Source organism: Variovorax sp. 160MFSha2.1 (genome assembly GCF_048305075.1).
GTDB lineage: Bacteria > Pseudomonadota > Gammaproteobacteria > Burkholderiales > Burkholderiaceae_C > Variovorax > Variovorax guangxiensis.
Window position 1 is genome coordinate 1826969 of the sequence record NZ_CP157624.1, and the last position, 454638, is coordinate 2281606.

At 68.1% G+C, this 454638-nt stretch carries 415 protein-coding genes, 4 tRNA genes, 1 other RNA gene and 1 pseudogene (2 of these 421 only partly in view); 224 read left to right on the forward strand and 197 right to left on the reverse strand.

Annotated elements, in window-relative coordinates:
• The 3 genes in view from ABL838_RS07955 to ABL838_RS07965 are tightly spaced (at most 2 nt apart) and all read right to left on the reverse strand, a layout consistent with a single transcriptional unit that may run on beyond the window.
• Positions 1 to 973, reverse strand: partial view of an MFS transporter gene (locus ABL838_RS07955; RefSeq protein ID WP_126022929.1) — the 5' portion only. It extends 179 nt beyond the left edge of the window; the window shows 973 of its 1152 coding nt (coding positions 1-973); the start codon lies at positions 971 to 973; the stop codon falls past the left edge of the window.
• 2 nt (positions 974 to 975) lie between these two features.
• Positions 976 to 1749: an SAM-dependent methyltransferase gene (locus ABL838_RS07960; protein WP_418119511.1), complete on the reverse strand. Its 774-nt coding sequence runs from the start codon at positions 1747 to 1749 to the stop codon at positions 976 to 978.
• Positions 1746 to 2327 (reverse strand): Maf family protein, encoded by a 582-nt coding sequence (locus ABL838_RS07965; protein ID WP_184635498.1) that lies wholly within the window; start codon positions 2325 to 2327, stop codon positions 1746 to 1748. Before ABL838_RS07965 ends, ABL838_RS07960 begins: the two co-directional genes overlap by 4 nt.
• Before the next feature lie 82 nt (positions 2328 to 2409).
• On the opposite strand from ABL838_RS07965, the gene ABL838_RS07970 reads away from it, so the two are divergent.
• The 25 genes from ABL838_RS07970 to ABL838_RS08090 all read left to right on the forward strand — a co-directional run bounded on the left by ABL838_RS07970 (position 2410) and on the right by ABL838_RS08090 (position 25131).
• The gene (locus ABL838_RS07970; protein ID WP_418124987.1) at positions 2410 to 2967 is read left to right on the forward strand and encodes a YceD family protein; all 558 of its coding nucleotides are present in this window, start codon (positions 2410 to 2412) and stop codon (positions 2965 to 2967) included.
• A 173-nt stretch (positions 2968 to 3140) separates the two neighbouring features.
• Positions 3141 to 3323, forward strand: a complete 183-nt coding sequence (rpmF, locus tag ABL838_RS07975; protein WP_007830466.1) for a 50S ribosomal protein L32 — start codon at positions 3141 to 3143, stop codon at positions 3321 to 3323.
• A 61-nt stretch (positions 3324 to 3384) separates the two neighbouring features.
• Positions 3385 to 4482, forward strand: a complete 1098-nt coding sequence (plsX, locus tag ABL838_RS07980) for a phosphate acyltransferase PlsX (protein ID WP_418124988.1) — start codon at positions 3385 to 3387, stop codon at positions 4480 to 4482.
• Positions 4482 to 5459 carry a beta-ketoacyl-ACP synthase III gene (locus ABL838_RS07985; RefSeq protein ID WP_126022640.1) on the forward strand — a complete coding sequence of 326 codons (978 nt, stop codon included), beginning with the start codon at positions 4482 to 4484 and terminating at the stop codon, positions 5457 to 5459. The genes plsX and ABL838_RS07985 overlap by 1 nt, the downstream gene beginning before the upstream one ends.
• A gap of 59 nt (positions 5460 to 5518) precedes the next feature.
• Positions 5519 to 6472, forward strand: a complete 954-nt coding sequence (fabD, locus tag ABL838_RS07990) for an ACP S-malonyltransferase (RefSeq protein WP_418124989.1) — start codon at positions 5519 to 5521, stop codon at positions 6470 to 6472.
• A gap of 27 nt (positions 6473 to 6499) precedes the next feature.
• Positions 6500 to 7243 (forward strand): 3-oxoacyl-ACP reductase FabG, encoded by a 744-nt coding sequence (gene fabG / locus ABL838_RS07995; protein ID WP_126022642.1) that lies wholly within the window; start codon positions 6500 to 6502, stop codon positions 7241 to 7243.
• Between the two features lie 99 nt (positions 7244 to 7342).
• A complete protein-coding gene (gene acpP, locus ABL838_RS08000; protein ID WP_007830471.1) occupies positions 7343 to 7582 on the forward strand; it encodes an acyl carrier protein in 240 nt (79 codons plus the stop codon).
• Between the two features lie 102 nt (positions 7583 to 7684).
• Positions 7685 to 8929: a beta-ketoacyl-ACP synthase II gene (gene fabF, locus ABL838_RS08005; RefSeq protein ID WP_019654120.1), complete on the forward strand. Its 1245-nt coding sequence runs from the start codon at positions 7685 to 7687 to the stop codon at positions 8927 to 8929.
• A gap of 13 nt (positions 8930 to 8942) precedes the next feature.
• A complete protein-coding gene (locus ABL838_RS08010) occupies positions 8943 to 9425 on the forward strand; it encodes a hypothetical protein (protein WP_418124990.1) in 483 nt (160 codons plus the stop codon).
• Between the two features lie 10 nt (positions 9426 to 9435).
• Positions 9436 to 10107 carry an RNA polymerase sigma factor RpoE gene (gene rpoE, locus ABL838_RS08015; protein WP_126022645.1) on the forward strand — a complete coding sequence of 224 codons (672 nt, stop codon included), beginning with the start codon at positions 9436 to 9438 and terminating at the stop codon, positions 10105 to 10107.
• A gap of 16 nt (positions 10108 to 10123) precedes the next feature.
• The gene (locus tag ABL838_RS08020) at positions 10124 to 10801 is read left to right on the forward strand and encodes a sigma-E factor negative regulatory protein (RefSeq protein ID WP_418124991.1); all 678 of its coding nucleotides are present in this window, start codon (positions 10124 to 10126) and stop codon (positions 10799 to 10801) included.
• Between the two features lie 31 nt (positions 10802 to 10832).
• The gene (locus ABL838_RS08025; RefSeq protein ID WP_418124992.1) at positions 10833 to 11912 is read left to right on the forward strand and encodes a MucB/RseB C-terminal domain-containing protein; all 1080 of its coding nucleotides are present in this window, start codon (positions 10833 to 10835) and stop codon (positions 11910 to 11912) included.
• Between the two features lie 93 nt (positions 11913 to 12005).
• Entirely contained in the window at positions 12006 to 13487 is a 1482-nt protein-coding gene (locus tag ABL838_RS08030) for a DegQ family serine endoprotease (protein WP_126022648.1), read from the forward strand.
• 521 nt (positions 13488 to 14008) lie between these two features.
• A complete protein-coding gene (lepA, locus tag ABL838_RS08035) occupies positions 14009 to 15820 on the forward strand; it encodes a translation elongation factor 4 (protein ID WP_126022649.1) in 1812 nt (603 codons plus the stop codon).
• Positions 15821 to 15827: 7 nt separating this feature from the next.
• On the forward strand, positions 15828 to 16793 hold the full coding sequence (gene lepB / locus ABL838_RS08040) for a signal peptidase I (protein WP_418119515.1): 966 nt from the start codon (positions 15828 to 15830) through the stop codon (positions 16791 to 16793).
• A gap of 41 nt (positions 16794 to 16834) precedes the next feature.
• Positions 16835 to 17203, forward strand: a complete 369-nt coding sequence (locus tag ABL838_RS08045) for a DUF4845 domain-containing protein (RefSeq protein ID WP_126022651.1) — start codon at positions 16835 to 16837, stop codon at positions 17201 to 17203.
• Positions 17204 to 17220: 17 nt separating this feature from the next.
• Positions 17221 to 17907 carry a ribonuclease III gene (gene rnc / locus ABL838_RS08050; RefSeq protein ID WP_126022652.1) on the forward strand — a complete coding sequence of 229 codons (687 nt, stop codon included), beginning with the start codon at positions 17221 to 17223 and terminating at the stop codon, positions 17905 to 17907.
• Between the two features lie 8 nt (positions 17908 to 17915).
• A complete protein-coding gene (gene era / locus ABL838_RS08055) occupies positions 17916 to 18899 on the forward strand; it encodes a GTPase Era (RefSeq protein ID WP_126022653.1) in 984 nt (327 codons plus the stop codon).
• Positions 18900 to 19032: 133 nt separating this feature from the next.
• Positions 19033 to 19803, forward strand: coding sequence for a DNA repair protein RecO (gene recO / locus ABL838_RS08060; protein WP_418124993.1), 771 nt, complete (start codon positions 19033 to 19035; stop codon positions 19801 to 19803).
• Entirely contained in the window at positions 19800 to 20597 is a 798-nt protein-coding gene (locus ABL838_RS08065) for a pyridoxine 5'-phosphate synthase (RefSeq protein ID WP_418124994.1), read from the forward strand. The genes recO and ABL838_RS08065 overlap by 4 nt, the downstream gene beginning before the upstream one ends.
• 13 nt (positions 20598 to 20610) lie before the next feature.
• Complete coding sequence (gene acpS, locus ABL838_RS08070) at positions 20611 to 21003, forward strand: holo-ACP synthase (protein WP_369659255.1); 393 nt, start codon at positions 20611 to 20613, stop codon at positions 21001 to 21003.
• A gap of 2 nt (positions 21004 to 21005) precedes the next feature.
• On the forward strand, positions 21006 to 22088 hold the full coding sequence (gene nagZ, locus ABL838_RS08075; protein WP_418124995.1) for a beta-N-acetylhexosaminidase: 1083 nt from the start codon (positions 21006 to 21008) through the stop codon (positions 22086 to 22088).
• Between the two features lie 28 nt (positions 22089 to 22116).
• Positions 22117 to 23469 carry a galactosyl transferase GMA12/MNN10 family protein gene (locus ABL838_RS08080; RefSeq protein WP_369659253.1) on the forward strand — a complete coding sequence of 451 codons (1353 nt, stop codon included), beginning with the start codon at positions 22117 to 22119 and terminating at the stop codon, positions 23467 to 23469.
• Positions 23470 to 23614: 145 nt separating this feature from the next.
• Positions 23615 to 24289, forward strand: a complete 675-nt coding sequence (locus ABL838_RS08085; protein WP_418124996.1) for a class I SAM-dependent methyltransferase — start codon at positions 23615 to 23617, stop codon at positions 24287 to 24289.
• A gap of 17 nt (positions 24290 to 24306) precedes the next feature.
• Positions 24307 to 25131 (forward strand): galactosyltransferase-related protein, encoded by an 825-nt coding sequence (locus tag ABL838_RS08090; protein ID WP_369659251.1) that lies wholly within the window; start codon positions 24307 to 24309, stop codon positions 25129 to 25131.
• Positions 25132 to 25276: 145 nt separating this feature from the next.
• On the opposite strand, the gene ABL838_RS08095 is transcribed toward ABL838_RS08090, so the two are convergent.
• The 4 genes from ABL838_RS08095 to ABL838_RS08110 all read right to left on the reverse strand — a co-directional run bounded on the left by ABL838_RS08095 (position 25277) and on the right by ABL838_RS08110 (position 29417).
• Positions 25277 to 25786 carry a M48 family metallopeptidase gene (locus ABL838_RS08095; RefSeq protein WP_418124997.1) on the reverse strand — a complete coding sequence of 170 codons (510 nt, stop codon included), beginning with the start codon at positions 25784 to 25786 and terminating at the stop codon, positions 25277 to 25279.
• A 13-nt stretch (positions 25787 to 25799) separates the two neighbouring features.
• On the reverse strand, positions 25800 to 27071 hold the full coding sequence (locus tag ABL838_RS08100; RefSeq protein WP_418124998.1) for an Hsp70 family protein: 1272 nt from the start codon (positions 27069 to 27071) through the stop codon (positions 25800 to 25802).
• Between the two features lie 2 nt (positions 27072 to 27073).
• Complete coding sequence (gene lysS, locus ABL838_RS08105; RefSeq protein ID WP_418124999.1) at positions 27074 to 28648, reverse strand: lysine--tRNA ligase; 1575 nt, start codon at positions 28646 to 28648, stop codon at positions 27074 to 27076.
• 124 nt (positions 28649 to 28772) lie between these two features.
• A complete protein-coding gene (locus tag ABL838_RS08110) occupies positions 28773 to 29417 on the reverse strand; it encodes an LON peptidase substrate-binding domain-containing protein (RefSeq protein ID WP_369659247.1) in 645 nt (214 codons plus the stop codon).
• A gap of 49 nt (positions 29418 to 29466) precedes the next feature.
• On the opposite strand from ABL838_RS08110, the gene ABL838_RS08115 reads away from it, so the two are divergent.
• Positions 29467 to 30027, forward strand: a complete 561-nt coding sequence (locus ABL838_RS08115) for a YggT family protein (RefSeq protein ID WP_126022930.1) — start codon at positions 29467 to 29469, stop codon at positions 30025 to 30027.
• 75 nt (positions 30028 to 30102) lie between these two features.
• Here the strand turns inward: ABL838_RS08115 and accD are convergent, their stop codons facing one another.
• The 11 genes from accD to ABL838_RS08170 all read right to left on the reverse strand — a co-directional run bounded on the left by accD (position 30103) and on the right by ABL838_RS08170 (position 43236).
• The gene (gene accD / locus ABL838_RS08120) at positions 30103 to 30975 is read right to left on the reverse strand and encodes an acetyl-CoA carboxylase, carboxyltransferase subunit beta (protein WP_418125000.1); all 873 of its coding nucleotides are present in this window, start codon (positions 30973 to 30975) and stop codon (positions 30103 to 30105) included.
• Between the two features lie 24 nt (positions 30976 to 30999).
• Positions 31000 to 31845, reverse strand: a complete 846-nt coding sequence (trpA, locus tag ABL838_RS08125; protein ID WP_126022665.1) for a tryptophan synthase subunit alpha — start codon at positions 31843 to 31845, stop codon at positions 31000 to 31002.
• Positions 31845 to 33131: a tryptophan synthase subunit beta gene (gene trpB, locus ABL838_RS08130; RefSeq protein WP_418125001.1), complete on the reverse strand. Its 1287-nt coding sequence runs from the start codon at positions 33129 to 33131 to the stop codon at positions 31845 to 31847. The genes trpA and trpB overlap by 1 nt, the downstream gene beginning before the upstream one ends.
• A 48-nt stretch (positions 33132 to 33179) precedes the next feature.
• A complete protein-coding gene (locus tag ABL838_RS08135; protein ID WP_418125002.1) occupies positions 33180 to 33881 on the reverse strand; it encodes a phosphoribosylanthranilate isomerase in 702 nt (233 codons plus the stop codon).
• Positions 33878 to 34690, reverse strand: coding sequence for a tRNA pseudouridine(38-40) synthase TruA (truA, locus tag ABL838_RS08140; protein ID WP_184635533.1), 813 nt, complete (start codon positions 34688 to 34690; stop codon positions 33878 to 33880). Before truA ends, ABL838_RS08135 begins: the two co-directional genes overlap by 4 nt.
• Positions 34691 to 34730: 40 nt before the next feature.
• Positions 34731 to 37589: a FimV/HubP family polar landmark protein gene (locus ABL838_RS08145; RefSeq protein ID WP_418125003.1), complete on the reverse strand. Its 2859-nt coding sequence runs from the start codon at positions 37587 to 37589 to the stop codon at positions 34731 to 34733.
• A gap of 167 nt (positions 37590 to 37756) precedes the next feature.
• Complete coding sequence (asd, locus tag ABL838_RS08150; protein WP_184635537.1) at positions 37757 to 38899, reverse strand: aspartate-semialdehyde dehydrogenase; 1143 nt, start codon at positions 38897 to 38899, stop codon at positions 37757 to 37759.
• 89 nt (positions 38900 to 38988) lie between these two features.
• On the reverse strand, positions 38989 to 40077 hold the full coding sequence (gene leuB, locus ABL838_RS08155) for a 3-isopropylmalate dehydrogenase (protein ID WP_418125004.1): 1089 nt from the start codon (positions 40075 to 40077) through the stop codon (positions 38989 to 38991).
• Between the two features lie 52 nt (positions 40078 to 40129).
• Positions 40130 to 40786, reverse strand: coding sequence for a 3-isopropylmalate dehydratase small subunit (gene leuD, locus ABL838_RS08160; RefSeq protein ID WP_184635540.1), 657 nt, complete (start codon positions 40784 to 40786; stop codon positions 40130 to 40132).
• 32 nt (positions 40787 to 40818) lie between these two features.
• The gene (gene leuC / locus ABL838_RS08165) at positions 40819 to 42240 is read right to left on the reverse strand and encodes a 3-isopropylmalate dehydratase large subunit (protein WP_369659241.1); all 1422 of its coding nucleotides are present in this window, start codon (positions 42238 to 42240) and stop codon (positions 40819 to 40821) included.
• Positions 42241 to 42291: 51 nt separating this feature from the next.
• Positions 42292 to 43236, reverse strand: a complete 945-nt coding sequence (locus ABL838_RS08170; RefSeq protein WP_418125006.1) for a LysR substrate-binding domain-containing protein — start codon at positions 43234 to 43236, stop codon at positions 42292 to 42294.
• A gap of 273 nt (positions 43237 to 43509) precedes the next feature.
• Between ABL838_RS08170 and ABL838_RS08175 the strand changes: the two genes are divergently transcribed.
• Entirely contained in the window at positions 43510 to 47499 is a 3990-nt protein-coding gene (locus ABL838_RS08175) for an autotransporter outer membrane beta-barrel domain-containing protein (protein WP_418125007.1), read from the forward strand.
• Between the two features lie 10 nt (positions 47500 to 47509).
• Here the strand turns inward: ABL838_RS08175 and ABL838_RS08180 are convergent, their stop codons facing one another.
• The 8 genes from ABL838_RS08180 to ABL838_RS08215 form a co-directional block, all read right to left on the reverse strand.
• On the reverse strand, positions 47510 to 48589 hold the full coding sequence (locus tag ABL838_RS08180) for a purine-nucleoside phosphorylase (protein ID WP_418125008.1): 1080 nt from the start codon (positions 48587 to 48589) through the stop codon (positions 47510 to 47512).
• 110 nt (positions 48590 to 48699) lie between these two features.
• Positions 48700 to 50010: a citrate synthase gene (locus ABL838_RS08185; RefSeq protein WP_126022676.1), complete on the reverse strand. Its 1311-nt coding sequence runs from the start codon at positions 50008 to 50010 to the stop codon at positions 48700 to 48702.
• Positions 50011 to 50034: 24 nt separating this feature from the next.
• Complete coding sequence (locus ABL838_RS08190) at positions 50035 to 50349, reverse strand: succinate dehydrogenase assembly factor 2 (protein ID WP_184635550.1); 315 nt, start codon at positions 50347 to 50349, stop codon at positions 50035 to 50037.
• Between the two features lie 34 nt (positions 50350 to 50383).
• Positions 50384 to 51085 carry a succinate dehydrogenase iron-sulfur subunit gene (locus ABL838_RS08195; protein WP_081270662.1) on the reverse strand — a complete coding sequence of 234 codons (702 nt, stop codon included), beginning with the start codon at positions 51083 to 51085 and terminating at the stop codon, positions 50384 to 50386.
• Between the two features lie 49 nt (positions 51086 to 51134).
• Positions 51135 to 52943 carry a succinate dehydrogenase flavoprotein subunit gene (gene sdhA / locus ABL838_RS08200; protein ID WP_126022678.1) on the reverse strand — a complete coding sequence of 603 codons (1809 nt, stop codon included), beginning with the start codon at positions 52941 to 52943 and terminating at the stop codon, positions 51135 to 51137.
• A gap of 6 nt (positions 52944 to 52949) precedes the next feature.
• On the reverse strand, positions 52950 to 53315 hold the full coding sequence (sdhD, locus tag ABL838_RS08205; RefSeq protein WP_125947845.1) for a succinate dehydrogenase, hydrophobic membrane anchor protein: 366 nt from the start codon (positions 53313 to 53315) through the stop codon (positions 52950 to 52952).
• Between the two features lie 13 nt (positions 53316 to 53328).
• The gene (gene sdhC, locus ABL838_RS08210; protein ID WP_126022679.1) at positions 53329 to 53775 is read right to left on the reverse strand and encodes a succinate dehydrogenase, cytochrome b556 subunit; all 447 of its coding nucleotides are present in this window, start codon (positions 53773 to 53775) and stop codon (positions 53329 to 53331) included.
• Positions 53776 to 54015: 240 nt separating this feature from the next.
• Positions 54016 to 54774 carry a GntR family transcriptional regulator gene (locus ABL838_RS08215; RefSeq protein WP_019654078.1) on the reverse strand — a complete coding sequence of 253 codons (759 nt, stop codon included), beginning with the start codon at positions 54772 to 54774 and terminating at the stop codon, positions 54016 to 54018.
• Positions 54775 to 54958: 184 nt separating this feature from the next.
• Here ABL838_RS08215 and ABL838_RS08220 point away from each other — a divergent pair, with 184 nt between their 5' ends.
• The 5 genes from ABL838_RS08220 (at position 54959) to ABL838_RS08240 (ending at position 61037) form a co-directional block, all read left to right on the forward strand.
• Positions 54959 to 55945, forward strand: coding sequence for a malate dehydrogenase (locus tag ABL838_RS08220; RefSeq protein ID WP_418125009.1), 987 nt, complete (start codon positions 54959 to 54961; stop codon positions 55943 to 55945).
• 16 nt (positions 55946 to 55961) lie between these two features.
• Positions 55962 to 56762, forward strand: coding sequence for a trans-aconitate 2-methyltransferase (gene tam, locus ABL838_RS08225; RefSeq protein WP_418125010.1), 801 nt, complete (start codon positions 55962 to 55964; stop codon positions 56760 to 56762).
• Entirely contained in the window at positions 56759 to 57757 is a 999-nt protein-coding gene (locus ABL838_RS08230; RefSeq protein WP_184635557.1) for an HpcH/HpaI aldolase/citrate lyase family protein, read from the forward strand. Before tam ends, ABL838_RS08230 begins: the two co-directional genes overlap by 4 nt.
• 38 nt (positions 57758 to 57795) lie before the next feature.
• Positions 57796 to 58353, forward strand: a complete 558-nt coding sequence (locus ABL838_RS08235) for a hypothetical protein (RefSeq protein WP_184635559.1) — start codon at positions 57796 to 57798, stop codon at positions 58351 to 58353.
• A gap of 92 nt (positions 58354 to 58445) precedes the next feature.
• On the forward strand, positions 58446 to 61037 hold the full coding sequence (locus ABL838_RS08240) for a bifunctional aconitate hydratase 2/2-methylisocitrate dehydratase (protein WP_126022685.1): 2592 nt from the start codon (positions 58446 to 58448) through the stop codon (positions 61035 to 61037).
• Positions 61038 to 61117: 80 nt separating this feature from the next.
• On the opposite strand, the gene ABL838_RS08245 is transcribed toward ABL838_RS08240, so the two are convergent.
• Both ABL838_RS08245 and ABL838_RS08250 read right to left on the reverse strand, forming a co-directional pair.
• Positions 61118 to 61978, reverse strand: coding sequence for a hypothetical protein (locus tag ABL838_RS08245; RefSeq protein WP_184635563.1), 861 nt, complete (start codon positions 61976 to 61978; stop codon positions 61118 to 61120).
• A gap of 42 nt (positions 61979 to 62020) precedes the next feature.
• On the reverse strand, positions 62021 to 63157 hold the full coding sequence (locus ABL838_RS08250) for a DUF2827 domain-containing protein (RefSeq protein ID WP_418125011.1): 1137 nt from the start codon (positions 63155 to 63157) through the stop codon (positions 62021 to 62023).
• A 490-nt stretch (positions 63158 to 63647) separates the two neighbouring features.
• Between ABL838_RS08250 and ABL838_RS08255 the strand changes: the two are divergent.
• From ABL838_RS08255 to ABL838_RS08280, 6 genes and pseudogenes are all read left to right on the forward strand, one after another.
• Positions 63648 to 68126, forward strand: a pseudogene (locus ABL838_RS08255) (beta strand repeat-containing protein); the annotation flags it as partial.
• A gap of 2811 nt (positions 68127 to 70937) precedes the next feature.
• Positions 70938 to 71930 carry a YadA-like family protein gene (locus ABL838_RS08260; RefSeq protein ID WP_418125847.1) on the forward strand — a complete coding sequence of 331 codons (993 nt, stop codon included), beginning with the start codon at positions 70938 to 70940 and terminating at the stop codon, positions 71928 to 71930.
• 99 nt (positions 71931 to 72029) lie between these two features.
• Positions 72030 to 73181: a DUF2827 domain-containing protein gene (locus ABL838_RS08265; RefSeq protein ID WP_418125012.1), complete on the forward strand. Its 1152-nt coding sequence runs from the start codon at positions 72030 to 72032 to the stop codon at positions 73179 to 73181.
• Positions 73178 to 74302, forward strand: coding sequence for a DUF2827 domain-containing protein (locus ABL838_RS08270; RefSeq protein ID WP_418125013.1), 1125 nt, complete (start codon positions 73178 to 73180; stop codon positions 74300 to 74302). Before ABL838_RS08265 ends, ABL838_RS08270 begins: the two co-directional genes overlap by 4 nt.
• Positions 74303 to 74310: 8 nt before the next feature.
• The gene (locus ABL838_RS08275) at positions 74311 to 74919 is read left to right on the forward strand and encodes a hypothetical protein (RefSeq protein ID WP_418125014.1); all 609 of its coding nucleotides are present in this window, start codon (positions 74311 to 74313) and stop codon (positions 74917 to 74919) included.
• A gap of 121 nt (positions 74920 to 75040) precedes the next feature.
• Positions 75041 to 77308: an acyl-CoA dehydrogenase gene (locus ABL838_RS08280; RefSeq protein ID WP_418125015.1), complete on the forward strand. Its 2268-nt coding sequence runs from the start codon at positions 75041 to 75043 to the stop codon at positions 77306 to 77308.
• Here ABL838_RS08280 and ABL838_RS08285 read toward each other — a convergent pair.
• On the reverse strand, positions 77205 to 78059 hold the full coding sequence (locus tag ABL838_RS08285; protein ID WP_418125016.1) for a helix-turn-helix domain-containing protein: 855 nt from the start codon (positions 78057 to 78059) through the stop codon (positions 77205 to 77207). The two genes, ABL838_RS08280 and ABL838_RS08285, sit on opposite strands and share 104 nt — an antisense overlap.
• Before the next feature lie 143 nt (positions 78060 to 78202).
• Here ABL838_RS08285 and ABL838_RS08290 point away from each other — a divergent pair, with 143 nt between their 5' ends.
• The 11 genes from ABL838_RS08290 to ABL838_RS08340 all read left to right on the forward strand — a co-directional run bounded on the left by ABL838_RS08290 (position 78203) and on the right by ABL838_RS08340 (position 90547).
• On the forward strand, positions 78203 to 78616 hold the full coding sequence (locus ABL838_RS08290) for a hypothetical protein (RefSeq protein ID WP_418125848.1): 414 nt from the start codon (positions 78203 to 78205) through the stop codon (positions 78614 to 78616).
• Positions 78617 to 78809: 193 nt separating this feature from the next.
• Positions 78810 to 81677 carry an aconitate hydratase gene (locus ABL838_RS08295; protein WP_418125017.1) on the forward strand — a complete coding sequence of 956 codons (2868 nt, stop codon included), beginning with the start codon at positions 78810 to 78812 and terminating at the stop codon, positions 81675 to 81677.
• A 57-nt stretch (positions 81678 to 81734) separates the two neighbouring features.
• A complete protein-coding gene (locus ABL838_RS08300; protein ID WP_184635582.1) occupies positions 81735 to 82196 on the forward strand; it encodes a metallophosphoesterase family protein in 462 nt (153 codons plus the stop codon).
• A gap of 208 nt (positions 82197 to 82404) precedes the next feature.
• On the forward strand, positions 82405 to 83241 hold the full coding sequence (gene efeU / locus ABL838_RS08305; protein WP_418125018.1) for an iron uptake transporter permease EfeU: 837 nt from the start codon (positions 82405 to 82407) through the stop codon (positions 83239 to 83241).
• Between the two features lie 8 nt (positions 83242 to 83249).
• Positions 83250 to 84443, forward strand: coding sequence for an iron uptake system protein EfeO (gene efeO, locus ABL838_RS08310; RefSeq protein WP_418125019.1), 1194 nt, complete (start codon positions 83250 to 83252; stop codon positions 84441 to 84443).
• 16 nt (positions 84444 to 84459) lie between these two features.
• Positions 84460 to 85737, forward strand: a complete 1278-nt coding sequence (gene efeB / locus ABL838_RS08315) for an iron uptake transporter deferrochelatase/peroxidase subunit (protein WP_418125020.1) — start codon at positions 84460 to 84462, stop codon at positions 85735 to 85737.
• 57 nt (positions 85738 to 85794) lie between these two features.
• A complete protein-coding gene (efeO, locus tag ABL838_RS08320) occupies positions 85795 to 86631 on the forward strand; it encodes an iron uptake system protein EfeO (RefSeq protein ID WP_418125021.1) in 837 nt (278 codons plus the stop codon).
• A 210-nt stretch (positions 86632 to 86841) separates the two neighbouring features.
• On the forward strand, positions 86842 to 87144 hold the full coding sequence (locus tag ABL838_RS08325) for a FeoA family protein (protein ID WP_126022700.1): 303 nt from the start codon (positions 86842 to 86844) through the stop codon (positions 87142 to 87144).
• Entirely contained in the window at positions 87137 to 89032 is a 1896-nt protein-coding gene (feoB, locus tag ABL838_RS08330; RefSeq protein ID WP_418125022.1) for a ferrous iron transporter B, read from the forward strand. Before ABL838_RS08325 ends, feoB begins: the two co-directional genes overlap by 8 nt.
• 34 nt (positions 89033 to 89066) lie before the next feature.
• The gene (locus ABL838_RS08335; RefSeq protein ID WP_418125023.1) at positions 89067 to 89357 is read left to right on the forward strand and encodes a DUF6587 family protein; all 291 of its coding nucleotides are present in this window, start codon (positions 89067 to 89069) and stop codon (positions 89355 to 89357) included.
• Positions 89358 to 89362: 5 nt separating this feature from the next.
• Positions 89363 to 90547: an FAD-dependent monooxygenase gene (locus ABL838_RS08340; protein ID WP_418125024.1), complete on the forward strand. Its 1185-nt coding sequence runs from the start codon at positions 89363 to 89365 to the stop codon at positions 90545 to 90547.
• A 25-nt stretch (positions 90548 to 90572) separates the two neighbouring features.
• Here ABL838_RS08340 and ABL838_RS08345 read toward each other — a convergent pair whose 3' ends face one another.
• The 9 genes from ABL838_RS08345 to ABL838_RS08385 form a co-directional block, all read right to left on the reverse strand.
• Complete coding sequence (locus ABL838_RS08345) at positions 90573 to 91823, reverse strand: SMI1/KNR4 family protein (protein WP_418125025.1); 1251 nt, start codon at positions 91821 to 91823, stop codon at positions 90573 to 90575.
• 128 nt (positions 91824 to 91951) lie between these two features.
• A complete protein-coding gene (gene kynA / locus ABL838_RS08350; protein WP_418125026.1) occupies positions 91952 to 92803 on the reverse strand; it encodes a tryptophan 2,3-dioxygenase in 852 nt (283 codons plus the stop codon).
• Between the two features lie 19 nt (positions 92804 to 92822).
• On the reverse strand, positions 92823 to 93308 hold the full coding sequence (locus ABL838_RS08355) for a hypothetical protein (protein ID WP_418125027.1): 486 nt from the start codon (positions 93306 to 93308) through the stop codon (positions 92823 to 92825).
• Between the two features lie 13 nt (positions 93309 to 93321).
• Positions 93322 to 94599: a kynureninase gene (kynU, locus tag ABL838_RS08360; RefSeq protein ID WP_418125028.1), complete on the reverse strand. Its 1278-nt coding sequence runs from the start codon at positions 94597 to 94599 to the stop codon at positions 93322 to 93324.
• Between the two features lie 10 nt (positions 94600 to 94609).
• The gene (gene kynB / locus ABL838_RS08365) at positions 94610 to 95263 is read right to left on the reverse strand and encodes an arylformamidase (RefSeq protein ID WP_418125029.1); all 654 of its coding nucleotides are present in this window, start codon (positions 95261 to 95263) and stop codon (positions 94610 to 94612) included.
• 82 nt (positions 95264 to 95345) lie between these two features.
• The gene (locus ABL838_RS08370) at positions 95346 to 95660 is read right to left on the reverse strand and encodes a YkgJ family cysteine cluster protein (protein WP_418125030.1); all 315 of its coding nucleotides are present in this window, start codon (positions 95658 to 95660) and stop codon (positions 95346 to 95348) included.
• Positions 95657 to 96211 (reverse strand): hypothetical protein, encoded by a 555-nt coding sequence (locus ABL838_RS08375; RefSeq protein WP_295984552.1) that lies wholly within the window; start codon positions 96209 to 96211, stop codon positions 95657 to 95659. The genes ABL838_RS08370 and ABL838_RS08375 overlap by 4 nt, the downstream gene beginning before the upstream one ends.
• A gap of 39 nt (positions 96212 to 96250) precedes the next feature.
• Complete coding sequence (gene argF, locus ABL838_RS08380) at positions 96251 to 97213, reverse strand: ornithine carbamoyltransferase (protein ID WP_126022716.1); 963 nt, start codon at positions 97211 to 97213, stop codon at positions 96251 to 96253.
• Positions 97210 to 98418, reverse strand: a complete 1209-nt coding sequence (locus ABL838_RS08385; protein ID WP_418125031.1) for an aspartate aminotransferase family protein — start codon at positions 98416 to 98418, stop codon at positions 97210 to 97212. Before ABL838_RS08385 ends, argF begins: the two co-directional genes overlap by 4 nt.
• A 161-nt stretch (positions 98419 to 98579) precedes the next feature.
• Between ABL838_RS08385 and ABL838_RS08390 the strand changes: the two genes are divergently transcribed.
• Complete coding sequence (locus tag ABL838_RS08390; protein ID WP_093124243.1) at positions 98580 to 98909, forward strand: DUF3579 domain-containing protein; 330 nt, start codon at positions 98580 to 98582, stop codon at positions 98907 to 98909.
• Positions 98910 to 99065: 156 nt separating this feature from the next.
• Here ABL838_RS08390 and rpsT read toward each other — a convergent pair whose 3' ends face one another.
• Positions 99066 to 99380 carry a 30S ribosomal protein S20 gene (gene rpsT, locus ABL838_RS08395; RefSeq protein WP_019654625.1) on the reverse strand — a complete coding sequence of 105 codons (315 nt, stop codon included), beginning with the start codon at positions 99378 to 99380 and terminating at the stop codon, positions 99066 to 99068.
• Positions 99381 to 99498: 118 nt separating this feature from the next.
• On the opposite strand from rpsT, the gene murJ reads away from it, so the two are divergent.
• From murJ to ABL838_RS08430, 7 genes are all read left to right on the forward strand, one after another.
• On the forward strand, positions 99499 to 101052 hold the full coding sequence (gene murJ / locus ABL838_RS08400) for a murein biosynthesis integral membrane protein MurJ (protein WP_418125032.1): 1554 nt from the start codon (positions 99499 to 99501) through the stop codon (positions 101050 to 101052).
• A 158-nt stretch (positions 101053 to 101210) separates the two neighbouring features.
• Positions 101211 to 102062: a SirB1 family protein gene (locus ABL838_RS08405; RefSeq protein ID WP_418125033.1), complete on the forward strand. Its 852-nt coding sequence runs from the start codon at positions 101211 to 101213 to the stop codon at positions 102060 to 102062.
• A gap of 4 nt (positions 102063 to 102066) precedes the next feature.
• On the forward strand, positions 102067 to 102495 hold the full coding sequence (locus tag ABL838_RS08410; RefSeq protein WP_418125034.1) for a bleomycin resistance protein: 429 nt from the start codon (positions 102067 to 102069) through the stop codon (positions 102493 to 102495).
• A 137-nt stretch (positions 102496 to 102632) separates the two neighbouring features.
• On the forward strand, positions 102633 to 103064 hold the full coding sequence (locus tag ABL838_RS08415) for a YciI family protein (protein WP_418125035.1): 432 nt from the start codon (positions 102633 to 102635) through the stop codon (positions 103062 to 103064).
• 43 nt (positions 103065 to 103107) lie between these two features.
• Entirely contained in the window at positions 103108 to 103533 is a 426-nt protein-coding gene (locus ABL838_RS08420) for a YciI family protein (RefSeq protein ID WP_418125036.1), read from the forward strand.
• The gene (locus ABL838_RS08425) at positions 103530 to 104843 is read left to right on the forward strand and encodes an RNA polymerase sigma factor (RefSeq protein WP_418125037.1); all 1314 of its coding nucleotides are present in this window, start codon (positions 103530 to 103532) and stop codon (positions 104841 to 104843) included. Before ABL838_RS08420 ends, ABL838_RS08425 begins: the two co-directional genes overlap by 4 nt.
• Positions 104844 to 104903: 60 nt before the next feature.
• Positions 104904 to 106511 (forward strand): M14 family zinc carboxypeptidase, encoded by a 1608-nt coding sequence (locus ABL838_RS08430; protein WP_418125038.1) that lies wholly within the window; start codon positions 104904 to 104906, stop codon positions 106509 to 106511.
• Positions 106512 to 106517: 6 nt separating this feature from the next.
• Here the strand turns inward: ABL838_RS08430 and ABL838_RS08435 are convergent, their stop codons facing one another.
• The 5 genes from ABL838_RS08435 to purM form a co-directional block, all read right to left on the reverse strand.
• A complete protein-coding gene (locus ABL838_RS08435; protein WP_126022724.1) occupies positions 106518 to 107522 on the reverse strand; it encodes a GlxA family transcriptional regulator in 1005 nt (334 codons plus the stop codon).
• Positions 107483 to 108127 carry a DJ-1/PfpI family protein gene (locus ABL838_RS08440; protein WP_418125039.1) on the reverse strand — a complete coding sequence of 215 codons (645 nt, stop codon included), beginning with the start codon at positions 108125 to 108127 and terminating at the stop codon, positions 107483 to 107485. The genes ABL838_RS08435 and ABL838_RS08440 overlap by 40 nt, the downstream gene beginning before the upstream one ends.
• Positions 108124 to 108684, reverse strand: coding sequence for a cysteine hydrolase family protein (locus ABL838_RS08445; RefSeq protein WP_184635622.1), 561 nt, complete (start codon positions 108682 to 108684; stop codon positions 108124 to 108126). The genes ABL838_RS08440 and ABL838_RS08445 overlap by 4 nt, the downstream gene beginning before the upstream one ends.
• A gap of 124 nt (positions 108685 to 108808) precedes the next feature.
• The gene (locus ABL838_RS08450) at positions 108809 to 109900 is read right to left on the reverse strand and encodes an AI-2E family transporter (RefSeq protein ID WP_126022727.1); all 1092 of its coding nucleotides are present in this window, start codon (positions 109898 to 109900) and stop codon (positions 108809 to 108811) included.
• A 54-nt stretch (positions 109901 to 109954) separates the two neighbouring features.
• Positions 109955 to 110995 (reverse strand): phosphoribosylformylglycinamidine cyclo-ligase, encoded by a 1041-nt coding sequence (gene purM / locus ABL838_RS08455; RefSeq protein ID WP_184635624.1) that lies wholly within the window; start codon positions 110993 to 110995, stop codon positions 109955 to 109957.
• 138 nt (positions 110996 to 111133) lie between these two features.
• On the opposite strand from purM, the gene hda reads away from it, so the two are divergent.
• The 5 genes from hda (at position 111134) to ABL838_RS08480 (ending at position 115893) form a co-directional block, all read left to right on the forward strand.
• On the forward strand, positions 111134 to 111820 hold the full coding sequence (gene hda, locus ABL838_RS08460; protein ID WP_301506698.1) for a DnaA regulatory inactivator Hda: 687 nt from the start codon (positions 111134 to 111136) through the stop codon (positions 111818 to 111820).
• 27 nt (positions 111821 to 111847) lie between these two features.
• Entirely contained in the window at positions 111848 to 113479 is a 1632-nt protein-coding gene (gene pcnB, locus ABL838_RS08465; RefSeq protein ID WP_418125040.1) for a polynucleotide adenylyltransferase PcnB, read from the forward strand.
• 158 nt (positions 113480 to 113637) lie between these two features.
• Positions 113638 to 114096 (forward strand): 2-amino-4-hydroxy-6-hydroxymethyldihydropteridine diphosphokinase, encoded by a 459-nt coding sequence (gene folK / locus ABL838_RS08470; protein WP_126022933.1) that lies wholly within the window; start codon positions 113638 to 113640, stop codon positions 114094 to 114096.
• Positions 114097 to 114223: 127 nt separating this feature from the next.
• Positions 114224 to 114868, forward strand: a complete 645-nt coding sequence (locus ABL838_RS08475; RefSeq protein ID WP_126022731.1) for a DUF47 domain-containing protein — start codon at positions 114224 to 114226, stop codon at positions 114866 to 114868.
• Positions 114869 to 114882: 14 nt separating this feature from the next.
• Positions 114883 to 115893 (forward strand): inorganic phosphate transporter, encoded by a 1011-nt coding sequence (locus ABL838_RS08480; RefSeq protein ID WP_126022732.1) that lies wholly within the window; start codon positions 114883 to 114885, stop codon positions 115891 to 115893.
• 6 nt (positions 115894 to 115899) lie between these two features.
• Here ABL838_RS08480 and ABL838_RS08485 read toward each other — a convergent pair whose 3' ends face one another.
• Both ABL838_RS08485 and ABL838_RS08490 read right to left on the reverse strand, forming a co-directional pair.
• Complete coding sequence (locus tag ABL838_RS08485) at positions 115900 to 116346, reverse strand: TM2 domain-containing protein (RefSeq protein ID WP_184635628.1); 447 nt, start codon at positions 116344 to 116346, stop codon at positions 115900 to 115902.
• Entirely contained in the window at positions 116343 to 116867 is a 525-nt protein-coding gene (locus ABL838_RS08490) for a GNAT family N-acetyltransferase (RefSeq protein ID WP_126022735.1), read from the reverse strand. Before ABL838_RS08490 ends, ABL838_RS08485 begins: the two co-directional genes overlap by 4 nt.
• A 178-nt stretch (positions 116868 to 117045) precedes the next feature.
• Between ABL838_RS08490 and rpsP the strand changes: the two genes are divergently transcribed.
• The 8 genes from rpsP (at position 117046) to ABL838_RS08530 (ending at position 123219) form a co-directional block, all read left to right on the forward strand.
• Positions 117046 to 117309 carry a 30S ribosomal protein S16 gene (gene rpsP / locus ABL838_RS08495; RefSeq protein WP_028259818.1) on the forward strand — a complete coding sequence of 88 codons (264 nt, stop codon included), beginning with the start codon at positions 117046 to 117048 and terminating at the stop codon, positions 117307 to 117309.
• Between the two features lie 15 nt (positions 117310 to 117324).
• Positions 117325 to 117879, forward strand: coding sequence for a ribosome maturation factor RimM (gene rimM / locus ABL838_RS08500; protein ID WP_418125041.1), 555 nt, complete (start codon positions 117325 to 117327; stop codon positions 117877 to 117879).
• A gap of 17 nt (positions 117880 to 117896) precedes the next feature.
• Positions 117897 to 118643 (forward strand): tRNA (guanosine(37)-N1)-methyltransferase TrmD, encoded by a 747-nt coding sequence (trmD, locus tag ABL838_RS08505; protein ID WP_184635634.1) that lies wholly within the window; start codon positions 117897 to 117899, stop codon positions 118641 to 118643.
• 99 nt (positions 118644 to 118742) lie between these two features.
• Positions 118743 to 119123 carry a 50S ribosomal protein L19 gene (gene rplS, locus ABL838_RS08510; RefSeq protein ID WP_026346370.1) on the forward strand — a complete coding sequence of 127 codons (381 nt, stop codon included), beginning with the start codon at positions 118743 to 118745 and terminating at the stop codon, positions 119121 to 119123.
• Positions 119124 to 119263: 140 nt separating this feature from the next.
• Positions 119264 to 120007: a CoA pyrophosphatase gene (locus ABL838_RS08515; protein ID WP_418125042.1), complete on the forward strand. Its 744-nt coding sequence runs from the start codon at positions 119264 to 119266 to the stop codon at positions 120005 to 120007.
• A 52-nt stretch (positions 120008 to 120059) separates the two neighbouring features.
• On the forward strand, positions 120060 to 121061 hold the full coding sequence (locus ABL838_RS08520) for a CobD/CbiB family protein (protein WP_418125043.1): 1002 nt from the start codon (positions 120060 to 120062) through the stop codon (positions 121059 to 121061).
• Positions 121062 to 121075: 14 nt separating this feature from the next.
• Positions 121076 to 122179 carry a histidinol-phosphate transaminase gene (gene hisC, locus ABL838_RS08525; protein ID WP_418125044.1) on the forward strand — a complete coding sequence of 368 codons (1104 nt, stop codon included), beginning with the start codon at positions 121076 to 121078 and terminating at the stop codon, positions 122177 to 122179.
• Complete coding sequence (locus ABL838_RS08530) at positions 122176 to 123219, forward strand: hypothetical protein (RefSeq protein ID WP_260319194.1); 1044 nt, start codon at positions 122176 to 122178, stop codon at positions 123217 to 123219. The genes hisC and ABL838_RS08530 overlap by 4 nt, the downstream gene beginning before the upstream one ends.
• A gap of 18 nt (positions 123220 to 123237) precedes the next feature.
• Here ABL838_RS08530 and rsgA read toward each other — a convergent pair whose 3' ends face one another.
• Genes rsgA through ABL838_RS08545 form a run of 3 tightly spaced genes read right to left on the reverse strand, consistent with a single transcriptional unit; the run spans position 123238 to position 125850 of the window.
• Positions 123238 to 124188, reverse strand: a complete 951-nt coding sequence (gene rsgA, locus ABL838_RS08535; protein ID WP_126022744.1) for a ribosome small subunit-dependent GTPase A — start codon at positions 124186 to 124188, stop codon at positions 123238 to 123240.
• Between the two features lie 12 nt (positions 124189 to 124200).
• Positions 124201 to 124554, reverse strand: coding sequence for a 4a-hydroxytetrahydrobiopterin dehydratase (locus ABL838_RS08540; protein ID WP_418125045.1), 354 nt, complete (start codon positions 124552 to 124554; stop codon positions 124201 to 124203).
• Positions 124555 to 124587: 33 nt separating this feature from the next.
• Complete coding sequence (locus ABL838_RS08545) at positions 124588 to 125850, reverse strand: M48 family metallopeptidase (protein ID WP_126022746.1); 1263 nt, start codon at positions 125848 to 125850, stop codon at positions 124588 to 124590.
• 59 nt (positions 125851 to 125909) lie between these two features.
• Between ABL838_RS08545 and orn the strand changes: the two genes are divergently transcribed.
• Positions 125910 to 126506, forward strand: a complete 597-nt coding sequence (orn, locus tag ABL838_RS08550) for an oligoribonuclease (RefSeq protein ID WP_369659200.1) — start codon at positions 125910 to 125912, stop codon at positions 126504 to 126506.
• A 255-nt stretch (positions 126507 to 126761) separates the two neighbouring features.
• Positions 126762 to 128615, forward strand: a complete 1854-nt coding sequence (locus tag ABL838_RS08555) for a DEAD/DEAH box helicase (RefSeq protein ID WP_418125046.1) — start codon at positions 126762 to 126764, stop codon at positions 128613 to 128615.
• A 182-nt stretch (positions 128616 to 128797) separates the two neighbouring features.
• On the opposite strand, the gene ABL838_RS08560 is transcribed toward ABL838_RS08555, so the two are convergent.
• Entirely contained in the window at positions 128798 to 129205 is a 408-nt protein-coding gene (locus ABL838_RS08560) for a YybH family protein (protein WP_418125047.1), read from the reverse strand.
• Positions 129206 to 129276: 71 nt separating this feature from the next.
• Here ABL838_RS08560 and ABL838_RS08565 point away from each other — a divergent pair, with 71 nt between their 5' ends.
• The 5 genes from ABL838_RS08565 (at position 129277) to ABL838_RS08585 (ending at position 133643) form a co-directional block, all read left to right on the forward strand.
• A complete protein-coding gene (locus ABL838_RS08565) occupies positions 129277 to 129639 on the forward strand; it encodes a winged helix-turn-helix transcriptional regulator (protein ID WP_184635643.1) in 363 nt (120 codons plus the stop codon).
• A gap of 255 nt (positions 129640 to 129894) precedes the next feature.
• Complete coding sequence (locus ABL838_RS08570) at positions 129895 to 130968, forward strand: NAD/NADP-dependent octopine/nopaline dehydrogenase family protein (RefSeq protein ID WP_126022752.1); 1074 nt, start codon at positions 129895 to 129897, stop codon at positions 130966 to 130968.
• Positions 130958 to 131965 carry a 3-hydroxybutyryl-CoA dehydrogenase gene (locus ABL838_RS08575; RefSeq protein ID WP_418125048.1) on the forward strand — a complete coding sequence of 336 codons (1008 nt, stop codon included), beginning with the start codon at positions 130958 to 130960 and terminating at the stop codon, positions 131963 to 131965. Before ABL838_RS08570 ends, ABL838_RS08575 begins: the two co-directional genes overlap by 11 nt.
• Positions 131962 to 132762, forward strand: coding sequence for an alpha/beta fold hydrolase (locus ABL838_RS08580; RefSeq protein WP_418125049.1), 801 nt, complete (start codon positions 131962 to 131964; stop codon positions 132760 to 132762). Before ABL838_RS08575 ends, ABL838_RS08580 begins: the two co-directional genes overlap by 4 nt.
• Positions 132763 to 132767: 5 nt before the next feature.
• Positions 132768 to 133643, forward strand: coding sequence for a quinone oxidoreductase family protein (locus tag ABL838_RS08585; RefSeq protein ID WP_418125849.1), 876 nt, complete (start codon positions 132768 to 132770; stop codon positions 133641 to 133643).
• An 18-nt stretch (positions 133644 to 133661) separates the two neighbouring features.
• Here ABL838_RS08585 and ABL838_RS08590 read toward each other — a convergent pair whose 3' ends face one another.
• On the reverse strand, positions 133662 to 134138 hold the full coding sequence (locus ABL838_RS08590) for a MarR family winged helix-turn-helix transcriptional regulator (protein WP_126022757.1): 477 nt from the start codon (positions 134136 to 134138) through the stop codon (positions 133662 to 133664).
• A gap of 144 nt (positions 134139 to 134282) precedes the next feature.
• Here ABL838_RS08590 and ABL838_RS08595 point away from each other — a divergent pair, with 144 nt between their 5' ends.
• From ABL838_RS08595 to ABL838_RS08705, 23 genes are all read left to right on the forward strand, one after another.
• On the forward strand, positions 134283 to 136454 hold the full coding sequence (locus tag ABL838_RS08595) for a thiamine pyrophosphate-dependent enzyme (protein ID WP_418125050.1): 2172 nt from the start codon (positions 134283 to 134285) through the stop codon (positions 136452 to 136454).
• Positions 136455 to 136458: 4 nt separating this feature from the next.
• Positions 136459 to 137967 carry an indolepyruvate oxidoreductase subunit beta family protein gene (locus tag ABL838_RS08600; protein WP_418125051.1) on the forward strand — a complete coding sequence of 503 codons (1509 nt, stop codon included), beginning with the start codon at positions 136459 to 136461 and terminating at the stop codon, positions 137965 to 137967.
• 15 nt (positions 137968 to 137982) lie between these two features.
• Complete coding sequence (locus ABL838_RS08605) at positions 137983 to 138975, forward strand: PDR/VanB family oxidoreductase (RefSeq protein ID WP_418125052.1); 993 nt, start codon at positions 137983 to 137985, stop codon at positions 138973 to 138975.
• A 20-nt stretch (positions 138976 to 138995) separates the two neighbouring features.
• Positions 138996 to 140309 (forward strand): aromatic ring-hydroxylating dioxygenase subunit alpha, encoded by a 1314-nt coding sequence (locus ABL838_RS08610; RefSeq protein ID WP_418125053.1) that lies wholly within the window; start codon positions 138996 to 138998, stop codon positions 140307 to 140309.
• Positions 140309 to 140803, forward strand: a complete 495-nt coding sequence (locus tag ABL838_RS08615) for an aromatic-ring-hydroxylating dioxygenase subunit beta (RefSeq protein ID WP_418125054.1) — start codon at positions 140309 to 140311, stop codon at positions 140801 to 140803. Before ABL838_RS08610 ends, ABL838_RS08615 begins: the two co-directional genes overlap by 1 nt.
• Before the next feature lie 14 nt (positions 140804 to 140817).
• A complete protein-coding gene (locus ABL838_RS08620) occupies positions 140818 to 142443 on the forward strand; it encodes an AMP-binding protein (protein WP_418125055.1) in 1626 nt (541 codons plus the stop codon).
• Positions 142440 to 143612: a thiolase family protein gene (locus ABL838_RS08625; protein WP_418125056.1), complete on the forward strand. Its 1173-nt coding sequence runs from the start codon at positions 142440 to 142442 to the stop codon at positions 143610 to 143612. The genes ABL838_RS08620 and ABL838_RS08625 overlap by 4 nt, the downstream gene beginning before the upstream one ends.
• Positions 143609 to 144862 (forward strand): SDR family NAD(P)-dependent oxidoreductase, encoded by a 1254-nt coding sequence (locus ABL838_RS08630; protein ID WP_126022766.1) that lies wholly within the window; start codon positions 143609 to 143611, stop codon positions 144860 to 144862. The genes ABL838_RS08625 and ABL838_RS08630 overlap by 4 nt, the downstream gene beginning before the upstream one ends.
• Positions 144863 to 144878: 16 nt before the next feature.
• Positions 144879 to 145691, forward strand: coding sequence for a cyclase family protein (locus tag ABL838_RS08635; protein WP_126022767.1), 813 nt, complete (start codon positions 144879 to 144881; stop codon positions 145689 to 145691).
• A complete protein-coding gene (locus ABL838_RS08640; RefSeq protein ID WP_418125057.1) occupies positions 145688 to 146422 on the forward strand; it encodes an SDR family NAD(P)-dependent oxidoreductase in 735 nt (244 codons plus the stop codon). Before ABL838_RS08635 ends, ABL838_RS08640 begins: the two co-directional genes overlap by 4 nt.
• A gap of 58 nt (positions 146423 to 146480) precedes the next feature.
• Positions 146481 to 147647 carry an ABC transporter substrate-binding protein gene (locus tag ABL838_RS08645; protein WP_126022769.1) on the forward strand — a complete coding sequence of 389 codons (1167 nt, stop codon included), beginning with the start codon at positions 146481 to 146483 and terminating at the stop codon, positions 147645 to 147647.
• A gap of 22 nt (positions 147648 to 147669) precedes the next feature.
• Entirely contained in the window at positions 147670 to 148812 is a 1143-nt protein-coding gene (locus tag ABL838_RS08650; protein ID WP_418125058.1) for an ABC transporter substrate-binding protein, read from the forward strand.
• 28 nt (positions 148813 to 148840) lie between these two features.
• Positions 148841 to 150166, forward strand: coding sequence for an aromatic ring-hydroxylating dioxygenase subunit alpha (locus ABL838_RS08655; protein ID WP_418125059.1), 1326 nt, complete (start codon positions 148841 to 148843; stop codon positions 150164 to 150166).
• Complete coding sequence (locus ABL838_RS08660; RefSeq protein WP_418125060.1) at positions 150163 to 150627, forward strand: aromatic-ring-hydroxylating dioxygenase subunit beta; 465 nt, start codon at positions 150163 to 150165, stop codon at positions 150625 to 150627. Before ABL838_RS08655 ends, ABL838_RS08660 begins: the two co-directional genes overlap by 4 nt.
• Positions 150628 to 150679: 52 nt before the next feature.
• A complete protein-coding gene (locus ABL838_RS08665; RefSeq protein ID WP_418125061.1) occupies positions 150680 to 151843 on the forward strand; it encodes an ABC transporter substrate-binding protein in 1164 nt (387 codons plus the stop codon).
• 34 nt (positions 151844 to 151877) lie between these two features.
• A complete protein-coding gene (locus tag ABL838_RS08670; protein ID WP_369659183.1) occupies positions 151878 to 152933 on the forward strand; it encodes a branched-chain amino acid ABC transporter permease in 1056 nt (351 codons plus the stop codon).
• Positions 152930 to 154717 (forward strand): ABC transporter permease subunit, encoded by a 1788-nt coding sequence (locus ABL838_RS08675; RefSeq protein ID WP_418125062.1) that lies wholly within the window; start codon positions 152930 to 152932, stop codon positions 154715 to 154717. The genes ABL838_RS08670 and ABL838_RS08675 overlap by 4 nt, the downstream gene beginning before the upstream one ends.
• Before the next feature lie 82 nt (positions 154718 to 154799).
• Positions 154800 to 155531 (forward strand): ABC transporter ATP-binding protein, encoded by a 732-nt coding sequence (locus ABL838_RS08680; RefSeq protein WP_126022780.1) that lies wholly within the window; start codon positions 154800 to 154802, stop codon positions 155529 to 155531.
• A complete protein-coding gene (locus ABL838_RS08685; RefSeq protein WP_418125063.1) occupies positions 155521 to 157110 on the forward strand; it encodes an ATP-dependent acyl-CoA ligase in 1590 nt (529 codons plus the stop codon). The genes ABL838_RS08680 and ABL838_RS08685 overlap by 11 nt, the downstream gene beginning before the upstream one ends.
• A 5-nt stretch (positions 157111 to 157115) precedes the next feature.
• Positions 157116 to 157868, forward strand: a complete 753-nt coding sequence (locus ABL838_RS08690) for an SDR family NAD(P)-dependent oxidoreductase (protein WP_418125064.1) — start codon at positions 157116 to 157118, stop codon at positions 157866 to 157868.
• Between the two features lie 52 nt (positions 157869 to 157920).
• A complete protein-coding gene (locus tag ABL838_RS08695; RefSeq protein ID WP_369659179.1) occupies positions 157921 to 158697 on the forward strand; it encodes an SDR family NAD(P)-dependent oxidoreductase in 777 nt (258 codons plus the stop codon).
• The gene (locus tag ABL838_RS08700) at positions 158694 to 159224 is read left to right on the forward strand and encodes a MarR family winged helix-turn-helix transcriptional regulator (RefSeq protein WP_126022784.1); all 531 of its coding nucleotides are present in this window, start codon (positions 158694 to 158696) and stop codon (positions 159222 to 159224) included. Before ABL838_RS08695 ends, ABL838_RS08700 begins: the two co-directional genes overlap by 4 nt.
• 2 nt (positions 159225 to 159226) lie before the next feature.
• The gene (locus tag ABL838_RS08705; protein ID WP_418125065.1) at positions 159227 to 159661 is read left to right on the forward strand and encodes an acyl-CoA thioesterase; all 435 of its coding nucleotides are present in this window, start codon (positions 159227 to 159229) and stop codon (positions 159659 to 159661) included.
• A gap of 7 nt (positions 159662 to 159668) precedes the next feature.
• Here the strand turns inward: ABL838_RS08705 and ABL838_RS08710 are convergent, their stop codons facing one another.
• Entirely contained in the window at positions 159669 to 160061 is a 393-nt protein-coding gene (locus tag ABL838_RS08710; protein ID WP_418125066.1) for a hypothetical protein, read from the reverse strand.
• 154 nt (positions 160062 to 160215) lie between these two features.
• Between ABL838_RS08710 and ABL838_RS08715 the strand changes: the two genes are divergently transcribed.
• The 5 genes from ABL838_RS08715 to ABL838_RS08735 all read left to right on the forward strand — a co-directional run bounded on the left by ABL838_RS08715 (position 160216) and on the right by ABL838_RS08735 (position 161837).
• Positions 160216 to 160419 carry a hypothetical protein gene (locus ABL838_RS08715; protein ID WP_418125067.1) on the forward strand — a complete coding sequence of 68 codons (204 nt, stop codon included), beginning with the start codon at positions 160216 to 160218 and terminating at the stop codon, positions 160417 to 160419.
• Positions 160420 to 160795: 376 nt separating this feature from the next.
• A tRNA-Arg gene (locus ABL838_RS08720) sits at positions 160796 to 160872 on the forward strand.
• A gap of 38 nt (positions 160873 to 160910) precedes the next feature.
• Complete coding sequence (locus ABL838_RS08725) at positions 160911 to 161111, forward strand: short-chain dehydrogenase (protein ID WP_184635696.1); 201 nt, start codon at positions 160911 to 160913, stop codon at positions 161109 to 161111.
• Between the two features lie 31 nt (positions 161112 to 161142).
• Positions 161143 to 161216: transfer RNA gene (locus tag ABL838_RS08730), tRNA-His, on the forward strand.
• A 57-nt stretch (positions 161217 to 161273) separates the two neighbouring features.
• Positions 161274 to 161837: an HNH endonuclease gene (locus tag ABL838_RS08735; RefSeq protein WP_418125068.1), complete on the forward strand. Its 564-nt coding sequence runs from the start codon at positions 161274 to 161276 to the stop codon at positions 161835 to 161837.
• Positions 161838 to 161934: 97 nt separating this feature from the next.
• Here the strand turns inward: ABL838_RS08735 and ABL838_RS08740 are convergent, their stop codons facing one another.
• The gene (locus ABL838_RS08740) at positions 161935 to 162111 is read right to left on the reverse strand and encodes a hypothetical protein (RefSeq protein WP_165909637.1); all 177 of its coding nucleotides are present in this window, start codon (positions 162109 to 162111) and stop codon (positions 161935 to 161937) included.
• Between the two features lie 261 nt (positions 162112 to 162372).
• Between ABL838_RS08740 and ABL838_RS08745 the strand changes: the two genes are divergently transcribed.
• Positions 162373 to 162810, forward strand: a complete 438-nt coding sequence (locus ABL838_RS08745; protein ID WP_418125069.1) for a hypothetical protein — start codon at positions 162373 to 162375, stop codon at positions 162808 to 162810.
• Positions 162811 to 162907: 97 nt separating this feature from the next.
• Here the strand turns inward: ABL838_RS08745 and ABL838_RS08750 are convergent.
• A tRNA-Lys gene (locus ABL838_RS08750) sits at positions 162908 to 162983 on the reverse strand.
• A gap of 140 nt (positions 162984 to 163123) precedes the next feature.
• Between ABL838_RS08750 and ABL838_RS08755 the strand changes: the two genes are divergently transcribed.
• The gene (locus ABL838_RS08755) at positions 163124 to 163831 is read left to right on the forward strand and encodes an SDR family NAD(P)-dependent oxidoreductase (RefSeq protein WP_126022834.1); all 708 of its coding nucleotides are present in this window, start codon (positions 163124 to 163126) and stop codon (positions 163829 to 163831) included.
• Between the two features lie 49 nt (positions 163832 to 163880).
• Here the strand turns inward: ABL838_RS08755 and ABL838_RS08760 are convergent.
• Positions 163881 to 163956 (reverse strand) — tRNA-Ala (locus ABL838_RS08760).
• A 90-nt stretch (positions 163957 to 164046) separates the two neighbouring features.
• On the opposite strand from ABL838_RS08760, the gene ABL838_RS08765 reads away from it, so the two are divergent.
• On the forward strand, positions 164047 to 164913 hold the full coding sequence (locus tag ABL838_RS08765; RefSeq protein WP_418125070.1) for an alpha/beta hydrolase: 867 nt from the start codon (positions 164047 to 164049) through the stop codon (positions 164911 to 164913).
• A 16-nt stretch (positions 164914 to 164929) separates the two neighbouring features.
• On the opposite strand, the gene ABL838_RS08770 is transcribed toward ABL838_RS08765, so the two are convergent.
• Positions 164930 to 165907, reverse strand: coding sequence for a GMP reductase (locus tag ABL838_RS08770; protein ID WP_184635701.1), 978 nt, complete (start codon positions 165905 to 165907; stop codon positions 164930 to 164932).
• Positions 165908 to 166113: 206 nt separating this feature from the next.
• Between ABL838_RS08770 and ABL838_RS08775 the strand changes: the two genes are divergently transcribed.
• Positions 166114 to 168534 (forward strand): UvrD-helicase domain-containing protein, encoded by a 2421-nt coding sequence (locus tag ABL838_RS08775; protein WP_369659085.1) that lies wholly within the window; start codon positions 166114 to 166116, stop codon positions 168532 to 168534.
• Positions 168535 to 168576: 42 nt separating this feature from the next.
• Here the strand turns inward: ABL838_RS08775 and ABL838_RS08780 are convergent, their stop codons facing one another.
• The 3 genes from ABL838_RS08780 to ABL838_RS08790 form a co-directional block, all read right to left on the reverse strand.
• Positions 168577 to 169416, reverse strand: a complete 840-nt coding sequence (locus ABL838_RS08780) for a BPSS1780 family membrane protein (protein ID WP_126022838.1) — start codon at positions 169414 to 169416, stop codon at positions 168577 to 168579.
• A 9-nt stretch (positions 169417 to 169425) separates the two neighbouring features.
• Positions 169426 to 170496: a homoserine kinase gene (locus ABL838_RS08785; protein WP_369659084.1), complete on the reverse strand. Its 1071-nt coding sequence runs from the start codon at positions 170494 to 170496 to the stop codon at positions 169426 to 169428.
• Between the two features lie 62 nt (positions 170497 to 170558).
• Positions 170559 to 170930: a hypothetical protein gene (locus ABL838_RS08790; RefSeq protein ID WP_126022840.1), complete on the reverse strand. Its 372-nt coding sequence runs from the start codon at positions 170928 to 170930 to the stop codon at positions 170559 to 170561.
• 97 nt (positions 170931 to 171027) lie between these two features.
• Between ABL838_RS08790 and polA the strand changes: the two genes are divergently transcribed.
• From polA to ABL838_RS08805, 3 genes are all read left to right on the forward strand, one after another.
• Positions 171028 to 173847, forward strand: coding sequence for a DNA polymerase I (gene polA / locus ABL838_RS08795; protein WP_418125071.1), 2820 nt, complete (start codon positions 171028 to 171030; stop codon positions 173845 to 173847).
• A gap of 82 nt (positions 173848 to 173929) precedes the next feature.
• Positions 173930 to 175207, forward strand: a complete 1278-nt coding sequence (locus ABL838_RS08800) for a M20/M25/M40 family metallo-hydrolase (RefSeq protein ID WP_418125072.1) — start codon at positions 173930 to 173932, stop codon at positions 175205 to 175207.
• A 127-nt stretch (positions 175208 to 175334) separates the two neighbouring features.
• A complete protein-coding gene (locus ABL838_RS08805; protein ID WP_126022843.1) occupies positions 175335 to 176237 on the forward strand; it encodes a LysR family transcriptional regulator in 903 nt (300 codons plus the stop codon).
• A 3-nt stretch (positions 176238 to 176240) separates the two neighbouring features.
• On the opposite strand, the gene ABL838_RS08810 is transcribed toward ABL838_RS08805, so the two are convergent.
• The gene (locus ABL838_RS08810; RefSeq protein WP_418125073.1) at positions 176241 to 177452 is read right to left on the reverse strand and encodes a D-amino acid dehydrogenase; all 1212 of its coding nucleotides are present in this window, start codon (positions 177450 to 177452) and stop codon (positions 176241 to 176243) included.
• A gap of 212 nt (positions 177453 to 177664) precedes the next feature.
• On the opposite strand from ABL838_RS08810, the gene ABL838_RS08815 reads away from it, so the two are divergent.
• The 5 genes from ABL838_RS08815 to ABL838_RS08835 all read left to right on the forward strand — a co-directional run bounded on the left by ABL838_RS08815 (position 177665) and on the right by ABL838_RS08835 (position 181671).
• A complete protein-coding gene (locus tag ABL838_RS08815) occupies positions 177665 to 178555 on the forward strand; it encodes a transporter substrate-binding domain-containing protein (RefSeq protein WP_418125074.1) in 891 nt (296 codons plus the stop codon).
• 65 nt (positions 178556 to 178620) lie between these two features.
• Positions 178621 to 179334, forward strand: a complete 714-nt coding sequence (locus ABL838_RS08820) for an aspartate/glutamate racemase family protein (protein ID WP_418125850.1) — start codon at positions 178621 to 178623, stop codon at positions 179332 to 179334.
• Positions 179335 to 179436: 102 nt separating this feature from the next.
• Positions 179437 to 180333, forward strand: a complete 897-nt coding sequence (locus ABL838_RS08825) for a dienelactone hydrolase family protein (protein ID WP_418125075.1) — start codon at positions 179437 to 179439, stop codon at positions 180331 to 180333.
• A gap of 117 nt (positions 180334 to 180450) precedes the next feature.
• Entirely contained in the window at positions 180451 to 181350 is a 900-nt protein-coding gene (locus ABL838_RS08830) for a ZIP family metal transporter (protein WP_126022847.1), read from the forward strand.
• A gap of 117 nt (positions 181351 to 181467) precedes the next feature.
• A complete protein-coding gene (locus tag ABL838_RS08835; protein WP_126022848.1) occupies positions 181468 to 181671 on the forward strand; it encodes a hypothetical protein in 204 nt (67 codons plus the stop codon).
• A 6-nt stretch (positions 181672 to 181677) separates the two neighbouring features.
• Here ABL838_RS08835 and ABL838_RS08840 read toward each other — a convergent pair whose 3' ends face one another.
• Genes ABL838_RS08840 through ABL838_RS08875 form a run of 8 tightly spaced genes read right to left on the reverse strand, consistent with a single transcriptional unit; the run spans position 181678 to position 191381 of the window.
• Positions 181678 to 183138: an N-acyl-D-amino-acid deacylase family protein gene (locus tag ABL838_RS08840; RefSeq protein ID WP_418125076.1), complete on the reverse strand. Its 1461-nt coding sequence runs from the start codon at positions 183136 to 183138 to the stop codon at positions 181678 to 181680.
• A gap of 16 nt (positions 183139 to 183154) precedes the next feature.
• The gene (locus ABL838_RS08845; RefSeq protein WP_184635720.1) at positions 183155 to 184147 is read right to left on the reverse strand and encodes an ABC transporter ATP-binding protein; all 993 of its coding nucleotides are present in this window, start codon (positions 184145 to 184147) and stop codon (positions 183155 to 183157) included.
• On the reverse strand, positions 184144 to 185175 hold the full coding sequence (locus ABL838_RS08850) for an ABC transporter ATP-binding protein (RefSeq protein WP_418125077.1): 1032 nt from the start codon (positions 185173 to 185175) through the stop codon (positions 184144 to 184146). Before ABL838_RS08850 ends, ABL838_RS08845 begins: the two co-directional genes overlap by 4 nt.
• Positions 185176 to 185188: 13 nt before the next feature.
• The gene (locus ABL838_RS08855) at positions 185189 to 186100 is read right to left on the reverse strand and encodes an ABC transporter permease (RefSeq protein WP_418120452.1); all 912 of its coding nucleotides are present in this window, start codon (positions 186098 to 186100) and stop codon (positions 185189 to 185191) included.
• Positions 186101 to 186125: 25 nt separating this feature from the next.
• Positions 186126 to 187061 carry an ABC transporter permease gene (locus tag ABL838_RS08860; RefSeq protein ID WP_007831166.1) on the reverse strand — a complete coding sequence of 312 codons (936 nt, stop codon included), beginning with the start codon at positions 187059 to 187061 and terminating at the stop codon, positions 186126 to 186128.
• A gap of 19 nt (positions 187062 to 187080) precedes the next feature.
• Positions 187081 to 188673, reverse strand: a complete 1593-nt coding sequence (locus tag ABL838_RS08865) for an ABC transporter substrate-binding protein (protein WP_418125078.1) — start codon at positions 188671 to 188673, stop codon at positions 187081 to 187083.
• Positions 188674 to 188722: 49 nt separating this feature from the next.
• Entirely contained in the window at positions 188723 to 190174 is a 1452-nt protein-coding gene (locus tag ABL838_RS08870) for a M81 family metallopeptidase (protein WP_418125079.1), read from the reverse strand.
• Positions 190175 to 190223: 49 nt separating this feature from the next.
• A complete protein-coding gene (locus tag ABL838_RS08875; protein WP_418125080.1) occupies positions 190224 to 191381 on the reverse strand; it encodes an NAD(P)/FAD-dependent oxidoreductase in 1158 nt (385 codons plus the stop codon).
• Between the two features lie 202 nt (positions 191382 to 191583).
• On the opposite strand from ABL838_RS08875, the gene ABL838_RS08880 reads away from it, so the two are divergent.
• Both ABL838_RS08880 and ABL838_RS08885 read left to right on the forward strand, forming a co-directional pair.
• On the forward strand, positions 191584 to 192360 hold the full coding sequence (locus ABL838_RS08880; RefSeq protein WP_369659072.1) for a helix-turn-helix domain-containing protein: 777 nt from the start codon (positions 191584 to 191586) through the stop codon (positions 192358 to 192360).
• Between the two features lie 86 nt (positions 192361 to 192446).
• A complete protein-coding gene (locus tag ABL838_RS08885) occupies positions 192447 to 193712 on the forward strand; it encodes a glutamate carboxypeptidase (protein WP_184635730.1) in 1266 nt (421 codons plus the stop codon).
• Positions 193713 to 193763: 51 nt separating this feature from the next.
• Here the strand turns inward: ABL838_RS08885 and ABL838_RS08890 are convergent, their stop codons facing one another.
• The 8 genes from ABL838_RS08890 to ABL838_RS08925 all read right to left on the reverse strand — a co-directional run bounded on the left by ABL838_RS08890 (position 193764) and on the right by ABL838_RS08925 (position 202313).
• On the reverse strand, positions 193764 to 195734 hold the full coding sequence (locus ABL838_RS08890) for a DUF3300 domain-containing protein (RefSeq protein ID WP_418125081.1): 1971 nt from the start codon (positions 195732 to 195734) through the stop codon (positions 193764 to 193766).
• A 192-nt stretch (positions 195735 to 195926) separates the two neighbouring features.
• Positions 195927 to 196565: a DUF3299 domain-containing protein gene (locus ABL838_RS08895; protein ID WP_418125082.1), complete on the reverse strand. Its 639-nt coding sequence runs from the start codon at positions 196563 to 196565 to the stop codon at positions 195927 to 195929.
• Between the two features lie 3 nt (positions 196566 to 196568).
• Positions 196569 to 197831 (reverse strand): ABC transporter permease, encoded by a 1263-nt coding sequence (locus ABL838_RS08900; RefSeq protein ID WP_126022861.1) that lies wholly within the window; start codon positions 197829 to 197831, stop codon positions 196569 to 196571.
• The gene (locus ABL838_RS08905; protein ID WP_418125083.1) at positions 197828 to 198577 is read right to left on the reverse strand and encodes an ABC transporter ATP-binding protein; all 750 of its coding nucleotides are present in this window, start codon (positions 198575 to 198577) and stop codon (positions 197828 to 197830) included. The genes ABL838_RS08900 and ABL838_RS08905 overlap by 4 nt, the downstream gene beginning before the upstream one ends.
• Before the next feature lie 4 nt (positions 198578 to 198581).
• On the reverse strand, positions 198582 to 199160 hold the full coding sequence (locus ABL838_RS08910) for a DUF2796 domain-containing protein (protein WP_126022863.1): 579 nt from the start codon (positions 199158 to 199160) through the stop codon (positions 198582 to 198584).
• A complete protein-coding gene (locus tag ABL838_RS08915; protein WP_418125084.1) occupies positions 199157 to 200065 on the reverse strand; it encodes a sulfurtransferase in 909 nt (302 codons plus the stop codon). The genes ABL838_RS08910 and ABL838_RS08915 overlap by 4 nt, the downstream gene beginning before the upstream one ends.
• 43 nt (positions 200066 to 200108) lie before the next feature.
• On the reverse strand, positions 200109 to 201026 hold the full coding sequence (locus ABL838_RS08920) for a DMT family transporter (RefSeq protein WP_418125851.1): 918 nt from the start codon (positions 201024 to 201026) through the stop codon (positions 200109 to 200111).
• A gap of 147 nt (positions 201027 to 201173) precedes the next feature.
• The gene (locus ABL838_RS08925) at positions 201174 to 202313 is read right to left on the reverse strand and encodes an aromatic ring-hydroxylating oxygenase subunit alpha (protein ID WP_184635741.1); all 1140 of its coding nucleotides are present in this window, start codon (positions 202311 to 202313) and stop codon (positions 201174 to 201176) included.
• Positions 202314 to 202577: 264 nt separating this feature from the next.
• Between ABL838_RS08925 and xseB the strand changes: the two genes are divergently transcribed.
• The 5 genes from xseB to ABL838_RS08950 all read left to right on the forward strand — a co-directional run bounded on the left by xseB (position 202578) and on the right by ABL838_RS08950 (position 207288).
• Positions 202578 to 202844, forward strand: coding sequence for an exodeoxyribonuclease VII small subunit (xseB, locus tag ABL838_RS08930; RefSeq protein ID WP_130425965.1), 267 nt, complete (start codon positions 202578 to 202580; stop codon positions 202842 to 202844).
• On the forward strand, positions 202841 to 203761 hold the full coding sequence (locus ABL838_RS08935; RefSeq protein ID WP_369659063.1) for a polyprenyl synthetase family protein: 921 nt from the start codon (positions 202841 to 202843) through the stop codon (positions 203759 to 203761). The genes xseB and ABL838_RS08935 overlap by 4 nt, the downstream gene beginning before the upstream one ends.
• Positions 203762 to 203783: 22 nt before the next feature.
• The gene (gene dxs, locus ABL838_RS08940; RefSeq protein ID WP_418125085.1) at positions 203784 to 205655 is read left to right on the forward strand and encodes a 1-deoxy-D-xylulose-5-phosphate synthase; all 1872 of its coding nucleotides are present in this window, start codon (positions 203784 to 203786) and stop codon (positions 205653 to 205655) included.
• A 113-nt stretch (positions 205656 to 205768) separates the two neighbouring features.
• On the forward strand, positions 205769 to 206848 hold the full coding sequence (locus ABL838_RS08945) for a TRAP transporter substrate-binding protein (protein WP_418125086.1): 1080 nt from the start codon (positions 205769 to 205771) through the stop codon (positions 206846 to 206848).
• 95 nt (positions 206849 to 206943) lie between these two features.
• Positions 206944 to 207288 (forward strand): hypothetical protein, encoded by a 345-nt coding sequence (locus ABL838_RS08950; RefSeq protein ID WP_418125087.1) that lies wholly within the window; start codon positions 206944 to 206946, stop codon positions 207286 to 207288.
• A 6-nt stretch (positions 207289 to 207294) separates the two neighbouring features.
• On the opposite strand, the gene ABL838_RS08955 is transcribed toward ABL838_RS08950, so the two are convergent.
• The 3 genes from ABL838_RS08955 to ABL838_RS08965 form a co-directional block, all read right to left on the reverse strand.
• Entirely contained in the window at positions 207295 to 207816 is a 522-nt protein-coding gene (locus ABL838_RS08955) for a hypothetical protein (protein WP_418125088.1), read from the reverse strand.
• Positions 207813 to 209363 (reverse strand): TRAP transporter large permease, encoded by a 1551-nt coding sequence (locus tag ABL838_RS08960; protein ID WP_184635750.1) that lies wholly within the window; start codon positions 209361 to 209363, stop codon positions 207813 to 207815. Before ABL838_RS08960 ends, ABL838_RS08955 begins: the two co-directional genes overlap by 4 nt.
• A 61-nt stretch (positions 209364 to 209424) precedes the next feature.
• Entirely contained in the window at positions 209425 to 209964 is a 540-nt protein-coding gene (locus tag ABL838_RS08965) for a TRAP transporter small permease subunit (RefSeq protein WP_176664638.1), read from the reverse strand.
• Between the two features lie 175 nt (positions 209965 to 210139).
• On the opposite strand from ABL838_RS08965, the gene ABL838_RS08970 reads away from it, so the two are divergent.
• A complete protein-coding gene (locus ABL838_RS08970; protein ID WP_418125089.1) occupies positions 210140 to 211441 on the forward strand; it encodes an SUMF1/EgtB/PvdO family nonheme iron enzyme in 1302 nt (433 codons plus the stop codon).
• 16 nt (positions 211442 to 211457) lie between these two features.
• Here ABL838_RS08970 and ABL838_RS08975 read toward each other — a convergent pair whose 3' ends face one another.
• Together ABL838_RS08975 and ABL838_RS08980 are read right to left on the reverse strand one after the other, a co-directional pair.
• Positions 211458 to 212900: an MFS transporter gene (locus ABL838_RS08975; RefSeq protein WP_418125090.1), complete on the reverse strand. Its 1443-nt coding sequence runs from the start codon at positions 212898 to 212900 to the stop codon at positions 211458 to 211460.
• Positions 212901 to 212996: 96 nt separating this feature from the next.
• Entirely contained in the window at positions 212997 to 214355 is a 1359-nt protein-coding gene (locus ABL838_RS08980) for an aspartate aminotransferase family protein (protein ID WP_369659058.1), read from the reverse strand.
• A 106-nt stretch (positions 214356 to 214461) separates the two neighbouring features.
• Here ABL838_RS08980 and ABL838_RS08985 point away from each other — a divergent pair, with 106 nt between their 5' ends.
• Positions 214462 to 215421: a LysR family transcriptional regulator gene (locus ABL838_RS08985; RefSeq protein WP_418125091.1), complete on the forward strand. Its 960-nt coding sequence runs from the start codon at positions 214462 to 214464 to the stop codon at positions 215419 to 215421.
• A gap of 9 nt (positions 215422 to 215430) precedes the next feature.
• Here ABL838_RS08985 and ABL838_RS08990 read toward each other — a convergent pair whose 3' ends face one another.
• Positions 215431 to 216195: a FadR/GntR family transcriptional regulator gene (locus ABL838_RS08990; protein WP_418125092.1), complete on the reverse strand. Its 765-nt coding sequence runs from the start codon at positions 216193 to 216195 to the stop codon at positions 215431 to 215433.
• 220 nt (positions 216196 to 216415) lie between these two features.
• Here ABL838_RS08990 and ABL838_RS08995 point away from each other — a divergent pair, with 220 nt between their 5' ends.
• The 8 genes from ABL838_RS08995 (at position 216416) to ABL838_RS09030 (ending at position 224221) form a co-directional block, all read left to right on the forward strand.
• Positions 216416 to 217621 carry an ABC transporter substrate-binding protein gene (locus ABL838_RS08995; protein WP_418125093.1) on the forward strand — a complete coding sequence of 402 codons (1206 nt, stop codon included), beginning with the start codon at positions 216416 to 216418 and terminating at the stop codon, positions 217619 to 217621.
• A 27-nt stretch (positions 217622 to 217648) separates the two neighbouring features.
• On the forward strand, positions 217649 to 218509 hold the full coding sequence (locus tag ABL838_RS09000; RefSeq protein ID WP_369659057.1) for a branched-chain amino acid ABC transporter permease: 861 nt from the start codon (positions 217649 to 217651) through the stop codon (positions 218507 to 218509).
• A gap of 11 nt (positions 218510 to 218520) precedes the next feature.
• Entirely contained in the window at positions 218521 to 219480 is a 960-nt protein-coding gene (locus ABL838_RS09005; protein WP_418125094.1) for a branched-chain amino acid ABC transporter permease, read from the forward strand.
• Entirely contained in the window at positions 219477 to 220244 is a 768-nt protein-coding gene (locus tag ABL838_RS09010; protein ID WP_418125095.1) for an ABC transporter ATP-binding protein, read from the forward strand. The genes ABL838_RS09005 and ABL838_RS09010 overlap by 4 nt, the downstream gene beginning before the upstream one ends.
• Positions 220241 to 220945, forward strand: a complete 705-nt coding sequence (locus tag ABL838_RS09015) for an ABC transporter ATP-binding protein (protein ID WP_126022892.1) — start codon at positions 220241 to 220243, stop codon at positions 220943 to 220945. The genes ABL838_RS09010 and ABL838_RS09015 overlap by 4 nt, the downstream gene beginning before the upstream one ends.
• A 31-nt stretch (positions 220946 to 220976) precedes the next feature.
• Positions 220977 to 222233, forward strand: coding sequence for a Zn-dependent hydrolase (locus tag ABL838_RS09020; RefSeq protein ID WP_369659054.1), 1257 nt, complete (start codon positions 220977 to 220979; stop codon positions 222231 to 222233).
• On the forward strand, positions 222230 to 223702 hold the full coding sequence (locus ABL838_RS09025) for a M81 family metallopeptidase (protein WP_418125096.1): 1473 nt from the start codon (positions 222230 to 222232) through the stop codon (positions 223700 to 223702). Before ABL838_RS09020 ends, ABL838_RS09025 begins: the two co-directional genes overlap by 4 nt.
• A 141-nt stretch (positions 223703 to 223843) precedes the next feature.
• Positions 223844 to 224221, forward strand: a complete 378-nt coding sequence (locus tag ABL838_RS09030) for a nuclear transport factor 2 family protein (protein WP_418125097.1) — start codon at positions 223844 to 223846, stop codon at positions 224219 to 224221.
• Between the two features lie 27 nt (positions 224222 to 224248).
• On the opposite strand, the gene ABL838_RS09035 is transcribed toward ABL838_RS09030, so the two are convergent.
• Positions 224249 to 225397, reverse strand: coding sequence for a helix-turn-helix domain-containing protein (locus ABL838_RS09035; protein ID WP_126022896.1), 1149 nt, complete (start codon positions 225395 to 225397; stop codon positions 224249 to 224251).
• A 178-nt stretch (positions 225398 to 225575) separates the two neighbouring features.
• Here ABL838_RS09035 and ABL838_RS09040 point away from each other — a divergent pair, with 178 nt between their 5' ends.
• The 7 genes from ABL838_RS09040 (at position 225576) to ABL838_RS09070 (ending at position 233321) form a co-directional block, all read left to right on the forward strand.
• Positions 225576 to 226073: a (2Fe-2S)-binding protein gene (locus tag ABL838_RS09040; protein WP_126022897.1), complete on the forward strand. Its 498-nt coding sequence runs from the start codon at positions 225576 to 225578 to the stop codon at positions 226071 to 226073.
• A 10-nt stretch (positions 226074 to 226083) separates the two neighbouring features.
• Complete coding sequence (locus ABL838_RS09045) at positions 226084 to 228471, forward strand: xanthine dehydrogenase family protein molybdopterin-binding subunit (protein WP_369659052.1); 2388 nt, start codon at positions 226084 to 226086, stop codon at positions 228469 to 228471.
• Between the two features lie 30 nt (positions 228472 to 228501).
• The gene (locus tag ABL838_RS09050) at positions 228502 to 229293 is read left to right on the forward strand and encodes an FAD binding domain-containing protein (RefSeq protein WP_369659051.1); all 792 of its coding nucleotides are present in this window, start codon (positions 228502 to 228504) and stop codon (positions 229291 to 229293) included.
• A gap of 170 nt (positions 229294 to 229463) precedes the next feature.
• Positions 229464 to 230354, forward strand: coding sequence for an AAA family ATPase (locus ABL838_RS09055; RefSeq protein ID WP_126022900.1), 891 nt, complete (start codon positions 229464 to 229466; stop codon positions 230352 to 230354).
• Positions 230355 to 230361: 7 nt separating this feature from the next.
• On the forward strand, positions 230362 to 231582 hold the full coding sequence (locus ABL838_RS09060) for a vWA domain-containing protein (protein ID WP_418125098.1): 1221 nt from the start codon (positions 230362 to 230364) through the stop codon (positions 231580 to 231582).
• 33 nt (positions 231583 to 231615) lie between these two features.
• Positions 231616 to 232281: a CoxG family protein gene (locus ABL838_RS09065; protein WP_369659049.1), complete on the forward strand. Its 666-nt coding sequence runs from the start codon at positions 231616 to 231618 to the stop codon at positions 232279 to 232281.
• A gap of 17 nt (positions 232282 to 232298) precedes the next feature.
• Positions 232299 to 233321 carry an XdhC family protein gene (locus tag ABL838_RS09070; protein ID WP_126022903.1) on the forward strand — a complete coding sequence of 341 codons (1023 nt, stop codon included), beginning with the start codon at positions 232299 to 232301 and terminating at the stop codon, positions 233319 to 233321.
• A 22-nt stretch (positions 233322 to 233343) separates the two neighbouring features.
• On the opposite strand, the gene mnhG is transcribed toward ABL838_RS09070, so the two are convergent.
• From mnhG to gyrA, 21 genes are all read right to left on the reverse strand, one after another.
• Positions 233344 to 233727 carry a monovalent cation/H(+) antiporter subunit G gene (gene mnhG, locus ABL838_RS09075; protein WP_418125099.1) on the reverse strand — a complete coding sequence of 128 codons (384 nt, stop codon included), beginning with the start codon at positions 233725 to 233727 and terminating at the stop codon, positions 233344 to 233346.
• A complete protein-coding gene (locus tag ABL838_RS09080; RefSeq protein ID WP_019654754.1) occupies positions 233724 to 234002 on the reverse strand; it encodes a K+/H+ antiporter subunit F in 279 nt (92 codons plus the stop codon). Before ABL838_RS09080 ends, mnhG begins: the two co-directional genes overlap by 4 nt.
• Positions 233999 to 234490, reverse strand: coding sequence for a Na+/H+ antiporter subunit E (locus ABL838_RS09085; protein WP_184635779.1), 492 nt, complete (start codon positions 234488 to 234490; stop codon positions 233999 to 234001). Before ABL838_RS09085 ends, ABL838_RS09080 begins: the two co-directional genes overlap by 4 nt.
• Positions 234487 to 236172, reverse strand: a complete 1686-nt coding sequence (locus ABL838_RS09090; RefSeq protein ID WP_418125852.1) for a monovalent cation/H+ antiporter subunit D — start codon at positions 236170 to 236172, stop codon at positions 234487 to 234489. Before ABL838_RS09090 ends, ABL838_RS09085 begins: the two co-directional genes overlap by 4 nt.
• 41 nt (positions 236173 to 236213) lie before the next feature.
• The gene (locus ABL838_RS09095; protein ID WP_019654757.1) at positions 236214 to 236564 is read right to left on the reverse strand and encodes a Na+/H+ antiporter subunit C; all 351 of its coding nucleotides are present in this window, start codon (positions 236562 to 236564) and stop codon (positions 236214 to 236216) included.
• On the reverse strand, positions 236564 to 239509 hold the full coding sequence (locus ABL838_RS09100) for a monovalent cation/H+ antiporter subunit A (RefSeq protein WP_418125100.1): 2946 nt from the start codon (positions 239507 to 239509) through the stop codon (positions 236564 to 236566). The genes ABL838_RS09095 and ABL838_RS09100 overlap by 1 nt, the downstream gene beginning before the upstream one ends.
• Positions 239510 to 239597: 88 nt before the next feature.
• Positions 239598 to 239975 (reverse strand): fluoride efflux transporter CrcB, encoded by a 378-nt coding sequence (gene crcB / locus ABL838_RS09105; protein WP_418125101.1) that lies wholly within the window; start codon positions 239973 to 239975, stop codon positions 239598 to 239600.
• Between the two features lie 40 nt (positions 239976 to 240015).
• Positions 240016 to 241329: a TRAP transporter large permease gene (locus ABL838_RS09110; protein ID WP_418125102.1), complete on the reverse strand. Its 1314-nt coding sequence runs from the start codon at positions 241327 to 241329 to the stop codon at positions 240016 to 240018.
• A 25-nt stretch (positions 241330 to 241354) separates the two neighbouring features.
• The gene (locus ABL838_RS09115) at positions 241355 to 241888 is read right to left on the reverse strand and encodes a TRAP transporter small permease (RefSeq protein WP_418125103.1); all 534 of its coding nucleotides are present in this window, start codon (positions 241886 to 241888) and stop codon (positions 241355 to 241357) included.
• Between the two features lie 3 nt (positions 241889 to 241891).
• A complete protein-coding gene (locus ABL838_RS09120; protein WP_184635791.1) occupies positions 241892 to 242860 on the reverse strand; it encodes a TRAP transporter substrate-binding protein in 969 nt (322 codons plus the stop codon).
• Positions 242861 to 243014: 154 nt separating this feature from the next.
• Positions 243015 to 243338 (reverse strand): ComEA family DNA-binding protein, encoded by a 324-nt coding sequence (locus ABL838_RS09125; protein WP_126022912.1) that lies wholly within the window; start codon positions 243336 to 243338, stop codon positions 243015 to 243017.
• Positions 243339 to 243475: 137 nt separating this feature from the next.
• A complete protein-coding gene (lapB, locus tag ABL838_RS09130; RefSeq protein ID WP_126022913.1) occupies positions 243476 to 244645 on the reverse strand; it encodes a lipopolysaccharide assembly protein LapB in 1170 nt (389 codons plus the stop codon).
• Positions 244635 to 244988 (reverse strand): LapA family protein, encoded by a 354-nt coding sequence (locus ABL838_RS09135; protein ID WP_126022914.1) that lies wholly within the window; start codon positions 244986 to 244988, stop codon positions 244635 to 244637. Before ABL838_RS09135 ends, lapB begins: the two co-directional genes overlap by 11 nt.
• A 57-nt stretch (positions 244989 to 245045) precedes the next feature.
• A complete protein-coding gene (locus ABL838_RS09140) occupies positions 245046 to 245372 on the reverse strand; it encodes an integration host factor subunit beta (RefSeq protein WP_126022915.1) in 327 nt (108 codons plus the stop codon).
• Between the two features lie 78 nt (positions 245373 to 245450).
• Positions 245451 to 247139, reverse strand: a complete 1689-nt coding sequence (gene rpsA, locus ABL838_RS09145) for a 30S ribosomal protein S1 (RefSeq protein WP_019654767.1) — start codon at positions 247137 to 247139, stop codon at positions 245451 to 245453.
• Between the two features lie 229 nt (positions 247140 to 247368).
• Entirely contained in the window at positions 247369 to 249381 is a 2013-nt protein-coding gene (locus ABL838_RS09150; RefSeq protein WP_418125104.1) for a bifunctional 3-phosphoshikimate 1-carboxyvinyltransferase/cytidylate kinase, read from the reverse strand.
• Position 249382: 1 nt separating this feature from the next.
• Positions 249383 to 250273: a prephenate dehydrogenase gene (locus ABL838_RS09155; protein ID WP_126022917.1), complete on the reverse strand. Its 891-nt coding sequence runs from the start codon at positions 250271 to 250273 to the stop codon at positions 249383 to 249385.
• A gap of 26 nt (positions 250274 to 250299) precedes the next feature.
• Positions 250300 to 251424 carry a prephenate dehydratase gene (pheA, locus tag ABL838_RS09160; RefSeq protein ID WP_126022918.1) on the reverse strand — a complete coding sequence of 375 codons (1125 nt, stop codon included), beginning with the start codon at positions 251422 to 251424 and terminating at the stop codon, positions 250300 to 250302.
• 24 nt (positions 251425 to 251448) lie between these two features.
• Positions 251449 to 252516 carry a 3-phosphoserine/phosphohydroxythreonine transaminase gene (gene serC / locus ABL838_RS09165; protein ID WP_418125853.1) on the reverse strand — a complete coding sequence of 356 codons (1068 nt, stop codon included), beginning with the start codon at positions 252514 to 252516 and terminating at the stop codon, positions 251449 to 251451.
• Positions 252517 to 252586: 70 nt separating this feature from the next.
• Positions 252587 to 253168 carry a DUF2059 domain-containing protein gene (locus ABL838_RS09170; protein WP_126022920.1) on the reverse strand — a complete coding sequence of 194 codons (582 nt, stop codon included), beginning with the start codon at positions 253166 to 253168 and terminating at the stop codon, positions 252587 to 252589.
• Positions 253165 to 255810, reverse strand: a complete 2646-nt coding sequence (gene gyrA, locus ABL838_RS09175; protein WP_184635797.1) for a DNA gyrase subunit A — start codon at positions 255808 to 255810, stop codon at positions 253165 to 253167. The genes ABL838_RS09170 and gyrA overlap by 4 nt, the downstream gene beginning before the upstream one ends.
• Before the next feature lie 224 nt (positions 255811 to 256034).
• On the opposite strand from gyrA, the gene ompA reads away from it, so the two are divergent.
• From ompA to ssrA, 4 genes are all read left to right on the forward strand, one after another.
• A complete protein-coding gene (gene ompA, locus ABL838_RS09180; RefSeq protein ID WP_126022922.1) occupies positions 256035 to 256685 on the forward strand; it encodes an outer membrane protein OmpA in 651 nt (216 codons plus the stop codon).
• Between the two features lie 128 nt (positions 256686 to 256813).
• Positions 256814 to 257533 carry a bifunctional 2-polyprenyl-6-hydroxyphenol methylase/3-demethylubiquinol 3-O-methyltransferase UbiG gene (gene ubiG / locus ABL838_RS09185; RefSeq protein WP_418125105.1) on the forward strand — a complete coding sequence of 240 codons (720 nt, stop codon included), beginning with the start codon at positions 256814 to 256816 and terminating at the stop codon, positions 257531 to 257533.
• Positions 257530 to 258198: an HAD family hydrolase gene (locus tag ABL838_RS09190; protein ID WP_184635799.1), complete on the forward strand. Its 669-nt coding sequence runs from the start codon at positions 257530 to 257532 to the stop codon at positions 258196 to 258198. Before ubiG ends, ABL838_RS09190 begins: the two co-directional genes overlap by 4 nt.
• A gap of 14 nt (positions 258199 to 258212) precedes the next feature.
• Positions 258213 to 258597: a transfer-messenger RNA gene (ssrA, locus tag ABL838_RS09195) on the forward strand.
• A 207-nt stretch (positions 258598 to 258804) separates the two neighbouring features.
• Here the strand turns inward: ssrA and ABL838_RS09200 are convergent.
• The gene (locus ABL838_RS09200; RefSeq protein WP_418125106.1) at positions 258805 to 259605 is read right to left on the reverse strand and encodes an IclR family transcriptional regulator; all 801 of its coding nucleotides are present in this window, start codon (positions 259603 to 259605) and stop codon (positions 258805 to 258807) included.
• Positions 259606 to 259799: 194 nt separating this feature from the next.
• Between ABL838_RS09200 and ABL838_RS09205 the strand changes: the two genes are divergently transcribed.
• The 6 genes from ABL838_RS09205 to ABL838_RS09230 all read left to right on the forward strand — a co-directional run bounded on the left by ABL838_RS09205 (position 259800) and on the right by ABL838_RS09230 (position 267266).
• Entirely contained in the window at positions 259800 to 260759 is a 960-nt protein-coding gene (locus ABL838_RS09205) for a tripartite tricarboxylate transporter substrate binding protein (protein WP_126024641.1), read from the forward strand.
• A 35-nt stretch (positions 260760 to 260794) separates the two neighbouring features.
• Positions 260795 to 261586 carry an enoyl-CoA hydratase/isomerase family protein gene (locus ABL838_RS09210; RefSeq protein ID WP_418125107.1) on the forward strand — a complete coding sequence of 264 codons (792 nt, stop codon included), beginning with the start codon at positions 260795 to 260797 and terminating at the stop codon, positions 261584 to 261586.
• A gap of 4 nt (positions 261587 to 261590) precedes the next feature.
• Positions 261591 to 263699, forward strand: a complete 2109-nt coding sequence (locus tag ABL838_RS09215) for an acetate--CoA ligase family protein (RefSeq protein ID WP_418125108.1) — start codon at positions 261591 to 261593, stop codon at positions 263697 to 263699.
• Between the two features lie 64 nt (positions 263700 to 263763).
• The gene (locus ABL838_RS09220; RefSeq protein ID WP_418125109.1) at positions 263764 to 265101 is read left to right on the forward strand and encodes an MmgE/PrpD family protein; all 1338 of its coding nucleotides are present in this window, start codon (positions 263764 to 263766) and stop codon (positions 265099 to 265101) included.
• 244 nt (positions 265102 to 265345) lie between these two features.
• Positions 265346 to 266215, forward strand: coding sequence for an alpha/beta fold hydrolase (locus ABL838_RS09225; RefSeq protein ID WP_369659036.1), 870 nt, complete (start codon positions 265346 to 265348; stop codon positions 266213 to 266215).
• Positions 266216 to 266282: 67 nt separating this feature from the next.
• On the forward strand, positions 266283 to 267266 hold the full coding sequence (locus tag ABL838_RS09230) for a Bug family tripartite tricarboxylate transporter substrate binding protein (protein ID WP_418125110.1): 984 nt from the start codon (positions 266283 to 266285) through the stop codon (positions 267264 to 267266).
• A 3-nt stretch (positions 267267 to 267269) separates the two neighbouring features.
• Here ABL838_RS09230 and ABL838_RS09235 read toward each other — a convergent pair whose 3' ends face one another.
• A complete protein-coding gene (locus ABL838_RS09235) occupies positions 267270 to 268190 on the reverse strand; it encodes a LysR substrate-binding domain-containing protein (protein WP_126024497.1) in 921 nt (306 codons plus the stop codon).
• A 102-nt stretch (positions 268191 to 268292) separates the two neighbouring features.
• Between ABL838_RS09235 and ABL838_RS09240 the strand changes: the two genes are divergently transcribed.
• The 5 genes from ABL838_RS09240 to ABL838_RS09260 all read left to right on the forward strand — a co-directional run bounded on the left by ABL838_RS09240 (position 268293) and on the right by ABL838_RS09260 (position 272198).
• Entirely contained in the window at positions 268293 to 269090 is a 798-nt protein-coding gene (locus ABL838_RS09240) for an SDR family NAD(P)-dependent oxidoreductase (RefSeq protein ID WP_369659033.1), read from the forward strand.
• 31 nt (positions 269091 to 269121) lie between these two features.
• Positions 269122 to 270084 carry a Bug family tripartite tricarboxylate transporter substrate binding protein gene (locus ABL838_RS09245; protein ID WP_418125111.1) on the forward strand — a complete coding sequence of 321 codons (963 nt, stop codon included), beginning with the start codon at positions 269122 to 269124 and terminating at the stop codon, positions 270082 to 270084.
• Entirely contained in the window at positions 270084 to 270623 is a 540-nt protein-coding gene (locus ABL838_RS09250; RefSeq protein WP_418125112.1) for a carboxymuconolactone decarboxylase family protein, read from the forward strand. The genes ABL838_RS09245 and ABL838_RS09250 overlap by 1 nt, the downstream gene beginning before the upstream one ends.
• 8 nt (positions 270624 to 270631) lie before the next feature.
• Positions 270632 to 271531: an amidohydrolase family protein gene (locus tag ABL838_RS09255; RefSeq protein WP_418125113.1), complete on the forward strand. Its 900-nt coding sequence runs from the start codon at positions 270632 to 270634 to the stop codon at positions 271529 to 271531.
• Between the two features lie 136 nt (positions 271532 to 271667).
• Positions 271668 to 272198, forward strand: a complete 531-nt coding sequence (locus tag ABL838_RS09260) for a hypothetical protein (RefSeq protein WP_418125114.1) — start codon at positions 271668 to 271670, stop codon at positions 272196 to 272198.
• Positions 272199 to 272346: 148 nt separating this feature from the next.
• Here the strand turns inward: ABL838_RS09260 and ABL838_RS09265 are convergent, their stop codons facing one another.
• The 7 genes from ABL838_RS09265 to ABL838_RS09295 all read right to left on the reverse strand — a co-directional run bounded on the left by ABL838_RS09265 (position 272347) and on the right by ABL838_RS09295 (position 278005).
• The gene (locus ABL838_RS09265) at positions 272347 to 273138 is read right to left on the reverse strand and encodes an SDR family NAD(P)-dependent oxidoreductase (protein ID WP_418125115.1); all 792 of its coding nucleotides are present in this window, start codon (positions 273136 to 273138) and stop codon (positions 272347 to 272349) included.
• On the reverse strand, positions 273135 to 273644 hold the full coding sequence (locus tag ABL838_RS09270; RefSeq protein WP_184635827.1) for a nuclear transport factor 2 family protein: 510 nt from the start codon (positions 273642 to 273644) through the stop codon (positions 273135 to 273137). Before ABL838_RS09270 ends, ABL838_RS09265 begins: the two co-directional genes overlap by 4 nt.
• Positions 273645 to 273716: 72 nt before the next feature.
• A complete protein-coding gene (locus ABL838_RS09275; RefSeq protein WP_418125116.1) occupies positions 273717 to 274574 on the reverse strand; it encodes an SDR family NAD(P)-dependent oxidoreductase in 858 nt (285 codons plus the stop codon).
• Positions 274571 to 275545 carry a Bug family tripartite tricarboxylate transporter substrate binding protein gene (locus tag ABL838_RS09280; protein WP_418125117.1) on the reverse strand — a complete coding sequence of 325 codons (975 nt, stop codon included), beginning with the start codon at positions 275543 to 275545 and terminating at the stop codon, positions 274571 to 274573. The genes ABL838_RS09275 and ABL838_RS09280 overlap by 4 nt, the downstream gene beginning before the upstream one ends.
• A 14-nt stretch (positions 275546 to 275559) precedes the next feature.
• Positions 275560 to 276132, reverse strand: a complete 573-nt coding sequence (locus ABL838_RS09285; protein ID WP_418125118.1) for a carboxymuconolactone decarboxylase family protein — start codon at positions 276130 to 276132, stop codon at positions 275560 to 275562.
• An 8-nt stretch (positions 276133 to 276140) separates the two neighbouring features.
• Complete coding sequence (locus tag ABL838_RS09290) at positions 276141 to 277133, reverse strand: Bug family tripartite tricarboxylate transporter substrate binding protein (RefSeq protein ID WP_184635835.1); 993 nt, start codon at positions 277131 to 277133, stop codon at positions 276141 to 276143.
• A gap of 8 nt (positions 277134 to 277141) precedes the next feature.
• On the reverse strand, positions 277142 to 278005 hold the full coding sequence (locus ABL838_RS09295; RefSeq protein ID WP_418125119.1) for an SDR family NAD(P)-dependent oxidoreductase: 864 nt from the start codon (positions 278003 to 278005) through the stop codon (positions 277142 to 277144).
• Between the two features lie 145 nt (positions 278006 to 278150).
• Between ABL838_RS09295 and ABL838_RS09300 the strand changes: the two genes are divergently transcribed.
• The gene (locus tag ABL838_RS09300) at positions 278151 to 279173 is read left to right on the forward strand and encodes a substrate-binding domain-containing protein (RefSeq protein WP_418125120.1); all 1023 of its coding nucleotides are present in this window, start codon (positions 278151 to 278153) and stop codon (positions 279171 to 279173) included.
• Here the strand turns inward: ABL838_RS09300 and ABL838_RS09305 are convergent.
• The 6 genes from ABL838_RS09305 to ABL838_RS09330 all read right to left on the reverse strand — a co-directional run bounded on the left by ABL838_RS09305 (position 279128) and on the right by ABL838_RS09330 (position 286383).
• Positions 279128 to 280093 (reverse strand): NAD(P)H-dependent flavin oxidoreductase, encoded by a 966-nt coding sequence (locus ABL838_RS09305; RefSeq protein ID WP_418125121.1) that lies wholly within the window; start codon positions 280091 to 280093, stop codon positions 279128 to 279130. The genes ABL838_RS09300 and ABL838_RS09305 overlap by 46 nt on opposite strands.
• On the reverse strand, positions 280090 to 281094 hold the full coding sequence (locus ABL838_RS09310) for an NAD(P)H-dependent flavin oxidoreductase (RefSeq protein ID WP_418125122.1): 1005 nt from the start codon (positions 281092 to 281094) through the stop codon (positions 280090 to 280092). The genes ABL838_RS09305 and ABL838_RS09310 overlap by 4 nt, the downstream gene beginning before the upstream one ends.
• On the reverse strand, positions 281091 to 282197 hold the full coding sequence (locus ABL838_RS09315) for a CaiB/BaiF CoA transferase family protein (protein WP_418125123.1): 1107 nt from the start codon (positions 282195 to 282197) through the stop codon (positions 281091 to 281093). Before ABL838_RS09315 ends, ABL838_RS09310 begins: the two co-directional genes overlap by 4 nt.
• Positions 282194 to 284317 (reverse strand): acetate--CoA ligase family protein, encoded by a 2124-nt coding sequence (locus ABL838_RS09320; protein WP_418125124.1) that lies wholly within the window; start codon positions 284315 to 284317, stop codon positions 282194 to 282196. Before ABL838_RS09320 ends, ABL838_RS09315 begins: the two co-directional genes overlap by 4 nt.
• Before the next feature lie 21 nt (positions 284318 to 284338).
• A complete protein-coding gene (locus ABL838_RS09325) occupies positions 284339 to 285457 on the reverse strand; it encodes an acyl-CoA dehydrogenase family protein (protein WP_126024642.1) in 1119 nt (372 codons plus the stop codon).
• Between the two features lie 65 nt (positions 285458 to 285522).
• Positions 285523 to 286383: an IclR family transcriptional regulator gene (locus tag ABL838_RS09330; protein WP_126024515.1), complete on the reverse strand. Its 861-nt coding sequence runs from the start codon at positions 286381 to 286383 to the stop codon at positions 285523 to 285525.
• A gap of 191 nt (positions 286384 to 286574) precedes the next feature.
• On the opposite strand from ABL838_RS09330, the gene ABL838_RS09335 reads away from it, so the two are divergent.
• From ABL838_RS09335 to ABL838_RS09355, 5 genes are read left to right on the forward strand one after another with little or no spacing between them, the layout of a single operon-like run.
• On the forward strand, positions 286575 to 287561 hold the full coding sequence (locus ABL838_RS09335) for a Bug family tripartite tricarboxylate transporter substrate binding protein (RefSeq protein ID WP_184635847.1): 987 nt from the start codon (positions 286575 to 286577) through the stop codon (positions 287559 to 287561).
• A gap of 60 nt (positions 287562 to 287621) precedes the next feature.
• Positions 287622 to 288050: a Zn-ribbon domain-containing OB-fold protein gene (locus ABL838_RS09340; RefSeq protein ID WP_418125125.1), complete on the forward strand. Its 429-nt coding sequence runs from the start codon at positions 287622 to 287624 to the stop codon at positions 288048 to 288050.
• Positions 288047 to 289201 (forward strand): thiolase family protein, encoded by a 1155-nt coding sequence (locus ABL838_RS09345; RefSeq protein ID WP_418125126.1) that lies wholly within the window; start codon positions 288047 to 288049, stop codon positions 289199 to 289201. The genes ABL838_RS09340 and ABL838_RS09345 overlap by 4 nt, the downstream gene beginning before the upstream one ends.
• 26 nt (positions 289202 to 289227) lie before the next feature.
• Positions 289228 to 290049: an enoyl-CoA hydratase/isomerase family protein gene (locus tag ABL838_RS09350; protein ID WP_418125127.1), complete on the forward strand. Its 822-nt coding sequence runs from the start codon at positions 289228 to 289230 to the stop codon at positions 290047 to 290049.
• A gap of 57 nt (positions 290050 to 290106) precedes the next feature.
• Positions 290107 to 290922 (forward strand): SDR family NAD(P)-dependent oxidoreductase, encoded by an 816-nt coding sequence (locus ABL838_RS09355; protein WP_418125128.1) that lies wholly within the window; start codon positions 290107 to 290109, stop codon positions 290920 to 290922.
• Positions 290923 to 290961: 39 nt separating this feature from the next.
• Here the strand turns inward: ABL838_RS09355 and ABL838_RS09360 are convergent, their stop codons facing one another.
• From ABL838_RS09360 to ABL838_RS09370, 3 genes are all read right to left on the reverse strand, one after another.
• A complete protein-coding gene (locus ABL838_RS09360) occupies positions 290962 to 292218 on the reverse strand; it encodes a serine hydrolase domain-containing protein (protein ID WP_418125129.1) in 1257 nt (418 codons plus the stop codon).
• Positions 292219 to 292328: 110 nt separating this feature from the next.
• Entirely contained in the window at positions 292329 to 293372 is a 1044-nt protein-coding gene (locus ABL838_RS09365; RefSeq protein ID WP_418125130.1) for a helix-turn-helix transcriptional regulator, read from the reverse strand.
• A 102-nt stretch (positions 293373 to 293474) separates the two neighbouring features.
• Positions 293475 to 293996 (reverse strand): hypothetical protein, encoded by a 522-nt coding sequence (locus ABL838_RS09370; protein WP_418125131.1) that lies wholly within the window; start codon positions 293994 to 293996, stop codon positions 293475 to 293477.
• Positions 293997 to 294288: 292 nt separating this feature from the next.
• Here ABL838_RS09370 and ABL838_RS09375 point away from each other — a divergent pair, with 292 nt between their 5' ends.
• A complete protein-coding gene (locus ABL838_RS09375) occupies positions 294289 to 296682 on the forward strand; it encodes a DNA polymerase II (protein ID WP_418125132.1) in 2394 nt (797 codons plus the stop codon).
• 91 nt (positions 296683 to 296773) lie between these two features.
• Here ABL838_RS09375 and ABL838_RS09380 read toward each other — a convergent pair whose 3' ends face one another.
• The 3 genes from ABL838_RS09380 to ABL838_RS09390 form a co-directional block, all read right to left on the reverse strand.
• Positions 296774 to 297025, reverse strand: a complete 252-nt coding sequence (locus tag ABL838_RS09380; protein WP_126024524.1) for a hypothetical protein — start codon at positions 297023 to 297025, stop codon at positions 296774 to 296776.
• A gap of 39 nt (positions 297026 to 297064) precedes the next feature.
• Positions 297065 to 297199 (reverse strand): hypothetical protein, encoded by a 135-nt coding sequence (locus ABL838_RS09385; protein WP_256228313.1) that lies wholly within the window; start codon positions 297197 to 297199, stop codon positions 297065 to 297067.
• Positions 297200 to 297280: 81 nt separating this feature from the next.
• Positions 297281 to 297556 (reverse strand): hypothetical protein, encoded by a 276-nt coding sequence (locus tag ABL838_RS09390; RefSeq protein ID WP_126024525.1) that lies wholly within the window; start codon positions 297554 to 297556, stop codon positions 297281 to 297283.
• A 375-nt stretch (positions 297557 to 297931) separates the two neighbouring features.
• Here ABL838_RS09390 and ABL838_RS09395 point away from each other — a divergent pair, with 375 nt between their 5' ends.
• The 12 genes from ABL838_RS09395 (at position 297932) to ntrC (ending at position 311704) form a co-directional block, all read left to right on the forward strand.
• Positions 297932 to 299527: a methyltransferase regulatory domain-containing protein gene (locus tag ABL838_RS09395; protein ID WP_369659009.1), complete on the forward strand. Its 1596-nt coding sequence runs from the start codon at positions 297932 to 297934 to the stop codon at positions 299525 to 299527.
• A 62-nt stretch (positions 299528 to 299589) separates the two neighbouring features.
• Positions 299590 to 301326, forward strand: a complete 1737-nt coding sequence (gene ggt, locus ABL838_RS09400; protein WP_418125133.1) for a gamma-glutamyltransferase — start codon at positions 299590 to 299592, stop codon at positions 301324 to 301326.
• Between the two features lie 60 nt (positions 301327 to 301386).
• Positions 301387 to 302136 carry a pseudouridine synthase gene (locus ABL838_RS09405; RefSeq protein WP_418125134.1) on the forward strand — a complete coding sequence of 250 codons (750 nt, stop codon included), beginning with the start codon at positions 301387 to 301389 and terminating at the stop codon, positions 302134 to 302136.
• A 112-nt stretch (positions 302137 to 302248) separates the two neighbouring features.
• On the forward strand, positions 302249 to 303253 hold the full coding sequence (locus ABL838_RS09410) for a YncE family protein (RefSeq protein ID WP_418125135.1): 1005 nt from the start codon (positions 302249 to 302251) through the stop codon (positions 303251 to 303253).
• A complete protein-coding gene (locus ABL838_RS09415; protein ID WP_418125136.1) occupies positions 303237 to 304058 on the forward strand; it encodes a polysaccharide deacetylase family protein in 822 nt (273 codons plus the stop codon). Before ABL838_RS09410 ends, ABL838_RS09415 begins: the two co-directional genes overlap by 17 nt.
• Before the next feature lie 27 nt (positions 304059 to 304085).
• A complete protein-coding gene (locus ABL838_RS09420; protein ID WP_184635868.1) occupies positions 304086 to 305060 on the forward strand; it encodes a sterol desaturase family protein in 975 nt (324 codons plus the stop codon).
• Between the two features lie 50 nt (positions 305061 to 305110).
• A complete protein-coding gene (locus ABL838_RS09425) occupies positions 305111 to 305998 on the forward strand; it encodes an EI24 domain-containing protein (RefSeq protein ID WP_126024532.1) in 888 nt (295 codons plus the stop codon).
• The gene (locus ABL838_RS09430; protein ID WP_418125137.1) at positions 305995 to 306795 is read left to right on the forward strand and encodes a competence/damage-inducible protein A; all 801 of its coding nucleotides are present in this window, start codon (positions 305995 to 305997) and stop codon (positions 306793 to 306795) included. Before ABL838_RS09425 ends, ABL838_RS09430 begins: the two co-directional genes overlap by 4 nt.
• A gap of 146 nt (positions 306796 to 306941) precedes the next feature.
• Entirely contained in the window at positions 306942 to 308357 is a 1416-nt protein-coding gene (gene glnA, locus ABL838_RS09435) for a type I glutamate--ammonia ligase (RefSeq protein WP_126024534.1), read from the forward strand.
• A gap of 164 nt (positions 308358 to 308521) precedes the next feature.
• The gene (locus tag ABL838_RS09440; RefSeq protein ID WP_184635873.1) at positions 308522 to 309037 is read left to right on the forward strand and encodes a hypothetical protein; all 516 of its coding nucleotides are present in this window, start codon (positions 308522 to 308524) and stop codon (positions 309035 to 309037) included.
• 6 nt (positions 309038 to 309043) lie between these two features.
• Positions 309044 to 310123, forward strand: a complete 1080-nt coding sequence (gene glnL, locus ABL838_RS09445; protein ID WP_126024536.1) for a nitrogen regulation protein NR(II) — start codon at positions 309044 to 309046, stop codon at positions 310121 to 310123.
• Between the two features lie 27 nt (positions 310124 to 310150).
• Positions 310151 to 311704: a nitrogen regulation protein NR(I) gene (ntrC, locus tag ABL838_RS09450; RefSeq protein ID WP_418125138.1), complete on the forward strand. Its 1554-nt coding sequence runs from the start codon at positions 310151 to 310153 to the stop codon at positions 311702 to 311704.
• Between the two features lie 45 nt (positions 311705 to 311749).
• Here the strand turns inward: ntrC and ABL838_RS09455 are convergent, their stop codons facing one another.
• The gene (locus ABL838_RS09455) at positions 311750 to 312265 is read right to left on the reverse strand and encodes a hypothetical protein (protein WP_184635877.1); all 516 of its coding nucleotides are present in this window, start codon (positions 312263 to 312265) and stop codon (positions 311750 to 311752) included.
• Positions 312266 to 312268: 3 nt separating this feature from the next.
• Positions 312269 to 313054 carry an exodeoxyribonuclease III gene (xth, locus tag ABL838_RS09460; RefSeq protein ID WP_418125139.1) on the reverse strand — a complete coding sequence of 262 codons (786 nt, stop codon included), beginning with the start codon at positions 313052 to 313054 and terminating at the stop codon, positions 312269 to 312271.
• Between the two features lie 308 nt (positions 313055 to 313362).
• On the opposite strand from xth, the gene ABL838_RS09465 reads away from it, so the two are divergent.
• Positions 313363 to 314445 (forward strand): hypothetical protein, encoded by a 1083-nt coding sequence (locus ABL838_RS09465; RefSeq protein ID WP_184635880.1) that lies wholly within the window; start codon positions 313363 to 313365, stop codon positions 314443 to 314445.
• A gap of 267 nt (positions 314446 to 314712) precedes the next feature.
• Positions 314713 to 315810 carry an ABC transporter substrate-binding protein gene (locus ABL838_RS09470; protein WP_418125140.1) on the forward strand — a complete coding sequence of 366 codons (1098 nt, stop codon included), beginning with the start codon at positions 314713 to 314715 and terminating at the stop codon, positions 315808 to 315810.
• 9 nt (positions 315811 to 315819) lie between these two features.
• Here the strand turns inward: ABL838_RS09470 and ABL838_RS09475 are convergent, their stop codons facing one another.
• The gene (locus tag ABL838_RS09475) at positions 315820 to 316713 is read right to left on the reverse strand and encodes a LysR family transcriptional regulator (RefSeq protein WP_418125141.1); all 894 of its coding nucleotides are present in this window, start codon (positions 316711 to 316713) and stop codon (positions 315820 to 315822) included.
• A 92-nt stretch (positions 316714 to 316805) separates the two neighbouring features.
• Here ABL838_RS09475 and ABL838_RS09480 point away from each other — a divergent pair, with 92 nt between their 5' ends.
• Both ABL838_RS09480 and ABL838_RS09485 read left to right on the forward strand, forming a co-directional pair.
• Positions 316806 to 317594, forward strand: coding sequence for a class II aldolase/adducin family protein (locus ABL838_RS09480; RefSeq protein WP_126024542.1), 789 nt, complete (start codon positions 316806 to 316808; stop codon positions 317592 to 317594).
• A 27-nt stretch (positions 317595 to 317621) separates the two neighbouring features.
• Positions 317622 to 318599: a Bug family tripartite tricarboxylate transporter substrate binding protein gene (locus ABL838_RS09485; RefSeq protein ID WP_418125142.1), complete on the forward strand. Its 978-nt coding sequence runs from the start codon at positions 317622 to 317624 to the stop codon at positions 318597 to 318599.
• Positions 318600 to 318704: 105 nt separating this feature from the next.
• On the opposite strand, the gene ABL838_RS09490 is transcribed toward ABL838_RS09485, so the two are convergent.
• The 7 genes from ABL838_RS09490 to ABL838_RS09520 all read right to left on the reverse strand — a co-directional run bounded on the left by ABL838_RS09490 (position 318705) and on the right by ABL838_RS09520 (position 324865).
• On the reverse strand, positions 318705 to 319763 hold the full coding sequence (locus ABL838_RS09490; protein WP_418125143.1) for an MBL fold metallo-hydrolase: 1059 nt from the start codon (positions 319761 to 319763) through the stop codon (positions 318705 to 318707).
• A 175-nt stretch (positions 319764 to 319938) separates the two neighbouring features.
• Positions 319939 to 320931: a zinc-binding dehydrogenase gene (locus tag ABL838_RS09495; RefSeq protein WP_418125144.1), complete on the reverse strand. Its 993-nt coding sequence runs from the start codon at positions 320929 to 320931 to the stop codon at positions 319939 to 319941.
• A 41-nt stretch (positions 320932 to 320972) separates the two neighbouring features.
• Complete coding sequence (locus ABL838_RS09500; RefSeq protein ID WP_418125145.1) at positions 320973 to 321551, reverse strand: amino acid synthesis family protein; 579 nt, start codon at positions 321549 to 321551, stop codon at positions 320973 to 320975.
• 7 nt (positions 321552 to 321558) lie between these two features.
• Positions 321559 to 322527: a Bug family tripartite tricarboxylate transporter substrate binding protein gene (locus ABL838_RS09505; protein ID WP_418119681.1), complete on the reverse strand. Its 969-nt coding sequence runs from the start codon at positions 322525 to 322527 to the stop codon at positions 321559 to 321561.
• Between the two features lie 149 nt (positions 322528 to 322676).
• On the reverse strand, positions 322677 to 323540 hold the full coding sequence (locus ABL838_RS09510; protein ID WP_418125146.1) for a fumarylacetoacetate hydrolase family protein: 864 nt from the start codon (positions 323538 to 323540) through the stop codon (positions 322677 to 322679).
• Between the two features lie 53 nt (positions 323541 to 323593).
• Positions 323594 to 324145, reverse strand: coding sequence for a VOC family protein (locus tag ABL838_RS09515; RefSeq protein ID WP_126024564.1), 552 nt, complete (start codon positions 324143 to 324145; stop codon positions 323594 to 323596).
• Positions 324146 to 324202: 57 nt separating this feature from the next.
• Positions 324203 to 324865, reverse strand: a complete 663-nt coding sequence (locus ABL838_RS09520; RefSeq protein WP_418125147.1) for a GntR family transcriptional regulator — start codon at positions 324863 to 324865, stop codon at positions 324203 to 324205.
• Positions 324866 to 325044: 179 nt separating this feature from the next.
• Between ABL838_RS09520 and ABL838_RS09525 the strand changes: the two genes are divergently transcribed.
• Entirely contained in the window at positions 325045 to 325554 is a 510-nt protein-coding gene (locus tag ABL838_RS09525; RefSeq protein WP_418125148.1) for an NADPH-dependent FMN reductase, read from the forward strand.
• 56 nt (positions 325555 to 325610) lie between these two features.
• The gene (locus ABL838_RS09530) at positions 325611 to 327257 is read left to right on the forward strand and encodes a phospholipase D family protein (protein ID WP_418125149.1); all 1647 of its coding nucleotides are present in this window, start codon (positions 325611 to 325613) and stop codon (positions 327255 to 327257) included.
• On the opposite strand, the gene ABL838_RS09535 is transcribed toward ABL838_RS09530, so the two are convergent.
• From ABL838_RS09535 to ABL838_RS09545, 3 genes are all read right to left on the reverse strand, one after another.
• The gene (locus tag ABL838_RS09535; RefSeq protein WP_418125150.1) at positions 327254 to 327673 is read right to left on the reverse strand and encodes a low affinity iron permease family protein; all 420 of its coding nucleotides are present in this window, start codon (positions 327671 to 327673) and stop codon (positions 327254 to 327256) included. The two genes, ABL838_RS09530 and ABL838_RS09535, sit on opposite strands and share 4 nt — an antisense overlap.
• A 147-nt stretch (positions 327674 to 327820) precedes the next feature.
• The gene (locus ABL838_RS09540) at positions 327821 to 328432 is read right to left on the reverse strand and encodes a hemerythrin domain-containing protein (RefSeq protein WP_418125151.1); all 612 of its coding nucleotides are present in this window, start codon (positions 328430 to 328432) and stop codon (positions 327821 to 327823) included.
• An 86-nt stretch (positions 328433 to 328518) separates the two neighbouring features.
• The gene (locus tag ABL838_RS09545; RefSeq protein ID WP_184635907.1) at positions 328519 to 329010 is read right to left on the reverse strand and encodes a hemerythrin domain-containing protein; all 492 of its coding nucleotides are present in this window, start codon (positions 329008 to 329010) and stop codon (positions 328519 to 328521) included.
• A gap of 317 nt (positions 329011 to 329327) precedes the next feature.
• Here ABL838_RS09545 and ABL838_RS09550 point away from each other — a divergent pair, with 317 nt between their 5' ends.
• The 4 genes from ABL838_RS09550 (at position 329328) to ABL838_RS09565 (ending at position 331287) form a co-directional block, all read left to right on the forward strand.
• Positions 329328 to 329663 (forward strand): hypothetical protein, encoded by a 336-nt coding sequence (locus ABL838_RS09550; RefSeq protein WP_126024569.1) that lies wholly within the window; start codon positions 329328 to 329330, stop codon positions 329661 to 329663.
• 53 nt (positions 329664 to 329716) lie between these two features.
• Positions 329717 to 330154, forward strand: a complete 438-nt coding sequence (locus tag ABL838_RS09555; RefSeq protein ID WP_126024570.1) for an Hsp20/alpha crystallin family protein — start codon at positions 329717 to 329719, stop codon at positions 330152 to 330154.
• A gap of 19 nt (positions 330155 to 330173) precedes the next feature.
• Complete coding sequence (locus tag ABL838_RS09560; protein WP_418125152.1) at positions 330174 to 330584, forward strand: Hsp20/alpha crystallin family protein; 411 nt, start codon at positions 330174 to 330176, stop codon at positions 330582 to 330584.
• A 214-nt stretch (positions 330585 to 330798) separates the two neighbouring features.
• Positions 330799 to 331287, forward strand: a complete 489-nt coding sequence (locus ABL838_RS09565) for a ferritin-like domain-containing protein (RefSeq protein ID WP_418125153.1) — start codon at positions 330799 to 330801, stop codon at positions 331285 to 331287.
• Between the two features lie 5 nt (positions 331288 to 331292).
• On the opposite strand, the gene ABL838_RS09570 is transcribed toward ABL838_RS09565, so the two are convergent.
• The gene (locus ABL838_RS09570; RefSeq protein WP_418125154.1) at positions 331293 to 332291 is read right to left on the reverse strand and encodes a DUF1264 domain-containing protein; all 999 of its coding nucleotides are present in this window, start codon (positions 332289 to 332291) and stop codon (positions 331293 to 331295) included.
• A 20-nt stretch (positions 332292 to 332311) separates the two neighbouring features.
• Positions 332312 to 332587 carry a DUF2934 domain-containing protein gene (locus ABL838_RS09575; RefSeq protein ID WP_418125155.1) on the reverse strand — a complete coding sequence of 92 codons (276 nt, stop codon included), beginning with the start codon at positions 332585 to 332587 and terminating at the stop codon, positions 332312 to 332314.
• Between the two features lie 238 nt (positions 332588 to 332825).
• Between ABL838_RS09575 and ABL838_RS09580 the strand changes: the two genes are divergently transcribed.
• Entirely contained in the window at positions 332826 to 333356 is a 531-nt protein-coding gene (locus ABL838_RS09580; protein ID WP_369658935.1) for a DUF4142 domain-containing protein, read from the forward strand.
• Positions 333357 to 333422: 66 nt separating this feature from the next.
• On the opposite strand, the gene ABL838_RS09585 is transcribed toward ABL838_RS09580, so the two are convergent.
• The 4 genes from ABL838_RS09585 to ABL838_RS09600 all read right to left on the reverse strand — a co-directional run bounded on the left by ABL838_RS09585 (position 333423) and on the right by ABL838_RS09600 (position 336966).
• Positions 333423 to 335228: a thiamine pyrophosphate-requiring protein gene (locus tag ABL838_RS09585; RefSeq protein ID WP_418125156.1), complete on the reverse strand. Its 1806-nt coding sequence runs from the start codon at positions 335226 to 335228 to the stop codon at positions 333423 to 333425.
• Between the two features lie 13 nt (positions 335229 to 335241).
• Complete coding sequence (locus ABL838_RS09590; protein WP_418125157.1) at positions 335242 to 336006, reverse strand: SDR family NAD(P)-dependent oxidoreductase; 765 nt, start codon at positions 336004 to 336006, stop codon at positions 335242 to 335244.
• Positions 336007 to 336191: 185 nt separating this feature from the next.
• Positions 336192 to 336590, reverse strand: a complete 399-nt coding sequence (locus ABL838_RS09595; protein ID WP_418125158.1) for a VOC family protein — start codon at positions 336588 to 336590, stop codon at positions 336192 to 336194.
• A gap of 37 nt (positions 336591 to 336627) precedes the next feature.
• Positions 336628 to 336966, reverse strand: coding sequence for a PRC-barrel domain-containing protein (locus tag ABL838_RS09600; protein WP_184635918.1), 339 nt, complete (start codon positions 336964 to 336966; stop codon positions 336628 to 336630).
• A gap of 283 nt (positions 336967 to 337249) precedes the next feature.
• On the opposite strand from ABL838_RS09600, the gene ABL838_RS09605 reads away from it, so the two are divergent.
• From ABL838_RS09605 to ABL838_RS09620, 4 genes are read left to right on the forward strand one after another with little or no spacing between them, the layout of a single operon-like run.
• Entirely contained in the window at positions 337250 to 338263 is a 1014-nt protein-coding gene (locus tag ABL838_RS09605; protein ID WP_418125159.1) for an acyl-CoA dehydrogenase, read from the forward strand.
• Complete coding sequence (locus ABL838_RS09610) at positions 338251 to 339009, forward strand: PIG-L deacetylase family protein (RefSeq protein WP_418125160.1); 759 nt, start codon at positions 338251 to 338253, stop codon at positions 339007 to 339009. The genes ABL838_RS09605 and ABL838_RS09610 overlap by 13 nt, the downstream gene beginning before the upstream one ends.
• Positions 339006 to 339611: a class I SAM-dependent DNA methyltransferase gene (locus tag ABL838_RS09615; RefSeq protein WP_418125161.1), complete on the forward strand. Its 606-nt coding sequence runs from the start codon at positions 339006 to 339008 to the stop codon at positions 339609 to 339611. The genes ABL838_RS09610 and ABL838_RS09615 overlap by 4 nt, the downstream gene beginning before the upstream one ends.
• Positions 339608 to 340342, forward strand: a complete 735-nt coding sequence (locus ABL838_RS09620) for a glycosyltransferase (protein WP_418125162.1) — start codon at positions 339608 to 339610, stop codon at positions 340340 to 340342. Before ABL838_RS09615 ends, ABL838_RS09620 begins: the two co-directional genes overlap by 4 nt.
• A 38-nt stretch (positions 340343 to 340380) precedes the next feature.
• Here the strand turns inward: ABL838_RS09620 and ABL838_RS09625 are convergent, their stop codons facing one another.
• From ABL838_RS09625 to ABL838_RS09665, 9 genes are all read right to left on the reverse strand, one after another.
• The gene (locus tag ABL838_RS09625) at positions 340381 to 342330 is read right to left on the reverse strand and encodes a PAS domain S-box protein (protein WP_418125163.1); all 1950 of its coding nucleotides are present in this window, start codon (positions 342328 to 342330) and stop codon (positions 340381 to 340383) included.
• A 214-nt stretch (positions 342331 to 342544) separates the two neighbouring features.
• Positions 342545 to 343627, reverse strand: coding sequence for an ACR3 family arsenite efflux transporter (gene arsB, locus ABL838_RS09630; RefSeq protein WP_418125164.1), 1083 nt, complete (start codon positions 343625 to 343627; stop codon positions 342545 to 342547).
• A 6-nt stretch (positions 343628 to 343633) separates the two neighbouring features.
• Positions 343634 to 344143, reverse strand: a complete 510-nt coding sequence (locus ABL838_RS09635; RefSeq protein WP_126024582.1) for an arsenate reductase ArsC — start codon at positions 344141 to 344143, stop codon at positions 343634 to 343636.
• Between the two features lie 23 nt (positions 344144 to 344166).
• Positions 344167 to 344601, reverse strand: a complete 435-nt coding sequence (locus ABL838_RS09640; protein WP_126024583.1) for an ArsI/CadI family heavy metal resistance metalloenzyme — start codon at positions 344599 to 344601, stop codon at positions 344167 to 344169.
• On the reverse strand, positions 344598 to 344939 hold the full coding sequence (locus tag ABL838_RS09645; protein ID WP_418125165.1) for an ArsR/SmtB family transcription factor: 342 nt from the start codon (positions 344937 to 344939) through the stop codon (positions 344598 to 344600). The genes ABL838_RS09640 and ABL838_RS09645 overlap by 4 nt, the downstream gene beginning before the upstream one ends.
• Before the next feature lie 68 nt (positions 344940 to 345007).
• Positions 345008 to 345256, reverse strand: coding sequence for a hypothetical protein (locus ABL838_RS09650; protein ID WP_184635936.1), 249 nt, complete (start codon positions 345254 to 345256; stop codon positions 345008 to 345010).
• A 1-nt stretch (position 345257) separates the two neighbouring features.
• Positions 345258 to 345560, reverse strand: coding sequence for a hypothetical protein (locus ABL838_RS09655; protein ID WP_126024586.1), 303 nt, complete (start codon positions 345558 to 345560; stop codon positions 345258 to 345260).
• Positions 345561 to 345571: 11 nt separating this feature from the next.
• A complete protein-coding gene (locus tag ABL838_RS09660; RefSeq protein WP_418125166.1) occupies positions 345572 to 349429 on the reverse strand; it encodes an OmpA family protein in 3858 nt (1285 codons plus the stop codon).
• Positions 349426 to 357441 carry an SdrD B-like domain-containing protein gene (locus ABL838_RS09665; RefSeq protein WP_418125167.1) on the reverse strand — a complete coding sequence of 2672 codons (8016 nt, stop codon included), beginning with the start codon at positions 357439 to 357441 and terminating at the stop codon, positions 349426 to 349428. Before ABL838_RS09665 ends, ABL838_RS09660 begins: the two co-directional genes overlap by 4 nt.
• A 281-nt stretch (positions 357442 to 357722) precedes the next feature.
• Between ABL838_RS09665 and ABL838_RS09670 the strand changes: the two genes are divergently transcribed.
• Together ABL838_RS09670 and ABL838_RS09675 are read left to right on the forward strand one after the other, a co-directional pair.
• Positions 357723 to 358568: a helix-turn-helix domain-containing protein gene (locus ABL838_RS09670; RefSeq protein WP_418125168.1), complete on the forward strand. Its 846-nt coding sequence runs from the start codon at positions 357723 to 357725 to the stop codon at positions 358566 to 358568.
• Positions 358569 to 358682: 114 nt separating this feature from the next.
• Positions 358683 to 360923: an ATP-binding protein gene (locus tag ABL838_RS09675; protein ID WP_418125169.1), complete on the forward strand. Its 2241-nt coding sequence runs from the start codon at positions 358683 to 358685 to the stop codon at positions 360921 to 360923.
• A 24-nt stretch (positions 360924 to 360947) separates the two neighbouring features.
• On the opposite strand, the gene ABL838_RS09680 is transcribed toward ABL838_RS09675, so the two are convergent.
• Positions 360948 to 361169 (reverse strand): hypothetical protein, encoded by a 222-nt coding sequence (locus tag ABL838_RS09680; protein WP_369658917.1) that lies wholly within the window; start codon positions 361167 to 361169, stop codon positions 360948 to 360950.
• Between the two features lie 222 nt (positions 361170 to 361391).
• Here ABL838_RS09680 and ABL838_RS09685 point away from each other — a divergent pair, with 222 nt between their 5' ends.
• From ABL838_RS09685 to ABL838_RS09700, 4 genes are read left to right on the forward strand one after another with little or no spacing between them, the layout of a single operon-like run.
• Positions 361392 to 363215, forward strand: a complete 1824-nt coding sequence (locus ABL838_RS09685) for an FAD-dependent oxidoreductase (protein ID WP_418125170.1) — start codon at positions 361392 to 361394, stop codon at positions 363213 to 363215.
• Positions 363212 to 365062, forward strand: coding sequence for a 2-oxoacid:acceptor oxidoreductase subunit alpha (locus ABL838_RS09690; RefSeq protein WP_418125171.1), 1851 nt, complete (start codon positions 363212 to 363214; stop codon positions 365060 to 365062). Before ABL838_RS09685 ends, ABL838_RS09690 begins: the two co-directional genes overlap by 4 nt.
• On the forward strand, positions 365059 to 366114 hold the full coding sequence (locus tag ABL838_RS09695; RefSeq protein WP_126024593.1) for a 2-oxoacid:ferredoxin oxidoreductase subunit beta: 1056 nt from the start codon (positions 365059 to 365061) through the stop codon (positions 366112 to 366114). The genes ABL838_RS09690 and ABL838_RS09695 overlap by 4 nt, the downstream gene beginning before the upstream one ends.
• A 48-nt stretch (positions 366115 to 366162) precedes the next feature.
• Positions 366163 to 366600 carry a CBS domain-containing protein gene (locus tag ABL838_RS09700; RefSeq protein ID WP_184635955.1) on the forward strand — a complete coding sequence of 146 codons (438 nt, stop codon included), beginning with the start codon at positions 366163 to 366165 and terminating at the stop codon, positions 366598 to 366600.
• A gap of 18 nt (positions 366601 to 366618) precedes the next feature.
• Here the strand turns inward: ABL838_RS09700 and ABL838_RS09705 are convergent, their stop codons facing one another.
• On the reverse strand, positions 366619 to 367308 hold the full coding sequence (locus ABL838_RS09705) for a GntR family transcriptional regulator (RefSeq protein WP_126024595.1): 690 nt from the start codon (positions 367306 to 367308) through the stop codon (positions 366619 to 366621).
• 114 nt (positions 367309 to 367422) lie between these two features.
• Between ABL838_RS09705 and araD the strand changes: the two genes are divergently transcribed.
• Genes araD through ABL838_RS09725 form a run of 4 tightly spaced genes read left to right on the forward strand, consistent with a single transcriptional unit; the run spans position 367423 to position 372071 of the window.
• Entirely contained in the window at positions 367423 to 369153 is a 1731-nt protein-coding gene (araD, locus tag ABL838_RS09710; protein ID WP_418125172.1) for an L-arabinonate dehydratase, read from the forward strand.
• A gap of 43 nt (positions 369154 to 369196) precedes the next feature.
• Entirely contained in the window at positions 369197 to 369907 is a 711-nt protein-coding gene (locus tag ABL838_RS09715) for a ribonuclease activity regulator RraA (RefSeq protein ID WP_126024597.1), read from the forward strand.
• Positions 369908 to 369943: 36 nt separating this feature from the next.
• Complete coding sequence (locus tag ABL838_RS09720) at positions 369944 to 370924, forward strand: Bug family tripartite tricarboxylate transporter substrate binding protein (protein ID WP_418125173.1); 981 nt, start codon at positions 369944 to 369946, stop codon at positions 370922 to 370924.
• 40 nt (positions 370925 to 370964) lie between these two features.
• On the forward strand, positions 370965 to 372071 hold the full coding sequence (locus tag ABL838_RS09725; protein ID WP_418125174.1) for an SMP-30/gluconolactonase/LRE family protein: 1107 nt from the start codon (positions 370965 to 370967) through the stop codon (positions 372069 to 372071).
• Between the two features lie 50 nt (positions 372072 to 372121).
• Here ABL838_RS09725 and ABL838_RS09730 read toward each other — a convergent pair whose 3' ends face one another.
• The 25 genes from ABL838_RS09730 to ABL838_RS09850 form a co-directional block, all read right to left on the reverse strand.
• Positions 372122 to 372991 carry a hypothetical protein gene (locus ABL838_RS09730; RefSeq protein WP_126024600.1) on the reverse strand — a complete coding sequence of 290 codons (870 nt, stop codon included), beginning with the start codon at positions 372989 to 372991 and terminating at the stop codon, positions 372122 to 372124.
• A 133-nt stretch (positions 372992 to 373124) separates the two neighbouring features.
• Complete coding sequence (gene tssA / locus ABL838_RS09735) at positions 373125 to 374351, reverse strand: type VI secretion system protein TssA (protein ID WP_418125175.1); 1227 nt, start codon at positions 374349 to 374351, stop codon at positions 373125 to 373127.
• Positions 374351 to 378415, reverse strand: a complete 4065-nt coding sequence (locus ABL838_RS09740; RefSeq protein WP_418125176.1) for a type VI secretion system protein — start codon at positions 378413 to 378415, stop codon at positions 374351 to 374353. Before ABL838_RS09740 ends, tssA begins: the two co-directional genes overlap by 1 nt.
• A 40-nt stretch (positions 378416 to 378455) precedes the next feature.
• Complete coding sequence (locus ABL838_RS09745) at positions 378456 to 379217, reverse strand: DotU family type IV/VI secretion system protein (RefSeq protein WP_418125177.1); 762 nt, start codon at positions 379215 to 379217, stop codon at positions 378456 to 378458.
• Positions 379218 to 379224: 7 nt separating this feature from the next.
• Positions 379225 to 380565, reverse strand: a complete 1341-nt coding sequence (gene tssK, locus ABL838_RS09750) for a type VI secretion system baseplate subunit TssK (protein ID WP_418125178.1) — start codon at positions 380563 to 380565, stop codon at positions 379225 to 379227.
• Positions 380566 to 380624: 59 nt separating this feature from the next.
• Complete coding sequence (locus tag ABL838_RS09755) at positions 380625 to 381101, reverse strand: hypothetical protein (RefSeq protein WP_418125179.1); 477 nt, start codon at positions 381099 to 381101, stop codon at positions 380625 to 380627.
• The gene (locus ABL838_RS09760) at positions 381098 to 382564 is read right to left on the reverse strand and encodes a dicarboxylate/amino acid:cation symporter (protein WP_418125180.1); all 1467 of its coding nucleotides are present in this window, start codon (positions 382562 to 382564) and stop codon (positions 381098 to 381100) included. The genes ABL838_RS09755 and ABL838_RS09760 overlap by 4 nt, the downstream gene beginning before the upstream one ends.
• Positions 382552 to 383286: an aspartate/glutamate racemase family protein gene (locus ABL838_RS09765; protein ID WP_184635974.1), complete on the reverse strand. Its 735-nt coding sequence runs from the start codon at positions 383284 to 383286 to the stop codon at positions 382552 to 382554. The genes ABL838_RS09760 and ABL838_RS09765 overlap by 13 nt, the downstream gene beginning before the upstream one ends.
• A 13-nt stretch (positions 383287 to 383299) precedes the next feature.
• On the reverse strand, positions 383300 to 384574 hold the full coding sequence (locus ABL838_RS09770; RefSeq protein ID WP_126024608.1) for a dicarboxylate/amino acid:cation symporter: 1275 nt from the start codon (positions 384572 to 384574) through the stop codon (positions 383300 to 383302).
• Between the two features lie 24 nt (positions 384575 to 384598).
• Positions 384599 to 385639, reverse strand: a complete 1041-nt coding sequence (locus ABL838_RS09775) for an ABC transporter substrate-binding protein (RefSeq protein WP_418125181.1) — start codon at positions 385637 to 385639, stop codon at positions 384599 to 384601.
• 17 nt (positions 385640 to 385656) lie between these two features.
• The gene (locus tag ABL838_RS09780; RefSeq protein ID WP_418125182.1) at positions 385657 to 385848 is read right to left on the reverse strand and encodes a hypothetical protein; all 192 of its coding nucleotides are present in this window, start codon (positions 385846 to 385848) and stop codon (positions 385657 to 385659) included.
• 72 nt (positions 385849 to 385920) lie between these two features.
• Entirely contained in the window at positions 385921 to 386310 is a 390-nt protein-coding gene (locus ABL838_RS09785) for a DUF4280 domain-containing protein (protein ID WP_418125183.1), read from the reverse strand.
• Between the two features lie 3 nt (positions 386311 to 386313).
• Positions 386314 to 387042 carry a toxin-antitoxin system YwqK family antitoxin gene (locus tag ABL838_RS09790; RefSeq protein ID WP_418125184.1) on the reverse strand — a complete coding sequence of 243 codons (729 nt, stop codon included), beginning with the start codon at positions 387040 to 387042 and terminating at the stop codon, positions 386314 to 386316.
• 8 nt (positions 387043 to 387050) lie between these two features.
• Positions 387051 to 388997 (reverse strand): type VI secretion system Vgr family protein, encoded by a 1947-nt coding sequence (locus ABL838_RS09795; RefSeq protein ID WP_418125185.1) that lies wholly within the window; start codon positions 388995 to 388997, stop codon positions 387051 to 387053.
• Between the two features lie 22 nt (positions 388998 to 389019).
• Complete coding sequence (gene tssH, locus ABL838_RS09800) at positions 389020 to 391758, reverse strand: type VI secretion system ATPase TssH (protein ID WP_418125186.1); 2739 nt, start codon at positions 391756 to 391758, stop codon at positions 389020 to 389022.
• Between the two features lie 13 nt (positions 391759 to 391771).
• Positions 391772 to 392812, reverse strand: coding sequence for a type VI secretion system baseplate subunit TssG (tssG, locus tag ABL838_RS09805; RefSeq protein ID WP_418125187.1), 1041 nt, complete (start codon positions 392810 to 392812; stop codon positions 391772 to 391774).
• The gene (gene tssF / locus ABL838_RS09810) at positions 392776 to 394569 is read right to left on the reverse strand and encodes a type VI secretion system baseplate subunit TssF (RefSeq protein ID WP_418125854.1); all 1794 of its coding nucleotides are present in this window, start codon (positions 394567 to 394569) and stop codon (positions 392776 to 392778) included. Before tssF ends, tssG begins: the two co-directional genes overlap by 37 nt.
• Positions 394570 to 394579: 10 nt before the next feature.
• Positions 394580 to 395041 carry a type VI secretion system baseplate subunit TssE gene (gene tssE / locus ABL838_RS09815; protein ID WP_418125188.1) on the reverse strand — a complete coding sequence of 154 codons (462 nt, stop codon included), beginning with the start codon at positions 395039 to 395041 and terminating at the stop codon, positions 394580 to 394582.
• A 32-nt stretch (positions 395042 to 395073) separates the two neighbouring features.
• Positions 395074 to 395556 carry an Hcp family type VI secretion system effector gene (locus ABL838_RS09820; protein WP_126024616.1) on the reverse strand — a complete coding sequence of 161 codons (483 nt, stop codon included), beginning with the start codon at positions 395554 to 395556 and terminating at the stop codon, positions 395074 to 395076.
• Between the two features lie 59 nt (positions 395557 to 395615).
• On the reverse strand, positions 395616 to 397118 hold the full coding sequence (gene tssC / locus ABL838_RS09825) for a type VI secretion system contractile sheath large subunit (protein WP_126024617.1): 1503 nt from the start codon (positions 397116 to 397118) through the stop codon (positions 395616 to 395618).
• 61 nt (positions 397119 to 397179) lie between these two features.
• The gene (tssB, locus tag ABL838_RS09830; RefSeq protein ID WP_369658897.1) at positions 397180 to 397761 is read right to left on the reverse strand and encodes a type VI secretion system contractile sheath small subunit; all 582 of its coding nucleotides are present in this window, start codon (positions 397759 to 397761) and stop codon (positions 397180 to 397182) included.
• A gap of 460 nt (positions 397762 to 398221) precedes the next feature.
• On the reverse strand, positions 398222 to 398461 hold the full coding sequence (locus ABL838_RS09835; protein WP_126024619.1) for a hypothetical protein: 240 nt from the start codon (positions 398459 to 398461) through the stop codon (positions 398222 to 398224).
• 194 nt (positions 398462 to 398655) lie between these two features.
• Positions 398656 to 399798, reverse strand: a complete 1143-nt coding sequence (locus ABL838_RS09840) for a phosphatidate phosphatase App1 family protein (RefSeq protein WP_418125189.1) — start codon at positions 399796 to 399798, stop codon at positions 398656 to 398658.
• 10 nt (positions 399799 to 399808) lie between these two features.
• Positions 399809 to 400333 carry a dihydrofolate reductase gene (locus ABL838_RS09845; RefSeq protein ID WP_126024621.1) on the reverse strand — a complete coding sequence of 175 codons (525 nt, stop codon included), beginning with the start codon at positions 400331 to 400333 and terminating at the stop codon, positions 399809 to 399811.
• Positions 400330 to 401172 (reverse strand): thymidylate synthase, encoded by an 843-nt coding sequence (locus ABL838_RS09850; protein WP_126024622.1) that lies wholly within the window; start codon positions 401170 to 401172, stop codon positions 400330 to 400332. The genes ABL838_RS09845 and ABL838_RS09850 overlap by 4 nt, the downstream gene beginning before the upstream one ends.
• Before the next feature lie 70 nt (positions 401173 to 401242).
• On the opposite strand from ABL838_RS09850, the gene nthA reads away from it, so the two are divergent.
• The 4 genes from nthA (at position 401243) to ABL838_RS09870 (ending at position 404341) form a co-directional block, all read left to right on the forward strand.
• Positions 401243 to 401920: a nitrile hydratase subunit alpha gene (gene nthA, locus ABL838_RS09855; RefSeq protein WP_418125190.1), complete on the forward strand. Its 678-nt coding sequence runs from the start codon at positions 401243 to 401245 to the stop codon at positions 401918 to 401920.
• Positions 401917 to 402582, forward strand: coding sequence for a nitrile hydratase subunit beta (nthB, locus tag ABL838_RS09860; RefSeq protein WP_418125191.1), 666 nt, complete (start codon positions 401917 to 401919; stop codon positions 402580 to 402582). The genes nthA and nthB overlap by 4 nt, the downstream gene beginning before the upstream one ends.
• Positions 402579 to 402947 carry a nitrile hydratase accessory protein gene (locus ABL838_RS09865; protein WP_369658891.1) on the forward strand — a complete coding sequence of 123 codons (369 nt, stop codon included), beginning with the start codon at positions 402579 to 402581 and terminating at the stop codon, positions 402945 to 402947. Before nthB ends, ABL838_RS09865 begins: the two co-directional genes overlap by 4 nt.
• A 170-nt stretch (positions 402948 to 403117) precedes the next feature.
• Complete coding sequence (locus tag ABL838_RS09870) at positions 403118 to 404341, forward strand: glutamate carboxypeptidase (protein WP_221297455.1); 1224 nt, start codon at positions 403118 to 403120, stop codon at positions 404339 to 404341.
• A 32-nt stretch (positions 404342 to 404373) separates the two neighbouring features.
• On the opposite strand, the gene ABL838_RS09875 is transcribed toward ABL838_RS09870, so the two are convergent.
• A complete protein-coding gene (locus ABL838_RS09875; protein ID WP_418125192.1) occupies positions 404374 to 405078 on the reverse strand; it encodes a glutathione S-transferase N-terminal domain-containing protein in 705 nt (234 codons plus the stop codon).
• A gap of 108 nt (positions 405079 to 405186) precedes the next feature.
• Complete coding sequence (locus tag ABL838_RS09880; protein ID WP_418125193.1) at positions 405187 to 406026, reverse strand: phosphate/phosphite/phosphonate ABC transporter substrate-binding protein; 840 nt, start codon at positions 406024 to 406026, stop codon at positions 405187 to 405189.
• 345 nt (positions 406027 to 406371) lie between these two features.
• Here ABL838_RS09880 and ABL838_RS09885 point away from each other — a divergent pair, with 345 nt between their 5' ends.
• Positions 406372 to 406557, forward strand: coding sequence for a hypothetical protein (locus tag ABL838_RS09885; protein WP_126024628.1), 186 nt, complete (start codon positions 406372 to 406374; stop codon positions 406555 to 406557).
• Positions 406558 to 406590: 33 nt separating this feature from the next.
• Here ABL838_RS09885 and ABL838_RS09890 read toward each other — a convergent pair whose 3' ends face one another.
• Complete coding sequence (locus ABL838_RS09890; protein WP_418125194.1) at positions 406591 to 409608, reverse strand: PAS domain-containing protein; 3018 nt, start codon at positions 409606 to 409608, stop codon at positions 406591 to 406593.
• Between the two features lie 245 nt (positions 409609 to 409853).
• On the opposite strand from ABL838_RS09890, the gene ABL838_RS09895 reads away from it, so the two are divergent.
• Positions 409854 to 411344 carry an FAD-dependent monooxygenase gene (locus ABL838_RS09895; RefSeq protein ID WP_126024630.1) on the forward strand — a complete coding sequence of 497 codons (1491 nt, stop codon included), beginning with the start codon at positions 409854 to 409856 and terminating at the stop codon, positions 411342 to 411344.
• A 15-nt stretch (positions 411345 to 411359) separates the two neighbouring features.
• On the opposite strand, the gene ABL838_RS09900 is transcribed toward ABL838_RS09895, so the two are convergent.
• Entirely contained in the window at positions 411360 to 412709 is a 1350-nt protein-coding gene (locus tag ABL838_RS09900) for a M20 metallopeptidase family protein (RefSeq protein ID WP_418125195.1), read from the reverse strand.
• A gap of 154 nt (positions 412710 to 412863) precedes the next feature.
• On the opposite strand from ABL838_RS09900, the gene ABL838_RS09905 reads away from it, so the two are divergent.
• On the forward strand, positions 412864 to 413796 hold the full coding sequence (locus tag ABL838_RS09905; RefSeq protein ID WP_418125196.1) for a LysR family transcriptional regulator: 933 nt from the start codon (positions 412864 to 412866) through the stop codon (positions 413794 to 413796).
• A gap of 108 nt (positions 413797 to 413904) precedes the next feature.
• On the opposite strand, the gene ABL838_RS09910 is transcribed toward ABL838_RS09905, so the two are convergent.
• A complete protein-coding gene (locus tag ABL838_RS09910) occupies positions 413905 to 414063 on the reverse strand; it encodes a hypothetical protein (protein WP_418125197.1) in 159 nt (52 codons plus the stop codon).
• A gap of 305 nt (positions 414064 to 414368) precedes the next feature.
• On the opposite strand from ABL838_RS09910, the gene ABL838_RS09915 reads away from it, so the two are divergent.
• Positions 414369 to 415160 carry a transporter substrate-binding domain-containing protein gene (locus tag ABL838_RS09915; protein WP_126024634.1) on the forward strand — a complete coding sequence of 264 codons (792 nt, stop codon included), beginning with the start codon at positions 414369 to 414371 and terminating at the stop codon, positions 415158 to 415160.
• A gap of 31 nt (positions 415161 to 415191) precedes the next feature.
• On the opposite strand, the gene ABL838_RS09920 is transcribed toward ABL838_RS09915, so the two are convergent.
• Complete coding sequence (locus tag ABL838_RS09920) at positions 415192 to 416004, reverse strand: alpha/beta fold hydrolase (RefSeq protein ID WP_369658882.1); 813 nt, start codon at positions 416002 to 416004, stop codon at positions 415192 to 415194.
• Positions 416005 to 416376: 372 nt separating this feature from the next.
• On the opposite strand from ABL838_RS09920, the gene ABL838_RS09925 reads away from it, so the two are divergent.
• From ABL838_RS09925 to ABL838_RS09940, 4 genes are all read left to right on the forward strand, one after another.
• Positions 416377 to 421560: a trifunctional serine/threonine-protein kinase/ATP-binding protein/sensor histidine kinase gene (locus ABL838_RS09925; RefSeq protein ID WP_418125198.1), complete on the forward strand. Its 5184-nt coding sequence runs from the start codon at positions 416377 to 416379 to the stop codon at positions 421558 to 421560.
• Positions 421561 to 421601: 41 nt separating this feature from the next.
• Entirely contained in the window at positions 421602 to 422249 is a 648-nt protein-coding gene (locus tag ABL838_RS09930) for a response regulator transcription factor (RefSeq protein ID WP_418125199.1), read from the forward strand.
• Positions 422250 to 422374: 125 nt separating this feature from the next.
• Complete coding sequence (locus tag ABL838_RS09935; protein ID WP_418125200.1) at positions 422375 to 422764, forward strand: response regulator transcription factor; 390 nt, start codon at positions 422375 to 422377, stop codon at positions 422762 to 422764.
• A 158-nt stretch (positions 422765 to 422922) separates the two neighbouring features.
• Positions 422923 to 423993: an ATP-binding protein gene (locus ABL838_RS09940; RefSeq protein WP_418125201.1), complete on the forward strand. Its 1071-nt coding sequence runs from the start codon at positions 422923 to 422925 to the stop codon at positions 423991 to 423993.
• Positions 423994 to 424023: 30 nt separating this feature from the next.
• Here ABL838_RS09940 and ABL838_RS09945 read toward each other — a convergent pair whose 3' ends face one another.
• A complete protein-coding gene (locus ABL838_RS09945) occupies positions 424024 to 425316 on the reverse strand; it encodes an epoxide hydrolase family protein (protein WP_418125202.1) in 1293 nt (430 codons plus the stop codon).
• A gap of 265 nt (positions 425317 to 425581) precedes the next feature.
• Between ABL838_RS09945 and ABL838_RS09950 the strand changes: the two genes are divergently transcribed.
• Positions 425582 to 428443, forward strand: a complete 2862-nt coding sequence (locus tag ABL838_RS09950) for an ATP-binding protein (protein WP_418125203.1) — start codon at positions 425582 to 425584, stop codon at positions 428441 to 428443.
• Between the two features lie 128 nt (positions 428444 to 428571).
• Here the strand turns inward: ABL838_RS09950 and ABL838_RS09955 are convergent, their stop codons facing one another.
• The 3 genes from ABL838_RS09955 to ABL838_RS09965 form a co-directional block, all read right to left on the reverse strand.
• Positions 428572 to 428955 carry a helicase SNF2 gene (locus ABL838_RS09955; protein WP_369658876.1) on the reverse strand — a complete coding sequence of 128 codons (384 nt, stop codon included), beginning with the start codon at positions 428953 to 428955 and terminating at the stop codon, positions 428572 to 428574.
• Positions 428956 to 429151: 196 nt separating this feature from the next.
• Positions 429152 to 429751: a cytochrome P460 family protein gene (locus ABL838_RS09960; RefSeq protein ID WP_418125204.1), complete on the reverse strand. Its 600-nt coding sequence runs from the start codon at positions 429749 to 429751 to the stop codon at positions 429152 to 429154.
• Positions 429752 to 430016: 265 nt separating this feature from the next.
• Positions 430017 to 432161, reverse strand: coding sequence for a glycoside hydrolase family 3 N-terminal domain-containing protein (locus ABL838_RS09965; RefSeq protein WP_418125205.1), 2145 nt, complete (start codon positions 432159 to 432161; stop codon positions 430017 to 430019).
• Between the two features lie 135 nt (positions 432162 to 432296).
• Here ABL838_RS09965 and ABL838_RS09970 point away from each other — a divergent pair, with 135 nt between their 5' ends.
• From ABL838_RS09970 to ABL838_RS09985, 4 genes are read left to right on the forward strand one after another with little or no spacing between them, the layout of a single operon-like run.
• Positions 432297 to 433592, forward strand: coding sequence for a glucoamylase family protein (locus tag ABL838_RS09970; protein WP_418125206.1), 1296 nt, complete (start codon positions 432297 to 432299; stop codon positions 433590 to 433592).
• Positions 433589 to 434977: a glycoside hydrolase family 15 protein gene (locus ABL838_RS09975; RefSeq protein ID WP_418125207.1), complete on the forward strand. Its 1389-nt coding sequence runs from the start codon at positions 433589 to 433591 to the stop codon at positions 434975 to 434977. Before ABL838_RS09970 ends, ABL838_RS09975 begins: the two co-directional genes overlap by 4 nt.
• Before the next feature lie 2 nt (positions 434978 to 434979).
• A complete protein-coding gene (locus tag ABL838_RS09980; RefSeq protein WP_418125208.1) occupies positions 434980 to 436743 on the forward strand; it encodes an ABC transporter ATP-binding protein/permease in 1764 nt (587 codons plus the stop codon).
• The gene (locus ABL838_RS09985) at positions 436740 to 439040 is read left to right on the forward strand and encodes a CocE/NonD family hydrolase (RefSeq protein WP_418125209.1); all 2301 of its coding nucleotides are present in this window, start codon (positions 436740 to 436742) and stop codon (positions 439038 to 439040) included. The genes ABL838_RS09980 and ABL838_RS09985 overlap by 4 nt, the downstream gene beginning before the upstream one ends.
• Positions 439041 to 439044: 4 nt before the next feature.
• Here the strand turns inward: ABL838_RS09985 and ABL838_RS09990 are convergent, their stop codons facing one another.
• On the reverse strand, positions 439045 to 440664 hold the full coding sequence (locus ABL838_RS09990; protein ID WP_418125210.1) for an alpha-amylase family glycosyl hydrolase: 1620 nt from the start codon (positions 440662 to 440664) through the stop codon (positions 439045 to 439047).
• 433 nt (positions 440665 to 441097) lie between these two features.
• Between ABL838_RS09990 and ABL838_RS09995 the strand changes: the two genes are divergently transcribed.
• The 3 genes from ABL838_RS09995 (at position 441098) to ABL838_RS10005 (ending at position 444909) form a co-directional block, all read left to right on the forward strand.
• A complete protein-coding gene (locus ABL838_RS09995; protein ID WP_418125211.1) occupies positions 441098 to 442414 on the forward strand; it encodes an MFS transporter in 1317 nt (438 codons plus the stop codon).
• Between the two features lie 24 nt (positions 442415 to 442438).
• Positions 442439 to 443866 carry an FAD-binding oxidoreductase gene (locus ABL838_RS10000; RefSeq protein ID WP_418125212.1) on the forward strand — a complete coding sequence of 476 codons (1428 nt, stop codon included), beginning with the start codon at positions 442439 to 442441 and terminating at the stop codon, positions 443864 to 443866.
• Between the two features lie 68 nt (positions 443867 to 443934).
• Positions 443935 to 444909 (forward strand): LysR substrate-binding domain-containing protein, encoded by a 975-nt coding sequence (locus ABL838_RS10005; protein ID WP_418125213.1) that lies wholly within the window; start codon positions 443935 to 443937, stop codon positions 444907 to 444909.
• Positions 444910 to 444924: 15 nt separating this feature from the next.
• Here the strand turns inward: ABL838_RS10005 and ABL838_RS10010 are convergent, their stop codons facing one another.
• On the reverse strand, positions 444925 to 445563 hold the full coding sequence (locus tag ABL838_RS10010) for a TetR/AcrR family transcriptional regulator (RefSeq protein WP_311736988.1): 639 nt from the start codon (positions 445561 to 445563) through the stop codon (positions 444925 to 444927).
• A gap of 240 nt (positions 445564 to 445803) precedes the next feature.
• Here ABL838_RS10010 and ABL838_RS10015 point away from each other — a divergent pair, with 240 nt between their 5' ends.
• From ABL838_RS10015 to ABL838_RS10025, 3 genes are read left to right on the forward strand one after another with little or no spacing between them, the layout of a single operon-like run.
• On the forward strand, positions 445804 to 446607 hold the full coding sequence (locus ABL838_RS10015) for an SDR family NAD(P)-dependent oxidoreductase (RefSeq protein WP_184636055.1): 804 nt from the start codon (positions 445804 to 445806) through the stop codon (positions 446605 to 446607).
• Positions 446608 to 446642: 35 nt separating this feature from the next.
• On the forward strand, positions 446643 to 447779 hold the full coding sequence (locus ABL838_RS10020) for a DUF5938 domain-containing protein (RefSeq protein WP_126024078.1): 1137 nt from the start codon (positions 446643 to 446645) through the stop codon (positions 447777 to 447779).
• Positions 447780 to 447784: 5 nt separating this feature from the next.
• Positions 447785 to 449338: an acyl-CoA synthetase gene (locus ABL838_RS10025; protein WP_418125214.1), complete on the forward strand. Its 1554-nt coding sequence runs from the start codon at positions 447785 to 447787 to the stop codon at positions 449336 to 449338.
• Here the strand turns inward: ABL838_RS10025 and ABL838_RS10030 are convergent.
• Both ABL838_RS10030 and ABL838_RS10035 read right to left on the reverse strand, forming a co-directional pair.
• Positions 449320 to 450933, reverse strand: a complete 1614-nt coding sequence (locus ABL838_RS10030; protein WP_184636061.1) for a class I adenylate-forming enzyme family protein — start codon at positions 450931 to 450933, stop codon at positions 449320 to 449322. The genes ABL838_RS10025 and ABL838_RS10030 overlap by 19 nt on opposite strands.
• A 114-nt stretch (positions 450934 to 451047) precedes the next feature.
• Positions 451048 to 451812, reverse strand: a complete 765-nt coding sequence (locus tag ABL838_RS10035) for a hypothetical protein (protein WP_260319235.1) — start codon at positions 451810 to 451812, stop codon at positions 451048 to 451050.
• A 326-nt stretch (positions 451813 to 452138) separates the two neighbouring features.
• Between ABL838_RS10035 and ABL838_RS10040 the strand changes: the two genes are divergently transcribed.
• Entirely contained in the window at positions 452139 to 452810 is a 672-nt protein-coding gene (locus ABL838_RS10040; RefSeq protein ID WP_369658862.1) for a DUF1345 domain-containing protein, read from the forward strand.
• 18 nt (positions 452811 to 452828) lie between these two features.
• Here the strand turns inward: ABL838_RS10040 and ABL838_RS10045 are convergent, their stop codons facing one another.
• The 3 genes in view from ABL838_RS10045 to ABL838_RS10055 are tightly spaced (at most 49 nt apart) and all read right to left on the reverse strand, a layout consistent with a single transcriptional unit that may run on beyond the window.
• Positions 452829 to 453779, reverse strand: coding sequence for a DMT family transporter (locus ABL838_RS10045; protein WP_184636065.1), 951 nt, complete (start codon positions 453777 to 453779; stop codon positions 452829 to 452831).
• 49 nt (positions 453780 to 453828) lie between these two features.
• On the reverse strand, positions 453829 to 454326 hold the full coding sequence (locus ABL838_RS10050) for a methylated-DNA--[protein]-cysteine S-methyltransferase (RefSeq protein WP_126024083.1): 498 nt from the start codon (positions 454324 to 454326) through the stop codon (positions 453829 to 453831).
• Between the two features lie 6 nt (positions 454327 to 454332).
• Positions 454333 to 454638 carry the end of a DNA-3-methyladenine glycosylase 2 family protein gene (locus ABL838_RS10055; protein ID WP_418125215.1) on the reverse strand. It continues 1296 nt past the right edge of the window, so only the last 306 of its 1602 coding nucleotides appear in the window; the start codon falls outside the window, past its right edge; its stop codon occupies positions 454333 to 454335.

Consider the following 454638-nt stretch of genomic DNA (forward strand, 5'->3'; position numbering starts at 1 on the left):
GCTCGATGCCGGGCACCTTCGCGGAGGCCGAGAACAGGATCGGCACCACGTTCGCGAAACCTACCCCCACGCCGGCGAAGCCGACCAGTGCCAGCCAGGGCAGATCGGTGATGAGCACCAGCGTCATTGATGCCGCCGCCAGCAGGCCGCTGCCGAGCAGCAGCGCAGCCGGCGAGAAGCGCGCGCGCAGGGCGTCGCCGCCGAAGCGCGCAGCCGCCATCGCCGCCGAGAAGCTCGCGTAGGCCAGCGCGGCCTGCTGTTGCGGGCTGCCGATTTCCTGCTGCATGTAAAGCACGCTCCAGTCGTAGATCGCGCCCTCGGCGATCAGGCCCAGCGCGGCGAGCACGCCCAGCACGGCGAGCGTGCCGCGAGGCAGCAGGAAGCCGTGGTCGACTTCGGTCGCACCGCTGGTGGCGGGTCGGGGCAGCATGCGTGTGGAGGCCAGCGCGACGAGCACCGTCATGCCGGCTGCAACCACCAGCAGGTGCGCCTGCGCGCCGAGCCCGGCCGCCAGCGCGGCGCTGCCGCTCGCGGCACCGGCCATGCCGCCGAGGCTGAACATGCCGTGCATGCCGCTCATCAGCGGCGTGCCGCCATGCAGCTCGAGCTGGGCGGCCTCCGTGTTGATCGACACGTCGAACACGCTCGTCACGAGGCCGAAGGCTGCCAGCAGCACCAGCAGCGCCGCGTAGCCCGGCATGGCGATCAGGCCTGCCAGCAGCAGCGCGTAGACGACGCCGCAGATGCCGGCCATGCGCCGCGGGCCGTTGCGGCCGATCCAGCGGCCCGCGCTGGTCAGTCCGAACATGGCTCCGGCGCCGGCCGCGAGCATGGCCAGGCCGAGCTGGGCCTCGTCGATGCCGTAGTGCGCCTTGACCGTGGGCACGTGCACGCCCCAGGTCGCGAAGATGAAGCCGGCTGCGAAGAACTGCGCGCGCGAAGCCCAGCGCGTGGCTGCGGTAATGGCCACCATCATCAGCGGCCGATCGCGAACACGGCGGGCAGGCGTTCGTCAGTGGTGGGCTGGGGCTTCGCCGCGCGCCAGGACTTGACCGTCTCGCTGCGCACGTGGGCGTTGGCGAGCGTCAGGCCGCGTGCCACGGCGAGGCGGGTGTTGTGCTGCAGCGTCTGCGTCAGCGCCTGCAGCAGTGCGGCGTTGCGATAGGGCGTCTCGATGAAGAGCTGCGTCTGCCCCGACTTGAGCGCCAGCGCCTCGAGCTCGCGGATGCGGGCCTGGCGCTCGCCGGCGTCCTGCGGCAGGTAGCCGACGAAGGCGAAGTTCTGGCCGTTGAGCCCGCTCGCGGCCAACGCAAGCAACAGGGAGACTGGGCCGGTCAGCGGCACCACGGCGAGGCCGAGGTCGTGCGCGGCGCGCGCCACCGACGAGCCCGGATCCGCCACCGCCGGCATGCCGGCTTCGCTCAGCAGGCCGACATCGTGGCCTTCGAGCGCGGCGGCGAGCAGGGGGCGGGCGTCGAACTGGCCCGCGTGATCACCTTTCTTGTGCACTTCGCGCGGCAGTTCCTGGATGTTCTGCGCCTGCAGGGGCGCGGCGAGCGGCGCGACGGCGTCGATGCGCTTCAGGTAGGCGCGCGCGGACTTCGCGTTCTCGCAGATCCAGTGCGTGATGCCGGCGGCCGTCTGCAAGGTGCCCAAGGGCAGGGCATCCTGCAACGGGGCTTGAGCCTCGCAGCCGAAATCGAGCGGCGCGGGGACGAGATAGAGCTTGCCTTTTTCCTTCTGCGTCATAGGAGGTCGACCCCCGCGGCGCGCAGCATCTGGCAGGTTCTTATCAGTGGCAGGCCGACCAGCGCGGTCGGGTCGTCGCTGTCGATGGAGTTCAGCAGCGCGATGCCCAGGCCCTCGCTTTTGGCGCTGCCGGCGCAGTCGTAGGGCTGTTCGGCCTGCAGGTAGTGCTCGATGGCGGCGTCGCTGAGGTCGCGGAACACCACGCGCACGGGGGCGATGTCGCGCTGGACGAAGCCCGTGGCCTTGCAGACGACGGCCACGGCGGTCTGGAAGATCAGCGTCTGGCCGCGCATGCGGCGCAGCTGGGCGGTGGCCCTGGCGTGGTCGCCGGGCTTGCCCAGCGCTTCGCCGGCGAGATCGGCCACCTGGTCCGAGCCGATGACCACGGCTTCGGGGAAGCGGGCGGCCACGGCATTGGCCTTTTCGAGTGCGAGGCGGACGGCGAGGTCGTGCGGCGTTTCGCCGGGCAAGGGTGTTTCGTCCACTTCCGGCGAGTGCACGTCGAAGGGCAGGCGCAGGCGGGTGAGCAATTCGCGGCGATAGCGCGAGGTGGAAGCGAGGATCACTGTGCGTTGCATGCCGACGATTGTGCGTGAGCCGCCTAAAACCCTCAGGCATGTCCCATGCCGGCCGGATGGCTGGCGCGCTAGACTGGCGTGGATGAAGAGAGAATTCGCCCCCGAACGGCTCAATGTGCCCGGTTTCGCCGCCGCTGGCGCCACGATGGAAGCCGCAGATCCGGTTCCGAAATACGCACGCCTGGTCGCCGAACTGGCTGCTCCCGCTCCCGATGCGGTGGTGAACTGGACGGCCCACGGCGAAGAACGCCCCGGCGCGGATGGCAAGCCCGTGCCCTGGCTCCATCTGGAGGCCGAGGCCGTCGTGCCGCTGGTTTGCCAGCGCTGCCTGTCGCCGGTAGGTACGTCGCTTACCGTGGACCGCTGGTTCCGCTTCGTCGCCAACGAGGAGGTCGCCGAGGCGGAAGACGAGGAATCCGAGGAAGATTTGCTCGTCGTGAGCCGGGATTTCGACCTCCATACCCTCATCGAAGACGAGCTTCTGATGGAAATCCCCGTCATGCCGGCCCATGAGGTCTGTCCCACGCCGGTGCGGCTTTCGTCCAGCGACGAGGACTTCAAGGCCGCCGAAGAGGCCAAGCCGAACCCCTTTGCCGTGCTCGGTGCGTTGCGTTCGCGCAAGCCGGAAGAGGGAAAGTAGCCCTTTGCCTCAGGCTGGGCTATAATCATGGGCTTCGCGCGCGCCGCCGTGAGCAGCGATACACGAAACGACGACAGGGGCATTCCATACATGCCTCCGGGTTTTGCGGGTTTCGTTTATTGCCACCGCTTGAGCCCGCATCCAATCACCAACCTAACAGTCCAGGAGCCATCATGGCCGTCCAGCAAAACAAGAAGTCGCCTTCCAAGCGCGGCATGCACCGTTCCCACAATGCACTGGTCGTGCCCGGCATCGCCGTGGAGCCGACCACCGGCGAAACCCACCTGCGCCACCACATCAGCCCGAACGGTTTCTACCGTGGCCGCCAGGTTCTCAAGAACAAGTCCGAAGCCTGATCTCGCATCCCAAGGCCAAGGCCCGAAGCTACTTTTGCCGTAGCGTCGGGCCTTTGTTTTGATGGCTACGCCTTCTTTTCCCGAAAACACCGCTGCGCCTTCCGCAATCACGCTCGCCGTGGATTGCATGGGAGGTGATCATGGGCCGCGCGTCACGCTCGCGGCCTGCCGCGCGTTCCTCGAGCGGCACGGCGATGCCTCGTTGCTGCTCGTCGGCGCGCCAGCCGCGCTGGCCGGGTTTGCTGACCATCCGCGTGCCCGTATCGTCGCCGCGAGCGAAGTCGTGGGCATGGACGATCCAATCGAAATCGCCCTGCGCAAGAAGAAGGATTCTTCGATGCGCGTCGCGATCCAGCAGGTCAAGGACGGCGCCGCCCAGGCGGCCGTTTCCGCCGGCAATACCGGCGCCCTCATGGCGATCGCGCGCTACCTGCTCAAGACGCTGGAAGGCATCGATCGCCCGGCCATCGCGCCGCAGCTCCCCAATGCCAAAGGCGGAGCAACGACGGTGCTCGACCTCGGCGCCAACGTCGATTGCGATGCCGAAGACCTGCTTCAGTTTGCCGTGCTCGGCTCGGCCTTGGTCTCGGCGCTGACCGGCAACGAGGCGCCTTCGGTCGGCCTGCTCAATATTGGCGAGGAAGCCATCAAGGGCAGTGAAACGATCAAGAAGGCAAGCCAACTGCTGCGTACGGCCGCCAATTCCAAGGATCTGAACTTTTACGGCAACGTGGAAGGCAACGATATCTTCAAGGGCACGACCGACATTGTCGTCTGTGACGGTTTTGTCGGAAATGTGGCGCTCAAGGCCAGCGAAGGCGTCGCGTCGATGATCGGCGAGTTCATCCGGGTCGAATTCTCGCGAAGCCTTTTCACCAAAATTGCGGCAATTGTTGCTTATCCGGTCCTAAAAGCGTTTAAAAGTCGCTTGGATCATCGTCGCTACAACGGTGCCGCCTTGTTGGGCCTGCGCGGACTGGTTTTCAAGAGCCATGGCTCGGCTGACGAGGTGGCTTTCGGTCATGCGCTGGATCGCGCTTATGATGCCGCTCGCAACAACCTGCTCGATCGCGTGCGGGCCCGCATCGCCCACGCCGCGCCTTTGCTCGCGCGGCAGGAACCGGCGGCGCCGGTCGACGCGACAGCCCTTCACGTTTGATGACTCCTTATTCACGCATTACCGGCACCGGCAGCTACCTGCCTCCACGCCGCGTGACCAATGACGATCTCGCCAAGGATCTGGCTACGCGAGGCATCGAGACCTCCGACCAGTGGATCGTCGAGCGCACCGGTATTCACGCCCGGCATTTCGCCGCGCCGGATGTCACCAGCAGCGACCTCGGTCTCCAGGCGGCCCGGCACGCGCTGGAGGCGGCCGGCCGCAAGGCCAGCGACGTCGACCTGATCATCGTTGCGACTTCCACGCCGGACATGGTGTTCCCGTCGTCGGCAGCCATCCTCCAGAACAAGCTCGGCATTGCCGGCTGCCCGGCGTTCGACGTGCAGGCGGTCTGCAGCGGTTTCGTCTACGCGCTCACCGTCGCCGACGCGATGATCCGCACCGGCACCGCGCGCTGTGCGCTGGTGGTGGGCGCCGAAGTGTTCTCCCGCATCCTCGACTTCAACGACCGCACCACCTGCGTACTGTTCGGCGACGGCGCGGGCGCGGTGGTGCTCGAGGCCAGCGAGGAGCCCGGCATCCTGGCAAGCGACCTGCACGCCGACGGCAAGCACGTCGGCATTCTTTGCGTGCCGGGCCACGTTTCGGGCGGCAACGTGCTGGGCACGCCGCTGCTGCACATGGACGGCCAGGCCGTCTTCAAGCTCGCGGTCCGCGTGCTCGAAGAGGCGGCGCGTGCCACGCTGGCAAAGGCCGGCAAGGTAGACACCGACATCGACTGGCTCATCCCGCACCAGGCCAACATCCGCATCATGGAGGGCACCGCGAAGAAGCTGAGGCTTCCGCGCGAGAAGCTGATCGTCACGGTCAACGAGCACGGCAACACCTCCGCCGCCTCGATTCCGCTGGCGCTCGACGAGGCGGTGCGCTCGGGCAAGGTGAAGAAAGGCGAAACGCTCATGCTCGAGGGCGTGGGGGGCGGCTTCACCTGGGGCGCGGTGCTGTTGAATCTGTAGTTAGCTAGTGCGTTGCGGTGCCCCGGAAGGGGCCGGCAATGCGAGACGACGCGTAAACAATGAAATCCTTTGCATTTGTCTTTCCGGGGCAGGGCTCGCAGGCTGTCGGCATGCTCGACGCCTGGGGCGACCATCCGGCCGTGGCCGAAACGCTGCGTGAGGCGTCCGAGGCGCTCGGCGAAGATGTCGGCGCCCTGATCAAGAACGGCCCGAAGGAAGAGCTGGCGCTCACCACGAACACCCAGCCCGTGATGCTGGTGGCTGGTGTGGCCGCATGGCGCGCATGGCTGGCCGAAGGTGGCGCGAAGCCTTCCGTCGTGGCGGGGCATTCGCTCGGCGAGTATTCGGCGCTGGTTGCTTCGGGCGTGCTGACGCTGGCGCAGGCCGCGCCGCTGGTGCGCTTCCGTGCGCAGGCGATGCAGCAGGCCGTGCCTGTGGGCGTCGGCGCGATGGCTGCCGTGCTTGGCATGGAGTCGGCCAAGGTGGTGGCAGGGTGTGCGGAAGCCACGGCCAGCTTCGGCGCCGGCAGCGCGGAAGTCGTTGAAGCGGTGAACTTCAACGACCCGGTGCAGACGGTGATCGCCGGCAGCAAAGCTGCGGTGGACAAAGCCTGCGAGCTGCTGAAGGCAAACGGCGCCAAGCGCGCGCTGCTGCTGCCGGTTTCGGCGCCTTTCCATTCGAGCCTGATGAAGCCCGCGGCGGAAGCGCTGCGCGAGAAGCTGGCTTCGGTCACGCTGGCTGCGCCGCAGATCCCGGTGCTGAATAACATCGACGTCGCCGTCGAAACCGACGCCGACCGCATCCGCGACGCCCTGGTGCGCCAGGCCGCTGGCCCGGTGCGTTGGGTCGAGAGCGTGCAGGCCTTGAAACTGCGCGGTGTAGCCGCCATCATCGAGTGCGGTCCCGGCAAGGTGCTGGCCGGCATGGTGAAGCGTATCGCCCCCGATCTGGAAGCCGCGTCGGTGTACGACCCGGCAACGCTCGCGGACACCCGACAATCGCTCGCCGGCTGACGGCGCCAAGGCCCCCATACTTTTCTTATGAGCATTCCCAAATTCGAAGGGCAGGTTGCCCTGGTCACCGGCGCGACGCGCGGCATCGGCGCGGCGATCGCGCTGGAGCTGGCCCAGCGCGGCCTCAAGGTCGTGGGCACCGGCACCACCGATGACGGCGCGGCCAAGATCACCGCGGCGCTGAGCGCGTACGACGGCCGCGGCCGCGCGTTGAACGTCAATGACGGCGCCGCCGTCGAAGCCCTGATCGACGAGATCGTGCAGGCATACGGCGCCATCCACGTGTTGGTGAACAACGCCGGCATCACGCGCGACACGCTCGCCATGCGCATGAAGGACAGCGACTGGGATGCGGTGCTCGACACCAATCTCAAGGCGGTCTTCTCGCTCTCGCGTGCGGTGATCCGTCCGATGATGAAGCAGCGCTACGGCCGCATCATCAGCATCACCAGCGTGGTGGGCGCTTCCGGCAATGCCGGCCAGGCCAACTACGCGGCCGCCAAGGCGGGCGTGGCGGGCATGACCCGTGCGCTGGCCCGCGAACTGGGCAGCCGGAACATCACCGTCAACTGCGTCGCCCCCGGTTTCATCGAGACCGACATGACGGCCAGCCTTCCCGAAGCCCAGCAACAGGCGCTGCTCCAGCAGATCCCGCTGGGCCACCTGGGCAAGCCGGCTGACATCGCGCACGCGGTGGCGTACCTCGCATCGCCCCAGGCGTCCTACGTCACGGGGCAGGAGCTGCACGTCAACGGCGGCATGCACATGTAGCCGCAAGGCGCAAGTTTTCTCCGTCCCGGGGGCACGGCAAATGCCACAATGCGCCCGGCTAAAATCCACCGATTACCTACAACCCTCAGAGGGAACCAAATGAGCGATATCGAAGCACGTGTCAAGAAAATCATCGCCGAGCAACTCGGCGTGGAAGAGTCCCAGGTGACGAACGAAAAGGCTTTCGTGGCTGACCTCGGCGCCGACTCTCTCGACACGGTCGAACTCGTGATGGCACTCGAAGACGAATTCGGCATCGAAATTCCCGACGAAGACGCCGAGAAGATCACCACGGTGCAAAACGCCGTCGACTACGCCACCAAGAATCAAAAGGCCTGATCGGCCAGCTGACAACAACATTGCAACTGCGGCCGGCGGCTTTTTCTTGAACCGCACGCGCCGGCAGGCAACTGTTCAGCGCTTTCAGAAAGGTTTGCCGGCATGACCAAACGCCGCGTCGTCGTTACCGGACTCGGTTGCATCGCTCCTGTCGGAAACACTGTTGCCGAATCCTGGGCCAACCTGTTGGCCGGGAAGTCGGGCATTGCGAACATCACCGCGTTCGATGCAAGCGCCTTCGCCTGCAAGTTCGCAGGTGAGGTCAAGGGTTTCGACATCACCCAATACATCTCGGAGAAGGAAGCGCGTCACATGGACCGCTTCATTCATCTGGGGCTCGCCGCCGCCATCCAGGCGGTGCAGGACAGCGGACTGCCAACCGGCGAAGCGCTCTCCTATGAGCAGGCCGTGCGCATCGGCTGCAACATCGGCTCGGGCATCGGCGGCCTGCCGATGATCGAGGAAACGCACGGCGAACTGATGAACCGCGGCCCGCGCCGGGTGTCGCCGTTCTTCGTGCCGGCTTCGATCATCAACATGATCTCGGGCCACGTCTCGATCAAGTACGGCTTCAAGGGCCCGAACATCGCGGTCGTGACCGCCTGCACCACCGGCCTGCATGCCATCGGCACCTCGGCTCGCATGATCGAGTACGGCGATGCCGACGTCATGATCGCCGGCGGCGCGGAATCGACGATCTCCCCGCTCGGCATCGGCGGCTTCACCGCGCCTCGCGCGCTGAGCACCCGCAACGACGATCCGGCCACGGCCTCGCGCCCGTGGGACAAGGACCGCGACGGCTTCGTGCTGGGCGAGGGCGCCGGCGTGCTGGTGCTCGAAGAATACGAACACGCCAAGGCGCGCGGCGCCAAGATCTACGCCGAGGTCGCGGGCTTCGGCCTGACGGGCGACGCGTATCACATGACCGCGCCCGACGTCGACGGCCCCCGCCGCTCGATGGCCATGGCGCTGTCGAACGCGGGAGTCAACGCCGACCAGGTGCAATACCTGAACGCGCACGGCACTTCCACGCAGATCGGCGACGTCAACGAGACCAATGCGGTCAAGCTGGCTTTCGGCGACCACGCGAAGAAGCTGGTCGTCAATTCGACCAAGTCCATGACCGGCCACCTGCTGGGCGGCGCGGGCGGCATCGAGTCGGTGTTCACCGTGATGGCGCTGCACGAGCAGAAGAGCCCTCCGACCATCAACATCTTCAACCAGGATCCGGAGTGCGATCTCGACTACTGCGCCAACGAGGCGCGCGATCTGAAGATCGATGTCGCGGTCAAGAACAACTTCGGCTTCGGCGGCACCAACGGCACGCTGGTGTTCAAGCGCGCTTGAGCGTCGCTCTGTCATGCACAGCGCGCCGTCGGTGACCTATCCGGTGGGGCGCTCGCGTGGCGCAACCCGGATTCTTGTCGTTCTCTGGGCGCTGGGGGCTCTTTGCGCAGGTGCGTCCTGCTATCTCTTCGATAGCGTCGGATGGCGTCATCTCCTGCTGGTTCTCAGTGTCGTGTTCGCGGGCGTTGCCGCGGGTTTCGGCCTGCGGCAAGAAGGCGCGGGCGTCCTGCATTTCGACGGCCTTTACTGGTCGCTGACAGGCAATCAGGTCTCCCGTGGCGTGCACGCCGCGCGTGCCTCCGTGGCGCTCGACTTCCAGTCGCTGATGCTGCTGCGCCTGAGCGAACCGGGCCGCGCCCGGCGCTGGATCTGGATCGAGCAGCGGGCCATGCCCGAGCGCTGGCGCGATCTGCGCCGCGCGGTATATTCGCGCCCCCCGGCCGCCACGCCCGCGGCCGACCCCTGGCGCGCGACAGCTCCGGCCGACGCGCCCTGAACCTTCTTCGATGACCACCTCCCCGCCCGTGCCGCCGGACTCCGGCCTGAACGACGCGCCCGCTGCGGCGGCGCGTCCGGGCGAGGTCGATTTCCAGCTGGTCCAGCGCACCGTCGCAGGCGACCAGAAGGCCTTCGAGCTGCTGGTCATCAAGTACCAGCGCCGCATCGAGCGCCTGATCGGGCGGATGGTGCGCGATGTCGACCTGATCGAGGACATCGCGCAGGAAACCTTCATTCGCGCCTACCGCGCCCTGCACCAGTTCCGCGGCGAGGCGCAGTTCTATACCTGGCTCTACCGGATCGCCGTCAACACCGCCAAGAAGGCACTGGTGGACATGAAGCGCGATCCCACCGTCTCCGAGGCGGCTCTGAGGCCTTCTTCCGAGGATGAGGATGAAACTTACCGTCCCGGAAACGAACCAACCAGCGACGAAACCCCCGAATCGGTCATGGCGGCGAACGAAATCGCCGGCGCCGTCGAGGCAGCCATGGAAGCGCTCCCTGCCGAACTTCGGCAGGCGGTCACGCTGCGCGAGATCGAGGGCATGAGTTACGAAGAGATTGCCGAGGTCATGGATTGCCCTATCGGCACGGTGCGTTCGCGGATTTTCCGGGCGCGCGAGGCCATTTCGGCCAGGGTCAAGCCGTTGCTGGACAACCAGTCCGGCAAGCGTTGGTAGTAAGCAGGTGAATGAAATGAATCAGACGATGACGGTTCGGGAACAGGTGTCCGCACTTGCGGATGGTCATTTGCAGGGCGAGGCGTTCGCTCAGGCTATCGAGGCGATCGGCGCCGAAGGCGAGTCGCGCGCGACATGGCAGGCCTACCACGTGGTGGGCGACGTGCTGCGCTCGGGTTCGCATTCGCCGTGCAGCGATACCTCGGCCTTCCTGGCGCGCTTCCAGCAGCGGCTGGCGGCAGAGCCGGTGATGATGGCCCCGGTGGCGGAGCCCGTCGCCGTGGCCATGCCGGTCCAGCGCAGGGCGGAAGCGGCCAACGAGCCGGTGTTCCGCTGGAAGCTGGTGGCCGGCGCCGCATCGCTGATGGCCGTTGCCGCCATCAGCTGGACCCTGGTCGGCAACGGCTCGGCCGTGCCGCAGCAAGGCGGTGCTCAACTGGCTTCGGTGCAGCAGCAACAGCAGCCGGCACCGGCCGTGAACTCGGTGCTTGCCGCGGCCGCGGTCAACGGCCCCCAGGCCGTCGGCAACACGCTGACCCCGACCCGCGTGATCGTGGGCAACGGCAATCCGCAGGTCATGCTGCGCGACCCGCGCCTGGATCAACTCCTCGAAGCGCACCAGCAGGCCGGCGGCGCTTCGCAAATGCCCTCCGGCTTCCTGCGCAACGCCACTTTCGAGGGCCCGACGCGCTGATGAGCGCGAGCAGCACCCGTAGCCGCCCGTAATGACCGTTCCGATGCCGTTCTCCGCACGCGCCTTCGTGCTTGTGTTTGCTGCCTTCTGCCTCGCGCAGGCTGCCACCGCGCAGACCCGCTCGGGCACCGCGAATGCGAAGAGTGCGGCAACCGCGCAGACGGACGAGCCGCCCGCGATGAGCGTCACGGAGTGGCTGCAGCGCATGCACACCGGCGCCCGCCAGCGCAACTACGTGGGCACCTTCGTGGTGTCGGCGCCGGGCGGCGACCTTTCGAGCGCGCGCATCTGGCATGTGCGCGACGGTGAACACCAGATCGAGCGCATCGAAGCCCTGACGGGGCCGCCGCGCTCCACCTTCCGGCGCAATCGCAACGTCATGACCTTCCTGCCGGAGGCGAAGGTGGTGAAGGTCGAGAAGCGCGAGAACCTCGATCTCTTCCCGAATCTGCCGGACAAGCCCGATTCCTCGATCGGCGATTTCTACGACGTGCGTGCGATCGGCAAGGACCGCGTCGCCGGCTTCGATGCCGACGTGGTGCAGCTGGTGCCGCATGACGGATTGCGCTTCGGCTATCGCATCTGGAGCGAGCGCCGCTCGGGCCTCGTGGTGAAACTGCAGACCGTCGACAGCGACTCCCGCGTGGTGGAGCAGTCGGCTTTTTCCGAACTGCAGCTCGATGCGCCGGTGAAGGCGCAGGCGCTCGCGCAGATGATGTCCAACACCGCGGGATACCGGGTCGAGAAGCTCGAACTCGAACGCAGCAACGCGCAGGATGAAGGCTGGACCCTGCGTGCGCCCGTGGCCGGATTCAAGCCCCGAAGCTTCTTCCGTCGTCCCACGACGGGTGACGACGGCGGCAAGGCAAAGCAGCAGGATGCCGCCACCGTCCAGTGGACCTTCTCCGACGGCCTGGCCTCGGTATCTCTCTTCATCGAACGCTACGACCCCGCGCGCTCGCCCCGCGACGGCGTGCTGACCATCGGCGCGACCAACGCGATCCGCCGCCGCTTGCCCGAGCCGGCCAGCGACTGGTGGCTGACCGCGGTCGGCGAAGTGCCCCAGCAGACGCTCAACGCATTCGCACAAAGCCTCGCGCGCACGCGCTGACGGGCCCGAGAAGCGCCAATTGCGCTGAACCAAGCCCGCGCAGCAGACTCATAGACCTGTTTTTCGCCGCTCTGTTCTTTTGAAAGAAAGCCGATGATCTTCAAAGTCGAGGGACACAAGTTTCGTTCCGGCCTGCTGGCATGCGCACTCGCATTGACCGCCAGCGCCACATTCCTTCCCGTCGAGCCTGTTCACGCGCAGACGCGCACGCTGCCCGACTTCACCGATCTGGTCGATCAGGTCGGCCCCTCCGTCGTCAACATCCGTACCGTCGAGAAGGTGGCGCAGCGCGGCGGCAACGGCGAGATGGACGAGGAAATGCAGGAGTTCTTCCGCCGCTTCTTCGGCCAGCCGCTGCCGGGCCAGCCGCGACAGGGGCCGCGCCAGAACCGTCCGCAGCAGCCGCAGGAAGAAGAGCGTCCGCGTGGTGTGGGCTCCGGCTTCATCCTCACGCCCGACGGCTACGTGATGACCAATGCGCACGTGGTCGAAGACGCCTCCGAGGTGTTGGTCACGTTGCCCGACAAGCGCGAGTTCAAGGCCAAGATCGTCGGCGCCGACAAGCGCACCGACGTCGCCGTCGTGAAGATCGAGGCGACCGGCCTGCCGGCGGTGAAGGTCGGCGACATCTCCAGGCTGCGCGTGGGCGAGTGGGTGATGGCCATCGGCTCGCCCTTCGGCCTCGAGAACACCGTCACCGCCGGCATCGTGAGCGCCAAGCAGCGCGACACCGGCGAATACCTGCCGTTCATCCAGACCGACGTGGCCATCAACCCGGGCAATTCGGGTGGTCCGCTCATCAACATGCGCGGCGAGGTGGTCGGCATCAACAGCCAGATCTACTCGCGCTCGGGCGGCTTCATGGGCATCTCGTTCTCGATTCCGATCGACGAGGCGATCCGCGTGAGCGACCAGCTGCGCACGTCGGGCCGCGTTTCGCGTGGCCGCATCGGCGTGCAGATCGACCAGGTCACGAAGGACGTGGCCGAGGCCATCGGCCTGGGCAAGCCGCAGGGCGCGCTGGTGCGCGGCGTCGAGGCGGGCTCGCCGGGCGAGAAGGCCGGCGTGGAGCCGGGCGACGTGATCACCAAGTTCGACGGCAAGGCCATCGAGAAGCCGAGCGACCTGCCGCGCCTGGTGGGCAACACCAAGCCGGGCACGAAGAGCACGCTCACCGTGTTCCGGCGCGGCGCCTCGCGCGACCTCAGCGTGACCATCGCCGAGATCGAGCCCGACAAGCCGAGCAAGCGTGCGAGCGATCGCGACGAGCCGGCGCAGAAGCCGCCGGCATCCGCCGCCGCCAAGTCGCTGGGCCTGGCCGTGAGCGACCTCACCGATGCGCAGAAGAAGGAGCTGAAGGTGAAGGGCGGCGTGAAGGTCGATGCAGCCAGCGACGCCGCGGCCCGTGCGGGCCTGCGCGAGGGCGACATCATCATGGCTGTCGGCAATGTCGATGTATCGAACGCGCGGGAGTTCGAATCGGCCGTTGCCAAGTCCGACAAGAGCAAGCCGCTCAGCGTGCTCTTCCGCCGCGGCGACTGGGCGCAGTACGCGCTGATCCGGCAGACACGCTGACCGGCTCTGGCGTCAAGTGGCCCCACCCGGTAGTCGGGTTTGGGGCCGTTTTTTTGAGGTGTTTACGACGTTCCGGCGCCGGCCTCCAAAAAAATCCGGCGGACTGAAAACGCTGATTTTGGTTTGCGCCCACTAACTTTCAAAAGGGCTAAGGACGGTTTTCGGTAGAATAAGGCACTCTCGGCGGCTGGTCGGCGCATAAGGAATGCCCCGACCTTCACCATGCGAGATGCCAGATGGCAGTCCACCGGTGCTCCACAGATCGCCCACAAGTTGTTCAGTAACTGCTCCACCGATCCTGTGGATAACCTGTTTGTATCTTTGATGTTGTGGACCTGCAACGACCCTTTTGGACCCCGTTCCCGGATGTACGCGCTTCCCTTTTTGCCTACAATGAAGCTCCAACTACTGCAGTTGCCATTGCTTGTTGGTTCAGGGCGCGTCTCCAGAAGACGCGCCCTTTTTTCTTGCCTGTAGCACTCTGCGTACGAGCCAATTCAAGTACTTAAGCGTTCCCGTTGATGAATCACATCAGAAATTTTTCGATCATTGCGCACATCGACCATGGCAAGTCGACGCTCGCAGACCGTTTGATCCAACGTTGCGGCGGCCTCGCGGAGCGCGAGATGGAAGCGCAGGTCCTCGACTCGATGGACATCGAAAAAGAGCGTGGGATAACCATCAAGGCGCAGACGGCTGCGCTGCAGTACAAGGCGCTCGACGGCAAGGTCTACAACCTCAATCTGATCGACACGCCGGGCCACGTCGACTTCTCGTATGAAGTGAGCCGCTCGCTGTCCGCATGCGAAGGTGCGCTGCTCGTCGTCGATGCATCGCAGGGCGTCGAAGCGCAGACGGTGGCCAACTGCTACACCGCGCTCGACCTCGGCGTCGAGGTGGTGCCGGTGCTCAACAAGATGGACCTGCCGCAGGCCGACCCCGACACGGCGAAGGCCGAGATCGAGGACGTGATCGGCATCGACGCGAGCGATGCGATCCCATGCTCGGCGAAGACCGGCATGGGCATCGACGAGATCCTCGAGGCGATCGTCGCGAAGGTGCCGGCGCCGCGCGGCAATCCCGAGGGCGCGCTGCGCGCGATGATCATCGACAGCTGGTTCGACGCCTACGTCGGCGTGGTCATGCTGGTGCGCGTGGTCGACGGCCGCCTCGCCAAGGGCGACCGCATCAAGATGATGGCGACCGGCGCGAGCTACAACGCCGACAACCTCGGCGTGTTCACGCCCGCCAACCAGCCGCGCGAAGCGCTCGAGGCAGGCGAGGTGGGCTACATCATCGCCGGCATCAAGGAGTTGCAGGCGGCCAAGGTGGGCGACACCGTCACGCTGATCAAAGGGGGCACTGGCGGCGCGGCCTTCACCGCCACCGAGCCGCTGCCGGGCTTCAAGGAAATCCAGCCGCAGGTCTTCGCCGGGCTCTACCCGACCGAGGCCAGCGAGTACGACTCGCTGCGCGACGCGCTCGAGAAGCTCAAGCTGAACGACGCCTCGCTGCACTACGAGCCCGAGGTCAGCCAGGCGCTGGGCTTCGGCTTCCGCTGCGGCTTCCTCGGCCTGCTGCACATGGAGATCGTGCAGGAGCGCCTGGAGCGCGAGTTCGACCAGGACCTGATCACGACCGCGCCGAGCGTGGTCTACCAGGTGCTCAAGAACGACGGCGAGGTCATCATGGTCGAGAACCCGTCCAAGATGCCCGACATCGGCCGCATGGCCGAAATCCGCGAGCCGATCGTCACGGTTCATCTCTACATGCCTCAGGACTACGTCGGCCCGGTGATGACGCTGGCCAACCAGAAGCGCGGCGTGCAGATCAACATGGCCTACCACGGCCGCCAGGTCATGCTGACCTACGAGATGCCGCTCGGCGAGATCGTGCTCGACTTTTTCGACAAGCTGAAATCGGTGAGCCGCGGCTACGCCTCGATGGACTATGAGTTCAAGGAGTACCGCGCCTCCGACGTGGTGAAGGTCGACATCCTGCTCAACGGCGACAAGGTAGACGCGCTGTCGATCATCGTGCACCGCAGCCAGTCGCAGTTCCGCGGCCGGGCGGTGGTCTCGAAGATGCGCGAGATCATCTCGCGCCAGATGTACGACGTCGCGATCCAGGCGGCCATCGGGGCCAACATCATTGCGCGTGAGACAATCAAGGCCCTTCGCAAGAACGTTCTGGCGAAGTGCTACGGCGGCGACATCACCCGCAAGAAGAAGCTGCTCGAGAAGCAGAAGGCGGGCAAGAAAAGAATGAAGCAGATCGGCTCCGTCGAGGTCCCGCAAGAGGCCTTCCTCGCCATCCTGCAAGTCGAAGACTGATCGAAAAATGGCATTCATCACCTCCCTGGTCCTCGCGGCCTTCGCCGCCTACGTCGGCGCCTGGTACTTCAACATGATCGAAGGCAACTTCGCCTTGCTGCTGTTCCTGGCGACGGTGGTCACCGGCCTCTACTGGCTGGCCGAGCGCTTCTACTTCCTGCCGCGGCGCGAGCAGGCCGCCGCGAAGCTCGAAGCCTCGCTGGCCGAGCGCAACGCGCGCCTGGCGGGGCAGGGCATCAACCAGGTCGACACGGTCGACGCCAAGGCGAGCGAGCGGCTGCTGATGCAGCCCTGGTGGCTCGACTGGACCGCCGGCCTGTTCCCGGTGATCCTGGTGGTGTTCCTGCTGCGCTCGTTCCTCTACGAGCCCTTCAAGATCCCGTCGGGCTCGATGATGCCCACGCTGCTGACCGGCGACCTGATCCTGGTCAACAAGTTCACCTACGGCCTGCGCCTGCCGGTCATCAACACCAAGATCACCGAAGGCACGCCGCTGGCGCGCGGCGACGTGGTGGTGTTCCGCTACCCGCCCAAGCCGAGCATGGACTACATCAAGCGCGTGGTCGGCATTCCGGGCGACGAGGTCGCCTACCTGAACAAGAAGCTCACGATCAACGGCCAGCCGGTCTCCAAGGTGGCTGCCGCCGACTACCTCGACGGCGAATCGATGCGCCTGCTCAAGCAGTTCGACGAGAACCTGGGCGGCAAACAGCACAAGATCCTCAACGACGATGCCTCGCCGGCATTCGTGCCCGGCGCCAGCGACTTCCCGTTCCGCGAAAACTGCCGCTACTCGGTCGAAGGCGTTGTCTGCAAGGTGCCGCCTGGCAACTATTTCATGATGGGCGACAACCGCGATAATTCGGCCGACTCGCGTTTCTGGGGATTCGTGCCGGACAAGAACATCGTGGGCAGGGCCTTCTTCGTCTGGATGAATTTCGGCGACCTGGGACGCATCGGTCCGTTTCAATAAACAAGCGTTCATCGCAAGCACAGTTCGAGGGGTATGAGGGCATGAGAGCACATCGGTCCGTTCGCAGCAGCGCTGCGCAGCAACGTGGCATTTCGTTCATCGGCTTGGTGTTCGTCGCGGCCGTGCTCGGGTGCCTGGGCGTGGTCATCGCACAGGTCATTCCGACGCTGATCGAATGGCAGGCCATCGACAAGGCCGCAAACAAGGCCAAGGAGGGCACCACGGTGCCCGAGGTGCGCGCCATCTTCGATCGCGCCCAGGCCATCGACGACTTCAAGTCGGTCAGCGGCAAGGACCTCGAAATCAAGAAGGTCGGCGACAAGGTGGTGGTTTCGTACTCGTACGAGCGCGAGATCCCGCTCTTCGGCCCGGCCTACCTCACGCTCAAGTACAAGGGCGAAACCCGCTGAACACGGCACCCAAAAAGGTGGACGGCAGCCTGGCCGCGTTGCAGGCGCGCCTGCAGCACACCTTCTCCGATCCGCGGCTGCTGCAGCTCGCGCTCACGCACCGCAGCTTCTCGGCCGACCACAACGAGCGCCTCGAATTCCTCGGCGACTCGGTGCTGAACCTGGCGGTCTCGCACCTGCTCTACCAGCGCCTGTCGGCGCTGCCCGAGGGCGACCTTTCGCGCGTGCGGGCCAACCTTGTCAAACAGGACACCCTGCATCGCCTGGCCGTAGGTCTGGCACTGTCACCGCTGCTGCGGCTTGGCGAAGGCGAAGCGCGCTCGGGCGGGCCGAACCGGCCATCGATCCTGGCCGATGCGCTGGAAGCACTGATCGGTGCCGTTTATCTCGATGCGGGCTTCGCCGCCGCCCAGGCGCTGGTGCACCGGCTCTATGAGTCGGTCGAGATCAACCCGCGCATGGAAGCCGCGGCCAAGGACCCGAAGACCGAATTGCAGGAATGGCTGCAGGGTCACAAAATGAAGCTGCCGGTGTACCGCGTGGCCGCCACACTGGGCGCGGCGCACAAGCAGACTTTCGATGTCGAGTGCGAGGTGCCCGAGCTGGGCTTTCGCGAACGCGGCATCGGCGGCTCGCGCCGCGCCGGCGAGCAGGCTGCCGCGGCGGCCATGTTGATCCGGCTCAAGGCACGCGGCGGCGCGTGAAATCCAGAATGAACGATGCTATCAATCCCGTAGCGGAACCCGAAGATGCCGAAGGCGGCGAGGGGGCCGCTGGTTCCCAAGGCCACCAGGGCCCCCAGCACTGCGGCCTCATCGCCATCGTCGGCAAGCCCAACGTGGGCAAGTCGACGCTGCTCAACGCCCTGGTCGGCCAGAAGATCAGCATCACCTCGCGCAAGGCGCAGACCACGCGCCACCGCATCACCGGCATGCGCACGCTGGGCGCCACGCAGTTCGTGTTCGTCGACACGCCGGGCTTCCAGACCCTGCACGCCAACGCGCTGAACAAGTCGCTCAACAAGACCGTGCAGGGCGCGGTCGGCGACGTGGACCTGATCCTGTTCGTGGTCGAGGCCGGCAGTTTCACCCAGGCCGACGAGCGCGTGCTCAAGCTGCTCGGCAAGGGTATTCCGACGGTACTGCTGGCCAACAAGCTGGACAACGTGCACCGCCGCGGCGACATCGCGCCCTGGCTGAAGAGCATGCAGGAGAAGCACGAGTTCGCCGAATACGTGCCGATGTCGGCCAAGAACCCGAAGGACGTCGAGCGCCTGTTCGGCATCTGCGAGAAATACCTGCCCGAGCAGCCCTGGTTCTACGACGAGGACGAGCTGACCGACCGCAGCGAGAAGTTCCTCGCCGGCGAGCTGGTGCGCGAGAAGCTGTTCCGCCTGACCGGCGACGAACTGCCCTACACCTCCACCGTCGTCATCGACAAGTTCGACGAGGAGCCGCCCCAGAAGAAGGGCCAGAAGCGCCTGCTGCGCATCGCCGCCACCATCGTGGTCGAGCGCGACGGCCACAAGGCCATGGTGATCGGAGACAAGGGCGAGCGCATCAAGCGCATTGGCATGGAAACCCGCGTCGAGCTCGAGAAGCTGGCCGATGCCAAGGTGTTCCTCGAGCTGTGGGTGAAGGTGCGCTCCGGCTGGGCCGACGACGAAGCGCGCGTGCGTTCCTTCGGCTACGAATAAACAGGCAAACCCCCAGGCTTGCTCGCTTCGCGTAGCCGCCAACCCCCTTGCAGGGGGCAACGCCAGCGGCCCGGCAAAGCCGGTTCCGCGACGTTTGCCGGCCTGAAGCCTCGATGCTCGACTGCTCACTGACATGGCCACCCACCGCGTTTCGCACGAGCCGGCTTACGTCCTCCATCGCTACGACTGGAGCGAGTCGAGCCTGATCCTCGAAGTCTTCACCCGGCACCACGGGCGCATCGCGCTCGTGGCCAAGGGGGCGAAGCGGCCCAGTTCCAACTTCCGCCCGGTGCTGCTGCCGCTGCAGCCGCTGCAGCTCAACTACGGCGGCGACGCCGAAATCCGCACGCTCAAGGGCGCCGAATGGATGGGCGGCCACGTGATGCCGACCGGCGAGGCGCTGCTGTCGGGCTACTACGTCAACGAGCTGCTGCTGCGCCTGCTGGCGCGCGACGACGCCCACGAGGCGCTGTTCGATGCCTACGCCGGCGTCGTGCAGGTGCTGGCGAGCGAGCACGGCGGTGCGCAGGCAGCGGCCCAGGCGGCCGCGCTGCGCGCCTTCGAGCTGCTGCTGCTGCGCGAAGTCGGCCTGCTGCCGTCGCTCGACGTCCAGACCCTGACGCTGGAGCCGCTCGCCGGCGGGCTGCGCTACAGCCTCGTGCCCGAGGCCGGCCTGCGCGAGGTCGGCGACGACGAGGCCGCGCTGACCGGCGCCGACTGGCAGGCGCTGCAGGCCGTGCTGGACGACCGCGCGCCATTTACCGCTACCTTGCGTGAAATTGCCACCATGAACGCCGGCAGCAACAGTGCCCTGCGAAACCAGCTGCGCGCCTTGCTCAACTACCATTGCGGCGTGTCCACGCTGCGAACGCGGCAAATGATGAGAGACCTGCAAGCACTATGAGCACTCCGGGCCAAGCCGGCGCCAGCGCCGCCACCTCGCTGTCCGTCAACCTCAACAAGGTCGCGCTGGTGCGCAACACGCGCCACCTCGGCATTCCGAGCGTGGTGAAGGCCGCCCAGGCCTGCCTGGCCGCCGGTGCCCACGGCATCACGGTGCATCCGCGGCCGGACGCACGCCACATCCGCGCGCACGACGTGAGCGATCTTTCCGCGCTGCTCGCCAAGGACTGGCCGGGCATCGAATTCAACATCGAGGGCAACCCCTTCCAGAACCTGATGGACTTCGTGCGCGCGCTCAAGCCGCACCAGGCCACCTTCGTGCCCGACAGCGAGACCCAGTCGACCAGCGACCACGGCTGGACCTTCCCCGACGACGCCGAGCGCCTGCGCCCGCTGATCGCCGAAGCCAAGGCGCTGGGCGTGCGCGTCAGCCTGTTCATGGACCCGATTCCCGAGATGATGGCCGCCGTCAAGGCCGTGGGCGCTGACCGGGTCGAGCTCTACACCGAAGGCTACGCCGCCTCCCGCGGCACCCCGAACGAGCAGACCGTGCTCGCGCGCTATGCCGAAACGGCGCGCGCGGCCATAGCGGCAGGCCTAGGCGTCAACGCCGGGCACGACCTGAGTCGCGACAACCTCACGGCCTTCCTGCGCGCCGTGCCGGGCGTGCAGGAGGTTTCCATCGGTCATGCCTTCGTCGCCGACGCGCTCGAGCTCGGCTACACGGCCGCCACGCGCGACTACCTGCGTTGCATCCGTGAGGCGAGCCAGCAGCAACAGCAGCAACAACAATGAGCGCCGTCGCCGCATGATCTACGGCATTGGCACCGACATCTGCGACCTGCGTCGCATCGCCGCGACCTTCGAGCGCCAGGGCGAACGCTTTGCCCGCAAGGTGCTGAGCGATGCCGAGTTCAAGGTCTGGCAGGCCCGCAGCGCGCGTTGGCCGAAGCGCGGCCTGAGCTACCTCGCTACCCGTTTTTCCGCCAAGGAGGCCTTCAGCAAGGCGATCGGGCTGGGCATGCGCATGCCCATGAGCTGGCGCCTGTGCGAGATCGCCAACCTGCGCAGCGGCAAGCCGGTCATCGTGCTGCACGGCGCCCTGAAGGAGTGGTTCGAGGAACAGGGCCTCACGGCCCACGTGACCGTGACCGACGAAACCGAATACGCCGCGAGCTTCGTGGTGGTGGAGAAGATATAGATATGACCGCCGGGCTTGCAGAAGACCGCCCCCATGCGCCGCTGATCATCGACGTTGCCGGCACGGCGCTGACAGACGCCGACCGCCGTCGCCTCGCCGACCCGCTCGTCGGCGGCGTGATCCACTTTGCCCGCAACTGGCAGGACCGCGCGCAGATGACCGCGCTCAATGCCGAGATCAAGTCGATCCGGCCCGACCTGCTGATCTGCGTCGATCACGAGGGCGGCCGCGTGCAGCGCTTCCGCACCGACGGCTTCACCCACCTGCCGACGATGCGCGCGCTCGGCGAACTCTGGATGCGCGACGCCATGCGCGCCACCCAGGCCGCCACGGCCGTCGGGCAGGTGCTGGCCGGCGAGCTGCGTGCCTGCGGCGTCGACTTCAGCTTCGCACCGGTGCTCGACCTGGACTACGGCGGCAGCAGCGTCATCGGCACCCGCAGCTTCCACCGCGACCCGCGCGTGGTCGCGCTGCTGGCCAAGAGCGTGATGCACGGCATGCTGCAGATGGGCATGCGCAACTGCGGCAAGCACTTTCCGGGACACGGTTTCGTGCACGCCGACTCGCACGTCGAGATCCCGGTGGACAAGCGCAGTCTCAAGGCCATCCTGGCCGACGACGCGAAGCCATACGACTGGCTGTCGGGCTCGCTCGCGGCCGTGATGCCGGCGCATGTGATCTATCCGAAGGTCGACAAGCGGCCGGCGGGTTTCTCCTCGAAATGGCTGGGCGAGGTCCTGCGCCGGCGCTTCGGCTTCGACGGGGCGGTGTTCAGCGACGACCTTAGCATGGAGGCCGGGCGCTACATCGACGGGCAGCTGCTCAGTTTTACCGACGCGGCGCTGGCGGCGCTGGAAGCCGGCTGCGACATGGCGCTGCTGTGCAACCAGAGCATCGGTGACGGTGCACCGCTCGACGGCTTCCTGGCGGGCTTCGCGGCCGCCGCGCGCGCGGGCCGGTGGCGGCCGGGCGCGGACAGCGAGGCGCGCCGCCTGGCGCTGCTGCCTCAGGGCGCGGCGCCCGGCTGGGAGGCGCTCATCGGCTCGCGCGCCTACCGCGACGCGAGGCGTCTGGCGGACATCTGACGACCGCCCAGCCGACCCGGAGCTTGCGATGCCCTTGTGCCTCAGCCTCTTCCACCGCATGGACGAGGCGGTGCTGCGCAACCACGCGCATTACTGCCGCCTGTTCGGCTACCCCCACCAGTGGGCCAGCAGCGAGCGGCTGATGCACTCGGCGCTGCGTGCCGGCGCCAAGTACAGCACGATCCTGCGCCACCTGCGTCCGCTGGCCGAGGGCGACTGGCTGCTCTTCCTCGACGGCGATTCGGTGGTCTTCCACCCGGTGGCCATCGATGTCCTGATGCAGGGGCGCGACCTGCTGGTGGTTGAAGGGCCTCGGCCCGAAAGCCAGCCCGGCCCGGCCATGACGAACATGATGGTGGTGCGCAACACGCAGGCCAACCGCGCGCTGCTGCACCAGCTGATCGTGGACGCGGGCCACGTGGTCGCGCTGGAGTCCGACTGGCTCGACGAGGCCGCGCGGCTGCGCCCGGCGGGCCTGCTGCTCGAGTGCAACGCGGTGCTGGCCGACGTCTACGTCAACGTGTCTTGGCGCATCGCCCAGTGGCACGAGGCGCGGGTCTTCGTGGTCAACCTGGCCTCGCCGCCGGTGCCGCTGCCGGGCGGCGGTTGGCGCGACGAGATCCTGCACGACACGAACCTGCAGGCCCTGCTGGCGCGAGAGGTCAACGCGGCCTTGATGGACGGCCGGCCGGTGCTGCAGCCGCCGCGCTACCCGGCGCTCGGCAACGAGCCGCTGAGCAGCTTCAACCCCGGCGCGCGCATCGCGTTCCTCACGCTCTACACCCACCATGTCGAGACCTATGCGAGGGTGTCCGAGCACAACGTGCGCCGCTACTGCCAGCGGCATGGCTACGCGTACCACGTCTACCGCGAGATCCCCGGGGGCATCGGGCCGGGCATCAACGGCTCCTGGGTCCGCAGCTGGCTGCTGCAGCAGCACCTCGCGGACCACGACTGGGTGATCTGGATCGATGCCGACATCCTTTTTTGCAACCAGCAGCGCCCGATCGAGCCCCTGCTGGCGGGCCGCGACCTGCTGCTGGCGAAGGACGTGGGCGCCTGGCTGTTCAATTCCGGCGTGATGGGCTTTCGCAATACCCCGCGCAACCTCGAACTGCTGGCGCGCATCTGGGCGCGCATCGGCGAGGTGGCCGACAAGTCGGGCGTCTACAGCAGCATGGGCGACCAGTACTACACCAACGAGGTGCTCAAGCAGGAAGGCCGGCTGGACGAAGACAGCGTGCTCGACAACCTGAGCATCAATACGCCGCCACTGCTGGCCGGCGAAGACACGCTGCTCGTGCACTTCGTGAGCCTCGTCGAGCCCTACAGGTCGGTGTACATGGCGGCGATGGATGCCGCGTCGCAGCAGATCCGGTAGGGAGCGGGCAGGGCGGGCGGATGCCCTTTCCCATGCAATCACCGGGCGCAAATGCGCACAAGCTGGCAAACACGGCCGCCGGGCGGCCCGGGGGCTCCTGTAAAGTCAAAAGTCCTGAATCAAGCGGTCCCGGGGGAGAGTTTTCATGGCGCACATCGGCGAATCCTGGCTGACTTTCGACAGCCTGACGCAACACGTGATCAAGGCGATCGGTCCCAGGCGCATCCTGGACATCGGCGCCGGGGGCGGCAAGTACGGCGCCCTGCTCAGGGACATCGTGCCCGAGTGCGAGCTGACCGCCCTGGAGTGCGACGAAATGGCGTTTCCCCGGCTGCGCGAGGTCGGCTACCACCAGATCCTGCCGATCACGGCCGACAAGCTCTACGAGCGCAGCGGCGAACTCTACGACGTGGTGATCCTGGGCGACGTCATCGAGCACATGCTCCATTCGCAGGGCCGCGACCTGCTCGAGTTCCTCAACTATCGGTCGCGCTATCTCATCATTTCCACGCCGGAATGCATGCCGATGAGCCGCCCTATCTTCTTCGAGGGCCACAACTCGCTGTGGCGCCCCGACTCGTTCGGCTGGCACGACTACTGGGCCCACCAGCAGTGCGGCGTGATGCACTTCTATCTGCTGCGGGGGCACGACAACTGGGCCGGGCCCGGGCTGGCCGAGGTGGTCGACGCGGTCAACGGCGCGGGGCTCTTCAACGAGCATTCCAGCGGCAGGAAGGAGCCCGTCAACCTGGCGATCCGCGATACCCGCTACAAGGAGACGTCCGACGGGCACAATTTCGTGCTGTACCGCCCCCTCTGATGGATGGAAGCTGCCCCATGGCCGAAGCCGGAACCGACGAAAAAACCTCCCTGCGCGACGTGGACATCATCGTCTCGTACAGGGAGGCGACCGAGGAGCGGCGCGAGAACCTCTATGCCGTACTGGCGCACCTGGGGCGAACCTACACCGACTACCGCCTGTGGCTGATGGAGGCGGCGCCGGCGCCGCGCTTCGACTGGCAGCGCCTGGGCGATCCCAGGATCCGGCATGTCTTCATCCATCACGAGGGGCCCTTTCCGAAGTCGATGCTCTACAACACGGGCGTGCGGCTGGCGCGCAGCCCCGTGATCTGCTTCCACGACGCTGACTCCATCGCCCAGCCCTGGACCCTGCGCGGCTGCATCGACGTCCTGCTCGACCGCGACACCAGCGACGTGCTGTGCCCCTACTGGAACGTGGTCAACGTGACGGGCGAACTCAAGCGCGAGTTCCTGGAGCGGCCCGACTACGCCCGCTTCGCGTCAATCGACGTGGAGAACCTGCCCCCCGACGCCGGCATCCTGTATGCGAATGCCAACGGCGGCATCGTGCTGTTCAAGCGCAGCGAATACATCCGCGTCGGCGGGTACAACGCACGGCTCGAAGGCTGGGGCGGCGAGGACGACGAGCTGCTGCGCCGGGCGGGCCGGCTGGGCGTGCGCTGGCACTCCATGCACGTGCCGCTCTTCCATCTGCACCACGACTCGGGTTCGCGCAATGCGCTGATCGAGGGCCTGGACGGCACGGAAAACCTGCGCGCCTCGCATGCCATCGAGAGCATGTCGCAGGAGGAGGTCGAGGCGCTGGCGCGCGAGCTGTCGTCCTTCTTCGCTTCCGACTGATCTGCCGTTCGCTGGTTGGTTCTTTCGCTCGTGCGTCAGACGCCTGCTCCAGCTGCCTGCATCCGGACACACCACGCCGGGAAATCTGCGAGCGCCGGGCCCGCGACCGGGAAGGGCGTTTCAGCGGTCCGGGCCGGCTGCGACCTCAGCTCTTGCCGAAGAGCTGTTGCCCGCCCAGGTCCAGGTGCGTCAGGTACAGCCGCAGGTCGAACTCGAGCTGCCCGTAGTCCGGCTCCATGTGCGTGCACAGCGCATAGAACGCCTTGTCGTGGTCGCGCTCCTTCATGTGCGCGAGTTCATGCACCACGATCATCCGCAGCCACGCCAGCGGCACTTCCTTGAACAGGCTCGCGACCCGGATTTCCCGCTTGGCCTTGAGCTTGCCGCCTTGCACGCGCGACACGGTGGTGTGGGTGCCCAGCGCGTTGCGGATCACGTGCAGCTTGTTGTCGAACATCACCTTCGACAGCGGCTCGGCCTTGCGCATGAATTCGCCCTTGAGTTCGCTCACGTAGCTGTAGAGCGCCCGGTCGGTCTGGATGTCGTGCACGCCGTCCGGGTAGCGCTGGCCGAGGAGGGCGCCGAGCCTGTCTTCGGCGATGAGCTGGCGGACCTGCTCCAGCAAGGGTGCCGGGTAGCCCGCCAGGTATTTCATGGAATGACCGAGCTCAGGCCCGGCGCTGCGTGCTGGTCGCGCAGGCCAGCCCGGTGGCGACGCCGCCGAAGAGGTCGCCCTCGACCAGGTTCACGCCCGCGAAGCTCCTGCGCAGGGCGTGCTGGAACGGGCGCAGCGCGGAAGAGCCGCCGGTGAGGTAGATCGCGTCGAGGTCGTTGCTGCGCAGGCCCGCGAGCTTGACGCAGGCGTGGGCGCAGGCGACCACGCTTTCCAGCGGCGCGGCCAGCTGCTGGCCCATGTCGTCCGGAGTCAGTGATGCCGCCAGTCCGCGTTCGGCGCTGCCGAGGTCGATGGCGGTCGGGGCATCGCTCAGCGAGACCTCGATCTTGGCTGCTTCCACCGCGCTCGCGATGCGGTGGCCGTGCCGCTCCTCGAGCACGGTCATCAGCCGGTCGTGCAGGCGCGTGTCGCTGTAGCTGGTGCGCAGGTCCTTCGCCTGCCGCAGCGCCTTGGCGGCGTAGAGCCAGTTGATCAGGTGCCAGGACGACAGCTCGAAGAACACCTTGCTCGGCACTTCGCGCCCCTGCGGGCCGTGATGGCGGAAGCCGAACTGCGGCATCACCTGTTCGAGGTTCAGCCGCTGGTCGAAGTCGGTGCCGCCGATGTGCACGCCGCTGGTGGCCAGCACGTCGTCGCCGCGGTCCTCGCGCGCGGCGCGCTCGGGGCCGACGCGTACGACGGTGAAGTCGGAGGTGCCACCGCCGATGTCGACGATGAGCACGATCGACTCCCTGGCGACGCGCTGTTCGTAGTCGAAGGCGGCCGCGATGGGTTCGAGCTGGAACGAGATCTCGCGAAAGCCTGCGGCGCGCGCCGCGAGGCGCAGGCTTTCTTCCGCACGCTCGTCGCGCTTGGGGTCATCGTCCACGAAATGCACCGGGCGCCCGATCACCACGCGCCCCGGCATCTGGCCGAGCTCGCGGCCGGCGCGCACGGCCAGTTCGCGCAGGAAGCGCGCGATGATGTCCTCGAAGCTCACGAGGCCGTCGTAGATGGCCGTCTTCTCCTGCATCAGCGCGCTGCCGAGCAGGCTCTTGAGCGATCGCATCAGCCGGCCCTCGGTGCCCGAGAGGTATTGGCCGATGGCGTCGCGGCCGAAGTGCGTCGTGCGGTCTTCGGCGTTGAAGAAGATCGCGGTGGGAAGGGTGGTGGCCGAGCCCTCGATGGGCAGAAGGCGGACTTCTCCGCCTACCCGGCAAGCGACAGCGGAATTGGAGGTGCCGAAGTCGATGCCGATCGTCGGCAACGACGACGGTGCCTTCACGATCAGGATTCCCTGCGCAGCGCCGGGAACAGGATCACGTCGCGGATGCTCGGCGAATCGGTCAGCAGCATCATCAGCCGGTCGATGCCGATGCCGCAGCCGCCGGTGGGCGGCATGCCGTACTCGAGGGCGCGCACGAAGTCGTGGTCGTAGTACATGGCTTCGTCGTCGCCGCTGTCCTTGGCGGCCACCTGCGCGTTGAAGCGCGCGGCCTGGTCCTCGGCATCGTTCAGTTCGCTGAAGCCGTTGCCGAACTCGCGGCCGGTGATGTAGAGCTCGAAGCGCTCCGTGACCTCGGGGCGCTCGTCGTTGGCGCGCGCCAGCGGCGAGATCTCGGTCGGGTGCTCCATGATGAAGGTCGGCTGCCAGAGCTTCTCTTCCACGGTTTCCTCGAAGAACAGCACCTGCAGGCTGGCGAGGCTGCGCTGCGAGAGCTTGTCCTTCTCCTCGTTCATGCCGAGCTTGCGCAGCGCGGCGATGAGCCAGGCGCTGTCGTCGACGCCCTGCGCCACGCCTTCGGCCTCGGTGTACTTGAGGATCGCCTCGCGGATCGTCAGGCGCTGGAAGGGCTGCGTCAGGTCGACCGGCTTGCCCTGGTAGGTGAGCTGCTGCGTGCCCACGGCCTTGTCGGCGATGGTGCGGATCAGCGTCTCGGTGAAGTCCATCAGGTCGCGGTAGTTCCAGTAGGCCGCGTAGAACTCCATCATCGTGAACTCGGGGTTGTGCCGCACCGAGATGCCCTCGTTGCGGTAGCTCCGGTTGATCTCGAAGACGCGCTCGAAGCCGCCGACGATCAGGCGCTTGAGGTAGAGTTCGGGCGCGATGCGCAGGAACATCTCCTGGTCGAGCGCGTTGTGGTGCGTCTTGAAGGGCTTGGCGTTGGCGCCGCCCGGAATCGGGTGGAGCATGGGCGTCTCGACCTCGAGGAAGTCGTTGGACACCATGAACTCGCGCAGCGCGCTCACCGCCTTGCTGCGCGCGGTGAAGCGCTTGCGGGCGGATTCGTCGGTGATCAGGTCGACGTAGCGCTGGCGGTACTTCTGCTCCTGGTCGGCCATGCCATAGAAGTCGCCCGGTAGCGGACGCAGGCTCTTGGTCAGCAGGCGCAGCTTCGTGACCTTGATCGACAGTTCGCCCGTCTTGGTCTTCATCAGCGTGCCTTCGGCTCCGAGGATGTCGCCCAGGTCCCACCGCTTGAATTCGGCGTACGCCTCCTCACCGACGGCATCGCGCGTGACGTAGAGCTGAATACGGCTGGTGGTGTCTTGCAAGGTCGCGAAGCTGGCCTTGCCCATCACGCGCTTGAGCATCATGCGGCCTGCAACGCTCACGGCGACAGCCTGTGCTTCGAGCGCCTCGGGCTCGATGGCGCCATGAGCCTCGATCAACGCCGCGGCGCGGTGTGCCGGCTTGAAGTCATTGGGGAATGCGACGCCCTTGCCCTCGGTCTGTGCTGTGCGCAGCAGTTTGAGCTTTTCGCGGCGTTCTGCGATGAGCTTGTTGTCGTCGACGGCTGGTGCAGCCGTTGCCGCTTCCGTCGCGGGCGTGGGGGTGTTGGGGGTCAGGTGATCGGACATGGGAGGCGGATGGCGCGCAACCGGGAGCGTGCGCGGGCCCGGCATTTTAGCCGATCGGGTTTGAATAAAACCGGCCCGGAGCGCCCGTCGATCCTGCGCTATGTGCTATGAAAAATGGAGCGACCTATTCAGTGATGCCGGTGCGTGCGAGCAGATCGCTGACCAGCTCCAGCCGCATCAGCGGGCTGTCGAGCTCCATCAGCCTCTGGCGCAGCTCCAGCTGCATCGGCACCAGTTCGCACCATCGGTTGGCCACCCAGCCGCAATCGTCGAAGCGATAGGGTTCGGCAATCGGCAGCCGCACCGCCCCGCCTTGGGCGCGCTTGCGCTCCTCGAGGGTGCCGACAAGGCGCTGCAGCGCGGTGGACGTGTGCCGCAGGTCGTCGGGAATCTCGAGCGCGACGTCGTCGTTCACCGCCTCGACCTCGGCGACCCAGAGGCCGTGCTTCTGCAGTTCGTTGCTGCGGACCCTGAAGCGCTGCGTGCCCACGCACTCGATCTGCAGCAGGCCGCTTTGAGGAGACTCGAACTCGCGGATCATGGCCAGCGTGCCGATGGCGCAGAAGCTCTCGGCATCGGCGCCGGCCTTGCGCACCTCGCTGCCGCTGGTGAGGCTCACCACGCCGAAGGGCGCGTCGGCCTTGCGGCACTTGCCGATCATGTCGAGGTAGCGCACCTCGAAGATGCGCAGTGGAAGAAGACCGCCGGGAAAGAGCACCGTACCGAGCGGAAACAATGGCAGTGAATGCAAAAGGGGTTGTGTCGTCATCGAAGAGCCTTGCGTGGCTATCATCGCATTCCCCTCACGGCCGCGCCTCATGCTCTACCAGATTCCCTCGTTCCTTCTCGACGTGATCGTCGGTTTGCTCGGCGGCGCCTGCCTGCTGCGCCTGTACATGCAGTACCACCGCGTGCCCTTCGGCAACCCGCTTGGGCGCTTCGTGTTCGCCATCACCGACTGGATCGTGCTGCCGCTGCGGCGCATCGTGCCTTCCGTGAAGCGCTGGGACCTGGCCAGCCTGATCGCGGCCTGGTTGCTGGTGATGCTGAAGTTCCTGCTGCTGTGGCTGCTGGTGGGCAACCTGGGGCGCATCGCGACCCTGCCGCTGGTGTCGCTGGTGGGGCTGATGCAGCTGGCCGTCTCGGGCCTGACGGCACTGCTGGTGGTCTACGCGGTGCTGTCGTGGATTCCGAATGCGTCGCCGATGCTGCTCGACCTGATCTCCCGCCTGGCCGAGCCGCTGGTGCGGCCGTTCCGCCGCTTCATTCCGTTGATCGGCGGGGTCGACCTGTCGCCGCTGGCTGCCATCGTCGTGCTGCAGGTGATCGCGATCGTGCTGGGCAACCTGCTGGTGTTTGCTTACCAGCTGACCTTCTGAACGCCTGAATTCCGAAGCAAAAGGGCCCGGATGCATCGGCATCCGGGCCCTTTTGTTATTGCGTCAGCGTTTCGCTCAGCTCACCGCATCGGCCGGCTGGCGCAGCAGCATCGCCAGCGTGTTGGCGATGGTCTTGCGCAGTTCGCGACGGTCGCTGATGAAGTCGATCGCGCCCTTGGTCTGCAGGAACTCGGCGCGCTGGAAGCCTTCGGGCAGCGTCACGCGCACGGTCGATTCGATCACGCGCGGGCCGGCGAAGCCGATCAGCGCCTTCGGCTCGGCGATCACCACGTCGCCCACGAAGGCGAAGCCGGCCGACACGCCACCCATGGTCGGGTCGGTCAGAACGCTGATGTAGGGCAGGCCCTTCTTCGCCAGGCGCGTGAGCGCGGCGTTGGTCTTGGCCATCTGCATCAGCGAGAGCAGGCCTTCCTGCATGCGCGCGCCGCCGGTGGCGGTGAAGCAGATGAAGGGCACCTTCTGCTCGATGGCGGTTTCGACGCCGCGCACGAAGCGCTCGCCGACCACGCTGCCCATGGAGCCGCCCATGAACTCGAATTCGAAGCAGGCCACGACCACGCTGATGCTGTGCACCGAGCCGCCCATGACGACCAGCGCGTCGGTCTCGCCGGTGTTCTCCAGGGCTTCCTTCAGGCGCTCGGGGTACTTGCGGCTGTCCTTGAACTTCAGCGCGTCGACCGGCAGCACTTCCTGGCCGACTTCGTAGCGGCCTTCGGCATCGAGGAACGCGTCGAGCCGCGCGCGGGCGCTGATGCGGTGGTGATGGCTGCAGCTCGGGCAGACGTTCTGGTTGTGCTCGAGGTCGGTCTTGTACAGGACGGTCTCGCAGGCGGGGCACTTGATCCACAGGCCCTCGGGCACCTGGCGGCGCTCGGACGGGTCGGTTTGGGCGATCTTGGCGGGTAGCAGTTTTTCAAGCCAGCTCATGGGGGCTCCTTGTGTTGGCGGTGATTATCGACCAGCCGCGTTCTTGGCCGTCGCGGCGGGCAGCGCGTCGAGCGCCTCGCGGATGCCCGCGAGGAATTCGCGCACCGCCGGCACGACCTTGTCGCGGGGCTGGTCCTCGATGAGTTGGATGATCTTCGTGCCGATCACGACCGCGTCGGCGGCCGAGCCGATGGCCTGCGCCGTGGCGGCGTCGCGGATGCCGAAGCCCACGCCCACCGGGATGCTCACGTGCTCGCGGATGCGAGGGATCATCCGGCCGACGGCCTCGGTGTCGAGGTGGCCGGCGCCGGTCACGCCCTTGAGCGACACGTAGTAGACGTAGCCGCTCGCGATGCGCGCGACCTGGGCCATGCGCTCGTCGGTGCTGGTGGGGGCCAGCAGGAAGATCAGGTCGATGCCGGCGGACTTCAGCTCGGCGGCGAAGGCCTCGCATTCCTCGGGCGGGTAGTCAACCACCAGCAGGCCATCGACCCCCGCGGCGGCCGCGTCGCGGATGAAGGCCTTCTTGCCGTGCACCAGGTCGTAGCGCTCGACCGGGTTGGCATAGCCCATCAGCACCACGGGCGTGGTCGTGTCGGTCTTGCGGAAGGCCGCGACGATGGCGAGCACCTGCTTCATGCCCACGCCCAGCGCCAGCGCGGCCTCGCCGGCCTTCTGGATCACGGGGCCGTCGGCCATCGGGTCGGAAAATGGCACGCCCAGCTCGATCACGTCGGCGCCGGCCTCGACCATGCCGTGCATCAACTCCGGCGTGATGTCGGCGAAGGGGAAGCCCGCGGTCACATACGGAATGAGGGCGCGGCGGCCGTCTTTCTTCAGGGCCTCGAAGGTGGCTGCAATGCGGCTCATCACTTGCCTCCCTTCACGCTCAGGCCGCGCATCGAGGGGCGGTCGTAGAAATCGACGCCCGACAGGTCGGCGACGGTGCCGATGTCCTTGTCGCCGCGGCCCGAGAGGTTCACCAAAATCGACTGGTCGGGGCGCATGGTCTTGGCGAGCTTCAGCGCGTGGGCCACGGCGTGGCTGGATTCGAGCGCGGGGATGATGCCCTCCGTGCGGCACAGGTAGTGGAAGGCGTCCAGCGCCTCGGTGTCGGTGACGCCCACATACTCGGCGCGGCCGATGTCGGCCAGGTACGCATGCTCGGGGCCCACGCCGGGGTAGTCGAGGCCCGCGCTGATGCTGTGGGTCTCGGTGATCTGGCCGTCCTCGTTCTGCAGCAGGTAGGTGCGGTTGCCGTGCAGCACGCCGGGACTGCCGCGCAGGATGGAGGCCGAGTGCTTGCCGCTGTCGAGCCCTTCGCCCGCAGCCTCCACGCCGATCAGGCGCGTGCCGGTGAACGGGATGTAGGGGTGGAAGATGCCCATGGCGTTGCTGCCGCCGCCCACGCAGGCGATCACCACGTCGGGCTGCTTGCCCTCCGCTTCGCCGGTGATGCCGTCGGCCGCGAGCATGGCCGGCATCTGCTCGATGCACTCGGTGCCGATCACGCTCTGGAAGTCGCGCACCATGGTCGGGTAGGGGTGCGGGCCGGCGACGGTGCCGATGATGTAGAAGGTGTTCTCCACGTTCGTGACCCAGTCGCGCATCGCCTCGTTGAGCGCGTCCTTCAGCGTCTTGCTGCCGGATTCGACGGGCACCACGGTGGCGCCGAGCAGGTTCATGCGGTAGACGTTGGGGCTCTGGCGCTTCACGTCCTGGCTGCCCATGTAGACCACGCACTCGAGGCCGTAGCGCGCGCAGATGGTGGCGGTGGCCACGCCGTGCTGGCCGGCGCCGGTCTCGGCGATGACGCGGGGCTTGCCCATGCGGCGCGCGAGCATCGCCTGGCCGATCACGTTGTTGATCTTGTGGGCGCCGGTGTGGTTCAGGTCTTCGCGCTTCAGGTAGATCTGCGCGCCGCCCATTTCGCGGCTGGTGCGCGCCGCGTGGTAGATGGGCGAGGGACGGCCGACGAAGTGCTTGAGTTCGTAGTGGAATTCCGCGAGGAAGGCCGGATCGTTCTTGAACTTCGCGTACGCGTCGCGCAGTTCGTTGATCGCGTGGGTGAGCGTTTCGCTCGCGAAGGTGCCGCCGTAGTTGCCGAAGTGGCCGGTGGCATCGGGTTGCTGGTAGTCCTGGAATTGGCTTTGCATGGTTCTCGATCGGTGGGCCGCAGCCCGACGAACGATCGGCTGCGGCGGCTAACTGGAGAAGGACACGTCTGCAGCCCTGACTGCTGCGACGAACTGCCGGATCTTTCCGGCGTCCTTGAGGCCCTTGTTCCCGGGACCGTCGATTTCGACGCCCGAGCTCACATCAACGGACAGCGTCTTGCAGCGCGTCCGCAGGATGCGAATGCCATCGCCCACGTTTGCAGGTGTGAGCCCACCACTCAAGACGAGGTGAGCGTCGACGGCGGGTGGAAGAAGTGACCAATCGAATGCCTTGCCGCCACCGCCATAACCTTCGACATGCGCGTCGAGCAGGATGGCCTGGGCGTGGGAGTAATCGGACGCGTATTTTACGAGGTCGAAGCCGGCCCCGGCATCCCCCAGCGGAATCCGGGCGGCGCGCATGTAGCGGAAGCGCCCGCCGCCGGCGGCTTCCTCGCATTGCTGCGGCGTCTCTTCACCGTGGAATTGCGCGATCGAGCCCTTTACCTGGGCGAGTGATGCTATGACTTTGGGAGCATCCTCGTTCACGAACAGAAGCACGGGCGTGATGAACGGCGGCAGGCGCGAGGCCAGTTCGGCTGCACGCTCGGCGGTCACGGCACGGGGGCTCTTCGGATACAGCACGAAGCCGATGGCATCGGATCCGGCTTCGATTGCCGCGTCGACGTCGGCTTCGCGGGTCAGGCCGCAGATCTTGATGCGGGTTCGGGACAGGGCAGGCGCGCTCATGGCGGGCCATCATACGGAGCGCGGCCGGCCTGCAGCGTGGCTTCGTCCGGCAGACCCCACTTGGCGTCGTACAACGGGCCCATGAAATACAGGCCGTCGGCCGAGAAGGTGGGCGCCGCCGCATCCCGGCTGCGCGCCGCGAGCACCTGTGAGATCCACTCGGGCCGCTCGTCGCCGCGGCCGACGCGCAGGAGGCTGCCCATCAGGTTGCGGATCATGTGGTGCAGGAATGCATCGGCCTCGAACTCGAAGTGCCAGCGGCAGCGTTCTCCATTGCCGATGCGCGTGATCTCGATGCGCCGCAAGTCCTTGACCGGCGAGCGTGCCTGGCAGGCGGAGGCGCGGAACGAACTGAAGTCGTGCTGGCCGACCAGCAGGGCCGCAGCCGCACGCATCGCGTCGCCATCGAGCGGATGCATCGACCAGCCGACACGGCCTGAATCGAGGCTGGGCCGCACCGGCGATTGGGAGAGCACGTAGACGTAGCGGCGCGCCAGGGCGCTGGCGCGGCAGTGGAATTCGTCCGGCACGGGGTGCGCCCACTGCACCGCGATGTCGTCAGGCAGGAAGCGGTTGGTACCCCGCATCCAGGAGAAGGGTTCGCGCCTGGCGGTGGTGTCGAAGTGCACCACCTGCATCAGCGCGTGGACGCCCGCGTCGGTGCGTCCGGCGCACAGCGTCCTGATGGGCTGCGCGGTGAACTTCGTGAGGGCCGCCTCGAGCTTGTCCTGCACCGTGCGGCCCGAGGGCTGGCTCTGCCAGCCGTCGTACGCTTGGCCGTTGTACCGGATGCCGAGCGCCAGCCTCACGAATTCAGGGGACCGAGGAAGAGCGGGCGGCGAGGCCCGATCAGCGCAGTTCCGCGAGCAGTTGACGGGCTTGCGACTTGAGGTCGCCGGCGCTTTCGGCTTCGACTTCCTCGACCAGCGAACGGGCGCCTTCGACGTCGCCGATGGCTTGCAGCTCACGGGCCAGCGACAGCTTGACCGCGTGCGGGCTGTCGTCGCCGTCGTCGTTGTGCGCGGCGGCGGCAGGAGCCGACGCGGGCTTGGCGGCCTCGGCCGGGCGCGATGCCGGCAGGCCGGCCAGCGCGCTCATGTCGAACTCGATGAAGCCCGAGTCGGCCGGCAGCGCATTGCGCAGCATCGCGGGACGGGTGTTGTCGGCGTCGCTCAGGCTCAGCGAACCGGGCAGCGTGTCGGCCGACAGTGCGCCGGGGGCGGTGTCGAAGTCGTTCTCGAGGTCGACCGGCGTCGTCGGGGCATGGCCGTTCGACAGCGGCGGCGCTGGGCGAGCCGTCGTCGGAGCGGGGGCGTAGGCCGACTTCGGCAGGCTGGCGCCGACCGGTGCGTGCTGCTGGGCAGCCGGTGCCGGAGCGGGTGCCGGCGGGGTGGTCAGGTCGAGGTCGAAGTCCAGCGGAGCGACCGAGGGCACGAAGGCGGGCGGTGCCACGGCCACCGGCGGCGAAACCACTGGAGCGGGCGCTGCCGGCTTGGCAGCTGCGAAGGCGGCCGTTTCGGCGGCGCTGGCGCCACCGCTACGCGGGGAGCCCGATTCGTACAGCGGGTTGCCCGGATCGAGGTCCTTGCCCATGTCGACCACGCGAGTCCAGTCGGAGCCCTGGCCGTTCGTCAGCTTGTGGACTTCGGTGGCGAGGCTCTCGTAGGCACGCACATCGCGGCGCTTGGCGTGGATTTCGAGCAGCTTCAGGTGGATGGCGGTGCGGTCCGGGTTCAGGCGCAGCGCCTCGCGCAGGATTTCCTCGGCCTGCAGGTCGCGGCCGTAGGCCAGGTACACGTCGGCTTCGGCGACCGGGTCGACATCGCCCGCATCGAGCTGGCTCGGCGAGTACGACAGCGACGAGACGGTGGAATCGCCGCGGTGCTTGGTGTCCACCGATTCGCCACCGCTGGCGCCGAAGAACGAGTCCTTCGGAATGCGGCTCTCGAGGAACACGCTTTCGCTCATTTCCTCGCGGCGGCGGCCCAGCACGCGATACAGCAGGAAGCCGATCAGCAGCGCGATCAGCGCGGCGCCCGCCAGCATCAGCGGGTTGTCCATCAGCTCTTCGAGGAAGGTGGGCTCCGGCGGCGGGGGCGGCGGAGCCGGCTTCTTCACAGCGGGCTTCGGTGCGGCGGCCACCGCGGCGCTTGCGGCTGCTGCAGCAGGGGTGGCGGTGGCATCGGCTGCCACCGACGGCGTGGCGGCCGGAGCTGCTTCAGCCGGAGCGGCAACCGGAGCAGCAGGCGCTGCGGCCTGTGCCGTGGCTTCGGGCGTAGGTGCGGGGCTCGGAGCTGCCGCCGCTGCCGGGGCGGCGGCGGGCGCCGCAGCGGGTGCCGGCGCGGGAGGTGCGACCGGAGCTGCGGCGGCCGCAGCAGGTGCGGGGCTGGCGACCGGGGGCGCGACCGTGGCGCTGGTATTGGGGGCCGGAACCGGAATGCCAGGCGTCGCCGGTGCCGGTGCGGCAGCGGCCGGCGCGGCGGCGGACGACCCCGTGCCGGTGCCCGTCGCTGCCTTGAGCTTGTTCAGCTCGTTGATGTTCTTCGACAGTTCCGCGACGCGGTTGCTGCTGTCCTGTGCCTGGCGGTTCTGCGCGACCTTCTCGTCGGCGGCGCGGCTGGCAGCGTTGCCTTGCGAGATCGTGAGCTTGTCGGGCGAGCTGGCCGCCGCGTTGCGGTCTTCGACGTTCGCCTGAACCTTGCCCGCTGCCTTGCGGCTCGCGGCGGCCACGTTCGTGGTCGGTGCGTTGTCGGCCAGACGCTGACGGTAGGCGCCGAAGTCGCGGCTTTGTGCCGTGACCGTGCGGCGGGCCTCGGCCGGCGGCACGGCGGACGCCTCGGCGGCGCTCGGCAGGTCCAGCACGGCGCCTGCGCGCATGCGGTTGACGTTGCCACCGACGAAGGCGTCGGGGTTGGCCATCAGCAGCGCAACGAGCATCTGGTCGAGCGAGACGTCCGCGGGCTTGTAGGTGGCGGCGATCTTGCCGGCAGTGTCGCCGCGCTGCACCGTGACCTGCTCGCCGCCGCCGCTACGGGCTGGTGCGGCTGCGGCCGGGGCGGGAGCTGCCGCGGCGGGTGCGGTTGCGGCAGGCGCGGGAGCGGCAGGCGCGGGAGCGGCGGACGGCGCCGTGGTCACCACGGGCGGGCGCTCGCGGCGCGCGCGCGCCGCGGGGGCTGCGCGCTCGACGGGAGTGCTGATCTGGGGAGAGATGGATGTGGCCTGCGTGCTCGCCGCAGCCTGGCGGGTGGCAGGCGGATCGAGCAGCACGGTGTAGTCGCGCACGATGCGGCCGGATGCGCCGTTGGCTTCGAGCAGCAGGTCGATGAACGGGTCGTTCAGCGGGCGGCTGCCGCTCAGGCGCACCACGTACTGGCCGCCGGCCCGGCGCTGCAGCGTCGCCTTGACGTCGCTGAGTGCCGAGTTGTACGGCACGCCGGCGTTCTTGAATGCCTCGGCTGTGGCGATGTTGATCTTCAGGCCGTCCGCCTCGTTGGCGGCGATTTCGGTGACGTCGATCTCGGCACGCAAGGGTTCGCCGAGGGCCGACTGCACCTTCAGCTGCCCCAGCGTGAAGGCGCTGGCGTCGACGCTGGCGATGCCCATGGCCACGGCTGCCGCCGCGCCAAGAATGGAAAGGCGCCAACCGTTCGACGGCAGAGGCGGGCGAACGGCCGATGGGCTGGCCGCAGGCAACAGATGTCTTGTCATGCTGATAGGGGGCGGCTCAGGCCCGGAATTTGTAAGAGGACGTTAGCATCATCACTGGGCACTGACAAGGCAATGCGCTTGTTCTACCCAGTGCGCGCATACTTACGCACACATCTTGCGTTGCTTGAAGGCAACAATTCGTGTTTCAAAAGCCTGAGCAGCCCTCATCAGGCTTCGAGCAGGATGCGCAGCATGCGGCGCAGCGGCTCCGCGGCACCCCACAGCAGCTGGTCGCCGATGGTGAAGGCGCCCACGTACTCCGGGCCCATCGCCAGCTTGCGGATGCGGCCGACCGGGATGTTCATGGTGCCCGTCACGGCCACCGGCGTCAGGTCCCTGACCGTGGCTTCGCGCGTGTTCGGCACGACCTTGGCCCACGGGTTGTCCGCGGCGATCATCGCCTCGATGTCGGCCACCGGCACGTCCTTCTTGAGCTTGAAGGTCAGGGCCTGGCTGTGGCAGCGCATGGCGCCGATGCGCACGCAGAAACCATCGACCGGCACGGCGGCGGTACCGAAGCCCGCGCCCTGGCCGAGGATCTTGTTGGTCTCGGCGCCGCCCTTCCATTCTTCCTTGGACATGCCATCGCCCAGGTCCTTGTCGATCCAGGGGATCAGCGAGCCGCCCAGCGGCGCGCCGAAGTTGGCCGTCTCGGCGGCGCTGAGGGTCTGCTGCTTGTGCAGCACCTTGCGGTCGATCTCGAGGATGGCGGACTTCGGGTCGTCCAGCAGGGCGCGCACTTCGGCGTTGAGGGTGCCGAACTGGGTCAGCAGCTCGCGCATGTGCTGCGCGCCGCCGCCCGAGGCTGCCTGATAGGTCATGCTGGTCATCCACTCGACCAGGCCGGCCTTGTAGAGGGCGCCAACGCCCATGAGCATGCAGCTCACGGTGCAGTTGCCGCCGATCCAGTTCTTGCCGCCCTTGGCGAGCGCGTTCTCGATCACCGGCAGGTTGACGGGGTCCAGCACGATGATCGCGTCGTCCTTCATGCGCAGGGTGGACGCGGCGTCGATCCAGTGGCCGTTCCAGCCGGCGGCGCGCAGCTTGGGGAACACCTCGCTGGTGTAGTCGCCGCCCTGGCAGGTGATGACGATGTCGCACTTCTTCAGTGCCTCGATGTCGTTCGCATCCTTCAGCGCGGTTTCGTTCTTGGCCATCGCCGGGGCCTTGCCGCCGGCGTTGGAGGTCGAGAAGAAGACCGGCTCGATGAGACCGAAGTCGCCTTCGGCCTGCATGCGGTCCATCAGGACCGAGCCGACCATGCCGCGCCAGCCCACGAGGCCGACCAGAGGTTGAGATGCGTTCGCCATTTCAGTTTGCCCTTATGAAAAAAAGAAAAGTTGTCTTTTTTGCGCCCGACTCGTCGAGCCGGGGAGGGGCGTGACGAAGCGGGCTGCGGTTAGCCGGTAATCGTCTTTTTGGTGATTGCTGCAACGACCGCGTCGCCCATCTCGCGGGTGCCGACGCGCTTGGTGCCTTCCGACCAGATGTCGCCCGTGCGCAGCCCGGAGGCGAGCACCTGCTTGACCGCCGACTCGATACGGTCGGCAGCTTCTGGCTGGTTGAGGGAGAAACGGAGCATCATGGCAGCGGACAGGATTGTAGCCAAAGGATTGGCAACCCCTTTGCCAGCAATGTCGGGGGCGCTGCCGTGGCTGGGCTCGTACAGGCCCTGGTTGCTCGAATTGAGCGATGCCGAGGGCAGCATGCCGATGGAGCCGGTGAGCATCGCGGCCTCGTCCGAGAGGATGTCGCCGAACATGTTGCCGGTGACCACCACGTCGAACTTCTTGGGCGCCTTCACGAGTTGCATGGCGGCGTTGTCGACCAGCATGTGGTCGAGTTCGACGTCCGGATATTCCTTCGCGATGTCGAGCATCACGTCTTTCCACAGTTGCGAGGTTTCCAGCACGTTGTTCTTGTCGACGCTGGTCACGCGCTTGCTGCGCTTGCGGGCTGCATCGAACGCTACGCGCGCGATGCGCTCGATCTCGGGGCGCGAGTAGCGCATCGTGTCGAAGGCCTCTTCGGCGCCGGGGAAGTGCCCGTCGGTCGCAACGCGGCGGCCGCGCGGCTGGCCGAAATAGATGTCGCCCGTGAGCTCGCGGATGATGAGGATGTCCAGGCCGGCGATCAGCTCGGGCTTCAGGCTCGAGGCGCCCACCAGCTCCTCGTAGCAGATGGCCGGGCGGAAGTTGGCGAACAGGCCCAGGTTCTTGCGCAGCCCCAGGATGGCCTGTTCGGGCCGCAGCGGCCGGTCGAGCTTGTCGTACTTCCAGTCGCCCACGGCGCCGAACAGCACCGCGTCGGCTTCCTTGGCGAGCTTGAGCGTCGATTCGGGCAGCGGGTGGCCGTGCGCCTCGTAGGCCGCGCCGCCGACCAGGGCCGACTCCGTCTCGAACTTCAGGTCGAGCACGTCGAGCACCTTGACGGCTTCCGCCACGATTTCGGTGCCGATGCCGTCACCCGGGAGAACTGCGATTTTCATTTTGTCTTCTGTTGAGGGAATGAATGGGAGCGCGCGAACAGGCTCGGGCGGCTCAGCTGTTGGCGAGCATCGTATGCGCAAGCCACGGCTTCTGCGCCAGGCGCTCGGCCTCGAAGGCCTTGATCTTGTCCTTGTGGCGCAGCGTGAGGCCGATGTCGTCCAGGCCGTTGAGCAGGCAGTACTTGCGGAAGGCCTGCACGTCGAACGCGAACTCCTGGCCGTCGGGCTTCACCACCACCTGGCGTTCCAGGTCGATGGTCAGCGTGTAGCCCGGGAAGGCGAAGGTCTCGTCGAACAGCTGCGCCACTTGCGCTTCCGGCAGCACGATCGGCAGCAGGCCGTTCTTGAAGCTGTTGTTGAAGAAGATGTCGGCATAGCTCGGCGCGATGATCGCGCGGAAGCCGTACTGGTCGAGCGCCCACGGCGCGTGCTCGCGCGACGAGCCGCAGCCGAAGTTCTGGCGTGCCAGCAGGATCGACGCGCCGGCGTAGCGCGGCTGGTTCAGCACGAAGTCGGGGTTCGGCTTGCGGCTGGCCGGGTCCTGGCCGGGCAGGCCCGGGTCGAGGTAGCGCCACTCGTCGAACAGGTTCACGCCGAAGCCGGTCTTCTTGATCGACTTGAGGAACTGCTTGGGGATGATCGCGTCGGTGTCGACGTTCTCGCGGTCCATCGGGGCCACGAGGCCCTTGTGCACGGTGAATTGCTTCATGGGAGTCTCTTTTCTTCCTTCTTGCAGCCCGCTCAGGCGAACGTGCGGACGTCGACGAAATGGCCGTGCACCGCGGCGGCCGCGGCCATGGCCGGGCTCACGAGGTGGGTGCGCCCGCCCGCGCCCTGGCGGCCTTCGAAGTTGCGGTTGCTGGTGGAGGCGCAGCGCTCGCCGGGCTCCAGGCGATCGGCGTTCATGGCCAGGCACATCGAGCAGCCGGGCTCGCGCCATTCGAAGCCCGCGGCCTTGAATATCTGGTCGAGCCCTTCGCGCTCGGCCTGTTCCTTCACCACGCCCGAGCCGGGCACGACCATCGCGAGCTTCACGTTCTTCGCGACCTTCTGGCCCAGCTTCTTCACCACGGCGGCGGCTTCGCGCATGTCCTCGATGCGGCTGTTGGTGCACGAGCCGATGAACACCTTGTCGATGAAGATGTCGTTCATGGCCTTGTTGGGCTCCAGGCCCATGTAGACCAGCGCGCGCTCGATGGCGCCGCGCTTGTTGGCGTCTTTCTCCTTGTCGGGATCGGGCACGCGGCCGTTGATCTCGACCACCATCTCGGGCGAGGTGCCCCAGGTCACCTGCGGCTGGATCTGCGCGGCGTCGAGCTCGACCACGGCGTCGAACTTCGCGCCCGGGTCGGACTGCAGCGTGCGCCAGTAGGTCACGGCCTGGTCCCATTCGACGCCGGTGGGCGCGAGCGGACGGCCCTTGATGTAGTTGATGGTCTTCTCGTCGACCGCCACCAGGCCGGCGCGTGCACCGGCCTCGATGGCCATGTTGCACACCGTCATGCGGCCTTCCATGCTCAGGTCGCGAATGGCCGAGCCGGCGAACTCGATGGTGTAGCCCGTGCCGCCGGCGGTGCCGATCCTGCCGATGATGGCCAGCACGATGTCCTTGGCCGTGCAGCCCAGCGGCAGCTTGCCCTCGACCTTCACGAGCATGTTCCTGGCCTTCTTGCCCAGCAGCGTCTGCGTGGCCATCACGTGCTCGACCTCGCTCGTGCCGATGCCGTGCGCCAGCGCGCCGAAGGCGCCGTGCGTGGAGGTGTGCGAGTCGCCGCACACGACGGTCATGCCCGGCAGCGTCGCGCCCGACTCGGGGCCGATCACGTGCACGATGCCCTGGCGCTTGCTCAGGAAGGGGAAGAACGCGGCGGCGCCGAACTCGGCGATGTTGTGGTCCAGGGTGGTGACCTGTTCCTTGCTGGTCGGGTCGGCAATGCCTTCGTAGCCGCGCTCCCAGCCGGTGGTGGGCGTGTTGTGGTCGGCGGTGGCCACCACCGAGCTGATGCGCCACAGCTTGCGGCCGGCCTCGCGCAGGCCTTCGAATGCCTGCGGGCTGGTCACTTCATGGACCAGGTGGCGGTCGATGTAGAGGATCGCGGTGCCGTCTTCCTCGGTGTGGACGACGTGTTCGTCCCAGATCTTGTCGTAGAGCGTGCGTGCCATGTCGGTCTCTTCTGTCTTTCGTGGGGAAATGGAATTGTCTGCCGTTGCGGCCTAGGCCGCGAGCTGTTCGCCGCCGTCCGCGGCCGCGTGCAGGTGGTTGACCAGCGAGCGCGCCGCCACGGGCAGGGTGGAGAAATCTCGTGCCACCAGCCTGATCTCGCGCGCGGCCCAGGCGTCGTTGAGCGCCACGCTCGCGAGGCCGTGGCCGATGCCGTTGCGCATGAGCTCGAAGGCGCGCTGCGGCATCACGCCGATGCCCAGGCCGTTCTCGATCATGCGGCACATGGCGTCGAGGCCTGTCACGTGGATGCGCAGCTTGATGCTGCGGCCGGCGTCCAGCGCCGCCTCGTGCATCGCGACGTAGATGGAGCTGTTGGTGTGCAGGCCGACGTGGTCGAAGTCGAGCGAGTCGACGAAGTCGATGCTGCCCCGCGACGCCAGCGCATGGGCCGTGGGCACGATCAGCGCGAGCCGGTCGTGCCGGTAGGAGAGGCTCTGCAGCTCCCCCGCGCCGCCGGCCACGTGGCACACGCCGAGGTCGGCCGCGCCTTCCTGCACCGCGCGGATCACCTCGCTGCTGAGGTGTTCCTCGAGGTCGATCTTGATGGCCTCGTGGGCGCGCGTGAACACGCCCAGGTCTTCGGGCAGGAACTGCACGATCGCCGAGATGTTGGCGTGCACCCGCACGTGGCCGCGCACGCCGTCGGCGTATTCGCTGAGCTCGCCCTGCATCTTCTCCAGGCTGTAGAGCACCGAGCGCGCGTGGTGCAGCAGGCTTTCGCCGGCGGGCGTGAGGTCGACGCCTCGCGCATGGCGGTAGAGCAGGGTGGTGCCGAGCGTGGCCTCGAGGTCAGACAGCCGCTTGCTGATGGCCGAGGCCGCGATGAATTCGCGCTCCGCCGCGCGCCCGATGCTGCCGAGTTCGCATACGGCCACGAACAGCTGCAGCGACGTGAGGTCGATGCGGCGGGCGAAGTTGCGTTCGGAGGTGCTCATGGGGCTGCGGACATCGCGTTTTGCGATGAGAGGGCTATTTTCTCCCTGTTTCCAAGTGCCAGTCATCGTGATGTGAGATGGCCTCGGTGCCGGGCGACGACGGGCAACCCGCCTGGCCGGGCATGGATGCCTCGGGGGCTCGCCGTGTCAGTAATTCGGCTATCACCTGTTCCGGTGATTTTTGCGGCCGACGAAAACGATACCCTCGCCTGCTTTGGATTGTTTGGTTACATTTCGACCTTTTTTGGTTGCAATTCATAACGGAGGAGGGGCATGAACATGATCTACCGCAGCGTATGGAACGCTGCACTGGGCACCTGGGTGGCTGTTTCGGAGGTGTCGCGCCGGCGCGGTCGGCGCGCTTCTTCGGTTACTTCAGTCGTGGGCCTGATGGCCCTGGCCAGCTTGCCGGCAGTCTCCTGGGCCCAGGCCAGCGGCGGGACTGCATACATCGCGATCGGCGGCACTGGCGGTCGCGGCGGCGCGGGCAACGGCAGCGGCGGAGTCGGCGGAAGCGTCGGCGAGTTCCCGGGCCTCGATGGAATTCCTCCGTCGGGTGGCAATGGAGGAAACGGCCGCAACGGTGCCAGCGGGCCCGGCGGAACAGGCGGCGCGGTAGGGGCAACCAGCGTGACCGGCTCGGTCACCGGGGGCTCGGGAACCAGTGGCGCTCCCGATCCGGATCCGGTCTACGGCGCGGGCGCCGGCGGTGGTGGCGGTGCCGCCGTGTACACGGCCGACACCGGCATCAACGTGGGAGGAGCCGTCATCCTGCAGGGCGGCAATGGCGGCGCCGGCGGCGTCGCGCGCCTGGCCGGCGGCGGTGGCGGTGGCGGCGCGGGCCTGCAGTCCGTGGCGGCCGGCGTCTCCCTGAACAATGCGGGCCAGACGATCGGCGGCAACGGCGGCGCAGGCGCCATCGGCCAGTGGGCCGGCGGTGGCGGCGGCGGTGGCGACGGCATCGCGGTGCAAGGCAATGGCGCGACGGTCACCAACACCGGCACGGCCATCGGCGGTAACGGCGGGATTGGCGGCGCGGCCACCATCGGCAGCATGGTGGGTGGCGGCGGCGAAGGCGGTGCCGGCCTGGCGCTGGAGTCCAGCGGCAACTCGGTGCTCAATACGGGGACACTGGCGGGAGGCGCGGGCGGCGCCGGCGGAAACAGCTTCGCCGACGGCGTCGGAGGCGCGGGCCTGCGCATCCGCGGCAATGCGAACAGCATCGTCAACACGGGGACGCTGATGGCCGGTAGGAGCGGCGACGGCACCACGCCCGGCGATGCGGTGCGGATCGCCGGCAACGACAACCAGCTCGAACTGCGCGCCGGCTCCTCGATCACCGGCCTGCTCAGGGTGACATCCGGCACCGGCAACGTGCTGAGGCTGGCAGGCGACACGACCGACGGCACCACTGCGCTCAACTCGGCCAGCTATAGCGGCTTCGCGCGCTACGAGAAGACCGGCGCCAGCACCTGGGCGCTGACCGGCATCAATACCGGCCTGACGCCATGGTTCGTGACCGGCGGGGCGCTCTCCATCGCCGACGACGGCGCGCTCGGCAACTCGAGCGGTGCGCTCACGCTCGACGGCGGCACGCTGAACGTCACCGGCGACACCACGGCCACCCGCGCCGTTTCGATCGGCGCGGGCGGCGGCACCTTCGACGTGGACCTGGTGCGCACGCTGACGCTGAATGGCGAAGTCTCCGGCGGTGGAGCGCTGCAGAAGACCGGCCGTGGCACGCTGGTGCTGGGCTCCGCCAACTCCTATACGGGCGGTACCACGGTGGCTGCCGGCAGCCTGGAGGCACTGGCGACCGGCGCGCTCGGCGCCGGGCCGGTGTCCGTGGCCGGCAACGCCTCACTGGTCTTCGGCAGCAAGGCTGATGCGGGCGGCCTGACCATCACAGCCGCCGCGCGCGGCCCCCTGCCGACGGACAACGCAGGCTTCGTGCAGTTCCGCGACAGCAGCTCCGCCGGCACCGCCCATCTCATCATGAACACGGGTGCATCGGCCGAGTTCAGGGACACCGCCTCCGCCGGCAGCGCCGTCATCGAGAACCACGGCGGGCTGACCAGAATCTGGTTCAACGCATCGGCCGGAAATGCGCGCATCACCAATTTCTCGGGCGGCCAGATCAACCTGCTGGACGACGCCAGTGCGGGCCAGGCGACCTTCGTCAACGAAAGCGGCGGCCTGATCGACATCTTCGACCGCGCTACCGCCGATCAGGCCACGGTGGTCAACAACGCCGGTGGGCGCCTGCTCATCCGCTCGCTGACCACGGCGGGAATCTCCGTCGGCTCGCTGTCCGGCGCGGGCGATGTGAACCTCGGCGCCAAGGCGCTGACCACGGGCGGGCTGAACGGCAGCACCGAAGTCTCGGGCGTGATCTCAGGCACCGGCGGCTCGCTGGTGAAGGTGGGCACGGGCACGCTCACGCTCTCGGGCGCGAACACCTACACCGGCGGCACCGCGTTGCGGCAGGGGCGCCTGAACCTCGGCAACAGCCAGGCGCTGGGCACCGGCACGCTGTCGATGGACGACGACACGACGCTGGGCTTCAGCGCCGACGGGCTGACGATCGCCAACGCGATCCAGCTCACCGGCAGCACCGATCCGGTCATCGACACCGGCGCCTTCAACGCGACCCTGAGCGGCGCGATCAGCGGCGGCGGCTTCATCACGAAGGAGGGCTCGGGCACGCTGACGCTGTCCGGCGCCAACAACTACACCGGTGCCACCAACGTCGCGCAGGGCACGCTCAAGGCGGGCGCCGCCAATACCTTCAGCGCGGCCTCCGCCCACAGCGTGGCCTCGGGCGCCACGCTGGACCTTGCGGGCTTCAGCCAGACAGTGGCCTCGCTGGCCAACAGCGGCACCGTCTCGCTCGCGGGCGCGGCCGCCGGCACCACGCTCACCGTGACGGGCGCGTACGTCGGCAACAACGGCGTGCTCAGGCTCGGCACAGTGCTCAACGGCACGGGGCCGTCCGACCGGCTGGTGCTCGACGGCGCCGCCGCCTCCGCCAGCGGCAGGACGACGTTGCAGGTCAGCAACCTCGGCGGCCTGGGCGCGCTCACCAGCGGCAACGGCATCGAGGTGGTCACCGCGAAGAACGGCGCCACCACCACGGCCCAGACCACCAAGGACGCCTTCAGCCTCGCCAGCGGCCATGTGGATGCCGGTGCCTACGAATACCGTCTCTATGCGGCTGACGCCAACGGTGCGGGCGAGAACTGGTATTTGCGTTCGAGCACCAATGTTTCTCCTGGCGTGCCGGCACCGGTCATCACCTACCGCGCCGAGGCTTCCCTCTATTCCGCGCTCCCCGGCCAACTGCGCCAGGGCAACCTCGCGATGCTGGGCGACCTGCGCAAGCGCGTGGGCGACGACGACGTCAAGGGCGGCGCGGCCACACCGGGCGCCTCGAGCCGCCGCGCCTGGGCGCGCGTGCTCTCCACCGACATCGACATCCAGCAGGGGGGCGCGGTATCGCCGTCGAGCAAGGGCCGCCTCACCGGCTTCCAGGCCGGCACCGACCTGCTGGCCACACCGAACTGGCGCGCGGGCCTCTACGTCGGCCAGCTCGACGGCGACGCCAGCGTGAGAGGCTTCGCCAGCGGCATCCAGAACCTGGGCGTGGGCCGCAACGACCTGCGCAGCCAGTACCTGGGCGTGTATGGCACCTACACCAGCGACAGCGGCTTCTACGCCGACGCGGTGGTGCAGTCGGGCCGACACCGCTACACCGTCGAGCCGCTGGCGAGTCAGGGCATGAGCGGCAAGGGCAACAGCCTGCTGGGCTCCATCGAGGTGGGTCAGTCCTTCGCACTGGGCGGCAGCGGCTGGCGCATCGAGCCGCAGCTGCAGCTGATCCACCAGCACATGGACCTGGGCAACTCCGCCATCGTCGGCGCCGTCGTCCAGCCGCAGGCCGACAGCGGCTGGATCGCGCGTGCTGGCGTGCGGGTGAAGGGCGAGATCGCCACCGGCGTCGGCACACTGCAGCCGTACGGCCGCTTCAACGTCTACCGGACGTCGAGCGGCGCGGACATCGCCCGCTTCGTGAACGGCGCGACCACCACCGACATCGCAGCCCCGACCGGCGGCACGAGCACCGAACTCGCGGGCGGCTTCACGCTGGCCCTCGGCGAGTCGACGAGCCTGTACGGCGAAATCGGCAAGCTCTGGGCGAGCGGCGGCAACGCCAGGGTGAAGAGTTCGATCAACGGCTCGGTGGGCGTGCGCGTGAAGTGGTGACCGGCTGCGTTCAGTCCGCGGGCACCCCGGCGCGCCAGGCTGTCCAGTTGCCGACGATGGCGTCGACCAGGGGACGGCCCGCGATCAGCAGGTTGGCGGTCGAGATCGGAAACCCGCCCGACTCGGCCGACAGCGAGGCATAGGCGGTCTGCCCCGGATGGGGCCGGTCGAAGTTCGACGCGGTGCGCAGCACGGCCACGCGCTTCAAGTCCAGCAGACCTGCGCCGGCGCCCCGCTTCAAGGCCTCGTAGGTGGCGTTGTCCTCCTGTTGGGTGGTGCAATACCTGCCCTGCCCGTCGGTCACGAGCGAGACCCAGCGCGTGGCCGTCTCGCCCAGGTACTTGCCATGCCAGTAGGTGTCACCGGCTGCGGTGTCGCATTGCAGGACCGATGGCCGCGCCCTGGCCGTCGGCTGCGGATACCTTGCGCGATAGGCGCGCGCCTTGTCGCTGTCGGCCAGCGGCGCGTTGGCCGACAGCTTCAGCGCCTTCCGCAGCAGTGCCTCGTCGAGGCGGAAGACCTCGGTGCGGTACTCGAACTTGGGCTTGGAGTCCGGATCCTTCGCGCCGATGCCGAAGTAGCCGGTGCGCCAGGTCGACGGCATCTCGCGCGCGTCGATCTCGTGGGCGATGCCGAAGTCGACCAGGTACCGGGCCCACGTGGCCGAGCCGATGGTCGAGACGTTCGGGTCGACGCCTGCGATGCCGGCCACGAGGAAGTAGGTCTTCGAGAGATCGAACTTGCCGCTGAACACCAGCGCCGTGATCGATGCCGCCGCATTGGTGTGCCCCATGCCGGTGGTGACCTGGCACACCGAATCGGCGTTGCAGCGCACGAGCGGATCGTCGGCGGACAGGCCCGACACCTTGATCTCCCGGTTGAGCTTCAGCGGTTCGTGCCAGACCTGCGCCTCGGGCTTGAACATGCTGATGATGAGCACCTTCACGGGTATCTGCTGTTGCCCGCCGGATGCCGCCGACGGTGCCACGGACCGGTTCGGGTCGCCCGCGCAGCCGAGGAGGGCCGCCGCGGCGAGGGCAAGGCATGCCGCCCTTGAATACAAACTTGCTACGCGCCTGGAAGCTGCCATCTGCTTTCTCCTTTTTTCGTCGAACAACAGGAAGGAGACCGCAATTTACAGGCCAAAAAAAAGCTGCCCGAAGGCAGCTTCCTTTTCATGGCCGAGCCTGGCGACGCGGATCAGCGAGCCGAGATCGGCTTCACGTCGCGCTTCGGCGAGCCTTCGAACAGCTGGCGCGGGCGGCCGATCTTGTACTCGGGGTCGCCGATCATTTCGTTCAGCTGGGCGATCCAGCCGACCGTGCGGGCCAGCGCGAAGATCGCGGTGAACAGCGGCACCGGGATGCCGATGGCGCGCTGCACGATGCCCGAGTAGAAGTCGACGTTCGGGTACAGCTTGCGCGACACGAAGTACTCGTCTTCCAGGGCGATCTTCTCGAGCTGCTTGGCCAGCGCGAACAGCGGGTCCTTTTCCAGGCCCAGCTCGGTCAGCACTTCGTTGCAGGTTTCCTGCATCAGCTTGGCGCGCGGGTCGTAGTTCTTGTACACGCGGTGGCCGAAGCCCATCAGCTTGACGTTCGAGTTCTTGTCCTTGACCTTCTTGATGAACTCGCCGATCTTCTCCACGCCACCTTCCTTCTGGATGTCGTAGAGCATGTTCAGCGCCGCTTCGTTGGCGCCGCCGTGGGCAGGGCCCCAGAGGCAGGCCACGCCGGCCGCGATGGCCGCGAAGGGGTTCGTGCCCGACGAGCCGCACAGGCGCACCGTCGAGGTCGAGGCGTTCTGCTCGTGGTCTGCGTGCAGGATGAAGATGCGGTCGAGCGCGCGCTCGAGCACCGGGTTCACCTTGTATTCCTCGCACGGCGTGGCGAACATCATGTGCAGGAAGTTGCCTGCATAGCTGAGTTCGTTCTTCGGGTACATGTACGGCTGGCCGATCGTGTACTTGTAGGCCATGGCCACGAGCGTGGGCATCTTCGCGATCAGGCGGATCGCGGCGATCTCGCGGTGCTCGGGATTGTTGATGTCCGTGCTGTCGTGATAGAAGGCCGACAGGGCGCCCACCAGACCGGTCATGATGGCCATCGGGTGCGCGTCGCGGCGGAAGCCGCGCAGGAAGAACTGCATCTGCTCGTTGACCATCGTGTGGTTGGTCACGAGCTTCGTGAAGTTGGCCTTCTTGGCTGCGTCCGGCAGTTCACCGTACAGCAGCAGGTGGCAGGTCTCGAGGAAGTCGCAGTTGGTCGCGAGCTGCTCGATGGGGTAGCCGCGGTACAGCAGCTCGCCCTTGTCGCCATCGATGTACGTGATGGCCGACTGGCAGGCGGCGGTCGACATGAAGCCCGGGTCGTACGTGAACATGCCGGTCTGTGCGTACAGCTTGCGGATATCGATCACGTCGGGGCCGACGGTGCCCTTGTAGATCGGCAGTTCGACGCTGTCGCCGCCGTTGCTGAACGACAGCGTGGCCTTGGTATCGGATGCTTTCATTTCGGTTTACTTTCAGAGGTGGATTCAGGACGAAGGAGAAATTGCAGGGCGCTGCGCGCCGTCGGTGCGCATGAGCTGCAGCAATGCGACCACCTCGGCCCCGGCCCATTCGGGCTCGGGCTCCTTTCTGCGAAGAAGGAGGTCGAGGAGGTCGTTGTCCGACAGGTCCATCAATGTCTCCATCGCTCCCGCCTGACCCACGGTCATGCGGGATTCGTGCCGCTCGAAGAAGCGGGCGATGAACAGGTCGTTCTCGAGCAGCCCGCGCCGGCAGCGCCATTTGAGCTTGCTCAGCGCGCGTTCGCTGAGCAGCTCCCGGGAGTCGGCGACGGATTGCATGGTGACTTTCTGAAGAACTGCTGGACCGCGGGGCTCAGATGGCGCGACGCACCATCAATTCCTTGATCTTGCCGATGGCCTTGGTCGGGTTCAGGCTCTTGGGGCACACGTCCACGCAGTTCATGATCGTGTGGCAGCGGAAGAGGCGGTACGGGTCTTCCAGGTTGTCCAGGCGCTCAGCGGTGGCTTCGTCGCGGCTGTCGGCGATGAAGCGGTAGGCCTGCAGCAGGCCGGCGGGGCCGACGAACTTGTCGGGGTTCCACCAGAAGCTCGGGCAGCTCGTGGAGCAGCTCGCGCAAAGGATGCACTCGTACAGGCCGTTGAGCTCTTCACGCTCCTCGGGCGACTGCAGGCGTTCCTTCTCGGGCGGCACACTGTCGTTCTGCAGGTAGGGCTTGATCGAGTTGTACTGCTTGAAGAACTGGGTCATGTCCACGATCAGGTCGCGGATGACGGGCAGGCCCGGCAGCGGCTTGAGCACCACGGTGCCCTTGAGCGTGTTCATGTTGGTCAGGCAGGCCAGACCGTTCTTGCCGTTGATGTTCATCGCATCGGAGCCGCAGACGCCTTCGCGGCACGAACGGCGGAACGACAGCGTCGGGTCTTGCGCCTTGAGCTTCATGAGTGCGTCGAGCAGCATGCGCTCGTGGCCGTCGAGTTCGATCTCGACCGTCTGCATGTAGGGCTTGGCGTCCTTGTCCGGGTCGTAGCGGTAAATCTGGAATGTGCGCTTCATCGTAGTGACCTTGTGAATGCTTTGTGTGAGCTGACTGTGAGCCGCTCGCTTAGAACGTGCGGACCTTCGGCGGAACCGAGGCCACGGTGAGCGGCTGCAGCTTGACCGGCTTGTACGAGAGGCGGTTGTCGGCGCTGTACCAGAGCGTGTGCTTCATCCAGTTGGCGTCGTCGCGGCCCAGCGGTGCGACCGGATCGTCGGCCGGGCGTTCGTAGTCTTCCACCGTGTGGGCACCGCGGCATTCCTTGCGGGCAGCAGCCGAGACCATGGTGGCCTGCGCCACTTCGATCAGGTTGTCGACTTCCAGGGCTTCGATGCGGGCGGTGTTGAACACCTTCGACTTGTCCTTCAGGCCGATGGCCTTGACGCGCTCGCGCACGGCGGCGATCTTGACCACGCCTTCGTCCATCGAGGCCTGCTTGCGGAACACGGCGGCATGCTGCTGCATGACGGCGCGGATCTCGCCGGCCACGTCCTGCGCGTACTCGCCGCCGGTGGAGGCTTCGAGGCGGTTCAGGCGCTCCAGCGTGCGGTCGGCCGCGTCGTTGGGCAGGGGCTTGTGTTCCTTGAGCTTGTCGGCGAACTCGACGATGTGGTTGCCGGCGGCACGGCCGAACACCAGCAGGTCGAGCAGCGAGTTGGTGCCCAGGCGGTTGGCGCCGTGGACGCTCACGCAGGAGCATTCGCCGACGGCGTAGAGGCCGTTCACCACGGCGCTGTTGTCCTCGCCCTTCTGCACCACGACCTGGCCGTGGATGTTGGTAGGGATGCCGCCCATCTGGTAGTGGATGGTCGGCACGACGGGAATCGGTTCCTTCGTGATGTCGACGTTGGCGAAGTTGACGCCGATCTCGTACACCGAGGGCAGGCGCTTGTGGATGGTGTCCGCGCCAAGGTGATCGAGCTTGAGCAGCACGTAGTCCTTGTTGGGACCGCAGCCGCGGCCTTCCTTGATTTCCTGGTCCATCGAGCGCGAGACGAAGTCGCGCGGCGCCAGGTCCTTCAGCGTGGGCGCATAGCGCTCCATGAAGCGTTCGCCGTTGCTGTTCAGCAGGATCGCGCCTTCGCCTCGGCAGCCTTCGGTCAGCAGCACGCCCGCGCCGGCCACGCCGGTCGGGTGGAACTGCCAGAACTCCATGTCCTGCAGCGGGATGCCCGAGCGCGCGGCCATGCCGAGGCCGTCGCCGGTGTTGATGAAGGCGTTGGTCGAAGCCTGGAAGATTCGGCCCGCGCCGCCGGTGGCCAGCAGCACGGTCTTGGCCTGCAGGATGTGCAGGTCGCCGGTTTCCATTTCGAGCGCGGTCACGCCGACCACGTCGCCTTCCTCGTCGCGGATGAGGTCGAGCGCCATCCATTCGACGAAGAACTGGGTGCGTGCCTCGACGTTCTTCTGGTAGAGCGTGTGCAGCATCGCGTGGCCGGTGCGGTCGGCCGCGGCGCAGGCGCGCTGCACGGGCTTCTCGCCGTAGTTGGCCGTGTGGCCGCCGAACGGACGCTGGTAGATGGTGCCGTCGGGGTTGCGGTCGAAGGGCATGCCGAAGTGCTCGAGCTCGTACACGACCTTCGGTGCTTCGCGGCACATGAACTCGATCGCGTCCTGGTCACCGAGCCAGTCGGAGCCCTTGATCGTGTCGTAGAAGTGGTAGTGCCAGTTGTCCTCGCTCATGTTGCCGAGCGACGCACCCACGCCGCCTTGCGCGGCGACGGTGTGCGAGCGGGTCGGGAACACCTTGGAGAGCACGGCCACGTTGAGGCCGGCACGTGCGAGTTGCAGCGAGGCGCGCATGCCGGATCCGCCGGCACCGACGATCACGACGTCGAACTTGCGCTTGGTGATTTTTTCTTTTGTGTAGGTCATGGTGGGTCAGATCTTCCAAAGCACTTGAATGGCCCAACCCGCACAACCGACAAGCCAGACGATGGTGAAAACTTGCAGCACGAGACGGATGGCGACGGGCTGGACGTAGTCCATCCACACGTCGCGCATGCCGACCCATACGTGGTAGAGCAGGGCGACGATCACGGAGAAGGTCAGGACCTTCATCCACTGCGCGGCGAAGATGCCGGCCCACAGGTCGTAGCCGATGGGGCCGCGGGTGAAGATCAGCTGCGCGAGCAGGATGATCGTGAAGAGCGCCATCAGGCAACCCGTGATGCGCTGGCTGAGCCAGTCGCGCAGACCGTAGTGGGCGCCGACGACGACGCGCTTGGAGCCGTAATTCACAGACATGGTTGGCTCCTTCTCAGTACAGGCCGAACAGCTTGGCGCCGAGCGCCAGCGTGAGAATGACGCTCGCGGCCAGCGTGAAGATGGCGGAGCTGTTGCCGAACTCCTTGTTCACCGCGGAGTGGCTCACGTCCATCCAGAGGTGGCGCAGGCCGGCGATGAAGTGGTGCAGGTAGGCCCAGATGAGCGCGAGCGCCACGAGCTTGAAGAACCACCCCGGAACGAAACCAAGGCCGCTGTTGAAGGCGGCCTTGAAGCGGGCGAACGAATAGTCGGAGGACAGCGAGGTGTCGAACATCCAGATGATGAACGGCATCAGCAGGAACATCAGCACGCCGCTGACGCGGTGCAGGATCGACACGATGCCGGCCGGCGGAAGCCGGTAGGTGGTCAGGTCGGTGAAGGCGTTGATGTTGCGGAATTCGCGACGCTTGGGCCGGGGAGGAGTTGCAAGCTCTGTCATTGGGGGATGGCTTTCGTGGCTTTTGTGACTTGTTGGCTTGTTGCTTGTTCTGAGGGCGAACGCTTTTGTTTCTTATGGGAAGTGCAAACAACGCAAAATTCTATTGCAATGCACCATCGCGCTGCGGACGCATGCGAGTCACTGCACCGTTGCAGTCGGATGCTATTGACTTCGTAGCGCAATGCTCACGTTGCATGCGCGCGCTGGCGCACCTGTGTTCGGCGTTCATCTGCATCGCGGTCAGCCCAGCTGGTTCCTGTAATGGTGCGTGTCGGTGCGATAGAGGCCGCGGCGCAGCTCCATCGGCGTGTCATGGTAGGTGTGCGCCACGCGTTCCACGCTCAGCAGGGGCATCTGCGGCGGCACGTCGAGCAGCGCGGCCTGTTCGGCATCGGGCAGCACGGCGCGGATCTTTTCTTCCGCGCGCACCATGCGAACGCCGAACTCGGTTTCGAAGAGCGCGTACATCGGGCCGGGCCATGCGCGCAGCCGCTCGGCGGTGAGTCCCTTGAAGGGCGCGCCGGGCAGCCAGAGGTCTTCGAGGATGGTGGGCACGCCGCCGTAGGCAAGTACGCGGCGTACCTGCAGCACGGCGTCGGCGGTGCGCAGGCCGAGTGCGCGCGCCACGTCGGCCGATGCGCGCAGGCGCTTGCAGTCGACAATGGTGCGAACCGCCGGGCCCTCGGTGCTCGGGTCGCCCTCGTCGGGCACGAGCTTGAGGAAGCGGTATTGCACATGCTGCTCGGCATGCGTGGCGACGAAGGTGCCCTTGCCCTGGCGGCGCACCACGAGGTTCTCGGCCGCGAGCTCGTCGATGGCCTTGCGCACCGTGCCCTGGCTCACGCGGTAGCGCACCGCCAGGTCCATCTCGCTGGGGATGGGTTCGCCCGGCTTCCACTCGCCCGCCTGCAGGCTCTGCAGGATCAGGGTCTTGATCTGCTGGTAGAGCGGACTGAAGGACGGCGTCGCGGGCTCGTCGAATGGGGTGGGCGTGTTCATGGCAGCGGTGGGGTGCGCCTTGGCGGACCCCGAGAGGATATCTTATATAAGACATAAGACGGGGCTCATCGAATCGGCTTAAAATGCTGCCGGTCTCGCGCTGCGGGAAGGTATTTCATCCCGCAGAACCCCTGGCGCCCCACGAGAGTGCCGACACCGTTTCATTACCTTCTGGAGTCTTCCCATGAGCAAAAAGCCCGTCCGCGTTGCCGTCACCGGTGCCGCCGGTCAAATCGGTTACGCCCTGCTGTTCCGTATCGCCTCCGGTGAAATGCTCGGCAAAGACCAGCCGGTCATCCTGCAACTGCTCGAGATCCCCGACGAGAAGGCCCAGAAGGCGCTCAAGGGCGTGATCATGGAGCTCGAAGACTGCGCCTTCCCGCTGCTGGCCGGCGTGATTCCCACCGGCGACCCGCTGGTGGCCTTCAAGGACGCCGACTACGCCCTGCTGGTCGGTGCCCGTCCCCGCGGCCCTGGCATGGAGCGCGCCGACCTGCTGGCTGCCAACGCCCAGATCTTCACGGCACAGGGCAAGGCGCTCGACCAGGTCGCCAGCCGCGACGTCAAGGTGCTCGTGGTCGGCAACCCCGCCAACACCAACGCCTACATCGCCATGAAGAGCGCGCCCAGCCTGCCGCGCGAGAACTTCACCGCCATGCTGCGCCTGGACCACAACCGCGCCGCCAGCCAGATCGCCGCCAAGACCGGCACCGCAGTGGGCGACATCGAGAAGCTCACCGTCTGGGGCAACCACTCGCCCACGATGTACGCCGACTACCGCTTCGCCACCGTCGGCGGCAAGGGCGTCAAGGACCTGATCAACGACCAGGTCTGGAATGCCGACACCTTCCTGCCCACGGTGGGCAAGCGCGGCGCCGCCATCATCGAGGCCCGCGGCCTGTCGTCGGCAGCATCGGCCGCCAACGCAGCCATCGACCACATGCGCGACTGGGCCCTGGGCTCGAACGGCAAGTGGGTCACCATGGGCATCCCGTCCAACGGCGAATACGGCATTCCGAAGGACGTGATCTTCGGCTTCCCGGTCACCACCGAGAACGGCAAGTACAAGATCGTCGAAGGCCTGGAAATCGACGCCTTCAGCCAGGAACGCATCAACAAGACGCTGAAGGAACTGCAGGACGAGCAGGCCGGCGTCGCCCACCTGCTGTAAGCCACCGCAGACCAGCATGCTCGACTGGAACCCCGCGCTCTACCGTCGCTACGAGGACGAGCGCACCCGTCCCGCGCAGGAACTCCTCGCGCGGGTGCCGCTGACCGAAGCGGCACGCGTGGTCGACCTCGGCTGCGGCCCGGGCAACTCCACCGAGCTGCTGGTCAACCGGTTCCCGAAGGCGCAAGTCCTCGGGACCGACAACTCCGAAGCCATGCTGGTTAGCGCGCGCGAGCGGCTGCCGCAGGCGCGCTTCGAGCTGAGCGACATCGCGACCTGGGCGCCGCGATCGAAAGAAGAAGCGCCCGACCTCATCTATGCCAACGCGTCCCTGCAATGGGTGCCCGATCACGAGAAGCTGATCCCGCGCCTGTTCGACGCGCTGGCGCCGGGTGGCGTGCTCGCCATCCAGATGCCCGACAACCGCCAGGAGCCCACGCATCGCCTGATGCGCGCGCTCGCGGCCCAGGCGCCGTGGGCCGAACCCATCGGCGACGCCGACAGGCTGCGCACGCTGCTGCTCGACCTGCGCGGCTACTACGACCTGCTGGCGCCGCTCGCGCCGCACGTCGATGTGTGGCACACCATCTACCAGCACCGCATGGCCGATGCGGCCTCCATCGTCGAATGGGTGCGCGGCACCGGCCTGAAACCCTTCGTCGACCGCCTGTCGCCCGACCTGCAGGCGAGCTATCTCGCCGAATACCAGCGGCGCGTGGACGAGGCGTACCCGGTGCGCACCGACGGCAAGCGCCTGCTGGCCTTTCCGCGCATGTTCATCGTCGCGCAGAAGAGCGGAAAGAACGACAAGGCATGACGAAGACGGCCCACCCCGCTGAAGTGCTGCTCGGCGCACAGGCCGGCGCGGTGGCGCTGCCCGTTTGCGACCACTACAGCGGCGTCGAGGCCCGCATGAAGAAGAGCCTCGCGCTCCAGGCCGAGATGGCCGAGGAGTTCGGCGCCTGCGTGTTCGACGTCACCCTCGACTGCGAAGACGGCGCTCCCGTGGGCGGCGAGGCCGATCACGCAGCGCTCGTCACCGAGCTCGCGCTGGCGGCGAAGCCCGGCATGCGCGTCGGCGTGCGCGTGCATCCGGTCGACCACCCGGCCTTCGCGGGCGACGTGGTCACCATCGCCGGCCGCGCCGGCTCGCGCCTGAGCCACCTGATGGTGCCCAAGGTCGAATCGGTGGCCGATGTGCATCAGGCTGTAGCTGCCCTCGACGCGGCGGATGCCGGCGAGCTGCCGCTGCACGTGCTGATCGAATCGCCGCTGGCGGTGCACAACGCCTTCGAGATTGCCGCGCATCCGCGCGTGCAGTCGCTGAGCTTCGGGCTCATGGATTTCGTCTCGGCGCATGCCGGCGCCATCCCGGCCGACGGCATGGGCGCGGCAGGGCAGTTCAGCCACCCGCTGGTGGTGCGCGCCAAGCTGGCCATCGCCTCGGCCGCGCACGCCTACGGCAAGGTGCCGTCGCACTGCGTGGTCACCGAGTTCAACGACGCCGGCGCCATGCGTACGGCGGCCCGCAGGGCGGCCACGGAATTCGGCTACACGCGCATGTGGAGCATCCATCCGAACCAGATCCGGCCCATCCTCGAAGCCTTCGCGCCGGACGAGTCGCAGATTCAAATTGCCACAAAAATCCTTGTAAAGGCGGCCGCCGCGGATTGGGCTCCGACACAAATTGATGGCACATTGCACGACCGCGCGAGCTACCGCCATTTCTGGCAGGTACTGACGCGTGCCCACGCAACAGGGCGCGCGTTGCCCTCCGAGGCGAAAGCCTGGTTTGCATTCGCGGCCTCCTGAAACGAAACCTTCGAACCCAGCCTCAAGGAAACCCACACATGAAGAAAATTGCCCTGATCGCCGCTGTCGCCCTGGCACTGCCGCTCGCGGCCGTGGCACAGAGCACGACGCCGGCCAAGCCCGCGGCCAAGGCCGAGACGACGAAGAAGGCGCCCCCGAAGCGCCAGGTCACCCGCAAGGCCGCCAAGGCGGTGGAAGAAGTCACGCCGATCAGCGATGACACCAACATCGTCCTCAGCGACGCCGACCTCGAAGTCGCCAAGCGCGTGTCGCTCGGCAAGGCCCAGTGCGAACTCGGCGCCGACGTGACCGTCACGGCCGACGAGAAGAAGCCCGGCTTCTTCACCGTCAGCACCAAGGGCCAGAAGTACCGCATGCACCCGGTCGAAAGCCGCACCGGCGCCATCCGCCTCGAAGACCCGCGCGCCGGCGCCATGTGGCTCCAGCTCGGCAACAAGTCGATGCTGATGAACCAGAAGGCCGGCCTGCGCATCGCCGACGAATGCCAGACCGAAGCCCAGATCGCGTTTGCCGCAGAAATGAAGAAGAACCCGCCCAAGGCCCTGTTCGACGGCGCCGACGGCGAGAAGAAGTAAGCGTCCCTACCCCGGCGGGGTGCGGCGCGGCTCTTGCTTGACCGCCGGAGCCGCCCCGCATGCCCGCCAGCCCAGTTTCCGGAGAAAAGAAGATGTTGCAAGCCTACGTTGACCATGTTGCCGAACGCGCCGCGCTCGGTATCCCGCCGCTGCCCCTGAGCGCGAAGCAGACCTCTGAAGCGATCGAGCTCCTCAAGAGCGCGAACGCGAAGGACGGCGCCTTCCTGCTGGACCTGCTCACCCACCGCGTGCCTGCCGGCGTCGACGACGCCGCCAAGGTCAAGGCGAGCTACCTCGCGGCCGTGGCCCACGGCACCGAGAAGAGCGAGTTCATTTCGCGCGCCCGCGCCACCGAACTGCTCGGCACCATGCTCGGCGGCTACAACATCAGTCCCCTGATTGACCTGCTCGACGACGCCGAAGTCGGCGCCGTGGCGGCCGAAGGCCTGAAGAAGACCCTGCTGATGTTCGACCAGTTCCACGACGTCAAGGAAAAGGCCGACAAGGGCAATGCCCACGCCAAGGGCGTGCTGCAGAGCTGGGCCGATGCCGAGTGGTTCACCAGCCGTCCCGAAGTGCCGCAGAGCTTGACCATCACGGTCTTCAAGGTTCCCGGCGAAACCAACACCGACGACCTCTCGCCCGCGCCCGACGCCACCACGCGTCCCGACATCCCGATGCACGCGCTGGCCATGCTCAAGAACAAGCGTGAAGGCACCGCGTTCCAGCCCGAGGAAGACGGCAAGCGCGGCCCGGTCAAGTTCATCGAGTCGCTCAAGGACAAGGGCCACCAGGTCGCCTACGTCGGCGACGTGGTCGGCACCGGCTCCAGCCGCAAGTCGGCCACCAACTCGGTGCTGTGGTTCACGGGCGAAGACATCCCCTTCATTCCCAACAAGCGCTTCGGCGGCGTGTGCCTGGGCACGAAGATCGCCCCGATCTTCTACAACACCATGGAAGACGCCGGCGCGCTGCCCATCGAGCTCGACGTGAGCCAGATGGACACCGGCGACGTCGTCGAGCTGCGCCCCTACGAAGGCAAGGCGCTGAAGGACGGCAAGGTCATCGCCGAATTCAAGGTCAAGAGCGACGTGCTGTTCGACGAAGTGCGCGCCGGCGGCCGCATTCCGCTGATCATCGGCCGCGGCCTGACGGCCAAGGCGCGCGAGGCCCTGGGCCTGCCCGCATCGACGCTGTTCCGCCTGCCGCAAAGCCCGGTCGACACCAAGAAGGGCTTCTCGCTGGCCCAGAAGATGGTCGGCCGCGCCTGCGGCCTGCCCGAAGGCCAGGGCGTGCGCCCCGGCACGTACTGCGAACCCAAGATGACCTCGGTCGGCTCGCAGGACACCACCGGCCCGATGACGCGCGACGAGCTGAAGGACCTGGCCTGCCTGGGCTTCTCGGCCGACCTCGTGATGCAGTCGTTCTGCCACACCGCCGCCTATCCGAAGAAGGTGGACGTGAAGATGCACCACGAGCTGCCCGACTTCATCAGCACCCGCGGCGGCGTCTCGCTGCGCCCGGGCGACGGCGTGATCCACTCGTGGCTCAACCGCCTGCTGACGCCCGACACCGTGGGCACCGGCGGCGACAGCCACACCCGCTTCCCGATCGGCATCAGCTTCCCGGCCGGCTCGGGCCTCGTGGCCTTCGCCGCCGCCACCGGCGTGATGCCGCTGGACATGCCCGAATCGGTGCTCGTGCGCTTCAAGGGCAAGATGCAGCCCGGCGTCACGCTGCGCGACCTGGTCAACGCGATTCCGCTGTACGCCATCAAGTCCGGCCTGCTGACGGTCGAGAAGAAGGGCAAGAAGAACATCTTCTCGGGCCGCATCCTCGAGATCGAGGGCCTGCCCGACCTGAAGGTGGAACAGGCCTTCGAGCTGAGCGACGCCTCGGCCGAACGCTCGGCTGCCGGCTGCACGGTGCACCTGAACAAGGAACCGATCATCGAGTACATCAACAGCAACATCACGCTGATGAAGTGGATGATCGCCGAGGGCTATGCCGACGCCCGCACGCTGCAGCGCCGCATCGCCGCGCAGGAAGCCTGGCTGAAGGACCCGCAGCTGCTCAAGGGCGACGACGACGCCGAATACGCGGCCGTCATCGAGATCGACCTGGCCGACATCCACGAGCCGATCGTGGCCTGCCCGAACGACCCCGACGACGTGAAGACGCTGTCGGACGTGGCCGGCGCCAAGATCGACGAAGTGTTCATCGGTTCGTGCATGACCAACATCGGCCACTTCCGCGCTGCGTCGAAGCTGCTGGAAGGCAAGCGCGACATCCCGGTCAAGCTGTGGATCGCGCCCCCGACCAAGATGGACGCGCAGCAGCTCACCGAGGAAGGCCACTACGGCGTGTTCGGCAATGCCGGCGCCCGCACCGAGATGCCCGGCTGCTCGCTGTGCATGGGCAACCAGGCACAGGTGCGCGAAGGCGCCACCGTGATGTCGACCAGCACCCGCAACTTCCCGAACCGCCTGGGCAAGAACACCAATGTGTACCTGGGCTCGGCGGAGCTGGCTTCCATCTGCTCGAAGCTCGGACGCATCCCGACGCGCGAGGAGTACATGGCCGACATCGGCGTGATCAACAGCAACGGCGACAAGATCTACCAGTACCTGAACTTCGACAAGATCGAGGACTACAAGGGCGTGGCGGATACGGTCGCGGCCTGATCGGGCTCTCCCGGGGTGATCTGCGGATCGCCCGATGAAACGAGCCCCGCAAGCCTCGCTTCTGCGGGGCTTTTTCTTTTTCAGGGCGAAGGCTGGTTGGGCTGCAGGTACTCCTGCCCCGTGAGCACCATCGCCGCGCCGGCCGGGCCGCCCACCGCATGGGGCAGGGCGTTCAGCAGCGAGTTCGCGAAGTCGCCGCGGTACAGCTTGGCGCCCTGGTGGGAGAGGTTGGAGTTGGCGTCGATGTAGATCGACTCGCCCAGCCCCGTCCAGAGGCGGCAGAAGCCGTAGTCCTCCGACAGGTAGCGCCGCGTCTGCGGATCGACCATGACGTCGAAGAAGCGGTAGTGCAGGCCCAGGTCGGCCTCGCCGATGCTGTCGGGCACGTAGCTGAGATCGGGGTAGCTCGCCATGAGCCGCTCGAACACCGATCGCCTGATCACCATGAAGCCGGTCGGCGCCTCGGTCATCTTCATGAAGCCGTCGGGCTGCACCTCCAGTTCGACCCGCGAGGTGGTCGCGGATGCCTGGGCGTTGACCGTGTAGCGGGTGAAGGTGGACTCGAACTGCTGCTGCGTCGTGCCAGCGGCCACGCCGCCTTCGGGCCAGTTCTCCCGCTTCAGCGGGTAGACCCCCGCCGCGACGTCGTAGCCCGACAGCAGCAGGCGGAAGGCCGCCTGCGCCGAGAAGCCGATGTCGGCGTCGACCCAGAAAAGGTGCGTCCACTGCGGATTGGCCAGGAACTGGGCCACGCAGTTGTTCCGCGCGCGCGTCACCAGGCTCTCGCCCTGGTGCGTGAACACCTGCAGCCGCATGCCGGCACGCTCGGCCTGCACGGCGAAGTTCAGCATCGAGTTGACGTAGTTCAGGAAGACCTTGCCGTCGTGGCTTGGCGTCACGATCACTGGGAAGAACTGCCGGAGTTCGGATGGATCGAGCATGTCGGTTCCGTTCGCTTGTCGTTGGCCGGGTGACTGCCGAGCTTATCGGGCCGCGCGCCGCATCAGGCCGAGCAGCAGGGTGTCGTAGACCTCCGTGGCCGCGGCGTTGTCGGGAAGGTAGCGGCCGATCAGGCTGCGCTGGCGCTCGCGGTACGCGCCAGCCTGCGCGTCGTGCGTGTCGATGGCCTCGACCACGCGGGTGCTGGCGCCGGACACGTCGTTGCCCTGGTAGTAGTAGCCCAGGTCCGCGCACAGGTGGGCGTTGTGCACCAGCGGGTAGCCCTGCCAGCAGGTCTCCAGGTAGAAGTAGTTCAGCGGGTTCTCCCACTGGTGCGAGACCACGATGTCGGTGTTCTGCGCGAGGAACACGGGCGTTTCGTGCCGGCCCAGGAAGACCGCCTTGTGCTGGCGCACCAGGTCGAGCTGGTTCATCAGCGTGATGAACTCCATGTTCTCCTTCGCCAGCCGCTCGGCGTTGGTGACCTGCAGCAGCGCGATGGCCTCGGGCCGCGCCCGGTAGGCCAGCTCGGCGATCAGCACCGGGTAGAGGCAGAACTTCACCACGTTGATGTTCGGCTCCATCACGCTCAACCGGCGCGGGCCGGCCTTCGGCTGGTAGACGCCGGCATCGGGCAGGCCGCGCGTGCGCTCGTCCAGGAACACCGGACTCCACACGAAGGGCACCGGGCGCGCATCGGCCCGGCGCAGCACCTCGAAGTACGGCTGGCTGATGTTGGCGACCTGCGGAACCATCCAGATGTCGTCGTAGCGCTGGTTGACGAACAGGTTCTGTCCCCAGAGCGGCTTGCTGAACAGCATCGCCTCCATGGCGTGCACGTACTCGAAGCCGCAGCAGTACGACACCAGCCGCGCGCCGCGCTGCTTGAGGTAGTCGGTCTGCGCCGCGTCGATCTGGCCTCCGAGCTCGATCAGCACGTCCACGCTGTCCTTGGCCGCCTCGAAGGTCACGGTGGGCCAGCGTGACTGGTCCCAGGGCAGGGCCTGGGTGATCGGGACGGCCGTGGTGTTAACGAGCACTACCGAGGCCACGGTCGGGCAGTGCTTCAGCGCCTCCGCCAGGAACACGGCGTTCTGCTTGATCCCGTTGTTCCACAGCGTTTCGGCCTCGTGATGGAGGCCGATGGTGATTCCGATGCGCAGCCTTGGGGCGAGAGACATTTGAATTGTTTCTTAAATGTTAATTGCCGGAGGTGGACTCATTTGCGTGAAAAAAGTCACGAGGCTTGCTATTGGGTCGTGATCAATTTCACGATTTTAATTTCACGGCAGACCTTTGCATTCAAAGAAATCGAAAAGCGAACCACCGTGCGGCATCACGGAGAACGCCTGGAAAAGGCCGTCAGATGGGAGGTGTTCGATGCAAATGAATGGAGTTGGAGGTCTGCATGGCTTCAATTGGAACCCTGTTTCAACGTTCGACGACCGCTTCTGGCATGCAAGGCAGGACGCTTTTTGAAATTTTTGTGAACTAAATCATCAGAGTCGATTTTGAAGAATGCTGCGGTGCATCGGAAATGTAAACAACTCCGTACATTCCACCATTCTTGTAATTGAGGTGCCGTATTGAGTGCCTCCGCGATGGAGCCTGAGGCAGGAAGCATCGCATTTCCGCTATCCGAATCCGTCCACACCGCGAGCCGAAAGTCACATGAACAAGTCTTACAGAAGCATATGGAATGAATCCCTTGGCGCCTGGGTGGCGGCATCGGAGATCACCTCGGCGCGCGGCAAGCGAAGCGGTTCCAGCGTGACCGCCACGGTCGCGGCAATCGGTCTGGCGATCGCCTCCATGGCCTTCGGCCCGCATGCGGGGGCCTCGGTGCTCGGGCCGTCGGGCACCTGCGTGACCGGCGGCGGCACCGGCCCCGATGGCACGACGGCGTACGGGGCGACCGTCGCCCCGGTCGATGGCTCGGGCGTGTGGTCGACGGTCGCCGGCTGTTCCTCGAACGGCGGCAACTTCCTGGGCGTGACGACGATCGGCTCCTTCACCACCGCCCAGGGCGCGGGCGCCACGGCCATCGGCATGGCGGCGGTGGCCAACAAGCTCGCCACCGCGCTGGGCCACCAGGCCCAGGCCACCGGCATCACGAGCCTGGCCGCCGGCTTCAATGCACGCAGCGCCGGCGACAACAGCACCGCCCTCGGTTCCGCCGCCAATGCGATCGGCACCAGCAGCGTGGCCGTGGGCAACGCTGCCAGTGCGCAGGGCGTCAACGGCATCGCCATTGGACTGAATGCCAATGCCGCCAGTGTCGGTTCCAGCAACCTGGCCATCGGCTGGGGCGCCAATGCGAGCGGCACCGCGGCCTCCCTGGGCGACTCGACCGCGATCGGCACGGGCGCCAAGGCCACGGGGCAGGATTCGACCGCCGTCGGCGGCCAGACCTCGGCCACCGCCACGAACACGCTGGCCATCGGCAACAACGGCACCAGCGCCACCGCGCAGGGCGCGACCGCGTTCGGCGTGGGCGCCAAGGCCTCCGGCCAGAACTCGCTCGCAGCCGGCAACGGGACCACGGCATCGAGCACCGGTTCCATCGCCATCGGCAGCAATGCCAGCGGCGTCGCCAATTCCGCGGCGACCGACGGCATCGCCATCGGCGGCCAGTCCAGCGTGGCGGCGGCTGCGACTTCGGGTATCGCGGTCGGCCGCGGCGCCGTGGTGAACAGCGTTTCCGGCATTGCGCAGGGCGACGGCGCCAACGTTGCCGCGAGCTCCAATGGCGGTGTCGCCATCGGCGCCAGTTCCAAGGTTTCCGGAACGAACACCGTTGCGATCGCCAGCGGTGCCAACGCCAGCGGCGCCAGCGCGACGGCCATCGGCAACAACGCCAACGCAGCTGCCGCGAGCGCGGTGGCGGTCGGCTCCGGCGCGGCAGGCCTGGGCAACAGCTCCGTCGCGGTGGGCAACACCGCCCTGGCCAGGGCCGACGGCTCCATCGCCATCGGCAAGAACGCCGCCATCGGCTCCAACACCGACGTCAACTCGGTAGCCATCGGCACCAACGCCAACAGCTGGGGCGGCAGCATCGCGCTGGGCACCGGCGCATCCGCCGACCAGTTCGGCGTCTCGGCCCAGAACGCGGGCATCGCCATCGGCGGCAACGCCGCGACGGACGACCGCTCGACCCGCAGCATCGCGATCGGCAACGGCGCATCGGTCAAGCCGCCGAACACGACCTCGGTGGTCGATGCGACGCTCGCCCTCGGCGTCAACGCACTCGGCTCAGGCTCGAACGCAGTGGCCATCGGCACGGCCACCGCAGCCAGCGGCGCGGGCTCGACCGCCATCGGCGGCAACGCCACCGGCGGCGCAGCCGCAGCGGCCGCCGACTCCATCGCCATCGGCGGCCAGTCTTCGGTCGTTTCGACCGCCACTTCGGGCATCGCCCTCGGCCGCGGCGCCGTGGTGAACGGCGCCTTCGGCATCGCTCAGGGCGATGGCGTGACCAGCGGCGCCACGGGCCAGAACGTGGCGATCGGCTCCAGCGGCACCACCGCCAACAGCGGCTCGGCCACGGGGGGCGCAGTCGCCATCGGGCGCGGCCAGAAGGCCACGGGCGACGGGGCCGTGGCCATCGGCGACCCCAACACCTCCAACGGCACCGGTGCCGTGGCGATGGGCGCAAACAACACCGCCGCAGGCGACGCCGCCGGCACGACCGCCGCGAACGGCGCGGTCGCCATCGGCAACGCCAACAACGCGATCGGCCAGGGCGCCGTCGCAATGGGCAACAACACCAACGCGATCGGCGCAGGCACGGTCGCCCTCGGCGACAGCTCGCGCGCAACGGCCCTGGGCGCCGTCGCGCTCGGCAGCAGCGCAAGCGCCGTCCAGGACTCGACGGCCATCGGCCGGAACGCCAACGCTTCCGCCGTGGCATCCGTCGCAATCGGCGTGAACGGCTTCGCGGCGCAACAGTCCGTCGCGCTCGGCAACAACACCACCGCAACCGGCCAGTCGGCGGTGGCGCTGGGCGATACGGCCAACGCATCGGCCCAGCAGGCCCTGGCGATCGGTGCCGGTGCGCTCGCGTCGAACACGCGCACGGTGGCCATCGGCACGCTGGCCAATGCGGCTGGCGCCAATGCCGTGGCCATCGGCTACAAGGCCATCGCGCAGTACGCCAACGCCGTGGCCATCGGCAACGGCAGCGTGACGGGCGCGGCCGCCCCGACCGGCGCCGCCTACATGACCGGGCAGACGGCCAACGGCGGCGAAGTCTCGTTCGGCGGCGGCACGGCCGCGACCAACCGCCGCATCACCAACCTGGCCGACGGCGCCGCGCCCACCGACGCCGTGACCGTCGCGCAGCTGAGCACCACCGCATCGAGCCTTTCCACCGGCCTGAGCACCACGAACAGCTCCGTTGCAAGCCTGTCGACCTCGACCTCCACGGGCATCGTCAGCCTCTCGACCGGCCTGAGCACGACCAACAGCACCGTCAGCAGCCTGTCGACCTCGACTTCCACGGGGCTCAGCACCGCGACCAGCCGGATCAACAGCCTGTCGACCTCCACCTCGACGGGGCTGAGCACCGCCACCAGCAGCATCGGCAGCCTGTCGACTTCGACCTCGACCGGCCTGAGCACGGCCACGAGCAGCATCGGCAGCCTGTCCACGTCGGCTTCGACCGGCATCAGCAGCCTGTCGACTTCGACGTCGACGGGCCTGAGCACCACCAACAGTTCCGTTGCGAGCCTGTCGACCTCGACCTCCACGGGTTTGAGCACCGCGACAAGCAGCATCGGCAGCCTGTCGGCCTCCACCTCGACCGGCCTGAGCACCGCCACAAGCAGTATCAACAGCCTGTCGACCGGTCTCAGCACGACCAACAGCACCGTCAGCAGCCTGTCGACCGGCCTGAGCACCTCGGCGAGCAGCATCGGCAGCCTCTCGACGGCCCTGAGCAGCACCAACAGCTCGGTTGCGAGCCTGTCGACCTCGACCTCCACGGGCCTGAGCACTGCGACAAGCAGCATCGGCAGCCTGTCCACGTCGGCTTCGACTGGCATCAGCAGCCTGTCGACTTCGACTTCGACGGGCCTGAGTACCACCAACAGCTCGGTCGCCAGCTTGTCGACCTCGACGTCGACCGGCCTGAGCACCACGAACAGCTCCATTACGAGCCTCTCGACCTCGACTTCCACCGGTCTGAGCACAGTGACGAGCAGCATCGGCAGCCTGTCCACGTCGGCTTCGACCGGCATCAGCAGCCTCTCGACCTCGACCTCGACGGGCCTGAGCACCACGAACAGCTCCGTTGCGAGCCTGTCGACCTCGGCGTCGACCGGCATCAGCAGCCTGTCGACTTCCACGTCGACTGGCCTGAGCACCACGAACAGCTCTGTTGCCAGCCTGTCCACCTCAGCGTCGACCGGAATCAGCAGCCTGTCGACCTCGACCTCCACGGGCCTGAGCACGGCGACGAGCAGCATCGGCAGCCTGTCCACATCGGCTTCGACCGGTATCAGCAGCCTGTCGACTTCGACCTCCACGGGGCTCAGCACGGCGACCAGCAGCATCAATAGCCTGTCCACGTCAGCTTCGACCGGTATCAGCAGCCTGTCGACTTCGACCTCCACGGGGCTCAGCACGGCGACGAGCAGCATCAACAGCCTGTCCACATCGGCGTCGACCGGCATCAGCAGCCTGTCGACTTCCACGTCGACTGGCCTGAGCACCACGAACAGCTCCATCGCAAGCCTGTCGACCTCGACCTCCACGGGCCTGAGCACCGCCACCAGCGGCATCGGCAGCCTGTCGACCGGCCTGAGCACGACCAACAGCAACCTGAGCACCCTGAGTTCGTCGGTCAGTTCGATCTACAACACCGGCACGAAGTACTTCCACGCCAACAGCACCGGCGCGGACAGCCAGGCCATCGGCGCGAACAGCGTGGCCATCGGCCAGAACGCCATCGCCAACGGCGACAACAGCGTGGCGCTGGGCGCGAACTCCACGGCCAGCCGCAGCGCCGCGGCGATGACGAACTACGACGCCTTCGGCCTGACCAGCAAGCAGAACGCGTCGGGCGAACTGAACGTCGGCAACCGCGTGATCACCGGCGTGGCCCCGGGCAGCGCGGACACGGATGCCGTCAACGTCTCCCAGGTGAAGACCGTCACGGCTTCGCTCTCGAGCGGCCTGAGCACGGCGACCAGCAGCATCGACAGCCTGTCGACCTCCACCTCGACCGGCCTGAGCACCACGAACAGCGCTGTTGCAAGTCTGTCGACTTCGACTTCGACTGGCCTGAGCACTGCCACCAGCAGCATCAACAGCCTGTCCACGTCGACTTCCACCGGCATCAGCAGCTTGTCGACCTCCACGTCGACCGGCCTGAGTACGGCAAACAGCCGCATCGACAGCCTGTCCACGTCCACCTCGACGGGTCTGAGCACGGCGACCAGCAGCATCAGCAGCCTGTCGACCTCCACTTCGACTGGTCTGAGCACGGCGACGAGCAGCATCAGTAGCCTGTCGACTTCCACTTCGACCGGTCTGAGCACCGCAACCAGCAGCATCAACAGCCTGTCCACGTCGACTTCGACCGGCATCAGCAGCCTGTCGACCTCCACGTCGACCGGCCTGAGCACGGCAAACAGCCGCATCGACAGCCTGTCCACCTCCACCTCGACGGGGTTGAGCACGGCCACCAGCAGCATCGGCAGCCTGTCGACTTCGACCTCCACGGGCCTGAGCACCGCGACGAGCAGCATCAGCAGCCTGTCGACCTCCACGTCGACTGGCCTGAGCACGGCCACGAGCAGCATCCGCAGTCTGTCGACCTCGACCTCGACAGGGCTGAGCACCGCCACGAGCAGCATCGACAGCCTGTCCACCTCCACGTCGACTGGCCTGAGCACGGCAACCAGCAGCATCAGCAGTCTGTCGACTTCGACCTCCACGGGCTTGAGCACGGCCACGAGCAGCATCAATAGCCTGTCGACCTCCACGTCGACGGGGTTGAGCACGGCGACGAGCAGCATCAACAGCCTGTCGACCTCCACGTCGACGGGGTTGAGCACCGCGACGAGCAGCATCAACAGCCTGTCGACTTCCACCTCGACCGGTCTGAGCACTGCAACGAGCAGCATCGACAGCCTCTCGACTTCCACGTCGACTGGCCTGAGCACCGCCACCAGCAGCATCAACAGCCTGTCGACCGGCCTGAGCACGACCAACAGCACCGTCAGCAGTCTGTCGACTTCCACGTCGACCGGTCTGAGTACGGCGACGAGCAGCATCAACAGCTTGTCGACGTCGACCTCGTCGGGTCTGAGCACCGCAACAAGCAGCATCAACAGCCTGTCGACCTCCACCTCGACCGGCCTGAGCACCGCGACCAGCAGTATCGACAGCCTCTCGACTTCGACTTCGACCGGCTTGAGCACTGCGACCAGCGGCATTAGCAGCCTGTCGACCGGCCTGAGCACGACCAACAGCACTGTCAGCAGCCTCTCGACGTCCACGTCGACGGGTCTGAGCACCGCGACGAGCAGCATCAACAGCCTGTCGACCTCGACTTCAACCGGCCTGAGCACTGCGACGAGCAGCATCGACAGTCTCTCGACTTCCACGTCGACTGGCTTGAGCACGGCGACGAGCAGCATCAGCAGCCTGTCGACCTCCACTTCGACCGGCCTGAGCACTGCCACGAGCAGCATCGACAGCCTGTCGACCTCCACGTCGACCGGCCTCAGCACCGCGACGAGCAGCATTGATAGCCTGTCCACCTCGACCTCGACGGGCTTGAGCACCGCCACGAGCGGCATCAACAGCCTGTCGACCGGCCTGAGCACGACGAACAGCACCGTCAGCAGTCTGTCGACCTCGACTTCGACGGGTCTGAGCACTGCGACGAGCAGCATCAACAGCCTGTCGACTTCGACCTCGACCGGCCTCAGCACTGCCACGAGCAGCATCGACAGCCTCTCGACTTCCACCTCGACGGGTCTGAGCACTGCCACCAGCAGCATCAACAGCCTGTCGACCTCGACTTCGACCGGCCTGAGCACTGCGACCAGCAGCATCGACAGCCTGTCCACGTCGACCTCGACGGGTCTGAGCACTGCCACCAGCAGCATCAACAGTCTGTCGACCTCGACTTCGACCGGCCTGAGCACTGCGACCAGCAGCATCGACAGCCTGTCCACCTCGACCTCGACGGGCCTGAGCACCGCGACGAGCAGCATCGACAGCCTGTCGACCTCGACTTCGACCGGCCTGAGTACTGCGACCAGCAGCATCAACAGCCTGTCCACGTCGACTTCGACTGGCCTGAGCACCGCCACCAGCAGCATCGACAGCCTGTCCACCTCGACCTCGACCGGCCTGAGCACCGCCACGAGCAGCATCAACAGCCTGTCGACCGGCCTGAGCACGACCAACAGCACGGTCAACAGCCTGTCCACGTCGACTTCGACTGGCCTGAGCACTGCGACGAGCAGCATCAGCAGCCTCTCGACTTCCACGTCGACCGGCCTGAGCACCGCCACCAGCAGCATCAACAGCCTGTCGACGGGCCTGAGCACGACCAACAGCACGGTCGACAGCCTTTCCACCAGCCTGTCCTCGGCCGGCAGCGGCCTGGCGAGCCTGTCCACGTCGACGTCGACCGGCCTGAGCACCGCGACGAGCAGCATCGACAGCCTGTCGACCTCGACCTCCACGGGCCTGAGCACCGCTACCAGCAGCATCAGCAGCCTGTCGACCTCCACGTCGAGCGGCCTGAGCACCGCCGCGAGCAGCATCAACAGCCTCTCGACCTCGACCTCGTCGGGCCTGAGCACGGCGTTCAGCGGCATCGGCAGCCTGTCGACGGGCCTGAGCACGACGAACGTCAACCTCAACAGCCTGAGCACCTCGGTCAACAACATCTACAACACCGGCACCAAGTACTTCCACGCCAACTCGACGGCGGGCGACTCGGTGGCCAGCGGGCAGGAGGCGGTGGCGATCGGCCCGCAGTCGGTGGCCAGCGGCGCCAACTCCTTCGCGGCCGGCAACGGTGCGAAGGCGACGGCCGACGGCGCGGTGGCGGTGGGCTTCGGCGCACAGGCCACGGGTGCCAACGCGATCGCCATCGGCACGGGCGCCCTGGCCACGGGCTCGCAGGCCATCGGTGCCAACGCCCGTGCGGGCGGCGGCGGCGTGGCGCTGGGCGACAACGCGGATGCGGGCGGCACGCCGCTGAGCCAGGCGCAGAACGTCTCCAAGGGCACGGCCATCGGCTTCGGCGCGATCGTCCAGCAAAGCGGCGGCGTGGCGCTGGGCTCCGGCTCGGTGGCTTCCACTGCCGCAGGCATGGCCGGCTATGTGCCGGGCGGCGCGACGGCGCAGCAGGAGGCCGCGATCAAGGCGACCACCAGCACGCAGGCAGCGGTGTCTGTGGGCGACGCGGCCAACGGCCAGTACCGCCAGATCACCGGCGTGGCGGCGGGCACGGCCGACAGCGATGCGACCAACGTGGCGCAGTTGAAGGCGGCCTCGGCGGCGTCGAAGGCCAGCAGCGTTCAGTACGCGACCAACCCCGACGGCTCGGTCAACTACAACCAGATCACGCTGGGCAACGGCCAGGCGCCGGGCGGCACGCGCATCAGCAACGTGGCGGCGGGCATCCTGCCGGGCGACGCGGTCAACGTGCAGCAGCTCAACCAGGTGCAGGGCCAGGTCGGCGACGTGGCGCGCATCGCCTACTCGGGCACGGCCATGGCGTTCGCGATGTCGGGCACCTACCTGCCGACGCTCTATCCGGGCGAGAAGACGGTGGGCGTGGGCCTGGGCAGCTACAAGGGCTACAGCGCGGTGGCGCTGACCTTCAAGGCACTGTCGGACGACGGCAAGATGTCGTGGGGCGCGGGCCTGACGACCACGGGCAAGGAGTGGGGCATCAACGCCGGCATCGGCTGGAAGTGGAAATAAGGGAATAAGCCACTGAAAGGCCGCCGAACCGGCCCTCGAACGGGCGGCTCCCTCGCTTCACGGCGTGGGAGCCGTTCTTTCTGGTACACACTCCGCCTCATGCGCATAGGTATTTCAGTCCTTACCCATGCGGGGCAGAACATCTGGGAGAACGGAATGGGGCAGAACGTCCTGTTCCTGGCCCGGCTGCTGCAACGCATCGACTTCGTCGAATCCGTGACCCTCGTCGACGCGGGCGACCAGCAGGCCATGCCGCCCCAGGTCGACATGGCCGCCATGGGCCTGGGCTTCGGCCGGGCCCGCGAACTCACCGACGCGCTGGACGTGGTCATCGAGATGGCCGGCGCGCTCGACGTGCAGTGGCTCTCATACTTCCGCGCATGCGGCGGCCGCGTGGTGTTCCATTGCGTGGGCCAGCCTTTCGCGGCGCTGGCCGAGCCCATCGTCTTCACCGACAAGGGCCACTTCAGCAAGCCCGACCGCTGCGACGAGGTGTGGCTGCTGCCCAAGGACGAAGTGTTCGCGCCCATGATGCGCACCATCCACCGCTGTCCGGTGCACGAGGTGCCTTACCTCTGGTCGCCGCAGTTCCTGGCCCAGCGCGTCGCAGAGGTCGAGGCCGCGGGCTATCCCTTCGGCTACAGGCCGCGCACCGCCGAACAGCCGGGCTTCCGCGTGGCGATCTTCGAGCCCAACATCTCGGTGGTGAAGACCTGCAGCGTGCCCATGCTCATCTGCGACGGCGCCTACCGCGCCGACCCGTCGGCCGTGACTTCGATGCAGGTGCTCAACACCCTGCACCTGAAGGACCACCCGACCATGCTGTACCTGGCGAACTCGCTGGACATCGTGCGCCAGCACAAGGCGACTTTCCACGGCCGCAACGACTTCGCGGGCTTCATGGTGCAGTTCGCCGACGCGGTGGTCTCGCACCAGTGGCAGAACGACCAGAACTACGGCTATCTCGACGCGCTCTACGGCAATTACCCGCTGGTGCACAACTCGCCCTGGCTGCGCGACGCGGGCTACTACTACCCCGACTTCGACATCGCCGCCGGCGCGGCGCAGCTGCGCGAGGCCGTGCGCTCCCACGACCTGCAGCTCGACGACTACCGCGCCCGCGCGCAGCGCGTGTTCCAGTCGGTCGACCCGCTCAGCCCCGCGAACATCGAGGGCTACGCGCAGCGCCTGCTGCACCTCGTGGGCGGCAATGCCGGCTTCCGCGCCGATGCAGGGAGGGCCGCCGCATGATGCCGGCGAAGCTCAAGGTCGGCGTCTCCATCTTCATCCGCAAGGGCGAGCAGAGCCTGTGGGAGAACGGCGTCTACCAGAACTGTTTGTTTCTCGTGATGCTGCTGCTGCGCTCGCCGCGCGTGGAAAGCGCGGTGCTGGTGGCCGGCGGCGGCGACGGCGGTCCGGCGGACGCCACCAACTTCCTCGCCGACTCGCCCGTGCCCATCATCGACATGGCCACGGCGGGGCAGCAGCTCGACGTCATGTTCGAGATGAGCGCCCAGCTCGCCGTGCCGTGGTCGGTGGCGTTCCGCGAGCGCGGCGGCAAGATCGTCTCGATGCGCGTGGGCAACGACTACGTGATCGACATCGAGCGCATGATCTTCGACAAGCCGCACGGCCTGCTGATCTCGGGCGCGCCTTACGACGAGGTCTGGACGATCCCCGAGTACGAGGTGTCGTGCAAGCCGTATTTCGAGAGCACCTTCCGCGCGCCGGTACGGCTCATGCCGCACCTGTGGAGCCCTATGGTGCTGGAGCGCGCCATGGCGCGCGCGCCGCAGGGCGCGCCCTTCGCCTACGAGCCAGGCCGCAGCCGCTGGCGCGTGGCCATCTTCGAGCCCAACATCTGCATGGTGAAGACCAGCTTCATCCCGATGCTCGGCTGCGAGGCCGCGCACCGCGCGCAGCCCAGGCTCATCGAGAAGATGTGGGTCTACAACAGCTTCCACCTGAAGGACAAGCCGCTCTTCATCGGCTTCGCGCAGAGCCTGGACATCGTGCAGCACGGCCTGGCCACCTTCGAGGGGCGCTTTCCGATGTTCCAGGTGATGCCCGGCAAGATCGACGCCGTGTTCGCGCACCACTGGGAGAACGCGCAGAACTATCTCTACTACGAGGCGCTGTACGGCGGCTATCCGCTGATCCACAACTCGCACCTCATCGGCGACTGCGGCTACCGCTATCACGGCTTCGACTGCGAGGAGGGCGGCCTCGCGCTGCGGCGCGCCTTCGCCGAACACGACGCCGACCTGCCGGCCTACCGCGAGCGCGCGCGCCGCTTCATCGCCACCCTCGACCCCGAGGGCGAGGAGAACGTGCGCATCTACACCGCCGCCATCGAAAACCTTTACGCATGAGGACCGGGATGAAGCCGACCCAACGATTCCCCTGTCTGCCGCTGGCGGCCCTTGCATGGGCCTTCGCCGGCAGCGCGCTCGCCCAGGGCGTTCTGGCGCCGCCCGCCCCGCCGCAGGACACGCTTACGCGCGCCGCGACCAGCGTGGGCGTCAAGCGCTGTCTGCCGGCGATCACGCGGCTTGCCACGCTCACCGTGCAGGGCAGCCGCAGCCATGACGTGCTGCTCGACTGGGACCGCAAGCGCCCCGACGGCGGGCCGATCTTCTCGCTGATCGGCATGGAGTTTCCGAACGCGGGCGTGGCCGCGTCGATCACCGCGATTCCCGACGACAGCGGCGCCTGCACCGTGTCGGCCGAGCGCATCTCGGTGGCGCCCTTCACCTGCGCGAGCGTCGGCCAGCAGGAACTGGCCAGCTACAAGATGACGCGGCTGCTGCCCAACTACGCGGTCTACACCGACGAGAAGGAGCCGACCTCGTCGGTCTCGCTGATCGATTCGCCGCCGGGTTGCCTGATCATCCGGCGCTACGTGGAATACGGCTGGCGCGACCCGGCGGCTGCACCGGCGGCGGCTCCCGCCGGTGCCGGCGCGACCCAGCCACCGAAGAAGCGCTAGGCGACAGGCGCCCGTCTCCGACAACCGGGGACGTCCTTGACCGGCCCCGCGAGCCGGCCGCAAGCCCGAAGAATGGTGACGATCCGCACGCGAATCCGCGGCGGCAGGAAGGAGACGCACCATGCCACTGGCTTCATTGATCGGCCGATGGGCCATGCAGCCTTTCTCGAAGGCGCTGCCGCCGCTGGGCGACACCGAGCGCGCCGCGCTGGAGGCCGGCACTGTCGGCTTCGAGGGGCGGCTCTTCGCGGGCCGGCCCGACTTCGACGCACTCGCGGCCATGGGCCCGAACCGGCTCACCGAGCGCGAGCAGGCCTTTCTCGACAACGAAGTGCGCGAACTGTGCCGCATGCTCGACGACCATGCCATCGACCAGGCGCGCGACCTGCCGGCGGAGGTGTGGCGCTACCTGCGCGAGAAGCGCTTCTTCGGAATGATCATTCCCGAGGAATTCGGCGGCCTCGGCTTCGGCCACCATGCGCACGCCACGGTGGTGGCGCGCATCGCCACCGTCAACGTGGCCACCGCCGTCACGGTGATGGTGCCCAATTCACTGGGCCCGGCCGAGCTGCTGCTGCGCTACGGCACCGACACGCAGAAGGCCCACTACCTGCCGCGCCTGGCCGACGGCCGCGAGCTGCCGTGCTTCGGGCTGACCTCGCCTTACGCGGGCTCGGATGCGGCCTCGATTCCCGATCGCGGCGTGCTGGTGGAGCGCGAGATCGGCGGGCGCATGCGGCGCGGCTTCCTGGTCGATTTCGACAAGCGCTACATCACGCTCGCACCGGTCGCCACCGTGGTCGGGCTGGCCTTCCACGCCATCGACGAGAGCAGGCCGGAAGGCGAGCGCGAGCTGGGCATCACCTGCGCGCTCATTCCCGTGCCGCAGGCCGGCATGGAGATCGGGCGTCGCCACCGGCCGATGGACAGCGCCTTCATGAACGGCCCGATCCACGGCCGCCAGGTGTTCGTGCCGATGGACTGGATCATCGGCGGCGAGCAGCAGGTCGGCCAGGGCTGGCGCATGCTGATGGAATGCCTGGCGGCGGGCCGCGCGATATCGCTGCCGGCGCTGGGCTCGGCGATGCAGCAGACCGCGCTGTACGTGGCCAACGGCTACGGCCGGATCCGCGAGCAGTTCGGCATGCCGGTGGGCAGGTTCCATGCTGTCGCGGGGCTGGTTGCGCAGATGTCGGCCGAGCTGTATGCGAGCGACGCGGCGCGCCGTTTCACGGCCGCCGCGCTCGACAGGGGCGAGCGGCCCAGCGTGGCGAGCGCCATCCTCAAGGTGCAGCTGACGGAAGCGGGCCGGCGCGCTGTGAACCATGGCATGGACATCCTCGGAGGCAAGGGCATCATCTCGGGCCCCTCCAACCTGCTGGGCGTGGCCTACCGGCAGGCGCCGATCGCGATCACGGTGGAAGGCGCCAACATCCTCACGCGCGCGCTGATCGTGTTCGGGCAGGGCGCGGTGCGGTGCCATCCGCACGTGCTCGACGAAATGGCCGCCGTGCAGGCGAAGGACGAGACCGCGCTCGGCAAGGCGCTGATGGCGCACGGCCGGCACGTGGCGGTGAACCTGTGGCGCAGCCTGTTCGGCGCGCCGGTGCTCGGCTCGCCGCCGGACGAACTGGTGCATGAAGCACGGCTCATCGCGCGCATGAGTGCCAAGTACGCGCTCACGGCCGATCTCGCGATGGGCATGCTCGGCGGCAAGCTCAAGCGCATGGAGCTGCTCTCGGCGCGCCTGGGCGACGTGCTCGCGCATCTCTATCTGGCGAGCGCCTGCGTGTGGCGCTACGGCGTCGAGCGGGCGCCGGAAATGCTGCCTTTCGCGAAGGCGGCGATCCGGCTGCAGATCGACGAGGCCGGCGGCATCCTGCGCGATCTCTACGCGAACCTTCCGGCGCCGGGGCGGCGCGTGATCGGTTCGCTGGTGCTGCGCCGCACCGCGCACCTGGCGCCGCTGCGCGACCTGCAATTGCTCGAACTGGCCGACCTGCTGCGCAAGGACCCGCGCATCGTCGGGCGGCTGGCGCCCGACCTGAGCGAGCCAGCCGCGGGCGGCCTGCTCGACCTGATGCATGCGATGGAACTGGGCGCGAAGCTTGGCGACGGCACGGCCGCGCTCAACAAGGTGCTGCGCCGCACGAACTCGCTTGAAGAGGCTGCGCGCTCGGCGCCCGACCCCGAGCTGGCGCTGGCCTACCTGAAGGCGGCCGACAAGGTCATCCAGGTCGACGACTTCGAAGGCCCGCCGCGCGATGCGCAGGGCAGGGCGGACCTCAGCCCGCCTGCTGCTGTTGCTGCGCCGCCAGTGCCGTCAGCGCAGCCGCCGTCTGCTCATCCGCAGGAAAGAACGACTCCACCGCGAGTTCCTGCAGCGTGACGTCCACCGGCGTGCCGAAGATCGTGATGGTGCTGATGAAGCTCAGCACGCCGCCGGGCATCACCACCTGGAAGGGCACGGCCACCGCCGACAGCGCGGTGTCGATGACGGGCGCGTCGTGGCTTACCGCGGGCGCCGGATAGGCTTCGAGTTCGTCGTGCAATGACTGCAGCACCGCGTCGCCCGTGGCGGCGATCTGCTGCTGCAGGCGCTCCAGCAGATGCACGCGCCACTGCGCGAGGTTGGCGATGCGCGGCGCCACGCCCTCGGGGTGCAGGCTCAGGCGCAGCACGTTGATCGGCGGCTTCAGCAACTCGGGCGAGGCGCCTTCCATCAGCAGCGGAACCAGCGCGTTGTGCGCGACCAGGTTCCAGTGACGGTCCACGGCCAGCGCCGGAAAGGGTTCGTGGCCTTTCAGCACCAGGTCGACGGCGCGGCGCGCGGCGGCCATCGCGGGGTCGTCGAGCGAGCGCTGCCTGTACATCGGCGCGAAGCCGGCGGCCACCAGCAGCGCATTGCGCTCGCGCAGCGGAACCTCGAGCCGCTCGGCCAGCCGCAGCACCATCTCGCGGCTGGGCGCGGCGCGGCCGGTTTCGACGTAGCTCAGGTGCCGGGTAGAGACCTCGGCCTCCTGCGCCAGGTCGAGCTGGCTGAGCCGGCGATGGGTGCGCCAGTGCCGCAGGTGCGCGCCGAACGGGTCGCGCGCGCCGGGCTGGCCGGCCTTGGTCGTGTGGGAGCGGGTGGTGTTCATGGACCCGCATTCTGGCGTGGCGATGGCGCGGCGCCATGACCTCCAAGGTCATCGACCCGATGCAGCGGGGCCGGAATCATCGACCCCAACGCGGCAGGACTGGCTTGCGGCGTAACCACCCAAGGAGAGATTCCATGTCCGCCATGTCCATCTTCGCATCCCCCCGCTTCCTGCCCAACGTGATGTGGGCCGACGCCGCCTCCTGCGCCGCCACCGGCGCGCTGCAGGTGGCCTTCACCGGCGCGCTCGCCGGGCTGACAGGGCTGCCGGCGCCGCTGCTCATGGGCACCGGCGTGTTCCTGCTGGCCTACGCGGCCATGGCCGCCTTCATGGCCAGCCGCAGCACGCCGCCGCGCACGCTGATCGGCCTTGTCGTCGTCGGCAATTTCGGCTGGGCCGTGGCCTGCATCTCGCTGCTGGTGAGCGGCATCTTCCCGGTCACCGCCGTGGGCGTGGCCTGGGTGCTGGCGCAGGCCGTGTGCGTGATCGTGCTGGCCGAGCTGCAGTGGACCGGGCTGCGCCGCAGCCGTGGCGGCGTGAACATGGTCATGGCCTGAAAGGCTCCGTGTTCCTTTCGAGAAACACCGAGGAACCGGCTCTGCCGGGCCTCTGGTGTTGCCCCCGGTAGGGGGTGGCGAAGCGACACGAAGTGCGCGCAGCCTGGGGGCGAGCCAAGTCCCCCGACTACAACGGTTGACATTCATCCCAGCTATCCTTGAGAGGCTTCCACGAACAAACAGGAGTCTCTCCATGGCCAAAGCCCCGGCGCATGCCTTTGCGTCCACCCTCAAGTCCTTCAAGACCCCGTCGGGCAAGTCCGGCAAATACTGGTCCCTGAAGGAGCTGGCCAAGCAATACCCGTCCGTCGACCGCCTGCCGGTCTCCATCCGCATCGTGCTCGAATCGGTGCTGCGCAACTGCGACGGGCAGAAGGTCACGGCCAAGCACGTCGAAGAGCTGGCCCACTGGGCGCCGAATGCAGAGCGCGTCGACGAGATTCCCTTCGTCGTCACCCGCGTCGTGCTGCAGGACTTCACCGGCGTGCCGCTGCTGGCCGACCTGGCCGCCATGCGCAGCGTGGCCGGCAAGCTGGGCAAGTCGCCCAAGACCATCGAGCCGCTGGTGCCCGTCGACCTGGTGGTCGACCACTCGGTGATGGTCGACCACTACGGCACGCCGAAGGCGCTCGACCTGAACATGAAGCTGGAGTTCCAGCGCAACAACGAGCGCTACCAGTTCATGAAGTGGGGCATGCAGGCCTTCGACACCTTCCGCGTGGTGCCGCCGGGCTTCGGCATCGTGCACCAGGTCAACCTCGAGTACTTCGCGCGCGGCGTCTACAAGAGCCCGAACGACAAGGAAGACAAACCAACTTACTACCCCGACTCGCTGGTCGGCACCGACAGCCACACCACGATGATCAACGGCATCGGCGTGGTCGGCTGGGGCGTGGGCGGCATCGAGGCCGAGGCGGCCATGCTTGGCCAGCCGGTCTACATGCTCACGCCCGACGTGGTGGGCTTCGAGCTCACCGGCCAGCTTCGCGAAGGCGTCACCGCGACCGACCTGGTGCTCTACGTCACCTCGATCCTGCGCGCCGAGAAGGTGGTGGGCAAGTTCGTCGAGTTCTTCGGCCCGGGCGCCGCTTCCATCGCGGTGCCCGACCGCGCGACCATCGGCAACATGGCGCCCGAGTACGGCGCGACCATGGGCTTCTTCCCGGTCGACGAGATGACGGTGGCCTACTTCGAGGGCACCGGCCGCACCAAGGAGGAGGTCGAGCGCTTCGAGGCCTACTACAAGGCGCAGGGCCTGTTCGGCATGCCCAACCCGGGCGACATCGACTACACCAAGGTCGTCAGGCTCGATCTGAGCACCGTGTCGCCCAGCCTGGCCGGCCCGAAGCGGCCGCAGGACCGCATCAACCTCGGCGATCTTTCCACCAAGTTCTCGGAGCTCTACAGCAAGCCCAACGACGCCAACGGCTTCAACCAGCCGGCCGACAAGCTCAAGCTGCGCTATCCGCTGGCCGCCGCCGGCAAGAGCGGTGACGAGGAAGCCGCCCCGCCGCCCGCGGGCGCGCCGCTGGACGTGGTCGAGATGGTGGCCAACCGCTCGACCAAGGCCGCCGCGCATGTGAGCGCCAGCGCGCCCGCCGCGCCCAAGGGCGAAGTCACCATCGGCAACGGCGACGTCCTGATCGCCGCAATCACCTCTTGCACGAACACCTCCAACCCGAGCGTGATGCTGGCCGCCGGCCTGCTCGCGAAGAAGGCGGTGGAGGCGGGCCTCTCGGTCAAGCCGCACGTGAAGACCTCGCTGGCCCCTGGCTCGCGCATCGTCACCGAATACCTGGAGAAGGCCGGCCTGCTGCCGTACCTGGAGAAGCTGGGCTTTTATCTCGCGGGCTACGGCTGCACCACCTGCATCGGCAACGCGGGCGACCTGACGCCCGAGATCAACGAAGCCATCACGAAGAACGACCTGGTCGGCGCGGCCGTGCTCTCGGGCAACCGCAACTTCGAGGCGCGCATCCATCCGAACCTGAAGGCCAACTTCCTGGCCTCGCCGCCGCTGGTGGTGGCCTTCGCCATCGCCGGCAACGTGATGACCGACCTGATGACCCAGCCCGTGGGCAAGGGCAAGGGCGGCAAGGACGTGTACCTGGGCGACATCTGGCCCACGCCGAAGGAAATCGACCAGAACCTGCGCTATGCGATGAACGCCAAGTCGTTCCGCGCGAACTACGACAAGGTCAAGACCGATCCGGGCAAGTTCTGGAGCAGCATCAAGGGCACCACCGGGCAGGTGTACGACTGGCCGGAGTCGACCTACATCGCCGAGCCGCCGTTCTTCGAGGGCTTCAAGATGGAGCCGCACGCTGCGGATGCGGGCTTCAAGGGCGCGCGGATCATGGCGCTGTTCGGCGACTCGATCACCACCGACCACATCTCGCCGGCCGGCTCCATCAAGGAAAGCTCTCCCGCGGGCATCTGGCTGAAGGCGCACGGCGTGTCCAAGGCCGACTTCAACAGCTACGGCTCGCGCCGCGGCAATCACGACGTGATGATGCGCGGCACCTTCGCCAACGTGCGCATCAAGAACCTGATGATTCCGCCGGATGCCAACGGCACGCAGGAAGAGGGCGGCGTCACGCTGTTCCAGCCGTCGGGCGAGAAGATGTTCATCTACGACGCGGCCATGAAGTACATCGCCCAGAACACGCCCACGGTGGTGTTCGGCGGCGAGGAGTACGGCACCGGCTCCTCGCGCGACTGGGCCGCCAAGGGCACGCAGTTGCTGGGCATCAAGGCCGTGGTGGCGCGCAGCTTCGAGCGCATCCACCGCGCCAACTTGGTCGGCATGGGCGTGCTGCCGCTGCAGTTCCGCGGCGCCGATTCATGGCAGACGCTGGGCCTCACCGGCAACGAGCAGATCGATGTGGTGATCGGCAGCGAGCTGAAGCCGCAGATGGACGTGAAGCTGGTGGTGCACCGCGCCGACGGCTCGCACCAGGAAGTGACGGTGCGCCTGCGCATCGACACGCCGATCGAGGTCGACTACTACAAGCACGGCGGCATCCTGCCCTTCGTGCTGCGGCAGCTGCTGGCCGCCTGAGCGGCCGCTGGGGCGGGCGCAGGCGCATCTTGCGTCCGCGCCGGCTCCTTCTTCTCCATGATTCGCATCGGCCTGATTTCCGACACCCACGGGCTGATGCGGCCCGAGGCGCTCGCCTTCCTGGAGGGCAGCGACTTCATCGTCCACGGCGGCGACATCGGCAACGCCGGCATCCTCGAAGCGCTGGCGCGCATCGCGCCGCTGACGGTCGTGCGGGGCAACAACGACCGCGAAGCCTGGGCCGATCGCATCGCCGAGACCGAACTGCTGACCTTCGGCGATGTGCGCCTCTACGCCATCCACGATCTCGCGCAGATCGACATCGACCCGCGCGCGGCGGGCGTGCGCGTGGTGGTTTCCGGCCATTCGCACAAGCCGAATGTGGAGGAGCGCGACGGCGTGCTCTACGTCAATCCTGGTAGCGCGGGGCCGAGGCGGTTCAGGCTGCCGATCTCGGCGGCCGAGCTGCGCATCGACGGCGGCGCGGTCAGCGCCCACGTCGCCGAACTGGTTTCCTGACGCTGCCGCTCCGGCGGGAGCGGGTAGGGCGAGGCGGGCAGGGCAATCATTACCATTCGGCAAGAAAAGCCCACAAATGAGAATGTTTCTTATTTGATGCGCTATGCTCGGACGCTCCTCCGTGGAGCCAGAAGCAAAGGCAGACGCAGACTCGCGCGCTCACCCATGCCGGCTCCGGAGAGCCTCAACCGCCTCCATTCCGAAGCCGATGCTCATTCCATTCCTCATCATGCTGCGCGAAGGCATCGAAGCCGCGCTGATCGTCGGCATCGTTGCCAGCTACCTCAAGCAGAGCGGACGCGGCGCGCTGATGCCCGCGGTGTGGGTCGGCGTGTTGCTGGCCGCCGCGCTCTCGCTGTTCGCGGGCGCCGGCCTGCAACTGCTGGCAGCGGAGTTCCCGCAGAAGCAGCAGGAGCTGTTCGAGGGCGTGGTCGGGCTGATCGCCGTGGTCATGCTGACCTCGATGGTGTTCTGGATGCGCAAGGCCGCGCGCTCCATCAAGGGCGAGCTGCAGGCCTCCATCGACAAGGCACTCGGCAAGGGCGCGGACGGGCAGGGCTGGGCGCTGATCGGCATGGTGTTCCTGGCCGTGGCGCGCGAGGGGCTGGAGTCGGTGTTCTTCCTGCTGGCCGTGTTCCAGCAGAGCAGCGGCTGGGAGGCGCCGGTGGGCGCGCTGGGCGGCATCGCGGTCTCGGTGGCGATCGGCTGGGGCCTGTATTCGGGCGGCGTGCGGCTCGACCTGCGCCGCTTCTTCCGCTTCACCGGCCTCTTCATTCTTCTGGTGGCCGCGGGCCTGCTGGCCGGCGTGCTGCGCAAGCTGCATGAAGGGGGCGTCTGGAACCACCTGCAGACGGTGGTGTTCGACATGAGCACCGCGCTGCCGATGGACAGCCCCATGGGCGCCGTGCTCTCGGGCCTGCTGGGCTACCAGGCCGCTCCGGTGGTGGGCGAGGTCGTCGTCTACCTGGCCTTCCTGGCCGTCTCGCTGTTCTTCTTCCTGCGCCCGGCCGCCGCGCCGGCGCCTCGCGCGGCCGTGGCTCGCTGAAACCTGCAATGTCCTCTTCTTCTTCTTCCGACAACAAGCCCTCTTCGTCCAACCTGATGCGCGTGGCGGTGGCCGCCTCGGCGCTGCTGGTGGTCGCCGGCCTCGCGGCCTTCTGGTATGCCTCGAACGAGGCGCGCAAGGCGCCTGCCAAGGCGGCCGACAACGCCGTCACCGTCACCATCCAGGGCAACGCCTGCGAGCCCAACGAGATCACCGTGCCGGCGGGGCGCACCACCTTCACCATCGTCAACAAGTCGAACCGCGCGCTCGAGTGGGAGATTCTCGACGGCGTGATGGTGGTGGAGGAGCGCGAGAACATCGCGCCGGGCTTCTCGCAGACCATGACGGTCAAGCTGCAGCCGGGCGAATTCGCCATCACCTGCGGCCTGCTGAGCAACCCGCGCGGCAAGCTGCGCGTGACGCCGTCGGCCGCATCGGACGCCGAAGCGGCCCGGCCCTCGCTGGTCAACTACGTGGGCGCGCTGGCCGAGTACCAGACCTTCCTGCGGCTCGAAGCCGGCTCGCTCGACGACGCGGTGCGCGCGTTGACCGACGCCATCAAGGCCGGCGACCTGCAGCAGGCGAGGGCGCTCTACACGCCGGCGCACCAGGCCTACAAGCGCATCGAGCCGATGGCGGAGTTGTTCGCTGACCTCGACACCCGCATCAACGCGCGCGCGGACTACTTCGAGAAGCGAGAGGCCGACCCGGGCTTCACCGGCTTCCACCGTATCGAGTACGGGCTGTACGGCCAGAACGAAACCAAGAGCCTGGCGCCCGCCGCCGACAGGCTCATCGCCGACATCGGCGTGCTCAAGGAGCGCCTGCGCGGGCTCAACGTGCCGCCCGAGCGGCTTGCGGGCTCGGCCTCGAAGCTGCTGCGCCGCGTGGCCGACAACCTGCCGACCGGCGGCGAGGACCACTACGGCCACGCCGAGGCCGCGAACCTGCAGGGCAGTTACGAGGGCACGAAGAAGATCGCCGACCTGCTGCAGCCGCTGCTCGTGAAGGCCGCGCCCGCGCTGCAGAAGAGCGTGAACGAGCGCTTCGCTGCCTTCGACGCCGCGCTGGGGTCCTACCGCGAGGGCGAGGGCTTCAAGCCCGCGCCGCTCGACGAGGCGCAGAGAAAGGCGATGGCCGAAACCGTGCGCGCGCTGGCCGAGGAGCTCGGCAAGGTGAACGCCGCGCTCGGGCTGGAATGAGTTGAGAGACAGCACCATGGACAAATTGAACGAGCCCGTTTCCCCGCACCGCCGCCGCATGCTCGGCGCGGCAGGCGCAGCCTTCGCCGGCCTCGCTGCAACTTCTACCCGTGCTGCCGCGCCCGACAACGGCGCTCAGGTCACCGACGCGCCGCAGAGCACCCACACGCAGGACCGCGTGCCCTTCCTCGGCAGGCACCAGGCCGGCATCGTGACGCCGCGCCCGACGGCCGGGATGATCGCGTCGTTCTACGTGCTGGCCGAGAACCGCGCCGACCTGGAGCGCCTGTTCCGCACGCTCACCGAGCGCATCGCCTTCCTCACGCAGGGCGGTCCGCAGACGGACCCCGACCCCAGGCTGCCGCCGGCGGGCTCGGGCATCCTCGGGCCGGTGGTTCAGCCCGATGCGCTGACCGTGACCGTGTCGGTCGGCGCGTCGCTCTTCGACGAGCGCTTCGGCCTCGCGAAGAAGAAGCCGCTGCGGCTGGCGCAGATGCAGCGCCACCCGAACGACGCGCTCGATGCCTCGCTGTGCCACGGCGACCTGTCGATCCAGTTCTGCGCCAACACGGCCGACACCAACATCCACGCGCTGCGCGACATTATCAAGAACACGCCCGACCTGCTGGTGCTGCACTGGAAGCAGGAAGGCACCGTGCCGCCGATTCCGGCCGTGCCCGGCAAGCCGGCCGAGAGCGCGCGCAACTTCCTCGGCTTCAGGGACGGCTCGGCCAACCCCGATTCGGCCGACGGCGCTCTCATGGACCGCATCGTCTGGGTGCAGCCCGGCAGCGACGAACCGGCCTGGGCCGCGGGCGGCAGCTACCAGGCGGTGCGCATCATCCGCAACTTCGTGGAGCGCTGGGACCGCACGCCGCTGCAGGAGCAGGAGGCCATCATGGGCCGCCTGAAGCCCACCGGCGCGCCGATGGACGGCGGCAAGACCGAGCACGACGTGCCCGACTACACCAAGGACCCCGAAGGCAAGGCCACGCCGATGGACGCGCACATCCGCCTGGCGAACCCGCGCACCAAGGCCACGGACAAGAACCTGATGCTGCGCCGGCCCTTCAACTACTCGAACGGCGTCACCAAGTCGGGCCAGCTCGAGATGGGGCTGCTGTTCATCTGCTACCAGGCCAACCTCGAGAACGGCTTCATCGCCGTGCAGAAGCGCCTCGACGGCGAGCCGCTCGAGGAATACATCAAGCCCATCGGCGGCGGTTTCTTCTTCACGCTGCCGGGCGTGCGGGACGAGCGCGACTGGCTGGGGCGCTCGCTGATGTCCGCCTGAAGGCCGGGCTGCCAGAGGCCCGCAAGATTTTCATCACTGCCCAGAACAAGGAGATCCATGACCGTGCAGTTCCGCCGCCACTTCCTCACCACTCTCGTCGCAGGCTTCGCCGTGCTTCATGTCGCCGGCGCGCAGGCCGCCGTGTCGCCGCTCGAACTGGTCGGCCCGATCTCCGACTACAAGATCTACGTCGCCGAGAACGTGCGCAAGCTGGCGGCGGACACGCGCGCCTTCACCGCCGCGGTGAAGGCCGGCGACGTCGAGAAGGCGAAGAAGCTCTATGCACCCACGCGCACCAGCTACGAGCGCATCGAGCCGGTGGCCGAGCTCTTCAACGATCTCGACAAGGCGATCGATTCGCGCGCCGACGACCACGAGAAGGCCGAGAAGGACCCGGACTTCGGCGGCTTCCACCGCATCGAACACGGCCTGTGGGTGCACAAGAGCACCAAGGGGCTCAACCCCGTGGCCGACAAGCTGCTGGCCGACGTGCTCGAACTGCAGAAGCGCCTGGCCGCGCTCACCTTCCCGCCCGAGAAAGTGGTGGGCGGCGCCGCCGTGCTGATGGAGGAGGTGGCGGCCACCAAGATCTCGGGGGAGGAAAACCGCTACAGCCACACCGACCTGTGGGACTTCCAGTCGAACTTCGAGGGCGCCTACAAGATCGTCGAACTGCTGCGCCCGCTGGTCGTGAAGGAGAACAAGGCCTTCTCGGACAAGGCCGAGGCCAACTTCAAGGTGGTTTTCGACACGCTGGCCAAGTACCGCACGGCCGACGGCGGCTTCGAAACCTATTCGAAGCTCAGCGAGCGCGACCGCAAGCTGCTGGCCGGGCGGGTCAACACGCTGGCCGAAGATCTCTCCAAACTGCGCGGCATGCTGGGGCTGAACTAGGCTCGCCCCCAGTCTTCGCGCACTTCGTGTCGCTTCGCCAACCCCCTTCCGGGGGCAACACCAGCGGCCCGGCAAAGCCGGTTCCGCGGTGTTTCTGGCCCTGCAGCCCGCATTTCTGAGGGGTTGGTCAGGTTTTCGCGAGTGAGAATTGCTAGCATCTGGGTTTTGCTTACAGATGCGCCCGATATTCAGGGCGCCTCCGCTCCCACCGTGCGAACCAACGATTTCGGCGCGGCGCCGACCACCGCCGTCGCCCTGCGCCTCGACCAGCTTCCCAACAACCAGTGGGCCACCGTGCTCGACGTGGCGCGCCCCGAGAGCGCCGACGACCGCGAACTCGTCCTGCGCCTGACCGAAATCGGCTTCGTGCCGGGCGAGGCGGTGCGCATCGTCGCCAGCGGCATCCCGGGACGCGAGCCGCTGGCCGTGCGCCTGGGGCACACCACCTTCGCGCTGCGCCGCCACGAGGCCGCGCTGATCCACGTCACGCCGGGAGCCGCCAACCATGGTTGAAGCCGTCATCCAGGGGCCGGGCCGCCTCGCGCCTACCGCACAGCCGGGCCGTATCGCGCTGCTGGGCAATCCCAACTGCGGCAAGACCGCGCTGTTCAACCTGCTCACCGGCAGCCGCCAGAAGGTCGCCAACTACGCGGGCGTGACCGTCGAGCGCAAGGAGGGCACGCTGCGCACGCCCTCGGGCCGCCGTGTCTTCGTGCTCGACCTGCCGGGCGCCTACAGCCTGAACGCGCTGAGCGCCGACGAAGCGGTCACCCGCGACATCGTCACCGGCCAGAGCAAGGAAGCGCTGCCCGACCTGCTGGTGTGCGTCACCGACGCCACCAACCTGCGCCTGAACCTGCGGCTGGTGCTCGAAGCCAGGCGCCTCGGCCTGCCGATGGTGGTGGCGCTCAACATGACCGACATGGCGAAGAAGCAGGGCATCGCGGTCGACACGGCCGTGCTCGCGCGCGAACTCGGCGTGCCGGTCATCGAGACCGTCGGCGTGCACACCGGCGGCGCGCAGGGCCTGCTCGAAGCCCTCGACACCCCCGTGGCCGCTGCCACGCCCCAGCCCTGGAAGGCACCGGGCCTGGACGACGTGCTGGCCACGCAGCGCGAGGTGCGCCGCATCCTCGGCCTCGCGGTGAAGGAGCCGGTCGGCAGCCTCGCCACCAGCGACCGCATCGACCGCGTGGTGCTGCACCCCGTGTGGGGCATGCTGGTGCTGGCCGTGACCATGTTCCTGATGTTCCAGGCGGTGTTCAGCTGGGCCAACGTGCCCATGGACGCCATCAAGGCCGGTACCGAAGGGCTGGGCAACCTGCTGAAGACCTACATGCCCGAGGGCATGCTGCAGAGCCTGCTGGTCGACGGCGTGATCGCGGGCGTGGGCGGCGTCATCGTCTTCCTGCCGCAGATCCTGATTCTTTTCCTCTTCATCCTCGCGCTGGAAGACTCGGGCTACCTGCCGCGCGCGGCCTTCCTGCTCGACCGCGTGATGGGCACCGTGGGGCTGTCGGGCCGCTCGTTCATTCCGCTGCTGTCGAGCTTCGCCTGCGCCATTCCGGGCGTGATGGCCACGCGCACCATCAGCAACTGGCGCGACCGCATCACGACGATCATGATCGCGCCCCTGATGACCTGCTCGGCGCGGCTGCCCGTGTATGCGCTGCTCATCGCGGCCTTCATCCCGGCGCGTACCGTGGGCGGCATCTTCAACCTGCAGGGTGTGGTGCTGTTCGCGCTGTACGTGTTCGGCATCGTCTCGGCGATGGCCGTGGCCTGGGTCATGAAGCGCTTCCGCGACAGCACGCAGCACTCGCCGCTGCTCATGGAGCTGCCGGCCTACCGCTGGCCCAACCTGCGCAACCTGGCGCTGGGCCTGTACGAGCGCGCATGGATCTTCATCCAGCGCGTGGGCACGATCATCCTGACGCTGACGATCCTGCTGTGGTTCCTCTCGACCTTCCCGTCGCCGCCCGAAGGCGCGACCGGCCCGGCCATCCAGTACAGCCTGGCCGGCATGATCGGCCGCGGCCTGGAGCACATCTTCGCGCCCATCGGTTTCAACTGGCAGATATCGATCGCGCTGGTGCCGGGCATGGCGGCGCGCGAAGTGGCCGTGGGCGCGCTGGGCACGGTGTATGCGCTCTCGGCCACGGGCGACGACGTGGCGGGCGCGCTGGAGCCGCTGATCGCCGGCAGCTGGACGCTGGCCACCGCGCTGTCGCTGCTGGTGTGGTACGTGTTCGCGCCGCAGTGCATCTCGACGCTGGCGGCCGTGAAGCGCGAGACCGGTTCGTGGAAGTACGTCTGGATCATGGCGGGCTATCTCTTCGCGCTGGCCTACATGGCCTGCTTCGTGACCTACCACGTTGCGGTGGCACTCGGGGCGGGGTAAAACCGCCTCTGACGCTGAAAGGTTTGAAGAAGAAATGGCACAGCAACTGATCGTCGGATTGATCGTCGCGGCCGCCGCGTTCTACGCGGTCTGGCGCTGGATGCCCGCAGGGTGGCGCCGTGGCGCTGCCCAGAAGCTCGCGGCCGGCACGCAGCGCGCGGGCTTGATCGACGAAGAACGCGCCAGGGAACTCGCCGCCTCGCTCGCCAAGACGTCGGGCTGCGGCTCCTGCGACACCTGCGGGAGCTGCGCTCCCAAGACCCCCCTCAAGCAACCGCAAGCCGACCAGGCCATCAGTCCCAGCCCGTCCACGCACGCCCGCTGAGACCGATGCCCGCGCACATCCTCGTCGCCGGGGGCGGCATCGGGGGGCTGGCCACTGCGCTGGCGCTCGCCCAGGGCCGGCACCGGGCCGACGTGTTCGAACAGGCTGCCGCCTTCGGCGAGATCGGTGCCGGCGTGCAGCTGGGTCCCAATGCCACACGTCGGCTCCAGAAGCTCGACCTCGGCGCCGGCCTCGCCGCCATTGCGGCGCGGCCGGAGGCGCTGGTGGTCCACAGCGCCGGAAGCGGCGCCGAACTCGCCCGCATGCCGCTGGGCGACGCCATGCAGCAGCGCTACGGCGCCCCCTACTTCTGCGTTCACCGCGCCGATCTGCACGGCCTGCTGCTCGAGGCCGTGCGCACGCGCGGCACCGGCACGCTCGTGACCGGTGCCCAGATCCGGCAGGTCGAGACCAGCGACGACCTCGTCTGCCTTTCGAGCACCGACGCGCGCGCCTGGGAGGGCGAGGCGGTGGTCGGCGCCGACGGCCTCTGGAGCATGGTGCGGCGGCAGCTCGACAGCCCCAGCGCCGCGCAGCCGCCGCGCGTCACCGGTCACACGGCCTGGCGCGCGCTGGTCGAGCAGTCGGCCTTGCCGGCTGAATTGCGGCGCGGCCGCGTCGATGTCTGGCTCGGCCCACGCCTGCATGCGGTGGCGTATCCGGTGCGCGGCGGCGAATGGCTCAATGTGGTCGTGATCGCCGAATCCGCCCCGGCCGGCGACGCGCGCGACTGGGACCAGTCCACCAGCATCACCGCGCTGAAGCAGGCCATGGGCCGCAGCTGCGCCAGCCTGCAATCCCTGCTCGATGCCATGCCCGGCTGGCGCGCATGGTCGCTGGGCGATCGCGCGCCGATGACGGGCCCTGCCGACATGGCGCACGAACGCGTCGCGCTGGTGGGCGACGCGGCGCACCCCATGGTGCCGTACCTCGCGCAGGGCGCAGGCATGGCCATCGAGGACGCGGTGGCGCTCGCCGATGCACTTGCCGATGGCGATGCGGCCGACGTGCCCGCCGCCTTCGCCCGCTACGCCCAGACGCGCTGGGCTCGCAACGCGCAGGTGCAGGCGCGCGCACGCCGCAACGGCGAGATCTTCCACGCCACCGGCCCGGTGCGGCTGGGCCGCGACATGGCGATGCGCATGCTCGGCGCGAAGCTGCTCGACCAGCCCTGGCTGTACGGCGGCTGAGCAGAGGCTGGGAGAGGAGGAACCTTCAGAGCCTGAAGGTCTGTAGATGCTCGATGCGCTCGGCCAGCCCTTCCTGTCCGAGATAGTGGCCGTACTTGCCGCCCTGCATCTTCGCGAGCGCGGTCTCCAGTTCGAGCAGCATCGCGTCGCGCTCCGCGACGAAGGCAGGCGGCACGTCGATGCCCGCCTTCGCGCAGGCATCCGCGATCAGGTGCGCGCTCGCCGGCGCACCGCAGGCCGCGCACTTGACGATGGCCGCGACGTTGGGCTCGGCGCCGTTGTCCAGCAACGCGCTTGTGAGCTCGGGCGAGATCTGCCCGTCGATGTTGCGCAGCGCATCGGCTGCCACCGGAGCACCCGCGCGCACCAGCGCCGAGGCGGCGGCGAAGGCGCCCTGGCCCACGGCGACGTCGGTGGCCAGCGCGCTGCCCTGTTGCGGCCCGTCGAAGGCCACGCCCGCCGCGGCCAGTTCGGCGACCAGCCGGGCGTCGTCCGTTCCGATCGCATGGCGCAGGGCCACGCGCGCCAGCTGCGGCTTGTGGCGCAGCGTGCCTTCGGCCAGCGGCGTGCGCCAGTCGACGACGGCGCGGCAGTAGAAGGTCACCAGCTTGTCCATCAGGTCGAAGTCCAGACCGTGCTCCTCGTGCCTGTCGTCGAGATAGGCGAGCAGCGTCTGGCCCGAGAAGTAGTCGCTGGTGGGCGCGAGCGGGTCTTCGTCCAGGCGCAGCGCCGCGAAGGCGCCGCGCAGGTCCGGTGCGATGGTGTTCACGCTGTCCTCGTGCAGCGCGTGCGTCCAGGCGGGCGGCAGGCCCTTCTTCCAGGCGACGATCTGCCCGTGCGCCGCGCCGGGCTCGACCACCGCGTAGATGCGGTCGGTGTACTCGAAGCCGCCGAAGGGCAGGTGCGTGAGCTTGCCGCCCCAGGGCGTGCCGCCTTCCTCGGCGGCCTCGCGGGCCAGTTCCTGCTCGTGCCCGATCCAGCCCTGCAGGTCGTCGTAGCCGTCGCTGCCGTTCCAGAAGAGCTCGCTCCAGCTGATGCCTTCGAGGTTGCCGTTCATCTCCAGCGAAAGGTCGTAGTCGAGGCGCCCGCCGGCGGTCTCCCGCCAGAGCGCGACCAGCGCTTCGGGAAGAGGGCCCGAGCAAAGTGCCTGCACCGCGTCGATTTCCTCCTGCGGCATCGGCGGCTGCGCCTCGAAGATCACGCGATCGGCGAAGAGCACGATGCCGTGCTCGCGCAGGGTGGCCAGCTCGTCGGGTGTGAACCGGATGTCGTTCATGTCGGCGCCTCCATCGTTTTCAAAAATGTAGCGCTTTGAGCTCGCGGGGCAATCCGGGCCACCCCAGCTTCATGAGGGCGTTTGCGGCGGGTGAGCAGCGTGCCGGTGCTTCACCCGCCGCGCGCAGGCTACAGGTCCGTGCGCAGCTTCCAGATTTCGGGGAACAGCACCACGTCGAGCATCTTGCGCAGGTAGCTCACGCCGCCGGTGCCGCCGGTGCCGCGCTTGAAGCCGATCACGCGCTCCACTGTCGTCACGTGGCGGAAGCGCCAGAGGCGGAAGGCGTCTTCCAGGTCGGTGAGCTTCTCGCCGAGCTGGTAGAGGTCCCAGTGGTCGTGCGGGTTGCGGTAGACCGTGAGCCAGGCGGCCTCCACGCCGTCGCTGGGTTCGTAGGGCTGGGTCCAGTCGCGCTCCAGCCGGTCGGCGGGCACGGGCAGGCCGTGGCGCGCGAGCAGGCGCAGCGACTCGTCGTACAGCGACGGCGCTCGGTAGGCGGCATCGACCTGTGCCAGCAGGTCGGCGCGGTGCGCGTGCGGCTTGAGCATGGCGGCGTTCTTGTTGCCGAGCGCGAACTCGATGCAGCGGTACTGTGCGCTCTGGAAGCCGCTGGAATTGGCGAGATAGGGGCGCATCGCCGTGTACTCGGGCGGCGTCATGGTCGAGAGAACGGTCCATGCGTTGACCAGCTGTTCCATGATGCGGCTCACGCGCGCCAGCATCTTGAAGGCGTCGGGCAGCTTCTCTTCGGAAATGCAGGCGATGGCGGCGTGCAGCTCGTGCAGCATCAGCTTCATCCAGAGTTCGCTGGTCTGGTGCTGCACGATGAACAGCAGCTCGTCGTGCGCGGGCGACAGGGGATGCTGCGCGCTGAGGATCTCGTCGAGGTGCAGGTAGTCGCCGTAGCTCATGGACTTGCTGAAGTCCAGCTGGGCTTTCTCTTCGTGGACGATGCTCTCGGTCGTTGTCTTTTCGGTGCTCATGATGCTTGCTGGCAGGTGGTCATCGCCAGACCACGGCGGTGTAGGAGGGCAGGCCCATGCCGGTATTTTTCTTCGGATAGACTAAGCGCACGACTTCGTTGCCGCGCTTGAACTCCTGGTAGGTCTCGCCGCCGGGAATGCGGCCTTTCTCGCCGGGCTTGTAGCCGGTGTCGCGCGCTTCCTTCACGAGGCGCTCGAAGGCGGCCTTGTCGGTGAGGGTGAGCTGTATGCCGTCTTCCCCGCTGCGGCTGGCCACGTAGGTGGACTTCATCAGGCGCGTGGTCTGGCCGTCGACGAACTTCTCGTACTCGATCATGCTGACCTGATCGGTCACGGTCTTGTCGGCATACGAGAAGCCTTGGCTCTTGACCTGCGCGCGGAAGGCGTCGGGCGCCTGCTCGGCGAAGGCCTTGAGCTGCGGCAGCGTGAAGGCCGGCTGCTGTGCGAAGGCGGGCACCGCCAGCATCAGCAGCGCGGCCGAAAGGGTGAGCAGTCGATGTTTCATGGTCGGGCGCAACTCAGGTCACCGCGTTCTTGCGATTGAACTCGGGGCGCTGCCACTCGCCGGTCTCGAGTACCTGCACGAGGTGCTCGACCGAGTTCCACACATCCTCGAAGCCGATGTACAGCGGCGTGAAGCCGAAGCGCAGGATGTCGGGCATCTGCGAGTCGCCGGCGCGGTAGTCGCCGATCACGCCGCGCGCGATCAAGGCTTGCACGATGGCGTAGGCGCCTTCCTCACGACTGAGGCACACCTGCGAGCCGCGTTGCGCGTGCTCGCGCGGCGTGACCAGCGAGAGGCCCTGGCCGGCGCAGCGCTCCTCGACCAGCCTGATGAACATGTCGGTGAGCGCGAGCGACTTGGCGCGCAGCGCGGACATCGCACCGAAGTCACCGTTGAAGGACTCGGCCGCGAGCACCGTGTCGAGGCCACATTCGAGCCCGGCCAGCGCGATGATCGGCTGCGTGCCGCACAGATAGCGGCCCACGCCTGGGGCAGGGCGGTAGTGCGGCGTGAACTCGAAGGGCGCCGCGTGACCCCACCAGCCGGACAGCGGCTGCTCGAACTGGCCCGCGTGCTTCGTATGCACCCAGGCGAAGGCCGGCGCGCCGGGGCCGCCGTTGAGGTACTTGTAGCCGCAGCCGATGGCGTAGTCGGCATTGCTGTCGTTCAAGGCCACGGGCACGGCGCCCGCGCTGTGCGCGAGGTCCCATACCGTGAGCGCGCCCACGGCATGCGCGGCGGCGGTGACGGCCTTCATGTCGTGCATGGCGCCGGTGCGGTAGTTGACGTGCGTGAGCATCAGCACGGCCACGTCCTCTGTCAGTACGCCGGGCAATTCGCTCGCCTCGATCAGCTTCAGCGTGAAGCCGCGCTCGCGGCACAGCGATTCGGCGATGTAGAGGTCGGTCGGGAAGTTGCTGCGCTCGCTGATCACCAGCTTGCGGCCGCTGTCCTTCTGCTGCGAGAGCGCCGCGAACAGCACCTTGTAGAGGTTGACCGAGGTGCTGTCGGTGCACACCACCTCGCCGGGCGCGGCGCCGATCAGGCGGGCCACCTTGTCGCCCAGGCGCTGCGGCAGGTCAAACCAGCTCGCGGTGTTCCACGAGCGGATGAGGCCTTCGCCCCATTCCTGGGTCACCACTTCGGCGATGCGCGCCGGTGCGGCCTTGGGCATCACGCCGAGCGAGTTGCCGTCGAGGTACAGCACGCCCTCGGGAATGGTGAATTGGTCGCGCAGGGCGCGCAGCGGGTCTTGCGCGTCTAGCGCGCGGCAATCTGCAAGAGTCGTCATGGTGGAGGTTTCAGCGAGGGAGTTCGCGCAGCACGGCGCGAACGGGGGAGGCATCGGCGCTCACCAGCTTGAGCGGCAGCGCGATGAGTTCGTAGTCGCCTTCGGGCACGTCGTCGAGCACGAGGTTCTCGAGCACGCGCAGGTCGAGGCGGCGGATGCGTTGGTGGCTTTCCAGCGTCTTGCTGTCGGCCGGGTCGATGCTGGCGGTGTCGATGCCGATGAGCTTCACGCCCATGGCGGCGAGGCGCTCGACTGTGGCGGGAGCATAGGCCGCGAGTTGCGGGTCCCAGCGGCCGACCGGCATGGTCGTGTAGGTGCGCACCAGCACGCGCGGGGGCAGGGTGCTGTCGACGGCGTGGGCAATGTGGTCCCACTCGACCAGCGGCCCCTTGTCGATCGCGTGAATCACGCGGCAGGGGCCGAGGAAGGGCGTGAGGTCGACGTCGCCGATGCTCTGGCCTTCGGGGTCGTAGTGCAGCGGTGCGTCGGCATGGGCGCCGACATGGGGCGAGAGCTTGATCTCGCTGACGTTGACCGGGCAGCCCGGCGAGATGGTCGCGGCCCAGCGCTGCTGGTAGGGCGTGTCGCCGGGAAAGACCGGCGCGCCTTCATGCACGGGCGGCGAGATGTCCCAGATGCGGGAGCGGGGTTGCAGTGAACGCATGGCGCGAAGTTAGCGCCGGGCGAGGGGTCGTGGTGTCGGTTATTTCCAACACCAGGCGTGACGAGTTGAAGCCGGAGCGCGATCAGTGCAACGAAGACAGCGGTGCAAGTCCATGCCGGGCCCGCGCTCGCTCGCAGGCATCGCTGCCGGCCTCCAGCTCGTGGCAAGGATTGGGGCGCCACTCGTAGATGCCGCAGCCCACCGACTGGCCGATCTTGCCGGTGAGCGCGGCACAGCGCGGCGACGCATGGTCGGTGCCGCGCATGCGGCAGATGGCGTCGTTCACCTCGACGGCGAGGCCCGAGGGCACCTTGCCGCCGTTGTCGTCGAGTTCATGCACGCTGAAGTCGACGCGGTAGCTGGCGCAGCAGGCGCCGCATTGCTGGCAGGAGTTCATGGTTGCAGGGCCGCGTCATGCACGCGCCGCAGGAGCCGGCGGCGGATGAGCCCGCTCGCGGGACGGATCAGCAGCCAATAGAGGTTGAATCTGCGCCGCGACGCCTCGTCGCCGCACCAGATGCGCGTGCGGGTGGTGAGGCGCGTGCCCTGGCCCTCGGGCCGGGCGGTGAAGTTGAGCACCAGCTTGGCAAGGCTGGTGGCGTCGAGCGCGGCGAAGGCGGATGCATCTGCGAGCGGAACCAGCCCGTAGTCGGACTGCCAGAAGCGGCCCGCGAGGCCGAAGGCCAGTTCACGATCGCCATCGCGGCCCAGCGGCGTGAATTCAGCCAGGCTGAAGGCCGGGCGGTGCTGCAGGTTCGATGCGAAACCGAGCCGGCCGGCGAGCCGGTTCGGCAGTTCGCGCAGCGCGATCAGCTGGCGGGCGACCGGGTCGTCGACCACCTCGGGGCGGCTCGCGATGTCGAGAACGCGGCCGGGCGCGGCCGGCACGTGGAGGCTGTGCTCCTCCGCGAACTGGTATCGCGGCAGGTAGCGGTTCATCAGTTCCATGCGCGGCGCCTCGCGGATCGGAAAAGGTCGTCTGCCGGATCAGAGCCTGCCCAGCAGCAGGAACTCCATCAGCGCCTTCTGGGCGTGCAGGCGGTTCTCCGCCTCGTCCCACACCACCGACTGCGGCCCGTCGATGACCTCGGCCTGCACTTCCTCGCCGCGGTGGGCGGGCAGGCAGTGCATAAAGAGGGCGTCGGGCTGGGCCGCGCGCATCATTTCCTCGTCGACGCACCAGTCGGCAAAGGCCTTGCGGCGGGCCTCGTTCTCGGCCTCGTAGCCCATGCTCGTCCAGACGTCGGTGGTGACGAGGTCGGCGCCGCGGCAGGCTTCCATCGGGTCCTTGAAGACCTTGTAGCTGTCGCCCGAGCGGATGCCGGCGATCGACTGGTCGACCTCGTAGCCGCTGGGCGTGCTCACGTGCACCGTGAAGCCCAGAATTTCGGCCGCCTGCAGCCAGGTGTTGGCCATGTTGTTGCCGTCGCCGACCCACGCCACCGTCTTGCCCTTCAGGCAGGAAAGTGCGTCGCCTCCGGCACCGCGTGACCCGCGGTGTTCGATGTACGTGAAGATGTCCGCCAGGATCTGGCAGGGGTGGAACTCGTTGGTCAGGCCGTTGATGACGGGCACGCGCGAGTGCGCCGCGAAGGCGTCGATCTTGGTCTGCTCGTAGGTGCGGATCATCACCAGGTCGACCATGCGGCTGATGACCTTGGCGCTGTCCTCGATGGGCTCGGCGCGGCCGAGCTGGCTGTCGCCGGTGGTCAGGTGCACCACGCTGCCGCCCAGCTGGTACATGCCGGCCTCGAAGCTCACGCGGGTGCGCGTGCTGGCCTTCTCGAAGATCATGGCCAGCGTGCGGTCGACCAGCGGCTGGTGCTTCTCGTAGGTCTTGAACTTCTTCTTGATGATCGCCATGCGATCGAAGAGGTAGGCGTATTCGTCGGCCGTGAAGTCCGAGAACTGCAGGTAGTGCCGGATGGCTGCGGGCGCGGTCGTCGTCATTGGGCTGCAGGCTCCGAGAGGAAGTTTTTGACGATGGGCGCGAGGATCGCGACGATCTCGTCGGCCTCGGCGATGCTCAGGATGAGCGGCGGCACGAGGCGGATCACCTTGTCGGCCGTCACGCTCAGCAGCAGGCCGGCGTCGCAGGCGCGGTTGAGGATCACGCCGCAGGGACGGTCGAGCTCGATGCCGATCATCAGGCCCTGGCCGCGGATCTCCTTCACGCCGGGCAGGCCGCCGAGCTCGCGCTCCAGCGCCGCCTTCAGGTGGGCGCCCACGGTGGCGGCGTTCTCGAGCAGGTTCTGCTCTTCCATGATGCGGATGGTCTCGACGCCGGCGCGCATGGCCAGCGGGTTGCCGCCGAAGGTGGTGCCGTGGTTGCCCGGGCCGAAGATGTTGGCGGCCTTGGGGCCGGCCACCACTGCGCCGATCGGCACGCCCGAGCCCAGGCCCTTGGCCAGCGGCATCACGTCGGGCTTGATGCCCGCCCACTGGTGGGCGAACCACTTGCCGGTGCGGCCCATGCCGCACTGCACTTCGTCGATCATCATGAGCCAGTCGCGCTCGTCGCACAGCTGGCGCACCTGCTTGAGGTATTCCCAGCGCATCGGGTTGATGCCGCCTTCGCCCTGGATGGTTTCGAAGAACACGGCGACCACGTTCGGGTTGCCTTCGGTCGCCTTCTTCAGCGCATCGATGTCGTTCAGCGGCACGCGGATGAAGCCCTCGACCAGCGGGCCGAAGCCGGCCTGCACCTTGGGATTGCCGGTGGCCGAGAGGGTGGCGATGCTGCGGCCGTGGAAGGCGGCTTCGTAGACGACGATCTCGGGGCGCTCGATGCCCTTGTCGTGGCCGAACTTGCGCGCCAGCTTCAGGGCGGCTTCGTTGGCTTCGAGGCCGGTACAGCAGAAGAAGGCGTTGGTCAGGCCCGAGAGCTCGGTCAGCTTGGTGGCGAGCTGTTCCTGGCCGGGCACGTGGTAGTAGTTGGAGCTGTGGATCAGCTTGGTCAGCTGGTCCTGCAGGGCTGGCACCAGCTCGGGGTGGTTGTGGCCCAGCGTGTTCACCGCGATGCCGCCGAGGCCGTCGAGGTAGGCCTTGCCCGCGGTGTCCCAGACTCGGCAACCCTGACCGTGCGACAGTGCGATCGGCAGGCGACCGTAGGTGTTCATGACGTGGGGCGAGGTGGGCTGGGCGGTAGCGCTCATTCGGGTTCTCCAGATAGGGAAGGCGGATTCTAGGCGCGTGGTTTGACGGCTTCGTTGAGGATTGCGCATCACAGCAATGCCCCATGTTCAGGATGCAAAAAGGGGCGCGGATAGAATCGCTTGTTGCACCGCAGCACCTGCTTCGGTCGCTTCATTCAACGATGATTTCCCCCACAGCCAAAGAAATCTTCATCCAGGGCATCACCAAGGATGGCCGGACCTTCCGCCCGAGCGATTGGGCCGAGCGTCTGGCCGGTGTCATGTGCTCTTTCCGACCCGGTGGCGCCTACCCGGGCAGCCATCTGAGCTATTCGCCCTGGTGCATTCCGACGACCATCAACGGCGTGAAATGCGTGGTCGTGAACCGCGCGCTGCGCGATGCCGAGCCGATGGCCTGGGACTTCTGCGTGAACTTCGCAAGGGACAACGATCTTCAGGTGGCCGAAGCCTGCCTGGTGCCCGACGCACCGATCCCCCCCAAAAAGGCCTGACAAGGCCTTTTTCTTTGCCCGTAATCCGGGTTCGCCAGGAACTGCAAACCGATCGGGCATGAAAAAACCGCCCGAAGGCGGTTTTTCACTTTGCTGCAGCGCACCCCGATCAAACGGCGGACCGGAGGATTCCGGTCCGGGCTTGCCTGACAGGTGTCAGGCGGCGGCCTTTGCAGGCGCGAGGGCGAGGGCCTTGACCTTGGCCGACAGGCGGCTCTTGTCGCGGGCTGCCTTGTTCTTGTGGAAGATGCCCTTGTCGGCGATCGCGTCGACGATGCTCTGGGCCTTCGCGAACAGCTCGCTTGCCTTGGTCTTGTCGCCAGCCAGAACAGCCTTTTCGACGTTCTTGACAGCGGTACGGTACTTGGAACGCAGCGAGGTGTTCGCAGCGTTCAGCTTGGTGTCCTGGCGGACGCGCTTACGGCCGGAGGCGAGGCGCGGGTTCTTTTTCTTGGGCTTGGCGGATGCCATGATTTATGTCCTTAGGTGTCTGAGGATGATGCAGCAAAGCCCTCCATTATAGGCCGGGTTGGCTTTTCCGCCGAATCCGGGCGTTTCGGGGCTCCGGCGGGGCCTAAACTCGGCCCCCGTGTCCCTGCTCAAATCCGCCTCCACCGTCTCCCTGCTGACCCTCGCCTCGCGGATCACGGGCCTCGTGCGCGACGTGCTCTTCGCCTCGGTTTTCGGCGTCAGCGCGCTCACCGACGCCTTCAACGTCGCATTCCGCATCCCCAACCTGTTCCGCCGGGTCTTCGGCGAGGGCGCCTTCAGCCAGGCCTTCGTGCCGGTGCTGGCCGCCCGCAAGACCGAAGCGGGGGACGAGGGCGCCCGCCAGCTCATCGACCACGTCGCCACGCTGCTGACCTGGACGCTGGTGATCGTGTGCGTGGCCGGCGTGGTCGGCGCGCCGCTGCTGGTCTGGGCCATGGCCAGCGGGCTGCCGGGCTTCGAGGCGGCCGTGGTCATGACGCGGTGGATGTTCCCGTACATCGGCTTCATGTCGCTGGTGGCGCTGGCGGGCGGCATTCTCAACACCTGGCGCAAGTTCGCGGTGCCGGCGGCGTCGCCGGTGCTGCTGAACGTGGCGCTGATTTTGTCGATTCTGGTCGGGGCGCCGCTTTTCAGGCACTGGGGCATCGAGCCGATCTACGCCCAGTGCGTGGGCGTCATGGCCGGCGGCGTGCTGCAGTTGGCGCTGCAGATTCCGGCCCTGCGCAAGCTCGGGCTGCTGCCGCGCCTGGGCCTGAGCCTGCGGGTCCTGCGCACCGCTTGGACCGACCCGAACACGCGCAAGGTGCTCAAGCTGATGCTGCCCGCGCTGCTGGGCGTGAGCGTGGCGCAGATCTCGCTGCTCATCAACACGCAGATCGCCTCCCACCTCGCGGTGGGCAGCGTCACCTGGATCACCAACGCCGACCGGCTGATGGAATTCCCCACCGCCATGCTCGGCGTGGCGCTCGGCGTGGTGCTGATGCCGCAGCTGGCCGGCGCCCGTGCCGCGAAGGACGACGCGCGCTACTCCTCGCTGCTCGACTGGGGCCTGCGCCTCGTAGTGCTGCTGTCCGCGCCGTGCGCCATCGCCTTGCTGCTCTTCGCGAAGCCGCTGGTGGCCGTGCTCTTCCACAACGGCGCCTACTCGGGCGAGGACGTGGGCCGCACCACCCTGGCTCTGATGGGCTACGGCGTCGGCCTCGTCGGCATCGTGGCGGTGAAGGTGCTCGCGCCGGGCTACTACGCCAAGCACGACACGCGCACGCCCATGCTCATCGCCGTGGGCGTGCTGGTGCTGACGCAGATCCTTAACGTCTTCCTGGTGCCGGTGCTGCAGCACGCGGCGCTCACGCTGACCATCGCCATCGGCGCGCTGGTGAATTCGGCCTGGCTGCTGGTGGGCCTGATCCGCCGCGGCAGCTACAAGCCCGAGCCGGGCTGGGGCCGGTTCGCGCTGCAGGTCGTCGCGGGCACGGCGGTGCTCGCGGGCCTGCTGGTCTGGGGTTCGGCGCATTTCGACTGGGTCGCCCTGCGCGAGCAGCGCCTGCTGCGCATCGGCCTTCTGGCCGCGCTGATCGCCGGCTCGGCGCTGCTGTATTTCGGCGTACTGGCGGCGGTCGGCGTGCGGCTGCGAAGCTTCATCCGCCGCTGACGAACCCTCTTCCTTCACGCGCACCGCGGAACCTGCTTTGCAGGGCCGCAGGAGCGGCCTCCTGAAAGGGGTTGGCGGCCACACGAAGTGGGCAAGCCTGGGGGTGAACCAAGTAGTCCCTGCCTTGACGCTCCCCGGATGCTCCTCTACAAAGCCACATGACGTTCAGCTTTCAGGTTCCAACCGCCCTGGAGTATTTCGAGTCGCTGGTCCGCAGCGACGAACAGTTTCCGCTGCTCGAAGCCGCCGCCAGCCTGGCGCAGGACGAATACCCCGATCTCGACGTGCAGCAGGTGCTGGGCGACGTCGACCAGCTTCTGGCCCGCCTGCGCCGCCGCCTGCCGGCCGACGCCGCGCCGCTGGCCCGTTTGCGTGCCCTCAACCAGTTCTTCTTCAACGACCTGAACTTCGGCGGCAACGTCAACGATTACTACGACCCCGACAACAGCTACCTGAACGCCGTGCTGCGCACCCGCCGCGGCATCCCGATCTCGCTGGCCGTGCTGTGGATGGAGCTTGCGCAGGGGCTTGGCCTGCAGGCACGGGGCATCGGCTTTCCCGGCCATTTCATGCTCAAGGTGACACTGCCGAAGGGGCAGGTGGTGATCGACCCGTTCACCGGCAAGTCGCTGTCGCGCGAGGAACTCGGCGAGCGGCTTGAGCCCTACAAGCGCAGCAACGGTCTGGTCGGCGACTTCGACGTGCCGCTGGGCCTCTACCTGCAGCCCGCCAGCTCGCGCGAGATCATCGCCCGCATGCTGCGCAACCTGAAGGAAGTGCACCATGCGCAGGAAGACTGGCAGCGCGTCATCGCTGTGCAGGACCGCCTGATCGCGCTGCTGCCCAGCGCCTGGGGCGAGTACCGCGACCGCGGCATCGCGCATGCGGAGCAGGGCAACACGGCATCGGCCGTGCGCGACCTCGAAACCTACCTGGCGAAGGCCGAGGACGCACTGGACATCGACGCGATCGCCGAGCGCGTCGCCGCGCTGCGCCGCATGGCGAGCTGAAGAAATGACCACCCAGGCCGGCGTCAGCCCGGCGCCCGACCTGGGCACCCTGCATGAATTCCACGGCGTGCAGCCCGTGCTGCCGGTGTCGGACGTCACGCGCGCCGCGCGCTGGTTCCGCGACGTGCTGGGCTTCGAGCTCGACTTCATCGCCGGCGAGCCGCCCAGCTACGCCCGGGTGAAGAAGGGCGACCGCAGCTATGGCGACCCGGTCTACCTGCGCCTCTGGCAGTGCAACGCGCGCGAGGCCAAACCCTGGCGCGGCGAGATCGTGATCCACGTCGGCAAGGACATCGATGGGCTGCATGCCGCCTACGTGAAGCGCGGCGTGACGGTCATCGAGCCGCCCACCTCCCAGCCCTGGGGGCTGCGCGAATTCGCGATCCGCGAACCCGACGGCCATGTGCTGCGCTTCTGCGGCTATCTGCCCTGAAACCTCAATTTTCGAAACACAAAATTACAAATAGATCGATGCAATCGTGTCGATCTGGCTTCCGCTCGTCCGACGTGTGAACAGGAGCAGGCAGATTCCCAGCCGCTTCACCACCATCAACCTTCAGGAGAAACGACATGCGATTCATGATTCTCGTCAAGGCCAACGCCGATTCCGAGGCCGGCGTGATGCCCAGCACCGAAATCCTCACCGCCATGGGCAAGTTCAACGAGGAACTGGTCAAGGCCGGCGTGCTGCTGGCGGGCGAGGGCCTGCACCCCAGTTCCAAGGGCGTGCGCGTGCGCTGCGAGGGCCCCACCAAGCGCACCGTCATCGACGGCCCCTTCGCCGAAACCAAGGAGCTGCTGGCCGGCTTCTGGCTGTTCCAGTGCAAGTCGAAGGAGGAGGCCATCGAGTGGATCAAGCGCAGCCCCTTCCAGGAAGGCGAGATCGAGATCCGCCAGGTGTTCGAGGCCACCGACTTCGGCGATGCCATGACGCCCGAGCTGCTCGCCCAGGAAGACCGCCTGCGCGCCGAGACCGAGGCCCGCACCAAGGCCGGCGGCTGACACGGCCGCTAGCGCAACCCAACCGAACCGAAGGAGACGCACCATGCGATTCATGCTGCTGATGATTCCCCACGGCTACGAGACCGCAGCGCCCGGCACCATCCCCGACGACGTCGAGGCGGTGTCGGCCATGATGGCCTACAACGAGTCGCTGCAGAAGGCCGGCGTGCTGGTCAGCTGCGACGGCCTGCACCCGCCCTCGATGGGCGCGCGCGTGAGCTTCAAGAACCGCAAGCCCAAGGTCGTCGACGGCCCCTTCGCCGAGGCGAAGGAAGTGCTGGGCGGTTTCTGGATCATCGACGTGCCCTCGCGCACCGCCGCTATCGAATGGGCCAGCCGCTGCCCCGGCGGCGACAACGAAGTCATCGAGGTGCGCCAGATCCAGGAGATGGAAGACTTCCCGGCCGACGTGCAGGCGGTGGCCAGCGAATTCACGTCGATGCAGACGGTGAAGAAGACCGGCGCATGAGCCAGGCCGGGGGGCGCGCGGGCCACGCGGACAGCGCCGCCATCCACCGCACCATCGAGGCGGTATGGCGCATCGAGTCCGCGAAGATCATCGCCACCGTCGCGCGCATGGTGCGCGACGTGGGGCTGGCCGAAGAGCTGGCCCAGGACGCGCTGGTCTCGGCCCTGGAGCAATGGAGCGAATCGGGCGTGCCCGACAACCCCGCCGCCTGGCTCACGGCCGTGGCCAAGCGCCGCGCCCTCGACCGCCTGCGCCACCTGCAGCTGGCCGAGCACAAGTCCGGCGAGATCGGCCGCGAGCTCGACGCGCAGCACGAGATGGCGCAGGACGACTTCGCCGACGCGGTCGATGCTGCGCTGGACGACGACATCGGCGACGACCTGCTGCGGCTGGTGTTCACCGCCTGCCACCCGGTGCTGTCGACCGAGGCGCGGGTGGCGCTCACGCTGCGGGTAATGGGCGGCCTCACCACCGACGAGATCGCGCGCGCCTTCCTCGTGCCCGAGGCCACCGTGGCACAGCGCATCGTGCGCGCCAAGCGCACCCTGGCCGAGGCGCGCGTGCCCTTCGAGGTGCCGCGCCGGCACGAACTCGAGGCGCGGCTGGCCTCGGTGCTGGAGGTGATCTACCTGGTCTTCAACGAGGGCTACTCGGCCACCGCCGGCGACGACTGGATGCGCCCCACGCTGTGCGAGGAGGCGCTGCGCCTGGGCCGCATCGTGGCCGAGCTGGTGCCGAAGGAATCCGAAGTGCACGGACTGGTGGCGCTGATGGAAATCCAGGCCTCGCGCACCGCCGCGCGCATGGGACCCTCGGGCGAGCCCGTGCTGCTGCTGGAGCAGAACCGCGCGCGCTGGGACCAGATGCTGATTCGCCGCGGCCTCGCGGCACTGGCGCGTGCCGAGTCGCTGGGCGGCGCGCTCGGCCCCTATGCGCTGCAGGCCGCCATCGCCGCCTGCCACGGCCGCGCGCGCACCGCCAACGAAACCGACTGGGGGCGCATCGCCGCGCTCTACGACGCGCTGGCTGAGCTCACGCCGTCGCCCATCGTCGAGCTCAACCGTGCTGTCGCGCTGTCGATGGCCTTCGGCCCGGCGGCCGGGCTGGAGGTGGTCGACGCGCTGCTGGACGAGCCCGCGCTCAAGGGCTACCACCTGCTGCCGACCGTGCGCGGCGACCTGCTCTTCAAGCTCGGCCGCCACGACGAGGCGCGCCGGGAGTTCGACCGCGCCGCGACGCTCACGCGCAACACCCGCGAGCGTGCTCTGCTGCTGGCCCGCGCCCGGGCCTGTACATCCGCCGCGAACTGAACGACGAACTGAACGGCACCTGAACCCGTTCCGGGCCGCGCCGGAGCAGAATGCGCACCCATGCTGCGTGCCCCCTCCTTCCAGCGCCTGTGCGCTTTCGGCCTCGTTTTGTTGCCGGCCGTCACGGCCCAGGCGCAATTCGATCCTTCCAAGTCATGGGTCGAGCCGCCGGCCATCGCCGCGCGCTTTCCCGATCCGCCGGTGAGCTACGCCACGCCGGGCTTTCGCGAAGGGCGCACCGACTTTCCCTCGCATGCCGAGGTGCTGGCTTTCCTGAACGATCTCGCGCGCCAGTCGCCGAACGTGCGCGTCGAGCGCATCGGCGTGTCGCAGCAGGGGCGCGAGATGCCGCTGGTGGTGCTGGCCGATCAGGGCCGCGTCGATCCCGCGCGCCCGACAGTGATGGTCATCGGCCAGCAGCACGGCAACGAGCCGGCCGGCGGCGAGGCGGTGCTTGCGCTGGCACAGCAGTTCGCCAGCGAGCCGGGCTCGGCGCTGCTGAAGAAGGTCAACCTGGTTCTAGTGCCGCGCGGCAATCCCGACGGCGCCGAGCGCTTCACCCGCGTCACCGCCAACGGCATCGACGTGAACCGCGACCACCTGCTGCTGCGCACACCCGAGGCGCGCGTGCTCGCCGCGGCCACCTTGCGCTACGCGCCGCAGGTGGTGCTCGACCTGCACGAGTTCACCGTCGGCGGCCGCTGGATCGACAAGTTCGGCGCCGTCATGAAGTACGACGGCCTGCTGCAGCCCGCCACCGTGGGCAACCTCGACGCAGCCATCGCCGCGAGCGCGCAGCGCGACTACGTCGACGCCATCCAGGCCGCCTTCGCGCGCGCGGGCCTGCAGGGCTTCAAGCACCACACCACTTCCGGCGGCAAGGCGGACGACCGCACCGTGTCGATGGGCGGCGTGCAGCCCGACACCGGCCGCAACGTGAGCGCGCTGCACCAGGCCGTGAGCCTGCTGCTCGAGGTGCGCGGCGTGGGGCTGGGCCGCGCGCATTTCGCGCGCCGCGTACATACGCAGGTGCTGGCGGCCACCACCGTGATCGAAACGGCGGCGCGGCAGGGGCCGGCGTTGATGCAGCTCACCGCCCAGGCCGGCCAGCGCGCGAAGGCCCAAGCCTGCCAGGGCGACATGGTGGTCGAGGCCTGGCAGGCGCCGACGCGGCAGCGCCTCGACTTCCTCGATGCCAGGACCGGCGAGGACAAGGCCGTCGACGTCGACTGGCGCGCCGCCGAGCCGCTGAAGATCGTCAATGCGCGCCCGCGCCCCTGCGGCTACCTGCTCGCTTCGAGCGAGACTGTGGCCGTGCAGCGTCTGCAGATGCTGGGCGTGCGCGTGGAGCGCATCGACAGCGCGGCGCCGTGGTCGGTGGAACGCTACGAAATCCTTTCGCAGACCGACGGCCAGCGGCAGGACGCGCGCGGCGCCATCGAGGATGGCGAGGCGATCCGCGCCTTCCGCGTGCGGCTGCGCCATGGCCGTGCGGTGGTGCAGCCGGGCAGCTTCTACGTGTCGCTGGCACAGCCGCTGTCGCCGCTGGTCAGCGCGGCGCTGGAGCCCGATTCGCAGAACAGCTATGCCGCCAACCGGCTGCTGGAGATCGGCGACGACAGGCTGCTGCGAGTGCCGGGGCCGGCTCCTGCGGGTGTCTGGCACTGAGCGGTGTCAGGCGCGGGAAGACGGGCCCGCTTCCGAAGGCGAACCCGGCAGCCCGAACTGGTGCCACGCGCGGCGCAGCTGCGTGTCGGAGCCGAAGCCCGACTGCTCCGCCGCCCGCGTCACGCTGGCACCCGAGGCCAGCGCCAGTTGGGCCGTCGCGAGCCGCAGCCGCCGCAGGTAGGCCAGCGGCGCCACGCCCGCATGCTCGACGAAGAGCCGTGTGAGGTGCCGCGCCGACGTATGCGCCACCTCGGCCATGCGCGGCACGTTCCAGTCGGCCTGTGGTTGCTCGCTCACGGCGTCCTGCACGCGGTGCAGCGCGGCGTGCAGATGGTTGCGATGGGCGAGGAAGGGCGAGAGTTCCGGATCGTGCGGCCCCCGGCGCAGCGGCATCACCATCGACTGCGCGACCTGCGCCGCGAGCGCCTCGCCGCACAACTCGCCGATGCGATGCAGGATCAGGTCGATGCCGGTGGTCACGCCCGCGCTGCTGTAGAGCGGCGGATCGATCACGAACACCCGGTTGCTCACCACCTCGCAGCGCGGCTCCACCTCGCGCAGCTCGCCCAGGTGATGGTGGTGCGTGGTGGCGCGCCGGCCCGCCAGTGCCCCGGCGTGCGCCGCCAGCACTGCGCCGGCGCACACCGTCACCAGCTCCAGCCGGCCGCGCTCGAAGCGCAGGCCGCGCAGCCAGTGCAGCAGATCCTGCGTCTCAGGGTTGTCGATGGCGATGGCGTCGCCGGGCAGGCCCACCAGCACGACCCAGCCGGGGCCGTCCCAGGCCGTGGGCAGCGGCGAGAGCCCGGCCAGAGCCACGCCCACCGAGCCCATGGCCGTCGGCCGCGGGCTGGCGAATTCGATGGCGAAGCGCTCGGCCCGCCCCGCCGCGCGCAGCCGCTGATTGGCGATGCGCAGCGCCTCCGCCGGCCCGGCCCAGTCGAGCACGAGGCTGCCGGGCAGAAGGACGAAGACTACGCGGATTGGGGCGGGCTCGGGTTGCTGCGGTTCCATTCGTAGTCCATCTGGCGCGCGGTGCGCTCGGCGAGTTCGAGCCCGGCCAGCCGTTCGACGAGGTGCAGGCTCATGTCGATGCCGGCGCTGATGCCCGCCGAAGTGACGATGCGGCCGTTGTCGACCCAGCGCACGTCCTCGCGCACGTCGAGCGAGGGGAAGCGCTCGCGCAGCTCGGCGATGTCTTCCCAGTGGGTGGTGACGGCGTCGTTCGTGACCACGCCGCTGGCGGCAAGCAGGAAGACGCCGGTGCAGACGGACGCGACGATCTTCGCTTCGGCGGCGGCGCGGGCGATCCAGCGCAGCGTCTCGGGGCTGGCCATCGGCACGTCGACCACGCCGCCGGGGACGATCAGCACGTCGGCTGGCGGGCTGTCGGCCAGTGCGTGGTTTGCCAGCAATTGAAGTCCGGCGCGGGCCTGCACAGGCTGGCCGGCGGCGGCGAGCGCTACCGAGGCGACCTCGAACGGTGCCGCCGAGCCCAGCCGCATCCGCTGGCTGACCCGGCTCGCGGTGGTGAACACCTCGAAGGGGCCGGCGAAGTCCAGCGCTTCCACACCGTCGAAGGCGAGGATCAGCACGCGCAGGCTGGCGCTGTCGCTCATGCCACTGCCCGTTCCAGCGCCTGCGCCACGGTGCAGACGGTGGCGAACCGGCCATGCAGCACGGCGGCCGTGCGGGCCTTGATGTCGGTGGCGGCCAGCGGGCTGCCGTCGGGATGCTTCATGTCGAAGGTGAGGGTGGCGTCGGTCACGTAGTCCACCTCCCAGCCCAGGTCGGAGGCGTGGCGCGTGGTGGTCTCGCAGCATTGCTCGGTGCGGATGCCGCTCACGATCAGCCGGCCGATGCCGTTCTGCGTGAGCCACACGTCCAGTCCGCTGTTCACCAGCGCGCTGTGGCGGTGCTTGGTGAAGGTGGCGGCCGCGTCGAAGGCGGCCAGCCCGACGATGGGGTGCACATGGCCCGATTCGACCGCGAAGGGGTTGCTGGCGTCGCGGGGCTCGTCGGTGTGGAAGATGCGCACGATGGGCAGGCCCGCGGCGGCGGCGCCTTCGATCAGCGCGTTCTGCGCCGCGAAGTAGGGCGCGGCCTGGCTTTCGTTCCAGTAGGCGCGCTGGCGGAACGACTCCTGGGCGTCGATCACTATCAGACAGGTTTTCATGGCGGGGCTCGCGGGCGGGAGCGGAGTGGATGATGCCGCTCATTCTTGCGGCGCGCCAGCTTCCGGTCCGCTCGGCGCCGGACCGGAATCGATCAGATCAGGACATCGGCGAGGCGCAAGCCCGTCAGACCAGCGAAGCCGCCTGCAGCTCTTTCTTCAGATAGGCGTAGTACAGCGGCGCCGCCACCAGCCCCGCGGGGCCGAAGACGGCCTCGGCCACGAACATCACCGCCAGCAGCTCCCACACGCTCATCTGCGTGCGCGCACCCACCACCTTGGCGTTGATGACGTACTCGGCCTTGTGGATCACGATCAGGAAAATCAGGCAGGCCGCGGCCGTGACCGGCGATACCGACAGCCCCACCAGCGTGATCACCGAGTTGCAGACCAGGTTGCCCACGATCGGCACCAGGCCGGCCAGGAAGGTGAGGGTGATGAGCGCCGGCGTGTAGGGCAGGTGCGCGTCCCACAGCGGCATGACGAAGAGCAGGAAGATGGCCGTCAGCAGCGTGTTGAAGGCCGCGATCCAGAACTGGGCCGCCACGATCTGGGCGAAGGCCTCGCCGAAAGTCTGCACGCGCCGGTGCAGCTGTTCGGCCAGCGGCAGGCGCCGCAGCGGCGCGTGGGCCACGGCGGCCAGGCTGCCGATGATCAGGCCCACGTACGAGAAAAGGATGCCGTGCAGCCACGCGCGCCCGGCCACGGCCAGCGAGCCGGCCTGCGCGCGCAGGTAGTTGGCGATCACGCGCTGCACCTCGGCCGCGCCCTCGGGCAGGTAGACGGCGATCTCCACCGGCAGCTTGGAGCGCAGCTCCAGCACGGTGCGCGCCGTGTAGTCGAGCAGCTCGCGGTACTGGTCGGGCGCATCGACGATGTATTCGCGGGCCTGCGACAGCCCCAGCGTGATCAGCGCGATGGGCGCCAGCAGCACCACCGTGACGGCCACCACGCCGGCCCAGCCCTGGGCGCTGCCGGGCCGCCTGGCCAGCGCCGGGATGCGCCCCAGCCCCGAGGCGAGCAGGCGCGCGAACCAGCGCGTGACGAGAAAGCCGATGCAAACGCACAGCAGCCCCGGCAGCAGGTGCTCCCACATCACCAGCATCAGGGCGCCCAGCATCAGCAGGTAGCTGGCGATGGTCACGCCGCGCGGGGCCGCGGGGCGGATGGTGGAGGACGCCGATGAGGCGATGGGGGAGGGCTGCGGCTTGTTGGCCATCCGGTGCGGGTGCGTGCTCTGTTCTTCGAAAAAAGTGGACGCAGCGGCCGGCGGTCAGCCGACGACCACGGCCGCGCCTTCGCCGCGCTCGGCGATCACGCCGATCTCGTGCACCGTCTCGCCGGCGGCGCGCAGCGTGGCGGCGCACGCGGCCGCTTCGGCGGCGTCGATGACCACCACCATGCCGATGCCGTTGTTGAAGGTGCGGTTCATCTCGATGTCGTCGATGCCGGCCACCTTCTGCAGCCACGCGAACAGCTCGGTCTGCGGCCAGCTGCCCTTCTTCAGGTGGGCGGCCGTGCCTTCGGGCAGCACGCGCGGGATGTTCTCGAGCAGGCCGCCGCCGGTGATGTGGGCCAGCGCCTTGATCGGGTGCTTGCCCAGCGCCTCGAGCACCGGCTTCACGTAGAGGTGGGTGGGCTCCATCACGGCTTCGCGGAAGGGCTTGCCGTCGAGGGTGGCGGGCAGGTCGCTGCCGGCGCGTTCGATCACCTTGCGCACCAGGCTGAAGCCGTTGGAGTGCACGCCGGCCGAGGCCAGGCCCAGCACCACGTCGCCGGGCTTGACGTTCTGGCCCGTGAGGATCTTCGACTTCTCGACCGCACCGACCGCGAAGCCCGCCAGGTCGTATTCGCCGGCCGGGTACATGCCGGGCATTTCGGCCGTCTCGCCGCCGATGAGCGCGCAGCCCGAGAGCTCGCAGCCGCGGGCGATGCCGCCGACGACCGCAGCGGCCGTGTCCACGTCGAGCTTGCCGCAGGCGAAGTAGTCGAGGAAGAAGAGGGGCTCGGCGCCCTGCACCAGCACGTCGTTGACGCTCATGGCCACGAGGTCGATGCCGACCGTGTCGTGCATGTTCCATTCGAAGGCCAGCTTGAGCTTGGTGCCCACGCCGTCGGTGCCGCTCACGAGCACCGGCTCCTTGTAGCGCTTGGGCACCTCGAACAGGGCACCGAAGCCGCCGATGCCGGCCAGCACGCCTTCGCGCAGGGTTTTCTTCGCGAGCGGCTTGATGCGGTCGACCAGGGCGTCGCCTGCATCGATGTCGACGCCGGCGTCCTTGTAGCTGAGCGGGGTGGGCGTGGAGGAGGTCATGGGTGGTCGGTGTCGGGAAGGACGCGAAAGGACGTGAAGGGTGGGGCGGAAGGGGCGCCGGCAACCATGGTGGCCGGGCCGATAGAATTCCCGATGATTTTAAGGGCCCCCGCGGCCCCCTCCATGAACCTTCCCGGGATGAAACAGCTCGCGCTCGATATCGGCATTGCGACGGGCCCCAGCTTCGACGCCTTTTTCGCCGGCCCCAACGAGGCGGCTCTGCGGCACCTGCAAGTGTGGGTGGGCGGCGCCGGCAGCCCCGCGCTGCACTCGCCGGTGCCCACCTATCTGTGGGGCGACGGCGGCAGCGGCAAGACCCATCTGCTCGAATCGGTGCGTGTCGCACTGCGCGAGCAGGGCGCCAGCGTGGGCTGGCTGCACGCCGGTCTGCTGGAGCCGCCCGAGTTCGACGAGCGCTGGGGCGCCGTCCTGCTCGACGACGTGCACCTCTACACCGCCGTGCAGCAGCACGCGGCCTTCAACTGGTTCGTCAACGCCCAGACGCTGCAGCGCGGGGTGGTCGCCGCCGGCGCATTGCCGCCGGCCGACCTGCCGCTTCGCGAGGACCTGCGCACCCGCCTCGGCTGGGGCCATGTGTTCCACATGCAGGTGCTCAGCGAAAGCGAACGCCGCGCGGTGCTGCGCCAAGCGGCCGACGCGCGCGGCGTGATGCTGTCGGACGACGTGCTCGACTACATGCTCCACCGCTTCAGCCGCGACCTCGGCAGCCTGATGGAGCTGCTCACGCAGCTCGACGGCTACGCCCTGCAGACGCAACGCGCGATCACCATTCCGCTGATCCGCTCCATGCTCGAGAACGAATAGAAGAGCGAACAAGGCTTCCAACAACAAATGATCAAGAAATTCATCGACAAGCTGCTCGGCAAGGGTGCCGGCGGCACGCAGGGCAAGAGCCGCTTCGGCAAGCGCCAGGAGGTGCCGGCCGAGGTCCACGGAATCGATCCGGCCCTGGTCGACGAGCGTGCGAAGAACGTGGTGACGACGCTTCAGCAGGCAGGCTACGAAGCCTATGTGGTGGGCGGCGCGGTGCGCGACCTGCTGCTGGGCCTGCGCCCCAAGGACTTCGACGTGGCCACCAACGCCACGCCGGAGCAGGTGAAGGCGCTTTTTCGCCGCGCCTTCATCATCGGGCGGCGCTTCCGCATCGTGCACGTGGTGTACGGCCGAGGGCGCGAGCACGAGGTGATCGAGGTCTCGACCTTCCGCGCCTACATGGACAACGCCGCCGCCGAGCAGGTGGCCGGCAACGAGCGCACCAGCAAGGGCGAGCTCGCGAGCATGAAGCACGCGGTGGACGCCAGCGGCCGCGTGCTGCGCGACAACGTCTGGGGTCCGCAGGAAGAAGACGCCGCGCGCCGCGACTTCACCGTGAACGCCATGTACTACGACCCGGCCAACCAGGTGGTGGTGGACTATCACAACGGCATCAAGGACGCCCAGAAGCTCACCCTGCGCATGATCGGCGACCCGGCCACGCGCTACCGCGAAGACCCGGTGCGCATCATCCGCGCCATCCGCTTCTCGGCCAAGCTCGCGGCCCTGGGCTTCAAGCTGGAGGCCAAGACGGCCGCCCCGCTGGTCGAGTCGAGCAAGCTGCTGGCCGACGTGCCGCAGAGCCGTCTCTTCGACGAGATGCTCAAGCTGCTGCAGACCGGCCACGCCATCGCCACGGTCGAGCAGCTCAGGAAGCTCGGCCTGGCCCGCGGCATCTATCCGCTGCTCGACGTGGTGGTGGAGCGCGCCGACCAGCCCTTCGTGAAGGCCGCCCTGCAGGACACCGATCGCCGCGTGGGCGAGGGCAAGCCCGTCGCGCCCAGCTTCCTGCTGGCCTGCGTGCTCTGGGCCGACGTGCGCGACGGCTGGGCCCAGCGCCAGGAAGGCCGCAACGGCCAGCGCGCGCAGCCGCCGTTCCCGGCGCTGCAGGACGCCATCGACGACGTGTTCAATGCGCGCATCGGCGACGTGTCGGGCCGCGGCAAGCTCGCGGCGGACATGCGCGAGATCTGGATGATGCAGCCGCGCTTCGACAAGCGCACCGGCTCCACGCCCTACAGCCTGGTCGAGCAGGCGCGCTTTCGCGCCGCCTTCGACTTCATGCGCCTGCGCGCCGACGTGGGCGAGGTGAGCGAAGCCATCGCCGAGTGGTGGCAGGAATTCAGCACCGCCGACGACGTGCGCCGCACCGACCTGCTGGAGCAGGTGCGCGAGGAGCAGAAGGTGCGCCAGCGCGTGCGGGTGCGCGAGACGCCCCAGCCCCCGAAGCCGCGCGGCGAGCCGGCGGGACGCCGCGCCGCCGATGCGGGTCGGGATGCGGGCCGGAATGACGAGGGCGACGAGGTCGAGACCGCGGCCGTGCCGCCCGATGGGGAAGCCGTGGCGCCGCGCAAGCGCCGGCGCCGGCGCAAGCCGCGCACCGGAGGTGGCGGCGGTGGTGAGGGCGGCGCAAGCGCTGCAGGCGCATGACGAACAAGCCCGACCGGTCCAGGGGCGACGGCAGGAAAGGGAGCGCGCCCCGCGCTCCCTCAGGCAAGCGCGCTGCCACGCCCCCCGCGAAGCGCGCTCCGGCTCGGCCTTCAGGCGGCGCTCCATCTGCGCGCCGTCCGAGGGAGGACTACCCGACCGTGCAGGCCTTCATCGCCATCGGCGCCAACCTGGGCGACGCCCAGGCGGCGGTGAAGGCGGCCATGGAGGCCATCGGCACCATCGAGCGCACCGTGGTCACGGCGCGCTCGTCGCTGTACCGCAGCGCGCCCATCGAATCCTCGGGGCCCGACTACATCAATGCCGTGGTGGCGGTGCGCACCGGCCTGACGGCCGAGGCATTCCTTTCGGAGCTGCAGTTGCTCGAAGAGCAGGCCGGCCGCGAGCGGCCCTTTCCCAACGCGCCGCGCACGCTCGACCTCGACCTGCTGATGCACGGCAATTCGGTGAAGGACACGCCCAAGCTGAGCCTGCCCCATCCCCGCATGCGGGAGCGGGCCTTCGTGCTCAAGCCGCTGGCCGAAATCGCCCCCGACAAGGTGCCGCGCGCGGCGCTGGCGCGGGTTTCGGACCAGGTCATCGAGCGCATCCGCGGCTGACCGGCGGCCGGGCGAGAGCCCGCCCGGCCGGCCCGGTACCGCCCTCCCGGTACACTTGCACGGTTTTTCATCACGCTGTCACACGCTTGTGGCAGGCAAGTCCCGAGATCCCAGGAGAGCGCCACCCATGTTCGGCAAGCTGCTGCCCCGCGAGGGGAATTTTTTTGAGATGTTCAACCAGCACGCCGAGCGCATCGTCGAGGCGGCGCGGGCGTTCGAGCAACTGGTGACCAACTACAGCGACGTGCACCTGCGCGAGCAGTACAACCGCGACGTCGACAACGCCGAGCGCGCCGCCGACCGCGTGACGCACGACGTCAACCGGCTGATCCACAAGACCTTCATCACGCCCATCGACCGCGAGCAGATCCACAAGCTCATCAACACGATGGACGACGTGGCCGACCTGATCCAGGACTCGGCCGAGACCATGGCGCTGTACGACGTGCGCCACATGACCGAGGAAATCGTGCGCCTCACCTCACTGAGCGTGAAGTGCTGCGACCGCCTGAAGGACGCCGTGAAGTTCCTCGGCCGCATCGCCGACCCGGCCGTGGCCGAGGCCACCCTCAAGACCTGCGAGGAGATCGACCGCCTCGAGTCCGACGCCGACCGTGTGATGCGCAGCGCCATGAGCAAGCTGTTCCGCGAGGAGCCCGACGTGCGCGAGGTGATCAAGCTCAAGGCGATCTACGAGCTGCTGGAGACGATCACCGACAAGTGCGAGGACGTGGCCAACGTGATCGAGGGCATCGTCCTCGAGAATTCGTAAGCGGGCAGCGACCGATGGCAACGGTTCAGGTCGCCCTCTGGGTGGTTGTGGTGCTGGTCGCTCTGGCGATCCTGTTCGACTTCATGAACGGATTCCACGACGCCGCCAATTCGATTGCGACGGTGGTCTCCACCGGGGTGCTCCGGCCGGGGCAGGCCGTGGTCTTCGCGGCCTTCTTCAACCTGGTCGCGATCTTCATCTTTCATCTGAGCGTGGCCGCCACGGTGGGCAAGGGCATCGCCCAGCCCGGGGTGGTCGACGTGCACGTGGTGTTCGGCGCGCTCGTCGGCGCCATCAGCTGGAACCTCGTGACCTGGTACTACGGCATTCCGAGCAGCTCGTCGCATGCGCTGATCGGCGGCATCGTGGGCGCCGTGATCGCCAAGACCGGCACCAGCGGCCTCGTCGCCTCCGGCATCTGGAAGACGGTGGCGTTCATTTTTGTCTCCCCGTTGCTGGGCTTCCTGCTGGGCTCGCTGATGATGGTCGTGGTGGCCTGGGGCTTCCGCCGCGCCACTCCGTCGCGCATCGACCGCTGGTTCCGCCGGCTGCAGCTGGTCTCGGCCGGCGCCTACAGCCTGGGCCACGGCGGCAACGACGCGCAGAAGACCATCGGCATCATCTGGATGCTTCTGATCGCCACGGGCTACGCTTCCGCCGGCGAATCGGCGCCTCCGAACTGGGTCATCGTGAGCTGCTATGCCGCGATCGCGCTGGGCACCATGTTCGGCGGCTGGCGCATCGTGAAGACCATGGGCCAGAAGATCACCAAGCTCAAGCCCGTGGGAGGCTTCTGCGCCGAGACCGGCGGCGCGCTGACCCTGTTCCTGGCCACCGCGCTGGGCATTCCGGTGTCGACCACCCACACCATCACTGGCGCCATCGTCGGCGTGGGCTCCACGCAGCGCGCGAGCGCGGTGCGCTGGGGCGTGGCGGGGAACATCGTCTGGGCCTGGATCTTCACGATCCCGGCTTCGGCGTTCGTGGCGGCTATTGCTTACTGGATCAGCATGCAGCTGTTCTGACGGCGGCTACTGCGAAATCTTCCGCCCCTCTTCGATCTGGTGCTCGAAGTAGCGCTGGAAGCTGAAGACGATGCTGGCCATCAGGATCGTGCTGCCGAAGAAGAGGGCCAGCACGACGGCGCCGATGGTGAACCAGTTGGTGCGGCCGGGTTCGGCATCCGCCGGGGCGCTGGCGTTGAAGCGGGCGTTCCACTTCTCGGGTGTCATGAGGCCGTAGACGATGGCCATCAGCGCGCAGCCGGCGATGGTGAAGCCCAGCAGCGGGATCAGCGCCCAGCTCAATCCGTCGTCCACGCCGTACATGCGCACGCGCTCGATGCCGTAGACGCCCAGCGCGGTGGGAATGGGCAGCAGCCAGCCGAGCCAGTCGCCCATGCCGCGCAGGTAGAAACGGTGCAGCCCCAGGGGGCCGCCGAGGAAGGAAAGCCAGGCGGCAACGGTCTTGTTTTTCATTCGGGTCTGGTGGTGCTGCCTTCGCCGAGCACCTTTTCCATCAATACGACGTCGCGCCATTCGCCGAACTTCCAGCCACAGTCCTTCAGCACGCCGACGTGCGAGAAGCCCTGGCTGCGATGCACGCCGATGGAGCCCGCGTTGGCCGAGTCGCCGATCACCGCGATCAGCTTGCGCACGCCCGCTGCCTCGGCTGCCTGCGACAGCGCCGCCAGCAGCTTGGCGCCCAGACCCTTGCCGCGTGCTGACTCCGACACGTAGATCGAGTCTTCTGCAGAGAAACGGTATGCGGGGCGTGGCTTGAACCAGTTGCAGTAGGCAAAACCCAACACTTTTCCGTCTTCCTCGGCAACCAGGTACGGCAGGTTCCTGGAGAGCACGTCCGCGCGGCGGGCGGCCATGTCGCTGGGGGAGGGAGGCTCTGTCTCGAAGGTGCCGGTGCCGTGCAGCACGTGGTGGGCGTAGATGGCCGTGACGGCCGCGATGTCTGCTTCGGTACAGGGGCGGATGGCGAGGGGCATGCGGGTGAAACGGATGGCGTGAGGCCGGAATTCGGACAAAAACGCGGGTCGGGCTATAATCGCGGGCTTTTCAGCGTGTCGCTGGCCGGGTGGCCAGTCGCGTGTCTCGACGCTGGAAGAACATTGTGAGCGGGCCTTTTCCAATCCACGAGGCCTGCTGACCACCCAAGGATAAATCATGGTCGTCATTCGACTCTCCCGCGGCGGCTCCAAAGGCCGTCCGTTCTTCAACATCGTCGTGTCGGACAAGCGCGTTCGCCGCGATGGCCGTTTCATCGAGCGTCTGGGCTTCTACAACCCGATCGCCAAGGAAAACGAAGAAAGCATCCGTATCGCCCAGGACCGCCTGGCGTACTGGAAGAGCGTCGGCGCACAAGCTTCGCCGACCGTTCTGCGCCTGATCAAGCAAGCTGCAGCCGCAGCTCCCAAGGCGGCCGCCTAAGCCGCCCGCACGGCGATGCTGCCCGCACTCGAAGCCGCCGAATTGCCGGCGGATGCGATCGAAGTAGGGCGCATCGCCGATGCCTGGGGCATCAAGGGCTGGTTCAAGGTCCTGCCCCACAGCGCCCAGCCCGAGGCGCTCTTCTCATCGAAGCGCTGGTTCCTGCAGGCTCCCGGAGCCTCGGCGAGCACAGCCTTCCGGCTCGCGATCCGCGAAGCCAAGGAACATTCCGACTGCATCGTCGCCACGTCCGTGGACGTGCCCGACCGCAACGCCGCCGAGGCGCTGCGCGGCGCGCGCGTGTTCGTGCCGCGCTCCAGCTTTCCGACGGCCGGCGACGACGAGTACTACTGGGTCGACCTGATCGGCCTGTCCGTGGTCAACCGCGAAGGAGTGGCGCTCGGCACGGTGCGCGAGCTGCTCGCAACCGGCCCGCAGACCACTCTGGTGCTTGCCGCCGAAGAAGGCGGCAAGGCCATCGAGCGGATGGTGCCCTTCGTCTCGGCTTTCATCGACAAGGTCGACTTGCCCGGGCGCCTCATCTCCGTCGACTGGCAGCCGGACTACTGACCGGCGCCCCGCGCGGCATGCGCTTCGACGTTCTCACGCTCTTTCCCGAACTTTTCGCGCCCTTCATGGCCAGCGGCGTGACGCGCCGCGCCTACGAGTCGAAGCAGGTCGAAGTGGTGCTGTGGAATCCGCGCGACTTCGCGCAGGGCAACTACAAGCGCGTGGACGACCGGCCGTTCGGCGGTGGTCCCGGCATGGTCATGATGGCCGAGCCGCTGTCCGACTGCCTCGACGCGGCGCTGGCCGCGCGTGGAACCGAAGCGCCGGTCATCCTGTTTTCTCCCATCGGCGAGGTGCTGCGGCATGAGGTGGTCGAGCGCTGGTCGGCAAGCGAGGGCGCCGTGCTGGTGTGCGGCCGCTACGAGGGCATCGACCAGCGTTTCATCGATGCGCGCGTCACCCACCAGATCAGCCTTGGCGATTTCGTGCTTTCCGGTGGCGAGATCGCGGCCATGGCGCTGCTCGATGCGGTGGCGCGGCTGCAGCCGGGCGTGCTCGGGGACGAGGCCAGCCATGTGCAGGACAGCTTCAATCCGGCACTCGACGGCCTCCTCGACTGCCCGCATTACACGCGGCCCGAGCAATGGAACGGGCAGGGCGTGCCCGCGCCGTTGCTCTCGGGCCATCACGCGCAGATCGAGCGCTGGCGGCGCGACCAGCGCCTTGCCATCACGGCCGGGCGGCGCCCCGAGCTCATCGACGCGGCCCGTGCGGCGGGACGTCTTGGCAAGGCCGATGAGGCCGCGCTGAAAAAAAAGCTATAATCCCGGGTTCCCCGATCCTCTGTCCGGCCGCGCCCGGTCTTCCCATGGAAGCCAAAGGCGCCTTTTGTGTAGCCCGGCACGATCGAATTTCAGGAAATCATGAACCTCATCCAGACCCTCGAGCAGGAAGAAATCGCCCGTCTCGGCAAGACCATCCCCGAATTCATGCCCGGTGACACGGTCATCGTCAGCGTGAACGTCGTCGAAGGCACCCGCAAGCGCGTGCAGGCCTACGAAGGCGTCGTGATCGCCAAGCGCAACCGTGGCCTGAACAGCGGCTTCACCGTTCGCAAGATCTCCAGCGGCGAAGGCGTGGAGCGTACCTTCCAGACCTACAGCCCGCTGATCGCCGGCATCGAAGTCAAGCGCCGTGGCGATGTGCGCCGCGCCAAGCTGTACTACCTGCGCGACCGCAGCGGCCGTTCGGCACGCATCAAGGAAAAGCTGCCGAGCAAGTCGACGGCTGCGACGGCCGCGTAAAGCAGCCTTCCTGTCGTGCAAGAAAAGCCGCCGTTCTGGCGGCTTTTTGCGTTGTTGCCCCCGCTCAACGACAACTTTCCGTTTTTCCGCTCTACTTCCGTTCTGTTTCACTCAACCCCGACCCCGGTACCTTTCATCTCTTGACCAACTCATCCATTTACCCGCAGGCCGCCTCCGCCGAAATCGTCAACGCCGTGGCGCCGCCCACGCTGATGCAATTCGACCCGCGCAAGGTGCCCTTCGTGGCTGGTGAGGTCGAGGGACTGCCGCCGGTGGCTGCGGAGCAGCTGACGGCACAGGCGCTGCGCACGCGTTTCGCCACCCCTCCCGTCTGGACGCCCGAGTTGCGCCGCGAGCCGCGCATGACCGATCGCGTTCCGGCCCAGGCTGCAGTGCTGGTGCCGATCGTGCAGCGTCCGGAGGGTGCGACCGTGCTGCTCACCGAGCGAACCTCGAACCTGTCGACCCACTCGGGCCAGGTCGCCTTTCCCGGCGGCCGCGTCGATCCGGAAGACGCCAACATCGCCGCCGCCGCCTTGCGCGAAGCCTGGGAGGAAGTCGGCCTCTCGGCCCGATACATCGAGGTGCTCGGCAGCCTGCCGACGTACACGACCGTGACCTCCTTTATCGTGACGCCGGTTGTCGCGCTGGTGCAGCCCGATTTCGAGCTGACCATCAACCCCTACGAGGTTGCCGATGCCTTCGAGGTGCCGCTCGCCTGGCTGATGGATCCGGCCAATCATCGTCACCACACCGTGCCAGCACCCGACGGCACACGGCGCCAGTGGTACTCCATGCCTTACCAGGACGGCCCGGACGAGCGCTTCGTGTGGGGCGCGACCGCCGGCATGCTGCGCAATCTCTACCGTTTTCTGGCGGCTTGAGCCCAGCCTGAATGCGACCTGAACCTTCAGGCGCTCTCGCTATCATCGAAGGATGAGCTTTTTTGCCATCCTGTGCGCGCTGCTGATCGAGCAGGTGCGGCCGCTGGGCCCGCACAACCCCGTGTACGGCGCGGTACTTGCGTGGACGCGCTGGACCAGCCGCAACTTCGACGCGGGCAAGCCGCATCACGGATGGATCGCATGGGGGCTCGCTGTATTCGTGCCCACGATTGGCGCACTCGGCGTGCACTGGCTTCTGGTACTTACGCTCGGCCTTCCTTTCGCGGTGCTCTGGAGCATCGCGGTGCTCTACGTCACACTGGGCTTCCGGCAGTTCAGCCACCATTTCACCGACATCCGCGACGCGCTCGACGAAGGCGACGAGCCCCTGGCGCGCTCGCTGCTGGCGCACTGGCAGGGTGTCGACGCGGCAGATCTGCCGCGCAGCGAGATCGTGCGCCACGTCATCGAGCATTCGGTGATCGCCGCGCACCGCCACGTGTTCGGCGTGCTCGCATGGTTCTCGATCATCGCGGCCGTCGGCCTCGGGCCCGCAGGCGCCGTGTTCTACCGGATGAGCGAGTTCGTCTCGCGCTACTGGGCACACAAGAACGGCGCCGCGGTCCAGCCTTCCAGTGTTTCGGTGCAAGAGGCCGCAGACCGCGCCTGGCACGCCATCGACTGGCTGCCCGCGCGCATCACTGCGCTGGGCTTCGCGGTGGTCGGCAGCTTCGAGGAAGCGATCGACTGCTGGCGCAACGACGCGCAACGCTTTCCCAACGAGAACGACGGGGTGATCCTCGCGGCCACCTCGGGAGCGGTCAATGTGCGTCTGGGCGGAGGCTCGCTGCGGCCGATCCCGGTTGCCGACCCGCTGCCGCGCGCCCAGGCCGGTGAATCGCTGGCCGATGGGCTCCGCACCGACAGCGGCAGCACGCCGGGCCGCGAACCCGAGCCAGGGCATCTGCGCAGCGTCGTGGGCCTTGTCTGGCGCTCGGTGGTGATGTGGATGGTGCTGCTGGCCCTGCTGACCCTGGCTCGCCTGCTCGGCTGAGCGAAAGCGAAGCCATGACCCAGCAACAGCAACAGCCGGTACCGGCCTTATGGAGCCCCCGGATCGCCGCGCTCGAGCCCTATGTGCCCGGCGAGCAGCCGCGCATCGCGAACCTCGTCAAGCTCAACACCAACGAGAACCCGTATCCGCCGTCGCCGGTTGCGGTGGAAGCCATCCGCCGCGCCGCCGAAGACGGCCTGGAGCGCTACCCGGATCCCACCTCGCTCGCGCTGCGCGAGGCCGTCGCCCGCCGGCATGGCCTGGAGCCCGGCGAGGTCTTCGCCGGCAATGGTTCCGACGAGGTGCTCGCGCACGCCTTCTTCGCGTTCTTCCAGCAGGCCGCCCCCCTGCTGATGCCGGACGTGAGCTACAGCTTCTATAAGGTCTATGCGCAGCTCTACGGCATTGCCTGCGAGCAGCAGCCCGTGGACGAGGGCCTGGGCATCGACATCGATGCACTCGCGGTTCGTGCGCGCCGGGGATGCGCGGGCATCGTCATCGCGAATCCGAACGCGCCGACGGGCATCGGACTGCCGCTGTCGCGCATCGAGCAATTGCTCGAAGCCTGCCCGGATCGCGTGGTACTGGTCGACGAGGCGTATGTCGACTTCGGTGGCGAGAGCGCGCTGCCGCTGATCCGCAAGTACCCCAACCTGCTCGTGGTCCAAACCCTCTCGAAGTCGCGCGCATTGGCCGGCTTGCGCGTGGGCTTTGCCTGCGGGCAGGCGCACCTGATCGACGCCCTGGTCCGCGTCAAGGACAGCTTCAATTCGTACCCGCTCGACCGGCTGGCCTCGGCGGGCGCCATCGCCGCGCTCGAGGACGAAGCCTGGTTCCGCGAGGCCTGCGGCAAGATCGTCGACACTCGCGAGGGCCTGACCCTCCAGCTCGAGGACCTGGGCTTCGAAGTGCTGCCCTCGCAGACCAACTTCGTCTTCGCGCGCCACCCGAAGCGCGATGCGGCCGAACTGGCCGCCTCGCTGCGCGAGCGCGCGGTGCTGGTGCGGCACTTCAGGCAGCCGCGCATCGCGCAGTACCTGCGCATCAGCATCGGTACGCGGGAGCAATGCAGCGTGCTCGTGCAGCGGCTGCAGGACATCCTCGACTCGACTCCATGAAAGATACCCAACCCATGCCGGTCCAGGACTCCGATCCGCGCGCCGAGGCTTGCGCCGCCTTCTGGGAGGCCGTGAGCACCCGGCTCGAAAGCCTGCGGGCCTTGCCTGCCCGTGAGCTGATGGAGGGGCTGAACCAGCTGCTGGAGCCCCATTTCCCGAGGCTGGCGGCCGAGGTGGCCGGCGATCCGCCTGTCTTCAAGCTCGTGCTGACCGCCCATGGCTCGGTGGACGACTTCGAGGACCTGATGATGCTGGTGCAGTCCAGCCCCAGGCTGCCGCGTGTGGAGGTGGAAGCCTTCCGCCAGCGCGCGAGCGATGGCTTCGGCATGCGCATGAACAACTTCGAACTGGCGAGCTCCGAGGTGCTGGTCAAGCATGAGCCCTACCGCGGGCGGGTGGCGCTGGAGATCGGCTTCGCCAAGCCGATCCCGATGGACATGCAGGACCACGCACGCCACATGAGCCTCATCATGCTCGACCACATCCTGGGCGAGTACGACTTCGCTGTGAAGGTGGGCGCGGTCGATTACGTGGAGGCCGATGCGCAGGCTGGTTTCAAGGGCGTGCCGCTGGACGATTTCGTCCCCCTGTTCGACGCCTGCTGGCGGGACGAACTGGGCCACACCGGCGTGTTCGCGCCGGGCGAGCATGCCTGGTCGGGCGTGAGCGCGACGCGCACGGCCGAGGACGGCCGCGAGATCGAGATGATCGTGATGCGCAACGACAGCGCCACTGCGCTGGTGGGCCGTGCCGACCTGTGCCATCGCCTGTCCGTGGCGGTTCCGGTCGAATCGGGCGAGGAGCTGGAAGAGGCTCGCGGCTATGAAGACCGGCTGACTGCGCGGCTGCAGGTGCACGAGGCCGGCTGCTGCACTCACGTGGTGCTGGAGGAGGGCGTGCGCACCATCCACTTCCAGGTGACCGATCCGGACAGCGCGATCACGCAGGCTCAATCGCTGCAGGACGACATGGATCTGGCTGCGACGATGGAACTGGTCTTCGACCCGACCTGGCAGTCGTACCGGGTCTGGCTCGGCTGAGCCTGCGGCCGGCTGCGCTCAGTAGCGCTTCTGGCTGAGTTCTTCGAACAGTTCGCCGTAGATCCTGTAGCGGCTCGCGCTGATGGCGCCCGGCACGTCGGCGGTTTCCACGTTCGCGATCACGCCGCAGCCCGGCTCGTGCAGGTGCGTGCAGTTGTAGAACTTGCAGTCGCCTGCGTGCTCGGCGATGTCCGGCATGAGGCTGGCGAGCTGCATCGGCGCGATGTGGTTCAGGCCGAATTCCTGGAAGCCCGGCGAATCGATCAGGCCGGTGGTGCGGGCCTCGTCGATCCAGTACCAGGTGGTGCTCGTGGTGGTGTGCTTGCCGGAGTTGAGCGCCTGCGAGATTTCCTGCGTCAGCACGGCCGCGCCAGGCACCAGCAGGTTGGTCAGCGTGCTCTTGCCCGAGCCGGACGGGCCCAGTACCAGGGTGGACTTGCCGGCGAGCAGCTTCATCAGCGAGGCGCGGTCCGCCTCCGCCGAAGCCTTCAGCGACAGCGGCAGCACGCCGTGGTGCATGCGTCGATAGGGCGCCAGCCTCGCCCAGGCGCGCTCGAAGGGCTCGACCAGATCGCTCTTGTTCAACGCGATGATGGGCGCGATGCGCTCGGCCTCGGCGGCGATCAGCGCGCGGGCCAGCTGGTGTTCGGAAAACTCCGGCTCGGCCGCGATCAGGATCAGCACATGGTCGAGATTGGCCGCGAATGACTTGGTGCGGATCTCGTCCTGGCGGTAGAAGAGATTGCGCCGCGGCAGCACCTGCTCGATGGTGCCTTCGTCCTCGCTGGCCTGCCAGTGGACGCGGTCGCCGACCACGGCCTGGCTCTTCTTGCCGCGCGGATGGCAGATCAGCCGTTCGCCTGCGGGTGTTTCGACGAGGCAGTGGCGCCCGTGGCTGGCGACGACGAGGCCTTCGTGGAGTGCCTTCGCAGCGGCGGCTGCGGGCGCGGCGCGGCCGGGCTTAGCCAAGAGCGCCTTCCATCAGGCGGCGGGCGCGGCGCCGACCAGCGCGTCGGCCTGGCGGGCGCAGTCGAAGTCGGTGGTCGAGAGACCGCCCACGTCGTGCGTGTTGAAGCGCACCACGCAGCGGTTGTAGTGCACCGACAGGTCGGGATGATGATCTTGCGTGTGCGCCACGAAGGCGAGGGCGTTCACGAAGGCGATGGTCTCGAAGTAGTTGGCGAAGCTGAAAGTCTTCTCGATGGCGACATCGGCGCCGTCGCCCGTGAGCCTCCAGCCGTCGAGGCGCGCCAGGCCCGAGACGATCTTGGTGGCGCTCAGCGCCTTGCGCGGAGGGAGGTTCTTCCAGTCCTTGGGATTGAACATGCTGCTCATGATGGGCTTCTTCGAGTGAGGGGCGCGGCCGGGTCAGGCCGGGGCTGCCATGCGCGCGAGGCGCTCGGAGGCCGGGGGATGCGAATAGTAGAACTTGACGAACACCGGGTCGGGCGTGAGCGTCGAAGCGTTGTCCTGGTAGAGCTTGAGCAGGGCGGCCGACAGGTCGGCGCCGCTGGTCTGGGCCACCGCGTAGGCGTCGGCCTCGAACTCGTGCTTGCGCGACAGCAGCGCGGGCAGCGGCGCCACGAAGAAGCCGAACACCGGCACGGCGAGCATGAACAGCAGCAGCGCCAGCGCGCTGTTGGGCGCCGTCATGTTGGGCTGCACGCCCAGGCCGGCATAGAACCAGACCTGCGTCGACACCCAGCCCAGCAGGGCGAAACCAGCCAGGCTCAGCGCGAACATCGCAATCAGCCGCTTGACGATGTGACGGTGCTTGAAGTGCCCCAGCTCGTGCGCGAGCACTGCTTCGACCTCGCCGGCATTCAACTGGCGCAGCAGCGTGTCATAGAACACCACGCGCTTGCTGGCGCCGAAGCCGGTGAAGTAGGCGTTGGCATGGGCGCTGCGCGTGCTGCCGTCCATCACGAACAGGCCCTTGGCCGCGAAGCCGCAGCGCTTCATGAGGGCCGTTACGCGTTCCTTGAGCGTGGGGTCGTCCAGCGGCTGGAACTTGTTGAACAACGGCGCGATGAAGGTCGGGTAGATCAGCATCAGCAGCAGGTTGAAGCCCATCCAGGCGCCCCAGGCCCACAGCCACCACAGCTGGCCGGCCGCGCCCATGAGCCAGAGGATCAGGGCGGCGATGGGCAGTCCGATCACCGCGCCCAGGAGCGTGGATTTGAGCGTGTCCGCCAGCCAGAGCTTCCAGGTCATCTTGTTGAAGCCGAAGCGCTCCTCGAGCCTGAAGGTCTGCCAGAGCGTGAAGGGCAGCTCGAGCAGCCCGCCGATGGCCGCGAAGGCTGCCAGCAGCACCAGTTGCTGCACCATGCCGCCGCCGATCCAGCCCAGCAGGAGCTTGTTGAGCAGGTCAAGTCCGCCGAGCAGGGTCCAGCCGAGCAGCAGCGCCGCGCTCCATGCCATCTCGACCAGGCCGAATCGCGCCTTGGCGATCGTGTAGTCGGCCGCCTTCTGGTGCGCGGCGAGGGTGATGGTCTGCGCGAAAGCGGCTGGTACGGTGCCGCGGTGCTGCGCCACATGACGGACCTGCCGCGTGGCCAGCCAGAACTTCACGAGCAGGCCCGCGACGATCGCGGCCGCGAAGGCGATGGTGAAGATGAGCGAATAGGACATGGATCAGCGAGTTTAGCCCTCGCTATCCGGGGCCGCAGCCCTTCGACGACAATCCTGCGATGCCTGAATCCCTTGACCCGACGCCCTCCGCAGCCGCCCCGACCCTGAAGAAAAGCGACCAGAACCTGGTCTGGCTGGACTGCGAAATGAGCGGTCTGGACCCCGAGAAAGAGCGCCTGCTCGAAATCGCCGTGGTCGTGACCGGCCCCGATCTCACACCCCGCATCGACGGCCCCGTGCTGGTCATTCACCAGAGCGACGCCGTGCTCGACGGCATGGACGCCTGGAACAAGGGCACCCATGGCCGCAGCGGGCTGATCGACAAGGTCAAGGCGTCCACGCTCGACGAAGCCGCGGCTGAACAGCAGCTGCTGGAATTCATCGCCAAGTACATTCCGCGCAGCGGTTCGCCCATGTGCGGCAACACCATCGGGCAGGACCGGCGTTTCCTCGTCAAGTTCATGCCCAAGCTGGAGGCGTATTTCCACTACCGCAATCTCGACGTGAGCACGCTGAAGGAACTGGCCAAGCGCTGGAAGCCGGCGGCCTACAACAGCTTCAAAAAGCAGCAGGCGCACACGGCGCTGGCGGATGTGCACGAGTCCATCGAGGAACTGGCGCACTATCGAGAGACCTTCCTGCGCCTGGCAGATTGAACAAGGCCAAGGATTAGGTAAAAACCCGAATCCGTGCCATAATCGCAGGCTTCGCTGGCCGGGCAGGCATTTTTAGCCCGGTGAGCGTTTCTCGCATCTCCCTATCTTGCACACCGCGCCCGATCGCATTTGCTGATCAAAAAGGGCCGCAGCCTTGGGCATCCGCCCGAAGTTGAATGTCGTTGGATGGTTGATGTTTTTAACCACCCAACGGGGCGCCGTCCACGGCGGCGCTCGCGTTTGAGATTGAAATTCATGACCGACGCTTTTGAAGCGCAGGGCGAGTTCGCGCCTGTGCAATCCGCTACCCACAACGAATTCACCGCCGCCATGGACACCGTGTCCGAGGCGCCCATCCTCGATGCGCTGGACGGCGCCGCCCCTGAGGCCGCCGCCGAAGAGCCCAGCGCTCCCAATGGCTTCATCAAGCTGGGCCTTGCGCCCGAGCTGATCGCCGCCGTGGCGGACATGGGCTTCACCCAGCCCACCGCCGTGCAGGAAAAGGTCGTTCCCATCGCCATGGGCGAGCAGAACGGCTCGGCCCCCTCGACGCGTTTCGTCGACCTGATGGTTTCGAGCCAGACCGGTTCGGGCAAGACCGCCGCCTTCCTGCTGCCCGTGCTGCACACCCTCATCAAGCGCCAGGCTGAAGCCGAGGCCGCTGCCCGGGCCGAATTCCAGCGCCTGGCCGCCGAAGCCGCCGCCCGCGGCGAAGCTCCGCCCAAGAAGGCGAAGCGTAAGGACCCGACCAACGCCCGCAACTTCAAGGCGGCCACTCCCGGCGCCCTGGTGCTGTGCCCCACGCGCGAACTCGCGCAGCAGGTCGCGCACGACGCCATCGAGCTGGTGCGCCACTGCCGCGGCCTGCGCATCGCGAACGTGGTGGGCGGCATGCCTTACCAGCTCCAGATCGCTCGTCTGCAGAACGCCGACCTCGTGGTCGCCACGCCGGGCCGCCTGCTCGACCTGCAGCGCTCGATGCAGATCAAGCTCGACCAGGTCAAATTCCTGGTGGTCGACGAAGCCGACCGCATGCTCGACCTGGGCTTTGCCGACGATCTGGCCGAGATCAACCAGCTCACCATCGAGCGCCAGCAGACCATGATGTTCAGCGCCACCTTCGCGCCGCGCATCCAGCAACTGGCCGCCCGCGTGATGCGCGAACCGCAGCGCGTGACCATCGACAGCCCGCAGGAAAAGCACGCCAACATCAAGCAGGTGCTGTTCTGGGCCGACAACGCCCAGCACAAGCGCAAGCTGCTCGACCACTGGCTGCGCGACACCAGCATCAACCAGGCCATCGTGTTCGCGAGCACGCAGGTCGAGTGCGACGGCCTCGCCAACGACCTGCAGCAGGACGGCTTCAGCGCCGTCGCGCTGCACGGCGCCCTGAGCCAGGGCCTGCGCAACCGCCGCCTGATGGCGCTGCGCAACGGCCAGGTGCAGATCCTGGTGGCCACCGACGTGGCTGCGCGCGGCATCGACGTGCCGACCATCACCCACGTCTTCAACTTCGGCCTGCCGATGAAGGCCGAGGACTACACCCACCGCATCGGCCGCACCGGCCGTGCCGGCCGCGACGGCATCGCCGTCACTTTCGCGGAATTCCGCGATCGCCGCCGGATCATGGACATCGAGCACTACAGCCGCCAGCAGTTCAAGGCCGAGGTGATCCCCGGCATGGAACCGCAGCAACGCATGCCGCAGTCGCGCCCTGATTTCGGTGGCCGTGGCGGCCGCGACGGTCACTCGCGCGACCGCAAGTTCGGCGGTGGCGGCGGCTACCGTGGCGGCAATGGCGGCGGCTATGCCGGCGCCAGCGGCTTCAACGACCGCAACTCGCGCGGCCCCGGTGCATCGGGCTCGCGTGGCGGCTACCAGGGCCAGAACGCCGGTTTCGGCGGCGGCCGTGACGAAGGCGGCAACGGCGGCGGCTATGGCCGCAAGCCGGGCTGGGGCGACAGCGCTCCGCGCGGCGGCCACGGTCACGGCGGCGGCCGCGGCGACGGCGGTTTCGCGCCCCGCGGCAATGGCGCCGGCCATGGCGGCCCGGGCAAGGTGTTCGTGCCCCGCGATGCGCAAAAGCGCGCGTTCAAGCCCACCCGCTGATCCTTCCGGGAAACGCACCTGACGGCTGCGCCCTCTCATCCTTGCGAAAGCCCGCGTTCTCACGAGCGCGGGCTTTTTCGTTTTACGATGACTGGAGCGCCAAACTTCGTTGGTTTACGTCGCAGCCCGATACAGCAGGCTCATCAGTACGCCGTCGCCTTCGCTCCGGCAGCAGCGGGACGCTATGTCGCTTGCTTCGCCTGCGACACAGGTGGGAGGCTCGCTCCCACGGCGTGATCGATGGCATACAGCCAGCGGCCGTCCACCTGTTTTCTCACGAGCTCAGCAGAGCTGCCCGAAACAACTATGGTGCCGTCGTTGTCAACCACATTCCAGTCAGCGCGCAGGAGTGCCAAGTCGCCGTGAGCGATACAGAAATGGTTGCGCGAGGTCATTCGGCCCGGTACCTGGAGTAGTTGCATCAGCGCTTTCTCGATGGACGCAAGCCCGGTTAGATCCACGCTGTCCCCATCCGTACGCAATACCGCGTCGGGTTCATAGAGTTGAAGCAGGTTCTCGATGCTGCGGCTGTTGAACGCCTCCACAAATGCCGCGTTCATGTGCTCCGGTAATGTGATGGCGAATGCCATGGTGTCACTCCCTTCATTGAAATGGGGATGATGGATGGTCCGCCCTGTACTCACCAAACGGAAAGGCACGAATGAAAGTCCTCCCCATTAGCGAACAGCGCCTCGATGTGCCCTCGCCTCGGCACTGCCTCCAATGTCCTGTCGAGGATTGGCTTGGTTTTCTTGGCCATCGCTGGAACGCACTGCTGCTGTGGCATTTGCAGGATGGCGCGCGGCGGCATGGGGAACTGGCGGCACTGCTCCCCGGCGTTTCGCCCAAGGTGTTGTCAGAACGATTGCAGGGATTGGAGGCGCGGGGATTGCTTGAGCGATTCCTGATCACTGGATTTCCGAGGGGCGTGGGCTATGGCTTGACATCGTTTGGCAAAGCGCTGGTGCCTGTCCTGAACCAGTTGGAAGTGTGGTCACGCCACTTCGATCATCCTGTCGCCTGAGGTGCCACTGTTCGACGTATCGGCGAGAAGTGCCGCTTGGCTCTTCAGCCTACACGCTGCCTTCCGTGCCGAATCACGACCATCCGCTTCCTTATCGCGGACCGTTACTTCGGACCTTCCGGGTTTCCGAGCACGCGGACGCCCGTCGAATTTGATTGACACTTCAATCGATGAAAAGTAATGTAATGGCGCATCGCTTCCCCGGGGTCGTTGCTCGACTGCCGGTTCTTCGACACCTGCTTTTCGACTTTCGACATGAAAATTGCGATTCTTGGGGGTGGTCATGGCGCCTACGCGGCTGCCGCGGACCTGTCTGAAACCGGTCATGAAGTGCGCCTGTGGCGCCGCGATGCCCAAGCGCTGCAGCCGTTGCTGCGCGCCGGCGCGATCACGCTGAAGGACGCCGACGGCTCGCGCGAGGTGCCCATCGCGCTCGCCACCGCCGACATCGGCGCCGCCATGCAGGGCGCCGAGCTGATCGTCATACCGACTCCTGCCATCGCCCAGCACGACATCGCGCTCGCGATGGCGCCGCACCTGGTCGACGGCCAGGTCGTCTTCCTGCCGCCGGGCACATTCGGCAGCTACGTGATGGCGCGCACCGTGAAGGATGCCGGCAGCCGCGCCGACGTGGCCTGGGCCGAAACCGGCACCTTGCCCTACCTGGCGCGCAAGCACGGCGAGCGCGAAGTCAACGTCACCATCCGCGCGATCCGCCTGCCGACCGGCGTCTATCCGGCCCGCAAGGAGGCGCAGGCCATCGAGGTGATCCGCAGGGCCTATCCGGCGGTGCATGGCTGCGGCGACGCGCTCTCGGGCGCGCTGATGAACGCGGGTCCCGTCATTCACCCGCCGCTGATGGTGATGAACGCCGCGCCGCTGCAGCACTTCGAGCGCTGGGACATTCATAACGAAGGCACGCAGCGCGCCGTGCGCGACGTGACCGACCGGCTCGACCAGGAGCGCATCGCGGTGCGCGAAGCCTTCGGGCAGGGCTCGCCGCACTATCCGCTGGCCGACCACTACAACAATGACCAGTGGATGTACGGCGACGCGCACAAGCAGCTCGTCAAGTCGGGCGACTGGCGCGAGAACATCGACCTGCACACGCACCGCTACATCACCGAGGACACCGAGCTCGGTCTCGCCTTCCTCGCCTCGGCCGCGCGCCATGCGGGCGTGGATGCACCCATCGCGCACGGCCTGCTGGCCATCGTCGGCGGTTTCCTCGGGCGCGACCTGCGGCGCGGCCCCCGTACCTTCGAGAGCCTGGGCTTCGCCGGCCTGAGTACCGCGCAGCTCAAGCAGAGGCTCCACGATGGTGAATGAAACCGCCTCGCTGCCTCGCTTCGCGGCCGTGGGCGCGGGCCGCATGGGGCGCGGCATCGCCATTGCTTTCGCGTATGCCGGCCACCGCATCTCGCTGATCGACCTGCGCCAGCGCACCGACGAGGCATGGGCGCGGCTGCGCGACGAAGCCAAGGCCGAGATCGACGCCAGCCTCTCGGGGCTCGCGCAGCTCGGCGTGATCGATGAGTCGAAGATCTCCGACATCGCCGCGCGCGTCGATCTGGTCGATGCCGCTGCCGCCCCGCGGGCACTGGCCGCCGCCGAGCTCGTGTTCGAGGGCGTGCCCGAAACCATGGAAGCCAAGCGCGAAGCCTTCGATCAGCTCAACCGCCATTGCCGCGACGACGCGATCCTCACCTCGACAACCAGCAGCATCCTGGTGACGCAGCTCGCCTCACTGGTGCGGCTGCCGGGGCGCTTCCTCAACATGCACTGGCTCAACCCGGCCTACGTGATTCCCGTGGTCGAGCTCAGCTGCCACCCCGGCACCGACGCCACGGTGCTCGCTCGCACGAAGGCGCTGATGGAAGAGATCGGCAAGCTGCCCGTGGTCTGCGGCGCGTCGCCCGGCTACATCGTGCCCCGCCTGCAGGCACTGGTGATGAACGAGGCCGCGCGGATGATCGAGGAGGGCGCCGCCACCGCGGAAGAAATCGACAAGGCCACGCGCTACGGCCTGGGCCTGCGTTTCGCGGCACTGGGCGTGGTGGAGTTCATCGACTTCGGCGGCTGCGACATCCTGCACTACGCGAGCCGCGAGATGTCGGCCTCGCTCGATGCGGGCCGCTACACCGCACCGACCATCGTCGGGAAGATGGTCGAGCAGGGCCGGCTCGGTCTCAAGAGCGGCAGCGGCTTCTACGACTACGCGGGCCGCGATGTCGCGGCCTACCGGCGCGACGTGCTCTCGCGCACGCTCGGCGAGCTGCGGCACGCGGGCCTGTGGCGTGCGCCTGCCGATCGGACCCTGTCATGACCAGCATCCGCCGCGCATTCGCCGACCTGTCGGTGGGGCAGGTGCACTACGCGGCATGCGGTGACCCTACGGCACCGGCCGTGCTGCTGCTGCACCAGTCGCCGCGCAGCTGGACCGAATACCGCCCGGTGCTGCCGCTGATCGGCGCGCGCCGCAGGGCCATCGCGATGGATACGGCCGGCTTCGGCGACTCCGCCGACGGCGGCGTGCCGGCGAGCATCGAGCAATGGGCACGCGTGGCCTGCGAGCTGCTCGATGCGCTTGGCATCGAGAAGGTCGACGTGGTGGGGCATCACACCGGCGGCGTCATCGCGCTCGAGCTTGCAGCGGCGTTTCCACAGCGGGTTCGCAGCCTGGTGCTGTCATCCACGCCGTACACCGACGAGACTTTTCGCAAGGCGCGTGCGCAGCGCCCGCCCATCGATGAAGTCGCACCGAGCGAAGACGGCACTCACCTCGCCGCGCTCTGGCAGAAGCGCCAGGGCTTCTATCCGGCCGGTCGTCCCGAGCTGCTAGAAGCCTTCGTGCTCGATGCATTGAAGGTCGCGCGTGTCGAGGAAGGGCACCGTGCCGTGGCGTCGTACCGCATGGAAGAGCGAATCGGCCGCATCGCGCAGCCGGTGCTGATCGTGCGCGCGACCCACGACCCTTTCGCCGCTCCGCATGCCGCTGAGCTGCAGCACCACCTGCCGCAGGCGCGCATCGTCGACATCGAAGGCGGCATGGTGCCGCTGCCCGACCAGATGCCCGATGCCTTTGCTCGCACGGTGCTCGATTTTCTGGAGAAGCAGCCTTGAAAGCTGTGCGTATCCATGGATTCGATGCCGTGCCCGTGCTGGAAGAGATCGCCGAGCCCACGGCACGGCCTGGGCGCACCATCGTGCGCATGGAGGCCGCGACGGTCGGGCACATCGACCGCACCGTGTGGCGCGGCAGCTTCCTCAGGCATCCGCCCTTGCCCTACACGCCGGGCGTGGAGGCTGCGGGCGTCGTCATCGCGAGCGGTCGCTACCAGCAGGAGCAGCGCGTCTGGCTGCGAGGAAGCGGCCTGGGCACGCTCTTCGACGGCACGTGGTGCGAGCAGATCGATGCGCCCGACGAGGCGCTGGGCCCGTTGCCCGACGACGTGCCGATGACTTTGGGCGCAGCCTTCTTCTCTCCGACGACGTCGGCGTGGGTGGCGCTGCATGAAGTCGCGAAGCTGAAGGCGGGCGAGCAGGTCCTGGTGACCGGGGCGAGCGGCGCCGTCGGTTCGCTCGTGATGCAGCTTGCGCGCGATGCCGGTTGTGCGGCCGTCGCGGTCGCTGCGGATGCGGAACCGCCTGCAGTGGCCAGCGCCGATCTGCTGATAGATACAGTCGGTGGCAGTGTGCTCGCGCGAACGCTGCCTGCAGTGCGCCCTGGCGGGCGGGCCGTTCTGGTCGGCTACACCGCGGGGCCCGTGCTCTCGCTCGACATCGCGCACTTTCTGCAGCGCGACGTGGCACTCTTGCCCCTCAACATGTTCAGGCGCGAAGCTCAAGGCCGCGCAGCGGCGCCCGAGTTGCTTGCCAGGCTCGCGGATGGCCGACTGAGCCTCGACGTGCGGCCGTTCGCGCTTGCGGATGCCGCTGCCGCACTCGACTGGATCGCGCAGCGCGGCCATCGCGGACGCGCCGTCCTCGTGCCCCGCCTCTGAGCGGCGGAGCCCCGGGGCTCAGTCTTCTTCCGGCTCGTCGCCGGGCGTGCGCACGTGCAGATCGATCATCTGCCGCAGCGTCTGTTTGAGCTCTTCCGCGCGCCGCAGCCCGAAGGGCTCGAGCACGCGCCGTTCGTGCTCGCGCGCCAGTTCCATCAGATGTTCGACCGCCTTGAGCCCCTTGCGCGTGATGCGCACCAGCGTGATGCGGCGATCACTCTCGTGGGGCAGGCGCTCGACCTGTCCCCGTGCTTCCATGCGGTCCAGCAGCCGCGTCACTGTCGGCTGCTTGGTCACGGTCACCTGCGCGAGCTGGCCGATGCTGATCGGCTCGCTGCCCGCGAGCGAGGCCATCACGCGCCACTCAGACACCGAGAAGCCCTGCTGGCGCGCCACTTCGTGGAACTCCGAGGAGATCAGCTGGCTGGCCTGCGCCAGCAGCGCAGGAAGGTAGTCATCGACGAAGCGATGCGATTCGACGGGTTGATCAGCCATGAAGGCACCTCACAGTCGCCACGGGCACGCTGCTTGCATGTCTAGGGTAATTCATGATTGTGGATACATTCATTTGTCAACATTATAGAAAGCACGGTGCAACCTCCTGGTCGCATCGTCCCACGACAGACAACAAGGACCCCGATGGCAGAGCGTTCGTTCGTTGAAGAAGTCAAGAAACTGCGGCTTTCTGGTGGGGAAGTCTTCAGGGGCGAGGGCATTCTGGCCGTCACCAAGGCCCTTCTGGAGTCGGGAGTTTCCTATGTGGCCGGCTACCAGGGTGCGCCCATCTCGCATCTGATGGACGTGCTGGCCGATGCGCAGGACATCCTCGCCGAGCAGGGCATCCGCTTCGAGAACAGTGCGAGCGAAGCCACCGCGGCCGCCACGCTCGCAGCCTCCGTCAACTACCCGCTGCGCGGTGCCGTCACCTTCAAGGCTACCGTGGGTACCAACGTGGCTTCCGACGCGCTGGCCAACCTGGCATCGGGCGGCGTGACCGGCGGCGCGCTCATCATCGTGGGCGAGGACTACGGCGAAGGCTCCTCGATCATGCAGGAGCGCAGCCACGCCTTCGCGATGAAGTCGCAGATCTGGCTGCTCGATCCGCGCCCCAACCTGCCCAGCATCGTCGATGCGGTGAAGCAGGGATTCGATCTCTCCGAGGCCAGCAACACGCCCGTGATGCTGCAGCTGCGCATCCGAGCCTGCCACGTGCATGGCCACTTCGTCGCGGGCGACAACAAGCGCGCTACGTTCACGCTGAAGGATGCGCTCGAGAACCCGCAGCGCGACGTGGGCCGCATCGTGCTGCCGCCTGCGAGCTTCGTCCATGAACAAGAGAAGGTGAAGGACCGCTGGCCCGCGGCCGTGCGCTTCATCGAGGAGCGCAAGCTCAACGAGTTCTTCTCGGAAGACGCCGACGACATCGGCATCATCGTCCAGGGCGGCAGCTACAACACGCTGGTACGCGCGCTCGAACGCATGGGCCTTGCGGACGTCTACGGCAACACACGGGTGCCGCTGTACGTGATGAACGTGGCCTACCCCGTCATCGAGAGCGAGGTGATCCGCTTCTGCGAAGGCAAGCGCGCGGTGCTCGTGGTGGAAGAGGGGCAGCCCAACTTCGTCGAGCAGAACCTCGCGACCATCCTGCGCCAGGCCGGGTCCTCCACGGTGTTGCACGGCAAGGACATGCTGCCGGTGGCCGGCGAATACACGGCCGCCGAGCTGCTCAAGGGCGCGCGCAGCTTCTGCGAGCGCTACGAGCGCCTCGCGCCGTTGCCGGTGCCCGCGCCGGTGCGCAAGGTGATCCCGCTGACCGAGGTCGCTGCCGAGCCCGCGCGGGCCGTCGCGCCGCTCAGCGAAGTGGTTCATGCCCGTCCGCCGGGCTTCTGCACCGGCTGCCCCGAGCGCCCCATCTTCAGCGCGATGAAGCTGGTCGAGCGCGAACTCGGCCCGCACCATGTGAGCGCCGACATCGGCTGCCACCTGTTCTCCATCCTGCCGCCCTTCAACATCGGCAACACCACCATGGGCTATGGCCTGGGCGGCGCGGGCGCAGCTGCGCTCAATGCGCCTGCAGGCAAGCGCGCGATCTCGATGATGGGCGACGGCGGCTTCTGGCATAACGGCCTGACCAGCGGCGTCGCCAACGCGGTCTTCAACAAGAGCGACAACCTCACCATCGTCGTCGACAACAACTACACCTCGGCCACCGGTGGGCAGGACATCCTCTCGTCGAACGCCGTCAACAAGACGCGCAGCACCGGCCACGAGATCGAGAGCGCCGTGCGCGGCGTGGGGGTGAAGTGGGTGAAGACGATGCGCCGCACCTATGACATCGCCGGCATGCGCGACGCGCTCAAGGAGGCACTGACCACCAAAGAGAAGGGCCCCAAGGTCCTGATCGCCCAGTCGGAATGCATGCTCAACAAGCAGCGCCGCGAGAAGCCGCTGGTGCGCAAGGCCATCGCCGACGGCAAGCGCATGGTGCGCGAGAAGTTCGGCGTCGATTCTGACACCTGCACCGGGGACCACTCCTGCATCCGCCTGTCGGGCTGTCCGTCGCTGTCGATCAAGCCCAACCCCGATCCGCTTCGCACCGACCCGGTCGCGGCGGTGCTCGACAGCTGCGTGGGCTGCGGTGTGTGCGGCGAGGTCTCGCACGCCGCGGTGCTGTGCCCCTCCTTCTACAAGGCGCAGATCGTGAGCAACCCCAGCCGCTGGGACCAGCTGCGCGAGCGCATGCGCGCAGCCGTCATCGGCTGGATGCAGCGCGGCGAGGCTCGCCGCCGTGAAGCCTATGCCTTCTGAAGCGATGACGAACACCAAGGCCCAGCCTATCAAGATCGCGATCCTCGCCATGGGCGGGGAGGGTGGCGGCGTGCTCGCGGACTGGATCGTCGACATGGGCGAGGCCAATGGCTACGTCGCCCAGACCACCTCCGTGCCCGGCGTGGCCCAGCGCACCGGCGCGACCATCTACTACGTCGAGCTGTACCCATCGTCGCAAGCAGAGAGCGACGGCGGCACGCCGGTGCTCGCGCTGATGCCGCTGCCGGGCGACGTCGACGTGGTGCTCGCATCCGAGCTGATGGAAGCCGGCCGTGCCGTGCAGCGCGGCCTGGTCACGCGCGAACGCACCACGCTGATCGCTTCCACGCACCGCGTGTTCTCCATCGCCGAGAAGAGCGCGATGGGCGACGGCCGCGTCGACAGCGGCCAGCTCCTCGCGCACACGGCCAACGCCGCCAAGCGCTTCATCCGCTTCGACATGGCCCAGGCCGCCGAGGCTTCGGGCAGCGTGATCAGTGCGGTGCTCTTCGGTGCGCTGGCAGGCTCGGGCGTGCTGCCCTTCAGCCGCGCGCAGTTCGAAGCGACCATCGAACGCGGCGGCGTGGGCGTGAAGCCCAGCCTCAAGGCCTTCGGTGCGGCGTTCGAGCGTGCACAGGGCGGTGACGATGGCGAGCCGGTGAAGGAAGCACCTATCGCCGCCCCAGCACCGCAGCCGCGCCACCCCGCCGTGCGCTCACTGGTCGAGCGCGTGCAGAACAGCTTCCCGGCCGAAGCGCAAGACCTGCTGCTCGAAGGCGTGCGCCGCCTCATCGACTACCAGGACCCGGCCTACGCCGGCCTCTACCTCGACCGCATGGCTTCCATCGCGGCCTTGCCCTCGGGCGATCGTCGCCTGCTTCGCGAGACTGCGCGCCACCTCGCGCTGTGGATGTCCTACGAAGACACCGCCCGCGTCGCGGCTCTCAAGACTCGCGCCACCCGCTTCGAGCGCGTGCGCGGCGAAGCGCGCGTGCAACCGGGACAGGTACTCGCCATCAACGAGTACATGCACCCGCGTCTGCAGGAGATCTGCGAGACCCTGCCCGGCGGCATCGGCCGCTGGCTGATGAACTCGACGCTGCCGAAGAAGATCGTCGAGCGCTTCACTCAGCACGGCCGCGTCATCCAGACCAGTTCGCTGCGCGGCTATCTCATGCTGCGCATGGTGGCTGCCTGCAAGCGCTGGCGCCTCTCCACCATGCGCTACGCCGAGGAGAACCGCCGCATCGAAGAATGGCTGCAGCGCATCGCCGCCACCGCGCAGCGCAATCCGGAGCTTGCCGTCGAACTGGCCCAGTGCCAGCGCCTCGTCAAGGGCTACAGCGACACGCACGCGCGCGGCATCCGCAACTACGACACCGTCATGCGTGCCTTCGAGCGCGCCGGCGACGCACTGGCGCCGGCCACGCTGCGCGAATTGCGCGACGCCGCATTGGCCGACGAGCATGGCCACAAGCTGCGGGCCGCACTGGTGCAGCACGCATTGGCCTGAGAAGAGACTCCGAAGATGACCGCACCCTCAGCCACCCTCTCATTGCGCGTCACCGAAGCGCGGCAACTGAACCCGCTGATCCGCATGCTGCGCCTGCGCGCCGACGACGGCCGCGCACTGCCCGGCTTCGCGGCCGGCGCCCATATCCGCGTGCAGGTGTCGCTCGCCGATGGCAAGACCGACTGGCGCCACTACTCGCTCATCAACTTCGACACGGCGCGCAACGCCACCAACGCACCGACCGAATACGTGATCGCGGTACGCAAGGAAGCCGAAGGCCGCGGCGGTTCGCGCTTCATGCACGAAGGGCTGAAAGAAGGCGACACCATCGCCATCGAGCCGCCGAAGAACGACTTCCCGCTGCACACCGGCCCCGGCGGCACGGTGCTCGTGGCGGGCGGCATCGGCGTGACGCCGCTGGCCACCATGGCTGCGCGCCGCCGGGCCGAGGGCGCGGCGGTGCGCATGCACTACGCCGGCCGCAGCCGCGAGCTGATGGCCTTCCTGCCCGAGCTGCAGGCGCTGCTGGGCGACGACCTGCACGTGCACGCCGATGCCGAGGTTGGCACGCCGCTGGCCATCGACACGCTGCTCGACAGCGTGCCCGCCGGCGACCGCCTCTACGTCTGCGGCCCCAAGGTCATGCTCGACGCGGTGCTCGAACGCACGCAGGCGCGCGGCTGGGAGCACGACCGCGTGCACTTCGAGCTCTTCACCGAGCCCGTCGCGGAAGAGGGCGACCAGCCCTTCGAGGTGGAGCTGGCCCAGTCCGGGCAGCGCTTCACCGTGCCGGCGGACCAGAGCATCCTCGACTGCCTCATCGAGCACGGCTGCGACCCCATGTTCGACTGCAAGCGCGGCGAATGCGGCGTGTGCGCAGTGCCCGTGCTGGAAGGCGAGATCGACCATCGCGACTACGTGCTCACCGCCCGCGAGAAGGCGCAAGGCACCGTCATGCAGATCTGCATCTCGCGCGCTAAGGGTGCGCGTCTGGTGCTCGACATCTGAAGCAAGGAGACATGAACGCCATGACCTCGTACAGAGACAACCCCGACGCCATTCGCGCGCTGGTGCAGAACGACCGGGTGCACCGCGACCTGTACACCAGCCAGGAACTCTTCGAGCTGGAGCAGGAGCACTTCTTCGCCAACACCTGGAACTACGTCGGCCACGAGAGCCAGTTGCCCAAGCCCGGCGACTGGATCAGCAACGAGATCGCAGGCCGCCCGCTGATCGTCGTGCGCCATTCCGACGTCAGCGTGCGCGTGATGATGAACCGCTGCGCCCACAAAGGCTCGCGCCTCGTCAACGGGCCCTGCGGCAACACTGGCAAGTTCTTCCGCTGCCCCTACCACGCCTGGACCTTCAAGACCGATGGCGCGCCCCTGGCGATTCCGCTGAAGACGGGCTACGAGAACACCCAGTTGCACGAGTGCGAATCGGGCAAGGGCCTGACTACCGTGAAACACGTGCGCAGCCACCGCGGCTTCATCTTCGTGAAGATCAACGATGCCGGCCCCGATTTCGACGAGTACTTCGGCGACTCGCTGAGTTCCATCGACAACATGGCCGACCGCTCGCCAGAGGGCGAGCTGGAGATCGCCGGCGGCTGCCTGCGCTTCATGCACCAGTGCAACTGGAAGATGTTCGTCGAGAACCTCAACGACACCATGCACCCGATGGTGGCGCACGAATCTTCGGCCGGCACCGCCAAGCGCATGTGGGCCGACAAGCCCGAGAGCGAGCCCAAGCCCATGGCGGTGGAGCAGTTCGTGCCCTTCATGTCCGACTACAAGTTCTTCGAGGACATGGGCATCCGCACCTACGACAACGGCCACAGCTTCACCGGCGTGCACTTCAGCATCCACAGCAAGTACAAGGCGATCCCCGAGTACGACAACGCGATGAAGGCCCGCTACGGCGAGGAGAAGACCGCGCAGATCCTCGGCATGGCGCGGCACAACACCGTCTACTACCCGAACCTCACGATCAAGGGCGCGATCCAGGCGATCCGCGTGGTCAAGCCGATTTCGGCCGACAGGACCCTCATCGAGAGCTGGACCTTCCGCCTCAAGGGCGCGCCGCCCGAGCTGCTGCAGCGCACGGCCATGTACAACCGCCTCATCAACTCGCCGTTCTCGGTGGTGGGCCACGACGACCTGCAGGCCTATCGCGGCATGCAGGCCGGCCTGCACGCGAGCGGCAATGAGTGGGTGAGCCTGCACCGCGACTACGACCCGGCCGAGCTGAAGGGCGGCGAGATCACGACCGGCGGCACCAACGAGCTTCCGATGCGTAATCAATACCGCAGCTGGGTGCAACGCATGACGGAGACGATGTGATGGCCGGCACCGCGTCAGAAATCACCCGCCAGGATCTGATCGACTTCGTCGTGAACGAAGCGCACCTGCTCGACACCCGCCGCTACGAGGAGTGGAACGCGCTCTTCACCGACGATGCCTTCTACTGGGTGCCGCTGATTCCCGACCAGGAAGACGGCCTCAACCACACCTCGCATCTCTACGAGGACAAGCTGCTGCGCGAGTTGCGCATCGAGCGCCTGAAGAGCCCGCGTGCCTTCTCGCAGCAGCCGCCGAGCCGCTGCCACCACCTGCTGCAGGTGCCGGTGGTCGAGCAGTTCGATGCCGGATCCAACCGCTACGTGGTGCGCACCTCGTTCCACTACACCGAGTCGCAGGGCGACGAGATCCAGTTCTACGTGGGCACCTTCTTCCACCACCTCACGGTGCAGGACGGCGCGCTGCGCATGACGCTCAAGCGCGTCAACCTTCTCAACTGCGACGCGGCCCTGCCGGCCGTGCAGCTCTTCATCTAGCCGGGACGCGAGTGATGCCCCACGCCACCGTCCACGACGTCTTCGCGGCCACCGCGGCCCGCACGCCGCAGGCTGAATTCCTCTTCACCGAATCCGTGACCGCCGCCGCCTACGGCATCGAAGCGGGCGCCATCCGCTGGGGTGAAGCCGCTGCGCAGATCGAACGCCTGCGTGCCGCTTATGCGCAAGCCGGCTACGGCCACGGCCATCGCGTCGGCCTGCTGCTGGAGAACCGGCCGGCTTTCATCTTCCACTGGCTCGCGCTGAACGCACTGGGCGTGAGCGTGGTGCCGATCAACTCGGAGATGCGCTCGGCCGAGCTGGTCTACCTGATCGGCCACAGCGAGATCGGGCTGGCCGTAACGCTGCCCGAACGCGCTGCCGACCTGCGCGCGGCGGCCGCACAGGCAGGCATCGCCTTCGAGACCATGGGCCCCGACGACGCGGTACCGCCCGCGAAGACAGCTGCGCCGCGTGCTGGTGAGCCCGTGGGCATCGACACCGAATGCGGCCTGCTCTACACCTCGGGCACCACCGGGCGCCCCAAGGGCTGCATCCTGAGCAATGCGTATTTCCTGCGCGCAGGCGAGTGGTATGCGGCGCTAGACGGCGTGTGCAGCATCCGGCCCGACAAGGAGCGCGTGATCACGCCGCTGCCGCTCAACCACATGAACGCGATGGCCTTCTCCACCATGGTGGTGCTGGTCGCGGGCGGCTGCCTGGTGCAGCTCGACCGTTTCCATCCGAAGAGCTGGCTGGCGAGCGCGAAGGAAAGCGGCGCGACCATCGTCCACTACCTGGGCGTGATGCCCGCGATGCTGCTGTCGGCACCCGCATCGGCCGTCGACCGCGACCATGCCATCCGCTGGGGCTTCGGCGCCGGCGTGGACCGCAAGAACCACGCGCCGTTCGAGGAGCGCTTCGGCTTTCCGCTGGTGGAGGCCTGGGCCATGACGGAGACCGGCGCGGCCGCCTGCATCATGGCCAACCGGGAGCCGCGCCTGGTGGGCACCAGCTGCTTCGGCCGGCAGGAGGACTTCGTCGAGATCCGCCTCGTGGGCGACGACGGCAGTGAAGTCGGCGTCGATGCGCCGGGCGAACTGCTGGTGCGCTCGGCCGGCCCGGACCCGAGGCGCCATTTCTTCTCCGGCTACCTGAAGGACGAGGAGGCCACGCGCGAGGCCTGGGCCGACGGCTGGTTCCACACCGGCGATCTGGTGCGCCGCGATGCAGAGGGCAACTTCTTCTTCGTCGATCGCAAGAAGAACGTGATCCGCCGCAGCGGCGAGAACATCTCGGCCGTCGAAGTCGAGAGCGTGCTCAACCAGCATCCGGCGGTGAAGGCATCGGCCGTGGCCGCCACGCCCGACGAAGTGCGCGGAGACGAGGTGCTCGCCTGCATCGTGATGCGCGAAGGCGCCGATGCCTCGCAGCCCGAACAGACCGCGGCCAGTATCGTCCAGCACGCGCTGGCACAGCTCGCCTACTACAAGGCGCCCGGCTACGTGGCCTTCGTCGATGCGCTGCCGCTCACGCCCTCGCAGAAGATCCAGCGCGGGCAGCTGCGCGAGATGGCGCAGTCGCTTCCAGGCCAGGCCCATTGCATCGACACCCGCTCGATGAAGAAGAGGCAGGCATGACGGGCAAGCGGCTTTCCTACGAAGGCGTGGCGGTCGCGGTGCCCGTCACCGTGCCTTACGTGCGCTATTCCACGCGCACCGCGCATTGGTTCGTCGGCCAGGCGGTCGAGGCGCTGGTGAAATCCAGCGGCGTGCCCAAGGAGCAGATTGACGGCCTGTGCCTCAGCAGCTTCTCGCTCGCGCCTGACACGGCGGTGGGCGTTACCCAGCATCTGGGCCTGTCGCCGCGCTGGCTCGACCACGTGCCCACCGGCGGTGCCTCGGGCGTGATGTGCCTGCGCCGTGCGGCGCGCGCCGTGCAGGCGGGCGATGCCGACATCGTGGCCTGCGTGGGTGCCGACACCAACCATGTCGATTCCTTCCGCCAGACGCTGGGCAGCTTCAGCAACTTCGCGCGCGATGCGAGCTACCCCTACGGCTCGGGCGGCCCCAACTCGATCTTCGCCTTCATCACCGCCAACTACATGCGCACCTACGGTGCAAGGCGTGAAGACTTCGGCCGCATCTGCGTCGACCAGCGCACCAACGCGCTGGGCAACCCGAACGCGATGTTCAAGAAGGCTCTCACGCTCGACGAGTACATGGCCGCGCGGCCGATCTCCGACCCGATCCACCTGTTCGACTGCGTGATGCCCTGCGCCGGCGCCGACGCCTTCCTTGTGATGAGCGAGGAGCGCGCGCGCGACCTGGGCCTGGCGCACGTGGTGATCCGCGGCGCCATCGAGCGCCACAACGCCTACGCCGAAGACCCGGTGATGGTGCAGGGCGGCTGGCGCAAGGACCGCGACGACCTGTACGCGCAAGCCGGCATCCAGCCCGCGGAACTCGACTTCGTGCAGACCTACGACGACTACCCCGTCATCGTGATGATGCAGTTCGAGGACCTGGGTTTCTGCGAAAAGGGCGAGGGCCCGGCCTTCGTGCAGGCCAACACCATGACCTTCGACGGCAGCTTTCCGAACAACACCAGCGGCGGCCAGCTCTCGGCCGGACAGGCTGGTGCGGCGGGCGGCTTCCTCGGCATGGTCGAGGCGATTCGCCAGTTGACCGATCAGGCCGGAAAGCGCGCCGTGCCGAATGCCCAGCTGGGCCTTGTCGCCGGCTTCGGCATGGTGACCTACGACCGTTGCCTGTGCACAGGCGCGGTGATCCTGGGGAGACCCGCATGACGATGCCCCTGATGCGCCCCCCGCGCAAGAACCCGGTGCTGCGCACCCGGCAGATGAACCTGCCGCCCGGCGCGCGCGGCCGCGTGGCGCTGGGTCTCACCGCTGCCGCGGCCGAAGGCCGCTTCGAACTCCAGACCTGCGACGACTGCGGCACGGTGCAGTACCCGCCGCGCGAGGTCTGCCACAGATGCCTCTCCGCCGCGCTGCGCTGGCGGCAGCAAAGCGGCGAGGGCGAGCTGCTCGGCAGCACGACGCTGCATCACAGCAACGACCTGTTCTTCCGCGAGCGGCTGCCCTGGCGGCTGGGCCTGGTTCACCTGGATGCCGGCCCCACGCTCATGGTCCACCTTCATGGCGAGGTTGGCGACGCGCCGCAGAGGGTGCGCGTAGGCGCCCGGCTCGACCGCGCGGGCCAGGCCGTTCTCATTGGTTTTCCGAACGAAGGGAGTCCCCACATGGCCGACGACAAGATGCTGCGCGAGATGACCAGCGACCCCAAGTTCCGCAAGGTGCTGGTGACCGACGGCAAGACCGAGACCGGCCAGGCGATCGTGCGCGCCCTGGTCAAGGCCGGCGCCGACATCGTCTGGGTCGGCCACGCCGAGCCCTGGAAGAAGATGGGCGACGGCCTCGACGACATCTCGGCGCTGCCGCAGGTCACGCTGGTGCCGCTGGACCTGACTAACGGCCGGCAGGTGACGGAGCTCGCGGGCTCCATCGGCGGCAAGGTCGACATCGTCATCAACAACGCGGAGGTGCACCGCACCTTCGGCATCGGCGCGCGGCGTGGCACCGACGTGGCCAAGGCCGAGATGGACATCAACTACTTCGGCCTGCTGCGCCTCGCGCAGGAGTTCGGTCCCGCGCTCAAGGGCCGCTCGGCCGACGGCGTGACGGGCGCGACGGCGTGGGTGAACCTGCTGTCGATCTACGCGTTGAGCAACTTCCCGCCGCACGGCACCTTCAGCGCATCGAAGGCGGCGGCGCATTCGCTCGCGCAGTGCCTGCGCGCGGAGATGCGGCCGGCGGGCATCCGCGTGATCAACGTGTTCCCGGGCCCCATCGACGACGAATGGAACCAGCACACGCCGCCGCCCAAGCTCGCGCCCCCGGCGCTGGCCAACGCCATCGTGAAGGCGCTGCGTGATGGCGTGGAAGACGTGTACCCCGGCGACGTGGCGCAGGAGTGGCTGGAGCGCTGGCGCGACAACCCGAAAGTGCTCGAGCGCGAGCTGGCTGCAGGCGGTTGAGACAGGAGCCGAACGAATGACCACCACAACCGAACTGATGTCCGCAGCCGAAATCCTCGGCGGCCTCGTGACCGCCATGGCAAGCGGCCGTATCCGCGTGATCGACCTCACGCAGACGCTGACGCCCGAGTTCCCGCAGATCGCGCTGCCGCCCGAAATGGGCCAGTGCTGGCCCTTCCGCATCGAGGAGGTGTCGAAGTACGACGAGCGCGGCCCGGGCTGGTACTGGAACAACTTCTCCTGCGGCGAGCACACCGGCACGCACTTCGACGCGCCGATCCACTGGATCTCGGGACGCGACCTGCCGAACAACTCGGTGGACACCATTCCCGTGCAGCACTTCGTGGCGCCGGCCTGCGTGATCGACTGCTCGCCGCAGGTGAAGGACGACCCCGACTACCTGCTGACCCTGGAAGACATCGAGGCCTACGAGGCAGCGCATGGCCGCATCCCGAAGGGTGCGTGGGTGCTGATGCGCACCGACTGGTCCAAGCGCACCGACCCCGAGGCCTATCAGAACTTCGACGAGACCGGCCAGCACACGCCTGGACCGAGCACGGCGGCCGTGCGCTTCCTTGTCGAGCAGCGCGACGTGCTGGGCTTCGGCTCCGAAGCCATCGGCACCGACGCGGGGCAGGGCTATCACCTGCGCCCGCCGTACCCGTGCCATTACTACATGCACGGCGCGGGCCGCTACGGCCTGCAGTGCCTGAGCAACCTCGACCTGCTGCCGCCTTCCGGCGCGGTGCTGATCTGCCCGCCGCTGAAGATCGAGAAGGGCAGCGGCAGTCCGCTGCGCGTGCTGGCGCTGGTGGGAGCATCGGCATGAGCGGCACCGCACCCAAGGTCGCGGCCGTCACCGGCGGCAGCGCAGGCATCGGCAGGGCCATCTGCGAAGACCTGCTCGCGCAGGGCTACGAGGTGGTGTCGCTCGCGCGCCGCAAGGCCGAGATCGACCATCCGAAACTGCACAGCATCGAGGTCGACCTGAGCGACCGCTCCGCCACCGGCGATGCGGTGCGCGAACTAGTGGAGCGTTTCTCTCCCACCACCATCGTCCACAACGCGGGCGTGATCCGCGCCGCGCTGCTGCCCGAGGTGAAGCTCGACGACCTCGACGCGCTGGTCGACCTGCACCTGGGCTGTGCGATCCAGCTCGTGCAAGGTGCATTGCCCGCGATGCGCGCGCAGCGCTTCGGCCGCGTGGTGCTGCTGTCTTCGCGCGCCGCGCTGGGGCTGGCCACGCGCACCAGCTATTCGGCCACCAAGGCCGGCATGCTGGGCATGGCGCGCACCTGGGCGCTGGAACTCGCGGCCGACGGCATCACGGTGAACGTGGTGGCGCCGGGACCCATCCGCACCGACATGTTCTACGACGTGGTCGAGGCCGGCAGCGAGAAGGAGCGCGCACTCGCCGCCTCGGTGCCCGTCAAGCGCCTGGGCGAGTCGGCCGACGTGGCACGGGCTGTGCGTTTCTTCGCGGACGCCGACAACAGTTTCGTCACCGGCCAGGTGCTGTACGTGTGCGGCGGCACCAGCGTCGGCAGCCTGGCCCTCTGACCCGGATCCATCTTTTCGCGTTCTCGTCACCCAAAAAAACCACCTCTGGAGCACCGCCATGAAAGTACTGAACCGAATTCGCACATTCGCGGCCATCGCCGCGGGCCTCGGCGCGCTGAGCGCCGCGAGCGCGTGGGCCGCCGACCTCAAGGTCGGCTTCATCACGTCGCTGTCCGGCCCGGTGTCGTCGCTGGGCATTCCGTACGACAAGGGCATGAAGGCGGCTCAGGCCTACAAGTCGGAAGTCGGCGGCCGCAAGGTGCAGGTGATCGCGCTGGACGACGCCTCCGATCCGTCTACGGCGGCGCGCAACGCGCGCAAGCTGATCGAGGAGGACAAGGTCGACGTCATCATCGGCACGGCCGGTGCGCCGGGCTCGCTGGCCATCGCCGGCGTGGCGCGCGAGACGAAGACGCCGCTGATATCCATCGCCAACGCCGACCTGCCGGGCGAGGAGGGCGCGTGGATGGTGACGCTGCCGCAGCCCGCGCCGCTGATGATGGGTGCGATGGTCGAGAAGATGAAGCAGTCGGGCGTGAAGACGGTGGCCTACATCGGCTACTCCGACGCGTGGGGCGACCTGGTGTATGACGCGCTCATGAAGTCGGCGCCCGCCGCCGGCATCAAGGTGGTGTCGAACGAGCGCTATGCGCGTGCCGATTCGTCGGTGGCCGGCCAGGTGCTGAAGATCGTGGCGCTGCGCCCCGACGCGGTGATCACCGGCGCATCCGGCACGCCCGGCGCGCTGCCCTACCTGGCGCTGCAGGAACGCGGCTACAAGGGAAAGATCTACGGCATGCACTCGCTGATCAACCCCGACTTCATCCGCGTCGGCGGTGCGTCGGTGGAAGGGCTGCTGGCACCCACTGGCCCGGTGGTGGTGGCCGAGCAACTGCCCGACGCCAACCCGATGAAGAAGATCGCGATGGACTTCCGCGCCGCCTTCCAGAAGGCCAACGGCGCGCCGCCCACCGACACCTTCTCGGCCTACAGCTTCGACGCCTGGCTGATCTACCTCGACGCGGCACAGCGCGCGTTGGCCGGCAAGGCCGAGCCCGGCACGCCGCAGTTCCGCCTCGCGCTGCGCGACGCCATCGTGAGCACCAAGGAGTTGGTGGGCACGCACAGCGTCTACAACTTCAAGCCGACCGACCGCTACGGCTCTGACGACCGCTCGCGCGTCGTCGTGAGGCTCGACAAGGGCCAATGGAAGCTGGTTCCCTGAAACCCCCGACGTGAAATCGCCAATGAAAAAGATCGCCCGCATCCTCGCCACCACGGCCGTCGCGCTGGCCGCAGCGCAGGCCATGGCCGCCGACCTGAAGATCGGCTTCATCAGTTCGCTCTCGGGCCCCGTGGCCGCGCTGGGCGTGCCCTACGAGAAGGGCATCCGCGCTGCCATCGCCGAGCACCCCGAGATCGCCGGGCGCAAGGTGCAGCTCATCGTGCTCGACGATGCCTCCGACCCCACCACCGCAGGCCGCAACGCGCGCAAGCTGGTGACCGAGGACAAGGTCGACGTGCTGATCGGCACCTCGGGCGTGCCGGGCGCGATGGCCATCGCCTCGGTGGCGCGCGAGCTCAACACGCCGCTGATCTCGCCCACGCCGGTGACCATTCCGGGTCCCGAGGGCGCGTGGACGGTGACGGTGTCGCAGCCCTTCCCGCTGATGGTGGCGGGCGTGGTCGATCGCATGAAGAAGTCGGGCGTGAAGACGGTGGCCTTCATCGGATTTTCCGACGCTTTGGGCGACCTGGCCTACGACTCGCTGATGAAGAGCGCCGATGCCGCCGGCATCAAGGTGGTGGCGAACGAGCGCTATGCGCGCAGCGATTCGTCGGTGGCCGGGCAGGTGCTGAAGATCGTCGCGGCGCGGCCCGACGCGGTGTTCGCGGGCAACTCGGGCACGCCCGGCGCGCTGCCCTACATCGCGCTGGCCGAGCGCGGCTACAAGGGCAGGATCTACGGCACGCACGGCCTCATCAACGCCGACTTCGTGCGCGTGGGCGGCGCCTCCATCGAGGGCCTGCAGGTGCCCAGCGGCCCGGTGCTGGTGGCCGACCAGCTGCCCGACGCCAACCCGATCAAGAAGGTGTCGATGGGCTTTCGCAATGCCTACCAGAAGCTCAACGGCGCGGTGCCGACCGATGCCTTCTCGTCGTACACCTACGACGCGTATCTGCTGCTGGCCAACGCGGCCTCGCGCACCAAGGGCGAGCCGGGCACGCCGGCCTACCGCACGGCGCTGCGCGACGCCATCGTCGGCACCAAGGAGCTGGTGGGCACGCACGGCGTCTACACCTTCAAGCCCGACGACCGCTATGGCTCCGACCAGCGCGGCGTGGTCATCGTGCAGATGACCAAGGGCCAATGGAAGCTGGTCCCCTAGCGCCCGTCCGGCCACCGAGCACATTGCCATGACCACCTACCGAAACCGCCCCGATCTCGTCGCGGCGCTGGTTCAGGACGACCGGGTGCACCGCGACCTGTACCTGAGCGACGAGCTTTTCGCGCTGGAGCAGGAGCACCTGTTCGCCGGCACCTGGGTCTTCCTGGGCCATGCGAGCCAGGTGCCGCAGGCCGGTGACTTCGTGACGCAGGAGATCGCGGGCCGGCCGTTGCTCATGGTGCGCCAGCCCGACGGCGATGTGCATGTGCTCTACAACCGCTGCGCCCACAAGGGCACGCAGCTGGTGACGGACGAGTGCGGCAACACCGGCCGCTTCTTCCGCTGCCCGTACCATGCCTGGACCTACAAGCTCGACGGGGCGCCGCTCGGACTGCCGCTGAAGAACGGCTACGAGGGCACGCAGCTCAAGGCCTGCGAGTCGGGGCAGGGGCTTTCGGTGGTGAAGAACGTGAAGGTGTACCGCGACTTCGTGTTCGTGCGCCTTTCCGATACCGGCCCTTCGTTCGACGAGTACTTCGGCGAGGTGCTGGGCGCCATCGACAACATGGTCGACCGCTCGCCCGAAGGCAAGCTGACCGTTGGCGGCGGCGTGCTGCGCAACATCGTCCACTGCAACTGGAAGATGTACCTGGAGAACATCAACGACACGGTGCATCCGATGTCCACGCACGAATCTGCCACCAAGGCGGCCGAGGCGCTGTGGGAGGGCCATGCGCCAACGGATCCCAAGCCGATGGCGATGGAGCAGATCCTGCCTTTCGGCTCGGGCTACGAATTCTTCGACAGGATGGGTGGGCGCGTGTTCGCCAACGGCCACAGCGTGCTGGGGGTGAACTTCAGCATCCATTCGAACTACGCGCAGCTGCCCGAGTACGAGGCCGCCATGCGCGCTGCGCACGGCGAGGAGCGCGCGGCCGAGATCCTGCAGCGCTCGCCGCAGAACTCCGTCTTTTTTCCGAGCCTGTCGGTCAAGGGCTCGCCGCTGGCCATCCGCGTGATCCGTCCGCTGGCGGCAAACCGCACGCTGATCGAGGCCTGGAGCTTCAGCGCGGCCGGCGCGCCTGCGCTGCTCTTCGAGCGCGCCATGAGCTACAACCGACTGGTGTTCTCGCCGATGTCGGTGGTCGCGCACGACGACGTGCACCTGTTCGAGAGCATCCAGCAGGGCCTGCGCGCGGGCGGCAACGAATGGGTGAGCCTGCATCGCAACTTCGATCCGGCCGAGAAGCAGCAGGCCACGATCACCACCAACGGCACCAACGAGCTGCTGATGCGCAACCAGTTCCGCGCCTGGGCGAAGGCCATGGCGGCGGGTATGGAGGCCACGGCATGACGGACCCGCGCGATTTCGCCGCCCAGGAGGCGGCGCTGCTCGACGAGCGCCGCTTCGACGACTGGCTGGCCCTGTTCGCCGAGGACGGCCACTACTGGGTGCCGCTGCTCGGCGCGGCGCAGGCCGACCCCTTCTCGCACAACTCGCTGGCCTACGAAGACCGCCTGCTGCTGCAGCTTCGCGTGGAGCGGCTGAAGAACCCGCGCGCGCATTCGCAGCATCCCGCGAGCCAAAGCCAGCATGTGCTGCAGCCCTCGCGAATCGAACGCGAGGAGGGCGATGAAGCCTGGCTGCGCACGCCGTTCCTCTACGTCGAGGCGCGCGGCGAGGGGCAGATATTGCTGAGCGGCACCACCCGCCACCACCTCGTGCGCACTCCTGAGGGCTGGCGAATCCGCGAGAAGCGCGTCGACCTGCTCAACGCCCCGCGCGCGTTGCCCGCCATCCAGTTGTTCATCTGATCCATCCGAGTTACCCGTTGTCCATTCCAACCATCCTCACCGGAGCTACGACATGAAGAGCCTGATGCAGACATTGACGCGCGGCGCCCTTGCCGCCGCGCTGACCGCCTGTGGCGTTGCCAGCGCATTCGCGGCCGACCTCAAGGTCGGACTGAGCGTGTCGCTGTCGGGGCCGAACTCCTCGCTGGGCGTGCCCTACGCCAAGGGCATGCAGGCCGCGCTGGCCTACAAGGGCGAGGTGAACGGTCGCAAGATCCAGCTCGTCGTGCTCGACGACGGTTCCGACCCGACCACGGCCGGGCGCAATGCGCGCAAGCTGATCGAGGAGGAGAAGGTGGACGTGCTCATGGGCACATCGGGCGTGCCCGCGGCAATAGCGATGGCCCAGGTCGGCAAGGAGGCGAAGACGCCGATGATCGGCCTCACGCCGATCCTGCTCGACCCCAACGAGAACCCGTGGGTGATGACCGTGGCCCAGCCCACGCAGCTGATGATCGACGCGGTGGTCGAGCGCATGAAGCGCAACAACGTGAAGACCGTGGGCTACATCGGCTTCTCCGATGCCTGGGGCGACCTGGTGTACGAGGCGCTGATGAAGGCCGCGCCCGCCGCAGGCATCAAGGTGGTGAGCAATGAGCGCTATGCGCGCTCCGACGCCTCGGTGACCGGACAGGTGCTGAAGATCGTGGCGCTGCGCCCCGACGCGGTGATGACCGGCGGCGCCGGCACGCCGGGCGCGCTGCCCTTCCTGGCGCTGCAGGAGCGCGGCTTCAAGGGCGGCGTGTACGGCCAGCACGGCCTCATCAACCCCGATTTCGTGCGCGTGGTCGGCGCGGCGGGCCAGAACGCGCTGATGCCCACGGGCCCGGTGATCGTGGCCGAGCAGCTGCCGGCCGAGTACCCGACCAAGAAGATCGCCACCGACTTCCGCGCCGTCTTCCAGAAGGTCAACAACGCGCCGACCAGCGATGCCTTCTCGGCCTATTCCTTCGACGGCTGGCTGGTGTTCGCCGACGCCGCCTCGCGCGCGATGAAGAAGGCGGAGCCGGGCACGCCCGAGTTCCGCGTGGCGCTTCGCGACGCCATCTTCAGCACCAAGGAGGTTGTGGGCACGCACGGCGTCTATACCTTCAAGCCCGGCAGCCTCTACGGCGTGGATGAGCGCGCCCGGGTGATCGTCAAGCTCGACAACGGCCAATGGAAGCTCGCACCTTGAACCTCTTGTTCCCGACTTTCCGGAGGACCGCGCCATGACGTGGGACGTGGCGCTCATCCTCATCACCGACGGCCTTGCCAACGGTGCCATCTACCTGCTGGCCGGCCTCGGGCTGGTGCTGATCTTCTCGGTCACGCGGGTGGTGTTCGTGCCTTTCGGCGACATCGCGGCCTTCGCGGCGCTGTCGCTCGCGGCCTTCGAGACCGGCCGCGTGCCGCCGACCATCGGCATGGTCGCGGTGCTTGCGGCGCTGGCCCTGGCCACCGAAGTAGGCAGCCTCGTGCGGCGCGGCGAGACCGCGCGCATTCCGAAGGCGGTGCTGACCTGGGGCGTGCTGCCCGCCATTCCCTGCGCGCTGGCGTGGCTCGCGGCGCGGCCAGGCGTGCCGGTGGCGGTGCACATCGCGGTGGCGGTGCTGCTGGTGGTGCCTATCGCGCCGCTGCTGGCGCGGGTGGTGTTCCAGCCGATCGCCGACGCGTCGGTGCTGGTGCTGCTGATCGTGTCGCTGGCGCTGCACTTCCTGCTGTCGGGCCTGGGCCTGCTGTTCTTCGGGCCCGAGGGCTCGCGCACCACGCCGCTGACCAGCGCCGTGTTCACGCTGGGCGAGGGCTTCACCGTCAGCGGGCAGGTGGTGCTGATGGTGGGGGCGGCCATCGTGCTGAGCGGCCTCTTCTTCCTGGTGTTCGAGCGCACGGTGGCCGGCAAGGCGCTGCGCGCCACGGCGGTCAACCGTGTGGGCGCGCGGCTGGTCGGCATCCGGCCGGTGCGCACCGCGTTGCTGGCGTACGGGTGCGCCTCGCTGCTGGCGGGGCTGATCGGCGTGCTGATCGCGCCGGTGACGACGATGTACTACGACTCGGGCTTCATCATCGGCCTGAAGGCCTTCGTGGCCGCGATCATCGGCGGGCTCGTGAGCTACCCGATGACGGCCGTGGGCGCGCTCGCGGTCGGCGTGGTCGAGAGCTTCGCCTCGTTCTGGAGCGGCGCGCTGAAGGACGTGATCGTGTTCAGCCTGCTGATACCGGTGCTGATGCTGCGCTCCTTCATGGCCGCGCATGCCGAAGAGGAAGAAGACGAGGTGGACGAATGAACGGCAATCGCAAACGCATGGCGTGGATCGCCGGGCTCGTCGTGGTGCTGGCGCTGGTGCCGGTGTTCGCGGGCAGCTTCACCGTCTCGCTGCTCAACGACATCGGCATCGGCGCACTCGTGGCGCTGGGCCTTGTGCTGCTGACCGGCGTGGGCGGCGCCACCTCCTTCGGGCAGGCGGCCTTCGTGGGCATCGCGGCCTATGCGACCGCGTGGCTCACCACCACGCAGGGCATGTCGCCCTGGCTGGGGCTGCTGTTCGCGCTGCTGCTCACGGGGCTGTCGGCGCTGGCCATCGGCATGCTGACGCTGCGGCTGGGCGGGCACTTCCTGCCGCTGAGCACCATCGCCTGGGGCCTTTCCATCGCGATGCTGTTCGGCAATGTCGATGCGCTGGGGCGGCACACGGGCCTGTCGAATATTCCGCCGCTGCAGATCGCGGGCTGGTCGCTGGCCGATCCGCGCGCGATGTATTGCCTGATCTGGACGGTGGTCGGGCTGGCCTGCCTGTTCAGCCACAACCTGCTGCGGTCGCGGCCGGGGCGCGCGATTCGCGGGCTGCGCGGCGGCGCGACGCTGCTGGCGAGCGTGGGGGCCGATGCGTACCGCGTGCGGCTTTCGCTGTTCGTCACCGCAGCCCTGCTCGCGGGGCTGGCGGGCTGGCTCTACGCGCACATGAACCGCTTCGTGAGCCCGTCGCCCTTCGACGTGCGCGCCAGCATCGAGTACCTGCTGATGGCGGTGGCCGGCGGGCTCGGCCAGCTGGGTGGCGCGCTGGTGGGCGCCGCGCTGGTGCTGGTGCTGAAGAACGGCCTGCAGGACGTGCTGCCGATGCTCACGCAGCGCGCGGGCCAGCTGGAGGCGGTGGCCTTCGCGGCGCTTTTCATCCTGCTGCTGCACTTCGCGCGCGGCGGCGTGATGGGGCTGCTGCGCCGCTGGACGCGACGCCGCGCCGGCGCGCGCGGGCCTTCGCGCCACGATGGGCCGGCGGTCGAGCCGCTGCCGCACCGCACGCTGCCCGCGCGCGGCTCGCCGGTGCTGTCGGTGAACGGCGCGGTCAAGCGCTTCGGCGGTCTGGTGGCGGTGAACGACGTGAGCTTCGACGTGAAGGCCGGTGAGATCGTCGGCCTGATCGGGCCCAACGGCGCGGGCAAGTCGACCATGTTCAACCTGCTGACCTGCACGCTGCCGATGAGTTCGGGCCAGGTGCGCTTTCTCGAGCACGACATCGCCGGCATGCCGCAGCGCGAGGTGGCGCGGCTGGGGCTGGCGCGCACCTTCCAGCACGTGAAGCTGCGCCCGCACATGAGCCTGCTCGACAACGTGGCGCTGGGCGCGCATTCGCGCACGCGCTCGGGCATCCTGAAGGCGGGGCTGCGGCTCGATCGCACGGAAGAGCAGCAGATCCTGCAGGAGGCTCAGCGCCAGCTGGACCGCATCGGCCTGGGCGACCGCGCGCACGAACAGGCGGGCAGCCTGCCGCTGGGCACGCAGCGCATCCTGGAAATCGCCCGCGCGCTGGCCGCCGACCCGGTGCTGCTGGTGCTCGACGAGCCCGCGGCCGGGCTGCGCCGCAAGGAGAAGATGGCGCTCGGCGACCTGCTGCGCAAGCTGCGCGAGGAGGGCGTGACCATCCTCATCGTGGAACATGACATGGACTTCGTGATGAAACTGGTGGACAGGCTGGTGGTGATGAATTTCGGCTCCAAGCTCGTGGAGGGCGTGCCTTCGGCGGTGCGTGCCGACGAGCGCGTTCAGGCGGCTTATCTGGGGAGCGTCGTATGAGCGCCGCACGGCCGCCCGAAGGCGCGGGCCCCCTTCAGGGGGTGCGCGAAGTACACGAAGTGACGAGCCTGGGGGTGTGGGTATGACCGCGATGCTGGAGATCGGCGATCTGCACGTGTCCTACGGACAGGTCGAGGCGGTGCGCGGCGTGTCGCTCGACCTGCAGCCGGGCCAGATCATCTCGGTGATCGGTCCCAACGGCGCGGGCAAGACCACGCTGCTGGCGGCCGCCATGGGCCTGCTGCCATGCAAGGGTACGCTGCGCTTCGAGGGCGAAGACCTGCAGGGGCTCGACGTGGAAGCGCGCGTGGAGCGGGGCCTGTGCCTGGTGCCCGAGAAGCGAGAGCTGTTCGGTGAGCTCACCGTGCTCGACAACCTGCAGCTCGGCGCCTATGCCAAGCGCCTGCGCGGCGACGCGATGAAGAAGCGGCTGCAGTCGGTGTACGACCGCTTTCCGCGCCTGGCCGAGCGCCGCTCGCAGCGCGCCGACACGCTCTCGGGCGGCGAACGCCAGATGCTGGCCGTGGGGCGCGCGCTGATGTCGGCGCCGCGCCTGCTGATGCTCGACGAGCCCAGCCTGGGCCTGGCGCCGCTGATCGTGCGCGACATCCTGGCCATCGTGCGCAAGCTGCGAGAGGACGGCGTGTCGATCCTGCTTGTGGAGCAGAACGCGCGCGCCGCGCTCGAAAGCTCCGACCACGGCTATGTGCTGGAAACGGGCGAGATCGCGCTGTCCGGCGCCTCGGCCGAGCTGGCGAGCGACTCGCGGGTGCAGGCCACCTACCTCGGCGGAGGCACACACGATGACGACTGAGCCCCGTGCCGTGCCGCCCGCGCAGCGCACGCTGCCGGCGATGCTGCAGCGGCAGGCGGGGCTGTTCGGTTCGCGCGCGCTGCTGAAGATCGCGGGGGGCGAGTGGACGCATCGCGATGCGGCGCAGGCCGCAGCCGTGCGGGCCGGGGCGCTGGCTGCGGCCGGCGTGGTGCGTGGCGATCGCATCGCGGTGATGTGCGGCAACCGCGTCGAGTTTCTCGAAAGCTTCCTGGGAGCGGGATGGCTGGGTGCGTCGACGGTGCCGGTCAATACGGCGTCGATGGGGCCGCAGATCGAATACTTCCTCGCGAACAGCGAGGCGAAGCTGCTGGTGATCGAAGCGGGCCTCGTGGAGCGGCTCGCGGCGGCAAACCTGGGGCGTACCGTGCTGCGCGAGATCTGGGTCGTCGGCGAGACAGCTTTGGACGCCTGGCGTGCGCCTGCGGGCGTGCGTGTCGTGGCGTATCCCGCGCATGGAGAACCCGTCGAGCCTGCGCCGGTGCAGCCTGGGGATGCGCTCGCGATCCTCTACACGTCGGGCACGACCGGGCCTGCGAAGGGCGTAGTCTGCCCGCACGCACAGTATTTCTGGTGGGGCGTGAACAGCGCGGAAGTGCTCGGCGTGGGCGCCGACGACGTGCTGTGCACCACGCTGCCGCTCTTCCACATCAACGCTCTCAACACCTTCGCGCAGGCCGCGCTGACGGGCTCGCAAGTGGTGTTCGAGCCGCGCTTCTCGGCATCGGGCTTCTGGCCGACGATGCGCGCGAGCGGGGCGACGGTGGTTTATCTGCTGGGGGCGATGGTGCCGATCCTGCTGGCCCAGCCCGAAGGGGCCGGGGAGCGCGACCACCGCGTGCGCATCGGGCTGGGGCCCGGCGTGCCGGCTGCCGCCGGTGCCGCGTTCAAGGCGCGCACGGGCGTATCGTTGCTGGAAGGCTATGGGTCGACCGAGACCAACTTCGCCCTCGCCACGGCGCCCGATTCGCCGCGCGGCGGTGTGATGGGCTGGCTGCGCCCCGGCTTCCAGGCGCGCGTGGCCGACGAGGACGACGTGGCGCTGCCGGCCGGCGAGGCGGGCGAGTTGCTGCTTCGCGCGGACGAGCCGTACGCCTTCGCCAGCGGCTACTTCAACATGCCGGAGAAGACGGTCGAGGCCTGGCGCAATCTCTGGTTCCACACCGGCGACCGCGTGGTGCGCGATGCGGACGGGGCCTTCCGTTTTGTCGACCGCATCAAGGACGCGATCCGCCGGCGCGGGGAGAACATTTCCTCGTTCGAGGTCGAGCAGGTGCTGCTGAGCCATCCAGGCGTGGCTTCGTGCGCGGTGTATCCCGTACGCTCCGAGCTTGCCGAGGACGAGGTGATGGTCGCGCTGGTGGCCCGCGAGGGCGCGGCCATCGACCCGGCCGAGCTCGCGCGCTTCTGCGAAGGCCGGCTGCCGTACTTCGCCGTGCCTCGCTACATCGACGTGCTGGCCGACCTGCCGCGCACCGAGAACGGCAAGGTCCAGAAGTTCAAGCTGCGGGAACGCGGCGTGGGGCCCCAGACCTGGGACGGGCGGCCCGCGAAGGCCTGACGGGCATGACGAACGGTGCGCCGCAGCTTCCTCTTTCCGGGCGCGTGGCGTTCGTGACGGGGGCGGGGCAGGGCTTGGGGGCGGCCATCGCGAGAGGACTGGCGCAGGCGGGGGCGCGGGTGGCTCTGGCCGACATCGAGCTTCCGGCGGTCGAGGCCGTGGCGAGCGAGATCGGCGGGCTCGCGCTGGGGCTGGACGTGCGTGACGAGACTGCGTTCGGCGCGTGCTTCGGGGGCGCCGTGGCGCATTTCGGCTGCGTCGACATCATGGTCAACAACGCGGCGCGCACGCCGTCTACCTCCCTCTGGGACATCACGCCCGAGGAGTGGGACGACGTGCTGGCCATCAACCTGCGCGGCGCCTTCTTCGGCTGCCGCATCGCGGGGCGCCACATGCGCGAGCGGGGCGAGGGGCGCATCGTCAACCTGAGTTCGATGGCGGGGCAGCAGCCCAGCAGCGCGACTGGCGTGCACTACGCGGCTAGCAAGGCCGGGCTGCTGGCGCTGACGCGGTCGTTCGCGCAGGAACTGGCGCCTCATGGCGTGACGGTGAATGCGCTGGCGCCGGCGGCGATCCGCAGCCCTGCGCTCGACGCCATGGCGCCTGCGCGCCAGCACGCGTTGCAGGCGGGCATTCCGCTCGGCCGCTTCGGGCTGGCCGAGGAGGTGGCTGCGGCCGTGGTTTATCTCGCTTCTCCTGCGGCGGCCTTCATGACCGGCGCGACGCTGGATCTCAACGGCGGCCGTTTCATGCGCTGACAGCCTTGCCGGGCCGCTCGGCTAAAATGGTTCAGAACTAAATCATTCAGGTATGGACTCAAATTCACTGACTGGCCGGCACGCACTCGTCACGGGCGCGGCGCGCGGCATCGGGGCGGAGATCGCCCGCACGCTGGCTGCCGAAGGCGCCACGCTGACCTTGCTGGGACGTGACCGCGAGGCGCTGCAGCGGGTGGCGGATTCGCTGGCCGGCAGCGGGCACGGCGTTGTCGCCGCGGACGTGGCGAACCCGGAGGCCGTGCAGGCGGCGTTCGCCGAAGCCCGTGCCGCGCGTGGGCCCGTCACCGTGCTAGTCAACAACGCGGGGGCGGCGGAGAGTGCGCCGTTTCTCAAGACATCGTTCGAACTCTGGCAGCGGATGCTGTCGGTCAACCTCACCGGCAGCTTCCTGTGCGCGCAGGCCGCGCTGCCGGACATGCTCGATGCCGGCTGGGGGCGCATCGTCAACATCGCCAGCACGGCGGGCCAGAAGGGCTATGCCTATGTGGCGGCCTACACGGCGGCCAAGCATGGCGTAGTCGGGCTCACGCGCTCGCTGGCGCTGGAAGTGGCACGCAAGGGCGTCACCGTGAACGCTGTGTGCCCTGGCTACACCGACACCGATATCCTGCGCAACAGCGTCGCCAACGTGGTCGGCAAGACCGGGCGCAGCGAGGCCGATGCGCTTGCGGAGTTCTCCAGCGTGAATCCGCAGAAGCGCATCGTGCAGCCCGCCGAAGTGGCCGACGCCGTGCGCTGGCTGTGCGGCGAGGGCGCCGCGTCGGTCACCGGGCAGTCGATTTCGGTTTCAGGGGGAGAAGTGACATGACACGCAACGACGCGTCGCACGCAGTGCTGAGCGATGCGGAAGAACTGGGCCACGAGGCCCGCGCCGGCCACGACGACCATGCCGTGCTCAAGCTGTGGCTGCGCATGCTGGCCAGCACCACGCAGATCGAGTCCGAGATCCGTCGCCGGCTGCGCGAGCGCTTCGGCATCTCGCTGGCGCGCTTCGACTACATGGCGCAGCTCTATCGCTACAAGGACGGCCTGAAGATGCGCGTGCTGTCGCGCTACCTGATGGTGACCGGCGGCAACGTCACCGGCCTGACGGACGAACTCGAGCGCGAAGGCATGGTTGCCCGTGCGCCCAGCCCCGACGACCGCCGCGCGTGGATCGTGAGCCTCACGCCCACCGGACGCCGCACTTTCGAGACCATGGCGAGCGAGCACGAGCAGTGGATCCTGGAAATGTTCTCGGGGCTCGACATGAAGACCGTCAAGCAGTTGCACACGCAGCTCGGCCTGCTGCGCGTGCATGTGATGCGCGGCGAGCCCGCGAGCGAGGAGGGTTGAGCATGGGCGAGGACAGCGAGTTCTGCAGGCCGCGGCTGATCCGCTTCTCGGACTGCGATCCGGCGGGCATCGTCTTCTATCCGCAGTACTTCGTGATGCTGAACGGCCTCGTCGAAGACTGGGTCAACGAAGGCCTGGGCCTCAGCTACCACGGGCTGGTGGCGCAGCGCCGCATCGGCCTGCCCACGGTGAAGCTGGAGGTCGATTTCCGCGCGGTGAGCCGCATGGGCGACCAGGTGATGCTGGGGCTGGCCGTGGAGCGCCTCGGCTCCCGCTCGATGACCCTGCGGGTGCGCTGCTTCGAGCCAGTGGGCGGCGAGGTGCGCATGCAGATGCAGCAGGTGCTGGTGACCACGTCGCTGGAGACCCATCGGGCCGTTGCCATTCCGGACGACATGCGCGCTGCCATCCTGCGCAACGCGCCCGCGCTGGGCTGAGCCGTCTTCAGAGTGCGGGCTCGTTGCCGCCAGCGTCCTGCGCGCGCTTCTTCAGCCAGCCACTGAGCTCCTTCTTTCCCTTGGCGTTGGCCGATCGCCATGCCTCGCGCGCCGCTGCGATGAAGCGCTCCTCAGCGGCATCCGGCACTTCGCTGGGCCGGTCTTCCTCGTCGAGCCAGCCGAGCTCGACGCCGCAGTGCCTTTCGATCTGCCTCGCCAGGTTGTCGCCGATGGGGCGGGAGCTCTTGATCTGGCTCCACATGCTGGGGGAAATCTCGATCTTCTTCGCGAACGCCTGGTCCAGCCCCTTGGCTGGCAAGCCTGCGGCAACGGCCTCTTCGAGAAAGCGGCGGTGCAGCGCAAGCGCATTGCGGCGGCGCGCGACGGTGATATTGGGCACTGTTCAAAAACAACAACAAGACAAAAAAAGATTGTCCCGGTTGTTGACGCCGCCGTAAACACTATTTACAGTTGCCTTCACTCGCGGCTCCAAGCCGTACCATTTTTCCAACCCCTAACGGCCGACAGCGGCAATTTTTGACTCAGGAACCATCGTGAACACCGCACTGATCCTCACCAGCATTCGTCCCGCATTGGGCCGATCGCTCGTGCGCGTCTGGGCGTGCGGTGGTTTCGACGGCATGCCGTCGGTCCGATCGAACCAGCACCAGAGCCACGTGTATTCCACGAAAGCCGCAGCCAGCCTGCGTTTTGGAAAAACCGAGGATCAGGTGCTACCGGGTGGAGGTTGCGCATAGGCGCACACCTTCCAAGCTCTCTCGTTCAGAGGCCCGGAAACCGCAAGGTTCCGGGCCTCTTTGTTTTGTCGTGCAGTTTTCTGTTTGCCATTTCGGGTGTGCCTTCACCACACCGCCAGAGCCCACCGCGTAGACGGTCTGGCGGGATGTGCAGGAATTGATCACTCCTGTGCAGCGACGTCGTACGGGGCAGCGCCAGCGCGTTGTCCGTCGCGTGAGGACACAACCGAAATGGAAAGCGGACAGCCGTTCCAGGCACGACGACATCACCGAACCCGAGCGGGACAGGGCCATGCAGATGGTCCTCCCGCGGAAACCGGCCGCAAAGATTGGGCGGCGCCGGAACTCGTAACCGGACACTTTTTTCTTTTTGCCACCCGCGTTAGCTCAATGGATCAGAGCACTTGCCTACGAAGCAAGGGGTTGCACGTTCGAGTCGTGCACGTGGGGCCAGTTTCTTTGTCCTGCTGTCACACAACCGAGGAGTCACCATGCGCAAGCGCAATACCCCGATCCGGATGATCACCGTGCGCCCGGCGCAGCCGCGCGAGCGCACCACGATGCTGGCCTTGGTCCGGCGCTTCGGTTTCACCGCCGGTGCACGCGGCGCGAACCAGGAAGCGCCGGGTCGCGAACTGCAGTCCGACGGCCTCGATCTCGACCAACGCGTTCGCGCGGTCGGCGAGTGGTAATCGGCCTCTCACCGATCATCACTTCTTCATGGTGCGCGTAGCTCAATGGCAGAGCCGCGGGTTGTGGTCCCGCTGACGACGGTTCGATTCCGTTCGCGTACCCCATGGCTTCGTTCCTTCATTCATCAACCACGCAACCATCGCCGCGAAAGGAGGCGATTCATGCACCCTCACGTCCTGCAACTCGACATTCAGGGCACGCCGCAAGCCTGGATTTCGCTGGAGCAGGCGGTGTTGCACTACGCGACCGGCTCGGTCGCCTGGGAAGACGGCGACCAGCCGCTGGCCACGCTGCGCGGCGGTTTCAACGTGGCGCGCGGCGTGCAGTCGCGCATCGATGTCGCGCCGATCATCGCGCTGCGCGGCGCCTCGAAGATCAACCTCTTCGAAGTGATTCCGAGCGTCACCAAGAGCAAGCTGCTGCGCCGCGACCGCCACACCTGCGCCTACTGTGCGGGCGTCTTCCACGAGCGCGACCTGCAATGCGAGCACGTGCTGCCCGAATCGCGCGGAGGCCCATGGACCTGGACCAACCTCGTGAGCGCATGCGCCGCCTGCAACAACCGCAAGGCAGCGCGCACGCCGGAGGAGGCGGGCATGCCGCTGGTCTACCTGCCGTATGTGCCGAGCCGCTACGAGAACTTCCTGCTGGAAGGCCGCAACATCCGTGCGGACGTGCACGAATGGCTGGCGAAGCGTTTGCCCAAGGGTTCGCGGCTTCAGTAGGTGCGGGGCTGTGATGAGCTTCCTGTACCGCCGCGCCCATGAAAAAAGCCCGCTGTCCTTCGGACGGCGGGCTTTGGTTCGTGGCGAAGACTGCCTTTCAGCGCCCGATACCGAAGAAGCGGTAAGCGATCACGCCTGCTGCAGCCAGACCGCCGACGATCGCCAGGATGACTTTGGTTGCACGGCCCGTGCCGCGCTTCGAACGGGGCCAGTGATCCGGCCCGATCAGGTCGATGGGGACGGTGGGTTTGCCTATGTCGGACGCCTTTTCCATGGGCGGAAATATAGCTCACGCCCGAAAGCACGGTCCGGGGCGGGGCGCATTCCGTGGCTGTCGTGCGTCGCTGCGGAGGTTGCGGCGAGCCGGGCAAAAAAATACCCGCATGAGCGGGTCGAACGAGCGTCTGGCTTCGAAGTTGATGTCCCTGTGTCTTTCTTTGTTGTTGCGCTGCGTGACAGCAAGTGCAAGATGCCACGCCAGATGGGCGCCGTTTGCAGCTTTGGGGCAAGCTGCTTGTAGCTGATGGAGTAAATCGTGAAATATTCCCTTATGAACAAGAAAATCATCCTCGAAAGTTTGACGCGTGCGCTGGAGAGCTGGGTTCGCAATGCTTCTGCAGCACAGCTCTGGCAGGTGCATCAGGCTGGCGGCCTCGGTGCGCAGATCGAGGCGGACGACGAGGTCGTGCAGGTGCGCATTGTTCTTGGCGGCGCACGCGATGCGTTGTCGGAGCTTGGCAAGACCGATGGGCGATTGCCTGTCACCGAGGCCTTTCTGGGCACTGCCGCATGGGGAGCGCCGCCGGCGCAAGGGAGCCCGGATCGCGAGCAGTGGTTCCTGTCGAGCGAACTGGCGCAGGCGCATGCCCGCCAATACCTGGCGGCGGAGGTGGGCGAGCGACAGGATCTGCTGGAGCGCTGCGTCGACGACTGGGTTGCGCGGAAGGGCGCCGCTTCCAGCTCTGGTTCGTGACCGGGCGCGAGCCAGCAAAGAAAAAGCCTCCTCAGGGAAGGTCTTGAGGAGGCTTTGACGAAAAAATAGCGCGGAGACCGCGCTATTTTGGTGTTTGTGGTGGGCCCTGAGTGACTCGAACACTCGACCTACGGATTAAGAGTCCGCTGCTCTACCAACTGAGCTAAGAGCCCTTGCTTTGAAAACGTTTAGTGTTTTCTGGCAAGACCACGAGTATATCCCAGAAATCGAGCTTGTCCAAAAAATTTGTGACTTGCGGCGTTAGGATTCGTCATCGACTACGGGGCAGAGGCCCTCAACCAGGAGAACTTCGATGAGCGACGCCAGCACCACGCCACATATCTTGATCACCGGCGCCGCAGGCGCACTGGGGCGCGCGGTGGCCCAGCACTTCATCGATCAGGGCGCGCGCCTTGCGTTGGTCGACCATCATGCGGGTCGTCTGGCCGAAGTGTTCCCGGGGCTCGGCAACTCGCAGCACCTGCTCCTGTCGGGCGATGTGACTTCCACTACCGAGATGGCGGCTCTTGCGGAGCAGACGCTGAAGTCCTTCGGCCGCATCGACACGCTGGTGCACATCGCCGGCGGCTTCGAGATGGGCGAGGCGACGCATGCGCTCACGCGTGCGAGCTGGGACCGGATGATGAATCTCAACGCCTGGTCCTTCGTCGCGGTGACGCAGGCGGTGCTGCCTTCGATGATCGAGCGGCGTGCCGGCAACGTGATCGCCGTCACCGCGAAGGTCGCGGTGCGCGGCGTGCCGGCGATGGCTGCGTACATCGCATCGAAGAGCGCACTGCAGCGGCTGGTGGAAGCCATGGCGGCCGAGGCTGCGCCGCATGGCGTCAACATCAACAGCGTGGCGCCGAGCGTGCTCGACACACCCGCAAACCGGCAGGCGATGCCCGATGCGAATCCTGCCGACTGGGTGTCGACGTCGGTTGCCGCACAGACCATCGCATTCCTCGCGTCGCCGGCTGCGGCTGCGCTGCACGGGCAGCACCTGACGCTCGATACCTGAGCAAAAAAGAAAAGGCCCTGGCGGATGCCAAGGCCTTTTCCGTGTCGGTTGGTGGAGAGGAGGAGGATCGAACTCCCGACCTCCGCATTGCGAACGCGGCGCTCTCCCAGCTGAGCTACCCCCCCAACGCAGGGCGAATTTTAACCAAAACCGCCGTTTTGGCGCATGTCGCCGTGCCAAGATGCGCGCCTCGCAAAACACGGAGCAAAGACCTCATGGCCTTGTTCGATCCCGCCTGGCTGGAAGGCATGTACAACAACCTCGCGCGGGTCAAGGACCACCCCGCGTACTTCCAGCGCTGGGCCAGGGAATCCGCCGAGGCGCGCGAGACTCTGCCTGCCCGCACCGATTTGCCCTACGGCCAGGGCGTGAACGAGACGCTCGACATCTTTCCCGCGCCGGTGCCCGATGCGCCGGTGCTGGTCTTCATTCACGGCGGCTACTGGCGTGCGATGGACAAGAAAGACCATTCCTTCATTGCTCCGGCCTTCAACGACCGCGGCATCTGCGTGGTGCAGCCCAACTATGCGCTCTGCCCCGGCACATCGGAGCAGCCGGTCACGGTGCCCGGCATCATGCTGCAGATGGTGCGTGCGCTCGAATGGACGTGGCGCCACATCGCTGCCCACGGCGGCGATCCAAAGCGGATCACGGTCGCGGGCCACTCGGCCGGCGGCCACATGGCGGCAGCCTTGCTGGCCTGCGACTGGAAAGCGGTGGCGCCCGACCTGCCCGCGCACCTGGTGCGTAACGCGCTGTCGATCTCGGGCCTCTACGATCTTCGTCCGCTGCAGCGCACGCCGTTCCTCGAGAACACGCTCAAGCTGACCGATGCCGACGTGCTGCGCGCAAGTCCCGCCTTATGGCCTGCGCCGAAGCGCGGCCAGCTCTACGCAGTGGCCGGCGGCGCCGAGAGCGAGGAATTCATCCGCCACAACGCAATGATCCGCGATGCGTGGGGCCGCAACACCGTGCCGGTGTGCGAGGTGCTTCCAGGTCTCAACCACTTCGACGTGGTGGACGCGCTCGCCGATCCGGCGCATGCGCTGCACCGGCACGCGGTGCAGCTTCTGGAAACCTGAAGCCTGACGAGGGCAGTTACATCAGCAGGTGCTCGCCCGCGTTGTCGCCGCCGAGCGTCACGTAGTTGACCTTGCGGATGTCCATCAGCGCGCGGCCGCCGGCGTAGCTGATCGAGCTCTGCACGTCCTGCTCCATCTCGATCAGCGTGTCGGCCAGCTTGCCCTTGATGGGCTCGAGGATGCGCTTGCCCTCGACGTGCTTGTACTCGCCCTTGTTGAAGTCGCTGGCCGAGCCGTAGTACTCCTTGAAGAGCTTGCCGTCGACCTCGACGGTCTTGCCCGGCGACTCCTCGTGCCCCGCGAACAGCGAGCCGATCATGACCATCGACGCGCCGAAGCGCACGCTCTTGGCGATGTCGCCGTGGTCGCGGATGCCGCCGTCGGCAATGATCGGCTTGGTCGCCACGCGGGCGCACCACTTCAGCGCCGACAGCTGCCAGCCACCCGTGCCGAAGCCGGTCTTGAGCTTGGTGATGCAGACCTTGCCCGGGCCGATGCCGACCTTCGTCGCGTCGGCGCCCCAGTTCTCGAGGTCGATCACCGCTTCGGGCGTGCCGACGTTGCCTGCGATCACGAAGGTCTTCGGCAGCTTCTGCTTGAGGTAGCCGATCATGTTCTTCACGCTGTCGGCGTGGCCGTGCGCGATGTCGATCGTGACGTACTCGGGCACGAGGCCCTGGGCCGCCAGCTGGTCGACGGTGTCGTAGTCGGCCTTCTTCACGCCCAGCGAGATGGAGGCGAACACGCCCTTGCCCTGCATGTCCTTGACGAACTTGACGTTGTCGAGGTCGAAGCGGTGCATCACGTAGAAGTAGCCGTTCTGCGCCAGCCACAGGCAGATCGACTCGTCGACCACCGTCTTCATGTTGGCGGGAACCACCGGCAGGCGGAAGCAGCGCTCGCCCAGCGTGACGCTGGTGTCGCACTCGGAACGGCTCTCCACGCGGCACTTGCGCGGGAGGAGGAGGATGTTGTCGTAGTCGAAAATCTGCATGACCAGGCTCCTGAAGAGAATCGTTGAAAAAAACGAATGAGCGCTTGGTCCGGCCGGCCCCTGCAGTACGTTTCGCAAAGGAAACGCCCACAAAAAACCGGGCGCAAGAAACTTGGGCCCGGTGATTGATTTTACGCGGACTCGCGAAGCCGGGTCTTCCGCTTCTTCATATAACCCGCATACGCCGTGGTTTCTACAATTGGGGGATGTTGTTTAACGATCCCGCGGCCGACGCCAACCCCCCAGCGCTGCCGCTGCTGCAGAACCTGAACGCGGAGCAGCTCGCCGCGGTCACGTTGCCCGAAGGCAACGCTCTCATCCTCGCAGGCGCCGGCTCCGGCAAGACGCGTGTGCTCACCACCCGCATCGCCTGGCTGCTGCAGACCGGCCAGGTTTCCGCAGGCGGCATCCTCGCCGTGACCTTCACCAACAAGGCCGCCAAGGAAATGATGACGCGCCTGACGGCGATGCTGCCCGTCAACGTGCGCGGCATGTGGATCGGCACCTTCCACGGCCTTTGCAACCGCCTGTTGCGCGCGCACTGGAAGCTGGCCAACCTGCCTTCCACCTTCCAGATCCTCGACACGCAGGACCAGCTCTCGGCCATCAAGCGCCTGATGAAGCAGTTCAACGTCGACGACGAGCGCTTTCCCGCCAAGCAGACCCAGTGGTTCATCGCCGGCGCCAAGGAAGACGGCCTGCGCCCCGACGCCATCGAGGTGCGCAACGACGACGACCGCAAGAAGGTCGAGCTGTACCGCCTGTACGAGGAGCAGTGCCAGCGCGAAGGCGTGGTCGACTTCGGCGAACTCATGCTGCGCAGCTACGAACTGCTGCGTGACAACGAACCCGTGCGCGAGCACTACCAGCGGCGCTTCCGCCACATCCTGATCGACGAGTTCCAGGACACCAACCGCCTGCAGTACGCGTGGATCAAGATGCTCGCCGGCAACACCGTCGAGGGCCGGTTCGTTCCGGGCCAGCACAACAGCGTGATCGCCGTGGGCGACGACGACCAGAGCATCTACGCCTTTCGCGGCGCGCGCGTGGGCAACATGACCGACTTCGTGCGCGAGTTCGACGTGCGCCACCAGATCAAGCTGGAGCAGAACTACCGCAGCTACAGCAACATCCTCGATTCCGCCAACGAGCTCATCGGCCACAACAAGAAGCGACTGGGCAAGAACCTGCGCACCGACCAGGGCCCCGGCGAGCCCGTGCGCGTGTACGAGGCACCCACCGACCTCGCCGAGGCGCAGTGGATGGTCGAGGAAATGCGCCAGCTCGTGCGCGACGGCTACGAGCGCAAGGAAATGGCCGTGCTCTACCGCAGCAATGCGCAGAGCCGGGTGATCGAAACCGCGCTCTTCAATGCCTCGGTGCCGTACCGCGTCTACGGCGGCCTGCGCTTCTTCGAGCGCGCCGAAATCAAGCACGCGCTGGCCTACCTGCGCCTGCTGGAGAACAAGGACGACGACACCAGCTTCCTGCGCGTCGTCAACTTCCCGCCGCGCGGCATCGGAGCGCGCACGCTCGAAACCCTGCAGGACGCGGCGCGTGCCGCCAACCGTTCGCTGCACGACGCGGTGAGCGTGGTCGGCGGCAAGGCCGGCGCCAACCTCACCGGCTTCGTCGCCAAGATCGACGTGCTGCGCGAGCAGACCCAGGGCGCGAGCCTGCGCGAGATCATCGAACTGGTGCTCGACCACAGCGGGTTGGTGGAGCACTACAGGGCCGACCGCGAAGGCGCCGACCGCATCGAGAACCTGGACGAACTGGTGAACGCGGCCGAAAGCTTCGTCACGCAGGAAGGCTTCGGCCGCGACGCTGTGGCGCTGCCGGTCGACGAACTGCGCCAGTCGCCCGCGAGCCAGGGCCTGGACCCGAATCGTCCGGTGCTCGACGAGCCGCTCGCGCCCGACGCAGAAACCGGCGAAACGCTGAGCCCGCTGGCCGCCTTCCTCACGCACGCCGCGCTCGAGTCGGGCGACAACCAGGCGCAGGCGGGTCAGGACGCGGTACAGCTCATGACCGTGCACGCCGCCAAGGGCCTGGAGTTCGACTGCGTTTTCATCACCGGCATGGAAGAGGGCCTGTTCCCGCACGAGAACTCGATGAGCGACTTCGAGGCGCTGGAGGAAGAGCGCCGGCTGATGTACGTGGCGATCACGCGCGCCCGCAAGCGCTTGTACCTCAGCCACTCGCAGACCCGCATGTTGCATGGCCAGACTCGCTACAACGTGAAGAGCCGCTTCTTCGACGAACTGCCCGAGGGCGCCCTCAAGTGGCTCACGCCCAAGAACCAGGGTTTCGCGCCCTCGGCCTTCGGCTACGGCGGCGGCTACGGCAGCACGCGCGGCGGTTCTGGCGGATACGGTGGCGGCTACGGCGGCAGTTCAGGCGGAAGCCGCGACAAGGACACCTTCTCCAGCCCGCCCGTGCCGCCGCAGAAGGCCGCGCCGTCGCACGGCCTGCGCTCGGGCATGCAGGTGTTCCACAACAAGTTCGGCGAAGGCACGGTGACCGCGCTGGAGGGCACCGGGGACGATGCGCGCGCGCAGGTCAAGTTCGCGCGTCATGGGGTGAAGTGGCTGGCGCTGTCGGTGGCCAAGCTCACGCCGATCTGATCCGGCGCCCGGCGGACAACCTGCCGGGCCTGCCGTGGTCGATCAATCGGGATAGAAGGTGTCGCGGAAGGTGAACCAGTTCGACGCCTGCGTCATCGCCGCGAGCGTCAGCACCGTGCCGAGCATCAGGAGGTTGCCGGCCGTCATCGCGCCGCTGCCGGAGCCCAGCGAGCCCACGCCGATCACGATGGTGCCGACCAGCGCCGCCGCCAGCAGGCCGAGCAGCAGCACGCCGCACCACGCCAGCCAGTACAACGCATAGGCGCCGAAGTTGCGGAACATCGCGACCAGGCTGAAGAAGATGCTCTTCACCGGCTCCACCCGGTGCCAGTGGACCAGCGCAGGCGCATGCCATATGGCCGCGATCAGCGGCAGCGTCAGGCACATCTGCAGCAGGTTGGCCACCTGGAACCGGCTGCTCTCCATGACTTCCTTGGCTGGAGCCTCCCCGGCGAAATAGCTGCGCATGAACTGGCCGCCATCGACGACCGCGGTCACGAACACCGTCAGCAGGCAATACACAGCCGAGATCACGCCCAGCACTGCCAGCGAGCGCCATTCGGCCCGCATCGCCTGTGCCACCGACAGGAACATGAGCGCGCCGGTCGGCCTCCTTGGGCCGGCCGTGCCGTCATCCGCCGCGGCCTTGTCGTTCGCCGAGGCGTCGGCCACCGAAGCCGCGACCATGAAGCCCAGCGTGGAGAAGGGCAGCAGCACGAACGGAAGGAACCTGCCGATCACAGGCAGTTGCGAGATCGTCGAGATCAGCGCCATGAACAGCATGAACAGCGACACGAAGGCCAGTGGTTGCCGCCAGAAGTTCCGGAGTCCGAGGCGGACCCATTCCACGCCGGTTCGCGCCGGCACGAGGTTGAGTTTCATGTGTGAAGGTCAGGCAGCCAGCAGCGGCTCGAGGGCCTGCGCCATGGCGTGCGGATGTGTGGCGCGCTCGCGCAGCACGCGCTCGAAGTGCGTGGGGTCATGGGGCTTGAGCATGCTCGCCTCGCGCGGCAGATGGAAGTCCCACAGGCGCGAGATCCAGAAGCGCAGCGCCGCCGCGCGCAGCATCGCGGGCAGCAGGGCGCGCTCGGCTGCATTCAGCGCGCGCACGGACTCGTAGGCCGAGAGCAGCGCGTCAGCGCGCTCGGGGTCGTGGCGGCCGGTGGACAGGTCGATGGCCCAGTCGTTCAGGCACACGGCCAGGTCGAACAGCCAGGTGTCGGTGCCGGCGAAATAGAAGTCGAACACGCCGGTCAGGCGCGGGGCGGCGCCGGGCTCGCCGTCGGTCGCGAACATCACGTTGTCGCGGAACATGTCGGCGTGCACCGGACCGCGCGGCAGCGCCGCATAGGCCGACGACTCGGCGACGTGGTTCTGGTAGGCCAGCTCTGCGCGCAGCAGGGCGGCCTGGTGCTCCTCGATGTACGGCAGCACCACCGGCACCGTCTCGTTCCACCAGGGCAGGCCGCGCAGGTTCGGCTGGATGCGGGGGTAGTCGCGCCCCGCGAGATGCATGCGCGCCAGCATCGAGCCCAGCTCGGTGCAGTGCGCGGCGGTTGGCGCCAGCTCGCTGCGGCCCGAGAGCTTCTGCACAACGGCAGCAGGCTTTCCGGCCACGAGGTGCAGCAGGTCGCACGAATCCTCGGGGGGCACCGGCGGCTGGCCCTTGCGGGGCTTGCCGGCGACTTCGGGCTCGGGCTCGGGCTCGGGCAGTGCGACTGGCGCGGGCACCGGCAGGCCTGCGTCCGCCAGATGCTTCATCAGACAAAGGTAGTAGGGCAGTTGCTCGGCGCTCAGGCGCTCGAACAGCGTCAGCACGAACTCGCCGGACTCGGTGGTCGCGAAATAGTTGGTGTTCTCGATGCCGCCCTCGATGCCGCGCAGCTCGCGCAGCGGGCCCAGGCTCAGGCTCTGGACGAGCGCGTCGGCCTCGCCGAAGCCGACTTCGGTAAAAACTGCCATGGCGGTAGGTACTCAGCGCCGCATTGCTGCCGCGAAAACCAGAACGGAAGACCTCATTGCGGTCAGAACTTCAGCACGTTCCAGACGCGGGGGCCGTTGGCGCCTGTTTCGCTCGAACCCTGGCGACCCGTGGCGGCATCTGCCGGAAGCACTTCGTAGCCGGGCATGTTCGACTTGGGCTTGACGTTGATGCTCTGGGTGCGGCCGCCGTAGCGGACCTCGTCGACCGATGCGCCGCTGTCCTCTGTGTGGATGTTTTCCACCTTCTGGTTTCGTCGGCCCTCGGCCTTCGCCTGCTCCTGATTTGGGAGCGCCTCGGCCGGAGCCGCCGCGGGGGCGGGCGCGGCCTGTTGCGCCTGCACGGCGGCAAAGGGGGTTGCGAAGGCCAGCGCCAGCAGGATGCGGCGGGCGACCAGGAGTGTAGAGCTAGGCATGCATGCATTGTAGGCGCGCGCCTGCTTCCGGGGCGTCGGTTGGCACCTCGCGCCGTCGTGGTTCCGGGCGCCGCCGCGGGCACGGCAAAATGGCCCGATGACCGACAAGAAAACGCTGCTGCTCGTCGATGGCTCGAGCTACCTCTACCGCGCCTTCCACGCCATGCCCGACCTCCGGGCCGTGCCCGGCGACCCGAAGAGCCCGGCGACCGGCGCCATCCGCGGAATGATCAACATGATGACCGCGCTGCGCCGCGAGGTGCGCGCGGACTACGCCGCCTGCATCTTCGACGCGCCCGGCAAGACCTTCCGCGACGACTGGTACCCCGAGTACAAGGCCAACCGCTCGCCGATGCCCGACGACCTGCGCAGCCAGATCGAACCCATCCACGAGGTGGTGAAGCTGCTCGGCTGGCCCGTGCTCAGCGTGCCCGACGTGGAGGCCGACGACGTCATCGGCACGCTCGCCCGGGTCGCTTCCTCGCAGGGCGTCGAAGTCATCGTCTCCAGCGGCGACAAGGACCTGAGCCAGCTGGTCGACGAGCACATCACCATCATCGACACGATGAATGGCAAGCGGCGCGACGTGGCCGGCGTCACGGCCGAGTTCGGCGTGCCGCCCAGCCTGATGATCGACTACCAGACGCTGGTGGGCGACTCGGTCGACAACGTGCCCGGCGTTCCCAAGGTCGGCCCCAAGACGGCCGCCAAGTGGCTGCTCGAATACGGCTCGCTCGACGCGCTGATGGAGCGCGCCGCCGAAGTGAAGGGCGCCGCGGGCGAGAACCTGCGCCAGGCCATGGAACAGCTGCCGCTGAGCAGGCGCCTCGTGACCATCCGCACCGACTGCGACCTCGACGGCCACGTCGCGGGCCTGCCTTCGCTCGAAGGGCTGCCGGTGGGTGCGCCGCAGACGGCCGAGCTGAAGCCGTTCTACGAGAAGTTCGGCTTCAAGAGCCTGGTCAAGGGGCTCGAGGCGCAGGCCGTGCCGCCCGAGCTGATCGAGGAAAACCTCAAGAAGAAGGCGGCGTCCGGCAAGGCCGACACCGACCAGGGCGGCCTGTTCGACGAGCCCTCCGAAATGCAGGCGCTGGAGGCCGCCTCTCCCGCGAGCAACCTGAAGTACGAGACCATCACGACCTGGGAACAGCTCGACGCCTGGCTCGCGAAGCTCGAAGCCGCCGATCTCGCTGCCATCGACACCGAGACCACCTCGCTCGACGAGATGGTCGCGCAGATCGTCGGCATCAGCTTCAGCGTCACGCCCGGCGAGGCCGCGTACATCCCGCTGATGCACAACTACCCCGACGCGCCGCAGCAGCTGCCCTTCGACGAGGTGCTCGCGAAACTGCGGCCCTGGCTGGAGAACGGCGCGAAGAAGAAGCTCGGCCAGCACATCAAGTACGACCGGCATGTGTTCGCCAACCACGGCATCGAGGTGCAGGGCTACGCGCACGACACCATGCTGCAGAGCTACGTGCTCGAAGTGCACAAGCCGCACGGCCTTTCCAGCCTGGCCGAGCGCCACCTGGGCCGCAGCGGCATCTCCTACGAAGACCTGTGCGGCAAGGGCGCGCACCAGATCCCGTTCAGCCAGGTCGACATCGCCAAGGCCGCCGAATACTCGTGCGAGGACAGCGACCAGACGCTGGACGTGCACAACACGCTCTGGCCGCGCCTGCAGGCCGACGAGAAGCTGCGCTTCATCTACCAGCTCGAGATGGATTCGAGCGAGGCGCTCTACCGCGTCGAGCGCAACGGCGTGCTGATCGACGCGCCCACGCTGGCCGCTCAGAGCCACGAGCTGGGCAAGCGCATCATGGAACTGGAGCAGGAGGCCTACGAGATCGCGGGCCAGCCCTTCAACCTCGGCTCGCCCAAGCAGATCGGCGAGATCTTCTTCACCAAGCTGGGCCTGCCCGTGGTCAAGAAGACGCCGAGCGGCGCGCCGAGCACCGACGAAGAGGTGCTGGAGAAGCTCGCTGAAGACTACCCGCTGCCGGCCAAGATCCTTGAGCACCGCAGCCTCTCGAAGCTCAAGGGCACCTACACCGACAAGCTCGGCCAGCTCGCCAACCCGCGCACCGGACGCGTGCACACGCACTACGCGCAGGCCGTGGCCGTCACCGGCCGGCTGAGCAGCAACGACCCGAACCTGCAGAACATCCCGATCCGCACGCCCGAAGGCCGGCGCGTGCGCGAGGCCTTCGTGGCGCCCGAGGGCAGCGTGATCGCCAGCGCCGACTATTCGCAGATCGAGCTGCGCATCATGGCCCACATCAGCGGCGACGAATCGCTGCTGCGCGCCTTCACCGAAGGCATCGACGTGCACCGCGCGACGGCCGCCGAGGTGTTCGGCTCCACGCCCGACCAGGTGTCGAGCGAGCAGCGCCGCTACGCCAAGGTCATCAACTTCGGCCTGATCTACGGCATGAGCAGCTTCGGCCTCGCGAAGAACCTCGGCATCGAGAACAAGGCCGCGGCCTCCTACATCGAGCGCTACTTCGCGCGCTATCCGGGCGTGAAGGCCTACATGGACGAGACCAAGGCGCTGGCCAAGGAGCAGGGCTACGTCGAGACCGTGTTCGGCCGGCGCCTGTACCTGCCCGAGATCAACTCGCCCAACGGCCCGCGCCGCGGCGGCGCCGAGCGCGCGGCCATCAACGCGCCGATGCAGGGCACGGCGGCCGACCTCATCAAGCTCAGCATGGTCAAGGTACAGAACGTGCTTGACGAGGAAAAGCGCGCGACCCGGATGATCATGCAGGTGCACGACGAACTGGTGTTCGAGGTGCCCGAGGCCGAGGTCGAGTGGGTGCGCACCGAGATTCCGCGCATCATGGCCGGCGTCGCATCGCTGAAGGTGCCGCTGCTGGCCGAGATCGGCGTCGGTCCCAACTGGGACAAGGCGCACTGAGAAAGAACATCAAGAAGAAGAGAGCAGGGAACGGACAAGGACGAGACAACCAGTCAGCCACAGAAGGAAGAAACGCAAGAACATGAACCGATTCCCTCACCGCAAATTCCTGCTTGCCGCAGTCTGCGCCGCCTTCCTCGGCAGCGCCTTCGCGGCACCCGACGCGAAGATCGCCGCGCTTGCCGCCAAGGAAAAGCCGGCCCTGCTCGACACGCTGAAGGAGCTGGTCTCCATCGAGTCCGGCAGCCGCGACCTCGACGGCCTGGAGAAGATCTCCGATCTCATCGCCGCGAAGTTCAAGGCGCTGGGCGGCGAGGTCGAGTTGATCGACCCGAGCGCCGACGCCTACCGCATGGAGGACACGCCCGAGAAGATCGGTCGCGTGGTGCGCGCCACCTTCAAGGGCACCGGCAAGAAGAAGATCCTGCTGATCGCGCACATGGACACGGTCTACACCGTGGGCATGATCAACAGGCAGCCTTTCCGCATCGACGGCGACAAGGCCTACGGCCTGGGCATCGCCGACGACAAGCAGGGCGTGGCCGTCATCACGCACATCGTGTCGATGCTGCAGGCCATGAAGTTCAAGGAATACGGTACGCTGACCGTGCTCATCAACGGCGACGAGGAAATCAGCTCGCCCGGCGCGCGCTCCCTCATCACGCGCATGGGCGGCGAGCACGATGCGGTGCTGTCCTTCGAAGGCGCCTCCATCAAGGAAGACAAGCTCTCGCTCGCCACCGCGGGCATCGCCTCGGTCACGCTGAACGTCACGGGCAAGGCCTCGCATGCGGGCTCGGCGCCCGAGCTGGGCGTGAATGCGCTGTACGAGCTCTCGCACCAGATCCTGCAGATGCGCGATCTGTCCGACCCCGCCACGGGCCTGAAGATGAACTGGACCATCTCCAAGTCGGGAACCAACCGCAACGTGATCCCGGCCAGCGCCACCGCCGCGGCGGACGTGCGCGTGCTGAAGGTGAGCGACTACGACCGCATCGAGCAGCAGGTGAACGAGCGCGTGAAGAAGCAGCTCATTCCCGAGGCCAAGGTCGAGCTGAAGTTTGAGCGCCGCCGTCCGCCGCTGGAGTCCTCCGAAGCCTCGGTCGCCATGGCCCGCCATGCACAGCAGATCTACAGGGACGAACTCGGCCTGCCGCTGGGCGCCGACGACAAGGCCGCCGGCGGCGGCACCGACGCGGCCTTCGCGGCGCTGAAGACCAAGGCGCCGGTGGTCGAGCGCTTCGGCCTGCAAGGCTTCGGCGCACATTCGGCCGATGCGGAGTACGTGCTGGTCAATTCGATCGAGCCGCGCCTGTACCTCGGCACGCGGATGGTCATGGACCTCGCGCGAGGAAAGTGAGCTCACCCCCAGGCTTCGCGCACTTCGTGTCGCTTCGCCAACCCCCTCGCCGGGGGCAACACCAGTGGCCCGGCAAAGCCGGTTCCACGGTGTTCCGCGAAGAAGGCATGAACTGCCGCTGATCATCATGCGACTGCGCCACATCGAGGTCTTCAACGCGATCATGCTCACGGGCAGCGTGAGCGCGGCGGCGCGGCTCATCAACATCACCCAGCCGGCGGTGAGCCGCACGCTGCAGCATGCCGAGCTGCAGCTGGGCTTTCCGTTGTTCCAGCGCGCCAAGGGACGGCTCACGCCGACCACCGAGGCGCTCACGCTGTATCCGCACATCGAGCGGCTGTTCGCGCAGCTCGACGAGGTGCAGCGGCTCGCCGCCAACCTGCGCACGGCGGGCGACACCGGCGAGCTGCGCATCCTGAGCGTGCTGGCCCTGAGCTACGACATCCTGCCGCGCGCGCTGAAAGCGTTCCGCGAGAAGCATCCGGGCTACGCGATCACGGTGGAGTCGCTGCACTCGCCGCAGATCATGTCGGCGCTGCTGCTGCAGGAGGCCGACGTGGGCTTCGCCTTCAGCCCGGCGGTGCACCCATCGCTCACGCAGGAGACGCTGGCCGACAGCCGCATGGTGTGCATCGCGCCCAAGGGAATGCTGCCGCGCGCGCTGGTGCGCAACGGCTCGGTGGCACTGCACGACCTGGTCGACCGGCCGGTGATCGGCCTGGACAGCCGCGACCCCGTGGGCACCAGCCTGAGCCAGGCCTGCCGGCAGGCGGGCGTGGGCTTCCAGCAGGCGGTGGTCACGGTGCAGACCTATCACGCGGCGCTGGCGATGGCGCACCACGGCATCGGCGTGGCGCTGGTCGACGGCTGCACCGCGCGCTCGGCGGACCGCGCCAAGGTCGACGTGCTGACGCTGGAGCCGCACATCCCGGTGCCGATCCGTGCGCTGCGCTTCGCGGCGCGGCCCGATTCGGTGGCGGTGCGCGAAATCACCCGCTGCATGCAGCAGGCGATACAGGACACGATCTAGGTCCTAGGTTTCCAGGGCCTGCGCCACGCGCAGCGCCGAGCCGAAGGCCAGTGTGAAGCCGAGCGCGCCGTGGCCGGTGTTGAACAGCATGTTCGAAGGCGCGCTCTCCAGCCGTCCGATGATCGGCAGCCCCTTGGGCGTGGCGGGGCGCATGCCTGTCCAGGGGTGCAGTTCCTCGAGCCGGCTCGCATGCGGGAAGAGGGCGCGCGTGGCGGCCGCCAGCGTCTCGATGCGCGTGGCCGGAATGCTCGCGTCATGCCCAACCAGCTCGGCCATGCCCGCCACGCGCAGGCGCGAGCCGATGCGCGCGAACACCACCTTGCGCGCGCTGTCGGTCACGTTCACGCGCGGCGCGGCACCGGGCGCGGGGTCGACGTCCACCGTGATGCTGTAGCCCTTGAGCGGATAGACCGGCAGGTACGCGCCGAGCGCACGTCCCAGCTTGTGCGAGGCCGAGCCCAGCGCCATCACGAAGGCATCGGCTTCCACGTCGCCGCTGCCGGTGTGCACGGCAGCGACGCGGCGTCCGCTGCGCACGAAGCCGCGCACGTCGGTGCCGGTGATGAAGCGCACGCCGCGCGCGCCAAGTGCCTTCGTCAGCTCCGTGCACACCTTGAGGCAGTCGGCCGCGCATTCGCTCGGCGTGTAGACGGCGCCCGCCATCCGGTCGCGGTAGCTGGCGAGGGCGGGCTCGATGGCGACGCATTCCTCGGGCGTCACCAGCCGCTGCTCGCTGCCCATGCTGCGCTGCAGTTCGAGCTGCGCCCGCGCGCCCTCGAGAGAGGCGGCACTGGCGTACAGCACCAGCTTGCCGGTGGCGGAGAAATCGCAGTCGGGCGAGAGCTCGGCGCGCATGGCCTCGAACTCGATGCGGCTCGACGCGGCCAGCTCCAGCAGCCTCGCGGTGGTGTCGCGCGAGGTGCGCGCGTTGCAGGCCTCGAGGAACTCCATGCCCCAGCGCCACTGCAGCGGATCGAGCTGCGGGCGCAGCTTGAGCGGCGAGGCAGACGACAGCAGCAGCTTGGGCAACTGCTTCCAGATCGAAGGATCGGCCAGCGGCTGCACGTACGAGTAGCTCAGCTGCGCGCCGTTGCCCCCGCTCGCGCCCGAGCCGGGAGCGGCGCGGTCGATCACGGTGACCTGATGGCCCTGGCGCTCGAGCTGCCAGGCGGTCGCCAGGCCCACGATGCCGGCGCCGAGCACACACACATGCATGGAGGCAGCTTTCCGGAGAGATGGATGGATTGAATGAATGTTCGGCAGAACGGTGGCTTTGACTGTAGGCGCGCGCGGCCCGCACCGGAAATGCCAAAAGCACCCCCGCCCATAACCTTTGGGCATGGATCAGCTTTCTATTGGAATTTGTGGTTTTGTTTCGCCCGTTCCTACACTGGCCGCCTGTTCAGTCCAACCGAATGAAGGCTCGAATGAAACTCTCCGTCCTCATGGCTACCGTGGCCGCCACGGTGTTCTTCACCGCCACCGGCGCACAGGCCGCCGACACGCTCGCCAAGATCGCCGAGTCCGGCAAGATCACGCTGGCCTACCGTGAATCGTCGGTGCCCTTCAGCTACCTCGAGGGCCCCGGCAAGCCGATCGGGATGGCGGTCGATCTGTCCAATGCCGTGGTCGAGGCGGTGAAGAAGAAGCTGAACAAGCCCGACCTGCAGGTGGCGCTGATGCCCGTGACCTCGCAGAACCGCATTCCGCTGATCACCAACGGCACCATCGACCTGGAGTGCGGCTCCACCACCAACAACACCGCGCGCAGTAAGGACGTGGCCTTCGCCATCAACCACTTCTACACGGGCACGCGCCTGCTGGTGAAGAAGTCTTCCAAAATCAAGAACTACGCCGACCTCGCGAAGAAGACCGTCGCCAGCACCACCGGCACCACCAACGTGCTGGTCATGCGCAAGTACAACATCGAGAAGAACCTCGGCATGGACATCGTGCTCGGCAAGGACCACGCCGACGCCTTCCTGCTGCTCGAGAGCGACCGTGTCGCGGCCTTCGCCATGGACGACATCCTCCTCTACGGCCTGATCGCCAACGCCAAGACGCCGGGCGACTACGAGGTGGTGGGCGACTCGCTGCAGGTGGAGCCCTACGCCTGCATGCTGCCCAAGGACGACCCGGCCTTCAAGAAGCTGGTGGACGACACCTTCGCGGGCCTGATGAAGAGCGGCGAGTTCGAGAAGCTCTACAACAAGTGGTTCATGCAGCCGATCCCGCCGAAGAACGTGCCGCTGAACCTGCCGATGAGCCCGCAGCTGAAGGAAAACCTGAAGGCGCTGAGCGATAAGCCAGCGACCTGACAGCGGCGCGGAGAGAGAATGAAAAGGAAGTTGCAGTGACGCAGGTTGTCGGCATTCTTGGAGGCATGGGTCCGGCGGCGGGCGCCGACTTCGTGCGGCTTTTCGTGCAGGCCTGCACGCAGCAGATGCGTGCGCGCGGCGAGCCGGTGCGCGACCAGTCCTTTCCCGAGCACTGGCTCGCGCAGGTCCCGGTGCCCGACCGTACCGAGGCACTGGCTTCGACCAATCAGGGGGCGCACCAGCCGCTGGAGCCGATGCTGCAGGCGCTGGGCCGGCTGGCGGCGCTCGGCAGCCGCACGGTGGCCATCGCATGCAACACGGCACATGCGTGGCACGCCAACCTGCAGGAGCGCTTTCCGCAGGTGGAGCTGCTGCACATGGCGCGCGAGACGGCGCGCCACCTCGCGGCACAGGGTGCGACGGGCGTGGCGCTGATGGCCACCGAAGGCACCTACCGCATCCGACTCTACGAGCAGGCGCTGGCCCAGGAGGGGCTGGAGTGCCATGTGCCGCTGCCCGAAGAGCGCGAGACCATCACGCGCGGCATCTTCGAAGGCGTGAAGGCCGGCAACATGCCGCTCGCCGAGCAATGCTTTTCCGAAGTGGCGCTGAGGCTGGCCGAGCGCCATGGCCCCGTCACCATCATCATGGGCTGCACCGAGGTGCCGCTGGGCCTGCATGGCTCGGCCGCGGTGGCGGGGCTGGACCTGGTCGATCCGGCACAGGTGCTGGCGGCGGCGCTGGCCCGGCGGGCCTACGGGGCGCACCAACCCCAATGAAGTTCGGGGCATAGGGCCGCCGGCCGATTTCGCCTACATTGCGGCGTGCGTTTTTCCACAGCGCCACGCCCCTTGTCCGACGATTCAACCGGAGCCCAATCAATGCCTCTCGACGACAGCCGTTCCGAATTCGATTCGCTTCGCCCCGGCGACAGCACCGAGCAGGGCGCCACGCGCCGCACCGCCCTCAAGGCCGCCATCGGCGTCGGCTACGCGGCAGCGGTCATGCCGGTGATGGCGCAGTCCGCCATCAGCACCCCGGCCGACGGCCTGAAGGCAGGCCCCATCAAGTACGCCGTCGGCGACTTCGAGGTGCCCGCCTATGCGGCCGCGCCCGCCGGCAAGACCGGCCTGCCGGTGATCCTGGTGGTGCAGGAAATCTTCGGCGTGCACGAATACATCGCCGACACCTGCCGCCGCTTCGCCAAGCTCGGCTACCTGGCCATCGCGCCCGAGCTGTATGCCCGCCAGGGCGACCCGCGCGGCTACACCGACATTCCGAAGCTGCAGGCCGACATCGTCTCCAAGGTGCCCGACGCGCAGGTCATGGCCGATCTCGACGGCGCCCTGGCCTATGCCAAGGCCAACGGCGGCGACACCGGCAAGGCCGCCATCACCGGCTTTTGCTGGGGCGGCCGCATCGTGTGGCTCTATGCCGCCACCGGCAAGGTCAAGGCGGGCGTCGCCTGGTACGGCCGGCTGGTCGGCCAGGCCAGCGAGCTGACGCCGAAGCACCCCGTCGACGTCGCCGCCAGCCTGCAGGCGCCGGTGCTCGGCCTCTACGGCGGGAAAGACCAGGGCATCCCCCTTGACACGGTTGATAAGATGAAAGCAGCTCTGGCAACCGGAACCCCGGCGGCCAAGGCGTCGAGCTTCGTCGTGTATCCAGAAGCGGGTCACGCGTTCCATGCCGACTACCGCCCCAGCTATGTCAGGAGCGCGGCGGAAGACGGCTGGCAGCGTGCCACGGCCTGGTTCAAAGCCAACGGCGTAGCCTGAACGGCGCCCGTCAGCCAATCCCCGCCGAAGGCCGTCCTCGTGACGGCCTTTCTCTTTTTATGATCGGTATGCGGCCCCGGAAAAGTTCCGGCGGCCGTCTTTCTTGCGCAAGCAGCTATGAATTTGATAGTCATCATCGCGGCGACCCTGGTTGCCGGTATCGGAAGCGTGTGGGTCGCGGCTCTTCTGTTGAAAGTGGGCGTGCGCAGCGGTTCGGGCGGCGTGAACCCGCAGCACCTGCTGAGCCTGGCGGCCGGTGCGCTGCTCGCCACAGCCTTCATGCACCTGCTGCCCGAAGCCTTCGAAAGCCGCATCGAGCCCGGCTTGCTGTTCGGCGTGCTGCTGTTCGGGCTGGTGTTCTTCTTCCTGCTCGACAAGGCTGAGCTATGGCATCACGGGCACGAGCATCACCAGGGTGAAGAGAAGGGCGGAACGGACGGACACGATCACCACGGACACGACCACGCCCACGGTCATTCCCACGGCCACGCCCACGGGCCCCGCACCGGCGGCTGGGCCGTGCTCACCGGCGACAGCGTGCACTGCTTCGGCGACGGCATCCTGATCGCCTCCGCCTTCACCGCCGACATCCGGCTGGGCCTGGTGGCCGCGCTGGCGGTGCTGGCGCACGAGATTCCGCACCACATCGGCGACCTCGTCGTACTGCGCCAGAGCTCGGCCAACCAGCGGGCGGCACTGGTGAAGGTGTCGCTCGCGGGCACCATGACCGCGCTGGGAGGTATCGCGGGCTGGTGGCTGGTCGACCAGCTGCATGGCCTGCTGCCGTACTTCCTGGTGCTGGCCGGCAGCAGCTTCGTCTACGTGGCGCTGGCCGACCTGATCCCTCAACTGCAGAAACGGCTGCCGGCGCGCCAGACGGCAGCGCAGATCCTGTGGCTGGTGGCGGGCATCGCGCTGGTCACGCTGGTCAGCCGCCTCGCGCACGGCGAGCACGGGCACGAACACGGCCATGACGACCCCGGCCACGGGGAGCATGGGCACGTGCACAAGGACTGATCTTCCTTCGGGCCGGCGCGAAACTTTCCGACACCGAAGCCTCGCGCCGGATGAACCGCAAGGGCCGAAACAGGCGCACCATAGGGGGCCTGTCAGAAACAAGCCGAGGAACAGATCATGAACGCCACCGCGCGATCCGCTTCGCCCTCCGAAGACGATGAAGACAACCTGCCCGCCGACGATTTCGAGGAGCCCGATGCCGACCTGGGCGACGATCTCTCGGAGGAAACGGGGATCGATCTTTCCGATGCGAGCGAACTCGACGCGGACAACGTACCGGCCGACGAGGAATTCGACCGGGTCATGAACGCGCCCGACTGAGCCCGCTCAGGCAGCCGCTTCGCGCCGCGTGATCACCTGCCCGTTGCGCGCCCCGCAGTGCGCCCCGTTGCGCCAGGTCAGGGCTCCGTTGACGATCACCGCATCGATGCCTTCGGCAGGCTGCATCGGCGATTCGTAGTTGGCCGTGTCGCGCACCGTCGCGGCGTCGAAGATCACCACATCGGCGTGGTGGCCCGGCTTCAGCGTGCCGCGCTCGTGCAGGCCGAAGTTGCGTGCGGTGAGCCCGGTCATCTTCCACACCGCCGTCTCCAGCGGGAAGAGGCCCACGTCGCGGCTGTAGTGGCCCAGAACGCGCGGGAAGGTGCCCCACAGGCGCGGATGCGGCTTGTCGCCCAGCGGGATGCCGTCGGAGCCGATCATGGTTTCGTCGAACGCGAGGATGCGCTGCACGTCGTCCTCGTCCATCATGAAGTAGATCGCGCTGCCGGGCTGCAGCCGCTTGGCCGCTTCCTCGCCCGACATGCCCCAATCGGCTGCGATGTCCTTCAGGTCGCGGCCCGCGCATTCGGGGTGCGGCACGCTCGAGGCGATGAGCACGCGGCCTTCCATCATCCCGCGGTCGGTGCGGATCATGGTGGAGCCGGCCGTGTAGGGGTAGCAGTCGAGCCCGATGCACTGGTGCTTCATCGCCTCCTGGATGAAGGGCAGCGTCACCTTCGTCTTGCCGAAGTTGCGCGTGTTCTGAACCTTGTGGTGCGACACCACCACCGGAATGCCCAGCGCGCGGCCGATGTGGAAGGTTTCCTCCAGCGACTCCATCACCCGGTCGCTCTCGTCGCGCATGTGGGTCACGTACAGCGCCTTGCGTGAAGTCAGCGGTCGGCCGACCTCGATGATCTCCTCGGTCGTCGCCTTCACTGCTGGCGGGTAGAAGGTGCCGGTCGACAGGCCGATGGCGCCGGCCTGCATCGCTTCCTCGACCATCGCCTGCATGGCCTTGATCTCGGTCTCGTTCGCAGGGCGGTCAAGGTCTGACATGGCGACCGCACGCAGCGTCGAATGGCCGACCATCGCTGCCACGTTCACCGACGACGGTGTCGCGCGCAGCGCATTGAGGTACGCGGCGAAACTGGTGAAGCGGCCTTCGGCGGGCGAATCGAGCAGGCTCAGCGGCATGGGCAGGTCCATGCCGGCGCGCAGCGGCGCGGCGCTGATGCCGCAGTTGCCCGCGACCACGGTCGTCACGCCCTGCGACACCTTGAACGGCATCTGCGCCTGCGACAGCACCGCCTGGTCGTCGTGCGTGTGCGAGTCGATGAAGCCGGGTGCCACGATGCGGCCGGTGGCGTCGATCGTCTGTTCCGCCGTGTGGCCCGCGAGCTTGCCGATGGCGACGATGCGGTCGCCGACGATGCCGACGTCGGCGTCGAAGCGCGGCGCCTTGGTGCCGTCGATCACGGTGCCGCCGCGGATCAGCAGTTCGTAGTGGGGGAGCTTTTCGGACACGGGATGAATCCTTTCTTCAGCGGAAATGGCAGGCGACCAGGTGGCTTCCGTTCGCGGACGACGAAGGCCGCTCGCTCAACTCCGGCGCCTTCTCCTTGCACACGGCCTGCGCCATCGGGCAGCGGGTGTGGAAGCGGCAGCCCGAAGGCGGATTGGCCGGGCTCGGCGGATCGCCCTGCAGCAGCATGCGGCGCGCGGGCGTGCGCGGGTTGGGCACCGGCACGGCCGACAGGAGGATCTCGGTGTACGGATGCAGCGGTGCCGAGAACAGCGTGTCGCGGTCGGCGATCTCCACGATGTGGCCGAGGTACATCACGGCCACGCGATGGCTGATGTGCCGCACCACCGCGAGGTCGTGCGCCACGAAGAGGTACGCGATGCCGAACTCGGCCTGCAGGTCCATCAGCAGGTTGACCACCTGCGCCTGCACCGACACGTCGAGGGCCGACACCGGCTCGTCGCAGACGATGAGCTTGGGATTCAATGCCAGCGCCCGCGCGATGCCAAGCCGCTGGCGCTGCCCGCCCGAGAACTCGTGCGGGAACTTCTTCGCTGCCTCGGGCCGCAGGCCCACGCGCGAGAACAGCCACTGCACGCGTTCGCGCCGCTCGGCCGCGGCGCCCATGCCGAAGTTGCGCAGCGGTTCCGCCACGATGTCGCCGGCCGTCAGCCGCGGATTCAGCGAGGCATACGGGTCCTGGAAAATGATCTGCAGGTCGCGCCGGCGCATGCGCATGTCCTCGGCGGAGAGCGACAGCAGCTCCCGGCCTTCGAGCTGCACCGAGCCCGAGCTCGGCTCGACCAGCCGCATCACCGACTTGGCAGTGGTCGTCTTGCCGCAGCCCGATTCGCCGACCAGCGACAGCGTCTCGCCGCGCGCGACGTCGAAGGAGACGCCGTCCACTGCCTGGATCGCCGGTCTGGCCGGCCGCAGCCAGCGCTTCGGGGTGGTGTAGTGCTTGCGCAGGTTGCGCACCTGCAGCAAGGGCGTCGCAGCGGTTGTCGTCATGCGGCGATCTCCTCGGCACCGGCCCAGTTTTCCTCGACGGCGAAGCAGGCGACGACGTGGTCGCCGCCTTGCTGCGCCAGCCTCGGCGTCTCGGCACGGCAGCGTTCGCGCGCGTGGCTGCAGCGTGCCGCGAAGGCGCAGCCGCGGCCCAGCTCGTGCGCGGCCGGCACCAGCCCCGGTATCTCGGTGAGCCGCGTGCTCGCGGTGTTCATCGCGGGCATCGAGGCCATCAGCGCGCGGGTGTAGGGGTGCAGCGGGCGGTCGAAGAGGTCGATCACGTCGGCTTCCTCCACCTTCTTGCCGGCGTACATGACGACCACGCGGTCGCAGCTCTCGGCGACCACGCCGAGGTCGTGCGTGATCATCACCACGCCCATGCCCAGCTCCTTCTGCAGCCGCTTGATGAGGTCGAGGATCTGCGCCTGGATGGTCACGTCCAGCGCGGTCGTCGGCTCGTCGGCGATCAGCACCTCGGGGTTGCAGGCCAGGGCCAGCGCGATCATCACGCGCTGGCGCATGCCGCCCGAGAGCTGGTGCGGGTATTCGTTCACGCGGCGCTCGGGCTCGGGGATCTGCACCACGCGCAGCATCTCGACCGCGCGCTTCATCGCGTCGGCGCGGCTGGCCTTCTGGTGCAGCTGCACCGTCTCCGCGATCTGACGGCCCACGGTGAGCACCGGGTTCAGCGATGTCATCGGCTCCTGGAAGATCATCGAGATGCGGTTGCCGCGGATCTGCCGCATCTCGCGCTCGCTCAGCCGCATCAGGTCGGTGCCGCGCAGGCGCACGGCGCCCGAGTGGCGGCCCGGCGGCGTGGGCACCAGCCGCAGGGTCGACAGGGCGGTCACGCTCTTGCCGCAGCCCGACTCGCCGACCACGCCGAGCGTGCGGCCCGCGCGCACCGTGTAGGAAACGCCGTCGACCGAGCGCACCACGCCGCCGGGCGTGAGGAAGTGCGTGCGCAGGTCGTCGACTTCGAGCAGCGGCTCGCCTGGGGCCAGCGCTGCGTGGGACATGGCGATGGTCATGAGGCTGCCTCGCTCAGAGTTGGCGCGCCAGGCGTGGGTCCAGCGCGTCGCGCAGGCCGTCGCCCAGCAGGTTGATGGCCAGCACCGTGGCCGCCAGCAGCAGCCCCGGGTACAGGATGATGTGAAACGCCACGGCTACGAAGTTGCGGCCCTCGGCCATCATGTTCCCCCAGCTCGGCGTCTGCGAGGGCACGCCCACGCCGAGGAAGGAGAGCGCGGCCTCCGTCAGCACGGCGGCCGCGGCCACGAAGGTGGCCTGCACGATCAGCGGCGCCACGGTGTTCGGCAGCACGTGGCGCACCAGGATCACCGGAAGGCGCGTGCCCACCGCGTGCGCGGCCTCCACGAAGAGCTGTTCGCGCAGCGTGAGCGCCAGCGAGCGCACCAGCCGCACCACGCGCGGAATCTCCGGCACCGTGATGGCGATGATCACCGTCGTGAGGCTGGCGCGCGTGACCGCCATCAGCGCGATGGCCAGCAGGATGCCCGGGATGGCCATGAGCCCGTCCATCACGCGCATGATCGGTCCGTCCGCCCATCGCACGAAGCCCGCCACTAGCCCCAGCGCGACGCCGAAGAAGGTGGCCAGCAGCGCCACCGAGGCGCCCACGATCATCGACACCCGTCCGCCCCACACGGCTCGGCTGAACACGTCGCGGCCCAGCGCGTCGGTGCCGAACCAGTGCTCGGCCGAGGGCAGCTGCATGCGCGCGAGCGGGTCGATGTCCTGCGGGTCGTGCGTGGCGATCCAGGGCGCGGCAATGGAAAGCGCCGCCACCGCGATCAGCAGCAGCGCGCCGATGATCAGCGTCGGGTGCTTGCGCAGCCAGCGCAGGCGCGGCGGAACGAAGGGGGCCTCGACCGGCGGCGCGGCTGCCGGGGTGGCGGCTGTGGCAGACGTCGCGGGCACATCGATGTCGCTCATGGGAAGTACGGAGGACATGGGTGATTCAGTACTGGATGCGCGGATCGAAGAGCCGGTAGCTCAGGTCGATCAGCAGGTTGATCAGCACGTACACGCCCGCCGACAGCAGCAGCACGCTCTGGATCACCGGATAGTCGTGCCGCTGCACCGAGTCGATCACCAGCCGGCCCACGCCGGGAATGGCGAACACCGTCTCGGTGACCACCACGCCGCCGATCAGCAGCGCGATGCCCGCGCCCACGGTGGTGGCGATGGGGATGGCCGCGTTGCGCAGCGCATGGCCCAGCACCGGCAGCACGCCCAGGCCCTTGGCGCGGGCGGTGCGGATGTAGTCCTCGTGCAGCACTTCGAGCACAGTGGCACGCGTCATGCGCGTCACCAGCGCGATGTAGACCAGGGCGAGGTTCACGCAGGGCAGCACCAGCGAGCGCAGCCACTCGCCCGGGCCTTCGGCGAAGCGCACGTAGCCCTGCACCGGAAACCACGGCAGCTGGATCGCGAAGCTGTAGACCAGCAGGTAGCCCACCAGGAACACCGGCACCGAGAAGGCCAGCACCGCGAAGAGCATCACCAGCCGGTCGATCCAGCTGCCCGCGCGGTAGGCCGCGAGCGTGCCCAGCGGCACCGACACCACCAGCGTGATGAGCATGGTCAGCGCGGCGATCGACACCGTGGGCTCCAGCCGCTGGCCCAGCAGCTGCGTGACGGGCATCTGCGTGAAGATCGAGGTGCCCAGGTCGCCGGTGAACAGCTTGCCGATCCACAGCCCGAACTGCTGCCACAGCGGCAGGTTCAGGCCGAGTGCGGCACGCAGCTTCTCGATGTCTTCGGTGGTGGCGAGGTCGCCCGCGATGAGCGCGGCCGGGTCGCCCGGCGAGAGATGGATCAGCAGGAACACCACCACGGCCACCACCGCCATGACGGGCAGGGTCGCGATGAAGCGTCGAACGATGTAGCCCATGGCGGTGTCCCTCCGGCCCTTACTGCCTGTCGAGCGCCCAGACCGTCGGCATGCCGGACCAGAGCTTGTCCAGGCCCTTCAGGCTGGTGCGCGCGGCGAAGGCGGCCGAGTACTGGCCGGCGTTGATGTAGGGCACGGCCTCGTAGGCGCGGGCCTGGAAGGCGTCGAGCAGCTCCTTGCGCTTGGCGGGCACCGTCTCCTTCAGCCAGGCGGTGCGCAGGTCGTCCAGTTGCTTGTCGCATGGCCAGCCGGGCAGGGTGTTGCCGCAGGCCGCGCTCAGGTAGGCGTTGCTGATGGGCGAGTTGGCGTCGAATTCGCCGGCCACGGTGACGTACATGTTCCAGCCGCCCGCGTCGGGTGCGTCGCGCTTGGCGCGGCGCGCGCCGATGGAGGCCCAGTCCATGGTCTGGGCGTCGACGTTCAGGCCGATGCTCTTCATCGTCTGCGCGGCCATCAGCGCCTCTGCGTTCAGGTAGGGCACGTCGCTGGGCACCAGCAGCACCACCTTCTCGCCCTTGTAGCCGGCGTCGGCGAGCATCTTCTTGGCCTTTGCGACGTCGGCCTTGCGGTAGGGCTCGGCGCCGGCCGCGGTGTCGTTGGGGCTGCCGCAGATGAAGTAGGTGGCGCAGTAGGCCATGCGCATGTCGAGCGGGAAGCCCATGGCCGCCATGAAGCGCTCCTGGCTCACGGCCTGCAGCAGCGCCTGGCGCACCTTCGGGTTGTTGAAGGGCGGATGCAGCTGGTTCATCACCAGGAAGCCCTGGTAGGCGCCGCCGGAGCCGATCTTCACGCCCGTGTCGGTGCGCAGCGGCGCGATGTAGTCGGGCGGCAGCTGCTCGATGATGTCGACCTCGCCGCGCTTCAGCGCCGCTACCGCGCTGTTGGCATCGGGCAGGTAGAGCCACTCGACGCGGTCGAAGTTGCTCTTCTTGCTGCCGGCCAGCCCGCTCGGCGGCTCGCTGCGCGCCACGTAGTTGGGGTTGCGCACGAAGACGGCCTTGTTGCCCGGCACCCATTCGTCGCGCTTGAAGATGTAGGGGCCGGAGCCCAGCACTTCGGTCAGCGGTGCGGTGGCGGGCATCTTCGCCAGCCGCTCGGGCAGCACCACCGGCGGAAAGCCCGAGGGCTTGGCCAGCGCGTCGAGCACCATGCCGAAGGGCTCGGCGAGCGTGAGCGTGAAGCTGCGCGCGTCGGTGACCTTCCATTCGGCGCCGCTGGCCGTCATGGCGCGGCCCAGGCTGTCGCGCGCGGCCCAGCGCTGCAGCGACGCGACCGCGTCGGCCGAGGTGACGGCGCTGCCGTCGGAGAACTTGAGGTTGGGGCGCAGCGTGAAGCTCCACTGCTTGCCGTCCTTCGAGGCGGTGTACTTCTCCACCATCTGCGGCTGCGGCTGGCCGCTCGCGTCCTGCGCGAAGAGCGTGTCGTACACCATGTAGCCGAAGTTGCGCGAGATGTAGGCGGTGGTGAAGGTCGGGTCGAGGATCTTCAGGTCGGCATGCGCCACCACCTTCAGCGTCTTGGGCTGCGGCGTCTGGGCATGCGCGGGAAGGCTCGCCGCGAAGGCGGTGGAAAGGGCCAGGGCGGCGAGAGCGCCAAGCGTCCGTCGTTTCATCGTCGGTTCTCCGGTGAGGGCAGGCAGCAGGAAAAAAGGAAGGAAAGGCTCAGGCCGCGACGCCGATCGGCCACTTCGGCAGACGGGCCTTGCGATACGGCAGCGTGTTCAGGTCGAGCGTGACGGCGCCCGGCGCGCCCGCGTAGATGACGTGCTTCGCCACCTTGGAATACGACGCGTAGAAATGCTGGGAGGACTTCACGACGATGATCTTCTTCGCAGCGAGGTCGCAACCGAGCTGCGTGAACAGGTCGGTGCCCATCGCCTGGTTGCGCAGCGTGATCAGCACGATCTCGATGCCGTTGGCCTCGACCAGCGCGCTGTCGCCCATCAGCGTGGGCGTGCCGGCCAGGCCGGTCATCACCAGGTCGTGCTTCAGCGCCTTCACGGTGCATTCGACATCGAGCGGGTCGCCGGAAAGCGGGCTGATCTTGCCGCCGATGCGCATCGGCAGCTTCGCACCCACGCCCGCGTCGAAGGCGATGCGCACCGCGATCGGGTCCCACAGCGGGCCCAGTGCCGCGTTGGCAATGCCGCGCTCCACCATGCGGCGCAGGATGAAAGTGGAGTCGCTGGCCGCGCCGCCGCCGGGGTTGTCGGCGCCGTCGGAGATCACCACCGGGCCGCCGTCGAAGGCCAGCGCCTCGTCGAGCGATGCGTCGATGCCGGGGTAGTTCACGGTGAGGCCGTCGCGCATGGCGATGACCTCGTCGGCGAGCTGGCGCGCCAGCATGTCGGCCTTCGCCTTGTCGCCGTCGGTGTAGACCAGCACCTTGGTGCCCATCTCGGGCACGTCGCCCCACGAGAAGCCGTGCGTGAGCGAGATCGAGAGCACGCCGTCCTTGCCTTCGAGCGACTGCATGCGCTCGACGAAGCCGCGCGCCGGCTGGCGCGAGGTGTGCACCGTGACGATCATGTCGCAGTCGACCACCGCGGGCACCGGCCGCACCTTGCCCTCGACCGTGGCGGCGCAGATGTCGACCAGCTCCAGGCCGCGTTCGAGCACGTCGGTGTGCGGGTACTCCTTGAAGGAGATCATCACGTTCGCGTTGGAGATCATCTCCGGCGTGAGGTGGTTGTGCGGATCGAGCTCCGCGCCGATCACCACGTCGGGACCGACGATCTGCCGCACGCGCGCCAGCAGGTCGCCCTCGCAGTCGTCGTAGCCGTCGGCCACCATCGCGCCGTGCAGGCCGAGCAGCACCATGTCGACCGGCAGCACCGCGCGCAGGTCGTTCAGCAGTTCGTCGCGCAGCGTCTCGTAGGCGTGGCGCGTGGTGGTGCCGCTGGGCTGCGCGCCGGCCACCATGCCCTCGAACAGGGTCCAGCCCTTGTCGGCGCCGCGCATGCGCGCGGCCCACAGCGGGCCCGAGAACAGCGTCATCGCCTCGGGGTGCTTACCGGCGGGGAAGTAGCCACGGTCCTTGAAGGAGGCGAGGCCCGTAGGCATCGGGCCGAAGGTGTTGGTTTCGGTGGCAAGGGAAGCACTGAAGACGCGCATGGTCGGACCTCGTGGGGTGGTTCTGTTGTGTTGTTGGAGCAGGCCGGGCTCAGCCCGCGGCCGTGCGCAGCCGCTGCGGGCCCAGCATTTCCGCCGTGAGCCCGAAGGAGGCGATGCGCTCGGGCAGCGGCAGTCCGCGCGCCAGCGCGGCGCAGGCTTCGCCCATGGCGGCCGATGTCTGGATGCCGTAGCCGCCTTGCGCCGCTACCCAGAAGAAGCCGGGCACGCCGGGCTCGAAGCCGCCGACCAGGTCGCCGTCGGCCACGAAGGAACGCAGGCCGGCCCACGTGCGCGTGGGGCGGCGGATGGAGAGCGTGGTCGCTTCCTCGATGCGGTGCATGGCGATGGCGATGTCCATCTCCTCGGGCTGCACGTCCTGCGGCTCGACCGGGTCTGCGTTGGCCGGCGAGCCCAGCAGCATGCCGGCGTCGGGCTTGATGTACCAGCCTTCGTCGGCGCCGAACACCATGGGCCAGTGCGCCACGCTCTGGCCCTCGGGCGGCGCGAAGATGAATGCCGAGCGGCGACGCGGCTCGATGCCAAGCGGCGGCACACCGGCCATTTGGGCGATGGTGTCGACCCATGCGCCGGCCGCGTTGAGCACCACGGACGCTTCGTAGATTGCGCCGCCGGCTTCCACGCGCCAGCGATCGCCCTTGCGCTCGATGGCCGTCACGCCTGCATCGCACACCAGCTTGCCGCCCGCGCGACGCATGCCGCGCAGGTAGCCCTGGTGGATGGCGTGCACGTCCATGTCGGATGCATCGGGCTCGTAGACGGCGCCCTGCACCTGCTCGGGGCGCAAGGCCGGCACCATCTCGCACGCCTCTTCGCCGCTCAGGCGCGAGGCGCCAGTGTTCATGTCGCGCAGCACCTGCCAGTGGGCTTCGAGCTCGGCCATGTGCTCGGCGCCGGCGACCATCATCGCGCCGCGCGGCGTGAGCAGCGGGTGCTCGCTGAAGCCTTCGGGCGGATGCTCGAGGAAGGCCCGGCTCGCCATGGTGAGGGCGCGCACCTGCGCGGTGCCGTAGCTCTCCATGAAGAGGGCGGCGGAGCGGCCGGTGGAGTGGTAGCCCGGTTGCGATTCGCGCTCGAGAAGGATCACGCGTGCGTGCGGGGCGAGCCAGTGGGCCACCGAGGCCCCGGCGATGCCGCCGCCGATCACGAGGAAGTCAGCCACGACGGGCTCTGCAGTGCTGGAAGTCATCGGCGAAAAGTGTAGGAAGAAATTTGCGGATACGCAAATTGATTCAGGGGTGCCAAGGGGAAACCATGATGCACCGTGCTGGTGAAATTTGCGTTCGCGCAATTTGCGTATACGCAAATTCCGGGCCCGGGTCACGCGGGTTGGCATGGATGGCGCCCCTCTCGGCTGGCAGAATCTGCGGCACCACAAGAGAAAGCCAAGCGTGAATCCACACACAGGGACCAAGACGGGAACGAAGCCCAGGGACGAGCCGCCCACGCTGGACCGCGCCACCTTCGGCAACCGCCTGCGCGCCGCGCGCAAGCGCTTCGGCTGGACGCTGGCGCAGCTGGCCGAGCGCTCGGGCGTGTCGATCACCACCATCTCACGCGCCGAACGCGGCCAGCTCGCGCTGGGCTACGAGAACTTCACCGCGCTGGGCCGTGCGCTCGACATGGACATGAACGCCATGTTCGCGGGCGCCGGCGTCAAGCCCGCGCAGCTCGACGGGCCGGTGGTCACGCGCGCGGGCAAGGGCGTGGTCTACAAGGGGCTGTCCATCGCCTACGAGTTCCTCGGTACCACCGCGGCAGGCAAGCAGATGAGCCCCATCGTCGGCACGGTGCACGCGCGCAAGATCCACGGTCCGGAAGACTTCGTGCGGCATGGCGGCGAGGAGTTCGCCTATGTGCTGTCGGGCGAGATCGAGGTGCACTTCGACAACGGCGAGGTGGTGCGCATGGCGAAGGGCGATTCGCTCTACTTCGACAGCCGCCTGGGCCACGCGTACATCAGCGTGAGCCGGCAACTGGCGCGCATCGTCGGCATGACCATCGGTGAGAGCGGGCACATGCAGTCGGCCCGGGAGGGAGAGGGGCGCGCCATGCCGGCACCGGTCGCCCACAAGAGCGAGAGGCCCGTTGCGTCGGCGTTGCCCGTGAAGGCGTCGAGGGGGCAGTCGAAGTCCGCTCGGAAAGCCGCAGCAACAAGGGGCGCATAGCCGCCCTGGGCCGTGTCTCCGATTTGCTCGCCGCGCGAGGCCGCATGGCTATGCTGTGCGCCGTCATCCACTCCAGAGAAAAGACCATGACCTCGCGTCCGCCTTCATTCCCGCTTCGCTCCATGGCCCTGGCCTGCGGCCTCGTGCTCGGCGCCGCTGCCGCCCACGCCGCACCCGACGCGAAGCTGCTCGCCGCCGCCGAGAAGGCGCAGCCCGCGGTGATCGACAACCTCAAGGAGATGGTGTTGATCGAATCGGGCAGCCTGAATGTCGACGGCCTGCTCAAGATGGCCGATGTGGTGGAAGGGCGCCTGAAGGCGGCCGGCTTCAAGACCGAGCGCCGCAAGGCGACGGCCGGCGCGGGCGCCGACATCGTGATCGGCACGCTCAAGGGCACGGGCAAGCGCAAGATCATGCTGCAGGGCCACATGGACACGGTGTACGCGCCGGGCATCCTCGGCAGCCAGCCCTACAAGGTCGACGGCAACCGCATCTACGGTCCCGGCATCGCCGACGACAAGGGCGGCCTCGCGGTCATGCTGGCCTCGCTGAAAATCCTGGCCGATGCCGGCTGGCGCGACTACGACACGCTCACCGTGCTCATGAACCCCGACGAGGAAGTAGGCTCGCTCGGCTCCGGCGAGCTGATCGCGACCATGGCCGACCAGCACGACACGGTGCTGTCCTTCGAGCCGACGGTGGCGAAGTCGGTGGTCAAGGGCGAGTCGCTGCTGCTCGGCGCGGCCGGCATCGCCACCGCCACGCTCGAGGTGAAGGGCCGCGCGTCGCATGCGGGCGCGGCGCCCGAACTGGGCCGCAATGCGCTGTACGAGCTCTCGTACCAGATGCTGCAGACCAAGGACCTCGCCAAGGACATTCCCGGCGCCACGCTCAACTGGACCGTGGCACGCGCCACCGGCCCGCTCAACCAGATCACCGAAAAAGCGCAGGCGCAGGGCGACATCCGCATCACGCAGCCCGGCGCCGAGAAGAAGCTCGCCGAGGCGCTGCAGGCGAAGATCGCGTCGGGCAAGCTGATTCCCGACACCGAGACCACGGTGAAGGTGGAAGTGGGCCGCCCGGCCTTCATCGCGGGCGACAAGGGCCGCGCGCTGGCCGAGAAGGCACAGGCCATCTACAAGGAAATCGACCGCGACCTCGCGCTGACGCCCATGACCGGCGGCGGCACCGACGCGGGCTACGCGGGCCGCTCGGGCAAGGCCACGGTGGTGGAGAGCTTCGGCCTCGCTGGCTTCGGCTACCACGCACGCGACGAGTACATCGAAGCCGACTCGATCGTGCCGCGCCTGTACCTCGTCACGCGCCTGCTGACCGAGATCGGCAAGAACTGAGGCTGCGGATAGGCGCCACCGCGACGGTGCAGTCGAGGCGGCGCGGGCGCGCTACTGCTGCTGTTGCCTCGGGTCGCCGGGGCGGTGCTGCTGGTGTTGCTGTTGCTGCTGGCGTGCCGCGGCAGCGGCCGCCATGCGTTGCTGCTGCTGTTGTTGCTGGGCCTGCTGCTGTTGCTGCATGGCCTGCATCTGCTGTTGTTGCTGTCGCATGCGCGCGGCCTGCTGCTGGGCCTGCTGCTGCGCCTGTTGCTGCGCCTGTTGTTGCCGGCGCATCTGCTCCTGCTGCGCTGCCTGCTGTTGCTGCTGGCGAGCCTGGTTCTGTGCCTGCTGTTGCTGCATGGCCTGCTGGCGCTGGATCTGCTCCTGTTGCCGCTGCGCCTGTTGTTGCGCGCGCGCCTGTTGATCGGCCTGCTGCTGGCGGCGCATCTGCTCCTGCTGACTCTGCTGGTTGCGTGATTGTTCGAGCTGGGCCTGCTGTTGGCGCCGTTGCTCCTGCGCGGCCTGTTGCTGCTGGCGTTGCTGCGCGAGCTGTGCCTGTTGTTGGGCTTGCTGTTGCTGCTGTTGAGGCTGCATCAGGCCTCGCGCCTGGCGAGCCTGCTGGTCGCGCGCCTGCTGCTGGGCCTGTTGCTGCGCCTGTTGTTGCCGGCGCGTCTGCTCCTGCTGCTGCGCCTGCTGTTGCTGCTGGCGGGCCTGGTTCTGTGTCTGCTGTTGCTGCATGGCCTGCTGGCGCCGGACTTGCTCCTGTTGCCGCTGCTGGGCTTGCTGTTGCGCACGAGCCTGTTGTTGTTGCTGTTGGGTGAGCGCGGCCTGCTGCTGGAGGCGTTGTTGCTGCTGTTGCTGTGCCTGCTGTTGCTGCTGGGCGAAGAGGGCCCGCTGCTGTTGCTGCTGCAGTTGCTGCGCGGCCCCCGGGCCCGCTGCGAAATTGGGCGGCGCTCCCGGAGGCAGCGCGCCTCGCGGTCCGGCATTGTTGTTGTAGACATTGACGTTGCGCACGTTGTTGACCACCGTGGTTGAGCGCGAGACGTAGGTGCTGTTGTTGTAGACCACGGCGGGCCGCGCGAAGGCCGGCTGAGGGGCGGGGCCCCGGTCGCGCCAGCGCGGTGCGCCCCAGTTCATGTTCCACGAGTGCCAGCCCCAGTTGTGGCGCTCGAGCGCGGCACCCACGATCACGCCCGTGCCGAAGGCGAGCGCGCCGGCGGCCAGCACCTGGCCGCTGCTGTAGCCCGGCGACACCACCTGGACCGGCGGTGCGTAGGCATAGCCCGGATACACCGGCTGCGGCGCACCGTAGATCACCTCCGGATCGTAGGCGGGAACGTACACCACATCAGGCTGCACGGGCTCGATGGTGATGAACTCCTGCGGCGGCTCGATAACCGCGGGGCCCGCATACACGGGCTGCACGTCGGGCGCGGGCGCATAGTTCGGCGGCGGCGCGGCTGTGACCACGCGCATCTTGTCGTTGTTCTTGAGGCGGCCGGCCTTCGCCGCGCGCTGGCGCATGACCTGGATCGCGTTCATCACGTCGGCCGGGTCGTTGTAGTAGGCCTGCCCGAGCGCCTGGGTCCAAGGGATGTTGCCGGCCATCTGGTCGATGACGGGGCGGAATGCGGTGAGCGACTTCACGCTCGGGTCCCAGGGCTGCTGGTTGGCCGCATCGGCCAGCGGGCCTGCTTTGAGATTGCGGTTCTGCGCGAGCCAATCGTGCGCCGCTGTGATCTGATCGGGGTAGGTGGCGCCGGCCAGGATCTGCGCGACCAGCTTGTCCGGATACAGCGCAATGGGGGCGACCATCTGGTAGAGCTGCTCGGCGCTGGGCGGCGTGTAGGCGGCCTGAACAGGAGCGGCCGTAGGCGGCTGCGTCTGCGGCACGGACGGGGCAGGGATGCCGGTCGCCGGGTCCTGTGCCGAAACAGCGGCAGTGGGCGTGCTCGGGGACTTGTCGCAGCCTGCGAGGACGAGGGCGCCGATGCACAGCGAGATCGTCAACAGCCGCGGGGCGGTGGAGAGATTTTTTGTCATCTGGAGTTCCATGAGGACGCCGGCGTCGTGCCCGGAACTTCTTCAACGGTGCCCGGCTGCAGGCGATGACAGAGCCTGCGCCGTGGATGCAACGGTCTGTGTCGGCTCCCTGCCGTCAAGCCTGTCGGCGCAGAACCACACGGCCCGGAGGCCATCGCCTCCGGTGCCCGATGGCGGCAGCAGCCGCCGGCCTTACTTGGAGCCGCCGGTGTACTTGGTGACGGTGGCCGCGCTCACGTGATAGCCGCTCACGCCCATCATCGAATCGTTGCGCAGGGTCTGCAGCTTGCCGGTGACCCACACGGTGTCCATCGCGCGGAACTTGGCACCCTTCTGCGGCACCACGTGCAGGATCTGGTTGGCCGGCGGCGGCGGCGTGTGGATGCAGGCGCCGAAGTAGGGCACCAGCAGGAACTCGGTGACTTCGCCCTTGGCTTCCTCGAGCGGCACGATGAAGCCGGGGATCTTGATCTCGGTGCCGTTCATCGCGGGGTTGGTCGGTGCGTTGTTCGACACCTCCTGCATCTTCATGAGCAGCTCGTTGGCGCGCGGGTCGCCGTCGTCGAGCGCGCTCAGGTCCATGCCCTTGAACTCCTTGGCCGGGTCCCAGTCCTTGGGCACCAGCTCTTCCCAGGTGATCTGGCGCGGCTGGCCCGGCGTGGCCTTGGCCGGCGTCGCGGGGGTGGCCTTGCCGCCCAGCGGATTGGTGGCGGTGGTGTCCTTGGGGGCGGGCTCCGCGGCCCATGCGGCGGCCGCGAGGCCGGCACCGGCGATCAGCATTGAAAGCCGCATGAAAGCTTTGCTGGTGGAGGTCGCGTGTGTGAAAGGCATGGTTCAAATCCTCGGCGAGAGGCCGTCTGCAAGGGAGAGTCGATAGGCGCGGATGCCGGGCAGCAGGCTCGCCAGCCATCCGGCGACCAGCAGGCTCGCCATCAGCAGCCATTCGTTCAGTGTAGGTTCGGAAAGGCTCAGTGTCAGCCCGAACTGCGACTGCAGCCATGGCGAGAGCAGGGCGATGCCCAGCACCGCCATCACGAGGCCCAGCGCGACGCCCAGCACGGTGACCATCGCGCCTTCGAGCGCGAGCAGGGCCAGCACATGCCGCAGGCCCGCGCCCACGGCACGCAGCACCGCGAGCTCGCGGCGCCGCTCGTTGAGGCCCGCCATCACCACCGACACCAGCCCCGCGAGGCTCACCAGCGCCACCAGCGCAGACATCAGCAGCAGCGCGTTCTCGCCGATGCCGATCACGCTCCACAGCTCGTCGAGCGCCACGCCGGGCAGGATGGCCATCAGCGGCTCGCCGGTGTAGGTCGAGATCCAGCGCTGCACGCCGAACACGGCCGCGCGGTTCTTCAGGCCCACCAGCACGGCTGTCACGTTCTTGGGTGTGAGGTCGAACTTGCGCACCTGCTCCGGCGAGATGTGCACGCCCGGCATCGGCGCGCCGCCCACCCATTCGAGGTGGATGGCCTCCATGGCCGCGAGGCCGATGTGCACCGTGCGGTCGACCGGCGTGCCGGTGCGCGCGAGCACGCCGACCACGGTGAAGGGCTTGTCCGCATGCTCGGCCACGTTGAGCTCGCCGCTGCCGTGCGCGAGCGTGATCTTCTGGCCCACGTGGTAGCCGAGCTTGTCGGCCACCTCGGCGCCCACCACCGCGTCGAACAGCTCGCTGAAGGGCTTGCCCTCGCGCAGCTTCAGCGTCTGCCTGTCGCCGTAGCGGAAGTGCGTGAAGTAGTCGGTGGACGTGGCCAGCACCGCGAAGCCGCGATGCGAATCGCCCAGCGACAGCGGCACCACCCAGTCGACGCCCGGATGCGCCGACAGCGCCTGCACGCTTTTCCACGAGATGTTGTTGGTGGCCGCGCCGATGCGGAACACCGAGTACAGCAGCAGCTGCGTGGAGCCGGTGCGTGCGCCGACGATCAGGTCGGTGCCCGAGACGGACGATGCGAAGTTCTCGCGCAGCTCGGTGCGGATGCGTTCCACGCCCAGCAGCAGGAATGTGGAGAGCGCGATGGAGAACACCGTCAGCGCGAGCGTGAAGCGCCGGTTCCAGGCGCTGCGCCATGCAATGGAGAAGAGCGCTTTCATGCATCCACCGCCATCGCGCTGGTGGCGGCGCGGTTGATCTCGGGCAGCAGCACATGCCGCGCGAAGCGCTGCGCGATGCGTTGGTCGTGGCTCACGAACACGAGCGCGCTGTGGTGCTCGGCGCAGGCCGTGAGCAGCACGTCGAGAAAGGCTTCGCGCCGGTCCTCGTCGAGCGCGGAGGTGGGCTCGTCGGCGATCACCACCTCGGGCTGGCCGATGAGTGCGCGCGCCGCGGCCACGCGCTGCTGCTGGCCCACGGAGAGCTGCAGCGCCTGGCGGTTCCACAGGTTGCGGTCCAGGCCCATCTGGTCGAGCAGGTGTTCGGCTTCGCCACGCGAGCTGCCGTTGCGCGATGCATTGGCCTCGCGCCGCTGCGAGAAGCGGCAGGGCAGCAGCACGTTGTCGATCACGCTCAGGTAAGGCAGAAGATTGAACTGCTGGAAGATGTAGCCCACGTGCGCCACGCGGCTGCGGTCGCGCTGCGTGCCCGAGAGCTTCGACCAGTCGTGGCCCAGCAGCGTGACACGGCCTTCGTCGGCCACCAGCACGCCGGCCAGCAGCGAAAGCAGCGTGCTCTTGCCGCAGCCGCTGGGCCCATGCAGGAACACCGACTCGCCTGCCGAGATGCGAAAGGCCTCGATGTCGATGCACGGGGCCTTGGCCGAAGGCCATGTGAAGCGCAGCGCCTCGGCCGCGAGCACGACGCGCAGGGCCGAGGAGGCCTGCGCCGAAGGGAGGTCGCTCACGGCGTCACTTGCCCCAGCTCAGGCGTGCGGGCTGGGCCGCCTGCGCGCCGGCGGGGCGCTTGAGCTGGCGCTTGAACTGGCCCTGCGCGGTGGCGATCTGCGAGTCGATCTGGCGCAGGCCCTTGAAGGCGCCGAACAGGTTCAGGTCGATGAACTTCGCGGCGGCCGCGTTGGTGCAGTTGAAGGAGAAGGTGGCGTCGAGGTCGGCGTGGCCGACGGGCTCGTTGGGGTCGGGGTTGCCGAGACCCAGCGCGCCGGAACGCAGGTCGACCGGGCCCAGCTTGCAGTTGGCGGCGGGGTCGACGATGAAGAGCTTGTCGGCCGCGCGCAGCTGGGCGACGGCGTCTTCGACGATCTTCTTCTCGGCATCGGTCTTGGGTGCGCGCTCGAAGCCCACGATGTTGTCGAGCGGGGATTCCATGTCGATCACCACCGTGGGGCCGTCGACGGCCACGTCGAGCTTGAGCTGGCCGTGCACGTGGGCGTGCTGCTGCTGGGCCTGGGCGGTGAGGAACGGTGCTGCCGCGAGGAGCGCGGCTGCGATTGCGAGACCGGTGGTGCGTCGGAGTCGGATGTGCTTCATGGTTCAGCGCCTTGCCGGGTCGGCAGCCCCGGCGTGTTGCTCCATTCGCTCCAGCTGCCGGCATAGAGCGCGGTCGTCCCGAATCCCGCGATCTGCATGGCGAGCAGGTTTGGCACGGCGCTCACGCCGCTGCCGCACTGGTGGACGACTGTCGCCGCATCACGTCCCGCGAGCAGCGCTTCGAACTCGGCACGCAATTGCGATGCCGGCTTGAACTTGCCGTCGGGACCGATGTTGTCGGCGAAAGGCCGGTTCAGGGCCCCGGGGATGTGACCGGCGATCGGGTCCAGAGGTTCCACCTCGCCGCGGTAACGCGCACCGGCGCGTGCGTCGATCAGGTTCTGGTCAGGCTGGCCGAGCCGGCGCAACACTGTTTCGGTGGTCACGAGCTTCGCGATGGGCTCGCCCGCGACGAAGTTCGACTGGAAGCGGGCTGGCTCCTCGCGGCCGGTGACCTCGCCGCCAGCGGCCTGCCAGGCCTGCAGTCCGCCGTCGAGCACGGCCACCGCGTCGTGGCCCATCCACTTGAGCATCCACCACAGGCGGCCGCAGTAGTTGGCGCCGTTGCGGTCGTACACCACGGCCTGCATGTCGTTGGCGAAGCCGATGCCGGAGAGCCACGCCGCGAACTTCTCGCGGCTGGGCAGCGGGTGGCGTCCGCCCGATGCGGGCACGCCGTCCTCCTGCGCCACGACGACTTCGCCATGCGCGCCGGGGGCGCCGTGCTTGGCGCTGAGGTCGGTGTCGAGGTTGGCGTAGAGAGCGCCCGGAATGTGTGCAGTCGCGTACTGCTGCGCGCCGGCTTCGGGCTTCATCAGGTCGAAGCTGCAGTCGAACACCATGAAAGGCTTGCCGCTGGCCTGCAGCTGCTGCAGCTGCTCGGCGGAGATGAGGGTGTCGTACATGGCGCTTGCTCCTTGGGGAATCTGGAAATGCACGCTGCCTGCTTCAGTGTTCCTCGGCCGGGGCCTTGGGCACGGCCCGTTGTCGCAACACTGTTGCAGCAATGCCGCTCGCGATGATAAGGGTCATGCCCGCCCAGCCGGCCGCGTCGATCCGGTCATCGAACAGCACGACGCCGTAGAACGCGGCGAACACGATGCCCGAATACTGCAGGTTCGCAACCACCAGCGTGCCGGCCTGTGTCTTGGCGGTGGCGTAGGCGCGCGTCATGCACAGCTGGCCGAGCGCGGCGAGCAGGCCGATGGGCAGCAGCCACAGCGCATGCTCCCACGTCCAGGAAGTGCCGCCCGAAAAACCGGTGAACGTGGTGGCGATGGCGCCGGCCACGGCCGAGCCGACCGCGAAGTAGAAGACGGTACGCAGTTCGGGCTCGCCGATGCGCGACAGCGCCACCACCTGCATGTAGGCGAAGGCGGCCGTCAGCCCCGACAGCAGTCCCAGCAGGCCCGCGAAACCCTCGTTGCCGTTCACGCTGGGCTTGAGCATGAGCACCACGCCGACGAAGCCTGCGAGCACCGTCATCGCCAGCGCGCCCTGCAGCGGCGGGCGCTCCACGCGGCCGTCGCGACCGGGCACGGGCACCCAGGCCAGCAGCGCGCCGCCGACCAGGAAGGCCGCGACCCACACGCTGCTCATGTAGTTGAGCGTGACGGCGGTGGCCAGCGGCATGTGGGCGATGGCATAGAACCACGCACCCAGCGACACCACGCCGATGGTGCTGCGCCAGGCGTGCATGCCGGGGTAGCGCGTGGCCAGCGACACGCCGCGGTTGCGGGCCAGCAGCCAGAGGAAGACGATGCCGATCAGGCCGCGCCCGAGCACCATCTCGCCGCTGTTGAACCACGCCGAGGCGACTTTCACGACCACGCTCATCGTGGCGAACAAAAAGGCCCCCAGCACCATCCACAGCGCTTGCACTATTGGTTCTCCCCCAGGCTTCGCGCACTTCGTGTCGCTTCTCCTACCCCCTCACCGGGGGCAACACCAACGGCCCGGCAAAGCCGGTTCCGTGGTGTTCCTGGAACACCCGTCGATGCGGCAGCCATCGGCTCAGGCGTTCTGCATCGCGCTGCGGTACCACTCGTGGAACTGCTGCATGCCGTCTTCCATCGGGCTCTGGTAGGGGCCGGTCTCGTTGTCGCCGCGCAGCATCAGCGCGCGGCGCCCGGCATCCATGCGCTCGGCGATCTCGTCGTCTTCCACGCAGGTCTCCATGTAGGCGGCCTGCTGGGCCTCGACGAACTCGCGCTCGAAGGCGACGATTTCCTCGGGGTAGAAGAACTCGACCATGTTGAGCGTCTTCGTCGGGCTCACGGGGTGCAGGGTCGACACCGTGAGCACGTGCGGATACCACTCGACCATCACGTGCGGGTAGTAGGTCAGCCAGATGGCGCCGTACTTCGGCGGCTTGCCCTCGCGGTACTTGAGCAGCTGCTCCTGCCACTTCTGGTAGACCGGGCTGCCCGCGCGGCCCAGGCGGTTGGCCACGCCCACCGTCTGCACCGAATAGCGCGGCTTGAACTCCCAGCGCAGGTCGTCGCAGGTGACGAAGCTGCCCAGGCCGGGGTGGAAGGGGCCGACGTGGTAGTCCTCGAGGTAGACCTCGATGAAGGTCTTCCAGTTGTAGTTGCACTCGTGCAGCTCGACGCGGTCGAGCGCGTAGCCCGAGAAGTCGAGGTCGGCCTGCGGGCCGAGGCCGGCCATGTCGGCCGCCACGTCGGGGCCAGAGCCGTCGGGGTTCTTCTCGAACAGCAGGCCGTTCCACTCGGTGAGCGGGTAGTTATGCAGATTCAGGCAGGGGTCCTGCTCGAAGTGGGGGGCGCCGATCAGCGTGCCGGTGGTGCGCGGGTCGCTCGCGGCGTAGGTCCAGCGGTGCAGCGGGCACACGATGTTGCCGCCGGACTGGCTCTCGAGCTGGCCCCGGCCCTTCAGGATCAGGGCCTGGCGGTGGCGGCAGACGTTCGAAATCAGTTCCACGCCCTTGGGCGTGTGGACGAGCGCACGGCCCTGGTGCTCCTGGGGCAGGGTGTGGAAGTCGCCCATCTCGGGCACGGCCAGGCGATGGCCGACATAGCGGGGCCCTCGCGAGAAAAGGTTCTGCATCTCGCGGGCGAAGAGCGCCTCGTCGAAATACGCGGAAACTGGAAGTTGGCTCGCGGCCTGCTGCAGTTGAAGACTTAAATCAGACATGGAGGACCTGACCAAGCTCCCCACAGGGAGAAAAGGAAGAAAAGAACGGAAGGCGCCGCCAGGAGGATTCGGCTGCCCGGAGCAGTGTTGAACGTCGTCAACGAGAGAAGTTCGCATTGTACCCGGGGCCATTTTTTTGGCCTCCCGGCTTCCCGCGGCATTTCGCAATGTGCGATAGGTCTCCGCAAGGGCGAGGGGCGGCCCGCCCGCCACTTGTTCCGGTCACGGTCCTAAAATGCCTCGTTTCACCCACGTTTCGCTTGCATGCCCAAGGTGCCTCCCCCTTCCTCGTCCAGCCCGGCGGCAACGCCCGACACGGGTCCGATGCCAGCCAGTTACGAAGCCGGGCTCCAGGAACTGGAGCAACTGGTGGCGGAACTCGAGTCGGGCCAGCTTCCGCTGGACCAGCTGCTAGTCAGCTACCAGCGCGGCGCGGCGCTGCTGGCCTTCTGCCGCGACAAGCTGCAGGCGGTCGAAGACCAGATCAAGGTGCTCGATTCGGGCAGCCTGAAGGTCTGGACGCCTGAATGAGCGCCGCCACGCTGAATTCCGCGCCCTGGGACGCCCGCACGCTTGCCGGCTGGAGCGAACCCCACCTGGCGAATGTCGAATCTGCGCTGTCGCGCTGGGTCGGTGTCGATGCCCCTGTGCTGCTGGGCGACGCCATGCGCTACGCCGTGCTCGACGGCGGCAAGCGCCTGCGGCCGCTGCTGGTGCTGGCCGCCAGCGAGGCCGTTGGCGGCAATGCTGCCGCCGCTCTGCGCGCAGCCTGCGCCACCGAGTTGATCCACGCCTATTCGCTGGTGCACGACGACTTGCCGTGCATGGACAACGACGTGCTGCGCCGTGGCAAGCCCACGGTGCACGTCAAGTTCGGCGAGGCCGATGCCCTGCTGGCCGGCGACGCCCTGCAGGCCCTGGCCTTCGAACTGCTCACCCCCGAGGGCGATGAAATTCCCGCCGCCACCCAGGCCCTGCTGTGCCGACTGCTCGCGCGCGCCGCGGGCAGCCAGGGCATGGCTGGCGGCCAGGCCATCGACCTGGCCAGCGTCGGCATCGCCTTGAACGAAGCGCAGCTGCGCGAGATGCACCGCCTGAAGACCGGCGCGCTGCTGCAGGGCAGCGTCGAGATGGGCGCCGCCTGCGGCACGGTGAGCGCCGCGGCGCTGGCCGCGCTGCGCGACTACGGCGCGGCCATCGGCCTCGCGTTCCAGGTGGTCGACGACATCCTCGATGTCACGGCCGACTCGCAGACCCTCGGCAAGACCGCCGGCAAGGACGCCGCGGCCGACAAGCCCACCTACGTGTCGCTGCTCGGCCTCGACGGCGCCCGCGCCCAGGCCCGCCAGCTGCTGGCCGACGCGCTCGCCGCACTGGAGCGCAGCGGCCTGGCCGATACCGCGGCGTTGCGCGCGCTGGCCCACATGGTCGTCGACCGCGATCGCTGAGAGAAAAGAACAAACCTCCCCCATGGCTGCTCCGCTGCTTCCCACACTCCACGACCCTTCGCCCATCCGCAAATACGACCGGGCCCAGCTGCGCCAGCTGTCCGACGAGGTGCGCGCCTGCGTGCTCGACAACGTCTCCCGCACCGGCGGCCACCTGAGCTCGAACCTGGGCACGGTGGAACTGACGGTCGCGCTGCACCACGTGTTCAACACGCCGCACGACCGGCTCGTGTGGGACGTGGGCCACCAGACCTATCCGCACAAGATCCTCACGGGGCGGCGCGAGCGCATGCCCACGCTGCGGCAGATCGGCGGCATCTCGGGCTTTCCGCAGCGCACCGAGAGCGAGTACGACACCTTCGGTACCGCCCACTCGTCGACCAGCATCTCGGCCGCCCTCGGCATGGCCATGGCCGCCAAGCAGAAGGGCGAGGACCGCCACACGGTGGCCATCATCGGCGACGGCGCGCTCACGGCCGGCATGGCCTTCGAGGCGCTGAACAACGCGGGCGTGTGCGACTGCAAGCTGCTGGTGATCCTGAACGACAACGACATGTCGATCAGCCCGCCGGTGGGTGCGCTCAACCGCTACCTCGCGCAGCTGATGAGCGGCAACTTCTACGCCGCCGCCAAGAACGTCGGCAAGAGCGTGCTGCGCAACGCGCCGCCGCTGTTCGAGCTGGCCAAGCGGCTGGAGCAGCATGCCAAGGGCATGGTGGTGCCGGCCACGCTGTTCGAGCAGTTCGGCTTCAACTACGTGGGCCCCATCGACGGCCACGACATCGATTCGCTGGTGCCCACGCTGGAGAACCTCAGGCACCTCGACGGCCCGCAGTTCCTGCACGTGGTCACGAAGAAGGGCCAGGGCTACAAGCTGGCCGAGGCCGACCCCGTGGCGTACCACGGCCCCGGCAAGTTCGATCCGCAGGTCGGGCTGGTCAAGCCGGCTTCGGCGCCCAAGCAGACCTTCACGCAGGTGTTCGGCCAGTGGCTGTGCGACACCGCAGCCGCGGACGGCCGTCTCGTGGGCATCACGCCCGCGATGCGCGAGGGCTCCGGGCTCGTCGAATTCGAGAAGCGCTTTCCGGACCGCTACTACGACGTTGGTATCGCCGAGCAGCATGCCGTGACCTTCGCCGCCGGCCTGGCCTGCGAGGGGCTGAAGCCGGTGGTCGCGATCTATTCGACCTTCCTGCAGCGCGCCTACGACCAGCTCATCCACGACGTGGCGATCCAGAACCTGCCGGTGGTGTTCGCGCTCGACCGCGCGGGCCTCGTCGGTGCCGACGGTGCGACGCATGCGGGCGCCTATGACATCCCGTTCCTGCGCTGCATTCCGAACATGAGCATCGCCTGCCCGGCCGACGAGCGCGAAACCCGCCAGCTGCTGACGAGCGCCTACGAGCAGAGCCACCCTGTGGCGGTGCGCTATCCGCGCGGCTCGGGTGCCGGCGCGGCGCCGCATCTCACGCTCGACGCGCTGCCCTTCGGCAAGGGCGAGATCCGCCGCGAGGGCAAGGGCATCGCCATCCTCGCCTTCGGCACGCTGCTGTACCCGGCGCTCACGGCGGCCGAGTCGCTCGATGCAACCGTGGTCAACATGCGCTGGGCCAAGCCGCTCGATGTCGAGCTGCTGCTGAAGGTCGCGGGCACGCACGATGCCATCGTGACGCTGGAAGAGGGCGCGATCATGGGCGGCGCGGGCAGCGCGGTGCTCGAGGCGCTGCAGGCCGCCGGCGTGCAGAAGCCGGTGCTGCAGCTGGGCCTGCCCGACCGCTTCATCGAGCATGGCGATCCGGCCAGGTTGCTTGCCTCCATCGGGTTGGACTCGATCGGCATCGAGGCGTCGATCCGCGAGCGCTTCGTTCGCGCCAGCAGCAACAGCGCAGGGTAAACCCGCCCCGGGGCGTGTAAGCGCGTTTTTACAATCCCCGGGACTTACACAAAAGTCCCCAACGCGGTCACAAGCCGCGTTTCGTTTTTTCAAAGAACTCGGAGAGCTATCTAATGGATCGTCGTTCCCTCATCAAAAACGCCGGCATTGCGGGCGTTCTGGCTGCCGGCATCGCACCCGCGGTTCACGCGCAAGCCGCCGTCCGCTGGCGCCTGGCGTCGAGCTTTCCCAAGTCGCTGGACACCATCTTCGGCACCGCCGAGGTGTTCGCGAAGAGCGTCAGCGACATGACGGGCGGCAAGTTCCAGATTTCCGTTCATGCCGGCGGCGAGCTGATGCCCGCGTTCGGCGTGGTCGACGGCGTGCAGAACGCCTCGGTCGAGATGGCCCACACGGCCCCGTACTACTTCTACGGCAAGGACCCGACCTTCTGCCTGGGCTGCGCGGTGCCCTTCGGCATGAACACCCGCCAGCAGAACGCCTGGATGTACGAAGGCAACGGCCTGAAGCTGATGCGCGCCTTCTACGCCAAGTACAACATCATGAACCTGCCGGGCGGCAACACGGGCGCGCAGATGGGCGGCTGGTTCCGCAAGGAGATCAAGTCGGTCGCCGACCTGAAGGGCCTGAAGTTCCGCACCAACCCGTTCGCCGGCAAGGTGCTCGAGCCCTTCGGCGTGATCCCGCAATCCATTCCCGGCGCCGACCTGTACCCCGCGCTCGAGAAGGGCACGCTGGACGGCCTGGAGTGGGTCGGCCCCTACGACGACCAGAAGCTGGGCTTCAACAAGATCGCCCCGTTCTACTACTACCCCGGCTGGTGGGAAGGCGGCCCCGAGCTGGACTTCTACATCAACACCAAGGCGTGGGAAGGCCTGTCGGCCGAGTACAAGGCGATCGTCGAGGCGGCTGCCGCGCACGCCAACATCACAATGACGGCCAAGTACGACTCGAAGAACCCGATCGCGCTGAAACAGCTCGTGGGCTCGGGCACCAAGCTGCGTCCGTTCTCGCAGGACGTCATGAACGCCGCCTTCAAGTCGGCCCAGCAGATCTACTCGGACCTGAACAACACCAACCCCGAGTGGAAGAAGATCTACGGCGACTGGTCGAAATTCCTGGCCGACCAGAACGCCTGGTTCCGCTATACCGAAGGCACCTTCGACCGCTTCATGCAGCAGCAGAAGCTGTAAGAGGTCTCGCCTCGTCGAACAGGAAGCCCTGCCGGTCCCGGCGGGGCTTTTTTTCGTCGATGCGCAGCTTTCCACTTTCCAGCAGGTCCCGCCCGATGCTCCGAACGTCGTCCTTCGCCGCGTTGCTCTTCATGGCCGCGCTTGCTCCGGCCGCCCAGGCCGCTGGCGGCACGGGCATCTACACGCTGCCGTGGAACACGCCCGGCGAGGTGCTGGAGTACCGCTCCTGCGGCTGCGGCGATTCGTGCTGGGTGGCCGAGCTGCGCGATGCGCGCACGAAGACGCTGAAGGGCCGGCTGCGCTGCGATTGCGAGCGGCTCCACGCGACGGTGGGTCCGAAGGGCAAGGAGAGGGCGCAGGCCGCCATTTGCCCGGCCGGTGAGGGCGCCGGCAAGCCGCAGGCCGTCGGCGAAGCGATGCGGCTGCTGCTGCGCCGATAGGGTTCGCTATGCCTGCGGCGGCGCAGGCGGAATGGTCCGCTTCGCCACCTGCTCGCCGAAGGCCACGAGCACGGCCGCATCGGCTGAATGGAACCATGTCATGCCGCCGAAGCGCCGGCGCACCAGCAGGCGCGGCGCGATCACGCGCTCCAGCATGCGGATGTGCACCAGCTTCAGCTGTGCCACTTCCTGCGCGCTCACGCGCTTGTCCCAGAGCCATGTCTGCACCAGCACGTCGCCCTCGAGCCGGGTGCGGCTGTAGACGATCCAGTAGCCGACCCACACCACGCACAGCGCCGCGACGCCCATCACCACCAGCGCGCTGGCCGACCAATCGGCCGTGCGCAGCGAGGGCAGGCTCCAGATCGCGAATGCGAAGAGATCGATGACGAGCACCACCGCCAGCGTGCGCAGCAGCGGCGGGAAGGCGGGGCTTTCGATGATGCCCCCGGCCGTGTCGTTGCCGGGGCTGTTGTCGTCGTCTTGTTGTTTTGGTTCTTCAGCCGGGCCGTGGGCTTGGTCGCTCACGGCTTGGTGGCTTCACCGGAAGCCGGTGGCGCATCGGTGGACGGCGGCGGTGTGGAGGGTTCGTCCTTCTTCTCGTTGCCGAACGGGTCTTCCATGTTCACGCCGTTGTTCTCGGGCGAGGTTGGCTGCTCTTCCACCGGCATGTCGAGGTTGACCTTGTCGATGTCGACGACCTTTTCCTTCTCGAGGAACACGGTGACCGTCTGCGGGAAGAAGATCACGATGGCCACCAGCAGCAGCTGCATCGCCACCCAAGGCACCGCGCCCAGGTAGATGTCGCGCGATTCCACCTTCTTGGGCAGCGCCCCGTTCTTGAAGAGCGTGTCCGCTATGCCGCGCAGGTAGAACAGCGCGAAGCCGAAGGGCGGGTGCATGAACGAGGTCTGCATGTTCACGCACAGCAGCACGCCGAACCACACCATGTCGATGCCCAGCTTGTGGGCCACCGGGCCCAGCAGCGGCAGGATGATGAAGGCGATCTCGAAGAAGTCGAGGAAGAACGCGAGGAAGAACACGAAGATGTTCACCGCGATCAGGAAGCCGACCTGCCCGCCGGGCAGGCCCGAGAGCATGTGCTCGATCCACTTGGCGCCGTCCACGCCCTGGAACACCAGCGAGAACACGCGCGAGCCGATCAGGATGAACACCACCATGGCCGTCAGGCGCATGGTGCCTTCCATGGCGTCCTTCAGCAGCTGCCAGTTCAGGCGGCGGTGGATCAGCGCCAGCACCAGCGAGCCCACCGCGCCCATGGCGCCCGCTTCGGTCGGCGTGGCGATGGCCTTGTCCATGAAAGGCAGGCCGCCCATCGAGCCGAGCACCGCGAAGATCAGGATGGCCGAGGGAATGATGCCGCGCAGGCACTTGCCCCATAGCGCCCAGCCGTTGAGCGTGCGCGCGCTGGCCGGCAGGCCCGGCACGTAACTCGGGTAGAGGCGCCCGACCAGGAAGGTGTAGATCGCGAAGATCAGCACCTGCAGGATCGAGGGGCCCCATGCGCCCTTGTACATCTGGCCCACGTCGGTGCCGAGCTGGTCGGCCATGACGATCAGCACCAGCGACGGCGGCACCAGCTGCGTGATGGTGCCCGAGGCCGCCAGCACGCCGGTGGAGTAGCGCATGTTGTAGCCGTAGCGCATCATGATCGGCAGCGAGATCATCGCCATCGCGATCACCTGGCCGGCCACCGTGCCGGTGATGGCGCCGAGGATGAAGCCCACGATGATCACCGAGTAGCCGAGGCCGCCGCGCACCGGGCCGAAGAGCTGGCCCATGGAGTCGAGCATGTCCTCGGCCAGCCCGCATTTCTCCAGTACCGCTCCCATCAATGTGAAGAACGGGATGGCGAGCAGCGTTTCGTTGGAGAGGATGCCGAAGACGTTCAGCGGCAGGTTGGCCATGAAGCCGGCCGGGAACCAGCCCATCTCGATGGCGAAGAAGCCGCAGATCAGGCCGAGGGCCGAGAGCGAGAACGCGACCGGGAAGCCGATCAGCATGATCACCACGAGCCCCGCGAACATGATCGGGGCGAAATTTTCCATGTGCATTTCTACTTGTCCTGCGGTGCGGGAGAGGGCGAAGGCGTGAGGGCGCGGGGAACTGCGCCCGTCACTGCACCGGCTTCTCGTAGTGCGTGTCCATCTCGATCAGGCCGCGCAGGTAGGCGATGCGCTTGATGATTTCCGAGACGCCCTGCAGGAACATCGCCGCGAAGCCCACCGGCATCAGCAGCGCGGCGGGCCAGCGGATGAGGCCGCCGATGTTGCCCGACATCTCGCCCGTGACCCACATGTTCCAGAAGAAGGGCCAGGTGAGGTAGGTGAAGAGGCCCATCACCGGAAGCAGGAAGAAGATCAGGCCGAACAGGTCCACGTAGACCGGCCCGTAGCCCTTGAGCTTGCCGTAGATGATGTCCACGCGCACGTGCTCGTTGAAGCGCAGCACCACGGGGGCGCCCAGCATCACGGTGGCGGCGAACAGGTACCACTGGATCTCCAGCCAGGCGTTGCTGCTGAAATCGAGCCCATAGCGGATGAGTGCGTTGCCGGCCGAGATGAGCGATGCCGCGAGGACGGCGTAGCCGGCGATCTTGCCGAGTTTTTCGCTGATCCAGTCCATGCCGGTCGCGAACTTGAGGAATGCAGACAAGGGGGTGTCTCCCACGAATCCCGATGATGGAGCGCCGGCCCCTGGTGGGGGCTGCGCAAAGCCCGCGATGTTACCCCGGTGAACCTTTGTATTGCCTTGCAACCGGGGGCGGGGTTTACCCGGAATGCGGGCCCACCTGGCCGGCCGGGCGACGGGCCGGTCGCCATAATCTTCCATGTCCTCGCGCCTTCCGCCTTCCACGCCCTCGGGCGCCGCTGGCCAGCCCCATTCCATCGATTCGCCCGACATGTGCCGGGCCGGGCGCGAGCTCCTGTCGCTGGCGTTGATCGACGCGCGCAACCACACGCTGCACTTGCTGTCGCTCTATGAGCAGGCGCTCGGAGCCGAGGCCCTGGCCCTGCCGCCCGCGCCCGGAGAGGAAGACGTGGTGCCTCCGGTCTGGCTGGCGGGCCATATCGGCTGGTTCGCCGAATGGTGGATAGGGCGCAACACCCAGCGGGCCTTCGGCGCCGACTGCCCCGTGCGGCCCACGCGGCTGGCCGCCATCGACCCCGGCGCCGACGGCTGGTGGAACCCGGCCCAGGTCGGCCCCGGCCACCACTGGCCGGCCGATCTGCCCGACCTCGCCCAGACCAAGGCCTACCTGCTCGAGACGCTGGAAAGCACCCTCGAACTGCTCGACAACGCCGCCGAGACCGACGCCGGCCTCTACTTCTACCGCCTCGCGCTGTTTCACGAAGACATGCGCGGCGAGCAGTTCGTGGTGATGGCGCAGACGCTGGGCCTGCCCCTGGGCGTCGAGCAGGCGCCCATGGCTGTCACGCGCGAGCCGCTGCTGCTGCCGGCCACGCGCTGGGAGCTGGGCATGCCCGAAAGCGGCTTCGCCTTCGCGCAGGAGCGCGCGGCGCACCGGGTGGACGTGCCCGAATTCGAGATCGACGCCCAGCCCGTCACCTGGAACCAGTACGTCGAATTCGTCGAGGATGGCGGCTACGACCGCGAGGAGCTCTGGCATGGCGAAGGCTGGCGCTGGCTCTCGGCGCAGATCGAGGGCCGGCGCGGGCCGCGCCATATCGAGCAGATCGGCGCGGCGCGCAATGGCACGGGCGGCTCGGTGCTGCAGCAGCGCTTTGGCGCTACCGTGCGCGCGGCCGGCCATCACAGCGCCGTGCACCTGAGCTGGTGGGAGGCCGACGCCTGGGCGCGCTGGGCCGGCCGTCGCGTGGCGACCGAGGTCGAATGGGAGATCGCCGCCCATACGGCGGCGCGCCGCGGCTTCCGCTGGGCCGACGTGCACGAGTGGACTTCGGGCACTCTGCAGCCCTGGCCCGGCTACCGGGCCGATCCGTGGAGCGCGGGCACCGAGTTCGATCCGGCCGCTGCCTTCGGCCGGGCGCGCGTGCTGCGCGGCGCTTCGTTCGCGACACGTGCCCGTTTGCGGTCGCTGCGCCGCCGCGGCTTCGCGCTGCCGGAGCGCGACGACGGCTTCTTCGGCTTCCGGACCTGCGCTCTCTGACCCGGCGTCAGGGCACTCAGCGCTCCCCGCCGGCCTCGGAGGCCAGAGGCGGCGCCACTTCCTCCAGCGGCTTGCGTTCCGCGTCGGCCGCATGGCGCAGCGCCAGCAGCCCCGCCACGATGACCAGCCCCGCGCCGATGCAGTAGCCCACCATCACCGCGCCGCGGCTGCCGGTCTCGATCAGCAGGCCGAACAGCAGCGGCGCGGCGAAGCCGCCCGCGCCCATGCCCACCGCGTAGAAGATGGCGATGGCGATCGCGCGCATCTCCAGCGGAAACACCTCGCTCACCGTGAGGTACGCCGAACTCGCCGCCGCCGATGCCAGGAAGAACACTGCCGACCAGCACAACGCCTGCCCGCGCGCGTCGAGCCAGCCCTGCATGAAGGCCCAACCGGTCAGCGCGAGGCCGACGCCCGCGAGCACATAGGTCGCCGCGATCATGCGGCGCCGGCCCACGGTGTCGAACAGCGGCCCCAGCAGCAGCGGCCCGAGCACGTTGCCCAGCGCGAACGGAAAGATGTAGAGCGCCACGTTGCCTTCGGGCACGGCGTAGAAGCGGGTGAGCACGAGCGCGTAGGTGAAGAAGATCGCGTTGTAGAAGAAGGCCTGCGAAATCATCAGCGCCAGCGCGACGACGCTGCGCTGCGGGTAGCGCTGAAACAGCACCCGGGCCACTTGGCGCATCGGCGGGCTGTTCGGGCGCGCGGCCGTGTAGTTCACGACGAAGCCCTGCGGCGCGGGCAGCGGGCCGTGCTGCGCCTCGACTTCGGCTTCGATGCGATCGACGATGCGCTTCGCCTCGTCGGCCCGCCCGTGCGCCACCAGCCACCGCGGACTCTCGGGCACGTGGCGCCGCACCAGCAGGATGGCTACCGCCAGCACCGCCCCCAGCGCGAAGCCGGCGCGCCACCCCCACACCGGCCCGATCACGCGCGCGTCGAGCAGCACGAGGCTGAGCGCCGCACCCAGCGCGGCACCGATCCAGAAGCTGCCGTTGATCGCGAGGTTCACGCGCCCGCGCACCCGCGCCGGAATCAGTTCGTCGATGGCCGAGTTGATGGCCGCGTACTCCCCGCCGATGCCCAGCCCGGTGATGAAGCGGAACAGCGCGAAGAAGGCGAAGTTCGGCGAGAAGGCCGTCGCCAGCGTGCCGACGGTGTAGACCGCGAGCGTGATGAGAAAGAGCTTCTTGCGCCCGAGCCGGTCGGTCATCCGGCCGAAGAGCAGGGCGCCGAGCACCGCGCCCGCGACATACACCGAGCCCGACAGCCCGATCTCGCCGGCTGTGAGCCCGAGCGTGTCGGGCCGCTCCAGCACCGCGCCGATGGAGCCCACCAGCGTGACCTCCAGCCCGTCGAGCACCCAGGCCACGCCCAGCGCGATGACCACGCGCCAGTGCCAGCGCGACCACGGCAGGCGGTCGAGGCGGGCGGGGATGTCTGTTTGGAGCGTTGTCATCGGCAGCCCGGCAGATTCTGGGAATCCGCGGGCCGCCGGGGTGTAGGACCGTGCCGCTGCAGGGCCGTCGCCTGCCGGCGAGTTAACGCTAAAGGCTCAGGCTGTCTCGGCCAGCGCGTCCGCCAGCGCGTTCACCATGCGGTCGATCTCGGCCTTCTCCGCGATGAAGGGCGGGGCGAGCTGGATGGTGTCGCCGCCGTAGCGCACGTAGAAGCCCTTCTTCCAGCAGTTCATCGCGATCTCGTACGGGCGCCGCGCGGGCTCGCCCGGCAGGGCGGCGATGGTCAGGCCGGCGGCCAGGCCGTAGTTGCGGATGTCGGTCACGTGCTTGCTGCCCTTCAGGCTGTGCACTGCGTTCTCGAAGTGCGGCGCCAATGCCTGCACGCGGCCGATCATGTCTTCTTTCTTCAGCACGTCGAGCGCGGCGATGCCGGCGGCGCAGGCCACCGGGTGCGCGCTGTAGGTGTAGCCGTGCGGGAACTCGAGCATGTAGTCGGGGCCGCCCGCCGCCATGAAGGTGTCGTAGATGTCCTTGCTGGCCACCACCGCGCCCATGGGCTGCGCGCCGTTGGTGATCTGCTTGGCGATGTTCATGATGTCGGGCGTCACGCCGAAGGCCTCGGCGCCGGTGAGCGCGCCGCAGCGGCCGAAGCCGGTGATGACCTCGTCGAAGATCAAGAGGATGTTGTTGGCGGTGCAGATCTCGCGCAGGCGCTTGAGGTATCCCTTGGGCGGGATCACCACGCCGGCCGAGCCCGCGAAGGGCTCGACGATCACGGCCGCGATGTTCGATGCGTCGTGCAGCGCGATGATGTCGAGCAGGCGGTCGGCCAGTTCGACGCCGTTGTCGGCCATGCCGCGCGTGAAGGCGTTCGAGGCGAGCTGCGTGTGCGGCAGGTGGTCGGCCTCGACGCCCTGGCCGAAGAGCTTGCGGTTGGCCGCGATGCCGCCGACCGAGATGCCGCCGTAGTTGACGCCGTGGTAGCCCTTCTCGCGGCCGATCAGGCGGGTCTTGCTCGCCTGGCCCTTGGTGCGCCAGTAGGCGCGCGCCAGCTTCAGCGAGGTGTCGGCGGCTTCCGAGCCGGAGCCGGTGAAGAAGACGTAGTCGAGGCCGGCGGGCGTCATCTCCTTGATCTTGTTGGCCAGCTCGAACGAGAGCGGATGGCCGAACTGGAAGGCGGGCGAGTAGTCGAGCTTGGCGATCTGGCGGCTCACCGCCTCGGTGATCTCGGGGCGGCCGTGGCCCAGGCCGGAGCACCACAGGCCCGAGAGGCCGTCGAAGATCTTGCGGCCTTCGGAGTCGGTGAAGTAGGCGCCCTTGGCTTCCACGACGATGCGCGGATCGGCCTTGAAGTTGCGGTTGCCGGTGTAGGGCATCCAGTGCGCGTCGAGCCAGGCGGCGTCGGTGCGCACGGCCGATGCGGATTCGAGGGCAGGGGCTGCTGCGAGGGTCATGTCGATTCCCGCGCGCGGCGGGCTCCGGAGGTGAAGGGATGCGCCGATTGTTCGCAAGCCATTCAGTGTGGAGAATGGCGCAATATCAATGTTCACTTGACGTTTCATGCAAGTAAAGGCGAAAGCCCGGAATGGTGCCTCCGGCACCCGCAACCGCGCCGTGCTGGGGCAGCTCAGCGACATGGACCTGCGCCTGCTCAAGGTGTTCAGGAGCGTGGTCGACTGCGGCGGCATGGCGGCCGCCGAGCTGGAGCTGAACATCGGCACCTCCACCGTGAGCCGCCATGTGAAGGACCTGGAAACCCGCTTGGGGTTGGTGCTGTGCCGGCGGGGCAGGGCGGGCTTCGCGCTCACCGCCGAGGGGCAGCGCGTGTACGACGAGACGCTGCGCCTGCTGGCCTCGGTCGACGCCTTCCGCGGCAGCATCGACGACATCCACAACCGCATGGGCGGACAGCTCGACGTAGCGCTGTTCGACAAGACGGCGACCAACCCGCAGGCGCGCATCGGCGATGCCATCGCGCGCTTCACCGAGATCGCGCCCGAGGTGCGGCTGGCGGTGCACGTGGGCTCGATCAACGCCATCGAGCAGGGCGTGCTGGAGGGCAACTTCCAGATCGGCATCATCCCGGCGCACCGCGCATCCAAGAGCCTGGTGTATGCCGACCTGTTCGACGAGACCATGCTGCTTTACTGCGGCGCGGGGCATCCGCTCTTCGGCGTGAGCCACGACAAGCTCACCTGGGCTCGGCTGCGCGAGCACCATTTCGCGGGGCTGGGCTACCACTCGCCCAACATGGAGCTGAGCCACCGCGCGAAGCTGTCGCGCATGGCCACGGGCTTCGACCAGGAGGCGATCGCGACGCTGATCCTCTCGGGGCGCTTCCTGGGCTTCCTGCCCGACCACTACGCGCAGGTGTTCGAGGAGCGCGGGCTCATGAAGGCGGTGCTGCCGGCGCGTTTCAACTACGCGTGCCGCTTCGTGAGCCTGCTGCGGCGTTCGCCGAAGCCGTCGCGGGCGGTGCTGGTGTTCCAGGAGTGCCTGGAAGAGGCGCACGCGCGCTAGAGAAATCCTTCAGCGTTGCCCGCTCGGCAGCAGCAGATGCTTGGCGCCGATGTGCGCCTCCATCTCGTGCATGTGCTGCTCGGCGTCGACCATGTGCTCGGTCATCAGGCGGCGCACCTCGTCGGCGTCCTCTTTGCGGTAGGCCGCGAGCAGCTGCGTGTGATAGTCGACGTTGGCCTCGCCGAAGTGGTGATGGTCGAGCGCCTTCTTGTAGACCACGAGGTCGCGCAGCAGATCGTTGAGGAAGCGGCACATGAAGGAGAGCACCGGATTGGGGCAGCTCTCCGCCAGCATGGTGTGGAAGGCGAGTTCGGCTTCGCGCTGGATTCGCAGTTCGTCCTCGCTGGTCGGCTCGACCGTGCACAGCCGGACGTTTTCTTCCAGCTTCTCGAACTGCTCGGGCGTCAGCTTGCCCACCACGCTCACGGCCAGCTCGGGCTCCAGCGCCTTGCGCAGCTGGTAGATGTGATGGCCGTCGAGATGGTGGAAGTGCAGGAAGTTGCGCAGCGGCTCCGACGCGTGCTCCACGGACACCTGCTGCAGATAGGCGCCGCCCCCGGGGCCGGTGCGGATGGAGATCAGGCCGCGCACCTCCAGCGCCTTGAGCGCCTCGCGCACGGTGCTCTTCGAATAGCCGAAAAGCTCGATCAGTTCCTTCTCGTTCGGCAGCCGGTCGCCGGGCTGCTTGCGCTCCGCCACGATCCAGCGCTTGACGTCTTCGACGATGACGTCCGAGAGCTTCTGCCGCTTAGGACGGTTCTGCCCCACTCTCATTGAAACGCTCCATGCCCATCGGGAAATGCGCGGGATGCGCAACAGCGCGCGATCTTAAACGGCGCGGTTCGCAGGGTCGGTCTGGTTTTGGGCACAGGGCTTGCTAGCGGGTTTTTACCAGCATATTAATCCAATTTATCCGCTTAAATTCGCCGGCAATAGCAGGCACCCGTTTCCCTTGGTTCCCTTTCTTTCTTCCCCACCAACGACCGGAGAACTCATGCAACGCAGACAACTTCTTCAGCTGGCCGCCCTCTCGGCTGCCCCCGCCTCGCTCCTGGGCGGCCGCGCCGCCTTCGCCCAGTCGGCCGACGCGATCCGATTCGGCTGCCCGGTCCCGATGTCGGGCGCGTTCGCGGCCAACGGCAAGTTCGCCGACCTGGGCATGAAGCTGGCCATCGAGCAGTACGGCAGCGTGCTGAAGCGTCCGCTGGCCTACACGGTGCTCGACACCGAAGGCAAGCCGGCCACTGCCGTGCGCAAGGTGCAGGAAGCCTCGCAACAGCAGGGCGCGAAGTTCTTCGCGGGCGGCATCCTGTCGTCGGAGGCGCTGGCCATGGGCAAGGAGGCCGAGAAGGCCGGCGGCCTGTTCATCACCACCGCGGGCGCCGACGAGATCACCGGCAAGGACTGCAACCCCGCCACCTTCCGCTGGTCGGTGCCCACCTTCGGCGCCATCGAGCAGACGGTGCGCCCGCTGATCGCCAGCATGCCGAAGGCCAAGCGCTGGTACACCATCACGCCGCAGTACGTGTTCGGCGACGGCCTGCTGAGCGCCGCCAAGACCATCTTCCAGGAGAAGGGCATCGAGCACGTGGGCAACAGCTACCACTCGCTCACCGAGAAGGAATTCAGCGGCTACCTCACCAACGCCATGGCCGCCAAGCCCGACGTGCTGCTGCTGCTGAACTTCGGTGCCCAGTCGTCCGCCGCGCTGCGCCAGGCGGTGAGCTTCGGCATGCACAAGAACATGACGATCCTCATGGCCTGGGCCTCGGGCCTGGAGCAGTTCGACGAACTCGGCGCCGACCTGTGCGACGGCGTCTACTTCGGCGCGCAGTACTGGCACACGGCCGACACGCCGCTCAACAAGGACCTGGTGAAGCGCACCGCCGACAAGCTCAAGATCGTGCCCAACTACAGCCTCGCCGGCTCGTACATCTGCACCAAGATCCTGATCGACGGCATCGTGAAGGCCGGCTCGGTCGACCAGAAGGCGGTGATCGCCGCGCTCGAGGGCATGAAGTTCGACGGCCTCACCGGCGCCGAGGAAATCCGCAAGGCCGACCACCAGGTCGTCAAGGACTACTACCTGCTCAAGGGCAAGGCCAAGTCGAAGATGGCGAACCCCGCGGACTACGTCGACGTGGTGAGCTCCGGCAAGTCCTTCCTCCCCGTCGACAAGACCGGCTGCAAGCTGGCCTGAGGAAGCAACAGGGACACCGACTCGCCCATGTCCGTCTACCTGCTCCAGACCATCAACGGAATCGGCATCGGCATGCTGTATTTCCTGCTGGCGGTCGGCCTGTCCATCGTGTTCGGCCTGCTGCGCTTCGTGAACTTCGCGCACGGGGCCTTCTACCTGCTGGGCGCTTACCTCTGCTTCCAGGCCATGCAATGGGGCCTGGACTTCTGGCTCGCGCTGGTGCTCGTGCCGCTCTTCGTGGGCGCGCTGGGCTGGCTGTCCGAGAAGCTGCTGTTGCGCCGCGTCTACGCCAAGGCGCACGAGTTCCACATCCTCGTCACCGTGGGCCTCGCGCTCGCTGTGCAGGAGATGGTGATCGTGTTCTGGGGCCCGCTGGGCAACAGCGTCGCCACGCCCGACCTGCTGCAGGGCGTGGTCATGTGGGGCTCGTTCGTCTATCCGAAGTACCGGCTCTTCGTGATCGGCTTCACCGCCGTGCTCGCGGTGCTGCTGTGGTGGGTGCTCGAGGGCACGCGCCTGGGCAGCGCGGTGCGCGCGGGCAGCGAATCGACGGAGATGGTGTCGCTGCTCGGCATCAACGTGTTCCGCGTGTTCAGCCTGGTGTTCGCGCTCGGCGCGGCCACGGCGGCGCTGGCCGGCGTGCTGGCCGCGCCCATCCGCGGCGCCGAGCCCTTCATGGGCGTGGAGGCGCTGGCCGTGGCCTTCGTTGTGGTGGTGATCGGCGGGCTCGGCAGCTTCGGTGGCGCGCTCGTGGGCGGCCTGCTCATCGGCATCGTGCAGAGCCTCATGAGCACCATCTGGCCGCCGGGCGCGAGCCTGATGATCTATATCGCGATGGCGGCCGTGCTGCTGTTGCGCCCGCATGGCCTGCTCGGCCGCAAAGCATGAACGGACACGCCATGCCGAGAAAAATCACTTTCCTCCTGGCGCTGATCGCGGTGCTGGGCCTGCCGCTGGTGCTGAGCTCGGGCTCGCTCGCCAGCGAGGTGCTGATCTACGCGCTGGCCGCGCTGGGCTGCAACCTGCTGCTGGGCTACACGGGGCTGCTCTCCTTCGGGCAGGGCATCTTCTTCGGGTTGGGCAGCTACACCATCGCCATCCTGCTCACGCGGCTGAGCCTGCCGATGCCGCTCGCGCTGCTCGCCGCCGTGGCGATGGGCGCGCTGGGTGCTGCCGTGGTGGGCTGGGTCGCCATCCGGCAGCGCGGCACTTACTTCGTGATGCTCACGCTGGCCTTCGCGCAGATGTTCTATTTCATCGCCTACACCGCCACCGGCCTCACCGGCGGCGACAACGGCCTGCTCGACGTGCCGCGCCCCGGCTTCATGGACACGCCCTGGAAGTACTACGCCTTCGTGGCCGTGGTGTTCCTCGTCGCCTTCGGCCTGCTGCTGCGCGTGACCGATTCGGTCTTCGGCCGCACGCTGCTGGCCATCCGCGACAACGAGGACCGCGCCGCCGCGGTGGGCTACGACCTCAAGCGCTTCAAGCTGCTGGCCTTCGTGATCTCGGGCGCCGTCACCGGCCTCGCGGGCGGGCTGCACGCGATGATGACCGGCATTGCGCCTCTGTCGAACGCCGAGTACCACACGAGCGAGATGATCCTGGTCATCACCGTGATCGGCGGCACCGGCAACCTCTTCGCCTCGGTGCTGGGCTCGGCCTTCTACGTGCTGCTGGCCGACTGGCTCTCCACGCTGTGGCCGCGCTGGCTGCTGCTGCTGGGGCTCCTGCTGATCGGCGTGAGCATCGGCATGCAGCGCGGGCTCTGGGGCTTGGGCGAGAGCGCGTGGAAGCGCATCTTCCGCAAGGCGCCGGCCGACCCTGTCTCGCCTGCCGCCCAAGGAGAAAAAGCATGAGCGACGTTCTCATCGAAGCCGTAGGCGTCACCAAGCACTACGGCAAGTTCGCGGCGCTCGGAGGGGTCGACCTGAAGATCCGGCGCAACACGGTGCATTCGGTGATCGGCCCCAACGGCGCGGGCAAGACCACGCTGTTCCACATGCTCACCGGCACCGGCATGACCACCGGCGGGCGCATCCTGTTCGACGGCCACGACGTGACGCGCGAGCCCGACCACAAGCGCGTGCAGCGCGGCATGGCACGTTCCTTCCAGGTCACCGCGCTGTTCGCGAGCCTTGCGGTGCGCGAGAACCTGCGCGTGGCGGCGCAGGGCGTTTCGCCGCGCCAGGCCATGAACTGCTGGCGCGCGCCGGTCGGCGAACTGGCCTGCACCCAAATCGTCGACGAAGTGCTGCAGCGCATCGGGCTGGAGCGGCTGGCGAACACGCCGGCCGCCGAGCTCTCGCACGGCCAGCAGCGCCGGCTCGAAGTGGGCATGGCGCTTGCGGCGAGGCCGAAGGCGATCTTCCTCGACGAGCCGACATCGGGCATGGGTATCGACGACCTCGACGACATGAAGCAGCTGATCCGCGGTCTGCGCGACGCGCACACCGTGGTCCTCATCGAGCACAACATGAACATCGTGATGGACATCTCCGACACCGTGACCGTGATGCAGCTGGGCCGCGTGCTGGCCGAGGGGCTTCCGGGAGACATCCGCGCCGACGCGCGCGTGCGCACCGCCTATCTGGGCAACATGATCACGGGAGGCAAGGCATGAACATCCTCGAAGTCGAGAAGCTGCATGCCCACTACGGCAAGAGCCATGTGCTGCAGGGCGTGTCGATGACCGTGGGCGAGGCCGAGCTGGTCACGCTGCTGGGTCGCAACGGCGCCGGCAAGTCGACCACGCTCAAGAGCATTGCCGGCGCGGTCACGCCCACAAGCGGGCGCGTGCGCTTCCAGGGCGCCGACATCGCGGGCATGCCCGCGCACCGCATCGCCACGCGCGGCGTGTGCCTGGTGCCCGAGCACCGCGGCATCTTCAAGCTGCTGACGGTGGAGGAGAACCTGCTGCTCGGCCTGCGCCGCCAGTCGCCCTGGCAGCTGGACGACATCTACCGCATCTTCCCGCGCCTGAAGGAACGCCGGCGCAACGGCGGCGGGCAGCTCTCGGGCGGGGAGCAGCAGATGCTGGCCATCGGCCGGGCGCTGATGAATCACCCGCGCCTGCTGATCCTCGACGAGCCGGTCGAGGGCCTGGCGCCGGTGATCGTGGAAGAGATCGTCGCGCAGCTCAAGACCATCAAGGCCGCCGGCGTGGCGATCCTGCTGGTCGAGCAGAACCTGGAAGTCTGCGTGCAGCTGGCCGACCGCCACTACATCGTGGAGCAAGGCGTGATCGTGCACGAGGCCGGCAATGCCGACTTCATGGCCGACCACGAAGTGAAAGACCGCTACCTGGGCGTGGGGCTCGCCTGAGCGCTCTCCACATCAACCGTTTTCGAAAGCCATGAAGAACTCTCACAACGAACTCCGCATCGACGGCCGCCGGCTCTGGAACTCGCTGATGGAACTGGCGAAGCTCGGCGCCACCGAGAAAGGCGGCGTCTGCCGCATCGCGCTGACCGACCTCGACCGCCAGGGCCGCGACCTGTTCTCGCGCTGGGCGCGCGAGGCGGGCTGCGAGGTGCGCGTGGACGCCATCGGCAACATCTTCGCGCGCCGTGCTGGGCGCAACGACGCGCTGCCGCCCGTCTCCACGGGCAGCCACATCGACACGCAGCCCACGGGCGGCAAGTTCGACGGCAACTACGGCGTGCTCGCCGGGCTGGAGGTGATCCGCACCCTGAACGACGCCGGGGTTCAGACCGAAGCGCCGCTCGAGGTGGCGGTGTGGACCAACGAGGAAGGCTCGCGCTTCGTGCCGGTGATGATGGGCTCGGGTGTGTTCGCCGGCGCCTTCACGCTGGAGCATGCGCTGGCGCAGCGCGACAACGACGGCATCAGCGTCTCCGACGCTCTGGCTGCCATCGGCTATGCGGGCAGCGCACCCGTCTCGGCGGCAGCGTCGCCGGTGGGCGCGTACTTCGAGGCGCACATCGAGCAGGGCCCGGTGCTCGAAGCCAGCGAGCGCGTCATCGGCGTGGTCGAGGGCGCGCTGGGCCAGCGCTGGTACGACGTGGTGGTGCAGGGCATGGAGGCCCATGCCGGCCCCACGCCGATGGCGCTGCGCAAGGACGCGCTGCTGGCCGCCTCCGAACTCGTGATCGAGGTCAACCGCATCGCGCTGGCCCATGCGCCGCATGCGCGTGGCACCGTCGGCTGGATCGACGCGTACCCGAACTCGCGCAACGTGATCCCGGGCCGGGTGAAGCTCAGCGTCGACCTGCGCGCGGCCGACGACACGGTGCTGTCGGCGCTGGACGCCGCGCTGAAGGAAACCGTGCAGCGCATCGCCGCGAAGGCCAGGGTCGAGATGTCGGTGGAGCAGGTCGTGTACTTCCCGCCGCAGCCCTTCACGCCCGGGCTGGTGTCGGCCGTGCGCGACGCCGCGCAGGCGCAGGGCCTGAGCTGGATGAACGTGATCAGCGGCGCGGGCCACGACGCGGTGTACCTCGCGCGCGTGTGTCCCACGGCGATGATCTTCGTGCCCTGCCGTGACGGCATCAGCCACAACGAGATCGAGGACGCGCAGCCCGATCACCTGGAGGCCGGCTGCAACGTGCTGCTGCAGGCGATGCTGCGCAGCGCGGGAGTGGCGCAATGAAGGTGCTGATCGCGCGTCTGAACCACGAGACCAATACCTTCTCGCCCGTGCCCACGCCGCTCTCGGCCTTCGGGCCCGACGGCCCGACCTTCGGCGAACAGGCCTACCGCGACAACAAGGGCATGCGCACCGCGATGTCGGCCTTCATCGACCTTGCCGAAGCGGCGGGCGCGACGGTGGTCACGCCGGTGTCGGCCTCGGCCAACCCGAGCGGACCGGTCGACGCGCAGGCCTACACGCAGCTGACGCAATGCATCGTCGATGCGGCCCCGGGCTGCGACGCCATCCTGCTCGACCTGCACGGCGCGATGGTCGCGCACAACAGCGCCGACGGCGAAGGCGACCTGCTGGTGCGCCTTCGTGCGGCGGCGCCGGGCGTGCCCATCGGCGTGGCGCTCGACCTGCATGCCAACGTCACACCAGCGATGGTGGAGAACGCGGACGTGATCGTCGGCTTCAAGACCTACCCGCACGTCGACATGTACGAAACCGGCGAGCATGCCGGGCGGCTGCTCTTCGACATGCTCGCGGGGCGCAGCAAGCCGCACATGCGCTGGCACCGGCTGCCGCTGATGGCGCACACGCTGCGCAGCGCCTCCTTCACCGGCGCGATGAAGCAGGCCATCGAGGCGGCGCGCGAAGCCGAAAAGGCGGAGTCGCTGGCGGTGTCGATCCTCGCGGGCTTCTCGCTGTCGGACATCGAGGCACCGTGCATGAGCGTGATCGCCGTCGATGCGCATTCGCCCGAACGCGCGCAGGCCACGGCCGACCGCATCGCGGCGCAGATGTGGGCACAGCGCGAGTCCTTCGTCTACCGCAGCGAGCCGCTGGCGGAGTCGGTCGCGCGTGCGAAGCTGATTGCCGAGAGCGCGACGCGCCCGGTGCTGCTGCTCGACCATGGCGACAACTGCATGTCGGGCGGAAGCTGCGACACCATGGACGTGCTGCAGGAAGCGCTGGCGCAGGGGCTGCACGGCATCGGCGTCGGTCCGCTGTGCGACCCCGAGGCGGTGGCGCAGCTCGTCGCGGCGGGCGAGGGCGCGCAGGTGACGGTGGCGCTGGGCAACAAGGTCTCGCTCGCGGGCATCGGGCTGGAGAAAACACCGGTGCTGCTGACGGGCACGGTGCGCACCATCTCCAACGGCGAGTACGTCATCACCGGCCCTACCTACACCGGCCAGCGCAGCAGCATGGGCCGCACGGTGCTCTTCGACATCGGCGCGGCGCGCATCGTGGTGACCGAGCGCACGCAGGAGCCGTGGGACATCGGCGTCTTCGAGTGCGCGGGGCTCGATCCGCGAAAGGAACGCTTTCTGCTGCTCAAGTCGCGCATGTACTGCCGGCCGGTGTTCGAGCCGCTCTCCGCCGCACTGGTGGAGTGCGACAGCCCCGGTGTCACCAGTTCTGACTACAGCCTGTTCCCGTTCGGCAAGGTGCACCGGCCGGTCTTTCCCCTCGACGCCATGTGATCGCGAGGAGCGGTGGGGGAGGGTGGCCTCCGGCAGCCGCATTCCATGACCCGAGAGGTCATCGACCCGGATCGCGTGCGGCGCGACCATTACTTCACCCCGCGATGTTGCGGGCCGGAACCCACCAAAGGAATGGTCACCATGAACACCGCTGCACACGATGCCACCACCATTGCCCAACGCTACATCGCTGTCTGGAACGAGACCGACGCGGTTCGCCGCGCCGCGCTGATCGAGGCCGGCTGGACCGCCGACGCGCATTACGTCGACCCGATCGCGCAGGCCAGCGGGCACGAGCAGATCAGCGCGCTGGTCGGCGCGGTTCACCAGCGCTACCCGGGCTTCCGCTTCAACCTGCTGGGCAAGGCCGACTCGCACGGCGACCATCTGCGCTTCTCTTGGACGCTGGGACCGAGCGGTGCCGAAGACCTGATCCAGGGTACCGACTTTGCGCGGGTCGACGCAGGCAAGCTGCGTTCGGTGACGGGCTTCCTGGACAAGGTGCCGGTCGGCGCCTGAACGAAGGCTGAACGGCCGGGGCCTGCTTCAGTCCGGAGCCCCGGCAGGCCGCCCGCGCCACAGCTTACGGTAGACGGTCGCCCGGCTGATGCCCAATGTGCGCGCGGCCTCCGCCACGTTGCCGCGCGCATCGGCCACCGCCTTGCGGATCAGCGCGGTCTCCACGTCGCGCAGCCTCGGCCGGCTGTCCGTGGAAAGGGAGGTTGCGGACGGGCCCTTGCTGCCGCCGCGCCGCGGCCGCACCTGCACCCGCAGGCCGGACCACAGCGGCACCTCGAGCACGGCGTCGCCGCGGCGGGCCGCGTCGAACATCATGTGAAGGGGCAGGGCGAACAGGTCGTTGAAGTTCAGGGCGTGCTCGCTGCGCGACAGCGGCTGGTGCAGCATCTGACGTGCCGCCGCGTTGGCGCCCGTCACGTTGCCCACGGCGTCGATGCACAGCAGCCCCTCGGTGGCCTCGCCGCCCGAACTGCCCGGCCAGGCCAGGTGCAGCAGCAGTTCGCAGGGCTCGCGCATCACCAGCATGTTCTCTATGTTGCGCGCCGACAGGGTCGCCAGGTGGCGCAGCTCGGGGCGCTCCACCACGTGCACTCCGGTCAGGTCGAGCATGCCGATGCAGTCGCCCCGGGGACCGAAGAGCGGGGCTCCGGCGCAGCTGTAGACGCTGGTGTCGTCGAAGAAGTGCTCGCCGCGGTGCAGCCATACCGATTCCTGCTCGGCCAGCGCCGTGCCGATGGCGCTGGTGCCGATGGCGCGCTCCGAAAGATCGACGCCGATGCGGGCGATATCGCGCGCGTAGCGGCTCGCCGCATCGGTGCCGTCGGGCAGGTTGCCCACGTCGACCACGATGCCCTGGGCATCGGTGAGAACGGCGAAATAGCGTGTGTCGGCGATGGCGCGGGAGAGCTGCTCTATCACCGGCCGGGCCGCGGCGACGAGCGCCCGGTTGCGCTCGACGATGTCGATGCTGGCCGAGCGGCTCACCGGGTCGAAGTTGACGCGCTGCTGCGGCTGGCGGCCGGCCTCGATGCAGCGCTGCCAGGAGCGGGTGATCCATGAGTCGATGCAGGCGGCGCCGCGTGCGCGGGGCGCCGGCTCGCCTTCGATCAGTTCGCGGCGGGCTTGGGCAATTGCCAGGGAACGCTCAGGCGGCTGCGAAACGATTGATACAGACATCGTGGTTTTTCGCGCATGTATGCAGGCTTTTCCTGGCCCGCCGGATGGCAAGCTGTTTCATTTTGAGAATTTCGCGCGCTCTGTGCAAGTGTCAAGGGTTTTGCCTAGGATAGTGCCAAAGGTCGGCATCCAAGATGCTTTCGCTGAAACAGCCATCACCTTTTACGGAGACAGCCAAATGCAGGTCGCTTTCAAGGTCAACGGCCGCCAGGTCACGGTCGACGCTCCTCCCAACACCTTCCTCGTACACGCTCTGCGCGAGCATCTCCATCTCACCGGAACCCACGTCGGCTGCGACACTGCCCAGTGCGGCGCCTGCACCGTCCATGTGAACGGCCGGGCCGTCAAGTCGTGCAACGTGCTGGTGGCCCAGGCCGCCGGCGCCGACATCACCACCATCGAGGGCATCGCCGAGGCCGACGGCACCATGCATCCCATGCAGGCGGCCTTCAAGGAGTGCCACGGCCTGCAGTGCGGGTTCTGCACCCCGGGCATGGTCATGAGCGCCATCGACCTGTGCACTCACCACCCCAAGTCGAGCGAATCCGAGATCCGCGAACTGCTCGACGGAAACCTGTGCCGCTGCACGGGCTACCAGAACATCGTCAAGGCAGTGAAGATGGGCGGCGAGGCCATGGCCTCGGGCACTCCCGTCAAGGCAACGGCCGCGGCCTGAGGAGAGCGACATGGGCGCTTCCGATTTCTCGAACCTGCCGCACATCGGCGAGGCGGTCCGCCGCAAGGAGGACTACCGCTTTCTCACCGGCGCGGGCAACTACACCGACGACATCACGCTGGCCAACCAGAGCCATGCGGTCTTCGTGCGCTCGCCGCACGCGCACGCCCTCATCAAGTCGGTCGACACCGCCCAGGCGCTGAAGATGCCCGGCGTGGTCGGCATCTTCAGCGGCAAGGACATCGAGGGAAAGATGGGCGGGCTGCCCTGCGGCTGGCTCATCAACAACCCCGACGGCACCCCGATGAAGGAGCCGATGCACCCGATCCTCGCGATCAGGAAGGTGCGCTACGTCGGCGACCACGTGGCCATGGTGGTGGCCGAGACGGTCGAGCAGGCGAGGAACGCCGCCGAGGCGGTGGTGGTCGACTACGAGGTGCTGCCCGCGCTGGTGAGCGTGGCCGACGCCGCGAAGAAGTCCGGTGGCGTCACGCTGCACGACGAAGCCCCCGACAACCAGTGCTACAAGTGGGCGCTGGGCGACAAGGCGGCGGTCGACGCGGTGTTTGCCAGCGCCGCGCACGTGACGAAGCTCGACCTGGTCAACAACCGGCTGGTGCCCAACCCCATCGAGCCGCGCGTGGCCATCGGCAGCTACAACCGCGCGGGCGACGACTACACGCTGTACGTGTCCAACCAGAACCCGCACGTCGAGCGCCTGCTGATGACGGCCTTCGTGCTGGGCCTGCCCGAGCACAAGGTGCGCGTGATCGCGCCCGATGTGGGCGGCGGCTTCGGCTCCAAGATTTTCCTGTACGCCGAGGACGTGTGCCTGACCTGGGCCGCCAGGCAGCTCAACCGCAATATCAAGTGGACGGCCGACCGTTCGGAGTGTTTCCTCTCCGACGCCCATGGCCGCGACCACGTGAGCCACGCCGAGATGGCAATGGACAAGGATGGCAAGTTCCTCGCGCTGCGCGTGCATACCGATGCCAACCTCGGCGCCTACCTGTCGACCTTCTCGACGGCGGTGCCGACCATCCTCTATGCCACGCTGCTGGCTGGCCAGTACACCACGCCGCAGATCTACGTCGAGGTGGACGCCTGGTTCACCAATACCGCGCCAGTCGATGCCTACCGCGGGGCCGGGCGGCCCGAGGCGACCTACCTGCTGGAGCGGCTGGTCTCGCGCTGTGCCTGGGAGATGAACCTGGGGCAGGACGAGATCCGCAAGCGCAACTTCATCACCGCCTTCCCGTACCAGACGCCGGTGGCGCTGCAGTACGACACCGGCGACTTCCACGCCTGCATGGACAAGGCCCGCGTGCTCGCCGAGGTCGACGGCTACGCCGCGCGCAAGACGGCCAGCGAGGCCAAGGGCAAGCTGCGCGGCATCGGGTATTCGAGCTACATCGAGGCCTGCGGCATCGCTCCGTCGAACATCGCGGGCGCGCTCGGTGCGCGAGCGGGCCTGTTCGAATGCGGCGAGATCCGCGTGCACCCCACCGGCAGCGTGACGGTGTTCACCGGCTCGCACAGCCACGGCCAGGGCCACGAGACCACTTTCGCGCAGGTGGTGGCTGCGCGGCTGGGCATTCCGGTCGAGAACGTCGACGTGGTGCACGGCGACACCGGCCGCGTGCCCTTCGGCATGGGCACCTACGGCTCGCGCTCCATCTCGGTGGGCGGCGCGGCCATCATGAAGGCGCTCGACAAGATCGAGACCAAGGCCCGCAAGATCGCCGCGCACCTGATGGAGGCGAGCGACGCCGACATCGAGTTCGCCAACGGCGAGTTCACGGTCAAGGGCACCGACAAGAAGATCCCGTTCGGCCAGGTGGCGCTCACGGCCTACGTGCCGCACAACTACCCGCTCGACAAACTCGAGCCCGGCCTGAACGAAACCGCCTTCTACGACCCGACCAACTTCACATTCCCCGGCGGCACCTACATCTGCGAGGTCGAGGTCGACAAGCAGACCGGCGAGGTGCGCGTGGACCGCTTCACCGCGGTGGACGACTTCGGCACCATCATCAATCCGATGATCGTCGAGGGCCAGGTGCACGGCGGGCTGGTGCAGGGCATCGGCCAGGCGCTGCTGGAGAACTGCGTCTACGACAACGAGACCGGCCAGCTGCTCACCGGCAGCTTCATGGACTACGCGATGCCGCGCGCCGGCGACTTCCCGCAGTTCAAGCTCGACACCGTGTGCACCCCGTGCACGCATAACCCGCTGGGCACCAAGGGCTGCGGCGAGGCGGGGGCCATCGGCTCACCGCCGGCCGTGATCAATGCCGTGCTCGATGCGCTGGCGCCGCTGGGCGTCAAGGATTTCGACATGCCCGCTTCCCCCGCCCGCGTGTGGGAGGCGATGCAGTCCGCAGCCGCCAACCCCTGAACCAAGAACGAATAAAGAAGGAATCACACCATGTATGCCTTCACACTCGAACGGCCCGACTCGGTGGCCGACGCGGCACGACTCGTGGCCGCCGGCGCCAAGCCGCTGGCCGGCGGACAGACCCTGCTGGCCTCGATGAAGCTGCGGCTTTCCGCACCCGAGCAGCTCGTGGACCTGAGCGGCATCAAGGAGCTCACCGGCATTACGAAGAACGGTAACGCCATCACCATCGGCGCCATGTCGCGCCACCTCGACGTGGCGAACAACGCCGACCTGAAGGCCGCCTACCCGGCGCTGGCCGACCTGGCCTCGCGCATCGGCGACCGGCAGGTGCGCGCGATGGGCACCATCGGTGGCTCGGTGGCCAACAACGACCCGGCAGCGTGCTACCCCAGCGCGGTGCTGGCCTCGGGCGCGACCATCGTCACGTCCAGGCGAGAGATCGCGGCCGACGACTTCTTCCTCGGCCTCTTCACCACGGCGCTGGAAGACGGCGAGCTGATCACCGCGATCCGTTTTCCGATTCCGAAGCGCGCCGTGTACGAGAAGCTGCGCCAGAAGGCGTCGAACTTCCCGTTGGTCGGCGTGTTCCTCGCGCAGTACGACAGCGGCGTGCGCGTGGCGGTCACCGGCGCGGGCAACGGCGTGTTCCGCCATGCCGGGCTGGAAGACGCGCTCAACAAGAGCTTCACCGCTGCCGCAGCGGCTGCCGTGAAGATCGACGCGAGCGATCTCAACAGCGACCTGCATGCCTCGGCCGCGTATCGCGCGAACCTGATCAGCGTGCTGACGCAAAGGGCCGTGACCAAGGCGCTGGGCTGACGAAATCGGATTGCCGAACGCAGAAGTCGCAAAGCTCTCGCGGAAGTCGCGAAAGAAGACCAGAAAAGATCGAATCTGGTTTCTTCTGCGACCTCTGCGTGGTTTTTGTATTCCTTCTGCGTTCGGCTGTCCGCATCCCGAATGCAGCGGCCCCTGCATTACCCTAGGCCATGATCTTCCCCAGCATCGACACCCTCTCCGCCGGACTCATGGAGGCCGGCTACTTCGCCGACCGGCGCCTGGCTACGGCCGTGTTCCTTGCGCTCAAGCTGCAGCGTCCGCTGCTGCTCGAAGGCGAGCCCGGCGTCGGCAAGACCGAGCTGGCGAAGGCGCTGTCGGTCGCGCTGGGCCGCGAACTGCTGCGCCTGCAGTGCTACGACGGCCTGGAGCAGCGCGAGGCGCTCTACGAATGGAACTACGCGGCGCAGCTGCTGCACATGCGCGCGGCCGAGGCCACTGGCGCGGCCCGTGACGTGGAAGCCGAGGTCTACCAGCCGCACTACCTGATTCGCCGCCCGCTGCTGCAGGCGCTGCAGACGCCGCTGCCCGGCGCCGTGCTGTTGATCGACGAGGTAGACCGCGCCGATGAGCCCTTCGAAGCCTTCCTGCTTGAGTATCTGGGCGAGTACCAGGTCAGCATCCCCGAGCTGGGCACCGTGCGCGCGGTGGTGCCGCCCGTCACCATCCTCACAAGCAATCGCACGCGCGAGCTCAACGACGCGGTGAAGCGCCGCTGCCTCTACCACTGGCTCGACTACCCCGAGCGCGAACGCGAACTGGCCATCGTGCGCGCGCAGGTGCCGCAAGCCGGCGAGAAACTGTCGGCCCAGGTGGCGGCCTTCGTCGCACGGCTGCGCGAGACGCCCTTCGCCAATGCCTTCCAGCGCGCGCCGGGCATCGCCGAGAGCGTCGAATGGGCGAGGGCGCTGATCGCGCTCGACACGGTGGAGCTCGATCCCGAAGTGGTGGTCGACACCGCCGGCATCCTCTTCAAGCAGCGCGACGACGTGGCCGCGCTGACGCAGGAACTGGCGTCGGACCTGCTCAAGCCCGAGGCGTGATCGACCGATGGCCAGCACCGGCGTCCAGCAACTCGGCGACGTCCGCAGCGGCAAGCTCGCGGGCAACATCGCCGCCTTCGGCCGGGCGCTGCGCCGGGCGGGTGTTCGCACCGACGCCATGCGCATTGCGCTGGCGGCAGAGGCCGCCACGCTGGTGGGCGTGGAAGACAAGCTCGACCTGAGCGCGGCCATGGAGGCGGTGATGGTCAGCCGCGAGCAGGACCGCATGGTGTTCCGCGAACTCTTCGACGCATGGTTCCGCGACCCGGAGCTGGCCAACAAGCTGCTCGCCCAGATGCTGCCGAGCGCCGAAGGCAAGGCCGAGCCGTCGAAGCGGCGCCCGCGCGTGCGCGAAGCCCTCAGCGCGCCGCGCGCACTCGCCAAGCCTGTGGAGCCGGCCAAGTCCGATCGCGAGATCGAATTCGATGCCGCCATGACGTCCAGCGACCGGCAGCGCCTGCAGCATGCCGACTTCAACGCGCTCGGCGCCGCCGAATACCGGCTGGTGGAGCGGCTCGCGCGCGACATCCGCCTGCCCATTCCCGAGCTGCCGTCGCGCCGCCTGCGGCCTGCCGGCGATGCGGGCCGCCAGCATGCGCGCATGCACTGGCCGGGCGTGCTGCACGAGGCGGCGCGCACGGGCGGCGAGATCCTGCGCCTGCCACGGCTGGCCCGGCGCGAGCAGCCGTTGCCGCTGCTGGTGCTGGTCGACGTCTCGGGCTCGATGGAGCGCTATGCGCGCCTGCTGCTTGCCTTTCTGCATGCCGCAACGCGGCGTGCCGGCCGCCGCGACGTGTTTGCCTTCGGCACCCGGCTGACCGACCTGACGCCGGCCTTCCGGCTGGCCGACACCGACGCGATGCTGGGCGCCGCCAGCCTCGCCATCGACGATTTCGCAGGCGGCACGCGCTTCGGCGCCTCGCTGGCCGAGCTGCGCCACGCCCACGCCCGCCGGCTGACCGGCCGCCGCACGCTGGTGCTGGTGATCAGCGACGGCCTGGACACCGGCGAGCCCTCCGTTCTGGAGCATGAGGTGCTGTGGCTCAAGCGCCATTCGCGCCGCCTGCTGTGGCTCAACCCGCTGCTGCGCTTCGAGGGCTACGCCCCTCTGGCGCGTGGGGCCGCCGTATTGCACCGGCAAGCGGACGCGATGCTGGCGGTTCACAATCTCAGCGCACTCGAACAGCTCGCAGCGAGCCTGGCCGCCCTGATGCGGTCCGGCCGCTAGCGGCGCCGGGAAGGAAGACAAAGGAAACCCACCATGGAAATGCTCGGAAACCGACGCCTGGGCGTCACCCAACAACAGGCCTGGGACGCGCTCAACGACCCCGAAACGCTGAAGAAGTGCATCCCCGGCTGCGACAAGTTCGAGTTGGTGGGCGACAACCAGTACAGCGTCGCGCTCGCGGTCAAGATCGGCCCGGTCTCGGCCAAGTTCAACGGCAAGGTGCTGCTGTCCGACATCGTGGCGCCCGACGGCTACAAGCTCACCTTCGAGGGGCAGGGCGGCGTGGCCGGCTTCGCGAAGGGATCTTCGAGCGTCACGCTCAAGCCGCTCGCCACCGAAGCGGCGGCCTCCCCTGCGGGTGATGCCACCGCGCACGAGGCCGGTGCGGCAACTCCACCAGCCGCCGCGTCCGCAGGCTGCGAACTCGACTACACCGTGCAGGCCCAGGTCGGCGGCAAGATCGCCCAACTGGGCCAGCGCCTGATCGATGGCGCTGCCAAGTCCACAGCCGACGATTTCTTCAAGCGCTTCGAAGCCGAGATGCAGAGCCGCTACGGTCCTCCCCCGGCGGCCGCCGCTGAAGGCACCGAGGCGCCTGCCGAGAAGAGCGGGATGATGTCCGGCCTGATGAAGAAGATCGGCCTCGGCAAGAAGGACGACAAGGACGCGCCCTCCGCACCCGGCGGCGACGCGGCCTGAACCCGGGCTGCAGCGACATGGAAAACCTCGACGTCATGGTGCTTCGCACGCTGCGCGACTGGCGGCGTGCCGGCAAGCGCGCGCTGCTGGCGACAGTGGTGCGCACCTGGGGCTCGTCGCCCCGGCCGGTGGGCTCGATCATGGCCCTGGCGGAAGACGGCGCGGTGGTGGGCTCGGTCTCCGGCGGCTGCATCGAGGACGACCTGATCGCGCGCTACAGCCATGCCCACGGCAAGGCCGAGGACGTGCCATTGGGCGCGCCGCCCGCACTCGTGAAATACGGCATCACTGCCGACGAGGCGCACCGATTCGGGCTGCCCTGCGGCGGCACGCTGGAGCTGCTGCTCGAATACGCTCCCGACGCCGGCTCGCTCGAGCTGCTGGTGGCGCAGCTGGAGCAGGGCAAGCTGATGCAGCGCACCGTGACGCTCGCCACCGGCGCGGTGCGCATCGCCGAGGCGACCGCGCCCGACGAGCTCGCGGTGAACGACACCGAACTGACGAACACCTTTGGCCCCGAATACCGCATGCTGCTGATCGGCGCCGGCCAGCTCGCCGAGTACCTCGCCACCATGGCCAAGTTCAGCGGCTTCGCGGTGACCTTGTGCGACCCGCGCGCCGAGTACCGCACCGCATGGTCGCTGCCCGGCGTGCACATCACGACCGAGATGCCCGACGACGCGGTGATCGCCTTCAGGCCCGACCGCCGCAGTTGCGTGGTCGCGCTCACGCACGACCCGAAGCTCGACGACCTCGCGCTGCTGGAGGCGCTGCAAAGCGAGGCCTTCTACGTCGGCGCCATCGGCTCGCGGCGCAATGCCGACGCCCGGCGCGACCGCATGATCGAGCACTTCGACCAGACCGAGGAATCGCTCGCGCGGCTGCGCGGGCCCATCGGCATCTACATCGGCAGCAAGACGCCGCCGGAGATTGCGGTGAGCGTGATGGCCGAGATCCTCGCGGTGAAGAACGCGGTGACGCTGCCGCGCGAGGTCGAGGTGGCGCGCGCCAAGGAGATGCAGCAGCTGCTGCCGACCTGAGGCGTCCGGCCCGGCCAGCCGCTCAGCCGTGGTAAGGCGGGATCGGCCCCTGGTCCGAAGGCGCGGGCGGCGGCACCTCGCCGTGCTTCTGCCGCTCGCGGAACAGCGCGGCGCGCATCAGGAAGATGGTGGTGACCGGCGTGGTGAGCGCCACGAACAGCACGATCAGCACCGCGTGCATGAAGAGGCTGTGGCCCTGCGCCGAGAAGTAGACGATGGTGGCGACCGTCATCGACCACACGCCGCCGGTGGCGCCCAGCGTGGGCGCGTGGATGCGGCGGAAGAAAGTGGGCAGGCGCACCAGCCCGAAGGAGCCGATCGCGGCGAAGGCAGCGCCCAGCACCGCGAAGACCGCGGTGAGGATCTCGGCCCAAAGCGGCAGCGGACCCGCGATGAAGTCGTTCATTCAATCACCTCCCCGCGCAGCAGGAACTTGGCCATCGCCGTGGAGCTGACGAAGCCGAAGAGCGCGATCAGCATCGCGGCGGCGAAGTAGACGTCGCTCGCGTAGACGATGCCCAGCACGAGCATCATCAGCATGCCGTTGATGTAGAGGCAGTCCAGCGCCATCACGCGGTCTTGCGCGGAAGGGCCGATCAGCAGGCGTGCGACGGCGCACAGCATCGCCACCGCCAGCAGGAACAGCGCGAACTTGAGCGACCAGAAAAGGATGGGCGTCATGATTCGAAGATCTCCATCAGCGGACGTTCGTAGCGGCTCTTGATCTGCGCGATGAAGGCGGCTTCGTCGTCGAGATCGAACACGTGGATTAGCAGGGTGCTGCGGTCGAAGGCCACCTCGCCCCAGGCGGTGCCGGGCGTCAGGCACATGATCATTGAGAGCACAGCGAGGCCGTTGGGGTCGCGCATGTCCAGCGGTATGCGCAGGAAGCTTGCCTGGATGTTCTCGCTGCGGCGCGTGAGCAGCGCACGCGCCACCGCGAACACCGACACCGACATGTCGTAGAGCACGACGCCGCACAGCCGCAGCGCCACCCCCGGCCGGCGCATGCGCACCGTGGCCGGCCGCAGGCCCTTGGTCAACAGCGGCACGGCGATGGCGAGCAGCACGCCCGACAGCAGGGTGCTCGCCTCGAGCGACTGGTTGAGCAGCAGCCAGATGACGAACAGTGCGAGCGACAGCGGCGGGGAGGGGATCAGGCGTTTCATTGCGCGCCTGCCTTTCCTTCGGCATTTGCTTCGGTCTTTGCGGCGGGCGCCGGGTTCGGCACCTGCCGCGCCTCCATCACCGCTGCGCGGTAGGCCGTGGGCGTGCGCAGGCCCTCGGCGGTGGCCTGCGCGTGGCGCAGCACCGGCTCGGCCCAGACCGTGAGCGCGATGCAAGCGACGATGAGGCCGGCCACCGGCAGCACTTCGAGCGCGGGCAGCGATGGCAGGTTGCCGTGCGGCTGGGTCCAGAAATGGCGGATGCCGGTGCGGCTCAGCGCGATCAGCGCGAGGAAGCCCGAGGTGATCAGCAGCACCAGGAAGGTCCAGCCGGCGGTGCCGATGGCGCCGCTGCCACCCATGAGTCCCGAGAGCATCGCGAACTTGCCGACGAAGCCTGACAGCGGCGGCAGGCCGGTGAGCAGCAGCGTGCAGATCATGAAGCTCAGGCCGAGGAAGGCGACGCCCGCCGGAATGGCGCGGCCGTAGAGCGCCTGCGCGTCGTCGTCGAGGTTCACGTCGCTCAGCGCGCTCAGGTCTTCGGCCAGGAAGGGCGCGGTGCCCGCGACCTCGTGCGGCGCCACGCTCATGCCCGCGTTGCGCCAGCGCTCGATCATGTCGGTCAGCAGGAAGAAGGCGCTCACCGCGAGCGTGGAGCTCAGCAGGTAGAAGAGCGCGCCGGCCCACACGGCCGGCTGCCCCAGGCCCACCGCGGCGAGCAGCGTGCCGGCCGACATCAGCACGCTGAAGCCCGCGAGGTTGGACAGCCGCTGCGTGCCGAGGATGCCCAGGGCCGCCACGAAGAGCGTGGCGATGCCCGCGCCCACCAGCACCGGCTGGCCGAAGGCGGCGGAGGCGCCGGTATCGGGCGCGAAGAGCACCGTCCAGAGGCGCAGCACGGTGTAGACGCCGAGCTTGGTGAGCAGCGCGAACACCGCGCCCACTGGCGACACCGCGGCGCTGTAGGCCGGCACCAGCCAGAAGTTCAGCGGCCAGGCGCCCGCCTTGGCGAAGAAGGCGGTGAAGAGGATGGCCGTGGCCGCGTGCACCAGCCCGCGGTCGCCCGGCGAGAGCTCTGCGATGCGCAGCCCCAGGTCGGCCATGTTGAGCGTGCCGGTCACGCCGTAGAGGATGGCCGCGCCGATCAGGAACAGCGAAGAGGCCGCGAGGTTGATCGCGATGTAGTGCAGTCCCGCCTGCACCCGCAGCCGGCCCGAGCCGTGCAGCAGCAGGCCGTAGGAGGCCGCGAGCATCACCTCGAAGAACACGAACAGGTTGAACAGGTCGCCCGTGAGGAAGGCGCCGTTCAGGCCCATGAGCTGCAGCTGCAGCAGCGGATGGAAGTGCACGCCCGCGCGGTCCCAGCGCGAGGTGGAGTAGATCGACGCGGCGAAGGCGATCACGCCGGTGAGCGCCACCATCATGGTCGAGAGCCGGTCGGCCACCAGCACGATGCCGAAGGGCGCGCGCCAGTTGCCCGGCAGGTACACGCCGATGGAGCCCGGGCCGCCGCCGGTGTCGGGCGCGTTCACCCAGCGCAGCAGCGCCAGCGCGGCCAGCAGGCCGATCAGGCCCGAGACCACGCTCAGCGCCGACTTGGCGCGCCGGCGGTTCTCGCCCAGCAGCAGCATGAGCGCGGCCGTGAGCATGGGCACGAGGATCGGCACCGCCACCAGGTGCGGCATGCTGAACTCCAGCAGCTGATCGAGCAGATGAAAAACCTCTTTCACTCCGCCTCCTGCCGTTCTTCACCGTCCACGTGGTCGGTGCCGGTGAGGCCGCGCGAGGCGAGCATCACGACGAGGAAGAGCGCCGTCATCGCGAAGCCGATCACGATGGCCGTGAGCACCAGCGCCTGCGGCATCGGGTCGGCCGTGTTGGCCAGCGTGGCGGTGAGGCCCTTGACGAGCACCGGCTCGCTGTCTACCTTGAGCCGCCCCATGCTGAAGATGAACAGGTTGACCGCATACGAGATCAGCGTCAGGCCCATGATGACCTGGAAGGTGCGGGGGCGCAGCAGCATGTAGACGCCCGAGCCGGTGAGCACGCCGATGGCGAGTGCGAGCACGATTTCCATCAGCGGGCCCCTTCCTCGGAAGCGCCGATGGCGGCGTCGGCGTCCTTTTCCTTCTGCTCGTCGGCCCAGCGGTGGCTTCGTATCGACTGGTGGGCCAGCGCGGTCAGGATCAGCATGGTGGCGCCGAGCACCAGCGCGAACACGCCGGTGTCGAAGAAGAGGGCGCTGGGCACGTGCACTTCGCCCAGCAGCGGCAGGTGCAGGTGCGCAGTGTGCGTGGTGAGGAAGGGGTAGCCGAAGAACACCGCCCCGGCACCCGTGGCCAGCGCCAGCAGCAGGCCGATGGCGATCCAGCGGCGCGGGTAGATGCGCAGGTGCTCTTCCACCCACTCGGTGCCCGAGACGATGAACTGCAGCACCAGCGCCACCGACATCACCAGCCCCGCGACGAAGCCGCCGCCCGGCGCGTTGTGGCCGCGCATGAAGAAGTAGACCGACACCAGCACCGAGACCGGCAGCAGCAGGCGCACCAGCACGGCCGGCACCATCAGGTAGCCGACGGCGGTGTCCTTGGCGCGGCGCGGGTTCAGCAGGTCGCTGCTGCCGTCGTCGGCCTGCAGCCGCTGCTGGATCGGCAGCGCCATCGATTCGATCGCCGGGCGGAAGCGCCGCAGCAGCGCATACACCGTGAGCGCCACGATGCCCAGCACGGTGATCTCGCCGAAGGTGTCGAAGCCGCGGAAGTCGACCAGCATCACGTTGACCACGTTCGTGCCGCCGCCTTCGGTGAGCGCTCGTTCGAGGAAGAAGGGCGAGATGCTCTGCGGGAAGGTGCGCGTCATCATGGCCCAGGCCAGCGCGGCCATGCCGCTGCCGGCGAGGGCCGCGATCAGCAGGTCGCGCCCGCGCCGGCCCCAGGGCTTGAGCCGTGCGCGCGCCGGCTGCACCACGTCCTTGCTGCGCATCGGCAGCCAGCGCAGGCCCAGCAGGATCAGCACCGTGGTCACGGCCTCGACCACCAGCTGCGTCAGCGCGAGGTCGGGCGCCGAGAACCAGATGTAGGTGACGCACGAGACCAGCCCCGCTCCCGCGGCCAGCATCAGCGCCGCCAGCCGGTGGAACTTGGCCTGCCACGCGGCGGCGACCGCGCAGGTGCCGCCGATGAGCCATGTCATGGCGAACATCGGCGAGAAGGGCAGCAGCTCGCGCGTGCCGGGCGCGGCGGGCGTGAGCTGCAGGGAGACGGTCGCGCCAGCCACCGCCGCGACCACTAGCAGCAGCAATTGCCACTGCATGCGCTTCGTGCCGAAGAGGCGGCGGCTGCGCCGGCCGGCCTCGCTCAGCAGCGCGATGATGTGCTCGAAGATGGCCTGGCCGTCGAAGCGGTGCAGCAGCGGCGTGTGTTCGAGGCCACCGCGCGCGCGCTGGCGGCGATGCAGCAGGTACAGCGCGGCGCCGCCCGCCAGCGCCACGAAGCTCATCAGCAGCGGAAGATTGAAGCCGTGCCACACGGCCAGGCTGTACTCAGGCAGCGTGCCGCCGACCACCGGCGCGGCCGCGGCCGCGAGCATCGGGCCGACCGACCAGGCCGGCGCAACGCCCACCACCAGGCACACCAGCACCAGCAGCTCGACCGGCACGCGCATCCAGTGCGGCGGCTCGTGCGGATGCCTGGGCACCTCGTCGCCGCAGGGCGGGCCGAAGAACACGTCGAACACGAAGCGCGCCGAGTACGCCACGCTGAAGATGCCCGCCACGGTGGCGATCAGCGGCAGGCTGAAGTCGACCCAGGGCGTGGCCTGGATGAACACCGTCTCCGCGAAGAACATCTCCTTCGAGAGGAAGCCGTTGAGCAGCGGCACGCCGGCCATCGAGGCGCTGGCGATGATGGCCAGCGTGCCGGTGATGGGCATGAGCCGCATCAGGCCGCTGAGCTTGCGGATGTCGCGCGTGCCGGTCTCGTGGTCGATGATGCCGGCCGCCATGAAGAGCGACGCCTTGAAGGTGGCGTGGTTCATCACATGGAAGACCGCCGCCACGGCAGCGAGCGGGCTGTTGAGCCCCAGCAGCAGCGTGATGAGCCCGAGGTGCGAGATGGTGGAGTAGGCCAGCAGCGCCTTCAGGTCGCGCTGGAACATCGCGATGAAGCCGCCGAGCAGCAGCGTGATGGCACCTGCGCCGCCGACCATCCAGAACCACTGCTCGGTGCCCGAGAGCACGGGCCACAGCCGCGCCATCAGGAACACGCCCAGCTTCACCATGGTGGCCGAGTGCAGGTAGGCCGACACCGGCGTGGGCGCGGCCATGGCACGCGGCAGCCAGAAATGGAAGGGGAACTGCGCGCTCTTGGTGAAGGCGCCCAGCAATATCAGCGTGAGCGCGACGGGGTAGAGCGAGTGCGCGCGGATGAGATCACCCGAGGCGAGCACCTTGTCGAGTTCGTAGCTGCCGGTGATGCGGCCCAGCACCAGCACGCCGGCCAGCAGGCACAGCCCGCCCGCGCCGGTGACGGTGAGCGCCATGCGCGCGCCGCGGCGCGCGTCGCGGCGGTGGTGCCAGTAGCCGATCAGCAGGAAGGAGAACAGGCTGGTGAGCTCCCAGAACAGCACCATCTGGATCAGGTTGCCCGAGAGCACCACGCCCATCATCGCGCCCATGAACGCGAGGAAGAACGAGAAGAAGCGCGGCACCGGGTCGGAGGCCGACATGTAGTAGCGCGCGTACAGCACCACCAATGCGCCGATGCCCAGCACCAGCATGCAGAACAGCCATGCGAAGCCGTCCATGCGGAACACGAGGTTCAGGCCCAGCGCCGGGAGCCATTCGATCTGCTGGCGCAGCACGCCGCCGTGCGCGATCTGCGGGAAGAACCATGCGGCCTGGATGGCGCAGCCCAGCGCGACCAGCCCCGCGAGTGTCGACTCCCTGTTGCGCGCGTTGGAAGGCATCAACGCGGCCAGCACGCTGGCGATGAAGGGGAGGGCGACGAGAAAGACCAGGGGCATTGGGGTCGATTCTATCGGCGGGCCCTATGGAAAGCCTTATCTATAACCGCAAGACATAAGGCAGTTTTTCACCTGGCTTTCATGCGATTCAGGAGGAGAAAGCCTGCACCGTGCGCAGCCCGAGCCAGGTCATGCACAGCGAACCGCCCAGGTGCAGCGCGATGGTGCCCATTGCGAGCCCGAAGCGGCCGCTGGTCAGCATGCCCACCACTTCCGCCGAGAAGCTCGAGAAGGTGGTGAGCGTGCCGAGGAAGCCGGTGATCACCATCAGCCGCCACGCGGGGTTGATGTCAGGCAGGCCGCTGAAGACGCCGATGGCCACGCCGATGAGATAGCCGCCGATCAGGTTCACCGCCAGCGTGCCCCAGGGAATGATGCCCCCGGGGCTGAGCCAGAGCGCGAAGCCCCAGCGCATGAGGGCGCCGACGCATGCGGCGAGACAGATGACGATGGCGTTCAGCAGCATGGCCGCGATTATCCGCAAGCCGCGCGGCGGCCCGGCGGGGCTACTTCTCGCGGCCCATCACCATGTCGGGCAGGATCGTCACGATGCTCGGGAACAGCGTGATCAGCACGATGCACAGCACCAGGCAGAAGAAGAACGGGATCGCCGCCTTCGCGATCACGTTGCTGTCCTTGCCCGTCATGTTCTGCAGCACGAAGAGGTTGAAGCCCACCGGCGGCGTGACCTCGGCGATCTCGACCAGCAGCACGATGAAGATGCCGAACCAGATCAGGTCGAAGCCCGCCTTCTGGATCATCGGCAGCACCACCGCGCTGGTGAGCACGATCATCGAGATGCCGTCCAGCGCGGTACCCAGCACCAGATACACCAGCACCAGCGCGCCGATCAGCGCGTAGGGCGACAGGTGCATGCTGTCGACCCATTCCGCCAGCTCGCGCGGGATGCCGGTGAAGGCCATGGTCTTGGTGAGGAAGGCGGCGCCCGCCAGGATGAACATGATCATGCAGCTGGTGCGCGTGGCGCCCATGATGCCGTCCTTGAAGTTCTTCCAGGTGAGGCTGCGGCCCCAGGCCGCGATGGCCAGCGAGCCCAGCACGCCGAAGGCCGCGCACTCGGTGGCGGTGGCCCAGCCGGCCACCAGCACCCAGACGATGAAGACGATCAGCAGCGAGCAGGGAATGAGGTTGCCCGAGAGGCGGATCTTCTCCATGAAGGTGGTCGGCGGATCGGCTGGCGGCACCTGGCCCGGATTGCGCAGGCTCCACCAGCCGATGTAGCCCGAGAACAGCAGCATCAGCAGGAAGCCCGGCAGGAAGCCGGCCAGGAAGATGCGAATGATCGACGCGTCGGCCGCCACCGCGTACACCACCATGGTGATCGACGGCGGAATCAGGATTCCCAGCGTGCCGGCGGTCGCCAGCGAGCCGATGGCCAGCTTCTCGTTGTAGCCGCGGCGCTTGAGCTCGGGCAGCGCCACCTTGGCGATGGTCGCGCAGGTGGCGGCCGACGAGCCCGAGACAGAGCCGAACACGCCGCATCCGAGGATGGTGGTGTGCATCAGCCGGCCGGGCACGCGGTTGAGCCAGGGGCGCAGGCCCTCGAACATCTCCTCGCTGAGCTTGGTGCGAAACAGGATCTCGCCCATCCATATGAAAAGCGGCAGCGCCGCCAGCTCCCAGCTCGCGTTGCTCTCCCAGAAGGCCGAGAACAGGTTCTTGCCCGGCAGCGTGTTGGTGAAGAAGGCCTGGCCGACCCAGCCGACGATGGCCAGTGTCATCGCAATCCACACCCCGCCCGCCAGGAGCAGCAGCATGATCGCGAGCAGCAGCGCGCCCATCCAGAGGTTTTCGAACATCGGGTGTCTTTATTGCTGTTGTTGTTCAGACGTCGGAGGAGAAGTCGCCCGCCGCGTGGCGCTCCTCGATGGCGCGCTGGTAGCTGGGCTTGTCGCCGCGCACCACGCCGACCAGTTCGTCGATCATGGCGATCAGCAGCAGCCAGCAGCCGATCACGAAGGTCGACTGCGGAATCCAGATCGGAATGACCACGAGGCCGGTCGCCATCTCGGCGAACTCGTAGCTTTCGTAGGTGAAGCTGGTGGCCCAGTAGGTGAGATAGGCCACCGACACCGCGGCCACCAGCAGGCAGCTCACGTCGAGCACCCGCCGCAGCTTCGGCGACACCGCTTCGAGCAGCAGCGTCACGCGCACGAAGTCGCCGTGGCGGAAGGCGTGCGCCATCGCGAAGAACGCGGCGGCGGCGCACAGCCAGGCCACCACGTCATTGAGCCCGCTCACGTGCCAGTTCATCTGCCGGCCCACGCCGGCCAGGATCATCAGCACGAAGATCAGGAACACGCAGAGCGCGCCGAGCGCGCCTGCACCGTCGTACAGGCGGTCTAGAAAGCGCCGCATGGTCTACTTTTTCTTGTAGGCATCGACGATCGCGGCGCCGTCCGCGCCAGCCACCTTCAGCCAGTCGGCCTGCATGATGCCGCCGACCTGGCGCATGTCGGCGTCGAGCTTGGGCGAAGGCTTGTGGATCTTCATGCCGCGCTCGGCGAGCAGGCGCTTGTATTCCTCGTTCTTCTCCTGCGCCACCTTCCAGCCGCGGGCTTCGGCATCGGCCGCGGCCTTGGCGACGGCGGCCTTGGTGGCGGCGTCGAGCGCGTCGTAGGCCTTGGCGTTCACCAGGATCGCGTTCTTGGGGATCCAGGCCTGCGTGTCGTAGAAGTTCTTGATGTGCTCGTAGGTCTTGGTGTCGTAGCCGGTGGAGCCCGAACTCATGTAGCTCTCGATCACGCCGGTGGCCATGGCTGCACTGAGCTCGGCCTGCTGGATCTGCACCGGCTGGGCGCCGATGAGCTCGGCGATCTTGGCAGTGGCGGGGCTGTAGGCGCGCCACTTGATGCCGCGCAGGTCGGCCACTGAGCCGATCTCCTTCTTGGTGTAGATGCCCTGCGGCGCCCACGGCACCACGAACAGCACCTTGATGCCCTGGGCCGAGAGCAGCTTCTCCATGGCGGGCTTCGATGCGTCGTAGAGCTTGCGGGCCTCGGGGTAGGTGGTGGCGAGGAAGGGCACGCCGTCGAGCGCGTAGATCGGGTTCTCGTTGGCGAAGTTGGCCAGCAGGATCTCGCCGGCCTGCGCCTGGCCGCTCTGCACCGCGCGCTTGATTTCGGGCGCCTTGAACAGCGAAGCGTTGGCATGCACCGTGATCTTCACCTTGCCGCCGGTGGCCGCGTCCACGTCCTTTGCGAACTGCGTGATGTTTTCCGTGTGGTAGTTGGTGGCCGGGTAGGCCGTGGGCAGGTCCCACTTGGTCTGAGCGAAGGCCGCGGCGCCGAGGGTGAGGCCCGCGAGGGCAATGCCGAACTTGTGATTCATTGACTCTCTCCGGAATATGTTGAAAGCAAAACGAAAGGGAGCTTACGTGCAAATTCCGGACCACTTCCTGAGGCATTTCCCTGCCATCTCCTTGCCATGGCACCCATGAAAAAGCCGCCCGTAGGCGGCTTTGCATATTGCTACCGAAGCGGAATCAGGGCTTGGCGGCCTTGGCCGGAGCCTTCGCATCCTTCGATGCGGCGGGTGCCGCATCGCCGAAGCTCTTGCCGTTGACCGTGAGACCGTCGGCCGACAGCTTGGCCGCCTTCTTCTCCTTCACGCCCTTCACACGCTGCATGAAGTCGGGCCAGTCCTTGAATTCGCCCTCCTTGCGCGCCTCGAGGATGCGCTTGGACATCGACGGGCCGACGCCCTTGATGCCGTCGAGATCGGCTTCGGTGCCCTTGTTGACATCGACGGCCGCGGACGCGGCGATCGCGAACAGCATGGCGGTGGTGGCCAGGATCTTCTTGAACATGATTTGAGAACTCCCTCTATTCGTTGATGAATGACAGCCGACGGAATCGTCGGCCCGCGCTCAACGAGGTATGTGAAGAGGGCGTTGACGCATGAAGGCTCGACGAGCCTCCATGTGACCATTGTTCAGAAACGTGATCAGAGTTCTTCGACGCGGCGCGGCGGATAGCTGTCCCATGCCTGGCAGCCGGGGCAGTGCCAGAAGTACTGGTGCGCCTCGAAGCCGCAGGCCGCGCAGCGGTAGCGCATGAGCGGCCGCGTGGCCTGGTCGAGCGCACGCTGCACCTGTGGATGGAACTGCTCGTGCTCGAAGCGTTCGCCCGCGAGCCAGCGCGAGGCCGCCACCAGCGAAGGCTGCTGCGCGAGGTGCGCGATATAGCCGTCGCGCGGCGTGGGGTTCGGTTCTTCGGCGGTGGCGCTCGGCTTGCCGCCGAGCGCCATCAGCGCTTCGAGCACGTCGATGGAGGGCGACTCGACATAGCGACGCTGCAGCAGTTCGAGCGCGTCGGCTTCGCGGTGCGCGGCCATGGCGGCTTGCTGCAGCGTGGCGGCGTACAGCGGCAGCGCCAGCGGCGAGGTCTCGCTCAGGGCCGCGAGCGTGTCGAAGGCTGCGTTCGCCTCGCCCTTGCGCAGTTGCAGGTTGGCGGTGTCGATGGCAGGGCGCGGTGCCTGCGGTGCCAGTTCGACGGCCTGCGCCAGCAGCTTTCCGGCGCCGGGCAGGTCGCCTGCTGCCACGCGCTCGGTCGCCTGCTCGCAGAGGTGATGCGCGCGGCGCGTGCTGTAGCTGGCCTGGTCGGACTCGTCGAGCTTCTGCGCCACGTCGGCTGCCTGGGCCCATTCGCGCGAGCGTTCGTAGATGGCCAGCAGCGCGAGCCGGGCCTCGTTCTCGTAGCGCGTGCCCTCGAGCTTCTGCAGCGCGGCCTCTGCGCGGTCGAGCAGGCCGGCGCGAAGGAAGTCCTGCGCGAGCGCGTGCTGCGCGCGTTCGCGGTCGCTGCGGCTCAGGTCGCCGCGGCCCAGCAGGTGCTCGTGCACGCGCACCGCGCGCTGGTACTCGCCGCGGCGGCGGAACAGGTTGCCGAGCGCGAAGTGCAGTTCCTGGGTGTCGGGGTCGTTCTGCACGGCCTCGATGAAGGCGTCGATGGCCTGGTCCTGCTGCTCGTTGAGCAGGAAGTTGAGGCCGCGGAAATAGGCCTTGGGTGCCTGGCGGTTCTCGAGCTTGAGTTGCCGGATGTCGAAGCGCGATGCGAGCCAGCCCAGCACGAAGGCGACGGGCAGGCTGATCAGCAGCCAGCTGGGATCAAAGTCCATGTTGACGTGCGGCGGGAAGGTCGGTGGTGGCGATGGCCGGAGCGGCAGACGTTGCCATGGCTGCGGTCGTTGCAACGGTGGCCGGTGTCGAGGATGGCTGGACGGCTTCGCCTGCGGACGGCGCCTGGGCCGCTGCGACCCGGTGCTTCCACCAGCCTGGCAGCATGCCCAGCGCCCCTACCACGAGGCCGCCCGCGAAGGCTGCGAGCACGACCAGCACCAGCGGCGCGCGCCAGTAGGTACCGAAGAAGAAGTAGACGGTCGCGTCGTGCTGGTTGTTCAGCGCGAAGGCGAAGAGCGTAAAAAAAATGGCTGCCTTGAGCAGCCACAGGAGGTATTTCATAGCCGTTCCCGTTGCCGGGAGCATTCTACGTTTGCGGGCATTCCGATGGTCCGCGCGTCATGCCTTTCGGCTCTTGGCTTCCTTGCCCGCGTCGAGTTCGGCCGTCTTTGCGTCGACGGCTTCGCGCAGCGCCTTGCCGGGCTTGAAGTGCGGCACCCGCTTCTCGGGGATCTGCACGCTCTCGCCCGAGCGCGGGTTGCGGCCGATGCGCGGCGGGCGCCGGTTGACCGAGAAGCTGCCGAAGCCGCGGATCTCGATGCGGTGGCCGCGTACCAGCGCGTCGCTCATGGCGTCGAGGATGGTCTTGACGGCGTATTCGGCGTCGCGGTGCGTGAGCTGTGCAAAGCGGGCTGCGAGTTCTTCGACGAGGTCCGAGCGTGTCATAGGCCAAACATAAACGAAAAACGTGGGCGAAAAAAAAGACAGAGCGGCCCCAGGGCCTGCTCTGTCTTCCGGCTCAGCTTACTTGCTGTCGTTGTTGTCCAGCTTGGCGCGCAGCAGTGCGCCCAGGCTGGTCGTGCCCGCGTTCTCGCGTGCCGACTGCTGGCTCAGGCTGGCCATGGCGCCTTGCTCGTCGACCATGTCCTTCTGCTTGATGGACAGCTGGATGTTGCGGGTCTTGCGATCCACGTTCACGACGATGGCCGTGACTTCGTCGCCTTCCTTCAGCACGTTGCGGGCATCTTCGACGCGGTCGCGCGAGATTTCCGAAGCACGCAGGTAGCCGACGATGTCTTCGCCGAGGTCGATCTCAGCGCCGCGGGCGTCGACCGTCTTGACCTTGCCGGTCACGATCTGGCCCTTGTCGTTCACCGTGGTGAAGGTGGTGAACGGGTCGCTGTCGAGCTGCTTGATGCCCAGCGAGATGCGCTCGCGGTCGACGTCGACAGCCAGCACGATCGCTTCGACTTCCTGGCCCTTCTTGTAGTTGCGAACGGCGGTTTCGCCGGCTTCGTTCCACGAGAGGTCGGACAGGTGAACCAGGCCGTCGATGCCGGCAGCCAGACCCACGAACACGCCGAAGTCGGTGATCGACTTGATCGGGCCCTTGACGCGGTCGCCGCGCTTGGTGTTCTGCGCGAATTCCTGCCACGGGTTGGCCTTGCATTGCTTCATGCCCAGGCTGATGCGGCGCTTGTCTTCGTCGATTTCCAGGACCATGACTTCGACTTCGTCGCCCAGCGAGACGATCTTGTTCGGAGCGATGTTCTTGTTGGTCCAGTCCATTTCGGAGACGTGCACCAGGCCTTCGATGCCGGGCTCGAGCTCGACGAACGCGCCGTAGTCGGCGATGTTCGTGACCTTGCCGAACAGGCGGGTGCCTTGCGGGTAGCGGCGCGAAACGCCCATCCACGGGTCGTCGCCCATCTGCTTCAGACCCAGCGACACGCGGTTCTTCTCGGTGTCGAACTTGAGGATCTTGGCGGTGATTTCCTGGCCGGCCTGAACGACTTCGCTCGGGTGGCGCACGCGACGCCATGCCATGTCGGTGATGTGCAGCAGGCCGTCGATGCCGCCGAGGTCCACGAACGCACCGTATTCGGTGATGTTCTTGACCACGCCGCGCACCACTGCGCCTTCCTTCAGCGTTTCCATCAGCTTGGCGCGTTCTTCGCCCATGCTGGCTTCGACCACGGCGCGGCGCGACAGCACGACGTTGTTGCGCTTGCGGTCCAGCTTGATGACCTTGAATTCGAGGGTCTTGTTCTCGTAGGGGGTCAGGTCCTTGATCGGACGCGTGTCGATCAGCGAGCCCGGCAGGAATGCGCGGATGCCGTTGACCAGGACGGTCAGGCCGCCCTTGACCTTGCCGCTGGTGGTGCCGGTGACGAAGTCGCCCGATTCCAGCGCCTTCTCGAGGGCCAGCCACGAAGCCAGACGCTTGGCGGTGTCGCGCGAGAGGATGGTGTCGCCGTAGCCGTTTTCAACGCTGCCGATGGCAACGGAAACGAAGTCGCCGGCCTGCACTTCGAGTTCGCCCTTGTCGTTCTTGAACTCTTCGATCGGCACGTACGCTTCGGACTTCAGGCCGGCGTTGACGACGACGTGGTTGTGTTCCACGCGAACGACTTCGGCGGTGATGACCTCGCCCGTGCGCATTTCGGAACGCTTCAGGGACTCTTCGAACAGATCGGCAAAAGATTCAGACATTTATGTTTCCTTCCGTCAGGCAGGGTTGGCAGGCGCTCTTGCGAAATTGCGTGCGGCTGCTGTGGGTCTGTAGACGGCGGTTGGGTGAGCGTGAGCCCGGTTGGTTGAACAACCAGCAGGCCGGTGCGCTGCCGCGCGGAAGGAGCCTGCTGGAGCGGTATGCGCCTACGGATATTCCGTCGGGCGCCAGCTTTTCAAGCGGACCTGAAAGGCTGTGACTTCAGGCCGATCAAGCGTGCTCGAACGGCCGAATCTGCTGCCACCAGTCCAACACCGTGTCGATCGATTGCTCGATGGACAACTGCGAGTTGTCGAGGTGGCGGGCGTCCTGCGCCGGCTTCAGGGGGGCGACGCTGCGGGACGAATCCCTGGCGTCACGGGCCTCCAAGTCGGAGCGAAGACTGTCGAGTGTAGTCGAAATTCCCTTTGAAATCAACTGCTTATGCCGCCGTTCGGCGCGCTGGGCGGCGCTGGCGGTCAGGAAGACCTTGAGCGCGGCGTTGGGGAAGATCACCGTGCCCATGTCGCGGCCGTCGGCCACCAGGCCCGGCAGCTGGCGGAAACGCTGCTGCAGGGCCAGCAGCGCCTCGCGCACGGCCGGCAGCGCGGAGACGCGGGAGGCGTCCATGCCGGCGGCTTCGGTGCGGATCTCGTCGCTCACGTCCTCGCCATCCAGAAGCACCTTGCCTTCGGTGAACTGCAGGGGCAGGGCGGCGGCCAGGGCCGCAACTTCGGCCTCGTGCTGCGCGTCGGCGCTCAGGCCGGCGCGGCGCACCGCGAGGCCTGTCACCCGGTAGAGCGAGCCCGAATCGAGGTAGTGGTAGCCCAGCAGGCGCGCCACCTCGGCGGCCAGCGTGCCCTTGCCGGAGGCGGTCGGGCCGTCGATGCAGATCACCGGCACCTCGGCGGCCTCGGCCACGGAGAACAGCGTCTCGAAGTAGTCGGGAAAGGTCTTGGCGACGCAGTGCGGATCGAGGATGCGCACCGGCACGCCCGCCGGATTGAACGCCGCCAGCGAGAAGCACATGGCCACCCGGTGATCGTCGTAGGTGCGGATGCTCGCCGGGAGCCAGCCGGCCTGCGCCAGCGGATGCACCCGGATGAAATCGGGCCCCGCCTCCACCGTGGCGCCGAGCTTGCGCAGCTCGTTGGCCATGGCGTCGATGCGGTCGGTTTCCTTCACGCGCCAGCTCGCGATGTTGCGAAGCGTGGTCGCGCCGTCGGCGTAGAGCGCCATCACAGCCAGCGTCATCGCGGCGTCCGGAATGTGGTTGGCGTCGATGTCGATGGCCTTGAGCGGCCAGGCGCCGCGACGGATCTCGAGCCAGTTCGGCCCGCTGTCGACCAGCGCGCCCATCTGGCGGGCGGCGTCGATGAAGCGGATGTCGCCCTGGATGGAGTCGGCGCCCACGCCTTCGATGCGGATGCCTTCCTTGCCGGAAACACCCTTGGCGATGGCGCCCAGCGCGATGAAGTAGCTGGCGGACGAGGCATCCGCCTCCACGTGGATCTCGCCCGGCGAGCTGTAACGGCTGCCGGCCGGGATGGTGAAGCGCTCCCAGCCGTCGCGATGGACCTGGATGCCGAAGCGCGCCAGCAGGTTCAGCGTGATCTCGATGTACGGTTTGGAGATCAGCTCGCCGACCACCTCGATCACGATGTCGTTGGCCGCAGCCAACGGCAACCCCAGCAGCAGGGCGGTGAGGAACTGGCTCGACACGTCGCCGCGCACGCGGATCGGAGCGTCGAGCGCCAGGTCGCCGTGCGGCACCGGATGGATGCGCAGCGGCGGATAGCCGGGGTTGCCGAGGTAGTCGATGCGGCAGCCGAGCTGCGTCAGCGCGTCGACGAGGTCGCCGATGGGGCGCTCGTGCATGCGCGGAACGCCGCTGAGTTCGAATTCGCCGCCCAGCAGCGACAGCGCGGCCGTCAGCGGGCGCATCGCCGTGCCGGCATTGCCAAGGAAAAGAGGCAGCAGCGCCTCGCTGGGCTTCAGCTGTCCGCCGAGGCCGGTGATGCGCAGCGTACTGCCGGCCGGATCGACGCCGCAGCCCAGGGCGCGCAGCGCGTCGAGCATCACGCGGGTGTCGTCGGAATCCAGCAGGTCGTGGATGGTGGTGGTGCCGCTGGCCAGTGCTGCCAGCAGCAGCACGCGGTTCGAAATGCTCTTGGAACCCGGCAGCCGGACCGTGCCGGCCGCGCCCGCGAGGGGAGGGAGGTCGAGGAAAGCCGTCGAGAACATCTCAGTTGTCCTGCTGCTGCGACGAGGTGTCGGTGGCCGGCTTCCAGGCCGCCCGGGTCTTGCTGGCGGCGGCGATCGACAGTTCGAGGCCCTGCAAGTCGCTAGCGGTCATCATCGCCTCGAAGTCGTCCAGGGCCTTGCGGAAGGCGCGCGACTGTTCGAGCACATGCTCCCGGTTGGCCAGCAGCACGTCGCGCCACATGACCGGATCGCTCGCGGCGATGCGCGAGAAATCGCGAAAACCCGGACCGGCGAGGCTCAGGAAGCGCTCGCCCTGCGGCTGCGCGGCCAGGCCGTTGATGTATGCGAAGGCCAGCAGGTGCGGCAGATGGCTCACAGCGGCGAAGGCGCCGTCGTGCTCCTCGTGCGTCATCGTGACGACATTGGCGCCGATGCCGCTCCAGACCTGCGTGGCCCGCTGCACGTTGGAGCGCAGCGTGGTCTTCACCGGGGTCAGCACGACCTGGCGGCCGGCGAAGAGCGATGCCTCGGCATGCTCGATGCCCGAAAGCTCCTTGCCGGCGATCGGGTGCGCGGGCACGAAGCTCGCGAACTGGCGTTGCAGGCCGTTGCGCGCAGCCTCGATCACGTCGCCCTTGGTCGAGCCCACGTCCATCACCAGCGTTTCGCTCGAGATGCCGTGGCGGATGGCCTTGAAGGTCGCTTCGGAAGCCGCCACCGGCACCGCCAGCAGCACGATGTCGGCGCCCGACACCGCCAGCAGTGCCGAGGGTGCCGCCACGTCGATCACGCCGAGCTGGCGCGCCCGCTCGGTGGTGGAGGGCGACTTGCTGTAGCCCACCACGCGTTTCACCAGTTTCGCGCGCTTGAGTGCGAGCGCGAAGGAGCCGCCCATCAGGCCGCAGCCGATCAGTCCCAGTTGTTCGAACATGCTGTCTCTGTGTGTCCGCCTGCAGCTCAGGCCTTGACGGGGTAGGCGCCGAGCACCTTGTAGAAGGCGCAGAGGCCGCGCAGCTCGGCCAGCGCGGCAGCCACGTTGGGCTGCGAGGGGTGGCCGTCGAGGTCGATGTAGAAGTAGTACTCCCACTGGCCCGTGCGCGCGGGGCGCGACTCGAAGCGCGTCATCGAGACGTTGTTGAGCTTCAGCGGCACAAGCAGGTCGTGCACCGCGCCGGGCCGGTTCGGCACCGAGACGATCAGGCTCGTGCAGTCGCGGCCCGATGCCGGCGGCATCGCCAGCGTCTGCGGCAGGCAGATCACCGAGAAGCGGGTGCGGTTGTACGAGTCGTCCTGGATCGCGTGCGCCACGATGTGCAGGCCGAAGCGCGTGGAGGCGCGTTCGCCGGCCAGCGCGGCCCACTTGGGATTGGTGGCCGCCAGACGCGCGCCCTCGGCGTTGCTCGACACGGCGCGGCGCTCGGCGTTGGGCAGATGCTTGGACAGCCAGGTCTGGCACTGCGCCAGCGCCTGCGGATGGGCCAGCACCGCCTCCACGCCTTCGAGCGAGTTGCTGCTGCGCAGCAGGTGGTGGCGAATCAGCAGGCTGACCTCGCCGACGACGTGCGTGGGCGAATGCAGGAACAGGTCGAGCGAGCGGGTGACCACGCCCTCGGTCGAGTTCTCGACGCCGACCACGCCGTACTGGGCGCTGCCCGCGGCGGTGGCGTGGAACACCTCGTCGAAGCTGGCGCAGTAGATCAGGTCTGCGGCGCCGCCGAAGTACTCGATGGCGGCCTGTTCGCAGAAGGTGCCTTCGGGGCCCAGCACGGCCACGCGCTGCGGCGATTCAAGCGCCAGGCAGGCCGACATGATCTCGCGCCAGATGGCGGCCACGTGGATGTCCTTGAGCGGGCCGCCATTGCTCTTCTGCATCTTGTCGATGACCTGCGCCACGCGGTCGGGGCGGAAGTACGGCGTGCCCTCGCGCTTCTTGACCTCGCCGACCAGCTCGGCCACGTGGGCCCGCTCGTTGAGCAGGCTCAGCAGGCGCTGGTCGAGCGAGTCGATCTGCACGCGCAGATCGGCGAGGCTTTCGGAATTGTCGGGAGAAGAGGAGGGTGGGGTGGGTGCGGAGGCGGTCATCGGTGCGAGCGGCTGGGCATGCGCCTAGGCATGCGATCGCTCGAATTCTCGCATGTAGGCCACCAGAGCCTGCACCCCTGCCAGCGGCATGGCGTTGTAAATGCTCGCGCGCATGCCCCCGACCGATTTGTGCCCCTTCAGCTGCAGCAGCCCGGCTTCGCGCGCGCCGGCCAGGAAGGCCTCGTTGCGGCTTTCGTCGGCCAGGAAGAAGGGCACGTTCATGCGCGAACGGCAGCCCGGGTCGATGCGATTGGCGTAGAAGTCGGAGCCGTCGATGAAGTCGTACAGCAGCTGCGCCTTGGCGATGTTGCGCTGCTCCATGGCGGCGACACCGGTGTACTCGCCCTCGGTCTGCTCCAGCAGCCACTTGAACGTGAGCCCCGCCATGTAGATGCCCCAGGTCGGCGGGGTGTTGTACATGGACTGGTTGTCGGCCACGGTCTTGTAGTTGAAGGCGCTCGGGCAGATCTCGAGTGCATGGCCCAGCAGGTCGTCGCGCACGACCACGATGGTCAGCCCGGCGGGCCCGAGGTTCTTTTGGGCGCCGCCGAAGGCCAGGCCCACGCGGCTCCAGTCGACGCTGCGCGAGGCGACGTGCGAGGAGAAGTCGATGACCAGCGGCGCGCTGCTGCCGAGCGCGGCCAGGTCGGGCAGCTGCTGGAATTCGATGCCGTTGATGGTCTCGTTCGAGCACACGTGCACGTACGAGGCATCCTTGGAGAGCTGCCAGGTCGCGGGATCGGGCAGCTTCGTGTGCTGGTTGCCGGCATTGCTGGCGGCCACGCGCGCGTTGCAGTAGCGCTGGGCCTCCTTGTGCGACTTGGTGCTCCAGCTGCCGGTGATGACGAAGTCGGTGGCCTTGCCGCGCGACAGGTTCAGCGGAACGATCGCGTTCTCGCCCAGCCCGCCGCCCTGCATGAACAGGATGTGGAAGTTCGAGGGAATCGCCAGCAGCGTGCGGAGGTCGGCTTCGGCCTGCGTACAGATCGAGCCGAACTCCTTGCCGCGATGGCTCATCTCCATCACGCTCATGCCGCTGCCCTGCCAGTCGAGCATTTCGGCGGCAGCGCGCTGCAGCACCGCCTCCGGCATGGCAGCCGGACCGGCCGAGAAGTTGTAGGGGCGCTTGCCGGCCGGCGTCTGCTGCTGGGTCACGTTTCTCTTACTTCTTGGCTGGGGCCTTGGCAGGTGCCTTGGCGGGGGCTGCGCCACCGTCGGTGGGGGCGCCGAGTGCCTTGGCGACGGCGGTGTCGAGCGCCTGCATCTTGGGCTCGACCGAAGAGCGCGTTTCGGACACGAGCTTTTCCGTCAGGGCGGTCTGCATCTTGGGGTTCAGTTCCTGGTACTTCTTGCTCAACGGCGAGTTGATCCAGGCCAGCAGCTGCTTCAGTTCGTCTTCGCTGAAGTTCTGCTCCATCAGCGGGGTCAGGGCGCCCGGTGCCAGCTGCACGGCCTTGTCGCGCACGATGGGGTAGGTCTCGTCGAAGTACTTCTTCAGCTCGGCGTCGGCTGCCTTGGCGGCTGCTTCGCGCTTGGCTTCAGGCACCTGCGTCTGCAGGTACTGCGAACCCGCCTGTGCGATCGGGGCGCTCGATTGCTCGACCAGGCCACGAGCCAGCGATTCGATGCCGGGGCGCTGGATGTCGATGAACTGCTTGATGAGCGTGGCCTTGTCCTGGGCCATGGCGGCCATCGAGCTGCTTGCCAGGGCGACCGTCAGAAGTGCGAGTTTGATTTTTTTCACTGAGGATTCTCCGTTGAAGATGAGGAAGTATCGTCTGCGTCAGGCTCGGTTTCGCCGTTCGCGTCGTTTTCGACGATACGTTGTAGCCCGCTGAGTTTGGCGCCTTCGTCGAGACCGATCAGCGTAACGCCTTGCGTCGCGCGACCCATTTCACGAATCTCGGCCACCCGGGTGCGCACCAGCACGCCCTTGTCGGTGATGAGCATGATCTCATCATCCGCATGCACGAGAGTGGCGGCAACGACCTTGCCATTGCGCTCACTCTGTTGAATCGCGATCATGCCCTTGGTTCCCCGGCCATGACGGGTGTATTCGGTAATGCTTGTTCGCTTTCCGTAACCATTTTCGGTGGCTGTGAGCACGCTCTGCTGCTCGTCCTCGGCCACCAGCATCGCGATCACGCCCTGTCCGGCCTCGAGCGACATGCCGCGCACGCCACGGGCATTGCGGCCCAGCGGGCGGACGTCTTCCTCGTCGAAGCGCACGGCCTTGCCGCCGTCGCTGAAGAGCATCACGTCGTGCTTGCCGTCGGTGAGCGCGGCGCCGATCAGGTAGTCGCCCTCGTCGAGGTTCACGGCGATGATGCCGCCCTTGCGCGGGTTGCTGAACTCGTCGAGTGCGGTCTTCTTTACCGTGCCCATCGAGGTGGCCATGAACACGTACTGGTCGGCCGGGAAGTTGCGCTTGTCGCCGGTCAGCGCCAGCGCGACGTTGATCTTCTCGCCTTCCTGCAGCGGGAACATGTTGACGATCGGGCGCCCGCGCGAGCCGCGCGAACCCGCCGGCACTTCCCACACCTTGAGCCAGTAGAGCCGGCCGCGGTTGGAGAAGCACAGGATGTAGTCGTGCGTGTTGGCGATGAAGAGCTGGTCGATCCAGTCGTCATCCTTGGTGGTGGTGGCCTGCTTGCCGCGGCCGCCGCGCTTCTGCGCGCGGTACTCGCCTAGCGGCTGGCTCTTGATGTAGCCGCTGTGAGAGAGCGTGACCACCATGTCTGTCGGCGTGATCAGGTCTTCGGTCGAGAGGTCGTAGGCGCTGTGCTCCACCTGGCTGCGGCGCGCACCGATCTTCGACTGGCCGAACTCCTGCTTGAGGGTGCCGAGTTCATCGCCGATGATGGTCGAGACGCGCTCGGGCTTGGCCAGGATGTCGAGCAGGTCGTCGATCTCGGCCATGACTTCCTTGTACTCGGCAACGATCTTGTCCTGCTCGAGGCCGGTCAGGCGCTGCAGGCGCATCTGCAGGATTTCCTGGGCCTGCGTTTCCGACAGGCGGTAGAGGCCATCGTTGCCCATGCCGAACTCGCGCTCGAGGCCCTCGGGGCGGTAGTCGTCGGCATTGACCACGCCGCCGTCGGCGCGCGTGCGCGTGAGCATCTCGCGCACCAGCTTGCTGTCCCAGCTGCGCGTCATGAGTTCGGCCTTGGCCACGGGCGGCGTGGGCGACTCGCGGATGATGCGGATGAACTCGTCGATGTTCGCCAGTGCCACCGCCAGGCCTTCGAGCACATGGCCGCGCTCGCGGGCCTTGCGCAGGTTGAAGACCGTGCGGCGGGTGACCACCTCGCGGCGGTGCTGCAGGAAGACCTCGATCAGGTCCTTCAGGTTGCACAGCTTCGGCTGGCCGTCGACCAGCGCGACCATGTTGATGCCGAAGGTGTCCTGCAGCTGGGTCTGCTTGTAGAGGTTGTTGAGCACTACCTCGGGCACTTCGCCTCGCTTGAGCTCGATGACCAGGCGCATGCCCGACTTGTCGGACTCGTCCTGGATGTGGCTGATGCCCTCGATCTTCTTCTCGTGCACCAGTTCGGCCATGCGCTCCTGCAGCGTCTTCTTGTTGACCTGGTAGGGGAGCTCGTCGACGATGATGGCCTGGCGCTGGCCGCGGTCGATATCCTCGAAGTGGCACTTGGCGCGCATCACGACCTTACCGCGGCCGGTGCGGTAGCCGTCCTTCACGCCGTTGATGCCGTAGATGATGCCGGCGGTGGGAAAGTCGGGCGCGGGGACGATCTCCATCAGCTCGTCGATGCTGGCCTGCGGGTTGCGCAGCAGGTACAGGCAGGCGTCGACCACCTCGTTCAGGTTGTGCGGCGGGATATTCGTGGCCATGCCGACCGCAATACCGCCGGAGCCATTGACCAGCAAATTCGGCAGCTGGCTCGGCAACACCTTGGGCTCTTTTTCGGAGCCGTCGTAATTGTCCTGGAAGTCGACAGTTTCCTTGTCGATATCGGCCAGCATTTCGTGCGCAATTTTGGCCAGCCGGATTTCCGTATACCGCATTGCGGCCGCGTTGTCTCCATCGACGGACCCGAAGTTGCCCTGGCCGTCGACCAGCATGTGGCGCATCGAGAAGTCCTGGGCCAGGCGCACGATGGTGTCGTAGACCGACTGGTCGCCGTGCGGGTGGTACTTACCGATCACGTCGCCGACGATACGGGCGGACTTCTTGTACGGGCGGTTCCAGTCGTTGTTGAGCTCGTGCATCGCGTAGAGCACGCGGCGGTGCACCGGCTTGAGGCCGTCACGGGCATCGGGAAGCGCTCGGCCCACGATCACGCTCATGGCGTAATCGAGATAGCTGCTGCGCATTTCCTCTTCGAGACTGATGGGCAGGGTTTCTTTTGCGAACGAGGTCATGAGCAAGGGGCTGGCGGCAGGAAGGCGAAATTTTACGCTGTGAGGGGTGTCGCACCGCCGCAACACAAGGCGCCTATTCCGCCTCCGTCCTACGCTTCCGGGCCGTCCTGCGGGCTGTTTGCCAAAGACCCTATGGCACAATCGCCTCAACGTTTTGGGTGGTGGTCACTTAAAGCGTCCTTGATTCGCAGCGCGGCTGCGGCTTTTTCCCCAAGAGGAGAACCATGAAGAAACTGAATAAAGTGGCGATGATGTTTGCAGTCGCTGCGCTCGCCACTGCCGCCGGCGCGCAGACCCGTGTCACCGCTGCGGACGGCGGTCCTACGATCGACAACTGGCAAAACGGCACCGGCGAACTGGTTTGGAAGAACGGCACGAATGAACTGTGCTGGCGCGATGCCAACTGGACGCCTGCTACGGCTGCCGCCGGTTGCGACGGTGCTCTGGTTCCTGCGGCTCCCGCTGCCGTGGCTCCCACCCCCGGCGCCCCGACCCCCCCGCCCGCTGCACAAGTCGCCGCTTCGAAGGTGACCTTCGCTGCTGACGCCTTCTTCGACTTCGACAAGTCGGTTCTGAAGCCCGAAGGCCGCGCCAAGCTGACCGACCTGGTCGAGAAGATCCGTGGCGTCAACCTGGAAGTCATCATCGCTGTCGGCCACACCGACTCGATCGGTACCGACGCCTACAACCAGCGTCTGTCGGTGCGCCGCGCCGAAGCCGTCAAGGCCTTCCTGGTCTCGAAGGGCATCGAACGCAACCGCGTCTACACCGAAGGCAAGGGCAAGAAGCAGCCTGTGGCTGACAACCGCACCAAGGAAGGCCGCGCCAAGAACCGTCGCGTGGAAATCGAAGTGGTCGGCACCCGCGCCAACTAATCGATCGATTCCCATCGACAATGAAACCCCGCTTCGGCGGGGTTTTTTTATGGCCGCCGAATTCACGATTGATCTTCGGTAAAGGCTGACCGATGTTTAACGGACATCGCTCGTTTCATAATCGCTTCATGACAGAAAACCTGAATGCGGATCCGGCCGAACTGGCCAAGTTTTCAGAGCTCGCTCACCGCTGGTGGGATTTGGAAAGCGAATTTCGCCCGCTGCACGAAATCAATCCATTGCGCTTGGAATGGATTGACGGTATTGCTTCAATTTCGCAACGTCGCGTACTGGATATTGGTTGCGGCGGCGGCATTCTGGCCGATTCGATGGCCCGCAAGGGCGCCGAGGTCCTGGGAATCGACCTCGCAGGCAGGGCGCTCAAGGTGGCGCAGCTGCACGCCCTCGAGGCCGGCACCAAGGGCGTGAAGTACCGCGAGATCAGCGCCGAAGCACTGGCTGCGGAACAGCCCGGGAGTTTCGACGTCGTCACCTGCATGGAAATGCTCGAGCATGTGCCGCAGCCGGCCTCGGTGATCCAGGCCTGCGCCTCTCTTGTGAAACCGGGCGGATGGGTGTTCTTCTCGACGATCAACCGCAACCTGAAGGCCTTCATGCTGGCGATCGTGGGCGCGGAGTACGTGCTCGGCATGCTGCCGCGTGGTACTCATGAATATGCAAAACTGATCCGGCCCAGCGAACTGGCCGGCTACTGCCGTGCGGCCGGCCTCGATCTGCGGCACACCCGCGGGCTGGAGCACAACCCCCTGACCCGGCGCTACTGGCTCAGCGACGACACGAGCGTCAACTACATGTTCGCCACGCAGAAGCCGGGACCGCAAGGATGATGGGCGTCGAGACAAAGGCCGTGCTGTTCGACCTCGACGGCACGTTGATCGACAGCGCCCCCGACCTGGGGGCCGCTGCCGACAAGATGCGCACCGATCGCGGCCTCGACTCTCTCCCGCTGGAGCGCTACCGTCCCATGGCCGGGGCGGGCGCGCGCGGCATGCTTGGTGTGGCGTTCGGCATCACGCCGGAGTCGCCGGAGTTCCCCGGGTTGCGCGAAGAGTTCTTCGTGGCCTATGAGCGCCGCATGCTGCTCAATACCCAGGTGTTCGACGGCATCCAGGCGCTGATCGAGGCACTGCGCGAGCGCGGGCTCCTGTGGGGTGTCGTCACCAACAAGTCGATGCGCTTCACCGATCCGCTGACGCGGGCCATTCCGCTCTTCGGGAGCGCGGGCGCCGTGGTGAGCGGCGACACCACGCCGTTCGCCAAGCCGCATCCCGAGCCCCTGCATGAGGCGGCGCGTCGGCTCGGGGTGCCTTCCGAATCGTGCATCTACGTGGGCGACGACGAGCGCGACATCATCGCGGGCCGTGCAGCGGGCATGCGCACGGTCGCTGCGACATACGGCTACATGGGCACCCAGGCCGATTCGACGCTCTGGGAAGCCGATGCTTCGATAACTTCACCCCTCGAGCTCTTGAAGTTGCTCGATAGCGCCTAAAATACGCTTTCCTTGGGGCTGCACTGGTTTCGACGTGGGTTCGGAGTCGCAGCGGGGCATGTCGAGCTGAATGCGCTCGTAAAACAGATTCAAACAAACTAACTGCAAACGACGAACGTTTCGCACTCGCTGCTTAATTGCCAGTGAGCCTTGCAACAGTTGGCCGATGGGCTGGGCAAGGGGGTCTGGAGCAATCCTGACCTCCCGGCTGCAAGGATAACTACATGGGCTGGCTCCGATCCGGGTACCTTGGGTCGGGGCGAGAAAATAGGGTGCTGGCGTCCGGTTTAGCGTGTGACTGCGCGACTCCGGAAGCGAGATTCAAAACAGATCACTAAACATGTAGAACTGCGCGATGAAGGCTTGCGGACGGGGGTTCAAATCCCCCCAGCTCCACCAACATAACGTCCGAGGGCGTTCACTGAAGTCGGTGAACGCCCTTTTTCATTGGGAAATCGCCTGCTGGCAGCCCAGTGGCATCCGGCGGAGTCTTCAAGATATTGGTCATTCCGACCAGCGCAAACAGCCGTTGCGCACCCATGTTTCTATCTGCTTTCCCGATTGTTCCGAATCGATCCGGGATGGCTCAGTCCACGAAGGGTCAGTTCACTCAGACCTGGGCTCTCGCACCGCGAGTTCGTGGCGTACAGCCTGCGCCAGGGCGAGCAGCGACGGTCCGAGGTCCTGTGCGATTGCCTCGATCGACTCCTGTGTCGAAAGGCTGATATTCAACACGTAGATGCTGCCTTCCACCTCCAGCGGTGTAGCCAGCGCAACCACCTCGGGCTGCCAGGCCGCGGCGCAGAAGCCTCGCGTGCGGACGTCGGTGCACGCTTTCCTGATCTCGGACTCGATGCCTTTCCACTTGACGCGTCGTTTTGAAAGAAGCTGCATGAGCTGGGTCCGGTGCTGCGGCGTGAGTGCGGCCAGGTATGCGCGTCCCAGCGAGGTGAGCTCCATCGGCACGCGCTGGCCGGAAACCACGTGGCGAAGCGCGGCGCGCCTGGCGTAGCGAATCGACTCCAGGTAGACCATCTCGTCCCGGTCGGGTGCCGCCAGCCCCACGTTGATATGGCGCTGCCGGGCCAATTCGAGCATGCGCGGAGCCGCTGCCTGCAGCACGCGCGATGCGGTGCGCATCGCATGGGAGAGGCTCAGGACCGCGGGCGCCAGTCGATACGCACGCTCGGCCTTGTCGAGCTGCAGCATCCCGCTGCCGACCAGGGTTTGCGTGAGCCTGCTCACCGTGGCCTTGGACAGGCCCGTGCGCTCGGCCAGTTCGCCGTTGCCCAGCAGCTCCGAGCCGGGGCGGAACGCGCGAAGAATCTCCACGCCCCGCTCCAGCGAGCGGTTCGCGGGCGACCGTCCTGGCTTGTGATCGAGGAAGAAGCGGGCTTGATCGGTCATGGCACTGGATGAGAGAAGAGCCTGGATCATCGCAGGGAAATTCCAAGCAGTGGAATTGCATCCCCCGAACCGGAGTGCTTCCTCCTAAAGTCCGTGCACCCACTTGCGGCGTAGCCAAGAACGTCCGCGATCACCAGGGATTCACTACTTGGTTCTGGAGACATCAGATCATGACTGCTCATGGCTTGCGCAGGATGCGCGCGCTTTTCCTTCTCTTCCTCGGCTTCACTGCTTTCTTCGCCTTCGGCACGGCATTCGCCGCCTACCCCGACAAGCCCATCCGCTTCGTGGTGCCGTTCGCTCCCGGCGGGGGTACCGACATCATCGCCCGCACTTTGGGCGTCGAAATGTCCAAGGATCTCGGCCAGCCCGTGATCGTCGACAACAAGCCGGGCGCCGGAACGCTGATCGGCACCGACAACGTGGCCAAGAGCGCGCCGGACGGCTACAGCGTGGTGGTCGCCTCGTTCGCCCATGCCGTCAACCCGGCGCTGCAGCCCAAGCTTCCGTACGGCAGCAACAAGGCTTTCGCGCCGGTCATCCTCATCGGGCGCGGCCCCAACGTGCTGGTGGTGCGGCCCGACAGCCCCTACAAGTCGGTGGCCGACCTGGTCGCCGCGGCCAAGGCCAATCCGGCCAAGCTGACCTTCGCGTCGCAGGGCGCTGGCACCTCCGCCCACCTGGCCGGCGAGATGTTCGCCAACCTCGCGAAGGTCAAGCTCTCGCATATTCCCTACCGCGGCGCCGGTCCGGCGCTCACCGACCTGCTCGGAGGCCAGGTCGACATGATGTTCGCCACCGCCGCAGCGGTGTCCACCTTCGTCGACAGCGGCAAGCTGCGCGCGCTCGGCGTGACCACGGCGCAGCCTTCACCCGCGTTCAAGGGCGTGCCGGCCATCGCCGCCAGCGTGCCGGGCTATGTGGTGGAGAGCTGGTACGGCCTGTACGTGCCTGCCGGCACGCCGGCGGCAGTCATCGACCGGCTCAACGCCGCGGCCCGCAAGGCGGCGCGCGCGCCCGACTTCGTGCGAAAGATCGAGCACGAAGGCCTCGTCATCAATGCCGGCCCGCCGGCGGAACTCGACACCTACGTGCGGGCCGAGGAAGAACGCTGGGCGCGCGTGATCAAGGAAAACGGCATCAAGGCCGATTGAACGGCAGCCACCGGCCAGCCCCCAGGAAGAAGAACATGACCTACACCCTCATCGACTATCAGGTGACGGACGCCATCGCGACCGTGACATTCAACCGCCCGGACAAGCGCAACGCCATGAGCGACGACATGCGCACCGAGTTCATCGACGTGCTGGAGCGCGTGACCGCCGACAAGGGCATCCGGGCGATGGTGCTCACCGGAGCGGGCAAGGGCTTCTGCGCGGGCGGCGACATCAGCGGGATGCAAAAGCGCATGAACGCGCCGGCGGGGGAGGTCGGCTTCAACGGCTGGCACCGCCAGCAGCGCGTGCACCACGTGCAGGCCCTGCTGCACACCATGCCCAAGCCGGTGATCGCGGCCGTCAACGGCGCTGCCTCGGGGCTGGGCGCCGACACCGCGATGGCATGCGACTTCGTCATCGCGAGCGAGTGGGCCAGCTTCACCTGGAGCTACGTGCTGCGCGGCATCATTCCCGACGGCGGCGGCATGTATTTCCTGCCGCGCCGCGTGGGCCTGCCCAAGGCCAAGGAACTGATCTTCACCGGCCGCCAGGTCAAGGTGGACGAAGCCCTTGCGCTGGGCATCGTCGATCGCAAGGCGAGTGCCGAAACGCTCCTGGCCGACGCGCAGGCGTGGGCGCGCGAGCTGTCGTCCGCGTCTTCCACCGCGCTGGCGCTGACGAAGACCATCCTGAACCAGAGCTTCGAGCTCTCCTCGCACGACGTGTTCGCGCAGGGCAGCCAGGCCCAGGGCATCTGCTACACCAGCAGCGAGCACCGCGCCTCGGTGGAGGCCTTCCTGGCCAAGACGGCTTCGAAGGAGTGAGGCCATGAACGAAGCCATCGCCAAACTGCTCTCCCCGCGCAGCGTCGCCGTCATCGGCGCCTCGGCCGACCCGAAGAAGACCACGGGCCGGCCGGTGGCCTACCTGCAGAAGCACGGCTTCGCGGGGTGCATCATGCCGGTGAACCCGAAGGTCGAGCGCATCGGCGAGCTGCCGTGCTACCCCGACATCGCCTCTCTGCCCGAAGTGCCCGACGTCGCCGTCGTGCTGCTGGGCGCCGAGCGTGCGCACCTGGCCGTGAGGGAGCTCTCGCAGCGCGGCTGCGCCGCCGCCATCGTGCTGGCCAGCGGCTACACCGAGACCGGCGACGAGGGCGCGCGGCGCCAGCAGCAGCTGGTGGAGGCTGCCGGTGCGATGCGCATCCTGGGGCCGAACACCATCGGGCTCGTCAACCTGACCGACAACATCGTGCTGTCGCCGTCGGGTGCGCTGGAGATGGACGAGTTCCAGGCCGGCGGCATCGGCGTGGTCTCGCAGAGCGGGGGCATCCTGGGCTCGCTGCTGTCGCGCGCCGCGGCGCGCGGCATCGGCCTGTCGAAGCTGATCTCCACCAGCAACGAGGTCGACCTGGAGCTGGCCGATTTCATCGATCACCTCGCCGAAGATCCGGCCACCAAGGTGATCGCGCTGTACGTCGAGACCGTGCGCAACCCCGCCAGCTTCCGTGCCGCCTGCCTGAAGGCCGCGCGCATGGGCAAGCCGGTGGTGGCCTTCAAGATCGGCCGCTCGGAAGCCGGCGCAAAGGCCGCCGTGTCGCACACCGGCGCGATGGCCGGCGCGGACAGCATGTACGACGCGCTGTTCAGGCAGGTGGGGGTGATCCGCGCGCAGAGCTTCTCCGACCTGCTCGACATTCCGGCAGCGCTGTGCACCGGCCGCAAGCTGCGCGGCGCGCGCGTCGCGATCCTCACCTCCACCGGCGGCGCCGGCACGCTGGTGTCCGACGACCTGGGCGTGGCAGGCTTCGACACGCCCGCGCCCGACGCGGCCACCGCCGATGCGCTGCGCGCGCTGCAGACCGGCAGCGAGGCCGTGCTCGACCGAAACCCCATCGACGTGACGCTCGCGGGCCTGCGCCCCGACCTGCTGCGCGGTGCCATCAATGCGCTGCTGGCGAGCCCGAGCTACGACGCGCTGGTGATCATCGTCGGCTCCTCCAGCCTGGCGATGCCCGAGTTGCTGGCCGGCGCCATCCAGGAATGCCTGCCCAATTCCGACAAGCCGGTGATGGCCTATGTGAGCCCGCATGCGCCCGAAGTGGGCGCACTGCTCACGCGGCGCGGCGTGCCGGCGTTTACCGCCGCGGAGAGCTGCACGGCCGCGCTGGCCGGCATGCTGCGCGTGCAGCGCTTCCAGGCCCCCGCGCACGATTCCGCTGCGCCGCCGCTGGTCGAGGCCGGCGACCTGCCCTCCGGCTCGCTCGACGAGGCACAGGCCAAGCAGCTGTTCTCGCGCTTCGGCGTGCCCTGCGCCGCGGAACGCGTGGTCGCGTCGCCCGCCGAGGCGGAAGCCGCCGCGCGCGAGCTTGGCGGGCGAGTGGTGCTCAAGATCCTGTCGTCGCAGATCACGCACAAGAGCGACGTGGGCGGCGTCGCCGTCGGCCTGGGCGCCGACACCATCGGCGAGCGCATCGGCCGCATGGCGGCCGAGGTGAAGAGCCGCACCGGCACGGATGCGCAGCGCTTCCTGGTGCAGGAGATGGTGGCGGGCGGCACGGAGCTGATCCTGGGCATGCACCGCGACGCACTGGGCACGGCCATCCTGCTGGGCATGGGCGGCGTGACGGCCGAGCTCTTCAAGGACACCACCATGCGCCTGCTGGCGCAGGACGCACAACACGGGCAGAGCCTGAAGCCGCTGAGCCGCGCCGAGGCGCTGTCGATGGCGCAGGACCTCAAGACCTGGCCGCTGCTCGACGGTTTCCGCGGCCGGCCGAAGGCCGACGTCGAGGCGCTGGTCGACGTGATCGTCGCCTTCTCGGCCATGGCGGCGCAGCTCGGCGAGCGCCTGGTCGAGGCCGAGATCAACCCCGTCTTCGTGCTGCCGCAGGGGCAGGGCGTGCGTGCCGCCGATGGGGTGGTGGTGCTGGCCTGAGCGGCGCGCCGGCAGCGTTCGCCGCTGCTTAACTTTTTTCTTTTCTCGAACCGATCGGACACCCATGCACGCCACCGAGACATTCGCCCGCTACGCCACCGAATTCCGCCAGGCCCGGCTCGACGACGAGGTGCTTCACCACGCCAAGCGCGCGGTGATCGACTGGCATGCCGCGCTGTTCCCGGGGCTCGATGTCGCGCCGATGCCGCAGTTGCGCGCACTGCTGGCCGACGACCTAGGCCGCGGCTGTGCGCGTCTGCCGGACGGCCGCCTCGCACCTGCCCGAGCGGCGGCGCTGCTCAACGGCACCGCGGCACACGCGGCCGAGGTGGACGACAGCTTTCGCGACGCCATGTACCACCCGGGCGCGGCCACCGTGGCGGCGGCGCTCGCCATCGCTCAGGAGCGCGGCGCCAGCGGGCTGGACTTCCTGCGTGGCGTGGTGCTCGGCTACGAGGTCTCCACGCGCATCGGCGTGACGATGGGGCGGGCCCACTATCGCCACTGGCATAACACCGGCACCGTGGGCACCTTCGGCGCGGCTGCATCCGCCGCCGGCCTCCTCGGGCTGCACGGCGCGTCCTTCGCCCATGCGCTCGCCACGGCTGCGACCTTCGCGGCGGGGCTGCAGCAGGCCTTCCGCATGGATTCGATGTCCAAGCCGCTGCATGCGGGCCGGGCCGCCGAAGGCGGCGTGCTGGCCGCGCAGCTCGCCGCCCAGGGCGTGACCGGTTCGCTCGACGTGCTCGACGGCGAGGCAGGCTTCGGCCGCGCCATGAGCGACGGCCCCGACTGGTCGGCGGTGGGCGACACGCTCGGGCGCGACTTCCACATCAAGCGGCTGACCTTCAAGAACCACATCGGTTGCGGCCACACCTTCGCGGCCATCGACGGGGCGCTGGAGCTGGCGCGCCGGCACGGTCTGCGGGCCGCGGACATCCGCCGCGTCCACGTGGCCACCTACGGCCCGGCGCTGGACATCGCCTGCTACGAGGATCCGCGCACCGAGAACGAGGCCCGCTTCAGCATGCGCTTCGTGGTGGCGACCGCGCTCGTGCACGGCAGCGTCCGCCTTGCGGCCTACATGCCCGAGCGGCTGGCCGATGCCGACGTGCGCGCGATGATGGCGCGCATCACGGCCGTGGTCGACCCGGAGATCGACGCGGCCTTCCCGGGCCGGCGTTCGGCCCGCGTCGAGATCGAGACGAACGACGGCCAGCGCCACGCCTGGCTGCAGCCCGACCGCAAGGGCGACCCCGAGCTGCCGCTGTCGGACGCGGAGCTCGACGACAAATTCCTGGAGCTCGCTGCGCCGGTGATCGGCGCCGAGCGTGCGCAGGCCCTGCTGCGCAACATCTGGTCGCTCGAAAAGGCCGATGGGCTGCAGGGGCTGACGGCCTGAGGGGCTGCCAGCGTACGACACCGCCTTCGCGCGTTCGGTATCGACGGTCCGCGCCTGCAGGCATGCAGCGCGGAGAACCGTCGCGCCTGCGCGCTCGATTTCCACGCACGAGACCCAGACGGCGGGGAGCGACGCGGTGGCCCGCAGACTTTCTTCGCCATTGCACGGCTAGATAGCAGAAAAACATATCTGCTATAGGAGCCATGTGCTTACCCTTGATGTCGGCCCCTGAAAGACTCCAGGCATGGAGACGAAAGATTCAACCGCACAGGCCGCGACGCATGCCCCCGTATCGCGCAAGCTGATCACCTATCCCTCGGCGCGCGACGGTGCGCAGATCCGCATCGAGTACGCCGACGAAGGCGAGGGGCCCGCGATCTGCATCCTTCCTTCGCTCGCGCGGTCCGGGCGCGACTACGACGAGGTCGCGGCCATGCTGGCTCGCGAGGGCTTTCGAGTGCTGCGTCCGGAGCCGCGCGGCATCGGCCGCAGCCAGGGGCCGATGCAGTCGCTGGACATGCACGACTTCGCTGCCGACGTGGCGGCAGTGCTGGACCACGAGTGCACCGGCCCGCTCGTGGTGGTGGGTCACGCATGGGGCAGCCAGCCAGCACGCACGCTGGCCGCGGACCGCCCGGACCTCGTGCGCGGCGTGGTGATGGCAGCCGCATCGGCGGGAAAGCTGCCGCCCGGGTCGCAGGAGAAGCCGTACGGCCGCCTGCGCGATGCGATCGACGGCGCGGGCGACCCGAGCCTGTCCGAAGCGCAGCGCATCGACTGCCTGCGGCGCGCCTTCTTCGCCCCGGGCCATGACCCGCGCGTCTGGCTGGACGGCTGGAGTGCCGAGGCGCACGAGGCGCAAAGCCACGCCCGGCGCGTGACGCCGGTCGACGACTACTTCTCCGCGGGCCAGCACGTGCCCATCCTCGATCTTCAGGCCGAGCACGACGCGGTGGTGATTCCCGGCGTGATGAAGCCCTACCTGGGCGACCGGGTCACGGTGCAGGTGGTTCGTGGCGCGGGCCACGCGATGGCGCCGGAACAGCCTCGCGCGATGGCCGACGCGATCGCAGCGTTTGCGCAGCGCGTCTACGGCTCGCGCGCTGGCGCATAGCGCAACGAGGCGGCCGGCTCAGCCATGGCGGCGCCACCCGAATCACATCAATACACCAGGAGACAACATGGTCAAGAAATCCAGCCTTTCCGGCCTGAAGCTGGCGCTCGCCGGCGCGGCGCTGCTCGTGGGCGCCCTCGCTCATGCGCAGGGCTATCCGAACAAGCCGATAAGAATGGTCATTCCCTACACGCCGGGCGGCTCGATCGACACCGTCGGGCGCCTCGTGGCGGACCAGCTGCAGCGACAGCTCGGACAACCCATCGTGATCGACAACGCGCCGGGCGCCTCGGGCTTCGTGGGGGCGATGCATGTGAAGAAAGCCAAGCCCGACGGCTACACGCTGCTGTTCAACGCATCGAGCCAGGCCTACCTGCCGCTGGTCGTCGCGAAGAAGACCTACGACGCGCAGCGCGACTTCACCCCCGTGGGGCAGATTGGCTACGTGCCGCTGATCGTCGCCGTCAACAACGACGTGCCGGCCAAGACCATGGGCGAGTTCGTGCGGCTGGCCAAGGCCAATCCGAACAAGTACACCTGGGCGACCTCCGGGCTCGGCACCACCAGCCACCTGAGCGAGGAGATGGTCAACCGCGCACTGGGCCTGCAGATGGAGATCGTTGCCTACAAGGGCGCCGTGCCGCAGCTGACCGACGTGATCGGCGGCCACGTCTCGGCCGCGATCTCGCCGATGCCCGGCGTCGCGCCCTTCGTGCAGGGAGGACGCCTGCGTCCGCTCGCGGTGACCAGCAAGGTGCGTGTTCCGTCCATGCCGGATGTGCCGACGCTGTCCGAGGCGGGCATGCCCGGCTTCGAGCTGCTGTCGTGGTACGGCATCTGGGGCCCCGCGGACCTTCCCGTGGACATCGCGAACCGGCTCAACAGCGAGATCGCCAAGGCAGTCGATGCGCCTTCACTGAAGGCCAAGTTCGCCGAGCTCTCCTTCGTTCCCACGAAGTCCAGCCCGGCGCAGTTCAGGCAGCTGATCGCGGACGACCTCGCCAAGATCGGCAAGGCGGTGAAGGATGCGGGCATCCGTATCGACTTCTGAGATTCACTCTTCGCCGGCTGGCATCGGCGCCGCCGGCCGATACGCGCGAAAGTCCAGCGCCCGCAGCAGCCTCGCGGTCTCCTGGATGAGGCGGCTGGCGGGCCGCGCGGTCGGCATTGCCAGCACCAGGCTGTTCCACATGGCCGGAGGCCCGATGGGGGCTGCCCGCACCTTCGCGCGGCGCGCGCTGAGATTGAGCGCGCCCTCGGGCAGGATGGAGCAGGCCATTCCCTCCTCGACCACCGTCAGCGCCGTGTGCACGGCACCCACTTCGGCCACGATGTTCAGGTTGATCTTGCGCGGCAGCATCACCGCGTCGACCAGGCTTCGGATGGGGTTCGGCACGGCGGGCAGGATCAGCGGGAAATCGGCAAGGGATGCCAGCGAGACGCGCTCGGGCAGCCGATAGCCCTCTGGCGTGACGAGCAGCAGCCGCTCGCGCATCAGGGGCTCGTAGCTCAGCAACGGCGTGGGCGGAGGGTCGAAGAGCACGCCGACGTCGATGCGCCCGGCCAGCAGGCCCTCGCGCAGCGAGAGGCTCAGGCCTTCCACCACCGACAGCATCGCATTGGGCAGCCGTTCGCGGAACTCCCGCACGAGCGGCACGCACAGGCCGCTGGCTACCCGGTTCGGCAGCCCTACAACCACCTTGCCGGCGGGCTCGTCGCTCATCTCCTTGATCTCGAACAGGGCCTGCGCGGCCGCGTTGAGCATGACGCGGGCATGGGCTTGCAGCGCATGGCCCGCCTGCGTCGGCGTGACGCCGCGGCCGGTGCGTTCCAGCAGGCGCTGGCCGAGCTCCTGTTCAAGCAATGCGACCTGTCGGCTGATGCTCGGTTGCGCCAGGTTCAGGGCGGCCGCGGCGCGGCTGAAGCTGCCTTTCTCGACCACGACGACGAAGTACTCGAGCTGTTTGAGATCCATAGCGCAAAGACATATCTGATATAGGCCTCATTCGATTTAACTTTGCTTGCGTTCGGCCCAGACTCAAGGTTTTCCCGGGGAAGCCGGGCTCGAGGAGCAACGATGAAGAGATTCGAATCGAAGGTCGCGATCGTGACCGGCGCGGGCTGCGTGGGCGCAGGCTGGGGCAACGGTCGCGCGATGGCCGTGCGGCTCGCGGAGGAGGGCGCCAGGGTGCTCGCGGTCGACCGCGACGCCGAGCGCCTGGCCGAGACCCTGTCGCTCGCTGGCAGCGCCGCGGCATCCATCACCACCTGCATCTGCGACGTGACCAGCTCCGCGAGCGTGCAAGCGATGGTCGAGGCCTGCATCGAGACCTATGGCGCGCCCGACATCCTGATCAACAACGTCGGCGGCTCGGCCGCGGGCGGCCCGGTGCAGCTCAGCGAAGAGGCCTGGGACACGCAGATCGACGTCAACCTCAAGAGCGTGTTCCTCACCTGCAAGCACGTGCTGCCGCACATGATCGAGCGCAAGCGCGGCGCCATCGTCAACGTGGCCTCGACCTCGGGCCTGCGCTGGACCGGCAGCGCGCAGGTGGCCTATGCGGCCAGCAAGGCCGGCGTGATCCATCTGTCGCGCGTGGTGGCGGTCCAGCATGCGGCCGACGGCGTGCGCGTCAACACGGTGGTACCGGGGCAGCTGCACACCCCGATGGTCGAGGCACGCCTGGCCAGGCAGCGCACCGGTGGCGACATCGAAGCGCTGCTGGCGTCGCGCGTCAAGCGCATCCCGCTGGGCTTCATGGGCGACGGCCGCGACACGGCGAGCGCGGCGCTCTACCTCGCGAGCGACGAAGCCCGCTTCGTGACCGGCACCGAACTGGTCGTGGACGGCGGCATGACGGCGCGCTGCGACTGAGCGGCCCGCAAGGCAATCAAGGAGACAAGCGATGAAGAGAAGACAAGTCCTGGCCGCGGCCGCGATGCTTTCGCTGGCATCTGCCGCATTCGCGCAGGCCGGCGGGAAGCCGGTCCGCATCGTCACCTCGTTCAGCCCGGGCGGCCCGGTCGACTTCGTGGCGCGCACGCTGGCCGAGCAACTCGGGCGCGAGCTCAAGCGCCCGGTCATCGTCGACAACAAGCCCGGCGCCAACGGCGCGCTCGGTGCATTGGAAACCCTGCGCTCCGAAGCGGACGGCAGCACGATCTGGATCACCAGCGTGGGCGCGGCCGCCATCAACCCGTCGCTGGTCGAGAAGTCGCCCTATGACACCCAGCGCGACTTCGCGCCGGTCTCGCTCGTGGCGAACAACGTGGAAGTGCTCGTGGTCGGCGCGAAGGACCCTGCAGCGGATGCCGCGGAGTTCGTGAAGACGGCCAAGGCCAGCAAGGAGTCCACGCCGATGGCCTCTTCGGGGTCCGGCAGCATTCCCCATCTGGCCCTGATTCAGCTCGAGGAAGCCACCGGCGCACGCTTCCTGCATGTGCCGTACAAAGGCATGGCACCGGCTTTCACGGACCTGATGGGCGGCCAGGTCAAGGGCGTGTTCGCCGACGTCGCGGCGATCATGCCGCACGTGCAGGGCGGCCGGCTCAAGGCGATCGGCATCGCGGCGGGCAAGCGCCATCCGTCGCTGCCGCAGGTCAAGACCTTCGACGAGCAGGGCATCAAGGCCGTAGACACGAACAACTGGTATGCGCTCTTCGTCTCGGCGAAGACGCCGCCTGCGGTGGTGCAGGAGCTCAACAAGGCCGTGCGCAGCGCGATCGCCAACCCCGATGTCAGCGCCCGGCTGCTGCGTGGTGGCGCCGAGCCGAAGACATCCACGCCGCAGGAGCTTGCAGCGCTGCTGAAGGCCGACACGGCCAAGTGGGCCGCATTGATCAAGTCACGCAACATCAAGGCCGAATGATGAGCACGAGCCATATACGCGTTCCATTGGTGGTGCCGGGCACGGTGCCCGAACTCGCCGAGGTCGAGGCCCGCATCCTCTCGGAGCGCGGCCGGATCTCGCTGCTCTACCGGGTGCTGCTCAACAGCCCGAGCATCGCCAGTGGCTGGGAGTCGATGCTGACGGCCGTGCGCAACCGCACATCGGTGCCTGCCGACCTGCGCGAGATGATCATCCTGCGCGTCGCCGTGCTCAACGAGGCGGCCTTCGAGTTCGAGGCGCATGTGCCGCATGCGCTGAAGGCCGGATTCGCGCAGGAGAAGATCGATGCGCTGCGCGCGCCCGATCCCGCAGGCGCCTTTGAAGGGGTCTTCACGCAGGATGAGCTTCTGCTGCTGGCGCTGACCGATAGGATGACGCGCGATGTCAAGGTGCCCACCGAGCTGATGGACCGCCTGAACGCGCGCTTCGAGCCTTCGGCCGTGGTCGAAGTGGTCGCCACCGTGGCGGCCTACAACATGGTGTCGCGATTCCTCGTGGCGCTGAACATTTCGCACTAGACACCGCCATGACAGATGCAACCACCGAGGCCGGCGTTCCCGCGAGGACCTATCTGGAGCGACCCTCGCAACCGAGCCTGCGCCTGCCACCCGGGGCCTGCGACAGCCATGTGCACGTCTTCGGGCCGACCGCGCGCTTTCCTTATGCGCCAGCCCGCCCGGCCACGCCGCTGGAAGCGCCCAAGGAGACGCTGTTCGCGCTGCATCGCGCCCTGGGCATCGAGCGCTGCGTGATCGTGCAGTCGATCACGCACGGCACCGACAACCGCGTGGTCGAGGACGCCATCGCGGCGGGGCAGGGCCGCTATCTCGGCATCGCCCTGGTCGAGGCCGACGTGCCCGATGCCGAACTCCAGCGCCTGGCGCAAGCGGGCATGCGCGGCGTGCGCTTCAACTTCATGCGGCACATCGCGACCACCGCGGGCGTCGAGGCGGTGCTCGCGCTGACGCCGCGTCTGGCGGCGGTCGGCATGCATTTGCAGGTGCACTTCGAGAGCGAGCTGGTCCACGAACTCTCCGCGCCGCTGCAGCGCAGCCAGGTTCAGGTGGTGATCGACCACATGGGGCGCGTGGATGCCACGCGCGGGCCGGATGCTTCCGACTTCCAGGCGCTGCTGAAACTGCTGGAGAACCCGCGCTTCCACGTGAAGGTCAGCGGCATCGATCGCGTCGACGCGCATGCAGCGCCGGCCGAGCGCTATGCCCATGGCGAGGCGCTGGCCCGCATCCTGGTGGAGCGCTTTCCCGAGCGCTGCGTGTGGGGCACCGACTGGCCGCATCCCAACCACACCCACATTCCCGACGACGGCGTGCTCGTGGATGCACTGGGCCGTATCGCGCCGGATGCGAGGCATCTGGAGCAGTTGCTCGTGCACAACCCCCAGGCCCTGTACCGGTTTCCAACCTGAGCCGCGGCTTCGACGCCACACGGTTCCATCCGAGGTGCACATGTCAACAACTGGCCGGATTCCAACCGACGTCGTACTCCTGCGATGCCATGGCCCGCTCTCGGCTCCGGCTGGGTTCGGCGAGGAAGTGGCGACCTTGCCTTGCTGGAAGGAAATCGGTGGCCGCATCGTCCGGCATGTTCATTCGCAGGCGCTGCAGCTCTCGTACGTCTACCTGGGATTGCCCCACCGCACGGCGCTGTCGAGGCACTGCCTGATCGAGCTCTCCAGGGAGGCGGGCAAGGTCTGGCCCGGCACACGGGTGGCGGCCTCCCGCCTGACGCTGATGCACGACATCGCCGGCGCCAGCGCGGACTCGTCGGCGCGCTCTCACTACGTCGTCGAGATGAAACCCGAACCCGGCTGGGGCATCGAGCTGCAACGCTGGTACGACCAGGAGCACCTGCCCGCGCTGGCAGCGGTGCCGGGCTGCATACGCGCCCAGCGCTTCTGGAACAACGACGACGAGCAGGAGTCGCTGGCGTGCTATGACCTCGTCTCGGACCGGACCACGGCCTCCGCCGAATGGCTGGCGGTCCGCGAGACGAGCTGGAGCGCTCGCGTGCGGCCCCATTTCATGAAGCCCGTGCGGACCATGTTCGCCCTGGCCGACGCCGCTCTGCCTTAGCTGATCGTCCGGCCCGCCGGCAGGAACTGCTGCGGTCGGCACGGACGGCGACCAGTTCGCGCGCCCCCCTTTGGCGCGATGCGGCGCGATACGGCGCGATGCGTCGCGCGAGGCAGCCCTGCGTCGAAGCAGCAGTCCCGCACCCTCGCTACCGCGCCGAGGCGCCGCCATCGACCGGAATGATCGCCCCGGTCATGTAGCTGGAAGCAGGCGAGGCCAGCAGCAGGGCCAGTCCCTTGATCTCGTCGGCCTGGGCCACGCGGCCGAGGGGAATGTGGGTGCGCATGCGCTCGGCGGATTCGGGAAGGCGCAGGCGCCCGCCGTTGATGTTGGTGGCGAAGGGGCCGGGCGCGATGGCGTTCACCAGCACGTTGTGCGGCGCCAGCTCCATGGCGGCCTGCCTCACCAGGTTGTTCGCCGCCGCCTTCGAGGTGACGTAGGCGTAGCCCGAGAGCGACTCGGAGCGCAGGCCCGCGATCGACGTGGTCACGACGATGCGTCCCTCCCGGCGCGGCTTCATGTGCCGCGCCGCGGCGCGCACGGTGTGCAGCACGCCGTCGAGGTTGATGCGCAGGACCTTGTCCCAGTGCGCGAGGTCGATGTTCTCCAGCTGGCCCGCCTCCACGACGAAGCCGCGTCCCGCGCTGATGCCCGCGTTCGCGAACACGCAGTCGATGGCACCGTGGCGCGCAGCCATGCTGTCCACCAGCGCGTCAACGGCCGTGGCGTCGGCCACGTCCAGCGTCGCGCCTTCAACGAGCGGATAGCGCGACTTCAGGCGCTGCACCTCGGTGTCCAGCGCCTGCGCATCCATGTCGGTCATGAGCGTGCGTGCGCCGGCCTCCAGCATGGTCTCGGCGTATGCCAGGCCGAGGCCGCTGGCGGCGCCGGTGACCAGCACGCTGCGCCCGGTGAGGTCGAAAAGCGAAGCGATGCTCATGCGGCCTCCGCCTTCTTCGTCATTGGCAGCAGGGTCTCCCAGTGCTCCGCCGCCTCGATCATGTAGTGGACCGTGAGCACCACCTTCTTGAAGTACCACCGGCCGTCGATGCGCACGTAGGCGTCGTCGAAGCGGCCCACCACGTAGAAGCTCTTGCCGCCGTGCACCGGTCGGCCGTCCAGGTAGGACTGGCCGGTGCCCGTGTCGCCGTCGACGCTCACCTCGTGCTGGTGGATGAACTGCCGCGCGTATTGCACGGGGAAGTTCTCGAAGAAGGTGCGGATGGCCTCGCGGCCGAAGACCTCGGGTCGGCCGTTGTAGATGATGCTGGCGTCCGGCGCGAACAGTTCGTACAGGCGCGGGCCCTGGTCCTCGTTGACCAGCGTGTGGTAGCGCGCACGAAGGGCGCGGATCGCCTCCACGCTCTCCAACTGGTCGACGCGGCGCTGAAGGGCCTGAAGTTGTTGTGCGACCTGCGCGAGCGTGTTGCCGGATTCCGTGTTCATTCGAAGTCTCCTGTAGAAAGTGCTCGGCCCTGGCAGCGCAGGGCCGTCGTGTGGAAGGAAGAAAGCGCCGTTTCACCCCGCGTCGGGGTGCTCCCTGCCGAAGTCGGAAAGGATCGCGCGCATGCGCTTCTCGACGGACGCGCCCGTGTGGGCGTGCGGGATCACGTAGAAGCGCCCCGCGCGCACGGCCGCCAGCGTGGCCGAGGCCGCGTCCGTCGCGTCGATGGGGGATGCCGCCATGCCTTGGCGCACCCTCTCGTCATAGGCTGCGGCGGGCGCGACGGTATCGGCGAGGTTGTCGGGCCGGTTGCGCTGCGACACGTGAATGCCGGTGGGCAGCAGCGAAGGGCAGACCACGGTCACGCCGATCGGCGAGCCGGCCTGCTCCAGATCGCGCGCGAGGCATTCCGAGAAGGCGACCACTGCGTGCTTGCTCGCGCTGTACACGGCGGAGCCCGCCAGCGTCGCGAGCCCGGCGGCCGACGCCGTGTTGATCACATGGGCCGGGCGGCCGCGTGCGCGCATGCGCGGAACGAAGCTGCGCACGCCGTTGGCGACGCCCAGCACGTTCACGCCCAGCACCCACTGCCAGTCCGCATCGGTCGCGGCCCAGGCGGGCCCGAGCACCGCGACGCCCGCATTGTTGAAGAGCCAGTCGACGCCGCCGAAGCGGTCGTCGCAGGCTTGTGCGAAAGCCTCGACGTCTGCAGCGCGACTCACGTCGCAGCGCTGCGCCAGCGTGGGCACGCCCATCGATCGAACCAGCGCCTCGGTGGCCGCGAGCGCCTCGACCTCCACGTCGGCGAGCGCCACGGCCATGCCCTCGCCCGCGCAGGCCAGGGCCAGCGCGCGGCCGATGCCGCTGCCCGCGCCGGTGACGGCGGCCACGGCGGGTGCAGCGAGGGTGCGCGGTGTGGAGGCAGCAGTCATTCCAGCGTCACTCCCGCCGTGCGAAGGACTTCCGTCCACTTGGCGGCTTCCTTGGCCACATAGACCTGGAACTCCGCATGCGGCATGTCGATGATGAAGCCGCCCGCCGATTCGAGCGTGTTCTTCACCTCCTGCGAGCGCAGCGCTTCCGAGGTCTCCACGGACAAGCGCTTGACGATGTGCTCCGGCGTCTTCGCGGGCGCGAAGAACCCGCCCCAGGTCAGCGACTCGACACCTGGGTAGCCGGCCTCCGCCATGGTCGGCACCTCCGGCAGCATCGGCATGCGCTGTCCGCGCGTGACTGCCAGTGCGCGCAGCTTGCCGCTGCGGATGTGCGGCGCGGCGGTCTGGAGGAAGTCGAACATCGCATCGACGTTGCCCGAGACGAGGTCGACCAGTGCCGCCGAAGTCGCCTTGTAAGGCACGTGCGTGAAGCGCGCGCCGGTGCGCGTCTGCAGCAGCTCCAGGCACAGGTGCCCGCCGGTGCCGTTGCCGCCCGAGCCGAAGTTGAGCTTGCCCGGGTTCTTCTTCGCGAGCTCGACCAGTTCACTCACCGAACCGACGCCGAGCCTGGGGTTCACCACCAGCACGTTCGGGTTGCCCGAGAGTCCGTGGATGGCCACGAAGTCCTTCACCGGGTCGTAGCGGATCGTCTTGTACAGCGCGCTGTTGGTGCCCTGGGTGCCTTGCGTGCCCAGCAGCAGCGTGTAGCCGTCAGGCGATGCGCGCGAGACGAATTCCGCACCGATCGAGCCGCTCACGCCCACCTTGTTGTCGATCACGATGGGCTGGCCCAGTCGCGCGGCGAGCACGCGCGCGATCACGCGGGCCTGCAGGTCGACGACGCTGCCTGCCGAAAAGGGCACCACCAGCGTGATGGGCCGGCTGGGGTAGGTCTCCTGGGCGCGCAGCACCGGCGCGAGCGGAAGCAGGCCGGTGGCGAGCGCGAATTGGCGTCGGGTGAGGCTCATGTGTGTCTCCCGGATCAGTTCTGCCTGAGGATCTCGGCCCACGGGGCGTGGCCCGCGAGCACGTCGCTGCCTTCCAGGTCGACCTCGAAGTTCTCGAGCACGCGGCACACCAGCATGTAGTAGCCGATGGTCATCACGACCTCCATCAGCTGCTGGTGCGGCAGCTCGGCGGCCAGCGCATCGAACATCTCGCGCGGCGCCTTGACCTGGCGCACCACGGCGTCGGTGAAATCGAGCACGCGGCATTCGAGTTCGCTGAACGGGGCCCTGTCGACGCTGCCCTGCGGATGGTCGAGCACCGCCTCGACCTGGGTGGCTGGCACGCCGGCCTGCGCGGCCACGCGGCGGTGCTGTGTCACCTCGTAGCTGGAGCCGCACAGCGCGCCCACGCGCAGGATCACCAGCTCGCGCAGCGACACCGGCAGCGAGGCGTTCCGCAGGATGCTGGAGCCCAGGGCCAGGAAGCCCTGCGCGGTGGCGCCGCCGTGAGCCACCATGCGGTAGATGTTGAGAGGAGGGCGCCCGCCCAGCAGTGCGTGGAGTTCAGCGGGCGCCTGGGCGAGGTCGAAGTAGGGGATGCGAGCCATGGTCTTTTTCAGTCGAGTCGGATGGCGGCGGCGCGGATCACCTCGCGCCACCGGAGGGTTTCGCTGCGCGCGAAGTCGGCCAGCGCCTGGGGCGTGCCGCCCTGTGGCTCGATCGTCAGTTCGCGCATGCGGTCGGCCACTGCCGCGGTCTGCAGCGCGCGGTTCACTTCCTGGTTGAGCCTGTCGATGACGGGCGGCGGCGTGCCGCTGGGCGCCCACAGTCCGCCCCAGGCCGCGATCTCGCAGTCGGGCAGGCCCAGTTCCTCGAAGGTCGGCACCTGCGGCAGCAGCGGCAGCCGGGCGCGCGAGGTGACGGCCAGCGGGCGGATCTTCTCGCTGCGGATGTAGGCGAGGTTGCCCGCCACGTTGTCGAAGATCGCGGGCACCTGCCCACCGAGCACGTCGGTGAGCGCCGGAGCGCTGCCCTTGTACGGGATGTGTGCGAGCTGCACCTTGGCCGCGCGGTTGAGCAGTACGAGCGAAAGATGGCCGCTGGTGGCATTGCCGGGCGTGGCGACGGCGATGCGCTCGGGCTTGGCCCTGGCCATGGCCAGAAAGCTCTTGAGGTCGCGCGCCTCGAAGGCCGGGTTGACGCACAGCACGTTGTAGACCTTGCCTTCGAGCGCGATGGGCGCGAAGTCCTTCACCGGGTCGTAGTCCAGCTTCGGATAGAGGCTGACGTTCATCGCGTGGGTCGCGTTGCTGCCGTAGAAGAGCGTGTAGCCGTCGGGCGCACTGCGCGCCGCCGCCGCGGCCGCGATGTTTCCGGAGGCCCCCGGACGGTTGTCGACGATCACCGGCTGGCCCAGCTGGCGGCCCAGTTGCTCGGCCAGGCGTCGCGAGGACTGGTCGGCCGAGCCGCCCGCCGGAAAGCCCACGATCAGGCGTATGGGGCGGCTGGGGTAGGCATCGTCGCGCGCCGCCATCGCGGCGCCCAGGTGCGGCGCCGCGACCGTGCAGGCGGCTGCCTGGAGGAATCGGCGTCTCTGAAGCGGCTGCATGGTCTTGCTCAGGCCGAGGCGCGCGGCGCGGCGATGCCGCCGGTCAGGCCGCCATCGACGACCAGCGCGTGGCCGTTCACGTAGGAGGCTTCGTGCGACATCAGGAACAGGGCCGCATAGGCCACTTCCCAGCCGGTTCCCTGGCGGCCGAAGGGCAGCGGCATCGCGAGGCGGTCGGACCTGCGGCGCGTCGCCGCGCGGCCGATGGGCGTGTCCATCAGGCCGGGCAGGATGCTGTTGCAGCGCACGCCCCTGGCCTGCCCCGCCATCGCGATGGAGCGGGCGAGCGACACCTGCGCCGCCTTGGTCGTCTCGTAGGCCGGGTTGAAGCTGGAGTTGCGCAGCGCCGCGATCGACGACAGCAGCACGATCGAGCCGCCGGGCGCCATGTGCCGCAGCGCCTGCTGCCCGAACAGCATGCACGAGCGCACGTTGGTGGCGTGCTCTCGGTCCCAGGCCTCGGCGGTCTGGTTGTCCAGCGAGAGCCCGCTGGCCACGCCCACCACCATCACGAGGCCGTCGAGGCCGCCCATCTTCTGCACCGCGCGCTCCACCGTCGATGCGGCGGCCTCGGGCTGCGAGACGTCGGCCACCTCGGCATGGGCCGTCGCGCCCGATGCGCGCACCAGCTCGCAGGTCTGCTGCAGCGAGGCGGGGTTGATGTCGACGCAGCTCAGCGTCGCGCCCTCGTGCGCGAACAGCAGCGAGATCGCCCGGCCGTTGCCCACGGGCGGATCGGGGTCGTCGATGTCGCGCTGGCCCGCGCCCACCACCAGGATGCGCCGCTGCGCGAGGCGTTGCGCGGAGGGTCGGAGGTTGCCGAGCGCTTCGGCGAAAAGTTGCTGCTCGGGCTGGATGGCTTGCGAGGGCATGAACGTCTCCTTCTTCGTCTTTCAATGCGTTCATGGTTCGATTTTGGAAACGTTTCCGAAATGGTGGAAACCCTCGCCCGCTGTCACCTAAGATTCACCCCGTCCCAGTCCCCGTCTCCTTGCTCGCAAGGGAATCTCCATCCGAATGAATGCAGGAAAACAGAAGATCGATCTGCGCGACGTGGCGCGCCTGGCGGGCGTCTCGCTGGGCAGCGCATCGCGCGCGATGAACGGCGCCGGCGCCTCGGCGGCCACGCAGGAGAAGGTCAACCAGGCGGCTGCGGCGCTGGGCTACCGGCCCAACCACGCGGCGCGCGTGCTGCGCTCGAGGCTCAGCCGCACCGTCGGGTGCCTGCTGCCCGACATCTCGAACCCGCTGTATGCGCAGGTGTTCCGCGCGCTGGAAGACGAGTTCCTGCGCCACGACTACCTGCTGCTGCTGGCCAACGGCGCCAACGACGTCGATCGCGAGACGAAGGCGTTGGGAACGTTCACGCAGCGTGGCATGGACGGCGTGATCCTCGCGCCCGGCAACGAGCGCAACGCGGCGCTGGTGGAGGCGCTGCGGGTGCTGCCGATGCCGGCCGTCGTGTTCGACCGCGAGGTCAGCGGCGCCCACGACGCCGTGCTCATCGACCACGCGGGCGGCGTGCGGCGCGTGGTCGAGCACCTGCTGGGCCTGGGGCACCGCGACATCGCCCTCGTGCTCTGGCAGGGCGACACGCGGCCGGTGCGCCGCCGCGTGCAGGGCTTTCGCACCGCGTTCCAGGCCGCGGGCCTGCCGGTGCCCGACCTGCTGGTGCAGGCGCGCAGCGTCACGGCCTCGGTCAAGGCGGAAGTCACGGAGCTGCTTGCGCGACCCGACCGGCCGACCGCGCTGATCGTGCAGGGCACGCACATGCTCAACAGCGCGCTGCGCGCCGTCGCCGCGCGCGGGCTCCAGGTGCCGCGCGACATCTCGGTGGTCGCCATCGGCGACACGCCTTTCGCGGCCGAGCACGACCCCGCGGTGAGCGTGCTCGACATCGACCAGGCCGAGACCGCGCGCTGCCTGGTCGACCTGCTGCTCACGCGGATCGCCGACAACGGCCTGCCGCAGCGCAAGGCGCGCGTCGGGCTGCGCTACGTGGAGCGCGATTCGGTGGCCGCGCCGCCGCGGTATTCCTGAACGAGCGCATCCACCAGCTCGGCGACCGTCGGCACGGCGCGCACGCCGGAGACCGAGTGGCCCGCGCTCCAGATGTCCGTCCAGCGCTGGCTGGGCGCCGCATTGGCGCCGCCGCCGTAGCGTCTTCTCGCTTCTTCCACCGAGATGCTTTCGTCGAGCGTCGAGATGTCGATGCCCAGCCGCCGTGCCGAGGGCGCCAGGAAACTGGCGGGCAGGCCGGTGAAGCCGCGCGTGAGCAGCACGTCGTCGATCGAGCTGTCGACCAGCATGCGCCGGTATTCGTCGCTCGCCAGGCTCTCCTGCGTGGCGATGAAGCGGGTGCCCATGATGCCGAGGTCGCAGCCGAGCTCCCTGGCGGCGCGCAGGGCCACACCGTCCGACAGCCCGCCGGCCAGCACGATGGGGCCGTCGAACACCCCGCGCACCGCGCGCACGAAGGCGAAGGGGTTCGCCCAGCCGGTGTGGCCGCCGGCGCCCGCAGTGAGCAGCACGAGGCCGTCGACACCCGACTCGACGGCGCGCACCGCATGGTGCAGCGAGGCCACGTCGGCGAACACCCGGCAGCCGCCTTCGTGCAGGCGCGGAACCACCGCAGCGGGCGAGCCCACGCTGGTGATCACGAGCTGCGCGCGGTGCCGTGCGATGAGCTCGACCTCGGCCATCACACGCGCGGGGTCGCGCCGCATGATGAGGTTGGGGCAGTAGGGCGCCGTGCGTCCAGGTGCGGCGGCGGCTTCTTCGTCCAGGCGGGTGAGCCACTTGTCGAATTCGTCGAGCGTCTGGCAGTTGGCCGTCGGAAAGGCGCCGATCACGCCTGCGGTGCAAGCGGCGGAGACCAGTTCGATGCCGGAGACACGAAGCATGGGCGCGGCGATCAGCGGCAGAGCCAGTCGATCGAGGAAGGGGAGTGCTTTGGTCATTGCAGTGCGGTCGATGCGTTCAGGTGCGCCAGCGCGGCGCGCGTTTGCCGGATGAGTTCCTCGACGATCGTGGCCAGCGGCTCGGTGCGCGTGGCGAAGCCGATGGCGGGCCCGAGCGAGAGCATGCCGCCGCGCCAGTCGCCGTCGCCGTAGCAGCGGTCGCGCGCCACGCGGCTGTCGAGCAGGGTGCCGAAGGCGGCGTGGTCGGCCGCGCCGGCGCGCTCGATGGCGTCGACCTGCGCGGCGGTGTCGTTGCGCAGCACGCGCCAGGTGTTGCCCAGCGTGTGCAGCAGGCGCACGGTGCTGTGCTCGTCGCAGCCCAGCAGGTGGTTCTTGTAGGCGGCGTGGGCAGACACCTCGTCGCTCACGAGGAAGCGGCTTCCCATCAGCACGCCGTCGGCACCGAGCGCGAGCGCGGCGGCGATCTGGCTGCCATGGCCGATGCCGCCGCCAAGCACCAGCGGAACGTGGAACTGCCCGCGCGCCGTGGCCAGCGCGCCCATCAGCATGGTCGGCAGCTCGTTGGCGCCGGGGTGCCCGCCTTCCTCCATGCCGACCAGCGCGACCGCATCGGCGCCGGCCGCCTGGGCGGCGAGGGCATGCCGCACGCTCGATGCCTTGTGGATCACGATGCCGCCGGCTTCGTGGATGGCCCTGATCAGCGCATCGGGCGCGTAGCCCGCGCTCTCGAAGTGCCGCACGCCATGTTCGAGCGCGGTCTCCAGCGAAGCCCGCACACCGGCGTTGGCCTGCGGGCGCGCCGACAGCGTAAGGTTGACGCCGAAAGGACGGCCCCCGGTGATCTCGCTGCAGCGCTGCAGCTGCTCGCGCAGCGCGGCTTCATCATCGAAAGAGCGCGGTGTGATGAAGCCCATGCAGCCTGCGTTGGTCAGCGCGCCCACATAGCGCGCGTCCGAGAGCCACATCAGCCCGCCGCCGAGGATCGGATAGGCCAGGCCGAAGAGCCGCGTCAGCCGCGTGGGTAGCGGTGGCTGGCTCACTGCAACAGCTGCCGTGCGTTGTCGAGGCCGGGCGCGCCGCCGAGCGCGGATGGATCGACGCCCGCGAGCGGCACCGGAAAGCGCACCAGCGACAGCGCCTCGGCGCCGTTGAGCAGGCCGCGCTGCGCGAACTGCGGCAGCGCAGCGAGATCTGCAGGCGACACCACGGGCGCGACGGGCAGGTCGTTGCGGGCCATCGTCTCGAAGGCTTCGGCCGAATCGCGCGTGGCGAGCTGCTGCGCGATGCGGTCGTTGATGGCCTGTGCCTGCTTCTTGCGCGCGCCCAGCGAGCGGTAGGCATCGCCTGTGAAGTCGCCCATGTCGAGCACCTGGCAAAGCCGCGCCCAGAAATGGTCTTCGAGCGCGGCGACGCTCAGGTGCTGCCCGTCGCGGCAGCGGAAGCTGCCGTACGCGGGCTTCAGCTGCGTGGACGCGCGCTGGCGCTCGAGGCTGTCCGCGCCGTCGGCGCGGTAGGCGCCCAGGCGTGGGTTCATCCAGTGCAGCACGCAGTCGGCCAGGGCCACGTCCAGGTGCTGGCCCTGGCCCGTGTGTTCGCGCTGCAGCAGCGCCGCCAGCGTGGACGACAGCGCATACATCGAGCCGCACAGGTCCGCCACCGGCAAGCCGAAGTTCTGCGTGGGCGGGCCGCCGGGTTCGCCCGAGACCGCGAGCGCGCCCGATGCGGCAAGGTAGTTGATGTCGTGGCCCGGCAGCTGCGCCCAGGGCCCCTGCTGGCCGTAGCCGCTGAGGGAGACGTACACCAGGCGCGGGAAGCGCTCGCACAGGCTCGCGTAGTCCAGGCCCAGGCGCGCCATCACGCCGGGGCGGTACGACTCCACCAGCACGTCGGCCTGCGCCACGAGCTCGTGCACGCGGGCGCGCTGCGCCTCGTCCTTCAGGTCCGCGAGCAGGCTGAGCTTGCCCCGGTTGACCGCCTCGAAGCCGCCCGGCCCCATGCGCCGCGCGTTGTCGCCGCCGGGCGGGCGCTCGATCTTGATGACGCGCGCGCCCATCTCCGCGAGGTTCTGCGTGAAGAAGGGGCCGGGCAGCAGTTCGCTGAAGTCGAGCACGGTGACGCCCGCGAGCGGGCCGCCGGCGCTCACGCTGCCCCTCGCTCGACGATCACCGCGTCCAGCGGCAGGGCGCCTTCGCCCCGGGCGCCGACCCAGATCGGGTTGAGGTCCATCTCCTCGATGCGCTCGGCGTTCGCCGTCACGAACTCGGACACACCCAGCAGCAGCCGCTCCAGCGCGGGCACGTCGGCCATGGGGCGGCCGCGCGCGCCGTCGAGCACGGGGAAGCAGCGCATCTCGCGCACCATCGAAGCGGCATCCTCGGGGCTCAGCGGGAGCAGCCGGCGCGTGACGTCGCGCAGGATCTCCACGTAGACCCCGCCCAGGCCGAATGTCATCACATGCCCGAACACCGGATCGCGCGTGACGCCCGCCATCAGCTCCACGCCGCCGCCCGGCGCCATCTTCTCGATCAGCAGGCCGTCGATGGCCGCATCGGGCTTGTGATGCCGGGCCGAGGCCATGATGTCGTCCCATGCCAGCGCCAGCTGCGCGCCGTCGGCGATGCCGATGCGCACGCCGCCGATGTCCGACTTGTGCAGGATGTCGGGGCTCGCGATCTTCGCGACCACCGGATAGCCCATGCCGTCGGCGATACGGCGCGCTTCTTCACGCGTGCGCGCCACGGCCACGGGCAGCAGCGGGATGCCGGCCTTCTCCAACAGGGCCTTGGCCTGCAGTTCCGAGAGGTTGCGCACCTCGTCCTGCGCCGCTGGCACTGCGGCCGGAAGGCGGCGCGCCGGGCGGCCCGCCGCGCTGCGGTGCCAGCGGCCCCATTCGGTCCAGCGCCGGATCGCGGCGATCGCCTTGCCGACCGAGCGCGGCGGCGCGAAGCCGGCTTCCACCAGCATGCGGTAGCCCTCGCCGAGCCGGTCGCTCATCCAGATCGGCACGATGGGGCTTTGCACACGCTGCTGCGCGGCGATGATGGTCTGCGCCATGCGGATGGTGGTCTCGCCGTAGTCGAGTGCGATCGGCGTGACCACGCAGCCCGTGTTGGGGTCCGCCGCCACCGCGCCGAGCGTGCTCTCGACGAGGTCGGCGTCGCTGAGCACGGCGGCCGTGGTGTCGACCGGGTTGTTGATGGCCGCGTAGTCGGGCAGCTTGCTGCGAAGCAGCTCGGTGGTCTCGGGCGCGAACTCGGCCAGCGTGAGGCCGGCGGTGCCCACCGCATCGGCGGTCAGCGCGGTGGTGCCGCCCGAGGAGCAGTACACGCCGATCGCTTCGCGTTCGCCGGGCATGGCGCGCGCGAAGAGCCAGGCCGTGTCGACCAGTTCGTCGATGTCGTCGACCTCGATCACGCCGTACTGGCGGAACACCGCGCTGTTGACCTCGGCCGAGCCTGTCAGCGAAGCTGTGTGCGACTGCGCGGCGCGCTGGCCGTACTCCGACTTGCCGACCTTCAGCGCGATCACCGGCTTGCCGTTGTCCGCCGCGCACTGGAGCGCGGCCAGGAAGCGCGGGCCGTCCTTGATGCCTTCGAGCAAGGTCACGATCACCTTGATGTCCGGCGCGGTCGCCATGTAGTGGATGAAGTCGGCCACCTGCAGGTCGACCTCGTTGCCGGTGGAGGCCCACAGGCCGATGCCGATGCCGCGCTCCATGGCCTGCATCACGTTGCGTCCCAGGCCGCCGCCCTGCGTGGCCAGGCCGATCGGGCCCTTGACCAGGTCGTGCGGAAACGACGGCGAGAAGGTCATGCCCAGGCGGGCATTGACGTTGGTCAGGCCCGGGCAGTTCGGGCCGTAGATGCGCATGCCGGCCTGCTCGGCGATCTCCTTGAGCCGGGCCTGGGCGCGTTGGCCCTCGGCACCGGCCTCGCCGAAGCCCGAGGTGAGGATGATCGCGAAGGGCACGCGCCGGGCCGCGCATTCCTCCATCACCGCGATGACGCCCGAAGCGGGCACGGCGATCACGGCGACGTCGGGTGTCTGCGGCAGCGAGGCGATGCTGGGCCAGCAGCGATGGCCGCGCAGTTCGCTCTTGGTGGGGTTGACCAGGTAGAGCTCGCCGTCGATCTGCGAATGGTCGAGCAGGTTGCTCAGGGTGCGCCCGCCGATGCTCTGCGGCCGCTCGGAGGCGCCGACCAGGGCGATGGCGCGCGGATTGATGAGGCGAGACAGGTCGGTGCTGAAGGCCGGATGGGTCATGCTGTGCGACTCCCGCGGCGTTCAGGCGATGGCCGAGATGCCGAGGATCTCGCGCCCGACGATCAGCGTCTGCACTTCGGTCGTGCCTTCCGGAATGGTCCCGCCGCGGGTGTCGCGGAAGATCCGCTCGATCGGGTAGTCGGTGGCGTAGCCCAGGCCGCCGTGTACCTGCAGCGCCATGCTGGCCACCTCGTGGGCGGCTTCTGTGGCGTAGAGCTTGGCGATGGACGCGGCGGTGCGTGCGTCGTGGCCCGAGTCGAGCGCTGCTGCGGCGCGCAGGCCCAGGGCGCGCGCGGCCTCCACGCGGATCGTCATGTCGACGATCAGCTTCTGCACCAGCTGGAAGCTGCCGATGGGCTTGCCGAACTGCGTGCGCGTGCGCGCGTAGTCAATGGAAAGGTCGAGCGCCGACTGCGCGGCGCCCACGGCGCCCATGGCGATGTTCACGCGCGCGCTGTCCAGGCCGATCAGCATCTTCTTGAGCGCGCCGCCTTCCTCGCCCAGCAGGTTTTCGCGCGGCACCTTGACGTTGTCGAAGCCCAGCTCGGCCGTGCCGGTGCTGCGCAGCACCATCGTGTCGACGCGTCGCATCTCGTAAGGCGACACGTCGCGCTCGACGAGGAAAGTGGAGAGCTGGCCCTGGCAGTCGGGGCTGAAGGTGCGGGCCACCACGATGCCGAAGTCGCCGAAGGCGCCGTTGGTGATCCACAGCTTGCGGCCGTTGAGCACGTAGTGGTCGCCCTGCAGGTCGGCGCGGGTCTGTACCTGCGCGATGTTGGAGCCCGTGCCCGGCTCGCTGATGGCGCTGAAGCAGCGGCGCTCGTTGTTCAGCAGCGGCTTGAGGAAGCGCTCCTTCTGCGCGGGCGTGGCCTCGGCCGCGAGCTTGTTGATGGCCGCGTTGGTGATGTTGAGCATGGTGCGCAGCGAAAGCCAGGCATAGCCCGCTTCCTCCATCAGCATCGCCCAGGTGAGCTGGTCCAGGCCCATGCCGCCTTCTTCTTCCGACAGCCTTCCGCCCAGGTAGCCGAACTCCGACAGGGGCTTGAGCAGCTCGAAGGGAAAGGTCTTCTCCTGGTCGTGGCGCGCGACGATGGGGGCGACCTCGCTCTTCATGAAGCGGCGGATGCTGTCGCGCAGCATGGCTTGTTCTGCAGTCTGGGTGTACACGTTGTCTCCTGTTTGATGGTGATGAAGGTGGGCCGCGCTCAAGGCTCTGCGGGAGGCGAGGCCTTGGCGCCGCGGCGGGAAGATGAAGAGGCCGGCGAAGAAGCCGTTGAAGAAGAGGCCGCTGCCGTCGCCGGCTGCTCGCGCGTCGCGCCTTCGGCGGCCTGCTTGCGGAAGACGATGGCCTTGACCTCCTGCAGCGCCTCGAGGCAGCGCTCGCGCTGGTCTCGCATGCGATGGGTGAGCCCGGCCACCGACAGGGCCAGCGTCTCGCCGCCGATCTGGCCGGCGACCGCCACTGCGGTCAGCCCTTCGCTGCCTTCGTTCTCGACCCAGATCCAGCCCTGTTCGCGCGCACGTTCCACCTGCGCTTCGAGTTCGGACAGGTCGGTGAGCGTGCCCGAGGCCAGCACGCGCAGCGGCTTCAGGCGCAGCTGGCGCGCCGCCTCTTCCGGCGTGCCGACCGCGAGGATCGCCTTGCCGAGGGCGGAGACGTGCAGCGCGAGCTTGTCGCCCACGTGCTGCATGTAGCGCAGCGCGTGGCGGCCTTCGCTGAGCGCGATGACTTTCACGACGCCGTTCTCCAGCCGGCCGCACAGGCCGGTCTCGCCGGTGCGGTCGCGCAGCAGCTCGCAGGCCTCGGCACCCACGGCGTACAGCGGGTCGCTCGCGGAGATTTCCTTGGCAACGGTGAGCAGGCGCGCGGTTGGATAGAAGCGCCGGCTGCGCGCGGTGCGCAGCAGGTAGCCCAGTTCGTGCAGCGTGTGCAGCAGGTCGGAGCAGCTGCTCTCGGGCAGGTCCATGAGGCGGGCCAGGTCCGAGTTGGACAGCTCGCGTTTTTCGCGCGCAAAGACTTCGAGCAGGGTCATCGTGCGGGCGGCTGCAGGGACGATGGTTGGCATGAATCCTCCGATAGGTCGTAGAAGTTATCGATCATAGCTACGGGAGTCATGCATTTACCGGCGATTTCAGTTGAATGATTTCCTGGAAGAGGCAGAAAACACGGTTGTCAAACAACGATGGGTTGAAGTAGTCTACGTCTATTCGTAGAAAAAACGCAATCGAATAGCGTCACAAAACCCGGAGACAACCCTTGAAAACCTTCCTCAAAGCTCTCGTCGCTGCCAGCAGCGCGCTCCTCCTCGCCACTGCAGTGCATGCGGCTGGCGAAGCCGACGGCTGGCCTTCGAAGCCGCTGACCTTCGTCGTGCCGTTTCCACCCGGCGGCATCACCGACAACACTTCCCGCCTGCTTGCGCTGAAGCTGGGCGAGAAGCTCGGCCAGCAGGTGGTCGTCGACAACCGCCCCGGTGCCGGCGGCTCCATCGGCGTGGAGTACGCGGTGCGCCAACCGGCGGACGGCTACACGCTGATCTACGGCACGCAGGGCACGCACGCGGCCAACCTCGCGCTCTACAAGAACGTGCGCTACGACCCGGTCAAGGACTTCACGCCCGTGCACGGCATGTCGGAGTCGCCGCTGATCCTGGTGATCAACCCGAACAAGCCGTTCAAGACGGTGCCCGAGCTGGTGGCGTACGCCAAACAGAACCCCGGCAAGCTCAACTTCGGCTCGGCGGGCGCGGGCACGGCCACGCACCTGACGGCGGAGCTCTTCCAGACGACCGCGGGCATCAAGATGACGCACGTGCCCTACAAGGGCAGCAGCCCCGCGTTGACCGACCTGATCGCCGGCAACCTCGACCTGGCCTTCGACTACGCGGCCGTGGTGCTGCCCTTCGTGCAGTCGGGCAAGCTCAAGGCGCTGGCCGTGACCGGCAAGTCGCGCCTGGGCAGCGCGCCCGACCTGCCGACCGTCGCCGAACTGGGCTACCCCGGCGCCGAGTCGAGCGCATGGGGCGCCATGTTCGTCTCGTCGAAGACGCCCGCGCCCATCGTCAAGCGCCTTGCCGACGCCATGGCGGAAGTCATCGTGAATCCGGAAGTCCTGGCCGCCACCGAGAAGTTCGGCAGCGTGCCGATGCGCGGCATGCGCGGCGAGAAGCTCGACGCCTTCGTCAAGTCCGAGATGACGCGCTGGCGCGAGGTGGTGCAGAACTCCGGCGCCAGGCTGGAGTAGCACGCGCGCCGCACCCCCCCCCAACTCCTCTTTTTTTCGACAACCGGGAAATCCGTTTCTATGACCACTGACCTGCGTGGCCTGCAGCCACAGCATCCGACGCTCTACCAGCTCGCGCCCGACGGCGAGTCGCTGGAGTTCCTCTACGTGCAATGTCCGGCGTGCCGAAAGCTCGTCTTTCCCGCCAACGTGCCCGGCTGCAGCCACTGCGGCGATCCGCTGCAGGGCGCCGAGAAAGTGGCGCGTCCCGGCGGCGGCAAGCTGCTGGAGTACGTCACCCTGCACGTGCCACTGCTGCCCGGCATGGAGGTGCCGCGCATCGCCGCCGACATCCTCATCGAGGACGGGCTCGTCGAGGAGGGTGTGATCGCCGGCTCCGACGAGTCGGCCCTGCATGTCGGCATGGCGTTGCGTGCCGTCGCGGTGGCGCAGCCGGGCGGCGAGACTTTCGCCTGCCGCTTCGTTCCGGCTGAAGGAGCGGCGCGATGAGCAACTGGATCGACGACAACGAAGGCGTGTACGTGGCCGGCATCGGCATGCACGCGTACCAGTTCCCGAGCGAGATGCCCTACACGCACCTGGGCCTGACCGCGGTGCGCGCCGCGCTGGCGGACGCGGGCCTGGCCTGGCCGCAGGTGAACAGCGCCTACGTGGGCACCACCTCCATCGGCATGGCGGCCGGGCGCGTGATGCTGCGGCACCTCGGCTCCAGCGGGCTCGCGGTCACGCAGGTCGAGAATGCATCGGCATCGGGCTCGTTCGCTTTCCGGCAGGCGTGCATGGAGGTGGCGCGCGGTGTCAGCGACGTGGTGCTGGCGGTGGGCGTGGACAAGCACGGCGACGCCCGGCGCGCGGCCGACAAGGAAGGCCTCGCCCGGCTGAGCGAGACGGCCAACGTGCCTGCCGTGAAGTTCGCGATGATGGCCCGCACCTACCTGCGCGAACGCGGTGCGGACGCGGCCTCCATGGCGCAGGTGGCGGTGAAGAACCATGGCAATGCCGCCCGCAACCCGTTCGCGCAGTTCCGCAAGCCGCGCACCCTCGAACAGGTGCTTGCTTCGCCGGCCGTGGCCGGCGACCTGACCGTGCAGCAATGCTGCCCGCGCGGCGAAGGCGCCGCGGCCGTCATCGTCGTGTCGGGGCGCGCGCTGCGCCGTCTGGGCCTGGACGCTTCTCGCTGCGTGCGCGTGCGCGCCTCGACCGCGTGCAGCGAAACACCCGAGACCTCCTACGGTGCCGCGGCGGTCGACCTCGTGCGCGCCAGCGCCCGCGCGGCGCTCGAACAGGCGGCGATTCCCGCAAGCCGGCTGGACCTGCTGGAGCTGCACGACGCCTTCTCGGTGGAGGAACTGCTCTACAGCGAAGCCATCGGCGTGTGCGATCAGGGCGAGGGTGCCGCATACCTGCTGCGCGGCGACTCGCGCATCGGCGGGCGCTGCGCGATCAACGCATCGGGCGGCCTCATCGGCATGGGCCATCCGCTGGGCCCCACCGGCATCGGCCAGATCGCGGAGATCACGCGGCAGCTCCGCGGCGAGGCCGGCGACCGGCAGCACGCAGGTGCCGGCTGGGGCATGGCCCACATGATCGGGCTCGGGTCGGTGGCCATCGCGCACGTCTTCTCCGGCGCCAACGCATGACGGCGCAAGCAACCGAAGGAAGCACCATGTCCGAAGAAAACAACCGGCCCGACCACGTCGAACTCTCGACGCTCACCTACCGCGTCGAGGGACACGTGGCCGTCGTGACGCTCAATCGGCCCGACCGCATGAACACGCTGGGCGGCACCATGAAGCCCGACCTCGCCCACGTGTTCTTCGAGCTGGCCCGCGCCGACGCGCGCGTGCGCGCGGTGGTGCTCACGGGCGCCGGCGAGCGCGCCTTCTGCGCCGGCGCCGACATCAAGGAACGCGCCGACCACCAGATCTGCGCCACCGACTTCTTCGTCGCCCAGAAGGCGACGCACGACCTGTTCCGCGGCATCGAGGAATTCGAGAAGCCCACGCTCGCGGCGATCAACGGCGTCGCGCTCGGCGGCGGCCTCGAACTGGCGCTGTGCTGCGACCTGCGGCTGGCGGCCGACCATGCACGGCTGGGCCTTCCCGAAGTGAAGCTCGGCGTGCTTCCCGCAGCGGGCGGCACGCAGCGGCTGCCGCGGCTGATCGGCGAGGCGCGCGCCAAAGCGCTGATGTTCACGGCCGCGCAGATCGATGCGGCCAAGGCCCTCGACTACGGCCTGGTCACGCAGGTGCTGCCCGGCGCCGAACTGCTGCCGGCCGCCATCGCACTCGCGCAGCAGATCGGCGAGATGCCGCCGCTGGCGGTGCGCTTCGTCAAGCGGGCCGTCAACCGCGGCATGCAGACCGACCTGGACAGCGGCCTCGAGTACGAGCGCTATGCCGCGGCCATGCTGGTGGACAGCGAGGACCGCAAGGAAGGCATGCGCGCCTTCGTCGAGAAGCGCAAGCCCGTGTTCCAGGGGCGCTGAGCCCCGTCCGCATTCCCCATCCATTCAAAGCAAGCAAGCAATCAAGGAAACACACATATGAAACTCGGTTTGGACTCACAGGTCGCGCTGGTGACCGGCGGCGGCCAGGGCGTGGGCCGGCAGATCTGCATCGAACTCGCACGCGAAGGCGCGCGCGTCGTGGTCAACGACCTGTTCCCCGAGCGCGCGCAGGCCGTGGCGCGCGAGATCGAGGCGCAGGGCGGCAAGGCGTTGGCAGCGCCCGCCGACATCACGCAGGCCGAGCAGGTGCAGGCCATGGTCGATGCCGCCGCGCGGCACTTCGACGCGCCGGTGCAGATCCTCGTGAACAACGCCGGCATCATTCCCGAGCGCCGCGAGAAGGGCGGTCGCACGCCGGCCTTCGTCGACATGCCGGTGGCCGACTGGGCCAAGATCGTCAACCTCAACGTGTATGGCACCTTCCACTGCTGCCACGCGGTGCTGCCCGGCATGGTTGCGGCCAAGCGTGGGCGCATCGTGAACATCATCTCGGAGGCCGGCCGGATCGGCGAGGCCAACATGGCCGTGTACTCCGGCGCGAAGGCCGCCATCGCGGGCTTCGCCAAGGCTTTGGCGCGCGAGCACGGCCGCCACGCGGTCACGGTCAATTCGATCGCCCTCGGCGCGGTCTCGCACGAAGGCATCAAGGACGGTCCGCTGCATCCCGACGCAACAGTGCAGAACAACGAACTGCTTGCGAAGATGGTGAACCTCTATCCGATCTCAAAGGGCGTCGGACGGCTGTCCAGGCCGGACGACGTCTCCGGCCTGGTCGCATTCCTGGCATCCGATCGCGCGTTGTTCGTCACTGGCCAGACGATCGGGGCATCGGGCGGTTTCGCGATGATTTGAAGTGGTTGCCGCAAACAGCGCTCATCCCTATGCGGTCCTCTATCTGGATGGCTTCCAGGCCGAGACCGCCTGCAGGAAGGCGCGCGTTTCGGCATAGGGCTCATCGCGGCCCGGCGGCATGTAGCTGAGCTTCACGACCACCGTGCGGGTGGCCGGGTCGACGTACGTGTACTGGCCTTGCAGCCCAAGGGCGTAGTACGCGCCGGTGCTCGGAAAGGTCCACCACTGGTAGCCGTATCCGCCGTTCGGCGAGTCGCTGCCGGGCACCGAGGCCGTCGCCGCCTTGACCCACTTCTCGGGAATGATCTGCTTTCCGTTCGCCCGGCCATTGTTCAGGAAAAGCAGTCCCAGGCGCGCCCAGTCCCTCGCGGTTGCATTGAATCCCGCCCCGGTGAACTCGCGGCCCACGCCCGGGCCGCCGTCCATGATGAAGAAGCCGTTGCTCTCCGCGCCCAGGGGCTCCCACAGTTTCTCGCTCATGTAGCCCGCAAAGGTGGTGCCGCTGACGCGTTCGACCAGCCAGCCGAGCACGGCCGTGTCGATCGTCTTGTAGGCGAAGTGGCTGCCCGGCGGATGCGCACGCCCGATGGTCGTGGCGACATCCGCGAAGCGCGAGGTGTTTCGCACGAGCGACGACATGTGGTTGCTCGCCGCGATGCCGGGATTCTGGAAGTCGTACCGCTCCTCGTAGTCCACTCCGGACCGCATCTCCAGCACCTGCCGGATCGACACGTCCCTGTAGGCGCCGCGCGCGAGCTCGGGGAGGTACTTGACGATCGGATCCTCGATCGAGGCGATGCGTTTCTCCTCCAGCGCGATGCCGACCAGGGTGGAGACGATGGATTTCGTCATGGACCAGCCCATGAACCGCGTGCTGTCGTCGCAAAGGTTGCGGTAGTTCTCGTAGACGATGGCGCCGTCCTTGATGACCACAAGGGCGTTGGTGTAGGTGCGGTCGAGGAAGTCCTCCGGGGTGCGGGCGGCGCCTGCGAACTCGTAGCGGAAGTTCAGCGGCGCGTCGTTGCGCGGAATGGCCCATGTCGCGCGCCGGTGGGTGACTTCCCGGGTGTCGAAGATCCGGTCCATCGAGCGGAAGGTCAGCGCGTTGATGCCCGGGTTCAGCATCTGCCAGCGCACTTCCTGGAGCGCGACGGGAACAGAAGAAACCGGCGCGCCCGCGGGCGGGGGCGGCATCGGTTGCGAATGGGCGGCGCAGGCAAGCAGTGCCAGGCCGCATGCGGTTGCGAGTCCGCGCGCTCGCAGGCTGGCGGCCATGGTTTGGAAGCCGAGTCTCATTGGCGAATTCCTTGGGTGTAGTGCCCGCTCTCGCAGGCTGAGCTTTGGAGCCGGCAGCGTAGCGAGCGGCCTTCGCGGTCAGGCCTCTGCAAATGAGGAGGGGCGGGAAACTACGGGGCTTCGCGCGTGCCAGAGCCCAGGGCGGACAGAAGCTCGATCTTGTTGCGCACGCCCAGGGCGGCGTACACGTTGCGCAGGTAGGTGCGCACTGTCGCGGGGCTCAGATCGAGCCGCTCGGCAATCTCCTTGTAGGAGCGGCCCTCGGCGTACAGGGTGGCGGCCCGGCGTTCGCGCGGGGCGAGTGGATCGCCGGGGCTTCGGTCTTCGAGCACCAGCGCGAGCAGGCGACCGCAGGGCGCGATCGACAAGCGATCCGAGCGGCCCATCGCGACGGAGCACGGCGCCTGGCGGGCCAGGTCCGCGATGTCGGGAGGCAGCATCGTTCCCTGCCAGTCGGGATGGGCCCGATGGAGGACCTGCCCCAGCCTTGCGCCCAGGTAGAGCAGGCGGCCTGCGCCATCGGCGAACGCATACGCGCTCCACGCGCGGCCCGGCACGGCGCCTTGCAGGCCGTCGAGCACATCGCGCCAGTGCTGCACGAGGTGGCGCGTGAACTCGCCGAAGATGACGGCCTCTTCATCGCGGAAAGCCGAGTCGGCACCGCGGCGGTAGATCGATACGAAGAACAGCAGCCCGCTCGCCGGCAACTCCAGCGTGATCGCCATGGCGTGATGGAGGCCGTGCCGCTTGCAGAACGCGTCGACCGTGCTCCCCGGCGCATGCCTGCCGTCGCCCGAGCCGCCGCGCAGCACCACGCCGCAGTGTGCAATGGACGCACTGGCGAACTCGTCCGCGTCGGCGAGCGCATTCCACTCCTGCGCGAAGCTGGCGCTCAGCCCGATGCTGCCGTGCAGCCAGTTCCTGGGCGGGCTGCCGTCAGAGCCGGGCGAGACTTCTCCCCACCATGCCGAGTCGAAGGGAACCAGGCTTTTCAGCACCAGAAGGGCCTCGCGGTGGATGTCCTGCGCATTGCCGGAACGAGCGAGGGTGACCAGGGCCAGAAGGCACATCCCGAAATCCCTCAGGGTGGCCAGGCCGGACTCCGCCGGTACGCTCTCCAGCGTGCGCATGGTGGATGGGGCTTGCGCGGTCATGCGGGCGAAACCGGGTGTTGGTCGGAAAAAGTGTATCTGCCAAGACTGCGGGGCTTCTTGCCGGATACGTCGAGCGCGCGGCCAGCCGGCGGCCTCGGCCGGTCAGGGCGCGAACACCTCCGGATGGGTATGGCGCCAGGCGCCGATGCAGCCGATCAGGCAGACGGTGTGGCTGATCATCGTGCGCTCGCGCTCCTGGCCGGCGAACGTGATCGCGATGTTCAGGTGTTCTTTGCGCCAGGCCAGCACCCTGCCGGAGAACCCGGGCCGCTCATGCTCCTCGTCCAGGTCGGGTGGGCCGTGCGCGTCGATGCAATCCTGCGGCGTCGAGCCGATGGCGAGGCCCATAGGAAGAGGGCCGGAAAACGGCGCCTTGATCCTGTCGTCCGATCCGGGCGCGAGAAGCTCCACGGAGCCGACGATCCATGCTTCGTCCTCGGGGTGGTTCGATCCCGTCAGTCCGTTCAGTTTTTGCGCCTGGTAGATGTCGATGCGCACGGACGCCCTGGGTATCCAGATGATCTCCTCGCTCGAGGAGAAGGCACCCGGACCGGAAACCCTCTTGACGCCCAAGGAGCCCAGTACCTCGCGAACCTTCTTGCTGTCGAAAGGCTGGCCGATCATTGCGACCAGCCGTTCTGATATTTCTTTCACTCGAGAGACCTCTGCTTCGTACGTTGCGATGGGCCGATGCCCAAGAGACGGCGCGGCATGATAGGTGATCGAGCCATGCGGGAGCTTCGGGGTCGGGCGCAAAGCCATGACAAGATGGCCGCGGCCCGGCCGACATCGGCGGATCCAGTCTTTGCCAAAGGTCGAGGCAGGCGCGCAGCCCCGGCCAAGGTTCCGCGGAACGTGGCGATGACTGCGCAAGAATCGGGCGTGACCGAGTCCGCCCTTCTTTCTTCGCACCCCCATGTCTCAGCCTCACGCGGCGTCCACCGAACTCAAGGGATTCATCCTCACCCGCCACTGGCGTGACGCACCCGCCGGCACCGAGATCGAGTACTGGCTGGCCACGGATGCAGGACCGGTGAAGGTGCTCCTGACCTCCCAGGCCTGCGTCGCGTTCGTCGCCGCCCGGCACCGCGCGGCAGTGGAGGCGCAGCTTGCCGCCATGCCAGGGATGGAGATTCGCGAGCTCGACCTGAAGACCTTCGGGCAGGAACCCGTCGTCGGTGTCTATGCAAGGCACTTCCGGCAGCTGGGCCGGTTGGCGCGTGCGCTGCAGCCGCAAGGCGTTCCTGTGCTCGAAGCGGACGTGCGTCCGCACGACCGCCATCTCATGGAGCGCTTCATTACCGCCGGCGTGCTGGTGGAAGGAGGGCGGGCAGGCCGCGCCACCGTCGTCGACGGCAAGCTCAGGCCCGCGCCAGAGTTCCGCCCGGCGCTGAAGGTGGTGTCGCTGGACATCGAAACCAGCCAGCACGAAGCGCTCTATTCCATTGCACTGGACGGCCTTCCGCAGCGCGTGGTCTTCATGCTTGGCGAGCAGCCATCCGGGCGGGATGAGCCTGCGGACTTCTCTCTCGTCTATTGCCCGACCCGCAAGGCCATGATCGAGAAGCTCAACGAATGGTTCGAGAGGAACGATCCGGACGTCATCGTCGGCTGGAGCGTCATCCAGTTCGACCTGCGGGTGCTGCAGAAGACGGCCAACGACTGCGGGACGCAACTGCTTCCGGGACGGGAGCGAGGTGCCATCGACTGGCGCACCCATCCGGGCAAGCAGGGCTATCTGTTCGCGTCAGTGGCTGGGCGGGTGATCGTCGATGGCATCGAGGCACTGCGGGCCGCGATGTGGAGCTTTCCTTCCTTCAGCCTGGAGAGCGTCTCGCAGGCGCTGCTCGGCGAAGGCAAGGCCATCGGCGACGAGTACGACAAGATGGCCGAGATCGAGCGGCGCTACCAGGAGGACAAGCCCGCGCTCGCGCACTACAACATCCGTGATTGCGAGCTCGTCCTGCGCATCTTCGAGAAGGCGAAACTGCTGCAGTTCGTGCTGGAACGAGCGCAGACCACCGGCCTGCAGATCGACCACTTCGGCGGCTCCATCGCGGCGTTCAGCCACCACTACCTGCCTCGCATGCATCGCCTGGGCTACGTGGCGCCGAACGTGGGCGAGATCCCGAGCAAGGCCTTTCCCGGGGGCTACGTGATGGACTCGAAGCCGGGCTTCTACGACTCCGTCGTGGTGCTGGACTACAAGAGCCTCTATCCCTCGATCATCCGCACCTTCCTCGTCGATCCCGTGGGCCTGGTGGAAGGCACCGGTGCCGGCGCCGCCGAGCCGGTCGCGGTCGTGCAGGGCCCCCAGGGAACGACCTTCTCGCGCACGAAGCACTGCCTGCCGGAGATCGTGACCACGCTCTGGCGCGCGCGCGACGAGGCCAAGCGGGCCGGGAACGAACCGCTGTCGCAGGCGCTGAAGCTGCTGATGAACTCGTTCGCCGGCGTGCTGGGCGCGTCGGAGTGCCGCTTCTTCAATCCCAAGCTGGTGTCGGCCATCACTCTTCGGGGCCACGAGATGATGAAGCTCACGCGCGAGTTCGTGGAACGCCGGGGCTACGAGGCCATCTACGGCGACACCGACTCCATCTTCATCTGGCTCGGGCGCACCCACACCAACGAGGAGGCGCATGCCGTCGCGGCGGGCCTCGTGAAGGACATCAACGGCTGGTGGACGCGCACCCTGCGCGAGACGCACGGACTCGAGAACTTCCTCGAGATCGAGTTCGACACCCACTACAGCAAGTTCTTCATGCCCACCATCCGCGGCTCCGACGTGGGCAGCAAGAAGCGCTATGCCGGCCTGGGCAAGGACGCCGCGGGCAAGGAGGAAATGATCTACCGCGGCCTGGAGATGGCTCGCAGCGACTGGACCCCACTGGCGCGGCAGTTCCAGGAGGGGCTGCTATCGCGCATCTTCCGCGGCGAGCCCTACGAGGAGTTCGTGAGGGAGTACGTGCGCTCGACGCTGTCGGGCGGCCAGGACGAGCTGCTCGTCTACAGGAAGCGCCTGCGCCATCGCCTGGATGCCTACCTCGTCAACGTGCCGCCGCAGGTGCGCGCCGCGCGCCTGGCCGACGAGCACAACGACCGGCTTCATCGGCCCAGGCAGTACCAGAACGGCGGCTGGATCCGGTACGTCATGACGCGCAACGGTCCGGAACCGATGGAGGCCCTCCACTCCCGGATCGACTACGACCACTACCTGAGCCGGCAGTTGCAGCCGATCGCGGATGCCATCCTGCAGCCCATGGGAGAGAGCTTCGCGGCCCTGACGAGCTCGCAGCAGCATCTTTTCTAGCCCGGCAGAGGGGGTCAGTCGCCGGGTCTTCTCAGGTTTTCAGCAACGAGCCCCGAAAGCAGACGTGCTTGCGGACGTCTGCAGCCTGCCGCTACCGCAGTGCGACCTCGGCTCCATCGGCGGCCACCATGACGCCGGGCGAAGCTTCGTCGATCTCGATGCGCACGCCCATGTGTTTCGTCGCGCTCATGTCCCGCTCGCCCGGAATGGTCATGAGCTCCAGGCAATGGACGTATTCGGCGCGCAGTGCCGGGCTCAGCACGAACTTCTGGGGATAGGCGTTGTTGTTGGCTCTCCAGTGCTCGGAGAGCTTTTCGGTCATCTGCAGGTAGAGGGTGGTCATCCGGGGATTGTCGCGGCGCCGCGGCCACCCGGATTCAGCTCAATAGCACTGGAACAGCACACCCTGCTCCGCGGGTGCCCTGCCAAGCCAGCGCGGCGTCTTGTCGCGCGCATCGCAGTAGTCGGAGGCCTGGACATAGGTCATGGCGCGCAGCACGCCTTCGCGGACTTGCATCACTTCATTGGGTGGGGTCGAGCAGCCGGCCAGGACCAGGAGAGCAAGCGGAAGCAGTGTGCGCCAATTCATCGGGGCATTCTAAGACCGCGGATCGTTGGAGCTGCGCCCGCGCTCGGGGTAGAGATACTTGAAGTATTCGCCGGAGCGGCCGAACAGCTGCCGCGCCAGCTGGACCGGATCTTCACCCTTGTGCTTCTCGTAGAGCACGGGCCCCCAGATGATGAAGCCGTCGATGCTCAGGCTCTTCGGGGAGGGCTCGATGGCCTTCCACGCATGCGCGAACTTCGAGATCCAGGCCAGCGCATCCTTGAGCGCATGGTTGGGTGGGGCGGGCGTTTCTTCGGTTGGGGGCATGGCGTGCATCCTTGCTGAAAAGGCTGTACAAATATACAGTAAACTATGCCCATGGAAAACAAGCTGTTCACAAACGGGCCTGGCGGCTCGACGACTGTCCGGCATGTCCATCCGGTTTTCTGATTTCTCCTTGACGGGTAAACCGTCCCCCGCCGGTCAACCTGAGCGGGGGCCTTGATGCATTGCCAAGCAGATAGGCATTTCAAGCCCAGCCTCGTGCTGGGCTTTTTTTTGCAGGTGGCACCCGTGTGCGGCCCCGTGAAGCCGCGCTTCTTTTTGCCTGGGCGCAAGGCTATAGTCGGCAGGCACTGTCACATTGCAGTCACTGCAATCTCCCGCTCTCGCCCGCCTGCCCAGATCCCGAAAAGGACGCCCGTGCCGGATTCCCTGACCTCCGAGTTGACCAGCTACTACGACACGGTGCCCTATGACTCGCATCCGTTCCCGCAATCGGCGATGGAGCACCTGGAAGCGCTGGCCTTTCTCTTCGGTCTCGACGTTCCCCCTCCCGCAACGGCCCGCGTGCTCGAACTCGGCTGCGCCGCCGGCGGCAACCTGATTCCCTTCGCGGCACGCCATCCCCAGGCGCGCGCGGTCGGCGTCGACCTGTCGACCGTGCAGGTGGCGCAGGGCATGGCGGCCATCGCGCGTGCGGGGCTCTCGAACATCGAGCTCAGGGCTTTCAATCTCGCGGACATCGATGCCTCGTTCGGCCAGTTCGACTACATCGTCTGCCACGGCGTCTACAGCTGGGTGCCGGCCCCGGTGCAGGAGGCGATCCTGCGCATCTGCGCCGAAAACCTCGCACCGGACGGCGTTGCCTACGTCAGCTACAACGTGTACCCCGGCTGGAAGGCCCGCGAGATCGTGCGCGACGCGATGATCCTGCGCGGCGGCCCCCGCGACTCTCCCGACGAAAAGCTCTCCTATGCCCGCGGCATGCTCGACTTCCTCGAGCAGTCGGCCCGCGCCGACAGCGTGCTCAAGAAGACGCTCGAAGAGGCGATGCCCATCGTGCGCAACGCCAACAGCTCCTACCTGCTGCACGAGTTCCTCGAACCCTGCAACGCGCCGTGCTATTTCAAGGAGTTCGTCGCGCGCGCGGAGGCCTGTGGCCTTGCCTATCTTTGCGATGCCGAGCCGTCGACGATGTTCGTGCAGAACTACGGCGAGAAGGTGCGCGATCCGCTGCTGCGCGAATGCGGCGGCAGCCAGGTGCTCATGGAGCAGTACCTCGACTTCCTGGTCAACCGCACGTTCCGGCAGACGCTGCTGGTGGGGCAGTCGCATGCCAGGGACATCCGCTACAAGCTGCAGCCCGGGCGCATCCGCCAGCTCGAACTCGCCGGCATGTTCAAGACCGAGGACGGCACCGCGCTCTCGCTCGACGCGCGCGAGCAGCCCTGCAATGCGCAGCGCGGCCTCAAGGTCACGATGCGGCTGCCGGTGCACAAGGCGGTGGCGCATCTGCTCGACACGCGCTATCCGGCCTCGATGTCCGCCGGGGCCCTCATCGGGGCAGTGGCCGGGCTGGTGGGGCAGCCCGTAGCGGCGGTCGAGCCGGCCGTGATGGCCATGGTCGAGGAGCTGCTGATCCTCGGCGCCTTGCGCTTCAGGCGCTCGCCGGTGCTCACGGCCGATGCGATTTCCAGCCTGCCCCAGGCGCTTTCCGCGGTGCGGGGCTCGGTGGCCCTGGTGGCGGGCGCCAGCGTCACGGCCAGCACCTGCAACCAGTGGCACGAGCACGTGACGGTGTCGCTGCTCGAACGCAGCCTGCTGCCGCTGCTCGACGGCACCCATTCGCACGAGGCGCTGGCAGAGCATCTCGAAGCCGAGGTGCGCAGCGACCGGCTGCGCTTCGTCAAGGACGACAAGCCGCTGACCGACCCGGCGGCCGTCCGGGAGTTCGCGCGCCAGCAGGTCGCGATCGCGCTCGACGCATTGCGCCGCAAGGCGCTGCTGACGGCCTGACCCTATCGATCGGCAAGACACACACATCAGATTCTTCAACACGCTCTAGAGGAGACTTCAACATGCAACAAATCCACTGGACTCCCAGGCTGAGGGGCGCCGTCGCGGCGGTGCTCGCGCTGGCCGCGGCCGGCGCGTCGAACGCCGCTTCTGTGGCGCCCGTCGCGGCCGAGAACGGCATGGTCGTGAGTGCCCAGCACCTGGCCACCAAGGTCGGCGTCGACGTGCTCAAGCGCGGCGGCAACGCGGTCGATGCGGCGGTGGCCGTGGGCTATGCGCTGGCGGTGGTCTACCCCGCGGCCGGCAACCTCGGCGGCGGCGGTTTCATGACCGTGCAACTGGCCGACGGCCGCAAGACCTTCCTCGACTTCCGCGAGAAGGCACCTCTGGCCGCCACGGCCAACATGTACCTCGACAAGGACGGCAACGTCATCAAGGGCCTGAGCACCAAGGGCCACCTTGCCGTGGGCGTGCCGGGCAGCGTCTCGGGTATGGAATACGCGCGCGAGAAGTACGGCACCATGAAGCGCGGCGACCTGCTCGCCCCGTCGATCCAGCTGGCAGACAAGGGCTTCGCGCTGCAGCAGGGCGACATCGACCTGCTCGCCACCGCCACGGCCGACTTCAAGGAAGACCCGGCCACGGCCGCCATCTTCCTGAACAAGGGCGAGCCCTACAAGGTGGGCGACAAGCTGGTGCAGAAGGACCTGGCCAAGACCCTGCGCGAGATCAGCGCCAAGGGGACCGACGGCTTCTACAAGGGCTGGGTCGGCAATGCCATCGTGGCCTCCAGCCAGGCCGGCAAGGGCCTGATCACGCAGGCCGACCTCGACCAGTACAAGACGCGCGAAATGGCTCCCGTGGAGTGCGATTACCGCGGCTACCGCGTGGTGTCGGCGCCCCCGCCGAGCTCCGGCGGCGTGATCATCTGCGAGATGCTCAACATCCTCGAGGGCTATCCGCTCAAGGACCTGGGCTACCACTCGGCACAGGCCGTGCACTACCAGATCGAAGCCATGCGCCACGCCTACGTGGACCGCAACAGCTACCTGGGCGACCCCGACTTCGTGAAGAACCCGCTGGAGCGCCTGCTCGACAAGGGCTACGCCGAGAAGATCCGTGCCGTCATCGATCCGAAGAAGGCCGGCGTCTCCAAGGACATCAAGCCCGGCGTCGCGCCGCACGAAGGCAGCAACACCACCCACTACTCGATCGCCGACAAGTGGGGCAACGCGGTCTCGGTGACCTACACGCTGAACGACTGGTTCGGCGCCAAGGTCACGGCCGCCAAGACCGGCGTGCTGCTGAACGACGAGATGGACGACTTCACCTCGAAGGTGGGCGTGCCCAACCTCTACGGCCTGGTGCAGGGCGAGGCCAACAAGATCGAGCCGGGCAAGCGCCCGCTGAGCTCCATGAGCCCGACCATCGTGTCCAAGGACGGCAAGCCGGTGATGGTGGTCGGGACCCCGGGCGGCAGCCGCATCATCACTGCGGTGATGCTGACCATGATCAACGCCATCGACTACGGCATGAACGTGCAGGAGGCCGTGGACGCGCCGCGCTTCCACCAGCAGTGGCTGCCCGACGTCACCAATGTCGAGACCTACGCGCTGAGCCCCGACACGCGCAAGATCCTGACCGACATGGGCCACAACCTGGGCGTGCCGCAGCCGGCCAACCACCTGGCGGCGATCATCGTCGGCGCTCCTTCGCTGGGCGGCAAGCCGGTGGGCAACAACCGCTTCTACGGCGCCAACGACCCCCGCCGCAACACGGGCCTGGCGGCAGGGTACTGATCCTGCGGCAAACTCGAAGGCGGTCGTGCCCTGGTGGCGCGGCCGCTTTTTTCTTTTCCCATGCATCTGCAAGACATCCTCTACACCCAGGGCTTCGGCACGCGCCGCGTGTGCGCGGGGCTGGTCCAGCAAGGCCACGTGAGCATCGGCGGCGAAGTGGTGGACGACCCGTTCGCCGACCTGGAACCCGAAGGACTCCACTACATCGTCCAGGGCACCCCGTGGGAGTACCACGAGAAGGCCTACCTGATGCTGCACAAGCCCGCCGGCACCGAGTGCTCGCAGAAGCCCTCGACCTATCCGAGCATCTACACGCTGCTGCCGTCACCGCTGCGGCTGCGGCCCAACAAGGGCGCGGTGCAGGGTGTGCAGGCCATCGGCCGGCTCGACCAGGACACCACCGGCCTGCTGCTTCTGACCGACGACGGCCAGTTCATCCACAAGATGGGCTCGCCCAAGCACCACGTGCCCAAGGTCTACGAGGTGACGGCCAAGCACCCGGTGGACGAGGCGCAGATTGCGAAACTGCTGGCCGGCGTGGTGCTCGACGACGATCCGAAGCCGGTACGCGCCGCCGCCTGCGAATCCGACGGCCCGCTGCACCTGCGGCTCACCCTCACCGAGGGCAAGTACCACCAGGTCAAGCGCATGCTGGCCGCGGTCGGCAACCGGGTGGAGGGGCTGCACCGCTCGCGCATCGGCGAGCTGGCGCTGCCTGCCGAACTCGCGCCCGGGCAGTGGCGTTGGCTGACCGCCGAAGAGGTGGCGGGCCTGCGTGCGCCGGCCAAACCCGCCAAGGCGTTGAAATAGAAGGGAAAAACGCAAGGAAAACGCTGAGAAACGGGGGAAAAGGGCACGGTCCCGGTCAGCCAGTCTTAAGGGCCGGCCGTTAACATTCCGAACTCTCTCCCGGAACATTCCCTTGCGACTCCCAGCCCGACCGAATGGCCGCCTCGCGGCTTTCCTGCTTGCCTGCATGACGGCCTTCGCGGCCCATACCGCCGCCGCAGCGCCAGAACCCCCTCCGATCTTCGTGCTCAACTCGCTGGACGCGAACGTGAGCGTGATCAATCCCGTCGACTGGACGGAAAAGCAGCGCATTCCCACCGGCAAGGAGCCGCACCACATCTACATGACGCCAGACGAGAAGTCGGTCATCGTGGCCAATTCGGCGGGCGACTCGCTGACCTTCCTGAACCCCCGCACGGCGGAAGTGCAGCGCGTGGTCTACGGCATCATCGATCCGTACCAGCTGCAGTTCTCGCGCGACATGAAGTGGTTCGTCACGGCGGGCAACCGCCTGAACCACGTCGACGTCTACCGCTGGGACGGCAAGGACCTGAAGCTGGCCAAGCGCATCGCCAGCGGCAAGACGCCCAGCCACATCTGGATCGACAACACCAGCACCATCGCCTACGTGACGATGCAGGACAGCGACGAGATGATCGCCGTCGACCTGCCCACCCAGACCATCAAGTGGCGCACCGCCACCGGCGCCATGCCGGCCGACATCTTCGGCGTGCACAACGACAAGACCCTGCTCGTGGGCCTCACCGGCAGCGACGGCGTGCAGGTGTTCGACGTGGCCGGCGCCGAGCCGAAACTGGTCGGCAAGATCCCCACCGGCAAGGGCGCCCACGCCTTCCGCTCGGCCGGCGACGGCAAGACCGTGTTCGTGAGCAACCGCGTGGCCAACAGCATCAGCCGCATCGACCTGGCGACGCTGAAGGTGGTCGCCACCTACCCGGTGCCCGGCGGTCCCGACTGCATGGACGTGTCGGCCGACGGCAAGACGCTCTACGTGACGTCGCGCTGGGCCAAGAAGCTGAGCGTGGTCGACCTGGCCAGCAACAAGGTCGTGCGCCAGGTCAACGTCGGCCGTTCGCCTCACGGCGTGTGGACGCTGGACCATGCCAGGCGCATCTAGGCGCGCCGGCCTGGCCGTCGCGGCTTCCATGGTCGCGCTGGCGGCGGTGCCGTCTCCCGGCGCCTGGGCGGCGCAGGAGCCCCCCGCCTGCGAAAAGCCCGTCTACCTGACCTTCGACACCGGCCACATGGGCATCGCGCCTCTGGTGGCCGACGTGCTCAAGCGGCAGGACGTTCGCGTCACCTTCTTCGCCGCCGCCGAGCGCACTCAGACCGACGGCGACAGCCTCGACGACCACTGGGCGCCGTGGTGGAAGGCGAGGGCGGCCGAGGGCAACGAATTCGGCTCCCACACGTACGACCACGCCTATTGGCGCGCCGACGTGAAGGGTTCGCCGCCGTCCTTCCGCATCAAGCCCTCGGCCGGCCCGCAGAACGGCAAGGAATCGACCTGGAGCGCGGCCGAGTACTGCGCCAACATAAAAAAGGCTTCCGACCGGCTGGCGGCGGTCACCGGAAAGAAGCCACTGCCGCTGTACCGCGCTCCGGGCGGCAAGACCTCGCCCGCGCTGCTGGCTGCGGCCGAAGGCTGCGGCTACAAGTACGTGGGCTGGGCGCCCGCCGGCTTTCTCGGCGACGAGCTGCCGAGCGAGAAATTCAGCAACGCGAAGCTGCTCACGCAGGCGCTGGACACCATCCGCCCCGGCGACATCCTGCTGGCGCACCTGGGCATCTGGTCGCGCAAGGACCCGTGGGCGCCGGCCAACCTCGAGCCGCTGATCGTCGGCCTGAAGGCCAAGGGTTTCTGCTTCCGCACGTTGCGCCAGCATCCGGACTTCAAGGCCTGGATCGCCTCCCATCCCTGAACGACTGAACGACGAGTTTTCCTGACCGTGATCGACTGGCTGACAGACGCCTTTTCCGCCATGCAGGGCTGGTTCTTCGAAACCGCCGTGCAGCCGCTGGTCTACGCCGTGGGGCTGGGCGGCTGGACCGAGGACGCCTTCGACGCCACCGGCTGGCTGCTGGTGGGCATGATCCAGATCCTGGTGCTGCTGGCCATCATCGGGCCGCTGCAGCGCTGGCGTTCGGCGGAGCCGGTGGTCGACCGCCACGCGATCCGCATCGACGTGCTCTACACGCTGATCCACCGGCTGGGGCTGTTCCGGCTGGCGATGTTCTTCACGCTGCAGCCCTTCTTCGACGACGCCATGGGCGTGCTGCGCACGGCGGGGTGGGGCACTTTCCACCTCGACGAGGTGTGGCCGGGCGTCACCGACATTCCCTGGGTTGCCTTCGCCATCTACCTCGTGGTGCTCGATTTCGTGGGCTACTGGATCCACCGGGGCCAGCACCAGTTCAACTGGTGGTGGGGGCTGCATTCGCTGCACCACTCGCAACGCCAGATGACGATGTGGAGCGACGACCGCAATCACCTGCTCGACGACATCATCCACGACGCGCTGATCGTCATCGTCGCGCAGCTCATCGGCGTGGCGCCGGGGCAGTTCATCGCCTTCGTCGCCTTCACCCAGCTCAGCGAGAGCCTGCAGCACGCCAACCTGCGGCTGAGCTTCGGCGCCATCGGCGAGCGGCTGTGGATCAGCCCGCGCTTCCACCGGCTGCACCACAGCATCGGGCTGGGCCACGAATCGAACGGCCCCACCACCCTCGGCGGCCACAACTTCGGCGTGCTGCTGCCTTGGTGGGACATGCTCTTTCGCACCGCCAACTTCGATAACCGCTACGACCCGACGGGCATCCGCGACCAGGTGGAGCCCCGTGCCGACGGCCGCGTGCGCGACTACGGCCGCGGCTTCTGGGCGCAGCAATGGCTGGGACTGAAGCGAATGGTCGGTCGCGGTTGAGGGGCTCCGGGCCCTGAACCGCGTGCCCGAGGCGTTATCCTCGCTGCCTCATGCGCCTGCTCCTCGACTCCTTCTGGCGCGCGGTCGCCTATTGCATGCTGCCGCGTGTGATCGTGCTGTCGCTGCTGCCGCTGGGGCTCATGATCGTGCTGGCCGCGGCGCTGGGCTACTTCTACTGGGACGCGGCCGTGGTCTGGACGCGCGGCGCGCTCGACGCCTGGCCGCTGCTGTCGAGCTTCTGGTCGTGGCTCGGCCGCCTCTTCTCCGGCGACGTCACTTCCGTGCTGGCATCGCTGGTCGTGGTGTTCGCCGCCACGCCGGTGATCGTGGTGGTCTGCCTGCTGATCGTGGCCGGTTTCATGGCTCCCGCGTTGACGAAGCTGGTCGGCGAACGGCGTTTTCCGGGGCTGGAGCAGAAGAAGGGCGCTTCCTTCCTCGGCAGCGTGGCGCGCTCGCTGGCCGCCACCGTGCTGGCGGTGATCGCGCTGGTGGTGTCGATGCCGCTGTGGCTCATTCCTCCGCTGGTGCTGATATTGCCGCCGCTGATCTGGGGCTGGCTCACCTACCGCGTGATGAGCTTCGACGCACTGGCCGAGCATGCCAGCCCCGAGGAGCGCGCCGCGCTCATCCGAGCGCACCGGGTGCCGCTCTTGTGCATCGGCGTGCTGTGCGGCTACCTGGGCGCCGCGCCCAGCATCGTCTGGGCGTCGGGCCTGCTGTTCGCCGCCGCCTTCTTCGTGCTTGTGCCGATCGCCATCTGGATCTACACACTGGTTTTCGCCTTCTCGGCGCTCTGGTTCGCCCACTACTGCCTCGACGCGCTCGCGCAGCTGCGCGCCCGGCGCGCGGCGGCGGAAGCATCCGCGGCCGGCGGCACGCCCGCCATCGAGGCCGATGAAGCCAGCAAGGCCGCTCTTTCCCAATGGGGTTCTCCATGACTCGCGCATTCGGTCTCATCGTCGTCGGCGACGAGATCCTCTCCGGCAAGCGTGCCGACAAGCACATGTCCAAGGTCATCGAGCTGCTCGCCGCCCGCGGCCTGCAGTTGGGCTGGGCCGAATACGTGGGCGACGAGCCCGCCCGCATCACGGCGGCGCTGCAGCGCGCCTTCGCCTCGGGCGACGTCGTCTTCTCGACCGGCGGCATCGGCGCCACGCCCGACGACCACACCCGCCAGTGCGCGGCCAGGGCGCTGGGCGTGCCGCTGGCGCTGCACCCCGAGGCCGAGCTGCTGATCCGCGAGCGCATGCAGGACACCGCGCGCGAGCAGGGCGTGCCCTACGAGCCCGACCGGGCCGACAACGTGCACCGGCTCAACATGGGCGTGTTTCCGCAGGGCGCCACGCTCATATACAACCCGTACAACAAAATTCCGGGCTTCAGCGTGGGCGACGTGCACTTCGTGCCGGGCTTTCCCGTCATGGCCTGGCCGATGATCGAATCGGTGCTCGACGGGCGTTACGCCAGCCTGTTCGCCAGCAACGCGGTTGCCGAGAAGTCCGTGATCGTTTTCGGTGCCATGGAGGCCACGCTGACCCCCCTCATGGAAGCCATCGAGGCCGCCCACGCCGGCGTCAAGGTGTTCAGCCTGCCCAGCGTCGACCACCCGACCTACGGCCGCCACATCGAACTGGGCGTCAAGGGCGACGCGGGCCGGCTCGACGCCGCCTATGCCCAGCTCATCGAAGGCCTGCACACTTTTGACGCCAAGCTCGGCCCCGAATTGGTGCGATAAAAATTAATGCACCAAAATAGTGAATTTCCGCCTTCATTTGGGTTCCATGGCGGCCATCGAAGCCTCATCCGGCGAGGCGACAATGGCACAGAAACTGCATCCCACGTCCCTGTATTCCTAACCACCATCCAACTCAGGAGAAACTGATGGCAAAGACCGTCGCCGATGTACTCAAGCTCGTCAAGGAAAACGAGGTCAAGTTCGTCGACTTCCGCTTCACCGACACCCGCGGCAAAGAGCAGCACGTGACCGTGCCGGTCTCGGCTTTCGACGAAGACAAATTCACCTCGGGCCACGCATTCGACGGCTCGTCCATCGCCGGCTGGAAGGGGATCGAAGCTTCGGACATGCAGCTCATGCCCGACCCGAACACCGCCAACATCGATCCGTTCTTCGAAGAGACGACGATGATCCTGACCTGCGACGTGATCGACCCCGCCGACGGCAAGGCCTACGAACGCGATCCGCGCTCGCTTGCCAAGCGCGCTGAGGCGTACATGAAGGCATCGGGCCTGGGCGACACCGCCTACTTCGGTCCGGAACCCGAATTCTTCGTCTTCGACGGCGTGCGCTGGAAGAACGACATGTCGGGCTGCTTCGTGAAGATCGAGTCCGAAGAAGCCTCGTGGAACACCGACAAGGAGTTCGAGCACGGCAACAGCGGCCACCGTCCCGCGGTCAAGGGCGGCTACTTCCCGGTTCCCCCGGTCGACAGCTTCCAGGACATGCGCTCGGAAATGTGCCTGGTGCTCGAATCGCTGGGCATCCCGGTCGAAGTGCATCACCATGAAGTGGCCAACGCCGGCCAGCTCGAGATCGGCACCAAGTTCAGCACGCTGGTGCAGCGCGCCGACTGGGTCCAGCTGCAGAAGTACGTGATCCACAACGTGGCCCACGCCTACGGCAAGACCGCCACCTTCATGCCCAAGCCCGTCGTCGGCGACAACGGCTCCGGCATGCACGTGCACCAGTCGGTCTGGAAGGACGGCAAGAACCTGTTCGCCGGCGACGGCTATGCAGGCCTCTCGGACTTCGCCCTGCACTACATCGGCGGCATCATCAAGCACGCCCGTGCCCTGAACGCCATCACGAACCCCGGCACCAACAGCTACAAGCGCCTGGTCCCCGGCTTCGAGGCTCCGGTGAAGCTGGCCTACTCGGCCAAGAACCGCTCGGCATCGATCCGCATTCCGTTCGTGGCCAACCCGAAGGGCCGCCGTGTCGAAGCGCGCTTCCCCGATCCGCTGATGAACCCGTACCTCGGTTTCGCGGCCCTGCTGATGGCAGGCCTCGACGGCGTGGAAAACAAGATCCATCCGGGCGAAGCCGCCAGCAAAGACCTGTACCACCTGCCGCCGGAAGAAGACGCGCTGATCCCGACCGTCTGCCACAGCCTCGACCAAGCCCTGGAAAACCTGGACAAGGACCGTGCGTTCCTGACCAAGGGCGGCGTGTTCACCGATGCCTACATCGACGCGTACATCGACCTGAAGATGCAGGAAGTCACGCGCTTCCGCATGGCGACCCATCCGGTCGAGTTCGACATGTACTACTCCCTGTAATCGGTTCCCCCCAGACTGCATGCGCCTTCCTCACGGGAGGTGCAGGCCTGATGGGTCATGAAGGACGGCTCGGCCGTCCTTTTTCTTTTGGGCGGAACATCTGGTCACTTTTGCCGTCGAATTGCACGAAAATGCGCCTTTGTCGCCGCTCTCCACCGATACACATGAAGACTGCTTCCCTCATTTTCCTGGCTGGTTCATTGGTCGCGTTGCCGGCGCTTTCGCAGGAGCGCGTCTGGCGCTGCGGCAACGAATACACGAACAACTCCACCATCGCGCAGCAGAAGGGCTGCAAGGTGATGGAAGGCGGCAACGTCACGGTGGTGCAGGGCACGAGGGCTTCGGGCGGCGGTTCCGCATCTTCCTCTTCGGGCGGTGGCTCCTCGGCGGCGCGTTCACCGGCCGGCAGCCCCCGCGTGGAAGGCGTCGACCAGCGTGCCCGTGACGGCGAGGCGCGCGCGGTGCTCGAGGCCGAGCTCAAGAAGGCCGAGGCGCGGCAGGCCGAGCTGCAGAAGGAATACAACAACGGCGAGCCCGAGAAGCAGGGCAGCGAAGGCCGCAACTACCAGAAATATCTGGACCGCGTCGCCGAGATGAAGGCCGAGCTGGCGCGCAACGAGAGCGACATCGCCGGCATCCGCCGCGAGATCGCCCGGCTGCCCGCCAAGCAGCCTCAGTAAGACGCCATGGTGTTCGGGAAGAAGGCGGCCGGCGCCAATTCGCGCTTCCAGTCCTTCGACCTGCTGTCCACGCTGATCGCGGTGGTCGACAGCAAGGGCTCGGTACTGTTCGCCAACGCGGGGCTCGAGGACGCGCTCGGCACATCGCGCCGCACGCTCGAAGGCTCCCAGTTCGGCGCGTGCTTCCACGAGCCGCAGGTGCTGCGCACGGCCATCGACGGCGCGAGCAGCAACGACTTCGCCACGCTGCGCTACGAAGCCTTCCTGCGCCGCGTGAACCACGAGCTGATGCCGGTGCAGGTTTCGCTCGCGCACGGCGAGAAGAAGGGCGAGCTCATCATCGAAATGTCGCCGCTGGAGCAGCAGGTGCGGCAGGACCGCGAGGAGCGGCTCATCGACCAGGCGCAGGCGAACAAGGAGCTCATCCGCAACCTTGCGCACGAGATCAAGAACCCGCTGGGCGGCATTCGCGGCGCCGCGCAGCTGCTGCAGATGGAGGTCGAATCGCGCGACCTCGTCGAATACACCCAGGTCATCATCCACGAGGCCGACCGGCTGCAGACGCTGGTCGACCGGCTATTAGCGCCGCACCGCCGCCCGCACGTGGTGGGCGACGTCAACATCCACGAAGTCTGCGAGCGGGTGCGCTCGGTCATCCTCGCGGAGTTTCCGCGCGACCTGCACATCGAGCGCGATTTCGACGTTTCCATTCCCGAGTTCCGCGGCGATCGCGAGCAGCTCATCCAGGCCACGCTGAACATCGCGCACAACGCGGCGCAGGCGCTGGCGGAGCGCCGCGCGGCCGGTGACGCGCAGATCACTTTCAAGACGCGGGTGGCCCGCCAGGTGATCTTCAACAAGCAGTGGTATCGACTGGCACTGGAATTGCATGTAATCGACAATGGACCGGGTGTGCCGGACACGATCAAGGACCGCATCTTCTATCCGCTCGTATCGGGCAGGGAAGGCGGGACCGGGCTGGGATTGACGCTCGCGCAGACTTTTGTGCAACAGCATCACGGCGTGATCGAGTGCGACAGCGTCCCGGGCCGAACCGATTTCAAGATATTGATACCGCTGCCCTAGCGCAGCCACCGGCAACAGAGGAGATGCATGAAGCCGATCTGGATAGTTGATGACGACCAATCGATTCGCTTCGTGCTCGAGAAGGCTCTGCTGCGCGAAGACCTGCCCACGCGCAGCTTCACCAACACGCGCGAGGTTCTGGCGGCACTCGAGCAGGCCGCCGACGATGACCAGCTCGCGCCCCAGGTCCTGGTGAGCGACATCCGCATGCCCGGCGGTTCCGGGCTCGACCTGCTCGACAAGATCAAGGCCCTGCACCCGGGCCTGCCCGTCATCATCATGACGGCGTTCTCCGACCTCGACAGCGCCGTCTCGGCCTTCCAGGGCGGCGCCTTCGAATACCTGCCCAAGCCCTTCGACCTGCCGCGCGCGGTCGAGCTCATCCGCCGTGCGGTCGACGAAAGCCAGCGCGAGGAAGTGGCCGAGGAGCGCATGGTCGCCGCGCCAGAGATGCTCGGCCAGGCGCCCGCCATGCAGGACGTGTTCCGCGCCATCGGGCGTCTTTCGCAGAGCAACGTCACGGTGCTCATCACCGGCGAATCGGGCTCGGGCAAGGAGCTGGTGGCGCGCGCGCTGCACAAGCACTCGCCGCGCGCCAACGGCCCGTTCGTGGCCATCAACACCGCCGCCATCCCCAAGGACCTGCTGGAGAGCGAACTCTTCGGCCACGAGCGCGGCGCCTTCACCGGCGCGCAGACCATGCGCCGCGGCCGCTTCGAGCAGGCCGAGGGCGGTACGCTCTTCCTCGACGAAATCGGCGACATGCCCTTCGACCTGCAGACGCGCCTGCTGCGCGTGCTGAGCGATGGCCATTTCTACCGCGTGGGCGGCCACAACTCGGTGAAGGCCAACGTGCGCGTCATCGCGGCGACCCACCAGGACCTGGAGCAGCGCGTCAAGCTCGGCGGCTTCCGCGAAGACTTGTTCCACCGCCTCAACGTGATCCGCCTGCGCCTGCCGGCGTTGCGCGAACGCGGCGAGGACGTGCCCGCGCTCACGCGCCACTTCCTGCAGGTGAGCGCGCGCCAGCTCGGCGTGGAGCCCAAGCGCATCTCTGATGCTGCATTGGCGAAGCTCGCGGCATTCAATTTCCCGGGCAACGTGCGCCAGCTGGAAAACATCTGCCACTGGCTGACGGTGATGGCACCGGCCCAGCTGATCGAGGCGAAGGACCTGCCGCCCGAAGTGATGATGGCGGGCGGCACCGGTGCCGAAGCGCATGCCGTGGCCGACGCGCCGTTCGTCGCATCGACGCCCGTGGCGGCACAGCCTGCGCCCTCACTGCCGGTGACCAGCGGCGAGGCGGTGTCCTCCGCGCATGCCGTCTCCGAACACGCCGAGACTCATGCTCCAGCAGCGAGCACCACCAGCAGCTGGGAAGGCGGCCTGGAAGCCGAGGCGCAGGCCCTGCTGGCTGCCGGCCGCACCGACGTATGGGACGTGCTTTCGCGCCGATTCGAGTCGAGGCTGATCCTCACCGCGCTGGCCAACACGCGCGGCCGGCGCATCGAGGCCGCGCAGAAACTGGGCATCGGGCGCAACACCATCACCCGGAAGATCCAGGAACTCGGCATCGAATGAAAAAGGCCCCTTCAGGGCCTTTTTTCCTTCTTCCGCTTCGCTCTTTCAGCGGCTGCGCTGCCCCTGCGTCAGCGAATCGATCTGGAACTTGTCGCTGCGGTCCCAGAGCCAGGTGTCCACGTAGGTGTGGCCTCCGAGCTTGCCCGGGTTGGGCAGGGGAGAGGCGGCCTTGATCATCTCCGCGATCATCGGCGCCACCTCCGGCGCATGGCTCGGCGTTCGGCTGAAGGTGACGTTCACCACCTTGCCCGTCGCGTCGATGTCGGTCTCGACCACTACCACCGCATACACCAGCGGCGGCAGCTTGCCCTTGTAGATGCGGCTCGCATACTTGTTGTAGATGTGTCGCGCGCCGATCTTGCGGTAGGCGCGCACCGCGGGCGTCTGCGCGGTGATGAGCCGCACGGTCGGCACCTCGCGGCCGTCGGTCGTGGTCTCGCCGGTGGAAGAGGGCGGGGTGCCCTTGTTGTCGCCTTCCTCCGCCTTGTCGGCCGGCTTCAGCAGCGAACAGGCCGAGAGCATCAGCGCGACGGCGGCCACCGCCAGTTTGCGCGCGGCCATGGCCTAGGCCCCCAGGTCCAGGTCGAGCACCACCGGGGCATGGTCGCTCGGTTTTTCCCACTTGCGCGGCACGCGGTCGATGATGCAGCCCTTCACGCGCGGCACCAGCGGCTCGCTCACCAGGATGTGGTCGATGCGCAGGCCGCGGTTCTTCTGGTAGCCCAGCATGCGGTAGTCCCACCACGAGTAGCTTTTCTCGGGCTGCTCGAACATGCGGAAGCTGTCCTTCAGGCCGAGATCGAGCAGCGCCTTGAAGTGGTTGCGTTCTTCGGTCGTGTGGTGGATGGTTTCCTTCAGGCCCACGGGGTCGAAGCTGTCGCGGTCTTCGGGCGTGATGTTGAAGTCACCCAGCAGCACGAGGTTCGGGTTGGCCGCCAGTTCCTGCCGCAGCGCGTCGCGCAGCGCGTCGAGCCACTTTATCTTGTATTCGAACTTGTCCGTACCCGGCGCCTGGCCGTTGACGAAGTAACCGTTGACCACGCGCAGCGGACCCGACGCTGTCTCCACCGTGGCCGCGATCACGCGCGACTGGTCGTCGCTGAAGCCGGTGATGTTCTTCACCACGTCGCCCACCGGCGCGAGGCTGAGGATGGCAACGCCGTTGTAGGTCTTCTGGCCGAACACCGCGGCCTCGTAGCCGGCCGACTTGAGCACGTCGAGCGGGAATTTGTCGTCCGTCATCTTCAGCTCCTGCAGGCACAGCACGTCGACAGGGTTGGCGATGAGCCAGTCGAGCACGTGCTGCAGGCGCGCGGTGAGGGAGTTGACGTTCCAGGTGGCTATTTTCATGAAATTCGCTAAGTTATTGAGTGCATTTGGCGGTTCGTACCCTTTGGCATACCCGTTTTTTGAACCGCTGCCCCTGGGCCGCGGGTACACCGACCCAGCCAGCTTAGCAAAAGCCCCGGGCGAAGCTGGTAGCAAAAAGCACCGGACGGCATCGGCGTTGTCGTCGTGAGCGTGTTCTGGCTTCCGGGCTGACGGCTCCACGTCGTTCCAGCGCAAACAAAATGCCGATGACTTTCTGCACTGGGATCTTTGCGCCCCTCACAGAGAGACTTCGAAGACTCAAATCCTTGGTCTCAGGAGGGCACGTCGTGAAGAGAAACGTTTTGCACGCATCGGTCGCGATGACCGCTTCGAATGGTGGCTGCAAGGAGCGGTCACGAACGAAAAGCCGGATTGTCGCGGCGTCGGCATCCGTACTTGTTCTGGGCGTGCTTCAAGGCTGCGGGGGCGGAGGCGGCAGCGGTGGCGGCGGACTCGCCCTGTCTCTGGCCGCGTCGTCCGGCGACAAGCCGGCAATGGCATCCGATACCGCACCGTCATCCAAATCCGAGACGCTTCCTGTATCCGATCCGGGCGAGTGCCTGACGGCACCGCAGCCCGGTTCGATCGCGGATGTGGGCAACGGGATCGAGGGTGTCTGGGAGGCGCCACCGCTCGCCGGAGGCTTCAGTGGCGGAAGCATGCAGATCGACAGCGCTGCCAGGGTGCAAGGCTCAACCTTTGAACTCATGACCTTGAGCGGAGCGCAGTTCCCCAGGCTCGATGCGTCGTTCTACGGCGACATCGTTTTCAGCGCCGCCAACTCGAGCTGGCAGTTCAACCTCGGCTCAGGAGTGCTCTATCCGGAGATAGGCAACCCGAAGCCTCTGTCGGGCAACGGAAGCTTCAGCGCCAACAGCACCCTGAGCGGCAACTACACCGTCGGAGCTTCCGCCTCCAGGACTTTCGGCCCCTGGGCCTATTCGCCCGGCAATTCGCTCGCCGTGGATTCGACGGTGCTTGCCAAGCGCTGGGGCGATCTGAACGCGGCAACTGCGGGCGAGCTCGTCGTGGCGCCGGATGGCTCGTTCACCGGCGCGATCTCGCCGATGATGGCTTACGGCCTTGGCATGTGCGCGTTCTCCGGCAGCTTCCGGCATCGCGATGCCGGCACATTGAAGAACGACCTCGTTTTCGACTTCGTGGCCACCGATGTCGCCCAGCCCGGCCAGACGCCTTGCAGGATGCTCGACTACAGGGCCGGCTCGGCCCACGTTCACGTCACCCAGGCCACCGCCGCGGATGTTTGCAAGCGCTCGATGTCCCTGTGGATGGTCTTCGAGGATGCCGCCAGGAAGCCTTTGGCCAGTATCAACTTCTACGGGATGCGGCCTGCTCCGGCCTCCCTGTGAGGCGGGGCGCCTTCCGGATACGGGGTTCGACGGGCTCGTGCTAGGCAGCGGAGTCGGGCAGATCCATTCGTATGCCAGCAGCGACTCACGGCCGCATGATCCCTGACAGTCGAAAGCAAGTCGACCACCTTGCAACTGGCGGGTACCGCGGAGAAGGTATCTGTCGTGAAGTGTGCGTTGGCGCACATCCTCGGTCGAAGGGAGGGCCTACGCTGGGTGCTTTCCATTCTTCCCGACGCGATCATGAAGCTGTTCCGCTCCTTTCCCATGACTGTCCTGGCGGCCGTGCTGGCAGCCGGAACTGTCAACCTCTCGGCTCATGCCCAGCAAGCACCGGCGGTGGCTCCCCCGACGGCCACCGCAGCAGAGCGCGACGGTGGCGGCCTGAGCCTGAACGATCTCTACCAGGCGGCCCTGAAGGAAGGCGGAACGCTGACCGTCTACGCCGGCGGCGACGAGGTGACGCAGGGGTTCGGCATCAAGTCCGCCTTCGAGCGGCAGTTCCCGGGCATGAAGCTGGACCTGGTCGTCGACCTGAGCAAGTACCACGACGCGCGCATCGAGGAACAATTGCTGCGCAAGGACCTGCAGGTGGACCTCGCCCATCTGCAGACGCTGCATGACTTCGACGATTGGGCGGCCCGCGGCCTGCTGCTTGCGTACAAGCCCATCGGCTGGGAGCAGATCCCCCCGGCCTACAAGGACCCCCAGGGTCGCTTCACCGGCCTGTTCATGCTGACCTTCGCCAACAGCTACAACAAGAACTACGTCTCGGCCGAGAACGCGCCTCGCGACTACGCGGATTTCCTCAAGCCGGAGTTCAAGAACCGCATCATCATCACGTACCCCAACGACGACGACGCGGTGCTGTATGTGTTCGACAAGATCATCCAGAAGTACGGCATCGGCTTCATCGATCAGCTGAAGGCCAACGGCGTGCAGTGGGTGCGCGGCACGCAGACGCCGCGCGACGCCGTCGAGGCCGGCAAGTACGCCGTCTCCACGGGAACCTCCGGCAGCTTCGTTCCGGTCGAGTCGTCGTCGCTGCGGTTCGTGCTGCCCAGGACCGATCCTTTCCTGACCTGGGCCCAGACCGGCGCGATCTTCAAGGACGCCAAACATCCTGCGGCGGCGAAGCTCTACATGAGCTGGACGCTGTCGCTGCCCGTCGCTTCCAACCCTCGGCAGTTCCCTATCCGCAAGGACGTGCAGCCCCTGCCGGGCTTCAAGGGCATCGATCAGTACAACACCAGCCCCGAGGAATTTCACGCCTTCATGAAAGACCGCGCACGCGTGGAGCGCCTCAAGAGCCTGTTCGAACGCCTGATCGGGCCGGTGCAGGGCATCTCGCCGCTGAAGGACTGACGCAAAGCGTCAGGGCTGGTACTGGAAGAGCGCCTGGCCGTCGCTCTCCAGCAGCTCCAGCGTCCTGCGTACGGCGGGTGAAAGGTAGCCTTCCCTTCGCAGCGCGACACCGAACTCGCGGGGCATGGCGAGCTCGGGCACCTGCAGCGCGACCAGTCCTTCGGGCAGCATGCTGTGCGAGGTGAACACGATCACGTCGTGGAGCCTGGCGATGCCCAGCAGCAATGCCGGCGAGTTGGACTGCATCTGGATGGCCGGTGCAGCCAGCTGCAGGTCCTGCAGGCGGCGGTCCCACCACTGGCGGCTCGGGATCTCGCGCGTCGGCATGGCCCAGGGCCACGCCATCAATTCAACGGCGGTCACGTATCCGCGAGCTGCGAGCGGATGGCCTGCACGTACCGCCGGGCCGACCATGTCGTCCGCCAGCGGCACCGTGCGCAGATCGGGGTCCGGCGGCAGCAGGCCGATCAGCAGGTCGATGCGGCCCTCCCGCAGTTCGCGGCGCATGCCCACGTTGGTGCCGAGCAGCACCTGCAGCCGGATGCCGCTTTGCTGCAGCAGCCGCGCGCAGATCTGCGGCAGCACGTGCGCGGCCGTGCTGAGGCCGCTGCCGATGCGCACGTCGCCGATCGCACCGGTCGAGAAGTCGCGCAGTTCCTGCTGTACCTGGCTCGCGTGCTGCAGCAGCGGCCGTGCGCGTTCGAGCAGCAGCAAGCCGGAGGGCGTCAGCGTCACGCCCTGGCCGTCGCGCTCGATGAGCCGCTCGCCCACTGCGGCTTCGAGGCGGCGGATGCACTTGGTGATGGCAGGCTGGCTGCGCCCGAGGAGCTCGGCGGCGCGGCTGACGTGGCCCAGGGTCGCCACCGTCTCGAAGAATTTGAGGTCCCGGAGGTTGTAGTCCATGAAAAAAGGATATGGCGTCCGCACCATTAGCGATTGGACCTCGCCAGGGCGACGCCGGACGATATCGCCATTTTCAGGAAGGATGGCATTTCATGCTGGTGCAAGACGGAAGGGTTCGGATCGCCTCGATGCGCGACCGCTGTTCGGAAGCGGAATGGCAGGCGAGGGTGGACCTGGCAGCCTGCTATCGCTTGATCGACTTCTACGGCATGGCCGACATGATGGCCAACCACATCTCCATGCGCGTGCCGGGCGAGGAGGCGTTCCTCATCAACCCGTACGGCATGATGTACGAGGAGATCACCGCCTCGTGCCTGATCAAGGTGGACCATGCCGGCACCATCCTGGACAGCCCCGACTTCGGCGCGCTGGGCTACGGCGTCAACAAGGCCGGCTACGTGATCCATAGCGCCGTGCACGAAGCGCGGCCCGAGGTGGCCTGCGTGATCCACACGCATAGCTGGGCCTCGATGGCGGTGTCCGCGCTCGATTGCGGCCTGTTGCCCATCACCCAGACCGCCATGCGCTTCCTGAAGATCGGCTATCACGACTACCAGGGCGTCGTGCTCGATACGAAGGAGCAGGCATCGCTCATCGAGGATCTCGGCCAGGGCGAGGCCCTGATCCTGCGCAACCACGGTGTGCTGACGGTAGGGCGCACCGTCGGCGAGGCGTTCAACTGGATGCACCGCCTGGAACTGGCCTGCCGGGCGCAGCTCGGCGCGATGGCCTGCAACGTGCCCTTGCGGCCGGTGCCCGCGCAGGTGCTGCAGGACACCTGGAACCAGTACCAGCCCGGCACTCGCCGACCCTACGGCGTGATGGAGTGGCCGGCCCTGCTTCGCAAGCTCGACCGGCTGGACCCCAGCTACGCGCTCTGACCACGACCAGAACATATGGAGACATCGATGAACATCCCCAATCCCTCGAGAAGGCGCGCACTGCTGCTGGCGGGCGCCGCGGCGTTCAGCCTCTGCACGGCGGCGACGGCCCAGACCTATCCGTCCAAACCCGTGCGGGTCATCGTGGCGTTCACTGCCGGCGGAACCACCGACATCCTGGCGCGCGCCGTGACGCAGAAGCTATCGGAGAAGCTCGGCCAGCCCTTCGTCATCGACAACAAGCCGGGCGCCGGCGGCAACATCGGCACCGAGGTGGCCGTGCGCGCCGCGCCCGACGGCTACACGCTCATCGTCAACTCGGTGGGTCCCATGGCCGTGAACCAGACGCTCTACAAGAACTTGCCCTACGACCCGCTGAAGGACCTGGTGCCGATCGTGCAGATCGCCGACGTGCCCAACGTGCTGGTGGTGCACCCCAGCGTCCCGGCGAAGACGCTGGAGCAATTCATCGAGTACGCGAAGGCTCGTCCCGGCAAGCTGTCCTACGGCTCCACCGGCGTCGGCACTTCGTCGCACCTGTCGAGCTACATGCTGGGCCAGCGCAGCGGCATGGACACGGTGCATGTGCCCTACAAGGGCGCCAACGTGCTCAACGACCTGCTGGCGGGGCGGCTTCAGTTCATGTTCGCCACGGTACCGTCGGTGATCCAGCACATCCGCGCGGGCAAGCTGCGGGCGCTGGCCGTCTCCAGCGAGGGGCCCTCGCGCTCCTTGCCCGGCGTTCCGACGGTCGCCGAGAAAGGCTTCCCGGGCTTTTCCGCCGGTTCATGGTTCGGTTTCTTCGCGCCCAAGGGCACGCCGGCGTCCGTCATCCAGCTGGTGAACAAGACCGTGAACGATGTGCTGCCATCGCTGCAGGAGCAGATGGTGCGGGAAGGTGCCGATCCGGTGGGAGGCACTCCGGAGCAGTTCGGGCAGTTCGCTCAGCGCGAGCACGAGAAGTGGAAGGCGATCGTGCGCGACTCCGGCGCCTCCATCGATTGAGCAGCGCCTTGCCCACGTTCCGCGGGGCGCTGTGCTACCTGCCAATTCGATTGCTGCAGACGACTTCATGGGCGCTTGAGGCGCATCGCGCATCGCACCGAGTGCCTACGCGCTCCACACCACCTGTGTGGCCCGCGCGCATTCGTTCATGACCGTCAGTGCCCGCACGACGTTGGCCGTACCCATGACGAAGGGGTTGCGGCTGCTGCCGCCCTGTTGGCGGGCCTGCAGCTTCTTCACCGCCTCGTCGAAGAGGTCGTGATTGGAGATGAACACGTCCACGCCCTGCGCCTCCACCAGGCGGCGCACACGCTCCGTCTGGTCGATGTAGGCCTGCAGCCTCTGCATGCGGTCGGGGCTGCGCTGGAAGTTGAACGCGGTGCCTCCCCACAGCAGCGCACGGTGGCGTTTCGCGCCTTCGCGCACGTCGAAGAGCAGCGAGACCGTGCCCATCGTGTGGCCGGGAGTGAGCAGCACGTCGATGCGCGTATCGCCCGAGCGCAGCGTCTCGCCTTCCTTGAGCACCAGGTCGCGCCTGGGCGGACGGCCCCAGTCGGGGCGGTCGAATTCCAGCTTCGTTTCCGTCATCGTCCAGTCCGCCTCGCTCATGGCGGCGCGGGCACCGGAAATCGACTTGAGATGACCGAAGCCGCCGTAGTGGTCGCCATGGCCGTGCGTGATCAGCACCGTGCGGATGGTGGCCGGGTCCTGTCCCAGTGTGCGCAGGCCGGCGGCCACCAGGGTGCGGGCTTCGTCGTCGTTGTCCATCGCGTCGATCACGACCAGGCCTTCCGAGGTGGGCAGGCCCCACGCGCTCACCCACTTGTTGCCGACGAAGCACAGGTTGTCGAAGGCCCAGCCCGGGGCCGGCGCGGGCAGTGCCATCAGCGCTTCCGGCGACACCGGCGGTGCGCTGGGCGTGGGCGCGATGCCGTCGCCCAGGCGCATGTACGCGAGCAGATCGTCGCCAGCGGCTCGCCGGGCCGCGTCCAGGTGGGCCTGGGCCTTGGCCGGAAGAGGTCCGGTGGTCTGCGCCCCGGCCAGCGGGAACGCGCAGCACAGGCAGCCTGCGGCCAGCAGGCGCCGGCGGTTGAGCGCCACGCCCTCGGGCGTGGGGGAGGCCCCCGATGGGGTGCGCAGGAACGCGAACAGCGAAGAAGCCATGGTCGATTTCCTCAGAGTTGAACGTACGCAGTCTTGACGGTGGTGCGGAACGCGGGCGATGGCATCCCGCATTTCGATGCGGTCAAGGCAAGCGCCTGAAGCACGGGGCTGCAAATGCGGGCAAGGAGGAAGAGAGCTGATTCATGGACTGCCGGCATGGCCGTCGGTGGCGCTCTCAGGGCTTCAGAACGATCTTGCCCAACGTAGCGCCCACGTCCAGCAGCTCATGGACCTTGCGGGCCTCGCCGAGGCCATAGATGCTCGTGGGCGGCGCCTTCACCGCACCCTGGCGCATCAGCTCGATGGCCTTGACCATGAGGCCGCGGCGCTGCTCTCGATCCGCATCGAAGGTGTGGATGGAGAAGGTCCGAACGGCCAGGCTCCTGGTCAGCAAGGCCCGCAATTCCTGGAACACGTCGCTGGAGGGAGGACCTCCGGCGATGTTGTAGGAGACTGCGGTGCCCATCGGCGCAAGCGAGCGGATGCAGGCCACCAGCAGACGGTCGCCCACGTGGTCGAAGGCGAGGTCGACGCCTCGTCCATCGGTCGCCTCCATCACGCGCTGCGCAAGGCCTTCGGGATCGGGGTCGACCAGGATGCTGACGCCATGCTTGAGCGCATGCGCCTGCTTGGCGGGCGTCGAGGCCGTGCCGACGACGGTGATTCCGTGGAAGGCCGCTAGCTGGGTGAGTGCGGTGGCCACGCCGCCAGCAGCGCCAGGCACGAGAATGGCGCGCAGGGGCTGAACGGCCGGCACGCCGAGCAACAGGGCCTGTGCCAACTGCACGTTGCCCAGGCTGCAGGCGTCGGCGTCCGGAATCTCGTCGGGCAGCAGGAACGGCGCTTCGGCGGGAACGCTGATGTATTCGGCGTAGCAACCTCCGCGTTCGGGCAGCTCGCGCGAACTCACGAGCACGCGGCGGCCGAGCAGGCTCGATGCCACGCCTTCCCCCACGGCCTCGATCACGCCGACCATCTCGTTGCCCGGGATGGCGGGAAGTGGAGGCATCCACTTGTAGATGCCCTTGCGAATGAGGACATCGGGGCCGCCCGCGCCGATCGCCGACGCCTTGACGCGCACCTGCCCCGGCCCGCAGGCCGGAATCGCGAGTTCCACCGCCTCCAGCGCATCGGGGCCGCCGGGCGTGCGGACCTGGATCGCTCTCATCGTTTCAGCCATTGCTCGTTCGCTCCTGTCCGCCTGAGGGTTCAGCGTTGCCCGTCATGGACGGAAACCTGCTCGGTCGTCAGTCCGCCGAGGCGCGAATGCACGCGCCCGCCGGTGCCCATGACCAGCGCGAACAGGATCTCGTTGGGCCGCGGTGCGTCCTGGATGCCGATCTCCATGCTGTTGAAGTGGCTGCGCACGTAGCAGGCATGGATGTAGTGCAGCGGCACCATCAGGCGGTAGCCCGTCGCGGCCACGGCCTTGGCGGCCGGCACGATCGCCTTGGGCTCGTTGAGCACGGCGCGCATAGCCCAGCCACCAGCCTCGTGCCAGACCGCACCATGCTCCATCTCGCCATTCACGCCGACGATGGCGGCCTTGCTGTAGACCTCGACCTTGTCCCTGCCCAGCGTGTCCACCAGTTCCGTCGCCAACAGGGTGCCGAGCGAGCGCAACTCGGCCATGAAGGGCATCAGGTCGGGCTCGTATCGACCGGCGTAGGGGTTCTGGATGACGGCGCAGCTGGCCGCGAGTCTGAGTGGCGTGTCGACCGCCGGGCCGCCTTCATGGAAGACGGTCTCGACGGTCAGGCTGCGCTTGCGGATCTGGATCAGGGACATGGGGACCTCACTGTTTGGGAATATGGGCTTCGTTCACCACCGTCGTCCATTTGCGCAGCTCGTTCTGGACCAGCTGCCGCATTTCTTCGGGAGTGCTGCCGCGCGCTTCGCCGCCGATGTCTTCGAGGCGAGCGCGCACTTGAGCGGATTCCAGCGACTTCTGCACGGCGGCGTTGAGTTGTTCGACGATGGGGCGGGGCGTCCCGGCAGGCGCCATCAGGCCCGCCCAGGACGTGACTTCATAGCCGGCGACGCCTTGCTCCTGCACCGTGGGCAGTTGCGGCATCTGGGACCAGCGGCGCGGGCCGGTGGTGGCCAGTGCGCGCAGCTTGCCCGCCTTGAGGTTGCCCATGACGGCCGTCGGCGGCGAAATGATGAAGGGTACCTCGCCCGAGAGGATCGCGGTGATCGACGCCGCATCGCCGCGATACGGCACGTGGAGCATGGGCACCCCCGCGGTCTTGACCAGCAGCTCGCCCGCCAGGTGGTGCGTGCTGCCGATGCCTGCCGTGCCGTAGGAGATGTTGCCGCCGGGCGCGCGCGCCGCTTTCAGCAGATCCTGCAGCGAGGCATAGGGCGAGTCGGCACGCACCACGATCAGGAAAGGAAAGAAGGTGATCGTGGAGATCATCTCGAAGTCCGAGACGGTCTGGTAGCTCAGCTTGCCGTAGAGCGCGCCGGCCACCGCATGGCCGCCGGTGGCCAGCAGCAGGGTGTAGCCGTCGGGCTTGGCGCGGGCCACCGCAGCCGAGGCGATCGTGCCGCCGGCGCCCGTCTGCGCCTCCACCACCATGGGCTGGCCCAGGGTCTTCGTCATTTCGTTGCCCACCACGCGAGCGATGGTGTCCGCGTTGCCGCCTGCGGCGAAGCCCTGCAGGATGCGTACGGGCCTGTCGGGATAGCCCTGGGCCCGCGAGATCGATGGGATGGCGCAGGCCAAGCTCAGGCCTGCGGCGAGAAAGTCTCTGCGCTGCATGATGTTGTCTCCGTCTTTTGAATAATGGTCCGCCTGCAAGGCGGAGGGCAGGCGGCTCCCTTGAGGGCGTGCCGCTGCCAGCGCCGGCGGGGATCAGCTCCGCAGGCGGCAGGAAAGGCGCCGACGGTGCCGGCGCGCAGCAGGGGGACTCAGGCCTGCTGGACGATCGGGTTGCGCAGCACGCCGATGCCTTCGATCTCGACTTCGCAGACGTCGCCCGGCTTCATGAACTGCGAGGGCTTCTTGCTCCAGCCCACGCCGGCCGGCGTGCCGGTGATGATCACGTCGCCCGGGCTGAGCGTGAAGATGGTGGAGGCATAGTTGATGAGCCTGGGCACGCTGAAGATCATGTGCCCCGTGTGGCTGGACTGCACCACCTGGCCGTTCAACCGCGTCTCGAGCTTGAGCTCGCGGCCCGGCGCGATCTCGTCGGCCGTCACCATCCAGGGACCGAAGCCGCCGGTCGACTCGAAGTTCTTGCCCGAGGCGATCTGCTTGGCGTGGAACTGCCATTCGCGCACGCTGCCGTCGTTGTAGCAGGAGTAGCCGGCGATGTGGTCGTATGCATCGGCTTCTGCGATGTTGCGGCCGCCCTTGCCGATGATGACGGCGAGTTCGCCTTCCCAGTCGAGCGAGTCGGACACGTTCGGCCGCACGATGGGCTGGTTGTGGGCCGTCTGGGAGCGCCACACGCGCAGGAAGATGGGCGGCTCCGCGGACAGCTCGCGCTGCATGCCCGCGGCCAGGACCTCCTGGTGGTGATCCATGTAGTTGCGTACCGCGCAGACGATCTTCTCGGGACGCGTGATCACCGGCAGGTAGGTGATGTCCGCCAGCTTGGCGACCACCGGCAGGCCTTCCACATGTTGTGCGGCGTGCAGGTAGTCGCCGGACGCGATGTAGTCGAGCAGCGTGGGCTGGTTCGGGCGGGACTGGGCGAGTTCGACGACGCCGTCGCCGACGACGGCGCCCCAGGTTTCGCGACCTTGGTGCAGGAAAGAAAGCAGCTTCATGGAATCTCCGTGGAATGGGAAGGGTGGATGCGGTTACTGAACGGCGCCGGCGCTCATGGCGCGGCAGGTGAACGGGCCTGGAACTGGGCCTGCCACTGCTCCAGCGGCATGAAGGTCGGGTCGCTGCGGCAGATGGCCTCGGTCTCGCGCATCAGGGTCTCGTCGTCCTTGCTCAGGTCCAGCGGATCACCGTGCGGCTGCGAAACGTAGAACGGCATGTCCACGTAGATCTCGACCGTGTTGCCTTCGGGGTCCTTCAGGTAGATCGATAGCGCGTTGCCGTGGTTGAGTCCGCGCAGATCCGTGGCCCCGCGTTCCAGGGCCCGCTGCGAGACGTCGCGCAGGTGCTGGATGCTGGGCACCACAAAGGAGATCTGCATCACCGTGCTGAAGGTCGCATCCGCCGGGCGGCCGGAGGCGAGCACCAGCTGATGGTGCTGATCGGGGCTCGCGCTGGTGAAGACCAGCTGGTTCTTGAAAGTCCTTCCCACGCCACGGTCGGTGACGGTCAGCTCGAAAGTCTCTGTGTAGAAGGCGACCATCTTCTCCAGGTCGGTCACGAAGATGCCGAAATGGGAAGGCGTGGGTCTGAGGACCTTGAGCATGCTGTCTTGTCTCCGACGAAAGCGGTGTTGTTATGGAAGACGGGGCGGTCCGGCCGTTCAGGGGACCGGTGGTACCCCGTCCTTGAGGATGGCCTCGACGTTGCGCAGCGTGCCGAGCATGTGCTCCTCCAGCAATGCGCACGCGGTGTCGGCATCGCGCTTGAGCGCCGCATCGAGGATGCGGCGGTGCTCGTTGGTCTTGCGCTTGAGCGTCTTGCGGAAGCGTCCGCTGAATCGGCGGTACCTTTCGGCCTGGTCGAACAGGCTCTCGCTCCAGCGAAGCTGGCGCTGCGATGCGCAGGCCGCCAGCAAGGAAAGGTGAAAGCCGCGGTGCAGATCGGCCCAGGTGTCGTCCAGGATCACGGGACCGTCGGACAGACGCGACTCCACCAGTTCCAGCCGGTGAAAGGCCGCGACCACATTGCCTTCCCATGCGTCGTCGCCGCGCTGGATCGAATCGCGCAGCGCCTGCACGTCGAGCATCAACCGCATGTGCGTGATGTCGGCCATGTCGGCCGCCGACAGGAGCGCCACGCGGAACCCGCGCCGCTCGTCGGCGGTGACCAGCCCTTCCTGCGACAGCCGGCTGAGGGCCTCGCGCAGCGGGCTGCTGGAAAACCCATAGGCGTTCTGCAGATCGTCGACCTTGAGCTTGGTGCCGGCCGCGAAGGTGCCACTGAGCACGTCATGCCGCAGCCGCGCCAAGGCCTGGTCGACCAAGGTGGGCTCTCGCTGGGCTGACTGCGTTTTCTGCATGGACTGCATTTTGTGCATAAAATCGGCTTTGTCAATATTTTGTTGGGATCCTGATGATGACTGCTTCCCGTTTGGATGTCGTTCCTTCCGCTGTTCGCCTTCTCGGCATTTCCGGCAGCCTGCGCCGGGGCTCGTACAGCACCATGCTGTTGCGCCACCTCGCGGCGCGGCTGCCCGCCGAAGTGACGCTGCAGGTGGTCACCCTTGAGGAAGTGCCTCTGTACGACGCCGATCTGGACGGCGCAAACCCACCGGCAGGCGTGGCCGCACTGAAGGCCGCCATCGCAGAGGCCGACGGCCTGGTGCTGTGCTCGCCCGAATACAACTACGGCATCCCGGGCGTGCTCAAGAACGCCATCGACTGGGCTTCGCGTCCGGCATTTGCTTCGCCGTTGAAGGGCAAGCCCTCGCTGGTCGTCACGTCCTCGCCCGGCGCACTCGGCGGCGTGCGGGCGCAGGCGCAAGTCAGGGATGCGCTGGCCGCCACCCTGGCTCGGCCGCTGTCGCGCCCGCACGTGGCCATTCCCGTCATCGGCTCGCGCTTTCGCGACGGCGAACTCGTGGATGCCACCGCCCTGGAAATGCTCGACGGCGCCGTGGCCGATCTTCTTCAGGAAGTGCGGTTGATACGCGCCGCGACGGAAGCGGCGTGACGAGCCCCTCGCGGCAAAGCTCGCCTGGAACTGCCCTCACTCGATCGTTCATCGTCATGAAGAAGACCTGCTGGACGCCACTGTTGATCGCCGCGCTGCTGATGCTGCTCCTCCAGGGCTGCGCGTCGTTGCCGCCACCTTCGCAGAGTCGGCAGGCCGATACGTCCATCGCGGCCAGTACCGGCACCGCGCTTGGGCGCATCGCAGCGCAGAGCGTTCCTGCAGGAGAGTCGTCGGCCTTTCGACCGCTGCCCTTGAGCGCCTACTCGATGGATGCACGGCTGGCCTTGGCACGCCACGCCCAAAGCTCGCTGGATCTGCAGTATTACCTCCTGCAGAACGACGTGACGGGGCACGTGCTGCTGCAAGCCGTGAAAGATGCGGCGCTTCGCGGCGTGAGGGTGCGCGTGCTGGTGGACGACATGTACACGGCCGACAGCGACGGCATGTTGCTCGCGCTGGCGGCCTATCCCAATGTGCAGGTTCGCCTGTTCAACCCGTTCCCGGCAGGTAGGGCCTTCGCGTCGACGCGCTGGGCATTCTCATTGCTCGACTTCTCGCGCGTGAACCATCGGATGCACAACAAGATGTTCATCGCCGACGGTGCCTTCGCGGTCGCGGGCGGGCGCAATATCGCGAACGAGTATTTCTTTCACGACAAGGAAGGAAATTTCCTCGACTTCGATCTGCTGCTCGCGGGAGCCGCGGTGCCGAAGATGCAGGCCATCTTCGACACCTACTGGAACAGCCCGCACGTCTATCCGCTCCATGAGATCGAAGTCAGCCGGGAGACGCCGCAAGCCCTGCGGGATTCCTTCGACAAGCTGGTGGCCGACGGCGAAGCGGCTTACCCAACGCCGCCGCCGGACTCGCCAGACCTGCTCGGCTACAGGCCACTGTCGGGCGACCTCTCGAGGCCCGTGCCGCTCAAGATGCTGTATGGGCATGTCGACGTGTTTGCCGACAACCCCGAGAAGGTGGGCGGTCGTGCCGAGCAGGGCGACGACGCGAGCACCGTCACGGCGCGGCTGATCGAGGCGATGCGTGCAGCCCGGTCGGACATCGCGCTGTCCACTCCCTATTTCATTCCTGGGCAGCGGGGTCTCGCGCTGTTTGGAGAACTGCGCCAGGCAGGACGGCGCATTTCGCTGCTGACCAATTCGCTCTCGTCGAACGACGAACCGTTCGCGAGCGCAGCCTACGCCAGATACCGTGTCCCGATGCTCAAGCTGGGGGTGGAGATCGACGAAGTCGACGCGAGCCAGCTCAAGCAGCTTGCGATGCGCACCACAGGCGTGCCTGACGATGAGGCCGGCGCGGGCGATGCCAAGGCGGCATCCGGAATCACGGCCTCGTCGCTGAAGAATGCGGTGGGGCGTTCACATGCCAAGCTGCTGGTGATCGACCGTCGCAGGAGCTTTGTCGGGTCCATGAACATGGATCTGCGCTCCTCGCGCCTGAACACCGAGCTCGGCCTGATCATCGATTCGCCAGCACTTGCCAAGGACATATTCGGGCTGATCGACGGGGCGCGCGCATCGGGTACCTATCACCTGCGCCTGCTGGAACCAGGCGATCGGCTGCAGTGGATCAGCACCGGGAACGGCACCGAAGAAATCCACGACCATGAGCCTGAAGTGGGACTGGGAACACGCCTGCAGCTGCTGTTTTTCTTTCCATTCGTCAGCGAAGGTCTGCTCTAGTCTCCTACGGGGGGCTCGTGCCCGCGCCTGCGGCGTTCGGCCCGCGTCTGCTCGAGCGCGGCATGACCTTTCCTGGCCGCTGCTTCGCATCTTTCATGCAGAGCCGTCAGTTCCTGGTCGGTGAGCTTCTCGATCCCCATGAATTCGTTCTGCGCGTCGGACGAGCGAATGAGTTCGTCGAGCTTGGTCTGCAGCGCCACGCCGTCGCGGTTCTGGGTGTTCTGGATCAGGAACACCATGAGGAAGGTCACGATGGTCGTGCCGGTATTGATGAGGAGTTGCCACGTTTCCGAGTACCCGAAGAACGGTCCGGCGATGGCCCATGCAATCACCACAGCCACACAGGCCAGGAAGGTGAGGGGGCTACCCGCGATATGGGCGATCCGGTTGGCGAAGCGGGCGAAGATATGGTCCATGGGGTGAAACTCTCCTGCGGCGGAGAGCGAGATTGGCCGGTGCCGCGGTGCCCGAACGTCGGCCATTGCCGCAAGAAGCCTGCAGGAAAGCTCCGGAAATGCGTCAGCGCCGGCCGGACGATTCGATGCCGATAGGCCTTTCGCCGCTCAAGCCGCCTTGCCACGCTTGTCGCGAGCCGGCATCCCCGTATGCCCCGTGCGCTGGGCCATCAACAAGCCCACGGCGCCGATGCCGAGCGCGGTGAGCGCAAGGACGTTGCCCGATGCGGCCCGCCCCATGTCGAGCGCGATTTCGCCGCTGCGCGGACCCACCAGCTGGAGGCGACGCTTGGTCATGCGCATGCCGAGTTCGCCCAGCTCGTCGGCCAGGAGGCGCTCGGCCTCGGGAATCACGAGCGTTTCCTCGTCCGCCACGTGGTGCATCACGTCGCGCATCAGGTTCGCCACGGTTTCGTCGTAGTCGCGCGCTTCGGGCTCCATCTGCCGCAGCAGGCCGATCAGCCGCCGCATCTCCTGGTGCTCCTCCAGCGACTTGGCGATGAGCTCGTTCTGCGTGACCGCGCGCACCGCCGGGTAGAAGATCTCTTCCTCCAGCTGCGCGTGGATCTCCAGCGCAGTGCACATGGTGTTGACCAGGCCTTTTTTCACGCGCCTGGGCGCGCCCGCCTTGTACTGATGGAAGGTGGAAAGCACGTGCGTGTGATCCAGCCGGATCATGTTCGTCGCGCTCGGGAAAAGTCGGGAAAGAAGTCCGGTCACGAGGGCCTCCAGAACAGTAAGGCAGCGTGATGCTGGGTGAATAGGCCCGAAGTCGCCCGCCGGCGTCTTCGGGGGGGCGGGCGAACTCAGGCGACGGCGCCGAGTTCCTCCATCAGTTCCTCCTTGCGGGCGGCCAGTTGCTCGCGCATGGCGACCAGGTCCAGCCCACGGGCGGCGCGCGCCTTCACGAAGATCTCGTTGCGCTCCTCCTTCACATGATGATCGATGTACTCGCCCAGCACGATGACCTTGGCGTCGAACATCTCGTCGACCGCCGTGGCTCCCTGGATCTGCGCGATCAGGTCCTTGGCGCTCGCATGTTCCACCGCGGCTTCGTCGAGCAGGTCGGTCTCCTTGAGTGCCTTGCGGAGGGCGGGATAAAAAATCTCTTCCTCGATCTGCGTGTGGACCGTGAGCTCCATGCAGATCTCGTTGGCAAGCTCGCGCTTCTTCTGTTCGGCCGAAGCGGCGCGCGAATGGGTGAGTTCCTCGTATTCCTTGAACATCTTCTTGACTTTGCGGTGATCGGCGTCCAGAAGGCTGCAGGCATCGGGTTCTGCGCGTCGGGAAGTTGGCATCGTGGGCTCCATCGGTTGGGTTGTCGAAGGCCGAACCATGGGGTGGCGATCGAAGCACCGGCGTAGGAAGGCGCCGTATCCGCGTAGCGGAGGGCGTGAGACGCGGCTTCCTGCGGTCTCTTCCCCGCAGGCTTGCGCCAGACCTCAGCCCGGCCCTCGTGGCCGAGCTTTTTACTCGGCTTTGTGAAGGCACCGCGATGCCTTTCCCGGCATGCCGCGCAGGTTCGGGGTGCCGAAAATTTCCCTCTTGAAATTCGCGGCACGTCGCCTATCTTCACCTCCGTCGGAAATTGGTCGACCGAAAAGGAGGTATCGAAATGACCATGAACTTGCTCAAGCAAATCGCCGGCTCTCGCCTGCCTGTCACGTTCTACCGCACGGAGGACATCGATCAGGTCAGGGTGTTGCGCGCCGCCGGGCTCGTCGTCGCGCTGGTGCCATCGCCTTCGGACCCGCTGTCCCTTTCCGGTTCCGCCCTGGCCGCGCAAGTGCTGGCCGTCACCCAGAAGGGGCGCGAGGAACTGGCGAAATTCAACTATCCGGAATCACGACCTCCGCGCTGGCGAAACCGTTTGCCGCGCATCACCGCACGGCTTCGCCCCTATGCGAACGGCTCCTCGCAGCCGACCCGTGCGCATCACCTGCCCCAGTAAGGGCTGCGGCCCATTCCAGGTTTTGTCCGTTCCAGTTTTTTGGAGGTTCAGCCATGTACCGGTCTTTCTTTCCCCGCGACATGCTCGCGGAAATGGATCGCCTGCAGCGGGACATGCAGCAGGCGTTCGATCTGGCCCCCACCATCCGGGGCTTCGGCAGCAACGGTTTTCCGGCGCTGAACGTCGGCACGACCGCGCAGGCGGTGGAAATCTATGCCTTTGCGCCCGGCGTCGACCCGGCCACGCTGGAGGTCCACCTCGAGCGCGGCCTGCTGACGATCGCCGGGGAGCGCAGGAGCGTGCTGCCTGAGGCGGGCGCGAAGGCTGCGGTGCACATCAACGAGCGCTTCGAGGGAGCGTTCCGCCGCATGCTCACGCTGCCCGACGATGCGGATCCCGAAGCGGTCGACGCCAAGCTGCGCGACGGCGTGCTGCGCATCACCGTTCGCCGCCGCGCGTCGGCCCAGCCGCGCCGCATCGCTGTCCAGTGAACCCAAGGAGATGAACACCATGAGCAACGACATCCAGACCCGTTCTTCCGGTGCTCCGGACAGCACCGATTCCAGGCAGAAGGCGTCGCGCTACGGCAGCGCGGCGCTCACGCCCCCGGTCGACGTGATCGAGGACGCGGCCGGTATCACCCTCTACGCAGACCTTCCGGGGGTCTCGCGCGAGAACCTGAACCTGCATGTGGAAGCGGAGACCCTGACCATCGAGGCGCAGTCGGGCCTGAGCGTGCCCGATGGTCTGAAGACCAGCCACACGGAGGTCGGGCTCGGGCGCTTCCAGCGCGTCTTCACGCTCAGCAAGGAGCTGGACACCGAGAAGGTTTCCGCCGAGCTCGCGCAGGGCGTGCTGAAGCTGCGCATACCCAAGGCCGAGCACGCGAAGCCGAGGCGCATCGACGTCGAAGTGAGCTGAGCGGCGAGCCGGCACGCGGGACGGCTGCCCCGGCGGCTGTCCTGCGCCGGCTTGCATGCGGCGGGAAATGACTGACAGTGCTCCTGCGGGGTGGACGACACCGTCCCCGCGGCGCGTGCGCACCATGGACTGCAGCGGGCCATTCCGGTCCGTCGGTCGAATGCAGGCGCAAGCCGCCTGTTTCGGCCTTTGCCTCAACTTGAAGGAGCTTTCCATGCCTGACTACACAACCACCGGCAACCCCGGCGCCACTGGATCCGATGAGGTGGTCGACGTACTCGACGACCTTCTCGAGAACGCGCGCGACGGCGAATACGGCTTCAAGGCCTGCGCCGACGAAGTCAACTCCACTCAGCTCAAGCAGGTCTTCCAGGACCGGGCTTCGCAGTGCGCCGCAGCTGCCTCGGAACTGGCGCAGCTGATCCGCCGGCTGGGCGGAAAGGTCGACGACGGCGGGACTGTGAGCGGCGCAATGCACCGCGGCTGGGTGCACGTGAAGGGGTCCCTCGGCGCCGACAGCGCACTGTCGATGCTGGAGGAGTGCGAGCGCGGCGAGGATGCCGCGGTGGCCCGCTACCGCAAGGCGCTGAAGGCGCCGATCCCGGCGGATGTGCGCTCCGTGGTGGAACGTCAGGCCCAAGGGGCCCAGCGCAACCACGACCAGATCAAGGCCTTGCGCGACCAGATGCGCGCGAAAGCGTGAGGTCGCTATGACCGACGCATCTGAAAAGGCGTCCCGGCGACCGCCGCAGCTGTCGCCGGTGAACATCGACCAGAACCGCGCGGTGGGGCAGGACAGTCCCGCCGAGGGCAGCCGCATGGGGCGCGAAGCCGGCAAGAAGCACGGCTACCCCGGCTCGCGCGACATCGGCACAAACGCAGCGCAGAAGGAGGACGCGGGAGAGAAGCTCCCGCCCTCGGACGCCTGAGCGGCGCGCCCGAGGCAGGCGCAGGCGCGTGCGGCATTTCGGTGGGATCCGGCAACTGCATCGCGCGGCCGGTTTGCCAGGCGTCCGCGCCCGCCGCTACGGCCGGCGCGGCGATGTCCTCCCTTTCCTTGCGCTTCTCCGCGCTGCGCACGCCGAAGCGCCAGTCCCGCTCTTCGACCATGGCGGCATTGGCCTGGCCGTCGGCGGTGAAGCCCATCATGAGCTGCGGCACACCCACAGGCAGTTCCTTGTGCTGGTCGGTGTGCCAGGTGTGGAAAGTCTTGCCGTAGGTGCCGACCAGCTTCTTCATCAGTGCGTGTTCTGCGACAGCAGGAATGTCCGGTGCGATCAGCTGGCCCGATTTCACCTCGTGCGCATGGCTGTGCCAGAGCGCTTTCTCCGCCTCCGGCAGCGTGTTGAAGAGGCTCTCGCTCACGATGTATTCGACACCCATGAGCTTGGCCTGCTTCGTGTTGCCATCGAAGATGACGCACTGGATCACTTCCTCGTTGAGGATCGCGCAGTAGTGGTGTGCCTCCATCTGAGCGTCCATCCGGCCGCTGTAGAAGTGGAAGCCGTCGAGATACGCGTTGAGCGCGTCGACAGGGGGCTTGCTCTGCAGCAGGACCGCGCCGGCTTCGAGCACCGCGGTATCCGGGCGCTTCTGCGCGCCGGGCACCTCCACGTTCGATGGGCCGGGCTCGTCGCCGCAGCCCCCGAGCGCAAGAGCGAGCCAGAGCAACGCCGGCGCGCAGCGACGGTTTCGTGTTCGATTCATGCGATACCTGGGGCCGGGCGTCAGCCTTTGCGCGCGTCGACTTCCGCCTCGGCCTGCAGCCAGTCCTGCACGGCGTCGCCGGGGCCCTCGCCGCGAAGCACGTAGGCCTCGTAGGCGGCGCGGCGTATGCGTTCCTCGCGAGCGACGTCCAGGCCCGAGTCCTGGCGCCCGTCCTGCATCGACGGCTGCGACTGCGGTAGTGGCGTGGGCACCTCTTCTGCCGGCGGGGCCTGCGTGGCCGGGGCGGCGGGAGCGGCTGTTACGCCGCCGTTCTTGTTGATGGTCGTTCTTGGCATGGTCACCTCCGGAAAAAGCACTTGATCGTTGAAGAGACTGGCCAAGCTAGGTCGCCGCCGCGGCGGCGGTGTCGGACGGAGGCTCGAACTCGCGCGGATTGGCGGGAAGAAAGAGAAGGGCGAGAAGGGCGAGGACAGACGAAGGACTGTTCGGGCACATCGATCTGTTCCTTCTCCTACACCGCGCGCGGTGCGGGAATGGGAGCGTTCGGCGTTCGATCAACCCAGGAGTTCACCCATGACACCATCTCAACGCCAATTCGCGGCAAGCCTCGCCGTCGTTTCCTCGCTGCTCGCGGCGCCTGCCGGCTGGGCCGCGGACCGGCTCGCGGCGGCCGATGCAGCGATGCTCAAGGACATCGCCCAGGCCAATATCGCCGAAGTCGAGAGCGGCAAGATCGCGCTCGACAAGAGCTCGGACGCAGAGATCAAGAAGTTCGCGAAGATGATGGTCGACGACCATTCCAAGGGCCTGTCCGATGTGAAGACGCTTGCGGCCGCGAAGGGCACCGAACTGCCCGATGGCCCGGACGCGAAGCACAAGGCCGTGGCGCTCGAATTCAAGGCGCTCTCGGGCGGCATGTTCGACAGCCGCTACGTGAAGCAGGCGGGCGTCGGCGACCACGAAGCCACCGAGAAGCTGCTGAAGAAGACCCAGTCAGAAGCGAAGGACGCGGACCTCAAGGCCCTGGCCGGCAAGATGCTGCCTGTGGTGCAGACGCACCTTCAGCACGCGCGCACTCTCGAAGCGGGCATGGCCAGGAAATAGCGCGCTGCGCTGGCCGGCGGGCGTCCGCGATGCGGCATCCCAGGCTGCCTGGCCTGAGATGTCGGATCAGGAAGTCGTTTCCAGCCGGCCGGCCTTGAAGCTCGCCCAGTATTCCCGTATCACCGCCTTCAGCGTGCGCATGCCCTCAGGGTCGCCCTGCCACAGCGCGGAGAAGTACGCCCGGGTCTGCGCCAGCGAAACATCCGGCGGCAACGGCGGAACCGCCGCATCGGTCACCATCTCGAGCAGCACGGGCCTGTCGGCCGCGAAGGCCGCGTCCCATGCGTCGCCGATGGCTTCGGGCGTGTCCACGCGGATGCCTTCCAGTCCCAGCATCTGTGCGAAGCGCGAATAGGGAAAGTCGGGCAGCTTCTGCGATGCCTCGAACTTCGGATCGCCGCCCAGCACGCGCTGCTCCCAGCTCACGAGGTTCAGGTCGCGGTTGTTCAGCCCCATCACCACGAGCCGCGGATCGATCCAGTCGCGCCACAGCCGCGCGATGGTGATGAGGCCGTTGATCCCGTTCATCTGCATTGCGCCGTCGCCCAGCAGGGCGACCACCGGCCTTTCCGGGTGAACGTGCTTCGACGCGATCGCGTACGGAATGGCCGGCCCCATGGTCGCCAGCCCGCCGGAGAGGCTGGCCTTCATGCCGCGGCGCAGCTTCACGTCGCGTGCATACCAGTTGGCGGCCGAGCCGCTGTCGCAGGTGATCACCGCGAAGTCGGGCAGGCGTGGCGAGAGTTCCCAGAACACCCGCTGCGGATTGACCGGAGAAGCCGGCACATGGGCGCGCGCCTCGAGCACACGCCACCAGTGCGCGACCTGACTCTCGAGGGCTTCGCGCCACGAGGTGTCCTCCTTCTGAGCAAGCAGCGGCAGCAGGGCCGCCAGCGTGGCGCGACTGTCGCCCGCCAGGCCCAGTTCGACTGGATATCGCAGGCCCAGCGCGCGTGCGTCGGTGTCGATCTGCACACAGAGCGCCTGCCCCTCTTCGGGCAGGAACTCTGCATACGGAAAGGAAGAGCCCACGATCAGCAGCGTGTCGCACTCCTCCATCATCCACGAGCTGGGCCGCGTGCCGAGCACGCCGATGGCGCCCGTCACGAAGGAAAGATCGTCGGGCACCGCGGCCTTGCCGAGCAGTGCCTTGGCAATGCCCGCGCCCAGCCGTTCGGCCACCGCGATGAGTTCGTCGCCCGCATGCAGCGCACCCGCGCCGGCGAGGATCGCCACCTTGCGCCCGGCGTTCAGGATGTCCGCCGCGTACTGCAGCGCATCGGGCGGCGGCACCACCGACTGCGCCGTGGTGCCGATGCCGCTGTGCACCGTGCCGTGCTCGCGCGGCGGCACCGGCACGGCGGGAAGCTCCTGCACGTCGTTCGGGAAGATCACGCAGGTCACGGTGCGGCGGTCGCGCGCGATGCGCATCGCGCGGTCGATCAGGTGGCGCACCTGCTCGGCGCTGGTGGCCATCTGCACGAACTCGTGGGCCACGTCCTTGAAGAGCGAGACGAGGTCCACCTCCTGCTGGTAGTCGCCGCCCAGCGCGCTGCGCTTCTGCTGGCCGACCAGCGCCACCACCGGCTGGTGGTCGAGCTTCGCGTCGTAGAGGCCGTTCAGCAGATGGATCGCGCCAGGCCCCGAGGTCGCGAGGCACACGCCCACCTCGCCCGAGAACTTGGCGTGCGCGCAGGCCATGAATGCGGCCAGTTCCTCGTGGCGGGCCTGCACGAACTCGATGGCGTCGCCCGCGCGGTCGAGTGCGCCCACGATGCCGTTGATGCCATCGCCCGGATAGCCGTAGATGCGGCGAACGCCCCATTCGCGCATGCGCTCGACGACGAAGTCGCCGACTGTCTTTGCTGCCATGGCGTGCCGCTCCTCAGCCCATGTCGGGCTGGCCGTTGGAGGCCATCAGCCCGCCGTCCACCGGCATCGCGATGCCCGAGACGAAGCTCGCGTCGTCGCTCGCCAGGAAGGCGACCACGGCCGCGATCTCCGAAGGATCGGCGCCGCGCCCCAGCGGAATGCGTTCGGCGAACTTCGCCATCAGCGCGCTGTCGCCCTTCATGTCCTGCGTCATGGGCGTGAAGGTGAGGCTGGGGCACACCGCGTTCACGCGCACGCCTTCCTTGCCGTGGTCGAGCGCAAGGGCCTTGGTGAAATTGACGATGGCGCCCTTCGACGCGTTGTAGAAGCCCATCGCCCAGTCGCCGCCCAGGCCCGAAACCGAGGCCGTGTTGACGATGCAGCCCTTGCTGCGCACCAGGTGCGGCATGGCCGCCCGGCAGCCGTGGAACACGCCGCCGGCGTTGACCGCCATGATCCTGTTCCAGTCTTCCAGCGGCGGCTGCGTGACCGTGCCTTCGACCGCGATGCCGGCATTGTTGAAAAGCACGTGCAGCGCGCCGAAGCGTTCGACGGTTGCGTCCACCAGCGCCTGCACCTGGCCGAAGCTGGAAACGTCGGCCACCTTCACCAGCGTGCGTTCTTCCGGCAGATCGCGCGCCACGCGCTGCAGCTTGGCGAGCGTGTCGCCCGCGAGCACCACGCTCGCGCCTTCCTGCGAAAAGCGGCGCGCCGTGGCTTCGCCGATGCCGCTGCCTGCGCCGGTCACGATGACGACGCGATCCTTGAAACGTTGCATATCGTCCTCTCGATCATCAGGGTCGGGTGGGTGAAGGAAACGCGCTTCCTGAATCTCCGAATCCTTCGGGAACGTTGACGATCACGCTGTGCGCGCTGCGTAGGAGAGCGGCGTGCGTGATTGGCAGTGCCGGTCTTCCGCGGCAACGGGGCGCAACAACCCTGTGCGTGTGGATGCGCGCGCAGCTAGGAGCCGTCCGTATGCACGAAGCAGAGCTTGTTTCCCTCTGGGTCGCGGCAGTAGGCTGCGTAGAAGTCCGGCGCGTAGCGCGCCCGCAAGCCGGGAGCGCCTTCATCGCGCCCGCCGTGGGCGAGGGCGGCTGCCCACATCGCGTCCACCGTGCCGCGTCGATCGGCCAGGAAGCTGACCTGCGTGCCGTTTCCGACGCCGGCTTCCAGGCCATCGAACGGGCGATTGATCACGAACTGCGGCCAGCGCCGTCCCGGCCGTCGCCAGTAGAGGCCGGCGGGTCCGATGTTCTCCAGTGCCACCACCCGCTCGAGCCCGAGGTGCGCAAGCACCTGGTCATAGAAGGCGCACATGAGGGGCAGGTTCCGGGCGCCGAGCTGGATGTGCGCGTACATGGGCTTTCAACAACCTGGCGAGGGGGAGCACCCGGACTCAGAGGCCGTAGTACTTGTTGATGCTCGCGGTGTAGCTTTCGTCGTAGTCGGGAATGCTGTTGTCCGCGTAGCGGGGCGCGCCTTCGAGCGTCTCCTTCTGAAGGGGAACCACGTAGCCTTCCTGTGCGGTGTCGTACTTCAGCATGCTCCAGGGGATGGGATAGCGATCCTTGCCCATGCCGAGGAAGCCGCCGAACTCGAGCACGGCGTAACGCACCTGCCCGGAGAGCTTGTCGATCATGAGGTCGTCGATGCTGCCGAGCTTTTCGCCCCCGGCGTTGTAGACGGTGGTTCCTTCCACCCGATCGGACGAGATGACGTTTGTGACCATGGCCATGACTTTCTCCTTGACGACGCATCTGGGAGACGCCGACGCTCGCTTCAAAGCCCAGGCCACTGGTCTCCCTCCGATCGGCGGCGCGTCTCATCGGGAATGCTCGGGTCGGGGTGTAGGACTACTTGCCCACGATGGCCCGCGATGCTCCGGCAGCCCGGCCCTCGCGGTTCCTCCTACAGGTGCGAGCGCAGCCCACCGACGAACCGCGAGGCGCGGCCTGCCTAATTTCGCTCAACGAAGTCCTTTCTGATCTTTCCCTTCCTTCGCTTCATTTCATATTTCCATGTACGACCAGCCCTCCGACGACGACTTGCGGCACCTGCAGCTTCGGCACGGCAGCCGCCTGGCGCTCAGGCACCTTGTCGAGGCAGGGCTCGACGTGCTGCCCATGCCGGGCGCCGGCCAGACACTCGCGCGTTGGCGCGTGCTGGCGGAAGTGGCGGCCCACGATCTCTCGCTGGTCAAGCTCTTCGAAGGCCATACGGATGCGCTCGCGATCCAGGCCGAACTCGGTGGCGGGCTGTCCGCATCCGAAGGAGCGCGATGGGCGACCTGGTGTGCCGAGCCGCCGGATGCCCGAGTGATCGCCGAGGAGGAAAGAGGCACGGCCATCCGGTTGAGCGGCACCAAGGCCTGGTGCTCCGGCGCCGCCAGCGTCACGCACGCGGTCGTGAGCTGCTGGAACCGCGACGGCGAGCCCTGGCTTGCCGCCGTCGCCATGGACCAGCCCGGGGTTCGCGTCACGGACGAGGGATGGCACGCGGTCGGCATGGCGGACAGCGCCAGCGTGGACGTCCGCTTCGACCACGCCGCGGCCACTGCGATCGGCCGCCCCGGCGACTACACGCGGCGCCCCGGCTTCTGGCAGGGCGGTGCGGGCATCGCCGCATGCTGGTTCGGCGGCGCCCTGGGTATCGCCCGGGCGGCTCACGCGCTCATGGGCAAGGCGCCGGATCCGCACCGGCTCGCGCATCTAGGCGCCATCGACGCGGCATTGACGCCCGCGGTCGCGCTGCTGCGCGAGGCGGCCGCGTGGATCGACCGGCATCCGCGCGACGACGCCAGGCAGGTCGCCCTGCGCGCCCGCCTTGCCGTGGAGCAGGCCGCCAACGAGGTCATGCGCCATGCGGGCAGGGCGCTGGGCGCGGGCCCGCTGTGCCGCGACCGGGCCTTCGCCCGGGCGATGGCCGATCTGCCGGTGTTTCTTCGCCAGAGCCACGCCGAACGCGATCTCGCCGCCCTGGGCATGCTCGCCTCGCAAGACGTCGGAAAGGAGCCTTCTTCATGGATGCTGTAGCCCGTCCCGCCATCCGCGGAGAAGGCACGGCCGAGGCCGAGTGGAACGGCTGGCCGGTTCTGGCCGCGTTGCCCCGCATCGATGCGCGCACGCTGGTTCCGCGAAACGCCCGCGCGGTGGTGGTGGCTCCGCATCCCGACGACGAAGTGCTGTCGGTGGGCGGGCTGCTTGCACAACTGGCGGATGCCGGTGCGCGGATCGAAGTCATCGCGGTGACCGATGGCACGGCAAGCCACGACGGCTCGACGGAGTGGCCTGCCGAGCGGCTGGCGAAGGAGCGCCCGCTCGAATCCCGGCTCGCGCTCGAGCGCCTTGGGCTGCCTGTCGAACCCGTGCGGCTGGGCCTGCCCGATGGCGGCCTGGCGGCCGTACGCGGCACGCTGGCTGCACGGCTTGTGTCGCTGCTGCGGCCGCGCGACGTGGTGTTCACGACCTGGCGCCGCGACGGCCATCCCGATCACGAAGCCACGGGCCAGGCCTGCGCGCTCGCCTGCGCTGCTGCCGGTGCGAGGCTGGCGGAAGTGCCCGTCTGGGGCTGGCACTGGTCGCACCCCGGCGACACGCGCATGCCCTGGCGACACGCGGTCCGCATCGACCTGGACGAAGAAGCCATGAGGCGCAAGCGCGCCGCGGTGCAGGCATTCACGAGCCAGCTGCGGCGCGATGCATCCACCGGCGCCGGCCCCGTGCTGCGCGCCACCACCGTCGCGCGGGCGCGGCGTCCCTACGAGGTGGTGTTCCTGTGAGCGGCGGGCGCAGGTCTTACTTCGACGCGCTCTATGCAGGCAGCGAGGACCCTTACGCAGTGCGGCATCGCTGGTACGAGATCCGCAAGCGCGCGGTGCTGCTGGCCGCGTTGCCCCGGGCCCGGTACAGGCGTGCCTACGAGCCCGGCTGCGGCACCGGTGAACTCACGCAGGCGCTGTCGCAGCGCTGCGACCACGTGCTGGCGAGCGACTTCTCGCCGCATGCGCTGGAGATTGCCCGCAGGCGCACCGGTTCGCTCGCCAACGTACGCCTGGAGCGGCACGCCTTGCCCGCGGAGTGGCCGCGCGATGCAGGCGGCTTCGACCTGATCGTCCTGAGCGAGCTGGGCTACTTCCTCAAGCGCGACGAGATGCGGCGCGTGGCCGGATGCTGCGGCGAATCGCTCGACGCGGACGGCACGCTGGTCGCCTGCGACTGGCGCGCGGATTTCGCGCAGCGCAGTCTGTCCACGCACGAAGTGCATGCGGCGCTTTCTGCGCTCGGCCTGCCGCGCCTCGTGTTCCATGAGGAAGACGACTTCGTGCTGCAGGTGTGGGCACGCGATGGCCGCTCGGTGGCCGAACGGGAGGGCATCCGGTGATCGGCGTCGTCATTCCCGCGCACAACGAAGGCGAACGCATCGGCGCGTCGCTGGCATCGGTCCTGCGCGCGGCGGCCCATCCTGGGTTGGCTGGCGAGCCGGTGGAGGTTCTCGTCGTGCTCGACAGCTGCAGCGACGCGACCGCAGCCGTGGCCGAGCGTCACGGCGTTGCGCGCATTGCCATCGAGGCCCGCAACGTGGGCCTCGCCCGCGCTACCGGCGCCGGGCTCTTCGTCGATGCCGGAGCCCGCTGGCTCGCGTTCACCGACGCCGATACCGAGGTCTCGCCGGACTGGCTGGTCAGGCAGCTGGCCGAGAACGCCGACGCGGTCTGCGGCTCGGTCGGCGTCGACGACTGGAGCGCGCACGGCATAGACGGCCATCTGCTGCAGGAGCACTTCTCGCGCGCTTACGTCGATGCCGACGGACACAGGCACGTGCACGGCGCCAACCTCGGCGTTTCGGCCGATGCCTATCGCCGTGCGGGCGGCTTCGAGCCACTGGCTTGCGACGAGGACGTGATGCTGGTGCGGGCCCTGCAGGCCAGCGGTGCCCGCATCGCCTGGAGCGCGCAGCCGCGGGTGACGACCAGCGCCAGGACCGATGCGCGGGCACGCGGCGGCTTCGGCGATGCGTTGCTTGCGATGGTCGGGAATCTCGCCGGCGCGGTGAATGCGCGGGAGGGTTCTCGAACTCCTCCCGCGATGCAGGAGGCCCCGGGTCAGGCTTGACGCCGGTGATCCGCGCCCGGCTGGCGCGTGCGCAAGTTTCAGAAGCTCAGGTGCGCCGCCGGCCGCAGCAGGTGCATGAGGATGTCGGCCAGCCGATCGACGTCCACCGGCTTGGTCAGGTGGCTGTGGAAGCCGGCCTCGTAGCTGGTCTCGCGGTCGCTGGCCTGTCCATAGCCCGTCACGGCGATCGCCGTGGGCGGATCGACCAGCTCGGCGCGCAGCCGCCGAACCACGGCGTGGCCGTCGAGGTCGGGCATGCCGATGTCGATCAGCATCACGTCGGGCCGCAGTTCCTTCGCCGCCTCGACGGCGGCGAGCCCGCCGTGGACCACCTTGGTCGCGTAGCCGAGGGCTTCCACCAGCAGGGAGAGCGTTTCGGCCGCGTCCTTGTTGTCGTCCACCACCAGCACCAGCCTGTCTCCGGCCGACCGGGGCGTACCGCTGCCCGGCTCGGGCGGCGGCGATGCGGGCAGCTGCACCAGGAACTCGCTGCCTTCGCCAGGCCGTCCGCTGGAGAAAACGCTCACGCGGCCGCCATGCAGCGACACCAGCTGCTGCACCAGGCTCAGGCCAAGGCCGAGCCCGCCGCTGCTGTGCGAGGCGTCCTGCTCTCCCTGCACGAAGAGATCGAAGATCCTCTGCAGGTCCTGCGGATGCACGCCCACGCCGCTGTCGCGAACGGCGATCTCCGCCTCGGGCAGGCCGGTGACGGCATCGACCGCGCCGAGGCCCACCGCGACGCTCACCTGTCCGCCCACGGGCGTGAACTTGCAGGCATTGTGCAGGAGGTTGCTCACCACCTGCACGATGCGCGCCCGGTCTCCGGTGATCCAGGGGTCTGCTGCGTCGATCCGCACGTCGAACTGCTGGTCCTTCTGCGCGGCCAGCACCCGCACCGCGTCGGCCGCGTCCTGCACCGCTTCGCGCAGCCGCACGGGCTTGGCCTCGAGCTGGATCTTTCCGCTGGTGATGCGGCCGACGTCGAGCAGGTCGTCGATCAGCCGCGTCATCTGCTTGAGCTGGCGGTCGATGATGTCGCGGGTGCTGCGCAGCACCCGCGACTCGCTCTGTTCGCGCTTGAGCAGCTCCACCGCGTTGGAGATCGGCGCGAGCGGGTTGCGCAGCTCGTGCCCGAGCATGGCCAGGAACGTGGTCATGCGCCGGCCCTCGTCCTCCAGCGCCGTGATGCGGCGCCGCTCGGTGAGGTCGCGCGTGACCTTGGCGAATCCCTTGTGGCGGCCCGCCCGGTCGTACACCGCGGTGATGACCACGCTGGCCCAGAAGCGGCTGCCGTCCTTGCGCACGCGCCAGCCTTCGTCCTCGAAGCGCCCGTCGCGCAGCGCGTTGCGGAGCTCTTCCGCCGGCCAGCCGCGCGCCGCGACTTCCGGCGGGTAGAACTTCGAGAAATGCTGGCCGATGATCTCCTTGGCGGCGTAGCCTTTCGTCTGTTGCGCGCCGAGGTTCCAGCTCGCCACGTGGCCGTCGGGGTCGAGCATGAAGATCGCGTAGTCCTTCACGCCCTCGACCATGAGGCGGAAGCGTTCCTCGCTCGCGCGCAGAAGCTCCTCCTGCTGGCGCCGCTCGGTGAAGTCGCGCGTGATCTGCGCGAAGCCGCGCAGCGCGCCGTTCGCATCGACGAGCCGCGTGAGGGTGGTTTCCGCCCAGAAGCGGCTGGCGTCATGGCGCACGAGCCAGCCTTCGCCGTGCGCCCGGCCGTTCTCGCGCGCCTGCTGCAGATCCCTGGCGGGCAAGCCCGTCTCGAGCGCCTCGGGCGGATGGAAGCGCGAGAAGTGCTGCCCCACGGCGCCATCGCGTTCGCAGCCGCACAGCACCTGGGCCGCCGGATTGCAGTCGACGATCAGGCCGTCCGGATCGAGCAGGAAGACCGCGTAGTCCCGCAGCGCCTCCACCATCAGGCGGAAATCCGCGTCGGCCAGCGTCAGGGGCGAGAGCGCCGCCGGCGAGCGAGGTGGCGGATCAGCGGCCATGGGGTCTGGCCTCTGCGGCGGTTCTGTCGAATGTCACGGGAGTCTTCTGGGCCATGACGGAAAAATGTAGCAAAGCAGGCTCGACGCGCTTGTCGGGGTTTTTCCCGCGCTGCTGTGGCACATGCAAGAAGAGGCGAATCGGCAACGGTCGGGTTGACTCGCCGCAAGTCGCGGTGTGCGAAGCCTTCGCCGCCGCCGACCCCGCCCGTACGCTTCAGCGCGGCAGCCCCTGCTCGTACCAGCGCCGTGACCGCGTCACGACCGATACGACGGCCAGCATGAGCGGCACCTCGATGAGCACCCCGACGACCGTGGCCAGTGCCGCTCCCGACTGGAAGCCGAAGAGGCTGATGGCAGTCGCCACCGCGAGCTCGAAGAAGTTGCTCGCGCCGATCAGCGCCGAAGGTCCCGCGACGCAATGCGCCACGCCGAGCTTGCGGTTCAGCAGGTAGGCCAGCCCCGAGTTCAGCACCACCTGGCAGAGGATCGGAACGGCCAGCAGCGCGATCACCATCGGCTGCGCGATGATCGCCTCGCCCTGGAACGCGAAGAGCAGCACCAGCGTGAGCAGCAGCGCGCCGATGGACCAGCGGCCCAGCCGCGTGCCCACGGCCTGCAGGCGCGAAGGGCCCTTCTTCAGGAGATGCCCGCGCAGTAGCTGCGCGATGGCGACCGGCACCACGATGTACAGGCCCACCGAGATCAGCAGCGTGGCCCACGGCACCGTGATCGACGACAGCCCCAGCAGCAGCGCCACCAGCGGCGCGAAGCCCACCACCATCAGCGCGTCATTGAGCGCGACCTGCGACAGCGTGAAGTACGGGTCGCCCCGGCAGAGCTGGCTCCACACGAAGACCATCGCGGTGCAGGGCGCCGCCGCGAGCAGGATCAGGCCGGCCACGTAGCTGTCGAGCTGGTCCGCCGGCAGCAGCGTCGCGAACGCATGGCGCACGAAGAGCCAGCCCAGCAGCGCCATCGAGAAGGGCTTGACGATCCAGTTGACCACCAGCGTCACGCCGATGCCGCGCCAGTGCGCCCTGACCTGCCCGAGCGCTGCGAAGTCGATCTTCAGGAGCATCGGCACGATCATCACCCAGATGAGCAGGCCCACTGGAAGGTTGACCTTGGCGAGTTCGAGGCGCGCCACCGCCTGGAACGCGGTGGGAAACCATTGGCCCAGGGCCACCCCGGCGACGATGCACAGCGCCACCCACACGGTGAGGTAGCGTTCGAAGCCGCCGATGGAAGGCTGCGCGGCGGCCTGGTTCGCACCAGGCGGTGCAATGGAGGACGACATCGCGCGTCAGGACCCGGCCAGTTCGCGGGCGGTGGCCTGCAGCGCCATCCTGTCGAGGCTGGCCGCCGGCAGGTTCACCAGCAGCTCGAGGCGACGGCGGATGGCGTGCAGCGTCTGGCGGAAGGCTTCGCGCTTGCGGTCGTCGTCGCCTTCGACCGCCGAGGGATCGGCGTAGCCCCAGTGCGCGGTCGCCGGCTGGCCGGGCCAGTAGGGACAGGACTCGCCCGCGGCGTTGTCGCACACGGTGACGACGAGGTCCATGCGGGGCGCATCCGGCTTCCCGAACTCGTCCCAGCTCTTGCTGCGCAGGCCCGATGTGTCGATGCCGGCCTTGTGCAGCACTTCGATGGCCATCGGATTGGGCTGCTGGTTCGCGCGCGGGCTGCTGCCGGCCGAATAGGCCCTGAAGCGGCCGGCGCCGATGTCGTTGAGCAGCGCTTCGGCAAGGATGCTGCGCGCGGAGTTGTGCGTGCACAGAAAGAGCACGTTGAGCGGGGCGGTGTTGGTGTCGGTCATGAAACGAGGAGGGGCTTGGTGGCTCAGCAGCAGGCGCTGGCCTTGCCAGGGGTGACGCAGCAGGCGGATGACCGCTCGCGCGCAATGCCGTGCACGGGCACCGTGTCGAGCGTGCGGTAGTGCTCCCAGGCGATGCCCTGCGGGTCGGTCACCCAGTGCTTGTCGCTGCGGGCGTAGCAGCAGCTGGTTTCGCCTTCGTCGAGCAGCGACCGGTCAGCCAGTTCGGCGCGCGAGCGCAGCTCCCGCAGCTCGCCTTCGTCCTCTGCCTGGATGCCCAGGTGGTCGATGCCCTTGCCGCTGCCGAAGGTCGAGATGGCGAAGTTGACGCGCGGGTCTTCGAGCATCCACTTGGCATAGTCGGCCTCGACGCGCGCGGGCTCGGCGGCGAACAGGCTGGAATAGAAGGCAATGCTCTTGCGCAGGTCGTCGACGTGAAGGTGAACGTGGAATCGCTTCATCGGGTGCTTCCTTGGCTGTGGCAGGACTTTGTTCTGTCTTCCACCGCGCAGGGGGCCCCCGCACAGCAGTTCTCGGTGAGGAAGCCCAGCAGCGCATCCATCTGCTCGAAGGCGGCGCGGTAGACCAGGTTGCGGCCGCTGCGCTCCTGCGTGATGAGCCCGGAGTTGGTCAGCTCCTTCAGGTGGAACGACAGGCTGGTGGCCGGCACTTCCATCGCCTCGACCAGCGCCCCGGGCGTCAGGCCCTCGGGGCCGGCCACGACGAGGGCGCGAAAGACGCGAAGGCGCAGCGGCTGGGCAAGAGCGGCAAGAGACTGAACGACTTTTGATTCTTCCATGATTCGAGAATATTTGAATTATTGAATGAATGCAAGCGCCATGTCGTGGGCGCCTGCGTTGCTCCGGTTTATTCCGGCTGCTTCAACTCTTGCGGCAGCAGACCCTTGGAGGAGGGCGGCGCCAGCATGCCGTGTTTCAGGCTCCATACGCAGGCGCCGAGCCGCAGCAATCTCTCCACGTTGGCGTCGTGCAGTGGATTCTGCTTGTCTTCCCGCTCGATCAGCTCGCTGATGCAGGCGAGCGCGTCCGTGGGCGTGAAGCCCAGGCCGGCGCGCGCCATGCCGATCAACGTCACGAGAACATCCGTCTTCTTCATTTCAGCGCACGCCGGCGGCAAGCCGCATCTCGCTGCACAGCCGAGGGCCGTAGTCCTCGCTGCGCGCCGCGAAACCGTAAGCGGCGGCCCGGCGCAGCGCGAAGGCGGTCACGTCGCGCAGGTAGGTGCTGCCCGGCTCGCGGCCGGCGGCGGCGCGGGCCTCGAAGTCGGCCTGGAAGTCGCGGGCCCATTCCTCGCAGAGCCTGTAGCGCTCTCCTCGGGCGTCGAGGAAGCCCGCGCGCGCCAGCGTCTGCGCGATGTCGATCAGCGGCACGTTGAAGGGCATCTCCTTGGGTTCGCTCATGGCCGGCCTCTTCAGAACTTGCCCAGCACGTTCAGGAACCAGCCCTTGCTGCGGTAGCTCATGTCCGTGAGGTTGTCGGAGTAGTCGGTGAAGTTGTAGCCGACGCCGACCTTCAGGTTCTCGTTGACGTGGTAGTACGCGGCGGTGACCCAGCCGCTCTTGCGATCCTTGAGTTCCTTCGCGCGCAGGGTGCGCCATTCGAGCATCCAGTCCCAGTTGCGCACCAGCTTCCAGTCGACGCGCAGCACCGCGAGCTCGGCCGAGCTCTTGAACCATGGCGCGGAGCTGTCGCGGCTCGCGCGCAGCTCGCCGCGGCGCCAGGCGTACTTGCCGCCCAGCGTCCAGCGCTCGTTGAGGTCCCAGGTGGCGTCGATGGCGAAGACGTGGCTTCGCTGCTGGTAGTCGATGCCGGTGGTCGAGACGGTGCCCAGCGTGGAATCGACACCGCCCGACACCACCTGGCCCGGCGAGGAGAGGTCGTACAGGTAGGTGTACTTGAACAGCAGGTTGAGCCGGTCGTTCAGCGCCGGGCGCAGCGCATAGCCGAGCATGGCTTCGGTGTACTTGGCGGCGGCCAGCGTGCCGGTGGTGCTGTCGCTGTCGGCCCAGTTGAACTTGCCGATCCAGCGCGAGTCGTCGTCCACCTTCCAGCTGAAGGAGTTCTTCACCAGCCAGCTGGTGCGCGTCTCGGCGGTGGTGCGGTCCTTGCGGTATTCGAGGCCGCCGCTGTACTTCAGGCGCTCGCTCGAATAGCCGCTGGTGAAGGCCACGGCCTGGCGGCGCGTGGCGCCGAGCGTCTCGGCGCCGATCCAGCCGTTCTCGAAGTTGACGCCGAAGGTCCAGTGCGTGTCGGGTGCGTACTGCACGCCGTAGGCATGCGTGAGGCCGGGCTGCGCGCCGGTGGCCTGGCGGTGCTCGGTGAAGAGCGTGAGGCCGTCGCCCACGCGCGAGCGCACGCCGGTCACCAGGCTGCCGCCGCGGCCGATGAGGTTCTCGTCGGTGCGGCCGGTGTCCGACACGTAGGTCATGTAGACGCTGGAGCGGTCGTCGTACTGGTAGTCGACGCCGGCCTTGCCCGCGAAGCCGCCGTCGCCGGTGGAGAGCTCGCCGCGCAGCGCGAGCTTGTCGTTGACGCGGTAGCGCCCGCCCAGGCCGATGCGGTCGTTCTCCAGCCGCGTGCCGGTGCGCCGCAGCGTCTTCTGCGCGAAGCCGTAGGCGCTCCAGCGGTCGGCACCGGTGTATTCGAGCTGCACGGCCGCGTCGGCGCGCTCGCCAGACACCGCCTGCGTGGTCGGCAGCGACGGGCTGGTGATGAGCGCGTCGCCGGTCTTGTCGTCGTAGCGCAGGCCCAGGCCCAGCTTCCACTCGGGCGACAGGGCGAGCGAGTACTGCGCGTCGAGCACGCTGCTGTTGTAGCCGTTCTGTTCGTCGCGGCGGTCGGCCTTCAGGCGCAGCTCGCCGTTCTCCGCCTTCTCGCCGAAGGGCACGCTGGCCTGCACGCCGACCTGCCGCGTGGCGTTGCTTGCGTACTGTCCCGGCGCCGAGAAGCCGGCGCCGCGCGACTGCGCGTAGGCGCTCACGCGGCCGCCACCGCGGATGTCGAAGTCGCCGAGGTCGGCCTGGCCTTCGAGCCGCCATGCGTTGGCGCTGCCGGTGGGGCCGTTGCCCAATCCGTTGGTCAGCGATCCGTTGCGGCCTGTGAAGCTGAAGCCGCCGTCCGTCGAGTCGAGCTGGCTGGTGCCCGGGCCCCGGCTGCGCGCGAACTCGCCCTTGAGGTAGGTGTTCTCGGTCTTGCGCAGCGTGATGTCGGCGCCGGCCAGGCGCTGGTCGCCGCCGATCTGGTCCTGCCGCGAGGCGGTGACGCCCACGCCGACGTTGTCGTTGGCCCACCACGAGACGCGGCCGCCCACGGCCAGCGTGTCGAGCGATGTGGCCAGCGGCGTGTATTCGTAGTCCACCACCAGGTAGGTCGGCATGCCGGTGAAGCCGCCGGCGCGCACCAGCGAGCCGTCGTCCGACAGGCTGGGCAGCGGCGCCGACAGCAGCACGCGGCCCTGCAGGTAGTCGATCTCGTAGTCGGTGGTGGGCACGAGCTGCGTGCGCTTGAGCACCAGGCCGGAGTCGCGGTCGCGGATCTCCAGCGTCACGCGCTCGGCGCCGCGCGTGATGTCCTGGTTGCGCAGGTAATAGAGCGAGCCGCCGGTGCCGCGGAACTCTTCTCGCGCGGCCAGCGTGCCGGGCTCGGCCGCGAAGGCGTCGATCTTCAGCCGCGCCTCGCCGAAGGAGGTCGACTCCTCGCCGAGGTAGCGGCCGTGGAAGCCGTAGAGGCCGCGGCTCACGCGGGTGAGTTCGGTGTCGCCGAAGTTGAGCTTGAAGTTGCCCCACATCGCCTGCGAGCGGCCGTCGTCCACGCGCAGGTAGAAGCGGCCCTGGGTGGGCGCGTCCTCTACGGTGGTGGAGTCGTCGCCGAAGGTGCTCCACGAGTCCTCGGGGTCGAAGCGGCGGAAGAGGGAGGTCGGGTCCTTGCGGTCGAGGTTGCGGAACAACTCCTTCAGCGGACGCTCTTCGGTGTCGACGCTGGCGGTGAGCGTCCAGCGGTCGTTGAGCTGGCCCTTGGCGTAGCCGGCGATGCGGCCTTCGCTCCAGCCGCCGCCGCCGTAGCGGTTCTTGTCGTTGGTCATGATCGCGGCCGGGCCGCTCACGCTGTTGCTGCCCACGGTGAGGTCGGCCTGGCCCAAGAAGAACCAGTCGCTGGTGGGCAGGTCGAAGTCGCGGCGGTAGACGCGCGTGGCGCCCTGCGCGTCGGTGACGGCGATCTCGCCGGTCTGCACGCGGCGCGGCACCAGCTGCTGGAAGACGAAGCGCCCGGCCTCGTCCACCGGCACCGCGAAGCCCAGCGCGCGCACGCTCTCGCCGGGGCGGATGGCCGCGCCGCTGGCGGTGACGGTGCCCGCGCTCAGCGGAATGTTGGCGATGGCGATGTTGTTCTGTCCGTAGCCGCGCAGCAGCTCGCGTGCCGCATCGGGCGGCGTGCCGGTCTCGGGCTTGTGGCGCTTGGCCAGCGTGAGCGAGAGGTCGTCGGTCTCGTCGAAGCGGCCCTGGCGGTCGTACACGCGAACGCGGTAGTAGAGCTTGCCGCTCGCGCTCTCGGGCAGGCGGTCGAGCAGGCCTTCGGGCACCTGCCATTCGCCGCGCAGGCCGGCGTCCAGCGGCACGGTGGCCAGCAGGCGGCGCTGCATCGCCTCGTTGGCGGTGTACACGCGCAGTTCGGCCTTCGAGGTGAAGAGCAGGTAGTTGCTGTAGCCCGCGAAGCGCACCGTGTCGCCGGCCACCACGGTGGTGGGCCAGGCGCTGGCGCTCAGGCGGCGCGGCTGCGAGAGGTTGTCGTACTGCAGGCGCAGCTGGTTGCGCTCGAGTTGCACGTCGACGCAGCGCTGGCGGTCGGCGCTGGTGGTGCCGTCGGCCGCGGGCTGCTTGCCGTCGGGCGACAGCAGCTGGCCGTCCACGCTCAGGCGCAGCGGCGCGTCGTCGGTGCCGAAGGCGGTGAAGGTGCGGCACACGCCGGGGTCGGCGGGCGCGGCGACCGCCGGCGCGGTGGCGGGCAGCTCGCGTTCGCTGCTGCGCGGCAGGCGGCGTGCGCCGTCGATCTCCACCGCCCGCGGGTCGGCCGCGGCGTGGTCGAGCATGCGGCCGCGCACCGCGGTCTCCTGCGCGGCGGCCAGTCCCATGCCGAGGCAGGCGGTGGCCACGGCGCTCGCAAGGGCCATGCGCTTCGGAAGCGCCTTCTTCTTTCTTCTCATGTCGGCTCGCTCGATCGGGTTCGGTGTCTGTTGTCGGGTCATGGCGGCGGTGTCTTTTCCTCGCGTCATGGCTTGGCCTCCTCGGAAGAGGCGGCGGCAGGCACCAGTTCGATCTCGACGTCCAGGTTGAAGAGCGGCGGCTCGTTGCGCGAGGCGCGCTGCTCGCCGAGCTGCTTCCAGCGCGAGAGCACAGCGGCCTTCACCGCGTCGGTGCGGTCGCGGCCCAGCGAGGCGGGCTCGCCCGGCGCGGCCTTGTAGGCCAGCCGCAGCACCGATGTCTTCTCGGCCAGCACGGCGACCGTGCGGTCGAGTTCGCCCGCGAAGGCGGCGCGCAGCGTGGCGGCGCCGTCGTCGAAGGCCGCACCCTGCAGCGCGAGGCGCACCACCCGGTGCACGGTGGCGCCGAAGTTGATCTTCAGCACCTTGCCGCGCGTGGCGCGCTCGGCCGCCGGGTTCTCGCTGGTGGTGCGATAGCCCGAAGGCAGGGTGCGCTCGTCGAGCTTGAGCACCAGGTTGCTGCCGGTGCCTTCCTTCGGTATGGCGGCGCAGGCGATGTGGTAGCGGCCCTCGGCGTCGGTGGTGGCCAGCACGCCGTTGACGGTGGCGATGCGCACGTTGGCCAGGCCCGGTTCGCCGTCGTCCTGGTAGCCGTTGGCGTTCCTGTCGTCGTAGACCTTGCCGATCACGTCGGTGCAGTCGAAGAGGGCGTCGGGCACCACGCGCACGCTGGCGGTGGCCAGGTTCGACAGCGTCCTGCCCCCCACGCCCTGCGTGGCGACGACCTGGTTGACGAACTCGCCTTCGCCCACGCCCACGCCGACGCCCGCGACCATCAGGTATTCCTTGGTCTCGTTGGGCGCGAAGTTCTGGCCGGGCACGATCACCTGGCGGCCGCTGACCTGCGGCACCACCGGCAGCGCCACGCCGCCGGGCAGCGTGCGCACGCTGAGCGAGCCCTGGATGTACCGGAAGCCCGGCGGCAGCGTGTCGACCACGGCCACGCCCGGCACCGTGGTGCCGCGCGTGTTGCGCGCCGTGATGCGGTAGGGCAGCAGCTCGCCCTTCTTCACGGTGAGCTTCGAGGTGGTCTTGCGCAGCTCGATGAGCGTGGCGTCCGACGGGTCGAGCGGGATGTTGTTGGCCACCACGTGCTGGCCGCCGCCGCCCGGCATGTTGAACAGCATGTAGTAGCCCGCGCCCGGCACCAGTGCCGCGCCGGGGCTCACCACGCAGGGCTTTGTCTGCGCGGGTGCCGGGCCGTTGGCGGGCGCCGCGCACGACTGCGTGCCCAGCGCGCCGGCCGCGGGCGGGTACATCGAGGAGGGCAGGTAGGCCCCCGGCGGCGTGATGACGAGGCGGTACTCGCCGGCCGGTGCGCCCGGCAGCACGAAGAAGTCGTAGTAGCCGCTGGTGCCGGTGGTGTAGCTGTCGCGTCCGTCGAGCAGGTGCTGCGAGGGGTCGAAGCCCGCCGGGCCGACCAGCTTCACCAGCGCGCCGGGCACGGGCGTGCCGCTCACGCTGTCATACACCACGCCGCCCGGGTCGTAGGGCAGGTCCTGCTTCTGGATGTTGGCGCCCGCGCTCACGCGCACCTTGATGCTGAAGCGCGGGTCGCTCGCGGCAGGCGTCGGGTAGGGGCCGTTGGCGCCGTTCTGCGCGGCGTCGGTCGGCCACACGCCGCCAACGACGCGGCCGTCGGGCGAGCGGAAGCGCACGCGGTATTCGCCGGGCACGAGGTCGCCGAAGCGGTAGCTGCCGTCGGCGCCGGTGGTCACGGTGTAGAGCACGGTGGCCGCGTTCTCGGCGCAGGCGTTGCCGCCGTCGGCGCAGCGCATCAGCTCGACCGTCCAGCCTTCGCCCTGGCCTTCGCCCGATTCGCGGGTGCGGTTGTGGTTCAGGTCGAACCACACGGTGCCGGTGAGCGACGCGGGCTGGTTGCTGTGCTCGGTGAAGTCGTAGCCGGTACCGTTGGCTTCCAGGCCGGTGAAGTTCACGCGGATCTGGTTCGTGCCCTGCGCGGTGCCGCCCAGCGTGCCGGGGATGGCGATGCCTTCGTCGTAGCCGCTGGGCTGCGTCTCGGTGATGGTGTAGCCGCCGCTGCCCGGAAGGGGCAGGCCCGGCAGCTCGTAGCGGCCGTTGGCGTCGGTGACGGCGGTGCGCGTCACCGGCTGGCCGGCCGCGTCGGTGCCGGTGAGCGTGATGGTCACGCCGGCGATCGGCAGGTCCTGCGGCTCGCGCTTGCCGTTGCGGTTGGCGTCGTTGTAGACGGTGCCCGCCAGCGATGCGCCGCGTTCGCCGAAGTTGTAGTTGTCGCCGTTGCCGCCGCGGTAGGCGATGGCGCCGATGACGTCGTTGCCCAGCGTGCCGGTGGCCGCGCCCTCGACGGTGCCCACGGCGTCCAGGCCGTCGGCGTAGGTCACGGGCTGCGTCTCGCGGATGGTGTAGCCCGCCGCGTCGGCCGGCAGCAGGCCGGTGAAGACATAGCGGCCGTTCGCGTCGGTGACCACCGTGGCATTCACCGCGAGCCCGCTGGCCGAGCGGCCGGTGAGCGTGAGCGTCACGCCAGGAATGCCGGCCTCGGTCGGCTGGCGCACGCCGTCGTTGTTGGTGTCGACGTACACCCAGCCCGCGATCTGGCCGCCGCGCTCGCCGAAGTTGTAGTCGATGCCCGCGTCTTCCGACACCAGCGCCAGGCCGCCGAAGCGGTCGTTGGTGCCGCCGGGGTTGGCGGTGCCGCGCGGCGCGCCGCCCACGGTGCCCAGCGACTCGGGGCCGTCGGCCACGCCGGCGGGTTGGGTCTCGTCGATCTGGTAGGTGCCGGGCGTGAGCGCGTCGACCAGGTAGTGGCCGTCGGCCGCGGTCTGCACCGTGCGGTCGACCGGGTTGCCCTGGAAGTCGGTGCCGGTCACGCGGATGGTGGTGCCGGCGATGCCGGGCTCGCCGGTGTCGCGCGTGCCGTTGGAGGGGGCCACGTCGGCGTACACGTAGCCCGAGAGGCTGGCCGGCTTCACGGCCGAGAAGTTGTTGCCGGTGGAGCCCGCGCCCGCCGCGCCCAGCACGATGTTCTGGATGACGTTCGCGGTCGAGCCGTTGGGGCCGTTGCTCACGCCGCTGCCGCTTGTGGGCACCGAGCCGGGCGTGCTGCCCGCGCCGCTGACGTTGCCGGCGCGCGTGATGCCGGGCAGGTAGCCCGCGGGGCGCGCCTCGGTCACGGCGTAGCTGCCCGGTGCGAGGTCCGGGAAGCTGTAGTCGCCGCTGGCGTCGGTGGTGGTTGTGCGCGACACCGCCTGGCCGTTGACGTCGGTGCCGGTGAGCGTGATGGTCACGCCCGCCAGGCCCGGCTCGGTGGCCGGCGCGCCCTGCGCGCCGTTGCCGTCGCGGTCGTAGTAGACGCGGCCGGAGATGCCGCCGGGCAGCAGTTCGCCGAACCAGTATTCGCCCTGCGTCAGCGGCACGTTGGTGCCCGGGACGGTCACGCCGCTGATGACGTTGCCGCCGCCTTGCGGCGTGCCGGGCTGGCCGTTGTTGTTGGCCTTGCCCGGCGCGTAGTTGGCCGGCTGCGTCTCGGTGATGGTGTAGCCGCCCGCGCCCGAGGGAGGCACGTTGCGGAACTCGTAGCCGCCCGGCGTGCCGGTGGCCACCGCGAGGATATTCACCGCGTTGCCCGCGGCGTCGGTGCCCGTCAGGCGCAGCTCGACGTTCGGGATGCCGGTGTCGCCGGCCTGCGGAATGCCGTCGTTGTTGGCGTCGACGAACACGCGCGTCGTGATGCGGGTGAGCAGCTCGCCGAAGTTGTAGCCGGTGCCGTTCACGTTGGAGGCCAGCGCAATGGCGTTCACCACGTCGTTGCCCGCGGTGCCGCCGGCGCTGCCGGCCGCGTCGCTGCCGTCGGCGAAGCCCGCGGGCTGCGTCTCGGTCAGCACGTAGGTGCCGGGCGTGAGGTTGTTGAAGGCGTAGTTGCCGGTACTGGCCGCCGTGGTGGTGGTCAGCGATACCGGGTTGCCGAACATGTCGGTGCCGGTGAGCGTGACGGTCACGCCGGCGATGCCGGGATCGCCCGGGCTGGCCGTGTTGTTGTAGTCGGCGTCCTGGTAGACGCGGCCGGCCAGGCTCGAGGCGCGCACCTCGCCGAAGTTGTTGGCGCTGGAGGCGCCGCCCGTGCCGAGCACGATGTTGTCGATGCGGTTGGCGTTGGAGCCGTTCGGGCCGTTGCCGGTGCCCGGCGGCACGGTGCCGGGCGTGCTGCCCGCACCGCTGACGGTGCCGGCACGCGTGATGCCGGGCAGGTATGCGGCGGGCTGGTCCTCCGTCACGCTGTAGGTGCCTGCGGGCACGGTGAAGGCCCAGTTGCCGCCCGCGTCGGTGGTGGTGGTCATCGAGACCGCATTGCCCGAGCTGTCGGTGCCGGTCAGGCGGATGGTCACGCCGGCGATGGCGGGCTCGCCGCCGTCGATCAGGCCGTTGCCGTTCAGGTCTTCATACACGCGGCCCGAGAGCGCGCTGTTCTGCACAATCACGGAACCGTCGTTGAAGTTGTTGCCGCCGTCCGGATCGGTGCCGCCGTTGGTGTCGCCCGAACCGGTGGTGACGATGTGGGCGCGATTGGTGAGCACGGTGCCATTGGCCGGCGCCGCGCCGCTGAAGCGCACCGGAATGCGCACGGTGGCCGTGCCGTTGGCCGGCATCGAAGTGATGGCGCAGCTCACGGCGCTGCTGCCGGCCGTGCCGGTGCATGTAGGCGCGGCGGGCGTGAAGCTGCCCCCGGTCACGGTGAACACCGGCGTGCCGGCCAGCACCAGCGGTGCGGGCAGGTTGTCGGTGAAGGCGGTGGTCTCGGCGCTGTCGGGGCCGTTGTTGCGCAGCTGCACGATCCAGTCGAAGGGCACCGCCGAGGAGACGGTGCCCAGCGGCGTGTTGGTGCCGGCCACGACGGCGGCCTTGGAGACCACCTGCACGTCGGCCTTGAAGCGGAAGGTGGTGTTCTCGGCCACCGCGTTGTTGCCCTGCACGGTGTCGAAGGCGTTGCGCGCGGCTTCGAAGAAGTCGACCCTGGCGTTGTTCTGGAAGGTGCCGCGCGAAACGCCGCGCAGCACCACGCGGAACTGCAGCGTGTCGGGCTCTCCGGTTGCCCCCGACGAACCTTGCTTGCCGCCCAGCGTCGGGATGGTGAAGACAATCTGCCCGCCGGCCGAGCCGATCGCGGCGCCGTTGGCCAGCGCGAAGGTGGTGCCGCCCGGCGCGGTCACCGACACCAGCGTGGGCGGCGCCTCGCCGCTCGGCCCTGGCAGCGGCAGCGTGTCGACCATGCGCACGTCTTCCGCCGTCGAGGCGCTGTTGTTCGACACCGTGATGGTGTAGCCCACGTCGTCGCCCACGTTCACCGGGTCGACGTCGTCGCGCTTGGTGACGACCAGGTCGTACACCGGCGCACCGATGGTGGCCGGCACGGTGGCGTCGTTGTTGGTGGTGCTGATCTCCGGCGTGGCCGTGGAGACGTGCACGCTGTTGGTCACCGTGGAGCCGTTGAGCACGTACAGCGGCCGCACCTGCACCGAGACGGTCTGCTGCACGTTGCGGTCCAGCGAACTCCAGGCGCACTCCAGCTGGTTGTTGGTGGTGCCGGTGCCCGTGGGCTGGGTCTTGCTCGGCTGCGTCGAGCAGCTGCCGCCGCCCGAGGCTGTGGCCGAGATGAACATCAGGTTGGCCGGCAGCGTGTCGACCACGTGCACGTCGTAGGCGCGGCTCATGTTGCCCTGCGCGAGGCTCTGGTTGCGTGCCGTGAGCGTGTAGGTGAGCAGCTGGCCGACCGGCACCGTGGCGGGGCTTGCCGACTTGGTGACCGTGACATCGGCGCGCGCCAGCAGGTAGGCGGTGGCGCTGCCGTCGTTGTTGGCCAGGTTCGGATCGGCCGGCGTGGTTGCCAGCGCGTTGGCGGTGTTGTTGATCTGGAAGCCGTGATCGGTTGCCGATGCGCCGTCGCCGTAGTGCTTCGCGACGACCTGGATGACGGGGCACAGCGGCAGGGCGCTGGCGGGGTCGGTGCTCGCGCGGCAGACCGGCAGGGTCGACAGCGTGCAGTTCGACAGCGACGCCTGCCCGAAGCCGCTGCCGTTGGCCGGCAGCGCGCAGGTGCCCGCGAAGGTGCCGCCGTTGGGCGTCTGGGTGACGGCGCCCGCGCCGATCACCTGGGCGAAGGCGTCGGTGACGACCACGTTCTGCGCCTCGGAGGGGCCGGCGTTGACCACCTCGATCTGCCAGGTGACGTCCTGGCCCGCGACCTGCCGGTTGCCCGCGCTGTCGCCGATGCCCACCACGCGCTTGAGCACCTTCACGTCGGCCGCGGTGGCGCCGTCGTTCGCGCCGGTGCCCAGGCTCACGCAGTCGTTGCCGGTGTTGGCGTCGGGGTCGGCGCCGAGCGTGGGCGCTGCCGCGGGCAGCGCCACGTTCACGCACATGCTGTTGACGATCTGGCCGCCCGCCGGCAGCGACGGGATGGTGGCGTTCACGATGATGTAGCCGCCGTTGCGCGCGCTGCTGCCGTTGGAGGTGTCCACGCCGATGTCGGCCGCGAGCGTGCGCGTGCAGGTCACGGTGGCGGGGCCGGGCACCGGCGTCGCGGGCGTCGGCACGACGGTGGCGCCGCCCTTGGTCACCGCGCAGGTGTAGCCGTCGCGCTGGGTGACGCTGTTGATCTGCACGCCGGCGGGCAGGTCGTCCACCAGCTGGATGGTGCTGCCCGCGAGCAGGCGGGTGCCGCCGAGGTTGGTGCTGCCGACCTGGTAGTCGAAGGCCTGGCCCAGCGGCACGTTGTTCTGCGGCCAGCCGCGGCGCTTGTCGGCGCGGAAGTCGGTGGCCGAGACCGCCACGTCGGCCGGCACGCTGCCGGTGGCCGAGTTGGCGATGGGGCCGGTCGCGCTCACGGTGGCTTCGTTGACGATGCCGGTGCCGGCGGTCATCGCGATGACCGGCACCACGATGTCGCCGAGCGCCACGTTCGCGCCGCCGCTGCCGCCGATGTTGCTGCGGGTGCAGCTCACCGTCTGGCCGCTGGCGGAGCAGCTCCAGCCGGCCGGCTGGCTGGGCAGCGTCTGGATCGCGAAGTTGGCGGGAATGGTGTCGGTCAGCGTCACGCCCGTGGGCGCGGTGCCGCTGAAGCTCGGGCTCAGCCTGAAGTTGAAGCGCTGGCCCACCAGCAGCTGGCCGCCGTCGTGGCTCTTCGCGAGCGCGAGCACGTAGCCCGCCGTCACGGTGGTGTTGGCGGTGGCGCCGTTGTTGGTGGAAACGCCGTCCTCCACCGAACCCGCGGCCGCCACGGCCGGCTGGTGCGTGATGGTGGAGCCCGCGCCCGCGGTGACCACGGCGTTGATGCTGTAGGTGCGGCTGTTGCTGCCGGCGGTGGCCGGCGTGGCCGGCACGTTGCAGCGCAGTTCGCTGCCCGTGATCGAACAGCCTGAAGGCAGGCCGCTGCCCGACACCGACAGGCCCGTGGGAATCGGGTAGGTCAGCGTCGAGCCGGTGCTGGTGTCGGGGCCGTTGTTGGTGAGCGTGAAGACGATCGGCACCGTCGAGCCGCTCGGCGCGGTGGCCGGGGCGCTGATGGCCACCGCCACGTCGGCGCCCTGGTTCACGGTGATGATCTTCGTCTCGCTGGAGCCGCCACCGCTGGGTGTGGCGGTCACGGTCAGCGTGCCCTGCGAGACCGTGCGCAGCAGCACCTGGAAGTCGCGAAGCTGGTTCGCCGCGAGCGTGATGCCCGAGCAGGTCAGCGTGCCGGGGCCGGCCGTGCCCACCGAAATGGTCGCCGAGCAGCTGCCCACGGGGACCGTGCCGGTGCCCATGTAGATCGAATTGCCGGGAATCGTGTACGTGAACGACGCACCCGGTGCGCCGATCGGCAGGCTGTCGGTCTCGGCGATGGTGACGGTGCTCGTCACAGTGCCGCCGGCGGGAAGGATGTCCGGCGAATGCACCAGGCTCGACACCTGCGGCACCGCGTGCGCGGCCGTGGCGAAGAGCAGCCCCGCGAGAGGCGCGGCGATGCGCCTCAGGCAGTGCCGCAGTCGCGCGGCGTTGGAAGACAAGTCGCGGCGCTCCTGCGCGTGCGACAGATTCGATGGGGTCCTGAACATCCCGTCCCTCGTGATGGCTCTGGTGGCCGGGCACCTTTCGTTCTGGCGCCGCGAAGGCGGCGGGGTGCTCCGGAAAGGGCGGGATTCTTCGGCGGCCCCCCAGGGGCCACTTTTGCGATTCAGGACAAAAGCTTTGCCAATGATGACATTTGTTTACTAATGCAACATAATGTGAACTGAATGTGAACTAATTCACGCTGCGTTTAGGCGACGCACTCCTACGCTCGACGCCCATGTCCTACTGGTCGACCACGCCGCCCCGGCGCGCGCACATCCTCGTCATCGACGACAACATCGAAGAGCTGCAGCTGTTGCTGGCAACGCTGCGAGAGGCGGGGCACCGCATCAGCCTCGCATTCGATGCGCTCGAGGGCTACCGCCGTGCGACCGCGCTGCAGCCCGACCTGGTGCTGCTGGACGTGCGCATGGGCGCCACCGACGGCTACGCCACCTGCCGGCTGCTGAAGGCAGATCGCGCGACCGCGCGCATCCCGGTGATCTTCGTGACCTCGTCGAGCTCGGTGGAAGAGCGCCTCACCGGCCTGCGCGAAGGCGCCGTCGACTACATCCTCAAGCCCTTCGAGCCGGCGGAAGTGCTGGCGCGCGTGGCGGTGCACCTCGCGCTCGCGAGCTGCCGCGAGCAGGCGCAGGCCTGCATCGACGAGGCCGAGAGCGCGCTGGAGCACGCCCGTGGCGAGCCCGCTGCGGACCATGCCGACCGTGTGCTCGCCCAGGCCGTCGAGCGGCTGGTGCGCGCCGACCTCGCCAACGTGCCGGCGCTGCCCGCGCTGGCCGCGAGCGTGGGCACGCACGAGAAGCGCCTGTCGCGCGTGTTCAGGGAGCAGACCGGCCGCACGGTGTTCGAGTTCGCGCGCGAGGCCCGGCTTGCCGAGGCGCAGCGGCTGCTCGCGGGCTCGGCGCTCAGCGTGGAAGAAGTGGCTCTGGCAGTGGGTTTTTCGGGTGCCGCCAATTTCTCGACCGCATTCCGCGAACGCTTCGGCCGCACGCCCACCGCATTCCGCCAGGCGCGCGCCGCGCCAGTCGCGCCAGTCGCGCCGCCGTCGGTGCCTTCGGCCTGACGCGGCAGCGCAAAGGCGGTGACCACCCCGGGCCCTTGCGGCATTCGCGGCATTCACGGCATTCGCGGCATTCACTGCGCTCGCGCGCTCCTGCTGTGCGCCGTCCTCTGGCTGATGGCGCTTCCCGCCGCCTGGGCGGACGTGCTGCGCATCGACGACGAGACCCGCTGGCCGGTGCTGCTCGACACGCGCGTCGAAATGTTCGAGGACACCGGCGCGCAGCTCACGCTCGACGAGGTCGATGCGCTGCAGGACGACTCGCCCGACGGCTTCCAGCCCGGTAACTCCGCGCGCATGCGTCCGGGCTTCTCCAGATCCGCCTTCTGGCTGCGTCTGACCGTGGTGAACGGCAGCGCCACCATCCAGCCGCTGCGGCTGGTGCTCGATGCCACCTGGCTGCAGTTCGTCGACTTCCACGCCCGCCGCGAACTCGCCGGCTGGGCCAGCTGGACGCACGAGCAGGCGGGCGTGTCGGCGCGCTCCAGCGCGGGCCGCGACCGTGACCGCGTGCCCACGCTCGACCTCGACCTGCGCCCCGGCGAGCAGGCGCGCGTGCTGGTGCGCGTGCGCACCGACAGCAGCGTCAAGCTCGTGCCGAAGCTGTATTCGGCGGAGGCTTGGCGCATGTCGGAAAGCAGCCACGCGCTGATCGACGGCCTGCTCATCGGCGGGCTGCTGGTGCTGTCGGTGTATTCGCTGTCGCTGTGGGTCATCTCGCGCAACCTCGCGATGGCGCTGCAGAGCATGGGCTTCGCGCTGGTGGCGCTCTACGAGAGCACCTACCGCGGCCACGCGCGGCTTGCGCTGTGGCCCGACAGCATCGAGTGGAGCTACCGCGCGGCCGGCGTCACCGCGGGCTGCTGCGTGCTCTCGCTGATGTGGTACCTGTACACCGTGTCGCGGCGCGGGCCGGTGCGCGTGCCCGGGCTGCGATGGCTTTTCGTGCTCGCGCTCGCGCAGTGCGTGGTGGTGCTGGGCACGCTCGTCGGCCCCTATGCGCCCTTCGCGATGGCGGGCACGCTGAGCGCGCCGCTGGTGGTGGTTTCGCTGACCGTCAGCACCTTCATCTACATGCGCCGCGCGGGGCCGGGCGGGAGGCTGGCGTTTCCGGTGATGAGCATCGTCGCCGTCGGCGTGTGCCTGCGGCTGGTCGAGCTGGCGATGCCGGCGCACATGATCCGCGGCTTCGACGCCTATGCGCTGGGCTTCCCGGGCATGCTGGTCGGTCTGGTGGCACTGGCGGCGTGGGCGCAGCACCTGTCGCGGCAGCGGCATTCGGCGCAGCGCACGCTGGCGCACTGGCAGGCGGAAGAGCAGCAGCGGCTGCGCGAGGAAGTGGAGCGCAAGACGCACGCGCTGAACGCGGCGCTGGAGCAGGCCGACCAGCAGGCGCGCGAGCAGACGCAGCTGCTGGCCTACATCAGTCACGACTTGCGCGCGCCGCTGTCGACCATCATCGGCAACGTGCGCCGGCTCAACGAAGACGACGCTGCGCCGCCCGAGAGGCTGCAGGCCATCGAGCGCAGCGCGGCCTACCAGCTCGCGCTCGTGGACGACCTGCTCGACTACGCCAGGAGCGAGCTGCTGCCCTTTTCCTTCGAAGCGAAGCCGGTGCACCTGCGTGCGCTGATCGACGACATCGCGCAGTACGCCGACACGCTCGCGCAGCGCCAGCACAACCGCTTCGAGCTCGACGTGCTCGGCGCGCTGCCGACCGCGGTGTACCTGGACAGCAAGCGCTTCCAGCAGCTGCTGCTGAACCTCCTGTCGAACTCCGCGAAGTTCACGCGCGACGGCAAGATGGGCCTGCGCGTGCAGGCCCGGCCGCGCGAGGATTCATGGCGGCTCGAGTTCGACGTGTGGGACAGCGGCGTGGGCATCGAGAAGGAAGAGCAGGCGCGCATCATGCGCGCCTTCGAGCAGGGTGCGCCCAGTTCCAACGGCCATGGGCTCGGGCTGGCCATCGCCCGGCGCATCGTGCAACACATGGGCGGGCGGCTGCAGCTGGAGAGCCGCCGCAACCTGGGCACGCGCGTGCGCTTCTCGGTGATCGTGAAGGAGGCGCCGAAGGAACTGGTGCCCGTGGTCGCAAGGCCGCTGCCGAACCCGGCGCTGGTCCACAAACCCAGGCGCATGCCGGTGCCCGCCATCGAGCCGTTGCCCGCGGCGGTGCGCGACGAACTGGAAACGCTCGCGCGCGACGGCCGCTGGAGCGACCTTCACGAATGGGCCGACCGCCTCGCGGCCGACGCGCGCCATTCGGCGCTGGTCGAGGCCGTGCGGCACGCACTGGACCTGCTCGATTTCGAGCACATCCGGCTGCTGGCGCGCGCGACGCCGAACGCCAGCCAGTGATCTTCGGCCCGGCTGGGGCCCGAGCTATTGCGGCGAGGCCTGTGCCTGTGCTTCCTGCGGCGGTGTCTGCGCCTGCAGCTGGGCCTGCTGCGCATCTGCCGCGGCGGCCTGTTCGCTTCCGGCGTGGTGCCTTATCGCGATGCCCTTGACGAGGTGGCGGGGCAGGTGGTGCGTCTTCCGCAACTGAGCCAGCGCCTCGCTGCGCGCCGGCTCGCATACCGGTAGAAACATGTGCAAAACGCTCATGGTGTCGTCCCGTGGAGTAACCGGCGGACATTGTGAGCGCATGAAGACCGCAATGGGGGAATCGCCCTCCCGGCGCAGATGCTTTGGCCGCAGCGCCAGCGGCCCCGGTGCGGGATTCCACCAAGCTTGCGCTTCCGTAGGCGGGGCGCATACTGCGCAAAAAACACCACCAGCCACTCGTCGGCCCCTGCGGGGTTCCGGGCGACAGCCAGGAGACACGTGTTGCAGCGAACGAACATTGCCAACCCGGCCTACTTTCACAAGGTCGTCGATTGCCAGTACGCCTGCCCGGCGCACACTCCCGTCCCCGAGTACATACGCATGATCGCGCAGCGCCGATACGGCGATGCGTACATGGTCAACTGGGTCTCCAACGTCTTCCCCGGCATCCTGGGGCGCACCTGCGACAGGCCCTGCGAGCCGGCCTGCAGGCGCGGGCGTGTGGAAGAAAGCAATACAGAGGCCCCGGAGCCGGTCGCCATCTGCAGACTCAAGCGCGTGGCCGCCGACATGAAGGAGGACGTGCGCGCGCGCATGCCCAGGCCCGTGCCGAAGAACGGCAAGCGCGTGGCCTGCATCGGCGCGGGGCCGGCCTCGCTCACCGTCGCGCGCGACCTGGCGCCATTGGGCTATGAGGTGACGGTGTTCGACGGCGAAGCCAAGCCCGGCGGCTTCATCCGCACGCAGATACCGCGCTTTCGCCTGCCCGAGTCGATCATCGACGAGGAGACGGGCTACGTGCTCGACCTGGGCGCGGAGTTCCGCGGCGGCGAGCGCATCGATTCGATGAAGACGCTGATGGGGCAGGGCTGGGACGCGATCTTCGTCGGCTGCGGTGCGCCGCGCGGGCGCGACCTGGACATTCCGGGCCGCAAGGAAGCCGCGGCAAGCATCCACATCGGCATCGACTGGCTGAGCTCCGTCTCTTTCGGCCACGTCAGCAGTATCGGCCGGCGCGTGATCGTGCTGGGCGGCGGCAACACCGCCATGGACTGCTGCCGCTCGGCGCGGCGCCTCGGCGGCAGCGACGTGAAGGTCATCGTGCGCAGCGGTTTCGAGGAGATGAAGGCTTCGCCCTGGGAGAAGGAGGACGCCGCGCACGAGGGCATTCCGATCATCAATTTCCACGTGCCCAAGGCCTTCGTGCACGACAACGGCAAGCTCGTGGGCATGCGCTTCGAGATCGTCAAGGCCGTGTACGACGACAAGGGCCGCCGCACGCTGGAGCCCACGGGCGAGCCCGAGGCCTACTTCGAATGCGACGAGGTGCTGGTGGCGGTGGGCCAGGAAAATTCCTTCCCGTGGATCGAGCGAGACTGCGGCATCGACTTCGACAAGTGGGGCCTGCCGGTGCTGGACGCGAACACTTTCCAGTCGACAGTGCCCAACGTGTTCTTCGGCGGCGACGCGGCCTTCGGGCCGAAGAACATCATCACCGCCGTGGCGCACGGCCACGAGGCCGCGGTGTCCATCGACAAGCTGCTGCGCGCGGAGCCCATTGAGGTCCGCCCGCCGCCGATGACCAACCTGGTGTCGCAGAAGATGGGCATCCATGAGTGGAGCTACGACAACGACACCTCCAACGACCTTCGCTACAAGGTGCCGTGGGCCAAGGCCGAGGCGGCGCTGGCCAGCATCCGGGTGGAGGTGGAACTGGGCTTCGACGCCGCCACCGCCTTCAAGGAAGCCGCGCGCTGCCTGAACTGCGACGTGCAGACGGTGTTCAACGAGCCCGCCTGCATCGAATGCGACGCGTGCGTGGACATCTGCCCCATGGACTGCATCAACTTCGTCGAGAACGCCGATGAAGAGGGGCTGCGCTCGCGCCTGAAGGCGCCCGCGCTCAATCTGGCGCAGGACCTGTACGTATCCGGCGGGCTGAAGACGGGCCGCGTGATGGTGAAGGACGAGGACGTCTGCCTGCACTGCGGCCTGTGCGCCGAACGCTGCCCGACCGGCGCGTGGGACATGCAGAAGTTCCTGCTGAAGATGACGCTTGCCGGGCAGGAAAAGACCCCGGAGCAAAGCCGGAAGGAGACCGCATGAAGCAGATCGAGGCGGTCAACGACTTCGTCATCAAGTTCGCCAACGTCAACGGCTCGGGTTCGGCCTCGGCCAACGAACTGTTCGCCAAGGCCATCCTGCGCATGGGCGTGCCGGTGAGCCCGCGCAACATCTTCCCCAGCAACATCCAGGGCCTGCCGACCTGGTACGAGGTGCGCGTGACCGAGGAGGGACACCTGGGCCGGCGCGGCGGCACCGACATGATGGTGGCGATGAACCCGCAGACCTGGGACGCCGACATCGCCGAGCTGGCGCCCGGCGGCTATCTCTTCTACGACAGCACGCGGCCGCTGCCGCCTTCGAAGTTCCGGGAGGACATCCGCGTGATCGGCATGCCGCTCACCGAGATCTGCAACGCCGTCTACCAGGACCCGCGCCAGCGGCAGCTGTTCAAGAACATCGTCTACGTGGGCGCGCTGGCCATCCTGCTGGGCATCGAGCCCGAGGTGGTCGAGAAGCTCTTCGGCGAGCAGTACAAGGGCAAGGAGAAACTGCTCGCCTCCAACGTGCAGGCCCTTCACCTGGGCTGCGACTTCGCGCGCGAGAACCTGCGCGAGCCCGTGGGGCTGAAGGTGCGGCGCGCCGACCGGGTGGGCGACAGGATCTTCGTGGACGGCAACAGCGCGGCGGCACTGGGCTGCGTGTACGGCGGCGCGACGGTGGCCGCGTGGTATCCGATCACGCCTTCGTCTTCGGTGGCCGAGGCCTTCCAGAAGTACTGCACCAAGTTCCGCGTCGATCAGTCCACCGGCCAGCACCGCTTCGCCATCGTGCAGGCCGAGGATGAGCTCGCATCGATCGGCGTGGTGGTCGGTGCCGGATGGAACGGCGCGCGGGCCTTCACCGCGACCTCGGGGCCGGGCATCTCGCTGATGACGGAGTTCATCGGGCTGGCCTACTTCGCGGAGATTCCGGTCACGCTCATCAACGTGCAGCGCGGCGGCCCCTCGACCGGGATGCCGACGCGCACGCAGCAGGCCGACATTCTTTGCTGCGCCTATGCGTCGCACGGCGATACCAAACATGTGCTGCTCTTCCCCGAAGACCCGCACGAGTGCTTCGAGCACGCGGCGGCGGCGCTGGACCTGGCCGACCGGCTGCAGACGCCGGTGTTCGTGATGACCGACCTCGACATCGGCATGAACCAGCGCCTGTGCAAGCCTTTCGAGTGGGACGACAGCAAGGCCTACGACCGCGGCAAGGTCATGACCGCCGAGGAGCTGGAGGCGGGCCGCGACTTCGGCCGCTACAAGGACGTGGACGGCGACGGCATCCCCTGGCGCACGCTGCCGGGCACGCACCCGACCAAAGGCAGCTACTTCACGCGCGGCACGACGCGCGATGCCTATGCGCGCTACTCGGAGCGCGGGCCGGACTACATCTACAACATGGAGCGGCTGCTGAAGAAGTTCGCGACCGCGGCCACGCTGGTGCCGCAACCGGTGCTGCGGCCTGCTGCCCAGAAGACCGAGCTCGGCGTGATCTATTTCGGCTCCACGAGCCCGTCCATGCACGAGGCGCTGCAGGAGCTGGAAGAGCGCGGCATCCATCTGGACGCGATGCGGCTGCGGGCCTTTCCGTTCCCCGACAGCGTGGTGCAGTTCCTGGCCGAGCATGAGCGCGTGTTCGTGGTGGAGCAGAACCGCGATGCGCAGATGCGCAGCCTGCTGGTCAACGAGCTGGATGCCGATCCGGGGAAGCTGGTGCGGGTGCTGCACTTCGACGGAACGCCCATCACCGCGCGCTTCATCGTGCAGGCGATCGATGCGCACGTCGGCAAGGCGAACGTGCAAGGCAACACCACGACCGGCGCGAAGGAGGCCGCATGACTTACCTCGCCAAGCCGAAGCTGCGCCACCCGACGCTGGCCACCAACAAGGTCGGCTACACGCGGCGCGACTACGAAGGAAAGATCTCCACGCTGTGCGCGGGCTGCGGTCACGACTCCATCTCGGCCTCGATCATCGAGGCCTGCTGGGAGCTCGACATCGAGCCGCATCGCGTCGCCAAGCTCTCGGGCATCGGCTGCAGCTCGAAGACGCCGGACTATTTTCTCGGCGCATCGCACGGCTTCAACACGGTGCACGGCCGCATGCCCAGCGTGCTGACCGGCGCCAACCTGGCCAACCGCGACCTGCTGTACCTCGGCGTCTCGGGCGACGGCGACTCGGCCTCCATCGGCCTGGGCCAGTTCGCGCATGCCATGCGTCGCGGCGTGCGCATGGCCTACATCGTGGAGAACAACGGCGTGTACGGCCTCACCAAGGGCCAGTTCTCGGCCACGGCCGACCAGGGCTCCAAGAGCAAGAAGGGCGTGGTCAACACCGACAGCCCGGTCGACCTGGTGGCCATGGCGCTGCAGCTCGGCGCGAGCTACGTGGGCCGGGGCTTCTCGGGCAACAAGGCGCAGCTGGTGCCGCTCATCAAGGGCGCGATCAGCCATGGAGGCTCGGCCTTCATCGACGTGATCAGCCCCTGCGTGGCCTTCAACAACCACCCGGGCAGCACCAAGAGCTACGACTACATCCGCGAGCACAACGAGGCAGTGAGCCGCATCGACTTCATCAGCGGGCGGGAGGAGATCGCCGTGGACATGGAGCCCGGCGAAGTGATGGACGTGCGCCAGCACGACGGCACGCTGCTGCGCCTGCGCAGCCTGCACCCGGACTACGACCCGGGCGACCGCTTCGCCGCCATGGCCTACATGCAACGGCATCACGAGATGGGCGAGGTGGTGACGGGGCTGCTCTACGTCGACCCGCTGGCCACCGACCTGCACACCGCACTCAACACCTGCGACCGGCCGCTCAATGCGTTGGGGCCGCAACAGCTGTGCCCCGGCGCCCAGGCGCTGGAACGGCTCAACGCCTCCTTGCGCTGAGCAACGGCCGGCGGCACCATTCAGGGTTCGACTCACGGAGGGCGCATCATGTCCGAGCGCACCGTTTTCCAATCGATTTCGCGCAAGCACGTGCTCAGCGTGGCCCCGCAGGCCACCGTGCGCGACGCCGCATGCGTGATGACGCGCGCCAACTGCGGCAGCGTGCTCGTCATGGAACTTCCCGACACGCTGCTGGGCATATTGACCGAGCGCGACCTCATGACCCGCGTGCTCGCCAAGGGGCTGGACCCCGACGGCACCTCGGTGCGCGAGGTGATGACACCCAACCCGATCTGCGTGCCGCCCGAGACGCTGGTGTCCGACGCCGTGGTGCTGATGCTGGAGCGGGGCTTTCGACATCTGCCGCTGGTGGCGGGCGCGAAGGTGCTGGGCGTGTTCTCGGTGCGCGATGCGCTGCCGAGGGAGATCGGCGCGGCGGTGAGCCTGAGCGAGTTCAGGGAGCAGGTGAACGACGCGCTGGGCTGAAGCGCGGCGAGGCCCCGTTCAAGGGGTCACGTAGTCGGGATACTGCTTGCAGATATCGTTCACCGCGCTGAGCGTGCCCGACAGGTGCTTGCGCAGCGCGGCCTGAGCTGCGTCCGGATCCTTCGCCTCGATGGCCCGCACGATGGCGCGGTGGTCGCGCAGGATCGCCTCGGTCTTGCCGGCGGTCGGCAGGTGCAGGCGGCGCAGCCGGTCGACGTGGCCCGAGACGCGGCCCACCAGGTCCCACAGGCCCAGCACGCCGCCGGCTTCGTACATCAGGCGATGGAATGCGCGGTCGGCGCTGACGAAATCGCTGTAGCGCTGCGAGTTGGCGAGCGATGCCTGCTGGGCGATGACGCCCTTGAGCTGGTCGACCAGCCCCGGCGATTCTTCGATTGCCAGCTGGTGCACCAGCTCCAGCTCGATGGAGCGGCGAAGGAAGTGCGCTTCGCGCGCGGCGGAGATGTCGATGCGGCTCACCAGCGTGGCGTGCTGCGGATACACGTTCACCAGCCCTTCCTCGTCGAGCCTGAGCAGCGCCTCGCGCACGGGTGTCTGGCTCACGCCGAAACGATCGGCCAGCTCCTGCCGCTGCAGCACGGTGCCGGGGACGAGTTCGAGCGCAAGGATGGCTTCGCGCAGTTTCTCCAGCACCTGGGGCGCGGCAAGGCGGGTGCGGTCAAGTCGGATCTTCGGTGAGGCGCTCATCGCCGGCGATTGTGTCATTGACGCACTAATATACTAGTGTTTTAATTCTCGGAAAGACGCCGGCGAGCGCCGGCAAGGCCGCACCTGCAGTGCAGCGCCCATGGAGACGACCCCTTGACGAAACGCCCCTACGAATCCCTTCGCAGCGCCCGCTGGTTTGCGCCCGACGACTTCCGCTCCTTCGGCCATCGCTCGCGCGTGCTGCAGATGGGCTACAGCTACGCCGACTGGATGGGCAAGCCCGTCATCGCCATCGTCAACACCTGGAGCGACGCCAACCAGTGCCACTCGCACTTCAGGCAGCGCGTGGAAGACGTGAAGCGCGGCGTGCTGCAGGCGGGCGGCTTTCCGCTCGAGCTGCCGGCCATCTCGCTTTCCGAGAGCATGGTCAAGCCAACCACCATGCTCTATCGCAACTTCCTTGCGATGGAAACCGAAGAGCTGCTGCGCAGCCACCCCATCGACGGTGCCGTGCTGATGGGCGGCTGCGACAAGACCACGCCCGGCCTCACCATGGGCGCGCTCAGCATGGGCATTCCCTTCATCTACCTGCCGGCCGGCCCCATGCTGCGCGGCAACTGGAAGGGCAAGGTGCTGGGCTCCGGCTCCGACGCCTTCAAGTACTGGGACGAGCGCCGCGCCGGCCGCCTCGGCGAACAGGCCTGGGCCGAGATGGAAGCCGGTATCGCCCGCAGCCACGGCACCTGCATGACCATGGGCACGGCCGCCACCATGATGGGCATCGCCGAAGCCGTGGGCCTGACGCTGCCGGGTGCGTCCAGCATTCCCGCGGCGGACGCCAACCACATCCGCATGAGCGCCGACTGCGGCCGCCGCATCGTCGAGATGGTGTGGGAAGACCTGACGCCCGCGAAGATGCTCACGCGCGCGAACTTCGAAAACGGCATCGCCTGCGCGATGGCCATGGGCTGCAGCACCAACGCCGTCATCCACCTGATCGCCATGTCGCGCCGCGCCGGCCACGCCGTGAGCCTCGACGACTTCGACGCCTTCAGCCGCCGCGTGCCCGTCATCGCCAACATCCGGCCCAGCGGCGATGCCTACCTGATGGAAGACTTCTTCTACGCAGGCGGCCTGCCCGCGATGCTGGAACGCATCCGCGGCCACCTGCGCACCGAGGCGCTCACCGTCAACGGCCGCACCATCGGCCAGAACATCGAAGGCGCCGAGGTCTACGACGACGACGTGATCCGGCCGCTTGCCAACCCCATCTACGCCGAAGGCGCGCTGGCCGTGCTGCGCGGCAACCTCGCGCCCGACGGCGTGGTCATCAAGCCCAGCGCCTGCGCGCCGCACCTCTTGAAGCACACCGGCCGCGCGCTGGTGTTCGACGACTACCCGTCGCTCAAGAAGGCTGTGGAGGATCCGGAGCTCGACGTGACCGGCGACGACATCCTCGTGCTGCGCAACGCCGGCCCGCGCGGCGCGGGCATGCCGGAGTGGGGCATGCTGCCTATCCCGACCAGGCTGCTGAAGCAGGGCGTGAAGGACATGCTGCGCCTGTCCGACGCGCGCATGAGCGGCACCAGCTACGGCGGCTGCCTGCTGCACTGCTCGCCCGAGGCAGCCATCGGCGGCCCGCTCGCACTCGTGCAGACCGGTGACCGCATCAGCGTCGACGTGCCCGCGCGCAGCATCCACCTCGAAATCGACGATGCCGAACTTGCCCGCCGCAAGGCCGCGTGGACGCCGCCGCCACCGCGCTACGAGCGCGGCTACGGCTGGATGTTCGGCCGCCACATCCGCCAGGCCGACGAGGGCTGCGACTTCGACTTCCTCGAAACCAGCTTCGGCAAGCCGGTGCCCGAGCCCGACATCTTCTGACTCCAATCCGATTCCACCCACTTCCAGACAACGGAGACCCCACGTGAATCCCGCCACCCGCGAGCAGCTCATGAAGGTGAGCACCGCCACCCTGTGCACGGCCCTGTTCAAGCGCGGCCTGCGCCACCAGTTCATCCAGGACGTGCGGCCGCTCAACGCCGGCCTGCCCAACATGGTCGGCGAAGCCTTCACGCTGCGCTACATGCCCGCGCGCGAAGACCTCAACCAGATCGGCGTCTTCCTCGACCGCGACCATCCGCAGCGCAAGGCGGTGGAGCAGTGCCCCGAGGGCGCGGTGCTCGTCATCGACAGCCGCAAGGACGCGCGCGCCGCATCGGCCGGCGGCATCCTCGTCACGCGGCTCATGAAGCGCGGCGTGGCCGGCGTGGTCACCGACGGCGGCTTCCGCGACAGCCCAGACATCGCGAAGCTGGGCTTTCCCGCCTACCACCACCGCCCCAGCGCGCCCACCAACCTCACGCTGCACCAGGCCATCGACATCAACGTGCCCATCGGCTGCGGCGACGCGCCCGTCTTCCCCGGCGACGTGATCGTGGGCGATGCCGAAGGCGTGATCGTCATCCCGGCCCACATGGCCGACGAGATCGCCGCCGAGGCGACCGAGATGACCGCCTTCGAAGACTTCGTGCAGGAGAAGGTGCTCGAAGGCCGCTCCATCCTCGGCCTCTATCCGCCCACCGACGAACAGAGCCGCACCGACTTCGCCGCCTGGCGCCAGGCCAACGGCCGCTGAGCCCGCATCGATCACAGAAATCCAAGGAGACAAGACATGCGTTTCATCCGCTTCACTGCGGCGCTGCTTTCGGCTGCGCTCTTTCCCCTGGCCGCCACGGCCCAGACACCCGACTGGCCTGCCGCCAAGCCCATCGTCTACGTCGTGCCCTTCACGCCCGGCGGCTCCACCGACATCGTGGGCCGCACGCTGGCCCAGAAGCTGGGCGAGAGCCTCAAGCAGTCGGTGGTGGTCGACAACAAGCCCGGCCAGGCCGGCGGCATTGGCGCCGCCTATGTGGCGAAGGCGCCGCCCGACGGCTACACGCTCTTCGGCGGAACCATCAGCACGCACGCCATCAACGCCAGCCTCTACAAGAAGCTGTCGTACGACCCGATGAAGGACTTCGAGCCCGTCTCGCTGGTCGCGCGCCTGCCCAACGTGCTCATCGTCAACAGCCAGCTCGGCGTGAACTCGGTGGCCGACCTCGTGGCGCTGCTGAAGAAGGACGAGAGCAAGCGCACCTTCGCCTCGTCGGGTGCCGGCACCTCGACGCACCTTGCCGGCGAGATGTTCGCCGACCTCATCGGCGTGAAGCTCACCCACGTGCCGTACAAGGGCACGCCACCCGCGCTGACCGACGTGGCAGCTGGGCAGGTGCCCTTCATGTTCGACCAGGTGACGGCCGCGCTGCCGCTGGTCAAGAGCGGCAAGCTCAAGCTGCTGGCCGTGACCACCGCCAAGCGCATCGCGCTCGTGCCCGACCTGCCGACCATGATCGAGTCGGGCATTCCCGGTTTCGAGATGTCGTCATGGCAGGCCGTGTATGCGCCCAAGGGCACGCCCAAGGCCATCGTGCAGCGCCTCAACGCAGAGATCGTGAAGGCGCTGCACCAGCCCGACGTGCATGCCAAGCTTTCCGGGCAGCTCGCGATGGAACTCGTGGGCAGCACGCCCGAGGAGCTGCGCGACCACATGGCCCGGGAGATTCCGCGCTGGGCCGAGCTGGTGAAGAAGTCCGGCGCCGTGGCCGACTGAACGACCCGGAACAACCGACAAGAACCCAAGGAGACAACCGATGCAGAACAAGACGAACAACGACCGCCGCCGATTCCTCAAGACAGCGGCGGGCGCCGGCGCCGCAGCCTTCGGCACGCTCGCGGGCGCACAGGCCTTCGACTTCAAGCCCAGCCAGCGCTACCCCGACCCGGCGGTGCTGATCCTCGACCCGAGCTTCACCAAGTACCGGCTCTACAGCAGCACGCTCGAGCAACTGGGCTCCGGCATGCGCTGGGCCGAAGGGCCGGTGTACTTTCCCGAGCACGGCTACCTGCTGCTGAGCGACATCCCCAACAACCGGCTCATGAAGTACGACGAGAAGACCGGCAAGTTCAGCGTGCACAAGACCGGCGTCAACTACGCCAACGGCAACACCCGCGACCGCCAGGGCCGCCTCGTCACCTGCGAGCACTCCGTCACGCGGCGCGTGGTGCGCACAGAGAAGGACGGCCGCATCACCGTGCTCGCCGACAACTACCAGGGCAAGCGCCTCAACGCGCCCAACGACGTCGTCGTGAAGTCGGACGACACCGTCTGGTTCACAGACCCCACCTTCGGCATCAACGGCGAATGGGAGGGAAGCAAGGCCCCGTCCGAGCAGGCGACCACCAACGTCTACCGCATCGCGACCGACGGCAAGCTCACGGCGGTCATCACCGATCTCGTCAACCCCAACGGCATCGCCTTCTCGCCCGACGAGAAGAAACTCTACGTCGTCGAATGGAAGGGAACGCCCAACCGCAGCATCTGGAGCTACGACGTGTCACCGGACGGCACGAGCGTCTCGAACAAGACCAAGCTCATCGACGCCGACGGCCCCGGCTCGCTCGACGGCTTCCGCGTCGACCGCGACGGCAATCTCTGGTGCGGATGGGGCCACTCCGGCGCCATCGCTTCGGAGCCCACCGACGTCGGAGGCGGCATGAAGGCCTACCTGCCCACTGGCAAGTCGGAGGAAATGGACGGCGTGAAGGTCTTCAACCCGCAGGGCAAGCCCATCGGCTTCGTCCGCCTGCCCGAGCGCTGCGCGAACCTGGAGTTCGGCGGGCCCAAGCGCAACCGGCTCTACATGGCGAGCAGCCATTCGCTGTATGCGCTCTATGTGGAGGCGCACGGGGCGGTTTGAGGGGCCGCTGCCGGGCGGGGGCGCCGAGCCCGCGTCCGGGCAGGAGTGGCTCAGTTGAACTTCGAATTGTCGGAGTCGCTGGTGTAGGCGGACTTCGTGACCGCTATGGACGAAATGGCAATCGGCTGCAGGAATGTGGTCACCGTGCCCGCGTAGGTCTTCAGGGCTTCCCAGTTCGTACCGGGGTCGTATTTCGCTTCCTTCTTGCAATAGCACCACAGCTTGCAGCCCACGTGCTTCGTCTTGTGCTCCAGGATCTTGGTGTCATGAGCGGGATTGCCGGGAATCAGGAGACCCATCTCGGCAATCTCTTTGCGTGTCTTCTCCATGATCTTGTTGGTGGCCTGCGTGAGCAGCGTCTCCTGGTTGCGCTCCAGGTCCGCGATCCAGCCGTCCACCGCGTCCATCACCCTCTTGAACTTTCCCAATTCCTGGTTGAGCCTCTTCTTGCGCCGCTGAACCTGCTCGTACAGAAGAGCAAACTGGTACATGTCGTCGCATGTCTGGCCGCTGTTGTTGTAGGCCTCGATTCCCTGGTTGAGCTCTTCGAATGCATGGGCCACCTTCCAGCGGTACCTGTCCAGGTTCTCGACGGTCAGCTCCTTGATGCCGAACTTGGCCACCTCCGCGTTCGAGGCGGTGGCACCAAGATGCCCTTCATGAAGCGCGCCCCGGACCTTTCCGTTGACCGCATCGACAACCGCGCCCACGACGGACCCCACGACAGGCACCGGTATGAGGGTAAGGAACAGTTTCCCCACGCCCACGAGGGCTCCGATGCCTTTGCTGGCGCGGGATCCGCCGCTCGAGAACGCACTGCGCGTCGAGTGGAAGATGCGGGAGTGCGCGATCTGCGAGCCCATGCTCTTGTTCGCCACCTCCAGCTCGGCCTGCTTGAATGGATCTGGATTGAACGCCATGTCTTTTCCTCAAAAAATAAAACGTCGATGAATGAAGCGAAGCCATCCCGCTCAGAGAGGCATTTGCCCGAAACAGGAGCGGCTCGCGCAGGGCCATTGCCGGCTGGGGCGTCGGGTGGAGAACCCGGCCGGCTCACTCCGGCCTGATGCCCAGAATCGAGAAGTAGCGGTTCAGGTCGCCGTCCTCGCGCAACACCTCCTGCATCAACTGCGGCAGCGGCATGCGTCCCCAGGCCACGGCACGGTTCACGAGGTAGGGCGTCGGGCTGTGCGGCTCCTCGCGCATCAGGTAGGCGGCCGCGAGTTCCAGCAACTGGTAGGCCTCGGCGCGGTTGCCGATACGGCCGCTCGCCACGGCCTGCGGCAGCGACCCGGGAGCAGGGGAGAGGGGGGTGTCGCTCATGTCGTTGTCGTCCATCGGGATCGCGGGAGGGGTTGATTCGTCCGCCATCCAGCTGGCGGGAGCTTCGGCCGGTGCAAGCGGTTCTTCTTCCTTGTCGCGCGGATCGCGCCCCTGCAGCAGGCTGCGCAGCGCCTGCCGCATGCGGGCGAGCATCTCCGTCACCTTCGACAGGCTCGGCGCATCGATGCCCAGCCGCCCGTCGAGCAGGGCTTGCAGGCTTTGCCACGCATCGGTGGCCGCGGCGACGCGGTCGTCGAGCGCGGCGAGCGCATGCAGGTCGCGCGCTGCACGGTCGAGGATGTCCTGGCGCGACACCGTCTGGGCGCTCGGCTCCTCGGCCACTTCCTTCGCCTTTGTCCTGGCGTTGCCCGCAGCGCCGGCAGCTGCCGTGCCGTACTCGCTGGTCAGCGCGCGCTGCCAGTCCCCCAGCGTGATGAAGGGCGGCGAGAAATCCGCCCACTCGAGCAGCGGCACGCGCATCAGCAGCACGTGCGCGATGGTGTCGTTGACCCACACGAAGGTGGCGGTGCGCATGTCGGCGTCGCCGTCGTCGCCGATGCGCGGATGCGCGTCTTCCCAGAATTCGCGCGCCAGCCCTTCGAGCAGGCGCGCACCGGCGGCCAGTCCGTCGATCGAATGGCGGTGCACCCAGGCCTCTGTGAGCCAGGCGGCCATCTGCAAGTCCTTGCTGCGGCGCTGCAGGACCTCGGTGCAGAGCATCTCGGCGGTACGCCAGTCGGCCTTCTTCAGCGGGCGGGTCCATTCGCCCATCGGCAGGCTGGCGTCTTCCTCGGTGCGCGCCTCGCGGATGCGGGCGCACACCGGGTCGTAGCGCAGCGGAGGGCCGGCGGGGCCTTCGGGGCCTTGCAGCGGCAGGAGAAAGCTCGCGAGGTCGGGCGCGAAACCGCCGGTGGTTTCGTCTGCATCGGCGTTCAGGGGGGGCAGCAGGGCGGCCATCAGGGCATGTTCCATTCAGGAGCGCGCGCGGGGAACGCGGCGGGCCAGATCAGGGCGTTCTTCTTGCCGGCGGGGCTGGCCGCGATGCGCAGGAACACGCGTGCGCGTCCTCCGTCGGGTGCCTGCGCGGCGTCGCCGGCCGACTGGGCCACCAGCGGAAACTCGAACTTCAGCAGCTGCGAGCGGCCGTCGGGGCGCTGGGCGGGGTCGCCTTCGCGCTGCCGCTGCGCCAGCGTGAACAGCGCCCACGGGTCGGCAAAACGGAAGCTCACGGTCTGGCCGTCGGTGATCAGCGCGTGCTGCTGCGGATCGGCGCGCGCCATCAGCGGGGAGTCCTTCGCGATGCGCAGCACCAGCGCCACCGGCGTGCCGTATTCCCAGCGCAGCGTGCGCGGCGCGTCGCGCAGCCTGAGCACCTGGTCGCCGACCTCGAAGGACCAGTCGATGATCTTGTTGCCCTCGATCTCGGCCGTGGTGTTGGCGCGGAAATCCACGCTCAGGTCATAGCCCGGTGCGGCACCTTCCTCGCTCGGGAACAGCGGCTGCAGGAAGTCGCGTGCACGGGCGAACTGCTCCGTGAAACGGCGCGCGCCCGCTCCGGGCATGCCTGCATTGCGCACACCGGCGTCCGCGCCGCGGTTCTCCTTCAGCGCGCGTGCCAGCGGGTCGAAGGCGCGCGTCAGGTCGTTCACGTCGGCCGGGTCGGCCAGCTCGAAAGCCCGTCCCGTCGCCGGGCCGAACGGATGGCGGCCCGCCAGCGAACGGTTGAAGCGGGTGGAGAACTGCGTCCACAGCTCCTGCTGGTCGCCGAACTGCAGTTCCTGGCAGCGCGCGAGCAGGGCGCTGTAGATCTGCTGGTGGCGGTCGGCGAAGTAGTCGCCGATGCGCGTCGCCGGCGCCTTGCCGGCCAGCTTCGCGCCGCAGGTCTCGCGATCGATCTCCGCGCCGGTGGTGCCCAGGAACTGTTCGAGCAGCAGCAGGCTGCTGTTCGGGTTCTTCAGGCGGTAGCGCTCCAGGTCGCGGTTGATCGCCTGCCAGCGCTGCGCGAGCACCGAGCCGGCGCCCACGCCGTCGAGTGCCGCGATGTAGCTGTCGGCCTGCTTGCCCAGCGTTTCGGTGCGGTTGAACTGCTGGCCCAGGTAGGCGGCGAGCGAGCCCACGTCCGAGACGCCGAAGGCCACCAGCATCGGCCCGCGCTCGCCGCGCCAGGCCTGGAAGTCGCGTCCGCGCATGGCGTAGAGCTCCGACTGGTTGAAGGCCTCGTCCACGGCCTCCAGGCGCTGCAGCGCGTCGCGCGAGATCATCGCGCGAAGGTCTTCGGCGCGGGAGCCGGCTCCCAGCTCGTACAGCAGCGCCTGGATCTTCACGAGGCGCTGGCGCGAGGCCTCGTAGGCGGTCGCCTGTGTGTCGATGGAGCGGCCGCCGTCGCCCATGCCGTTCGCGGCCTCGGCCACCTGGTCGACCACCAGCTGCGCGAAGTGCGCGTTCAGCGCGCTCTCGATGCCGGGGCGCAGCGTGGCCGGGAAGGCCTGCATGCCCTCGCTCATGTAGCGCTTGCGGATGTCGCCGACGGCCAGCGCCTGGTCGAGCCGGGGCAGGTCCCACACGGCCATGGTGCGCATCCCCGCGCCGGGCAGCTCGCGATCGCGCGCGGGCGCCATGAAGGGCTGCGCCAGCAGTGCGGTCAGCGCGTCGCGCAGCGCGATGCGTTCGGGCGCCAGCGCGAAGCGGCCGTCCTTGTCCTGCCACACCAGGCCTGGCTGCGCGCCGCCGAAGCGCAGGCTGAACTCGACGCGGAATTTCTGGAAAGCGTCCTGCGCGCGGTTTTTGACCGCGTCGGCCGATTCCAGCCCCAGCAGCCGGTTCTGCTCGATGCGCGCGATGGTCCGGTCATACGAAGAGCCCAGCACCAGCACCGGCTGGCGCATCCAGCCGCCCTTGCCCGATGCGACCAGGTCTTCCTGGTCCTTGATGGCGGCGATCACCTCGCGGTAGCTCGCGGTGGTGCGCGCGAAGGTGCCGGTGCTCGCGAGCGAGGGCAGCAGCCGCGCCAGCGACTGCTCCGACACCAGCAGCTCGTTGTTGACGAAGAGCCGCGCATCGAGCTGCGCGGTGCCCTTGTCGAGCGCGCAGCGCAGCGCCGACTGCACGGGCGCCAGCGGAATGGCCAGCGCATTGCCCTCGGCCGCCTGGCGGAAATAGCGCAGGTTGCGGCTCAGGTCGGCCGGCAGCTCGGCGCCCAGCGCGTAGCGCACGGCCACGCGCAGGTCGTCGGCATTTCCGGTGGCGGGCTGGCGCAGCCGTTCCACCGCCTGCAGGGCGGCATCGAGCTGCTCGACCGAGCCCAGGTAGCGCTGCAGCGCGCCGAACTCGGGCTGATCTTCCACCAGCAGGCCGTTCTTGCGCGGCGCGTCGCCGATGGTCCTGAAGCTCGGCGGCAGGCCGCAACTGGCGCCCACGATGAATTCGCCGGTCGCCTCGTCCTGCTCCACGCCACTGATCTGGCTCACGCGCGCCATCAGCTCGCGCCGCAGCGTGCTCACCGCGATGTCGCCGAATTCGCGCTCGATGCGCTCGATCACGCGCTCGTTCAGGTCGTCGAAGGGCTGCCACGAACCCGGCATGAAGAAGGAGTACGTGCCGTCGGTGCGCAGCCGTTCGTTCATGGCCAGCAGCGACAGCGCCTTGTTGCGGTACCACGCGGTCGGAATGGTCTCGCCGCGCTGCAGCGCGCGCATGCGGTACTGCGCGTCGTGCTGCAGCTGGGCCAGCGCCGGCACCAGCGTGGCGTTGTGCCGGTGCAGCTGCCAGGTCGCGACCATCAGGCCGATGCCCCAGCCGCCGAGGAAGATCACCGCCGCCCAGCGCAGCGCACGGTGCAGCACCGGGCGCGTGAGCGTCTGCGTGCGCGAAGGCCTCGTAAGGCCGTACTCCAGGAAGATCTTCTTCTCGAACAGGTCGCGCAGGAAGGCCGGCTGGCGCATCAGCTGCGCGATCAGGTCGCCGCCGATGGGCTCCAGGTCCTTGTGGCCGTAGGCGTCGTGCTGCGCATCGATGGCCGCGACCGTCTGCGCCGATTCGCCGCTGTCGCCCGTGAGGTAGATGCCGCGGAAGAAGAAGGGCTCGTGGTAAGCGCTGGGGCGCATGAGCTCGTCGACGTACAGCTGCAGCTGGCCGCGCAGCGCCTCGACGCGCGAGGGCAGCAGCAGCTGCGCGCCGGCGCCTTGCGGCTCGGTACCGGTGGCGAAGAGCTCGGCCGACACGTCAGACACCGAGCGCACCACCGTCCCCACCGCCTCGTCGACCCACGCCGGCTGGTAGGTGGTCGACAGGTCGTAGGGCGAAGACCAGCCCAGCATGCTCGCGCGCAGCGGCTCGGGCAGCGCGCTCGCGAAGGCGCTGAAGCCTTCGAGCTGCTCCGCGCCGGTCACCAGCACGTACACCGCGAAGCGCATCGCGAAGCGGTTCTGCGCGAGCCACAGGCGCCGGTGCGCGAGCTTGGCGCGCTTGGAGAGTTCGAGCCGCCCGTCGGTGCTGTCGTCCAGCAGCAGCGCGGCCGGGATGGTGATGACCACCGAGTCGAACGGACGCTGCGGCCGGTAGGCGCGGCACATGCCGAGGAACTCGTCCCACGGCTTCTCGGAGGCGTCGTCGTCATCGGGCGAGCCCAGGTAGGCGCCCTGGATGTCGATGACCACGCCGCGGTCGAAGAAGTGCCACGAGATGCCCTGCGTGGCCGCGGCCGAAGCCGACTCGGTGCTCAGCGCGCTGGCGACGCCCGACTGCTCGATGGGAAGTTGCCGGTGGTCGTCGCCCTCGTTGAGCAGCATGATCCACGGAATGCCGTAGCGGTCGGCGCGCGAGGCGATGTTGCCCTCGATCAGCTCGACCGCCTGGCGGAACGAGCTGCGCAGCGAGTCGAAGCGGATGCGCGCGACCTTCGGGTCGCTCGACGGCTTGGCGTGCGAGCGCCGCGCCGCGAAGTACAGCACCATGCAGAGCACGAGCAGCACCACCAGCGTGAGCACCGCGATGGAAATGAGGAAGAGCTGGTCGGTCAGCATCGCGACGCCCTCCGGTGAATGCTGTGGAGACGCAAGTCGTTCATCGCAGGTAGGCCCCCGATGCGTCGACGGCGCCCGGTTGCAGCACCTGCCGCACCGGCCACGACTGCCACAGCCACAGCAGCTCCGACACCGCCAGCAGCGTGGCCACGCCCAGCAGGAACAGCACCGTCCAGCGGCTCAGCGTGGGCAGCTTGCGCGGCGCGATGTGCGAGAGCGTGCTCGCGTAGGCCCGCTCCGACACCACGCGGTCGCGGCCCGAGAAGTCGGCGGGCCGCTGGTAGACGAACTGGAACAACTCCTCGCGGTAGCCGAGCAGGCGGGCTTCCTCGCCCGCGCCCCGGTACTTGCCCTGGAAGCCCAGTGCCAGCGCGAAGAGGTACAGCCGCGCGATGTCTCGCTTGGAGGGTTCGCGGCCCGACAGCAGTTCCTCGATGCGGCTGAACACCAGGTCGCCCGCGATGTTGGTGCGAAAGAGCGACGACTCCAGCAGGTGGCCCGTCCAGCGCTCGAGGCCGATCCACGGCGTGTGCAGCAGGATCTCGTCGGCCAGCGCGGCCTTCAGGTAGCGCGCGTCGGCCACGTTCTCGAGTTCGAAGCGCGAGCTCTCGCGGCGCGACTCGAGCGACTGCAGCTCCAGAAGGTTCTCCAGGTGGCGCGCCAGCGTCTGCGCCACCGTGTCGATGTCGCTCTCGCGCGATTCGGCGGTGCGGTCGCGTGCCTTCACGATCTCGTCGTAGAAGGCGCGGAACTGCCTCGTGATGTGGTCGTCGACCGCGAGGTCGGGGAGGTTGCGTGCCATGGTCCGGTCAATCCTTGATGAACAGCACGATTTCCTGCGGAGGCTGCGCGGTGGCGCCTTCGTTGGCATTGGCGATCACCAGGAGTTCGGCGGGCACGGTCAGCCCCGGGCTGGTCTGGATCGCGTAGAGCAGGTAGCCCGAGCCCGGGCGCAGGCCCAGTTCGTCGGCCGATTCGACGCAGCGGCGCACCGCGCCCAGCACGCGGCGTTCACGCAGCGAGGGGTATGCCGACTGCGAACCGACGATGGCGCTGTCCATCCAGGCCATCAGGTCCTTGTCGGACTGCCCGCGCAGGCCCACCACGATGCGCGCGCCCGACACCCACTGCGGCTGCAGCGTGGTCTCGAAGGCGCCCTGGCGGAAGTCGAACTTGTGCTCGCGGTACTCCTGGCTCACCTCCGACACCGCGTCACGCAGCGCCAGCAGCAGCGGCTGGAACACGCGCGAGGGGTCGGCGTGGTCGTAGTCCATCGGCACCGGCGGCACGCCCCCCGGGCGCAGCAGGCTCAGCGAGGCCAGCAGCGCACAGAGCGACCAGTACATCGGCAGCGGATGCAGGTGCGGCGTGCGCATCACTGCCTCCGCATGCGGCAGGCCCGACAGCAGGCTGCGCAGCCGGTCCTTCAGCTCCAGGTGCGCGAGGCGGTCGTCGATGCGCGAGGAGGGCACGGCCGTCTGCTTGGCCACGAAGGCCGCCTTGCCGCGCAGCTGGCCGAGCAGGGCGGACGCGGCCGTCCACAGCGGGTTGTCGCGCGCCACTTCCAGCAGCGGCGGCTGCGCGTCGCCCAGCTTCACCACCTCGTTGTCCTTGAAGACCTGGCCCAGGCGCAGGTGCACGTGCGTGCCGGGCGGCACAGCGCCGGCGCTGAGCGCCAGGCGCGGCAGCATGCGCGGGATGTTCGCGGGCTCGGCGTCCGACACCGCATCTTCCACCGGCGCGCCGGCCACCGAACGGAAGCGCACGGTCGCGGCGCGGTGCCGGTTGGGCGTGGTGACGGGCAGGGTGAGGTAGATGTCCAGCGGCTCGTTGGCCAGCCGCTCGGCGTAGGGCGCGAGCGAGAGTTCGAGCGCGCCGTGCGCGGCCTCGGCGGCGGAGAACTGCACCGCGGTGCCGTCCGGCAGGATGGCTTCGAGCACCAGCACGCGCAGCAGGCCGGCGGGCAGCAGGCCCTGGTCGAACACCAGGCGGCGCACGCCCCAGGCGAAAGGCGCGGCGGCCAGCATCTGCCAGGCGACGAGAGTGTCCATGCGCGCGGAGAACTGCTGGAAGTGCTGCGGCGACAGCAGCATGCCTTCATGCCACTCGACGCGGTCGGTGATGGGGGCGGCGCGGTGCAGGTCAGACATGGCGTTCTCCCGCGCGGCTGTATCGAAGTTGTTTGTTCACTTGAAGGAATCCGGGTTGTTCAGCGTGCCGCGGCCGACACGTCGAAGCTCTGTGCATCGAAGCGGGCCACGATCGAGCCCTTGAGGTCTTCCACCCGGATGCGGTTGGCACCGGGCGTGGTGTAGTTCGCGAAGACGAGCACCGCCGCCACGCGCGGCGAGCCGATGGCGCTGGCGGGCACGCGAATCGTCTGGCCCGGCACCAGCTCCCACGAGAGGTACGACAGGCTCTGCGGAAAGGTCTTCTGCAGGTCGGCGCGTGCGCCGAACCACTTGGCGGCCGTGAGTTCGGTGACGCGCGCGAGCATCGCGTCGTCGAGCACCATCACCACGTCGACCGCGACCGGGCTGTTCTGGTTGGCGCCGGGCGCGGCCGAGAGCGTGAGTTCGTTCCAGTTCACGCGCGTGCCCTTGGGAAAGAGGCTGCCGCATGCGGCCAGCTGCACGACGAGCAGCAGCGCCGCCATCCGCCTGAGAAGGTTCTTGGTCCGGTTCATCGCGAAATTCCTGTGTTCGCCGTGGCGGGTGAGGCGTGCACGGCCGCCGGCTGTGCCTGCCGCACGCCCACGGCGATGCCCATCAGCATGATCAGCACCGAGGCCAGCACGCTGCAGCCCGCGAGCAGCGCGAGGTGCCCGCGCGCGAACACGAAGCGCAGCGGCTGGGCGGGCTCGACCTCGACGGCCGGCGCCGTCACGCGCTCCGAAGGCAGGCCGGCCGACACCACGGAAATCAGCGCGCAGGTGGCCAGCAGCGTCAGCACGTTGCGCGGGCCCTCGCAGATCAGGTCGATGGCCAGGAAGAGCGCGAGCGCGGCCTCGATGGGCAGCTGCAGCATCGACAGCACGATGCCCGCGTAGCCCACGTTGGTCATGCTGTTGTTGCCGGCCGAGGCGAAGGCCGCGATGGTCGCGCCGATGCCGATGGTGGCGAAGTCGGCCGGGACCAGCGTGCGGTCGTAGAGGTTGGCGACGAACAGCGCCGCCAGCACGTAGTAGAGCGCCGAGCCCGCGCGCAGGAACACCGAGGCCGTGGGCACCACCAGTTCGACGATGCCGCGGCTGAAGCCCAGGCGAGCGCTCATCGCCTCGATGGTGTGCGGAATGCTCGCCGTGGTGCTCGACGACATGAGACTCACCAGCATCGGCGTCTTCAGGTGCTGCAGCACCTCGGCCAATGGCTGGTTGCCGCGCCGGTGGATCACCGCGATGGCCGCAGTGCCCAGCAGTGCCACGAGCACCACGAAGTGCAGCAGGAAGCCGCTCATGGCGCGGATCGTCACCGCGTCGGTCTGCGACAGCACGTGCGCCGACATGCCGAAGGCCACCACCGGCAGCAGGATGTTGGCGCGCGCGATGATGAGTTCGAGTGTGCGGTAGATGCCCTCGAACATGTGGTTGAGCGCCGTGTGCTGAGTGCGCGCCAGCGCCGCGAAGGCGAGCCCGAAGAGCAGCGCGCACGAGAGGATGCCCAGCGAGCGGCCTTCCGCCAGCACGCGGAAGAAGTTGTCGGGCAAGAGCGTCGCCCTGGGGCGCTCGATGGGGGTGGCCTGCGTGCCGCTCTCGTGCAGCCGCATCTCGATGTCGCCGCCGTCGCCGGCGCGTTGCACGAGCTCGCCGAGGTGCTCGCGCGAAGCGGCGTCGAGCTGCGTGCCCGGCGCGTTCACCCAGCCCAGCGCCAGTCCGATCGCCGCGCAGCTGGTCACCAGCAGCAGCGCCAGCCCCGCGATCATCAGGATGCGCCGACCCGGAAAGGGCAGCCCCATGGTCTGCCTCAGGCCGAAGAAGGTGGCCACCACCAGCAGCGGAATGGCCGCCATGCTCACGATCGACAGGTAGACCTGCGCCACCGCATACGCCACGTCGCCCGCCACCGGCAGGTACACGCCCGCGAGGCCGCCCGCCGCCATGCACAGGAGCAGGGCGAACAGGCTGTGGGACATGCGCGTCAGGAAACCCATGTCGGCTTGTTCCATCCCTTGTCGAGAGCGAAGGCGACCGTGGCGCGGGCTAGTTCCAGCGAGCTGTCGACCAAGGCGAGGGGCGTGTGCTGCGCGGCACGAGCGGCCTGCGCTGCGATGGGCAGCTCGGTGCAGCCCATGATCACCGCGGTCGCGCCCGTGGCGGCCAGCGCCTCCAGGGCGCGCCCGAATGCGGCCGCGCCGGCCTGCACGTCGCCGCCCTTCACGGCGCGGATGCAGGCGTCGACGTGGTCCTGGCCGGTGGAGGCATCGGGCACGAGGAAGTCGATGCCGCGTTCACGCAGTGCATGCTGGTAGAAGCCGGAGGCCAGCGCGCCGCGCGTGGCGAGCACCGCCACCCGCAACGGCCGGTCTTGCGACGCGGTCGCGATCGCGGCCACGCACGACTGCGCAATGTGGATCACCGGCGCGCGGCTGTGCGCCGCGATCTGCGCGTACCAGTGGTGCGACGAGTTGCAGGGGATCGCGATCACGCCCACGCCGGCGTCGTTGAGCACGTCGATGCCCGCGAGCAGCGCGTCCAGCGGATCGGGGCCCGTGCCCAGGATGGCGCTGGAGCGGTCGGGCACATGGGGCAGGTTCGCCACGATCACCGGCAGGTGTTCCTGGTCGCGCGTGGCGGGGGTGAGCTGGATGATCTTGTCCATGAAGTCCACCGTCGCCGATGGGCCCATGCCGCCGAGAACGCCGATGCGTGACATGAAGGCGCGCTCCCTAGATCTTCAATGGCCGCGGGCACACGACGGCCACGGCGGCCGTGTTGCCGATGACCAGCACCAGCGTGCGCAGCATGTCGCAAACCGGGTCCACCGCCAGGAACAGGATGAAGGCCGCCTCGAAGGGCAGGCCCAGGTAGGTGCAGGTCATGCCGATCAGCGACACCGTCACCAGCCCCGTCATGCCGGCGGAGGCGAAGCCGGCGAGCACCGAGGAGGTGAGCACGATGCCGATCTCCACCGGCGAGAGCGAGCGCCCGTAGATCTGCGCGATGAAGAGCGTGGCGCACACGTAGTACACGACCGGCCCGATGCGCAGCAGCGACACCGTGAGCGGCACCAGCAGTTCCACGCGCGAGCGCGCGAAGCCCAGCCGCGTGACCAGGCTCTCGATCATGATCGGCATGCAGGTCGCGCTGCTGCGCGTGGCCAGCGCCAGCGCGAAAGGGCCGCGCAGGGCGTTGAGCGTCTGGCCCAGCGTGCCGTTGGAGCGCTTCCAGATGATCACCGCCGCCACGGCCAGCAGCAGCGCCGACACGACGAGAAAAGCGACCACGAAGGCGCCCATCGCCTTCAGCGGCTCGATGCCGGTCTTGCCCAGCTGCGCCGCGCTCATGCAGAACAGCACCGCAGGCAGCGGAAAGCTCAGCCAGCGCATCAGCGTCTGGCAGGCGTGGTAGACGGTCTCCAGCGCCTGCGTGAGGCCGTCCGAGATGCGCGTGGGCACGTGTCCCACCGCCAGGCCGAAGAGCAGCGCGAACACCAGCGTCTTCAGCGTGTCGCCGTTGGCAAGCGCCGAGAAGATGTTGGCGGGCACCAGGCTCACCAGCATGTCGGCGAAGCTCGCGGTCTTCTTGACCTCGTCCACGCCGCGCAGGTTCATGGCCGTGTCGCTGGCGCTGAGGTCGCCGCCCACGATCTGGCCGAAGGTATGCATGGTGCTGCTCGGCAGGTTCTCGCCGGGGCGAAGAATGAGCAGCGTCGCCGCGCCCGCGATGGCCACGAAGGCCGAGAACGCGAGGAACACCAGCGCCACGCGGCCCAGCAGGCTGGCCGTGCCACCGTCGCGGAACAGCCGCTGCAGGCTGAAGATCACGGCCGAGACCATGAAGGGCAGCGTGATCATCTTCAGCAGGTCGACGTAGATGTCGCCCACGAAGGCCAGCGGCGTGGCCAGCAGCGGCGCGAGCATGCCGAAGGCGACACCGGCGCCCAGGCTGATGATGACCACCCAGGGGTTGAGGACGAAGGCGTAGATCTTGGAGGTATTCATGATGGTTCGGGCGTCCTGTGCGGCTCAGCGGTCGAGTGCCTGCAGCACCTTCTGGATGTCCAGCTTCTCGGCGCGTTGCGCGAGGAACTGGTTGACGTAGGCCAGCAGCGTGGTGTCGGTAACCGCCACTCCGATGCCCAGCGTGTCCTCCAGGTCCTTCAGCGTCACGGTGCGCAGCACGAGCGAGACGGTGGGGTCGGCCTTGAGCACGCGCTTGACCTCGAACTCGTCGCGGTAGGCGCTCACGATCTCTCCCTTGTTCACGGCCACCAGCACGTCGTTCCAGGTGGCGTACTCCTGCACCTTGGCGTGCGGGAAGTTGGTGCGCGCGTAGTCCGCGAAGGACGACTTGGCGATCACGCCGATGCTGCCGTCGAAGTTGCGGATGACCTCCGGCAGCGGCCGTCCGCGCGAGAGTTGGGCGAACTTCACGCGGTTGAGGATCAGCGAGTGGTTCAGCGTGAGGTAGGAGTCGCTGAAGGCGATGGTCTGAGAGCGCGCCAGCGTGCGCGACAGCTTGCTGATGGCCAGGTCGGCCTGGCCGTTGGCCAGCAGGTCCACCACCGCGTTGAAGGTACCGGCTTCGCGGTTGAAGCGCAGCTTCACGCCCAGCTCCTTGGCCAGCGACTGGGCCAGGCCCACCTCGAGCCCGGTCCACTGGCCGCTGTCGTCGAAGAAGAAGAACGGCGGCGTGTCGACCTTGAGCATGGCCACCACCAGTTCGCCGCGCGTCACGATGCGGGCGATGTCGGGCGCGAGCAGCCGGCCGTCGGGAACGCGCACGAGACCGTTGACGAGCACGGGCGGCGTGGCGGGGGCGGCCGGTTCGACGGCGAAGGTGGTCGCCGGTGCCGCAGGAGCCGCAGGCGCAGCGACGACGGGCGTCGCTGCCGCGGCGGGCACCGCGGTCGCGGGCGCGCTGAGCGTGCCCTGCACCACGGGCCTTTCGCCCGCCGCGAGCGCGCCGATGCCGGTGCAAAGGCCGGCGAGCGCCAGCAGTGTGGGAAGGGCAAGGCGGCGAAGCGCGTTGTGCATGCCCGTGAGGTGTCGTGCGTTGTTCGACATGCTTGGAGTCGGTTTGGTCATTGGGTGGAGGCCGCGGGAGCGGGTGCCTGTGCGGGTGCCGGCGCGGCGGAAGGGGGTTGCTGCTGCGCCGGTGCAACCGCGGCGGGCACCGGCAGCGGCGCGGGCGCCAGCAGCTTGCCGATCTCGATGCCCATCAGGAACAGCAGGACGCACAGCAGCACCAGGCAGGCCGCCGTGATGGCGACCATGCGTGAACTCATCGTGAAGACGTATTGGGACATGTGGTGGTCGGGCGTGCCGTTCGTTGGTCGTCGTTCGTGTCAGGGAACCATGGAGGTGAATTGCCCCGGCGCTGCCACCTGGATCACGCCGCCCCAGTTGCAGGCGAGCTTGGAGCTGTCCTGCAGCGCGGGCATGTTGCCGACCAGCACCGTGGGTGAGCCCGGCGCCCATGGGGCGGCCGTCACGGGGATGCAGGGCATGGGCGTGAAGGCGCCGAGCGCGGCGGTGGTGGCCGCGGCCACCATCGGGTTCGACATGCTGTTGCAGGTGCCGAAGGGAAGGATGTTGACGATCGGCTTGTTGTCCATGATGTTGGCGCCCGGCGCGCCGCCGGCGAGCACGCCGCTCGCGGGCAGCACCACGAGGCTGGACGGCGCGGCGCCGAAACTGCACTGCAGCGTGGCTCCCATGCAGACGTGCATGCCCATGGCTCAGGCCCCCCTCACGAATTTTTCGAGGCTCTTCATGAAGCCCTGTGGCGCGGCGGCTTCCACGACTTCGCGGCCCGCCTGGTCGAAGCGGCGCGCGATGCCGTGCGGCTTGCCCTGTCGGTAGGCGACTTCTTCCATCAGCTGCCCGTTGGGCCAGTAGCGGCGCAGCGGACCGTGCAGCACGTTGGCCGCGTAGGTGGACGACTGCGCCACGCCGCCGCCGGGCGCGTAGTCGATGGCCTCGCCATCGAGCAGGCCGGCGCGGTAGCGCTCGCGCCGCAGCATGCGGCCTTCGCGGAAGTAGCTGGCCTCGCCTTCGAGCCTGCCGGCCGCATAGGGCAGGCGCGCGGTGACGTCGCCCGATTCGGCATACGACACCGCCTCGCCGTGCAGCACGCCGCGCACGTGCTGCTGCGTCTGCATGAGCTTGCCCGTGGGGTAATAGGTGCGCGTGATGCCTTCGGCCATGCCGCCCAGGCGCTGCGTTTCCTGCAGCATCTGGCCGCGTTCGTCGAAGAGACGCATGGGCCCGTGCGGCAGGCCGGCCTGGTAGGACGCCTCGAACGCCGGCTTGCCCGGTGCCGAGAAGACCTGCATCGGCCCGTGCGGCAGGTCGCCCACGAAGGAGGCGCGCGCCATCGTCCGGCCGGCGTCGTCCAGCGTCTCGCGCACGACGGCAGCCGGCAGCGCGGCGATGTCCTTGGCGGGGAGGGAGGAAGGGATTGCCATGGCGCCGCTCAATTGATCTTCACCAGCCCGCCCTTGAGCGTGACCATGCCGCCGCCTTCGACCGAATTCATGCCCGAGGCCTTGCTGCTGATGGAAGGCGCCTCGTTCGAGAGCGTGGCGCCGCCCTTGGCCGACAGCGCCACGCCGGCTTCGGCCGCGAAGTTCATGCCGGCGTTGGCGCCCAGGTTGGTACCGGCCTTCAGGTCCAGCGTCTGCGCCGACTTGATGAGCAGCGTGCCCGTCACGTCGATCACGAGGTTGCCCGTGACCTTGAGCTCGTAGTTGCCCGTCACCGTCTGCGTGAAATTGGCCTTGTTGTCGTGTGTCTCGTTGCCGGTGACGTCGAGCGCGCGCGTGCCCTTCACCGAGTGGGTCTCGTTGCCGGTGTCGACCTTGACGGTGCGATTGCCCTTGGTGACGGTGTGCAGCTCGTTGCCGGCCATCACCGTGGTGGTGAGGTCGTTCTCGATTTCCACGCGCATGTCCTTCTGCGCGTGCATGTAGAGCTCCTCGGAGCCCTTCTTGTCCTCGAAGCGCATCTCGTTGCCGGCTTCGCCGGCCTTGGTCGAGCGCGAGCGGATGGTGCTTTGCGACGAGCTGCCCGGCAGGGCGACCGGCGTGGCGTGCGTGCCGTTGTAGACGCTGCCCGAGACCAGCGGCCGGTCGGGGTCGCCGTCGACATAGCTCACGACCACCTCCTGCCCGATGCGCGGCAGGAAGAGCGCGCCCCAGCCTTCGCCGGCCCACATCTGCGAGACGCGGATCCAGCAGGAGCTCTTCTCGTCCTTCCTGCCAAGGCGGTCCCACGGAAACTGCACCTTGATGCGGCCGTGCTGGTCGGTCCATATCTCCTCGCCCGCGGGGCCCACCACCCGCGCCGTGTGGCTGCCCGCCACCACCGGCCGAGGCGTGATGCGAGGCGGGCGGAAGGGCATGGCCGGGGGCAGGGTCTCGAAGCTGTTGCCGTAGTGCTCCAGGTCGGCGTGGTGCCGCACGCTGTGCACCATGTGCTGCGCGTTGAGGTCCGCGCGCGGATGGTCCTGCAGCGTGAAGGTGGTGCCCGGCGTGAGGTAGTGGCAGTGGCTGTCGCCGCGGCCCGACTGGCTGCGGCTGCGGTATTCGTCCAGGCGGATGCGTGCGCGCGGCTCGCCCGCCGAGATCGCCACGCGCGAGGGGTATTCGTAGTCGGTGCCGCGCCCGGTCTCGGCCTCCTGCTTCTTCAGCAGGCTGGTGTCGGGCGCGAGGAAGTCGTAGTCGTCGACCTCCTGGCCCTTGGTCACCAGCCGGGCGTCGGATTCGAAGCGCGTGACGGCGTGGGCATGCGCGAAGCCTTCCTCGGCGCTGCGCACGACCAGCTTCTCCGCATTCGGGCAGGTGGTGCATGCGGAATTGCTGTCGGCCAGCACCAGCGTGTGCGCGCCGTCCGCGAAGGTGAAGAAGTAGAAGATGCCTTCCTCTTCCATCAGCCGCGAGACGAAGTCGAAGGCCGTCTCGTCGTAGCGCACGCAGTATTCGCGCGGTGCGTAGGTGCCGGTCAGCGATAGCCTGAAGTCCACGCCGAAGTCGCCGAGCACCTTCTGCACGATGTCGGGCGTGCTCAGGTTCTGGTAGATCAGGCGGTCGCGGCCCAGCGTGAGCAGCCACATGCGCGGCACCAGTTCGAGCGTGTAGGTCGCGAAGTCGCGGTTGCTGCCCAGGTAGGTGAAGCGCGAGACGATGCCGTTGAAGAAGCGGCTTTCCTTCTCGGGCCGCTGCAGCACCACCGTGGCCGAGGTACCTATCAGGTCGGCGGCCTGCAGCGTGCTGTTTGGCGAGCGCATGGTGAGCGAGCACGCGAACAGCTGCGACAGGCCCTCGGTGGCCTGGAAGGCGTCGAGCAGCAGCTCGTCCGGCCCGAGCGCGGTCTTCACCGTAAGGAAAGCGGCGTGCTGGGTGAAGCCTTCGCGCATGTTCATCGCTTGTTCGTCCCGATCCGGCTCAACTCAGCGTCGACGGCTCGAAGCCGAAGGCGAAGGCACCGTCCGCGCCCACGCTCATGTGCACGCCGGTGAAGGCCGCGGCCATCGAGATGCGCTCCAGCACCTGGCGCGACAGCTCGGGCAGCACCGCGTGCGCGAGGATGTGGTCGATGTTGCGCGCGCCGCTGTCCACCTCGGTGCAGCGCGCGGTGATGGCGTCTTCCACCTGCTCGTCCCAGGTGAAGCCGGCGTGGTGGTTCAGCGAGAAGCGCCGTGCCAGCTTGCCCAGCTTGAGGGCGACGATGGTGCGGATCTGCCCGTCGCCCAGGTGGTGGTACGGCACCAGCGCCAGCCGGCCCAGGAAGGCGGGGCTGAACTGCTTGAGCAGCTCGGGGCGCAGGCGCTCCACCAGTTCCTCGGGGTCGGGCCGGCGCCCGCCCTGCGAAGCCTGCGTGATCACGTCCTGCGCGGCGTTGGAGGTCAGCAGGATCAGCGTGTTCTTGAAGTCGATCGGCACGCCTTCGCCGTCTTCCATCGTGCCCTTGTCGAACACCTGGAAGAAGAGCTCCAGCACGTCGGGGTGCGCCTTCTCCATCTCGTCGAGCAGCACCACGCTGTAGGGCCGGCGGCGCACCGCCTCGGTGAGCACGCCGCCGCGCCCGTAGCCCACGTAGCCGGGCGGCGCGCCCTTGAGGCTGGAGACGGTGTGCGCTTCCTGGAACTCCGACATGTTCACCGTGATGACGTTGCGCTCGCCGCCGTACAGCAGGTCGGCCAGCGCGAAGGCCGTCTCGGTCTTGCCCACGCCGCTCGGGCCCACCAGCATGAACACACCCACGGGCTTGCCGGGGTCGTCCAGGTCGGCGTGGAAGGTGCGGATGCGCCGCGAGATGGCGTCGAGCGCGTCGTCCTGGCCGACCACGCGCTCGGCCAGCTTTTCCTTGAGGTTGAGCACCGTGTGCAGCTCGTCGGTCATCATCTTGCCGACCGGGATGCCGGTCCAGCCGGAGATGACTTCGGCCACCATCGTGCCGTCGACGCAGACGGGCACCATGGGTTCGTCGTTCTGCAGCGCCTCCAGGCCCTTCTCCAGCCGGCGCAAGGCGGCGGTGAGCAGGGCGGGGTCGTTCTCCTCGTCGGCCGGCGGTGCGTCGCTGCGCAGGCTCTCGGCGATCTTGCGGCGCAGCGCGACGATCTCCATCACCGCATGCTTCTCCTCGTCGACCTTGTCCGAGAGGCGCTTGTGTTTCTGGCGCAGCGCGTCGAGCCGCGCCGAGAGGGTGGCGATGGCTTCCTGGCGGTCGCTGCCCGTGGCCGCTTCATGGCGCAGCACGCGCAGCTCGCTCTCGCCGGTGGCGATGTCGCGCGCGGCCGATTCGAGCTCGGCCGGCAGCCCGTTCTGGCCGATGGCCACGCGCGCGCAGGCGGTGTCGAGCACGCTGATGGCCTTGTCGGGCAGCTGCCGGCCGGTGATGTAGCGGTGCGAGAGCTTGACGGCTTCGCGCACCGCGTCGTCGACGATCTCCACGCCGTGGTGCTTCTCCAGCGTCTCGACCATGCCGCGCAGCATGTCGATGGCGACTTCCTCGCTGGGCTCTTCCACCTTCACGACCTGGAAGCGCCGCGCCAGCGCCGGGTCGCGCTCCACGTATTTCTTGTACTCGGCCCAGGTGGTGGCGGCGATGGTGCGCAGCTCGCCGCGCGCGAGCGCCGGCTTGAGCAGGTTGGCCGCGTCGCCCTGGCCCTCGGCGCCACCCGCGCCGATGAGCTGGTGCGCCTCGTCGATGAAGAGGATCACCGGCGTCGGCGATGCCTTGACCTCGGCGATGACCGACTTGAGCCGGTTCTCGAACTCGCCCTTCACGCCGGCGCCGGCCTGCAGCAGCGCGAGGTCGAGCGAGCGCACCGACACCTGGCGCAGCGCGGGCGGCACGTCGCCCTGCACCACGCGCTGAGCGAAGCCCTCGACCACGGCCGTCTTGCCCACGCCGGCCTCGCCGGTGAGGATGGGGTTGTTCTGGCGGCGGCGCAGCAGCACGTCGATGATCTGGCGGATCTCGCCGTCGCGGCCGCGGATCGGGTCGATGGCGCCGTCGCGCGCGAGCTGCGTCATGTCGACCGTGTACTGGTCGAGGGAGGGCGTGGCCGAGCTGCCGCGGCGCGCGGTGGGCATCTGCATCGCGCCGGCTTCGCTCGCCTGCCGTGGCGCGGCGGGCTGGTTCGCGGCGGGTGCGGAGGGTGCCGATGCGATCGGCGCGGCGGCCAGCGCAGCACCCGCCGCATCTTCGGGAGAAGACTGCAGCAGGCCCGCGAGCTCGTCGCGCAGCGAGCCGCGCGGAATCTGCAGCAGCGCGGGCGCGGCATCGACCAGCCGGCCGCGCAGGCGGTCGACCTCGAGCAGCGCCAGCATCAGCGTGCCCGAGCGCACGTGCTGCTGGCCCAGCAGCATCGAGCTCATGAGCCAGGCTTCCTGGAAGAGAGGTGCGAAGTCGGGCGCGAGGCTGGGCGTGCGGCCGTTGCCGCGCTTGAAGGTGTCGAGCGACTTCTGCAGCTGCGCCTGCACCGTGTCGGGCCGGATGCCGAAGCGGCCGAACACCAGCCGCAGGTCGGGCGCCTCGTTGTCCACCAGCTTCATCAGCAGGTGCTCGATGTCGACGTTGTAATGCGTCTGCTGCACGCACAGCTCGGCGGCCTGTTCCATGGCGCGCTTGCATTCCGGGTTGAGCCGGCCGAGCAGGGTGCGGATGTCGATGTCCATAGGAGTGTTCGGATCAGGCGTGGGGCGCGTCGCCGCCGTCGCTGGTCAGGGTGTGTTGAACGGGCGGCAGCGCGCCGCGGAAGGCTGGCCCGGCAACCCACGAGGTCCAGCCCAGGCGCATCGGGTTGGCTGCGCCGAGCACGCTGCTGCGCGATTCGGCGGGCGCCAGCCGCAGCTCCATCTCGACCTTCAGGTCCTGCGGGATGAAGCGGCGCACCAGCCACTTGGCGAGTGCGTGGTCGGCGCCCTTGGGCAGCAGCTCGCGCAGCCGCTGCTGGCTCAGGTTGCCGAAGACGAGGCGGATGCCCGCGCCCTGGTCCCACACGCGCCTGCCGAGCACCGCGCCGCCGCCCAGCGGCGTGCGCATGTCCAGCCGCGCCGAGGCATCGGGCTCCAGCGCCAGCCAGCGGCCGCGGAACTGGGTGCCGTCCACCTGCACGCCCAGGCGGTCGCGCAGCAGCGCGAGCAGGGCGGTCATGCCGCGCGGCGCACCACCGAGCAGGCCGGCATGGCGCAGCCACAGGGCGGATCCGTCGGGCGCGCGCACGCCGGCGCGCAGGCCCAGCGCACTGGCGGCGTCGAGCGTGGAAGCCAGCGTGGAGCGCGCGGGCGACTGCGGGTTGAGCGCCACGTGGTGCTTGCGCCGGCTGCGGTAGAGGAAGGCCAGGAAGCGATGGTTGAAGATGTCGAGGAAATCGCCCGTGGCGTGGTCGCGCTGCTGGCGGCGCTCCAGCAGCATCTCGGTGAAGGGCATCGGCAGCGGGCCGCCGCTGCCGGCCAGCGAGAGCGCGGGCGTGGTGAGCGAGTAGGGCTCGCCGGTGACGGCCTCGGTGCCGACTTCTCGCACGTCGCTGGCCTCGAAGGCGAGCGAGACGAAGGCGTGCAGCCGCACGGCCTCGCGTTCGCGCGGGCCCTGCGAGCGGCCCACGGGCACGGCCTCGGGCGCGGCGCGCTCCAGCAGGCTGATGGCCTGGAACAGGTTGAAGTCCTGCGGGCGGGCGGCGAGTTCTTCGACGATCACAGCACCACCTGCCGGCCCGTCATCGGGGGCCATTGCTTGCGGATATCCTCGCCGCTGCGCACCGCGAGGCGCACGAAGGAGTTGACCGAGGTGTACATCGCGAAGAAGCGCGCGAGCACCGCCGACATCATGAGCGGCGAGCCGCCGACGAAGGCGTCGTCCTCGAATTCGAGCGTGACCTGCGTGCCCCGGCAGTACCCGCGCCAGGCCTCGGTGCCCACGTGCGCCGTGACGCCGCGCGCCGAGAGCCCCGCGATGCCGCGGATCTGCGCATGGTCGCGGCGGCTGTCGGAGGCGAACAGCAGCAGCATCTCGCGCAGCTGCTCGCGGCCGGTGGAGCCGTCGACCAGCGACTGGTGGTTGAGCGTGAGCAGCGACACCAGCCGCCAGAGCGTTTCGCTGCCCAGCGGCGGATCGCGCTGCGCGGTGGGCTCGTAGAGGCAGCGCACGTGCGTGGGCTGCGGCGGGCCCTCGGCCAGCAGGCGCGCGCCCACGGGCACCTGCTCGGCCAGGCGCCGGTTGGTGCACAGCAGGTGCGCGTAGACCACGGGCTGCGCGGGGCGGGTGTGGTCCTTGCCCTGGTCGACGAAGGACAGGAAGACGTCGGTGCCCGGAATGTTCTGGCGCAGGCAGGGCTCGCGCCGCGCGGACCAGAAGACCGTGCCATCCTTCGCGCCCGGCGCGCCGTCCACATGGCCCAGCGCGGCGAAGCCGGGTACGTTCACCGGCTTGTCGGCGTCCGGGTCGGACGCGACCACGGAGACGATGGAATGCACCTCGGTGGTCGCGTCGCGCTGGCGGTCGGGCACCAGCATGTATTCGTAGTGGCGCTGGTCCATCGCCAGCGGCTCGCTCACGCGCGGGAACAGGTTGACGATGGGCGTGCAGCCGAGCTGGAAGTTGTCGGCGTCGATGTAGCGCAGCGCGCGCGTGGAGCGGTCGAGCTGGAAGGCGATCTCGCAGCGGCGCCCGCCGCCCAGACGCGATCGCAGGTGATGCAGGTCGAAGAAATGGAACTTGCGCGGGAACGCGAAGTACTCCTGCAAGAGGCCATAGGCAGGCTGCGCGTTGGCGGGCTGCGGCAGAACTTCTTCTCCCTCGGCGAAGCCGACCTCGCGCCAGGCGTCGGCCGGCAGCATCTGCGCCATGCCGCCTTCGGGAATGACGGCCACCGACTTCACTCCGGACACCAGCGCGTCGTACAGCGGCATGGTGGTCATCCAGTCGCCCTGCAGGTGGATGCGCAGGCTGTCGATCTCCAGCTCGGAGAAGTCGGTCTGCTCCTCGCATTCGAGCGCGAGCCGCAGCACCGCGTCGCTGTCGATGGCGGCATGCGTGATTCGCAGCGGCCACAGCAGGGTGTCCCAGGCGGTGCGGAAGCGGCAGTCCTGGGAGGAAGCCCCCGGAGCCCCCGGCGCGTGCGGCGATGTGCGCGCGTGCAGCATCGTGTGGCGAGGCACGCGAAAGCCCGCCGTGACCTTGCCCTGCGCCGGATCGAGGCCGAACTGCGCCACCGACATCGACGGCAGCGGCTGCACGAGCGAAGGGCAGAGGTTGTCGAGCAGGGCGTAGGCGACGTCGGGAAATTCCTGGTCGAGGTCGCGGTGAACGCGCGCAGACAGGAAGGCCACCGACTCGATCAGCCGTTCGGTGTGCGGGTCGAGCGATTCGCCGCCGTGCAGCGAGAGGCGCGATGCGACCTTGGGGTAGCGCTGGGCGAAGTCCGCGCCCTGTCCTCGCAGGTAGGACAGCTCGCGCTTGTAGTACTGCAGCAGGTCGCTGTGCTGGATGTCGGACACGTCAGGCGACTTTCATCAGGCTGTCCGGCGTGCCCAGGAGCATCTCGAAGTCCACGCGGCGCAGCGCGAGCCCGGCGCGCGCCTGCGCGCCGATGCGCACCAGCGCCACCTCGTGCCGGTTGGGCGCGGGGCTGACCTGCACGCTCACTTCCGACAGGCGCGGCTCGTAGCGCGAAACGGCCGTGCGCAGAAGCGCGGCCAACCTCTGCAGGTCGGCCGCGTTCTGCGAGCTGAACACGGAAAAGTCGGGAATGCCGTACTCCAGGACGGTGCCGCCGCCTTGCGCGTAGTCCTCCGCCGAAAGCGGCGAGCGCGTGTTGAAGAGCCGGCGCAGCTCACGGCCGATGGAGTCCTGCACGGACTCCATCGTCTCGAGATGCGCGGCCCCTCTCACGTGCTCGGACTGCGCGGACGCCAACCGGTCGAACAGGGGGGCGACGCCCCCTTTGACGAGTTCGGACACGGTGGTTGGCGCCCGGGGTCAGCGGCGCCTCATCAGGCCACCGCGACGTTCTTCGAGATGTCCCAGCCGAACGGTGCGACGCCTTCCTGGCCGCCTTCTTCCTTCTGCTTCGTGTAGTCGACCTTGATGGCCGCGTAGTTCAGGGAGATGCTTTCGGAAGGCAGGTCGCCGCCGCTGGAGACCGAGAAGCCGCTGAGGATCACGTCGGTCAGCGTCACCACCATCAGGGGCAGCAGGCCGCTCTTGTCCTCGCGCGGGAAGGTGATGACGGTGTCGCCCGCGAACACCTCGCCGCCGGCGAGCTTCTGCAGCAGCTGGGGCGTGGCCGAGTCGCTGATGCGCGTCACGGTGATCTCGGAGAAGCTGGGCTTGCCCGCGGTGCGTTCCTGGTTGGAGGTGCCCGAGGTCACGGCCAGGCCGGCGCCGAACTGGAAGCTCTGCACTTCCATTTCGTCCTTGTGGCCTTCGATCTGGGTCTGGCCGGTGACGCCCGGCATCTTGAGGTAGATAGGCATTTTCGAGAATTCTTTCTTTCAGTCGGTATGTCGACGTTGATTGAGACGGTGCGGTGCGATCAGGCGGCGGCTGCCGGCAGGTCGGCCACCAGGCGGATCGAGGCCGAGAGTTCCTCGAGCTGGAAGTGCGGCTTCAGGAAGGCGATGGCGCGGTACGAGCCCGGCTTGCCCGGCACCTCGGTCACGTCCACGCGGGCCTGGCTCAGCGGGTACTTGGCCTTCATGGCCTGCGGCGCCGAGGGGCTCACCAGCACGTAGTTCGCGACCCAGTTGTTCAGGTGCTTCTGCATGTCGGCCTGCGTCTGGAAGCTGCCGATCTTGTCGCGCACGATCACCTTCAGGTAGTGGGCGAAGCGCGATGCGGCCAGGATGTAGGGCAGGCGTGCCGACACTGCCGCGTTGGCATTGGCCGCGTCCTTGTCGTACACCTTGGGCCTGTTGACGGTCTGGCCGCCGAAGAAGGCGGCGGTGTTCGAGCCCTTGGAGTTGACGATGGCGATGAAGCCCAGGTCGCTCAGTTCCTTCTCGCGGCGGTCGGTGATGGTCACTTCCGTCGGCGGCTTCAGGGCGATGTCGCCTTCGTCCGTCTTGTAGGCGTGGGCCACCATGCCGTCGACCTTGCCGCCGCCTTCCACGCCGCGGATGGCCGTGGTCCAGCCGTACAGCGAGTGCGCCTGCGTGATGCGAAGGCCGAGCTGGTAGGCCGCGTTGGCCCACAGGTACTTGCCGTGGTCGGTGCCGTCCACGTCTTCCTCGTAGTTGAAGTTCTCCACGGGGATGGTCTTGGCGCCGTAGGGCAGGCGGGCCGCGTAGCTGGGCAGCACCAGCGACACATAGCGCGAATCTTCCGAATCGCGGAAGCCGCGCCACGAGGCGAGCTCGGCGCTCTCGAAGGTCTTGGACAGGTCGCGCGGAACGCCCAGTTCGGTGAACGACTTGAAGTCGAACAGGGCCGGGGCGGCGGCGGCGATGAAGGGCGCGTGCGCGGCGGCGGCCACGCGGGAGATGCGCTCCAGCAGGGCGATGTCCTGCGGATGGCGGCCGAAGTAGTAGTCGCCGATCAGCAGCGAGTAGGGGTGGCCGCCGTAGGTGCCGTATTCCTCCTCGTAGATCTTCTTGAAGAGCACGCTGGTGTCGTGGTCGACGGCGCCTTCCAGGTCCTTCAGCAGGTCCTTCTTGCTCACGTTGAGCAGGCGCAGCTTGAGGTTGCTGCCGGTCTCGGTGCCGAACACCATGTCGTGCAGGCCGCGCCAGGAGGCTTCGAGGGCCTGGAACTCGGGGGCGTGCAGGATCGCGTTGAGCTGGTCGGTCAGCAGGCGGTCGATCTCGGCGACGCGCTCGTTGATCAGCGTGACCACGCCCTTGTCGGGGCTGGTCTTCATGCCTTCGTCGAGGATCTGCGAAGCCAGCTGGCCGATCAGCTTCTTCGCGTAGGCGCCCTGCGAGGGCTCGGTCGTCATGTTGCCTTCGTAGACGATCTTGTCGAGCAGGCTCATATCACTGGTCGTGACGGTGGTTGCTGCTGCGCTGCCGGCTTCGGCGGCTTTGGATTTGTTGGCCATCTCTATCACCATTCATGAAGTGCCGGGCTGCGCCGCGAGGGGCAGCGGCCGGCGTGGTTGATCACGCTGCCGGTGCTTCGGCTTCGGGGGAGGTCTGGGCAGCGGCTTCCGCGGAAGCCGAAGCCGAGGCTTGTGCCGGTGCCACGTCGGCTTCCGCCTTGGCCTGGCTCTGGACCGTCTTGAGGTCTTCGCTGTTCTGAACCACGCGCTCGAGCAGGCCGTCGAGTTCGTCGTTGCCGTCGAGCTTGGCCAGCAGGTCGCGCAGCTGCTGACGCGCCTCGAGCAGCTTGGCCAGGCGTGGCACCTGGCTCACGATGGCTTCGGGATGGAAGTCGCCGAACTCCTTGAAGTTCAGTTCGATCTTCAGGTTGCCTTCGCCCTTCATGGTGTCGGGCACCGAGAGGTCCAGGCGCGGGGAGATGTTGCCCATCACGCCGTCGAAGTTGTCGCGGTCGATCTCGACGAAGCGGCGCTCCTTGAGCTTGGGCAGCGGCTGCGCGGGCTGGCCCGACAGGTCGGCCAGCAGGCCCACCACGAGCGGCAGCTCCTTCTTTTCGACTGCGTCACCGATCTCGACGTCATAGGTGATCTGGACGCGCGGAGGACGATTGCGTCCCACCCATTTTTGCAAGCTGTTCGACATTGTTCGCTCTCAGAAAAGGTTGAATTGACAAGAACACACGTTGGTGTCTTCGACGCTGCTGCGCCTTGTGGAAGCGCCCGCGCGGCCCGTTGCCGTTGCAGTCCCGGCATGCATTGAGACGAACGAAAGATACAAATCGAGATATCTGCTCACAATCCCCAGAATTGGGTAGGTACCCCATGACGCGGGTAGAACCGCGCGAGAAAGCAAGCCATCGATCCGTAGAAAATCGTGTAATTGAGCGTTTTGTCACGCAATTGACGCGCAAAAGGCCAGCGTGGTAACGCAGACGCGCGCGAGCAAGCGCCTCCGGTCACGCGGATGAGCAAGAAACGCGAAGCGGAGGATGGCCGCGAACCGGCCGGGTTACGCGGAAAAGAGGGCTATTTGTAACAGCCGATGGAGGGTGCCGAGGCGTGGCCGCGGGGCTCGCGCGCAGGGAAGACGCAGCCGCGTCTTCCTACAGTTCGATGAATGCCGAGGTGGCCTTGTTGAGTGCCAGCATGCCCTTGGCCGTGATCGATTCGACCTGGGCGAGCTGGCGGATCGCGCGCTCGTCGGGCGCACGCTCCGAAGGCGGGATGAATGCTGTCACCAACTCTGCCGCACGCAGCACGCGCAGCCTGTCGATGTCGGCCGGCGTGTGGATGACATATGGCAATTTCTGCTCGGCGATGACCCGAAGAAATTCCATGGACATGAGCCGTCTCCTTTTGGTTGAGGGCGTTTCGGACATTGTGCGCACAAACAATTAGCGTTGTCTAAACCCTGTCCCGTGCGTGCCTTTCCGCGCGTGTACCGAAGTGTTCCTTTCGCGAAGAGAAGGGGACGAAGGTGCCGGTTTGTTTCCGGCGACCTGCCGCAGGCCTGACCGGTGCGCAGGCTGGTCGATGCCTAGTTGATGGCCTGCACGGGCCACTCGGCGGTGTCCGGCATCACGATGTGCCAGCGCACCGGATCGATGCCTTCGAAGGTCGCGCGATAGCGCTCGGAAGTGCGGCCTTCGCCCGTCACGTCGCGGATCACGATGCTGTCGATGCGCCGAGGATGCGAGCGAAACGTTTGCGCGTAGATCTCGGGATCGGCTTCGCCCGAATCGCCCACCAGCACGAAGCGCCGCTGCGGAAATTCCGCGAGCAGCCGGCCGATCACGCCGAGCTTGTGCGCGCGCGAATCGTCGTCGCCCGGAATGAGCGTGCGCCACGTCGTGCTCTCGCGCAGGTGCATGCTGCCCTGCGGGAAGCCCGCGTTGCGGATGAAGTCCGACAGCGCCGGATACAGCTGTATGGGACTCGCCGAGAGATAGTGGAAGCGCGTGCCCGGCACCTTCGCCAGTGCGCGATACCAGCCCGCCATGCGAGGCGCCGCCTCGAAGCGGCGGGCGAAGGTGTTGAGCAGCATCTCGCGCCGCTCGCGCACCTGCGTGCGCTTGATGGTGTCGTCGATGTCCGAGATGACCGACACACCCTGCTCGGGCACCACGAGCGCGTGCCCCCTGAAGCGGTGCAGCAACTCGCCCGGACCGGTCACGCCGTGGAACTGCACCCACTCCTGCGGCGAGGGCGAAGTCGGCAGCAGCGGTGCGCGCGGCGTGTCGATCACGACGCGCAGGTTGCAGCGGCCATCCTTGCCCGATGGCGGCATCGTCACGCGCGTGCGCCCGCCTTCGAAATCGACGTCGATCACCTTGCCTTCCTCCGACTCCGCGTGGAAGAGCGCGGTGCGCTGGTTGAAGCGCAGGCGCGCCGCGGGCGAGAGCTTCTTCAGGCTGAGGCCCAGGTAGCGCGCGAAGGCCGCGTTGAGGCCCCAGCGGTTCTCGCGCTCGAAGATCCATGCATGGATGTCGACCTCGATGCGGCCATCGGTGGTGGGGCGCGCCGTGCCGGTCATGAAGAGCGCTTCCTCGTCGGGCTCCAGTGGCTCGGCCGCCTGCACAGCTCGCGTCGGCGCGAGGCCCGCGAGAAGGACCGCGCCGGCGATCACCGAGCGGCGTCGCAAGCCGGGCGGAAGTGGCCGGTGCGCAACGCCTTCGCTCATGCCTGTTCGTCTATTTGTTCGCCGCGGCAGCGATGCGCTCGTAGGTCACGAAGCTGAAGCCCAGTCCGTCCTTGGCCGAGACATGCGATTCGCGCTGCGTCTCGCGCCAGGAGGCGGCATCGAGCTCGGGGGCGTATGCGTCGCCTTCGTACTCGCGGGCAACCTCCGTCACCACAGCGCGCTGCGCGAGCGGCGCGGCCTCTGCGTAGATCTGCGCGCCGCCGATGACCCAGGCGGTATCGACCTCGGGCTGTTCGCAAAGAGCGAGCGCCTCCTGCAGGCTGCCCGCGCGCTGCGCACCCTCGGCCTGCCAGTCGGCCTGCCGCGTGACAACGATGTTGCGCCGGCCCGGCAGCGGTCGGAAGCGCGGCGGCAGCGAGTCCCAGGTCTTGCGGCCCATGATCACCGGTGCGCCTGCGGTCTGCTGCTTGAAGTGCGCCATGTCCTCCGGGATGTGCCAGGGAATGGTGTTGTTCAAGCCGATCACGCCGTTGGCGGCGCGGGCGAAGATGATGTTGATGCGGGGCTTGCTCATACCGCCACAGGTGCCTTGATCGCCTCGTGATGCCGGTAGTCGAGCACTTCGAAGTCCTCGTACTGGTAGTCGAAGATCGACGCCGGCTTGCGCTTGATGTTCAGCGTGGGGTAGGGGTAGGGCGTGCGGCTGAGCTGCAACGCCACCTGTTCGGCGTGGTTGCTGTAGATGTGGCAGTCGCCGCCGGTCCAGATGAAGTCGCCCACGTCGAGGTCGCACTGCTGCGCGATCATGTGCGTGAGCAGCGCATAGCTCGCGATGTTGAAGGGCACGCCCAGGAAGATGTCGGCGCTGCGCTGGTAGAGCTGGCAGCTGAGCTTTCCGCGTTCGCCCTCGGCCTGCGGCGGCGCCACGTAGAACTGGAAGAAGGCATGGCAGGGCATGAGCGCCATCTTCGAGAGCTCTGCCACGTTCCATGCGCTCACGATGATGCGGCGCGAGTCGGGGTTGGTCTTCAGCGTCTTGACGACTTCGGAAATCTGGTCGATGTGGCCGCCATCGGGCGTGGGCCAGCTGCGCCACTGCACGCCGTAAACGGGGCCGAGGTCGCCGTCCTCGCGCGCCCACTCGTCCCAGATGGTGACGCCGCGCTCCTTGAGCCAGTTGTTGTTGCTGGAACCGGTGAGGAACCACAGCAGCTCCTGGATGATGGACTTCAGGTGCACCTTCTTGGTGGTCACCAGCGGGAAGCCCTCGTTCAGGTCGAAGCGCATCTGGTGGCCGAACACGCTCCTGGTGCCCGTGCCCGTGCGGTCGCTCTTGAAGACGCCATGGGTGTCGACGTGGCGCATGAAATCTTCGTACTGGGAGCGGACGGGGCGGGCGGGCGTGGAGGTCATGGACGAAAGGCTTCCGGGGGATCTGGCGGGAGGCTTCGAATTTTAAGTGCCCGGGCGTAGCATCGCCCGGATGAGCTCCGACCACCCCCACGACGACAGCGGTCACGACCACGGCCACCACCACGGCCATGACCACGATCAGGAACACAGCGAACTCGGCGAGATGGACCTGCGCGTGCGCGCGCTCGAGAGCGTGCTCTCGCAGAAGGGCTACATCGACCCGGCCGCGCTCGACGTGCTGATCGACACCTACCAGACCCGCATCGGCCCGCGCAACGGCGCGAGGGTCGTGGCGCGGGCCTGGGTCGATCCGGCCTTCCGGCAGTGGCTGCTGTCCGATGCCACAGCGGCAATAGCCTCGCTGGGCTACACCGGCCGCCAGGGCGAGCACATGGTGGCGGTGGAGAACACCGACGACACGCACCACATGGTGGTTTGCACGCTGTGCAGCTGCTACCCCTGGCCCGTGCTGGGCCTGCCGCCCACCTGGTACAAGAGCGCACCGTACCGTTCCCGCGCGGTGAAGGACCCGCGCGGCGTGCTCGCCGACTTCGGCGTGACCCTGCCCGAGACCACGCGCATCCGCGTGTGGGATTCGACCGCCGAGGTGCGCTACCTCGTCATCCCCCAGCGGCCCGCCGGCACCGAGGGCCTGAGCGAAGAGCAACTCGCCGATCTGGTCTCGCGCGATTCGATGATCGGCACGCGGCTGGCCGGTGCGCCGGCCGAAGCAGGGAGTGCCGCATGAGCTACGCGACGAAGGCCGACCTGGGCGGCCAGCCGGGCTTCGGCAAGGTGGTGCCCGAGGCTGAAGGCGAACTCTTCCACGCCGCCTGGGAGCCGCGCGCGCTGGCGCTGGTGCTGGCCATGGGCGCGACAGGTTCCTGGAACATCGATGCAAGCCGCTCCGTGCGCGAGACGCTGCCCGACTACGGCGAGTTGAGCTACTACCGGATCTGGCTTGGCGCGCTGGAGCAGCTGATGCTGCAGCGCGGCCAGATCTTTCCCGACGAGATTGCGAGCGGTGAGATGAGCCATCCGGCCGCGCCCGTGGCCCGCGTGCTGCGCGCGGCCGACGTGCCGGCGGTGCTGGCCAAGGGCTCGCCCGCGCAGCGGCCGGCACCTGCGCCGGCACGCTTCGCCGCGGGCCAGGAGGTGCGCATGCGTCTCGGCAAGGTCGAGCATCACACGCGGCTGCCGGCCTATGTGCAGGGCAGGCGCGGCACCATCGTCCAGGTACACGGCGCGCACGTGTTCGCCGACACCAACGCGCAAGGGCTCGGCGAGCAGCCGCAGTGGCTCTACACGGTGGAGTTCGACGAGGCCGAACTGTGGGGCGAAGATGCGCCGCGCCAGAACCTCTCGGTGTCGGTCGATGCGTGGGAAAGCTATCTGGAGGCCGCTGCATGAGCGGCGAACGCATGCCCCTCGCGCCCGGCATGCCGCGCGATGCGCACGGGCCCGTGTTCAGCGCGCCCTGGGAGGCCCAGGCCTTCGCGATGACGCTGGCGCTGCACGAGCGCGGCCTCTTCACATGGCCCGAATGGGCCGAGGCGCTGGCCGCGCAGATCTCCGAAGCCCAGGCCGCGGGCGACCCCGACAACGGCCAGACCTACTACCTGCACTGGCTCGCCGCGCTAGAGAAGCTCGTGGCCAGCAAGGGCGCCAGCTCGGGCGACGAACTGGCCCGCTACCGGCATGCCTGGGAGCACGCGGCGGGCCGCACGCCGCATGGTCAGCCGATCGAACTGCGCGGGGAAGACTTTCCCGGCTGAACTGTCTGTAGAGTGCGGGCGGCAAGGCGGGTGCGAGCCCGCCTTGCCTTTCCCGAACTTCCTTCAACAGAACGGACAACATGACGACTCACCCGCGCCATCCCGCATCGGCTTCTTCCGCTTCTTCGGCTTCTTCGGCCATGAAGTTCCCGGCACCCGCGCGCCGCCGCATGCTCGCCATCGCCCAGGGCACCGCGCTCGCATGCGCGCTCTTCGCCGGCAGCGCCATTGCGCAGAAGGCCCACCAGGGCGTGCTCGACGCGGCCACCCAGAGCAAGGATGGCGCGCTCAAGATGCTGGAGACCATGGTCAACATCGATTCGGGTTCGGCCGACACGGCGGGCCTGGCCAAGGTGCGCGAGCTGGCGGTGGAAGAGCTGCGCAAGCTCGGCGCGCGCATCGAGACCTTTCCGGCCGATCCGCATCCCGGCACCAACGTGGTGGCCACGCTGACGGGGCAGGGCAAGAAGAAGATCCTGATCCTGGCGCACATGGACACCGTCTTCAAGGAAGGCACGGCCGCGGCCAAGCCCTTCTACATCAAGGACGGCCGCGCCTACGGCCCCGGCGTGATGGACGACAAGGGCGGCGTGGTGGCCGGCCTGTACGCGCTGAAGATCCTGCAGCAGATCGGCTTCAAGGACTATGGGCAGATCACCTTCCTGCTCGACACCAACGAGGAGACCGGCTCCGTGGGCACCAGCGCGCTCATCGAGCGCGTGGCGAAGCAGCACGACGTGGCGCTGAACCTGGAGCCGGGCCGCCCGGCCGACGGCCTCGTGGTCGAGCGCAAGGGCTCGGCCACCGCGCTCGTCGAGGTGAAGGGGCTGGCGGCCCACGCGGGCGTGGCGCCCGAGGCCGGCCGCAACGCGGCGATGGAAGTGGCGCACCAGGTGCTGCAGCTGTCGAAGACGGCCGACGCGGCGAAGAAGACCACGGTCAACTTCACGGTGCTCACCGCCAACGGCCCGACCAACGTGATTCCCGCGACCGCGAGCGCCAAGGGTGACGTGCGCGCCGCCACGCCGGAGGAGCTCGATCGCGTCGAGAAGGACCTGGTGCGCATCTCGCAGAACAAGCTGATTCCCGAGACCGAGGTGCGCGTGCGCCTGATCCGCGGCCTGCCGCCGATGCCGCGCTCGCCCGCTTCCGACAAGCTGGTGAACATGGCCGAAGGCATCTACGCCGAGATCGGCAAGAAGCTCACCATCGAGAGCAGCGGAGGCGCGGCCGATGCGAGCCTGGTGGCGGGCGTCGGAGTGCCGGTGCTCGACGGCTTCGGCATCGTGGGCGGCGGCATCCACACGCCGGAGGAGTACGCGGAAGTCGAGAGCGTGGTGCCGCGGCTTTATCTGCTCTCGCGCATGCTGATGGACCTGTCCACCGGCAACTGAGTGCAATCGAAAGGGGCGCGCGGGCTTCCAGCTCAGCCGCGCTTCGGAATGCCCAGCCCCGCCACCACGGCGGGGCGCGCCACGAAGGTTTCGAGCGCGCGCGCGACGTTCGGGAAGTCCTTGAAGCCGACGAGGTCGCCCGCTTCGTAGAAGCCGATCAGGTTGCGGATCCACGGGAAGGTGGCGATGTCGGCGATGGTGTAGTCACTGCCCATGATCCATGCGCGGCCGGCCAGGCGCTTGTCGAGCACGCCCAGCAGGCGCTTCGACTCGTTCACGTAACGGTCGCGCGGACGCTTGTCTTCATAGTCCTTGCCGGCGAACTTGTTGAAGAAGCCGAGCTGGCCGAACATCGGGCCGATGCCGCCCATCTGGAACATCACCCACTGCAGGGTCTCGTAGCGGCCGGCGGCATCCTGCGGGATGAACTTGCCGGTCTTCTCGGCCAGGTACATCAGGATCGCGCCCGACTCGAACAGCGCCAGCGGCTTGCCGCCGGGACCATCGGGGTCGAGGATGGCCGGGATCTTGTTGTTCGGGTTGAGCGACAGGAACTCCGGCGACATCTGGTCGCCGGTCTCGAAGCTCACCAGGTGCGGCTCGTAGGGCAGGCCGGTTTCCTCCAGCATGATCGACACCTTCACGCCGTTGGGCGTGGGCAGCGAGTACAGCTGCAGTCGCTCGGGGTGCTGCGCGGGCCACTTCTTCGTGATGGGGAAGCTCGAGAGATCGGTCATGAAAGGGTCCTTGGGGGAGAAGACTGCAAGCGCGGGATTCTGCCCGGGCCTGTGGCCGGGCGTGCGCGTGCGGTCTTGTCCTGCCGTCGGCCCTTGCGTGTCCTCGGATCAGATGCCGAGCCAGTTCATCAGCGAAACCTCGACATCGGCCGAGGGCTTGACGAAGCCCACGTAGCTCGATGCCGCCAGCGCGCGCTTGCCGGCGTCGGTCTGCGCCAGGCCCAGCAATGCGTCGCGCGCCGTGTTCACCGTGGCCGCGTCGAGCTTGCTGGAAGCCAGCCATTGCTTGATCGGCACCGCGCGCGATTCCGCGCAGATCTTGCCGCCGCCGTCCTTCCAGGTCTTGATCACGCCCGAAGCCGCGGTGGCGCCATAGGCCGCAAAGCCGTTCTGCACATAGAAGGGCACGGCCTCCTGGAAGCGCGTGTTCGTCACCTTCACCGCAGCCGGCCCCTGCAGGCCCTGCTCGCGCAGCATGGCGCGCGTGATCACCGAGGTGATGGAGTCGGCGTCGGGCATCACCAGCTGCTTGCCGGCCACGCTCTTCCAGTCGGAGATCGGCTGCTGCTCCTTGCACAGGAACGACACCTTGTAGTCGGTGTAGCCGGTGGTCCAAGCGAAGGCCTTGTACTGCCCGCCCTTGATGGCGCCGAGCGCCACGTGCGAGGGATGCACGAAGGCCAGGTCGACCTGCTGCTGCTTCAGCGCCTCGCGCGCCCCGTTGTACGAATTGAGCACCTTGACCGTCACCGGCTGCTTCAGCGCCTTGGAGAGCACCTCGGCGATAGGTTCGAAACGCGCCGTGACCTGCGCGTCGGACACGTCGTAGCTCACGCCCTCGCTGACGCCGATCACGAAGGCATGCGCCGAGGCGCCGGCCGCGACAAGCGCGCCCGCAGCGAGGCGAGCGACGAGGCGAAGCGAGGGATGAAGGGGCAGGCGTTGCATGGCGAGTGGCTTTCTTCGGAGGGTGGTAGTGAATTTTGTAACTAAATTATTACATTGATCCAGTCTGGTGCAACAGCCCCACGTATCCCATGGCACGCCGATGGCGGCAGATAGTAGGTTCGTGCTACGGCTTGCGCATTGACGCCGGTCAACGGGTGCACCCCTCGGGAGGCTGCCCGCCCGCCGTCTATCGGAGGCGGAATACAAGGCGCGCCAGCTTTGTCCGACGCGACCGGAGCCCGGGGCCACGCAGACTCCTGCCGTCATCAACCGGAGGAACAAGAGATGAGAAGCCGCAGTCGACGAGGCCACCAGCAGCCACAGCCGCAACCCCAGCCCCAACCCTTGCGGGGAGAGCTATGGCTCGTGTTCGCCATGGCGGTGCTGATAGCAACCATTGCCCTCCTGCACCTGGCCGTGGAACGCGAGCGCGCCGGGGGCAGCTTCCAGTTCGACCTCCAGCAACTGATGTCCGAGGCGCCCGTCAAGAGCCCGGTGACGACGATGAGCCTGCAACAGGAAATGCGTTGACGCCGGCGGAAAAAGCCCCGTACGGGAGGGACCTCAGGCCGGATGCCCCCCGACCGGATGCGACGCCACCTGGTAGTTGTTGCGGCCCGCGCCCTTGGCCTGGTAGAGCATCTCGTCGGCCTGCCTGACGAGCGCGGCGGCCGTCGCGTCGCCGCCCTGGTAGAAGGCCACGCCGATGCTCGTCCTCACGAGGATCGTGCGCTCCTCCAGATCGAACGGCTGCTGCATGGCGTCGATCAGCCCGGAGGCCACCGAGATCGCGGCATCCGCGCCGGGCAGTCCTTCCATGATCACCGTGAACTCGTCGCCGCCCAGGCGCGCGCGGACGTCGCCGGAGCGCAGCGCCTGCGACAGCCTGCCCGCGAAGCCGCGCAGCAGCTCGTCTCCCACCTGGTGCCCGAACTGGTCGTTGATCTTCTTGAATCCGTCGATGTCCAGGTACATCAGCGCCATCAGCGCGCCGGCACCCCGGGCGCGCTCCATCGCTTCGTCCAGGCGCGCCTCGAAGCCCGAGCGATTGGCGAGGCCGGTCAGGGGATCGACCTGCGCGAGAGTCACGAGGCGCTTCTCCTCGAGTTTCTGCCGCGTGATGTCGGTGATCACGGCATGGAAGCCGACGATGGTCTCGTCGTTGACCGCGGGCTGCGGGATGTACTGGGCCTCGTAGCAGTAGTAGCTGTCGCTCCTGGCGACCTCGCTCTGGAAGGTGACGGTTTCGCCGGCCAGTGCCGCGCGGATGTGCGGCTGCAGGGCCAGGTAGTCGGGCTCGCCCAGCAGCTCCTGCACGGTGTGCCCCTGGATCTGCTCGCGCGAGAGCCCGAAGCCGCGCTCGTAGGCCAGGTTGTTGAACCGGTAGCGCTCCTCCGCGTCGATGTAGGCCACGCGCATCGGCAGCGCATCGGCCACGGTGCGCAGGCGTGCCTCGCTTTCCTGCAGCGCCTCTTCCGCCTCGTGGTGCGCGGTGATGTCGCTGTCCAGCGTGTAGAGGCCGATCACCTCGCCGTGCTCGTCGCGCTCCGGCACCACCGTGGCCTGGACGTCGCGGCGTCCGCCGGGCGTCTTCAGCCTGCGCTCGTAGGTGACCTGCCTGCCGGCCAGAGCCGCACGCAGGTGCGGCTCCATCTCGGCCCATGCCTCCTCGCCGTAGAACTTCCACAGGCCCATGCCCAGCAATTGCTCGGTGGGGATGCCGAACCAGTCCTGGTGGGCCTTGTTGACGAAGCGGAACCGCAGGTCGCGATCGAGGTAGGAGATCAGCGCCGGCAGGTGGTCCGTCACCATGCGCAGGCGATGCTCGCTGTCGCGCAGCGCCCGTTCCGCGGCCTTGGCCGCGGATATGTCGCGCATCAGTCCGGAGAAGTACTCCACCTTGCCGTGCTTGTCGCGATGCGCGATCACCATGTGGCTCGCCGGGAACGCCTCGCGCCTGGCGTCCCACACCATCGACTCGCCCACCCAGATGCCCGCGCGCACGGCGGTGGGCACGATCTCCGTGGCGAGCCTTTCCATGGTCTCCGGCGGATTGAAGTCGGCCACGCTGAACTGCTCGATCGGCGCGTCGAGCGCCAGGCCCGTGCGCAGCCGCGCCGCCGGATTCATGTAGATGAGCCGCCCCTTCGCGTCCAGCTGGACGATGTAGTCGGTCGTCATGTCGAAGATGGCGGTCAGCGTGCGCAGCGCCTGCTCGGCCCGGGTGCGCTCGGTGATGTCGGTCACCGTGCCCACATGGCCGAGCACGCGGCCGTCCGCCGCGAGCACCGGCCGGCTCCTCAGCGCAACCAGCACGCGGGTGCCGTCCCTGCGATGGAGCCGGCGCGTGACCGCCACCGGCGTGGCCGTGTTGGCAAGGTGCGCCCACTCCTGGCGAACCGTCTCGCGGATCTCCTCGCGCACCAGCGTGAGCCAGCCCGCCGCCGCATCCTTGCGCGCGAGGCCGTGGATCGCCAGGTACTCGTCGTTCACGTAGGTCATGCGGCCTTCGCTGTCGCAGCGGAAGAGGCCCACCGGCGAAGCGTCGGTGACCGCGGCCATCTCGAGCCGCTGCTCGCGCAGCTCGGCCATCAGCGCGTCGAACTCGCGCGCGAGGTCTCCGCGCTCGTCGTTGGCGACGACATCGAGGCCGACCTGGCTGTCGGGCGAGCGGCGCAGGGTGCGGATCGCGCCGCTCAGCGCCTCCAGGGGGCGCATCACCCATGTAGTGCCCACCCAGACCAGGAGCGCGCAGCCCAGGCCGAGCCAGAGCAGCTGCAGCAGCAGGTTGCGCCGTACCTGTTCCAGCGGCGCGTAGGCGATGGCGGCGGGCACGACCAGGCGCAGCTCCCAGCCGGCGGCGGGAATGAGTGCATGAGTGGCCACGTCCTTGCCGATGCCGTCGCCGGAGGCGAGGGCGCTCGCGGGCTTGAGCAGCAGGTTCGCATCGGGGTGCATGACGATCTGCGGGGAGGGGCCACGCGTGACGATCACGTAGTGGCCGCCCCGGCCGACGGTGGCGCGGCTGAGATCGCCGAGCACGTTGGCGCGCTGCAGGTTCAGCGCCGCGCCCAGCACGCCGGCGAGGCGCCCGTCCGTTCCGTCCACGGGCACGGCCATGATGACCGCCGGCTGCCGCGCGCTCCTGGTGAGAAGGGGCGCCGAGATCGTGGGCTGGCCCGTGTCGCGCACGCGGCGGAAGTAGTCGCGGTCGGCAATGCTCGAAGGCCGCTCGGTGGGAGGGTTGATCGCCACGATGGCGCCGTCGGGCGTGGCCAGCGCGGCGTTGTCGAACATCGTGCGCAGGTCCTGGTCCCTGAGAAAGCGCTGCTGAGCCGCGGGGTCCGCGAAGCCCTGCGCGCCGAGTTCGCGGGCCGCGCGCGCCAGGGCCGACAGATGGATGCCGAGCTTGTAGTCGAGGTCGGCCGCGGCGCTGTCGGTCAGCGCCTGCTGCTGCTCGCGCATCAGTTCGATGTACTCGCTGGACAGGCTGCGGTATTGCCACCCGCCCGTCACGCCGACCAGCACGAGCACCAGTGACGTGATCAGCAGTGCCGTCTTCGTTCTCAGCTTGAGCCGCACTCGCTTTCCTCCGCCACCACGGGGTGGCCGTGACTGCATGAGTCGATGATAGCAACGGGGTTTTTCGCTCGACCGCACGAGCAATGCCCTTGCGCCTGTAGGCATGGCGCTGAGGCGCAACGGTTCCTTTCGCCCGCGATGGACAATGAATCGGGCGCGGATGCCCCTGTGCGAAGGCCATCGTTAGGTCGAAGGTACAGGTGTCATCGCGACCTTCCTGCGAATGAAGACAAATGGATCTACGGATGACAGAAGAACATGCGGTAGTGATTGTCGGAGCGGGCCCGACGGGCCTGGTGCTGGCGGGTGAACTGGCTCTGGCGGGCATCGATGTCGCCATCGTCGAGCGCCGGCCGGACCAGGAGCTTGCCGGCTCGCGTGCCGGCGGCCTGAGTTCACGCACGCTGGAGGTGTTCGACCAGCGCGGGATCGTGGACCGGTTCCTCGCGCAGGGACAGGTGGCGCAGGTCACGGGGTTCGCGGTCACGCGCCTGGACATCAGCGACTTTCCGACCCGGCACAACTACGGGCTGGCGCTGAGGCAGAAGCACATCGAGCGCATCCTCGCGGGCTGGATCGACGAGCTCGCGGTGCCGGTCCATCGCGGCCGCGAGCTGAAAGGCTTCGTGCAGGACGATGCGGGCGTGACCATCGAGCTGTCCGGCGGCGAGACGCTGCGCGCGGGCTACCTGGTGGGCTGCGACGGCGGGCGCAGCCTGGTGCGCAAGACCGCGGGCATCGAGTTTCCGGGGTGGGACGCGACCACCAGCAGCATCCTTGCCGAGGTCGAGATGGCCGAGGAGCCGCCGCTGGGCGTGCACCGCACCGCGCGGGGCGTGCATGCCTTCAGCAGGGAGCAGTACGAGATCCGCGACGGCAGGATCATCTTCGCCAGGGAAGGTCCTGTCGGCGTGATGGTGACCGAGAAGACCGCGGGCGCCACGAGCGAACCCACGCTGGACGAGCTGAAGGAACTGCTCGTCGAGGCCTGTGGAACGGACTATGGAATCCGGCGCCTGAACTGGATCTCGAGGTTCACCGACATGTCGCGCCAGGCCGCGGCCTACCGCAAGGGCCGGGTGCTCCTGGCCGGCGACGCCGCGCACGTGCATTCCCCGGTGGGCGGGCAGGGCCTCAACACGGGCGTGCAGGACGCGATGAACCTGGGCTGGAAGCTGGCTCAGGTGGTCAAGGGCGTCTCGCCCGAAGGCCTGCTTGACACCTATCACGCCGAGCGGCATCCGGTGGCGGCTCGCGTGCTGCGCACGACGATGGCGCAGGTCGCGCTGCAGCGCACGGACGATCGCACCGAGGCTTTGCGCGAAATCATGTCGGAGCTTCTCGGCATGGAAGAGCCCCGCAGGCGGATCGCGGCGGAGATGTCGGGGCTCGCCATCCGCTACGACCTTGGCGAGGGACACCCGTTGCTCGGTCGCCGCATGCCGGATCTCGACGTGCTCACCGCCGATGGCCCCGTGCGCGTGTTCGCGCTGCTGCGGGATGCGCGGCCGCTGCTGCTGGATTTCGGCGCGCCAGGCCGCTTCGATGTCTCGCCGTGGGCTGGCCGCATCAAGCTGGTCAATGGCAGATGCGACGGCCCGTGGGAGTTGCCCGCGCTCGGAGCGGTCGCGGCGCCGGCCGCGGTGCTGGTCAGGCCTGATGGCTATGTGGCTTGGGCGAGCGATGGCGCATCGGATGGTCTCCAGCAGGCGATGAACAGGTGGTTCGGCGCCTGAGCGCAGCCACCTTGCTCAGCGTGACGCAGTCACATCCTTGCCCGGTCGCGCCGCCATGTAGCCGAGCGTGCTGCCCACCAGCGCACGCACGCCGATGCGCAGGGCCTTCTCGTCGATGGCGAACTCGGGCGAATGATTGGGCGCGCCGGGCTTGTCGCCGAACGGGGATGCGTTGAGGTTCCAGAACACCACCGGCAGGTTCCTGCCGAAGGCGCCGAAGTCTTCCGAGGCCATGCGCGGGCCGATCTCGCGGGCCTGCGCGTTGGGGCCCGCCGCGGCTTCGAGGCTCTTCACCACCGTCTGGGTCGCCTCGGGGTCGCTCACCAGCACCTCGTAGCCGGTGTCGATGTCCACCTTGGCCGTCAGGCCGTACTGCTCGGCGATCTTCTGGGCCTTCAGGCGGATGTTCTCGTGCGCCACCTTCTGGTTCCTGGCCGACAGCGAGCGCACCGTGCCGGCGAGCTCCGCCGTCTCGGGCAGGATGTTCGCGCGGTTGCCGCTTTGCAGCATGCCCACGGTGACCACGGTGGGGCCGTCGAGCGGATCGATGCGCTGGCTCACGATGTTCTGCAGCGCCAGCACGATCTCGGCCGCCGCCAGCGTCGGGTCTTTCGCGGTCCAGGGCGAGGAGCCGTGGCCGCCCTGGCCCTTCAGCGAGATCTTGAACATGTCGCCGCTGGCCATCAGGGCACCGCGCCGGTAGCCGATGCCCACCGCGCCGCTGGCGTTGATGTGCTGTCCCATCACCACGTCGACCTTCGGGTTGTCGAGCACGCCCGCCTGCACCATCGCCGAGGCACCGCTCGGCACCGGCCCCGGGCCCAGTTCCTCGGCCGGCTGGAACAGGAAGACCACCGTGCCGGGCAGGTCGGCACGCATCTCCGACAACGCCTGCGCCGCGCCAAGCAGCATCGCGACGTGCGTGTCGTGGCCGCAGACGTGCGCGACCGGTACCTCCTTGCCGAGCCAGTCGCCCTTGGCGAGCGACTTGAAGGGAAGGTCGTTGCGCTCCTCCACCGGCAGCGCGTCCATGTCGGCGCGAAGGGCCACCACCGGCCCCGGCTTGCCGCCGCGCAGCACGGCCTTGATGCCTGTCTTTGCAACGCCTGTCTGCACCTGGATGCCCGGCATCTTGCGCAGCGCCTCGGCCACGTACGCGGCCGTGCGCACCTCCTGGAACGAGAGCTCGGGGTTCTGGTGGATATGGCGGCGCCACGCGATCACCTGCGCCTCGGTGGCGTCCGCCAGCGACAGCCCGCGCTGCTGCAGTTCGGAGGGCGCGCCCGGGCCGTTGCCCTGGGCCACGGCATTCAGGTTGAACAGGCAGGCCGTGGCGAGTGCGGCAAGGAGATGCAGTTGCTTCATGCTGGTGCGCGAAAGGTTCGAAGGAGGAGGGGGCAGTCGTCGGTCGGCGCGAAGTTAATGGACCAGGGGATAGAAGAAAAGACAAAAATCTCCATCCGACGATCAAACTTCTCGATCGCCTTCCCGCGTACTCCGTACCCCGATGAGCTCCACGATGAGCTCCACGATGAACCTGCGACACCTGGAAATCTTCCGTCTCGTGGCCGAGGCCGGCGGCATCCGCGCCGCGGCCCGCAATGCCGCGCTGACGCAGCCGGCCATGACCTATGCGATCCGCGAGCTGGAGCGATCCATCGGCGCGCCCGTGCTGGTGCGCAGCGCCAGGGGCATCGTTCCCACGGAGATCGGCCAGGTCCTGCTGCGGCGCGCCGCCGTGCTCTTCGACGAGATCCGACGCACGGAAAGCGAGATCGCGCAATTGCGCGACGGCGGCGGCCACCTGCGCGCCGCCTTCAGCTCGCTCGCGGCGGCGCGGCTGCTGCCGCAGGCATTGCTGGTCTTTCGTGCGCACTGCCCCGGCGTTTCGCTGGAACTGGTGGAGATCACGAGCGCCGAGGCCACCGGCCTTCGGGCAGGCCACGACCTCGCGGTGCTCAGCGATCTGGAAGGCGCGGCCGTGCAGGACGGCCTGACGAGCGAGGTGCTGCTGCAAGCCCCGCTGGCCGCCATCGCCCGCGCGGGGCATCCGATGGCGCGCGTGCGCACCATCGAGCGGCTGCAGGGCGCGCTGTGGGCCGTGCCGTCCTACGGCGTGCGGGCGCTGGGCCAGGCCGGGCTGGCGGCGCCGCGCAACATCGTGGTGTGCCAGTCGGTCCAGTTCGGCCTTTCGCTGGTTCGCAATGCCGACGCGCTGACCCTGGCCGCCGCTTCGCTGGCGGACGACCCCGTCGCCTCCCGCGGACTGGTCCGCCTGCCGCTGGCCGCGCCGCTGCCGCGCGTGCAGGTGTCGGTGTGCCTGCCCGCCGGCTCCGGGCCTACGCCGGCGGCGCAGGCCTTCGTCGAATGTCTGCGCGATGCCGCCGCGGGCCAGCGGGATCGTCTACCTGCGAAGCCGGCTTCGCGGCAGAAAGGGCGGACGGTGAAGTGATTGCGTTGCGGCCTTGCACGCCAGCGTGCAGGCAACCCCTGCTCACCAGGGCTTCCACCAGGGCCGCTTTCCCTGCCGGTGCTCGAGCGACCGCAGGTCCAGCGTGTCTTAGTCGGCATGGTGGTGGACGCCGGCGCGCCGGCGCAGTTCGGCCTCCAGCTGATGGGCGATGCCGCGGGCGTGCAGCTCGCCTTGCAGCGCCCGCCGACGCCACTCGGTGGCCTGCGCGCCCAGTTCTTCATCGGGCAGCGTCTCTGTCTCGATCATGGTTCGCCTGGTGAAAAAGGGTCCGGGGGCTTCATTGAAGACAACGCGCCCCGTGGCTTCCCGAGCCTACGGGTTTGCCGCATGTCTTCATCGCCAGAACATGGGATGCGGGAGCGTCCCCAATGTGGGGCTCCGATCCCTGAATCGGGGCTGCTTCGCGGGTTGCGCACCACCTTTGTCGTTCTGATCGGGTGCATGAGTCTTGTATACCACTGGCACGGTTCGTGCGGCTTGGTGCGGGCGCGGCCGGGCCCGGCCTCGCGCCCGACATCAAACCCACAACCACTCGTCATCGTTCAGGCATCATGAAATTCGGCAGATTGCAATTCGTTCTGGGGCTGGCGCTCAGCGGCCTCATGGCAACCGGGGCGGTTCATGCGCAGAGCGCGCTGGACACCATCCTCAAGAACAGGAAGATCGCGATCGCGGTTCCTCCCGATTTCCCGCCCTACGGCTCGATGGACCGCGACTTCAAGATGCATGGCCTGGACATCGACATGGCCAACTACATCGGCGCGAAGCTCGGCGTGGAGGTCGACCTGATCCCCGTGACCAGCGCCAACCGCATTCCGACCCTGCAGAAGAAGAAGGCCGCGCTGGTCATCGCCACCCTGGGCAAGAACCCGGACCGCGAGAAGCAGATCGACTTCACCGCTGCGTACTCGCCGTTCTATCAAGCCATCTTCGGCGCGAAGACCGTGAACATCAGGAGCTTCGCCGACCTGTCCGGCAAGTCGATCGCGGTCACGCGCGGCTCGGTCGAGGACCAGGAGCTCAACAAGGTCGCGCCTTCGGGCACCGACATCCGCCGCTTCGACGACAACACCCGCACCGTCTCGGCCTTCGTTTCCGGGCAGGTGCAACTGATCGCCACGGGGGCATCGGTCGCAAACACCATCATGGTCGGCAACCCGGCGCTGGGCACCACCTACAAGCTGCTGCTGAAGGAGAGCCCCAATTACATCGGCGTGGCCAAGGGCGAGGACGCGTTGCGCCAGAAGGTCAACGCCATCATCGACGAGGCGAAGAAGAGCGGCGAACTCGACCGGCTGTCCATGAAGTGGCTGGAGCGCCCGGCCGGAGACCTGCCGCAGTAGATCCCCGAGACCGGAAACGCCAGGCCGATGCTCAGTGCCCGGCCGCCTCGACGATCACCCTGGTGACCGCCTCGGGCTGGGAGGTCATCACGACGTGCGAGGCGCCCTTGACCACCACCGTCTTGCGCGCGTTGGCGCGCTGTGCCATGAAGGCCAGCGCAGCCGGCGGAATGTTCTTGTCGCGATCGCCGTACACGAACCATGACGGCACCGACTTCCACGCCGGAGCCTGCGCCGCCTCGTTCAGCGCCGCCTCGGCGATGGGGCGCTGGCCCACGGCCATCAGGCGCGCCTTGGCCAGCGGAACGTCGGCCGCGAACTGCGCGGGAAACTTGTCCTGCTGGATGTACAGGTCCTTGCCGCCATCGGCGAGCGGCACCGCCGGTGCCAGCGTGGGGCCGAGCGTGCTGCCCGGGAACTTGCCCGTGAGGCCGAGCGCCGTTTCGCCCGCCTCGGGCGCGAAGGCCGCCACATAGACCAGCGCCTTCACGTTCGCCTTGCCGTTCGCGGCCGACGAGATGACCGAGCCGCCGTACGAATGCCCGACGAGCACGACCGGCCCCTTGACCGAATCGACGACGCTGGCGACGGAGGCCGCGTCGAACGAAGGTCCGCGCAGCGGATTGGCGGCGGAGATCACGGCGTAGTGCCGTGCCTGCAGGCGCTGCACCACGCCGTCCCAGCTCGATGAGTCGGCGAAGGCGCCGTGCACGAGCACGATCGTGGGCCTGGGGGAGGGCGCCGCATCCGCCGGCTGCGCGAACGAGTGCAGGGGCGCCAGCGCTGCCAGGCCGAGCGCCTGGGCCATCAGGGTCGCGGCGAGACGGCGAGAGAACTTCTTCATGACGATTCTTCCTTTTGGACTTGGGTGAAACAGGATCGGCCCGGTGCCGACGGCGCTGAATCTATGGGCGATGCGGGGCAAGTACGGCCCGGTCTGTATGCCTCTGTGTCCGGGGCGCGTGCAGTGACATTACTTTTCAAGCCGGGTGGCCGAAACAGCGCCGGTACACCCCGGTTCGGGGCGGCGCATGCCCGCGCCTAACAACGCCTAACACCAGCCAACGCACGCAGCGCCAATCTCGCGACCGGCGAGGTTCCAATGGCATCCGCGCACGAATGCGCCCGAAGACGGGGAGAGAAAAACGAGCAATGGCGGGCTGTGCCCGCGCCCCACGCATTCCGCGGCCCGAGCGGCCGCAAGAGGCCCACATCCATGCAGCAACACCAGGAACTCAGCGGACCCGAAGAGGCGGACGCAGCCGTGCCGGACGCCCCCGTTGTCGCGCAGCACGGGGCCTCGTCGGTGCGGTACCGGGACTTTCGCGAACTCGGCGCGGGCACGCCGCGCCTGGAGCGCGCACGCGCGCACGGCGTGGCTTCTTCGCTCGTGGCCGGGCGCGGCCAGACCACGCCGGCCACCGCCGCGCTGCTTCAACGGGAGTACGCGCTGCGCCACATGCTTCGCGACGAATGGGCCGCCGTGCCGGTCGCGCTGGTGCCGCATGGCGAGAGCTTCCTGCTGATCCTGAAGGACCCCGGCGGCGAGCCGCTTCGCCGCGGTGGCGCTCCTTGCTCCGACGTGGGCGCCTTCCTTGCGCTCGCGCTGCGCCTCGCCACCGCCGTAGGCGCGATGCACGAGGCCGGCGTGCTGCATCGCGCGCTCACGCCCGATCGCATGCTGCTCGGCGAGGACGGGCGGGCCTGTCTCACCGGCTTCGGCCAGGCCGCCGCCATCGGCGACGCCGACAGCAAGGCTGCGGGCGACGACCAGCTTTCCTGGGACGAGGACAGCTTCAACTACATGGCGCCGGAACTCGGCGCACGAATGAACCTGCGCGTGGATGCGCGCGCCGACCTCTACGCGCTCGGCTGCATCCTCTACGAGCTGATGACCGGCAGGCTTCCCTTCGAGGGCGCCGATGCCGCCGCGCGCGTGCACGCCCACGCGAGCCGTATCGCCCGCGCGCCCGCAGAACTGGTGCCGCAGCTTCCGCCGCAGCTCTCGCTGCTGGTCATGAAGCTGCTGGAGAAGACGCCCGAACACCGGTACACGGACGCCGCCGGCGTGCTGGCGGACCTGCGGCGCTGCGAGACCCTGCTGCGCCAGCACGGGCGCATTCCCCTGTTCGCGCTGGATGCCCATTCGGCCCTGCGCAAGCCCGGCGGCGCGGGCCTCGTGCTGGGACGCGACGCAGAACTGCAGGCACTGTTCGCGCTCTACCGCGAGGTCGCGGACAGCGCCCGCATGCGCGCGGCCTGGGTCTCGGGCCCCTCGGGCATCGGCAAGTCGACGCTGCTGCGCGAGGCCGTGGCGCGCATGCAGCGCTCGGGCGCACCGCTGCTGGCCGCGGCCAAGAGCGAGGAAGGGCGCCGCGGCAAGCCGTATGCGCTGCTGGTGGAGGTGCTCGATCCGCTGCTTCGGCACGTGGTCGGCTGCGCCAACGAGGAATTCGCGGTCTGGCGCAACCGCATCGCGGCCGCCGCGAAGCCGGTGGAGCGGACCCTGGCGGGCCTGCTGCCGGCGCTCGGCGTCATCCTCGGCCTGCAGTCCGGGCAGCCCGTGCCCGCCGCTCCGGAGGCGGCCCCCGCGCTCGAGCGCGAGCGCGTGCTGCAGGGCATGGCGCGGCTGATCGCCTGTTTCGCCGTGCCCGCGCGTCCGCTCGTGATGCTGCTCGACGACCTGCAATGGGCCGATGTCGAAACCCTGCAGGTGATCGAGCGACTTCTGCATCAGCACGACGATGCCGCGCTGCTGCTCGTCGGAACCTTCCGCGACAGCGGAGTGGATGCCGATCATCCGCTGCGCGCCAGCCGGCTCGCCGAGGTGCCGCAGGCCCTGCGCATCGAGCTCGGCCCGCTGGACGAGAACGCCTTGCGCGAGATGATCGCGCTCACGCTGCAGCAGGACGCGAGCGCCGTCGGCGAGCTTGCCGAGCTCATCGGCCGGAAGACGCAGCGCAATCCGCTCTTCGCCCGGCACCTTCTCCATCTGCTGGCCGACGACGGACTGCTCGCCTACGACGCCGAGACCGCCTCGTGGCGCTGGAGCCTCGAACAGCTCGCTTCCCACCCCGGTGCCGACACCGTCGGCGACCTGATGGCGCGCCGTTTCGAGCAACTGCCCGCGGCGGCGCAGGCCGTCCTGCGCGTGATGGCCTGCCTCGGCCACCGGAGCTCGGGCGAAGCGCTGGCGCTCGCGATGGACGTGCAGCCCGGCACCGAAGCGGCCAAGCGCCTGCAGGCGGCGCTCGACGATGCGCGCGAGGCAGGCAGCATCCAGCGCGACGGCGAGGACTGGGTCTTCTGGCACGACCGCATCCGCGAGGCCGCCTACGGCTCGATCCCGCCGGCGGAGCGGCCGCGCATGCACCTGCGGATCGTGCGGCGCCAGCTGCGGCAGGCGCCCGATCCCGCGCGGGTGTTCTCGCTCGCCGCGCAGGCCAGCCTTGCACGCCTGGCCGTCGAGGCACCGCAGGAGCGGCGCGACTTCGCGCGGCTCAACCTGGAGGCCGGCCGCCAGGCGAAGGCCGCGACCGCCCACCATTCGGCGCTCGGCTTCTTCCGCGCCGCGCTCGCCTTCCTCGGCGGGGACGACACCAGCGAGGACGGCCTGCATGCGCGCGCGCTCTGCGGCGAGGCCGAGTTCATGACCGGGGCGCTGGAAGCCGCCGAGGCCCGCCTCGCGGCGCTGGAGGAGATCGCGGGAGACGGCATCTTCGGCGCCGATCTCGCGCGCCTGCGCGCGGCGCTGTACACCACGCTCGGCAACTTCGACCGCGCGCTGGACGTGGGGCTGGCCTTCCTGCGCAAGTCGGGCATCGACATGCCGAGGCGGCCCGACGCCGCGGCCGTCGACCGGGAGCACGCGGTGCTGCAGGCATGGATCGACCAGCACGGCATCGGGGCGCTGCGCCGGCTGCCCGTCGTGGCCGACCCGCTGCGCCGGGCGATCACCGACATCTTCGCGGACCTCATCCCGCCGGCGCTCTACACCGACCAGGACCTGGTCGACCTGATCCTCTTGCGCATGATCGGCCTCAACATCGCGCAGGGCCATTCCGACGCGTCGGCGGACGGCTATGTCTGCATGACGCAGGTCTTCGGCGTGCGCTACGGCAACTACGCCGCCGCGCGGGAGTTCGGCGCGCTCGCGCTGCACCTGGTCGACGAGCGCGGGCTCGCCCAATACCGGGGCCGGGTCTACATGACCTTCGGCACCATGGTGGTCCCGTGGACGCAGCCGGCGCGCGCGGCGCGCGACTACATCCGGCGCGCCTACGACGTGGCGGTTGCGAGCGGCGACCACACCTTCGCGATCTACTGCGGGCGCAACCAGGCGACGGGAATGCTCTTCGCGGGCGAGTACCTCGGCGACGTGCGGGATACGGTCGAGCGCGGGCTGGCCGTTGCACGCGACGCGAATTTCCAGCTCGTGATCGAGGCGCTGCTGGCCCAGAAGGTGCTGCTGGCGCAGCTGCAGGACGGCACCGCCGGCGATGCCGACGAGCAGCCGAGCCCGCCGCGGGAAGGCCAACCCGCCACGCTCGTCGATTTCGCCTGCTGGGTCTACAGGCTGCAGGCGGCGTTCCTCGGCGGCAGGCTCGCCGAAGCGATCGAGGCGCGCCATCGGGCCGAGGCCTGCGCCTCATCGGGCCGGACCTTCGCCGAGAGCGGCGACCTGCCGTTCTACGGCGCGCTGGCCTTGCTCGCGCTTCCCGCGCGCGATGCGTCCCAGCAGGCGGCGCTGCAGCGTGACGTGAAGCAGCTGCAGGCCTGGAGCCAGGCCTGCCCGGCCAACTTCCTGGCCCGCTTCCAGCTGGTGCGCGCGGAGATGTGCCGCATCGACGGCGATCCGCTCGCTGCCGTGCAGGCCTATGCGCGGGCGGTGTCGCACGCGCGGCGCCACGGTTTCACCCAGGTCGAGGCGCTGGCGGCCGAGCTTGCCGCGGCCTTCCATGCCGGACGCGGCGACGACCTGTCGGCGCACGGCAACCTGCGCCACGCACGCGGCGCATGGCAGCGCTGGGGCGCCACGGCCAAGGTGCGCCAGCTGCAGGCTTCGCACCCGGGTCTCTTCGAGATCGAGGACCCGGCGCCGAACACGCGGCGGATGCAGGGGCTCGACGCGCAGGCCGTGCTGCGCATCTCGACGGCGCTGGCCGGCGAGATCGTCCCGGTCCGCCTGGTCGAGACGCTGCTTCGCACCGCGCTCGAGAACGCCGGCGCCGAGTCCGGCACGCTGGCGCTGTTCCGGCAGGAGGTGTGGCAGGTGCGCGCCCAGGCGCGGGTGCACGACGGCGCCGTCGTGCTCGCGCAGGAGGGCGTCGCCTTCGATGCCGAGGCGCTGCCGGTCTCCATCGTCCAGGCGGTCGCGCGCACCCAGCAGCACATCGTGGTGGACGATGCGCGCGAGAGCGCCTCGCTCGCGCAGGACGATTACATCCGCCGCCGGCGTCCGCGCTCGATCCTGTGCGTGCCGCTGATGCGCCACGCCATGCTCGTCGGCGTGCTCTACCTCGAGAACAACCTGGCCTCCCACGTGTTCACGCCCGCCAAGGCCGAGGTGCTGGAGGTGATCGCCTCTCAGGCGGCCTTCGCGCTGGAGAACGCGCGGCTGTACGAGGAGCTGATCGACCAGAACCAGCAGCGCGCGCAGGCCGAGGAGCAGCTGCGCAGCACGCTCACCGAACTCGAGCGCGCGACCCGCCTGAAGGCGATGGGCGAGCTGGTGGCTTCCATCGTGCACGAGGTGGGCCAGCCTATCGCCGCGGTCGACACCTCGGCCAGCGCCGCACTGCGCTGGCTAGACCGCAGCCCGCCCGACATCGGCGAGGCCCGCGAGATGCTCACGCACATCAGCAGGAGCGCGCTGCGCGCCCGCACCATCATCCAGGGCCTTCGCGCCAAGGCGCGCAACGCGGAGCCGCAGTTCGCCGCCTTCGATCTCGGCGAGGCCCTGAGCGAGGCCGCGACGCTGGTGGCCGGCGCGCTCGACACCATGGGCGTCACGCTGGAGACCAAGGGCCTGGACGCACCGCTGGCCGTGCATGGCGACCGCGTGCAGCTGCAGCAGGTGGCGGTCAACCTGCTGATGAACGGCGCCGAGTCGATGGCCGCACTCCCGCCCGGCCCGCGGCCGCTGTCGATGGCCTGCGTGCACGACGGCGGGCAGGTGCGCATCGTGGTGGAGGACGCCGGCCCGGGCGTCGGTGCGGAGGCGGCGCAGCACTTGCTCAAGCCCCTGTTCACAACCAAGTCGAACGGCATGGGCATGGGGCTGGCGATCTGCAAGTCGATCCTCGATGCGCACGGCGGAACGCTCGAACTGCAGCAGCGCGAGCCCACGGGCATGCGCGCCGTCTTCAGCCTGCCGCTTCCGGGCACCGGCGGCCGATGAAAGGGCCATCGCCCCCGAAGCCTTCAACAACGTCTCGATCCATGCCTTCTTCCGATCCGACTCCGGCAACTCTTCGCTGCGTGTTCATCGTCGATGACGACGAGCTCGTGCGCAATGCGCTGTGCAGCCTGCTGCGCTCCATCGACCTGGCGGTGCACGCCTTCGCCACGACCGAGGAGTTCCTCGCCGCGCCGCGCTCCGGCGGGCCTTCCTGCCTGGTGCTGGACGTGCGCCTGCGCGGCCAGAGCGGCCTGGCCTTCCAGCAGGCGCTGCTGGAGCGCGGCGAGCCCCACATGCCGATCGTGTTCATGACCGGCCACGGCGACATCGCCATGACGGTGAAGGCGATGAAGGCCGGGGCGGTGGACTTCCTGGCGAAGCCTTTCCGCGACCAGGACATGATCGACGCGGTCATCGCCGCGCTGGAGCGCGATGCGCGGCGCCTGGAGAGCGCGCGGCTGCTGCAGGCGGCGCGCGCCTGCTGGGATTCGCTCACGCCGCGCGAGTGCGAGGTGGTGCAGCACGTGGCCGGCGGCCTGATGAACAAGCAGATCGCCGATCGCATGGGCATTGCCGAGATCACGGCCAAGATCCACCGGGGCCAGGCGATGCGCAAGATGAACTCGCGCTCGGTCGCCGAACTGGTGCGCAAGATGGAGGCGCTGGGTGTGGTGGAGGGCGCCTGCTGAGGCGAAGCCATACCTACGGATGATGGCGCCGCGCGCTGGTGCCGCTATCCTGCAATCCTGGGCAGGGGCGGGAATGTTCCTGCGCCTTCACCGGAAACCCCCGGGGTAGAGAACGGGCTTCCTCCTTGTCCTCCTCCTTGTCCTCTTCAGCCATCGAACTCGTTTCCATCGTCGACGACGATCCCTTCGTGCGTGCCGCGACGAGCAGTCTCGTGCGCTCGTTCGGATGGGAGGCCCGCGCGTTCGAGTCGGCCGTCGACTTCCTCGCCTCCGACGTTCCGGCGCGCACGCGCTGCCTCGTCTGCGACATCCAGATGCCGGCCATGGACGGCATCGCGCTGGTCGAATGCCTGGAGCGCGAAGGCCTGCGCGTGCCCGTCATCTTCATCAGCGCCTTCGCCAGCGCCCGCACGCGGGAGCGCGTGCAGGCCAGCCCCGCGCTCTGCCTGATCGAGAAGCCGATCGACGCCGCCGAGCTCGAGACCTGGATCGGCCGCGCGCTGGGCCGGGCCTGAAACTCCCCGCAAGGAGACGGACCTCGCGGCACCCCGGCGCATGACGGGGGCAAACCTTCGTAGGGGGGCGGCAAACGCTGATGCAATGGTCTGTGCGACCCCTCGCGTGATGTCATCACTCCCACGCCGGCACGTGCGCCGGCAGCAGGAGAAAACCAATGACGAAGAAGTCCCGCGCATCCATCAGTTCCTTCCATCCGCCGCGCGCATCCGCAGCGCCCGCCGGGGCCGTTTCGAGTTCAGGGCGTCCGGGCCGCCGGTCCCACGGCCTGGCCTTGATCGCGGCGCGCGCGCTCGCGGTGGCCACGCTCGGGCAGAACGTCCATGCCGCGACGCTGTCGCCCCTGACCTGCCCGCTCGACGACAGCCTGCGGTGGATCCTGTGCGTGTCGGTGCTCGTCGGCTTCATGCTGCTCGCCGTCTTCCTCTGGCTGGAGGCGATGGACCACCGCGCGGGCGCGGCACGCCTGGCTCGCACGCTGGAGCAGCAAGGCAGCGGCGCCGGCATTCCCGAGCTCGCCGAAAACGGCCCGCGCGCCATCGTGCGGCTGGCACGCGCGATCAACAACGTCCGCCGCCGCCAGTCCGAGCGCGACGTGGCGCATCTCGACGTGCAGGCCGCCTATGCGCACGACCTGCGCACGCCGCTGACCCGCATGGGCCTGCGCTGCGAGATGCTGGAAGACGTCTCGCTGCGCGAAGCCATGGAACGCGATCTGGCGCAGATGCGCGAGCTGATCGAAGCCAGCGTGGCCAGCGCGCGGCTGCAGCGCAGCGTGGCCGAGCCGCTGCAGCGCGTCGATGCCGACGGCCTGCTCGGAAGCCTGATGCGCGACTACCGCGAGTCCGGCCGGGCGATCGCCGTCGACGGCCACATCGGGCAGCCGGTGATGGCCTGCCCGCTCGCGCTGCGCCGCGTGCTCGCCAATCTGATCGACAACGCGCTGCGCTACGGCAGCGACGTGCGGGTCAGCGCCCGCGTCGACGCCACGAGCCTGGTGCTGGCCGTGGTGGACTCGGGGCCGGGCATCCGGCCGGCGCAGATGGAGGCGGTTTTCGCGCCGTGGGTCCGCGCGCAGCAGGGCGGCTCGGAAGCCAAGGCCGGCTCGGGCCTCGGCCTCGCGATCGCCAGGCGCCTTGCCCGGTCGATGCAGGGCGACCTGCAGTTGCAGAACCGCCGCTGCGGCGGGCTCGAGGCGCGGCTCACGCTGCCGCTCGTGGTCGCATGACGGGGGCGGCGGCGCATGCTTCTACCTGGCTCAGCGCAGCGACCTGAACGCCGCGCGCACTTCCTGGCTGAACAGCGCCGGCTGTTCCCACGCGGCGAAATGACCGCCCGTGTCGACCTCGTTCCAGTAGATCAGGTCGTGGTACGCGCGCTCGGCCCAGCTGCGCGGCGCCTGGTAGATCTCGCCGGGGAACACCGTCACCGCGGCCGGCAGCGAGATGTCGACGGCATTGAAGTTGTTCGAGTGGTCTTCCCAGTAGATCTGCGCGGCCGAGGTCGCGCTGTTGGTCAGCCAGTACAGCGAGATGTCGTCGAGCATCTCGTCGCGCGGAAGCACCCGTTCGGGCACGCCGCCCGAGTAGGTCCAGGTGGCGAACTTGTCGTAGATCCAGGCGGCCTGGCCCACGGGCGAGTCGGCCAGCGCGTAGCCCAGCGTCTGCGGGCGCGTGACCATCATCGCGGAGTAGCCCGAGCTGTTTTTGTAGAAGGCGTCCAGCTTGTCGAAGGCCGCGCGCTCCTTGGGCGACAGCCCGGCGGGCGCGGGGCCGCCTGCGGCGAGGATCGACGCGATCTCGGCGGGCACGGTGCCCGGCATGTTGACGTGGATGGCCATGAGGCCCGGCACCTTCTGCATCGCCATGCGATGCGAGATGACCGAGCCGCAGTCGCCGCCCTGCGAGACGAACTGCCTGTAGCCCAGCCGCGCCATCAGCACGCCCCAGGCGCGCGCGATATGGTCGGAGCCCCAGCCGGTGGCCTGCGGCTGGCCCGAGAAGCCGAAGCCCGGCAGCGAGGGCAGCACGAGGTGGAACGCATCCTCCGCGCGGCCACCGTGGGCAGTGGGATCGGTCAGCGGGCCCACGACCTTGAGCAGCTCGAAGATCGAGCCCGGCCAGCCGTGGGTCATGACCAGCGGCATCGCGTCGGCGTGCCGCGAGCGGATATGCGCGAACTGGATGTCGAGGCCGTCGATGGTGGTCACGAACTGCGGAATGGCGTTGAGCCGCGCCTCGCCCTTGCGCCAGTCGTAGTCGGTGGACCAGTGGCGCACCAGCGAGCGCAAGGTGGCGAGCCGCACGCCCTGCGAGTCGTCCGCGACGGTCTCGGCGCTCGGCCACCGCGTGGCGCCGAGCCGCCGGCGCAGATCGGCCAGCGCCTCGCGGTCGACGCTGATGCGGAACGGCCGTACCGAGGTGTCGTCCGGGCCGGAGGCCCCGGACGGCCGCAGCATGGCGAAGGCGCCGGTGGCCGCCGACGCCGCGCCGAAGGCGAGCGACGTGGCCAGGAGGTGGCGGCGCGAGAGGGATGGATGGAGGCTGTTCATGCAGGCATCTCTGTGAAGTTGAAACGCCTCCATTGAAGTGGGCGGATGTATCCCGCGTGTGTGAAGAAAGGGCTGAATCGCATGCGCAGGTACCTCGGGGGCGGACCGACACACGGTCATACAAATCGGCACGCCGCGACCCTCGGTTATGCTCCGTCCGCCCGCGCTGCCGAGGCGGCCGGCGGGTCCGCCGGGCCGATCGGATCGACCGCGTGCGGCCTGGCAATCCGCCGCGTGCGCGGCACGCCGCAGTTCCCCCATCTCCATGAGCGACGACAACTCCTTCAAGACCGCCGGTCCCGTCTCCTTCGGCCCGTTCACCCTGCGCGTCGCGCAGCGGCTGCTGGAGCGCGAGGGGGTGCCGGTGGATCTGGGTGGACGGGCGATGGATGTGCTCCTCGCGCTGGTCGCCAATGCCAACACCATCGTGAGCAAGCGGGAGCTCATGGCGCTGGCCTGGCCCGGCATGGTGGTTTCGGACGGCAGCCTGCGCTACCAGATCGCGATGCTGAGGCAGGCACTCGGCGACGGGCAGGACGGCGCACGGTACCTGTCGAACGTCGTCGGCCGCGGCTACTGTTTCGTGGCCCGCATCACGCCGGCGGAGGCTGCCATCGAAGTGCAGCCCGAGGCCGAGGCAAGCTCCGTCGAGCCCGGCCTTCCCGCGCAGCCGGTGGAACTGGTCGGCCGCGCGAAGGACCTGGCCGCGATCCCGGCCCAGCTGGCCCGCACGAGGTTCGTCACCATCGTGGGCTCGGGCGGCGTGGGCAAGACCAGCGTCGCGGTCCGCACCGGGCAGGACATGCTCGGCGAGTTCGGCGGGGCCGTGGTGTTCGTCGATCTTTCGATGCTGCTGGACCCCGGCCTGGTGCCCAGCGCCATCGCATCGATGCTGGGGCTGTCGGTGCGCTCCGCCGACCCGGTGCCCAGCCTTATCGCCTACCTGCGCGAAAGGCGCATGCTGCTGATACTGGACAACTGCGAGCACGTGATCGCTGCGGCCGCCTCGCTGGCCGAGCGCATCTTCCAGGCGGCGCCGCGCATCCACATTCTTGCCACCAGCCGCGAGGCTTTGCGGGTGCAGGGGGAGCACATCCACCTGCTCGATCCGCTGGACAACCCGCCCGACCAGCCCGGGCTCGTCGCGCGCGACATCCTCATGTATCCCGCCACGCGCCTGTTCGTCGACCGGGCCGGCGCGAGCGGCGCGATGTCCGGCCTGAACGACGAGGACGCGCCCGTCATCGCGAGCATCTGCAGGAAGCTCGATGGCGTCGCCCTCGCCATCGAACTCGCGGCGCGGCGCGTTGCCGCCTACGGGCTCCAGCAGACGGCCGCGCTGCTCGACGAGCGCCTGGCGCTTTCGTGGCTGGGGCAGCGCACGGCGCAGCCGCGGCACCAGACGCTGCAGGCCACCCTGGACTGGAGCTACGAACTGCTCGACATGCCGGAGCGCCTGGTGCTGTGCCGGCTGTCGGTCTTCGTGGGCCACTTCTCGCTGGAGGCCGCTCGCGAAGTGGCAGCGGACCAGGAGCTGACGCAGGCGCAGGTGGTCGACGCGGTCGCGAGCCTCGCGGAGAAATCTCTGCTCTCCCTCCGGCGCTCCGGCGCCTCGACCCAGTACCGGCTGCTCGAAAGCACCCGCGCGTACGCGCATTCGAAGGCCGGCGCCGATCTGGCCGACTCGGCGGCGCGGCGCCACGCCATCTACTTCCGTAAGCGGCTGGAGCAGATGGCCGCGCAGGACGACGCCTTCTCGCGCGACACCGCCCGCGCATCGGACCTTGCGGACCTGGGCAACGTGAGGGCTGCGCTCGCCTGGTGCTTTGATCGCGCCGATGCCAGGGAGCTGGGCGTTTCCCTGATGCTGGCGGCCGTGCCGGCCTTCATGGCGATGTCGCTGCTGGCGGAGTGCCACGACTGGTCGAAGCGTGCGCTCGCCGGGCTGGGCACGGCTTCTGCTGGCAGCGCCGCAGAGATGCATCTGCAGGCGGCCGTCGGCCTCTCGCAGATGTTCACGCGTGGCCACAGCGACGAGGTGCGCCATGCGCTCGAACGCAGCCTCCGGGTGGCCGAGGAGCTCGGCGATTCCCGCAGCCAGGTCGAGCTGCTGGGGCGGCTGCAGATATTCCACGAGCGCATCGGCGACTTCGTCGAATCGCTCAGCCACGCCAGGCGCTGCGCCGACGTGGCCGCGTCCATCGACGACGCGACGGCGCAGGCGACCGCCAATTCGCTGGTGGGCCTGTGCCACCACCTGGTGGGCGACCAGCCCCGCGCGCGGCACTTCCTGGAGGCCGCGATCGCCGGCGCCTCGGTGTCGCGGCAGCGCAGCAGCATCCACGCGGGCTTCGACTTCCACAACCGCGCATGCATCGCGCTGGCCAGGACCCTGTGGCTGCAGGGGCATCCCACGCAGGCAGTGGTCGTCGCCCAGCGTGCGGTCGAGGAGGCCAGGCACCTGAACCACCCGGTGACGCTGTGCATCGCCCTGATATGGGCCGTGTCGGTCTACATGTGGGTCGGCGACCTCGCGCGGGCCGAGCAGGACATTGACCGCTTCATCGCCTATGCGGAGTCGCATTCGCTGACGCCCTACCTGGCAGTGGGCCGCGGCGTGAAGGGCGAACTCGCGGTGAAGCGCGGCGATGCGGCAAGGGGCGTGCAGGCGATCCAGGAGTCGCTGATCGAGCTGCGCGCGTCACGCTACGAGTTGCTCACCACCTCGTTCAACATCACGCTCGCCGAAGGCCTGAACGCCATCGGCAGGAACGGCGAGGCGCTGGAGCTGATGAACGACACGCTCGCGCTGGTGCATGCCAAGGGCGACCTCTACAACCTTCCGGAGCTTCTTCGCGTGAAGGCGCGCGCATTCTCGGGTGCCGTGCCGCCGGACATGGCGAGCGCCGAAGAATCGCTGCTCGAAGCGCTGGCTGCCAGCAGGCAGCAAGGGGCACGCTCGTGGGAGCTGCGCGTGGCGATGGACCTGGCTCGCCTCCGGGAAAAAGCCGGGCGCGTGCGGGAGGGAAAGGAACTGCTGGCCGGCGTGCTCGCCCACTACACGGAGGGCTTCGAAACCGCGGATCTGCAGGAAGCCGAGCGGCTGCTCGACGGGTCGATGGACTAGGGAAGGCGCGGCCGCGCCGCGCGCTTCCTCGACGGGAAGCGGGCGGCGGGCTGCGGCCGGGAAACGATCATCGAGATTTCCCGGCGTCGGGAACGATGGAAGCGGATGCGACGCGCATCGGTGGCCGCTTACAGCGTTCCCTCGGTCACGCCGTGGGCCGCCGTTGCGCGTGCCTGCGCGCGCACCGTCGAACGATCGAGCGTGCTGGTGAACGCCTGCGGCACGCCGGCGTCGGCACCGTCCGCATAGAGGTTGCCCGCGCGAGCAGCCGCCACGGCTTCGGCACGCGTGTCCGAGCGCTTGGCCAGGGTGGGCAGCGCGGGAGCGACGTCCGCCGAGGCGCCTTCGCGATAGGGGTCCGCGCTGTGCGAGGCGACGACGGCCTCGGCCCGGACGCCGGCGCGGCTCGCGCTGGAGTGGAACTGCAGCACGCCCTGGTATTCCTCGGCGCTCGCGCCCAAGGCGAACAACGAAGAGACGGCTGCGGCGGCGAGGAGGACGGAAGCTTTCATGATGAATCCTTTCGGTTGGGTGATCACAATTGGCAATAAGGTTTGCAAGAGGGTTTGTCAGCCGGATCGCATGTGCTTTTCCGAACTGATGGAGAGATTGTTCGGCGCATGAGGCGGCTCGTGAGCGGTTTGCGTATGCCTCTGTATCCGGGCCGTATCCGCCAACAATAAATTTCAAAACGACCGGTGCGGCCTCTCAGGGCGCGAGCCGCGTGAACACGTAGTCGTGGTTCTTCACCAGCGACTGGTGGCAGGCGAAGCAGGTCTGGTGCTGTGCCAGGTCCGCGGGCTTGCCGTCGATGAAGCGGCCGAAGCCCCAGCCGCCGGTGGCGGCGTATTTCTTCGAGTCCTTCACCATCACCTGCACGGTGGTGGCCGCGCCAGGAATGGAGGCGGGCGCGAACTCGGGCGACTGCACGTGTTTCCATGCCAGCTTGACGAGCACGGTCCCGTCGGGAAAGGGCAGCGTGCCCTGGTCGTAGGCCTTGATCGCCTTGGTGTTGCCGAGCACGACGCGCAGTTCGTTCAGCGGCTCGGCCTCGATGGCGGGCGCGATCAGCTGCCACTGCCGGTAGCCCTTGGGCAGGGTGACGCCGTAGATCGGCGATGCCTGCGGGTCCGGCGCGGCAGCGCGGGTCTCCTTCGCCGCAATGGGAGCGACCGCGAAGGTGGCCAGGGCGGCTGCGAGCGCGAGAACGCCTGCGCCGGCGAACTTCGCCGGAGCGCCTTTGAGGGAAAGGGGAAATGCCTTCGCCGCATTCGTGCTGGAAGGCAGGTGCGTGTGGAGATTGTTCATGGGTGGACTGTGCTGTTGGACAAGAAAATGCCCACGACACGCGGGACCGCGCCCCGGGGCGCGCCGATGGTCCGCCGCCTTCTTCCCTGTCTCCGCACACTGCGTATGCGCGTGTATCGCGCTTCGCCGGTCCACACACTACGTTACCGGGGCGTACTGTCGCGCTCTTGGGCCCGCACCCCCGCGGCGGCCTGCCGTGCGCCGTCGAGCACGCGCGGTGAAGTCCTGCACGAAGGCGCAGGCGTGAAAGCGGACCGGGCCCGGGTCAGTACAGCTCGATGGTCTGGCGCAGCAGCCCCGATGCATCGGCGCTCGGACCGACGAGGATATCGACCTCGCCAGCCTCGAACAGGGGCTGCAGGTCCGGACCGGGATAGCGCAGTTCGGCCGCCGGCAACTCCAGTTTCACGGAGCCGGTTTCGTCGGGCGCCAGCCGCAGCTTCGCGTAGCCCTTTAGCTCCAGCAGCGGCCGGGTGACCCGGCTCACCTTGCGGCGGGCGAACAGGAAGACCGTCTCCTCGGCCTCGCGCGCGCCGGTGTTGCGCAGCCCGATGCTGATCTTCAGCGTGTCCTGCTCGCTCACGCGCTTCTGTTCGACCTGCAATTCCTCATAGCCGAACTTGCCGTAGCTCAGGCCGTGGCCGAAGGCATAGAGCGGCGAGTTGTCGACGTCCTGGTACTTGCTCGTGAAGTAGTCGGCGGGGTTCATCGGCCGGCCGGAAGGGCGCTGGCCGAAGAAGACCGGCACCTGCCCGACGGCGCGCGGCCAACTCATGGGCGTACGGCCACTGGGGCTCGTCTGGCCCCTGACCACGTCGGCGATCGCATTGCCGGCTTCGACGCCGAGGAACCACGCGGCCAGCAGCGCATCGGCGTGTTCGGCCAGCCAGGGAACGACGAGCGGGCGGCCCGAGAACAGGATCGCAATGACGGGGATGCCCAGCGCCTTCGCGCGGGCTATCACCGCTTCGGCCAGCGCCTGCTGCCGGCCGGCGAGAGCGGGCGTGGCGCGGCTGGCCGCTTCGCCGCTCATCGTGGCGCGTTCGCCCAGGCACAGCAGCACGGCATCGGCGCCGTCGCACAGCGCGACGGCGGCGTCGATGCCGCTGTCGTCGTCGCTCTCGATGGCGACGCCCGGCGCGTGGCGTATCTCGGCCTGCGGCAGCGCGGCGCGAAGGCCGCCCAGCACGGTGACCGCCGGCTCGTGTTCGCCGGCGCCCCACCACGGGCCTTTCATTTCGGTGCTGGCGTCGGCAAGAGGGCCGATGACGCACAGCGTCTTCGCGGATGCGGGCAAGGGCAGGGTGTCGCGCTCGTTCTTGAGCATGACGATGGCCTTGCGTGCTGCGTCGCGCGCCACCGCGCGCCGTTCGGTGATGGCTTGTGCGGGCTCGAGTGTCGCGCCACGGCGGTAAGGGTCGTCGAACAGGCCGAGCTGCTCCTTCAGCCGCAGCACGCGTCGCACGCTCGCGTCGATCTCCTCGATGGTCACGCGCCCCTGTTCGAGCGCTACCGGCAGGCCCTTGCGGTACGCGTCGGCCATCATGTCGATGTCGACACCGGCCTTCAGCGCCAGCACCGCGGCATCGACCAGATCGGCGGCGACTCCGTGCTTGATGAGTTCGGCGATCGCGTTGTAGTCGCTGACGATCACGCCCTCGAAGCCCATCTCGCCGCGCAGCCAGTCGCGCAGCAGGGGGACGTGCGCCGTCATCGGCACGCCGTTGAGATCGGTGAAGGCCGGCATCAGCGTCGCGACGCCGGCGCGCACGGCGGCCGCGAAGCCCGGTAGGTGCACTTCGTGCAGGGTGCGCTCGGAGATGTCGACGGCGGCGTACTCCCGCCCCGCGTTGACGCCGCCGTATGCGACGAAATGCTTCGCGCAGGCGGCCAGTGTTTCGGCCGACGACAGGTCGGTGCCCTGGAAACCGCGAACCTTTGCCTGCGCGATGCGCGCGTTGAGCCATGGGTCTTCGCCCGGGCCTTCGGCGGTGCGGCCCCAGCGCGGATCGCGCGACACGTCGAGCATCGGCGCGAAGGTCATCGCCAGGCCGTCGGCGGCGCCTTCGCGCGCGGCCTCGCGCGCCGTGCGCTCCCAGAGTTCGTCGTCGAAGGCGCCGGCCTCCGCGAGCGGAATCGGGAAGAGCGTGCGGTGGCCATGGATGATGTCCAGGCCGATCAGCAGCGGAATGCCCAGCCGCGACTTCTCGACGGCCAGCCGCTGCATCTCGTGCGTGGGGCCGGCCCCGACCATGTTCAGCAGGTTGCCGACGGTGCCGTCGATGATCGACTGCGTGGAGTCTCCCGCGAGCACCGGTCCGGTGACCGTGTAGCTGGAGGCGGTCATCGTGAGCTGGCCGAGCTTTTCGGCAAGCGTCATCCGGGCCATGAGGGAATCGATGCGGCTCATCAGGGATTTCGAATAGAACCCAGGGGCCTCAATGATGGCATGCTGCGGGGCAGGGCCATCGGCCATGTGGTGTGGTCGATGATTCGGTGAAACCAAACGTCACACCGAAGACGACAACGACGAAAGGATCCGTTCGTGTTGAAGGATGAGAGAACCCCGAAGGAACTGGCTGCGCTGCCCGACGAGGCCTTGATCGAGGCCGTGCAGCGGCAGACCTTTCGCTATTTCTGGGGCGGTGCCGACGCCGCCAGCGGCCTTGCGCTCGACCGCCGCACGCTGGTCGCCGTCACGGGCGAGGACCTGGCCGACGAGCGCGTCGCGATCGGCGGCACGGGCTTCGGCATCATGGGGCTGATCGTCGCGGTGGAGCGCGGCTGGGTCTCGCGCGACGCGGCGCTGGAGCGGCTGGGCCGCATGCGAGACGCGCTCCTGCGCGCCAGGCGCTATCACGGCACCTTCCCGCACTTCATGGACGGGGCGAGCGGCGAGACGATCCCGATGAGCCCGAAGGACGACGCGGGCGACCTGGTCGAGACCTCGTTTCTCTGCATGGGCCTGCTCTGCGCGCGCCAGTATTTCAACGACGACACGGCCATGGCGCGCCGTCTTCGCGCCGACTTCGACATGCTCTGGCACGAGGTCGAGTGGGACTGGTTCACCCAGGGCGGACGGGACGTGCTGTACTGGCACTGGAGCCCGAACCACGGCTGGGCGATGAACCACGAGGTGCACGGCTGGAACGAGTGCCTCATCACCTATTTCATGGCCGCGGCGGCGCCGCGCCACGCGATCGATCCGCGGGTCTACCACCGCGGCTTCGCTTCGGGGCCCGACTTCCTCAACGGCCGCTCGTACCACGGCATCGAGCTGCCGCTGGGCCCGCCGAACGGCGGCCCGCTGTTCTTCGCGCACTACTCGTTCTGCGGTCTGGATCCACATGGCCTGAAGGACCGCTACGCCGACTACTGGAGCCTCAACACTCGCCACGTGCAGGTCAACCGCGCCCATTGCGTCGCCAACCCCCGGGGCTTCGCGGGCTACGGCGAGTCGTGCTGGGGCCTGACCGCCAGCGACGACCCCGACGGCTACCTCGCGCATGACCCGAACAACGACAACGGCACCATCTCGCCGACGGCGGCGCTGGCCAGCCTGCCATATGCACCGGCCGAGGTGATGCGGGTGCTGCGGCACTTCCTCGACGTGCACGGCACGCGCGTTTGGCGGGACTACGGCTTCATCGATGCGTTCTGCGAGTCGCGCGGCTGGTTCGCCGACACCTTCCTGGCCATCGACCAGGGCCCCATCGTCGTGATGATGGAGAACCATCGCACGGGCCTGCTGTGGAAGCTGTTCATGAGCGCGCCGGAGGTGCAGGCCGGGCTGCGGCGGCTGGACTTCAGCAGTCCGCATCTGGGGGCGTCCGCGTCGTGAGTCCTGGCGCGGCGAATCGAAAAGACCCGGGCTTCGAGTCCTGGCTCGAAGGGCAGCTGCGCCATTCGGCGGGCGCGATGCTGTCGAGCATCTCGCCGGTGTCGATCGTCAAGCATCGCCCGGGCTTCGGGCAGACCGTGCGGCCGGTCGCCGGCGCCATCGTCGCCTCGCCCGTGCTCGGCGACTACAACCCCGACCCGGACTACTTCTTCCATTGGTTCCGCGATTCGGCCGTCGTCATCGACGCGTTGCGGCTGCTCTACATCGACGGACACATCGGCGCCGAGGCACTGCGGCATCTGCGCGACTTCACCCGCTTCAGCCTTGCCCTGAACGGGCTCGACGGCCGGGCGATTGCCGCCGTGCCGGACCGCAGGGCGCGCGTGGCTCCCGGGCTGCTGCAGTACCTGCGCGAGGACCATGACCTGGCAAGCGTCCACGGCGACGCGGTCGTCGCCGAGACGCGGGTGAACCCCAACGGCACGCTGGACATCCTGCGCTGGGCGCGACCCCAGCACGACGGACCGCCGCTGCGCGCGCTGGCGCTGCTGCGCTGGGTGGCCGGTGGGCATCTCGACGATGCGGACCTGCTGGCCGAGGTCGCGTCGCTGATCCGCTTCGACCTCGAGTTCACGCTGCGCCACTGGCGCGAGCCGTCGTTCGACATCTGGGAGGAAGAAAGCGGGCATCACTACTACACGTTGCGTGTCTCGGCAGCGGCACTGGCCGAAGGCGCGGCATGGCTGGACGGCCTGGGGGAGACGGCTCAGGCATTGCACTGCAGTGAAGAATCGCAGGCCGTGCTGCGGCTGCTCGACGGCTATCGGGTCGATGACCGCGGCGCGACGTATGGCTACTACCGTTCGCGCGTGCTGGCGGACGGCGGGCCCGGCCCGAAGGCGCTGGACATCGCAGTGATCCTCTCGGCGATCCACTGCGCCGGCACCGGGGCCATGCACGGCCCGGCCGATCCGTGCATGCAGGCCACGCTGGCGCGGCTCGACGCGCTGTTCGACGCGGCCTATCCGATCAACCATGGCCGCTCCTCGGACCGTGGCGCCGCGATGGGCAGGTATGCCGGCGATGTGTACTGCTCAGGTGGCGCGTATTACTTCTCGACGCTCGGCGCCGCCGAGTTCTGCTTCCGCGCCGCGGCGGCGCATGGCGGCGACGAGCACCGGCGCGACGAGTGGGGCGGGCGCGGCGACGCCTATCTCGCCACCGTGCGCGCCTACACACCGGCGAGCGGCGATCTGTCCGAGCAGTTCGACCAGCGCAGCGGCGAGCAGACTTCGGCGAAGCAGCTGGCCTGGAGCCACGCCGCGTTCATCTCGTGCGTGTCGGCGCGCCGCGCCGCGCTCGCCGCTTCCGGGCAGCCGCGCTGACGATGAGCGAGAGGGCAGAGACCCCCCGCGCCGAGCCCGTCGCAAGGGTCGGCGTCTTCCGCCAGGTCGGCGAGCTGATCGGCGCCCTGCGGGGCTCTCCGGTCTCGAAGAAGCTGGTCGGGCTGATCGGCGCGATCGTCGTGGTCGTGGGGCTCACGGCCTACGGGCAGATCGAGCTCAACAGCTGGAACAAGCCTTTCTACGATGCCATTTCGCGCCGCGACCTGAACGAGTTCATCGTGCAGGTCGGCGTGTTCGCTGTGATCGCGGGCGCGCTGCTGGTCCTGAACGTGGCGCAGCGGTGGCTGGGCGAGACTCTGCAGCTGAGGCTGCGCGAGGCCGTGGTCAATGACCTCGTGGGGCTGTGGCTGCAGCCGCGCCGCGCGTTCTGGCTGCAGGCCAGCGGCCCGATGGGCGCCCATCCGGACCAGCGCATGCACGAGGACACGCTGAAGCTGTGCGACCTGTCGGTCAACCTCGGCGTGGGCCTGCTGCAGGCCACGATGCTGTTCGGCAGCTTCGCGAGCGTGCTGTGGGTGCTCTCCAAGGACTTCAGCATCTTCTTCAACGGCCAGGACCACGTGCTGCCGGGCTTCATGCTGTGGGCAGCGATCGCGTACGCGGTGGCCGGCTCGCTGGTGACCTACTGGATCGGCAACGGCCTGATCTCGCGCAATGCCGAGCGCTATGCGCGCGAGGGCGAGCTGCGCTTCTCGCTCACGCGCATCAACGAGCATCTCGACGGCATCTCCCTGGCCGGCGGCGAGGCCGACGAGAAGCGCCGCGTCGCCGTGCATTTCGGCGACGTGCTGCGCGCCACCTCGCGCGTGGTGCTCGGGCTGACCAACCTGACGTGGGCCACGGCGGGTTTCGGCTGGATCACCGTCATCGCGCCGACGCTGGTGGCAGCGCCGCTGTACTTCTCGGGCAAGGTGTCTTTCGGCGGCCTGATGATGGCCGCCGCCGCCTTCACGCAGGCGCAGTCGTCGCTGCGCTGGTTCGTCGACAACTTCAGCATCATTGCCGACTGGCGCGCCACGCTGCTGCGCGTGACCGACCTGCGCCGGATGCTGGCGTCCGACCTGGAGGCGCAGGCGGGCGGCAGCCGCATCGCCTACGAGGAGGGCGAAGCCGGGACGCTCGCGATGGAGGCGCTCGATGTCCGCTCCTGGAACGGCCACGACCGGCTGGACGTGCCGGCGCTCGTCGTGCAGCGCGGCCAGTGCGCGCTGATCCTCGGCACGCCGGGTACCGAGAAGACGCTTCTGTTCCGGGCGCTCGCGGGCCTGTGGCCCTGGGGCTCGGGCACGGTGCGCCGGCCGGACGGCGAGACCATCCACTACATGCCGCGCGGCACGCCCTACATTCCGCGCGGCACGCTGGCCGAGGTGCTGTCGTATGCAATGGAGCCGACGACCTATCCGAGGGAAGCGATGGTGGCCGCCCTGGAGAGCGTGGGCCTGCAGCGCCTCGAACCGCTGCTGGACAGGACGGGCCGCTGGGAGAGCGACCTCAGCATGGACGAGCAGCTGCGGCTGGGCTTCGCCCGCGTGGTGCTGCAGGCACCGCCCTGGCTGGTGATGGACGAGGCCTTCAGCGCGTTCGACGACGACACGCTCGAACTCATCATCGGTGCCTTGGGCAAACTCACGCGCACGGGCATCATTCACATCGGCTCGGCCGGCGGGGCGCACGACCGGCTGTTCACGCAAGTGGTTCATCTGGTCAAGGCGCCGCACGACGTGCCCGAGGAGCCGCGACCATGAGACGCAAAGAGTCGACCGTCAGCCGCGTGCGCCGCGCCCTCATGCGGCTGGGCGTCGCGCTGCCTGCCTTGCCCTCATGGGCCTGGGCGGCGGATTTCGGCTTCCGGCCGCCGCGCGATCCGGAGGATGCCGCGGCCGAGGGCCTGATGCGGGACCTGGCCGAGCGCATCCTGCCGGTGTATCAGGACGCGGACAAGGACGCCTTCCTGGCCAACGTGACGGCCCTGCAGATCGTCAGCGGCGCCTATCGTGCGGCCCAGGACAGCAGCCGCTCCCTGCGCGAGCGCCGCAAGGGCAAGCCCTTCGACGTGCTGGCCGAGCGCGCGACTCTCGACGGCATCTATGCGGGCGCGCGCATGCTCGAGGCGCAGGGGCGCGTCGGCTTCGCCGAAGCCTACGCGCGCTCTTTCGACGAGCTGGTATCGCCGCTGGACAACGCGCAGGCCCAGGCCGTCATGGCGCGGCTGGAGATTCCGGCGGCGGCGTTCAGGGAGCCGCTGCGCCAGGCCTTCGATCTCTGGCGCGCCAAGGGCAGCCTGCCGGAGGCCGAGGCCCTGGCGCTCGTGCGGACCTGGCTGTCGTACCAGTCGCGCCGCAGCTTCAGCGGGCTGCTGCCCGAGCTGTTCGCGGCGCAGAACGGCAGCCGCTACGTGGCGCAGGCCGACATCAGGATTCCCGTGCGCGGGGGAGTCATCCATGCCAGCATGGTCCGGCCCGGCCGCGCGGAAGGAGCGCTGCCGGCGCTGCTGCGCTTCACGCTGGACCCCGCCGAGGACGACGCGCGGCGCAGCGCGGCCAGGGGCTATGTCGGCATCACGGCGTACGTGCGCGGCCGCACGCCCGACGGCAAGGGCGCCGTGTGGCCCTTCGTCCGCGACAGCGAGGACGCCGCCGCCGTCATCGACTGGATCGCCCGGCAGGCGTGGAGCGACGGACGCGTGGTCATGCTCGGCGAGGGCTATTCCGGCTACGCCGCGTGGGCGGCAGCCCGCAGGAGGCCGGCGGCGCTCAAGGCCATCGCCACCATCGCTCCGATGGCGCCGGGCATCGACTTTCCGATGGCCGGGCAGATCTTCCGCAACGCCATGGTCCGATGGGCGCAGGAACATGCGCTGGCCGAGCCGCTGCACGCGAGCACCAACGGCGATGCCGACGCCGGCCCGGATGCCGTCTGGCAGGCGCTCGATGCTCGCTGGTATCGCGGCAATCGTCCCTATTGGGACATCGACCGCGTCCTGCTGGGCAAGCGCAGCAGGCTGATCCGCACGTGGCTGACGCACCCGAGCCACGACCGCTACTGGCAGAAGTTCCTGCCATCGGCGGATCAGTTCGCGCGCATCGACATCCCGGTGCTCAGCTTCGCGGGCTACTTCGGCGCCGACGCCGGCGCGCTCCACTTCCACCGCGAGCATCTGCGCAACCGGCCGCAGGCCGACACGACGCTGCTGCTCGGCCCCTACGACGCGAGCTCGATCCGGCGCGGCATGGCGACGACGCTGCGCGGCTATACGCCGGACCCCGTTGCGCATGTCGACCTGCCTGAGCTGCGCTACCAGTGGATCGACCACATCCTCAAGGGCGCGAACAAGCCTGCGCTGCTGGCGAATCGCGTCAACTACCAGGTGATGGGGGCGGACCAGTGGCGCCATGCTCCGCTGCTGGAGGCGCCGGAGCGCGCGCCGCTGCGCCTCTATCTCGACACCAGCGCGCGCGGCGAACCGCATCGGCTGCTGCCTGCGCCGGCCGAGGAGGGCGGCAACGCGCGGCTGTCGGTCGACCTGGCCGACAGGCGCGACGTGCACACCCCCTGGCCCGACGCGCTGCGGATGAAGCAGCTGCCGGCGCGCAACAGCATCAGCTTCGTCGGCGACCCGCTGCCCGATGGCACCGAGATCATCGGCAGCCTGCGCGGCGTGTTCGACATCACGCCCTCGCGGCAGGACGTGGACTTCAGCGTCTCGCTGTACGAGCAGACGGCAAGCGGCGAATGCCAGTTGCTTTTCGATCCCTATGACTTCCGCGCGAGCTATGCGGGCCATCGCGTGCGTCGCCGGCTTCTGCGGGCGGGCGAGCGCCAGCTGCTTGCCTTCACCGTCGAGCGCGTCACCGCCTGCAGGCTGGCGGCGGGCAGCCGCCTCGTGCTGGTGGTCGGCATCAACAAGCGGCCCGACCGGCAGATCGACTACGGCAGCGGCAAGGACGTGAACTCGGAGACCATCACCGACGCGAAATGGCCTCTGCGCGTGCGCTGGCATGCGCGCAGCTACGTCGAGATCCAGACCGGCAAATCGTCCTGATTCACTAAGCTTGCCCCGTGCCGATCACGACGCCTTCGCAGGGCGCCAGCACCAGCGGCTCTTCGATCGATCCGGCGCGCGCGGGATCGGTCGATGCCAGCACGACCGGCTGTCGCGGCAGCAGCGACGGCTGCACAGGCGCCGGAGTGCCGCCGAAGTTCAGAACAACCACCAGCCGCTGCCCGTCGCTCTCGCGCGCATAGGCGAGCACCTCGCTCCCGGCTTCGAGCGCTTCGTAGCTGCCCCGGTGCAGCGCGGGCTGCGCGCGGCGCAGCGCGATCAGACGCCGGTAGAGCGCCAGCATGGACCCGGCGTCGCGCGACTGCGCCTCGACGTTGCACGTGCGCCAGTCGGATGCCAGGCGCAGCCAGGGGCTGCCCGTCGTGAAGCCGGCGTGCGGGGCTGCGCTCCACTGCATCGGCGTTCTCTCCGGGTCGCGGCCCAGGCCCATGCCGGGCTTGTTCTTCTCGAACGGGTCCTGGACTTCGTCGGCGGGAATGGGAACGTCCGTCATGCCGATCTCGTCGCCGTAATAGAGCGTGGGCGTACCGCGCAGCGTGAGCAGCAGCATGGCCGCGAGCCGCGCCATCCGCGGGCCGACGCGGCTGGCGATGCGCGCCCTGTCGTGGTTGCCCAGCACCCAGTTCGGCGCGGCGCCGGGGGGCAGGGCGGCTTCGTAGTCGCGCACCAGCCGGTCGATGAGCGCGGCCTGCCATTCGGTCGCGATCAGCTGGAAGTTGAAGGGCAGCTGCACGCCTTCGAGCACGCCCCGGGCGTTGAGGCCGTAGTAGGCGACCAGGCGCGCGAGCGGCAGGTAGAGCTCGCCGATCAGCACGCGCGACGAGCGCGCGTCGCTGAACTCGTCGACCACGCGGCGCATCTCGGCCACGATGGGCTGCACCTCCGGCAGGTCGGTGTTGTAGAGCATCGTCAGGCGCAGGAAGGGGTCCTGGCCCTCGACGAAATCGGGGTTCGGCGGGTTGTCGCGGAACTGCGCGTCCTTGACGATCTGCGAGAGCACGTCGACGCGGAATCCGTCGACGCCTCGCCGCAGCCAGAAGCGCAGCACCTCGTACATCGCGGCGCGCACCTCGGGGTTGCGCCAGTTGAGATCGGGCTGCTCCTTCAGGAACGAATGGGCGTAATACTGGCCGGTGGCCTCGTCGAAGCTCCACGCCGGGCCGCCGAAATTGCCGAGCCAGTTGTTGGGAGGCCCGCCGTCGGGCGCCGGATCGCGCCAGATGTACCAGTCGCGCCGCGCATCGGTGCGCGCCCTGCGGCTGTGCACGAACCATGGATGACGGTCCGAGGTGTGGTTGGGCACGAAGTCCAGGATGAGCCTGAGGCCCTTCGCATGAGCCTCCCGCACCAGCGCATCGAAGTCGTCCAGCGTGCCGAAGCGCGGATCGATGTCGCAGAAGTCGGAGATGTCGTAGCCGAAGTCGGCCATCGGCGAGGGATAGATCGGCGATATCCAGACGGCGTCGACGCCGAGCGCGACCAGATGGTCGAGCCGGGCGCGGATGCCGTCGATATCTCCGATGCCGTCGCCGTTGCTGTCCTGGAACGAACGCGGGTAGACCTGATAGACGATTCCGTACTTCCACCAGTCGTCAGCTGACATCGTGATTCCCTTGCCCAGGCGTCGATCGGGCCATTGTCTCCAGAAAGCGCGCCGGGCATCCCGGGGAGCGCCGGAGTCTCCAGATATCCAAGTCGCCGCGTCTTTGCCGAGCCTGTCGGTGGAAAAAGTCAAGAGGCGGTTGCCTCGAATACAGGCACTCTGGCGACGGCCCGCACGGATGCTGGCAACGCCGATGTTGTCCCTGCGTTATCCACAAAGATTTCCACAGACTGGTGGAACAACTTTCTGCTGGAACACTGTCCCGGCGCGGCGCGCACCGTCTTCGTGAACGCACCTGCATTGCGCATCTCGACGCGAGATACGCCGATCTTCAATCCATATGAATCTTGCGTGGAAACCCGCAACGGCGAGGCGGGGTGTGGACGCGACCATCGCCTGCAGCCGAACCAGGCGAAGGAAAGCGACACACCCCATGAGCACCAGCACCATCGCGCAGCCCTGCGAGGGCCGCTTCGACAGCACCTCCGATGCCGTCTACCGCAAGGTCGGATGGCGGCTGATTCCGCTGCTGTTCCTCTGCTATATCGTGGCGTACCTCGACCGCGTGAACGTCGGATTCGCCAAGCTGCAGATGCAGGGCGACCTGCGGTTCAGCGACGCGGTCTACGGGCTGGGCGCGGGCATCTTCTTCATCGGCTACTTCCTGTTCGAGGTGCCGAGCAACGTGGTGCTGCACCGCGTGGGTGCGCGCCGCTGGATCGCGCGCATCATGATCACCTGGGGCCTGCTTTCGGCGGGCACCATGTTCGTGGGTTCGCCGTTGTCGTTCTACGTGATCCGCTTCCTGCTCGGAGCGGCCGAGGCGGGCTTCTTCCCCGGCATCATTCTTTACCTCACCTACTGGTATCCGGCCGCGCGGCGCGGCAAGGCGACCTCGCTGTTCCTCGCGGCAATCCCGTTCGCGGGCATTCTCGGCGGGCCGTTCTCGGGCTGGATCCTGCAGGGCATGGGCGGCGTGAACGGATGGGCGGGCTGGCAGTGGCTGTTCCTGCTGCAGGGGCTGCCGACGGTGGCGCTTGGCTTGATCGTGTGGCGCTACCTCGACGACCGCGTGAAGGACGCGCGCTGGCTCACGCCGGCCGAGCGCGAACTCATCGCCCGCGACATCGCCGCCGAGGCCGCGGGCAAGTCCGAGCCGCGCGTCGCCGGCGTGCTGGGCAACGGCCGCGTGTGGCTGCTGGCGCTGGTGTACTTCGCCTACACCTCGGGGCTGTACGGCATCTCGTTCTGGCTGCCCAGCATCATCAAGGCGGCGGGTGTCAAAGGGGCGCTCGACATCGGCCTGCTCAGCGCCATTCCATGGACATTCGGCGTGATCGCGATGTATTTCATGGCCCGCAGCGCGGACCGCCACCTCGAGTACCGCTGGCACAGTGCGACCGGCGCGGTGGTCGGCGCGATCGGGCTGATGCTGAGCGTGGCCTCCCACGGCGACGTGACGCTCGCGATGGCCGGGCTCACGCTGGCGACGATGGGCATCATGTCGACCTTCCCGGTCTTCTGGGGCATGCCCACGGCTTTCCTCGGCGGTGCGGCGGCGGCCGCGGGCATCGCGCTCATCAACTCCTTCGGCAATCTCTCGGGCTTCAGCGCGCCGTACCTGATCGGGCTCATCAAGGATGCGACGCAGAGCACCGATGCGGGGCTGCACATGCTCGCGGCGCTGCTGGTGATCGGCGCCGTGCTGGTGCTGTTCGTCGGGCGGGGCGCCACCTCGCCGAAGCGCTGATCGGTACCTGGCCAGGAGACATCCATGGACTCCATCGTGAACATTCCCGTGCGCTCGAACACACGGCGTTCGCCATCGCCCGAGCTGCTCGCCCTGCTGGAGAGCAGGTTCGCCGAGCGCTTCTCCACCAGCAAGAGCGTGCTGCTGCAGCATGGTACGGACGAGTCGATCTATCCGCCCCGGCCGCCCGATGCGGTGGTGTATGTGCGCAGCACGGAAGAAGCGGCTTTCGTGGTGCGAGCCTGCGCGAAGGAGCGGGTGCCGGTCATAGGCTTCGGTGTGGGCTCGTCGGTCGAAGGGCATCTGCTGGCGGTGGTGGGCGGCGTGTGCGTCGACTTCTCCCAGATGAACAAGGTGCTTGCGATCAGGCCCGGCGACCTCACGGCCACGGTGGAGGCGGGCGTCACGCGGGGGCAGTTGAACGCGGCGCTGCAGGGCACGGGTTTCTTCTTCTCGGTCGATCCCGGCGCCGATGCGTCCATCGGCGGCATGGTCGCAACGGCGGCTTCAGGCACCAACACCGTCCGCTACGGCACCATGCGAGACAACCTCGTGAGCCTCACGGTGGTCACGGCCGACGCAGAGGTCGTGCGCACCGCCTCGCGGGCTCGCAAGAGTTCGGCGGGCTACAACCTCACGCAGCTGTATTGCGGATCCGAGGGCACGCTGGGGCTGATCACCGAAGTCACCGTGCGGCTGCATCCGCATCCCGAGACGTACGCTGCCGCTGTGGTGCACTTTCCATCGGTGCGAGCTGTGGTCGACTGCGTGATCGAGGCGATCCAGATGGGCGTGCCGCTGGCGCGCGCCGAACTGCTGGACGCACTGACCATCCGCGCCGTGAACGCGCACAGCCGCACCACGCTCGGCGAGCATCCGACACTGTTCCTGGAGTTCGGCGGCAGCCAGGCGCAGATCGACGAGCAGGCGGGCATCGTGCGCGAGATCGCGAGCGGTCATGGCGGCGGCGCTTTCCAGTGGGCGAAGCGGCCCGAGGAACGCTCGCGCCTGTGGACGCCGCGCCATCACGCCTACTTCGCATGCCTGCAGCTGAAGGCAGGCTGCCGCAGCCTGAGCACGGATGCCTGCGTGCCGCTTTCCGCGCTCGCGCAATGCATCGAGGAGACGCAGGCCGACATCGCTGAACACGGGCTGCTGGTGCCGGTGCTGGGCCATGTCGGCGACGGCAACTTCCATTGCCTGGTGCTGGTGGACCCGGGAAATGCGGCGCAGAACGATGCCGCCGAGGCCTTCAGCCATCGGCTGGTGCAGCGCGCACTGCGCTACGGCGGGACTTCGACCGGAGAGCATGGCGTGGGGCTGCACAAGATGAGGTACCTGGTCGAGGAGCATGGCGAGCACACCGTGGCGCTGATGCGTGCAGTGAAGAAAGCGCTGGACCCGCATGACATCTTCAACCCCGGGAAGGTCGTCGCCCTGTCCCAGGGCTGAGCGCGGGTGTGCGATCTAGAATTTCCGGCCTTGCCCGCACCTTGCGGCGAGCGGCCGGAGGCCCCCTGATGGAGTTGCGCCAGTTCAAGTACTTCGTTGCCATCGTGGATTGCGGCAGCCTCTCGCGCGCCGCGCAGCAACTCTTCATCGCGCAGTCGGCCCTGAGCAAGCAGATGGCCGAGCTCGAATCCGAACTCGGCACGCAACTGCTTCTGCGCAGCCGCAACGGCGTTGCGATGACCGAGGCCGGCAAGGTCTTCTACGAATACGCGCAGGGCATCACCAAGCAGGTGCGCGACGCGAAGGCCGCGGTGCACGTCGCGGCCGAGTCCGTGGCGGGATCGGTGGTGGCGGCGCTGCCGCAGAGCGTGTCGCCGATGATCGCGCTGCCGCTGATGCGCGCTGCTGCGCGGCGTTATCCCGACGTGGTGCTGCATCTGAACGAGGAACTCACCGGCAACATGGCCGACCAGTTGCTGCGCGGCCGGGTCGACGTGGCGATGTTCTCGCCCACCATGCCCGAGGAGGACATCCGCTTCGTTCCGCTGGTGGAGGAAGACTTCGTTTTCCTCGACTCGCCCCAGAGCCCGCATGCGCTGCCGCCTGGTGACGTGAGCATCGCGCAGGCCACCGCGCGGCCGCTGGTGTGGCCGGCCCATGCCCACGGGCACTGCACGCGATGGCTCGTCGACACGGTGCTGGAGCAGGCGGGCCATCCGGCTGCGCGGGTGGCGGCGGAGATCAACTCCGTCTATACGCTGAAGGCGGCGGTGGAGGCAGGGCTGGGACCGACGATCATGCCGTTCGGACTTGCGCAGCGCGAGGTGCAGGAGGGGCGGCTCGTGGCGCACCGCATCGATTCGCCTTCGATGCATCGCACGCTGGGGTTGTGCGTTTCGGTGCACCTGCCGACCACGAACGCCAAGCGCGCGGTGTGCACGCTGATCGGCGACGTGGTGCGCGACCTGTGCGAGAGCGGGCAGTGGGCCGGCGCGCGTGCGCTCGCGCCGGTGAAGAGCGCCACGAAGAGCGCCGAGAAGTAGGGCCGGCCCTTCGCTTCAGGCGCGGCGCTTGCGGGCCGCGGGCGCGGCCTTTGCAGCAGGGGTGAAGAGGCGCATGATGGCCTGGCGCACATCGGCCTGCATGTTCTCGACGGCCTTCGTGTCGCCGGACATGTGCTTCAGCAATGCCTGCTGGAAGAGCCCGTCGAACAGCGCATAGGTGGCCGATGGCGACATGCCGGGCTGCTCGCCGGAAAGCTCGGCGAAGCGGCTCATGATGCGCCAGATCATGTCTTCCAGGCTCTTGTCGATCTGCACGACGTCGGTGCGGAAGGCTTCCTCGAAAAGGGCCTGCGAGCGCAGGTCGTACCAGAGGCGGTGCACGTGGCCTTCGTCGCAGAGCGTGTCGCCCAGGCTCTTGAGGAAGCCGTCCATCAGTTCGTCGTAGGTGGTGGCGCTTTCCACCGCATGGTCGTAGCGCGTGACGCAGCGGGCCTTGTACTGCTTCACGCTGCAGATGATCAGGTCGACCTTGTCGCTGAAGTAGTAGTGCAGCACGCCGTGCGAGAACTCGGAGTTCTGCGCGATCTCGCGCAGGCTCGTACGCGCATAGCCCAGTGCCGCCAGCGTGGTCAGCGCGGCTTCGCCCAGCTCGGCGCGGCGCTCGGAGAACTTGTCGACCCGCGCCTTGGGCACTCGTTCAGCGTGTTTCTTTACCCGTTGATGTGTCGTCATTGAAAGCCGGGCCGCGTGGATGCCGACCCTGTGTTCCTCGTGATTGCAGAACATAGCACGCAAGCGGGAGAACCCGCATCCGGCGTGCCACGGATGCCATTCTAGAAAAACTTGACGAGTGACTAGAAAAATCTTGACAGTCGTAAAGTCGATTTCTAGGATGGCCGCTCCATCTCACAACATATCCACAGGAGACAAGTGATGGCCAAGTTCGACTTGAAAGGGCGCCGTGCGCTCGTGACGGGTGGTGCGCGCGGCATCGGCGCGAGCATCGCCGAGACGCTGGCCATCGCCGGCGCGTCCGTGATGATCGGCGACGTGCTCGCCGACCTGGGGCGGGAAACCGCCTCCAGGCTCGCTTCCTCCGGGGCCAAGGTGGGCTTCGTGCCGCTCGACGTCACGAAGGACGGCGACTGGGCCTCGGCCGCCGAGACCACGGTGAAGGAGCTCGGCGGCTTCGACATCCTCGTCAACAACGCAGGCATCGAGATCACCTCGCTGGTGGTCGACGTCGACGGCGACGACCTGCGCCGCATGCTCGACGTGAACGTGGCCGGCACCCTGCTCGGCATGAAGCACGCGTTCCGCGCGATGCGTCCCGGCGGCAGCGCGGGCAAGGGCGGGGCGGTGGTCAACATCGCGTCGGTCGCCGCCACCATCGCATTCCCCGCCATCTCCGGCTACTCCGCCACCAAGTCTGCCGTCGACCGCGCAACGCGCGTCGCGGCCATGGAGTCAGGCAAGCTGGGCTACGGCGTGCGCGTGAACTGCATCTACCCGGGGCTCGTGCCCACCGAGATGGGCATGAAACTCGCCCAGGACATCGTGGCCGCCGGCCTTGCGCCCAGCGTCGAGGCGGCCGTGGGCGACGTGGTCGGCCAGACACCGCTGGGCCGTCTCGGCGAAGTCGGCGACATGGCCGACGTGGTGGTCTTCCTCTGCTCCGACGCGGCCCGGTTCATCACCGGTGCCGGCATCGCGGTGGATGGCGGCATGGGCATGTAAGTCACGCAGGCAAGCAATCAGGAAGGAGACACAACATGAGCAACAGCAAGAAGAAACCCGTCGTCGTCTACGGCGCTTCCGGCTACACCGGCCGGCTGGTATGCGAATACCTGCGCGAATACAACATCCCCTTCATCGCCGCGGGCCGCAGCGCGCAGAAGGTGGAGGCGGCGATGAAGGCCAACGTGCCCGGCATCGAGACCGCGAGCTACGAGGTGGTGGAAGTGGCGCACTCGGTCGAGGCGCTCACCGAGCTCTTCACCGGTGCCTCGGTCGTGCTCAACACGGTCGGCCCCTTCGCCCGGTTCGGCCCTGAGGTCGTCGACGCCTGCCTCGCCGCCGGCTGCCACTACACCGACACCACCGGCGAGCAGGACTGGCTCATCACGCTGGACCAGAAATACGGCGCGCGCTTTGCCGCGGCGGGGCTGCTGCTCTCGCCGGGCCTCGCCCACATGTACACCACAGGCGAGATCGCGGCGCAGATCTGCCTGGAGACGCCCGGCCTCGACACCCTCGACATCGCCGTGTTCTGGGGAGGCAGCCCGACCATCGCATCCACCCAGACCATCCTGGTGAACGCCGCCACCTCCAAGGCCTTCTACCTGGAGCAGAACGAGTACGTGGAGTGGCAGCCCGACGCGGGCCTCTACCACCTGTCCATTCCCGGCCAGCACGAGGCGGCGCTCGCGCTGCCCTGGGGAGGCACCTCGCACCCGGTGTGGTTCAGGCGCGATCCGCGCGTGGCCAACGTGAAGGTGCTCGGCGGGGTCTTCAACAAGGCGCTGATGCAGGGCGTGCCGCAGATCGTGGCCGCCGCGCTCAAGGCCACCGAGGGCATGAACGACGACGACCGCTATGCCGCGCTGGCCCAGACCGCTTCGGGCGTGATGAACACCATGCCCCCGCGCGAGAACCCGCGCATCAACAAGTCCGTCGACTCGGTGCATGCCTCCGGGCCGCTGGGCCGCGTGCACTGCGTGATCTTCGGCAACTGCAACTACAAGCAGACCGGCCTGCTGCAGGCCTATGCGGCGGCCTCGCTGCTGCAGCAGCCGCCGCGGCGCGCAGGCTTCGCCTCGGGTTGCCAGGCCTTCGGGCACCGCGAGCTGCTGGGGGCGTTGCGCGGCTTCGGACTGGTGCAGGAGCCCGTGCTCACCCGGATGGGCTGACTTCCATGCGCCTCGTCGACTATCTCGACAAGGGCGCCCAGCTGGGCGCCCACGCGCCGTGCCTCACCATGGCCGGCAAGGACCTCGGCTACGGCGAAGTGCAGCGCATCAGCTGGCGCGTGGCGCGCGGCCTGCAGCGCGCCGGCATCGAGCCCGGAGACAAGGTGGCCGTGCTCTCGAGCAACGACGCCACCGCATTCGCCACGGTGTTCGGCATCTCGCGCGCGGGCTGCGTGTGGTGCCCGATCAATCCGCGAAACGAGGCGAGCGAGAACGCCTTCGTGCTCGACGCCTTCGACTGCGCCTGCCTGGTCTTCCACGGCAACTACGCATCCATGGTCGAGCAGATGCGTTCGCAGCTGCCCAAGCTGCGCGCGCTCGTGTGCCTCGACCAGCGGCTGCCTTTCGCCCCTTCCATGGACGACTGGCTCGAAGGCCTGGACGATTCGCAGCTCGACATCGCGCCGCCCGATGACGTCGCGATGATCGCCGGCACCGGCGGCACCACCGGCCAGCCCAAGGGTGTGATGCTCTCGGGGCGCAACCTGGAAGCGATGTCCGCGCTGACGCTGATGGGCTATCCCTTCGAGGGCCGGCCCGTCTACCTCGCGCTCGCGCCACTCACGCACGCGGCCGGCGTGCTTTGCCTGCCGATCATGGCCCTGGGTGGGCAAGTGGTCATCATGCCCAGGCCCGATCTGGCCGAGTTCCTCGGCCTCGTCGAGGCGCATGGCGTCACCCACACCTTCCTGCCGCCCACGCTGATCTACATGCTGCTGCAGCATCCTCGGCTCGAGCAGACCCGGCTCGATTCGCTGCAGTGCTTCTGGTACGGCGCGGCGCCCATGTCTTGCGCGCGGCTCGAAGAGGCGCTGCAGAAGATCGGCCCCGTCATGGCCCAGCTCTTCGGCCAGACCGAGGCGCCGATGATGATCTCGATGATGTCGCCGCGCGAGCACTTCAACGCCGACGGCACCGTCGCGCGCCAACGCCTCGCGTCGGCCGGCCGGCCGGGGCCGCTGGTGCAGGTCGCCGTAATGAACGGCGAAGGCAAGTTGCTGCCCACCGGCGAAAGCGGCGAGATCGTGGTGCGCGGCTCGCTGGTGATGCTCGGCTACTACAAGAATCCGGGCGCCACCGAAGAGGCTTCGCGCCACGGCTGGCACCACACTGGCGACATCGGCTACCTCGATGCAGACGGCTTTCTCTACATCGTCGACCGCGCCAAGGGCATGATCATCTCCGGCGGTTTCAACGTCTATTCGGCGGAGGTCGAGCAGGCTCTGCTGCAGCACCCCGACGTGCAGGACAGCGCGGTGGTCGGCCTGCCCGACGAGAAGTGGGGCGAGCGCGTGGTGGCCGTGCTGCAGCTGCACGACGGCAGGCAGGTGGATGTCGAGGACGTCAAGGCCTTCGTCAAGTCTCGCATCGGCAGCGTGAAGGCGCCCAAGCAGATCGAGGTGTGGCTCGACCTGCCGCGTTCCAGGGTGGGCAAGGTGCTGAAGAAGGAGGTGCGCGCGACGCTGCTGCAGCGCGCGGATCAGCCGCCGCGCTCGTAGTGGTCGTGGTGCGCACGGCGCAGCTCGAACTTCTGGATCTTGCCGGTCGATGTCATCGGCAGCGCCGGCAGGAAGACGATCTTCTTCGGCACCTCGAAGCCGCCCAGGTGCTCCTTGCAGTGCGCGGTGAGCACGTCCTCGTCGAAGTCCGCCGGCGCATCGGGCCTGCGCGTGACGAAAGCGGTGATGGCCTCGCCCCAGCGCTCGTGCGGCAGGCCCACCACCGCCGCGTTGAGCACGGCGGGGTGCCGCAGCAGCACCTCCTCGACCTTGATCGAGGGCACGTTCTCGCCGCCCGACTTGACCATGTCCTTGAGCCGGTCGAGAAAGATCAGCTGCCCATCGGCGTCGAGCTTGCCCAAGTCGCCCGAGTGGTGCCAGCCGAAGCGCTGCGCGTTCGCCGTGGCCTCGGGGTCGTTGTAGTAGCCGAGCATCACGTTGGGGCCGCGAAAGACGATCTCGCCGACCTGCCCGGGCCCCAGCAGCTCGCCCTCGTCGCCCATCACGGCGACCTCGTTCACCAGCGTGCCCACGCCCCAGTAGGAGCCGAAGCGCCTGCGCTGCTCGTGCGCTTCGAAGATGGTGGCGCCTGGGTACATCTCGGTCTGGCCCGAGACGAGGGCGAAGTTCGGGCAGAACTCGTCGAGCAGGCGCAGCAGCAGCGTGCGCGACATCGGCGCCATCGCGTACACGCAAAGCCGCAGGCTCGAGATGTCCCGCGCGGTGCGCTGCGGGTGCGCGAGCAGCGCGCCGTACATCATCGGCAGGCCGACCATCACCGTGATGCGATGCCGTTCGATGGCCGCGAGCACCGCGCCAGGGTCGAAGCCGCGCAGCACCACCAGCGAGCCGCCCACCGCCAGCGCCGACATCAGCACCGTGTGCTGGCCGCAGTGGAAGAGCGGCAGCACGCTGCTCCAAACATCGGCGCGCTCGGGGCTGCTGCCCCATTCGACCATGTTGCTCAGCAGCACCGAATGCACCGAGGCGTGCGAATGCATCACGCCCTTCTGCCGGCCGGTGGTGCCGCTGGTGTACATGATGAGCGCGAGCTGCGTGCTGTCGATGGGCACCTCGGGCAGCGTCGCCGGGCCTTGCGCAATGGTCTGCGGCACCGTGGGCACGCCGGCGGGCGGCGCGTCGCCGTCGAGCACGCAGAGGATGGGCGCCACGCCTTTCTCGGCCAGCAGCTCGCGCAATTCGGGCCGCGCGTGCAGCGCCGTGTCGATCACCATGTGGCACACGCCGGCATGGCCGAGGATGTAGCCGATGGCATCCACCGCCAGCGCGGTGTTGATCGGCACCCACACGAGGCCCGCCTTCTGGATGCCCAGCATGGCGACCACCATCTGGATCGAGTTGTTGCACAGCATGCCCACGCGGTCGCCGCCCGCGAGGCCCAGGCCCAGCAGGTGGTGCGCGAAGCGGTTCGATGCGGCGTCGAGTTCGCTGTAGGTGATGCGGTGCTCGCCTTCGATCAGCGCGGTGCGCGCGCCGAAGCGGCGTGCGCTGCGGTGGACCACGTCGCCCAGTGCGATGCGCGAGATGCGTGAATGGAACTGCGACGGCACAGGGCCGGGGGCGGCTGCGGGCATGCTCTTCGTCTCCGTTCTTCGATGATGCGTCGGGAATGCGCGCAGCCTAAGGCCGCATCCCGCGCCGCGTCTTGCGAAGACTGGCTACCGCCCCGCAGGCGGCCGCAGAGGCTGCTAGAAGCGCGCCTTGAGGAAGGCCGATGGCCCTTGCAGCTTGACCTTCAGGCGCGACTCCGCGAAGTCGTTCTCGCGCGTCAGGTCGATGTTCGTCACGCCATAGGCCAGCACCACGCCGATGTTCTTCACAGGGAACCATTCCACGCCCGCCGAGGCGTTGTAGATGTTGCCGTGGAAGCGTCCGCTGCTCTTCCACACGCCGGAGGCGTCGGCGAAGAGCCGCAGGTCGGGCGTGATGGCGTGCCGCACGCCGATCTCGAGCAGCGGCGCCACGGTGCTCCCGCTGGAGCTTTCGCTGAGCGTGCCGATCTGGCCGTTCACCGAAGCCAGCGCGGTGGTGCCCAGCGTCGCCCGGTAGTAGGCCGCGCCGGCACCGAGGCCGAACACGGTGTTGCCCGAGCCGATCCACCACTTGTACGAGAGCTTGGCGAAGTCGAGCTTGGTGCTGATGTTGGCGTTGCCGAAGGTGTTGAGCGTGCCGAAGGGGCCCAGTGAGGTGGTGCTGTCGATGCCGCCCGAATAGTCGCGCTTATAGCGGTAGTAGTCGAAGGAGATGCCCTGGCTGTCGCCCAGCAGCAGGTCGGCCGAGATGCGCGGCATGGTGACGCGGCCGGGCTTGACGTCGCCCGTCTGCAGGGCGCCGTAGGCCGTGCCGAAGGAAGCGTCGAGCTTCGGATCGGCGCTGAAGCCGCCGACCGAGAGGCTGAAGCGGTCCAGCGCGGGCGAGGGGTCGGCGAAGGCCGGCACGGCTGCCAGCAGCATGCCGGCACCGAGCAGCGCAGGCTGGTGGATGAGGCTGGAGAGCAGGAAACGATCGCGGGAACGAGTGCGGCGATGCAGCGGCGTGAAGAGCGGCATGAAGCGGATCCTTGATGGCCCCGGAGGACCGGAAATGAATGAATGCCGCGGGCGCGCTGTCGTGACTTCAGGTGACGCTGGCGTGCTCCGGGCGGGGCTCCCTTGGACGGCAGCGACGACAGTAGTGGCGCGCGCGCGTCCCGCGGATGCGCGGAATGCCGCAGTGGTTGTAGGAATTCCTCTACGCCGCGACGGCCATTGCGCGCCTTGGCGGGCGCTACAGTGCCGTCATGCGCAGACACCTTTCCACCACTACCGGCCCCCAGCGTCTTCTCTACGGCGCGGCCGCGGGCTGCGCCGTCGTCGCTGCGCTGATGCCGGTGCCGATGAGCGGCATGGCGCGCGGGCTGGCCGGCTGGTGCGCGGCCGTGGGCGTGTACCAGGTGCTGTCCTGGTGGCTGGCCAGTACCTTCGACGCGAGGCGCACGCGCGAGCGGGCGCAGTCGCTGGACCAGCCCAACGTGGTGATCCTGGTGTCGATGCTGGTGGTCGTGGCGATGAGCGTGGTGGCCATCGCCATGCTGCTGCAGCAGGTGAAGGGGCTGAGCGGCCTGGAGCGGGCGGCGCACATCGCGCTGGGCCTGGTGGCGCTGGCGGGCTCGTGGCTGACGATGCACACGATCTACGCCTTCCACTACGCGCACCGCTACTACATCGACCAGCGCGACGGCACGCCCGACGGCGGCCTCGACTTTCCGGGCAAGGGCGATGCGCCCGACGCGCCGGACTACTTCGACTTTCTCTATTTCTCGTACGTGATCGGCATGACCTCGCAGGTGTCCGACGTGCAGGCGACTTCCAAGGAGATGCGGCGCATCACGCTGCTGCACAGCGTGCTGGCCTTCGCCTTCAACATGCTGGTGCTGGCGCTCTCGGTGAACGTGGTCGCGGGCGCCGTTTAGGCGCCTCGCGATGCCCGTTCAGGCCGCGGCCTTGCGTGGCCAGCCGGGCTTGACGATGCCGGTCGAAAGCGCCACGCCGCAGACGATCACCACCGCGCAGATCAGCATCCACTGCGTGATGCTCTCGCCCAGGAAGACCGCGCCGTAGAACAGCGCGAACACCGGCACCAGGAAGGTCACCGTCAGCGCGCGGGCCGGGCCGGCGCGCTCGATCAGTCGGAAGAACAGGATGTAGGCCACACCGGTACAGGCGATGCCCAGTGCCAGCAGCGCGAGCCACGCGCGCAGGCTGGGCATCTGCGCGGGCCAGAGCCAGATGGCGGGCAGGGCGAGGAATGCGGTGGCGCCGATCTGGCTGCCGGTGGCCGTGGTCAGCGCGGGCACGCCGCCCAGGTAGGCCCGCGTGGCGCTGGCCGAGATGCCGTAGCAAAGGCACGCGCCCAGGCAGGCCAGCACCGCGAAGAGCGCCGCATTGCCGCTGGCGCCGGAATGCAGGCCCGCGTTGCGGCTCGCCAGCATCGCCACGCCCGCGAAGCCGATCGCCAGCCCCACCAGCCGCCAGTTCGCCGGCCGCTCGCGGAACCAGGCCCAGGCCACGAGCGCGCCGAACATCGGCGTTGTGGCATTGAGCACCGCCGCAAGGCCGGTGTTGATGGTCAACAGCGCGAAGCAGAAGAGCGCGAACGGCATGCCCGAGTTGAAGACGCCGACCAGCAGGCTGGCCTTCCAGTGCTTCGCCAGCGACGGCCCCTGTCCGCGCAGCAGCGCGATGGGCAGCAGGAACAGCGCGGCGATCGCCACCCGCACCGCGGCCGTCGGCAGAGCGCCGAACTCGGCGGCGCCGATGCGCATGAAGAGAAAGGAGGCGCCCCACAGCGCGCCCAGCAGCACCAGGTCGATGAGCCAGGCGGTGGGTGCGAGGGGCTTGGCGGGAGTGGCAGCGGCGATGTTGTTCTTCGTTGTGGTCATGCGTCCTCTGATCGATCTCTTTCTTTCTCTTGCTATGCGCCTGGATTGCTCAGATCGCCTTTTCGAGCTGCAGCAATGCCGTCTTGCGTTCGAGCCCGCCAGCGTAACCGGTCAGCGAGCCGTCCGAGCCGAGCACGCGGTGGCAGGGCACGATCACGCTGATCGGGTTGCGCCCCACGGCCGCGCCCACCGCGCGCACCGCGGCCGGGTTGCCCACGTTGACGCTCAGCGCGCCGTAGCTCGTGGTGGCGCCGGCCGGAATGGCCAGCAGCTGCTGCCACACGCTCTGCTGGAAGGCGGTGCCGTGCGAGAGGTCGAGCTTCATGTCGAAGCTCTCGCGCTTGCCGGCGAAGTAGTCGCGCAGCTGCGCGGCCGCCTCGACCAGCGCCGGGTGGTCTTCCTTCGCGACCCAGCCGCTGGTGTCGGGCCAGTGGCGCTGCTGGTCGAACCAGACGCCGGCCAGGCCCTTGTCGGTGGCGGCCATCGTGATGCCGCCCAGCGGCGTGTCGATGTGCGAGGTGTAGATGACTTTGCTCTTGAACTTCATGACGCTTCAGGCTGCGACGCCTGCCGTTGCAACAAGGGGAGAACCGGCGTCGTTCGCCGGAACAGGAGAAGGGGCCGCACCGGGCGCATGCCAGGCTCGCAGCACCGCATAGCTGCGCCACGGCCGCCACGCCTGCGAGGCTTCGCTGGCGGCGCGTGCGGTGGTCACGCCCAGCGCCTTCTGCAGCGCGACGTCGCCGGCCGGAAAGGCGTCGGGCCAGCGCAGTGCGCGCATCGCGATGTACTGCGCTGTCCAGGCGCCGATGCCCGGCAACTCCTGCAGCGCGGCGATGGTGGAGGGCACGTCGGCCCC

Coding starts and splice junctions, on each gene's coding strand:
- ABL838_RS07960 (WP_418119511.1), bottom strand. CDS start 1,749: ATGACGCAGAAGGAAAAAGGCAAGCTCTATCTCGTCCCCGCGCCGCTC.
- ABL838_RS07965 (WP_184635498.1), bottom strand. CDS start 2,327: ATGCAACGCACAGTGATCCTCGCTTCCACCTCGCGCTATCGCCGCGAA.
- ABL838_RS07970 (WP_418124987.1), top strand. CDS start 2,410: ATGAAGAGAGAATTCGCCCCCGAACGGCTCAATGTGCCCGGTTTCGCC.
- rpmF (WP_007830466.1), top strand. CDS start 3,141: ATGGCCGTCCAGCAAAACAAGAAGTCGCCTTCCAAGCGCGGCATGCAC.
- plsX (WP_418124988.1), top strand. CDS start 3,385: ATGGCTACGCCTTCTTTTCCCGAAAACACCGCTGCGCCTTCCGCAATC.
- ABL838_RS07985 (WP_126022640.1), top strand. CDS start 4,482: ATGACTCCTTATTCACGCATTACCGGCACCGGCAGCTACCTGCCTCCA.
- fabD (WP_418124989.1), top strand. CDS start 5,519: ATGAAATCCTTTGCATTTGTCTTTCCGGGGCAGGGCTCGCAGGCTGTC.
- fabG (WP_126022642.1), top strand. CDS start 6,500: ATGAGCATTCCCAAATTCGAAGGGCAGGTTGCCCTGGTCACCGGCGCG.
- acpP (WP_007830471.1), top strand. CDS start 7,343: ATGAGCGATATCGAAGCACGTGTCAAGAAAATCATCGCCGAGCAACTC.
- fabF (WP_019654120.1), top strand. CDS start 7,685: ATGACCAAACGCCGCGTCGTCGTTACCGGACTCGGTTGCATCGCTCCT.
- ABL838_RS08010 (WP_418124990.1), top strand. CDS start 8,943: ATGCACAGCGCGCCGTCGGTGACCTATCCGGTGGGGCGCTCGCGTGGC.
- rpoE (WP_126022645.1), top strand. CDS start 9,436: ATGACCACCTCCCCGCCCGTGCCGCCGGACTCCGGCCTGAACGACGCG.
- ABL838_RS08020 (WP_418124991.1), top strand. CDS start 10,124: ATGAATCAGACGATGACGGTTCGGGAACAGGTGTCCGCACTTGCGGAT.
- ABL838_RS08025 (WP_418124992.1), top strand. CDS start 10,833: ATGACCGTTCCGATGCCGTTCTCCGCACGCGCCTTCGTGCTTGTGTTT.
- ABL838_RS08030 (WP_126022648.1), top strand. CDS start 12,006: ATGATCTTCAAAGTCGAGGGACACAAGTTTCGTTCCGGCCTGCTGGCA.
- lepA (WP_126022649.1), top strand. CDS start 14,009: ATGAATCACATCAGAAATTTTTCGATCATTGCGCACATCGACCATGGC.
- lepB (WP_418119515.1), top strand. CDS start 15,828: ATGGCATTCATCACCTCCCTGGTCCTCGCGGCCTTCGCCGCCTACGTC.
- ABL838_RS08045 (WP_126022651.1), top strand. CDS start 16,835: ATGAGAGCACATCGGTCCGTTCGCAGCAGCGCTGCGCAGCAACGTGGC.
- era (WP_126022653.1), top strand. CDS start 17,916: ATGAACGATGCTATCAATCCCGTAGCGGAACCCGAAGATGCCGAAGGC.
- recO (WP_418124993.1), top strand. CDS start 19,033: ATGGCCACCCACCGCGTTTCGCACGAGCCGGCTTACGTCCTCCATCGC.
- ABL838_RS08065 (WP_418124994.1), top strand. CDS start 19,800: ATGAGCACTCCGGGCCAAGCCGGCGCCAGCGCCGCCACCTCGCTGTCC.
- acpS (WP_369659255.1), top strand. CDS start 20,611: ATGATCTACGGCATTGGCACCGACATCTGCGACCTGCGTCGCATCGCC.
- nagZ (WP_418124995.1), top strand. CDS start 21,006: ATGACCGCCGGGCTTGCAGAAGACCGCCCCCATGCGCCGCTGATCATC.
- ABL838_RS08080 (WP_369659253.1), top strand. CDS start 22,117: ATGCCCTTGTGCCTCAGCCTCTTCCACCGCATGGACGAGGCGGTGCTG.
- ABL838_RS08085 (WP_418124996.1), top strand. CDS start 23,615: ATGGCGCACATCGGCGAATCCTGGCTGACTTTCGACAGCCTGACGCAA.
- ABL838_RS08090 (WP_369659251.1), top strand. CDS start 24,307: ATGGCCGAAGCCGGAACCGACGAAAAAACCTCCCTGCGCGACGTGGAC.
- ABL838_RS08095 (WP_418124997.1), bottom strand. CDS start 25,786: ATGAAATACCTGGCGGGCTACCCGGCACCCTTGCTGGAGCAGGTCCGC.
- lysS (WP_418124999.1), bottom strand. CDS start 28,648: ATGTCCGATCACCTGACCCCCAACACCCCCACGCCCGCGACGGAAGCG.
- ABL838_RS08110 (WP_369659247.1), bottom strand. CDS start 29,417: ATGACGACACAACCCCTTTTGCATTCACTGCCATTGTTTCCGCTCGGT.
- ABL838_RS08115 (WP_126022930.1), top strand. CDS start 29,467: ATGCTCTACCAGATTCCCTCGTTCCTTCTCGACGTGATCGTCGGTTTG.
- accD (WP_418125000.1), bottom strand. CDS start 30,975: ATGAGCTGGCTTGAAAAACTGCTACCCGCCAAGATCGCCCAAACCGAC.
- trpA (WP_126022665.1), bottom strand. CDS start 31,845: ATGAGCCGCATTGCAGCCACCTTCGAGGCCCTGAAGAAAGACGGCCGC.
- trpB (WP_418125001.1), bottom strand. CDS start 33,131: ATGCAAAGCCAATTCCAGGACTACCAGCAACCCGATGCCACCGGCCAC.
- ABL838_RS08135 (WP_418125002.1), bottom strand. CDS start 33,881: ATGAGCGCGCCTGCCCTGTCCCGAACCCGCATCAAGATCTGCGGCCTG.
- ABL838_RS08145 (WP_418125003.1), bottom strand. CDS start 37,589: ATGACAAGACATCTGTTGCCTGCGGCCAGCCCATCGGCCGTTCGCCCG.
- asd (WP_184635537.1), bottom strand. CDS start 38,899: ATGGCGAACGCATCTCAACCTCTGGTCGGCCTCGTGGGCTGGCGCGGC.
- leuB (WP_418125004.1), bottom strand. CDS start 40,077: ATGAAAATCGCAGTTCTCCCGGGTGACGGCATCGGCACCGAAATCGTG.
- leuD (WP_184635540.1), bottom strand. CDS start 40,786: ATGAAGCAATTCACCGTGCACAAGGGCCTCGTGGCCCCGATGGACCGC.
- leuC (WP_369659241.1), bottom strand. CDS start 42,240: ATGGCACGCACGCTCTACGACAAGATCTGGGACGAACACGTCGTCCAC.
- ABL838_RS08170 (WP_418125006.1), bottom strand. CDS start 43,236: ATGAGCACCTCCGAACGCAACTTCGCCCGCCGCATCGACCTCACGTCG.
- ABL838_RS08175 (WP_418125007.1), top strand. CDS start 43,510: ATGAACATGATCTACCGCAGCGTATGGAACGCTGCACTGGGCACCTGG.
- ABL838_RS08180 (WP_418125008.1), bottom strand. CDS start 48,589: ATGGCAGCTTCCAGGCGCGTAGCAAGTTTGTATTCAAGGGCGGCATGC.
- ABL838_RS08185 (WP_126022676.1), bottom strand. CDS start 50,010: ATGAAAGCATCCGATACCAAGGCCACGCTGTCGTTCAGCAACGGCGGC.
- ABL838_RS08190 (WP_184635550.1), bottom strand. CDS start 50,349: ATGCAATCCGTCGCCGACTCCCGGGAGCTGCTCAGCGAACGCGCGCTG.
- ABL838_RS08195 (WP_081270662.1), bottom strand. CDS start 51,085: ATGAAGCGCACATTCCAGATTTACCGCTACGACCCGGACAAGGACGCC.
- sdhA (WP_126022678.1), bottom strand. CDS start 52,943: ATGACCTACACAAAAGAAAAAATCACCAAGCGCAAGTTCGACGTCGTG.
- sdhD (WP_125947845.1), bottom strand. CDS start 53,315: ATGTCTGTGAATTACGGCTCCAAGCGCGTCGTCGTCGGCGCCCACTAC.
- sdhC (WP_126022679.1), bottom strand. CDS start 53,775: ATGACAGAGCTTGCAACTCCTCCCCGGCCCAAGCGTCGCGAATTCCGC.
- ABL838_RS08215 (WP_019654078.1), bottom strand. CDS start 54,774: ATGAACACGCCCACCCCATTCGACGAGCCCGCGACGCCGTCCTTCAGT.
- ABL838_RS08220 (WP_418125009.1), top strand. CDS start 54,959: ATGAGCAAAAAGCCCGTCCGCGTTGCCGTCACCGGTGCCGCCGGTCAA.
- tam (WP_418125010.1), top strand. CDS start 55,962: ATGCTCGACTGGAACCCCGCGCTCTACCGTCGCTACGAGGACGAGCGC.
- ABL838_RS08230 (WP_184635557.1), top strand. CDS start 56,759: ATGACGAAGACGGCCCACCCCGCTGAAGTGCTGCTCGGCGCACAGGCC.
- ABL838_RS08235 (WP_184635559.1), top strand. CDS start 57,796: ATGAAGAAAATTGCCCTGATCGCCGCTGTCGCCCTGGCACTGCCGCTC.
- ABL838_RS08240 (WP_126022685.1), top strand. CDS start 58,446: ATGTTGCAAGCCTACGTTGACCATGTTGCCGAACGCGCCGCGCTCGGT.
- ABL838_RS08245 (WP_184635563.1), bottom strand. CDS start 61,978: ATGCTCGATCCATCCGAACTCCGGCAGTTCTTCCCAGTGATCGTGACG.
- ABL838_RS08250 (WP_418125011.1), bottom strand. CDS start 63,157: ATGTCTCTCGCCCCAAGGCTGCGCATCGGAATCACCATCGGCCTCCAT.
- ABL838_RS08265 (WP_418125012.1), top strand. CDS start 72,030: ATGCGCATAGGTATTTCAGTCCTTACCCATGCGGGGCAGAACATCTGG.
- ABL838_RS08270 (WP_418125013.1), top strand. CDS start 73,178: ATGATGCCGGCGAAGCTCAAGGTCGGCGTCTCCATCTTCATCCGCAAG.
- ABL838_RS08275 (WP_418125014.1), top strand. CDS start 74,311: ATGAAGCCGACCCAACGATTCCCCTGTCTGCCGCTGGCGGCCCTTGCA.
- ABL838_RS08280 (WP_418125015.1), top strand. CDS start 75,041: ATGCCACTGGCTTCATTGATCGGCCGATGGGCCATGCAGCCTTTCTCG.
- ABL838_RS08285 (WP_418125016.1), bottom strand. CDS start 78,059: ATGAACACCACCCGCTCCCACACGACCAAGGCCGGCCAGCCCGGCGCG.
- ABL838_RS08290 (WP_418125848.1), top strand. CDS start 78,203: ATGTCCATCTTCGCATCCCCCCGCTTCCTGCCCAACGTGATGTGGGCC.
- ABL838_RS08295 (WP_418125017.1), top strand. CDS start 78,810: ATGGCCAAAGCCCCGGCGCATGCCTTTGCGTCCACCCTCAAGTCCTTC.
- ABL838_RS08300 (WP_184635582.1), top strand. CDS start 81,735: ATGATTCGCATCGGCCTGATTTCCGACACCCACGGGCTGATGCGGCCC.
- efeU (WP_418125018.1), top strand. CDS start 82,405: ATGCTCATTCCATTCCTCATCATGCTGCGCGAAGGCATCGAAGCCGCG.
- efeO (WP_418125019.1), top strand. CDS start 83,250: ATGTCCTCTTCTTCTTCTTCCGACAACAAGCCCTCTTCGTCCAACCTG.
- efeB (WP_418125020.1), top strand. CDS start 84,460: ATGGACAAATTGAACGAGCCCGTTTCCCCGCACCGCCGCCGCATGCTC.
- efeO (WP_418125021.1), top strand. CDS start 85,795: ATGACCGTGCAGTTCCGCCGCCACTTCCTCACCACTCTCGTCGCAGGC.
- feoB (WP_418125022.1), top strand. CDS start 87,137: ATGGTTGAAGCCGTCATCCAGGGGCCGGGCCGCCTCGCGCCTACCGCA.
- ABL838_RS08335 (WP_418125023.1), top strand. CDS start 89,067: ATGGCACAGCAACTGATCGTCGGATTGATCGTCGCGGCCGCCGCGTTC.
- ABL838_RS08340 (WP_418125024.1), top strand. CDS start 89,363: ATGCCCGCGCACATCCTCGTCGCCGGGGGCGGCATCGGGGGGCTGGCC.
- ABL838_RS08345 (WP_418125025.1), bottom strand. CDS start 91,823: ATGAACGACATCCGGTTCACACCCGACGAGCTGGCCACCCTGCGCGAG.
- kynA (WP_418125026.1), bottom strand. CDS start 92,803: ATGAGCACCGAAAAGACAACGACCGAGAGCATCGTCCACGAAGAGAAA.
- ABL838_RS08355 (WP_418125027.1), bottom strand. CDS start 93,308: ATGAAACATCGACTGCTCACCCTTTCGGCCGCGCTGCTGATGCTGGCG.
- kynU (WP_418125028.1), bottom strand. CDS start 94,599: ATGACGACTCTTGCAGATTGCCGCGCGCTAGACGCGCAAGACCCGCTG.
- kynB (WP_418125029.1), bottom strand. CDS start 95,263: ATGCGTTCACTGCAACCCCGCTCCCGCATCTGGGACATCTCGCCGCCC.
- ABL838_RS08370 (WP_418125030.1), bottom strand. CDS start 95,660: ATGAACTCCTGCCAGCAATGCGGCGCCTGCTGCGCCAGCTACCGCGTC.
- ABL838_RS08375 (WP_295984552.1), bottom strand. CDS start 96,211: ATGGAACTGATGAACCGCTACCTGCCGCGATACCAGTTCGCGGAGGAG.
- argF (WP_126022716.1), bottom strand. CDS start 97,213: ATGACGACGACCGCGCCCGCAGCCATCCGGCACTACCTGCAGTTCTCG.
- ABL838_RS08385 (WP_418125031.1), bottom strand. CDS start 98,418: ATGAGCGCTACCGCCCAGCCCACCTCGCCCCACGTCATGAACACCTAC.
- ABL838_RS08390 (WP_093124243.1), top strand. CDS start 98,580: ATGATTTCCCCCACAGCCAAAGAAATCTTCATCCAGGGCATCACCAAG.
- rpsT (WP_019654625.1), bottom strand. CDS start 99,380: ATGGCATCCGCCAAGCCCAAGAAAAAGAACCCGCGCCTCGCCTCCGGC.
- ABL838_RS08405 (WP_418125033.1), top strand. CDS start 101,211: ATGACGTTCAGCTTTCAGGTTCCAACCGCCCTGGAGTATTTCGAGTCG.
- ABL838_RS08410 (WP_418125034.1), top strand. CDS start 102,067: ATGACCACCCAGGCCGGCGTCAGCCCGGCGCCCGACCTGGGCACCCTG.
- ABL838_RS08415 (WP_418125035.1), top strand. CDS start 102,633: ATGCGATTCATGATTCTCGTCAAGGCCAACGCCGATTCCGAGGCCGGC.
- ABL838_RS08420 (WP_418125036.1), top strand. CDS start 103,108: ATGCGATTCATGCTGCTGATGATTCCCCACGGCTACGAGACCGCAGCG.
- ABL838_RS08425 (WP_418125037.1), top strand. CDS start 103,530: ATGAGCCAGGCCGGGGGGCGCGCGGGCCACGCGGACAGCGCCGCCATC.
- ABL838_RS08430 (WP_418125038.1), top strand. CDS start 104,904: ATGCTGCGTGCCCCCTCCTTCCAGCGCCTGTGCGCTTTCGGCCTCGTT.
- ABL838_RS08435 (WP_126022724.1), bottom strand. CDS start 107,522: ATGGAACCGCAGCAACCCGAGCCCGCCCCAATCCGCGTAGTCTTCGTC.
- ABL838_RS08440 (WP_418125039.1), bottom strand. CDS start 108,127: ATGAGCGACAGCGCCAGCCTGCGCGTGCTGATCCTCGCCTTCGACGGT.
- ABL838_RS08445 (WP_184635622.1), bottom strand. CDS start 108,684: ATGAAAACCTGTCTGATAGTGATCGACGCCCAGGAGTCGTTCCGCCAG.
- ABL838_RS08450 (WP_126022727.1), bottom strand. CDS start 109,900: ATGGCCAACAAGCCGCAGCCCTCCCCCATCGCCTCATCGGCGTCCTCC.
- purM (WP_184635624.1), bottom strand. CDS start 110,995: ATGACCTCCTCCACGCCCACCCCGCTCAGCTACAAGGACGCCGGCGTC.
- hda (WP_301506698.1), top strand. CDS start 111,134: ATGAAACAGCTCGCGCTCGATATCGGCATTGCGACGGGCCCCAGCTTC.
- pcnB (WP_418125040.1), top strand. CDS start 111,848: ATGATCAAGAAATTCATCGACAAGCTGCTCGGCAAGGGTGCCGGCGGC.
- ABL838_RS08475 (WP_126022731.1), top strand. CDS start 114,224: ATGTTCGGCAAGCTGCTGCCCCGCGAGGGGAATTTTTTTGAGATGTTC.
- ABL838_RS08480 (WP_126022732.1), top strand. CDS start 114,883: ATGGCAACGGTTCAGGTCGCCCTCTGGGTGGTTGTGGTGCTGGTCGCT.
- ABL838_RS08485 (WP_184635628.1), bottom strand. CDS start 116,346: ATGAAAAACAAGACCGTTGCCGCCTGGCTTTCCTTCCTCGGCGGCCCC.
- ABL838_RS08490 (WP_126022735.1), bottom strand. CDS start 116,867: ATGCCCCTCGCCATCCGCCCCTGTACCGAAGCAGACATCGCGGCCGTC.
- rpsP (WP_028259818.1), top strand. CDS start 117,046: ATGGTCGTCATTCGACTCTCCCGCGGCGGCTCCAAAGGCCGTCCGTTC.
- rimM (WP_418125041.1), top strand. CDS start 117,325: ATGCTGCCCGCACTCGAAGCCGCCGAATTGCCGGCGGATGCGATCGAA.
- trmD (WP_184635634.1), top strand. CDS start 117,897: ATGCGCTTCGACGTTCTCACGCTCTTTCCCGAACTTTTCGCGCCCTTC.
- rplS (WP_026346370.1), top strand. CDS start 118,743: ATGAACCTCATCCAGACCCTCGAGCAGGAAGAAATCGCCCGTCTCGGC.
- ABL838_RS08520 (WP_418125043.1), top strand. CDS start 120,060: ATGAGCTTTTTTGCCATCCTGTGCGCGCTGCTGATCGAGCAGGTGCGG.
- hisC (WP_418125044.1), top strand. CDS start 121,076: ATGACCCAGCAACAGCAACAGCCGGTACCGGCCTTATGGAGCCCCCGG.
- ABL838_RS08530 (WP_260319194.1), top strand. CDS start 122,176: ATGAAAGATACCCAACCCATGCCGGTCCAGGACTCCGATCCGCGCGCC.
- ABL838_RS08540 (WP_418125045.1), bottom strand. CDS start 124,554: ATGAGCAGCATGTTCAATCCCAAGGACTGGAAGAACCTCCCTCCGCGC.
- ABL838_RS08545 (WP_126022746.1), bottom strand. CDS start 125,850: ATGTCCTATTCGCTCATCTTCACCATCGCCTTCGCGGCCGCGATCGTC.
- orn (WP_369659200.1), top strand. CDS start 125,910: ATGCCTGAATCCCTTGACCCGACGCCCTCCGCAGCCGCCCCGACCCTG.
- ABL838_RS08555 (WP_418125046.1), top strand. CDS start 126,762: ATGACCGACGCTTTTGAAGCGCAGGGCGAGTTCGCGCCTGTGCAATCC.
- ABL838_RS08560 (WP_418125047.1), bottom strand. CDS start 129,205: ATGGCATTCGCCATCACATTACCGGAGCACATGAACGCGGCATTTGTG.
- ABL838_RS08565 (WP_184635643.1), top strand. CDS start 129,277: ATGAAAGTCCTCCCCATTAGCGAACAGCGCCTCGATGTGCCCTCGCCT.
- ABL838_RS08570 (WP_126022752.1), top strand. CDS start 129,895: ATGAAAATTGCGATTCTTGGGGGTGGTCATGGCGCCTACGCGGCTGCC.
- ABL838_RS08575 (WP_418125048.1), top strand. CDS start 130,958: ATGGTGAATGAAACCGCCTCGCTGCCTCGCTTCGCGGCCGTGGGCGCG.
- ABL838_RS08580 (WP_418125049.1), top strand. CDS start 131,962: ATGACCAGCATCCGCCGCGCATTCGCCGACCTGTCGGTGGGGCAGGTG.
- ABL838_RS08590 (WP_126022757.1), bottom strand. CDS start 134,138: ATGGCTGATCAACCCGTCGAATCGCATCGCTTCGTCGATGACTACCTT.
- ABL838_RS08595 (WP_418125050.1), top strand. CDS start 134,283: ATGGCAGAGCGTTCGTTCGTTGAAGAAGTCAAGAAACTGCGGCTTTCT.
- ABL838_RS08600 (WP_418125051.1), top strand. CDS start 136,459: ATGACGAACACCAAGGCCCAGCCTATCAAGATCGCGATCCTCGCCATG.
- ABL838_RS08605 (WP_418125052.1), top strand. CDS start 137,983: ATGACCGCACCCTCAGCCACCCTCTCATTGCGCGTCACCGAAGCGCGG.
- ABL838_RS08610 (WP_418125053.1), top strand. CDS start 138,996: ATGACCTCGTACAGAGACAACCCCGACGCCATTCGCGCGCTGGTGCAG.
- ABL838_RS08615 (WP_418125054.1), top strand. CDS start 140,309: ATGGCCGGCACCGCGTCAGAAATCACCCGCCAGGATCTGATCGACTTC.
- ABL838_RS08620 (WP_418125055.1), top strand. CDS start 140,818: ATGCCCCACGCCACCGTCCACGACGTCTTCGCGGCCACCGCGGCCCGC.
- ABL838_RS08625 (WP_418125056.1), top strand. CDS start 142,440: ATGACGGGCAAGCGGCTTTCCTACGAAGGCGTGGCGGTCGCGGTGCCC.
- ABL838_RS08630 (WP_126022766.1), top strand. CDS start 143,609: ATGACGATGCCCCTGATGCGCCCCCCGCGCAAGAACCCGGTGCTGCGC.
- ABL838_RS08635 (WP_126022767.1), top strand. CDS start 144,879: ATGACCACCACAACCGAACTGATGTCCGCAGCCGAAATCCTCGGCGGC.
- ABL838_RS08640 (WP_418125057.1), top strand. CDS start 145,688: ATGAGCGGCACCGCACCCAAGGTCGCGGCCGTCACCGGCGGCAGCGCA.
- ABL838_RS08645 (WP_126022769.1), top strand. CDS start 146,481: ATGAAAGTACTGAACCGAATTCGCACATTCGCGGCCATCGCCGCGGGC.
- ABL838_RS08650 (WP_418125058.1), top strand. CDS start 147,670: ATGAAAAAGATCGCCCGCATCCTCGCCACCACGGCCGTCGCGCTGGCC.
- ABL838_RS08655 (WP_418125059.1), top strand. CDS start 148,841: ATGACCACCTACCGAAACCGCCCCGATCTCGTCGCGGCGCTGGTTCAG.
- ABL838_RS08660 (WP_418125060.1), top strand. CDS start 150,163: ATGACGGACCCGCGCGATTTCGCCGCCCAGGAGGCGGCGCTGCTCGAC.
- ABL838_RS08665 (WP_418125061.1), top strand. CDS start 150,680: ATGAAGAGCCTGATGCAGACATTGACGCGCGGCGCCCTTGCCGCCGCG.
- ABL838_RS08670 (WP_369659183.1), top strand. CDS start 151,878: ATGACGTGGGACGTGGCGCTCATCCTCATCACCGACGGCCTTGCCAAC.
- ABL838_RS08675 (WP_418125062.1), top strand. CDS start 152,930: ATGAACGGCAATCGCAAACGCATGGCGTGGATCGCCGGGCTCGTCGTG.
- ABL838_RS08680 (WP_126022780.1), top strand. CDS start 154,800: ATGACCGCGATGCTGGAGATCGGCGATCTGCACGTGTCCTACGGACAG.
- ABL838_RS08685 (WP_418125063.1), top strand. CDS start 155,521: ATGACGACTGAGCCCCGTGCCGTGCCGCCCGCGCAGCGCACGCTGCCG.
- ABL838_RS08690 (WP_418125064.1), top strand. CDS start 157,116: ATGACGAACGGTGCGCCGCAGCTTCCTCTTTCCGGGCGCGTGGCGTTC.
- ABL838_RS08695 (WP_369659179.1), top strand. CDS start 157,921: ATGGACTCAAATTCACTGACTGGCCGGCACGCACTCGTCACGGGCGCG.
- ABL838_RS08700 (WP_126022784.1), top strand. CDS start 158,694: ATGACACGCAACGACGCGTCGCACGCAGTGCTGAGCGATGCGGAAGAA.
- ABL838_RS08705 (WP_418125065.1), top strand. CDS start 159,227: ATGGGCGAGGACAGCGAGTTCTGCAGGCCGCGGCTGATCCGCTTCTCG.
- ABL838_RS08725 (WP_184635696.1), top strand. CDS start 160,911: ATGCGCAAGCGCAATACCCCGATCCGGATGATCACCGTGCGCCCGGCG.
- ABL838_RS08735 (WP_418125068.1), top strand. CDS start 161,274: ATGCACCCTCACGTCCTGCAACTCGACATTCAGGGCACGCCGCAAGCC.
- ABL838_RS08740 (WP_165909637.1), bottom strand. CDS start 162,111: ATGGAAAAGGCGTCCGACATAGGCAAACCCACCGTCCCCATCGACCTG.
- ABL838_RS08755 (WP_126022834.1), top strand. CDS start 163,124: ATGAGCGACGCCAGCACCACGCCACATATCTTGATCACCGGCGCCGCA.
- ABL838_RS08765 (WP_418125070.1), top strand. CDS start 164,047: ATGGCCTTGTTCGATCCCGCCTGGCTGGAAGGCATGTACAACAACCTC.
- ABL838_RS08770 (WP_184635701.1), bottom strand. CDS start 165,907: ATGCAGATTTTCGACTACGACAACATCCTCCTCCTCCCGCGCAAGTGC.
- ABL838_RS08775 (WP_369659085.1), top strand. CDS start 166,114: ATGTTGTTTAACGATCCCGCGGCCGACGCCAACCCCCCAGCGCTGCCG.
- ABL838_RS08780 (WP_126022838.1), bottom strand. CDS start 169,416: ATGAAACTCAACCTCGTGCCGGCGCGAACCGGCGTGGAATGGGTCCGC.
- ABL838_RS08785 (WP_369659084.1), bottom strand. CDS start 170,496: ATGGCAGTTTTTACCGAAGTCGGCTTCGGCGAGGCCGACGCGCTCGTC.
- ABL838_RS08790 (WP_126022840.1), bottom strand. CDS start 170,930: ATGCCTAGCTCTACACTCCTGGTCGCCCGCCGCATCCTGCTGGCGCTG.
- polA (WP_418125071.1), top strand. CDS start 171,028: ATGACCGACAAGAAAACGCTGCTGCTCGTCGATGGCTCGAGCTACCTC.
- ABL838_RS08800 (WP_418125072.1), top strand. CDS start 173,930: ATGAACCGATTCCCTCACCGCAAATTCCTGCTTGCCGCAGTCTGCGCC.
- ABL838_RS08805 (WP_126022843.1), top strand. CDS start 175,335: ATGCGACTGCGCCACATCGAGGTCTTCAACGCGATCATGCTCACGGGC.
- ABL838_RS08810 (WP_418125073.1), bottom strand. CDS start 177,452: ATGCATGTGTGTGTGCTCGGCGCCGGCATCGTGGGCCTGGCGACCGCC.
- ABL838_RS08815 (WP_418125074.1), top strand. CDS start 177,665: ATGAAACTCTCCGTCCTCATGGCTACCGTGGCCGCCACGGTGTTCTTC.
- ABL838_RS08820 (WP_418125850.1), top strand. CDS start 178,621: ATGGGTCCGGCGGCGGGCGCCGACTTCGTGCGGCTTTTCGTGCAGGCC.
- ABL838_RS08825 (WP_418125075.1), top strand. CDS start 179,437: ATGCCTCTCGACGACAGCCGTTCCGAATTCGATTCGCTTCGCCCCGGC.
- ABL838_RS08830 (WP_126022847.1), top strand. CDS start 180,451: ATGAATTTGATAGTCATCATCGCGGCGACCCTGGTTGCCGGTATCGGA.
- ABL838_RS08835 (WP_126022848.1), top strand. CDS start 181,468: ATGAACGCCACCGCGCGATCCGCTTCGCCCTCCGAAGACGATGAAGAC.
- ABL838_RS08845 (WP_184635720.1), bottom strand. CDS start 184,147: ATGACGACAACCGCTGCGACGCCCTTGCTGCAGGTGCGCAACCTGCGC.
- ABL838_RS08850 (WP_418125077.1), bottom strand. CDS start 185,175: ATGACCATCGCCATGTCCCACGCAGCGCTGGCCCCAGGCGAGCCGCTG.
- ABL838_RS08855 (WP_418120452.1), bottom strand. CDS start 186,100: ATGAGCGACATCGATGTGCCCGCGACGTCTGCCACAGCCGCCACCCCG.
- ABL838_RS08860 (WP_007831166.1), bottom strand. CDS start 187,061: ATGGGCTACATCGTTCGACGCTTCATCGCGACCCTGCCCGTCATGGCG.
- ABL838_RS08865 (WP_418125078.1), bottom strand. CDS start 188,673: ATGAAACGACGGACGCTTGGCGCTCTCGCCGCCCTGGCCCTTTCCACC.
- ABL838_RS08870 (WP_418125079.1), bottom strand. CDS start 190,174: ATGCGCGTCTTCAGTGCTTCCCTTGCCACCGAAACCAACACCTTCGGC.
- ABL838_RS08875 (WP_418125080.1), bottom strand. CDS start 191,381: ATGACTTCCAGCACTGCAGAGCCCGTCGTGGCTGACTTCCTCGTGATC.
- ABL838_RS08885 (WP_184635730.1), top strand. CDS start 192,447: ATGACCTCGCGTCCGCCTTCATTCCCGCTTCGCTCCATGGCCCTGGCC.
- ABL838_RS08890 (WP_418125081.1), bottom strand. CDS start 195,734: ATGACAAAAAATCTCTCCACCGCCCCGCGGCTGTTGACGATCTCGCTG.
- ABL838_RS08895 (WP_418125082.1), bottom strand. CDS start 196,565: ATGCCTTTCACACACGCGACCTCCACCAGCAAAGCTTTCATGCGGCTT.
- ABL838_RS08900 (WP_126022861.1), bottom strand. CDS start 197,831: ATGAAAGCGCTCTTCTCCATTGCATGGCGCAGCGCCTGGAACCGGCGC.
- ABL838_RS08910 (WP_126022863.1), bottom strand. CDS start 199,160: ATGAAGCACATCCGACTCCGACGCACCACCGGTCTCGCAATCGCAGCC.
- ABL838_RS08915 (WP_418125084.1), bottom strand. CDS start 200,065: ATGTACGACACCCTCATCTCCGCCGAGCAGCTGCAGCAGCTGCAGGCC.
- ABL838_RS08920 (WP_418125851.1), bottom strand. CDS start 201,026: ATGGTGCTGGGGGCCTTTTTGTTCGCCACGATGAGCGTGGTCGTGAAA.
- ABL838_RS08925 (WP_184635741.1), bottom strand. CDS start 202,313: ATGTCTGATTTAAGTCTTCAACTGCAGCAGGCCGCGAGCCAACTTCCA.
- xseB (WP_130425965.1), top strand. CDS start 202,578: ATGCCCAAGGTGCCTCCCCCTTCCTCGTCCAGCCCGGCGGCAACGCCC.
- ABL838_RS08935 (WP_369659063.1), top strand. CDS start 202,841: ATGAGCGCCGCCACGCTGAATTCCGCGCCCTGGGACGCCCGCACGCTT.
- dxs (WP_418125085.1), top strand. CDS start 203,784: ATGGCTGCTCCGCTGCTTCCCACACTCCACGACCCTTCGCCCATCCGC.
- ABL838_RS08945 (WP_418125086.1), top strand. CDS start 205,769: ATGGATCGTCGTTCCCTCATCAAAAACGCCGGCATTGCGGGCGTTCTG.
- ABL838_RS08950 (WP_418125087.1), top strand. CDS start 206,944: ATGCTCCGAACGTCGTCCTTCGCCGCGTTGCTCTTCATGGCCGCGCTT.
- ABL838_RS08960 (WP_184635750.1), bottom strand. CDS start 209,363: ATGCACATGGAAAATTTCGCCCCGATCATGTTCGCGGGGCTCGTGGTG.
- ABL838_RS08970 (WP_418125089.1), top strand. CDS start 210,140: ATGTCCTCGCGCCTTCCGCCTTCCACGCCCTCGGGCGCCGCTGGCCAG.
- ABL838_RS08975 (WP_418125090.1), bottom strand. CDS start 212,900: ATGACAACGCTCCAAACAGACATCCCCGCCCGCCTCGACCGCCTGCCG.
- ABL838_RS08980 (WP_369659058.1), bottom strand. CDS start 214,355: ATGACCCTCGCAGCAGCCCCTGCCCTCGAATCCGCATCGGCCGTGCGC.
- ABL838_RS08985 (WP_418125091.1), top strand. CDS start 214,462: ATGCAAGTAAAGGCGAAAGCCCGGAATGGTGCCTCCGGCACCCGCAAC.
- ABL838_RS08990 (WP_418125092.1), bottom strand. CDS start 216,195: ATGAGAGTGGGGCAGAACCGTCCTAAGCGGCAGAAGCTCTCGGACGTC.
- ABL838_RS08995 (WP_418125093.1), top strand. CDS start 216,416: ATGCAACGCAGACAACTTCTTCAGCTGGCCGCCCTCTCGGCTGCCCCC.
- ABL838_RS09000 (WP_369659057.1), top strand. CDS start 217,649: ATGTCCGTCTACCTGCTCCAGACCATCAACGGAATCGGCATCGGCATG.
- ABL838_RS09005 (WP_418125094.1), top strand. CDS start 218,521: ATGCCGAGAAAAATCACTTTCCTCCTGGCGCTGATCGCGGTGCTGGGC.
- ABL838_RS09010 (WP_418125095.1), top strand. CDS start 219,477: ATGAGCGACGTTCTCATCGAAGCCGTAGGCGTCACCAAGCACTACGGC.
- ABL838_RS09015 (WP_126022892.1), top strand. CDS start 220,241: ATGAACATCCTCGAAGTCGAGAAGCTGCATGCCCACTACGGCAAGAGC.
- ABL838_RS09020 (WP_369659054.1), top strand. CDS start 220,977: ATGAAGAACTCTCACAACGAACTCCGCATCGACGGCCGCCGGCTCTGG.
- ABL838_RS09025 (WP_418125096.1), top strand. CDS start 222,230: ATGAAGGTGCTGATCGCGCGTCTGAACCACGAGACCAATACCTTCTCG.
- ABL838_RS09030 (WP_418125097.1), top strand. CDS start 223,844: ATGAACACCGCTGCACACGATGCCACCACCATTGCCCAACGCTACATC.
- ABL838_RS09035 (WP_126022896.1), bottom strand. CDS start 225,397: ATGTCTGTATCAATCGTTTCGCAGCCGCCTGAGCGTTCCCTGGCAATT.
- ABL838_RS09040 (WP_126022897.1), top strand. CDS start 225,576: ATGCAGGTCGCTTTCAAGGTCAACGGCCGCCAGGTCACGGTCGACGCT.
- ABL838_RS09045 (WP_369659052.1), top strand. CDS start 226,084: ATGGGCGCTTCCGATTTCTCGAACCTGCCGCACATCGGCGAGGCGGTC.
- ABL838_RS09050 (WP_369659051.1), top strand. CDS start 228,502: ATGTATGCCTTCACACTCGAACGGCCCGACTCGGTGGCCGACGCGGCA.
- ABL838_RS09055 (WP_126022900.1), top strand. CDS start 229,464: ATGATCTTCCCCAGCATCGACACCCTCTCCGCCGGACTCATGGAGGCC.
- ABL838_RS09060 (WP_418125098.1), top strand. CDS start 230,362: ATGGCCAGCACCGGCGTCCAGCAACTCGGCGACGTCCGCAGCGGCAAG.
- ABL838_RS09065 (WP_369659049.1), top strand. CDS start 231,616: ATGGAAATGCTCGGAAACCGACGCCTGGGCGTCACCCAACAACAGGCC.
- ABL838_RS09070 (WP_126022903.1), top strand. CDS start 232,299: ATGGAAAACCTCGACGTCATGGTGCTTCGCACGCTGCGCGACTGGCGG.
- mnhG (WP_418125099.1), bottom strand. CDS start 233,727: ATGAACGACTTCATCGCGGGTCCGCTGCCGCTTTGGGCCGAGATCCTC.
- ABL838_RS09080 (WP_019654754.1), bottom strand. CDS start 234,002: ATGACGCCCATCCTTTTCTGGTCGCTCAAGTTCGCGCTGTTCCTGCTG.
- ABL838_RS09085 (WP_184635779.1), bottom strand. CDS start 234,490: ATGAAACGCCTGATCCCCTCCCCGCCGCTGTCGCTCGCACTGTTCGTC.
- ABL838_RS09090 (WP_418125852.1), bottom strand. CDS start 236,172: ATGCCGCACCTGGTGGCGGTGCCGATCCTCGTGCCCATGCTCACGGCC.
- ABL838_RS09095 (WP_019654757.1), bottom strand. CDS start 236,564: ATGGAAATCGTGCTCGCACTCGCCATCGGCGTGCTCACCGGCTCGGGC.
- ABL838_RS09100 (WP_418125100.1), bottom strand. CDS start 239,509: ATGCCCCTGGTCTTTCTCGTCGCCCTCCCCTTCATCGCCAGCGTGCTG.
- crcB (WP_418125101.1), bottom strand. CDS start 239,975: ATGCTGCTGAACGCCATCGTCATCTGTCTCGCCGCATGCGTCGGCGCC.
- ABL838_RS09110 (WP_418125102.1), bottom strand. CDS start 241,329: ATGTTCGAAAACCTCTGGATGGGCGCGCTGCTGCTCGCGATCATGCTG.
- ABL838_RS09115 (WP_418125103.1), bottom strand. CDS start 241,888: ATGCGGCGCTTTCTAGACCGCCTGTACGACGGTGCAGGCGCGCTCGGC.
- ABL838_RS09120 (WP_184635791.1), bottom strand. CDS start 242,860: ATGAATCACAAGTTCGGCATTGCCCTCGCGGGCCTCACCCTCGGCGCC.
- ABL838_RS09125 (WP_126022912.1), bottom strand. CDS start 243,338: ATGTTCAAGAAGATCCTGGCCACCACCGCCATGCTGTTCGCGATCGCC.
- lapB (WP_126022913.1), bottom strand. CDS start 244,645: ATGGACTTTGATCCCAGCTGGCTGCTGATCAGCCTGCCCGTCGCCTTC.
- ABL838_RS09135 (WP_126022914.1), bottom strand. CDS start 244,988: ATGAAATACCTCCTGTGGCTGCTCAAGGCAGCCATTTTTTTTACGCTC.
- ABL838_RS09140 (WP_126022915.1), bottom strand. CDS start 245,372: ATGACACGCTCGGACCTCGTCGAAGAACTCGCAGCCCGCTTTGCACAG.
- rpsA (WP_019654767.1), bottom strand. CDS start 247,139: ATGTCTGAATCTTTTGCCGATCTGTTCGAAGAGTCCCTGAAGCGTTCC.
- ABL838_RS09150 (WP_418125104.1), bottom strand. CDS start 249,381: ATGTTCTCGACGGCTTTCCTCGACCTCCCTCCCCTCGCGGGCGCGGCC.
- ABL838_RS09155 (WP_126022917.1), bottom strand. CDS start 250,273: ATGTTCGAACAACTGGGACTGATCGGCTGCGGCCTGATGGGCGGCTCC.
- pheA (WP_126022918.1), bottom strand. CDS start 251,424: ATGACCGCCTCCGCACCCACCCCACCCTCCTCTTCTCCCGACAATTCC.
- serC (WP_418125853.1), bottom strand. CDS start 252,516: ATGCCGGAGGCGGTGCTGCAGCGCGCTGCCGCCGAAATGCTCGACTGG.
- gyrA (WP_184635797.1), bottom strand. CDS start 255,810: ATGACCTCGTTCGCAAAAGAAACCCTGCCCATCAGTCTCGAAGAGGAA.
- ompA (WP_126022922.1), top strand. CDS start 256,035: ATGAAGAAACTGAATAAAGTGGCGATGATGTTTGCAGTCGCTGCGCTC.
- ubiG (WP_418125105.1), top strand. CDS start 256,814: ATGACAGAAAACCTGAATGCGGATCCGGCCGAACTGGCCAAGTTTTCA.
- ABL838_RS09190 (WP_184635799.1), top strand. CDS start 257,530: ATGATGGGCGTCGAGACAAAGGCCGTGCTGTTCGACCTCGACGGCACG.
- ABL838_RS09200 (WP_418125106.1), bottom strand. CDS start 259,605: ATGACCGATCAAGCCCGCTTCTTCCTCGATCACAAGCCAGGACGGTCG.
- ABL838_RS09205 (WP_126024641.1), top strand. CDS start 259,800: ATGCGCGCGCTTTTCCTTCTCTTCCTCGGCTTCACTGCTTTCTTCGCC.
- ABL838_RS09210 (WP_418125107.1), top strand. CDS start 260,795: ATGACCTACACCCTCATCGACTATCAGGTGACGGACGCCATCGCGACC.
- ABL838_RS09215 (WP_418125108.1), top strand. CDS start 261,591: ATGAACGAAGCCATCGCCAAACTGCTCTCCCCGCGCAGCGTCGCCGTC.
- ABL838_RS09220 (WP_418125109.1), top strand. CDS start 263,764: ATGCACGCCACCGAGACATTCGCCCGCTACGCCACCGAATTCCGCCAG.
- ABL838_RS09225 (WP_369659036.1), top strand. CDS start 265,346: ATGGAGACGAAAGATTCAACCGCACAGGCCGCGACGCATGCCCCCGTA.
- ABL838_RS09230 (WP_418125110.1), top strand. CDS start 266,283: ATGGTCAAGAAATCCAGCCTTTCCGGCCTGAAGCTGGCGCTCGCCGGC.
- ABL838_RS09235 (WP_126024497.1), bottom strand. CDS start 268,190: ATGGATCTCAAACAGCTCGAGTACTTCGTCGTCGTGGTCGAGAAAGGC.
- ABL838_RS09240 (WP_369659033.1), top strand. CDS start 268,293: ATGAAGAGATTCGAATCGAAGGTCGCGATCGTGACCGGCGCGGGCTGC.
- ABL838_RS09245 (WP_418125111.1), top strand. CDS start 269,122: ATGAAGAGAAGACAAGTCCTGGCCGCGGCCGCGATGCTTTCGCTGGCA.
- ABL838_RS09250 (WP_418125112.1), top strand. CDS start 270,084: ATGAGCACGAGCCATATACGCGTTCCATTGGTGGTGCCGGGCACGGTG.
- ABL838_RS09255 (WP_418125113.1), top strand. CDS start 270,632: ATGACAGATGCAACCACCGAGGCCGGCGTTCCCGCGAGGACCTATCTG.
- ABL838_RS09265 (WP_418125115.1), bottom strand. CDS start 273,138: ATGAGCATCGCTTCGCTTTTCGACCTCACCGGGCGCAGCGTGCTGGTC.
- ABL838_RS09270 (WP_184635827.1), bottom strand. CDS start 273,644: ATGAACACGGAATCCGGCAACACGCTCGCGCAGGTCGCACAACAACTT.
- ABL838_RS09275 (WP_418125116.1), bottom strand. CDS start 274,574: ATGACTGCTGCCTCCACACCGCGCACCCTCGCTGCACCCGCCGTGGCC.
- ABL838_RS09280 (WP_418125117.1), bottom strand. CDS start 275,545: ATGAGCCTCACCCGACGCCAATTCGCGCTCGCCACCGGCCTGCTTCCG.
- ABL838_RS09285 (WP_418125118.1), bottom strand. CDS start 276,132: ATGGCTCGCATCCCCTACTTCGACCTCGCCCAGGCGCCCGCTGAACTC.
- ABL838_RS09290 (WP_184635835.1), bottom strand. CDS start 277,133: ATGCAGCCGCTTCAGAGACGCCGATTCCTCCAGGCAGCCGCCTGCACG.
- ABL838_RS09295 (WP_418125119.1), bottom strand. CDS start 278,005: ATGCCCTCGCAAGCCATCCAGCCCGAGCAGCAACTTTTCGCCGAAGCG.
- ABL838_RS09300 (WP_418125120.1), top strand. CDS start 278,151: ATGAATGCAGGAAAACAGAAGATCGATCTGCGCGACGTGGCGCGCCTG.
- ABL838_RS09305 (WP_418125121.1), bottom strand. CDS start 280,093: ATGACCAAAGCACTCCCCTTCCTCGATCGACTGGCTCTGCCGCTGATC.
- ABL838_RS09320 (WP_418125124.1), bottom strand. CDS start 284,317: ATGACCCATCCGGCCTTCAGCACCGACCTGTCTCGCCTCATCAATCCG.
- ABL838_RS09325 (WP_126024642.1), bottom strand. CDS start 285,457: ATGCTGCGCGACAGCATCCGCCGCTTCATGAAGAGCGAGGTCGCCCCC.
- ABL838_RS09330 (WP_126024515.1), bottom strand. CDS start 286,383: ATGCCAACCATCGTCCCTGCAGCCGCCCGCACGATGACCCTGCTCGAA.
- ABL838_RS09340 (WP_418125125.1), top strand. CDS start 287,622: ATGACCACTGACCTGCGTGGCCTGCAGCCACAGCATCCGACGCTCTAC.
- ABL838_RS09345 (WP_418125126.1), top strand. CDS start 288,047: ATGAGCAACTGGATCGACGACAACGAAGGCGTGTACGTGGCCGGCATC.
- ABL838_RS09350 (WP_418125127.1), top strand. CDS start 289,228: ATGTCCGAAGAAAACAACCGGCCCGACCACGTCGAACTCTCGACGCTC.
- ABL838_RS09355 (WP_418125128.1), top strand. CDS start 290,107: ATGAAACTCGGTTTGGACTCACAGGTCGCGCTGGTGACCGGCGGCGGC.
- ABL838_RS09360 (WP_418125129.1), bottom strand. CDS start 292,218: ATGAGACTCGGCTTCCAAACCATGGCCGCCAGCCTGCGAGCGCGCGGA.
- ABL838_RS09365 (WP_418125130.1), bottom strand. CDS start 293,372: ATGACCGCGCAAGCCCCATCCACCATGCGCACGCTGGAGAGCGTACCG.
- ABL838_RS09370 (WP_418125131.1), bottom strand. CDS start 293,996: ATGATCGGCCAGCCTTTCGACAGCAAGAAGGTTCGCGAGGTACTGGGC.
- ABL838_RS09375 (WP_418125132.1), top strand. CDS start 294,289: ATGTCTCAGCCTCACGCGGCGTCCACCGAACTCAAGGGATTCATCCTC.
- ABL838_RS09380 (WP_126024524.1), bottom strand. CDS start 297,025: ATGACCACCCTCTACCTGCAGATGACCGAAAAGCTCTCCGAGCACTGG.
- ABL838_RS09385 (WP_256228313.1), bottom strand. CDS start 297,199: ATGCAAGTCCGCGAAGGCGTGCTGCGCGCCATGACCTATGTCCAGGCC.
- ABL838_RS09390 (WP_126024525.1), bottom strand. CDS start 297,556: ATGCCCCCAACCGAAGAAACGCCCGCCCCACCCAACCATGCGCTCAAG.
- ggt (WP_418125133.1), top strand. CDS start 299,590: ATGCAACAAATCCACTGGACTCCCAGGCTGAGGGGCGCCGTCGCGGCG.
- ABL838_RS09405 (WP_418125134.1), top strand. CDS start 301,387: ATGCATCTGCAAGACATCCTCTACACCCAGGGCTTCGGCACGCGCCGC.
- ABL838_RS09415 (WP_418125136.1), top strand. CDS start 303,237: ATGCCAGGCGCATCTAGGCGCGCCGGCCTGGCCGTCGCGGCTTCCATG.
- ABL838_RS09425 (WP_126024532.1), top strand. CDS start 305,111: ATGCGCCTGCTCCTCGACTCCTTCTGGCGCGCGGTCGCCTATTGCATG.
- ABL838_RS09430 (WP_418125137.1), top strand. CDS start 305,995: ATGACTCGCGCATTCGGTCTCATCGTCGTCGGCGACGAGATCCTCTCC.
- glnA (WP_126024534.1), top strand. CDS start 306,942: ATGGCAAAGACCGTCGCCGATGTACTCAAGCTCGTCAAGGAAAACGAG.
- ABL838_RS09440 (WP_184635873.1), top strand. CDS start 308,522: ATGAAGACTGCTTCCCTCATTTTCCTGGCTGGTTCATTGGTCGCGTTG.
- glnL (WP_126024536.1), top strand. CDS start 309,044: ATGGTGTTCGGGAAGAAGGCGGCCGGCGCCAATTCGCGCTTCCAGTCC.
- ntrC (WP_418125138.1), top strand. CDS start 310,151: ATGAAGCCGATCTGGATAGTTGATGACGACCAATCGATTCGCTTCGTG.
- ABL838_RS09455 (WP_184635877.1), bottom strand. CDS start 312,265: ATGGCCGCGCGCAAACTGGCGGTGGCCGCCGTCGCGCTGATGCTCTCG.
- xth (WP_418125139.1), bottom strand. CDS start 313,054: ATGAAAATAGCCACCTGGAACGTCAACTCCCTCACCGCGCGCCTGCAG.
- ABL838_RS09470 (WP_418125140.1), top strand. CDS start 314,713: ATGACTGTCCTGGCGGCCGTGCTGGCAGCCGGAACTGTCAACCTCTCG.
- ABL838_RS09475 (WP_418125141.1), bottom strand. CDS start 316,713: ATGGACTACAACCTCCGGGACCTCAAATTCTTCGAGACGGTGGCGACC.
- ABL838_RS09480 (WP_126024542.1), top strand. CDS start 316,806: ATGCTGGTGCAAGACGGAAGGGTTCGGATCGCCTCGATGCGCGACCGC.
- ABL838_RS09485 (WP_418125142.1), top strand. CDS start 317,622: ATGAACATCCCCAATCCCTCGAGAAGGCGCGCACTGCTGCTGGCGGGC.
- ABL838_RS09490 (WP_418125143.1), bottom strand. CDS start 319,763: ATGGCTTCTTCGCTGTTCGCGTTCCTGCGCACCCCATCGGGGGCCTCC.
- ABL838_RS09495 (WP_418125144.1), bottom strand. CDS start 320,931: ATGAGAGCGATCCAGGTCCGCACGCCCGGCGGCCCCGATGCGCTGGAG.
- ABL838_RS09500 (WP_418125145.1), bottom strand. CDS start 321,551: ATGTCCCTGATCCAGATCCGCAAGCGCAGCCTGACCGTCGAGACCGTC.
- ABL838_RS09505 (WP_418119681.1), bottom strand. CDS start 322,527: ATGCAGCGCAGAGACTTTCTCGCCGCAGGCCTGAGCTTGGCCTGCGCC.
- ABL838_RS09510 (WP_418125146.1), bottom strand. CDS start 323,540: ATGAAGCTGCTTTCTTTCCTGCACCAAGGTCGCGAAACCTGGGGCGCC.
- ABL838_RS09515 (WP_126024564.1), bottom strand. CDS start 324,145: ATGCTCAAGGTCCTCAGACCCACGCCTTCCCATTTCGGCATCTTCGTG.
- ABL838_RS09525 (WP_418125148.1), top strand. CDS start 325,045: ATGCTGTTGCGCCACCTCGCGGCGCGGCTGCCCGCCGAAGTGACGCTG.
- ABL838_RS09530 (WP_418125149.1), top strand. CDS start 325,611: ATGAAGAAGACCTGCTGGACGCCACTGTTGATCGCCGCGCTGCTGATG.
- ABL838_RS09535 (WP_418125150.1), bottom strand. CDS start 327,673: ATGGACCATATCTTCGCCCGCTTCGCCAACCGGATCGCCCATATCGCG.
- ABL838_RS09545 (WP_184635907.1), bottom strand. CDS start 329,010: ATGCCAACTTCCCGACGCGCAGAACCCGATGCCTGCAGCCTTCTGGAC.
- ABL838_RS09550 (WP_126024569.1), top strand. CDS start 329,328: ATGACCATGAACTTGCTCAAGCAAATCGCCGGCTCTCGCCTGCCTGTC.
- ABL838_RS09555 (WP_126024570.1), top strand. CDS start 329,717: ATGTACCGGTCTTTCTTTCCCCGCGACATGCTCGCGGAAATGGATCGC.
- ABL838_RS09560 (WP_418125152.1), top strand. CDS start 330,174: ATGAGCAACGACATCCAGACCCGTTCTTCCGGTGCTCCGGACAGCACC.
- ABL838_RS09565 (WP_418125153.1), top strand. CDS start 330,799: ATGCCTGACTACACAACCACCGGCAACCCCGGCGCCACTGGATCCGAT.
- ABL838_RS09570 (WP_418125154.1), bottom strand. CDS start 332,291: ATGAATCGAACACGAAACCGTCGCTGCGCGCCGGCGTTGCTCTGGCTC.
- ABL838_RS09575 (WP_418125155.1), bottom strand. CDS start 332,587: ATGCCAAGAACGACCATCAACAAGAACGGCGGCGTAACAGCCGCTCCC.
- ABL838_RS09580 (WP_369658935.1), top strand. CDS start 332,826: ATGACACCATCTCAACGCCAATTCGCGGCAAGCCTCGCCGTCGTTTCC.
- ABL838_RS09585 (WP_418125156.1), bottom strand. CDS start 335,228: ATGGCAGCAAAGACAGTCGGCGACTTCGTCGTCGAGCGCATGCGCGAA.
- ABL838_RS09590 (WP_418125157.1), bottom strand. CDS start 336,006: ATGCAACGTTTCAAGGATCGCGTCGTCATCGTGACCGGCGCAGGCAGC.
- ABL838_RS09595 (WP_418125158.1), bottom strand. CDS start 336,590: ATGTACGCGCACATCCAGCTCGGCGCCCGGAACCTGCCCCTCATGTGC.
- ABL838_RS09600 (WP_184635918.1), bottom strand. CDS start 336,966: ATGGCCATGGTCACAAACGTCATCTCGTCCGATCGGGTGGAAGGAACC.
- ABL838_RS09605 (WP_418125159.1), top strand. CDS start 337,250: ATGTACGACCAGCCCTCCGACGACGACTTGCGGCACCTGCAGCTTCGG.
- ABL838_RS09610 (WP_418125160.1), top strand. CDS start 338,251: ATGGATGCTGTAGCCCGTCCCGCCATCCGCGGAGAAGGCACGGCCGAG.
- ABL838_RS09625 (WP_418125163.1), bottom strand. CDS start 342,330: ATGGCCGCTGATCCGCCACCTCGCTCGCCGGCGGCGCTCTCGCCCCTG.
- arsB (WP_418125164.1), bottom strand. CDS start 343,627: ATGTCGTCCTCCATTGCACCGCCTGGTGCGAACCAGGCCGCCGCGCAG.
- ABL838_RS09635 (WP_126024582.1), bottom strand. CDS start 344,143: ATGACCGACACCAACACCGCCCCGCTCAACGTGCTCTTTCTGTGCACG.
- ABL838_RS09640 (WP_126024583.1), bottom strand. CDS start 344,601: ATGAAGCGATTCCACGTTCACCTTCACGTCGACGACCTGCGCAAGAGC.
- ABL838_RS09645 (WP_418125165.1), bottom strand. CDS start 344,939: ATGGAAGAATCAAAAGTCGTTCAGTCTCTTGCCGCTCTTGCCCAGCCG.
- ABL838_RS09650 (WP_184635936.1), bottom strand. CDS start 345,256: ATGAAGAAGACGGATGTTCTCGTGACGTTGATCGGCATGGCGCGCGCC.
- ABL838_RS09655 (WP_126024586.1), bottom strand. CDS start 345,560: ATGAGCGAACCCAAGGAGATGCCCTTCAACGTGCCGCTGATCGACATC.
- ABL838_RS09660 (WP_418125166.1), bottom strand. CDS start 349,429: ATGACGCGAGGAAAAGACACCGCCGCCATGACCCGACAACAGACACCG.
- ABL838_RS09670 (WP_418125168.1), top strand. CDS start 357,723: ATGTCCTACTGGTCGACCACGCCGCCCCGGCGCGCGCACATCCTCGTC.
- ABL838_RS09675 (WP_418125169.1), top strand. CDS start 358,683: ATGGCGCTTCCCGCCGCCTGGGCGGACGTGCTGCGCATCGACGACGAG.
- ABL838_RS09680 (WP_369658917.1), bottom strand. CDS start 361,169: ATGAGCGTTTTGCACATGTTTCTACCGGTATGCGAGCCGGCGCGCAGC.
- ABL838_RS09690 (WP_418125171.1), top strand. CDS start 363,212: ATGAAGCAGATCGAGGCGGTCAACGACTTCGTCATCAAGTTCGCCAAC.
- ABL838_RS09695 (WP_126024593.1), top strand. CDS start 365,059: ATGACTTACCTCGCCAAGCCGAAGCTGCGCCACCCGACGCTGGCCACC.
- ABL838_RS09700 (WP_184635955.1), top strand. CDS start 366,163: ATGTCCGAGCGCACCGTTTTCCAATCGATTTCGCGCAAGCACGTGCTC.
- ABL838_RS09705 (WP_126024595.1), bottom strand. CDS start 367,308: ATGAGCGCCTCACCGAAGATCCGACTTGACCGCACCCGCCTTGCCGCG.
- ABL838_RS09720 (WP_418125173.1), top strand. CDS start 369,944: ATGCGTTTCATCCGCTTCACTGCGGCGCTGCTTTCGGCTGCGCTCTTT.
- ABL838_RS09725 (WP_418125174.1), top strand. CDS start 370,965: ATGCAGAACAAGACGAACAACGACCGCCGCCGATTCCTCAAGACAGCG.
- ABL838_RS09730 (WP_126024600.1), bottom strand. CDS start 372,991: ATGGCGTTCAATCCAGATCCATTCAAGCAGGCCGAGCTGGAGGTGGCG.
- tssA (WP_418125175.1), bottom strand. CDS start 374,351: ATGGCCGCCCTGCTGCCCCCCCTGAACGCCGATGCAGACGAAACCACC.
- ABL838_RS09740 (WP_418125176.1), bottom strand. CDS start 378,415: ATGCTGACCGACCAGCTCTTCCTCATTTCCATCGCGGTGCTCACGCTG.
- ABL838_RS09745 (WP_418125177.1), bottom strand. CDS start 379,217: ATGGCACGCAACCTCCCCGACCTCGCGGTCGACGACCACATCACGAGG.
- tssK (WP_418125178.1), bottom strand. CDS start 380,565: ATGTCTGACCTGCACCGCGCCGCCCCCATCACCGACCGCGTCGAGTGG.
- ABL838_RS09755 (WP_418125179.1), bottom strand. CDS start 381,101: ATGAACCGGACCAAGAACCTTCTCAGGCGGATGGCGGCGCTGCTGCTC.
- ABL838_RS09760 (WP_418125180.1), bottom strand. CDS start 382,564: ATGGGTTTCCTGACGCGCATGTCCCACAGCCTGTTCGCCCTGCTCCTG.
- ABL838_RS09765 (WP_184635974.1), bottom strand. CDS start 383,286: ATGTCACGCATCGGCGTTCTCGGCGGCATGGGCCCATCGGCGACGGTG.
- ABL838_RS09770 (WP_126024608.1), bottom strand. CDS start 384,574: ATGAATACCTCCAAGATCTACGCCTTCGTCCTCAACCCCTGGGTGGTC.
- ABL838_RS09775 (WP_418125181.1), bottom strand. CDS start 385,639: ATGTCGAACAACGCACGACACCTCACGGGCATGCACAACGCGCTTCGC.
- ABL838_RS09780 (WP_418125182.1), bottom strand. CDS start 385,848: ATGGTCGCCATCACGGCGGCCTGCCTGGTGCTGCTGTGCGTCCTGCTG.
- ABL838_RS09785 (WP_418125183.1), bottom strand. CDS start 386,310: ATGGGCATGCACGTCTGCATGGGAGCCACGCTGCAGTGCAGTTTCGGC.
- ABL838_RS09790 (WP_418125184.1), bottom strand. CDS start 387,042: ATGGCAATCCCTTCCTCCCTCCCCGCCAAGGACATCGCCGCGCTGCCG.
- ABL838_RS09795 (WP_418125185.1), bottom strand. CDS start 388,997: ATGAACATGCGCGAAGGCTTCACCCAGCACGCCGCTTTCCTTACGGTG.
- tssH (WP_418125186.1), bottom strand. CDS start 391,758: ATGGACATCGACATCCGCACCCTGCTCGGCCGGCTCAACCCGGAATGC.
- tssG (WP_418125187.1), bottom strand. CDS start 392,812: ATGGCCCCCGATGACGGGCCGGCAGGTGGTGCTGTGATCGTCGAAGAA.
- ABL838_RS09820 (WP_126024616.1), bottom strand. CDS start 395,556: ATGCCTATCTACCTCAAGATGCCGGGCGTCACCGGCCAGACCCAGATC.
- tssC (WP_126024617.1), bottom strand. CDS start 397,118: ATGGCCAACAAATCCAAAGCCGCCGAAGCCGGCAGCGCAGCAGCAACC.
- tssB (WP_369658897.1), bottom strand. CDS start 397,761: ATGTCGAACAGCTTGCAAAAATGGGTGGGACGCAATCGTCCTCCGCGC.
- ABL838_RS09835 (WP_126024619.1), bottom strand. CDS start 398,461: ATGTCCATGGAATTTCTTCGGGTCATCGCCGAGCAGAAATTGCCATAT.
- ABL838_RS09840 (WP_418125189.1), bottom strand. CDS start 399,798: ATGAGCGAAGGCGTTGCGCACCGGCCACTTCCGCCCGGCTTGCGACGC.
- ABL838_RS09845 (WP_126024621.1), bottom strand. CDS start 400,333: ATGAGCAAGCCCCGCATCAACATCATCTTCGCCCGCGCCGCCAACGGC.
- ABL838_RS09850 (WP_126024622.1), bottom strand. CDS start 401,172: ATGACCTCCACGCCCGCCCGCCCCGTCCGCTCCCAGTACGAAGATTTC.
- nthA (WP_418125190.1), top strand. CDS start 401,243: ATGAGCTCCGACCACCCCCACGACGACAGCGGTCACGACCACGGCCAC.
- nthB (WP_418125191.1), top strand. CDS start 401,917: ATGAGCTACGCGACGAAGGCCGACCTGGGCGGCCAGCCGGGCTTCGGC.
- ABL838_RS09865 (WP_369658891.1), top strand. CDS start 402,579: ATGAGCGGCGAACGCATGCCCCTCGCGCCCGGCATGCCGCGCGATGCG.
- ABL838_RS09870 (WP_221297455.1), top strand. CDS start 403,118: ATGCTCGCCATCGCCCAGGGCACCGCGCTCGCATGCGCGCTCTTCGCC.
- ABL838_RS09875 (WP_418125192.1), bottom strand. CDS start 405,078: ATGACCGATCTCTCGAGCTTCCCCATCACGAAGAAGTGGCCCGCGCAG.
- ABL838_RS09880 (WP_418125193.1), bottom strand. CDS start 406,026: ATGCAACGCCTGCCCCTTCATCCCTCGCTTCGCCTCGTCGCTCGCCTC.
- ABL838_RS09895 (WP_126024630.1), top strand. CDS start 409,854: ATGACAGAAGAACATGCGGTAGTGATTGTCGGAGCGGGCCCGACGGGC.
- ABL838_RS09900 (WP_418125195.1), bottom strand. CDS start 412,709: ATGAAGCAACTGCATCTCCTTGCCGCACTCGCCACGGCCTGCCTGTTC.
- ABL838_RS09905 (WP_418125196.1), top strand. CDS start 412,864: ATGAGCTCCACGATGAACCTGCGACACCTGGAAATCTTCCGTCTCGTG.
- ABL838_RS09910 (WP_418125197.1), bottom strand. CDS start 414,063: ATGATCGAGACAGAGACGCTGCCCGATGAAGAACTGGGCGCGCAGGCC.
- ABL838_RS09915 (WP_126024634.1), top strand. CDS start 414,369: ATGAAATTCGGCAGATTGCAATTCGTTCTGGGGCTGGCGCTCAGCGGC.
- ABL838_RS09920 (WP_369658882.1), bottom strand. CDS start 416,004: ATGAAGAAGTTCTCTCGCCGTCTCGCCGCGACCCTGATGGCCCAGGCG.
- ABL838_RS09925 (WP_418125198.1), top strand. CDS start 416,377: ATGCAGCAACACCAGGAACTCAGCGGACCCGAAGAGGCGGACGCAGCC.
- ABL838_RS09930 (WP_418125199.1), top strand. CDS start 421,602: ATGCCTTCTTCCGATCCGACTCCGGCAACTCTTCGCTGCGTGTTCATC.
- ABL838_RS09940 (WP_418125201.1), top strand. CDS start 422,923: ATGACGAAGAAGTCCCGCGCATCCATCAGTTCCTTCCATCCGCCGCGC.
- ABL838_RS09945 (WP_418125202.1), bottom strand. CDS start 425,316: ATGAACAGCCTCCATCCATCCCTCTCGCGCCGCCACCTCCTGGCCACG.
- ABL838_RS09950 (WP_418125203.1), top strand. CDS start 425,582: ATGAGCGACGACAACTCCTTCAAGACCGCCGGTCCCGTCTCCTTCGGC.
- ABL838_RS09955 (WP_369658876.1), bottom strand. CDS start 428,955: ATGAAAGCTTCCGTCCTCCTCGCCGCCGCAGCCGTCTCTTCGTTGTTC.
- ABL838_RS09960 (WP_418125204.1), bottom strand. CDS start 429,751: ATGAACAATCTCCACACGCACCTGCCTTCCAGCACGAATGCGGCGAAG.
- ABL838_RS09965 (WP_418125205.1), bottom strand. CDS start 432,161: ATGAGCCGCATCGATTCCCTCATGGCCCGGATGACGCTTGCCGAAAAG.
- ABL838_RS09980 (WP_418125208.1), top strand. CDS start 434,980: ATGAGCGAGAGGGCAGAGACCCCCCGCGCCGAGCCCGTCGCAAGGGTC.
- ABL838_RS09985 (WP_418125209.1), top strand. CDS start 436,740: ATGAGACGCAAAGAGTCGACCGTCAGCCGCGTGCGCCGCGCCCTCATG.
- ABL838_RS09990 (WP_418125210.1), bottom strand. CDS start 440,664: ATGTCAGCTGACGACTGGTGGAAGTACGGAATCGTCTATCAGGTCTAC.
- ABL838_RS09995 (WP_418125211.1), top strand. CDS start 441,098: ATGAGCACCAGCACCATCGCGCAGCCCTGCGAGGGCCGCTTCGACAGC.
- ABL838_RS10000 (WP_418125212.1), top strand. CDS start 442,439: ATGGACTCCATCGTGAACATTCCCGTGCGCTCGAACACACGGCGTTCG.
- ABL838_RS10005 (WP_418125213.1), top strand. CDS start 443,935: ATGGAGTTGCGCCAGTTCAAGTACTTCGTTGCCATCGTGGATTGCGGC.
- ABL838_RS10015 (WP_184636055.1), top strand. CDS start 445,804: ATGGCCAAGTTCGACTTGAAAGGGCGCCGTGCGCTCGTGACGGGTGGT.
- ABL838_RS10020 (WP_126024078.1), top strand. CDS start 446,643: ATGAGCAACAGCAAGAAGAAACCCGTCGTCGTCTACGGCGCTTCCGGC.
- ABL838_RS10025 (WP_418125214.1), top strand. CDS start 447,785: ATGCGCCTCGTCGACTATCTCGACAAGGGCGCCCAGCTGGGCGCCCAC.
- ABL838_RS10030 (WP_184636061.1), bottom strand. CDS start 450,933: ATGCCCGCAGCCGCCCCCGGCCCTGTGCCGTCGCAGTTCCATTCACGC.
- ABL838_RS10035 (WP_260319235.1), bottom strand. CDS start 451,812: ATGCTGCTGGCAGCCGTGCCGGCCTTCGCCGACCCCTCGCCCGCGCTG.
- ABL838_RS10040 (WP_369658862.1), top strand. CDS start 452,139: ATGCGCAGACACCTTTCCACCACTACCGGCCCCCAGCGTCTTCTCTAC.
- ABL838_RS10045 (WP_184636065.1), bottom strand. CDS start 453,779: ATGACCACAACGAAGAACAACATCGCCGCTGCCACTCCCGCCAAGCCC.
- ABL838_RS10050 (WP_126024083.1), bottom strand. CDS start 454,326: ATGAAGTTCAAGAGCAAAGTCATCTACACCTCGCACATCGACACGCCG.